Here is a 453910-nt window from a genome sequence, read left to right as displayed (position 1 = left end):
CACAGGCCGCGCTCCGTCGCATGCGCGACGACCCGCGCGTGCGTGTGGCCGAATACGTGGAGCGCATCGACGTAGCGCGCGCACAAACCGTCGTCGCCGATCAGCAGCAGCGGCTGGTCCGCGAGCGCGATGCCGCGCTCCGCGAGCATCGCGTCGAGCGCATTGAGTTCATGGCCGATCAGCAGGCCGGACAGGTAGTCGCCCTGCGCATCGGGTGCGAGCCGGTCGGTCAGGCCGAGCGTGCGCGTACTGAAGATCGTCGCGAGCAGCCCCGTGCGCTGCGCGCCGCGCGCAACCGACACGCCGCGCACGAACGCCGCGCGATCGGGCGACGCTCCCGCGCGCATCGTGCGGCCGAGGATCGTGTGGTCGCGCAGCACCGCGAACAGCTCGCCCGTCATGAAGGTCTGGAAGCGCTCGATGAGCCCGTCCTTCACCCACGCCCATTTCGCATGCGTGCCCGGCAGGCCAATCAGTACCCCTGAACGATCGGTGCCAAGCATGGAATCGCTCGCGAGCGCACCGAATATCTGCGTTTCTTCGCCGCGCATCACGTCGGGCAATTCGCCCGTCGCAATCACGCCCGGCACGATCGATACCGTCACGCCGCGCGACGTCGTCACCGTAATGAGGCCCGCGACGAGCGCGTCGGCGCCGGTCGGCACCGCGACGTACGGCGCCTCGCGCCAGCCCTGCGCGCTGCCGACCATCCCGGCGGCGAGCACCGGCAGGCCGGGCGTGCGGTCGAGCCAGTCGCCGCAGGCTTCCTCGAACACCGCGTCGAACGCGCGCGCACCGCCGCCCGGCACGTGCATGACGCCCGCCGCGCGGCTGCGCGTGTCGATGAGCGCGCCGTGCGCGTCGTACAGATACGCGCGCAGCGACGTCGTGCCCCAGTCGAGCGCGATCAGCGACGGAAGGGCGGAGCTGGCATCCGGAACGGTCCGGGTCGAAGTCGTCATCGTTTGATCCTGCGGGTACCCTGCGGCGGGCTCCAGCCCAGTTCCGCGGAAATGGCTCGCGCTTCGCGCTGCACGAGCGGAATCAGTTCGTCCATCCGGTCGTGCGGCATGTACGGAATCGTGCTCGCGACCGACACGGCCGCGACGACCGCACCCGATGCGTCGCGGATCGGCGCGGCCACGCAGCGGATCGACGCCTCGTTTTCCTCGAGGTCGAACGTATAGCCGCCGGCCGCGTAATGGGCCATGCGCTGCAGGAACGCGCTCGTCTCGGGCCGGTTGTCGGGCTTGAAATTGACGCCGGCCAGCGCGCGCCGCGCGGCCTCGAACAGCGAGCGCCACAGGTCGGGATCGAGGTCGAGCATCATCGCCTTGCCGATGCCCGTCGACGCGAGCGGCATCCGGTGGCCGACGCGCGAGCGCATCTCGAGGCCGCGCGTGCCGGGAATCTTGTCGATGTACAGCACGTCGTCGCCGTCGCGCACGCCGAGATGGATCGTGTCGAGCGTCGCTTCCGCGAGTGCTTCGAGATGCGGGCGCGCCACCGCGGTGAGCGGCATCTGCTCGAGCGCGATCGTGCCGAGCTCGATCAGCTTCGGGCCGAGCAGATAGCCGCCCTGCACCTGGCGCAGGTAGCGCGCCTGCACGAGGCTGCTGACGAGGCGGTGCGTCGTGCTGCGCGTCGTGCCGAGCGCGGCGCCGATCGCCCGCATGTCGCGCGCACCGTTCGCGATCGCCTCGAGGATCGCGAGACCGCGCAGCAGCGTCTGCGTGCCGGCCTGCTGCGCGGCGAGATCGAGCGGCGTGCTGGTCGCGCCGATGCTGTCGGTCAGCGACCCATCGTCCGGCGTCGCGCGCCGGGTGTCGAGAGCAAGGGAGTCGGGCATCTTGGTCATGGGGCGGGCTTCTTCAACGGAATCGGTGAAGCCGCTCGCGCGGCGCCGGAACTGCGTCCGGCGTCGCGACGAGGCGGCGGTCGATGCACCGAGTAAAGCGCCCGGCGAACTTCATGGAATGTGTCTCCGTGTGCGTCGGGCGCCATGCGATGCGTGGGTCCGAAGCTGTCGATGTGCTTCGGATTGTAGGAGCGCACGCACTCAGCTCCAATATTTGAATGCGTTGCCCAGATACTGAGAATTCAGGCGGAATCCGCGGGGGACGCGATGCAACGGCCGCACCATGTGCACGGGGGCGGAACCCGCCGTGCAGCAGGTTCCGCCCCCGTTTGTTCACCACCCGCCGCGCTTACTGCTGGCTCGTGCTGCGTGCCTGCATGTAGCGCTGCACGTCGGCGAACGACACGCGGCCGCTGCCGCCCGAATCGATCTGCCGGAAGTGGTTCGCGACATAACCGAGCCCGGCCGAGCGCGCCTGCGCTTCGGTGATCGAACCCGTGCTCTGCGTATCGGCCGCTTCGAACTGCCGCGCGAGCTTGCGCACCACCTGCGCATGCAGCGCGGCGCCCGTCGTCTGCGTGCCGGCGGTCGGCTTGCGCGCGGCCGGCGGCACGTACGGATCGCCGAGCTGCGCCTGGCGCGCGCGCGCCGGTACGGCGGCGTCGCTCGCCTGTGCGAACGCGGATGCGGATACGGTTGCTGCGGCGCCGGCGCAAACGAGCGCGGCGGCAACGACGATGAAACGAATCTTCATATCAGGCTCCAGTCTGGAATGAGGTCGTCGACGGCAGGCGAGGCGCCGCCGGGGCGCCAATCGCCGGCCCGGCGCAGCATCAGTGCGCGACCGCGTTGTAGAAGGTCACGAGGTCGGCTTTCTCCTGCGGACGCGACGTATCGTCCAGATAGACCATGTGTCCGCCCTGATAGTCCTTGATCGTCAGGTTCGGTTGCGTCCCGAGCCGCGCGAGGTCGAGCTCGGTCTGGTAGAACGGCGTCGCGATGTCGTGATACCCGTTCAGCGACAGCACCTTCAGCGACGGATTCAGCGTCAGCGCCGCGGCCAGATCGGGGATCGTGTCGGGCATCGCGAGACCGTCGTGCGTCCAGTCCCACGTGTTGATCGCATTGCTGCTCAACGAGTAGGCCGACTGCGCGGTGTACTTCAGCTCGTTCGGCAGGTAGCTGCCGATCGTGTCGGTGAACGGCTTCGTGATGAACGAGCTCGACGGATCGCCGTCCGCCGCGAGCGGGCTCGACACGGGCACGTTCACGCGTGCGTCGTAGCGGCCGATCAGCGTGCCCGGGATCAGCGACAGCTGGAAGCTGTTGTCGAAGAAAGTCGGGATCACGTTGAAGTTCGCATTCCACAGCCCCTGCTTCACGCCGGTCGAATTCGCCATCGTCGTGACGAGACTCGGCGGCGGCGGCGTATGGCTCGCCAGGTACGCGTTCACGGCGGGCGCGTAGCTGCCGGCCGTCAGCAGGCGCATCTGGTCCGCATACTGCGGCAGGTTCGACGGGTTCGGATTGTCGAGCTGGTAGTACGCGCCGACGGTGCCGTACGACGGCACGAAGCCCGCGCAGCTCACCGGGCTCGACCCGTTGTTCGAGTTGCCGACATAGTCGCTCGCCATGTCGCAGTTCGTGTTGTAGTTCAGGATCGACGACTGCAGCACGATGCCGGCAAGCTTCACGCCGGCCGTCTCGAGCAGGTTCGCGAGCACGTCGGTGCGCGGCGTGCCGTACGACTCGCCGAACAGGTATTTCGGCGAATCGTTGCGCTGGTTCACGGTCAGGTAGCGCGTCACGAAATCGCGGAACGCGCCGCCGTCCTGGTCGACGCCCCAGAACGTCTGGTTCGTGTTCGGCGCGATCGCTTCGGAGAAGCCGGTGCCGATCGCATCGACGAACACGAGGTCGGTCGTGTCGAGCAGGCTTTCCTGGTTGTCGACGAACGGGAACGTCGACGCATTCGCGTTCGGGTCGCTCGTCTGGACCCGTCGCGGGCCGAACGAGCCGAGGTGCAGCCACACCGATGCCGAGCCGGGGCCGCCGTTGTACAGGAACGTGACGGGCCGCTTCGCCGCGGGCTGGTTGTCGGCCGTGTAGGCAACGTAGAAGAACGACGCTTCGGGCGCGCCCGTCTGCGGATTGCGCGCGACGAGGTGGCCGGCCGTGGCCGTGTAGCGGATCGTCTTGCCGTTCAGTGTGATCTGGTGATGCGTGACGGCGGCCTTTTCAACCGCGGCGGATGCGTCGAGCGACGCGGTCGCGCTCGACGAATAACTGTTCGGATCGTTGTACGCCCTGTCCACCTGACTGGCGGGATCGGCTGAGCTGTCGGCGCTCGCAGCGGCGGACGGTGTCACGTCGTCGTTGCAGGCCGTCAGAATCAGCGAAGAAAAAACCACCCCCAACAACAGCTTCGCTTTGCTCGCTGGCATCGTTGCTTTCCTTCTCTCGGATGTTTTTTGTGTCGAGCAGCCGGATAAGCCGCCCCCCGCCTCGATTGCGGCCGATAAGCCGAGGCGCTGGCCAATATACGCGAGCCCGTCAGCTTTGAAAAATTTTGAAATATTTGGCCGGCAGCCGGTGCGGCGCACACCTTTCAGGAATGCTTCGATTCGCAAAACGTCGCATTTCATGCGCCTTTCATCGGCTTTCGCGTTTACCCGGGAATACTAAAAATGTGCGGATTTCGTGCCATATCGGCAAACAAAATCGCGCGGTCGCCGGCATTGCTCAGCAAAGCGAAATAGACGAATTCGTCTAAAGGATGTGGCCCGAAATGCGCGCGACACGAATGCGCTGCAGCGCACCAATCGCGCGTTGGCGAAGGAACGGACAATGCAACGGCGCGAGCGCGCCGTTCACTCCGATTGCGGAAGCGCGGCCGCGCCCATCCGGCGGGCAATGATCGCCGCGCGCTGGGCCTGGTAGGCCGAGCCGCGATGCGCGTCGAACCAGCGCGGCTTCGGCAGCATCACCGCGAGACGCGCCGACTGCCACGCGCCGAGCCGGCTCGCGGGAATCCTGTAGTAATAGCGCGCGGCCGCTTCGGCGCCGTACACGCCGCGGCCCCATTCGACGGAATTCAGGTAGATCTCGAAGATCCGCTCCTTGTCGAGCACCGTTTCGAGCATCCACGTGATGATGAGCTCCTGCCCCTTGCGGATGTAGCTCTTCTCGCGCGACAGGAACAGGTTGCGCGCGAGCTGCTGCGTGATCGTCGAACCGCCCGCGACGATCCGGCCGCGCGCCTTGTTCTTCTCCCACGCCTGCAGGATCGCGTCGACGTCGTAGCCGTTGTTGGTCGCGAAGGTGGAATCTTCGGATGCGATCAGCGCGCGCTTCAGGTTGCGCGAGATCTGGTCGTACGGCACCCACTGGTGCTGGATCTGCGCAGGCGGCTTGTCGCGCGACAGCCACCATGCGTCGGTGCGCATGAACGCGGTCGAGCCCGGGTTCACGAACGACCACAGCGCGATCTGCGCGACGTAGAACAATTGCGTCGCGAGCCATGCGCCCGCGAACACCGCACCCGCGTAGACGATCCAGCGGGCCGGGCTCACCGTCCGCGTGCGCTGCGTGCCGCTTACCGCCGCCACCTGCCGCGCCCCGTTCAGCTCGCCGCGAGCGCCTGGCGCAGCGCGGCCAGCACCGGTGCGCCGTCCGGCCGCACGCCGCGCCAGATGAAGAACGATTCGGCCGCCTGCTCGACGAGCATCCCAAGCCCGTCGGCCGTGCGTGCGCCGAGCGACGCCGCATGCTGCATGAACACGGTCGGCTGCGCGCCGTACATCATGTCGTACGCCAGCGTGCCCGCGCCGAACGCGGCCGCGTCGCACTCCGGCAGCGCGGCGTCGAGGCTGCCGGCCGTCGCATTGATAACCACGTCGTACGGCTCCGCGCGCACCACGTCGGGACCGCCGCCCGCGAGCGTGCAGCCCGCATCGTGCGCGGCCTGCATGAACTGGCCGACGAGCGCCTCGGCCTTGCTTGCGGTGCGGTTCACGATCGTGACCGACAGCGGCGCGCGGTCGAGCAGCGGCAGCACGACACCGCGCGCGGCACCGCCCGCGCCGAGCAACAGGATGCGCGCGCCTGCGAGCGACACGCCGAGATTCGCTTCGATGTCGCGCACGAGGCCGACGCCATCGGTGTTGTCGCCGTGGATGCGGCCGTCGGCATCGATGCGCAGCGTGTTCACCGCGCCCGCCGCCGCCGCGCGCGGCGACAGCGTGTCGGCAAGCGCGTGCGCTTCGAGCTTGAACGGCACCGTCACGTTCGCACCGCGGCCGCCTTCGGCGACGAACGCGCGCACGGCCGCTTCGAAACCGTCGACCGGCGCGAGCCGGTGCGCGTACTCGATCGCCTCGCCGGTCTGCGCGGCGAACTGCGCGTGGATGAACGGCGACTTGCTGTGCGCCACCGGGTTGCCGAACACTACGTAGCGGTCGGCGCCGCTCGTCGACGCAACCGCGTTCATGATGTGCGCCCCTCTTCGCTGTCGTTGCCGCTCGCGGCTTCGCCGCCCTCGCCTGCCGCCGCGCCGACCGCTTCGGCCAGCGCTTCCGCCTCGGTTTCCGCCGTGGCGTCCTCCGCGTCGATCAGCGTGTCGTCGCCGCCTTCGGCGTCATCCTCTTCCTCGGCCGCCTCGCCGCTCGTCACCGTCGGCGCGTCGAGCACGTTCAGCAACCGCACCGATGCCTCGATCGTCAGCTCGTCGAGCGACATCACGTCGAGCAGCACGCGCGTGCCGCGCGCATGCACGCCGAGCCCCGGCACGTGCAGCAGCAGCGGAATCTCCTCGAGGCGCACGAGATCGCCCTTCACGACGCTCGCGACGACCTGCTTCTTCTGCTCCTGCGCGAGCCAGCGCAGGCACCAGAAATATTCCATCCGGCGCTGGTAGTCGGCGTAGGCCGTGTAGGTGTCGTCGAAGCCCTGCACGACCGCGTACAGGTCGGCGTCCTTCGGCTTGAACGGCGCGGCGAGCTTCGCGGTGACGCCATGCTGCACGCACGCGAGCAGTTGCCACTGGTTCACGAGGTCGACGTAGCGCCGCAGCGGCGACGTGCTCCATGCGTACTGCGGCACGCCGAGGCCTTCGTGCGGCGCGGCCGACGTCTGCATCCGCGTGCGCTTCGGGCCCGGTGCGCCGAAACCGCGCTGCGAGCGGTAGATGCCGGGCACCGTGTGGTCGTGCAGGAACGCGCCCCAGGTCGAGTTCGCGAGGATCGCGAGCTCCGACACGATCAGGTCGAGCGGCGAGCCGCGACGGCGCGGCGTGATCGACACGCGCTCGCCGTCGACGTAGAAGTTGTAGTCGGTGTTGCGCTGCACTTCGCGCTTCAGGCCGTAGCCCGCGCGCGCGAGCTGGCGCTTTTCGAACAGCGCCTGCGCGAGCGGCCACAGCACGGCGATGTCATCCTTGTGCGGATAGTCGCCGGTGCCGGCCGCGAGCGTCTCTTCGTTGACGAGTTCGTCGAGCGTGTTGTGACGCAGGTTGTTCTTCACGAACACGAGTTCGGCGCGCGTCTCGTTCGCGACGATGTCCTGCGTTTCGCGGTTGACGATGATGTACAGCGACAGCGCCGGGCGGTAATCGCCCTCCTTCAGCGTGAACACGTCGACGACATCGTCCGGCAGCATCGTGATCTTGTCGCCCGGCATGTAGACGGTCGACAGGCGCGTGCGCGCGATCGCGTCGACCGCGTCGCCGCGCACGATGCCGAGCGCCGGCGCCGCGATGTGCACGCCGATCCGCACGCGGCCGTCGGACAGGTGTTCGACCGAGAACGCATCGTCGATTTCGGTCGTCGTGATGTCGTCGATCGAGAACGCCTCGACGTTCGCGCGCGGCAGGTCGTCCGGCAGCGCGCCGACCGCGACGGGCGGAAAGCCCGTGCCGTGCGGGAAGAATTCCGCGAGGAACCGCGCCTCGTGCAACGCACGCGGCGACGCGATGCCGCCGCAGTCGAGCATCAGCCGCGCCGGCGACACGCCGCGTGCGCCGGCCGCCGCTTCCATCGCCTTGTATTCGATCGCGTTCTTGTCCGGCCGCGTCAGCAGCCCGAGCACCTTGCCCGCGAACGCTTCCGGCAGCTTGCCGGCCTTCAGTTCCTCTTCATACTGCGCCTGGACGAGCGCCTGCTGGCGCTTGCGCTCGAGCGACGCGAGCGCCATCTTGAGCTGCTCTTCCGGCGCGCGCTGGTACTGGCCGCGCCCCTTGCGGCGGAAGTAGACGGGCGAGCCATGCAGCCGCAGCACCAGCGCAGCGCGCTCGACCGGGCCGTACGCCGCGCCGAAGTACTCCTCGGCCAGCGCCGTATACGCGAACTCGTCGGCCGGCGCGCATTCCCACAGGAAATCCAGATCGATCTGCTGCGCGGCCGAGTCGGCCTCCTGCATCAGTTCGCCCGCGGCCGGCTTGTCGAATTCGATCAGCACGTCTTTCGCGCGCACCTTCGCCCGCCGCCCGCCGGGCAACTCGACCTGAAACGCGTCGCCCTGGCGCGACAGCACGCTGCCCGCCTTGAAACTGCCCGATTCCTCGAAGAAAACGTTCACTCAGTACTCTCGTTCAGACTGCCGGGCGCCGCGTCGGCGGCGCCGCATGATGATGGGGATTCGATCGGCACGTGGCCGGTTTATCGCGTTTTTCCGTCGCAAAACGCGAGAACGTCGTCGACATAGTCGGCAAATTCGCTGATGCCGTGATCGCTGCCTTCGATCACGCGCGTTTTCGCGCCCGGGTAGTGGGCCAGCATCTCGCGGTAGTCGAGCACTTCGTCGCCGGTCGCCGCGAACAGATAGTAGCGTTCGGCGCGCGTGATCGCCGGCACGCGCAGCGCATCGAGCTCGTGCAGGTGATGGCGCTCGACGACGATCGTGCCGCCGCCGTGCCACAGCGGCTGTTCGCCCAGATGCTGCTCGAGATCGCGCTGCGGCACGATCGCCGGATTCAGCAGTACGGCCTTCCAGCCGTGCTTTTCGGCGAGCCACGTCGCGTAATAGCCGCCGAGCGAGCTGCCGACGACGGTCACGTCGCGCGCACCGGCAACCTCGGCTTCAGCGACGGCGATCGCGTCGAGCGGCGACACGGACAGCGACGGGCACCGCCACTCGTCCGTGCGGCCGAGTTCGGCCATGCGCGCGGCGAGCAGCCGCGACTTCTGCGATTCCGGCGACGACCGGAAGCCGTGCAGATACAGGATCACGTGCGACTCCCGAGCGCGTCGAGCAGTTTCTGGTGCACGCCGCCGAAGCCGCCGTTGCTCATCACGAGCACGTGGTCGCCCGGACGCGCGGCCTCGACGACGGCCTTCACCAGCAGGTGCAGATCGTCGTACGCGCGCGCTTTGTCGCCGAGCGGCGCGAGCGCCTCGCCGAGATTCCAGCCGAGCGCGTCGCGCCCGGTCGGCGCGCCGTAGCCGAACACGAGATCGGCATCGGCCAGGCTCGCCGGCAATTGCGACTTCATCACGCCGAGCTTCATCGTGTTCGAGCGCGGCTCGAGTACCGCGAGGATGCGGGCATTCTGACTACCGATGCGCGCACGAAGGCCGGCGATCGTGGTGTCGATCGCGGTCGGATGGTGCGCGAAGTCGTCGTAGACGGTCACGCCGTCCACGCTGCCGCGCACTTCCATCCGGCGCTTCACGTTGCGGAACGATGCGAGGGAGGCGGCGGCCTGCGCGGACGGCACGCCGACGTGGCGCGCGGCGGCGATCGCCGCGAGCGCGTTCATCCGGTTGTGGTCGCCCTGCACCTGCCACGCGACTTCGCCGACGCGCTCCGCGTGCGAATACACGGCAAAGCGCTCGTCGACCGGCACGCCGTCCTCGGCCGGCAGCGCCTGCCAGCCGCCGTCGACGCCGAACCGCTCGACCTCGCTCCAGCAGCCGCGCGCCAGCACGCGCTCGAGCGCGTCCGAGCGGCCGTTCGTGACGATCCGGCCGATACCGGGCACGGTGCGTACGAGATGGTGGAATTGCGTTTCGATCGCAGCGAGATCCGGGAAGATGTCGGCGTGATCGAATTCAAGGTTGTTCAGCACCGCGGTGCGCGGCCGGTAGTGGACGAACTTCGAGCGCTTGTCGAAGAACGCCGTATCGTATTCGTCGGCCTCGATCACGAAGAAGCTCGAATCGGTGAGCCGCGCCGATACGCCGAAGTTCAGCGGCACGCCGCCGATCAGGAAGCCCGGGTTCAGGCCCGCGTCTTCCAGCAGCCACGCGAGCATCGACGACGTGGTCGTCTTGCCGTGCGTGCCGGCGACCGCGAGTACCCATTTGCCGGCCAGCACGTGCTCGCCGAGCCACTGCGGGCCCGACACGTACGGCAGGCCGCGATCGAGGATCGCCTCCATCAGCGGATTGCCGCGCGTGACGACGTTGCCGATCACGAACAGGTCCGGTTTCAGGTCGATCTGTTCGGCGCCGTAGCCCTCGATCAGCGTGATGCCCTGTGCCTCGAGCTGCGTGCTCATCGGCGGATAGACGCCCGCGTCGCAACCCGTCACCGTGTGGCCCGCCTCGCGCGCGAGTACGGCGAGACCGCCCATGAAGGTGCCGCAGATGCCAAGAATGTGGATGTGCATAGATGAATGCTTTCGCGCCGCCGGGCGCCGTCGATTCGGAAAAGATGCGTCTGCGGCGCGCCGGACAGGTCGTGCGACCGGCGCTCGTCGCCGCGACACAAAGAGCAGTATTGTAACTGACGGCCTGCCGTGCCCGGCGGCCCGAACGATGCGGGCAAACGCCGCCGGTGCGCCGGGCCGCAGGCCGCCGCAGCCGCGCTCGGGCGCTGCGGCGATCTAGTATGATTGCCGGATCATGTCTCGCAAACCTCTTGTCGACCCGCGGCGCGTCCGCGAGGAAATCGCCCAGTCCGCCGCCCGCCTGATCGCGGAGGACGGGCTGGACTACGCCGGCGCGAAACGCAAGGCCGCACGCCAGTTGCTGGGCGATTCTCGCGTTGCCGGCGAATGGCTGCCGGATAACGACCAGATCGAGGAAGAACTGCGCGAGTACCTCGCGCTGTTCCAGAGCGACACGCAGCCGGACGAACTGCGCCTGCTGCGCGAGATCGCGCTCGACTGGATGCGCCGGCTCGCCGAGTTCCGTCCGTATGTGACGGGCGCCGTGCTGAACGGCACCGCGAACGCGCACTCGGACATCCATTTGCAGGCATTCCCCGACAACCCGAAGGATGTTGCGATCTACCTGCTGAACCAGAACATCCAGTACGACGTATCCGAGACGCGGCACTTCGCGGGCCGCGCCGACGTCGAGACACTGAGCTTCCTGTGGCGCCCGCGGCGCGACGTGGACGCGATCGGCATCCACCTCGCGCTTTATGCGAGCGACGACCTGCGCGGCGCGGTCAAGGCCGACTCGCGCGGCCGTGTCGCCCGCGCGGATGCCGCCGCGCTGCGCGCGCTCGTCGAAGCAGGCAAAGCCCCTTCCGAACCGGAATGATTCAACGATGATGATGAAACGCATGCTGGCGCTCGCGGTGATCGCAGCCGCCGCCGTCGCCGGCGGGATCGCCGCCGGCCATTGGTTCCGCGGCACGGCCGACGATGGCGTCGCCGTCGCCGCGCCCGCCGCACAGGGCAGCCCGGTCGACCAGTTGTGGGCGGCGTCGCTGACGAGTGTCGACGGCAAGCCGGCCACGCTGGCCGCTTTCAAGGGCCAGAAGGTCGTCGTCAATTTCTGGGCGTCATGGTGCGGCCCGTGCGTCGAGGAAATGCCCGAGCTCGTCGCGCTGTCGCACCAATACAAGCAGAAAGGCATCCGTTTCATCGGGATCGGCGTCGATTCAGATCAGAACGTGAGGACCTTCCTGCAGAAAGTAAAGGTCGACTACCCCATCTTCGTCAGCGGTTATGCCGGCGCCGATCTGGCCCGTAATTTTGGAAATACGGCGGGCGCATTGCCGTTTACGGTCGTCATCGACGAAACCGGCAAGATTCGCGAGACAAAATTAGGACAAATCCAACCGGCCGAGTTGAAAAAGACCCTCGACGCGCTGTAACCCGCCCGAACGGCGGCCCGCACGTTGGCGGCAATTTATCCGTCGATCGCCGCAATTTCGCGTGAATTCGCCGATACTTTGCATTCGCACCGGTAATTCTTGCGGGTCCGGCTCGCCCGGCCGTTCGGCAAAACTAGACAAATTTCTCTAAATAGCGCTAAAGTTCGCGCAATTCCGCAGAAATAGAAGCGACCATGACACGATTGCTGGTGCTGCACGGCCCGAACCTGAACCTTCTCGGCACCCGGGAACCGGAGGTGTACGGCCGCGTCACGCTGGCGCAGATCGATCAGGCGCTTGCCGCGCGCGCCAAGGAAGCCGGCGCCGAACTGTCGTCGTTCCAGAGCAACCATGAAGGCGCGCTGGTCGACCGCATCCAGGCCGCGCGGGAGGAACAGACCGATTTCATCCTGATCAATCCGGCCGCGTATACGCACACGAGCGTCGCGATCCGGGACGCGATCGCCGGCGTTGGCATCCCGTTCGTCGAGGTTCACTTGTCGAACGTGCATCGCCGCGAAGCGTTCAGGCACCACTCCTACTTTTCCGACCAGGCCGAAGGCGTGATCTGCGGGCTCGGCTGGAAAGGTTATCTGTACGCGCTCGAGTACGCGCTGGACAAGCTGCAAGGCACGTCGCGCGGCTGAATTCGCGATCTAGATTCAGCGCCGGCCCCTAACCGGCGCTTTCACGTATTGAAAGGGGAATTCCCGATGGATCTTCGTAAGCTGAAAACTCTGATCGACCTCGTCTCCGAATCCGGCATCTCCGAGCTGGAAGTGACGGAAGGCGAAGGCAAGGTGCGCATCGTCAAGAACGCGCCGCCGGTCTACGTGCAGCCGACGGCTGGGTATGCCCCGCAAATCAGCGCACCCGCTCCGTCGGTCGCGCTGCCGACCGACGGTGCCGCTGCGCCGGCAGCCGGCGCCGCAGCCGCGCCGGCCGTCCCGCAAGGCCACGTCGTGACGTCGCCGATGGTCGGCACGTTCTATCGCGCGCCGTCGCCGGGCGCGGACCCGTTCGTCCAGGTCGGCGACACGGTCAAGGAAGGCCAGACGATCTGCATCATCGAAGCGATGAAGCTGCTCAACGAGATCGAGTCGGACAAGGCCGGCGTCATCAAGGAAATCCTCGTCGAGAACGGCCAGGCCGTCGAATACGGCCAGCCGCTTTTCGTGATCGGCTAAGCCCGCCGCGCGGCTAACCCAGCCGCGCGCCGCCGATGCTCGCCAGGCGCCGTTCGCGCGCCCCTCGAAGAGACGAATACTCGCTATGTTTGAAAAAATCCTCATTGCCAATCGCGGTGAAATCGCGCTGCGCATCCAGCGCGCGTGCCGCGAGCTCGGCGTCAAGACGGTGGTCGTCTACTCGGAAGCCGACAAGGAAGCCAAGTACGTGCGCCTCGCGGACGAAGCCGTCTGTATCGGTCCGGCCCCGTCGAACCTGAGCTACCTGAACATGCCGGCGCTGATCAGCGCCGCGGAAGTCACCGACGCCGAGGCGATCCACCCCGGCTACGGCTTCCTGTCGGAGAACGCCGATTTCGCGGAACGGGTCGAGCAGTCGGGCTTCACGTTCATCGGCCCGCGCCCGGAAACGATCCGCATGATGGGTGACAAGGTCACCGCGAAGCAGACGATGATCAAGACCGGCGTGCCGTGCGTGCCGGGCTCGGAAGGCGCGTTGCCGGACGATCCGAAGGAGATCGTCAAGATTGCGCGCGCGATCGGCTATCCGGTCATCATCAAGGCGGCCGGCGGCGGTGGCGGGCGCGGGATGCGCGTCGTGCACACCGAGGCTGCGCTCGTCAACGCGGTCAACATGACCCGCGAGGAAGCCGGCCGTGCGTTCGGCAACCCGCAGGTGTACATGGAGAAGTTCCTCGAGAACCCGCGCCACATCGAGATCCAGGTGCTGTCCGACGCGTTCAAGAACGCGATCTGGCTCGGCGAGCGCGACTGCTCGATGCAGCGCCGTCACCAGAAGGTGATCGAGGAAGCGCCGGCGCCCGGCATTCCGCGCCGCCTGATCGACCGCATCGGCGACCGCTGCGCGGACGCGTGCAAGAAGATGGGCTACCTCGGCGCGGGCACGTTCGAATTCCTGTACGAAAACGGCGAGTTCTACTTCATCGAGATGAACACGCGCGTGCAGGTCGAGCATCCGGTGTCGGAACTGATCACGGGCGTCGACATCGTGCAGGAACAGATCCGCATCGCGGCCGGCGAGAAGCTCGCGCTGCGCCAGCGCGACATCCAGTTCCGCGGACATGCGATCGAATGCCGGATCAACGCCGAAGATCCGTTCAAGTTCACGCCGTCGCCGGGCCGGATCACGTCGTGGCATACGCCGGGCGGCCCCGGCGTGCGCGTCGACTCGCATGCGTACAATGGCTATTTCGTGCCGCCGAACTATGATTCGATGATCGGCAAGCTGATCACCTACGGCGCGACCCGCGAGCAGGCGATCAGCCGGATGCGCATCGCGCTGTCGGAGATGGTCGTCGAAGGCATCCAGACCAACATCCCGCTGCACCGCGAGCTGATGATCGACTCGAAGTTCGTCGAAGGCGGCACCAGCATCCACTACCTCGAAAACCGGCTCGCGCAGAAGCTGCAGGTCGCACCGGAAGAAGCGTAAGCATGAGTTATCGCGAACTCGTCGTCGAACTGGCCCGTGAGCATGCGGAGGCACTGTCCGACGCGCTGCTCGACCTCGGCGCGCTGTCGGTGTCCGTCGAGGACGCCGACGCCGACACGCCCGACGAACAGCCGCTCTTCGGCGAGCCCGGCCTCGTGCCCGATCGCACCGCGTGGCAGCACTCGCGCGTGGTCGCGCTGCTGTCGCCCGACCATGAGCCGGCCGTGCTGCTCGCGGCCGCCGCGAACGAGATCGGCCTCGCCGGCGCGCCGAAGTTCGACGTCCGCGAAGTCGAGGAACAGGACTGGGTGCGGCTCACGCAATCGCAGTTCGAGCCGATCCCGATCGGCGAGCGGATCTGGGTCGTGCCGTCGTGGCACGACGCGCCCGATCCCGACGCGCTCGTACTCGAACTCGACCCCGGCCTCGCGTTCGGCACCGGCAGCCACCCGACCACGCGCCTTTGCATGGAATGGCTCGAACAGTCGGTGAAGCCCGGCCAGTCGGTGCTCGACTACGGTTGCGGCTCCGGCATTCTCGCGATCCTCGCGAAGAAATGCGGGGCGAACCCCGTCATCGGCATCGACATCGATCCGCAGGCGGTCGAATCGGCGAGGCAGAACAGCGAGCGCAACCGGGCGGAAGTCACGTACGGCCTGCCCGATGCGTGCCCGGACGGCGAATTCGACATCGTCGTCGCGAACATCCTGTCGAACCCGCTGAAGCTGATGGCGTCGATGCTGGCGTCGAAGGTCAAACCGGGCGGGCGCATCGCGCTGTCGGGCGTGCTCGCGCGCCAGGCGGACGAAGTCGCGGCCGTCTATGCGCGCTACATCGACATCTCGGTCTGGCGCGAACACGAAGGTTGGGTATGCCTCGCCGGAACCCGGCGGGAAAGCCATTAGAATAGCGCTGTCCTTCACTCTGGCCAGCAGGCCGCCCGGCTCGACATGCTTCTTGCGACGCGCTGCCCTCATTGCGAAACCGTCTTCCGGCTGCAGCAGGAACAGCTCTCGCTGCACGAAGGGCTCGTCCGTTGCGGGCATTGCCACGAAGTCTTCAACGCATCGGAATCGCTCGTCCCCGAGCACGCGCAGCAGCCCGAACCAGCCTTGACCGAAACGGCTGCCGCGCCGCACGACGGCGGCGCGCACCATCAGGTCGCGCCCGCGCCTGCACGGCTGTTCACGGCCGACGCGCCGGCCGGGTCGCCGTCCGACATCGACTACAAGCCGGAAGGCTGGGACATGTGGGCGCCGTGGCTCGACGCCGGCGTCGATCCGTCGTTGCAGCACAACGTGCAAACCGTGCGCACCGAGCCGCTGGTGCCGGTCTCGCTCCCGTCCACCGAATCCGGCGTCGTTCACCTGTCGGGTACGCCCGCGCCGTTCCCGCCCCCGACCGAGCTCGACGCATCCGCTGACGCCGCGCAACCGACCGAACCGCATTCGAAGCAGACGGAACAGGAAACCGAAGCATCGCCCGCGCCCGTCGAGCGCGACCCGCGTGAGCCCCGCTTCGTCGCCCACGTTCCATCGGAAGCAGAAACCGCTACCGACGACGTCGAACCCATGGGCAACGCGCACTTCGCAGTACCGGACGACGAGCGCGCTCCGCGCGAACCGCGTTTTGCGTTCGCTCCGGCGCCGGCCGTAACCGTGCCCGAAACCGGATCCGAACCTGATGCCGATGCCGTCACCCGGCACGACAAGACGCCTGCCGCGCCCACCGACATACCCGCCGCGCCGTTCCCGGCCGCGCTGACCGACGACGATCGCCCGCACTTCGCCGTCACGCGCGAAACGCGTGCGCCGCAGCAGCGCGGGATGCTCGGCGGCTTTTTCGGCGGCCTCGTCGCCGCGGTGCTGGCCGTGCTGCTCGTCGCGCAACTCGCGTGGTGGCAACGCGAGACGCTGATGATCTACTGGCCCGTGACGCAGGGCTGGTTCCGCCAGGCCTGCGCGCCGCTCGGCTGCACGGTCGCGCCGCCGCGCGCGATCGACGGCCTGCGGCTCGACGCGACCGACCTGCGCCAGCTCGACGGCCCGCGCGTGCTCGAGCTGAAGGTGCCGCTGACGAACCGCTACCGCGTCGCACTCGCGTACCCGTCGCTCGAACTGACGCTGCTCGACGACACCAATCACGTCACCGTGCGCCGCGTGCTCGCGCCGCGCGAATACGTGCGCCCGGGCACGCCGATCGACGCCGGGCTGCCGCCCGGCACGACGCAGACGATGGTCGTCCGCGTCGAAACGAACGGCATGCCCGCCTCGAATTTCCGCGTCCAGATCTTCTATCCGTGACGCGCCGCGGCGCGCGCCTGCGCGCCCGTCTCAACCCGCGCGCCCGAGCGGCGCGCTATTTCGGAGCACGAACATGAGCAAAGTTACGCTGGGTGGCAACCCGATCGAAATCGCCGGCACGTTCCCGGCCGTCGGCGCCCAAGCCGCCGATTTCAAGCTGGTCGGCAAGGACCTCGCCGACCTGTCGCTCGCCAGCTTCGCCGGCAAGCGCAAGGTGCTGAACATCGTGCCGAGCCTCGACACGCCGACCTGCGCGACGTCGACCCGCAAGTTCAACGAAGCCGCGTCGTCGCTCGACAACACGGTCGTGGTGGTCGTGTCCGCCGACCTGCCGTTCGCCGCCACGCGCTTCTGCACGACCGAAGGCCTCGCGAACGTCGTGACGGCTTCGACGTTCCGCACCGGCCGCGCATTCGCGAACGCGTACGGCGTCGACGTGACGAGCGGCCCGCTGAACGGCCTGACCGCACGTGCCGTCGTCGTGCTCGACGCGCAGGACAAGGTGATCCACGCGGAACTCGTCGGCGAAATCAAGGACGAGCCGAACTACGACGCCGCGCTCGCCGCACTGAAGTAACCCGCTGCCGCCCGGCCCTGCCGCGCGAGGCCCGACGGGCCAACCGCGCTGGCCGGGCGGCCGCTTCCCTTTGCTCTCTACAGGAACGCACGCCTTGACTACGCTGATTTGCGGCTCGCTCGCCTACGACAACATCATGACCTTCGAAGGCCGGTTCCGCGAGCACATCCTGCCCGACCAGGTTCACCTTCTGAACGTGAGCTTCCTCGTGCCGACGATGCGACGCGAATTCGGCGGTTGCGCGGGGAACATCGCTTACGCGCTGCACATGCTCGGCGGCGACGCGCGCATCATGGCGACGGTCGGCGCGAACGACGCGGACCGCTATCTCGAACGCCTCGACGGCCTCGGCCTGTCGAAGGCAAGCGTGCGCGTGGTGCCCGAAACGCACACCGCGCAGGCGATGATCACGACCGATCTCGACAACAACCAGATCACCGCATTCCACCCGGGCGCGATGATGCAGTCGCACCTGAACCGCGCGGACGAAGTGGCGGGCGTGAAGCTCGGCATCGTCGCGCCGGACGGCTTCGACGGGATGGTCCAGCACGCCGAGCAATTCGCGAAGGCCGGCATCCCGTTCGTCTTCGATCCGGGCCAGGGCCTGCCGCTGTTCGACGGTGCGACGCTGCGCCGCATCATTGAACTCGCGACGTTCGTAGCGGTCAACGACTACGAAGGCAAGCTCGTCAGCGACAAGACGGGCTGGTCCGAACAGGAAATCGCCAGCCGGGTTCAGGCGTTGATCATCACGCGCGGCGAGCACGGCTCCACCATTCTTCATAAAAACGGCGAAGAACAGATTCCCGTCGTGGCTGCCGAGCGTGTCGTCGATCCGACCGGCTGCGGCGATGCCTTCCGGGGCGGCCTGCTGTACGGCATCGAGAATGGCCTCGACTGGGCAACCACGGGCCGCCTCGCGAGCCTGATGGGCTCGATCAAGATCGCCCATCAGGGGCCCCAGACTTACGTACTGACGCGCGCCGAAATCGATGCGCGCTTCGAGGCTGCATTCGGTTACAGTCTCAAATGAATATTGTGGGAGAGCAAAGATGTTGACGAAAAAAACCCTCACGCTCGCGGCCATGCTGACGGCCACGCTGACCCTCGCTGGCTGCTTCACGGCCCCCGGTTCGGCAGATGTCTATAGCGTCGGCCAGGCGCAGCGCGAACAGACGGTCCGCATGGGCGTGGTCGAAAGCGTCCGTGCGGTGCGCATCCAGTCCGACGGCGGCGGCAGCGCGATCGGCACGCTCGGCGGCGGCGCACTCGGCGCAGTCGCGGGCAGCGCGATCGGCGGCGGCAAGGGGTCGATCCTGACGGCGATCGCCGGCGGCCTCGTCGGCGCGGTCGCGGGCAACGCGGTCGGCGAAAACCTCAGCACGGCGAACGGTGTCGAAATCACCGTACGCCTCGACAACGGCGACCTGCGCTCGATCACGCAGGCAGCGAGCGGCGAAGCGTTCCGCGCCGGCGAGCGTGTGCGACTGCTGTCGAGCGGCGGCGTCACGCGCGTCACGCACTAACCAGGTACCTCAGCACGCGGCGCAAGCCGCGGTCGAACGCATGTGCGAAGCTGCACATGCGTTTTTTTTCGTCCGCACTCGCCGGCCGGCACATGGGCGAATGCGGACGAAAAAAATCCCGCCACCTGAGCCAGATGGCGGGACTGATTGAGTAGCGCTACTCAACCCACGGACACCACGTGAGTGTCCGGGTGGTGCTGGTCAGCCGCGATTACGGACGGCTGCCGGTCGGGAACGGCCATGCCGCTGCCGGATTGAGCGCGGTCTTCACGCCCGATGCCGGCGCAACCGATGCGGTCGACGCGGTCGTTGCCGGCGCAGCCTTCTTCACGACGGCCTTCTTCGGAGCAGCAGCCTTCTTCGCAGGCGCAGCAGCCTTCGTCGCCGGAGCGGCAGCCTTCTTCGCAGGGGCAGCCTTCTTGGCGGGCGCAGCCTTCTTCGCAGCGGCCTTCTTCGCAGGCGCAGCCTTCTTCGCGGCGGCCTTCTTCGCAGGCGCGGCCTTCTTCGCAGCAGCCTTCTTGGCCGGTGCGGCCTTCTTCGCAGCAACCTTCTTCACTGCGACTTTCTTGGCTGCAACCTTCTTCGCAGCGGCCTTCTTGGCCGGCGCTGCCTTCTTCGCAGCAACCTTCTTCACTGCGACTTTCTTCGCTGCAACCTTCTTCGTTGCGACCTTCTTTGCAGCGGCCTTCTTCGCCGGTGCTGCCTTCTTCGCGGCAACCTTCTTCACCGCGACCTTCTTCGCAGCAACCTTCTTCACTGCAGCGGCCTTCTTCGCCGGAGCAGCAGCCTTCTTCGCAACGGTCTTCTTGGCAGCAACCTTCTTAGCAGCCGGTTTCTTCTTGGCGGTAGCCATGTTGTTCTCCTTCAGGTTCAGATGAGAGTCAGTTCAAACTACACCCTTCGTCAAAACCCGCTTCCCGCGGACGCTGTTCAGGACGTGCGCTTCGAAGCGGGCTATTCATCGGCGTACGCGGATACCGCGCGCTTACGCTAATGAATACGGTATGGCGCGCGTGACCCCTTGGCCTCGCGCGCCAAATCAAGTCGGTAGCCGGCGCACCTCGCGCCGCTACCCCTAATCGCTTGATCAAGCGGACCGCCACACGGCCGTCCGCTTTATCCGGAGGGAAGTTTGCCCATCCCACTGAAGGGTTCGCAAAGTGCCGGTCGTATCGTTGGGCCGTTAAGGCACCGGGCATGCTTTGCATCAGGCGTTCTTGCTCCTAAACCTTGGGCCGGGGCCGAGAGGCCGCCGGCTGCTCCATCATGTAACGGGTTCGCTGCTGCGGGTCATTCCCAGGACAGCGCGCCCCCCGTCTGATACTCGATCACACGCGTCTCGAAGAAGTTGCGCTCCTTCTTCAGGTCGATCATCTCGCTCATCCACGGGAACGGGTTTTCCTCGTTCGGGTACAGCGGATCGAGGCCGATCTGCTGGCAACGGCGGTTGCTGATGAAGCGCAGATAGCTCTTGAACATCGACGCGTTCAAACCCAGCACGCCGCGCGGCATCGTGTCCTCGGCGTAGCGGTATTCGAGTTCGACAGCCTGCTTGAACAGCTCGCGAATCTCGGCGCGGAATTCCGCGGTCCAGAGATGCGGATTCTCGAGCTTGATCTGGTTGATCAGGTCGATGCCGAAGTTGCAGTGCATCGACTCGTCGCGCAGGATGTACTGATATTGCTCTGCAGCACCCGTCATCTTGTTCTGGCGGCCGAGTGCGAGGATCTGCGTGAACCCGACATAGAAGAACAGGCCTTCCATGATGCAGGCGAACACGATCAGCGACTTCAGCAGCTTCTGATCCGCTTCGAGCGTGCCGGTCTTGAAGGCCGGGTCCGTCAGCGTGTGGATGAACGGGATCAGGAATTCGTCCTTCGCGCGGATCGACGTGACCTCGTGGTACGCGTTGAAGATCTCGCCTTCGTCGAGACCGAGCGATTCGACAATGTATTGGTACGCGTGCGTGTGGATCGCCTCTTCGAACGCCTGGCGCAGCAGGAACTGCCGGCACTCGGGCGCCGTGATGTGGCGGTACGTGCCGAGCACGATGTTGTTCGCCGCGAGCGAATCGGCCGTCACGAAGAAGCCGAGGTTGCGCTTCACGATGCGGCGCTCGTCCTCGGTCAGACCGTTCGGGTCCTTCCACAGAGCGATGTCGCGGGACATGTTGATTTCCTGCGGCATCCAGTGGTTCGCGCAACCGGCCAGATACTTTTCCCACGCCCACTTGTACTTGAACGGCACCAGCTGATTGACGTCAGTCTGGCCGTTGATGATGCGCTTGTCGGCGACATTGACCCGCGCTTCCGAACCGCCGGCGGGAACAGCCGATGCTTGCGGCGGCACCGCGAGATCGCCTTCGAAAATGTCGCGGACCTGATGGGCGGCAGGCGACGCAGCCTGCATTCCGACAGCCACTCCTGCGGGGGCGCGCATCGCATTGTGCTGCGCTCCGCTCGCGGGAGTTACGGCAGTCTTCTCGTCATCCCAGTTGAGCATAAATTCTCACCATCAATTTAGAACGGTTTGTACCATCTTTTCCTGAGCGATAAAAGGGTTCGCTCACGAAAAATCCTTTTTTCGATTCGCGTTGCGACCTCGATACAACACTTTGAGCAACGCATCGTCGTTCATGCAGAGCGCGACGTGTGTCGCGCGTGTATCGCGAGGTGCGCTCGACGCATCGAACGCTGATCGAAACGCGACGTCGTCGGGGATGTTTCGATCGCTTGTCACTGCCTGCAACGCAGGTGCCGCGTTACAGATTCCTTATCATTTTTTTAGTTGAGAGCGGCGCACACTTCAACCTCGATCGGTCGTCGTGCGCGCCGCCCGGCACATCTTCAGGTCAGGCGCGTTGCGTTACTGGCACGCTTCGCATTCGTCGAAGCCCGGATCGCCCGGACGCATCGTGCACACCGGACCGTCGGCCTCGACCGGTGCGAGTGCCGCCGCTGCACCGATCGCGCCCGACGACGCACCGCCACCCGCCGCACCGAAGCCGCCTGCAGCGCCTTGCGCGCCGCCGCTGCTCGAACCGCCACCCGTCGGCACTGCGTTCAGCGCGCCGTGTGCGACCGTCGACTTCTCGACGTGCGTCGCCGCCATCGTGCGGAGGTAGTAGGTCGTCTTCAGGCCGCGCAGCCATGCGAGCTTGTAGACCTCGTCGAGCTTCTTGCCCGACGCGCCGCCCATGTAGATGTTCAGCGACTGCGCCTGGTCGATCCACTTCTGGCGACGCGATGCCGCTTCGACCAGCCACGTCGGGTCGACTTCGAACGCGGTCGCATAGATCGCGCGCAGGTCGGCCGGGATGCGGTCGATGCGCGACAGCATGCCGTCGAAGTACTTCAGGTCGGCGACCATCACTTCGTCCCACAGGCCGCGTTCCTTCAGGTCGCGAACGAGGTACTCGTTCACCACCGTGAATTCGCCCGACAGGTTCGACTTCACGTACAGGTTCTGGAAGGTCGGCTCGATGCATGCCGACACGCCGATGATGTTCGAGATCGTCGCCGTCGGCGCGATCGCGACGCAGTTCGAGTTGCGCATGCCGTGCGCGGCGATCCGCGAACGCAGCGTCGTCCAGTCGAGCGACTCGGACGTGTCGACCTCGACGTAGCCGCCGCGCGCTTCGGCCAGCAGCTTCAGCGTGTCCTGCGGGAGGATGCCGCGATCCCACAGCGAGCCGCGGTAGCTCGAGTAGCGGCCGCGTTCCTCGGCCAGTTCGGTCGACGCGTGGTACGCGTAGTAGCAGACCGCTTCCATCGAACGATCGGCGAACTCGACCGCCGCTTCCGACGCGTACGGCGTGCGCAGCAGGTGCAGGCAGTCCTGGAAGCCCATGATGCCCATGCCGACCGGACGGTGCTTCAGGTTCGAGTTACGCGCCTTCGGCACCGCGTAGTAGTTGATGTCGATCACGTTGTCGAGCATGCGCATCGCGACGCTGATCGTGCGCTTCAGCTTGTCGTGGTCGAGCGCGTAGCTGCCGTCGGCCTGCTTCACCAGGTGGGCGACGAGGTTCACCGAGCCGAGGTTGCACACCGCGATTTCGGTGTCGCTCGTGTTCAGCGTGATTTCCGTGCACAGGTTCGACGAGTGGACGACGCCGACGTGCTGCTGCGGCGAGCGCACGTTGCACGGATCCTTGAACGTGATCCACGGGTGGCCCGTCTCGAACAGCATGCCGAGCATCTTGCGCCAGAGCTGCGCCGCCGGGACCTTCTTGAACAGCTTGATCTCGCCGCGCGCGACCTTCTCTTCGTAAGCGGTGTAAGCCTTCTCGAAATCGGCGCCGAACTTGTCGTGCAGGTCCGGGCAGGTCGACGGCGAGAACAGCGTCCAGTCGGTGCCTTCCATCACGCGCTTCATGAACAGGTCGGGAATCCAGTTCGCCGTGTTCATGTCGTGCGTGCGGCGGCGATCGTCGCCCGTGTTCTTGCGCAGCTCGAGGAATTCCTCGATGTCGAGGTGCCAGGATTCGAGGTACGCGCAGACCGCGCCCTTGCGCTTGCCGCCCTGGTTGACCGCGACGGCCGTGTCGTTCACGACCTTCAGGAACGGGACCACGCCTTGCGACTTGCCGTTCGTGCCCTTGATATGCGAGCCGAGTGCGCGCACGCGCGTCCAGTCGTTGCCGAGACCGCCGGCGAACTTCGACAGCAGCGCGTTTTCCTTCAGCGCTTCGTAGATGCCGTCGAGATCGTCCGCGACCGTCGTCAGGTAGCACGACGACAGCTGCGAGCGATGCGTGCCCGAGTTGAACAGCGTCGGCGTCGAACTCATGAAGTCGAAGCTCGACAGCACGTTGTAGAACTCGATCGCGCGCGTTTCGCGGTCGATCTCGTTCAGCGACAGGCCCATCGCGACGCGCATGAAGAATGCCTGCGGCATTTCGATGCGGGTGCCTTCGACGTGCAGGAAGTAGCGGTCGTACAGCGTCTGCAGGCCGAGGTAGCCGAACTGCAGGTCGCGGTTCGCGTCGAGCGCTTCACCGAGGCGCTTCAGGTCGAACTGCAGCAGCTTGTCGTCGAGCAGGCCGGCGTCGACGCCGCGCTTCAGGAACTGCGGGAAGTATTCCGCGTAGCGGGCCGACATCTCGGCCTGCACCACTTCCTCGCCGAGGATCTCGCGACGGATCGTGTGCAGCAGGATGCGGGCCGTGACCTGGCTGTATGCCGGGTCCTTCTCGATCATCGTGCGCGCAGCGAGGATCGCCGAGTCGTAGACCTGGCTCATCGGCACGCCGTCGTACAGGTTCTTCACCGTCTCCGCGACGATCGGCTCAGGGTTAACCGCAGCGCCGAGGCCATCGCACGACGACACGATCAGCGCGCGCAGCGCGTTCAGGTCGAGCGGACGCGAGACGCCGTTGTCGACGACGTTGATGCCGGTGCTCGACTCGCCGCCTGCCGCTGCTGCTTCCTCGCCCGCATGCTGGCGCTCGAGGTGACGCTTCTCGCGATACAGCACGTACGCACGCGCGACGTTGTGCTCGCCGCCGCGCATCAGCGCGAGTTCGACCTGGTCCTGGATGTCTTCGATATGGAACGTCCCGCCGTTCGGGCGGCTGCGCACGAGCGCGCGCACGACGTTGTGCGTCAGCTGTTCGACCTGCTCGCGCACGCGCGCCGATGCCGCGCCCTGCCCGCCGTTGACGGCCAGGAAAGCCTTGGTCACCGCGATCGCGATCTTCGAAGGCTCGAACGATACGACGCTGCCGTTGCGGCGGATCACCTTGTAGTCGGCGAACGTGGCCTGCGGCGCGAGCGCCTGCGCGCCCTGTTCGGTCCCGCCGAGCGGACGGCTCGAGGCGCTCTCGTACTGGGACGTCGCGTTGTCGGTGGTTTGCATGTGCAAAGCTCCTGGTGTTGGATGGTGCGGAGAGAACCGCGGATTAAAACGAACGCTGCGCAATGCGGTGCGCGAGCGGTAAGAGGCGAGCGATGCGCCGGGGAAGCCGGTTCGGCCGATGCGCGACAACCGAGCCGGTCGTGTGCTTCGTCATGTGTACCCTGCCCCGTCGAAGTTCGCTGCGCTGATCGCGACGCCCGGACCGCCCGGCCTGACGCGCCGCCCTGAGAACCCTGTCCGCCGGCGTTGCCCGCCGGCCGGTGCCGCTCGGGTTTTCCCCTGCGACACACACTATATCTAGTGCAGAACTGCTCAACTGGCACCAAGTATAGTGGACATTCGGACGACGTCCAAACGGATAATTTGCGATGAAGGTCTTGACATCGCTCACGCGCCGACACGACAAGGCATTGGTCGGAGAAAAAACTTTCTCCGGTCAAAAAACCCCGCGATCAGTGCTGACGGAAAGGAAAGTATCCGGCGGAAAAACCGGCATCGCTCGCGAAGCGTTGCCAATCGAAATGCGGGCCCGGGTCGGTCTTGCGGCCCGGCGCGACGTCCGAGTGCCCCGCGAATGCGTCGACCGGATAGCGTGCGGCGAGCGCACGGGTGAGCGCGGCGAGCATCGCGTACTGCGCGTCGTCGAACCGCACGTCGTCCGCGCCTTCGAGTTCGATGCCGATCGAGAAGTCGTTGCAGCGCGGCCGGCCGAAGAACTCGGACGAGCCCGCGTGCCACGCGCGCTCGTCGCACGACACGAACTGCACGAGTTCGCCGCTGCGGCGGATCAGGAAGTGCGCGGACACGCGCACGCCGCGCAGGTGGCTCTGGTAATAGGGGTGTGCATCGCAGTCGAGGCGATTCAGGAACAGCGCCTCGATCGCGTCGCCGCCGAATTCGCCGGGCGGCAGGCTGATGTTGTGGACGACCACGAGCGTCGGCACCGCCCCCGCGGGACGCGCCTCGAAGTTCGGCGACGGCGCATGGCGCGCTTCGCGCACCCAGCCGTTCGCGTCGACCGACAACGGCGCCGCGTCGCTCATCGTGCGTCGCGACCGCCCGCGCGCGCGGCGTGGCGCTGTGCGTGCTCGGCACTGCAGAAGTATTCGCCGCCCGCGGCGACGGCATCGCCCTTCGGTGCATGCACGCCGCATTCGGCGCAGCGCACCATCGGTTCGGGCAGCGACCGCGCGTCGCCGTTCGGACGCGCAGCGCCGGCACCCGGCGCGCCGCCGTCACCCGCGCCGCGGCCGGTGCGCGCCTGCGCGTGCTCCTGGGCCTGGCGCACCTTGCGTGCGAGCCACGAGCCGGCGAAGAAGAGAAGAATCAGGAGAAGAATCTGTCGCATCGGAAACCTGCGGTCAAACCACGGAACGGTGCAGCAGCACCTCGAAAACGAACCGGCTGCCGACATACGCGAGCAGCAGCGCGGCGAACGACACGAGCACCCAGCGCGCGGCGCCGCGCCCGCGCCAGCCCGACGTCTTGCGGGCGACCAGCAGGCCGCCGAACATCAGCCACGACAGGATCGCGAACACGGTCTTGTGGTCGAGCCGCAGCGCGCGCGCATCGACCTGCTCGCTGAACAGGATGCCCGACGCGAGCGTCAGCGTGAGCAGCACGAAGCCGGCGCCGATCAGGCGGAACAGCAGCTTCTCGAGCGTGAGCAGCGGCGGCAGCGTTTCGAGCCAGCTCGCGATCCAGCCCGTCGAACCGTCGCGCCCGCCGTTGCGCAGCGATTGCAGGCGCCGCTCGACCATCAGCATCAGGATCGCGTGCAGCGCGGCGATCGCGAACAGGCCGTACGCGATGTTCGCGATCAGGAAGTGCAGCTTGAACAGCGGTGCCGCGGCATAAGGAAGCACCCGCACGCCGCCGAACACGAGCGGCAGCAGCGACGCGCCGCACGCGAGCGGCAGCACCAGCAGGCGCAGGCTGTCGAGCGGGAAGAAAAAGCTCTCGATCCAGTAGATGCCCGCGCCGAGCCAGAACATCGCGGACAGCGCGAACGCGAAACCGAACACCATCGAGTCGTTCGGAAAGATCGTCATGTGGAGCAGCACGCCGTGCGCGACGAGCGCGGCGAACAGCAGCGCGCGGCCGGCCCCGCTCATCCCGGACGCGGCGGACGCGGGAACCGGCACGGCCGGCACGCTCGCGACGAGCGGCGTCGCGCCCTGGCGGTGCGTGCGCCAGCCTGCGACGGCGAGGCCGCCGTACAGGAATGCGGTGAGGGCATACAGTACAATATCCATGTTCGAAGTTTACACTAGGCCCCCTTCCCGCGACGGCTCCCTTTGTTCGGTTCCGCCGCGCCTTCGGGCCCCACTGTCCATCGCTCCCCATGCTCGACAATCTCACTCAACGGATGGCGCGCGTCGTCAAGACGCTGCGCGGCGAGGCCCGGCTCACCGAGGCGAACACGCAGGAGATGCTCCGCGAGGTGCGTCTCGCGCTGCTGGAAGCCGACGTCTCGCTGCCGGTCGTCCGCGAATTCATCGCCAAGGTCAAGGAAAAGGCGCTCGGCGAAGAAGTGATCAGCAGCCTGTCGCCGGGCCAGGCGCTCGTCGGCGTGGTCCAGAAGGAACTGACCGCCGTGATCGGCGGCGACTACGAAGGCAAGGCCGCCGAGCTGAACCTCGCGGTCACGCCGCCCGCCGTGATCCTGATGGCCGGCCTGCAGGGCGCGGGCAAGACCACGACCGCCGGCAAGCTCGCGAAGCTGCTGCGCGAGAAGTACAAGAAGAAGGTGCTGACCGTGTCGTGCGACGTGTATCGCCCGGCTGCGATCATGCAGTTGAAAACGGTGAGCGAACAGGTCGGCGCCGACTTCTTCCCGTCGACGCCGGACCAGAAGCCGGTCGACATCGCGATCGCGGCCGTCGACTGGGCGAAGCGCCACTACCATGACGTGCTGATCGTCGATACGGCCGGCCGCCTCGGCATCGACGAGGCGATGATGCAGGAAATCGCCGCGCTGCACGACACGCTGAAGCCGGCCGAAACGCTGTTCGTCGTCGACGCGATGCTCGGCCAGGATGCGGTCAACACCGCGAAGGCGTTCAACGACACGCTGCCGCTCACCGGCGTCGTGCTGACCAAGCTCGACGGCGATTCGCGCGGCGGCGCCGCGCTGTCGGTGCGCCACATCACCGGCAAGCCGATCAAGTTCGTCGGCGTCGCCGAGAAGCTCGACGGCCTGGAGGTGTTCCACCCCGACCGGATGGCGAACCGGATCCTCGGCATGGGCGACATCCTCGCGCTCGTCGAGGAAGCGCAGCGCGGCGTCGACGTGCAGGCCGCGCAGAAGCTCGCCGACAAGGTCAAGAAAGGCGGCGACTTCGACCTGAACGACTTCCGCGCGCAGATCTCGCAGATGAAGAACATGGGCGGCCTGTCGTCGCTGATGGACAAGCTGCCCGCGCAATTCCAGCAGGCGGCGGCCGGCGCCGACATGGGCCAGGCCGAAAAGCAGATCCGCCGGATGGAAGGGATCATCAGCTCGATGACGCCCGCCGAGCGCGCGAAACCCGAAATCATCAAGGCGACGCGCAAGCGCCGCATTGCAGCCGGTGCGGGTGTGCCGGTGCAGGAAGTCAACCGGATGCTGAACCAGTACGACCAGATGCGTACGATGATGAAGAAGCTGAAGGGCGGCAACATGCAGAAGATGATGCGCGGCCTGAAGGGCATGATGCCCGGCATGCGCTGATTCCGCCCGTCGGCCGGCGCGCGGGTTTTTGCTGTAGCGCGCGCCGTCCGTTCTGCTTCATCCTTATTTGTATACCGACTGCCCGCCACAACACATGAACCGCGAAGAAGCCCTCCACATTTTCGACCACTCCGAAGAGATCGTCTCGGCCGACGCCGTCAATGCGTCGATCGCCCGGATGGCCGACGCGATCCGCGCCGAGATCGGCGATGCGTTCCCGCTCGTTCTCTCGGTGATGGGCGGCGCCGCGGTGTTTACCGGGATGCTGCTGCCGCATCTCGATTTCCCGCTCGAATTCGACTACATCCACCTGACCCGCTACCGCAACACGACGCAGGGCAGCCCGGAGATGCACTGGCGCGTGGCACCGCGCGAATCGGTGAAGAACCGGATCGTGCTCGTGCTCGACGACATCCTCGACGAAGGCGAGACGATGGCCGCGATCCGCGACCGCATCCTCGACATGGGCGCGCAGCGTTTCATGTCGGCCGTGCTGTGCGAGAAGACGCTCGCGAAGGACAAACCGCTGCACCCCGACTTCTGCGGCTTCTCGGTGCCGGACCGCTACGTGTTCGGCTGCGGAATGGATGCGAAGGGCTACTGGCGCAACCTGCCGACGATCCGCGCGCTGACCACGAACGTCTGATCGCCGCGCTCCCGCCATCCAAATGGAAAGCGGCGCTCCGGTTTCCCGGAGCGCCGCTTTTTTTCGTGTGCGCACCGCGCTACAACTGGTGCACGAACGCGCGAATGCCGGCCAGCAGCATCTCGACCGAGATCGCGACGAGCACGAGGCCCATCAGCCGCTCGAACGCCGCGACCGTCCGCTCGCCGAGCCACTGCTGGATCCGTTCGGCCAATACCAGTGTGATCGCGCAGACGATCATCGTGACCGTCAGCGCGCCGACCCACTCGAACATCTTGCCCGGCGCCTGCGACGTCAGCAGCATCACGGTCGCGAGCGCCGACGGCCCGGCGAGTGCGGGAATCGCGAGCGGCACGATGAACGGTTCGCCGCCCGCACGCGGATCGCTGCCGAGCGCGCCGTCCGGATGCGGGAAGATCATCCTCAGCGCGATCAGGAACAGCACGATCCCGCCGCCGAGCCGCAACGACAGGTCGGTGAGGTTCATCATCCGCAGGAAGCGGTCGCCGACCACCATGAAGAACAGCAGGATCACGAACGCGATCCCCACTTCTCGCAGGATCAGCTTCACGCGCCGCTCGCGCGGCACATCCCGCATCGCCGTAATGAACAGCGGGATGTTGCCGAGCGGATCGGTGATCAGCACGAGGAGCACGGTGGCCGACAGGAACGTGTATTCCATCGTGTCCCCCGGTCGCCGTGCTTAGTGCGCGAGCGCGGCGCGGATCTTCTCCGCGACCGTCGCCGCAGCCGCGTCGGCCGGCAGCAGCGTCGCTTCGGCGTCGCGGCGGCCCTGGTACTCGATCTTGCCTTCCTTCAGGCCGCGCTCGCCGATCACGAGGCGATGCGGCACGCCGATCAGTTCCCAGTCGGCGAACATCACGCCCGGGCGCTCGCCGCGATCGTCGAGGATCACGTCGATGCCGGCCGCGGCGAGTTCCGCGTACAGCTTGTCGGCGGTCTCGCGCACCATTTCGCTGCGGTCATAGCCCATCGGGCACAGCACGACCTCGAACGGTGCGATCGACTCGGGCCAGATGATGCCGCGATCGTCGAAGTTCTGTTCGATCGCCGCGCCGAGAATGCGCGTGACGCCGACGCCGTAGCAGCCCATCAGCATCGGCTGCGGCTTGCCCGACTCGTCGAGGAACGTCGCGCCCATCGCTTCCGAGTACTTGGTGCCGAGCTGGAACACGTGGCCGACCTCGATGCCGCGGCAGATGTCGATCACGCCCTTGCCGTCCGGCGACGGGTCGCCCTTCTGCACGTCGCGCACGTCGGCGACGTCCGGCTCCGGCAGGTCGCGGCCCCAGTTCACGCCCGCGATGTGATAGTCGACCTCGTTCGCGCCGACAACGAAGTCGCTCATGTTCGCGACCGTGCGGTCCGCGATCACCTTGACGGGCTTCTTCGTGCCGACCGGGCCGAGGTAGCCCGGCGGCGTGCCGAACCACTCGACGATTTCCTGCTCGGTCGCGAAGCGGTGGTTCTTCAGACCCGGCAGCTTCGACACCTTGATCTCGTTCAGATCGTGGTCGCCGCGCAGCATCACGAGCCAGATGGTCGGCTCGGCGCCTTCGTTGTCGGTCGCGAGCACGATCGACTTGATCGTGCGCTCGAGCGGGATGGCCAGCAGTTCGGCGACGGCTTCGCACTTCGCCTTGCCCGGCGTCGCGACCTTTTCCATCGCTTCTGCCGGCGCAGCACGCTCGGCAATCAGCGGCAACGCTTCGGCCGCCTCGATGTTCGCTGCGAACTCGGACGTCGGGCAGTAGGCGATCGCGTCCTCGCCGGTATCGGCGATCACGTGGAACTCGTGCGAGAAGTTGCCGCCGATCGAGCCGCTGTCGGCCGCGACCGCACGGAATTCGAGGCCGAGGCGCGTGAAGATGCGCACGTACGCGTCGTACATCTTGCGATACGACTCGTTCAGGCCCGCTGCATCCTTGTCGAACGAATACGCGTCCTTCATGATGAATTCGCGGCCGCGCATCACGCCGAAGCGCGGACGGATCTCGTCGCGGAACTTCGTCTGGATCTGGTAGAAGTTCACCGGCATCTGCCGGTAGCTCTTGATCTGGTTGCGCGCGATGTCGGTGATGACTTCCTCGTGCGTCGGCCCGATCACGAAGTCGTTGTCCTTGCGGTCCTTGAAGCGCAGCAGCTCGGGGCCGTACTGTTCCCAGCGGCCCGATTCCTGCCACAGCTCGGCCGGTTGCACGGCCGGCATCAGCAGCTCGATGGCGCCCGCCCGGTTCATTTCCTCGCGCACGATCGCCTCGACCTTGCGAATCGAACGCAGGCCGACCGGCAGGTAGTTATAGATGCCGCCGGCGACGCGACGGATCATGCCGGCGCGTACCATCAGCTTGTGGCTGACGATCTCTGCGTCGGCGGGTGCTTCTTTCAGGGTGCCGATAAAGAAACGGGAAGCTTTCATGCGGACGGTTCCAAAAACGGCGCCCCCAGGCGGGGCGCCCGAAAAAGTTTCAAGGTGAAAAAGCTGCGCGCGACGAACGACGATGGCGCAGATGACGTAGCAGACTAATCAGGGACAATTCAGCCGGCGCGCCCCGCGCGGATTCGCTCCGTCACGGTGCGCAGCGCCCGTTATCTGTTTATAATCAAAGCAATTTTAAAGGATTCGAAGGTGGTTGTATGCTGGATCGTGAAGGCTTTCGCCCGAACGTCGGCATCATCCTCTTGAACGCGCGCAACGAGGTGTTTTGGGGCAAGCGGCTCCGCGAGCACTCCTGGCAGTTTCCTCAAGGTGGGATCAAGTACGGCGAGACCCCCATGCAGGCGATGTACCGGGAACTGCACGAGGAAACCGGCCTGCATCCGGAACACGTCAAGATAATCGGCCGCACTCGCGACTGGTTGCGTTACGAGGTGCCTGACAAGTTCATCAAACGCGAAGTACGCGGTCATTACCGCGGCCAGAAGCAGATCTGGTTCCTGCTGCGGATGGTTGGACGCGATTGCGACATTTGCTTGCGCGCGACCGATCACCCGGAGTTCGATGCGTGGCGCTGGAACGAGTACTGGGTGCCGCTCGATGCGGTGATCGAGTTCAAGCGGGATGTCTATCAGTTGGCGCTGACGGAACTGTCGCGCTTCCTGCGCCGCCCGGCGCAGCGAGCCGAAAAGCCGCGCGGGCCGCGTCTGTCGCGCTATCCGCGCGTCATCGGCGCACAGGCACAGCAGACGCTGACGATTGTCGACACATCGGTAGTCTGTTCGGAGATCGAAGTGGAAGCGGGCACGCTCGACGAGATGCCGCCCCACGTGATCGTCGGCAAATGACGAGTCGGACTGCATGACCGGGCGCGACCTTGGTGTCGCGCCCTTTTTTTACGAGGAATGCATATTGAAAGCGATTGCTCTCGCGCTCGCATCGATTGCCGCGGCGGCCACGCTGGCCGGTTGCGCGAATTCGAAGACGCCGACCAACAAGGATGACAGCGAGTTCGTGTATCTGCTGGATCGCCAGGGTAACTGGAAGGAAAACGCAGTCGACACGCTGCCGCCTCTGCCGCAGACTGGCGACCTGCTGCCGTTCAACGTATCGCAGAACACGCCGCTCAAGTTCTTCGTCGACGCAAAGTCGCTCGCGGTCGGCACCGATGGCGTCGTACGCTACGCCGTCGTCATCACGAGCCCGGCCGGCGCGCGCGATGTGAACTACGAAGGCATCCGCTGCGACACCTATGAATGGCGACAGTACGCCGGCCTGAATTCGGATCACGACGGCTGGGACCGCACGGTCGAGAACGACTGGCGGCGCATCGAGAACGGCGAACTGAATGCGTACCACTCGTCGCTCTATCAGGACTATTTCTGCGCGAACAAGATGCCGCAGGGCTCGACCCAGCAGATCCTGGAGAACATCCGGTTTCACCGCACCGCGATGAGCCAGTTGCGCTGACGGCGTACGGGACGGGCCGCCTGCCCCGCCCCGCCGCATGAAAAAAGCCCGCGTCGCGCGGGCTTTTCTATTTGACTGCCGGAACCGGAACGGACGATCACACCAGCACGAGGTTGTCGCGGTGGATCAGTTCGGGCTCCAGCATGTAGCCGAGCACGCTCTCGATCTCGCCGCTCGGCTTGCGCTGAATCAGCTTCGTTTCCGAGCTGCTGTAGTTCGTGAGCCCGCGCGCCACTTCGCGCCCGTCGGGGCCGACACACGCGATCACCTCGCCGCGCGCGAACGCGCCCTGCACGTCGGTCACGCCGATCGGCAGCAGGCTCTTGCCGCCGGCCGTCAGTTTCTCGACCGCGCCTGCATCGATCACGACATGGCCGCGCACCTGCAGGTGGTCGGCCATCCATTGCTTGCGCGCCGCCATCCGCGCGGTACGCGCGATCAGTTGCGTGCCGATCGCCTCGCCGGCCGCCAGACGCACGAGCACGTCGGACTCCCGGCCGCTCGCGATCACGGTGTTCGCGCCGCTGTGCGCCGCGCGCTTCGCCGCGAGGATCTTCGTCAGCATCCCGCCGCGGCCGAGGCTCGAGCCCGCACCGCCGGCCATCGCCTCGAGTTCCGGCGCACCCGCATTGGCCTCGGCAACGAGCGTCGCGTTCGGATCCTTGCGCGGATCGGCCGTGAACAGCCCCGACTGGTCGGTCAGGATGATCAGCGCATCGCCTTCGATCAGGTTCGCGACGAGCGCACCGAGTGTATCGTTGTCGCCGAACTTGATTTCGTCGGTAACGACCGTGTCGTTCTCGTTGATGATCGGCACGACGCCGAGCCGCAGCAGCGTGAGCAACGTCGAACGCGCATTCAGGTAACGCTCGCGGTCCGCCAGGTCGGCGTGCGTGAGCAGGATCTGCGCGGTGCGGATGTCGTGTTCGGTGAAGCTGCTCTCATAAACCTGCGCGAGCCCCATCTGGCCGACGGCGGCGGCGGCCTGCAGCTCGTCGATTTCCCGCGGTCGCTTGCTCCAGCCGAGCCGCTGCATCCCCTCGGCAATCGCCCCCGAACTGACGAGCACGACTTCCTTGCCCTGAGCGCGCAGCGCGGCGATCTGGGCGGCCCACCGGCCGATTGCAGCATGATCGAGCCCTTTGCCGTCGTTGGTCACGAGGCTGGAGCCCACCTTCACCACCAATCGCTTCGAATCCGCGATGATCGAACGCATCCTGCACTGTCTCCTGTATCTGATGCCTGCCCGGCCGGGCGCGATTGAACGCCGACGCCGGGCGGCACGCCCGGCGCGTTCCGGAACCGCTCAGGCGTCGTCGCCCGGCGTTGCACCGCCGTTCGCAGGCGGCGCGTCGCGGAAACGCACGTCCGCCGCGAGATCTTCCGCTTCCGCCTGGCGATGCGCGTCCGAATGCTCGGACAGGTAGTCGTAGATCGCGTAGCACAGCGCTTCGCAGCCCTGACCCGTCAGCGCCGAAATCTCGAACACGGGGCCGTCCCAGCCGAAGCGGTCGAGGAAATCCGCGACGCGCGCTTCGCGCTCGTCTTCCGGCACCATGTCGAGCTTGTTGAGCACGAGCCAGCGCGGCTTCTCGTAGAGCGCCTCGTCGTACTTGCGCAGCTCGCCGACGATCGCGGTCGCTTCCGCGACCGGATCGACGCTTTCGTCGAACGGGGCGAGATCGACCAGATGCAGCAGCACGCCGGTGCGCTGCAGGTGACGCAGGAACTGATGCCCGAGGCCCGCGCCTTCGGCGGCGCCCTCGATCAGCCCCGGGATGTCGGCGATCACGAAGCTCTTGCTCGGGCCGACGCGCACCACGCCGAGATTCGGCGCGAGCGTCGTGAACGGGTAGTCGGCAATCTTCGGCCTCGCGTTCGACACCGACGAAATGAACGTCGACTTGCCCGCGTTCGGCATGCCGAGCAGGCCGACATCGGCGAGTACCTTCAGCTCGAGCCTCAGCATGCGCCGCTCGCCGGGCTTGCCGTCCGTCTTCTGGCGCGGCGCGCGGTTCGTGCTCGACTTGAAATGCAGGTTGCCGAGGCCGCCGGAGCCGCCCTGTGCGAGCATCACCTGCTGGTCGTGCTCGGTCAGGTCGGCGATCAGCTCGCCGGTATCCATGTCGTTGATGATCGTGCCGACCGGCATGCGCAGCGTGACGTCGTCGCCGCCCTTGCCGTAGCAATCCGAGCCGCGACCGTTTTCGCCGTTGCGCGCCAGGTGCTTCTTCGCGTAACGGTAGTCGATCAGCGTGTTGATGTTGCGGTCGGCGATCGCGTAGACGCTACCGCCCCGGCCGCCGTCGCCGCCGTCCGGCCCGCCGAACGGGACGAATTTCTCGCGGCGCATCGACGCGCTGCCATCGCCTCCGTCGCCGGCGATGACTTCGATTCGTGCTTCGTCAATGAACTTCATTCGTCACTCCGCCCAGTATTTCCGCTATTGTGCCGCGCGCCTGCGTGCTTGAACAATCTGCCGTTCGGCCGATCGTACGCCGGTTGCGCGACGGTCGCCGGAGCGCACATGCGCCCGGCGGCCAAATAAAAAAGGCCCCGCGAAGACTGCGGGGCCTTTCGGCTCGAAGCCCGTGGGTGCCTAAACTTAGGCAGCCGCCGGAACGACGATGACCAGATGCTTCTTGTCCGCGCCCTTCGTCGCGAACTTGACGTGACCGTCGACCAGCGCGAACAGGGTGTGATCCTTGCCCATGCCGACGTTCTCGCCTGCGTGCATGCGCGTGCCGCGCTGACGCACGATGATGCCGCCGGCATTGATTGCCTGGCCGCCGTACACCTTCACGCCGAGACGTTTCGACTCGGAGTCGCGGCCGTTCCGGGAAGAGCCGCCTGCCTTTTTGTGTGCCATCTGATTGCTCCTTTACCGAGGCGCTTACGCGTTGATCGCGTCGATGCGCAGCTCAGTGTAGTTCTGGCGGTGGCCGCCGTGCTTTTGGTAGTGCTTCCGGCGACGCATCTTGAAGATGGTGACCTTGGCATGACGACCGTGCGACACAACGGTGGCCTTGACGGAAGCCCCACTGACCAGCGGCGTACCGAACTTAATCGATTCGCCTTCGCCCACTGCGAGAACCTGGTCGAGCGTGATTTCAGCGTCAATGTCAGCCGGTATCTGTTCTACTTTGAGTTTTTCGCCAACGGCAACCTTGTACTGCTTGCCGCCGGTTTTTATGACCGCGTACATTGAGAACCTCACTCTGGATCCAAATTTTCCGCACACCACGCGCGGAAAACACGTGATTATACATGGGGTTAGCACCGGAGTCAAAACCGATCGACGATTGCCGCGCGCGGGCCTCGGCCGGACGGCCAAAATCGCTGCCGCGGCGCGTCCGACAGACCGGGATATCGCGGATTCGACTTATAATCCGCGGCATCACCCAATTCCATCATCATGTCGTCGTCCACCGCCTCCCCCACCCTCAGCGCCGCCCACCTGCTCGCCCCGATCACCAGCGACATGGAGCAGGTGAATCGCGTTATCCGGCAAAGCCTCGCGTCAGACGTGCTGCTGATCAACCAGATCGCCGAGTACATCATCGGCGCGGGCGGCAAGCGGCTGCGTCCGGCGCTGCTGCTGCTCGTCGCCGGCGCACTCGGCGAAACGTCGCACCAGCGGCACGTGCTGGCCGCCGTCGTCGAGTTCATTCACACGGCCACGCTGCTGCATGACGACGTCGTCGACGAGTCCGAGCTGCGCCGCGGCCGCCAGACCGCCAACGCGCTGTTCGGCAACGCGGCGAGCGTGCTGGTAGGCGATTACCTCTATTCGCGCTCGTTCGAGATGATGGTCGGCGTCGGCAAGATGCGCGTGATGGAGATCCTGTCCGAAGCGACGACGATCATTTCAGAAGGCGAGGTGCTGCAGCTCCTCAACATGCACGACGCGGACGTCGACGAAACGCGCTACATGCAGGTGATCCGCTACAAGACGGCCAAGCTGTTCGAAGCGTCGGCGCGCCTCGGCGCGGTGCTCGCGGGCGCCGATGCACCGACCGAAGCAGCCGCCGCCGAATACGGCCGCCGGATCGGCACCGCGTTCCAGATCATGGACGACTGGCTCGACTACGCAGGCACTGTCGAGGCAATGGGCAAGAATGCCGGCGACGACCTGCGCGAAGGCAAGCCGACGCTGCCGCTGATCTACCTGATCGAACGCGGCACGCCCGAACAGTCGGCGCTTGCGCGCGAAGCGATCGAACAGGGCGGCACCGATCGCTTCGACACGATTTTCGAAGCGATCACGCGCTCGGGCGCGCTGGATCACACGCTCGAATGCGCACGCCAGGAAGCGCAGGCGGCCGCGGCAGCGATCGCCGCGTTCCCCGATTCGATCTACAAGGAGAGCCTGCTCGCGCTGTGCTCGTACTCGACGTCGCGACAGTCATGAACGCATTGCGTGCGTCGTCGCCGCTGCTGCGACGACGCACGTTCGACACGGTGTGATTCCGCCGTCTCGAAAAATTTCTTCGCAAAGGTATTCCATTTTCGAAGAAACGTCGTTATAGTTATGTTCTTGCTCGACGACGCAGCGGTCTTGAAGAAGACTGCGAAATCGGAAGAGTCCAAATCGGGGTGTAGCTTAGCCTGGTAGAGCGCTACGTTCGGGACGTAGAGGCCGGAGGTTCGAATCCTCTCACCCCGACCAGATTTGTAAAAAACCGTGCACGGCGTGCACGGTTTTTTTTCGTCCGGCCGCCGCAGGCTCATCGTGTCGCGCACGACACATCGCGGTCGCCGGCCTCTGCTATATTCCCTCCATCCCTGTCCTTCACTGCCCTTTCCGACGCGTGGACCAAATTCCCTTATGGGCGCAAATCGGCGCCGTCTTCCTGCTTCTCCTCTGTTCCAGCTTCTTTTCCATTTCCGAGACCGCGATGATGGCGCTCAATCGCCATCGGCTGAAGCATCTCGCCGGCCAGGGCGCGCTCGGCGCGAAGACCACCCAGGGGCTTCTCACGCGTACTGACCTGCTGCTCAGCGTGATCCTGATCGGCAACAACCTGTTCAACACGATCATCCCGGTCCTGACGACGTCGCTCGCACTCCATACGTTCGGCCGCAACAATCTCGCGCTATCGATCGCGACCGGCATCGTCGCGTTCCTGATCATCGTGTTCGCGGAAATCGCACCGAAGATCGTCGGCGCGACCTTCCCCGAACGCATCGCCCTGCCTGCGAGCCTCGTGATCGCACCGCTGATGCGCGTGTTCAAGCCGATCGTCTGGTTCGTCAACGCGCTCGCGAACGGCGTGCTGTGGGTGCTGCGCATCAACACGAAGAAGGGCCGCGACCAGCGGATGTCGGCCGACGAGTTGCGGGCGATCGTGCTCGAGTCGAGCAGTTTCATGCCGACCAAGCACCGCAGCATCCTGCTCAACCTGTTCGACCTCGAGAACATCACGGTCGACGACGTGATGGTGCCGCGCCGCCAGATCGAATCGCTCAACTTCTACGCGCCGCTCGACGACATCCTGCACGAGCTCGAAACCTGCTATCACAACCGGCTCGTCGTGTACGAAGGCGACATCGACAAGGTGCTCGGCGTGCTGCACGTGCGCAAGACGCTGACCGCGCTGCACAACCAGGAGTTCGACCGCGAAACGCTGCGCTCGCTGCTCGCCGAACCGTACTACGTGCCGTCGGGCACGCCGGTGGTTCAGCAGCTCCAGTATTTCCAGGAGACCCGGCAGCGTACCGCGCTCGTCGTCAACGAGTATGGCGAGCTCGAAGGGCTCGTCACGCCCGAAGACATCATCGAGGAGCTGATCGGCGAATTCACGACCTCGATGCCGCGCAGCGAACGCGCGGGTGGCTGGGACGAGAACGGCGAATGCATCGTCTCGGCCGGCATGCCGCTGCGCGAACTGAACCGCTGGCTGCACCTGAAGCTGCCGACCAACGGGCCGAAGACGCTGAACGGGTTGATTCTCGAAGTCCTCGAGGAAATTCCGGAAGACGACGTGTGCTTGAAAATCGGCGACGTGATGCTCGAGGTGATGCGCAGCGACGACCAGGCCGTACGTACCGTCAAGCTCTTCAAGCCGCGCGGTGCGCGCACCGCACGCACCGCCCTGCGCTAGGGCCTGTTCCCGCTAATAACGGGCCCTGGCCGAACGGCCGACTGCCGGCGCCGCCCGCGACGCGCGACCATCTGCAGGTCACGTTCAACAGGCGGCCGACGTGCCGGCTCACATGCATTTCCCTCTTTCCGGGGCGCCGCTGCGCACGCAGCCGCCGCCCGTCCACTCCGATGCGTCGCCCGCCGCCGCAACACACGCGCTCGACGCGGCCCAGCTGGACGACGCACCGGCCGTGCGGCTGCTGACCGACACGCTTCACGCGGCACGCGTGCGCGACGCATCCGACATCCACGTCGAACCGTTCGAGGCCGGCTGGCGCATCCGGCTGCGCATCGACGGCGTGCTGCACGAACATGCGCGGCCGCCGTTACACCTGCGCGACGCGCTCGTCACACGAATCAAGGTGCTCGCGCGCATGGACATCGCCGAACGGCGGCTGCCGCAGGACGGCAGGCTGCGCATCGCGATCGACGGCCGCACGCGCGGCGACTACCGCGTCAGTTCGCTGCCCACGCTGTTCGGCGAAAAGCTCGTGCTGCGGCGCCTCGAAACGCTGCCGCCCGATCTCACGCTCGCCCGCCTCGGCTTCGACGCGCAGCAGGCGGCAGCGATGGAGGCCGCGATACGCGCACCGCACGGCCTCGTGCTCGTCACGGGTCCGACCGGCAGCGGCAAGACGCTGTCGCTCTACTGCGCGCTGCAGATGCTCGATCGCGACGCGCACAACGTCTGCACGGTCGAGGATCCGGCCGAAATCCAGCTCGACGGCATCAGCCAGGTCGGTGTCGCCGAAAAGGCGGGGCTCACGTTCGCGACGGCGCTGCGCGCGCTGCTGCGGCAGGATCCGGACATCATCATGGTCGGCGAGATTCGCGACGCGGAGACGGCCGACGTCGCGATCAAGGCCGCGCAGACCGGCCATCTCGTGCTGTCGACGCTGCATACGAACGACGCGCCGGCCGCCGTCGCGCGGCTGCTCGACATCGGCGTCGCGCCGTACAACCTCGCGGCCGCGCTGCACCTCGTCACCGCGCAGCGCCTCGTCCGGCGCTTGTGCGTCGCGTGCCGCGTGCATTCGGACGCCCCGGCGCGCGTGCTGCGGGAAGCCGGCTGCGACCCGGCGGCCCTGGCAGCCGGATGGCGGCCGTTCGTCGCGTACGGCTGTTCCGCGTGTCACGGTATCGGCTATCGCGGCCGCATCGGCCTGCATCAGACGATGCCGGTGTCGACCGCGCTGGCGGAACGCATCGTCGCGCGAGCGAGCGTCGGCGAACTCGCGCAATGCGCGGCGGCCGAAGGCGTGCGCACTCTGCGCGACGCGGCCTTCGCGCGCGTCCGGGACGGCACGACGAGCATCGCGGAAGCCGTCGCCGCGACACCGGCGGCGTGAGCATGCGCACGGCACCGCGCGAAACCCGCTTCGCATGGCGCGGCCGCCGCCGCGACGGCACGCCGCGTCGCGGGACGGTCATCGCCTTCGACGCCGCGGCTGCGCGCGCCACGCTCGCGCGCGACGGCATCGCGGTGCTGTCGCTCGACGCCCGCGGGCCGGCCCGGCCGCCAGCGGCCGGCGCACGGGACATCACACGCTTCACGCGCCAGCTCGCGAGCCTGCTGCAGGCCGGCCTGCCGCTCGCACCGTCGCTCGAGATGCTCGCGCGTACGCGCACGCGCGACGGCGTGCCGCGCATTGCCGCCGGTCTCGCCCGCGAGATCGTCGGCGGGCAGCGCTTCGCCGATGCGCTCGCACGCTATCCAGCGCAGTTCGGCACGCTGTATCGCCAGTTGATCGAAGTCGGCGAAGCGTCCGGCTCGCTCGGCATCGTGCTGACACGGATCGCGGAACACCGCGAGCGCGCCGACGCGCAGTGGCGCAAACTGCGTGCCGCGCTAGCGTATCCGGCAGCCGTCATCCTGTTCGCGCTCGCGATCTCGGCGGCGTTGATGGTGTGGGTCGTGCCGACGTTCCGGCAGATCTTCGACGGTTTCGGCACCGCACTGCCGGCGCCGACCCGTGCACTGCTGGCGCTGTCCTCCGCGCTGTCGGCGTGGGGCGGTGTGCTCGTGGCCGGTGCCGCGGCAACGGCGCTTGCCGCCCATCACGCGCTTCGGCGGTCGGCGCCGCTGCGCCAGGCGGTCGCACGGCGCCTGCTGCACGCGCCGCTCGCGGGCAGCGCGCTCGCACGGTTCGCGGCCGCGCGCTGGTGCCGCTCGCTTGCGACGCTGCTCGGCGCAGGCGTCCCGCTCGCCGACGCCTTCGCCACGCTCGAGCGCACGGCCGGCCATCCGGTGTTCGAGCAGGCCACCGCGCACATCGCGGCACGCGTGCTGCACGGCGCGCGTCTCGCCGACGCGATGCAGTCGGTCGGCTGCTTCCCGGACGACGTCGTGCAACCGATCGCCGTCGCCGAGGAGACCGGTGCGCTCGACACGATGCTCGCGGACCTCGCCGCGCTGTGCGAACGCCAGCTCGACGCGCGCCTCGATACGCTCTCGGCGCTCGGCGAACCGCTGATCGTGATCGTATTGGGCGCACTCGTCGGCGGCCTCGTGATCGCGATGTACTTACCCATCCTTCAGCTCGGCAACGTGGTGTAGCATCGCAACCGACTCTGTCGCCTTTTAGCCCGAACCTTGAGCCTCATGACGCCCGCGCCCCTGTACGCCGTTCCCGATTCGCCCGAGAGCACACTGCTCGCACTGGCGATGCTGCCGCCCGCGCTGCAGTATGCGTTCGCGGTCGTCATCGGCCTTTGCGTCGGCAGCTTCCTGAACGTGGTCGTGCACCGGCTGCCCGTGATGATGCAGCGCGCATGGCAGGCCGAAATCGCCGAAGCGACCGGCAACGCCGGCACCGCCCCCGACGACGGTTATCCGCCGCGCTACGATCTGTGGCACCCGCGCAGCGCATGCCCGCATTGCGGCCACGTGCTGCGCGCGTGGGAAAACATCCCGCTCGTCAGCTACCTGATGCTGCGCGGACGCTGCCGCCGCTGCGGCCACGCGATCGGCATCCGCTATCCGCTCGTCGAACTCGCGTGCGCGCTGCTCGCCGCCGGCTCGCTCGCCGCGTTCGGCCCGACCGTTGCCGCGCTTGCCGCCTTCGCGCTGTGCGCCGCGCTGCTGGCGATGAGCGCGATCGATATCCGCACCGGCTACCTGCCCGATTCGATGACGCTGCCGCTCCTCTGGGCCGGGCTCGTGCTGAACCTCGGCGGCACGTTCACGTCGCTGCGCTCGGCCGTGATCGGCGCAATGGCCGGCTACTTGTTCCTGTGGTCGATCTACTGGCTGTTCAAATGGTTGCGCGGCATCGAGGGCATCGGCTTCGGCGACCTGAAGCTGCTCGCCGCGCTCGGCGCGTGGATGGGCTGGGCTGCACTGCCGCAGGTCGTGCTGTTCGCCGCGGTGACAGGCGCGATCGTCGGGCTCGTCGCGACCTGGCGCGGCCGCATGCGCTTCGAGGAGCCGATTCCGTTCGGCCCGTTCCTCGCGGCGGGTGGCGTCGCAACGCTGTTTTTCGGCACCCCTTTCTACGCGGCGCTCGGAGGCTGACATGTTCGCAGTAGGACTCACCGGCGGCATCGGCAGCGGCAAGACGACCGTCGCCGACCTGTTCGGCGAGCGCGGCGCATCGCTCGTCGATACCGATCTGATCGCCCACCGCATCACCGCGCCGGGCGGCCTCGCGATGCCTGCGATCGAACACGCATTCGGCCGCGGCTTCGTTGCCGCGGACGGTTCGCTCGATCGCGCGAAGATGCGCGCACTGATTTTCAGCGACGACGATGCGCGCCGGCGCCTCGAGGCGATCACGCACCCGCTGATTCGCGCGGAAACCGATCGCGACGCGCGCGAAGCGCAGGGCCCGTACGTGATGTTCGTCGTGCCGCTGCTCGTCGAATCGGGCAACTGGAAGGCGCGCAGCGATCGCGTGCTCGTCGTCGACTGCCCGGTCGAAACGCAGATCGCGCGCGTGATGCGGCGCAACGGGTTCACGCGCGAGCAGGTCGAGGCGATCATCGCGAGACAGGCAACGCGCGAAGCCCGTCTCGCGGCGGCCGACGACGTGATCGTCAACGACGCGACGACGCCTGATGCGCTCGCCGCGCAGGTCGATGCGCTGCACCAGCGCTATCTCGGATTCGCGGCCGCCGCGCAGTAGGCCTCGTGCGCAATCGTGATGGCGTACGAAATTGGTGCGTTGCTAGGGTAGAGAGTGAGCATTAGAATGTCCTGCATTGTTTCAATCCCTACCCAAGAGGCGAGCGCGCTTGATTCTTTACGAGTATCCGTTCAACGAGCGAATTCGCACGCTGTTGCGCCTCGAAGACCTGTTCGAGCGCTTCGCGTTCTTTTTGGCTCAGGAGGACCCGCGTGAACACCACGTCGCGCTGACGACGCTGTTCGAAATCGCCGAGGTAACCGGCCGCGCGGACCTGAAATCGGATCTGATGAAGGAGCTCGAACGTCAGCGCCAGACGCTCGCCCCCTTTCGCGGCAATCCGGGCATCGAGCAGAACGCGCTCGAAGCCGTGCTCGGCGAAATCGAGCAGACGCTCGCGAATCTCGCGCAGATGCAGGGCAAGACCGGGCAGCACCTCGTCGACAACGAGTGGCTCGCCAGCATCCGCAGCCGCGCGGTGATTCCCGGCGGCACCTGCAAATTCGACCTGCCGTCGTACTACGCATGGCAGCAATGGCCTGCCGAGCAGCGGCGCCAGGACATCGCGAAATGGATCATGCCGATGCTGCCGCTGCGCGACGCCGCGTCGATCGTGCTGCGCCTCGCACGCGAATCGGGTCAGGCGTCGAAGGTCATGGCGATGCAGGGCAGCTACCAGCAGATGCTGTCCGGCCGCACGTACCAGCTGATGCAGGTACGCGTACCGCCGGAGTTGCGCGTCATTCCCGAAGCGAGCGCGAACAAATACATGCTGTGGGTACGGTTCACCATGCAGGACGGCGACGTACGGCCGCGCGCGGTGGACATCGACGTACCGTTCCACCTGACTCTGTGCAATCTGTAACGGCCGCGTGCCGGATCGACGCTTTCGTATGACTACCGTTGTGAAATGCCCGTCGTGCGGCGCCGAAGTGCGCTGGACACCTGAAAATCAGTTCCGCCCGTTCTGTTCGGCCCGCTGCAAGCAACTCGACCTCGGCGCGTGGGCTGCGGAAAAGTACCGGATCGGCGGGACTTCCGACGAAGGCCCTTCGTCGGAAGAAGACGGCACGGACGACCGCCGCGACAGCTGAGCGGCGCGCGGCACCGCCCGCCGGCGATATGGCCCGCCTTTCAGGCAGGCCACTGCGGCATCAGTGCGATGCCGCTTCCTTCTCGAGCAGTTCGAGCACCGGCAGCGCCGCCGGCAGCAGCGGCTCGACGTCGACCGGCAGTTGCTGCCACACGAACGCCTGCCCTTCCTTGCTGTGCGGCTCGCCCGTCCAGCCCGTCACCTTGCAGAAATAAAGCCGCACGTACGCGTGCGGATAATCGTGCTCGAGCGTGTGCCAGCGATGGCTGGCCGTGACGACGATGCCGAGCTCCTCGTGCAGTTCCCGCGCCAGCGCGTCCTCGACGCTCTCGCCGGCCTCCAGCTTGCCGCCCGGAAACTCCCAGTAACCTTCATACGGCTTGCCCTGCAGCCGCTGCGCGAGCAGGTAGCTGCCGTCCGGCTGCACCATCACGCCAACCGCGACTTCCGTCACCTTGCGGCCATCCGGTGCGCGCACGGCGCCCTGTGCGAGATCCGCGCTCATGCCTGCTCCTTGCGACCCGACCAGTCACGCGCGAACTGCCACGCGACGCGTCCTGACCGCGAACCGCGCTCGAGCGCCCACACGAGCGCGTCGCCGCGCGCGGACTCGATCTCTGCATCCGCGCAGCCGAAATGACGCAGCCAGTGCGCGACGATGCCGAGGTAGTCGTCCTGCTTGAATGGATAGAAGCTGACCCACAGGCCGAAGCGCTCCGACAGCGAGATCTTCTCCTCGACGACTTCGCCGGGGTGAATCTCGCCATCCGGGAGATGCTTGTACGACTCGTTGTCGCTCATGTACTCGGGCAGCAGATGGCGGCGGTTCGACGTTGCATAGATCAGCACGTTGTCCGACTGTGCGGCGATCGAGCCGTCGAGCGCGACTTTCAGCGCCTTGTAGCCCGATTCGCCTTCCTCGAACGACAGGTCGTCGCAAAACACGATGAACCGCTCGGGACGCTGCGAGATCAGATCGACGATGTCGCCGAGATCGTGCAGGTCGTCCTTGTCGACTTCGATCAGGCGCAGCCCGTCCTTCGCATACGCGTTCAGGCACGCCTTGATCAGCGACGACTTGCCGGTGCCGCGCGCGCCCGTCAGCAGCACATTGTTGGCCGGCTTCTGCTGCACGAACTGCCGCGTGTTCTGTTCGATCAGCCCTTTCTGGCGATCGATGTTGTGCAGATCGCCGAGCGTGATCGACGACACTGCCGGCACCGGCTGCAGGTAGCCGCGCCCCTGGCGCTTGCGCCAGCGGAACGCGTGCGCGGCATTCCAGTCGATGGCCGCCTGCGCGGGCGGCAGCATCCCCTCGAGGCGGCCGAGCAGCGCTTCCGCGCGCGTCAGAAACTGTTCAAGCTTGTCCATGTCGTTCGAACGCTCCCGATCAGGAGCGGTAATCCGCGTTGATGCTCACGTAATCGTGCGACAGGTCGCACGTCCACACGGTGGCCTGCGCTTCGCCGCGGCCGAGCAGCACACGGATCGTGATTTCACTCTGCTTCATCACGCGCTGGCCGTCCTCTTCCTGGTAGGCCGGGTTGCGGCCGCCGGCCTTCGCGACGAGCACGTCGTCGAGATAGAGGTCGATCTTGCCGACGTCGAGATCCGCGACGCCCGCATAACCGATCGCCGCGAGAATCCGGCCGAGATTGGGGTCGGATGCGTAGAAGGCCGTCTTCACGAGCGGCGAATGGCCGATCGCATACGCGATCTGGCGGCATTCGGCGACGCTCTTGCCGCCTTCGACCTGCACCGTCATGAATTTCGTTGCGCCTTCGCCATCGCGCACGATCAGTTGCGACAGCACCTGTGCGACTTCCGTCACCGCATCGCGCAGCGCAGCATAGGCCGGCGAATCGGTCGACGTGATCGCCGGCAGCGTGCTCTTGCCCGACGCGATCAGGATGAACGAGTCGTTCGTCGACGTGTCGCCGTCGATCGTGATGCAGTTGAACGAGCGGTCCGCAACTTCCTTCACGAGCGTGTCGAGCACCGGCTGCGCGACGTTCGCATCGAATGCGAGGAAGCCGAGCATCGTAGCCATGTTCGGCTTGATCATGCCGGCGCCCTTGCTGATGCCCGTCAGCGTGACCGTGTGGCCGTCGATCGCGACCTGGCGCGACGTTGCCTTCGGCAACGTGTCGGTCGTCATGATCGCCTGCGCGGCGTCGAACCAGTTCGCGGCCTTGCGGTTCGCGAGCGCGGCCGGCAGGCCGGCCTTCAGGCGGTCGATCGGCAGCGGCTCGAGGATCACGCCGGTCGAGAACGGCAGCACCTGCGCCGGCTCGATGCCCGCGAGGCGTGCGAGTTCCGTGCAGGTCTCGCGGGTGTTCACGAGGCCCGGCTCGCCGGTGCCCGCGTTCGCATTGCCCGTGTTCACGACCAGTGCACGGATGCCCGCGCCGCCCGCGCGCACCTTCGCCAGGTGCTCGCGGCAGACGGTGACCGGCGCGGCGCAAAAACGGTTTTCGGTGAACACGCCCGCGACCGTCGCCCCTTCTTCGACGGAGATCACCAGCACGTCCTTGCGATTCGGCTTGCGGATGTTCGCTTCCGCCCAGCCGAGCGTGACGCCGGCGACGGGATGCAGTTGGGCGGGATCGATCGACGGAAAATTGACAGCCATGGGGCACACCTGCCGGATGGAAAATGCCGGCACGTGCCGGCATCGATTGGAAGAACCGGCGGCCGCATGCGCGGGCCGCCGCAACTCACATCACTCACTCGAAGCTGCGAACGAAGCGGCACGCATGGCGCGCGCCGCCGCCGATCATGACAGCTTCCCGTGACAGTGCTTGTACTTCTTGCCGCTGCCGCACGGGCACGGATCGTTACGGCCGACCTTCGGCATTTCGCCGCCGGGGCCGCTGTGGAGCATCGCGCTGTCGACCATGTCGGCGGTCGCCGCCGCGGCCGCGACCGCCGCCCCGCCGGCCACCGGCGCGGCGGCTTCGGCAAACTCGGCATGCTGGTACTCGACGTTCTCGAGATGGCTGCTGCGCTCTTCGATCTGCTCGGCTGCTTCCTCGAGCTGCTCCGGCGACTGGATCTGCACGTTCATCACGACCCGCGTGACTTCCTGCTTGATCGCCTCGAGCATCGCGGCGAACAGCTCGAACGCTTCGCGCTTGTATTCCTGCTTCGGGTTCTTCTGCGCATAGCCGCGCAGGTGGATGCCCTGGCGCAGGTGGTCGAGCGCCGCGAGGTGTTCACGCCACAGGCGGTCGACCGTCTGCAGCATCACCGAGCGCTCGAACGCGCTGAACGATTCGCGGCCCACCATCGCGACCTTGGCGTCGTACTGCTCGTCGGCGGCCGTCATCACCGCGTCGAGAATTTCCTCGGCCGTGATCGACGACGACTCGTTCACCATTTCCTGGATCGCGAGGTCGAGCTGCCAGTCGTTGCGCAGCGCTTCCTCGAGCTCGGGCACGTCCCACTGCTCCTCGATGCTGCCTTCCGGCACGAACTGGCGGACGACTTCGGCAATCACGCCGTGGCGCATCGCGGTGATCGTCTCGGTGATGTCGTGTGCTTCGAGCAGTTCGTTGCGCTGCTGGTAGATGACCTTGCGCTGGTCGTTCGACACGTCGTCGTATTCGAGCAGCTGCTTGCGGATGTCGAAGTTGCGCGCTTCGACCTTGCGCTGCGCGGATTCGATCGAACGCGTGACGATACCGGCCTCGATCGCCTCGCCTTCCGGCATCTTCAGGCGATCCATGATCGAGCGCACGCGGTCGCCCGCGAAGATGCGCAGCAGCGGATCGTCGAGCGACAGGTAGAAGCGCGACGAGCCCGGATCGCCCTGGCGGCCTGCACGGCCACGCAGCTGGTTGTCGATCCGGCGCGATTCATGGCGCTCGGTGCCGATGATGTGCAGGCCGCCTGCGGCCTTCACCTGCTCGTGCAGCGTTTCCCACTCGTCGTGCAGCTGCTGGATGCGGCGCGCCTTCTCGTCGGCCGGGATCGCTTCGTCGGCCTCGATGAACGCGGCCTGCTTCTCGGCGTTGCCGCCGAGCACGATGTCGGTGCCGCGGCCGGCCATGTTGGTCGCGATCGTCACGCGGTTCGGACGGCCGGCTTCCGCGACGATCGCCGCTTCACGCTCGTGCTGCTTCGCGTTCAGCACTTCGTGCGGCAGCCCGGCCTGCTTCAGCAGGTGCGACAGCAGCTCGGAGTTCTCGATCGACGTCGTGCCGACCAGCACCGGCTGGCCACGCTCGTAACAGTCGCGGATGTCGCGGATCACCGCGTCGTAGCGCTCCTTGGCCGTCTTGTAGATCTGGTCCTGCTTGTCGATCCGCTTCGGCGGACGGTTGGTCGGGATCACGACCGTCTCGAGACCGTAGATCTCGTTGAATTCGTACGCTTCGGTGTCCGCGGTACCCGTCATGCCCGCGAGCTTCGCGTACATCCGGAAGTAGTTCTGGAACGTGATCGATGCGAGCGTCTGGTTCTCGCTCTGGATCTTCACGTGCTCCTTCGCCTCGACCGCCTGGTGCAGGCCGTCGGACCAGCGGCGGCCGGCCATCAGGCGGCCCGTGAATTCGTCGACGATGACCACTTCGCCGTTCTGCACGACGTAGTGCTGGTCCTTGTGGAACAGCGTGTGGGCGCGCAGCGCCGCGTACACGTGGTGCATCAGCGTGATGTTCTGCGGCGCGTACAGGCTCTCGCCGTCGCCGATCAGGCCCCATTCGGAGAGCAGCCGCTCGGCCTTCTCGTGGCCCGCTTCCGTCAGGAACACCTGGCGCGACTTCTCGTCGAGCGTGTAGTCGCCCGGCTTCTCGACGCCCGTGCCGTCGGCCTTCTCCTCGCCGATCTGGCGCTCGAGCAGCGGCGGCAGCGCGTTCATCCGCACGTACAGTTCGGTGTGGTCCTCGGCCTGGCCCGAGATGATCAGCGGCGTGCGCGCCTCGTCGATCAGGATCGAGTCCACTTCGTCGACGACCGCGAAGTTCAGTGCCCGCTGCACGCGCGCGTCGGTCTCGTAGACCATGTTGTCGCGCAGGTAGTCGAAGCCGAACTCGTTGTTCGTGCCGTACGTGATGTCCGCCGCGTAGGCCTGCTGCTTCTGGTCGTGCTCCATGCCGGACAGGTTGATGCCGACCGACAGACCGAGGAAGTTGTAGAGGCGCGCCATCCATTCGGCGTCACGCTGCGCGAGGTAGTCGTTGACGGTCACGACGTGCACGCCGCGCCCGGCCAGCGCGTTCAGGTACACGGGCAGCGTCGCGACGAGCGTCTTGCCCTCGCCGGTGCGCATTTCCGCGATCTTGCCGTAGTGGAGCACCATGCCGCCGATCATCTGCACGTCGAAGTGCCGCATCTTCAGCACGCGACGGCTCGCCTCGCGGCAGACCGCGAATGCTTCGGGCAGCAGCTTGTCGAGCGACTCGCCGGCCGCGACCCGCTGGCGGAATTCGTCCGTCTTGCCGCGCAACTGGTCGTCCGTCAGCTTCTCGATCTGCGTTTCGAGCGCATTGATCGTCGTGACGGTCTTTTGGTATTGCTTGACGAGCCGCTGGTTGCGGCTGCCAAAAATTTTCTGGAGAAAACCGGTTGTCATCGGATCGGATCCTGCGTCGCAGCACCGGCGCCCGGCGCGTGTTGCGCGCCCCGGCGCCCGAGCCTCGGCGGCTTAGCGAATTAGTGGACTCAAACGGTGAATTTTAGCACGCGCGAACGCGCACGCCCGTGTCTCGGCCGGACGGGCATTGTGCGCCGACGGCCGGGCGGACGAGACGAAAGCCGCCCGTGGGCAGGCTGGCGCGGGTACAATCGGCGTCAACGTCCGCGCGCGTGCGCGCCCGAAGAATGCCTCGATGAACCGATTTTCCAAGCGTTTCGGCCCGTTCGCCGCGCATCGCCCGCAACCCGTGTCCGAAGTGCTCGGCCGCACCGACGCGTTCACCGCGCTGCGCGCCGGCGTCGAGCAGATCGCGTCGCTGCAGCGCGATCTGTCCGCGCTCCTGCCCGACTATCTTGCGAATCATGTCGATCCGGGCTTCATCAAGGACGGCACCCTGACCCTCTTTGCCGCGCACAATGCGCTGGCCGCGCGGCTGCGGCAGGTCGAGCCGCGGCTGCTCGGCGATCTCCAGAAGCGCGGCTGGCCCGTCGCGACGCTGCGCGTGCGCGTGCGTCCGAAGGACGCGCCGGAGCCGCCGCACGTGAAGCAGGCGCGGATGACCTCGGTCGGCGCCGCCGCCTTGCGCGACCTCGCCGATCACCTCGATCCGTCGCCGCTGCAGGCCGCGCTCGCGCGAATGGCGGCCCGGCACGGCGCGAAATCGCCGCGCTGAGCGCGCCGCCGCCGGCGGCCCGCCAACAAAAAAACGGCCCGCAGGCCGTTTTTTTATTGCTGATGCGGAACGCCGGTCAGGCGAACGCAGTCTGCGCGTCGAACGCGAAGCCGCTCGGTGCAGCCTGCGGATCGTCGAACGTGACGATCTCGTATGCGTCTTCGTGCGCGAGCAATTCGCGCAGCAGCGCGTTGTTCAGCCCGTGCCCCGACTTGTACGCGGTGTACGACGCCAGCAGCGGATGGCCGACCACGTACAGGTCACCGATCGCGTCGAGCATCTTGTGCTTCACGAACTCGTCGTCGTAGCGCAGCCCGTCGTTGTTCAGGATCCGGTACTCGTCGAGCACGATCGCGTTGTCCATGCTGCCGCCGCGCGCCAGGCCCAGCTCGCGCAGCATCTCGGCTTCGTGCGCGAAGCCGAACGTGCGCGCGCGTGCGATCTCGCGCACGTACGACGTATTCGCGAAGTCGACCTCGAGCTCCTGGCCGGTCTTGTCGACGGCCGGGTGGCGGAAGTCGATCGAGAACTTCAACTTGAAGCCGAAATACGGATCGAGACGCGCGAACTTGTCGCCGTCGCGGATTTCAACCGGCTTCGTCACCTTGATGAAGCGCTTCGGCGCGTTCTGCTCCTCGATGCCGGCAGACTGGATCAGGAACACGAAGGTCGCCGCGCTGCCGTCCATGATCGGGATTTCCTCGGCCGTCACGTCGACATAGAGGTTGTCGATGCCGAGGCCGGCGCACGCCGACATCAGGTGCTCGACCGTCGACACGCGCGCACCATCCTTCTGCAGCACCGACGCGAGCCGCGTGTCGCCGATCGACATCGCCGATGCGGGAATGTCGACGGGCGTAGGCAGGTCGATGCGCGAGAAGACGATGCCCGTGCCCGGCGCGGCGGGACGGAGCGTCAGTTCAATCTTGCGGCCCGAGTGGAGACCGATACCCACGGTCTTCACGATCGATTTGATGGTGCGCTGCTTCAGCATGGTGTTCTTCGTCTTGATTGAAGATATCAATCAGGAGTTACATTCGATAGATGGGATTATAGCGTAATTCCCTATTCAACGCTGTTTGAAACTGCGTATCAATCTGTTTCGGCAGTTTACCCGCGCCGATACGGGACGGGCCGATGCCCGGAACGGAGGCGTTTCCGGTCATCAGCCCGTGTTACAACTGCCCCGAGGCCGGTGAGCAGCGTTGCCGGCAGGCAACGGCGCACCGCACGATCAGGACGTCAACGTCGCGAGAACACTCGCCGCATCGCTCACTTCGAATTTGCCCGGCGCCTCGACGGCCAGCGTCTTGACCACACCGCCGTCAATCACCATCGCGTAGCGCAGGGAACGAATTCCCATGCCACGCGCGGACAAATCCTGCGTCAGCCCCAGCGCATGAGTGAAAGCCGCGCTGCCGTCCGCCATCATGCGCACCTTGCCCGCGGTGTGCAGATCACGTCCCCATGCGCCCATCACGAATGCGTCGTTGACGGACACGCACCAGATCTCGTCGACACCCGCCGAGCGCAGTTGCTCGGCGTGTTCGACGTAGCCCGGTACATGCTGCGCCGAGCAGGTCGGCGTGAAAGCGCCCGGCAATCCGAAGATCACCACCCGCTTTCCCGCAACCTGGTCGTGCACGCTGAAGGCATTCGGCCCCAGCGTGCACCCTTCGCGCGCGTCGTCGATGAACTCGAACAACTGCGCGTCGGGCAGCGCGTCGCCCACTTGAATCATGGCTGGTCCCTCATAGCGATACGGTTTTTCAGCGTGTTGCGGACAGCACGGCCCATCCCGCCCCGCTTGAGCGAAGAGGGCACGTTTCCCGGCCCGGCGTCGCATCCGACGCGGCCTGTCGTGGTCCGTAGCATCCGTCACGCCGGCGATCCCGCGGCGATTTCGCCGCGGCTTCGCCTGTGTTTGCGTCAGTCAGCCTGCTTGCGCAGGAAAGCCGGGATGTCGTACGTGTCGACACCCTTCTCCTGCAGCGCCTGCACGTGCGATGCCGCGGTTTCGCGCGAGTTGCGCCACACCGCCGGCGTATCGAGCGCGCCGTAGTCGGCCGTGCTGACGTGATGCGGCTGCGCATAGCCGTGCGACACCGCGCTGACCGGCTGGTTGTCCGTACCCGTGCGCAGCAGCGTCATCGGAGCCGACTGCTGCTTCTTCGCCGCACGGCCCAGACCCGTCGCCACGACCGTCACGCGCAGTGCATCGCCCATCGCGTCGTCGTACACCGCACCGAAGATCACCGTCGCATCTTCCGCCGCGTAGCTCTTGATCGTGTTCATCACTTCGCGCGTTTCCGACAGGCGCAGCGAACGGCTCGACGTGATGTTGACCAGCACGCCGCGTGCGCCCGACAGATCGACACCTTCGAGCAGCGGGCTCGCCACGGCCTGTTCCGCCGCGAGGCGTGCGCGATCGACGCCGGCGACCGTCGCCGTGCCCATCATCGCCTTGCCCTGCTCGCCCATCACCGTCTTCACGTCTTCGAAGTCGACGTTCACGAGGCCATCGACGTTGATGATTTCAGCGATGCCTGCAACCGCGTTGTTCAACACGTCGTCCGCGCACTGGAAGCACTTGTCCATCTCGGCGTCGTCGCCCATCACGTCGAACAGCTTGTCGTTCAGCACGACGATCAGCGAGTCGACGTGATCCTCCAGTTGCTGCGAACCTGCTTCGGCGACGCGCATGCGCTTGCCGCCTTCGAACTCGAACGGCTTGCTGACGACACCGACCGTCAGGATGCCCATCTCTTTCGCGATCTGCGCGACCACCGGTGCCGCGCCCGTGCCCGTACCGCCGCCCATGCCGGCCGTAATGAACACCATGTGCGCGCCGCGCAGTGCGTCGGCGATGCGCTCACGCGCTTCTTCCGCTGCCGCACGGCCCATTTCCGGCTTCGCACCGGCGCCGAGGCCCGTGTTGCCAAGCTGGATCACCGACGATGCGCGCGAACGCGACAGCGCCTGGGCGTCCGTGTTCATCACGATGAAGTCGACGCCCTGCACGCCGCGGTTGATCATGTGCTGTACGGCATTGCCGCCAGCGCCGCCAACGCCGACCACCTTGATGATGGTGCCGTTGGTCTCGGTTTCCAGCATTTCGAATTCCATGTTGCCTCCGTCAAGAGAATGACTGCTAATCGGCCGTTATTCGGCAGGAGATCGGGCAACCCCCTGTCGCGCGCCAGCCGCCGGCACCAGCGCGAATTTCGATTCGGTTCGTCAAAAGTTGCTCAGGAACCATTCCTTCATCCGCGAGAACACCTGCCCCGCGTTGCCGGACTGCACGGCGACCTTGCGGCCGCGCATGCGCTGGGCACTGCCTTCGACGAGCAGCCCCATCGCCGTCGAGTAGCGCGGATTGCGCACGACGTCGGAGAGGCCGCCTGCATATTCCGGCGCGCCGATGCGCACCGGTTTCAGGAAAATGTCTTCGCCGAGCTCGACCATGCCCGGCATCATCGCGGCACCGCCGGTAATGACCACGCCGGAGCTCAGCAGTTCTTCGTAACCCGACTCGCGCACGACCTGCTGCACGAGCGAGAACAGCTCCTCGACGCGCGGCTCGATCACGGCCGCGAGCGCCTGGCGCGACAGCGTGCGCGGTCCGCGTTCGCCGAGGCCCGGCACTTCGACCATCTCGTCCGGGTCGGCGAGCGCCTGCTTCGCGATCCCGTAGCCGACCTTGATGTCTTCCGCATCCGGCGTCGGCGTGCGCAGCGCCATCGCGATGTCGCTCGTGATCTGGTCGCCTGCGATCGGAATCACCGCGGTGTGGCGGATCGCGCCTTCGGCGAAGATCGCGATGTCCGTCGTGCCGCCGCCGACGTCGACCAGCACCACGCCGAGATCCTTCTCGTCTTCCGTCAGCACGGCCAGCGACGACGCGAGCGGCTGCAGAATCAGGTCGTTCACTTCCAGCCCGCAGCGGCGCACGCACTTGACGATGTTCTGCGCGGCGCTCACCGCGCCCGTCACGATGTGCACCTTCACCTCGAGGCGGATACCGCTCATCCCGATCGGCTCGCGCACGTCTTCCTGGCCGTCGATGATGAATTCCTGCGTGAGGATGTGCAGCACCTGCTGGTCGGTCGGGATGTTGATCGCCTTCGCGGTCTCGATCACGCGTGCGACGTCGGTCTGCGTGACTTCCTTGTCCTTGATCGCGACCATCCCGCTCGAGTTGAAGCTGCGGATGTGGCTGCCCGCAATCCCCGTAAACACGTTGGTGATCTTGCAGTCGGCCATCAGCTCGGCTTCCTCGAGCGCGCGCTGGATCGACTGCACGGTGGCCTCGATATTGACCACCACACCTTTCTTCAGACCCTTCGACTCGCTCTGGCCGAGACCGATCACCTCGTAGTGACCCTCGCCTTTCAGCTCGGCGACGATGGCCACCACCTTCGACGTGCCGATGTCGAGGGAAACCAGCAGATCCTTGTAGTCTTTGCTCATAAAGTGCTCTTGCGTGTGATCTCTCGTTACTTCTTGCGCTTGTCGGTATCGGTCAGGAACCGCATGCCTGCCGCGCGAATCGCGAATCCGTTCGGATAGCGCAGGTCCGCGTACTCGATGTCGTTGCCCCAACGCTCCGTGACGGCCGGCCAGGCCGCGACCAGGCGCTGGCTCCGGTCATGCAGCGATTCGCTGTTGCGCTCCTTGCCCAGCTCGACCTGCATGCCGTTCGACAGCTTCACCGTCCACGCGTACCGCGCCGACAGCGTCACTTCTTCCGGCGCCGCCTTCAGCGGCGCAAACCATTTCCCGAAGTCGCGATACCGCGTGACGACTTCCTTCGCACTGCCCTCCGGGCCGTCGAACGCCGGCAGTTCCTTGTCCAGTTCGCCCTGGTTCGCGGTGAACAGCTCGCCGTCGACGCTCACGAGCTGGTCGCTGCCCCAGGTCCCGAGCGGTTTGTACTCCTCGAGCGTGACAGCCAGCGCATTCGGCCACACCCGGCGCACGCTCGCATGCCGCACCCACGGCATCTGCTCGAATGCGGCGCGCGCCGTGTCGAGATCCACCGTGAAGAAATTGCCCTTCAGCCGGCCGACCACGCCCGCGCGGACCGTCGGCGAGTTGATGTGTTCGGTGTCGCCGTCGATCCGGATTTCCCGCAGCGCGAACGTCGGGCGCTGGATCAGCCAGTAGCAGCCGGCCGCCGCCAACACGAGCAGCAGCAGCGCGTACAGCGCGCTGGCGGCAAGGTTGAGTTGGCGAACGTTGTTCCACATACGTCGTTCCGTTCCTGCGTCAGTCGTTGAGCGTGAGCGACAGCACCTTCACGACCAGCTCCGAATAGCCGATGCCGACCGCACGCGCGGCCTTCGGCGGCAGCGAGTGGTCGGTCATCCCGGGGGCCGTGTTCACTTCCAGGAAATACGCATTGCCGGCCGCGTCGAGCATGAAATCCGCGCGGCCCCAGTCGGTGCAGCCGAGCACGTCGAACGCGCGCCGCGCGATGCGCTTCAGTTCCGCTTCCTGTTCGGCCGGCAGGCCGCACGGGATCAGGTACTGCGTATCGTCGGCAACATACTTCGCGTGGTAGTCGTAGAACTCGCCCGCCGGCACGATCTTGATCAGCGGCAGGTCGAGATCGCCGGCGATGCACGCCGTGTATTCGCCGCCGCCTTCGATGCTCTTCTCGACGATCACGATCTTGTCGTGCGTCGCGGCTTCCGCGAGCGCGGCCGGCAGCGCGTCGGCCGTCTTCACCTTCAGCACCGCGACGCTCGAGCCTTCGCTCGCCGGCTTCACGAACAGCGGCAGGCCGAGCTTCGCGACGATTTCCGGCGCGCGCGCCGCGAGGTCGTCGCCGCGCATCACCGTCTCGAACGGCGGCGTCGGCACGCCCGTCTGCTGCCACACGAGCTTCGTGCGGAACTTGTCGAGGCCGAGCGCCGACCCGAGCACGCCGCTGCCCGTGTAGCGGATCCCGTAGAAATCGAGCGCGCCCTGGATCTGGCCGTTCTCGCCATAACCGCCGTGCAGCGCGTTGAATGCGCGCACGAAGCCTTCGTCCTTCAGCGCCGACAGCGGCCGCTCGGCCGGGTCGAACGGATGCGCATCGACGCCCGCGTCACGCAGGCCCTGCAGCACGAGGCGGCCCGAGGTGAGCGACACCTCGCGCTCGGCGGATTCGCCGCCGAACAACACCGCCACCTTGCCGAAACGTTTCGGATCGATCCTGCTCATGTCAGCCTCCGCCGGGCCGCCCCAAGGAGGCTGACCGCCCCCTCGGGGGGCAGCGAACAAAGTGAGCGTGGGGGTTGTTTCATCTCATGCCTTCTGTTGTGTGTGTTGCACGAGCTTCGCCGGCACGCCGCCGATCGAACCCGCACCCATCGTGATCACCACGTCGCCGTTCCGCGCGACCTTCGCCAATGCGTCCGGCACGTCGTCGACCGTCGCGACGAACACCGGGTCAACCTTCCCGACCGCGCGCAGCGCACGCGACAGCGCATCGCCGTTGGCCGTCGAAATCGCGGCCTCGCCGGCCGCGTAGACTTCCGTCAGCACCAGCGCGTCGACCGTCGACAGCACGCTGACGAAATCGTCGAAGCAATCGCGCGTGCGCGTGTAGCGGTGCGGCTGGAACGCCAGCACGAGGCGGCGGCCCGGGAACGCGCCGCGCGCGGCCGCGATCGTCGCGGCCATCTCGACCGGGTGATGGCCGTAGTCGTCGATCAGCGTGTACTGGCCGCCGTCCGCGGTCGGCACCTCGCCGTAACGCTGGAAGCGCCGGCCGACGCCGTTGAATTCCGCCAGCGCCTGCTGGATCGCGTCGTCCGCGACGCCGAGGTCGGTCGCGATCGCGATCGCCGCGAGCGCGTTCTGCACGTTGTGCAGGCCCGGCATGTTCAGCACGACCGCGAGCGGCGCGCGCCCTTCGCGGATCACCGTGAAATACATCCGGCCGTCGCGCGCGTCGATGTCTTCCGCGCGCACCTGCGCATCCGGCGACAGGCCGTAACGCACGACCGGCTTCGAGATGAACGGGATGATCTGCCGCACGTTCGGATCGTCGACGCACACGACCGCGCTGCCGTAGAACGGCAGACGCTGCGTGAATTCGATGAACGCCTGCTTGAGCCGCGCGAAATCGTGGCCGTAGGTGTCCATGTGGTCGGCGTCGATGTTCGTGATGACTTCGATCACCGGATACAGGTTCAGGAACGACGCGTCCGACTCGTCGGCCTCGGCGACGATGAAATCGCCGGTGCCGAGCCGCGCGTTCGCGCCGGCGCTGATCAGCCGCCCGCCGATCACGAAGGTCGGATCGAGGCCACCCGCCGCGAGCACGCTCGCGACGAGGCTCGTCGTCGTGGTCTTGCCGTGCGTGCCGGCGATCGCGATCCCCTGCTTCAGGCGCATCAGCTCCGCGAGCATCACCGCGCGTTGCACGATCGGCACGCGCTGGTGGCGTGCGGCCAGCACTTCCGGGTTGTCCGAGCGTACGGCCGTCGACACGACGACCGCGTTCGCGCCCTCGATGTTCGCCGCATCGTGGCCGATCGCGATCCGTGCGCCCAGCGCCTGCAGACGATCGGTCACCGCGTTGCGCGACAGGTCCGAGCCGCTGACCTCGTAGCCGAGGTTGACGAGCACTTCGGCGATGCCGCTCATGCCCGCGCCGCCGATCCCGACGAAATGAATGTGTTTGACGATGTGTTTCATTGCAGTTCTTCCAGGTTCGCGCCGGCCACCTTCGCGCAAACGCGCGCGACTTCATCGGTGGCCTCAGGCTTCGCCAACGAGCGCGAACGTTCCGCCATCTCCGCGAGCGATGCCCGCGTCTGGCCGCGCAGCCAGTCGGCGAGCAGTTCCGCCGACAGGTCGCGTTGTTGCACCAGCACCGCCGCGCCCGCGTCGGCGAGAAACGCGGCGTTGGTCGTCTGGTGATCGTCGACCGCGTACGGGAACGGCACGAACAGCGCCGCCACGCCCACCGCCGCGATCTCCGACACCGTCATCGCGCCCGACCGGCAGATCACGAGATCCGCCGCCGCATACGCGGCCGCCATGTCGTCGATGAACGGCACGAGCCGCACGTCTTCGCCGGCCGCGAAACCGGCCGCTTCGTAATTCGCCTTCAGCGCGTCGATATGCTTCGCGCCCGCCTGGTGCACGACGCGCGGGTGTTCGCCCGGCGCCAGCATCGCCAGCGCGCGCGGCACGACTTCATTCAGCGCGGCCGCGCCGAGGCTGCCGCCGACGACCAGCACGTTCAGCGCGCCGCTGCGCGATGCATAGCGTGCTTTGGGCGCTTCCGTGCGCGCAAGTTCCGTGCGAATCGGGTTGCCGGTCCATTCCGCGTGCGGCAGTGCGCCGGGGAACGCGACGAGCACGCGTTTCGCGAGTTTCGCGAGCACCTTGTTCGTCAGGCCCGCGATCGAATTCTGTTCGTGCAGCACGAGCGGACGGCCCGTCAGCGCGGTCATCACGCCCGCCGGGAACGTGATGTACCCGCCCATCCCGAGCACGACGTCCGGCCGCACGCGGCGCAACGCGCCGAGGCTCTGCCAGCACGCGCGCAGCAGGTTGAACGGCAGCGTCAGCTTGGTCTTCAGGCCCTTGCCGCGCAGCCCGCCGAACCGCACGTACTCCATCGGAATGCCGTGCTTCGGCACGAGCGTCGCTTCCATCCCGGCCGGATTGCCGAGCCACACGACGCGCCAGCCCGCCGCTTCCATCCGGTGCGCGACCGCGAGCCCCGGGAACACGTGGCCCCCGGTGCCGCCTGCCATCACCATCAGCGTGCGTCGCGACGCGGTCATACCTTCCCTCCGCGCATCAGTACCCGGTTCTCGTAATCGACCCGCAGCAGCACCGCGAGTGCGACGCAGTTCAGCAGAATGCCGGAACCACCGTAGCTCACCAGCGGCAGCGTCAGGCCCTTGGTCGGCAGCAGCCCGAGGTTCACGCCCATGTTGATGAACGTCTGTGCGCCGAACCAGATACCGATGCCCTTCGCCGTCAGCCCCGCGAACGTACGATCGAGCGCGAGCGCCTGGCGGCCGATCTCGAACGCACGGCGCACGATCCAGTAGAACAGCAGGATCACGACCAGCACACCGACGAAGCCGAGCTCCTCGCCGATCACCGCGAGGATGAAGTCGGTATGCGCTTCCGGCAGGTAGTTCAGCTTCTCGACGCTGCCGCCGAGGCCGACGCCGAACCACTCGCCACGGCCGAACGCGATCAGCGAGTGCGTGAGCTGGTAGGCCTTGCCCTGCGCGTAGCGCTCGTCCCACGGATCGAGATACGCGAAGATCCGCTCGCGACGCCACGGCGACAGCCACACGAGCATCGTGAACGTGCCGACTGCCGTCGCGACGAGGCCGCCGAACAGCTTGCCGTTCACGCCACCGAGGAACAGCACGCCCATCGCGATCGCAGCGACCACCATGAACGCGCCCATGTCCGGCTCGAGCAGCAGCAGCGCACCGACCAGGCCGACCGCGAACGCCATCGGCAGGAAGCCCTTCGCGAAGCTCTGCATGTATTCCTGCTTGCGCACCGTGTAGTTCGCCGCGTAGATCGTCACCGCGAGCTTCATGATCTCCGACGGCTGCATGTTCGTGATGCCGAGCGGGATCCAGCGGCGCGCACCGTTCACGCCCTTGCCGACGTGCGGGATCAGCACGATCACGAGGCTGACGAGCGCGATCAGGAAGAGATGCGGCGCGTACTTGTCCCACGTCGACACCGGCACGCGAAACGCGATCACCGCCGCGATGAACGCGACGACGAGCGACACGCAGTGGCGCATCAGGAACGCGTAATCGTGATACGACGCGTATTTCGGCGAATCGGGCATCGCGATCGACGCCGAGTACACCATCACGACGCCGAGCCCGAGCAGCGCGATCGCCACCCACAGCAGCGAGTAGTCGAAGTCGAGCATCCGCGAGCGGCTCGGACGCACGCCGTTGACGACGCTCGCAAGGCCGCCCGTCGCGGCGCGCGTGGCCGACGCGACGCGACCGCCCGCGGCGTTGCCGCCGGCGTCGCGTCGGTCGTTGAAACGGGAGACGAGGCGATCGGACCAGCTCATGGCGTCGCTCCTTTGTCGATGGCGATTTCGTCGACCGCCGCGCGGAATACATCCGCGCGATGGGCGTAGTTCCTGAACATGTCGAGGCTCGCACACGCGGGCGACAGCAGCACCGCATCGCCCGGCTCCGCCAGGTCGGCCGCCGCGTGCACCGCGCTTTCGAGCGTCGCATGATCGGCGAGCGGCACGCCCGTTTCGGCGAGCGTGTCGCGAATCGCCGGTGCGTCGCGGCCGATCAGCATCACCGCGCGGCACCAGCGCGCGACCGGCGCGACCAGCGGCGCGAAATCCTGACCCTTGCCGTCGCCACCGGCGATCAGCACGATCTTCTGTGCGAGCCCGTCGAGCGCGGCAACCGTCGCACCCACGTTCGTGCCCTTGCTGTCGTCGACGTAGTCCACGTCGTCGATCGTCGCGATCACTTCGACGCGATGCGCCTCGCCGCGGTATTCGCGCAGCGCGTGCAGCAGCGGCGCGGCAGGCAGGTCGATCGCGCGCGCGAGCGCGAACGCGGCCAGCGCGTTCGCCGCGTTGTGCAGCCCGCGGATGCGCAGCGCGTCGGCCGGCATCAGGCGCTTCTGCGCGATGTCGGGCGTATGCGCGGCATCGCGTTTGCGCCGGCGGGTCGGCACCGCTTCATCCGGCGCGTCGCGATCGACGGCTTCCACCAGCCACGCAATGCCGTTGTCGCGCGACAGTCCGTAGTCGCCGTCCTGCGTCGGCTCGTTCAGGCCGAACGTGACTGAGCGCGGCGCGTCTGCCACGCCCACTGCCGGCGCGAACTTCATTACGGCCGCGTCGTCGCGGTTCAGCACGCGCGTCGTCATCGCGCCGAAGATCCGGCCCTTTGCCTGCGCGTACGCATCGAAGCTGCCGTGCCAGTCGAGGTGGTCCTGCGTGATGTTGAGGATCGCGGCCGCATCCGGCGCGAACGTGCGCGCGGTCTCGAGCTGGAAGCTCGACAGTTCGAGCACCCACACGTCGGGCAGCGCCGTTTCGTCGATCGCGCCCGCGAGCCGGTCGAGCATCGCCGGGCTGATGTTGCCCGCGACGGCGACCTTCTTGCCCGAGCGCTGGCACAGCAGACCCGTGAGGCTCGTCGTCGTGGTCTTGCCGTTGGTGCCGGTAATCGCGAGCACCTTCGGCTGGTAGCCGCTCGTGCCGAGCGCGCGCAGCGCCTGCGCGAAGAATTCCAGTTCGCCCCACACCGCGATCCCGCGCTCGTTCGCGGCCGCGACCAGCGCCGCGAGCGCCGGCTCGAGCGGCGACAGGCCGGGGCTCAGCCCGACGATCTCGACGCCGCCGTCGAGCAGCGCGGGCGCGAACGCCCCGCCGACGAATTCCGCATCGATGCCTTCGGCCTGCAGCGCGGCAAGGTTGGGCGGCGCCTCGCGGGTATCGGCAATTCGCAGCCGGCACCCGTGCCTCGCGCACCATCGCGCGATCGCGAGACCCGATTCCCCGAGCCCCAGTACGAGCACCATCGGCCGTTGCCGATCTCCAAACATCTCGCCAGACATCCTTGTTACCTTTCCTTTACCGCAACTTGAGGGTGGTCAGACCGAACAGGCACAGCATCAGCGTGATGATCCAGAAACGCACCACCACCTGCGTTTCCTTCCAGCCGGACAATTCGAAATGGTGATGCAGCGGCGCCATCTTCAGCAGGCGCCGCCCTTCGCCGTAGCGCTTTTTCGTGTACTTGAACCACGAAACCTGCAGCATCACCGACAGCGTTTCCGCGACGAAGATGCCGCCCATGATGAACAGCACGATTTCCTGGCGCACGATCACCGCGACCGTGCCGAGCGCACCGCCGAGCGCCAGCGCGCCCACGTCGCCCATGAACACCTGCGCGGGGTGCGTGTTGAACCAGAGGAACGCGAGCCCTGCCCCGCCCATCGCGGAACAGAAGATCAGCAGTTCGCCCGCGCCCGGGATGTGCGGGAACAGCAGGTATTTTGAATAGACCGCGCTGCCCATCACGTACGCGAACACACCGAGCGACGCACCGACCAGCACGACCGGCATGATCACGAGACCGTCGAGGCCGTCGGTCAGGTTCACCGCGTTGCTCGCGCCGACGATCACGAAGTAGGTCAGCACGATGAAGCCCCATACGCCGAGCGGGTAGCTGATCGACTTCAGGAACGGCAGCATCAGGTCGGCGCGTGCCGGCAGCCCCATCGACAGGCCGCTCCTCACCCACGCCATGAACAGATCGAACACGCGCACGTTGTTCGCCTCGGACACGCTGAATGCGAGGTAGACGGCTGCGAACAGCCCGATCACCGACTGCCAGAAATACTTCTCGCGTGACGACATCCCGCGCGGGTCCTTGTGGACGACCTTGCGGTAATCGTCGACCCAGCCGATCACGCCGAAACCGAACGTGACGAGCATCACGATCCAGATGAAACGGTTCGTCAGGTCGCCCCACAGCAGCGTCGCGACCGCGATGCCGATCAGGATCAGCACGCCGCCCATCGTCGGCGTGCCGGACTTGACGAGGTGAGTCTGCGGGCCGTCCTTGCGCACGGCCTGCCCGACCTTCATTTGCGTCAGCTTGCGGATCACCCACGGTCCGCACACGAGCCCGATCCCCAGCGCGGTGATGGTAGCCATCACCGCCCGGAACGTGAGGTACGTGAACAAGCGCAAAAAGCTTGCGTCTCCTTGCAGCCATTGCGCCAGCGCCAGCAGCATGCTTCCTTCCTTCTACTCAGTGTGCAGCGGGCGCCGTGCCCGCCGCGGGTTGGTTCGTCAGCGCGTCGACCACGCGCTCCATCTTCATGTACCGCGAGCCCTTCACGAGCACCGTCGCCTGCGCGTCGTAGCCCGCCGCGAGCAGCGCCGACACGAGCGAGCCGACATCGCCGAAATGGCGGGCCGTGTCGCCGTATGCCGCACAGGCGTCGCGCGATGCATCGCCGAGCGCGAACAGCGCGTCGATCCCGCGCTCGCGCGCATATGCGCCGATCTCGCGATGGAATGCCGGACCTTCGTCGCCGACCTCGCCCATGTCGCCGATCACCAGCACGCGCGGCGCCGGATGCGCGGCGAGCACGTCGATCGCGGCACGCATCGAATCGGGGTTCGCGTTGTACGTATCGTCGACCACCGTCGCGCCCGCGAGGCTGCCGGCGATCGCCTGCTTCACCTGCAGCCGGCCCTTGACCGGTTCGAACGATTCGAGGCCCTGCCTGATCGCCGACAGCGCGACGCCAGCGCCCAGCGCCGCGGCCGTCGCGGCCAGCGCGTTGCGCGCGTTGTGCTCGCCGAGCGCACGCAGCCGCACCGTGACGGCGCCGGCCGGCGTGTCGATCGCGAGTTCGCCGCCGTGAAGACGGCCCGTGACCTGTGCGTCGTTCTGCCGTTCGGCATCGTGCAGCGCGAAATCGAGGATCCGGTTGCCGGTCGCCGCGACGCGCCAGATGCCCGCGTACGCGTCGTCGGCCGGGAACACCGCGACGCCGTCCGGCGGCAGCGCGTGAATCACGGCCGCGTGTTCGAGCGCGACGGCTTCGACCGTCGCCATGAATTCCTGGTGCTCGCGCTGCGCGTTGTTGACGAGCGCGACCGTCGGCGCCGTGAGGCGAGCGAGGATCTCGGTCTCGCCCGGGTGGTTCATCCCGAGTTCGATCACCGCGAGGCGATGCGCGGCCGACAGGCGCAGCAGCGTCAGCGGCAGGCCGACGTCGTTGTTCAGGTTGCCGGCCGTCGCGAGCCGCGCGTCGGCGCCGACCGCCGCCGCGAAGATCGACGCGATCATTTCCTTGACGGTCGTCTTGCCGTTGCTGCCCGTCACCGCGACGAGCGGCACCGGGAATCGTTTGCGCCAGCCGTGCGCGAGCGCGCCGAGCGCGGCACGCGTTTCACCGCCTTCGATCGCCGGCATCGCGAGGCCCGCCGGCACGTGCGCGACCAGCGCCGCGGCAGCGCCGCGCGCGGCGACATCGCCGAGGAAGTCGTGCGCATCGAAGCGCTCGCCTTTCAGCGCGACGAACAGGTCGCCCGGGCCGACCGTGCGGCTGTCGGTCGACACGCGGTCGAACGTGACGGCCGCATCGCCGTGAACGGTTGCGCCGGGAATCAGGCGGACGGCTTCACCGAGACTGAGCATCGTCATTCGCCGCCTCCCTTGCCGTGCGTCGCGCGCGCTGCCAGCGCGAGCCGCGCGTGATCCTGGTCGGAGAACGTACGCTTCTTGCCCATGATTTCCTGCGTTGCTTCGTGGCCCTTGCCGGCCAGCACGACGACATCCTCGCGTGCGGCGCCGCGCACGGCCTGCAGGATCGCGCTCGCGCGATCCTCGATCCGGCGTGCGCGATCGGGCGCGATCATGCCCGCGACGATCTGGTCGATGATGCGCTGCGGATCTTCGCTGCGCGGGTTGTCGCTCGTGACGACGATCTCGTCGGCGAGCCGTTCCGCGATCGCACCCATCAGCGGCCGCTTCGTCGCATCGCGATCGCCGCCGCAGCCGAACATGCAGACGAGCCGGCCGCCGCGCGCCGCGGCGATCGGGCGCAGCGCGTCGAGCGTCTTTTCGAGCGCGTCGGGCGTGTGCGCGTAGTCGATCACGACGAGCGGTTCGTCGTTCTGCAGCCGGCCGCCGAGCCGCTGCATCCGGCCGTTGACGGACTCGAGCCGTTCGATCTCGGCGAGTGCCGCGTCGAACGGCACGTCGGCCGCGAGCAGCGAGCCGAGCACGGCGAGCAGGTTGCTGACGTTGAACGTGCCGAGCGTGCCGACTTCGACATCCGCGTCGCCCCACGACGATTGCAGGCGGAATGCCGTGCCGGTCGCGGTGGCGCGCACGTCGAGCGCGACCAGTTCGCGATCGGCGTCGGGCGCCTGCGCGTCGCCGATCCCGTAAGCGATCGTGCGCACGCGGCCGGCCAGCATCTCGAGCAGGCGCCGGCCGGCTGCGTCGTCGCGGTTGACGACCGCCGCGCGCAGGCCGCGCCATGCGAACAGCTTTGCCTTCGCTGCCTCGTACGCGTCGAACGTGCCGTGATAGTCGAGGTGATCCTGCGTGAGATTCGTAAATACCGCGATGTCGAACGCAGTACCGTTCACGCGCCCCTGATGCAGCGCGTGCGACGACACTTCCATCGCCACGGCCGTCGCGCCCGCGTCGCGCAACTGCGCCAGGCTGCGCTGCAGTTGCGGCGCGTCGGGTGTCGTGAAACCGGTCGGCACGAGCTGGCCCGGCATCCCGCTGCCGAGCGTGCCGATCACGGCGCACGGCTGGTGCAGCGCCGTCAGCGCGGCGGCAATCCATTGCGTGCACGAGGTCTTGCCGTTCGTACCCGTGACACCCACCGCGAGCAGGCTGTCGCTCGGATCGCCGTACCAGCCGCTGGCGATCTCGCCGGCGAGCTGGTCGAGCGCCGGCACCGCCAGCGCGACGGGCACGGCCGGCGCGGCGGCCAGCCCTTCCGGCTGATACAGCACGGCGGCCGCACCGCGTGCGACGGCGTCGACAATGAAGGCGCGGTTGTCTGCCCCGTCGACCGCATACGCGACAAACACGTCGCCAGCCTTGAGGCTGCGCGTGTCGGCATGCAGTTGCGCGGCGGGGGCCACATGCTGACGCAGCCACGCAAGCGCGGCTGCGATCTGCTGATGCGCCGGATGGGAACTGCGGGCGGCGCTCATCGAACAACTCCTGGTGAATTACGCGTCGTGCTGGACACGATCATATGCTTCGCACCGCCACCCGCGGCCAGCTTTTGCGGCCCCGTTGCGGCAGGTGCTGCCGGCGAATCGTCAGACACGACGAGCTGCTTGATCGGCATGTTCGGCGGCACGTTCAGCGCACGCATCGTGTCGCCGGCGATCGCCGAGAATACGGGGCCGGACACCTGGCCGCCGAAGTGGCTGCCGGCGGTCGGCTCGTCGACCGACACCGCGACGACGATACGCGGATTCGGCATCGGCGCCATGCCGACGAACGATGCGCGGTACTTGCGCGTATAGCCGTGACCTTCGTGCTTGTACGCGGTACCGCTCTTGCCGCCGACCCGATAGCCCGGCACCGCCGCATCCGGCGACGTGCCGCCCGGCGCGACCACCGTCTCGAGCATCGCGCGCACTTCGCGCGCGGTAGTCGGGTTGAACACCTGCGTGCCAACCACCTGCTGGTTGGGGTCGGTCTTGAAAATGGTCACCGGCATCAGCTCGCCGTCGTGCGCGATCGCCGTGTACGCCCGCGCGAGCTGGAACAGCGACACCGACAGGCCATAGCCGTACGACATCGTCGCCTGCTCGATGCGGCGCCAGCTCTTCCACGGCCGCAGGCGGCCGGCCACCGCACCCGGGAAGCCGACCTTCGGCGCCTGGCCGAGGCCGATGCTGGTATACATATTCCACATTTCCTCGGGCCGCATCGTCATCGCGATCTTCGTCGCGCCGATGTTGCTCGACTTCTGGATCACGCCGCCGACCGTCAGCGTGCCGAAACCCGCGTCGTCGGTGATCGGCGCGCCGTCGAGCACGAAATGCCCGTTGCCCGTCTCGACGAGCGTGTTCGGCGTCACGCGATGCAGGTCGAGCGCGAGCGACACCGTGAACGGCTTCATGATCGAACCCGGTTCGAACACGTCGGTCATGATCCGGTTGCGCAACTGCTCGCCCGTCATGCGCGAGCGGTCGTTCGGGTTGTACGTCGGATAGTTGACGAGCGCGAGCACCTCGCCGGTGCGCACGTCGACGACCATCGCCGCGCCGGCCTTCGCCTTGAACTTCTCGACGGCGGCCTTCAGGTTCGCGTACGCGATGTACTGGATCTTGCTGTCGATCGACAGGTCGACGTCGGTCCCGTTGTGCGGCGGGACCTGCTCGGCGACGTCCTCGACGATGTGCCCCATCCGGTCCTTGATCACGCGGCGCACGCCCGACGTGCCGGACAGCATCTTCTGGTCACCGAGCTCGACGCCCTCCTGCCCTTCGTCCTCGACGTTCGTGAAGCCGATCAGGTGAGCGGTGATCTCGCCTTCCGGATAGAAGCGCTTGTATTCGTTGCGCTGGTAGATGCCCGGAATGTCGAGCGCGGCGACCTTGTCCGCGATGTCGATCGGCACCTGGCGCTTTACGTAGACGAAACCCTTGTCCTCCGACAGCTTCACGCGCAGTTCCTTCGGCGTCATGCCGAGGAGCTTGCCGAGCTGGTTGACCTTGTCGGCGTCGAGATCGTCCGGCACCGCGTCGGGAATCGCCCAGATCGCGCGCACGGGCAGGCTCGTCGCGAGCACGAGCCCGTTACGGTCGAGGATCTTGCCGCGCGTCGCGGGCAGCTCGAGCGTGCGCTGGTAGCGGCTTTCGCCCTGCTTCTGGTAGAACGCGTTGCCGGGCCCCTGGATCCAGAACGCCCGCGCGGCCAGCGCGACGAACGCCATGAACAGCATGAACACGACGAGTTTCGAGCGCCACATCGGCAGATGCACGCCCAGCACGGGGCTCGACGTGAATTTCACGTTCTGGCGCTTTGGCGACGGCTTCATCGCGCGCCCCCCTTGCCTTTGCCGGCCGTGTCGGCCGAAGCAGGGATCGGCGCGTCGATCGCCTTCGCGGCGCCCGGCGGCAGCGTCAGGTATTGCGTGCGGCCGGTCGTGATCGGCTGCATCTTCAGCGAATCGTTCGCGAGCTGCTCGATGCGCGACGTCTTCGACAGCGCGCTCTGCTGATATTGAAGCTGCGCGTAGTCCTGCTGGAGCTGGCGCTCCTGCGACTGCGCGCGCTGCAGCTGGATGAAGATCTGCCGCTGCTGGTTCGTCGAGTTGACGACCGACAGCGCGCAACCCATCACGATGATCAGCAGGAAGATATTGAAGCGGCTCATGGCGTGACGCGCTCCGCAATGCGCATCACGGCGGACCGGGCGCGCGGATTCGCGGCGACTTCCGCTTCACTCGGAAACTGGCGGCTGATGATCTTGAGCGGCGGGCTCGGGAGGTCGACGGCACGGATCGGCAGGCGACGATCGACCGCGGGCGCACTGGCGTGCGCCTGCATGAATCGCTTGACGATCCGGTCCTCGAGTGAATGAAAGCTGATGACCACCAGCCGCCCCCCTTGCTCCAGCAACGACAGTGCCGCGTCTAGTACGACTTGCAGGTCCGCAAGCTCTTGATTGACGTGAATCCGTATAGCCTGAAAGGTGCGGGTTGCCGGATCCTTGCCCTTCTCACGGGTTTTGACGACGTGACCCACGATTTGGGCAAGCTCGCCCGTGGTGTCGAGAGGCCCAAGACGGTCGGACTCTGCCCGGCGAGCAACAAGCGCCTTTGCAATCTGAAAAGCAAACCGTTCTTCCCCATAATCTCGTATCACCTCCGTCAATTCCTGCACCGAAGCCCGCGCGAGCCATTCGGCCGCCGACTCGCCGCGCGTCGGATCCATTCGCATGTCCAGCGGACCATCGGCGCGGAAGCTGAAGCCGCGCGCCGGATCGTCCACCTGCGGCGAGGACACGCCCAGGTCCAGCAACACACCCGACACCTTCTCGACGCCGCGCGCCGCAAGCGCGTCGCGCATCGATGCAAAGCTGTCATGCACGATCGAGAAGCGCGCATCCTCGATGCCCTGCGCCGTCTCGATCGCCCTCGGATCCTTGTCGAACGCGATCAGCCGCCCGGTCGGCGCCAGCCGCTCAAGCACCGCGCGGCTGTGACCGCCGCGCCCGAACGTGCCGTCGACATAAACGCCATCCGGCCGTGTCACGAGCGACTCGACCGCTTCATCCAACAGCACTGTCCGATGCTGCAATTCGTTTCCCATCGCGGGCGTCTCCGTCACCGCAATCAGAACGTGAAATTCTTCAGCGCGTCGGGCATGCCCTGCGCCATCGCTGCCTGCTCCTTCGCGTTGTAGGTCTGCGAATCCCACAGCTCGAAGTGACTACCCATTCCCAACAACATGACTTCCTTTTCCAGTCCGGCTGCCATGCGCAGCTCGGGCGATACAAGAATCCGGCCCGCGCTGTCGAGATCGACGTCCATCGCATTGCCGAGAAAAATTCGCCGCCACCAGTGCGCGTCCATCGGCAGCGCGGCGATCTTGGCGCGGAACACTTCCCATTCGGGGCGCGGAAACAGCAACAGGCAGCCGTCCGGGTGCTTGGTCACAGTCACCCGTCCTTCTGCCTGTCCTTGCAGCGCTTCGCGATAGCGAGCCGGCACCGACATCCGCCCTTTCGCATCGAGCGTCAGCGCCGACGCCCCTTGGAACACTTTCCGCTCTCCCGTTCAGGGCACCGAAGTACCCGACCAATGCTGAGAATTTAGCCGGAATAGCCCGCCAAATCACACAAAAATACACTTTCTCACACTGTCTCCCACTTTAGAGGAAGGGTGTGGCACGGTCAAGGGAGCGGCCCGCTTTTTTGACGAATTTTGTTAGTTAGAACAAGGACTTACGCGCACATGCTCATGAGACCCCTCATTCCAAAAACCGTTATAAATGAATGAGCTAGTGCAACTTGTGAAGGTGATACGTGAGAAAGACGAGCCAGACGGGCGTGCGGACGGGGCTTTCGGGGGCGGGAAAACGTGGAATAAACGGGCGGTATCGGGGGCGGTGAACCGGTGCGGCGTCGCGCGTCGCCCCGGCGCAAATCTCACAGATAGTACGCAGTGCTCGTCATGACTTTCGACGCGGCGCGCATCAGCATCCGCGCGGGCAGCGGCAGCTCGATCCCGCCTGCGTCGGTCGCAGCCTTGCCGTGCTTCACTTCGTCGATACGCATCTGGTCGACGATCGCACGCGACGCGGTGTCGGCCGCAGGCAGCTCGGACATATGGCCTTCCAGGTGATTTTCGACCTGCCGCTCCGTCTCGGCCATGAAACCGAGGCTGACCTTGTCGCCGACCGTGCCGGCCGCCACGCCGATCGCGAGCGCGCCGGCGTACCACAGCGGATTCAGCAGGCTCGGGCGCGAATCGAGTTCTTTCAGACGGTGCGCGGTCCACGCGAGGTGGTCCTCCTCCTCGCGCGCGGCCTCCTCGAACATCGCCTTCGCCGAAGCCGTGCGCGCGGTGAGTTTCTGCGCCTGGTAGAGCGCCTGCGCGCAGACTTCGCCGACGTGGTTCACGCGCATCAGCCCGGCGGCATGCTTACGCTCCGCGGGCGTCAGCTCGACGTCCGGCGCGTCGGCCGGCGCGGGCACCGGCCGGCTCATCCGGCTAATGCCGGTCAGCGATCGCAGGCCGCGATCGAATTCGTTGATCAGTTCATCCAACACCATCCTGTTCTCCTGGCTGCATGTGCCGCCGCGAGCGGCACGGGCACGAGTCCGCTGCGTAACCGACTTGATTATTCAGCGGAAATTGCGGTTAACCCGTGATTTTAACCATTGTTGCATAAAGGAAACATGGCGGCCTTGAGCTGCGGCATTTCGCTTTGTGGCAAAAAACGGTTTTGCTACATTACGTCCGACTTCTTGTGAAGTTGATGGGGCCCGTCAACAGAACATAACTATCCGCCCCGCCAAAAAAATTCAGTGATTCTTGGAGATCCGTTAATGAAAAAGTCGCTTCTCGCGCTCGTCGCGCTGGGTGCGTTTGCTGGCGCTGCCCATGCGCAAAGCAGCGTGACGCTTTACGGCATCATCGATGAAGGCCTGCTCTTCAACAACAACGCGGGCGGCAAGCACCTGTACAGCATGGCAAGCGGCGTGATGCAAGGCAGCCGCTTCGGCCTGCGCGGCACCGAAGACCTCGGTGGCGGCCTGAAGGCGATCTTCACCCTCGAAAACGGTTTCGACGTGAACAGCGGCAAGCTCGGCCAGGGCGGCCTGATGTTCGGCCGCCAGGCTTACGTCGGCCTGTCGAGCCAGTACGGTACGGTCACGCTGGGCCGTCAGTACGACTCCGTCGTCGACTTCGTCGGCCCGCTCGAGGCAGGCGACCAGTGGGGCGGCTATATCGCCGCTCACCCGGGCGACCTCGACAACTTCAACAACGCCTACCGCGTGAACAACGCTGTCAAGTTCACGAGCACGTCGTACGGCGGCTTCACGTTCGGCGGCTTGTACAGCTTCGGCGGCCAGGCAGGCCAGTTCTCGAAGAACCAGGTCTGGTCGCTCGGCGCAGGCTACAACAACGGCCCGCTGGTCTTGGGTGTCGGCTACTTGAACGCACGCACGCCGGGCAACTTCGGCGGCATGTTCAACAACGGCTCGACCGCTGCGACGACGGCAGTCTCGTCGCCGGTCTACGGCGCATACGCGAACAACGCGAACACGTACCAGGTTATCGGTGCAGGCGGCGCTTACACGTTCGGCGCAGCGACGATCGGCGCAACGTACTCGAACACGAAGTTCAAGGGCTTCTCGGTCGGTCCGTTCGTGAACCAGACCGCGACGTTCAACAACGGCGAAATCAACTTCAAGTATCAGTTGACCCCGGCGCTGATTCTCGGCGCAGCGTACGACTACACGCAAGGCAGCAAGATCGACAACGCGTCGGCAGCCAAGTACCACCAGGGCTCGCTGGGCGTCGACTACTTCCTGTCGAAGCGGACCGACGTCTACGTGATTGGCGTGTACCAGCACGCATCGGGCAACGCGCTCGACGCGAACGGCAATGTCGTTCACGCAACGGCAGCGATCAACGGCCTCGCAGGTTCGAGCACCAGCAACCAGGTCGCAGCACGCGTCGGCATCCGTCACAAGTTCTAATCAGCTTGCCTGACAAGCCGCAGCATATTGAAGGCGCCTTCGGGCGCCTTTTTCTTTTCCGGTGCGGCGACAAGAATGGAGCGCAACGGATCGGCCGGTCATGCAGCAGGTGTCGCCGCGGCTCCGTGCCCGTCCATGGCGTCGAAACGCACGGCCAGACGCCTGCCGCCGCCGGAAACAGCCTCTTCCGATCCGCGCTTGAGCCGCAAACAACAAAGCCCGGCACAAGCCGGGCTCTTCCGTTCACCCGCGCCGCTACGCGCGTCCGTTACGCGCGTCCGTCGCGCAACTCGCGCCGGAGGATCTTGCCGACGTTCGTTTTCGGCAACTCGGTGCGGAACTCGACCAGTTTCGGCCGCTTGTAACCGGTGAGCCGCTCCTTGCAGTAGGCAAGGATGTCCTTGTCGGTGAGCGCCGGGTCCTTCTTCACGATGAACAACTTCACGGCTTCGCCGGAATGCTCGTCGGGCACGCCGACCGCCGCGACCTCGAACACGCCCGGATGCGACGCCACCACGTCCTCGACTTCGTTCGGATACACGTTGAAGCCTGACACCAGAATCATGTCCTTCTTCCGGTCGACGATCTTCACGTAACCGCGCGCATCCATCACGCCGACGTCGCCCGTCTTGAAGAAGCCATCCGGGAACATGACCTTCTCGGTCTCGTCCGGCCGGTTCCAGTAGCCGGCCATCACCTGCGGCCCGCGGATGCAGATCTCGCCGGGCTCGCCGAGCGCAACGTCGTTGCCGGCGTCGTCGCGAATCGCCACCTCGGTCGACGGCAGCGGCAGACCGATCGTCCCGCTGTATTCGGTCGCCGTCACCGGGTTGCAGGTCGCCACCGGCGACGTCTCGGACAGCCCGTATCCTTCGATGATCGCGGTATGGGTCTTTTCATACCAGCGCTTCGCGACGCCTTCCTGGATCGCCATGCCGCCGCCATTGGCGATCACGAGCTTGGACAGGTCGAGCTGATTGAATTCGGGATGGTTCAGCAGTGCGTTGTACAGCGTGTTGACGGCCGGAATCGTCGAGATCTGGTAACCCTTCAGCTCCTTGATCATGCCGGCGATGTCGCGCGGATTCGGGATCAGGATACCCATCCCGCCCGTGCGCATCGTCAGGAAACCGCAGACGGTCAGCGCGAACACGTGATACAGCGGCAACGCGACAACCGTCACGAACTGTTTCACTTCCGGGAACTTCTCATGAGCCGGATGGTGCCAGGCGCCGGCCTGCAGCACGTTCGACACGATATTCCGGTGCAGCAGCGTCGCACCCTTCGCGACGCCGGTCGTGCCGCCCGTGTATTGCAGGAACGCGACGTCGTCGGGGCCGATCTTCTGCGGCTTGAACGCCTGCCGCGCACCTTCCGACAGCGCGGCCTTGAAGCGCGTGAACGACGGAAGCTGCCACGCAGGCACCATCTTCTTCACGTTGCGCACGACGTAATTGACGAGCCATCCCTTGATGCCCAGCAAGTCGCCCATCGATGCGACGACGACATGCTTGACGGCCGTATTGGCGATGACGGCCTGCAGCGTCGATGCGAAATTTTCAAGGATGACGATCGCCTCGGCGCCGCTGTCCTTCAACTGATGTTCGAGCTCGCGCGGCGTATAGAGCGGATTGACGTTGACGACGGTGTAGCCGGCGCGCAGTACCGCGGCAATCGTCACCGGGTACTGCAGCACGTTCGGCATCATGAGCGCGACGCGCGCACCGCGCGCGAGACCACGGGATTGCAGCCATGCGCCGAACTGGCGCGACAGCTTGTCGAGTTCGCCGTACGTGATGCCCTTGCCCATACAGACGAACGCCGTGCGGTCGCGATACTGCCGGAAGCTTTCGTCGAGGAGGTCCGGGACAGACGGATAAGGAGACGCGTCAATTTCGGCTGGAACGCCGGGTGGGTACGATTTCAGCCAAATTTTTTCCATACTGCGCGTCTCCTCACATATTTTCGAATGGTCGTGCTAAAACGCATCGTAGCGGCTCGCCCGCCCCGAGACAACAGGGTTAGATGTCCACTTCGAACTTCCGCGTAAATTTGTCTGATCATACGGGGATATTCGATCAAATTCGCTCAACTTCCACAAGACAATCGTAGAACGTCGCCGAATTGCCGAGATCGGTCAACGCCTGGCTCGTCACCTCGTTTGCGTTCCGGCCGTCCGGCGACAGCTTCTTCCACCAGATCGACAGCCCGACAACGAGCCCTGCACGTGCGCGATCGGTAATTCTCGCGAGCGCCTGCATGGATCCGCGGTCGTTGAAGATGCGTACGACGTCACCCTCCGCGATGCCGCGCGCATCCGCGTCGGACGGGTGCATGTCGAGGTGCGGCTCGCCCTCCGTGTTGCGCAGGCTATCGACGTTCACGAACGTGCTGTTCAGGAAGTGACGCGCCGGCGGCGAAATCATCGCCAGCGGATAGCGTGCGGCGAGTTCGGGCGCGGCCTCTGCCGATTCGAATGGCGGCAGGTAATCGGGAACGGGATCCATGCCCATCTGCTCGAGCCGCGGGCTATAGAACTCGCACTTGCCTGACGGCGTACGGAAACCGCCATTCGCGAACGGCGCGTCCGGCAGCTTGAGCTTCAGCCAGCCTTCCCGCTTCAGTGTCTCCCAGTCGCTGTCGAGCGTTGGATCGTCCCACCGGAGCGCCGCGCGCGCGACCTCGTCATCGCTGTGATAAAGCGCGGGCTCGTCGAGCCCCATGCTGCGCGCGATGCCGCGAAAAATCTCCGTGTTGGGCCGCGCGTCTCCGACCGGCGGAATCGACGGCAGGTTCGCCATCACGTAGGTGTGACCGTACGATTTGTGGACGTCCAGATGCTCCAGCTGGGTGGTCGCCGGCAGCACAATATCGGCAAAATCGACGGTATCTGTCTTGAAATGCTCGAGAACGACCGTGAACAGGTCGTCGCGCGCAAACCCCGCGGCGACCTTCGAAGAATCCGGCGCGACTGCCACCGGATTCGAGTTGTACACGATCACCGCTTCGACCTTCGGCCCGAACGTTGCATCTCCCGCGTGCAACAGCGCATCACCGATCGCATTCATATTGATGATGCGCGGCAGTTTGTGCGGCCAACCCGGCATCAAATCCGGACGCAGCAGCGCCGCCTCGTTGACCGGTGCGGATTCCGACGACGAGAGCAACAGCCCGCCGGCCCGATCCCGCCAGGCCCCCGTCAGCGCCGGCAGGCTCGCAATCGCGCGCACGGCGTTACCGCCGCCGCGTACGCGCTGCATGCCGTAGTTGAGGCGAATCGATGCCCTGCGGGTGGCGCCGTAGCGACGCGCAAGGTCGATCAGATCCGACGCGTCGATGTCGCAGATCTGCGCTACGCGTTCCGGCGGATAGGACATCGCCCGCGCCTTGAGCGCATCGAAGCCGAGCGTATGGCTGGCGATATAGTCGTGATCGAGCAGGTCTTCGGTAATCAGCACGTGCATCATGCCGAGCGCGAATGCGCCGTCGGTACCTGGCTTCAACGCGATGTGCTGATGACATTTCTCCGCTGTCAGCGAGCGATACGGGTCGATCGCGACAAGACGCGCGCCGCGGCGCTTCGCTTCCTGCGCACGCGTCCAGAAGTGCAGGCTCGACGCGATCGGGTTCGCGCCCCAGATCAGGATCAGTTCACTTTCCTCGAAATGCTCGAGGTGCATGCCGAGCCTGCCGCCATACGTGTAATTCAGCCCCGCTGCACCGGCCGCCGCGCAGATCGTGCGCTCGAGCTGCGATGCCCCGATCTTGTGAAAGAACCGTTGGGCGATGCCCTCGCCCTGCACGAGCCCCATCGTCCCCGCGTAGCTGTACGGCACGATCGCTTCCGGTGCGCGCGCGGCGATTTCACCGAGGCGGCGGCCGATCTCGTCGAACGCCTCGCTCCAGCTGATCGACACGAAGCGCCCTTCCCCCTTCGCGCCGACACGCTTCAGTGGAACCGTCAGGCGATCGGGATGATGTACCCGATCGGCATACCGGCTGACCTTCGTGCACAACACGCCTTGCGTCGGCGGGTGGTCGGGATCGCCCGTGACCTTGATCGCCTTGCCGTTCTCGACGGTCACACGCATGGCGCACGTGTCCGGACAATCGTGCGGGCAAACGGCCCGGACTACCTGTGTGGCGGCGTTCATCGTTTTGAATGCAGAGATGGGAATTCGCAAATTTTACGTGGACGCGCCGAATAAAGCGTTCATTTCGTACGGATCTTGGGTTATTTGACCGGAGAGCGATTGCGGGAGCGGGGAGCTTTTGTGGTGATGCGCGTCTTTTTGCAGAGGGAGAACTGTGCCGCCGACCCTGCACTCGTCGTGGACGATGGGAAATGGATCACGTCCGACCACGCCCGTCGAGGCATGAAGCGGAGGGAATTGCGACCATGACCAACGATGCAATCAATTAGCCGACGAATCGCTAAAGATATCGACTATTGAGAAAATGCAGCACTGCAATTGGACGTTTGGGGAGGGTCGACCTGGAGACCTTCGGCACCACGGCTCCGACTGCGCTGCCCCGTATTGGTCGGCCTGCATTTTGTCCGCGCCAATGCAAAAACCCCCGCCTTTTCGGGCGGGGGTTCCTGGCTTAGGGAGCCTGACGATTACCTACTTTCACACGGGAATCCGCACTATCATCGGCGTAGAGTCGTTTCACGGTCCTGTTCGGGATGGGAAGGGGTGGGACCGACTCGCTATGGTCATCAGGCAAAGAGGGTTGTCGCGTTGCTTCGCAGCGCGACCAATCGGGAAGAAGCAGTAATTTTGAGTTGTGAGCTGTATCTCACACGTACGCGGTTGCTCAACCGTCGTACGTCGAGTGCGCTGCACTCGACGCTCGATATCCGTAAGCGCTGAAGCGCTAACGGCTATCGAGACAGACTTGTTATAGGATCAAGCCTTACGGGCAATTAGTATCAGTTAGCTGAACGCATTACTGCGCTTACACACCTGACCTATCAACGTCCTGGTCTCGAACGACCCTTCAAGGGGATCTAGTCCCCAGGGATATCTCATCTTAAGGCGAGTTTCCCGCTTAGATGCTTTCAGCGGTTATCTCTTCCGAACATAGCTACCCGGCGATGCCACTGGCGTGACAACCGGTACACCAGAGGTTCGTCCACTCCGGTCCTCTCGTACTAGGAGCAGCCCCCTTCAAATATCCAACGCCCACGGCAGATAGGGACCAAACTGTCTCACGACGTTTTAAACCCAGCTCACGTACCTCTTTAAATGGCGAACAGCCATACCCTTGGGACCGGCTACAGCCCCAGGATGAGATGAGCCGACATCGAGGTGCCAAACACCGCCGTCGATATGAACTCTTGGGCGGTATCAGCCTGTTATCCCCAGAGTACCTTTTATCCGTTGAGCGATGGCCCTTCCATACAGAACCACCGGATCACTATGACCTGCTTTCGCACCTGCTCGACTTGTCGGTCTCGCAGTTAAGCACGCTTATGCCATTGCACTATCAGCACGATTTCCGACCGTACCTAGCGTACCTTCGTACTCCTCCGTTACGCTTTGGGAGGAGACCGCCCCAGTCAAACTGCCTACCATGCACTGTCCCCGACCCGGATCACGGGCCAAGGTTAGAACCTCAAACAAACCAGGGTGGTATTTCAAGGACGGCTCCACCGAAACTAGCGTTCCGGTTTCATAGCCTCCCACCTATCCTACACAGATCGGTTCAAAGTCCAATGCAAAGCTACAGTAAAGGTTCATGGGGTCTTTCCGTCTAGCCGCGGGTAGATTGCATCATCACAAACACTTCAACTTCGCTGAGTCTCGGGAGGAGACAGTGTGGCCATCGTTACGCCATTCGTGCAGGTCGGAACTTACCCGACAAGGAATTTCGCTACCTTAGGACCGTTATAGTTACGGCCGCCGTTTACCGGGACTTCAATCAAGAGCTTGCACCCCATCATTTAATCTTCCGGCACCGGGCAGGCGTCACACCCTATACGTCCACTTTCGTGTTTGCAGAGTGCTGTGTTTTTATTAAACAGTCGCAGCCACCAGTTTATTGCAACCCCTTCACCCTCCTGGCGCAGGCCAGTCAAGCTACAAGGGCGTACCTTATCCCGAAGTTACGGTACCAATTTGCCGAGTTCCTTCTCCCGAGTTCTCTCAAGCGCCTTAGAATACTCATCTCGCCCACCTGTGTCGGTTTGCGGTACGGTCATCGTTAGACTGAAGCTTAGAGGCTTTTCTTGGAACCACTTCCAATTGCTTCGCTCCCTAAGGAGCTCGCGCCACACCCTTGAATTGCGCACCCGGATTTGCCTAAGTGCCTTCTCCAATGCAGCGACCGGGACTTCCAACACCCGGACAACCTTCCGCGATCCGTCCCCCCATCGCATCTAACAATGGTGCAGGAATATTGACCTGCTTCCCATCAGCTACGCATTTCTGCCTCGCCTTAGGGGCCGACTCACCCTACGCCGATGAACGTTGCGTAGGAAACCTTGGGCTTACGGCGAGGGGGCCTTTCACCCCCTTTATCGCTACTCATGTCAGCATTCGCACTTCCGATACCTCCAGCACGCTTTTCAACGCACCTTCGCAGGCTTACGGAACGCTCTCCTACCATGCGAGCATAGCTCGCATCCGCAGCTTCGGTATATAGCTTAGCCCCGTTACATCTTCCGCGCAGGACGACTCGATCAGTGAGCTATTACGCTTTCTTTAAAGGGTGGCTGCTTCTAAGCCAACCTCCTGACTGTTTTAGCCTTCCCACTTCGTTTCCCACTTAGCTATATTTGGGGACCTTAGCTGGCGGTCTGGGTTGTTTCCCTCTTGACACCGGACGTTAGCACCCGATGTCTGTCTCCCGTGATTGCACTCTTCGGTATTCGGAGTTTGCTATGGCGGGGTAATCTGCAATAGACCCCCCAACCATGACAGTGCTCTACCCCCGAAGGTGAGACACGAGGCACTACCTAAATAGTTTTCGGAGAGAACCAGCTATTTCCAAGTTTGTTTAGCCTTTCACCCCTATCCACAGCTCATCCCCTAACTTTTCAACGTTAGTGGGTTCGGACCTCCAGTACGTGTTACCGCACCTTCATCCTGGCCATGGATAGATCACTTGGTTTCGGGTCTACGCCCAGCAACTGAACGCCCTATTCGGACTCGCTTTCGCTACGCCTGCCCTATACGGTTAAGCTTGCTACTGAACGTAAGTCGCTGACCCATTATACAAAAGGTACGCCGTCACCCCTTGCGAGGCTCCGACTGTTTGTATGCATGCGGTTTCAGGATCTATTTCACTCCCCTCCCGGGGTTCTTTTCGCCTTTCCCTCACGGTACTGGTTCACTATCGGTCGATCACGAGTATTTAGCCTTGGAGGATGGTCCCCCCATCTTCAGACAGGATTTCACGTGTCCCGCCCTACTTGTCGCACACCTAGTTCTTTCATACTGTTTTCGCCTACAGGGCTATCACCTGCTATGGCCGCACTTTCCAGAGCGTTCGGCTAACAATACAAATAAAGAGTGCAAGGCTCATCCCATTTCGCTCGCCACTACTTTGGGAATCTCGGTTGATTTCTTTTCCTGCGGTTACTTAGATGTTTCAGTTCACCGCGTTCGCTTCACTAGACCTATGTATTCAGTCTAGGATGACCCAAAAGGGCCGGGTTTCCCCATTCGGACATCTACGGATCAAAGCTCGTTTGCCAGCTCCCCGTAGCTTTTCGCAGGCTACCGCGTCCTTCATCGCCTGTGATCGCCAAGGCATCCACCACATGCACTTGTTCGCTTGACCCTATAACGAGTCTGTCTCTCCGACAGTCGTTACAGGTTGAGTTTTCGCGTTGTGCCGTATTCCAATTGAGTCAAACATAGAGTTCGAATCATCTTGAGATACATCGATACAATCACAACCCGGATAACTTCCACGTCCATCTCATAGACGCTTCCGCTATCCAAATTACTTACTTCTTCCAGATTGTTAAAGAACGACAGCCGATACATGCTACGTATCACTCTGACTGGCTCAATCGCCAATGAAAAAGACTCGAATCAAACTTCATTCGAATATTTGTCATTGAAGATTATTGAAAGCGGCCGGCATTATAACCGGTTTAACCGCAGACAGATAGAGTTTCTGTTCTTAATCAACAGCCGATAAGCGTGAGCGCTCAACTTCGCGAGATAGCTCTGGAAAGGAGGTGATCCAGCCGCACCTTCCGATACGGCTACCTTGTTACGACTTCACCCCAGTCATGAATCCTACCGTGGTGACCGTCCTCCTTGCGGTTAGACTAGCCACTTCTGGTAAAACCCACTCCCATGGTGTGACGGGCGGTGTGTACAAGACCCGGGAACGTATTCACCGCGGCATGCTGATCCGCGATTACTAGCGATTCCAGCTTCATGCACTCGAGTTGCAGAGTGCAATCCGGACTACGATCGGTTTTCTGGGATTAGCTCCCCCTCGCGGGTTGGCAACCCTCTGTTCCGACCATTGTATGACGTGTGAAGCCCTACCCATAAGGGCCATGAGGACTTGACGTCATCCCCACCTTCCTCCGGTTTGTCACCGGCAGTCTCCTTAGAGTGCTCTTGCGTAGCAACTAAGGACAAGGGTTGCGCTCGTTGCGGGACTTAACCCAACATCTCACGACACGAGCTGACGACAGCCATGCAGCACCTGTGTATCGGTTCTCTTTCGAGCACTCCCACCTCTCAGCAGGATTCCGACCATGTCAAGGGTAGGTAAGGTTTTTCGCGTTGCATCGAATTAATCCACATCATCCACCGCTTGTGCGGGTCCCCGTCAATTCCTTTGAGTTTTAATCTTGCGACCGTACTCCCCAGGCGGTCAACTTCACGCGTTAGCTACGTTACTAAGGAAATGAATCCCCAACAACTAGTTGACATCGTTTAGGGCGTGGACTACCAGGGTATCTAATCCTGTTTGCTCCCCACGCTTTCGTGCATGAGCGTCAGTATTGGCCCAGGGGGCTGCCTTCGCCATCGGTATTCCTCCACATCTCTACGCATTTCACTGCTACACGTGGAATTCTACCCCCTCTGCCATACTCTAGCCTGCCAGTCACCAATGCAGTTCCCAGGTTGAGCCCGGGGATTTCACATCGGTCTTAGCAAACCGCCTGCGCACGCTTTACGCCCAGTAATTCCGATTAACGCTCGCACCCTACGTATTACCGCGGCTGCTGGCACGTAGTTAGCCGGTGCTTATTCTTCCGGTACCGTCATCCCCCGGCTGTATTAGAACCAAGGATTTCTTTCCGGACAAAAGTGCTTTACAACCCGAAGGCCTTCTTCACACACGCGGCATTGCTGGATCAGGCTTTCGCCCATTGTCCAAAATTCCCCACTGCTGCCTCCCGTAGGAGTCTGGGCCGTGTCTCAGTCCCAGTGTGGCTGGTCGTCCTCTCAGACCAGCTACTGATCGTCGCCTTGGTAGGCCTTTACCCCACCAACTAGCTAATCAGCCATCGGCCAACCCTATAGCGCGAGGCCCGAAGGTCCCCCGCTTTCATCCGTAGATCGTATGCGGTATTAATCCGGCTTTCGCCGGGCTATCCCCCACTACAGGACATGTTCCGATGTATTACTCACCCGTTCGCCACTCGCCACCAGGTGCAAGCACCCGTGCTGCCGTTCGACTTGCATGTGTAAGGCATGCCGCCAGCGTTCAATCTGAGCCAGGATCAAACTCTTCAGTTTAAACCTGTTACTGTTTTCGGTTCTTTCGAACCGGTCGCTCACTCAAAGCTGACAGGAATATGAATTGCTTCATAAACCTGACTTACTTTAGTGTGAGACTCTTGATACTTTCGCTTTCTGATCCGAGGATCAGCTCGCTGCCATCAAGCGCCCACACTTATCGGCTGTTAATTTTTAAAGAGCATTCTGCGAGGAACTTCGTGTTTCCCAGCAGCGCTGCGTTTTCAGCAGCAGAGAAGCGAGATTATGAACCGTGTTTCGCAGATCGTCAACAACTTTTTGAACTACTTCGTTGCGACTGCGGGGTCCATCTTCCTGCGCCAGCCGTGAGCGGCAACTGCTGCACACCACCGACTTCGCTTCCCCTCTTCCGCGCCGCGTTTCCGTTAGCGCGAAAGAGGCGTGATTCTATGCACCCGCCCGCATCTCCGCAAGCCCCTTTGTGAAAATATTTTGAGCAAGCCTCCGTGCGCTGCCGCGCACGGAGGCTTTGGGCTCGACGGGCCGGGCGACCGTGCCGACAACCGGTACAAACCAGTCGCCCGACACCTGCCGCGGCGCAGACCAATCAGCGGTTCTTGAACTCGGGCTTCCGTTTCTCGACGAATGCCGCCATCCCTTCCTTCTGGTCCTCAGTCGCAAACAGCGAATGGAACAGCCGGCGCTCGAAGTGGACACCCTCTGCCAGCGTCGTCTCGTACGCGCGGTTCACCGACTCCTTGACCATCATGACCGCCGGCAGCGAGAACTCGGCGATCGTCGCCGCAGCGGCAATCGCCTCGTCGAGCAGCTTGTCGGCCGGCAGCACACGCGACACAAGCCCTGCGCGCTCCGCTTCCGCGGCGTCCATGAAACGCGCGGTCAGGCACATGTCCATCGCCTTCGCCTTTGACACCGCGCGCGGCAGGCGCTGCGTGCCGCCCGCCCCCGGCATGACGCCGAGCTTGATCTCCGGCTGGCCGAACTTCGCCGTGTCCGCCGCGAGGATGATGTCGCACATCATCGCGAGCTCGCAGCCGCCGCCCAGCGCAAAGCCCGAAACCGCAGCAATGATCGGCTTGCGGATCTGGCGGACCGTCTCCCAGTTGCGCGTGATGTAGTCGCCCCGGTAAACATCCATATAGGAATAGGTCGCCATCATGCCGATGTCCGCACCCGCCGCGAACGCCTTCTCGCTCCCCGTCACGACGATCGCGCCGATGCCATCGTCCGCATCGAACGCCTTCAGTGCGTCGCCCAACTCGTCCATCAGCGCATCGTTCAGCGCGTTCAGCGCCTTCGGACGGTTCAGCGTAACCAGCCCGACACGCCCGCGGGTCTCCACCAGGATGTTCTCGTAAGCCATCTATTTCTCCTCGATCAATGAAATGAGAAACGCCTCGCACATGCGAATAGTTTGATGCTAACATTCTCCGACCAACCGGTCGGTTAATTAATCGATCCAACCCCTCTCAACGTCCATCAGGCTGCCGCCATGACCCATGCACTGTTCACGAAGCACGAAGACACGCTGAAGCACGCACTCGCCGCCATCGAGAGCCGCGGGTACTGGAGCCCGTTCGCCGAAATGCCGAGTCCCAAAGTGTACGGGGAAAGCGCAAGCGCAGACGGCGAAGCCGCGTTCAAGTCGCACCTCGACAAGACGTTCGCGCTCGACCAGCCGGCGTCCGGCGACACGGTCGGTGCGGAGCGGTCGCCGTACGGCATCGCGCTGGGCATCCGGTATCCGAAGTCGACGCCCGACGCGCTGATCGCCGCCGCAGCCGCCGCGCAACGCTCGTGGCGCGAAGCCGGCCCCAGCGCCTGGATCGGCGTCAGCCTCGAAATCCTCGCGCGCCTGAATCGCGCGAGCTTCGAAATCGCCTACAGCGTGATGCACACGACGGGGCAGGCATTCATGATGGCGTTCCAGGCCGGCGGCCCGCACGCACAGGATCGTGCGCTCGAGGCTGTCGCCTATGCATGGGACGAACTGCGCCGCATCCCGGCCGATGCGCACTGGGAAAAGCCGCAAGGCAAAAACCCGCCGCTCGCGATGCACAAGCGCTACACGATCGTCCCGCGCGGCACGGGGCTCGTGCTCGGCTGCTGCACGTTCCCGACCTGGAACGGCTACCCGGGCCTGTTCGCCGATCTGGCAACCGGCAACACCGTGATCGTCAAACCGCATCCGGGCGCGATCCTGCCGCTCGCGATTACGGTGCGCATCGCTCGCGACGTGCTGCGCGAAGCCGGGTTCGATCCGAACGTCGTCACGCTCCTCGCGACCGAACCCAACGACGGCGCCCTCGTTCAGGACCTCGCGCTGCGCCCCGAGATCAAGCTGATCGACTTCACCGGCAGCACGCAGAACGGCACGTGGCTCGAACGCCATGCCCACCAGGCACAGGTCTATACCGAGAAGGCAGGCGTCAACCAGATCGTGGTCGACTCGACCGACGACCTGAAGGCCGCCGCCAAGAACATCGCGTTCTCGCTGGCGCTGTACTCCGGCCAGATGTGCACGGCACCGCAAAACATCTACGTGCCGCGCGACGGCATCCGCACGGCGGACGGCCATGCAAGCTTCGACGAAATCGCGCAGGCAATTGCAGTTTCCGTGCAAAAACTCACCGGCGACCCGGCACGCTCGGTCGAACTGATCGGCGCAATCCAGAACGACGGCGTGACTGCGCGCATCGACGACGCCCGCCAGCTTGGCCGCGTGCTCGCCGACAGCCTGACCCTCCAGCATCCCGCGTTCCCCGATGCCCGCGTACGCACGCCGCTCGTGCTGCAACTCGACGTGGCCGATCGCGAGAAATTCACGCAGGAGTGGTTCGGCCCGATCTCGTTCGTGATCGCGACCGACTCGACCGCGCAATCGCTCGATCTCGCCGGTGAAATCGCGGCAGAACATGGTGCGCTGACCCTCTCGGTCTACAGCACCGACGACGCGATCATCGACGCTGCACACGATGCAGCGGTGCGCGGCGGTGTCGCGCTGTCGATCAACCTGACGGGCGGCGTGTTCGTCAACCAGTCGGCCGCGTTCTCCGATTTCCACGGTACGGGGGCGAACCCGGCAGCCAATGCGGCGCTGGCCGACCCGGCGTTCGTCGCCAACCGGTTCCGCGTGGTGCAAAGCCGCGTCCATGTTGCCCCGAAGGCGGTACCTGCGGAAGCCGGCCAAACGGCATAACCCGAATGGCCGACGTGCAAACGCCGCCACGTTCTCTACCATGAACGAATCCGCCACCCCGGCGGGTTCGTTGCTCATCGATACGCCCATGACAGACGCCTACATCTGCGACGCGATTCGCACTCCCATCGGCCGCTACGGCGGCGCCCTGAAAGATGTCCGTGCCGACGATCTCGGCGCAGTGCCGCTCAAGGCGCTCGTCGAGCGCAATCGCAACGTCGACTGGACGGCGATCGACGACGTGATCTACGGCTGCGCGAACCAGGCCGGTGAAGACAACCGCAACGTCGCGCGCATGTCGGCGCTGCTCGCGGGCCTGCCGACCGCCGTGCCGGGCACGACGCTGAACCGGCTGTGCGGCTCCGGGATGGACGCGGTCGGCACGGCCGCGCGCGCGATCAAGTCGGGCGAAGCGCGCCTGATGATCGCGGGCGGCGTCGAGAGCATGACGCGCGCACCGTTCGTGATGGGCAAGGCTGCGAGCGCGTTCGCGCGCCAGGCCGACATCTACGATACGACGATCGGCTGGCGCTTCGTCAATCCGCTGATGAAACAGCTTCACGGCGTCGATTCGATGCCGGAGACGGCCGAGAACGTCGCGGTCGACTACAACATCAGCCGTGCCGACCAGGACCTGTTCGCGCTGCGCAGCCAGCAGAAGGCCGCGCGCGCGCAGCAGGACGGCACGCTCGCCGAGGAAATCGTCGCCGTCACGATTCCGCAGAAGAAGGGCGATCCCGTCGTCTTCTCGCGCGACGAGCATCCGCGCGAGACGTCGCTCGAAGCGCTCGCGAAGCTGAAGGGCGTCGTGCGCCCGGACGGCTCGGTGACGGCCGGCAACGCGTCGGGCGTCAACGACGGCGCCGCCGCGCTGCTGCTTGCCAATGCGCAGGCAGCCGACCAGTACGGCCTGCGCCGCCGCGCGCGCGTCGTCGGCATGGCGACGGCCGGCGTCGAGCCGCGCGTAATGGGCATCGGCCCCGCGCCGGCCACGCAGAAACTGCTGCGCCAGCTCGGCATGACGATCGACCAGTTCGACGTGATCGAACTGAACGAGGCGTTTGCGTCGCAGGGTCTCGCGGTGCTGCGCATGCTCGGCGTCGCCGACGACGATCCGCGCGTGAACCCGAACGGCGGCGCAATCGCGCTCGGCCATCCCCTTGGCGCATCGGGTGCCCGGCTCGTGACCACGGCGCTCCATCAACTCGAGCGTACGGGCGGCCGCTTTGCGCTCTGTACGATGTGCATCGGCGTCGGCCAGGGCATCGCACTCGCGATCGAACGCGTGTAACCGACGCAGCGCGCGCCTATAACGAAGTCATGAAGGAGACACTGCATGTCCTATCAGGCGATTCAGCTGGATATCGGTCAGGCCGCGCGCGTGGCCACGATCACCCTCAACCGCCCCGACAAGCTGAACAGCTTCACGCGGGCGATGCATCGCGAACTGCAGTCGGCACTCGATGAAGTCGAGGCAGCCGGCGCACGCGCGCTGATTCTGACGGGTGCGGGGCGCGGCTTCTGCGCCGGCCAGGACCTGGCCGACCTCGACTTCACGCCGGGCGCGTCCACCGACCTCGGCACACTGATCGACGAGCATTTCAACCCGCTGATCCGCCGCTTGCAGCGTCTGCCGATTCCGGTGATCGCCGCCGTCAACGGCACGGCGGCCGGCGCCGGCGCGAATCTCGCGCTCGCATGCGACCTCGTGCTCGCTGCCCGTTCGAGCAGCTTCATCCAGGCCTTCGTCAAGATCGGGCTCGTGCCTGATTCGGGCGGCACGTGGTTCCTGCCGCAACGCGTCGGCATGGCACGCGCGCTGGGGCTCGCGCTGACCGGCGACAAGCTCGGCGCCGAACAGGCCGAACAATGGGGCCTGATCTGGCGTGCGGTCGACGACGACACACTCGCCGCGTCAGCCCGCCAGCTCGCGACCCAGCTCGCACAGCAGCCGACACTCGCGATCGCGTCGATCAAGCAATCGATGCGCGACAGCGTCACGAACACGCTCGACCAGCAACTCGACCTGGAACGCGACCTGCAGCGCAAGCTGGGCCAGTCGCACGACTATGCGGAAGGCGTGCAGGCATTCATCGAGAAGCGCGCACCGCGCTTCGAGGGGCGTTGACATGACGAACGCCACCGCCACGCTCGATCCCGATTCGCTCGCTCGCGCCACCGCGCGGGCCATGTACGACGCCGACGAGTGCAGCCGCGCGTTCGGCATGGAGATCGCGGAAGTACGCGCCGGCTACGCACGCCTGCAGATGCGCGTACGGCCCGAATTCCTGAACGGGCATCAGACCTGCCATGGCGGGATCATCTTCACGCTCGCCGATTCGACGTTCGCGTTCGCGTGCAACTCGTACAACCTGAATACGGTCGCCGCCGGCTGCTCGATCGAGTTCCTGCGCCCCGTGCATGGCGACGACGTGCTGACGGCCGAGGCGATCGAACAGGCACGCGCCGGCCGCCAGGGCATCTACGACATCCGCGTCACGAACCAGACAGGCGAAACGGTCGCGATGTTTCGCGGCAAATCCGCCCAGATCAAGGGCACGGTCATCCCGGAAGACCGCTGACGTCGACGGCTCGCACATAACAAACACTGGAGACATGCATGACTACCCCGCTACCGCTCGAGCCGATCGAGACCGCCTCACGCGACGAGCTGACCGCGCTGCAGCTCGAACGCCTCAAGTGGTCGCTCCGGCATGCGTATGACCACTCCCCCGTCTATCGTCGCAAGTTCGACGAAGCGGGCGTGCATCCCGACGACCTGAAGACGCTTGCCGACCTGTCGCGCTTCCCGTTCACGACGAAGGGCGACCTGCGCGACAGTTATCCGTTCGGGATGTTCGCGGTGCCGCAGGACCAGATCTCGCGTATCCACGCGTCATCGGGCACGACCGGCAAGCCGACGGTCGTCGGCTATACGGCAGGCGACATCGACACGTGGGCGAATCTCGTCGCGCGCTCGATTCGCGCCGCCGGGGCGCGCCGCGGCGACAAGGTGCACATCAGCTACGGGTACGGCTTGTTCACGGGCGGGCTCGGCGCGCACTACGGCGCCGAACGCGCAGGACTGACCGTGATCCCGTTCGGCGGCGGCCAGACCGAGAAGCAGGTACAACTGATCCAGGATTTCCGGCCGGACATCATCATGGTCACGCCGAGCTACATGCTGTCGATTGCCGACGAAATCGAGCGCCAGGGCCTCGATCCCGCGCAGAGCTCACTGCGCATCGGCATCTTCGGCGCGGAGCCGTGGACCAACGACATGCGCGTCGCGATCGAACAGCGGATGGGCATCGATGCGGTCGACATCTACGGGCTGTCCGAAGTGATGGGCCCCGGCGTCGCGTCCGAATGCGTCGAGACCAAGGACGGCCCGACCATCTGGGAAGATCACTTCTATCCGGAAATCATCGATCCGGAAACCGGCGAAGTGCTTCCGGACGGCGAACTCGGCGAACTCGTGTTCACGTCGCTGACGAAGGAGGCGCTGCCGATCGTCCGCTACCGGACACGCGACCTCACGCGCCTGTTGCCCGGCACCGCTCGCACGATGCGCCGGATGGAAAAGATCACCGGCCGCTCGGACGACATGATGATCGTGCGCGGCGTCAACGTGTTCCCGACGCAAATCGAGGAACAGTTGCTCAAGCAGCGCGTGCTCGCACCGCACTATCAGATCGTGCTGACGAAGGAAGGCCCGCTCGACGTGCTGACGCTCAACGTCGAGCCCTGTCCCGACACCGCGCCGGACACGGCGGCGATCCACGCGGCGAAACAGGCGCTCGCGCACGACATCAAGTCGCTGATCGGCGTGACCGCCGTGATCAACGTGCTGCCCGTGAACGGGATCGAGCGCTCGGTCGGCAAAGCGCGCCGCGTCATCGACAAGCGCAAGGGCTGACGGCTAACGGCTAACGGCTAACGGCTAACGGCTGACGGCTGACGGCTGACGGCTGACGGCTGACGGCTAACGTTACGCGTAGGCCGCGCGGAGCGGCAATCCCGTTGCGCAAAAAACAAACAGCCCGACCGGCCAACGCCGATCCGGCTGTTTTGTTCTGCCACGTCGTTCAACAAGACAGGTGCATTACACGAACCGAAACCACACCGGTGCACCGCGATCAGACCGATGCACCCCAAGCACACCATCGCACCGACGAATGCGGCACCTCATGCGCGGACGTCACCCGCGCAGCCCGCACCGCCTCGTGTCACGAATTCGGGAACAGCAGCCACATCCGGCCGACCTGCTTCATCCGGCCGGCCTGATCGCCTGCGTCGTCGCCGAGCCCCCAGAAATAGTCGGCCCGCACGCCGCCCTTGATCGCGGAGCCCGTATCCTGCGCGAATACGAGCCGGTTCATCGGCGTATTCGTCAGCGGACGCGTGGTCTGCAGGAACACGGGTGTGCCGAGCGGGATCGACGACGGATCGACCGCGATCGAACGCTCCGGCGTCAGCGGCACGCCGAGCGCGCCGATCGGACCGTCCGCGCCGCCGTGCGGCGCATCTTCCTTGGTCGGCATGTCGCGGAAGAACACGAACCGCGGATTCGTGTCGAGCAACGCGTCGACGCGGTTCGGGTTCGCCTTCGCCCACGCCTTGATGCCCTGCATCGTCGCCTGCGCGGGCGTCAGCTCGCCGCGGTCGAGCAGCCACTTGCCGATCGAGCGGTACGGCTGGTTGTTGGTGCCGCCGAAGCCGACCCGCATCACCGACCCGTCGTCGAGCAACACACGCCCCGAGCCCTGCACCTGCAGGAAGAACGCCTCGATCGGATCGTCGACCCACACCAGTTCGTTGCCGCTCAGGAGGCCCGCGCGCTCGAGCTGCGCGCGCGCCGGCAGTGCGGCGCCCGCGCGATAACCGGCCGGCCAGCGATAGAGCGCGTACTGATACGGGCCGCGGCGCACGCGAGAGCCATGCAGCAGTGGCTCGTAATAGCCGGTCACGAGCCCGTCGAGCGTACCGTCGGTGTTCGCAAACTGGAACGGCGTGAAATACGTTTCGAAGAAGGTGCGTGCGCTGCTGACGTCGAGTTCGTCGAGCCGGTCGGCGGCCGCGCAAGCGCGCTGCCAGGCCGGCTGGCGCGCGAGCCGCACGCAGTTCTGCCGCAGCGCGGCCGTCGCACCGAGCAGCGAATCGTCCTGCCAGCCCGGCACCTGCTGCCACGCAACCGGCGTGAGCCGCTGCGCGGCGACCTGCCCCGGCACGATCGCCGTGCCGGTCGGCGGCTTGAGCGTTGACGTTCGCGTCGGCGCGCCGCCGCATGCGACAAGCAGCACCGCCGCTGCGGCCGCCGCAACCCAGCCGGCCAACCGGGGCCCAAACCACATACAATGTTCGTTCTTGATGGAAACCGCCATGTCAGATTTTCTCGACCAATATCCGATGCTCATCTTCGCGCTCGAAGCCTTCGTAGCGCTTGCCCTGCTGATCTTCATCGTCGTGTGGACGTCGTCGGGCAGAAAGAAGCACGCCCGCGACAACGATCGCCGGCCGCGCTGACGCGCTCCGCACGCTCAATGCAGCGTGCGCGGCATGTGCAGTGCAAACTCCTCGACCGGCGCCTCGAAACGCTCGCCATCCTCCGCCACGCAGAAGTACGCGCCACGCATCGTACCGACCGGCGTCGCGATCACGGCCCAGCTCGTGTATTCGAACTGCTCGCCCGGCTGCAGCAACGGCTGGTGCCCGACGACGCCGAGCCCCTTCACTTCCTGCACTTGGCTCTCGCTGTCCGTGATGATCCAGTGACGCGCGATCAGTTGCGCCGCGACCTGCCCGGTGTTGCGGATCGTCAGCGTGTACGCGAATGCGTATTGACGTCGATCGGGGTCGGATTGTTCCGGCAAGTAACTGGTTTTCACCGAAACGGTGAACTGATACTGACTCATGGTGATTCCACTGGAGGGTGACTGTCCGTGCCGGCGTGGGCGACGGGGCCGCGGACGCGCCGCTTTGGTTCGGCATTCTGCTTGATGCGGAATCGGGCCGCAACCGCACGGCCCACCGCCGCGCGCCGGCCGCCGGGCGGTAGAATGTCGGTTTTGTGCCGCAACGTCCCCCGCTCCCCTGCCATGACCCAATTTCGCATCGCTCCCAGCATCCTGTCGGCCGATTTCGCACGGCTCGGCGAAGAAGTCCGCAACGTGGTCGCCGCCGGTGCCGACTGGATCCACTTCGACGTGATGGACAACCATTATGTGCCGAACCTGACGATCGGCCCGCTCGTGTGCGAAGCGATCCGCCCGCACGTGCAGGTGCCGATCGACGTGCACCTGATGGTGCGCCCGGTCGACCGGATCGTGCCCGATTTCGCGAAGGCCGGTGCGAACCTGATCAGCTTCCACCCGGAAGGCTCCGATCACATCGACCGCACGCTGTCGCTGATCCGCGACCACGGCTGCAAGGCCGGCCTCGTGTTCAACCCGGCCACGCCGCTGAACTACCTCGATCACGTGATGGACCGCCTCGACTTCATCTTGCTGATGTCGGTCAACCCCGGTTTCGGCGGCCAGTCGTTCATTCCGGAAACGCTGAACAAGCTGCGCGAAGCCCGCGCACGCATCGACGCCTACACCGAGCGCACCGGCCGCGAGATCCTGCTCGAGGTCGACGGCGGCGTGAAAACTGACAACATCGCGGAAATCGCGGCAGCCGGTGCCGACACCTTCGTCGCGGGCTCGGCGATCTTCGGCAAGCCCGACTACCGCAAGGTGATCGACGAGATGCGCGCCGCGCTCGCCACCGTCAAGCAGAGCTGACGCCATGGCCGAATCGCCGCTCGCCGGGCACGCGCCGGCCGGGGCCGCAACGGACGCCGCCCCGATCCGCTTCGCCGCGCCGCGCATCGACGCGGCGCTGATCGATCTCGACGGCACGATGGTCGACACGGCCGACGATTTCACGGCCGGCCTGAACGGGATGCTCGCGCGGCTCGACGCGCCGGCCACGTCGCGCGACGAGGTGATCGGCTACGTCGGCAAAGGCTCCGAACACCTGATCCGCAGCGTGCTGAAGCCGCGCTTCCCGGCCGCCGAAGCGCACGCGCGCTTCGACGACGCACTGGCGATCTACCAGACCGAGTACGCGAAGATCAACGGCCGCCATGCGTGCCTCTATCCGGACGTGGCCGCCGGTCTCGACGCGCTGCGCGCGGCCGGCATCCGGCTCGCATGCGTGACGAACAAGCCGCACCGCTTCGCGGTCGAGCTGCTCGAGCAATACGGGCTGGCCGATCGCTTCGGCATCGTGCTCGGCGGCGACAGCGTCGCGCGCAAGAAGCCCGACCCGCTGCCGATGCTGACGGCCTGCGACGCGCTCGGTGTCGCGCCGGACGCCGCGGTCGCGATCGGCGACTCGGAAAACGATGCGCTGGCGGGCCGCGCGGCCGGGATGGCGACGCTGACGGTGCCGTACGGCTACAACCACGGCAAAGCTATACAAACGATAAATTCGGATGGTATAGTCGATTCGTTGCTGGTCGCAGCCCGCGCGATCACCGCGCACAACGCCGGCCGGCCAACCCTCTGATTATTTCTTCCATCCGCATGTTTCTGAATAAAAAACGGAGTCTGAGCAGCATCGACCGGGGAGCCTGGCCCTGGCGTCGCTGGTCGCGCTAACCTCTTCGATGAGGTACGCTGAAGCACGTCTTCAGCGCCGTTTTTTATCTCGCTGCGCATCCGCGCGCCGATCGTCGCACCACCTCGAGTTCCACCGCGTCCGAACGCTTGCGTTCAGGATCGGCCGCAGGCTCGCGACGTTCACGCCCGGAGTGCCGGCCGGCAACAGGCACTTCTCGATCGACCGCCCTTTCGCCGACGGCAACCCGCGCAGCGTCAAGTGATCCCTGGCGCACGCCGCCGCTCGTCCCGAACAGGACCGGAACATGACCGAACTCGAATTCCAATCGCTCGCGAACGAAGGCTACAACCGCATCCCGCTGATCGCGGAAGCCCTCGCCGATCTCGAAACGCCGCTGTCCCTCTACCTGAAGCTGGCCCAGCCCGAACGCGCGGGCGCCAATTCGTTCCTGCTCGAATCGGTGGTCGGCGGCGAACGCTTCGGCCGCTACTCGTTCATCGGCCTGCCCGCCCGAACACTCGTGCGCACTCGCAACGGCGTATCGGAAGTCGTGCGCGACGGCCAGGTCGTCGAGACGCATGACGGCGACCCGTTCCAGTTCATCGAATCGTTCCAGGCGCGCTTCAAGGTGGCGCAGCGCCCGGGCCTGCCGCGCTTCTGCGGCGGTCTCGCCGGCTATTTCGGCTACGACGCGGTGCGCTACATCGAGAAGAAGCTCGCGAACACCGCGCCGCGCGACGATCTCGGCCTGCCCGACATCCAGTTGCTGCTGACCGAGGAAGTCGCGGTGATCGACAACCTCGCCGGCAAGCTGTACCTGATCATCTACGCGGACCCGGGCCAGCCGGAAGCGTACGCGAAGGCGAAACACCGCCTGCGCGAGCTGAAGCAGCGCCTGCGCACGACCGTGCAGCCGCCCGTCACGTCGGCGAGCGTGCGCACCGAGACGTTCCGCGAGTTCAAGAAGGAAGACTATCTGGCCGCCGTGCGCCAGGCGAAGGAATACATCGCGGCCGGCGAGCTGATGCAGATCCAGGTCGGCCAGCGGCTGACGAAGCCGTACCGCGACAATCCGCTGTCGCTGTATCGCGCGCTGCGTTCGCTGAATCCGTCGCCGTACATGTACTACTACAACTTCGGCGATTTCCACGTGGTCGGCGCGTCGCCGGAAATCCTGGTGCGCCAGGAAAAGCGCGGCGAGGACCAGATCGTCACGATTCGCCCGCTCGCCGGCACGCGCCCGCGCGGCAACACGCCCGAGCGCGACGCGGAACTTGCGACCGAGCTGCTCAACGATCCGAAGGAAATCGCCGAGCACGTGATGCTGATCGACCTCGCGCGCAACGACGTCGGCCGCATCGCGGAAATCGGCTCGGTGCAGGTGACCGACAAGATGGTCATCGAGAAGTACTCGCACGTGCAGCACATCGTCAGCTCGGTCGAAGGCAAGCTGAAGCCCGGCATGACGAACTACGACGTGCTGCGTGCGACGTTCCCGGCGGGCACGCTGTCCGGCGCGCCGAAGGTGCGCGCGATGGAGCTGATCGACGAGCTCGAGCCGATCAAGCGCGGGCTGTACGGCGGTGCGGTCGGCTACCTGTCGTTCTCGGGCGAGATGGATCTCGCGATCGCGATCCGCACGGGCCTGATCCACAACGGCAACCTGTATGTGCAAGCGGCGGCCGGCGTCGTTGCAGATTCGGTGCCCGAATCCGAATGGCAAGAGACCGAGAACAAGGCGCGCGCGGTGCTGCGTGCGGCCGAACAGGTCCAGGACGGCCTCGATAGCGACTTCTGACCGGAGACTGACCATGCTGCTCATGATCGACAACTACGACTCGTTCACCTACAACCTGGTCCAGTACTTCGGCGAACTGGGCGAGGACGTGCACACGTACCGCAACGACGAAATCACGCTCGACGAGATCGCGCGCCTGAATCCCGACGCGATCTGCCTGTCGCCGGGCCCGAGCAACCCGCAGCACGCGGGTATCACGCTCGACGTGCTGCGCGAATTTTCGGGCAAGAAGCCGATCCTCGGCGTCTGCCTCGGCCACCAGGCGATCGGCGAAGCATTCGGCGGCCGCGTCGTGCGCGCGAAGACCATCATGCACGGCAAGGTGAGCCGGATCGAAACGGACTGCCGCGGCGTGTTCGCCGACCTGCCGAAGCATTTCGACGTCACGCGCTACCACTCGCTCGCGATCGAGCGCGAATCGCTGCCCGACTGCCTCGAGGTGTCCGCATGGACCGACGACGGCGAAATCATGGGCGTGCGCCACAAGACGCTGCCGATCGAAGGCGTGCAGTTCCACCCGGAATCGATCCTGTCCGAGCACGGTCATGCGCTGCTCGAGAATTTCCTGAAGCAGGCGCGCGACGCGGCCGCGCAAGCCGCCTGACCGGAGCCTCACGATGACGATTACCCCGCAGGAAGCGCTGCAGCGCACGATCGAACACCGCGAGATCTTCCACGACGAGATGCTGCACCTGATGCGGCTCATCATGCGCGGCGACATGTCGCCCGTGATGGCTGCCGCGATCATCACCGGGCTGCGCGTGAAGAAGGAGACGATCGGCGAGATCGCCGCCGCCGCGACCGTGATGCGCGAATTCGCGAACCACGTCGACGTGCAGGACAACTCGAACTTCGTCGACATCGTCGGCACCGGCGGCGACGGCTCGCACACGTTCAACATCTCGACCGCGTCGATGTTCGTCACGGCGGCGGCCGGCGCGAAGGTCGCGAAGCACGGCAACCGCGGCGTGTCGAGCAAGTCCGGCAGCGCCGACGTGCTCGAGGCGCTCGGCGTGAACATCGACCTGCAGTCGGACCAGGTTGCCGCGTCGATCGCCGAAACGGGCATGGGCTTCATGTTCGCGCCGAACCATCACCCGGCGATGAAGAACATCGCGGCCGTGCGCCGCGAGCTCGGCGTGCGCACGATCTTCAACATCCTCGGCCCGCTGACCAATCCGGCCGGCGCGCCGAACCAGTTGATGGGCGTGTTCCACCCCGACCTCGTCGGCATCCAGGTGCGCGTGATGCAGCGCCTCGGCGCGCAGCACGTGCTCGTCGTGTACGGCAAGGACGGGATGGACGAGGTCTCGCTCGGCGCCGCGACGCTCGTCGGCGAATTGCGCGACGGCAAGGTGCACGAATACGAGATCCATCCGGAGGACTTCGGCCTGCAGATGGTGTCGAACCGCACGCTGAAGGTGGAAAATGCCGACGAATCGCGCACGATGCTGCTCGGCGCGCTGGACAACCAGCCGGGCGTCGCGCGCGAGATCGTCACGCTGAACGCGGGCACCGCGCTCTATGCGGCGAACGTCGCCGAATCGATCGCGGACGGCATCCAGCTCGCCCGCGAGGCGATCGCGAGCGGCAAGGCCCGCGCGAAAGTCGACGAACTCGTGCGCTTCACGCAGCAGTTCAAGCGCTGACTCCCCTTACGAATCAAGCAGGAATCCACATGAGCGACATTCTCGACCGAATCATCGCCGTCAAGCGCGAAGAAGTCGCGGCGGCCATGCGCAGCACGCCACTCGAGGCACTGAAGCTGGACGCATCCGCGCGCGACCTGCGCGACTTCGTCGGTGCGCTGCGTGCGAAGCACGCGGCCGGCGACGCCGCGGTGATCGCCGAAATCAAGAAGGCCAGCCCGTCGAAGGGCGTGCTGCGCGAGCATTTCGTGCCGGCCGACATCGCGCGCTCGTATGCGGCGCACGGCGCCGCGTGCCTGTCGGTGCTGACCGACGAACAGTTCTTCCAGGGCAGCGTCCGCTACCTCGAAGAGGCGCGCGCGGCCTGCACGCTGCCGGTGCTGCGCAAGGACTTCATCGTCGACGCGTACCAGATCCTCGAGGCGCGCGCGATGGGCGCCGACGCGATCCTGCTGATCGCCGCCGCGCTCGACACGCCGCTGATGCAGGATCTCGAGGCGTACGCGCACTCGCTCGGCCTCGCCGTGCTGGTCGAAGTGCACGACCGCAACGAGATGGAACAGGCGCTGACGCTCAAGACGCCGCTGCTCGGCATCAACAACCGCAACCTGCGCACGTTCGAGACGTCGATCCAGACCACGCTCGACATGCTCGACATGATTCCGCATGACCGGATCGTCGTGACCGAATCGGGCATCCTGTCGCGCACCGACGTCGATACGATGCGCGCGGCGAACGTGAACACGTTCCTCGTCGGCGAAGCGTTCATGCGCGCCGAGCAGCCGGGCGAGGAACTCGCGCGGATGTTCTTCTGATGGCGATCGAAAAGGAAATCAAGCTCGCGCTGCCGGCCGGCCAGGCCGAGGCCGCGCGGCGCTTCTTCGCGACACTGACCGGCGAACCCGGTCACGACATCACGCTCGCGAACGTCTATTACGACACGCCCGATCTCGCGCTGGCCCGCTCGAAGAGTGCGGTGCGCGTGCGCCGTGCGCCGCAAGGCTGGCTGCAGACGTTCAAGACGGTCGGCAGCGCGGAAGGCGGCCTGCATCGCCGCCACGAATGGGAACTGCCTGTCGCCGGCGACGCGCTCGAGATCGATGCGCTCGTAGCGGCCTGCGACGTGCCGGAAGCCGCCGCCGCACTGAATAGCGCGGCCGGCGCACTGTCCGCGCTGTTCCGCACGGATTTTTCGCGTACGCTGTGGCGCATCGCAATCGGCGGCGCAACCGTCGAAGCCGCGGTGGACCTCGGCGAGATCGTCGTCCAGGCGGAACACGAAACGCGCCGCGAACCGATCAGCGAAATCGAACTCGAACTGATCGACGGCCCGGAAGCGGCGCTCGCGACGCTCGCCGCCGAACTGCAGCAGGCGCTGCCGGGCCTCGCTCCCGAAAACATCAGCAAGGCGCAACGCGGCTACCGGCTGCGCGCGCAATAAACCCGCATCACGCATGGCAACCCGCAAGACTCCCCGCGCGCCGCAACAGGCGTCGCTGTTCGACGATCCCGTGCCGGAAACGGCACCGGCCGATCTTCCGTCCCCGGCTTCCGCATCGCCCGACGCCGGGCGCAAGCCCGCACGGAAAGCCGCCGCCCCGGCCCCGGCCGCCGCGGCGCCGAAACCCGTTGCCGCCGACGTTCCGCACCTCGCCGCGCAATTCGACGCGCTGCCGGACGTCTGGCGCGACGTGCTGAAACCCTTTACCGACAGCGACGCGTTCGCGCCGCTGTGCCGCTTCGTCGATGACGAGCGCGCGGCCGGCAAGACGGTCTACCCGACCGACGTGTTCCGCGCGCTGCGCCTCACGAGCCCGGACGACGTGAAGGTCGTGATCCTCGGCCAGGACCCGTACCACGGCGACGATCGCGGCACGCCGCAGGCGCACGGCCTCGCGTTCTCGGTGCCGCCGGCCGTCCGCACGCCGCCGTCGCTGCGCAACATCTTCAAGGAAATCGCCGCGAACTTCGGTCACGACACGCCGCGCCACGGCTGTCTCGACACGTGGGCACGCCAGGGCGTGCTGCTGCTCAACACCGTGCTGACGGTCGAGCGCGGCGCGGCCGCGAGCCATGCGAAGCGCGGCTGGGAGCAATGCACGGACACGCTGATCCGCGAACTCGCCGGCCGCCATCGCGGGCTCGTCTTCATGCTGTGGGGTGCACACGCTCAGGCGAAGCGCGCGCTGTTCGACGCGAGCGCGCATTGCGTGCTCGAGGCGCCGCATCCGTCGCCGCTGTCCGCACACCGCGGCTTTCTCGGCTGCCGCCATTTCGCGCTCGCGAACGACTATCTGGTCGAAGCCAGCCGCGAACCGATCGACTGGCGCCTGCCGGAAGTGGCCGAAACACTCGCGTAACGGCTGCGCCGGTTCAGTCGCCGGCCGGAATGCAAAAACGCCGCGCCCCTTTCGGGGACGCGGCGTTTTTTTCAGGCGATGCAGCGGGTGCGTCGCACCCGCATCGACCTTACGCGGCGGCGATCGCTTCGCGTGCGCTGGCGAGCGCGGCGCTCTGCGCATCCGGCCCGAGGTTCAGGCCTTCCGCGAAGATGAAGCTCACGTCGGTCATGCCGACGAAGCCGAGGAACGTGCGCAGGTACGGCGTCTGGCTGTCGTTCGGCGTACCGGCGTACTTGCCGCCGCGAGCCGTCACCACATGGACCTTCTTGCCCTTGATCAGGCCTTCCGGACCATTCTCGGTGTAGCGGAACGTGACGCCTGCGCGTGCGATCCAGTCGAAGTACGTCTTCAGTTGCGACGAGATGCCGAAGTTGTACATCGGCGCGCCGATCACGATGATGTCGGCGGCTTGCAGTTCGGCGATCAGTGCATCGCTCTTCGCGACGATCGCATTTTGCTCCGCGCTGCGCTGGTCGGCCGGCGTGAAGAACGCGCCGAGCACCGATTCGTCGAGGTGCGGCAGCGCTTCGGCGAGCAGGTCGCGAACCACGACCTTCGCGCCGGGGTTCGATTGTTGCAGCTTTGCCGTCAGTTCGTTGGCCAGCAGCGTGGATTGCGCACCTTGCGAACGCGCAGCGGAATTGATTTGCAGAATGGTCGTCATGTCAGGCTCCAGTTGGGCTGCGCTTCGGTAGCGCGAGTGACGCCATTGTGCGTGGCCGCATTGGCCGGAAAAAGCGGGTTCAGGGCGACGGATTGTTGCAGCAGCAGAACAATCCTTGATCACGCCCCGATTACCGCTGCCGTGCTCAGCCCTTCAGCCAGGCTTCCCGGGCCTTCGATGTCGCGGCCGGCTTCGCTGCCGCCGTCAGCCGGTAGCGTGTCACTTCCGGGCCGTCGAGTTTGAGTTTCGCGGTGCGCAGCTCGTCGCGTCGAAACGCGTGAACCTCGACCTTGTCGCCCGGCCGGTAGCGTGCGAGCAGCGCGTCGAGGTTGGTACCCGTGACGCGCAGCCCGTCGACCGCGATCAGCGTATCGCCTGCCGACAGCCCCGCGCGATGCGCGGCGCCGCCTTCATAGACAGCCGCGAACGTGCAGTCCGCGCCGCCGCGCAGGCGCGCGCCGATCGTCGGCTTCGCGGCCGCGCCGTTCGCGACATCGGGCGCGAGCGTCACGCCGAACGGCGCGAGAAGTTCGCCGAGCGGCAGGTCGCGCGTGCCGTGCACGGCGTCGGCGAACAGGCGGCCGAGCGCGACGCCCGTCGCTTCTTCGATCAACGCCTCGACTTCGTTTTCCTCGACGCCCGCCTGCTTGCCGCGATAGAAATCGCGCCCGTAGCGTTGCCACAGCAGACGCATCACGTCGTCGAGCGACTTCCCGTTGCGCGTCTGTGCGCGGATCGCGAGATCGAACGCGAGCGCGACGAGCGAACCCTTCGTGTAGTAGCTGACGATCGCGTTGGTCGCGTTCTCGTCCTGACGGTAGTACTTGATCCACGCATCGAACGAGCTTTCGGCGACGCTCTGCTTGAGCCGGCCCGTACCGCGCAGCACGCCGCCGACCGTGCGGCCGAGCGCCGCGAAATATTCGTCCTGCGACATCAGCCCGCTGCGCACCAGCATCAGGTCGTCGTAATACGACGTGAAGCCTTCGAACAGCCACAGCAGCGACGTGTAGTTCTCGCGCGTCAGGTCGTACGGTACAAACGCCGCCGGCTTGATGCGCTTCACGTTCCACGTGTGGAAGTACTCGTGACTGCAGAGGCCGAGATACGTGCGATAGCCTTCCGTCGTCTCGGGCCGCCCCTTCACCGGCAGGTCGGTGCGGTTGCAGATCAGCGCGGTCGACGCGCGATGCTCGAGGCCGCCGTAGCCGTCGCTGACCGCGAGCGTCATGAACACGTAGCGGTCCATCGGCGCCTTCTTCGATTTCGGCTCGAACAGCGCGATCTGCGCTTCGCACACGCGCTTCAGGTCGGTCTTCAGCCGCTCGAGGTCGAGCTGCGTCACGCGCCCTGCAATCACGATGTCGTGCGGCACGCCGTGCGCGTCGAATGTCGCGAGCGCGAATTCGCCGATCGTCACCGGATGATCGGAAAGCTCGTCGTAGTTCGCAGCCCGATATGCGCCGAAGCCGTAGCGCTTCGTGCCGCGCGCCTCAGGCAGCGCGGTGCCGACGCGCCACGCGCGAAATGCCGCGCCGGCCGGCTTCGCAATGTCGACCTCGCACGGCGCATCCTCGCGGCCGGCGACGCTCAGGAACACGGCCGTCGCGTTGAAGAAGCCGCCCGATTCGTCGAGATACGCGGAGCGCACCGACAGGTCCCATGCATACACGTCGTAGCGCAGCGTCAGCGCGCCGGTCACGGGCGCGGCCTGCCACGTGTGCTTGTCGGTCTTCGCGATCCGCACCTTGCGGCCCGCGTCGTTGAACGCGCCGAGCGTCACGATGTTGCGCGCGAACTCGCGCACGAGGTAGCTGCCCGGAATCCACACCGGCAGCGAGAAGCGCTGACCTTCGGGATCGGGATCGGCGACCGTCACCGACACTTCGAACAGGTGCGCGGCAAGATCTTTCGGGACAATCGAATAGCGGATCGGCTGGGTCATCGTGGCAATCGGTCGAATACGGCGGCGAAAACGAAGAGAGGCGCCGGCAGATCATGCGGGCGCCCCTCGCTGGCCGGGCCTGCGGCCCGGCGTGTCGGTCGGTTACTTGCTCGAGGCGAGCGCCTGGTTGAGCTGGTCGGCCGATACCGCGCCCGGCAGGCGGCGGCCGTCCGGCAGGAAGATCGTCGGCGTGCCCGTGACGTTCATCCCGCGGCCAAGCGCGAGGTTCTTGTCGAGCGCGCTGGTATCGCAGGTACCGGCGCCGGACGGCGCGCGGTGGTCGAGCATCCAGCCCTCCCACGTCTTCGCGCGGTCGGTCGCGCACCAGATCGCCTTCGACTTCACGGTCGAATCCGGCGACAGCACCGGGTACAGGAACGTGTAGACGGTGACGTTGTCGACCGACTGCAGCGTCGTTTCGAGCTTCTTGCAGTACGGGCAGTTCGGATCGGAGAACACCGCGATCTTGCGTGCGCCGTTGCCCTTGACGACCTTGATCGCATTCGCGAACGGCAGGCTCGCGAAGTCGATCTTGTTGACTTCGGACAGGCGTGCGTCGGTCAGGTTCTTGTGCGTCTTGGTGTCGACGAGATCGCCGAGCAGCACGTAGTCGCCCGCTGCGTCGCTATAGATGATCTGCGAGCCGAGGTTCACTTCGTAAAGGCCGGCGACCGGCGATTTCGACACGCTCTTGATCGGCGCGTCGCTGCCGAGACGGGCCTGCAGCGTGGCTTTCAGCTTGTCGGTGGTCTGGTCGGCCTGCGCGGTGCAGCCCAGCGTCGCCATCGTGACGGCCAGCGCCAGCGACGCGATCCGGATCGTTTTTTTCATCGAAATCTTCCTTCAGCTCAATCGGTGTTCACGGCACAGTGTACGCCGTAACGGAACCGAGTCCGACCGGCGAAGCGGCCGAAGGTTCGATCAGCCGAGTGCAGCCGACACGAGCCAGCGCTTCACGAGCGGCTGCGCGCCGACGAAGGCCATGCCCGCATTGCGCACGGCCTTCGCGAGCGAGCCCGGCACCGCGAACAGCCGCTGCAGCCCGTCGGTCGCGACCATCAGTGCGCGGATGTCTTCGCGGCGCGAACGCTCGTAGCGGCGCAGCAGCACCGTATCGCCGAGGTTGCGGAAGCTTTCCTTGCCGGCGATCGCGTCGACGAGCGCCGCGACGTCGCGCAGCCCGAGATTCATCCCCTGCCCCGCGAGCGGGTGGATCAGGTGCGCGGCATCGCCGACGAGCGCGACGCGCGGCGCGATCAGCTTGTCGACCGTCTGCAGCGCCAGCGGGAAGCCGGCGGCCGGCGTCACGCATTCGAGCGTGCCGACCTGGCCGTGCGACACGCGCTCGACCTCGGCCGCGAGCTGCGCCGGATCGAGTGCGAGCAGTTTGTCCGCATGCGCGGTGTGCGCGGACCACACGAGCGACACATGGCCGTCCGGAAGCGGCAGCAGCGCGATGATCTCGCCTTCGTGGAACCATTGCCAGGCCGTCTCGCGATGCGGCAGCGACGCCTTGAAGTTCGCGACGACGCCCGTCTGCCGGTAGTCGCGCCGTTCGACCCTGGCCCCCATTTGGGAGCGTACCCATGAATGCGCGCCGTCCGCGCCGACGACGAGGTCCGCTTCGAGCACCTGCCCCGACGACAGCGTGAGCACGGCCGCATCGTCGCGCACGTCGAAGCCCTGTGCGCGCGCATCGAACCACGTGAGGTTCGGCTGGAACCGCAGCGCGGCGTCGAGCGACGCCTCGACCAGCGACGATTCGGCGATCCACGCAAGCTGCGGCACGGAGGCCTGGTACGCGGAGAAATGCAGTTCGGCGTGCGCATCGCCGTACACGCGCATGTCGTAGACGGGCGCGAGCCGGCTGTGGTCGAGCGCCTGCCAGACCCGCAGCCGCTCGAGCAAGGCCTGCGAGCTGGACGACAGCGCGTAGACGCGTGTATCGAACGCGAGATCGGCGGGGCGCGGCGTGGCCGGCTGGGCGAGCAAGGCAGTCTTGTAGCCGGACTGGGTCAGCGCGAGCGCGGCCGTCTTGCCGACGAGCCCGCCGCCGACCACGGCGACGTCGAAGGAGTGGTGGGCAGTCATGGCGGGCATTATAGCCGCGGGGCCAAACCCTTACGCGGCCGGACTTTGCGGGAAATCAGCAGAATCGCAGGCCGATGCGGCGGCGCGGCGGCCCGCCGCATCGTCCGTTCGGCGCAACCCCGGAATCCGGGGCGCCGGCACGGTACAATAGCGTCTTTGACCGTCGGCCTGCCGCGCCCCACGCGCCGGCCGCCCTTTTTTCCCGCGCCGCCGTGCCCTGTCCGGCCGCGCCGCCTTACCCGTCCGAAGGATTCCATGAGTCTCAAATGCGGCATCGTCGGCTTGCCCAACGTCGGCAAGTCCACCCTGTTCAATGCGCTGACCAAGGCCGGCATCGCCGCCGAGAACTACCCGTTCTGCACGATCGAGCCGAACGTCGGCATCGTCGAAGTGCCCGATACGCGCCTGAAGGGGCTCTCCGAGATCGTCAAGCCCGAGCGCGTCGTGCCGGCCGTCGTCGAATTCGTCGACATCGCGGGCCTCGTCGCGGGCGCGAGCAAGGGTGAAGGCCTCGGCAACCAGTTCCTCGCGAACATCCGCGAAACCGATGCGATCACGCACGTCGTGCGCTGCTTCGAGGACGAGAACGTCATTCACGTCGCCGGCAAGGTCAGCCCGATCGACGACATCGAGGTGATCAACACCGAACTCGCGCTCGCCGACCTGAGCACCGTCGAGAAGGCGCTCACGCGCTATTCGAAGGCCGCGAAATCGGGCAACGACAAGGAAGCGGCCAAGCTCGTCGCGGTGCTCGACAAGGTGCGCGCGCAACTCGACCAGGGCAAGGCCGTGCGCGGCCTCGCGCTGTCGGACGACGAAGAGGCGCTGCTCAAGCCGTTCTGCCTGATCACCGCGAAGCCGGCGATGTACGTCGCCAACGTGAAGGACGACGGCTTCGAGAACAATCCGCACCTCGATGCGGTGCGCAAGTACGCGGAAAGCGAGAATGCGCCGGTGGTCGCCGTGTGCGCGGCAATCGAGGCGGAAATCGCCGATCTCGACGACGCGGACAAGGAAGCGTTCCTCGCCGACATGGGCATGGCAGAGCCGGGCCTCGACCGCGTGATCCGCGCGGGCTTCAAGCTGCTCGGGCTGCAGACCTACTTCACCGCGGGCGTGAAGGAAGTGCGCGCGTGGACGATCCATATCGGCGACACGGCGCCGCAAGCAGCCGGCGTGATCCACACCGACTTCGAGCGCGGCTTCATCCGCGCGCAGACGATCGCGTTCGACGATTTCATCACTTATAAGGGTGAACAGGGCGCGAAGGAAGCCGGCAAGATGCGCGCGGAAGGGAAGGAATATGTCGTGCACGATGGGGACGTGATGAACTTCCTGTTCAACGTCTGAGCGTTAAATCGAGGTCCCAATGAAAAAGCCCGCCGCAGCGGGCTTTTTCATTTCCGCGCGAGCCGCCCATCGCGTCATTGCATCGTACGACTCGACACATGCTCGAGACGATTACGCGGATGGTATCTCGACCAGACGAACTGACTGAAATAGCTCTCCGCCACTTCCGTCCACGTTCTAAGCCCGTCGTCTTCCTGCATAACGTGCTTGGCATTGACCAGCAACCATGACATCACGGCCTGGCTGTCTCGACACTTCGCACATTCTCCCGATGTGCAGCAGCGCGCCAGCGTATGCATGTCTGCACGATACGCGTTGAATTTCGGCAACGCGGGCCACCCCGACGCGAAACGTGTGGCGTTCTGCGGATGAGCTTCGCTGACGCTCGGGCAACTGGTATGGTCGAATGTTCCCCAAGTGGTCTCCCCGCGCATGAGTGCAGTCAGATAGTAGGGGTGGCTCGCCACTGTCTCCGGATATTTCGCCTTCAATTCGAGCAACACCGCCAGGAGCCGCTCCTCACCACGTCGGCGAAGCGGCCCGGCAACATCGTATGGACTGTAGTAATTGAACAGCAGGCGATTTCCATTATCTCGGATCTTGCGCACCGTTTCTTCGATATAAGCAATTCCGTCGATCGACACGGCGTAGACGAAACCCGCCCGCTCGTCGTCGCGATAATTCAGCAGCGCCTTGTCGAACAAGCCGGTGAAACGCTTCCCATTCGGACCGATCGCTCGCAGTTCGTCATCGAGCGGCCCGCCACCGAATACAGAGATCGCGATGGTGATATCTTCGAAGCCCTCGAAAGGGATTCGTCGAAGGCCGTTTGTCGAAACGGACACCTTCGGCATGTGCTTCCGGAATATTCTTATCCGGTCGAGATACAACGCGGGCTCGCCGCCTATCAGCAATGGCGCGTTGATCCCGCGCTCGGCCTCATCCTTCACGCGCGCCTCGAGACGCGACGTATCGTTTAACTCATCCGATGCGACATCGAATTCGTTTTCGAAGAACCAGCACCCCTTGCATCGCAAGTTGCATTGATTCGTGAGATGGTAAAGCGATGCGCGTGTCTCCTTCGCTTCGTTTCTGACTGCTTTGAAACGCGCCTTCATGCCGATTGAATCGTCCATCCTGGTCTCCTGATACGAGGACGCAAGCACGCCTGGGCGTCAACTCCGCAATCCTCTGGTGAGTTCCGGCCACAGCGACGAATGCTGGCGGCGGAACATGCCGACGTGACCGATTGCTCGGCCATCGCAGTGTTCCGGGCTGATGAAACGGAGGTTGCTTCTGGCTCGCGGCAACCATCTCAACCAGTCTTCGATATTGGCCGGCGTTGCGAGCGGGTCGTCGATCGCTGCGACTACCGTGACGGGAGCGGAGAATTCGTTGTAGTAGTGGCGCGCAACGCCGACCCCGAACTCGTTCGCCATATATCCGGGGCGGCGGCACCATCGAGCCCACTGGAGCCCTACGCGTGCAGGCAGATCGTCGCCCCAGCCGAGCACCCTGGCAGGCACATAGCCGAGCAGATGCGCGGTAACCGGGACGTAGAGATTCGCCAGCAACAACGCGGCAATTCGCTTCGGCCACCGGATGTTGCCGACGTATCCGGACGACGCGGAAATTGCGCATAGTGAACGGATCGACGCGTGATTCGGCATCAGTCCGACCAGTTGCCCGCCAGCACTATGACCGATCAGATGCGCTTCACTCGCGCCGGTTTCTCGAAGAAGCCAGTCAAGCGCGGCGGGCATGTCAAGCTGCCCCCAGTCCTGTTTGCGTGCGCGCGACTGGCGAACATGACGCACTCCGAGCGACGCCCCCATCCCCCGGTAATCGAATACGAATACCGGATACCCGGTGGCACGCAGCCAATCCGCGAATGAAAAATAAAAGGATTGACGAACGCCTGTCGCGGGGCAAATGAGTACGGGGAAGCACGTGGCTGAGGCCGCCGGAAAATACGTGCCCTTCAACGGGAACCCGTCGCGGGCGTTAAAAGCAACGCATACACGGGATGTCGGTGGCCTGCTCATCGCTCGGGTCTCGATACGGTGAACACGCAAAGATGCGTCCCGTATTCGGGAATGAACCTACGGCCCGATTTCTGAATTTGGCCGTATAAGAAAGGATTCGAAATCGATTCGTCCATCGATTCACCCCGGTTATCGAAGTGATCAATGTATTAAGTTGTTGCCGCCGGCGAAATCAGACAAGTTCGATTTTTGACCGCAAATTTCAATGCCGCTCGCTGTTGCCGAACAACCCACGTCGACACCGGAAAACGGCATTCGCTTTTCCCGAAAAGCAAATGGCCCGACCGGCTTTCGCCGATCAGGCCACTTTTCATGACGGGAATCGCCTCACCAGCCGACGGCGAACACTCGGTCCGCCACCGCCTCGTCACAGCCTCACATCGCCGACACCCGCCGCCCCGCGTTCGCCTGCGCATCGCGACCGCGCTTGTTCAGCCACGACGCAAACAGCACGATCAACGCCAGCACGGCCGTCGCACCGACCTCCATCCGGTGATCCTCGCTGACGAACATCACGGTCAGCGTGCCGCAGATGAACAGGATCACCGCCCACGTGAGCCATGGGAACATCCACATCCGCAGCGTCAGGTCGGCGCCGCTCGATTCGAGCGTCTTGCGCATCCGCAGCTGCGAGATCGCGATCACGAGATACACGAGCAGCGCGATCGCACCCGACGTCGCGAGCAGGAAGCCGAACACCTGCTCCGGCATCAGGTAGTTCGCGATCACGGTCACGAAGCCGAATGCGGTCGATGCAAGCACGGCCGCACGCGGCGTACCGGTCGAATCGGTGCGGTGCAGGAGCGCCGGCGCGTCCTTGCGCTTCGACAGCGAGAACAGCATCCGCGACGCCGTGTACAACGCCGAATTCAGGCAACTCGCGACCGAGACGAGCACGATCACGTCGATGATCGCCTTCGCGTTCGGGATGCCGATCAACTCCATCGCTCGCTGATACGAGCCGTGCTTCGGCAGCAGCGGGTCGTTCCACGGCACGATGGCCGCGACGACGAGGATCGAGCCGAGATAGAACAGCGTGATGCGCCAGATCACCGAGTTCGTCGCACGCACGATCTGGCGTTGCGGGTTGTCCGATTCGGCGGCCGCGATCGTCACGATCTCGGTGCCGAGGAACGAGAACATCGTCGTCAGCATCGCCGCCAGCACCGCACCGGCGCCGTTCGGCATGAAACCTTGATGCGCGAACAGGTTCGACACGCCCGATACGGCCGGCGCCGGAATGATCCCGACGATCGCCGCGCCGCCGATGCACAGGAACACGACGATCGCGACGACCTTGATCAGCGCGAACCAGAATTCGAATTCGCCGTAGTTCTTGACGGAAAAGAGGTTGGTGACGGTGAGCAGCAGCGTGATGCCGAGCGCGAAGATCCAGGTCGCAACGCCCGGGAACCAGGCATTGAGGATGGTCGCCGCAGCCGTTGCCTCGATCGGGATCACGAGCACCCAGAACCACCAGTACAGCCAGCCGATCGAGAAGCCGGCCCAGTGGCCGATCGCGCGATCGGCATAGGTCGAGAACGACCCGCTGTCCGGATGCGCGACGGCCATCTCGCCGAGCATGCGCATCACCAGGACGACCAGCACGCCCGCGATCGCATACGCGAGTATCGACGCCGGGCCGGCTTCCGCGATCGCATGGCCGGAGCCGACGAACAAGCCCGCGCCGATGACGCCGGCAATCGACATCATCGTCACGTGACGCTGCTTCAGGCCCGTGCCGAGGCCTGTGTTGCTTCCACTCATCTGTCTCTCTCCAAAAATCGGTTCCGGTATGACCGGGTGTCGCGTGAAGGCGGCGCGGGGAGTTGTCGTTCTTGAATCCGGCTGCGACCGCGCGTGCGTCGCACGCGGGCATGAGGCCGGATGGGTCCGTTCGGGTCGGTGCGCCGCGCAGTCTGCGAAGCTGCGGGTGCGATGCGGCGCGCAGGGCGCCGGCGCATCGCGTGCGCCCTTTCCATCGGCTTTCGTCTGCCGCCTTCGAAGCGAAGGAGTGTAAGCATCAAACGGTTCTTCACTAAGAACCAATTGAAGAATTTCGATGGAACCACTTGTTGCATCGATGCGAACCGATGCAACGCTTGGTCCGGTCGGCACCGGATCGCGCGCCGTCGGGGCGCGTCCGTCGAAGGCAATCCGGCAGCGTGGTGTGCCGGACGCTCAATTCCCGCCGCGCGCGGCTTCGTCCCGCCATTTGGCAGGCACGATCGCGTGCCATTCTCGCAGAAGCAGGTTTTTCACGGCGTCGGGATGCGCGGCCGACAGGCGTACCAGCACGATCGGCCAGCCCACGTAGTGATCGGTCACGTAATACACGTCGGGCTCCGACTCGATCAGCCACGCGCGCTCGTCGGGGCCGACGCCCTTCACGACGAGCGTGTCGCCGTCCTCGCGCAGCCGCGCGAGCATCTTGCCCTTCACCTTGAGTGCGGGCGTGCCGTAGGACGTGCCGTCCTCGACACCCCGCCACGCGAGCGCGATCTGCCGGACTTCGTCGAATGTCACGATGCCTCCCCGATCGTTGGTCGATGGTTGCGGTCCGGCCACCCTATCGGAAATCGCGCGATTCGCCCAGCGGCGTGCGCCTATCCGCGGGCCGCACGCGCGGCCACCGGCGCGCGTCCGGTGGTCGCGACGATGGCGAATGCAATCGCGTTTGCAACGGCACTCGCGAGGATCGGCACGAGATAGCCGCCCCCCGCGTCGTAGATGAAACCGGCGGCGGTCGGCCCGATCAACGTGCCGAACGCGACGCTCGTGTACAGGATGCCGATGATCGCGCTCACGTTGCGGCCGCCGAAGTAGTCCATTACGACTGCCGGCAGCACGGCGACCCAGCCGCCGTAGAACACGCCGAACACGAGTGCGAACGCGGCAAGCGTCGCAACGGTGCCGGCGCCCGCCCACGCGACGAGCGCAACGGCCATGCCCGCGAACATCGCGAGCAGCGATGCGCGGCGGCCGAAGCGGTCGGCGAGGCCGCCGAGGAAAAACCGGCCGGCCGTGCTGCCGACGCCGATCGCACCGAGCAGCAGCACGGCCGTCGACGGCGCGACGCCGTGGTCGAGCGCGTACGGCACGAGGTGAACGAACGGGACGAACACGCCGAACGAGCACACGAGGCATGCGGCGTAGAGGCTTGCGAACGGCCGCGACGTGACGGCCTCGCGTACCGTCGCGCCCGCGTGCACGGCCACGGCAGCCGCGCCGGCTACGGAAGCGCCGGCATTCCGGCCGCCATCGCCGGCGGCATCGCCGTCCGGCAACAACCCGCGCCCGCGCGGATCGTTTTCGATCAGCAGCGACATGCCGGCCCCCAGGGCCACCGCGATCACGGCCAGCGTGAAATACGCACCGCGCCAGCCGACCTGCGCGATCAGCGCGGACGCGAGCGGCGGCATCACGAGCGTGCCGACGCCGATCCCCGCGACCGCGAGCCCCGACGCGAAGCCGCGCCGCCGCACGAACCAGCGCTGCACGGCGCCGACGGCCGGCACGTACGCACAGCCGACGCCGAGACCGACACCAAGCCCGTACGCGGCATAAACCTGCAGCAGCGTGTGCGCGGCGCCGGCGGCCGCGAGCCCGGCGCCGGTCAGCAGCATGCCGGCGACGGCGAGCCGCCGCGAGCCGAAGCGATCCGCAAGCGGCCCGCTGACGATGCCGAAACCGAAGTACAGGAAGCCGGCGAGCGAGAACACGAGCGAGATCTGCCCGCGCGATGCGGCGAAATCGCGCTGCAGCGACTCGACGAAAGCACTGAACGTATACGCACTGCCGAACCCGACGAACGTGACGGCGAACGCGGCCGCGACCACGTACCAGCCGTAGAAGAGGCGCGACGCGCCCGGGCGGTTCATGACGATGCTCCTCTCAGGTCCCACCGAACGCCGCGCGGCATCCGGATTGCCTCATGGATATAGTTGAACTATGTTGATCGCATCGGGTGCCGCGAGGCAGCCCTGAAGAACGCGATCCGATGCGACAACGGTACTCGCGCGTACGCGTCGCCTCAAACGATATTTCGTCGACCTTTCGCTTTAGAAAAACTAATGAATCGTTCCCGCCTGCCGCCACTCAACGCGTTGCGTGCATTCGAAGCGGCCGCGCGCCATCTGTCGGTGAAATCGGCGGCCGAGGAGCTGTCGGTCACGCCCGGCGCGGTGAGCCAGATGATCCGCACGCTCGAGACGCATCTCGGCGTGCAACTGTTCGAGCGCGTCAACCGCGGCATCCTGCTGACGGCCGCCGGCCGCGACTACCTGCCGCCGGTACGCAACGCGTTCCGGCAGATCGCCGATGCGTCGCAGCGCGTGTCGGGTGCCGCCGACAGCGGCGTGCTGACGGTGAGCGTCACGCCGTTCTTCGCATCCGCGTGGCTCGTACCGCGCCTCGCGCAGTTCCGGCACGCGTGCCCGGACGTCGACCTGCAGATCGTCACGAGCCACGCACTCGCGGATTTCGCGCGCGACGGCGTGGACGTCGCGATCCGTCACGGCCTCGGTCGCTACATCGGGCTGTGCAGCGAGCGCCTGCTGACGGTGGAGATCGTCGCGCTCGCGTCGCCCGGACTCGTCGCGCGGCTCGGCATGCCGGCGACCCCGGCCGATCTCGTCGGCTGGCCGCACCTGCACGACGCCGAGCGCAAGGGCTGGCACATCTGGTTCGGCGCGCAGCGGATCGACGATTTCGGCCCGCCGCGCGGCCCCGCGTTCGACGACTCGGGCCTGTTGATGCAGGCGATCGTCGCCGGCCAGGGCGCCGGGCTGCTGCCGGCCGCAATGGTGCGCAGCGAGCTCGGAAGCGGCCGGCTCGTGCAGCTCGCCGACGTCGCGTGGCTCGACGATTTCGCGTACTACCTCGTCTATCCGCCGCATCACGCGGAACGGCCGAAGGTCGCAGCGTTCCGCCGGTGGATTCTCGACGCCGCACGGGCCGACGGCGCGGCGTCGATGTCCGGCGCGGCGTAACGCCGCTTCACCGCGAGGCGCCGGCGCCGCCCCCTGGCCGATCGGCTAACATGCGGCGCGGGCCATCGGCCCGACATCGACAACAACAGACCGAGAGAGACCATGCCTGCCCTGCTCCGCCGCGCGACGCACGTTGCGACGCTATCGATCGCGCTCTTCGTCGCCGGCGCCGCCCTGCCTCATTCCGCGCATGCGTACCGCGCACCGCCCGGCTACGGCAACGAAGCCGATCTCGACCGTCACGACACGTATCGCAACCGCGACGGCGAAACCGTACACGCGCCCGCGCGTTCGAAATCGGGTCGCGTGCCCGAAGGTGCAAGCGCGCGCTGCCGCGACGGCACGTACAGCTTCAGCCGCCACCGGCGCGGCACGTGCTCGGGGCACGGCGGCGTCGCCGCGCGGCAGTAACGCGGCGCGTTCGAATGCCTGCGCCGCGCCAGCGACACCCGGCGGCGAAGTACAATAGCCGCTCGCGCCGCCGACACACGGCGACGCCGCCGCGCCTCGCGCGGCACGCTCCGTACCGAATCACCCGACGCCGCCATGCCAGCGCGCTGCGCGGCCGTCTCAACTTCTGACTTTCACACCCAAATGGCCCAATACGTTTTCACGATGAACCGGGTCGGCAAGATCGTGCCGCCCAAGCGCCAGATCCTGAAGGACATCTCGCTGTCGTTCTTTCCCGGCGCGAAGATCGGCGTGCTCGGCCTGAACGGCTCGGGCAAGTCGACGCTGATCCGCATCATGGCGGGCGTCGACAAGGACATCGAAGGCGAAGCGACGCCGATGCCGAACCTGAACATCGGCTACCTGCCGCAGGAACCGCAGCTCGACCCGACGAAGACGGTGCGCGAAGCCGTCGAGGAAGGGCTCGGCGACCTGTTCCAGGCGAACAAGAAGCTTGAAGAAATCTACGCGGCGTATGCCGAGCCGGACGCCGACTTCGACGCGCTCGCGGCCGAACAGGCGAAGTACGAGGCGATCCTCGCATCGAGCGACGGCGGCAGCCCCGAGCAGCAGCTCGAAGTGGCCGCCGACGCGCTGCGCCTGCCGGCGTGGGACGCGAAGGTCGAGCACCTGTCGGGCGGCGAAAAGCGCCGCGTCGCACTGTGCAAGCTGCTGCTCGAAAAACCCGACATGCTGCTGCTCGACGAACCGACCAACCACCTCGACGCCGAATCGGTCGACTGGCTCGAACAGTTCCTGGTGCGTTTCCCGGGCACCGTCGTCGCCGTCACGCACGATCGCTACTTCCTCGACAACGCGGCCGAGTGGATTCTCGAACTCGACCGCGGCCACGGCATTCCGTGGAAGGGCAACTACAGCAGCTGGCTCGACCAGAAGGAAGAGCGCCTGAAGCAGGAAGAAGCGTCGGAATCGGCACGCCAGAAGGCGATCAAGAAGGAACTGGAGTGGGTGCGCCAGAACCCGAAGGGCCGTCAGGCGAAGTCGAAGGCGCGTATCGCGCGCTTCGAGGAACTGAACAGCCAGGAATACCAGAAGCGCAACGAGACGCAGGAAATCTTCATTCCGGTCGGCGACCGCCTCGGCAATGAAGTGATCGAGTTCAAGAACGTCAGCAAGGCGTTCGGCGACCGCCTGCTGATCGACAACCTGAACCTGAAGATTCCGGCCGGCGCGATCGTCGGCATCATCGGCCCGAACGGCGCCGGCAAGTCGACGCTGTTCCGGATGCTGACCGGCAAGGAGCAGCCGGATTCGGGCGAGGTCGTGATGGGCCCGACGGTGAAGCTCGCGTACGTCGACCAGAGCCGCGATGCGCTCGACGGCACGAAGACGGTGTTCGAGGAAATCTCGGGCGGCGCCGACGTGCTGACGGTCGGCAAGTACGAGACGCCGTCGCGCGCGTACATCGGCCGCTTCAACTTCAAGGGCGGCGACCAGCAGAAGATCGTCGGCAACCTGTCCGGCGGCGAACGCGGCCGCCTGCATCTCGCGAAGACGCTGATCTCGGGCGGCAACGTGCTGCTGCTCGACGAACCGTCGAACGACCTCGACGTCGAAACGCTGCGTGCGCTGGAAGACGCGCTGCTCGAATTCGCGGGCTCCGTGATGGTGATCTCGCACGATCGCTGGTTCCTCGACCGGATCGCAACGCACATCCTCGCGTTCGAAGGCGATTCGCAGGTCACGTTCTTCGACGGCAACTACCAGGAGTACGAAGCCGACAAGCGCGCGCGCCTCGGCGAGGAAGCCGCGAAGCCGCACCGACTGCGCTACAAGCCGATCAGCCGCTAACCGGCGCGGCCCGGGCGCCCGGCACTGCGGCAACGCGGGGCCGGCTGCCGAAGGTGGCCGCTTCCGGATCGGCAAAACGAAAAAGCGGGCCCGTGGCCCGCTTTTTTTATCCGCCGGGCGTTCGCCCGCTGCTTGTTACGCAAGCGCGCCCAGTTCGCGCAATCGCGCCTCGGTCTCCGCCGCGCTCGTATGATGAATGCCGTGCCAGCCGAGCGCCGTCGCGGCCGCGGCGTTCTTCGCGTTGTCATCGATGAACACGAGCTCGTGCGGCGCAATGCCCGGCAGGTGCGGGTCGATCCGCGCATGCATCTCGCGGTAGATCGCCGGATCGGGTTTCACGAGCTTCACGCGCCCCGACACGACGATGTCCTTGAAGCGCCGCAGCACCGGGAAGTTGTCCCACGCATACGGAAACGTCTGCGCGGACCAGTTCGTCAGCCCGAACAGCGGCATCCCCTGCGCATCGAGCCGGTCGACGAGCGCGGCGCCTTCGTCCAGCACGCCGCCGATCATCTCGTGCCAGCGTGCGTAGAACGCGCGGATCAGCGCCTCGTGCTCCGGAAACTTCGCGACGAGCTCGGTCGTGCCTTCGTCGATCGTCTGACCGCCGTCCTGGCGAATCACCCAGTCCATCGCGCAGACATGCGTGAGGAACCAGCGACGCTCGGCGTCGTCGGGAATCAGTTGCCGGTAAAGGTAGTCGGGGCTCCAGTCGATCAGCACGCCGCCGAAATCGAACACCACGGCCTTGATCGTCATGCGAACTCCGTCGCCAGCACGTCGGCAAGCGGACGCGGCGTCACCGCGTTGCCCGACAGCGAATTGCTTTGCCAGATGAAGTGGTGATGCGCGACGATCTGCGCGGCCGACAGGTGCGCGCGCTCGTTCGTCGTATGCAGGTCGGACACGACGGTCGTCCGGTAGCCGAGCAGCGCCGCGCGGCGCGCGGCCGAATCGACGCAGAACTCGGTCGCATAACCGCAGATCAGCACCGAACGGATGCCGTGGCGGTCGAGCTGCGCCGCGAGCGGCGTGTCGTGGAACGAGTCGCTCACCTGCTTGCGCACGCGCCAGTCGTCGCTTTCGACGACCAGCCCCGCATGCAGCTCCCAGCCCGCCGTGCCGGGCACGATGTCGTCGTCCGCATCGCCGTCGTGCTGCACGAAGCACACGGGCGCGTTCGCCGCGCGCGCCGCCGCCGTCAACCGGTTGATGCCCGACACGACGTCGTCGAGCCGGTACGCGGGCTGCGCCCGCTCCACCAGCCCGCGCTGCATGTCGACCACGATCACTGCGGTATCCGCCATTTGTTGCCCTCGCCGTTGTGGTTCGGCCGTCGTCCGGCCGTTTTCGCACGTCGCGTCAGATCGGCTGCGTGCGCGCGTCGAGCCACGCCTTCGCAGCGCCGCCCAGATGCCGGCCGACGCGCTCGCGCACCGTCGCGTGATACGTGTTCAGCCACGCGCGCTCTTCGTCATGCAGCATCGCGATCAGCACGCAGCGCGTGTCGATCGGGCACAGCGTCAGCGTCTCGAACGCAAGGAAATCGCCGAACTCGGTCTTGCCGGCCGCGCGGTTCACGACCAGGTTCTCGATCCGGATGCCCCACTGGCCGGGCCGGTATACACCCGGTTCGATCGACGTGATCATCCCCTCTTCCATCGCGGTGTGCGGCTCGGCCGGCGCGTAGTGCGAGATGACCTGCGGGCCTTCGTGCACGTTCAGGAAGTAGCCGACGCCATGCCCCGTGCCGTGGCCGTAGTCGAGCCCGGCCGCCCACATCGGCGCACGCGCGATCGCGTCGAGCATCGGCGAGCGGATGCCGCGCGGGAAGCGAGCGCGCGACAGCGCCATCATCGATTTCAGCACGATCGTGAAATCGCGCCGCTGCAGGTCGCTGACGGTGCCGACCGGCACGACGCGCGTGACGTCGGTCGTGCCCGTCACGTACTGGCCCCCCGAATCGATCAGCAGCAACCCGTTGCCGGCGATCGTCGCGTGCGACTCGGGCGTCGCGTGGTAATGCGGCATCGCGCCGTTCGCGTTGAAGCCGGCGATCGTCGCGAAACTCGGCGACACATAGCCGGGGCGCCGTGCGCGCGCGGCCGTGAGCTGCTCCTCGATCGTCAGTTCGGTGATCGTCTCGCGATTCACCGCCTGCTCGAACCATGCGAAGAATTCCGCGAGCGCGGCGCCGTCGTGCTCCATCGTCACGCGCACGTGCTCGATCTCGGCGGACGTCTTGCGCGACTTCGCGAACGTCGACGGATTCACGGCCTCGACGAGCTTCACGCCGGCCGGCACGGCCTCGAGCGTGCCGAACGTCACGCGGCGCGGGTCGACCAGCAGCGTCGCGCCGTCGGGCAGCGCCGCGAGCGACGCACGTGCGGCATCGTAGGCACGGACGTCGACGCCGTCCTGCGCGAGCGACGCGGCCAGCGCCGGCGACACCTTGCCGTCGGCGACGAACAGCGTCGCACGATCGGCGCCGATCATTGCGTGCGCAACGAACACGGGATTGAAGTTGACGTCGGCGCCGCGCAGGTTGAACAGCCAGGCCAGATCGTCGAGCGTCGACACGAAATGCCACTGCGCGCCCTGCGCGTGCATCGCGCGGCGCACTTCGGCCAGCTTGCTCGCGCGCGTCGTGTCGGCCTGCGGCGCCGCGTGCTCGAACACCGCGTCGCCAGGCAGCCCCGGCCGCTCGGGCCAGATCGCGTCGAGCAGGTCGAGATCGGTGCGCAGCGCGATGCCGCGCGCGCTCAGCGCGGCCGTCAGCCCGCGCGCGGCCGCGACGCCGAGCACGGCACCGTCGACACCGACCGTCGTGCCCGCCGCCACGTTCTGCGCGAGCCAGTCGACGTGCGGCGCGCTCTGCTGCCCGCCCGTCATCTTCATCAACTGCACGCCCGTGCCGGCCAGTTCGGCATCGGCCTGCACCCAGTAGCGGCTGTCGACCCACAGCCCCGCGAAATCCGCAGTCACGACCAGCGTGCCGACCGAGCCCGTGAAGCCGGACAGCCAGCGGCGGGCCTGCCAGCGCTCGGGCAGGTATTCGGACAGATGGGGATCGGCGGACGGCACGAGATAGGCGGCCAGGTCCTCGCGGGCCATGGCGCCGCGCAGCAGCGCGAGGCGGGCCGGCACCGACGAGACTTCGGGAAGACGGGCATTCATGATTTCACCTGAGAGCATTCAGCGACGGGCCGACAGCGCGACCGTCACGGCTACGGCAAGGAACGCGACGCCGGTGCAGACCGGCCATTCGAGCGTCTCGCCATCGTAAAACAGTCCAGAGAGATTGCCGGCCATGCGGGCGGCAGCCGCGCCCACGATGCCGACGAGCACCGCGATCCACCAGGCCGGCCGGCCCGTGCGCCGCATCGGGTGCAGCCATCGGCCGAACAGCCCGACGGCCGCTCCCAGGACAAGGATTCCAAACCAGTTCATTCGACGCCTTCTATAAATTCGGATTCGTCCCATAGGCGTGAACGTTGCCAGCGGCTAGCATCGATTCATCCATCGAACCCGAGACCAGCCGGGTGCCGCGAACATTCGAGTGTAGGGGCCGACTCGACGTTATGGCAAGCGTGCACCGGCTGCCGTATTGAAGAAACTCTCATGCGAATCGCTCTGATCGATCCGGAGGCGCGCCATGCCGCACTCCTGAACCGCCTGCTCTTTGCGGGCGGTCATGTGTGCCACGCGTTTTCGTCCAGCACGGCGTTCTTCGAATGGCTCGCCACCGACACCTGCGACATGCTGATCACCGGCAACTGGGCCGGCGACCAGCCGGCCGAGGAGGTCATACCGCGCGCGCAGACGATCCTGCCCGGGCTGCCGGCCATCGCCGTGATGCAGTTGCCGCGCGAAAGCGAAATCGTATCGTGCCTGCACGCGGGCGCCGACGATTGCCTCGTGCGCCCCGTGAGCGGGCCCGAGCTGCTCGCGCGCGTCAATGCGCTGAGCCGGCGCGCGGGCGTGCGGCGGCCGCCGACCCGCTCGCGCGAAAAGTATGGCGAATACGCGTTCGACGCCACGCACGGCCTGGTGCGTTTCGGCAGCGCAATCGTTTCACTCACGCCCAAGGAGTTCCGCTTCGCGCAGTTGCTGTTCGCGAACCTGTCGCGCCCCGTATCGCGCGCCCATATCCTCGAAACGGTGTGGGCACGCCGCCGCGACACGAAGTCGCGCACGCTCGACACGCACGCGTCCCGGCTGCGCAGCAAATTGCAACTGCTTCCGGAGCGTGGCTACCGGCTGCTGCCGCTCTACGGCTACGGTTATCAGCTCGATCGCGTGCCGATCGAGCCCCCAAATTCCCGGCCCCGCCACGCCGATGCCCGGTATGCGGCGAGTGAGGAAATCGCTGAAACGCTATAATATGGGGCTAAACGATAGCCCTCGATATGCAACTCCTCACGATCGGAATCAATCACCACACTGCGCCTGTCGCCTTGCGCGAACGCGTGGCGTTTCCGCTCGAGCAGATCAAGCCGGCTCTCGTCACGTTCAAGGATGTGTTTCTCGGGCCCCAGGCGCCCAATACGCCCGAAGCGGCGATCCTTTCCACCTGCAACCGCACCGAACTGTATTGCGCGACCGATGATCGCGCGGCGCGTGAAGGCGCGGTGCGCTGGCTGTCGGAGTATCACGGGATTCCGGTCGACGAGCTCGCGCCGCACGTGTATGCGCTGCCGCAGTCGGAAGCGGTCCGTCACGCATTCCGCGTCGCGTCCGGCCTCGATTCGATGGTGCTCGGCGAAACGCAGATTCTGGGCCAGATGAAGGACGCCGTGCGCACTGCGACGGAAGCCGGCGCGCTCGGCACCTATCTGAACCAGTTGTTCCAGCGCACGTTCGCGGTGGCGAAGGAAGTCCGCGGCACGACCGAGATCGGCACGCAGTCGGTGTCGATGGCTGCCGCCGCGGTTCGCCTCGCACAACGGATCTTCGAGAAGGTGTCCGACCAGCGCGTGCTGTTCATCGGCGCCGGCGAGATGATCGAGCTGTGCGCGACGCACTTCGCCGCGCAAGGCCCGCGCGAACTCGTCGTCGCGAACCGCACGGCCGAACGCGGCCAGCGGCTCGCCGAACGCTTCAACGGCCGCGCGATACCGCTCGCGGACCTGCCGGCCCGCATGCAGGAATTCGACATCATCGTGTCGTGCACGGCGTCGACGCTGCCGATCATCGGCCTCGGCGCGGTCGAGCGTGCGGTGAAGGCGCGCCGCCACCGGCCGATCTTCATGGTCGACCTCGCCGTGCCGCGCGACATCGAGCCGGAAGTCGGCAAGCTGAAGGACGTGTTCCTCTACACCGTCGACGATCTCGGCGCGATCGTGCGCGAAGGCAATGCATCGCGCCAGGCCGCGGTCGCGCAGGCGGAGGCGATCATCGAGACGCGCGTGCAGAATTTCATGCAATGGCTCGACACGCGCAGCGTCGTGCCGGTGATCCGTCACATGCATACGCAGGCCGACGCGCTGCGCCGTGCCGAAGTCGACAAGGCGCAGAAGCTGCTCGCGCGCGGCGACGATCCGGCCGCGGTACTCGAAGCGCTGTCGCAGGCGCTGACCAACAAGCTGATCCACGGCCCGACGAGCGCGCTCAACCGCGTGAACGGCGCCGATCGCGATTCGCTGATCGACCTGATGCGCGGCTTCTACCAGCACGCACCGCGCTCGAACGACCAGTCCGGCCACTAGCGCCGGCCAGTCGCCCTGCCGCCGGCCGCGAGCCGGCCTATCCTTTCCGAATACCCCTTGCCCGGGAGCGCCGCTCCACACCATGAAAACGAGCATGCAACGCAAGCTCGACCAGCTGTCCACACGGCTGGCCGAACTGAACGACCTGCTGAGCCGCGAAAACGTCACGGCCGATCTCGACCAGTACCGCAAGCTGACGCGCGAACATGCGGAACTCGGCCCGGTCGTCGAACAGTACGCGCTGTGGCGCCAGTCGCGCAGCGACGAAACGGCCGCGCAGGAGTTGCTCGCCGATCCGTCGATGCGCGATTTCGCCGAGGACGAGATCCGCAGCGCGCGCGAGGGCATGGCCCGCCTCGAGGTCGAGCTGCAGAAGATGCTGCTGCCGAAGGATCCGAACGACGATCGCAACATCTTCCTCGAAATCCGCGCGGGCACGGGCGGCGACGAATCGGCCCTGTTCGCGGGCGACCTGCTGCGCATGTACCTGCGCTTCGCGGAACGCCAGCGCTGGCAGGTCGAGATGATGTCGGAGAGCGCGTCGGATCTCGGCGGCTACAAGGAAGTAATCGTGCGAATCGCGGGCCAGGGCGCGTATTCGCGCCTGAAGTTCGAATCGGGCGGCCATCGCGTGCAGCGCGTGCCGGCGACCGAGACGCAGGGGCGCATCCATACGTCCGCGTGCACGGTCGCGGTGATGCCGGAAGCCGACGAGATCGGCGAGGTCGAGATCAATCCGGCCGACCTGCGGATCGACACGTTCCGCGCATCCGGCGCGGGCGGCCAGCACATCAACAAGACCGATTCGGCGGTGCGCGTCACGCACATCCCGACCGGGATCGTCGTCGAGTGCCAGGACGACCGTTCGCAGCACAAGAACAAGGATCGCGCGCTGAAGGTGCTCGCCGCACGCATCAAGGACAAGCAGTATCACGAGCAGCACGCAAAGGAAGCCGCGACGCGCAAGAGCCTGATCGGCTCCGGCGACCGCTCGGAGCGGATCCGCACGTACAACTTCCCGCAAGGCCGGATGACCGACCACCGGATCAACCTGACGCTGTACCGGCTCGAAGCGATCATGGACGGCGATCTCGACGAACTGATCGGCGTGCTCGTCACCGAGCACCAGGCCGAACTGCTCGCGTCGCTCGGCGACGCCGACTGAGGCCGCGATGCCCGACACCACCGCCGACGAACTGCTGCGCGCGTCGCCGCTCGACGCGGTCGATGCGCGCGTGCTGCTCGCGCACGCGCTCGGCTGGACCCGCACGCAACTGATCACGCGCGGCGACGCACCGCTCGACGCTGCCGCGGTCGAACGCTATCGCGCGCTCGAAGCGCGCCGCATGGCCGGCGAGCCCGTCGCGCAGCTCGTCGGGATGCGCGAATTCTTCGGCCGGCCGTTCGACGTGACGCCCGACGTGCTGATCCCTCGCCCCGAAACCGAACTGCTCGTCGAAGCCGCACTCGATGCGATCGACGGGCTGCCGCATCCGGCCGTGCTCGATCTCGGCACCGGCAGCGGAGCGATCGCCGTGTCGATCGCGGCCGAGCGCCCCGACGCACGTCTGTGGGCGCTCGACCGTTCGCCGGCCGCGCTCGCGGTCGCGCAACGCAACGCGGACAAGCTGCTCGACGCGCACCGCCCCGGCGGCCCGCTGCACTGGCTGCAGAGCGACTGGTACGCGGCGCTCGATCCGGCGCTCGCATTCGACACGATCGTCAGCAACCCGCCGTACATCGCGCAGCACGATCCGCATCTCGCGCAGGGCGACCTGCGTTTCGAGCCGCGCGGCGCACTCACCGACGACGCCGACGGCCTCAGCGCGATCCGCACGATCGTCGCGGGCGCCGGCGCCTACCTGAAACCGGGCGGCACGCTCTGGATCGAGCACGGTTACGACCAGGCCGAGGCCGTCCGGGCGGTGCTGTCGTCGCACGGCTTCATCGCAGTCGAATCGCTCGCCGATCTGGCTGCGATCGAACGCACGACCGGCGGCCGCCTGCCGGGCTGATGCCCGGCCCGCCCGGTTGAAATCCGCTATCATTTCGATCTAACGCCCCGCAAACGCAAGGTCAGTCATGGACACCCAACAACGTATCAAGCAAATCGTCGACGAAAACCAGGTCGTGCTCTTCATGAAGGGCAACGCGCAATTCCCGATGTGCGGCTTCTCGGGCCGCGCCGTGCAGGTGCTGAAGGCCTGCGGCGTCGACCAGTTCAAGACGGTCAACGTGCTGGAAGACGACGAAATCCGCCAGGGCATCAAGGAATTCTCGAACTGGCCGACCATCCCGCAGCTCTACTTCAAGGGCGAATTCATCGGCGGCTCGGACATCATGATGGAGATGTACCAGTCGGGCGAACTGCAGCAACTGTTTGCCGCCGCTTAACGCGCCCGACCCGCGCCCCTTTCGATGGCATCTCCCAGCGCGCCGCCACGCCGGCTGATCGTCGCGATCACCGGCGCCACCGGCGCGATCTACGGCGTGCGGCTGCTCGACCTGCTGCGCGCCGCCGGCGGCGTCGAAACGCACCTGCTGATTTCGAACGCCGGCTGGCTCAACATCCAGCATGAGCTGAAGCTGCCGAAGGCCGATGTCGAAAGCCGTGCGGACGTCGTGCATTCGGTGCGCGACGTCGGCGCGACGATCGCGTCGGGCTCGTTCGCGACCGACGGGATGGTGATCGCGCCATGCTCGATGAAGACACTCGCGAGCGTCGCGCACGGGCTGTCCGACAACCTGATCACGCGCGCGGCCGACGTCACGCTGAAGGAACGACGCCGTCTCGTGCTGATGGTGCGCGAAACGCCGTTCAACCTCGCGCATCTGCGCAACATGACCGCCGTGACCGAAATGGGCGGCATCGTCTTTCCGCCGTTGCCCGCGTTCTACGCGATGCCGAAGACGATCGAGGAACTCGTCGACCAGACCGTCACGCGCGTGCTCGACCTGTTCGCGCTCAGCGCGCCGCTGACGACGCCGTGGGCCGGCATCCGGCACGCGCAGTAAGCCGACCGCCGCGACTCCGTTCTCCGCGCATCTTCGCCGATTCCGCCGGCAATTCATCCGATTTCGCGCGTACTGCTGCCAATCCGCATCAGCACGCATTGCATCGCGCCGATTATCAACAAACAAGCATCAATCAAATTCCCCGACGCGGATTTATCAATACCCGGTGCGCGCCTATAGTCACAGGCAAACCCTTTTGCAGGCCACCACCATGAACCGCTTGCCTTCGCTGTACCTGTCCCACGGCGCCCCGACGCTGCCGATCGACCCGACGCTGCCGTCCGGTGCGTTCACGCACCTCGGTGCCGAATTGCCGCGCCCGCGTGCGGTTCTGATGCTGTCCGCGCACTGGGGCACGCAACAACCGGTCGCGAGCATCGCCGCACACCCGGAAACGATCCACGACTTCTACGGCTTTCCGCGCGCGCTGTATGAGATCCGCTATCCGGCACCCGGCGCCCCCGACGTCGCCGAGCGTGCAGCCGCGTTGCTGAACGCGGCCGGCATCGCGACCGCGACGACCGAGCACGGGCTCGACCACGGCGCATGGGTGCCGATGCTGCTGATGTTCCCGGAGGCCGACGTGCCGGTCGCGCAGTTGTCGATCCAGCCGCGCGCGGATGCGGCCCATCACTTCGCGCTCGGCCGCGCGCTGCGGCCGCTGCGCGACGAAGGCGTGATGGTGATCGGCTCGGGCCAGATCACGCACAACCTGCGTGCCGCCGATTTCGGCGCGGCGCCCGAGGATGCGGACCCGCGCGTCGCGGAATTCACCGACTGGTTCGAGGCGAAGCTCGCCGCACGCGACGTCGACGCGCTGCTCGACTACCGCCGGCAGGCGCCGCATGCGGCGCTGATGCACCCGACCGACGAGCATCTGCTGCCGGTGTTCGCCGCGCTCGGCGCGGCGGACGACGATTACCAGCTCGGCATCCAGTCGCTCGGCACCTACCAGCGCGTGCTCGCGATGACGAACTACGTGTTCGCGAGCGCGGCCGCCTGAATTCCGCGAGGCGACCGGCGACGACAAACAAAAAGCCCGCCTGAGCATTGCTCAGGCGGGCTTTTTTCGCTGCTTCCTGCCGCCGCCGAATCCGGCGGCAGGTCAGGCGTCAGGCACCGACGCCTTCGAGAATCTCGTCGTGCGACTCGCGCTCGTCGAGATACTGGGTCCGGTAGCCGGAATTCGCGCCCCAGAAGTAGAACACCAGCGCGATGGCAGCGACGATCAGCATGTCCCAGCCGTAAGGCAGGATGCCATGACCGCCGAACTCCTTGCTGCCGATCAGCGACAGCACGGCCATCGTCGGCAGGTAGGCGACGAGCCACCATGCGGCCTTCAGGTCGGCACCCCAGCCGCCCCAGCCGGCCTTGGCCTGGAAGAAGAAGTACACCGGCAGCGCGACAATCATCAGCAGGATGATTTCGCCGGTCAGCGGCCACTTCGCCCAGTACAGGATCAGCGATGCGCAGACGAACGCGAACGGCGCAATCAGCTTCATGCCCGGGATCGACAGCGGCCGCTCGATGTCGGTCGCCGCGCGGCGCAGTGCCATCAAGCTGATCGGGCCGGTCAGGTACGAGATCACCGTCGCAACCGAGATCACTGCCGCGAGCGAGCTCCAGCCGCGGAAGAAGAACAGGAAGATGAACGACACGAGCAGGTTGAACCACATCGCCTGGCGCGGCACGCCGTAGAGCGGGTGCACGTTGCCGAACATCTTCGGCATCGTGTTGTTGCGCTCCATCGCGTAGATCATGCGGGTCGTCGTCGCCATGTAGGTCGTGCCGGTGCCGCTCGGGCTGATGAACGCGTCGACGTACAGCAGGATCGCGAGCCAGTTCAGGTTCAGCGCGATCGCGAGTTCCGCGAACGGCGACGAGAAGTTGAAGTGCGACCAGCCCTTCGCAACGTCAGCCGGATTCACCGAGCCGATGTAGGCCACCTGCAGCAGCACGTAGATCACGAGCGCGAGCAGGATCGACGTGATCACCGCGAACGGCACGCTGCGCGACGGATTGCGCGCTTCACCCGCGAGGTTGACCGGGCTCTGGAAACCGTTGAACGCAAACACGATGCCGCTCGTCGCGACCGCGGTCAGCACCGCCGACCAGCCGTACGGCGCGAAGCTCGCGTTCGTCGCCGTGCCGAGGTTCTCGGCGTGGAAGCTCGAGAACATCAGGCCGGCGATCGTGAGGCCGGGGATCAGGAACTTGAAGATCGTGATCGCGGTGTTCGCACGCGCGAAGGCCTTCACACCCCAGTAGTTCAGCAAGAAATAGATGACGACCAGCACGGCCGACAGCAGCAGCCCGGGTGTCGTCAACTCGCCGTTCACGAACAGCGCGTGCGCCCACGGATACGGCCACGTGCTCATGTACTGGATCGACGCTTCGGCCTCGATCGGGATCACGGAAACGATCGCGATCCAGTTGGCCCATGCGCTGATGAAGCCCACCAGCGAACCGTGCGAGTAGCGCGCGTAGCGCACCATGCCGCCCGACTCGGGGAACATCGCGCCCAGTTCGGCATACGTCAGTGCAATCGCCAGAATCACGACCGCGCCGATGATCCATGCGCAAATCGCCGCCGGACCGGCGATCTTCGCGGCCTTCCAGGCGCCGAACAGCCAGCCCGAACCGATAATCGAACCCAGTCCCGTCAGCATCAATGCAAACGGGCCGATGTTCCGTTGAATAGAACTCTTCACATCCTCTCCTGTGTCTCAAAAAGCATGGTCGGCCTGCGGTCCGGGATCGGCTCGGACAGCACCGCGCACGCATTCTTGGGGGGACGAGTTATCCGATCGGGGCAACCCGTCCGCGCGGCGCGTAGTTTAACGGTTGCACCTCAAACGTGCCGCCAAAATCGTTCGGCCCCTACAAAAAATTCGCATCGCTTGCAAGCTTTGTAAACCTGATCTACGCAATAACCCTGAGACCATGGAAATACGGTTGACCACGCGGATGATTAGCCGTATAAAGGACTTCGCAGGATTTCAAGTGGCGAGTGAATTGGTTCTTTCGTAGTTCGCCCATCAACGGTACTCCGGTTGGTCCTATTACCCCTTCCTTGATTTTCCGCACCCCATGGGCTTCGGCCCCGTTTTATCTTTTTAGGAACAAGTAACATGGCAACCGGTACCGTCAAGTGGTTCAATGACGCAAAGGGCTTCGGCTTCATCACCCCGGAAGGCGGCGGCGACGATCTGTTCGCGCACTTCTCGGAAATCCGCGTCGAAGGCTTCAAGACGCTGCAAGAAAACCAGAAGGTTGAATTCGAAGTGAAGACGGGCCCGAAGGGTCTGCAAGCTGCGAACATCCGTCCGGTCTAAGCTTGGCGCGATAATTCGTGAAAAAAAGCCCCGCTTTGGCGGGGCTTTTTGTTTTTCTGCGCCAGTCCGGCACGGCGGCCATGCAGCCGCCCGCCGTTCAGCCGAAGAGGCGCTGCGCGTGAATGCCGAGCCCTGTCGCGACACTCGCGAGGCGGTCGCCGAACACCGGCTGCGCATCCGGGAACGCGCCGGCGAGCGCGCCCGACAGGAATGCAAGCCCCGTCGAGCCGCCGGTGAAATACAGTGCGCCGACGTCGCGCGACGCGACACCCGCGAGCCGCACCGTCTCGCGCGCGGCGTCGACGATGCGCGCGGTGTCGTCGCGACTCGCATCGACGAGACGATCCGAATCGAACGCGATCAGCAGGTCCTCTTCCACGTCGTTCAGGTCGATCATCGTCTCCCCACCCGCCGCGACGCCGATCTTCGCTTCTTCCGCGCGCGCCATCAGCGCATGCCCGAGCCGCTGCTCGACCACGCTCGTGAGCCGGTCGTACTGCTGCACATCCTGGTACAGATGCTTCATCAGCTTCAGCTCGCCGAGCCGCTTCGGCGTGTAGACCGTGTTGATCAGGTGCCAGGTCGCGAGATCGAAGTAGATCTTGTTCGGCAGTTCGCGCCCTTCGGGGTCGAGCGAACGGTAGCCGAATGCGGGCAGGATCGTCGCCAGCTCGACGCGCCGGTCGTAGTCGGTGCCCGCGACGTGCACGCCGTGGTGGGCCAGCACATCGTCCTTGCGCTCGAGCCGCGCCATCCGCTCGGGCCCGACGCGCACCAGCGAGAAGTCGGACGTACCGCCGCCGATGTCGGCGACGAGCACGAGGCGCTCGGCCTGCTGGCGCGATTCGTAGTCGAACGCGGCGGCGATCGGTTCGTACTGGAAGTGAACGTCCGCGAAGCCGACCGACCGCGCAGCCGCCTCGAGCTGGTCCTGCGCAAGGCGGTCGGCACGCGGATCGTCATCGACGAAGAACACGGGCCGGCCGAGCACCGCCCGGCCGATCGGCGCGCCCGCGCGCGCTTCAGCCTTGCGCTTCAGGTGCGTCAGGAAGCGCGCGATGATTTCGGTGTACGCGATCGCGCTGCCGTCGCCGAGATCGGTCGTCGTTTCCGCGAGCGGCGAGCCGAGGATGCTCTTCATCGAACGCATCAGCCGGCCGTCGAAACCGTCGATATAGGAGGCCAGCGCCGCACGGCCGTACTCGACCGTCTCCTCGTCGTTGTTGAAGAAGATCGCGGTGGGCAGCGTCAGGTGGTCGCCCTCGACGGGCGCGAGGCGCATGCCGTCGCCGTCGGGCAGCGCCACGGCGGAATTGGACGTGCCGAAATCGATCGCGCAGTAAGTCATGGGAAGGTGCCGCAGCAGGGCCGGCGCGAAAACGGAAAGGACGGGCTTTTTAACATGAAGCCCGCGGGATCACAACCGGGGCCAGCCACCGGTGCCGCGGGACGGGCGTCGGTGGCGACGGCGCGCGGCCTGGCGCGCCGGGGAGTCGCACGGACGGGATGCACGACGCATGCCGCCCGCTTCGCAGGTCAGGCTGCCGCGTCGAAGCTCTTCTTCCACGCGCCCGCATACACGACCTCGCCGATCGCATGGCGCGTACGCGGCGCCTTCTCGCGATCGCGCAGCACGGGATCGAGCTTGTCGACGTTGCCGTAGTGGCCGAGCGAGATGATCGACAGGATCGCGACGTCGGCCGGAATCGCGAACGCGTCGCGGAACGCCTTCGCGTCGAAACCGCTCATCTGATGCGCGGCGAGGCCCAGCGCATGCGCCTGCAGCACCAGCGACATCGCGGCTGCGCCCGCGTCGTACTGCGCGGTCGGCGCCGGTTCGCCCTTCGGCGTGAGCGTGTGCGAGGTCACTGCGATCAGCACCGGCGCCGGCGCATTCCAGCCCTGATTGAACGGCACCAGCGTCGCGAACGCGCGCTTGAATGCGTCTTCGTCCTGCGTGCGATCGAATACGATGAAGCGCCACGGCTGCGCGTTGTATGCGGACGGCGCCCAGCGCGCGGCTTCGAGCACCGCGTGCAGATCGCCGGCGCTGACGGACTCGTCCGAATACGCACGCGGGCTCCAGCGGCCCGCGATCAGATCGTGAATCGAAACAGTGGTGGGAGCAGGTTTGACGGACATGCGGTTCCTCGCTGACATCGATGAAGGGGCGCGAACGCCTGGCGAACCGCAAGCATACCCGCTTGAGCGGTTGCGCGCCCGATCCTCCCGCGCCATGCAAATCACCGTGCCTGCAATGGCCGGCCGCATGCGGTGCGGCCGGCCGGGCCACCGTGCTCAGGCTGCCTGCGCGGTTGCGCGCGACGGGCCGCGGTTGATCCGCAGCACGATCAGCGCGCCGACGATACACAGCCCGCCCGAGATCATCGACGCGATCGTGTAGGTGCCGAGGCTCGCGCGCAGCAGCCCCGCGCCGAGCGCCGCGAACGCCGCGCCGAGCTGGTGGCCGGCGACGATCCAGCCGAACACGACCGGCGCCGCAGCCTTGCCGAACACGTCGGTTGCGAGGCGCACGGTCGGCGGCACGGTCGCGATCCAGTCGAGCCCGTAGAACATCGCGAACAGCGGCAGCCCGAAGAAATCGATCCCGAACGCATGCGGCAGGTAGATCAGCGACAGCCCGCGCAGCCCGTAGTACCAGAACAGCAGCACGCGGTTGTCGTAACGGTCGGACAGCCAGCCCGACAGCGTCGTGCCGAACAGGTCGAACACGCCCATCGCGGCGAGCAGCGATGCGCCCTGCACTTCGGTCATCCCGTAGTCGCTGCACATCGCGATCAGGTGCGTGCCGACATAGCCGTTGGTGCTTGCACCGCAGATGAAGAAGCTGAAGAACAGCAGCCAGAAGTCGCGCGAGCGGCTCGCCATCAGCAGCGTGCGGAACGCGACCGCGAGCGGGTTCTCCTTCGTCGCTTCGGGCGCGGGCGGCGCATCGGCCGGCTCACCGTACGGGCGCAACTGCAGGTCGGCCGGCCGTTCGGGCAGCAGGAACGCGACGAGCGGAATCACGATCGCCGCGGCCACCGCGACGACCAGCACGACCGGCCGCCAGCCATGGCGCTGCGCGATCGCCGCGAGCATCGGCAGGAACACGAGCTGGCCGGTCGCCGTACTCGCGGTCAGGATGCCCATGATCAACCCGCGCCGCGCATGGAACCAGCGCGTGACGAAGGTCGCGGACAGCGTCAGCGCGACGACGCCCGTCGAGCAGCCGACCATCAGGCCCCAGATCACCACCATCTGCCAGCTCTGCGTCATCATCGACGACAGCGCGACGCCCGCGCTCATCGTCACGAGCGCGGTGAGAATCGTCGGGCGCAGCCCGAAGCGCTGCATCGCGGCGGCCGCGAACGGGCCCGTCAGCCCGTACAGCGCGATGTTCACCGAAATCGCCAGCGAAATCGCCGCGCGGCTCCAGCCGAGTTCGCGCTCGAGCGGCACCATCAGCACGCTCGGTGTCGCGCGCGTGCCGGCCGCCGCCAGCAGGATCAGGAAAACCACCGCCGCCGCGAGCCATCCGTAGTGGAAGCGCCCGCCGATTCGTGTCACCGCCCAGTTCATCTTCATGCTCTCCAGTTGGCGGCGCCGGTGCCATCGCACCTGCTCCGCCCCGCCAGGCCACCTCCGCCGCACGCTGCATCGGCTGACCCGGGCCGACGCTTGGCATTTGTCTGTCGATCCGACCGGCATTGTTACCGATCGGTCACAACTGTGTTGCGATCGTAGTTACCAGTCGGTAACATGTCAAGCAATTCATCACGCAGTCGAGGGTCATCATGTCCGGCATCGAAGCCGCCAAACCACTGGCGCGTCGCACTCGCCGGCCGATCGACGGGGCCACCGCGCACGAGCACCTGCTGCGCGCCGCCGAGGAGCTGTTTTACAAGGAAGGCGTTCGCACGGTCGGCGTCGAGGCGGTCGTCGAGCGCGCGGGCGTCAACAAGATGAGCCTGTACCGCCAGTTCTCGTCGAAGGACGAACTGATCCTCGCGTACCTGGAACGGATGGACGCGTGCTTCTTCGAGCGTCTCGACACGAGCGTCGCCAAGCATCCGGGCCAGCCGAAGGCGCAATTGATCCAGTATTTCGCCGATCTGGCCGAGCGCGCAACGCAGAAGGATTATCGCGGCTGCCCGTTCGTCAACGTCGCGGCGGAATTCCCGGATGCGTCGCATCCGGCGCGCGAGCGCGTCGCGCAGAACAAGGAACAGTTGATGAAGCGGCTCGTCGCGCTGTGCGAAGGCGCCGGCGCGCGGCAGCCGCAGGCGCTCGCCGATGCGCTCGCGCTGGTGGTCGAAGGCATCTACGCGGCGAGCCAGACCTACCGGTACGGCGAAACGCCGATCGGCACCGCGCCTGCGCTCGTCACGCAGTTGATCGAAGCCGCGTGCGCATGACAGGCGGCGCACGCCCGAACCGGGCGTGCCCGCTACAATGCGGCCCTCTCCGCTCTACCGCCCGACTGGTTTGACGATGACCGACACCCGCCCCGAATCGCATGACGATATCCTCGCCGCCACGCGGCACTGGCTCGCGCGCGCGGTGATCGGGCTCAATCTGTGCCCGTTCGCGAAAAGCGTCTATGTGAAGGAACAGGTGCGCTACGCGATCAGCGCAGCGACGACGCTGGAAGACGCGCTCGCCGAGCTCGAAACCGAGCTGCGCGCGCTCGACGCGGCGGACCCGCAGCAGGTCGACACGACGCTCGTGATCTTTCCGCATGCGTTCGCCGATTTCGTCGACTACAACGATGCGCTGTTCTTCGCCGACCGGCTCGTGCAGCAGTTGCGGCTCGACGGCGTGCTGCAGATCGCGAGCTTCCATCCGCAATACCGGTTCGAAGGCAGCGACCCCGACGACATCGAGAACTACACGAACCGCGCGCCGTATCCGATCCTGCACCTGCTGCGCGAAGACAGCATTGCGCGCGCGGTCGACGCGTTCCCGGACGCGTCCGCGATCTACGAAAGGAACCAGGAAACGCTGCGCCGCCTCGGCCACGACGGTTGGCACGAGTGGATGCGCCGGCCGGGCGACGACGTCTGATGCGCTGCACGGGCGCACCGGCCGCTACGCGGTTCGGCGCGCCCGCGCGTTAGCCTGCGGCCGGCTCGACGGCCTCGCCGCCCGCCGCCGCGGCCTCCGGCACGAAGAAGCGCTCGTTCAGCTCGGCGAGCCCGAACATGCCGAGGATCTCGTTCAGCCGCTCGCCGGGCCGCCGGCGCGGCAGGTTCTTGTACTGCGCGATGATCAGCTCGTTCTTCATCGAATGCTCCCAGCCGACCAGTTCGGTCACGCTGACCTGGTAGCCGTGCGCTTCGAGCTGCAGGCAGCGCAGCACGTTGGTGATCTGGCTGCCGAATTCGCGCGTATGCAGCGGATGCCGCCACACCTCGGTCAGCGCGCTCGCGAGCGACTTGCCCTTGTTCCTGCGCAGCACGCCCGCGACTTCCGCCTGGCAGCACGGCACCAGCACGATGTGCTGCGCGCGCTTCGCGAGCGCGAAGCGGATCGCGTCGTCGGTCGCCGTGTCACACGCGTGCAGCGCGGTGACGACGTCGACCGTTTCGGGCAGCTGCGTCGACGTGATCGAATCGGCAACCGACAGGTTCAGGAACGACATGCCGCCGAACCCGAGCCGCGCGGCGAGCTCGGCCGAGCGCGTGACGAGCTCCTCGCGCGTCTCGATCCCGTACACGTGCGACGCGAACGCCGGCGTGCCGTGCCCTGGCTGCTGCTTGAAGAACAGGTCGTACAGGATGAAGCCGAGATACGACTTGCCGGCGCCGTGATCGACGAGCGTCACGCTGTCCTTGTCGGCCTGCACGCCGGCCAGCAGCGGCTCGATGAACTGGAACAGGTGATAGACCTGCTTCAGCTTGCGGCGGCTGTCCTGGTTCAGCTTGCCGTCGCGGGTAAGGATGTGCAGTTCCTTCAGCAGCTCGACGGACTGCTCCGGACGGATTTCGTGGGTCTTGTTGGACATCGTGAAGCGGCGCCGGGCCACGGTCGGTCGACCACGGCCAGGCGACGGGAATTCGTGAGGAATGGCGACAGTTTACCGAAAATGCGCGGTCAGGCTCGTGCGCCGAGCCGCCACAGCGACGTGACCTCGGCGCGGCGCGCCGCATGCAGCGGATCGTCGGCGTCGGTCGACTTCGGATGCGCGGGGCGGATGTCGTCGCGGCCGAGCACGACGAGGCCCGCGTCGTCGATCCATTGCAGCAGCGTATCGCGCGGCCGCAGGCCGAGATGCTCGGCAAAATCGGACAGGATCAGCCAGCCCTCGCCGCCCGGTTCGAGATGTTCGGCCAGCCCCGCGAGGAAACCGCGCAGCATGCGGCTGTCGGGATCGTAGACCGCGTATTCGATCGGCGCGCTCGGCCGGGCCGGCACCCACGGCGGGTTGCAGACCACGAGCGGCGCACGGCCGGCCGGAAACAGGTCGGCTTCGACGATGTCGACGCGATCCGCATGACCGAGCCGCGCGACGTTCTCGCGCGCGCAGGCAAGCGCACGCGGATCCTGGTCGGTCGCGACGACGCGCTCGACGCCGCGCGACGCGAGCACGGCCGCGAGCACGCCGGTGCCCGTGCCGATGTCGAATGCGAGCGACGTCGCGGGCAGCGGCGTGCGCGCGACGAGCTCGACGTATTCGCCGCGCACCGGCGAGAACACGCCGTAGTACGGATGGATCGGCGCACCGCCGAGCGCCGGGATCGGCACGCCCTTCTTGCGCCATTCGTGCGCGCCGACGAGGCCGAGCAGTTCGCGCAGCGATACGACCGACGGCGCGCCGCCCGGCCCGTACGCCTCCTCGCATGCGGCACGCACGTCGGGCGCGCGGCGCAGCGGGATCGTGTAGTCGGCATCGAGCGGGATCAGCAGCATCCCGAGCGTGCGGGCGCGCTGCGACTGCGCGAGACGATGCAGGTTGAACGCGTCGACGCCGGCTGCGGCCTTTGCCTTCTTCGGCTTGCGCTCGACGCGGCGCGCCATCGCCTGCACGAGCTGGCGCGCATTCTGGAAATCGCCCTGCCACACGAGCGCGGTGCCCTCGCACGCAAGGCGGTAGGCCGCGTCGGCGGTGACGCGGTCGTCGGCGGGCACCGCGCGTTTCGGCGGCTGCACACCGGCTTCGGAGCGCCAGCGCACGGCATGATCGGCGCCGTCGGCGTCGGTCCAGTGGAAAACGGGGAAATCGGTCACGCGAACTCGGTTACGGTTGGCTTCAACGGGCGGCGGCATCGCGCCGCGCGGCTCACACCTTACCGCGCTTTGCCCGCGCGGCAAAGCGCGGGCGCGCGCCGGCAACGCCGCGGCGGCGCCGTTCAGCCGCCCCATCCCGGCATCGCGGGCAGGCGCAGCGTACCGGCGTCGTTGAAGTGCACGGTGCCGAGCACGCCGCCGGCGAGCCGGCCGCGCAGCGCATACGGCAGCTCGCCGTTCGCGGCCGCGCCGGGCAGGTTCCACGCCTGCCGCGCGGCCGCGAACGCCGACACGGAAACCGGCACGACGAGCACGGCCTCGCCGAAACGCGGCACGGTGCCCGAGCGATCGCTGACGCCGCTCGCGAACGGCGTGCCGTTCAGGTCGAGCGCGACCGAGATGCCGTCGTACTCGATCGGCGCATCGTTCGGGTTCTGTACGCGCAGCTTCAGGTTGAAACGCATCTCGAGACCCTGCCCGACGAGCGGGTCGAGCCCGGCGACCGACACGCGCACGGGGTCGCGCGTCAGCCCCGCGCAACCGCCGAGCACGAACACGGCGGCGAACAGCAGCAGCACGGCGCGCAGCGGCGCGATACGGAACAGGGCTCGTGGCATGGCAAGGCCTCCTTGCGGCAATCGGTGAGCGGGTCGTCGATGCATTGTACCGAGCGAGCGGCGGCACGCCGGAATTCGTAGTTTTTGCGGCGGCGTCAGATCGTTAATAGATTAAAACTACGGAATCATCAGCTAAACGGAAAGCGCATTAATGACTTCCAGCATTCAATGACGCGCGAAGAAATCAATAGATGCACTTTCTAAATTTTTCGTTTCCTTTACCTAAAACCATCAAGTATATTTACGCATCCTTCGAGCTAGCCGACAAACCTTGAAGCCGCATGACGGCGCATTTACGGAATGGCGACACGCCTTCCTTCCGTCCTGCGGACTGGCCCGGCCAGCCCCGTAGGTCGTCGGTTCAAAGGGATTGCGCGCCCGCGCCGGGCGTGCGGCCCCGTGTCGTGCGCGCGAAATCAATTCAGTACAACACGCGCCCGTCCATTTTGAACCGGCAAGTTAACCGACATCCGGAAATCCAGAGGGGGCAGTAAACCATGATTACCTTCACGTAGTCGGCCGCCGTCTTTTTCGAATAATCCGTCATTAGCATTTTCATCGCCGTTGATTAACGGCGAGGGGATTGCTTTTGCCGGCGTTTTCGCAGCACTGAACGATTCTTTCATCAATCGAGGTTTCAGTCATGTCGATCAACATTCGCAAGATGCGTTATCTGCCGCTCGTCGCCGCACTCGCGCTCGCCGGGTGCGGCGGCGACGACGGCGGCGTGGGCTCGGCTTCCGCGCTCAGCTCCGCCGGCGCGCCGCACTCGGGCTCGTCGCCCGCCGTCACCGCGCCGCCGAGCGCATCCAACGTCGACAAGAGCGTGTCGCCTGTCGAGCTGCCGGACACCGTCGTACCCGTGAACTACCGGCTGTGGTTCCGCCCGAACGAAGCGCTGAACGCGTTCGACGGCCGCGCCGACGTCGAGATCAAGGTGCTGAAGCCGGTCAACAACATCGTGATCGCCGGCCACCGGATCAAGTTCACGAACGGCCGCATCACGCTGCAGCCGGGCAACATCCAGCTGATCGCGACGCCGCAGGACAAGGGCGATTTCTACCAGCTGCGCCCCGTGAGCGGCTCGATCTCGCCGGGCAACTATTCGCTGCACATGGAGTGGTCGGGCATCATCAACTTCAAGTCTTATGACGACCCCGTCAAGAAGACGGGCGGCAGTTGCGGCGACGATCCGTATCCGGGTTGCTCGGCCGCGGAAGGCATCTTCCGCGTCGACCTGAAGAGCACCGACGGCACGACGAGCGGCGCGATCCTCACACAGGGCGAAACCAACCTGGCGCGCCAATGGTTCCCCGGCTGGGACGAGCCGGCGTTCCGCCCGACCTATGAAGTGACGGCCGAAGTGCCACAGAGCTGGCGCGTCGTGTCGAACGCGGCCGAGAAGCCGTCCACCAGCGTCGGCGGCGGCTACAAGCTCGTGCAGTTCGAGAAGACCCCGCCGATGCCGTCGTACCTGCTGTTCTTCGGCGGCGGCCTGTTCGACACCTACGAGGACGACTTCACGAGCCCGCTGCCGGGCGCCAAGGGCGGCCTGCACCTGCGCGTGTTCACGCCGCCGGGCATGAAAGACTGGGCGAAGCCGGCGATGGACCGCACCAAGCAGGCGCTCGATTTCTACTACCGCTACACGGGCATCCCGCTGCCGCTGACGAAGTTCGATACGGTGGCCGCGAACGACGCGTTCAAGGAGCAGAAGGACCTGAACTTCGGCGGGATGGAGAACTGGGGGTCGATCCTCGAGTTCGCCGACGACATCCTGCCGCAGCCGGGCCAGCCGATGTCGCACTACGGCAACGAGGTGCTGACGCACGAAGTCGCGCACCAGTGGTTCGGCGATCTCGTCACGACCGACTGGTGGGACAACGTGTGGCTCAACGAATCGTTCGCGACGTTCTTCGAGACGAAGACGACGATCCAGTTCTTCCCCGACGAGTTCAGCTGGCTCGACCAGGTGAAGAACAAGTACCGCGTGATCAATCGTGATATCGGCCCGAACGCGTTCCCGGTCGCGCCGAACTTCAACGGCTGGGCGTCGAACGACTTCGTGCTGAGCGCCAGCGCATTCACGTACGACAAGGGCGGCCACGTGCTGAAGACGCTCGAGAACTATCTCGGCGAACAGACGCTGCGCAAGGGTCTGCAGCAGTACCTGGTCGACTACTCGTTCGGCAACGGCACGCCGAAGCGCCTGTGGGATGCGCTGTCGAAGGAGAGCGGCCAGGCAATCGGCGCGATCGGCGACAGCTACGTGCGCCAGACCGGCGTGCCGCTGATCTCGCTCGACACGCAGTGCGACCTGACGAAGAACCAGACGATCGTCACGCTGAAGCAGCAGCCGTTCCCGAACAAGAACGCGTATCCGGGCCTGCAGTGGACGGTGCCGCTCACGCTCGCGTACGGCCAGGGTCTCGCGAAACGCACGACGCTCGCGCTGAAGGACACGCAGACGCAAACGCGGATCGACGGTTGCACGGGCGTGGTCGCGGACCCGAGCGGGCTCGACTACTACGTCGTGAACTACAGCGACGCGGCCTGGAGCGGGTTGCTCACGCAGGTCAACGGCTCGACCGATCCGGTGCTGCTGTCGAACCTGAAGAGCGAGGCCGCGCTGCTGGTCGCGAACAACCTCGCGCCGGCTTCCCGCTCGACGTCGATCGGTTCGGTCGCTTCGCCGGCCGCGATGAAGCTGCGCCAGACGCCGACCTTCGACGGCATCGCGCCGACGACGAAGGAACGCCCGGCACTGCAATACCAGGGCATCTTCAAGCCGCGCAAGGTAGTGACGCAGTAACGGTGCGTGCTCGGCCGGCGCCGCGCAGCCTGCGGCGCCAGCCGGCGTACCGGTCTTCCCGACCTTTGACGGGCCTCGCGAGCGAGGCCTTTTTTATTTCTGCGCGGCCCCGCGGTGCCCCGCCGCGAGTCGCCCCTTCGCCGTCACGCCCACGCGGAATCCCACGCCGGCTGCGCGAACCACGTTGCCAGGAACGCGACGAGCCGCGACGCACGCGCGCTGCCGCGAGCCTGCTGGCGCAACACGTGGATCGTCGCGTGCTCCGGCGTCGCGGCGACGCCCAGCCGGCGCGCGGCCGCCGAGAAGCTCTGCTGGTCGACCACGTCGACGAACAGCGCCAGGTGCGGGGAAAGGAAGTCGTCCATTCAGCGGTCTCGGGTTTTGCCATGCGCAAATCGCAAAACAATCATCCGCCTTTGCACATTTCCGCGTCGATTCGGCCCGACTAGACTGCATTCATGCTGTCCACCCGTTGCACGCGCCGGCCCGCCGGGCAGCGCGGCAACCATCCGCCCCGGAGATCATCATGCGCAGCATCCGCTTCGACGCCCCCGCCGCCGACATCGAGTCGCTCGACGCGCGCGTCAGGGAAATCGACCCACCCGTGCCGGCCGACGGCCAGATGCTGATCGAGGTACGCGCGGCCGGCGTCAACCCGAGCGACGTGAAGGCCGCGCTCGGCCGCATGCCGCACGCGGTGTGGCCGCGCACGCCCGGGCGCGACTGGGCCGGCATCGTACGAGACGGCCCTGCCGAATGGATCGGCGCGCCCGTATGGGGATCGGGCGGCGATCTCGGCGTGGGGCGCGACGGCTCGCACGCGGAATGGCTCGTGCTCGACGCGGCACTGGTGCGCCGCAAGCCGGCCGTGCTGACGCTCGACGAAGCGGCCGGCGTCGGCGTGCCGTTCGTCACCGCGTACGAGGGGTTGCGCCGGGCCGGCATGCCGACGGCCGACGACGTCGTGCTGGTGTTCGGCGCGAACGCCAAGGTCGGCCAGGCCGCGATCCAGCTCGCGACCGCGCGCGGCGCGACCGTGATCGGCGTCGAACGCGGCCCCGGCGGCTATCGTGGCCACGCATCGGGCGACGTGCACATGATCGACGCGTCGCGCTGGCCCGTCGCCGACGCCGTGCACGCCGCGACCGGCGGCCACGGCGCGGACATCGTCTACAACACGGTCGGCAGCCCGTATTTCGAAGCCGCGAACGCATCGATGGCGATCGGCGCGCGGCAGATCTTCATCTCGACGATCGACCACAGCGTGCCGTTCGACATCTTCGCGTTCTATCGCGGCCAGCACACGTACGTGGGTATCGACTCGATCCAGCTCGGCGGCGCCGCGGTCGCGCAGATCCTCGACACGCTCGCGCCCGGCTTCGGCAACGGCACGCTGCGCCCGTTCCCGATCGGCGACGGCTACGTGTACCCGCTCGAACGCGCGCACGACGCGTATCGCGCAGTGCTGGCCGGCGCGCGCGAGCGCGTCATCCTCAAGCCCTGACGCCGGACCGCACGGGAGAGACCACCATGATGGATTACGCGACTTCGCTCGCGGCGGGCCTCGGCGTCGGCGTGCCGTACGCGCTGCTGCAGGTGCGCTCGCCGGCCCCGCCGCTCGTCGCACTCGCCGGCCTGCCCGGGATGGTGATCGGCGAACGCGCGATCGCGCTGCTGCGTTGATGCAGCGCCGGCGCTAGCGATCGTCGCGACGGCGGAACGCCCACCATGCGGCAAGCCCCGTGAAGCCCGCGACGAGCAGCACCATCAGCCAGAAGCCGTGCTTGTTCTCCGAGAACGGCACGCCGCCGACGTTCATCCCGAAGAAGCCGGCGACGATGTTGATCGGCAGCGCGATCACGGTCACGAGCGTCAGCGTGAACAGCGTCCGGTTGTTCTGCTCGTCGAGACGCGACCCGATCTCCTCCTGCAACAGCTTGATCCGCTCGTTGAGCCCCGACAGATCCCCAAGCACCAGCGAGAACTCCTCGGTCGATTCGCGCAGCTCCTGCACGTCTTCCACGTGCAGCCACGCGGGCGGCTTCGCGAGCAGCCGGAAGATCGACCCGGGCTCGGGCGCGAGCATGCGCTGCAGGCGCGTCAGCGTGCGGCGCATCGCGCCGAGCTCGATGCGGCTCGACGTGAGCCGCTGCGACAGGAAGCGATCCTCGATTCGATCGACGTCGACGCTCGTGCGCCGCATGATCTGGATCAGCAGGTCGGCCTGGTCGCGCAGCAGGTGCACGAGCAGTTCCGCGGGCGACCGAAACTGCTCGCCGTCACGCACGCACGCGCGCAGCGTGTCGACCGAGCGCAGCGGCTTGAGTCGCGCAGTAACCATGATGCGCCGCTCGACGTGGACGAACAGCGTCGCGATCTCCGACGGCGTCAGTTCGAGATTGAACATCACGTCGTTGACGATCGCGCGCAGCGCGCCGTCTTCCTGCTCGATGCGCGTCGAGCGCGAACCTTCGTGGAGAAATTCGAAGAAGCTGTCGGGCAGCTCGAGATGCGTGCGCATCCAGCGCTCGCTCGCGCCGTGCGCGAGATTGAAGTGCAGCCAGACGAAATCGTCCGACGCGGCCGCATCGTGCGCGCGGCACGTGCGCAGCCACGCGGCGGCGGCATCGGCGTCGAGCGTCGCGCCGGATCCGCCCGGAACGAAGCGGAAGCCGCACACCATGCCGGACGTATCGGCGCCGTAAGTCTGTACGATCAGGTCCATCGTGTCGAAAGTCGTACGGCGCGCGGCGCGCCGCACATCGCGGGTCGCGGGCCCGCGCCGGGAAAGGAAAGGAGACGTATGCCCGACGGGCGTGACGCACGCGTGACAGCGTCACCCGGCATGATACCGGCGGCTTCCGTGCCCCAAAGCAACGCGCCGCCCAACGGGCGGCGCAGATACGGCATGGCGGCATGCGCAGGACGCGTTACTGCCGCGTCTCCGCCTGTGCTGCGTTCGGGCAAGCCGGATCCTTGCCCCAGTGGCCGTCGCAGACGCGCCAGCGGCACAACTGATCCTCGAAAAAGCCGCGCTCCGAACACTCCTTCACGCGCGCTCCAAGCGAGCCGGTCGTCGCGGCCGCCTTGGTCGGCACGGCCTGCGCCTTCTGTGCGGCGAGTTTCTTGTCGGCCGGCTTCGTGCGCGCGACGAGCGCCGCGAGCAGATCGGCATCCGGATCGTCCTTCCCGGCCGCCTTCGCATTCGCGGTACGCGTCGACGCCGCGTCGCGGCGCTTCTTCGCCTGCGCGAGCTCGGCTTCCTGTTCCTTGCGGCGCTTGCGGGCTTCGGCCTTCGTCTCGGCCTTCGTGTCGGCCTTGGCGTGTGCCGCGACCTTCGCGTTCTTCGCGGCGTCGGCCTTCGCGGTTTTGGTCGTCGCTGCCGCGGCGGCCGTGGCGGCTGCGGCTGCACCGGCCGTCGCCGCGCCCGATGCGTCGTCGGCGCCATTGGCGAGCGCGCGCGACAGGCGGCTGCTGTCCGCGCCGGACGCGGACGATGCGGATGCAACGGTCTGGGAAGCCGAATCGTCGTTGACGATCGTCGCCGGTTGCGCGGCGGACGCGCCATTCTGCGCGACCTGCACGGTGGCCCCGCTGGCCGGTGCGGCCTTGGCCGGCGCAGCCGCTGCGGGCGCGGCCGCTGCCGTGACGGCGGCGGCCTGCTCCCCCGAAGGCTGCTGCATGCGCCACGCGCCCCAGCCGCCGACGGCAACCACCAAGGCCACGACGGCCGCGATCGGTGCCTTCAGCGAACGGCGCGCCGGTTCGGCGGACGGCGTGACACGCCCTTCCAGATTCGCGAGAATGCGAGACTGCTGAGCTCCTCCGGTGCCTTCCGGTTTAGTATCGGACAGCAGGCTGGGTGGAGTTTTCGAATTTGAATTTTCCGGCGCACTCATTCAGCGTCTCATTGAATCCTGGTTTAATTCACCGCGATAATATAGCCCGGCCTCTCAAAGCAGCCTGATTCTAAGAGCAAGCATTGCAAAACACAATCAATTCCAATTTCCGGGGATTTCGTTGATTGCCGTCGCACTCGTCGCCTATTTCGCCCTTGCCGTCGCGGTTGCGGCACTGTTGCTTTTACCGGGTATCCGCGCGACCGTTTTCGAGTCCGTCGCCCAGTTTCACGGCCGTCTTACGCGCCGTGCGAACGATCGCGCCACCCGCACGCGAAGTCAGATTGTTAAATCGGCAAGCGCTACGCGCGGCGCATTAAACGATGTGCAAAATTTACTGGTTCGGCGGCGCTTGATGATTATGGTATCGGCAGGTATTCTTGCGACGCCGCCATTGGTCGCCATTGCGTTACGCGGCCGGCAATTGTTCCAGTACGACGACACGGCGCGCGTGCCCGACGAGAAGATCGCCGCGCTGCTGCAGGGCGAACAGCTTGTGCCGCCCCTGCCGCTGCCGCCGGAAGTCTTCGCCACCAAGGAAGTCGAACAGGTGCGCCCGGCGCTGAAGGACGCGAGCCGCGACTGGAACCTGCTGGACCCGGATTTCCGTACGCGTTTGCTGCTGGTCTACAAGATCATGCACGAACAATATGGTTATGAAATGGCGCTGCTGGAAGGTTACCGGAGCCCGGAACGGCAAAACCGGCTGGCACAGATGGGCAGCAACGTGACCAATGCGGCGGCCTTCCAGAGTTATCACCAATTCGGGCTGGCGGCCGACAACGCGTTCCTGCGCGACGGCAAGCTGGTCATTTCCGAGAAAGATCCGTGGGCGATGCGCGGCTACCAGTTGTACGGCCAGGTCGCCGAGCAGGTCGGCCTGACCTGGGGGGGCCGATGGAAAATGATGGATCTCGGGCACGTGGAATACCATAAACCCGGTTTTAAACTGGGACGCGGCAGCTAGCCAGGGCTGCCGGACAGGAAATAATGAGGGCGGCATGGGGCTTTTTAATATCCCGGCAGGAAACGATACGGGCGACGCAAAAAATCGGGCATTCCGGTGCGCGATTTTTTGCGGCCGCCGCTTCCGTTTTAAATCTCACAGCGTCCTTTCATTAATGCGCGCGCCTTCTCCGATGCCGCGGGCGCATTGATGCCAGCCCCCTTCATCCCGTTTGACAGCATGGCGACACATCGCGGCGCCACCCTTGCCGCTCGGCGCGCCTGCGTCGCCTTACCGAATCGCACCGGAACCTGAACGTCCTATGCAACGCATCCTCAACGTGCTGACTCATCCGCGTACGCTCTCGATCGTCGGGATCGTCGCGCTAGCGGCCATCCTCTTCATCGTCGCCGACATGCTGCAGCTCCCGCTGCTGTGGGCGGCGATCGCCTTCGCGGCGATCCTCGCGCTGTGGCTCGTCGTCGCGCTGTGGCGCCGCTGGCGCGTGAAGCGCGCGAACCAGCAGCTCGGCCAGGTGCTGGAAGAGCAGGCGGAAACCGGCAAGATCGCGGCACCCGCCGCCGCCGCGCTCGCGCCAGACGCGAAGACGGCCGACCTCGACGTGCTGCGCACGCGCCTGTCGGACGCGGTGAAGACGATCAAGACGTCGAAGATCGGCCAGGTCTCGGGCGGCTCCGCGCTGTACGAACTGCCGTGGTACATCGTGATCGGCAACCCGGCCGCGGGCAAGAGCAGCGCCGTGCTCAATTCGGGCCTGCAGTTCCCGTTCGCGGACAAGAACAGCGCCGTCATCCACGGCATCGGCGGTACGCGTAACTGCGACTGGTTCTTCACGACCGAAGGGATCCTGCTCGATACGGCCGGCCGCTATTCGGTGCACGAGGAAGACCGCAGCGAGTGGCTCGGCTTCCTCGGCCTGCTCAAGCGCTATCGTCCGAAGGCGCCGATCAACGGCATCATCGTCACCGCGAGCATCGCCGAACTCACCGGCAACCGCCCCGAATTCGCGATCAACCTCGCGAAAAACCTCCGCCAGCGCGTTCAGGAGCTGACGGAAAAACTCGAGGTGTTCGCGCCGGTCTACGTGATGTTCACGAAGGCCGACCTGATCACCGGCTTCACCGAATTCTTCAGCAGCAGCGACAAGCACGAGTACGACCGCGTGTGGGGCGCCACGCTTCCCTACGAGCCCGACGACAAGCGCGACGTCGTCGCGCAGTTCGACACGCACTTCGAGGAACTCTACGAAGGGCTGAAGGAGATCAGCGTCGCGCAGCTGGCGCTGTCGCGCGGCAACCAGCTGTCGCCGGGCCAGTTGAGCTTCCCGCTCGAATTCTCGACGATCAAGCCGTCGCTGCGCGCGTTCCTCGCGACGCTGTTCGAGAACAACCCGTTCCAGTACAAGCCGATCTTCCGCGGCTTCTATTTCACCAGCGCGCTGCAGGAAGGCGAAACCAGCAGCACGGCCGCGCAGCGCATCGCGCACCGCTTCGGCCTCGACGCGAACGCGCTGCCGAAGCCGCACAGCGCGTTCTCGAAGAACGGCTTCTTCCTGCGCGACCTGTTCTCGAAGGTGATCTTCGCGGACCGCCAGACGGTGCGCCAGTTCGCCAGCCCGACCAAGACGCGGCTGCGCTACGCGACCTTCTTCGGCTTCGTCGCGGCGCTCGCGATCGCGCTCGGCGGCTGGACCTGGTCGACGATCGGCAACCAGCAGCTCGTCTCGAACGTGCAGGCCGACCTCGACAACGTCACGCGCCTGCAGCAGGGCCGCAACGACCTGCAGTCGCGCCTGCAGGCGATGGACATCCTCGAAGACCGGATCGAGCAGCTCGAGCAGTTCCGTCGCGACAAGCCGCTGTCGGTGTCGCTCGGCCTGTACCAGGGCGACCGTCTCGAGCAGCACCTGCTGACCGAGTACTACAACGGCGTGCGCCAGATCCTGCTGGCCCCCGTGTCGCAGAACCTCGCGTCGTTCATGAAGGACGTGAACGCGCACCCCGAACAGCTCGTGCCGATGACCCGCCCGCCCGAATCGGGTGCCGTGCAGGGCGGCGCGATGCAGGTCTCGACCAACGCGGCAGGCGCCGCGCAGGCCGGTGCCGCGCTGGCCGCGTCCGGCACCGCGCCGGCCGCCGCGCCGCAGCAGCCGGCCGCACCGCAGGGCGGTCTCTACAGCGACGCGTCGCCGACCAACGTGCAGGACGCGTACAACGCGCTCAAGACGTACCTGATGCTGTCCGACAAGCGCCACGTCGAGCAGGCGCACCTGACCGACCAGCTCGCCCGCTTCTGGCGCGGCTGGCTCGAGACGAATCGCGGCAACATGCCGCGTGACGAGATGATCAAGAGCGCGGAGCGCATGATCTCGTTCTACCTCGCCCGCGTGAACGACAACGACTGGCCGATGATCGACGCGAACCTCGCGCTCGTCGACCAGACCCGCGAGAACCTGCGCCGTGTCGTGCGCGGGATGCCGGCCCGCCAGCGCGTCTACGAGGAAATCAAGGCGCGCGCGTCGACCCGCTTCGCGCCGATGACCATCGCGCGCATCGTCGGCGACGGCAACCAGGGGCTGGTGGCCGGCAGCTACGCGATTCCGGGCACGTTCACGCGCGAAGCGTGGTTCGACTACGTGCAGCCGGCGATCCGCGACGCGGCGACCAAGGAACTGCAGGCGAAGGACTGGGTGCTGAATACGTCGACGCAGGACGACCTGACGCTCGAGGGCAGCCCCGAGCAGATCCAGAAGACGCTGGTCGGCATGTACAAGACCGAGTACGCGCAGCACTGGCAGAAGTTCATGCAGGGCATCGCGGTGCAGGGCTTCAGCAGCTTCGGCCAGGCCGTCGACGGGATGAACCGCCTCGGCGACCCGCAGGATTCGCCGATCCGCAAGATCCTCGATACCGCGTACGACCAGACGTCGTGGGACAACCCGTCGCTCGCGAACGTGGCGATCAAGAAGGCGCAGACGGGCGTCGTGAACTGGGTCAAGCAACTGTTCTCGCGCTCGCAGGCCGGCCAGGTGGCGGCCGCCAACATCGACATCAACGGCAATCCGGCCGACGTGCCGATGGGTCCGATCGGCCAGGAGTTCATCGGGCTCGCGCGGATCGTCGCGACGCATGACGGCACGTCGATGCTCAAGGGCTACATGGATTCGCTGTCGAAGGTCCGGACCCGCTTCAACGTGATCAAGAACCAGGGCGACCCCGGCCCCGGCGCGCGCCAGCTGATGCAGCAGACTCTCGACGGCAACGGTTCGGAACTCGCCGATTCGCTGAAGCTCGTCGACGAGCAGATGCTGACGGGCCTCACCGATTCGCAACGCAAGTCGCTGCGTCCGCTGCTCGTGCGGCCGCTGATGCAGGCGTTCGCGGTCGTGATCCAGCCGGCCAGCACCGAAGTCAACAAGGTGTGGAACGCGCAGGTCTACCAGCCGTTCCAGAACTCGCTCGCGACGAAGTACCCGTTCGCGGCGAATGCGAAGGTCGAGGCCGGCGCCGGCGAGATCGCGCAGGTGTTCGGTCCGGACGGCGCGATCGCGAAGTTCGTCGGCACGACGCTCGGGCCGCTCGCGGTGCGCCGCGGCGACACGCTCGCCGCCCGCACGTGGGGCGACATGGGCATCGGGCTCACACCGGACTTCACGAACGGCTTCGCGCGCTGGGTCGCACCGCTCGCGGGCGGTGCGGCAGGCGGCGCGGCCGCGGCGTCCGAGCCGCAGACCGTGTTCCAGATCCTGCCGCAGCCGAGCACGGGCACGACGGAATACACGATCGCAATCGACGGCCAGCAACTGCGCTACCGCAACACGCCGCCGCAGTGGACCAACTTCGTGTGGCCGAACCCGCAGGGCTCGGCGGGTGCGACGCTGTCCGCGACGACCTTCGACGGCCGCACGGTGCAGCTCGTCAACGAGCCGGGCCGCTACGGTCTCGAGAAGCTGATCAACTCGGCGCAACGCAAGCGCCGTCCGGACGGCACCTTCGACCTGACGTGGACGCAGGGCAGCGTGAACGTGTCGGTGACGATGCGCATCATCAGCACGTCGCAACCGACGGCCGGTGGCGGCGACCAGCCGCAGCAGCAAAGCCTGCGCGGCCTGCAACTGCCGTCGTCGGTCGCCGACGCGAGCGCGGCTGCCGCGCAGAACGCGACCCAGTCCGGCACGGGCACGCCGGGCGCAGCGCCGGCCGTCGCGGCCGCCAACGCAACGAATGCACAGGGGGCGCAATGACGCAAACCGTACAGGCGCAAATCGCCTACTTCGGCAAGATCCCGTCGCGCGGCGACTTCGTGAAGAGCCAGCACAATCCGCAGTTGCTGCAGACGCTCGATCGCTGGATCGCGCAGGCGCTCGAACTGCTGGCGGAAGATCCGCGCTGGAAGCTCGTCTACGAGGATGCGAAGCCGATGCATTTCGCGTTCCTCGGCTCGCGCAGCAAGCTCGCGATCGCGGGCCACATGGTCGCGAGCCACGACGTGTCGATGCGCCGCTTCCCGTTCCTCGGCGCAACCGCGCTCGAGGTCGACCGGCCGCTCGCGTTCCTCGCGCGCAGCCCGCTCGCATTCGCGCGGCTGTGGTCGCGCGTCGCCACGCAGATGCCGCCGCTGCTCGGCAAGGACGAGCCGCCCGGCGCGCTGCAGGCGCTCGGCGACACGCAGGTGCCGATCGACGTCGGCGGCCCGGGCACGTCGCATGACGGCACCTTCAACGATTTCGTCGAACACCAGTCGCTGTATGGCCTGCAGCAGATGCTGCTCGAAAGCGGGCACCCGGTGCGGCTGCGCGGCGCGATGCTCGCGCTCGGCTCGCTGCTGCGGCCGGTGATGCAGAGCGGCTCGTCGCACATCGAGCGCGGCCTCACGCTGCCGCTGCCGGTCGATCCGTTCTACCGCAGCCTCGTCGCCGCGTTCTGGCTCGAACTGATCGCGCCGTTCGTCGCGCAGGCCGACTTCGAGCTCGCGATCTTCATCGGCTCGATCGCCGAGCGCGAACGGCTCATCATCGGCTTCAACGGCGCGTCGGCGAAGACGCTGCTGAGCGTTGTCGATCCGCAAACCTACGCCGCCCACAACATCGACATCGACGATCCCGAGTGGATCGACGCCCATGCGCAAAACGATCACCAGATCAGCAAGCTCGTCAGCTACCTCGACCAACCGCAACTCTCGCTGCGCGTCGCGATCGACGCGTTCCGCGAAGCGTTCATCGGAGGCTGACGGGATGCATCGCACGAATTACGTCCTCGCCGCCCTCCTCGCCGCCGGCCTGTTCGCGAGCGGCGCGAGCTTCGCGCAGAACACCGGCGCGACCGTCACGCCGGTCGGCAACGGCGCAGTCGCGACGACCGCGCTGCCCGCGAACGCCGGCGCCACGCCGGCGACAGCGTCCGGCACCGTCGTGCACGGCACGGCCGGCACGATCACGCCGCCGCCCGCGAACGCGGCGCCCGGCCAGGTCGTCGCCGGCGGCAAGGTGCCCGACGAAGCGACCAAGGCCGCCGTGCTGCAGAAGCTGCGCGACACCTACGGCGCGGCGAACGTCGTCGACCAGATCGAGGTCGGCGACGTCGCGACGCCGCCGAACTGGAGCGCGAACGTGCAGAAGCTGCTCGGCGCGCAGCTCAAGCAGATCAGCAAGGGGCAACTGAAGATCAACGGCACGCAGATCGAGATGAAGGGCGAGGTGCACAACGAGGCGCAGCGCCAGCAGCTCGCGAGCGACATGGCGAACACGCTGAACCCGACCTACACGATCAAGAACGGGCTGCGCGTGTCGGCGTCCGAGCAAGGTGTGCTCGACCAGACGCTCGCGAACCGGACGATCGAGTTCGAGACCGGCAGCGCGACGCTGACGCCGCAGGGCAAGCTGATCCTCGACCAGATGGCGGCCGCACTCTCGAAGATGCAGAACCGCACGGTCGACATCATCGGCCACACCGACAACTCGGGGAACCGGACCTCGAACATCGCGCTGAGCCAGGCGCGCGCGGATGCGGTGAAGGGTTACCTGATCACGAAGAGCATCCCGCCGCAGCAGATGACGACGACGGGCGTCGGGCCGGATCAGCCGATCGCGCCGAATGACACGGCGGATGGAAGGGCGCGGAATCGGAGGATCGAGTTCCGGGTGGGGCAGTAAACCGCGCGCATTGCCACCGCACGGGCCGGTGTTTGCATTGCTTCGGCGAATGCGGTTCGCACGGTGCGTCGACAGGCGTGTCGACATGCCGGCCATCTACTCCCTCGCGGTCGGAGGGCGCGTCCTGGCCCGCTGCCTCAATCGCCAGTCGACACGACCGGTTTCCCAAGAACTGCCCCCGGCCGACGCGGCATGCCGATCATCAACAAGCTGCCCGTGACGATAACGCCAGCTAGAAGCTGCGAACACGGGTACAGCAGCGCCGTCGAGAACAACAACGAATCCGCCGACACCGGCCCCAGATTCGCTATGAAAATTACACGGCATCTGTCGGGTATGACGCTTCGTTCTGTCGTTTCAGTCAGTTAATGCGGGTGGATCTTCGCCATGTGCTTTCAGACCGCGCCGGCGCCAGATAAATCGCAAATCGGTAGATCGTATCGATGACGCCGGCGCGTGTAAGGAAACGGCCGGCGGGTAATTGCTTCTGGCGCTTCGATTTGATTTGATATCGAGTCGAGGCCACGCCATCTGCATAAGGCGTATCTGAATCATTGAACACACCGACGACAAGTCGCGGCGTCCCCTTGCCTGCTTCCCAAGCCACATCATTTCGCTGCAAGCAAACGCATGTTCACGAACCGAGAATGACCTTTTTTCCAGTCCTTTTTTCTAGCCTCAACGGCAAATACACTCGAAAAAAAAGAGATTTCACGTAGAAATTCCCGAGAATATAAATTGACATCGGAAACGCGACAAGCGACAAAACAACGCATATCGCATGCGGACCAACATTATCACTGAAAATATGATTCGCATTCATTCCAAATGCCGCAGCAAAAGGCGCCAAATATCCGACCACCGACAACACCGAACCTTTCAATGGATTTCTCGACGTCAACTGATCGATATACCCACCGCGAGAATTACGAAAAATCAAACTCTTGCCATCGTCGTGATAAATTGTACCCAGAACCGCCTCCTTCAGTGCAGCGCGGCGAAAATCCAAAAAAACCATGAAGGCGTGTCGCCCGATAATACCGAAGCAAATCACGACCACTGAAGCCTTCAAAACCACGGGCATCGGTATATACAATATGTAAAACAACCAAATCAACGCAATCATCAACCACGGAACCAGCGCCAACATGGAGACAACGCCTTCAACCCAGAGCCTGCGCGATTGCCGATTCGTCACATAGTGGAAATACAACACAACCGACACGAAAACCTGGATGACCAACACCAGCTTCCACAAAGAATCCGCCATCACACCCAGTTGCGAGAACACATAATACATGCCAGCGACAAGCAAACCAAACACCAACTCAATTGCCGCCAGCTTACCATGCAAATCTATCGGCGAACCATCATCAACATCGGATTGAATCGTCATCAAGTTTTAATCCCAAAATAAACCACATCGAAATACACATCTATGGGATCATAATCCATTTTGAACCAGAATAATAATCACCATAATCCTTAGGCAATTTTTCCTCGAGCACTTTACCAGCCTTTCGTATCATAGCCTCGATCTCATTTGCTATCGCCTTGGGATTATGAAACAGAAGTTTTACAAATTTTTTCCCACTAGCATCAAACAAGTAATCAACAAGCAACCCAACGCCCGCAATCAAAACAAAGCCACCTATTGCCAAAGCGCCAACCGTTACCCCTGTCGCCGCGGCCGCAGTCACAACAGCCGCGTTAACAAGACTTATTGCCGCACCAACCAAGGCTGCCTTGAAAGCGTCAACCAGCAATATTGCGACTAAATCGCGGAAATCCTGAGCCGGGTCCGAAAACCAGACAAATGTGTCTATTCCGGCACCGATAAAAAATGCAATCAGTGAATTTCCGGCAAAAGATCCCTTGGCTGCGTTCCATGCCGCTGCTCCGGCGGATGACAATGACCCCGCCCCTCCGGCTATCGTCGCCAGCTTAGTGCCAGCCTGCACCTCTCGTTGATAGCCGACCAATAGAAATCCCAGAGTTTTCCAATCCTCCGGGACAGTGGAGAACGTGAGCACCGTCTCACCACCACGCTTAACCAAATAAAACGATCTTTTAAAAAAGTCCCTCGCCCAGGGTTCATTTCCATACCAGGCATCTCTGATATACGCACCGATATTTCCGGCCTGCATAAGCAACCAGTTTCTCGATATAACATCATGAGGATTTGGCTTAAACTCGTATGGCTTGTCACCTTCTTTGAAAAAACTAAGCACCCAATTAGGCTCCTCCACCCCGACATTCCGCTTCACGCTAAACATGTGAATGGAGTAATTTATTTCCCGACCGTCCTTGGAAAAATTCAACGCCTCATTAGAATAAATATTGGCAACCCCCGTCGTCGACCTTTTTGACTGAAACGGACTATCGCTCAACTGACTGGGCGAATCACCCTTGGATTGTGCCTGGCGAGCCCGATCCAGAGCCGACATTAGAGATGGCGACGGAGGGTTACCGCCTAGCACTCCGGCATCCGAAATTCGAATTAAATCCTTCGCCCACTCTTTGTCGTTGTGGAGTGTAATCAGAACCGGCGCTGGTTTATCCTTCGGATCGTCCGTACAACCCTTTGTGCAGTCTATCTTGCTGATCGGATAGCGCCCCAGCACCTTTTCACCTTCTTTGAGAATCAGGCTACCCTCGAAAGTACGACCGATCCAGATGTAGCATGGCTCCCCATCCTTGAACGTGGTCTGGCCGGCATTCACTTTCCGCTTCGTGTCATAAAAGCGCCCGTTGGGTTGATCGGGATGCGTCGTGGTGACGGTATAAGTTGCGCCTGGGTGAAGCTTGATGTCGAATACCACGTCCCGGTGCTTGCGCAACAGCACCGTCAACTCCGTCTCGGCCGCGCAGTTGACTGCCTCCCCCGGCAGATCGATACAAACGTTATGCTGAACAAGCGGCCTGCCCATTTCACTCTCCCGTCCGTTTGACCTGGCTGGCCACGAACTCGTCAAAATCGATGTTCTTCAATTCCGCCTTGCCTTCGGAATCGAGCGCGACGCTATGCTCGGTCCCGTCCTCGGTCGCGAACTTGATCGGCTCCCCGTGCGGCACGTTCCCGTCGGCGTCGACATAGCGAATCCGCATGTCCGCCTTGCGGCCTTCCGTCTTGAACGTCTTGTGCAGGCTCGTCGGGCCGCTGAACGCGTGCTGCCCGCCCTTCACGTCGATTTTCCCCGGCGCGTGAATCTCGATGTTGCCGTCCTTGATCCGGACGTACGCGCCGCCCGACGTCAGCAGGATTTCCTGCTTCGCGACGCCTTCCATCGACGCCGTCGCGGACAACACTTTGACGGCTTTCTGCGCGGTCATCTCGACGTTGTCGTTGTGGGCCTGTATCTCGACCGGACCTTTGCCGGCAAAGAACTTCATGCCCGCGTTCTGCACGAACAGGCTGAGCTTCTCCTTGACGCTCGCCACCAGCGACTTGCCGCTCGCGAGATGCGTACTTTGACCGCTGACAAGATTGATGTGCCGGTCTGCAGCCAGATGCACGCTCTGCTGCGACGCCACCCCGATCCCCGCCGGGCTCGCGAACAGCATCACCGGTTCCTTGAACGCATTCGCGCTGCCCGTCCCGCCGCCCGCGGTCCTGCCGCCCGACGACGCACCCGCCACACTGTTCTTCGTTGCGTCGGTGAATTGCTTCAGCGCATCGTGCCCGGTGCCGAGGCTTTCGGCCTGATGCATTTCACTGACCTGCGACATCGACTCGAGCAGCCCGTCGGCATTGGCGAGCTGCTGCTGCGCTTCGCTCACATCGAGCGGCTGGCTGTCCGCCTGCTTCGGATGCGTCGTGACATACAGCCCTTGTGCCGCACGCACCGCACCGTAAGCATCCGTGCGCAGGTCGAAGCCCGAGCCGAGATACGCGCCGCGCGTGTTGCCGCTCTGTTCGATCAGATAGCCGAGATGCAGCAGCGAATTCGCGCTGCTGCTGAACAGGCGCGCACGGTTCTGCCCGGTCGCGTCGTCGAGCACCATCTCGTTGTGCCCCGATCCCGCATACTCCTTCGACCGGAAGCCCGACAGGATCCCGTCGCTATGCCACTGCGGCTTGGTCGCCCCGTTGTAGACGCGATGCATCACGATCGGCCGGTCGCAGTCCCCGCCGATATAGCCGATCAGCACTTCCTCGCCGACCCGCGGAATATGGACGCTGCCGTAACCGCCGCCGGTATCCGACTGAACGACGCGCACCCAGCACGACGCGTTTTCGCGGCCCTCGCTCTGCCGGTCCCAGACGAACATGACCTTGATCCGGTTCAGTGCGTCCGTGTAGACCTCCTCGCCCTTCGGCCCGACGACGACAGCCGTTTCGAGCTGCATCTCGGGCTTCCGGTGCTCGAACGGGCTGCGATACGGCACAACCGCGCGTTGCGCTTCGACTTCGACCAGATAGAACCCGGCCGAACCGTCGTCATGCCCGATTTCGAATGCGGCCGCTTCACCGTGGCCGGCTTTCACCTGCGCCAGCCGATCCTGCAGGCTGTGCGGAAAATTCGCTTCATGGTCCGAGATCGGCAGGTTGTTCTCGATGTACCGCGACACCTTCAATGTCGCGAATTCCCGGTCCTGCGCCGCATCGCGGTCGTGCTCGGGGTGATCCGCCAGCGTGAAGCGCCGGCCGGCATCGATCCCGCGCACGCCGCCCACGCCGAAGAAACGCTTCGCGCGCGACTCCCATTGTTCCAGGCGAATCTTCGACAAGTGTTCGCCGCGGTCCTGGCCCGCATACGTATACGCACCGGTGTATTCGTAGATTTCGGCCTGCTCCGGCAGATCCCCTTGACCGGCCTTGGTCGGCAACGTCGTGCCGTTCGGGTTGCCCGGCGACGACGGTGACTTATAGTCGAACGTACGCGTCGTATGCAACGTGCTCTGCAAGGTCCGCGACGCGGTCCATTGCGTGAAGCCGGCGGTTTCGCTTCCCGTTCCCGACCGGCCGAACCTGACGGTTTTCGGCGACAGCTCATCGACGGCATGCAGGTCATCGGTCACGACGAGCGTGTGCGCGTTGCCGTCCTCGCTATGCCGCCAGAAACCGAACAGCCCTTCGTCTTCCATCAGGCGATGCACGAAGTTCCAGTCGGTTTCGCTCTGACGGCAGTACGAGCGCGACGGCAATGGCTTCGACAGCGCGAACTGATACTGCCCCTTGGCCTGCGGATGCGCGTCGAATACATCGGCGAGGATCGCATCGACACTCTGGTCCTGCCAGTACCGCATGTCGCTGCGGAACTTGAGGAAGTGCATCCACGACGCGAAAGTCAGCTGATAGCTCGACAGGCTGCCGTCCGCGCCGAGCCTGCGCGCCGTATGAATATAGCCGTTGATCGGCAGATACGACTGGTTCGCCTGCTGAATCCACAGCGTCATCGGCTTCGCGATCAGCGTCTTGAGCTCGATGTCGCTCGCGGTGGAAACGAGATCGAGCGTGACGCTGAAGTCGCGCCCCAGTTCGGAATGGGTCACGGCCCGACGCGGCACGAGTGCATTGTTCGGCAACGACGGAATGTCCGTCTTCAGCAGACGATCCTGCTGAATCAGGCCACCGCGAATCGCCTGTGCGAGTTCGGTCACGTTCATGCGTCATCCATCTTGTTGTTTGCCGCGATCCCGCGTGGGCCCGCGCTCTCAGGAAACAGCCCTTCTCTCACGGCACCTCGGACACCTCCGAAGAACCTCGACCCGACGCGGACATTACGACTGCTCGTCCGGCCGCACGCCCAGCAGCTCGCGAATATGCGACAGCGAGCCGTCGTCCTTGACCACGCTCTCGAGCCACTTGTGCAGCGGCATGTCGGCCCATTCGGCGGCCTTGTCGGCGAGGTACGCGACCGGGCTGTGCGGCTCGGTCTGGCGGAAATAACGCGCGACCGCGCGCAACTGGTCGACGGCCTGCGCACGGTTCTGGATGCCGGCGATCATCTGCGTCACCGGAGGACGCGGAGCGGTCTGCGACTGCACGTGGGTCTCCTCGGTCTGGATCGGGTTGCCGAAGCTCGGCTCGATGCGCTCGGGCTGCGCCTGCTGCGCCACTTGCGTGTGCGGCGCGCTGCCCGTATAGCCCTGCTCGCGCGCAAAGCGCTCGGCGAGCCGGTACACCGTCTCGAACGCGTCGCGCGCCTGCCGGAAGCTCGGCGCCGAATCGCCCGCGCGCTCGACGAGCCGCTCCTCGAACGCGTCGAGCGCGAATTCGAATGCCTTCAGGTTCGCCAGCAGCGCCGTGTAGAACGCGATCGACGTCACGCGCCGCGACGCATCGATCTGGTCGATCGACGGCTTGCCGCGCGCGATGTCGTCCGCGTGTTCGGGGTCGCGCTTGATCGACTGCGCGACGTGCTGCGCCACTTCCCAGTCGAGCGTGCTGAACGCGTTCGACGCGCCGTCCGTCAACGGCACCGCGCGCAGCAGCTCGGCCGTGCGGCCGGCCAGCCACGCGACGTTGCCGAGCCGGTACTCGGTGTCGTCGCCTTCGGGCAGCGGGTGCACGTTGCCCCAGAACTCGCGGCACAGACCCTCGAGCAGCGCATAACCTTCGGTGAGGCCGGTGATGCCGTCCTCGAGCGCGAGCGCCTCCGTCAGCCACACGGCGAGCCGCAGGTCCTTCGTGCGCGTGCGCAGCAGCTCGCCCGCATGGTCGACGACGAAGCCCCAGTCGGCCTCCTTGATCTCGGTCACCCATTCGCCCTGGTCGAGCGTCGGATCGTCGTAGCGCCGCGCGTCCTGGATCGCGTCGAATTCGTTCGAAAACAGCAGGTCGTCGCCGCTGGGCGACGCATCGCTGATCGGCGTCAGCAGCTCGGGGAGATTGATCGGCATGGTTCAGTGAATCCGTTGATGCATGAGAGGTCGCACGCGGGGCTCATTCGACGGTGTACGCGAATTCGCCGGCCTCGTCCGCGCGCACCGCGATGCGCGCGATGGCCGCGCCGTCGGCGATCCGGCCGAGCACGTGGCCCGCGATCTCCGGCAGCAGCGTGCCGTTCAGGATATGGTCGACGTTGCGGGCGCCCGAATCGACCTCGGTGCAGCGCGCCAGCACCGCATCGACGAGCGACTCGTCCCATTCGAACGCGGCCTTGTGGTTCGCCTCGATCCGGCGGCGGATCCGCTCGAGCTTCAGCTCGATGATCTCGGCCAGCACGTCGTCGGAAATCGGATAGTACGGCACGACCTTCATCCGGCCGAGGAACGCGGGCTTGAACGTCTTGTACAACTGCGGGCGCAGCGTCTCGGCGAGCGCGTCCGGATCGGGCAGTTCCTCGGCCGGCTTGTTCAGGCACGCCGCCATCACCGCGGTCGACCCGACGTTCGACGTCAGGATGATCAGCGTGTTGCGGAAATCGATCTCCCGCCCTTCCGCGTCGTCCATCGTGCCCTTGTCGAACACCTGGAAGAACATCTCGAGCACGTCGGGGTGCGCCTTCTCGACCTCGTCCAGCAGCACGACCGAATACGGATTGCGGCGCACGGCCTCGGTCAGCACGCCGCCTTCGCCGTAGCCGACGTACCCCGGCGGCGAGCCCTTCAGGCCCGACACGCTGTGCGCTTCCTGGTACTCGCTCATGTTGATCGTGACCATCTTGCGCTCGCCGCCGTACAGGATGTCGGCCAGCGCGAGCGCCGTCTCGGTCTTGCCGACGCCCGACGGCCCGACGAACATGAACACGCCGCGCGGCTTGTTCGGATCCTCGAGGTTCGCGGTCGCGGTGCGCACGCGCTGCGCGATCGCGTCGAGCGCATGATCCTGGCCGATCACGCGCGCGGTGAGCAGCGGCTGCAGGTTCAGCACGGTGTCGATCTCGTCCTTCACCATCCGGCCAAGCGGGATGCCCGTCCACGCGGCGACGATCTCGGCGACGACGTGGCCGTCGACCTGCAGCGGTACCATAGGCTCGGCGCCCTGCAGCGCATGCAGCGCCGCGACGCGTTCGGCGAGCTGGTCGCGCGTCGCCTGCACGTCGACCGGCTGGCCGTCTTCGGACGGGCCGCGCGCCTTGTCGAGCGTGTCGCGCAGTTCGGTGATCTCGGCGACGATCACGCGCTCGGCTTCGTAACGCGCTTCGTCCTTCGCGAGTTGCTCCAGCGCCGTGTCGCGCGCGCCGCGCAGCTCGCCGAGCCGCTCGTCGTGCGACGCGCCGCCGGCTGCCTCGCGTTCCAGCGACGCGATTTCCGCGTCGATCCGCTCGATGCGCTTCTTCGTGTCGTCGATCGCGGCCGGCGTCGCGCTGTGTGCGAGCGCGACCTTCGCGCACGCGGTGTCGAGCACGCTGATCGCCTTGTCGGGCAGCTGGCGGCCGCTGATGTAGCGATGCGACAGGCGCACGGCCTCGGTGATCGCATCGTCGAGAATCCGCACGTTGAAGTGCTTCTCCATCAGGCCCGACATCCCGCGCAGCATCGCGGCCGCGAGCGGCTCGCTCGGCTCCTCGACCTTCACGACCTGGAAGCGCCGCGCGAGCGCCGCGTCCTTCTCGAAGTACTTCTTGTATTCGCTCCACGTCGTCGCCGCGATCGTGCGCAGTTCGCCGCGCGCGAGCGCCGGCTTCAGCAGGTTCGCCGCGTCGTTCTGGCCGGCCTGGCCGCCCGCGCCGATGATCGTGTGCGCCTCGTCGATGAACAGGATGATCGGATGCGCGCTCTTCTTCACCTCGTCGATCACGCTCTTCAGCCGGTTCTCGAACTCGCCCTTCACGCTCGCGCCGGCCTGCAGCAGCCCCATGTCGAGCACGTGCAGCGCGACGCCGCGCAGCGGCGGCGGCACGTCGTCGGCCGCGATGCGCAGCGCGAGCCCTTCGACGACGGCGGTTTTGCCAACGCCGGCCTCGCCGGTCATGATCGGGTTGTTCTGGCGGCGGCGCATCAGGATGTCGATCGCCTGGCGGATCTCGGCTTCGCGGCCGATCACCGGATCGATCTTGCCGTCGCGCGCGCGCTGCGTGAGGTTGGTCGTGTACGTGTCGAGCGCGGGCGTCTTCGACGGGCCGGCCGCGGGCGCGGCACCGTCGGCGGCCGGCGCCACGCCGCCGTCGTCGGTATCGGCCTGGCGCGGCTCGGCTTCGCTCGACCCGGCCACGATCTCGTCGAACTTGTGCTTCAGGTCCGTCACGTTCACTTCCGCGAACTGCGACGACATCCGCTGCGCGAACTGCGCGAGATCCGGCGCGGTCAGCAGCGCGAGCAGCAGGTGCCCCGACCGGATGCGGCCGAGCTGCGAATCGAGCGACGCGATCAGCCACGCCTGCTCGAACAGCGCGATCAGGTGCACGGAAAACACCGGCGTACGCGTGTTGCCGGTCTTCAGACGCGTCAGCTCCCGCTCGAGATCCGCGCGCAGCGCATGCGGATCGACGCGGCTCGCGCGCAGCGCGAGCGGCAGGTCGCCCGCCGGCTCCTCGAGCAACGCGAGGAACAGGTGCTCCAGATCGACCTCGTAATGGCCGCGCGCCAGGCACGCGCTCGCCGCGCGCTCGGCCGCGTGCCGGCACAGCGGGTTCAGTTTCGTGATCAGGGTCTTCAGAGGCGTGCTCATGGCGTCGATCTCAGGTTCGATTGCGTGTTGTTGTCGTTCGGAATCAGTGAATCACGTGCAGTTCGTAGCGGGCGTCCGAGCGGTCGTCGATCGTGTCGCGCGTGCAGAGGAACGCGTCCCAGCCGAGCCGCGAGCCCGCGCCGAGCACGCTCGCGCCGACCTCGGTGCGCTTCAGCACCAGCTTCACCTCGTATTCGAGCGTGACGCCGGCGAGCAGCGTCAGCATTCGTTCGAGCGCGACCGCGTGCGCGCCGCCGGGCAGGAACGCCTCATAGTCGCGCTTGGACAGCGGGCCGACGACGATCCGCGCGCGCATGTCGCGCTGCCAGACGCGTTCGCCGACGAGCGCCGTCGCGCCGAGCACCGCGTTGACCTCGCCGAGCACGCTCAACTGGTCGGGCGGCACGTCGTACCACTTGCCGACGAACTGGTCGATCTTCACCGGCACGCGGAAATAGTCGGACAGCGTGCGCTGCAGGTACGCGGCCGACATCGGCCGGTGTCGCGCGGCCAGCGCGTAGCCGGCAACGGCCTCGTCGAGCACGCCGCCCGCGCCGGCCGCGAGGCTGTCGCGCACCTCGTCGCTCGGCACGCCCGCGATCGCGAGCAGCAGCGGCAGGTAGCGCTCGTCGCGATCGAGCTCGTAATGGAACGGCAGCCGGTATTTCTTCCACGCAGCATAGAACAGCGCGGTCGCGCGGTTCGAAAACACGTCGAAGAACGCGCGCGCAGCATGATCGCGCTTCAGGTGCTCGCGCGCGACGATCTGCTCGGTGTAGTGCAGCGGCAGCGCGCCCTGCCCGCCCAGCAGCCCGAAGAACGCGGGCGTCAGCTCGACGTGGCCGAGTTCGCCGGCCGCAAGCGCGGCGCCGCGCTGCTCGCCCGAGTCGAGCAGCGCGCCGTCGTCGTCAAACGAGCGCGCGCCCTCGATCTCGCTCGGCGGAAAACCGAGCGACAGCGTGTTGCGGAATGCGATGCGCTGCGCGACGACGTCGCCCTGCCGCCATGCGCCGGGGGCATCCGACGCCTGCCGCGCGAACAGCCCTTCGAGCACGCGCACCGCCTGGAAGAACTCGAAGCGGTGCGGCTCGTCGAGCAGCGCGTCGACTACGCCAGGATCGATTCGCCGGTGCGGGGCTTGCATCGGATGATCTCCTCGCCGGTGCGCTTCGACACGGCGACTAATTGAACGAAACTGTTGAGGTGGACGTAAAGCCCGAAGAAGCTGTCGAGCACGCGCACGAACGATGCGAGGCTCGCGCCGACGAAGTGCTCCTCGTCGATCGTCAGGCGGATCTCGATGCCGCGCACGAAGGTCGCGAACGGCTTGCCGGGCAGCCATTGCACGGCGCCGCGCTGCTCGACGCCGGCCAGGCCGTCGATCTGGCGCATCGACACGGCGGTGCGCCGCAGGTCGTACAGCGTCAGCATTTCCTTCAGCGGTGCGAGGCCGTGCGCGACCAGCGACACGTGATTGAGCGCGAGGTGCGATACGAGCCGCCAGTGCGCGGCACGGCCGCGCTCGAAGCGTACGCTCTGCGTCGGGCGGCGCAGCATCGAGATGCCGCTGGTCTGCGCGCCGCCTTCCTGGAACAGGTCGCCGCCCTCGAGACCGAACGCGAGCATCGCCGGCAGGTCGCGGTTCGTGCAGGTGAGGTCGAGGCTCAGCGTGTCGGTTTGCGGCGACGTCGGCTCGAAATCGATGTCGACGATCGAGATCTCGGTTTCGTAGCCGGGGCTCTTCTGCGCGACCCAGTCGTTGCGGCGCGCGAACCAGTAGTGACCGATCCGGGCCGATTCGCCGTGATGCAGCGAATAGAACGGCCGGAACTCGATCACCGATTCCTCATGCGCCTGCTGCCTGACGAGCTTCACCGAATCGATCGAGTACACCTCGTACGCGAACGCGCGGCGCGCCTCGGCGATCACCGGGTACGACACCGCGCGGTGCGTGATGCGGATCGGTTCGCCGTGCTGGCGGAACAGGTTGACGATCGGCGTGCAGAACAGCCGGAAATGGCTCGCCGTCAGCAGCTCGAGCAGCCGCGCAACGTGCGAATCGCTGCGCACGTCCTGCAACACCAGGTGCAGCGTCGCGCGCTGGCAGCGGCCCGACGCGCGCGCGATCGCCGCGAGGTCGAAATCGACGAAATCGAACTTGTCGGGGAACGCGAAGTATTCGGTGAGCAGGCGATACGCGGGATGCGATTTCGCCGGGTAGTCGATCAGCGCGTCGTCTTCGTCGAAGCCGGCCTGCGCGATCGGCAGCTTGCGCAGCGGCGTCCAGCGGCCGTTGCGTTCGGGCTCGACATACGCGCCGAGCACGTTGACGAACAGGCAGTCGGTCAGCGCGGCGACGAACGACTGCTCGCCGTGCAGGTGCGCGCGCAGCGTCGACACCTTCAGCGCGCCGAGATCGAGCTGCGCGGCGAGCGATTCGAACGTGATCGAGATCACGCCCGTCGCGTTGGACGGCAGCACCGTCGCGCTCGGCGCGAGCGCGACCGGCGTGTAGCGCGCTTCCGAAATGCGGATCGGCGCGAGCGTCACGTCGTACGCGGTGCGGAAGCGGCACTGCACGCCGCGGATCGGGCGGCTCTTCAGCTCGGTGCCGCGGTCGATCACGACCGGTTCGGTCTGCTGGCCGGGCGATGCCGGCGTGAACTGCGCGATCGAGCACGACGGGAACGGCCGCAGGTAGTGCGGATACAGCACTTCCAGCAGCGCTTCGGTGAATTCGGGGTAGTCGTCGTCGAGCTTCTTGTTGATGCGCGCGCCGAGCAGCGCGAACGACTCGATCATCCGCTCGACGTGCGGATCCTCGCAATGCTCGCCCGACAACGCGAGCCGTGCCGCGATCTTCGGATAGCGTTCGGCGAAATCTCGCGAATAGCGCCGCAAAAACGATAATTCGCGCTCGTAATACGGCAGCAATTCTTCCATCGACGACCCCGAACCTCAATATTTCCTGCCGGACCTGATCAACCACCGGGCGGTCCGGCCCGCTCGGCGGCTTGATTTACTGCATTCTCGCGGCGCGTGCGCGCGTGACCGAATACTGCAGCGTCGACGGCTGCAGCATCGCGTCGAAGCTCACCGGCTCCTCGGCCGGGTGCACGACGAGCAGCGCCTGGATCGCGAAGTAAAGCGCGTTGGTCGCCTGCTCGTTCAGCTCGAACGTCACCTGAACCTGCTGCAGGCGCGGCTCATGGCGCGCGATGGCCTGCTGGATCGACTTGCAGATGAACGCGCGGTCGTAGTGACTCGCGAGGCTCAGCCCCGCGAAATCGTTCAGCCCGTAGGTCAGCACCGATTTCTGGCATTCCGGCAGCGCGGCCAGCTCGTTCTCGGTGTGCGCGATACGGGTGTTGAGGATCGCCTCGACGTCGCGGGCGACCGTGCTCTTGAGCTCGTCCAGCGACAATTGCCGCATCGCTGCCGAGGCCGGCAGGTGCGGTTCGTCGTCGAACAGCTTGTCGAGAAAACTGGGTTCGAATCGTTTCATCGGCCGGCGTAAACTGCGAAAACGGCAACGGGACGCCGCGCGCCCCGTTGCCGCAACCGACCTTAGACCGCGTAGGTCTTGTCGTTCTTCGTCAGACTCCAGGCGCCCTGCGTATTGCCGCCCTGGTTGCCGCCGATCTTCTGCTGGGTTTGCTTCCACTGCACGGCAGCGTACTTCAGCGAGAACGTCTCGAGCGGCAGACCTTCTTCGCGAACGCTCGGGGCGATGCTCGAGATGATCACGTACTTGAGCTTGACTTCCAGATACTGCACGCGCTTGCCTTCACCGTCTGCGCGCGAGAAATGGACCGTCACTTCGTCGAACGTGGTACCGCCTGAAGCGTGCTGGTACAGCAGCGGGCTCGACGAATCGATTTCCTTCGTGAAAATCATGTCGCCGTGCTCGCAACGCGTCATCGTGTGACCGCCAGCGGTCGATGCGGTTGCCGAACGCGGCTGAACGATCGAGTGATCCCACGATTTCAGTTCGATCCAGCCCTGATGGTCTTTGTCCGCGGATTCGCCCTTCACCGCCGGACTACCAAACTGCAAGTGCATATGTAACATGGCCCTTCGACTCCCCAAAGAGGTGGTTTTAACGTCCTACCCAGGCGGCCCGCCCGGGCGATTTACTCGCTTATGAATTTGCCGGTTTGGGCAGATCAGCGACAAGTCGCAGAGAAATCGAGAGTTCGTCGAGCTGAAAGTGCGGGCGCAGGAACGCGACCGAACGATACGAGCCCGGCTTGCCCGGAATCTCCGACACTTGTATGGATGCCTCGCGCAGCGGGAATTGCGCTTTCTGTTCCTGCGAGGCGTTATCGTCGAGCAGGACGTACTGCGAAATCCACCGGTTGAGGAAAGTCTCCACGTTCTGCGCCGATGCGAAGCTGCCGATCTTGTCCCGCATCATCGCCTTCAGGTAGTGCGCGACGCGCGATACCGAGAAGATGTACTGAAGCTGGGCGGACAGGACGGCGTTCGCATTCGCGCTGTCGGTGCTGTATTTCTTCGGCTTCTGCACCGACTGCGCAGCGAAGAACGCGGCGTAATCTGAATTCTTGCAATGGACGAGCGGGATGAAGCCGAGGTCGCTCAGCTCCTTCTCGCGGCGATCGGTGATCGCGATCTCGGTCGGGCACTTCAGCGCGACTTCGCCGTCGTCGGTCTTGAACGTGTGGGTCGGCAGGTCCTCGACGAGGCCGCCGCCTTCGACGCCGCGGATCGCCGCGCACCAGCCGAAGTCGTCGAACGCGGCCGTCAGGCGTGCAGCGAATGCCCACGCGGCGTTGCACCACAGGTACTTGTCGTGATCGGTGCCGTCGACGTCCTCGACGAAGTTGAAGTTCTCCGCGGTCTGGCCGTCCTTCGGATTGAACGGCAGGCGGCCGAGGAAGCGCGGCAGCGTCAGGCCGACGTAGCGCGAATCTTCGGCGTCGCGGAACGACTTCCACTTCGCGTATTCGACGGTATCGAACACCTTGCCGAGGTCGCGCGGCTTGCCGAGGTCGGAGAACGACTCGAGGCCGAGCAGCTCCGGCGACGCCGACGCGATGAACGGCGCATGCGCGGCCGCCGCGACGTGCGACATCTGCTCGATGAAGTACATGTCTTCCGGCTGGCGCGAGATCTCGTAATCGCCGATCAGCGCACCGAACGGCGAGCCGCCGAACGTGCCGAATTCTTCTTCGTAGACCTTCTTGAACAGCGCGCTCTGGTCGAACTCGCTTGCGCCCTTGAAGTCGCGCACGAGGTCGCGCTTCGGTGCGTGCAGCGCCTTGATCTTGATCGTCTGGCCCGTATTGCTTTCCTTGACCAGGTAATCCATCCCGCGCCACGTGCTTTCGAGGCGCTGGAATTCCGGCGCGTGCATCACCGCGGAAAGCTGCGTCGAGATCAGGCGGTCGAGTTCCGCGACGCGCGCGTCGATCGTCGCCGACAGGTTGTCCGACACGATCACCGTGCCGTCGAGCACCTGGTGCACGAGTTCACCGATCAGGTCCTTCGCACGCGCATGCTCGGAATCGGATTTCGCGACCTTGCTCTTCTCGACGATGTCGTCGAGCAGCGAGGTCCCTGCGGCGTATTCCGCGCCGCTGGCTTGGGCCGCAGCCGTTTGCTGGTTCATCTCAACACTCCGTCGTCATTCGCCGTCTTTGTCGCCGCCGGTGCCCTTCGCGAGCTCCTGCAGCTGCTGCGTGTTCTTCAGCACCTCGGACAGCAGATCCTCGAGCTTGTCGTTGCCGGCGAGCTTGTTGCGCAGGTCGGCGAGCTTCGAGCGCGCCTCGAGCAGGCGGCGCAGCGGCTCGACCTGTTCGACGACTTCGTCCGGGCTGAAATCCGACAGCGAGCGGAACTTCAGGTCGACCGCGAACTTGCCGCCTTCCGGGCTCAGGCGGTTTTCCACCTGGAACGCGGCACGCGGCTCGATCGCCTTCATCACGTCGTCGAAGTTGTCGCGGTCGATATTGACGAACTTGCGGTCGCGCAGCTTCGGCTGCTCGATTTCGGACTGGCCCGCCAGATCGCCGACGACCCCGACGACGAACGGCAGTTCCTTCACCTCGATCGCGTCGCCCTTCTCGACCTCGTAGGTCAGCTGGACGCGCGGCGGCCGTATTTTCTGCAAGCTTTTCTGAATGCTTTCTTTCTTGGCCATCGACGGCTCCCAGGTTAGTTGTGGTTTTCGCGTCAGTTGCGCAGTGCGCCGAACGGATCGCCGCCGCCCTTTTGCGGTGTGGCGGGCGGCGTCGGCGCGGTGGCCGCCGCGGTGGCGGCGGTGGCGGCGTCGGCTGCCGGTGCAGCGCCGCCCTTCGGACGATGAACGATCCGGCGCGGCGGGCGCGCCTTCGCGGACTTCGTTTCAGGCGGGAACAGCGCCGATTCGCCCAGCGTGTCGCGCAACTGCTTCGCGAGCGCCTGCGCATCGGACTTCGCGTCGCCTGCAAGCGACGAATCCTGGCGCAACTCGCCGAGCGACTGCGTCGCGATCCGCAAGCCGGCGACGGCCAGCACGCTCTTTGCCTGACGGTCGGTTGCGTCGCGCTGCAGTGCTTCCTGCGCGGCGACGATCGCCTGGCCGTAGTGGTTCTGTGCGAACTGGATTTGCGCGATGCGCGACCACGGTTCCTCGCGCGTCGGGTCCGACTTCGCGAGCTGCTGGTACAGGCCGAGGGCCTTGTCCTGGTCACCCGCCTTCGCAACGGCGTCCGCATCGGCCAGCGACTTGTTGAACACCTCGGCAGTCGGCGGCGCGGAAGGCTGGCTCGCACAGCCGGCGATCACGCCGCAAGCCACCACTACCCCAGACAGTTTTGCGAAGAGACGGTCTTTCATCGTTATATCCACCGGCGCGTGAGTTTTAAAATCGTTGAGAATCTGGTTCTTTTGCTTTGCAAGAAGCGCGCGGGTATAGTACCGATCAATTTTTCATAATTCAATCGCCGTGTGAAGAGTAATTCCTTTTAAAACCGGGCGCTACCCCCTCGAATGGCCTCTCGCCGCGGGCTCGCGGCGGTTTTTCTTTCGGCTGGAACGCGCAAGTTTTACTGGTCGCGCGACGCGCCGCCCGGGCGGCGGCAAAAATTTCCGGGCGCTTGCCGCGACGCAGGCGTGCTTAATAGTTGAACAGCGCAATGTCGGGCATACGCGGCGAACGCGGAAATACCCGGCAGTTTTGACAGGGATAAAGGCGGCACGCCGGAACCACGATGAGATCGTCCATGATTCGCTACGCGCTGCCTCTGGTTGCCTGCGCCCTTCTGGCCGGATGCGCGGCCGCCCCGCTGCTCGGCTCGGCTGCAAGCGCCGTAATGTCGGCCGCCGGCATCGGCAAGCCCGAAGTGCCCGATGCGCAGAAGCCGCCGCGCAATATCGGGCTCACGCTCGCTGCCGCGCCGAACCTGAACGCCGCGACCGATAACAAGCCGCTCGCGCTCGTCGTGCGGCTCTACGCGCTGAAGGATCCGACGTCGTTCCAGCAGGCGCCGTTCGACGCGTTCACCGATCCCACCAAGGAGAAGGCCGCGCTCGGCGCCGACCTGCTGAACGTACGCGAAATCACGCTGATTCCGGGCCAGCGCTATACGGCGACCGAGAAAGTCTCGCGCGAAGCGCAGGCATTCGGCATCGTCGCGCTGTTCCGCGATCCCGCACTGCAACGATGGAAATTGACGTTCGATCCGGTGAAATCGGAGAAATCCGGCATAATCATCGGCCTGCATAATTGCGCGATGACGGTCACCGATGGCACCGTCATCGCACCGCAACAGGGTGCGCCGTCACAACCGCTGAATATGCTGTCTTCGGTGTCCTGCGGTTAAAGATGTCGCACGAATGTCAATTAACAAGAATTAACAATTGGCGATTTAATTCGGGCTCGAACAAATCGATTACATCGCAACGCCACATTAACCGGATTTGACATGAGTTATTCGGCCAAGGTGCTGTGGGGGGAAGGGCTGTTCCTCCGGCCTCAACACTTTCAGCGGCAGGACGCCTACCACGAGGCGCGCCTGTTCGAATCGATCCAGGCGATCCAGCCGTACAACTGGGGCGTGCGCTCCGTGCGCATCGACCGCGACGCACTCGGCAGCAATGTGCTGCGGGTTGCCGAACTCGCGCTCGTGTTCCCGGACGGCGCGCTGTATGCGGCGCCGCAGGCCGACGACCTGCCGCCGCCGATCGCGCTGGACACGCTGCCAGACGGCATCAACGAATTCGTGTTCTATCTCGCGCTGCACCCGCTGCGCGAGAACGGCACCAACTACAGCGACGATCCGGCCGCCGGCTTCATGACGCGCTTCGTCAGCGAGCAGACGAGCGTCGCCGACAACTTCACCGACGCGGCCGAAGCCGACATCACGTTCCTGAAGACGCAGGTCAAGCTGATCGCGCACAGCGAACCGCGCGACCAGTTGCTGTCGGTGCCGCTCGTGCGCGTGCGCCGCACCGCGACGTCCGGTTTCGAGATCGACGACAGCTTCGTGCCGCCGTGCCTCGCGATCGACGCGTCGCCGATCCTGCACCAGCGGCTGCGCCAGCTGGTCGACGCGCTGCAGGCGAAGGTGAATGCGCTGTACGGCTTCCACCGCGAGCCGTCGAAGAACATCATCGAATTCCGCTCGGGCGACATCGCGTCGTTCTGGCTGCTGCATACCGCGAACGCCGCCTTTGCGACGCTCGCGCACCTGCACCAGCACGCGGCGCTGCATCCGGAGCGGCTGTTCCAGGAACTGCTGCGCCTCGCGGGCCAGCTGATGACGTTCTCGAAGGGCTATACGCTCGCCGACCTGCCCGTGTACCGCCACGACGATCCGGGCCCGAGTTTTGCGCGTCTCGACCTGATGCTGCGCGAGCTGCTCGATACCGTGATCTCGACGCGCTACTTCGCGATCACGCTCGACGAGGTGCGCCCGTCGTTCCACCTCGGCCGCCTCGATTCGGGCAAGATCGACGACAAGACCGAGTTCTACCTGGCGGTGTCCGCGGACATGCCGAGCGTCGAGCTCGTCGATGCCGTGCCGGCCCGCTTCAAGGTCGGCGCGCCCGACGACGTCGACAAGCTCGTGCTGTCGGCGATGCCCGGCGTGCGGCTGTCGTACACGCCGCAGGTGCCGCCCGCGATTCCGGTGCGACCCGGCGCGTGCTACTTCTCGCTCGATTCGCGCGGCGCGCTGTACGAGCGCATGCTGCAGGCCCAGTCCGCGATGATCTACGCGCCGACTGGCATCAATGACCTGAAATTCGAACTGATCGCGGTCACATCATGAGCTACGCGCCTTCCCTGTTCGGCGACAACGCGCCGGCACCCATGCACACCCCGGCGTCGACGGACTCCGCGTTCCAGGCCCGTTCGCTGCTCGACCTGCTGTACGACGGCTTCTTCATGCTGTTCCTGCTCAAGAACAAGCGCGAGCCGGACAGCGCGAGCGAATTCAGCACGCGGATCCAGGAATTCCTGTCGGATTTCGAACGCGGCGCGAAGAAGCTGAATATCGCCGCCGAGGATGTGTACGGCGCGAAGTTCGCGTTCTGCGCGGCCATCGACGAGATGGTGCTGTCGTCGCAGTTCAAGATCCGCACGGACTGGGAGCGCCGGCCGCTGCAGCTCGTGCTGTTCGGCGAGCAGCTCGCGGGCGAGAAGTTTTTTCAGTATCTCGAGGAATGTCGTGCACAAGGTGCGGCGCGGCTGCAGTCGCTCGAAGTGTTTCATATGTGCCTGCTGCTCGGGTTCCAGGGGAAGTATCTGCTCGAAGGGCCGGAGAAGCTGGCTTATCTGACGGCGCGGCTGGGGGATGAGATCGCGCACATGAAGGGCAAGCGCGCGCCGTTCGCGCCGCATTGGCCGCTGCCGGATCAGATTGCGCACCGGTTGAAGCGTGAGGTGCCGGTTTGGGTGATCGGCGCGGTGTTCGCGCTGGTGGCGTTGCTTGGGTTCCTCGGGCTCAACACGTATCTGAAGGACAAGACGCTGCAGGCGCTCGCGCCTTATTCGCAGGTGATCAAGGTGGGGCCGGAGTCGGCTAATTTGACGATTTCGTTGCCGTAGGGAGTGCGGGTTGCTGCGTGAGAAAAGGACCGCCCGGCGGTCCTTTTTTGTTTCGGCGCGCTCGTTGCGTGTCGTCAGAAAAGAATGAATGCGTCGTTTTCGACGTAGAACACGAACGCATCGAACAACTGCGCAAGCGTAGGTTCGTCGATCTGGTCATGCGCGTTGATCACGATGTCCTCGATCGTCGCGCTGTCCAAGGTGACCTGCCAGCCGGGTTGGGTTGCAATGACGGGCGCCGTGTCTTCGTCGGTGTCTGCGTCCTTCGTGTCTTCGGAGAATATGCCCTCGGTTTCGAGCGTCCACGGCATCGGTGGCAGGCAGAGCCATCCGGAGAAATCGCCAGGGTGTTCAAGAATGTGCTTCAGCGACACTTCGGCCGCAGTGGAGATCGACATGGGTATTGCGGTTGTAACTGGGTGGATCGTCGGGGTGGCCGGGAAATCGTGGCGGCAAGCCACCGTTCACTTCCGCCACTGACTGCGGACTGCGCCGTACATGCACGCTCGCGTTGTTACGCTCGTGCCGGCAAGTTGTGATTATGCCAATTCCACGCAAATAGGCTTGACTGGCTGTTGCTCTGGATCGATCTGCTCGATGCGCATCAATCGAAACGAAGCCGGGTCGATTGACCCGCGAAGATCGCCGTCAGCCCCTGCTTCAAGTGCTCCAGCCTGTCAGTCGCACGCACCACTATCGTGACCAATGCCAGCCCTTCAGGCCACGTGGCATCGTGAGACAACTCGATGTTCAACATCTCTTCGCGAAGCAAGACTGACGCGATGCCACCGTATCCTGCGACACCGTCTTCGCCTACTTCCATGTAGTAGGTGTCGGGGCCGAGTGCTTCATCCTGTTCGTCGTCTTCGATGCCGCGTTGCAGGATGACGTAGCTAGACGGGGGATCATGGTCCGCGAGACCGACAATGTGAACACCGTCTTCGAACGTGTACGTCGCAACGTTCGCGAAGAATCTGAAATCCAATTCACTCGTCTCCTGACAGACATTGCTCGTCCACCGTGATTTGATTTGGCCGTCAAATGTGCAGGGACAATCCTGGGTGAAACAATGCCCGTTTCCCAACGGACGCCCCGACGAGTCGCGCGCCTCCATCAGTCTGCGACGACTTTGTATATAGCCCCCCAGAACAACCGCCGCTCCGAAACAGAACAAAGATGTCGCCCGTAGTGAGGCTCATCTTTTGTTATTTATCAAAGAAATTCGACATCGATTCGATCAACCGTAACCGATACCATCTTCCCAGATAGATACCCGAAATCACTCAAGAACGCTTCGTCCTGAAATTTGATCCCTGCATCAATGACATCATCACAAAGCAATCCCGTGACCACGTATGCAAAACTATTCCCAAGTTGACGGAGGGATGGTTGCGAATCAGCAGACTCCATTAACTCACAATCACCGAAGAAGGAAAGACTAATCGTTACCGGATAGGTCTTCCCCTTCTCCACCGAATAAGGAGAATACCCCGTGAAACACACGACACTGACGTCACCTATGCGCAACGTCACCTCCTCCTCTACATTAACACCAACTTCCTCAACCAGTGCATTAATCACCGCACCCCCTTCCTTGTGATTTGATTGTCTTGTCGCGAGCATCACCGTTGAGCGTTTTCCATAGATCCTTGCCGCTCTTCGTATGAATTGTGGTTACGTCACCAGCCGAATTCGTTCCAACAAAGACGAACTTAGCATCACCCTTTGACGTATTCCCCATGTATTGTACATATCCGGTACGTGTCTCCCCCTTGTACTGATACTGGACCATATCGCCATTCTTCATAGCATCATGCCCAATATTCAAATACTCCTCCTGGGAATTCGCACCGAATTCTCGCCCATGCCTTTCAAAATGGTCCCTTAATTTCTCTAGTGACCCGAATTTTGGACATAAGCCTAGCGGGTCGACCCACATAATGGGATTATTCGTATACGCATACCCATTCGGGCCGCCGATCAGCCCGATCGGATCCGACGATGTAAATCGCCCCAACGTCGGATCATAGTATCGATACTTGTTGTAGTGCAGCCCCGTCTCCTCATCAACCTGCTGCCCCTGGAACCGCAACGGATTCTTCGGCACGATGCCCGCCAACTTCGACGCACGCGCAATCACCTCTCGCGCTTCACCCCACGCCTTGTACGACGCCTCCCACACGACATCACCGTCATCATCCGTCAGCAACTGCGGCGTACCAATCTGATCGCAGTGGTAATAGAACAGCGTGGCATCCGCCCGACGCTCCGGCACCTTTTGAAGCGGATCGTCCTCGGGCACGTATCGATCGGTGCTCTTCCATTCCGGCGTCGCAATTCCCACCACCGGCTCAGCCACATACTGCGCCAACGGCACGAACGTCCCCGGCTCGTAGATATAGTGAGTGCCGGACTCCCCGTCGCTTTCATACGCGAGCGTGTCGCCATCCCACCCGAACACCGTCTGCTCGCCGTTCACCTCCTTCGCAATTCGACGGCCGAACGCATCATAGAAATAACGCGACTGGCTCTGCCGTGACGCCTCCGCAACCCGAGCCGACTGCAAGCGATTGAACTCATCCCACTCAAATTCCTGTTCACCCGCCGGAGTACGCTTGTGGGTCAAATTCCCCCGCGCGTCGTACTCGAAATGCATCCCCGCATACGCCTTCAGCAAGTTGCCGAGTACCTTCGGAACCTCGACCGGCAGCGTATTTTCCGGCCTCACCGGGCTCGGCCGTGCCTGCCGCTCCGTCTCTTGCCGAACCGGATCGACGAGGTTGCTCGCGAGATCGAACGCGAATCGTTCTTTCGCAATCGGGCTGATCGCCTCGATCAATCGTCCGACCGGATCGTACCGATAGTCCGTCCCGCCCTTGCGGCTATCCTCGATGCGCGACAGTTGCCCCGTCGCATCGTAGCGATACCGCCGCTCGGACAACGGCGCCGGCGATGTCGTCCGCTGAAGGGTCTGCTGCAACACGCGGCCCGCCGGGTCATACATCGTGTGTCGCCCGATCTTGCTCGACAGCATCCGCACCGTCTCGCGATGAAGGTCATCGCGCTCGATCTGCACGCGCTCCTCACCGTCCAACAGCATCCCGTGCACGTGCCCGGAGCCATACATCAACCAATCGATCGCATGACCATCCGGGCGCACCGTTCGCCGCCGGTTGCCCAGTTCATCGTATTCGTGATGCCAGACATAGCTGCGTTGTTCACCAAACACGCTGTAGGCGTGATGCTCTCGCACGAGATTGCCAACCGGATCGAAGAAGAACTGCACACGGCTCTGCCGGTTCATCGCTTCGATCAACCGCCCGCTCGGATCGTACGCGAAGCGCTCTTCGCTCTGGCCCGCCGTGCGCTTCATCAAGCGGCCACTCACGTCGACCTCCATCGACGTTACTGTTCCCGCTTCGCTCACTGCGAGAAGGCTGCCGCTTTCCGAATCGTACTCGTAGCGAGTCGATTTACCGTCGAAGCCAAGTTCCTCAATCAACCGCCCCGCAGGATCGTAGTGAAATTGGTACGTCGCGGAATTGGCGTCAGTCAATGCGGTCAGTCGCCCGAGACGATCGTAGCGATACGCAAGCGTCTGCCCGAGTGCATCCACGCGGCTCGCGATCCGGCCAGCTCGGTCATAGCTGTATTGTGTCGACCGGTTGAGCTGATCGGTATGCCTCAGCAAGCGGCCTTCCGCATCCGATTGGACATGCTCGACGCCCGCCGGCGAGCGTAACTCGACGAGTTGCCCGTTCGAACCGTAGCGATAAACGATCACCCCACCCGCAGCATCCTTCGCCTCGATTACGCGGCCAATGTCGTCGTAACACCACCCAGTTTTCTTGGCAGAACAATCGGTATAGCTCGTCAGTTGCCCCGCGTCGTTGTATTCGAGCGCCTTCGAGCCGCCCTTCGCATCGATGATCTGCGTCGGCAACCCCTTGTCGTTGTAGCTGTACTTCGTCGCACGTTCGAGCGGATCGAGCTCCTCGACAACATTGCCCGCGTCGTCGTACTTGCGCTGCCAGACATGGCCGTTCGGGTCGATCGTCCGGACCATCTGATCCTTGTCGTCGTAAACCATCTCGACAACGCTGCCATCCGCACGCTCATGCCGGACCCTATTGCCGCGCGCGTCATACTCCATCCGCTCGATGCTGCCGTCCTGTCGAATGTGCAGGACCAGATTGTGATGCTCGTCGCGCCGGAACCATTCCTCGTTGCCATCCGGATAAATGATCCGGTTCACGTAACCATGAATGTTGAAGTAGTACCGCGTCACCTGACCGAGTGCATCGGTCACGTACGTCAAGCGGATGTTCGGATTCCACGCAAGACGGATGTCGAGGCTGCCGTCGTCGGCATACTCGCGAATGCACTTCGCGTTCGCGTTGTCGTCGGCCTCCGCACCATCCCACTCCAGCGTCATCCCTCGCCCCGTGCGATCGGTATAGCGAGTGACAAGATGTCGACGATATTGATAGGTCCGTGCATTGCCATGTCGATCGACCGCACGTACGAGGTCGCCCCCTGCGTCGTATTCGTAGCTCGCCAACGTGCGGCGCTCACCGCCCTTGAGCACTTGTTCGATCTGCACGATCCGACCGTGCCAGTCGTGCTCGAACGCGAGCACGTTGCCGCTCGCATCGATCAACCGTGCAAGGCGATCGAGCGCATCGTAGTCAAGCGTAATCGTGTTGCCGGCGCGGTCCTTTTGCATCGCAAGACGAAACATGTCGCCGCGTCGCTCGTACACGTGCAGCTCGTCATGACCATACGAAACCGTCACCCACGTATCGTCGAGACGCGACAACGTCAGGTTCTCCGACAGATCGTCGTGCACTGCTCCGGCCGCGAGCGCCGGGTAGTCGATGCTACGTCCCTCCGCGTCACGATAGATCCACTTCCCTTTCTCGATATCGATTCGCGTCGTATACGGCGTAATCCAGCGCGCGCCCAGTTCGCCGTTGTCGTAAGCAGAAAGCCTCGAGCGATACGTGCGTGCCCAAACGAGCGGCAGCACACCTGGAAAATCGAAATCAACATGCGAGAACGTTTCGTCGCCAAATGCAAAATCGATCGACGCCGGCGACTCCCCAAGCCCACAGGACTTACAACCGCTCTTGCCAGCTCCCTCCGCCGGCACCTGCCCATTGGTCTTCTCCAGCCCCTCCTGCCCCCGCGTCTTCTTCGCTTGCCCCTTCCCCGCCGGCTTGACCTCCGCACTCTGCTCATGCAGCTTCGCACGCGCCTTCACCCGCCCGACAGCCTCGATCAGTTGCAAGACGAGCCACATCATCTTGCCTTCCTCGCTGCCGGCCAGCGAACGGATCGACGAAGCGACCTTCGGCGCCTCGGTCTTCAGGAACGTCACCGTGCTGCGAAACGGCTCGAGCCACGAATCCGGCGCGAGCTTCGCCGCAGCCCCTACGGTCGCGTTACCGACCGTTTTGCCGAGTGCCTTATAGCCCTCGTACGCAAACTTGATCCCGTCACCCACCCGGCTCGTGCTGTACCACGGCCGGTTGTCGCCCATCTTCTTCGCGAGTTGTTCGGCGCGCTTCAGGTTGCCGCTGTTATCGAAGAGCTGGCCATGCAGCGCCTTGTCCATGCCGGTCGCGATCGCGACCATCAGCTCTTCAGCCTTCGATGCACACCCGTCGAGCAGCTTCCCGAGCCCTTCCTTCAGCTTGTTCAGAAAGTCCTCGATCTCCGTCGCACAGGTCGCGTTGATATGCGTGACGAGCACCGAAATAAGCGCCGCGCCGAGATTGCTGCGCGTGATCAGCAACTGGTTGCGCACGAGCGCGAGCAGCGGACGCGCCGACATCCGGAACGGCGCGAGCGTCGGCGGAATGGGAATGATGCCGATCAGGTTGATCGCGAGGCTCATGTAGTCGAGAACCTTCCCGCCGCGCTTCTGAATGATTTCGGCAATATCGCCAAGCGCATCGATGGCCGCCATGATGTTGCCGACGATCGGCACTGCGCCGGCAACCGTCTTCACGTCTTCGAACGTCACGTGGTTGCCGCTGATCTTGCGCAGCCAGGCATCGAAGCGGTTGCCTCCCTGCGCGACATCCTTCGGCGAAACATCACTGAGCCAGGTAACGGCCTGTTCCTTCTCGGCGCCAGGTGGAAGTTGTTGTGCCATGTCGTTTTTCGTTCAAATCGTGATTTAGTTGTTCTTGACGGCTGACGCGCCGCCCTCTCAGGATTTCAGCGGTCCGCCAAACCCGCTCGTCGGCAGCTTCATGCCGGTCGCACCCGCAGCCGATGCCACCGTCGTCGCCCCCTTGCCCGCGATCCCGGCGACACCCGGCAACGCGCCCTGCAGTGCCCCGGATGCCGCGTTCGCCGCCGGCGCAGCCAGCGCCGCGAGCCCGCCCTGGCGCGCAGCCTGCACCATCCCGGCCACCTGCTTCGCGGCACCGCCCAGGCTCGAAGCCGTCTGCAACGCCGACACCGCGCCCGCCCCACCCAGCGCAGTCGCCGCAGCCGGCAACGCGGAACTCGCCAGCCCGCCCAGCGCAGCGCCTGCGCCACTGCCGCTCACGAGCCCCATCGCAGCCGTCGCCGCGGCAGGCGCCATCCCCTGCAACTGGCTGGCAAGCTGCCCTGTCGCCGCCGCCTGCGCCGCTTCCGGCGACGGCTGGACCGGCTCCGCCGGCCACTTCGCCTGCTTGAAGTAGTTCGCCGGCTGATCCGACTCGCGCGGGTCCTTGCCGAACTCGACACGCACCGCACCGGGCGGCAACCCGCTCACGACCGTGTAACCGCTGTTGTCGAGCGCGCCCTTCTTCAGCACCGCGCCGTTCACGTCTTTCACCGTGAACAACCCACCCTTCACGGCCTCGCCGTTCACGTACTTGTGAAACAGCTCCAACTGCCCCGGCTGATCCGGCCGCGGACTCGGCAACGGATACCCCATGCTCGCCGGCCCGGCGAACGAATGCGACGCCCCCTTCACATCCACCGCGCCCGGCGTATGGATCTCGATGTTCCCGCCCTGGATCCGGATATACCCGCCACCACTCGTCAGCAGGATCCCCTGATCGGCCGCGATCTCGATCCGGTCAGTTGCCGACACGATCTTCACCGCCTTCTGCGCGGTCACTTCGACGTTGTCCGACTGCGCCTGGATTTCGACCTTGCCCTTGCCCGCGAACAGCTTCATCCCCGCGTTCTGCACGAACAGGCTCAGCTTCTGCCCGATGCTCGCCAGCAGCGACTTGCCCGCCGCAACGTGCACGCTCTGTCCGCTCGCGACGTTCACGTGATCGTTCGCGACCACATGCACCGACTGCTGCGTCGACATCCCGATCCCCGACGGGCTGCCGAACAGCATCACCGGTTCCTTGAATGCGTTCGCGTTGCCCGTGCCGCCACCTGCCGTGCGTCCGCCGGACGCGCTGCCCGATGCGCTGTCCTGCGTCGCATCCGTGAACGCACGCATCGTGTCCTGCGCGTCCTTCAGGCTTTCCGCCTGATGCTGTTCGCTCACGCCCGACATCGCTTCGACAAGGCTTTCGCCCGTCACGAGCTGCTGCTGCGCCTCCTTCACGTCGAGCGGCTGGCTGTTCGCCGCCTTCGGATGCGTCGTCACGTACAGGCCCTGGCTCGCCCGCACCGCGCCATACGCATCCGAGCGCAAGTCGAACCCGCTGCCGAGATACGCGCCGCGCGAATTGCCGCTCTGGTCGATGATGTAACCGAGATGCAGCAGGCTGTTCGCGCTGCTGCTCATCAGCTGCACGCGGTTCTGCCCGGTCGCGTCGTCCATCACGAGCTGGTTGTAGCCGCCGCCCGAATACTCTTTCGATCGATATCCGGACAGGATCCCGTCGGTATGCCACTGCGGCTGGTTCGCGCCGTTGTACACGCGTCCGACCGCGAGCGGCCGGTCGCAATCGCCGCCGACGTAGTCGATCAGCACTTCCTCGCCGATGCGCGGCACATGCACGCCGCCGTAGCCGCCACCCGTATCCGACTGCACGACGCGCACCCAGCACGACGCGTTCTCGTTGCCCGGATTCATCCGGTCCCACACGAACTGCACGCGAATCCGGTTCAGGTCGTCCGTATAGACTTCCTCGCCCTGCGGCCCGACGACGACCGCCGTCTCGAGATGCATCTCCGGCTTGCGATGCTCGAACGGGCTGCGATACGGCACGCTCGCGCGTTGCGCTTCGACTTCGACGAGATAGAAGCCGGTCGAGCCATCATCGTGCGGCACACGAAATGCGGGATCGGCGCCGTAGCTCTCCTGCGCGTGCGTCAATGCCTCGCGCAGACTGTATGGAAAGTCCGCGCTGTCGCTCGCGACGGGCAGGTTGTTCTCGATCCACCACGCCACCTCGATCGCGGCGAATTCGCGCTGATCGGCGGGATCGCGATCATGCTCGGGATGGTCGGCCAGCGTGAAGCGCCGGCCCGCATCGATCGCGCGCACGCCGCCCGCACCATGGAATCGCTTCGCCTGCGACTCCCACTCCTCCATCCTGACCTTCGTCAAATGGTCGCCTCGCGTCTGGTCCAGGTATGTATAAGCGCCCGTGTACTCGTAGACTTCGAGCTGGTCGGGCAACTCGCCCTGGCCGCCCATCGTCGGCAGCGACGTGCCTTTCGGGTTCGACGGCTGCGAAGGATTCTTGTAGTCGAACGTGCGCGTCGTGCGCGTCACGCTCTGCAGCGTACGCGTGCCCGACCATTGCGTGAACGCGTCGGCCTCGGTGGCCGCGCCGCCGTGATAGAAGCGCACGGCCTCCGGCGACAGTGGCGCGAACGCCTGCAGGTTGTCGGTGATCACGAGCGTATGCGACTTGCCGTCGTCGGCCTGCTGCCATGTGCAGTAGAGCCCTTCGTTCTCCATCAGCCGATGCATGAAATGCCAGTCGGTGTCGTGCTGGCGCGTGTACGAACGGTTCGGCAGCGGCTTCGACAACGCGAAGCGGAAATGGCCCTGCGCCTGCGGATGCTTGTTCAGCACGTCGCTGATGATCTGGTCGACGGTCGTGTCGTTCCAGAGCCGCTGATCGCGGCGGAACTTCAGGAAATGGGTGAAATCGGCGAATGCGAGCTGGTAGGTCGTGAGCCCGCCGTCGGCGCCCAGCCGGCGCGCGGTATGCACGTATCCGTTGATCGGCCGGTAGCTGCGGTCGCCCTGCTGGATCCACAGCGTCACGGATTGCGCGATCAGTTTTTTAAGTTCCAGATCGCTATCGGTCGACAGCACGTCGAGCGTGAACTCGTACGCACGCCCGATTCGCGAGCGGCCGACCGCCCGCTGCACGGTCAGGACATTGGCCCCCAGTGGCGTATCGAGCTTCAGCAGCCGGTCCTGCTGAAGCAACCCGCCGCGCAATGCGGCAATTGTGTTCTGCATGTTCATGACTACGGCCTTTTCTTCTTGTGACGCGCCCTCGGATGGCGCCGGCATTTGATTCCGCTCGCGCGATTTTACAGATAAATTACGGCACAAATTCGAACCATGACCTGATTTAAAAGAGCATTTCGGATGCAGTCGGAAAATGTCCGAGCGGGGCTGCTCGCCAAATTGCTCGCCCCCAGCCGGACCGATCCCTGTCCACGCCACCGGAAGTCGGCCGCCTTCCCCGCATGAAATCGGTCGCAATCAGGGCCAATTCGACTTTCGGCGCGGCTCGGTTGCGAGTAGTGTCTACGTGTCCGTATTGCGGCCCACCGGGCCCGGCCGGTGCGCGGCGCTCACGACAACACCATATTGAACACTGGAGATCTGCGATGAAACGTTCGAAGTTCCTGCTGTCGGGCCTGCTGCTCGCGTCGGCCCTCGGCTTCACGGCCGTCGCCGCGCACGCGGACGACCTGCTCGATTCGGTGAAGAAAGCCGGCGTGCTGCGCGTCGGCCTCGAAGGCACGTATCCGCCGTTCAACTCGCGCGGCACGTCGGGCCAGCTCGAGGGTTTCGACGTCGACGTCGCGAACGCGGTCGCCGGCAAGCTCGGCGTGAAGACGCAGTTCATCCCGACCGAATGGAGCGGCATCATCGCGGGCCTGCAGGCCGGCAAGTTCGACGTGATCGTCAACCAGGTCACGATCACGCCGCAGCGCAAGGAAGTGCTCGACTTCAGCCAGCCGTACACGTACTCGGCCGCGCAACTGATTCAGCGCAAGGACGACACGCGCAACTTCAAGTCGCTCGACGACTTCAAGGGCAAGAAGCTCGGCGTGACGCTCGGCACCAACTACGACCAGATGGCGCGCACCGTGCCGGGCATCGAGGTGCAGACGTATCCGGGCGCGCCGGAGAAGCTGCGCGACCTCGCCGCCGGCCGGATCGAGGCCACGCTCGACGATCGCCTGATGCTGCCGTACATGATCAAGACGTCGAACCTGCCGCTGCGCGCGGGCGCAGTGCTGAACGGCGGCAAGCAGGAAATGGCGATCCCGTTCCGCAAGGGCAACCCGAAGTTCGAGAAGGCGATCAACGACGCACTGGAATCGCTGCAAAAGGACGGCACGCTGAAGAAGATCTCGATGCACTGGTTCGGCAGCGACGTGACCGTGCCGGTCGCGCAGTAAGCGACCCGGCGTTTCAACGCGTCACGCCCTTCGTGTCGACGAAGGCGTGACGCTTCCCCTCAGGCCGCTTCGTCGAAGCGCGCCAGCAGCATCTGGCCGATCGGCGTCAGCGCCGGACGCGCCGCCACCGCGTTCATGCGCACCTGCGTATCGACGACCAGCCGCTTCTCGACCAGCACGGCGAAGGCCGGATTCGATTGATCGACGCTGTCGGGCGTACGCGCAATGCGCAGCAGCATCGAGAATTCATGCGGACTCAGCATGGTCCCTGTCTCCTGATCGTCCGCGATCCGATGCGAATCGGCGTCGATCCTGTTTTCGAATGAAATGGTGGAATGCATGAACGGTGCGCCGCCGGGAGCGAGATTCCGGTTGCCTGCCTGCGACGCGGGCACGTCGTCGGAAGCAGGTAGCGCACGTCCCAGGTCCGGCGATGCCGCCGCGACGGGAACGTGCAACCTTATGGGCGCATCGTGACGCGACCGTGACAGCAAAACGGGGGCGCAACGGTGCGCGTCACAGCCGCATTCGGCTCGATGCCGATCTGGTTGCCGATGATGAACTGCATCGCGTTCGTGGCCGACAGCCGCGCGCTTTCCCGCTTTCAATTTCGCACCCGTCAGCGCGGATCGACCGGATACGGGATGCCGCTGCGCGCCGATGCGCCCGCATCGCGCATGCCGCGCACGACCACGTTCACCGCACGCCCGAGCGGCATCCCGACGAGTACGCCCCACACCGCGAACGACAGCATCGCGAAACCGCTCGCCGCCGCCCACGGCTCGCGTGCGGCTACTGCGTAATGCATGCAGGTTTCGGCGACGAAGGTCAGCATCAGCGTGACGAGCAGGCTCGCATCGCCGGGCAGGCGCACGCGCAAGCCCGAAGGCGTCGAACGGTACGCGAGCCGCCAGCGGCCCGCATGCAGCCAGCCCAGCGCAGCGCCGGTCAGGGCAGCAGCCAGCGCGATCGCATTCGCGTCGATGCCGGCGTGCGGAAAGAGCCCGTTCAGGCTGACGATGCCGAGCATCCCGAATGCAACGGGCGAGATCAGCGGTCGTGCCGCCGGCACCTCGCGCGGGAAGCAGCGTTTGATGCCGATGTAGAGCAGCACGCAGAACATCGCGTACACGTATGGCTTCAGGTGAAAGAGTGCGGACATGGTCGAAGTCGCCTGACAGGAGTGGGCATGGCGACACCGTACTACCCGGGCCCTTCCGGCCGCGCGGCTTGCGACGGGACGCAGGAATTCGCGGATGAACCGCGTGTCGCGGCGACGGTCGTGCCGCGAAGCGCGAAGATGGGCGCACCATCGAATCCGGCAGCCGACACCATCTGAAAGGCCACGCTTCGCCGACTGATCGGCGTTTCGTGCGCGGCGCGAAACCGGCGTCACCCGATGTCCTTCCGCAACGCGTTCCACTACACTCGTGACGGAAACCGGGCAACCGTCGGCGGCCGTTGCGCTTCGTCGAAGCCGCGCGCCGTTCGTCGCAACGCGCGCGCTGCCGGCACATCCGGCGGTAAGGTCATGCCATACGCGCATCGCGCGCCCACACTCACCCGACACCATGCGAGCCACGCCCGACACTTCGCCGATTCCGCAGCCGCCCGCCGGCAGCGCGCCGCGATGGCTGCGCGATCCGATCGCGCTGCTCGGGTTTGCATGCTTCAACTCGGTCGTCGGCGTGGGCTTCTGGGTCATCCATTTCAACGAGCCCGTCGTCCCCTACCTCGTCGTCGCCAACGCGGTCGGATTCTGCGCGCTGCTGTTGAGTGTTGCCACCAACCACCTGCTGCCGCGCGTGTCGGGGCTCGCGCTGAAGGCCGTCGTGATCGCGCCCGTCAGCGTCTTCGCCGGTTTCGAGATCGCGGCGATGATCGTCGGCGGGAGAGTGCCGCATGTGTTCGGTTCGGCACGCATCGTCACGTGGGACAACTACGGGCCGTCGCTGCTGGTCTCGGCCGTCCTGTTCGTGTGCGTGTCGCTGTTCCTGCAGTCCATGCGCATACGAGCAACGCTCGAAACCGAACGCCGCGAAGCCGCCGAAGCGCGCCAGGCCGAGACGGCCGCGCGCCTTGCGCTGCTGCAGGCGCAGATCGAGCCGCACTTCCTGTTCAATACGCTCGCGAACGTGCAGAGCCTGATCGAGCGCGATCCGGCGCGCGCATCGACGATGCTCGACAGCCTGAACCGCTACCTGCGCGCGAGCCTCCGACGCACGCGCGACGCAACGTCGACGCTCGGCGACGAACTCGAACTCGTCGAAGCGTTGCTGAAGATCGCGTCGATCCGGCTTGGCGAGCGGCTGTCGTATGCGATCGACGTGCCGGCGGATCTGCACACGTTGCCGTTCTCGCCGCTGCTGCTGCAGCCGCTCGTCGAGAATGCGCTGCTGCACGGGATCGAGCCGTCGATCGACGGCGGCGTGATCGTCATTCGCGGAAGGATGCGAGGCGACATGCTCGAATTGAACGTGATCGACACCGGCGTCGGCCTCGGCAAGGGTGACACGCGCCTGCATGGCGGCGTCGGGCTCGCCAACGTCACTGCGCGCATCAGGACGCTGCACGGCGAGCGCGGCCGCGTCACCGTCGGGACGAACGCCAGCGCCGCGCATGGCGTCACCGCCACCCTGCTGATTCCGATCGCCTGACATGCCGACCGCACTCATCGCCGACGACGAACCAAACCTGTCCGCATCGCTCGCCCAGCGGCTGCGGCAGCTCTGGCCCGAACTGGAGATCGTCGCGATGCCGCGCAACGGCGTCGAAACGCTTGCCGCGTTGAACGCCTCGCCGCGCCCGGACATCGCGTTTCTCGACATCCGGATGCCCGGTATCGACGGGTTGAAGCTCGCTGCGCTGGTACCCGACGTGCATGTCGTGTTCGTCACGGCCTACGACGAATATGCGGTCGACGCGTTCGATCGCGCGGCGGTCGACTACCTGCTGAAGCCGGTGACGGACGAGCGTCTGTTGCGCAGTATCGCGAAGCTTCAGCGCGGCGGGCCGGCCGTCGCGCACGCCGATGCGCTCGCGCAGGCGGCGCAATCGCGAGACACCGCGCCGATCCGCTGGCTGACCGTGGGCGTGAAGGATGCGACGCGACTCGTATCGGTCGACGACGTGCTGTATTTCCAGGCATCGGACAAGTACACGGAAGTCGTCACGGCCGGCGAACGGCTCGTGATTCGCACGCCGCTGAAGGAGCTGATGCAGCGGCTCGATCCGGAGCGGTTCGCGCAGGTGCACCGCGGCGTGATCGTCGCGTACGCAGCGATCGATCGCGTCGAGCGCGACCTGCTGGGACGGTTGCGGATTCGCGTGCGCGGGCAACGGGAGATGCTGCCGGTCAGTCGCGCTTATGCGGGGTTGTTCAGGCAGATGTGAGCGATGTTTGCCTGCGGCCCGCGCAACAGGATGACGCCGCGCCGGAAAAAGCGAGTGCGGAAACGAAGAAGGGCCGGGAGAAAAAATCTCCCGGCCCTTCGTTCAATATGGTGCCGGCTGCAGGACTCGAACCCGCCACCTGATGATTACAAAGCACCTGAAATAATCAACAATTACAATGACCTAGAGGAATATCGCGTTTCCGAAGCTCTCGCTTGCTTCTGCTTTTCGGCCTTATGTGGCAAAAGTCCGCGACCGATTGGAAACGCGCACACCTTATGAAAGTGCCTCCATCAATGCTGCGTGAAATGCCTGAAAACTCGGTGACCTATTTTGATCCGGGGTTATGCGGGCAGCAATACGGCGTGCAGTATCGATCTTGGGCAAACCCTCCTTGAAGTACCCGTGATTCTGCATGACTCGCTCAAACGTCTCCCACGTCCCCCCCAAGATCGCATCTGGCTCGCGTAATCCACGACGTTGAGGAACGTCACGCGAGACCCTGGGATATTCCTCCCTTACCGCTGACCAATCCCCGAAATACCAAGCTTCAAGCTCCTCCACAGCGATGCGATTGACCACTTGCCACTGCGCGTCGCCAGCGCGGCTGCGAGTAGCCAACCCCGCTCGCTGCGCCATTGCCTCGAGGTTCGCCTTCAGCTCCCTGCAATCGTCGTCGTCGCGGTCGACAATAACAAACAACCGCCAGTCGTTCGGCAGCCACTGAGCGTATCCCTTGAGGCGTGCTTCCAGTTTGCCCAATAGGTCCGCCTTCCCTTGGAATGCATGTATTTCGGAACCACAGTCTACTGGTATCAACCTAGGCAGCAACCCACGGAGGAATGCCTCCATTGATGGCTCCTCAACCAAAAACACAAGGTGATTTGCGGCCATCGTCACGACCCTATCGTTAGCGGTCGCGTAGGCGCCCCTTGGTTAACCAACGGATCACCGACCCCAAGTTGCCCCTCCATCCACAAGTGTCCGAGCAGCGCGCCGTGGCTTACAAATTCGCTCACCCCCGGCAAATCCGCGGCGCGGCGAGCCTGTGTATAGCCCTGTTCGTCGCGCCAAAGGACCCGTACCTCCTCTGGCCGCACACTGTTCAGAAAGAAAGGTGAATGTGTCGTCACCAACAACTGTGTAGAGGCCGCCGCGACGCGACATTCCTCAGCAAGTTCAGGAAGAAGCCGCGGGTGCAGATAGTTTTCGGGTTCTTCAATGCCGATAAACGGTGGAGGTGCGGGGTCGTTTAGCAGCAACAGGTACGCCAGCATTTTCAATGTGCCGTCCGATGCGAATCGCGCGAGTACCGGACTGCTGAACGGCGCATCTTTGATTTGAAGAAGCAGACGACCATCTGGCATGGTCTCGGCCAGTACACGTTCAATTCTCGGCACGCGGCGTCGCAACACGTCAAAAATGTGGTCGAGCCGCTCGCTGTGTTGCTCAGCCAGGTATTGGATGACATTCGCTAAGTTGTCACCGCTACGGCTAAGGCGCTCCTGCGGTCCAGCCTCCGGCTGACCGCGTGCACTGTCTGCTGACAGATACGACACGTACCATCCGGTAATGAATTCACGCAGTGCGGCGATACGTGGGTGGCCCGCGAACTGCCCCAAAGCGTTGACTGCAAGCAGATCCGGAGACTGTAATGGCGTCTCTACACGGTGGTCCTGCTCGTCTGGAACCTCTCCACTAATCGCACGCCCTTTACCCTCCCTGTAATCGAGGAAACGAAACGGCTGGCCGTGACTACCGCGCTTCCATTTCAACCACTCTTCGACTACTACTGGCGCGCCCTGCAGCTCGTCGACTGCCAAGTGATAGGTGATAAGTGGGTATCCATGCTCGCGATATTTGATCTCAATGGTGAGCGGTCCATCGCTTCCCCTTGTCTTAAGCTCCTTGCCTCGCCCGCGCTTATCCCATGCGCGACGAAGTCCGAGTTCGAAACAGTCAGCCAGGAAAGCAAAGACATCGAATACCGTTGATTTGCCGCTTCCATTCGGGCCTAGCAGCACGGTCAGCGGTGTAAGGTTCTTGAACTCCAGCTCCCGCAAGGCTCGAAAATTCCGCACCTTGAGATATTCGATTCGGGCGGGAGCGCGCGGCCGCGATAAGTTTGCGTGGGAACGGTTAACTTCAGGCATTTTCGTGTCCCTGATGTTCGTAACAGGAGGGGTATGCGGAAGCTATACCAACACGCCTGTTATGTGAAAACAAGGTGTCGATGATACCCGCTAACGAAAGGCAAGCTGCGTTCGCGTTTCGACACCGCGCGCGAGCTGGTCGGCATCGAGAAAGCAAAATTTCAGTTCCACGACCTGCGCGTGGCCTGACGCACAGGACGCTCGACCAAGGGTTGGAGGCGGAGCAACGATTGCCAGGGCACAGCGGACCCAGCGTGGCCGCGCGATACGTGTGCGGCGCCGTGGCCCGTTAGCAGTCTCGCTGACACGCATTAGAAACGTGAGGGGCATTGGAAACGCGAAGGGGCTACGCAAACATCGCGTAACCCCTTGTCAGATATGGTGCCGGCTGCAGGACTCGAACCCGCCACCTGATGATTACAAATCAACTGCTCTACCAGATGAGCTAAGCCGGCGTAAGCGCGAGATTCTACCTCATTTCACGATCTTGAGGCGAGGTCTGGTGCTGCCTTTCGAGCCGTCGCCGTCGGTTTTCGGCGGTTCGTCGGCACCTTCGGACGGTTCCTCGTTCGCACCGCCGTCGGCGACCGGCGTCAGCGTGGCCGGCGACTCGTCGCGCTGCACGTCATCCGCCGGCGCGGTTTCTTCGTCGAACGTGCCCGAATCCTCGCCTTCGCCCGCGACCGCATCGACCTGGAACGCCATCCCCTGCCCGTTCTCGCGCGCGTAGATCGCGAGCACGTTGGCAACCGGAATCTCGATCTTGTGCGCCTTGCCGGAGAACCGGGCAGTGAACTCGATCCACTCGTTGCCCATCTGCAACTGGCTCGTCGCCTCGAAGCTGATGTTGAGCACGATCTCGCCGTCACGCACGAACTGACGCGGCACGCGCGTCGAGTTGTCGACCCTCACCGCGATATGCGGCGTGTAACCGTTATCGGTGCACCACTCGTACAACGCGCGCAGCAGATAAGGCTTCGTTGAAATCTCTTGCATCACAATCCTCGAACCCGGAGCGGGCGCGCGGCACGCCGCGCCACCCTCTCCGTCTTGCCTTCATTGCATCATCAACGACGCATGACCTTTTCGGACGGCGTCAGTGCTTCGATATAGGCCGGACGGCTGAAGATCCGCTCCGCGTACTTCATCAGCGGCGCAGCATTCTTCGACAGCTCGATGCCGTAGTGATCCAGACGCCACAGCAGCGGCGCGATCGCGACGTCGAGCATCGAGAACTCCTCGCCGAGCATGTACTTGTTCTTCACGAAGATCGGCGCGAGCTGCGTCAGTCGATCGCGGATCGCGAGGCGTGCCTTCTCGTGATTCTTCTCCGCTGCCTTGCCCTTCTCGTTCTCGAGCGTGCTGACGTGAACGAACAGTTCCTTCTCGAAGTTGAGCAGGAACAGGCGCGCGCGTGCGCGCTGCACGGGGTCGGCCGGCATCAGTTGCGGATGCGGGAAGCGCTCGTCGATGTACTCGTTGATGATGTTCGATTCGTACAGGATCAGGTCGCGCTCGACCAGGATCGGCACCTGACCATACGGGTTCATCACCGAAATGTCTTCCGGCTTGTTGAACAGGTCGACGTCACGGATTTCGAAGTCCATGCCCTTCTCGAACAGCACCAGCCGGCAACGCTGGGAGAACGGGCAAGTTGTGCCGGAATACAGAACCATCATATTTGCGTTTCCTCAAAAAAGCCGAGGGCCGGCGCGCGGCGAAACCCCTTTCACGGGTTCCGCGTTGCGCCGGCCCCACGCCGGTCAGGCGTGTTTACTTGATATCTTTCCAGTACGCGGCATTGAGCCGCCAGGCCAGGAAAGTCAGGACACCGAGAAAGACCAGCACCCACACGCCGAGGCGCTTGCGCGTATGCTGTGCCGGCTCGGACATCCATGTCATATAGGCCACCAGGTCGGCCACCGCAGCGTCATAGTCCGGCGACGACAGCGTCCCCGGCGTGACCTGCTGGAAGCCGACGAGCGTGTGGACCTTCTCGCCCGTCTCCTCGTCCGTCTTGTCTTCGAATTTGGCAATGCGCTGCCCCTGCAGTTGCCACAATACATGGGGCATGCCGACGTTCTCGAACACCGCGTTGTTCCAGCCGGACGGCCGCGTATCGTCGCGGTAGAAACCCCGCAGATACGTATACAGCCAGTCGCGGCCGCGCGCGCGCTCCTCGACCGACAGGTCGGGCGGCGAGGTGCCGAGCCAGTTCTGCGCGTCTTCGGGCCGCATCGCGACGGACATCGTGCTCCCGACCTTGTCGGTCGTGAACAGGAGATTCGTTTCGATCTCCTTCGGGGATATGCCCAGATCCGTCAGACGGTTGTAGCGCATCAGGTTCGCGCTGTGGCAGTTCAGGCAATAGTTTACAAACAATTGCGCGCCGTGCTGAAGCGAAACGAGATTTTCCGTGTTATCGGGCGCCCGGTCGAGCGGAAAATTACCTTCCGCCCGCACGCCCGGCGCCACCAGCAGCGCACACGCGGTCGCCCCGATCAGTGCGAGTGTCGAAAGCAGTTTCTTCATGTCGTTCTCTCCTCGCTCACGTTAATGGGGCTTGAAGCGCACCCGCTCCGGCGGCTGCTTGAACGTGCCAAGCTGCGTCCAGACGGGCATGCCGAGGAAGAACGCGAAGTAGATCAGCGCACAGCCCTGCGCGATCAGCGTCGCAACCGGAGATGGCGGCCGCGTGCCGAGGAACGCGAGGGTCAGGAACGCGGCGACGAAGATCCCGAGGAACACCTTGTGGAACAGCGGCCGGTAGCGGATCGACTTCACCGGGCTGCGGTCGAGCCACGGCAGGAAGAACAGCGTGATCACCGCCGAGCCCATCACGACGACGCCCCAGAACTTCGACTCCGTCAGGTACATGAACACGACGATCGCCGCGGCCAGCACCGGCAGCCCGGCCTTCCACTTGCCGTGCGCGCGGATCAGCGCGAGTACGCCGAGCACCGCGATCACGATCATCAGCACGATCTTGAACGGGTCGGTGGTCGCGCGCAGCATCGCGTAGAACGCGGTGAAGTACCAGACCGGCGCGATCTCGGGCGGCGTCTGCAGCGGGTTCGCCGGGACGAAGTTGTTCGCCTCGAGGAAGTAGCCGCCCATCTCCGGCGCGAAGAACACGATCATCGCGAAGATCATCAGGAACACGCACACGCCGAGGAAATCGTGCACCGAGTAGTACGGATGGAACGGGATGCCGTCGAGCGGAATGCCGTTCTCGTCCTTCTTCGCCTTGATCTCGATGCCGTCCGGGTTATTTGACCCCACTTCGTGCAGCGCGACGAGGTGCGCGATCACGAGGCCGACCAGCACGAGCGGAATCGCGATCACGTGGAACGCGAAGAAGCGGTTCAGCGTAACGTCGGACACGACGTAGTCGCCGCGAATCCACAGTGACAGGTCAGGGCCGACGAACGGGATCGCCGAGAACAGGTTCACGATCACCTGCGCGCCCCAGAACGACATCTGGCCCCACGGCAGCAGGTAGCCGAAGAACGCCTCGGCCATCAGGCACAGGAAGATCGCGCAGCCGAAGATCCACACGAGCTCGCGCGGCTTGCGGTACGACCCGTACAGCAGCCCGCGGAACATGTGCAGGTAGACGACCACGAAGAACATCGATGCACCGGTCGAGTGCAGGTAGCGGATCAGCCAGCCCCACGGCACCTCGCGCATGATGTACTCGACCGACGCGAACGCGAGCGTCGAGTCGGGCTTGTAGTTCATCGTCAGGAAGATGCCCGTGACGATCTGGTTGACGAGCACGAGCAGCGCGAGGGAGCCGAAGAAGTACCAGAAGTTGAAGTTCTTCGGCGCGTAGTACTCGGAAACGTGCTTCTTCCAGGTGGCCGTGAGCGGGAAGCGCTGGTCGATCCAGCCGGTGAGACCTGTCGTGGAGACTTCTTTGTTGTCGGCAGCCATCACGCTTCTCCTTTCTCGTCCTTGCCGATCACGAGGGTCGTCGCCGACGTGAACATGTAGGGCGGGATGTCGAGATTCTGAGGCGCCGGTTTGTTCTTGAACACACGGCCGGCGAGGTCGTAGGTCGAACCGTGGCACGGGCACAGGAAACCGCCCGGCCAGTCGTCCGGCAGGTTCGGCTGCGGACCCGGCGTGAAGCGTTGGCTAGGCGTGCAGCCGAGGTGCGTACACACGGCCATCACGACGAGAATGTTCTTGCGATCGGCCCGCGAGCGATATTCGTTGGCGCAGTACGCGGGCAACGGCATCGAATACGGGGTCTTCGAGGTCGGATCGGCCACTTCCTTGTCGGCCTTGACCACGTCGGCCAGCATCGAATCCGTGCGATTCAGGATCCAGACGGGTTTGCCGCGCCACGGCACGGTGACCATCTCGCCGGGCTTCAGGCTGCTGATGTCGACTTCGACCGGTGCACCGGCTGCTTTCGCTTTCGCGGACGGCGCAAGCGACGCCGCGAAAGGTATGACGGTGGCTACGCCTCCCACGCCACCTGCTACGGATGTCGCAATCAGCCAGGTACGGCGGCCGCTGTCGACGCGTTTCTCTTCCTTGTCTCGCATCACACGCCCCACTTCTGAGTTGGATTTTCCGTCACGACTTTCCATTCCGCCGCTAGTTTGCTCGAATGGAGTCGCCATTTACAAGGCCCGGAGATGAAAATCCCTTCGAAGTGATTGATAGTTAAGGGTTATCCCCCACTACCGGAGCGATTAAATCATTTCTCTTTTAAGCATCCGCTACATTGAGGGATTTCGATGCACTGCCGCAAATCCGGCGTTCAGACCGGATTATGGATATCGATAAAAAGGTGTTCGAGATCGAATTCTTCGGACAAGTGGGCGCCAAGTGCCTGGATTCCGTAACGTTCGGTCGCATGGTGCCCTGCCGCAACGAACGCGACACCGCTTTCGGCGGCCGTGTGCGTCACGTATTCGGACACCTCGCCCGTCAGGAACACGTCCGCGCCGGCGTCGATCGCCGCGTCGAAATAGCTCTGCGCGGCGCCCGTGCACCACGCGATGCGGCGCAACTGGATGTCCGGATCGCCGAGCACGAGCGGCGTGCGGCCGAGCGTGCGCTCGACCTTCGCGACGAAGTGCTCGAGCGTGACAGGCATCGGCAGCGTCGCCATCCAGCCGAGATCGCCGTCACCGAAACGCTGCTCGCCGATCAGCCCGAGCTTCGCGCCGAGCTGCGCGTTGTTGCCGAATTCGGGATGCGCGTCGAGCGGCAGGTGGAACGCGAACAGGTTCAGGTCGTTCGCGAGCAGCAGCTTCAGGCGCTGGTACTTGCGGCCGGTGATCTGCGGCGCCTCGTTGCGCCAGAAATAGCCGTGATGGACGAGCACGGCATCTGCCCCCCATTCGAGCGCGGCCTCGAGGAACGCGAGCGACGCCGTCACGCCGGTGGCGATCTTCTCGATCTTGCGGCGCCCCTCGACCTGCAGGCCGTTCGGGCAATAGTCCTTGAAGCGCGCGATTTCAAGGGTATTGTTCAAGTACAATTCGAGTTCGATCCGATCCATATAAACCTCTAATCCATTCAGATGCTTAGACGCTTCTGGCTGTTCTTCGCGCAGGCGGTTACCGTGCTGCTCGCGCTGATGTTCATTGTCGTGACGCTCAAGCCGCAATGGCTGCAACGGCAAGGACAGCTCGGCAAGCAGCTCGCCACGCCGATCGTTGCGCTGCGGGAAGTCGCGCCTGGCATCGGCGGCGCGCCGGCGACCACGTCGTACGCCGAAGCCGCGCAGAAAGCGATGCCGGCCGTCGTCAACGTATTCTCCAGCAAGGACGGCTCGCTGCCGCCCGACCCGCGCGCGAAAGATCCGCTGTTCCGCTACTTCTTCGGCGACCGCAACGCCCGCAAGCAACAGGACGAACCGGCAGCCAACCTTGGCTCGGGCGTTATCGTGAGCCCTGAAGGTTACATTCTAACGAACCAGCACGTCGTGGACGGCGCCGACCAGATCGAGGTCGCGCTCGCCGACGGGCGCACGGCCACCGCAAAGGTGATCGGCAGCGATCCCGAGACCGATCTTGCGGTGCTGAAGATCAACATGACGAACCTGCCGACGATCACGCTCGGCCGCTCCGACCAGTCGCGGGTCGGCGACGTCGTGCTCGCGATCGGCAACCCGTTCGGCGTCGGCCAGACGGTCACGATGGGGATCATCAGCGCGCTCGGCCGCAACCACCTCGGCATCAACACGTTCGAGAACTTCATCCAGACCGACGCGCCGATCAACCCTGGCAACTCGGGCGGTGCGCTGGTCGACGTGAACGGCAACCTGCTCGGCATCAATACGGCAATCTACTCGCGTTCGGGCGGCTCGCTCGGCATCGGTTTCGCGATTCCCGTATCGACCGCGCGCACCGTGCTCGAAAGCATCATCACGACGGGCTCGGTCACGCGCGGCTGGATCGGCGTCGAGCCGCAGGACGTCACGCCGGAAATCGCCGAGTCGTTCGGGCTCCAGCAGAAATCGGGCGCGATCGTTGCGGGCGTGCTGCAGGGCGGCCCGGCCGACAAGGCCGGCATCAAGCCGGGCGACATCCTGGTCACGGTCAACGGCGAGGACATCACCGACACGACGAAGCTGCTGAACGTCGTCGCGCAGATCAAGCCGGGCACGTCGACCAAGGTGCACGTCGTGCGCAAGGGCAAGGAGTTCGACGTGAACGTCGTGATCGGCAAGCGCCCGCCGCCGCCGAAGCAGACGCTCGACGAACAGGACAGCGACACCGAATGACGTTCGGCGGGCGGCGCGCCGACGCGTGCCGGCCGCGGACGGAAACGAAAAAGGGCAGCCGGTGGCTGCCCTTTTGCTTTGCATCGAAACGCGTTGTTGCCGGTAACGTGGCCTCGGCCCGCTTTCCGGCCCCCAACGCCACCTGGTCGCATCAGGCATGCCGGAACAAGGCCGCCCGGCGCACCCTCGTCAACTCGCGGCTTCGCCGTTCCCCGCCTCGCCCTCTTCGGCCGGCTTCTTCGGTACGACGAACCGCGCGGCCAGGATCCCGGCTTCGTACAGCACGATCAGCGGCAGCGCGAGCATCAGTTGCGAGAACACGTCCGGCGGCGTGACGACCGCCGCGACGACGAACGCGCCGACGATCACGTACGGCCGGATCTCCTTCAGCTTCTTCACCGTCAGCACGCCCATCCGGACGAGCAGCACGACGACGATCGGCACCTCGAACGTGACCCCGAACGCAATGAACATCCCGAGCACGAAGCTCAGGTAGTTGTCGATGTCGGTCGTCATCTCGGCGCCGAGCGGCGCGTTGTAGTGCGCCATCACGCGGAAGATCGTCGGGAACACGAGGAAGTACGCGAACGCCATCCCGCACAGGAACAGGCAGTAGCTGCTGCCGACGAGCGGCACGACGAGCTTCTTCTCGTGCTGGTACAGCCCCGGCGCGACGAACGCCCAGATCTGGTACAGCACGATCGGCAGCGCGATCACGAGCGCGACGAGCATCGTGACCTTCATCGGCACGAAGAACGAGCCCGTGACGTCCGTGACGATCATCTTGCCGTCCTTCGGCAGGTTCTCCATCAGCGGCCGCGCGAGCAGCTTGAAGATGTCGGGCGCCCAGTAGACGAGCCCGAGGAACACGACGATCACGGCCAGCCCCGCGCGAATGATGCGATCGCGGAGCTCGACGAGATGGGAAATGAAGGTTTCTTCCGGGGCGTCGCCCGGGTTCTGCTGGGGGTCGCTCACACCGGCCCTCGGTAGGATAAACGAGCGAGCATGCGCTCGACTCAGAAGAAGCGCGTCGGCCGGCGCAGGCTGGCCGGCTGGTGGCGTGCGACACGCGCGGCGCCCGACTGCACATGCGTGCGGCGGGTGGTCGCGCGCTTGTACCAGACAGGCGTCGCCGCCTGCTTGACACGCCAGTTGCGGCGCTTCGGCGCGAGTGCGGCCGTACTGCCGCGCCACGACGGCGCCGCGGGCGTGTCGGAACCGTACGACCCGGCGTCGCCGGAAGCCCCGTCAACACCACCGACCGCGGAATGCCACGTGTCGTTCAGTTCCTTCTCGTGCTCGCGCAGGTTGTCGTGAATGGTCGTCTCGACATTGCGCGCGGCCGACTCGAAATCGGTCTTCATCGTCCGCAGCGCGTCGAGTTCGATTTCGCGCGAGACCTCGGCCTTCACGTCGTTGATATACCGCTGCGCGCGGCCGAACAATGCGCCTGCCGTACGCGCGACGCGCGGCAGGCGCTCGGGGCCGAGCACCACGAGCGCGACGACGCCGATCAGCGCCATCTTCGTAAGACCGAGATCCAGCATCGCGAATGCCTGTCAGCGTGCCGGCGTTACGCCTTGTTCGAATCGGAACGCGTCGTTTCCTTCGCGTTGACGTCGACCGAGCCCGAGCGCGGCAGTTGCTGCGCGTCCGCCGGCGTCTCGCCTTCCTTCATGCCGTCCTTGAAACCCTTCACCGCGCTGCCGAGATCGTTGCCGATGTTGCGCAGCTTCTTCGTACCGAAAACCAGCGCGACGATCAGCAGCACGATCAGCCAGTGCCAAATGCTCAATCCACCCATGATGAAACCTCTCCTCAACCACGCCGCGGCGCGGCGCAAATCGCCGGCGACGCGCCGGCTTCGACTATCGATGCGGGGAAACGCCCCGCGCCGTCAACCCATCCGATGCCAGGGGCGCGGGCCGGCCAGGATATGCGCGTGCAGGTGGTAAACCTCCTGCCCGCCGCCGGGGCCCGTGTTGATCACCGTGCGAAAACCGGTTTCGCCGCCCGTATACGCGACGCCGAGCTGGTCGGCAAGGCGCGCGACGAGCAGCATCAGCCGGCCGAGCATCGGCGCATCGCCGTCGCCCGCCGCCGACAGCGTCGGCAGGTGCTGGCGCGGAATCACGAGCACGTGCGTCTCGGCCGCCGGGCGGATGTCGCGGAACGCGACGAATTCGTCGTCCTCGTGCACCTTCGTGCTCGGGATCTCGCCTGCGGCGATCTTGCAGAACAGGCAATTCGGATCGTGACTCATGTTGCTCCTGCAGACGCCCGCGCGCGGCCGGTCAGAACCACGCCTGCGGATCGAGCGTCTTGTTGTCGTTCAGGTACAGCCAACCCTTGATGATACGGTACAGCGTCCAGATCCATGTGACAAACATCACTGCGAATCCGATCACCACGAACGCCAGCGCAAACCCGATCACATACGCGATCAGCGCGCGCCAGAACGTGCGGATCTGCCACTCGAAGTGATCGGCGTACGGCGTGCCGGCCACATCACCGCGCTTCACGTAGTTGATGATGATCGCGATGATGCCCGTGACACCGCCCGTCAGCCAATGAAACGCATAGAGGCCATAGAGCACGTGAGTCAGCGTGCGCAGCCCGTTCAGGCGTTCGGCGTCCGCGGCCCCCGGCACCGACGGCGGCGGAAACTGGCTTGGCGTATCGGTCATGATGCTACCCCCGTTAGATGACAATTCTTACAGCTTACCGCACAGTCGCCACCGCGGCGGGCCGATGCGTGTCACCCGCCGTTTTCCTCGCGTTCGCGGCGCTTGCGCAGCGCCTTCTCCTCGATGCCCGACAATCCTTCGCGACGCTCGAGCTCGGCGATCACGTCGGCCGGGCTCAGGTCGAAGTGCGACAGCATCACGAGGCAGTGGAACCACAGGTCGGCCACCTCGCCGACGAGCGCGGTCGGCGCGCCGCCCTGGCGCACGTCCTTCGCGGCCAGCACGACTTCCGTCGCCTCTTCGCCGATCTTCTTCAGCACCGCGTCGTCGCCCTTGTGGAACAGGCGCGATACGTACGATTGGTCGGGGTCGCCGCCCTTGCGGCTATCGATCACGGCCGCGAGGCGCAGCAGCGTGTCTTCGGTCGATTGCGTCATTTGTAGATGTGTTCGGGATCTTTCAGCACCGGTTCGACCGCGACCCAGTCGCCGTCGTCGACGGTGCCCTCGAATTTCTGGAAGAAGCACGAATGCCGGCCGGTGTGGCACGCGATGCCCGACACCTGCTCGACCTTCAGCAGCACGACGTCCTCGTCGCAGTCGAGCCGCACCTCGTGCACGTGCTGCACGTGGCCCGACTCCTCGCCCTTGAACCACAGGCGCTTGCGCGAGCGCGAATAGTAGACCGCGCGCTGCGTCTCGATCGTCTTCGCCAGCGCCTCGCGGTTCATCCACGCGAACATCAGCACGTCGTTCGTCGATGCTTCCTGCGCGATCACCGGCACGAGGCCGTTGTCGTCCCAGCGGACCTTGTCGAGCCACGCGGGCAGGGATTTCGTTTCCGTGTTCATCACAGCCTCACCGGAATGCCCTGGTCGGCCATGAAGCGCTTCGCCTCGCCGACCGTGTGCTCGCCGTAGTGGAAGATGCTCGCGGCCAGCACGGCGTCGGCGCGGCCGTCCTTGATGCCGTCCGCGAGATGCTGCAGCGAGCCGACGCCGCCCGACGCGATCACCGGCACCGGCACCGCGTCCGACACGCCGCGCGTGAGCGCGAGGTCGAAGCCCGACTTCGTGCCGTCGCGATCCATGCTCGTGAGCAGGATCTCGCCCGCGCCGAGTTCGGCCATCTTGCGGGCCCATTCGATCGCGTCGAGGCCCGTGCCCTTGCGGCCGCCGTGCGTGAACACTTCCCAGCGCGGCGTCTCGCCGTCGGCCGACACGCGCTTCGCGTCGATCGCGACGACGATGCACTGCGAGCCGTACTTGTCGGCCGCGTCGCGTACCAGTTGCGGATTCGCGACCGCCGACGAATTCATGCTGACCTTGTCCGCGCCCGCGTTCAGCAGGCGGCGCACGTCCTCGACGGCGCGCACGCCGCCGCCGACGGTCAGCGGAATGAACACCTGCGACGCGACCGCTTCGATGATCGGCAGGATCAGGTCGCGCTGGTCGGACGTCGCGGTGATGTCGAGGAACGTCAGTTCGTCGGCGCCCTGGTCGTCGTAACGGCGGGCGATTTCGACGGGGTCGCCCGCGTCGCGCAGCTCGACGAAATTGACGCCCTTGACGACACGCCCGGCGGTCACGTCCAGGCAGGGGATGATGCGTTTAGCTAGAGCCATGATGTTGCGCCAAATGCCGCGATGGGACGGCCGGTTGCGGAAGCCTCGCGCGAGGCTTCCGGTCGGGGCCGCCCTGCGGGCAGCCCCGGCGAACGCGACAACCGCGCTTACGCGTTGTCGAGTTCGCCGTTCAGTTCGTCCGCGCGCTTTTGCGCGGCCGCGAAATCGAGATCGCCGGAGTAGATCGCACGGCCGCAGATCACGCCTTCGACGCCGTGCTCTTCCACTTCGCACAGATTCTCGATGTCCGTGAGGTTCGACAGGCCGCCGCTCGCGATCACCGGAATGCCGACCGCCTGCGCAAGCTTCACGGTCGCCTCGATGTTGATGCCCTGCAGCATCCCGTCGCGGCCGATGTCCGTGTAGACGATCGATTCGACGCCGTAGTCCTCGAACTTCTGCGCGAGATCGATCACTTCGTGGCCGGTCAGCTTGCTCCAGCCGTCGGTCGCGACCTTGCCGTCCTTCGCGTCCAGCCCGACGATGATGTTGCCGGCGAACGCGGTGCACGCGTCCTGCAGGAAGCCCGGGTCCTTCACGGCCGCCGTGCCGATGATCACGTAGGACAGGCCCGCGTCGAGGTACTTCTCGATCGTCTCGAGGCTGCGGATGCCGCCGCCGAGCTGTACGGGGATTTCATCGCCGACTTCGTCGAGGATCGCTTCGATCGCCTCGAGATTCTTCGGCTTGCCGGCGAATGCGCCGTTCAGGTCGACCAGATGCAGCCGCCGGGCGCCGAGATCGACCCACTTGCGGGCCATCGCCGCCGGGTCCTCGGAGAAAATCGTGGCCTGGTCCATATCGCCCTGTTTGAGGCGCACACACTGACCGTCTTTGAGGTCGATGGCCGGAATCAGCAACATAGCAATCGGGTATCGTCGTGGAAGAAGAAAAGAATCCGGCGCGTACCGGCCAATCCGGTACCGCGCCGTCTCGCTAGTTTAGTACAACTCTTTCGGCGCTTTGGCGCGCGAGCCCCGTAAGACGGGCCTCTCCGGCCCGCCGACTGTGGCACGCACGCGACGTTCACGGTTTCCAGTGTACGAAGTTGCGATACAGACGCAACCCGACCTCCGCGCTTTTCTCGGGGTGAAATTGGGTCGCGAAGAGGTTATCCCGCGCGACCGCGGACGTAAACGGCGCGCCGTAAGCCGTTTCGCCGACCGTATGCGCCGGGTTGTCCGGCGTCACGTAATAGCTGTGCACGAAGTAGAAATACGCGTCGTCGGGCACGCCGTCCCACAGCGGGTGCGGCTGCGACTGGCGCACGCGGTTCCAGCCCATCTGCGGCACCTTGAAGCGCGAACCGTCGTCCTGCAGCCGGCCGTCGAGCTCGAAACGCACGACCTTGCCCGGCAGCAGGCCGAGGCCCTTCGTGTCGCCTTCCGCGCTCCAGTCGAACAGCATCTGCTCGCCAACGCACACGCCGAGCAGCGGCTTCGTGCGCGACGCCTCGATCACGGCCTCCTGCAGGCCCGATTCGCCGAGGCAGCGCATGCAGTCGGGCATCGCGCCCTGGCCGGGCAGCACGACGCGGTCGGCCGCGCGAATCGCGGCCGGCGTGTCGACGATCGCCACGTCGGCGGCCGGTTCGGCCTTCTTGAGCGCCTGCGCGACCGAGCGCAGGTTGCCCATCCCATAATCCACAATCGCAATCGAAGTTTTCATCTCAGTGCAGGCAGTAGCGCCCTCAGTCCATTGACGATGAATTCCACCGCCAGCGCCGACAGCATCAGACCCATCAGCCGCGTGGCGATGTTGATGCCCGTGCGGCCGATCCAGTTCGCGATCGGCTCGGCGAGCCGCATCGCGACGAAACACAGCAAAGCCAGGACCGCGCCGATCGCGACCAGCCCGACCCGGTCATACCAGTGACGCGAGTTGGCCGCATAGATGATCACCGTGCTGATCGAGCCGGGGCCCGTGAGCAGCGGAATCGCCAGCGGCACGACCGCGATGTTGTCCTTCAGCTCCGCCTCGTGGCGCTCCTCCGGCGTCGATCGCGTGTTGCCGATCTGCGCGTTCAGCATGTTGATCGCCATCAGCAGCATGATGATCCCGCCGCCCACTTCGAGCGAGCCGACCGAAATGCCGAAGAAGTCGATGATCTGCTGCCCGAGCAGCGTCGTCACCGTCATCACGCAGAACACCGACACCGACGCGATCCGGATCGTGCGACGCCGCTCGATGTCCGTCTGCTGCGCCGTCAGGCTCAGGAAGAACGGCACCGCGCCGATCGGGTTGATCAGCGCAAGCAGCGAAATGAACGATTTGAGCAGATCCATCGCAAGCCGGCGCCGCGCGCCGAAGCCGTGAGGTTGTCCTTAGCGTCCGTCCGTTCGGGAGTTCAGAGGCTGCCTTTGGTCGACGGGATCTGCCCCGCCGCACGCTCGTCCAGCTCCACCGCCGCGCGCAGCGCACGGCCGAAGGCCTTGAACACCGTCTCGAGCTGATGGTGCGCGTTGATCCCGCGCAGGTTGTCGATGTGCAGCGTGACGCCCGCGTGGTTCACGAAACCGCGGAAGAATTCGATCGACAGGTCGACGTCGAACGTGCCGATCCGCGCACGCGTGAACGGCACGTGGAATTCGAGGCCCGGCCGGCCCGAGAAGTCGATCACGACGCGCGACAGCGCCTCGTCGAGCGGCACGTACGAATGACCGTAGCGGCGGATGCCCTTCTTGTCGCCGATCGCCTTCGCGACGGCCTGCCCGAGCGTGATGCCGACATCCTCGACCGTGTGGTGGTCGTCGATATGCGTGTCGCCATGCGCTTCGACCTCGAGATCGACCAGACCGTGTCGCGCGATCTGGTCGAGCATATGGTCGAGAAACGGCACGCCGGTGGCCAGCTTCTGCCGGCCGGTGCCGTCGAGATCGAGCTTCACACGGATCTGCGTTTCGCTGGTATTGCGAACGACTTCCGCCACACGCATGGCAATTCCTTGATTGAGTCTGATGTAAATGGGGATTGATCGTCGCGCGCCGCCGCGCCCTGGGCTCAACCGGGCAGCGCGAGTTTCAAAGCGGCCAGCAGGCGGGCGTTTTCGTCGGGAGAACCGACGGTCAGCCGCACGCATTCGGCCAGTAACGGATGCATTTTACTCACGTTTTTGACCAGCACCCGCTCGGTGAGCAGCGCGTCGAACACGGCAGCCGCGTCCGGCACGCGCACCAGCAGGAAATTACCGGCGCTCGGGAACACCGTCGCGCCCGGCAGCGCGGCCACGGCCTGCGCGAGGCGCGAGCGTTCCGCGCGCAGTTCGGCCGCCTGCGCGTCGAGCACGTCGAGGTGGTCGAGCAGGAAATCGGCGGTCGCCTGGGTCAGCACGTTGATGTTGTACGGCGGGCGCACCTTGTCGAATTCGGTCAGCCACGCGTGCCGCCCGACGAGATAGCCGAGGCGGATGCCCGCGAGGCCGAGCTTCGACACCGTGCGCATCACGACGATGTTGTCGAACTCGGCGGCGCGCGGCAGCCACGAGCGCTCGGCGAACGGCTGGTATGCCTCGTCGATCACGATCAGGCTGTGCCGTGCGGCCGCGACGATCCGCTCGACGTCGGCATCGTCGTACAGCGTGCCGGTCGGGTTGTTCGGGTACGCGAGATAGACGATCGCCGGGCGGTGCTCGGCGATCGCCGCGAGCATCGCGTCGACGTCGAGCGTCAGGTCGGCCTTCAGCGGCACACCGACGAATTCGAGCTGTGCAAGCTTCGCGGACAGTTCATACATCACGAAGCCCGGCACCGGCGCGAGCACCTTCGCGCCCGGCTGCGCGCACGCGACCGAGATCATGCTGATGATTTCGTCCGACCCGTTGCCGAGCAGCACGTCGCATGCGGCCGGCACGCCCATCGCGTGGCGCAGCTTGTCGAGCAGCGCGGCCGGGCGCGGCGCCGGGTAGCGGTTCAGCGCGACCTGCGCGAGGCGCTCCCCGAGCGCCGCGGCGAGCGGTTCGGGCAGCGGATACGGGTTCTCCATCGCGTCGAGCTTCACGAACCCGCTCGCGTCCGGCACCGGGTAGCTCGTCATCGCGAGCACGTCGCGGCGGATGATGTCTTGTGGCGTCGTCATGGTCTCAAGCCGGCGTGCACCGCGCCGGCATCAATTGGTCGGCAAGGCGGCGGCTGCCGCCCTGCGCTGCGTCTCCTCAGCCGGCGCCGCAGCGCCCGCCCCCGCGCAGAGCGCGCGTATTACCCCTTCATCCGGAACTCGGCGCTCTTCGCGTGCGCGTGCAGCCCCTCGCCGTACGCGAGCTCGGACGCGATCTCGCCGAGCGTCTGCGCGCCTTCGGCACTGACCTCGATCACGCTCGAGCGCTTGATGAAGTCGTACACGCCGAGCGGCGACGAGAAACGCGCGGTGCGCGACGTCGGCAACACGTGGTTCGGGCCCGCGCAGTAGTCGCCGAGGCTCTCGCTCGTGTAGCGGCCGAGGAAGATCGCGCCCGCGTGGCGGATCTGCTGGCCCCATTGCTGCGGCTCCAGCGCCGAGATTTCCAGGTGCTCGGGCGCGATGTCGTTCGCGATCCGGCATGCCTCGGCCATGTCGCGCACCTTGATCAGCGCACCGCGGCCTTCGAGCGACGCGCGGATCACGTCCTGGCGCGGCATCGACGGCAGCAGTTCGTTGATCGCCTTCTCGACGCGCTCGAGGAACGCGGCGTCCGGGCACAGCAGGATCGACTGCGCGAGTTCGTCGTGCTCGGCCTGCGAGAACAGGTCCATCGCGACCCAGTTCGGATCGGTCGTGCCGTCGCACAGTACGAGGATTTCCGACGGCCCGGCGATCATGTCGATGCCGACCGTGCCGAACACGCGGCGCTTCGCCGACGCGACGTACGCATTGCCGGGCCCGCAGATCTTGTCGACCGGCGGCACCGTCGCCGTGCCATACGCGAGCGCAGCGACCGCCTGCGCGCCGCCGATCGTGAACACACGATCGACGCCGCCGAGCAGCGCCGCGGCGAGCACGAGGTCGTTCTTCACGCCGTCCGGCGTCGGCACGACCATCACGATCTCGCCGACACCCGCGACGCGCGCGGGAATCGCGTTCATCAGCACCGACGACGGATACACGGCCTTGCCGCCCGGCACGTACAGGCCGACGCGGTCGATCGGCGTGACCTTCTGGCCGAGCACCGTGCCGTCGCTTTCGGTGTATTGCCAGCTATGCGTGCCGCACTCGATCTTCTGCTTCTCGTGGTACGCGCGCACGCGCGCCGCGGCCGCTTCCAGCGCCGCGCGCGCCTTCGGCGCGAGGCCGTCGAGCGCCGTCTGCAGCGCATCCTGCGGCAGTTCCAGCGCGGCGACGCTGTCCGCGTTCAGCCGGTCGAAACGGTTCGTGTACTCGAGCACCGCGGCGTCGCCGCGCGACTTCACGTCGGCGAGGATCTGCGCGACCGATTGCTCGATCGCCGCGTCTTCGCTCGCTTCGAATGCGAGCACCGCACGCAGCGCGGCATCGAAGCCTTCGCTCGTCGAATCGAGTTTGCGGATGGTGATGGCCATGGGAGTTCCGTTACAGTGATGCGCTCAACCGCCATTCTGCGACGCGCGTTCGAACGCGTCGAGGATCGGCTTGAGCGCCGCGCGCTTCAACTTCAGCGCAGCCTGGTTCACGACGAGGCGCGACGAGATCGCCATGATCTCCTCGACCTCGACCAGATTGTTCGCCTTCAGCGTGCCGCCCGAGCTGACGAGGTCGACGATCGCGTCGGCCAGGCCGACCAGCGGCGCGAGTTCCATCGAGCCGTACAGCTTGATCAGGTCGACGTGCACGCCCTTCGCGGCAAAGTGCTCGCGCGCCGTTTCGACGTACTTCGTCGCGACCCGCAGGCGCGCACCCTGGCGCACCGCGTTCGCGTAGTCGAAGCCGGCCGGCACGGCCACCGACATCCGGCAGCGCGCAATGTTCAGGTCGATCGGCTGGTACAGGCCCGAGCCGCCGTGCTCGACCAGCACGTCCTTGCCGGCCACGCCGAAATCGGCCGCGCCGTATTCGACATAGGTCGGCACGTCGCTCGCGCGCACGATGATCACGCGCAGGTTCGGGTCCGTCGTCGGCAGGATCAGCTTGCGCGACGTTTCCGGATCCTCGGCCACCTGGATGCCGGCCGCGGCGAGCAGCGGCAGGGTTTCCTCGAAAATCCGGCCCTTCGACAGGGCGAGGGTCAGCGGCACGCTCATGCTTGGCTCCCGGAGAGGCGGCGCACGTTCGCGCCGACGGCGGTCAGTTTGGCTTCCATGCGGTCGTAGCCGCGGTCCAGGTGATAGATGCGGTCGACCAGCGTTTCGCCGTCGGCACGCAGCCCGGCGATCACGAGGCTCGCCGACGCACGCAGGTCGGTCGCCATCACGTTCGCGCCCGACAGTTTCTCGACACCCGTCACGAGCGCCGTGTTGCCGTCGATCGTGATGTTCGCGCCGAGCCGGTTCAGCTCCTGCACGTGCATGAAGCGGTTTTCGAAAATCGTTTCGACGACCTGCGCGGTGCCCGCCGCGACCGTATTGAGGGCCATGAACTGCGCCTGCATGTCGGTCGGGAACGCCGGGTATTCCGACGTGCGGATCGTCACCGCCGACGGCCGGCGGTCCATCTTCACGCGCAGCCAGCTGTCGCCTTCCTCGATCGACACGCCGGCTTCGCGCAGCTTGTCGATCACCGCGTCGAGGATGTGCGGGCGCACGCCCGTCAGCATCACGTCGCCGCCTGCCGCCGCGACCGCGCACAGGAACGTGCCGGCCTCGATGCGGTCGGGGATCACCGAATGGCGCGCGCCGTGCAGCCGCTCGACGCCCTGGATCACGAGGCGATCGGTGCCGATGCCGTCGATTTTCGCGCCCATCTCGACCAGCAAGTGTGCGAGATCGCTCACTTCCGGTTCGCGGGCCGCGTTCTCGATCACCGTCTCGCCGTCAGCCAGCGTCGCGGCCATCAGCAGGTTTTCCGTCCCCGTCACCGTGATCATGTCGGTCACGATGCGCGCGCCCTTCAGGCGCTTCGCGCGCGCTTCGATGAAGCCGTGCTCGATGCTGATCTCGGCGCCCATCGCCTGCAGGCCCTTGATGTGCTGGTCGACCGGACGCGCGCCGATCGCGCAGCCGCCCGGCAGCGACACCTTCGCCTCGCCGAAGCGCGCCAGCAGCGGCCCGAGCACGAGGATCGACGCGCGCATCGTCTTCACCAGCTCGTACGGCGCCACGAGGTTGTCGACGCGCGACGCGTCGAGCTGCACGCGGCAGCCGTCGGTCTCGCTCTTCACGCCCATCTGGTTCAGCACCTTCAGCGTGGTGCGCACGTCCTTGAGGTTCGGCACGTTGTCGAGCTCGACCGGATCGGCGGTGAGCAGCCCTGCGCACAGGATCGGCAGCGCGGCGTTCTTCGCGCCCGACACGACGATCTCGCCGGACAGGCGGCGGCCGCCTTCGATCGCGAGCTTGTCCATCCCATGTCCCTGCAATTCCCCGTTGGCGGCCGGGTGTGCCGTGGCGACGCTCTGGACGGCGTCGCGCTCGTTGGCGGTGACTTGCACTCAGTGATTTCCGGTTATGCGTTCTGCCATTCGGCGGGCGTCAGCGTCTTCATGCTGAGCGCGTGAATTTCCTGCTTCATGCGATCGCCGAGCGCCGCATAGACGAGCTGGTGCCGCTGGATCGGCCGCTTGCCCTCGAAGGCTGCCGACACGATCGTCGCGAAGAAATGCTGGCCGTCGCCTTCGACTTCCAGATGCGTGCAGGCGAGACCGCCGGCGATGTATTGCTTGACCTGTTCGGGAGTCGGCAACATGGTGTAAGGCTCCTGTCGGCGCGCGCCGCCCCGAAGGCGGCCGCTGCCTGTCGATATCAATGACGCAGTTTGTAGCCGGTCGCGAGCAGCCGCATCGCGACCATCGCGAGCAGCACGAAGAAACCGGCGACGATCGCGAGGCTCGCGAACGGGTTGATGTCGGACGCGCCGAAGAACCCGAATCGGAAGCCGTCGATCATGTAGAAAAACGGGTTGAGACGCGAGATCTCGCGCCACACGGGCGGCAGCGAGTGCGTCGAATAGAACACGCCGGACAGGAACGTCAGCGGCATGATCAGGAAGTTCTGGAACGCGGCGAGCTGGTCGAATTTCTCGGCCCAGATCCCGGCGATCAAGCCGAGCGTGCCGAGGATCGCCGAGCCGAGCAGCGCGAACGCAATGATGAACAGCGGCGCCGCGAAGTGCATCGGGATAAACCAGATCGTCACGACGAACACGCCCGTGCCGACCGCGAGCCCGCGCACGACGGACGCGAGCACGTACGCGCCGAAGATGTCGCGGTACGACAGCGGCGGCAGCAGCATGAACACGAGGTTGCCGGTGATCTTCGACTGGATCAGCGACGACGAGCTGTTCGCGAACGCGTTCTGCAGCACGCTCATCATCACGAGGCCCGGCACGAGAAAGCTCACGTACTCGACGCCCGGATACACCTCGACGCGGCCCGACAGCGCGTGGCCGAAGATCGTCAGATACAGCAGCGCCGTCACGATCGGCGCGCATACCGTCTGGAACGACACCTTCCAGAAGCGCAGCAGTTCCTTGTAGAACAGCGTTTGAAAACCGCTTCCCGGCACTCGCCGGGCCGCCCCAAGAGTGGCGGGCGCCCCCTCGGGGGGCAGCGAACGAAGTTCGCGTGGGGGTTGTTGATTCATGCCAGACCCTCGATCACCTCGGCCCCGTTCATCACCTGGACGAACACATCCTCGAGGTCGGCCTTGCGGACCTCGATCTCGTCGAACGTGCAGCCCGCCGCGCGGCACTGCGCGAGGATGCGTTCGACATCGTCGTAGCTCGTGAGGCGCAGCAGGTGCTCGCCCGGCGCGCGCGCGGCCGGGTCGGTCTCCAGCCCGCGCAACTCGGCCGGCAGCGCGCCCGTCGCCAGGCGCAGGTAGAGCTGCAGCCCCGCGAAGCGGCGCAGCAGCGCGTCGGTGCGGTCGAGCGCGACCACTTCGCCCCGGCGCAGCATCGCGATGCGGTCGCACAGCGACTCGGCTTCCTCGAGGTAATGGGTGGTCAGCACGATCGTGTGGCCCTCGCGATTCAGGCGCGAGATGAATTTCCACAGCGTCTGGCGCAATTCGACGTCGACGCCGGCGGTCGGCTCGTCGAGCACGATCACCGGCGGCCGGTGCACGAGCGCCTGCGCGACGAGCACGCGGCGCTTCATCCCGCCCGACAGCGCGCGCATGTTCGCGTCGGCCTTCTCGGTGAGGTCGAGATTGGCCATCACTTCATCGATCCAGTCGTCGTTGCGGCGCAGCCCGAAATAACCGGACTGGATTCGCAGCGTCTCGCGGACGGTGAAGAACGGGTCGAACACGAGTTCCTGCGGCACGACGCCGAGTGCGCGGCGCGCACCACGGAAGTCCTTGACGACGTCGTGGCCGCGCACCGAGATACTGCCTTCGTCGGCCCGGGCCAGCCCGGCGAGGATACTGATGAGCGTGGTCTTGCCTGCGCCGTTGGGGCCGAGCAGACCGAAAAACTCGCCTTCCTCGACCGACAGGCTGACGCCCTTGAGCGCCTGAAGCGACTTGTAGCGCTTCTTGACGTGACGGATTTCTATGGCTGACATGACTGTGCGCGACGCAATGGCCGCGACGCCTATTCTGTGCTTGCTGCGAAAGAAAATGGGGGCCGGACGCCGATTGGCTGCCCCGCAAAACGCTTGATTATAGGGCAAACCGGCTGGTGGAGCCGGCGCAGAAGGCGCGCGGCCTGAAGCTTGCGCGCGCCGGCTGGCGCGGCAGGCTCCGGTAGGGCAGGGTCAATGTCGCTCGGGGCCGTCGATGAGCGCGTCGACGCCATAGGCGCGCGCGAGGCTGGCGAGCTTCGGGGGGAGATTGAGGATGTCGAGGGTCGCGCCGCGCGATTTGGCGGCACGTTGCCATGCGAGCAGCACGGCGAGCGCGGACGAGTCGAACTGCGTCAGCGCCGCGCAATCGACGGCGGTCGCACCCGCGTCGACGCGCGCAAGACCGTCCGCGAGCGCGGACTTCGCGCTCGCGACGGTCAGCGAGGAGCCGGCTTCGAAGCCGCTCACGACGCTTGCTTGCCGGCGGCAAGTTGCTGGTTGCGCTGCGTCAGGAACTGGATCAGGCCGTCCACGCCGCTTTGCTGGATCTTCTCGTTGAACTGCTGCTGGTACGTCTGGATCAGCCACGCGCCAAGCACGTTCAGGTCGTACACCTTCCAGCCGCTCGCCGACTTGTACAGGCGGTAATCGATCTGGACCGGCTGGCCGTTGTTCATCGCGACCGTCTTGACCACGACATCGGTATCGGCCGGATCCGCGCGGAACGGCGGGTACTGGATCTGCTGGTCCGGCTTCAGCTGCGCGAGCGCACCCGAATACGTGCGGATCAGCAGCAGCTTGAACTGCTCCTGAACCTGCTGCTGCTGCTCGGCCGTCGCCGTGCGCCAGTTGCGGCCCATCGCGAGCTGCGTGGTGCGGCGGAAATCGGTGTACGGCAGGATGTCCTTGTTGACGATCGTGATGATGCGGTTGGTGTCGCCCTGCTTGATCGTCTGCGCCTTGACTTCGTCGAGCACCTGCTGCGTCGCCGTCTTGATCAGCGCCTGCGGGTTCGACTGGTCGACTTGCGCGTGAGCTACGCTGCCGAACGAGAACAGCGCCGCGAAAACGGGGATCAGGAACAGTTTTTTCATCATAGTGGCCTGCATGAATGAGTCGATGCGAAGGTTGGAGACGGTAGCTTACGCGCAAGTTCGCGTGCGCTACCGACTGAATCGTTTCCGGCTGTAACGAATGTAAATCCGTCAGTGCAGCCGGATGCTCGGGAAGCGGAACCCGCCCGGCGACGGCGGCGCCACCTGCATCGGCGGCACATTCGTTTCGCTGGCCGGGTTCGGCGAAACGGCCGTGCCCGACGCCGGCGCAGCAACTGCCGCGCCCGATGCGCCCGCCGGTGCTGCCGCGCCCGTCGCACCCGTCGCACCCGTCGCACCCGTCGCGCCCGCTGCCGCCGGTGCCGCGCCGTCGTCCGGCAGGTCGTACTTCGGCAGCGCGTCGCTGCTCGCCGTCGAGCCGGCCTCGCCGCGCGCGTTGTCGATCAGCATCTGGCGGCGCTGCAGGTATGCGTTGCGCACGAACGAATACTTGTCGAGCGCCGCGGCATCCAGCACGTCGCCCGCGCCAAGCAGGTTCGAGCGCGTGTTGACGAGATTCACGCCGAACAGGCCCCAGCTCAGGCCGTCCGGCTTCACATAGGTCAGCGGGTTGCCGACGTAGTCGACACCGAGGCCGGCCGTGTCGCGCACCGTGCTCGGGCCGAGCAGCGGCAGCACGAGATACGGGCCCGCCGGCACGCCGTAGCGGCCCATCGTGACGCCGAAGTCGGCCGTGTGTTTCGGCAGCTTCGCGATCGTCGCGACGTCGAACAGGCCGCCGACGCCGAACACCGTGTTGATCACGACGCGCATGATGTCGCCGACGCCGTCCGCGATCCGCAACTGCACGAGGTTGTTCGCCGCGACGTAGACGTCGCCGATGTTCGAGAAGAAATTCGTCACGCTGTCGCGCACCGGCTGCGGCACGACCTTCTGGTAACCCTGCGCGACCGGCTTCAGCGCATACGTGTCGACCGTATCGTTGAACTTGTACATCGTCCGGTTGAAGCCTTCGAGCGGATCGCCCTTGGTGGGCGTCTGCACGGTCGCGCAACCGCTCAACGCGGCGACTGCCGCCACCGCGAGCGCGGCGTGCCTGATGCGGATCGTCTGCATGGTCATTACCCTCTTGTATTCTCTCGTGTGGTTTATTGGGCAGCCGAACCGGACGCGGCGGCCACGGCGGACGCCGGCACCGCCACCGGTGCGGGCGCGGCCGGCGCGCCGGATGCCGGCTTTGCACCGCCCGCATCGGCGGCCTTGCTGTACAGGAACTGGCCGATCAGGTTCTCGAGCACGATCGCCGACTGCGTCATCGTGATCGTATCGCCTGCCTTCAGCATTTCGGTGTCGCCGCCCGGATCCAGGCCGATATATTGCTCGCCGAGCAGGCCCGACGTCAGGATCTTCGCCGACGAATCCTTCGGGAACTGATACTGGCCGTCGACATCGATCGTCACGAGCGCCTGGTAGGTGTTCGAGTCGAAGCCGATCGTCTTCACGCGGCCGACCACGACGCCGGCGCTCTTCACGGCCGCGCGCGGCTTCAGCCCGCCGATATTGTCGAATTTCATCTTCACCGCATAGGTCGGCTGAAACGACAGCGAGCTCATGTTGCCGACCTTCAGCGCCAGGAACAGCACCGCAAGGAAGCCCACCACCACGAACAGGCCGACCCAGAAGTCGAGAGCAGTCTTTTTCATCTTCATCCCAAAATTTGGCTTGGCTGAGGCTTAGCTGAACATCAGCGCGGTCAGCAGGAAATCGAGGCCGAGTACGGCGAGCGACGCGAACACGACCGTCTTGGTGGTCGCGCGCGACACGCCTTCGGGCGTGGGCTTCGCTTCATACCCCTGGTACAGCGCAATGAAGGTCACGGCGAACCCGAACACGATGCTCTTCAGTACGCCGTTGCCGACGTCGGCCCAGACCTGGACCCCGCCCTGCATCTGCGACCAGAACGCGCCCGGATCGACGCCGATCAGTATGACGCCGACGATATAGCCGCCGAGCACGCCGACCGCGCTGAAGATCGCGGCCAGCAGCGGCATCGCGATGATGCCCGCCCACATGCGCGGCGCGATCACCGTCTTGATCGGGTCGACCGCCATCATCTCGAGCGCGGTGAGCTGCTCGCCGGCCTTCATCAGGCCGATCTCGGCCGTGAGCGACGTGCCCGCGCGGCCTGCGAACAGCAGCGCGGTGACGACGGGCCCGAGCTCGCGCACGAGCGACAGCGCGACCAGCAGGCCGAGCGCCTGCTCGGACCCGTAGCGGTTCAGCGTGTAATAGCCCTGCAGGCCGAGCACGAAGCCGACGAACAGCCCCGACACGGCAATGATCACGAACGAATAGTTGCCGAGGAAGTGGATCTGTTTCGTGACAAGCCGCGGCCGGCGCAGCAGCGGGAAGAATTCCAGCACGAGGCGCACGAACAGGCGCGTGCCGTAGCCCGTGCGCTCGAGGCCGCCGATGACGTAACGTCCGATCGCGCTGATCATGCGCGCCCTCCGCCGAGCCCGAAATCCGCGGCAAGCGGCGGGCTCGTGTAATGAAATTTGAACGGGCCGTCCGGCGCACCGTCGATGAACTGCCGCACGCTCGGGTCGGTCGACGCACGCAGCTCGTCGGGCGTGCCCTGCGCGAGCACGCCGCCGTTGGCCAGAAAATACACGTAGTCGGCGATCGCGAACGATTCCGGCACGTCGTGCGTGACGAGGATCGACGTCGCGCCGAGCGCCTGGTTCAGCGTGCGGATCAGGTTCGCGGTGATGCCCAGCGAGATCGGATCGAGGCCCGCGAACGGCTCGTCGTACATGATGAGTTGCGGATCGAGCGCGATCGCGCGCGCCAGTGCGATGCGGCGCGCCATCCCGCCCGACACCTCGGACGGCATCAGGTCGCGCGCGCCGCGCAGGCCGACCGCGTTGAGCTTCATCAGCACGAGGTCGCGGATCAGGTCTTCGGGCAGGTCGGTGTGCTCGCGCAGCGCGAACGCGACGTTCTCGAACACCGACATGTCGGTGAACAGCGCGCCGAACTGGAACAGCATGCCCATCTTGCGGCGCAGCGCATACAGGCCGTCGCGCGTTTGCGCGCCGACATCGGCGCCGTCGAACAGCACCTGGCCGCGGCGCGCACGCACGAGGCCGCCGATCAGGCGCAGCACGGTCGTCTTGCCGCAACCCGAGCCGCCCATGACCGCGACGACCTGCCCGCGCCCGAAGCGCAGGTTCAGGTTGGACAGGACGAGGCGGTCGCCGTAGCCAAAGTCGACGTCGCGAAGTTCCAGCAGGGTCTCGGTAGGAGTGGGGCTCACGGAGCTGGCAGTCCTTATACGCAGAACGCCGAATTATAGGGCCTGCATTGGAATGATGTCGTGACGCCGTTCCGGGCCCTGCGGTCAATGATTGTCAAATTGTCCGGCAAAACATTGCTGCAGCGCAATAAGCGCAGTCCGATAGTCGGCTGCGCCCGTGACCGCACTGACCACCGCGACGCTGCCGACGCCCGTCGCCAGCACGTCCGGCAGCGCGTCGAGCCCCACCCCGCCGATCGCGACGAGCGGCACCCGCGCGCCCGCGAAGCGCGCGTAGCGGGCGATCCGCGCAAGGCCCTGCGGCGGTGCGGCGACGGCCTTGGTCGCGGTCGCGTACACGGGGCCGAGCGCGAGATAGCTCGGGCGCTCGTGCAGCGCCCGCAACATTTCGTAATAACCGTGGCTCGACAGTCCGAGCCGCAGGCCCGCGCGCGCGATCGCGGCCAGATCGGCAGTCTCGAGGTCTTCCTGGCCCAGATGAACGCCGTACGCACCCTCATCTGCAGCGATCTGCCAGTGATCGTTGATGAACACGCGCGCATCGGGATAACGACGCCCGGCCGCGACCGCACGGGCGATTTCCCGGCGCAATGCGTCCGGCGTCGCGCCTTTCACGCGCAGTTGCACGGTCCGCGCGCCGCAATCGAGCACGCGCTCGACCCATTCGGCGTCCGGTACGACCGGATAGAGGCCGAGCTGCGCGGGGCATCGCGCGAACGCAGGCTCGGGCGCGGCCGGCAGCCCGGCGACACGCGGGAACCGCGCGGCGTCGACCGGCCACGCGTCGGTCGCGCGCGTTTCGTCGCCGTCGCGCCACGCCAGCGCGAGCACCAGCGCGTCGACCGGCGCGAAACCGCAATCGAGAAATGCGGCAAGCGCCGCGATCCAGTCGTCCGCGAGCGGATGCGCGGCGTCGAGCGCGTAGCGCGCGCCCGCCGCATGCAGCACCGCGCCCTGCTCGTCGAATTCGATCGCGACCGCGTCCGGCGACGCCGGCCGCGATGCGGCCGATGCGCGCGCCTGCGCGGTGCGGTCGCCGGTCGACACGATCAGCACGTCGCCGTGGGCCGGCGCGTCGGGTGCCGCCATGCAGAGCCGCCACGGCGTCGCCGCGCCCGGCCAGTCGCCGAGCCGTGCGCGGATCCGTTCGGCCGCTTCGGCCAGTTCGTCGGCCGGCGGCCAGAATGTATCGGCGAAGCGCGCGCTCATGCGCCGCCCCCGTCCTGGTGCCAGAACGGCATCCCGACGACCGGCGTGCTCGCGTGCGCGGTCTCGCGCGCGTCCATCGGCCCGGCGAGATACGCGGCGCGGCCGGCCTCGACACCCTGCGCAAACGCGCGCGCCATGATCTCGGGGTGCGTGGCCTGCGACACGGCCGTGTTCAGCAGCACGCCGTCGAAGCCCCATTCCATCACCTGGCACGCGTGCGACGGCACGCCGAGCCCCGCGTCGACGATCAGCGGCACGTCGGGCAGCCGCTCGCGCAGCACGCGCAAGCCGTACGGGTTCACGACGCCCTTGCCCGTGCCGATCGGCGCGCCCCACGGCATCAGCGCCTCGCAGCCGACGTCGAGCAGGCGCCGGCCGATCACGAGATCCTCGGTGCAGTACGGCAGCACCTTGAAACCATCCTTGACCAGCTGCGCGGCGGCCTCGATCAGCCCGACCGGGTCGGGCTGCAGCGTGTAGTCGTCGCCGATCAGCTCGAGCTTGATCCAGTCGGTGCCGAATACCTCGCGCGCCATGTGCGCGGTCGTCACGGCCTCGGCGACGGTCTGGCAGCCGGCCGTGTTCGGCAAGAGCGGCACCGCGTGGCGCTTGAGCAGGTCGAAGAAGCCGGCTTCGGCCGTACCGCCCGTCATCTGGCGGCGCAGCGCGACCGTCACCATCCCCGGCCGCGACGCGGCGATCGAATCGGACAGCGACTGCAGCGACGGATAGCGCGACGTGCCGAGCAGCACGCGGCTTGCGAAGGTTACGCCGTACAGCGTCAGCGCGTCGGCGGATGTGAGGGACGTCATGTCGTTTTCCTGGAAGAGCGGGGACGAACCGGCGGCGCTCAGCCGCCCGCGACGGGGTGCACGACGTCGAGCTTGTCGCCCGCCGCGAGTGCGCGCGCCGCATGCTGCGTGCGCGCGACGAAGTTGCCGTTCAGCGCGACCGCGTACGGCGGACGCGCGCCGTACGCGGCGAGCGCGTCGGCCACCGTCGCGCCGTCGGGCAGCGTCAGGGTCTGTTGGTTGATCTGGATATCCATGAGGCTTCGTCGGATTCGGTCGGCAGCGCGCGTCAGGCCGGCTGGCGCGCGTCGTTGCGGTGATGAAGGAGCGTCGGCCAGCGCGCGGCGTCGCGCCACGCGGCGAACGCGTCGGCATCGCCGAACGCGCCGCCGAGCGCGGCTTCGGCGCACGCGACCGCCGCGTGCGCGATTTCCGGCGCGATCATGAAGCCGTGCCGGTACAGGCCGTTGACGGCGAGCGTCGACGCGCCGTCCCAGATCACCGCCGGGCGATGATCGGGCAGCGTCGGCCGGCAATGCGCATTGAGTTCGAGGATGCGCGCCTCGCCGAACGCCGGATGCACGGAGAACGCCGCGCTCAGCAGTTCGAGCGCGGAGCGCACGCTGACGGGCGACATGTCCTCGCCCTCCACCTCGGTCGCGCCGATCACGTAGAGATCGTCCTGCTTCGGCGCGATGTACAGCGGATAGCGCGGATGCAGCAGCCGCACGGGCCGGGTCAGCCCGATGCCGGGCGCATGCACGCGCGCGACTTCGCCGCGGATGCCGCGCAGCGCGGGCAGCACCGCTTTCGCGCCGAGTCCGCGGCAATCGATCGTGAAATGTGCGTCGGGCAGGTTCGCATCGTCGATCGTGACGTGCCAGTGCAGGTCGACGCCGCGTTCGGCAAGGCCCGCTGCGAGCGCGCGCAGCGCCTGGCGGTTGTCGAGCTGGCCTTCGCGCGGCAGCAGCAGGCCGCGCGCGAAGCGGCCCGCGAGCGCGGGCTCGGCCGCATCGACCTGCGCGCCGGCGAGCGTGACGAAGCCGCCGTCGAACAGGTCCGCCGGTGCGTTCGCGCGCACCCGCCGCTCGAACAGCGGCGCCTCCGCGCGGTCCGCGTGATGCCAGACGACGAGCGTGCCGTGATGCTGGAAGAACACGGGTTCGGGCAGTTCCGCGAGCCATTGCGGCCAGCGCGCGAGGGAAGCTGCGCCGAGCTCGGTGATCAGCAGCTCCGCGCTCGCCGCTTCCGCGAGCGGCGCGAGCATCGCGGCCGCGATCCACGCGGCCGACTGCTCGCCGTCCGGGCCGCCGCGCTCGTAGAGCGCGACGCGGTGCCCGTCGCCCGCGAGCCGCCATGCGATCAGGCGGCCGACGAGGCCGCCGCCGAGCACTGCGAAATCGGGCCGTGAATCCTGAACGTTCATCGCGCACCCTCCTCGCGAACCGCGCGGGCGCGCACGACGAACGTCGACGTGCACCCGCCGTCCCGTGCGAACGCACGCGACATCGGGCCGGGAGCCATGCAAAAGACTGAAGATTGTGCGGTCATCATTCCTTCCGTAACGCGCAATGCGCGTACCCAAAAGGACGAAACCGGCAGCAAAGGCCGGCCGGGCGGGACTCGGGCGCTGACCATGTGGGATGGCAGCCAGCGCGGCCCGGCGGGATCAGAAACTTCCCTCGCCGGTATTACCCGGATCGGGTGCGAAGGGTCTTTCTCAGCCTCGCCGCGCCGCCTGGAACATCTGCCGGCCGCGCACGAAGCACCCCTGTTTCGTCGTCGGCCATTAGACCATAAAAGCGGAAAGCGCCGCAAACTGTCCCCTTGCGGCAAATTCGCCGTTGCGCTGCGCCGCTCTGGCACAATGCCCGCAGGCCGGCCGCACGAGCGGCCGGTTGCCGCGTCACCGCCGGCCCTTAAGTGCCGTTTAAGACGCGCGGGCGACCATCCGGACGCCCGCCGTCAGTCGGCGCCGCGCCCCGGCATGCCGTATCGCGGCGCGCGCCCGGCTTCGCCCGGCCCGCGCGCCGGCTACTCATCAGGAAGCACATGACCCAATCGATCGATCCCGTCCGCTCCGCCGCCTCCGATGCGCCGCAGGACGAGCGCCCGGTATCCGCATGGAGCCTCATCAAGCCCTACTGGGTGTCGTCCGAATGGAAATTCGCGTGGGGCCTGCTGGTCACGATCATCGCGATCAACCTCTGCGTGGTCTGGATCAACGTCCGGCTGAACAAGTGGAACGCCGAGTTCTACAACGCGCTGCAGTCGAAGGACGTCCACGACTTCCCGAACCTGCTGATGCAGTTCTCCGCGCTCGCGTTCGGCTTCATCATCCTCGCCGTGTACGGCCGCTACCTGCGGCAGATGCTCGGCTTCCGCTGGCGCCAGTGGCTCACCGACCGTTTTCTCGGCCAGTGGCTCGGCGATCGCGCGTTCTACCGGATCGAGCGTGACCGCCTCGCGGACAACCCCGACCAGCGGATCACCGACGACCTCCAGTCGTTCGCGACCACGACGCTCGCGCTGTCGCTCGACCTGCTGTCGACGGTCGTCACGCTCGTGTCGTTCATCACGATCCTGTGGTCGCTCGCCGGTGCGCTGACGTTCACGCTCGGCGCCACGCCGATCTCGATTCCCGGCTACATGGTGTGGGCGGCTGCGCTGTACGCGGTGATCGGCTCGCTGATCATCCAGAAGGTCGGCCATCCGCTCGTGTCGATCAACTACCAGCAGCAGCGCGTCGAGGCCGACTTCCGCTTCGGGCTGATCCGCGTGCGCGAGAACGCCGAGCAGATCGCGTTCTACGACGGCGAGAAAACCGAGACCGGCAACGCGCAAACGCTGTTCATGCGCATCCGCGACAACTGGTGGCGCGTGATGAAGTACACGAAGCGCCTCACGTTCGTGCTGAGCTTCTACGGGCAGATCGCGATCATCTTCCCGCTCGTCGTCGCCGCGCCGCGCTATTTCGCGGGCGCGTTCTCGTTCGGCGTGCTGATGCAGATCTCGTCCGCGTTCGGCACCGTCAGCGATTCGTTCTCGTGGTTCATCAACAGCTACTCGACCCTCGTCGAATGGCGCGCCACCGTCAACCGTCTGCGCGAATTCAAGCGCGTGATGGGCACGTCGCACCTGAAGGAAAGCCTGTCGCCCGCGACCGAGCACGGCGGCATCAACCTGCACTATGTCGATGCGGCGAAACTGTCGACGTCGTCGCTCAAGCTCGCGCTGCCGAACGGCAATGCGCTCGCGAACATCGGCAGCGTGACGATCGAGCCCGGTTCGCGCTGGCTCGTGATCGGCAAGTCGGGTTCCGGCAAGAGCACGTTCATGCGTGCGCTCGCAGGGCTGTGGCCGTTCGGCGACGGCGCGATCGACGCGCCGGTCGGCGCGCGGATGATGTTCGTGCCGCAGACGAGCTATCTGCCGATCGGCTCGTTGAAAGCCGCGCTCACCTATCCGGCGACGCCCGACACGTTCAGCGACGACGCATGCCGCGACGCGCTGCGCGCATGCCGCCTCGAGGATTACGTCGAGCGCCTCGACGAAACCGCGCACTGGACGCGCGTGCTGTCGCCGGGCGAGCAGCAGCGTCTTGCCGGCGCACGCGTGCTGCTGCACAAGCCCGACTTCCTGTTCCTCGACGAAGCAACCAGCGCGCTGGACGCCGACAACGAGGCACGCCTGTACCACCTGTTCGCCGAACGGCTGCCGAAGGCCGCGATCGTCAGCATCGCGCACCGCGAGTCGCTGGCCGCGTTCCATGTCGGCACGATCCACGTCGAGCGCGTATACGACAGCGACAAGGTCGCCGCGTGAACGCACGCGCCGCGCACATTGCGCGAATCGCGCTGATCACCGGCGCAGGCTCGGGGATCGGCGCGGCGCTCGCGCGGCGGCTCGCGGCACCCGGCATCGCGCTGGCGCTGCACGCGCGCGGCGCCGACGACGCGGCGCGGGCCCGGCTCGCCGACGTCGAGCACGCCTGCACGGCGGCCGGCGCGGAGTGCGTCACGCTCACCGGCGATCTCGCCGAGCCGGGCGTCGCAGCCACGCTCGTCGATGCAACCGCCGCGTGCTTCGGCGGGCTCGACCAGCTCGTCGCGAATGCGGGCTTCGCCGTGCGGCAGGCCTTTTCCGATCTTTCCGCGGATGCGCTCGCGTCCGCCTTCGCGGCGATGCCCTGCGCGTTCTCGGCGCTCGCGGGCCGCGCGCGGCCGCTGCTCGAAGCGTCGGCCGCGCCGCGGATCGTCGCGGTCAGTTCGTTCGTCGCGCACCGCTACCGCGCCGACGCACCGTTCGCGGCCACCGCCGCCGCGAAAGCCGCGCTCGAATCGCTGGTGCGCACCGCGGCCGTCGAATTCGCCGCGCGCGGCATCACCGTCAACGCGGTCGCGCCGGGCTTCACGCGCAAGGACCACGGGCCGAGCGCCGGCAATACCGCCGCATGGGCGCAGGCCGAACAGGCGACACCGCTAGGCCGGATCGCCGAACCCGACGACGTCGCCGCACTGATCGCCTTCCTGTTGTCGGACGCAGCGCGGCAGATCACCGGCCAGGTCATCCATGTCGACGGCGGCCTGACGCTCTGACGCGGCGTCGCCCCTCCTTCCCGCATACGCGCCTTCCCGCACGAACCTGCATCGGCCTTTTTGGCCGGCCGCATCGCGACCGTAAAATAACCGCCACGCGGCAGCGCGATACGAGACAACAGGGGGCGGCAAGCATGCAGGCATTCCAGTGGTTCAACGAATTGTCGTCGCGCGAGCGCAAGACGCTGTACGCCGGATTCGGCGGCTACGCGGTCGATGCGTTCGACTTCATGATCTACTCGTTCCTGATCCCGACGCTGATCGCCACGTGGGGGATGACGAAGAGCGAGGCCGGGATGATCGCGACGAGTTCGCTGATCTCGTCGGCAGTCGGCGGCTGGGTCGCCGGCATCCTCGCCGACCGCTACGGCCGCGTGCGCGTGCTGCAGTGGACGATCGCGACGTTCGCACTGTTCACGTGCCTGTCCGGTTTCACGCATTCGTTCTGGCAGTTGCTCGCGACGCGCACGCTGCAGGGCTTCGGTTTCGGCGGCGAATGGTCGGTCGTGACGATCATGATGGCCGAGACGATCCGCTCGCCCGAGCATCGCGCGAAGGCCGTCGGCACCGTGCAAAGCAGCTGGTCGTTCGGCTGGGCTGCGGCCGCGATCCTGTACTGGGCGTTCTTCGCGCTGCTGCCCGAGCAGGTCGCGTGGCGCACGTGCTTCTGGATCGGCATCGTGCCCGCGCTGTGGATCCTGTACATCCGCCGCAACGTCAGCGATCCCGACATCTATACGGCCACGCGCCGCGCGCGCGACGAAGGCCGCATATCGGGCCACTTCCTCGAGATCTTCTCGTCGCCGCACCTGCGCGCGACGCTGTTCGGCAGCGCGCTGTGCACCGGAATGCTCGGCGGCTACTACGCGATCACGACCTGGCTGCCCACCTACCTGAAAACCGTCCGCCACCTGTCCGTGTTCAACACGAGCGGTTATCTCGTCGTGCTGATCGTCGGCTCGTTCGTCGGTTACGTGGTCGGCGCGATCCTGTCCGACCGGCTCGGCCGCCGCGCGTCGTTCATCCTGTTCGCGATCGGCTCGTTCTCGCTCGGCATGGCTTACACGATGCTGCCGATCACCGATACCGCGATGCTGCTGCTCGGCTTCCCGCTCGGCATCGTCGTGCAGGGGATCTTCGCGGGCGTCGGCGCGTATCTGTCGGAGCTGTATCCGGGCGCGATCCGCGGCTCGGGCCAGGGCTTCTGCTACAACCTCGGCCGCGGGCTCGGCTCGTTCTTCCCGATCCTCGTCGGCTCGCTGTCGCAGTCGATGTCACTCGTGAAGGCGATCGGCCTCGTCGCGGGCGGCGGCTACCTGCTCGTGATCGTCGCCGCGCTCGTGCTGCCGGAAACGCGCGGCAAGTCGCTCGTCGACGATCCGGCCGTCGCGTCGTGAGCGCCTTCTTCGTTCCGGAAACCGCATGCACGTGATCGTTCTCGGCGCCGGCGTGATCGCCGTCACCACCGCGTGGCACCTGCGCGAAGCAGGCTGCGACGTCACCGTGATCGAACGCGAGGCCGATGTCGCGCAGGCGACGAGCCTCGGCAATGCGGGCGTGATCGCGCCCGGCTACGTGACGCCGTGGGCCGCGCCGGGGATGCCCGGCAAGATCCTCAAGTACCTGTTCAAGCCCGCGTCGCCGCTGATCTTCCGGCCGACGCTCGACGCCGCGCAGTGGCGCTGGATCGCGCGCTGGCTGCGCGAATGCGAGTTCGAGCGGTTCCGCGTGAACAAGCAGCGGATGCAGCGCATCGCGTATTACAGCCGCGCGTGCCTGCATGCGTTTCGCGACCGTTATCCGTTCGACTACGGCGCGAGCCGCGGCTACCTGCAACTGTTGCGCGGCACATTCGACGTCGAGATGGTGCAGCCCGCACTGAAGGTGCTGCGCGACGCCGGCATCGCGTTTCGCGAACTCGACGCGGCCGGCTGCACGGCGATCGAGCCGGGCCTGCGCTGGGCACGGCAGGCGCCCGTTGGCGGCATCTACCTGCCCGACGACGAAGCCGGCGACTGCGCGCGCTTCACGCGTGAGCTGCGTGCATTGTGCGAAGCGAACGGCGTGGCGTTCCGCTTTCGCACCGAAATCCGCTCGCTCGACGTCGCCAGCGGCAAGGTGCGCGGCGTGCGGGTCGAATCGGTCGAAGAAGGTGCCGCCGCACGTGGCGAGGTCCCGCTCGCTGCCGACGCGATCGTCGTCGCGCTCGGCGTCGACAGTGCGGGCCTGCTGCGGCCGCACGGCATCGACGTGCCGCTGTATCCGGTGAAAGGCTATTCGGCGACGCTCGCGGTCGTCGACGATGAAAAGGCGCCGCGCGCCGCGCTGATGGACGAATCGCTGAAGACGGCGATCACGCGCTTCGGCCCGACGCTGCGCGTCGCGGGCACCGCGGAACTCGGCAACCGGCACGCGGCGCTGCGGCAGCAGGCGCTCGATACGCTGATGAAGGTGCTCGACGACTGGTTCCCGCACGCGGCCGATCGCGCGTCGGCACGCTTCTGGGTCGGCCGCCGGCCGATGACGCCCGACGGGCCGCCGCTGCTCGGCGCGAGCGGGATCGACGGGCTCTGGCTCAACGTCGGCCACGGCTCGACAGGCTGGGCAATGTCGATGGGTTCGGGAAAGGTGGTCGCCGATCTCGTTACCGGGCGCGAGCCGGAGATCGATCTGTCGGGCCTGACGCTCGCGCGCTACGACCGGTAGGCTCGGCACCGGGCGACACCGCTGGCGCAATACTCGCAGTGCGCGGCCATCGCCATGCCTCGCGAGCGCCGCTCACCGCGCCGCCCGGCCTTCCGCCCACGCGATCGGCGCCGATACGATCGGCCGATGCGACACACCCTCGTGCGACAGCCGGCTTTCGAACAGCGTCAACGCTTCGACGCGCAGCACGACCGGCCGCCCTGGCGCGCCGCCGTGCGCAGGCTGTCCGACCGCATTGCGCGGCAGCCGCGCAAGCGTCACGTGCGGCCTGAACGGCCGCCGGTCGACCGGCACACCGAACTCGCCCAGCAGCGCCGCCAGCCCCGAATTCAGCGCGACGCAGGCGGGATCGGCCTCGAGTTCCGCGACGATCAGCCTCGCGCGCGGCAGGCTCGGCCACCACGCGATCCGCTCGACCGGCAGCAGCGGCAGCGCATGTGCGGCCGCGAGCGCGGGCAGGCGCGCGGCCAGCGCGTCGCAACGGTCGCGTTCGATCGCGCCGATGAACGCGAGCGTCATGTGCAGGTGCGCGGGCAGCGTGCGCCGCGCACCGCGGGTAACCGGCAACGCGTGCAGCGCGTCGCGCGAAGCCGCATCGGGCACCAGCGCGACGAATGCACGGAGCCGGTCGCCGTTCATGACTCGCTCACCGCGGCACGCGGCGCGCTCGCCGCGTCGGCCGAAGCGGGACGCTGCGGCAGCGGGCCGTGCTCGCCCCACACGTCGGCCGGCAGCACGCGCGCGAGCTCGGGGATCGTGTTGCGCGTGAACACCGGATCGGCGATGCCTGCCGCGCGCTGGCGGCGATAATCGGCCCACGCGGCGTGCGCATACTTGCCGAGCGCGAGGATCGCGATCAGGTTGATGATCGCCATCAGCCCCATGCTCGTATCGGCCATCGCCCACACGAGCGGCAATTGCCCGACGCTGCCGAACATCACCATCCCGAGCACCGCGACGCGGAACAGCGGCAGCACGCCGCGCCGCTTCGTGATGAATTCGACGTTGCCTTCCGCATACGCGTAGTTGCCGATCACCGACGAGAACGCAAGGAAGAAAATCGCGACGGCCATGTAGATCCCGCCCCAGTCGCCGACGTGGCTCGAGATCGCGCGCTGCGTGAGCGCCGCGCCTTCCATGCCGGTGCCGAGCTCGTACTGGCCCGACAGCAGGATCACGAATGCGGTCGCGCTGCAGATCACGATCGTGTCGACGAACACGCCGAGCATCTGGATCAGCCCCTGCGTGACGGGGTGCCGCGTGCTCGCGGTCGCGGCCGCGTTCGGCGCGCTGCCCATCCCTGCCTCGTTCGAGAACAGCCCGCGCTTCACGCCGATCGCGATCGCCTGGCTGACCGCATAGCCCGTCAAGCCGCCCGCCGCCTGCTCGAGGCCGAACGCGCTCTTCACGATCAGCGCGATCACGTCCGGCACCAATGCGATATGCGTCGCGACCGCATAGACCGCGAGCGCGAGGTAGCCGATCGCCATCAGCGGCACGATCACCTGCGCGACCGTCGCGATGCGGCGGATGCCGCCGAAGATGATCGGCGCGCTCAGCAGCACGAGACCGAGGCCGACCGTCTCGCGGCTCCAGCCAAACGACGTATTGAACGCATCCGCGATCGCGTTGGCCTGCACCGCGTTGAACACGAAGCCGAACGCGAGGATCAGCGACAGCGAGAACAGCACGCCGAAGGCGCGCGAACGCAGGCCGGTCTGGATGTAGTACGCGGGGCCGCCGCGATAGCTGCCGTCCGGGTGCGACACCTTGAAGATCTGCGCGAGCGTCGCCTCGACGAACGCGGACGACATCCCGACCAGCGCCGTCATCCACATCCAGAAGATCGCGCCCGGCCCGCCGACCGTCAGCGCGACCGCGACGCCGGCGATGTTGCCGGTGCCGACCCGGCTCGCGAGCCCGGTCGCGAACGCCTGGAACGACGAAATGCTGCCCGGCTCGCCCTTGCTGCCGACCAGTTTCATGCTGAGGAACAGCGCCTTCAACTGGATCATCCGGAACCGCAGCGTGAACCACGCACCGGCGCCGAGCAGCAGCGCGATCAGCACGTAGTTCCACAACACGCCGTTGACGGCGTCGATCAGCCCATGCACGAATGCTTCCATCCAGAGTCCTTGTAAATAGGGTCAGTCACATGCAGCCATCGCGAACGCGGCCCGAGGGGCGACATGATATGACAGTTTTCAAGGATTATTACAAAACGAAAGAAATTGAAATGCCGAGAAATCGCAGCCGGATGTCATCAGGTTAGACGACACTTCGCGAAAATGCGGGTGACGGAGCGGAGGCCGGCGGTGAAGCACGCAGCGTGCGCTGCCGAACGTACGGCATGGTGTCGAAGCAATTTACCGGCTGTCCGGCGGCGCCTCGCAAACCTTCGCCTGCGCCACCGCCCCTCCAGTCAGCGAAGCCGCCATTCGGCAGGGATGTCGAAGACCAGCCCGGACAATCCGCTGGCGAGCAGGACTCGCCCAAAATGCGCCCAGGACGGGTCGATGGCCGCGAATTGCTCGTATTGCAGGATCTGCTTGGCGATCAATTCAAGCCGAAGGCCGGCAGCGGGCAACACGTCGGGTTTCAGCAGCGGCGGATTCAACTGGCCCAGTGCGTCGACCTGCGCCCCGATCGACATGCTGATGCGCGATGTCTCCGACAGCGCGCTGCCGCGGCTGCCCCAATGCAGCAGGGCCTGGCTCCACATCATCAGATCGCCGGCGGCGCCGGGAAGCGCACGGATATCCCGCACGTCGAATCCGGCCTGCGACACGCGATCCGTTCCGTGGTCGGGATCGCGATGCTTCGGCAGCAGCATCACGCAACCGGTGGACGAATCGACGGGCGTCAACGGCATCCACAGCGACACCGCGCCGGCGCGCCCGTCCGGCAGCAGCGATCTCGCTCCCGCATCGCGGTGCATGCTCCAGCCGGCCTGCCCCGCCTTCGCGCTGACGTGCCATACCCAGAAATCCGGCATCAGCATGTAGGCCGTGGTACCCAGCGCCGCCGCGACGATCTTCTGCAGCCGCCAGTAGGTCAGCCAGAATTCGTCGCACACGAAAGCGAACACCGGCGGAAAACCGGCCTGCACGAGGCTCGTCACCATGTCGCGCATCGCGGCAAGCGGGAAGGTGCTTCGCACGTCGTCGGCCGGCGTGAACTGCGCGAAGCCTTCCAGCGCCATCCGTGCCGCGATCGAGTCAACGACGCGCATGTCGACTTCGATCTGCCGCTGCTGCGCGACGAATGCGTGGTCTTCGACGTGAAGGTCTCGCCCGTGTGAAAGCAGCAGCGCAACGACTTCCTCCAACCGGACGCGCTTGCCGTCGGCCGTAAAACACGGACGGGTGATTTCGGGGGCGTTTTCTCGAAACATGGTGTGCAGGACGCGATCGTGGTTGACGCAGGAATCGACCGTCGATCGGGCCGGTGCCCTGCACGTTGTCCCGTACATGTTAAGCGGCAATCTGCCGGCCGCACCACAAAAAAACCGGGCGCCCTTTCGGACGCCCGGCTCTCATCGAAACCCGCTTGCGCTGTTCAGCTCAGCGCGGCAGTTCCGAATGCCCCATCAGGTACGCATCGACCGAGCGCGCGCACTGGCGGCCTTCGCGGATCGCCCACACCACCAGCGACTGGCCGCGACGCATGTCGCCTGCCGCGAACACCTTGTCGACCGACGTGTAGTACGAACGATCGCCTTCGGTCGCCGCGCGCGCATTGCCGCGCGCGTCCTTCGCGACGCCGAACGCGTCGAGCACGGGCGCGGCCGGCTGCGTGAAGCCCATCGCGAGCAGCACGAGATCGGCCTTCAGCTCGAACTCGGAGCCCGGCACTTCCTGCATCTTGCCGTCCTTCCATTCGACGCGCACCGCGATCAGCTTCTCGACCTTGCCGTTCTTGCCTTCGAGACGCTTCGTCGCGACCGCCCAGTCGCGCTCGCAACCTTCCTCGTGCGACGACGACGTGCGCAGCTTGATCGGCCAGTACGGCCACACGAGCGGCTTGTTCTCCTCTTCCGGCGGCTGCGGCAGCAGTTCGAACTGCGTGACCTGCTTCGCGCCGTGGCGGTTCGACGTGCCGACGCAGTCCGAACCCGTATCGCCGCCGCCGATCACGATCACGTGCTTGCCCTTCGCGAGCAGCTGGTCGACGAGCTTGTCGCCCGCGTTCACGCGGTTCTGCTGCGGCAGGAAGTCCATCGCGAAATGCACGCCCGCGAGCTCGCGGCCCGGTACCGGCAGGTCGCGCGGCGTTTCCGAACCGCCGGCGATCACGACCGCGTCGAACTCTTCCTTCAGCGTGTCGGGCGAAATGGTTTCCTTCGCGAGGCTGCCGATCGATTCGGGCAACGGATCCTTGCCGATGAACACGCTGGTGCGGAACGTCACGCCTTCCGCTTCCATCTGGCGCATGCGGCGGTCGATCAGCCACTTCTCGAGCTTGAAGTCGGGAATCCCGTAACGCAGCAGGCCGCCGACCCGGTCGTTCTTCTCGAACACCGTCACGTCGTGGCCCGCGCGCGCGAGCTGCTGCGCGGCCGCGAGGCCTGCAGGGCCCGAACCGACGACGGCGACCTTCTTGCCCGTCTTGTGCGCGGCCGGCTCAGGCTTCACCCAGCCTTCCGCCCAGGCCTTGTCGATGATCGCGTGCTCGATCGACTTGATGCCGACCGGATCTTCGTTGATCCCGAGCGTGCACGCGGCCTCGCACGGCGCCGGGCAGATGCGGCCCGTGAATTCCGGGAAATTGTTGGTCGAGTGCAGGACTTCGATCGCCTGCTGCCAGTCCTGGCGATAAACGAGATCGTTGAAGTCCGGGATGATGTTGTTGACCGGGCAGCCGTTGTTGCAGAACGGGATGCCGCAATCCATACAGCGCGCGCCCTGGACCTTCGCGTCCGCGTCGGTCAGTGCCGCGACGAATTCCTTGTAGTGCTTCACGCGCGTGAGCGGTGCTTCGTACGCCTCGTGGCGGCGTTCGAACTCCAGAAAACCGGTTGCCTTGCCCATAAGGTGCTCTTCTGTTCGGTGTATCGGGTGGGGGAGCCGCGCGCGGCAGTCATGCGCGCGCGGCATTCGCTATGTCGTTCGTCGCTCAGGCGGCCAGCACTTCCTTCGCCGCCTTCTTCGCACCGATCTCGCCCAGCGCGCGCTTGTATTCGTGCGGGAACACCTTCACGAACTGGCGGCGCGCCGCGTCCCAGTTTTCCAGCAGCGACTTCGCGCGCGGCGAACCCGTGAACTGGAAATGACGCTCGACGAGCCCCTTCAGCAGCGCTTCGTCCGTGGTGCCCGCGTGCCAGAGCGCGCGGTCGACCGTGCGCTCCTGCTCGGCCTGCTGCAGCACCGGCTCGAGCGCGACCATCGACTTGTTGCACTTCGCCGCGAACGTGCCTTCCGGATCGTAGATGTATGCGAGGCCGCCCGACATGCCGGCCGCGAAGTTGCGCCCCGTCTCGCCGAGCACGACGACCGTGCCGCCCGTCATGTATTCGCAGCCGTGGTCGCCCGTGCCCTCGACGACCGCCGTCGCGCCCGAGTTGCGCACGCAGAAACGCTCGCCCGCGACGCCACGGAAGAACGATTCGCCTTCGATCGCGCCGTACATCACCGTGTTGCCGCAGATGATGTTTTCCTCGGACTTGCCGCGGAAGTCGTTGGTCGGGCGGATGATGATCCGGCCGCCCGACAGGCCCTTGCCGACGTAGTCGTTGCCGTCGCCGACGAGGTCGAGCGTCACGCCCTTCGCGAGGAACGCGCCGAAGCTCTGGCCGGCCGTGCCCTTCAGCTGGATGTGCACCGCGTCGTCCACCAGGCCGTCATGGCCATGCTTCTTCGCGATCACGCCCGACAGCATCGCGCCGACCGTACGGTTCACGTTGCGCACCGGCTGGATGAACGACACATGCTCGCCGTTCTCGATCGCGGCCTTCGCCTTCTCGATCAGCACGTGGTCGAGCGCGCGCTCGAGGCCGTGATCCTGCACGTCGACGTGACGCGGCGCGACGTCCTCGCACTCTTCCGGCTGGTAGAACACGCGCGAGAAGTCGAGGCCCTTCGCCTTCCAGTGCTCGATGCCCTTGCGCGTATCGAGCAGGTCGGCGCGGCCGATCAGGTCGTCGAACTTCGCGACGCCGAGCTGCGCCATGATCTCGCGCACTTCCTCGGCGACGAAGAAGAAGTAGTTCACGACGTGCTCGGGCTGGCCCTGGAACTTCGCACGCAGCACCGGATCCTGCGTCGCGACGCCGACCGGGCACGTGTTCAGGTGGCACTTGCGCATCATGATGCAGCCTTCGACGACGAGCGGCGCCGTCGCGAAGCCGAATTCGTCAGCGCCGAGCAGCGCGCCGATCACGACGTCGCGGCCCGTCTTCATCTGGCCGTCGGCCTGCACGCGGATCCGGCCGCGTAGGCGGTTCAGCACCAGCGTCTGCTGCGTTTCGGCGAGGCCGAGTTCCCACGGCGTACCGGCGTGCTTGACCGACGACAGCGGCGATGCGCCCGTGCCGCCGTCATGGCCGGCGATCACCACGTGATCGGCCTTCGCCTTCGCGACACCGGCCGCGACCGTGCCGACGCCCACTTCCGACACCAGCTTCACCGAGATGCTCGAGCTCGGGTTCACGTTCTTCAGGTCGTGGATCAGTTGCGCCAGATCCTCGATCGAGTAGATGTCGTGGTGCGGCGGCGGCGAGATCAGGCCGACGCCCGGCACCGAGTAGCGCAGCTTGCCGATGTATTCCGACACCTTGTGGCCCGGCAACTGGCCGCCTTCGCCCGGCTTCGCGCCCTGCGCCATCTTGATCTGGATCTGGTCGGCCGAAGCGAGGTACTCGGCGGTGACGCCGAAGCGGCCCGACGCGACCTGCTTGATCTTCGAGCGCAGCGAATCGCCGTCCTTCAGCGGAATGTCGCTGACGATCTCGTCGCCGATCACCGACTTCAGCGTCTCGCCGGCCTTGATCGGAATGCCGCGCAGTTCGTTGCGATAGCGCTTTTCGTCCTCGCCGCCTTCGCCGGTGTTCGACTTGCCGCCGATCCGGTTCATCGCGATCGCGAGCGTCGCATGCGCCTCGGTGCTGATCGAACCGAGCGACATCGCGCCCGTCGCAAAGCGCTTGACGATGTCCTTCGCCGATTCGACGTCGTCGATCGGGATCGCCTTGGTCGGCTCGACCTTGAACTCGAACAGGCCGCGGAACGTCATGTGACGCTTGGTCTGGTCGTTGATCAGGTGCGCGTATTCCTTGTACGTCTGGTACGAGTTGCTGCGCGTCGCGTGCTGGAGCTTCGCGATCGAATCCGGCGTCCACATGTGGTCTTCGCCGCGCACGCGGTATGCGTACTCGCCGCCCGCGTCGAGCATGTCGCGCAGGACCGGGCTGTCGCCGAACGCGTCGCGGTGCAGGCGGATCGCCTCTTCCGCGACTTCGAACAGGCCGATGCCGCCGACCTTCGACGCCGTGCCCTTGAAGTACTTCTCGACGAGGTCGCTCGACAGGCCGAGCGCTTCGAAGATCTGCGCGCCCGTATACGACATGTACGTCGAGATGCCCATCTTCGACATCACCTTCTGCAGGCCCTTGCCGACCGCCTTCGTGAAGTTGTAGACGGCCTTCTCCGGCGACAGGTCGCCCGGCAGGCCCTCGGCCATCTTCGCGAGCGTTTCCATCGCGAGGTACGGGTGCACGGCTTCCGCGCCGTAGCCCGCGAGCAGCGCGAAGTGGTGCGTTTCACGCGCGGAGCCCGTCTCGACGACGAGGCCCGTGCTGGTGCGCAGCCCTTGCTGGACGAGGTGCGTATGGATCGCCGACGTGGCGAGCAGCGCCGGAATCGCGACGTGCTCGGCGTCCGTCTTGCGGTCCGACACGATCAGCATGTTGTAGCCCGACTTCACCGCGTCGACGGCTTCCGCGCACAGCGACGCGAGGCGCGCCTCGATGCCTTCCTTGCCCCACGCGACCGGGTAGCAGATGTTCAGTTCGTACGCGCTGAACTTGCCGCCCGTGTACTGGTCGATCGCGCGGATCTTCGCGATGTCCTTGAAGTCGAGCACCGGCTGCGACACTTCGAGACGCATCGGCGGGTTGATGTTGTTCGTGTCGAGCAGGTTCGGCTTCGGGCCGATGAACGACACGAGCGACATGACCATGTTCTCGCGGATCGGGTCGATCGGCGGGTTCGTGACCTGCGCGAACAGTTGCTTGAAGTAGTGATAGAGCGTCTTGTTCTTGTTCGACATCACCGCCAGCGGCGAGTCGTTGCCCATCGAACCGACGGCCTCTTCGCCCTGCTGCGCCATCGGCGCCATCAGGAACTTCAGGTCTTCCTGCGTATAGCCGAACGCCTGCTGGCGATCGAGCAGCGCGGCGCCCTGCGTGCGGCCGGCCGCGACTTCCTCGGCCTTCGGCTCGATCTCGTCGAGCTTGATGCGCACCGCGTCGATCCAGCTCTTGTACGGCTTCGCGTTCGCGAGGTTGTCCTTCAGTTCCTTGTCGTCGATGATGCGGCCGTGTTCCATGTCGATCAGGAACATCTTGCCCGGCTGCAGGCGCCACTTCTTGACGATCTTCGATTCGGGGATCGGCAGCGTGCCGGCTTCCGACGCCATGATGACGAGGTCGTCGTCCGTGACGATGTAGCGCGCCGGGCGCAGGCCGTTACGGTCGAGCGTCGCGCCGATCTGGCGGCCGTCGGTGAACGCGATCGCGGCCGGGCCGTCCCACGGCTCCATCATCGCGGCGTGGTATTCGTAGAACGCGCGGCGGTTCTCGTCCATCAGCGTGTGCTGTTCCCACGCTTCCGGGATCATCATCATCACCGCGTGCACGAGCGGGTAGCCGGCCATCACCAGCAGTTCGAGACAGTTGTCGAACGATGCGGTGTCCGACTGGCCCGGGTAGATCAGCGGCCACAGCTTCGGCAGGTCGTCGGCGAGCACGTGCGACGCGATCGCGCCGGTCCGCGCGTTCAGCCAGTTCACGTTGCCCTTCACGGTGTTGATCTCGCCGTTGTGCGCGATCATCCGGTACGGGTGAGCCAGTTCCCACGCCGGGAACGTGTTGGTCGAGAAGCGCTGGTGCACGAGCGCGAGCGCCGACACGACGCGCGCGTCCTGCAGGTCGCGGTAGTACACGCCGACCTGGCCGGCCAGCAGCAGGCCCTTGTAGACGACGGTGCGCGCCGACATCGACGGCACGAAGTACTCCTTGCCGTGCTTGAGCTTCAGCGCCTGGATGCGGTGGCTCGCCGTCTTGCGGATCACGTACAGCTTCCGCTCGAGCGCGTCCGTCACCATGATGTCCTTGCCGCGGCCGATGAAGATCTGGCGGATCAGCGGCTCGCTCGCCTTCACGGTCGGCGAAATCGGCATCGCATGGTCGACCGGCACGTCCCGCCAGCCGAGCACGACCTGGCCTTCGGCCTTCACCGTGCGCTCGAGCTCCTGCTCGCACGCGAGACGCGATGCGTTTTCCTTCGGCAGGAAGATCATCCCGACCCCGTATTCGCCGGCCGGCGGCAGCATCACGCCCTGCTTCGACATTTCCTCGCGATAGAACGCGTCCGGAATCTGGATCAGGATGCCCGCGCCGTCGCCCATCAGCGGATCGGCGCCGACCGCGCCGCGGTGATCGAGGTTCTCGAGGATCTTCAGACCCTGCTGAATGATCTCGTGGCTCTTCTTGCCCTTGATGTGAGCGACAAAGCCGACGCCGCAGGCGTCGTGTTCGTTTTGCGGGTCGTACAGACCTTGTGCGGCGGGCACCGCGGTGAGCGGCTGCTGGTGGTCGTTCATGGGGACACCGTCGTAAAGGGGGCCTGGAGGCCGTTGAACCATTTTTTGTTGCCGTCATCCCGCTCCCGACGGGAGACGGCGCGGCCGTCAGTGGCTGGGCACGCTTCGCCCGGGCCACCGGAATTCGGAATATACGCGACGAATCAAAGGAATAGCAACAAAAACCGCTTGATCGAACCCTAATTAAATGGATGCTTCGATCTGGTGCCGTTTTATTGGGGTCGTATCGTTTTGGTGCAAAAAGAAGCGGCGCCCGCAGCGCCGCCTCCTCGACCGCCGTTCCCGCGTTATTGCTGGATCGGCGGCGTGTTCTCACGCACCTTTCTGGGGCGTCCGCGCGGCAGCGGCGACACGCGCCGGTTCGCGGTACGCGCCGCCCACTCGCGGTAGTTCTCGCCGCCGAGCACCCAGCCCTTGAGCGTCGCCTGCTGCAGCTGGTCGGCCTGCCGCTCGTCGAGCGGCTGCTCGCACAGCTCCTTGTACGCACGCTGGCGGTCGAACGGCGTGTTGCCGAGCGCCCAGTAGAGCGGATGGTCGGTGATCAGGCTGTCGACGGTGAGCCCGACGTGATGCCGGTAACTCGACCAGCGATAGGCTTCGGGCGACGCGACGAGCTGCGAGCGCACCGGGCTCATCTCGACCACGCGGCTCGCGAGCAGGAAATAGCGCTCGCCTTCGATCACGGTCGCGCGATAGCGGCCTTCCCACAGGGTGCCGCGCCGCGAATAGCGCCGGTTGAAGTGCGCGACGTAACGACGGCCGACGGCCTGCATCGCTTTCGGCAGGCTCGCCTCGTCGCTCGGCGTCACGAGGAGTTGCACCTGGCGCGGCAGCAGCACATAGGCATGCACCGACAGGTGATGATCGCGCGCGGCGGCCTTCAGGCAATCGATGAAGAGTTCGTAGTCCTGGTCGTCGACGAACGCGGGTTGCTGATCCAGGCCGCGCAGTATCACGTGCTGCGGCTGGTCGGGAACGTAGAGTCGTGCTAACCGTGCCATGCTGAATGTCCGTTTGAACGCGTTAGGAAATACCCGGAGGTCCGAAAGTGCGCACCTGCGTAGAATGCCCGTCCTGTCGGTGCGCGGATACGTACGGTCGTACTAATCCTAGGGTGAAAACTCTAACTTACGAGCTTGTTTGGTTTTAAACGCAGTCGTCATAATGAGCACGCCTTTGATCGGAGGAGACACAATGAAACGAAAACTGGCCATTACGGGGGCCGCAGCGCTCGCATTCACGTTCGCGGGCGGTACGGCACATGCACAATCAGCAGGTGATTTCTACGTCAGCACCGGCTGGCTGCACCTGTCTCCGCAAGACAGCAGCGACCCGCTGTTCGTCTACGGCGTCGGCGGCACGCCCATCAACCAATCGATTCCCAACACGGGCGCCGGCATCACCGACGCCGATACGCTTGGGCTCGCCGCTGGCTACTTCGTCACCGACCACATCTCCACCGAGCTCGTGATGGGGATACCGCCGAAGTTCGACATTACCGGCAAGGGTCAGTTCGAAAAGTTCGGCGTACTCGGCCGTGCGTACCAGTGGAGCCCCGCCGTATTGCTTCGCTACCACTTCAACGACGCCAACGCGAAGTTCCGTCCGTATGTCGGCGTCGGCGCGACGTACGTCTGGTTCACCGGCGCAAAGATCACGAACGGCACCTTCGAGAACGGCGTGCTCGGCGGTCCGACCAGCGCCACGACCAGCAACCAGTGGGCGCCCGTGTTCAACGCCGGCTTCACGTACAACTTCACGAAACACTGGTTCGCGGGCCTGTCGCTCTCGTACATCCCGGTCAGCGTGACCGCAACCTTCACGACGGCCCGCCGGACGCCGGTCGGCACCCTGACCGAAACGTCGAAAGCGAAGATCTCGCTCAACCCGATCGTCACGTACCTGAACGTCGGTTACCGCTTCTAAGCGTAGTCGAATATTTGGGGAATGGTTAATCCTGCTGCAATTTGTAGCGGAATTTTCGTGACGTAACGTCTCCACGATGCAAAACGCCCCGGCGGATTCCCGTCGGGGCGTCGTTTTTTTGTCTCAGGGTCTTCCCGCACCCATCGTCGCGCGGGACCGGCCGCTACACGATGTCGTCCAGCGCATCGGGGGCGATCAGGTCGATCCGGTCCGTGCAGACCGCGTCGACACCCCAGCGCGCGAGTTCGCGCGCCCGTTCGAGGTCGTTCACCGTGTACACCAGGATGCGCAGCCCGGCCGCCTTGATCGCGCGCACGAGCGGTTCGTCGAGCCGTTTGTGGTCCGCATGCAACGATACGCAGCCGAGCGCGCCGACGACCTGCGCATGCCAGTCGTCCGGCACGGCCTCGTAGAGCATCCCGCGCGGCAGCGCCGGCACGGCCTCGCGTGCCTGTTGCAGCGCATCGAACGAGAACGACGACAGCAGCGGCGGGACCGCGGCATCACGCCAGTACGCGGCCGCGTCGGCCGCCACGCGCTGCCCCGTCTCGCGCTCGCGCCCCGGGCACGGCTTGATCTCGACATTGACGGCCAGGCCGTGGGCGATGCAGCGCGCCGCCGCCGCCTCGAGCGTCGGCATCCGCTCGCCCGCGAAGCGCGCGTCGAGCCACGCACCGGCGTCGAGCGCGGCCAGCGCCGCATAACGCATGCCCGCCGCCGCCCCCTGGCCGTTCGACGTCCGGTCGACCGTGTCGTCGTGCAGCAGGAACGTCACGTCGTCGGCCGACAGCTTCGCGTCGAACTCGACCATCCGGTAACCGCGTCGCGCACCCTCGTCGAGCGCGGCGAGCGTGTTTTCCGGTGCGAGCGTGCCCCCGCCGCGATGGGCGACGACGCGCGGATAGGGCCAGTCGGTACGGGAAATCATCGTCGGTCTCTCTGCAAGGTCAGCCGGTTCAGCCGGCACGCTTGCCGGTCTCGGGATCGAAGAAGTGCAGCCGATGCGCGGGCAGCGCGGCCGCCAGCGCGGTGCCGCGCGCGGGACGGTCCGCGTGCGGCAGGCGCACCGCGACGTCGTGATTGCCCCAGCGTCCGTGCGCGAGATTGTCCGCGCCGAGCAGTTCGCACGAGTCGACGGGCAGCGTCGCCTGCGCGACGCCCGGCTGCGGCGTCATGTGCTCGGGACGCACGCCGAGCACCCAGTCGCGCCCGGTGGCGATCTCCGCGCCGATGCCGGGTGCGCCGGCGACCGGCAGCGCGGGACCGCCGCCGGTGACCGTGAAGGTCGCGCCGTCGTCCGACAGCCGGCCGTGCATCAGGTTCATCGCGGGCGAGCCGATGAAGCCCGCGACGAACACCGTCGCCGGCTTCTCGTACACGTCGACCGGTGCACCGATCTGTTCCGCGTAGCCGCGGTTCATCACGATCACGCGCTGCGCGAGCGTCATCGCCTCGATCTGGTCGTGCGTCACGTAGACGCTCGTCGTCGCGAGCCGCGCATGCAGCCGCTGGATCTCGAGCCGCATCTGCACGCGCAGTTTCGCGTCGAGGTTCGACAACGGTTCGTCGAACAGGAACACCGACGGCTCGCGCACGATCGCGCGCCCCATCGCGACGCGCTGCCGCTGTCCGCCCGACAGCTCGCGCGGCCGCCGCGCGAGCAGCGGCTCGAGCTCGAGGATCTTCGCGGCAGCGGCCACCCGCGAGTCGATCGTCGTACGCTCGATCCCGCGGATCTTCAGTCCGTAGCCCATGTTCTGCGCGACCGTCATGTGCGGGTACAGCGCATAGTTCTGAAACACCATCGCGATGTCGCGATCCTTCGGCTCCAGCGCGTTGACGACCCGGTCACCGATTGCGATCTCGCCGTCCGTCACGCTCTCGAGCCCCGCGATCATCCGCAGCAACGTCGACTTGCCGCAGCCCGACGGGCCGACCAGCACGATGAATTCGCCGTCCGCGATCTCCACGTCGATGCCATGCAGCACGTGCTGCTTGCCGTCGTAGGATTTCCTGACGCCCTTCAAGCTCAGCGCAGCCATACTTGGTCTTTCTCCCGGTTGCCGTCCGTCATTTATTTCTCGGAATCGACGAGGCCGCGCACGAACCAGCGCTGCATCGCCAGCACGACGACGAGCGGCGGAATCATCGCCATCAGCGTCGCCGCCATCACGTATTGCCATTCGGTCGCGGCGTCACCGCTCGCGATCATCGTCTTGATGCCCACCACCGCCGTCGACAGCGACGCCTCCGTCGTGATCAGGATCGGCCACAGATACTGGTTCCAGCCGTAGATGAACGTGATCACGAACAGCGCCGCGATGCTCGTCTTCGACAGCGGCAGCACGACGTCCCAGAAGAAGCGCAGCGGCCCCGCGCCATCGATGCGCGCGGCGTCCATCAGTTCGTCGGGCAGCGTCATGAAGAATTGCCGGAACAGGAACGTGGCCGTTGCCGATGCGATCAGCGGCAGCGTGAGCCCCGCATACGTATTCGTCAGGTGCAGCGTCGACACGACCTGCACGGTCGGGAAGATCCGCACCTCGACCGGCAGCATCAGCGTGACGAAGATCAGCCAGAACGCCGTGTTGCGGAACGGGAAGCGAAAATACACGATCGCGTACGCGGACAGGATCGACATCGCGATCTTGCCGACCGCGATGCCGAGCGCCATCGCGAAGCTGTTCACGAGCAGGCGGCCGAACGGCGCCGTCGTGCCGCCGCTGCCATGCCCCCAGATGTATGCGATGTTCTCGAACAGGTGCGTGCTCGGCACGAGCGACAGCGGCACCGTGAACACTTCCTGCGCGTTCATCGTCGCCGCGCAGAACGCGACGTAGACGGGGAACACGATCAGCACGACGCCCGCGATCAGCACCGCGTGGCAGAACAGGTCGAAGCCCTTGCGATTTTCGATCATGCGTATTGCACCCTGCGTTCGACGAAGCGGAACTGGATCACCGTGAGCCCGACGACGATGATCATCAGCACGACCGACTGCGCGCCCGAGCTGCCGATGTCGAGCCCCTGGAAGCCCTCCGCGAAGATCTTGTAGATCAGCGTCTTCGTGCTCTGCGCCGGGCCGCCGCCGGTGGCCGCATCGATCACCGGGAACGTGTCGAAGAACGCGTAGACGAGGTTCACGACCAGCAGGAAGAAACTCGTCGGCGACAGCAGCGGCAGCACGATGTTGAAGAAGCGCCGTACCGGCCCCGCGCCGTCGATCGACGCCGCCTCGATCAGCGAGCGCGGGATCGCCTGCAGGCCCGCGTAGAAGAACAGGAAGTTGTAGCTCACCTGCTTCCACACCGATGCGAGCACGACCAGGAACATCGCCTGCCCGCCGTTCAGCGCGTGGTTCCACACGATGCCGCCCTTCGCGAGCGCATAGGTGATCAGGCCGATGCTCGGGTTGAACAGGAACGCCCACAGCACGGCCGCGATCGTCGGCGCGACCGCATACGGCCAGATCAGCAGCGTGCGGTACACGCGCGCACCGCGGATCACGCGGTCGGCGCACGCGGCGAGCAGCAGCGACACGACGAGCCCGCTCACCGTGACGAGCGAGCTGAACACGAGCGTCGTGCGGAACGAATCGAGATACAGCGGATCGGCGAACAGGTGCGTGAAGTTCGCGAAGCCGACGAATTCGCTCGATGTGCCGAACGCGTCCTGCATCTGCGTCGACTGCCACAGCGCGACGCCGGCCGGCCACAGGAAGAACACGGCGGTGATCGCGAGCTGCGGCGCGATCAGCAGGTACGGCACCAGGCTCGTACCGAAGCGGGAACGGGATTGCATCGCGGATATCCGGTCAGGCGAAACGGAAAGGAAACCGCGCCGCCGGACCGCGCGCATGCGCGGCGCGGCCGGCGGCACGAAGCGACGCGTGCTCAGCCGCCCGACTTCTCGAAGCGGCGCAGCAACTCGTCGCCGCGCGAGGCCGCCGAATCGAGCGCGTCCTTCGGCGACTTCTTCTGCGCCCAGACCTGTTCGAACTCCTCGTCGACGATCGTGCGGATCTGCGGCATGTTGCCGAGACGCAGCCCCTTCGTGTAAGGCAGCGGCGGCTTGTTCAGCATCTGCTTGATCGCGGTTTCGGCGCTCGGGTTCTTCGCGTAGAAGCCCTGCTCGCGCGTGAGGTCGTACGCGGCGGTCGTCACCGGCAGGTAGCCCGTGTCCTGGTGCCACTTCGCGGCGACGGGCGGCGATGCCAGGTACGCGAGGAATTTCGCGACACCCTTGTAGGTCGCCGGATCCTTGCCGGCCAGCACCCACAGGCTCGCGCCGCCGATGATCGCGTTCTGCGGCGCGCCCTTCACGTTCGCGTCGTACGGCATCATGCCCGTGCCGTAGCTGAACTTCGCGAACTTCTGCACGTTCGCGAGCGCGCCCGACGACGTCGTCATGATCCCGCAGTCGCCGCTGTAGAACTTCGCCGACGCTTCATCCTTGCGGCCCGCGTACGTGAACGTGCCGTCCTTCGCCATCTGCTGCAGGAACGAGACGTGCGCGATCTGCTGCGGCTTGTTGAAATCGAGCACGGCGTCAGCGCCGTCGAAGCCGTTGTTGCGGCTCGCGAACGGCAGCCCGTGCCATGCGCTGTAGTTCTCGAGCTGGATCCAGCCCTGCCAGCCGGTCGTGAAGCCGCACGCCATCCCCGACTTGCGCAGCTTCTCGGCATCGGCCTTCACGTCGGCCCACGTCTTCGGCGGCTGGTTCGGGTCAAGCCCGGCCTTCTTGAACGCGTCCTTGTTGTAGTACAGCACCGGCGTCGAGCTGTTGAACGGCATCGAAACGAGATGGCCCGTCTTCGCGTCGCTGTAGTAGCTCGAGATGGTCGGCACGAACGCCTTTTCGTCGAGCGGCACGCCGGCCTGCTTGAACACGTCGTAGACCGGCACGACGGCCTTCTTCGCCTGCATCATCGTGGCCGTGCCGACTTCATAGACCTGGAGGATCGCCGGCGCGTTGCCGCTGCGATAAGCGGCGATGCCGGCCGCGAGCGCCTGGTCGTAGGTGCCCTTGAAGACCGGCACGATCTTGTAGTCGCTTTGCGACGCGTTGAACTGCTCGGCAATCGCGTTGACCCGCTCGCCGAGCGCGGCCTCCATCGCATGCCAGAACTGGATCTCCGTCGCAGCCAACGCCACGTGCTGCACACCGAACATCAGCGCGCCGCCGAGCGCGATCGAACGAACCATGGTCCCCGCAGGCTTCTTCTTCATCGACCTCTCTCCTATGAAAACGTTACCAACAGCGTGTGCAACATTCCCGTCGCCATTGAACCGGCGAAGTCTAGTGATCGTTTGTGACAGTCAGTTGTCGGTGATGACGAACAGGCGCTGATATTCCTTCAGCGCGAAGCGGTCGGTCATGCCGGCGATGTAGTGCGCGACGAGACGCGGCTGCTGCGCTGCGTCTTCCGACTGGTACGGCGGCGGCAGCAGGCGCGGATCGTCGATGAACGCGTCGAACAGCCCCGTGACGACGCGCTGCGCCTTGCTCGCCATGCGCATCACCTTGTAGTGGCGATACAGGTTCTTGAACAGGAAACGCTTGAGGGCGGCCGCCTGCGCGGCGACCGTCGCGCTGTGCGACACGAGCGGCGGCGCGGCGCGCACGTCGTCGAGCGACGCGGGCGCGACGCGCGCGAGATTGCGCGTCGTCTCGTCGATCAGGTCGACGATCAGCGTGTTGATGATGCGGCGCACCGTCTCGTGCACGAGGCGGCGGCCTTCGAGGTGCGGGAATTCGGCGAGCGCCGCCTCGTAGTGGCGCTGCCACAGCTCGACTTCCGCGAGCTGCTCGATCGTGATCAGGCCGGAACGCAGGCCGTCGTCGACGTCGTGGTTGTTGTAGGCGATTTCGTCCGCGATGTTCGCGAGCTGCGCTTCGAGCGACGGCTGGCGGCCCTGCAGGAAACGCTCGCCGAGCGCGCCGAGCTTGCGCGCGTTCTCGCGCGAGCAGTGCTTCAGGATGCCTTCGCGCGTCTCGAAGCACAGGTTCAGCCCGTTGAACGCGCCGTAGTGCTCCTCGAGCTCGTCGACGACCGCCAGGCTCTGCAGGTTGTGCTCGAAGCCGCCGTGGTCGCGCATGCACGCATTCAGCGCGTCCTGGCCGGCATGGCCGAACGGCGTATGGCCGAGATCGTGCGCGAGCGAGATCGCCTCGACGAGATCCTCGTTCAGGCGCAGGTTGCGCGCGACCGAACGCGCGATCTGCGCGACTTCGAGGCTATGCGTGAGGCGCGTGCGGAACAGGTCGCCTTCGTGATTGACGAAGACCTGCGTCTTGTATTCGAGCCGGCGAAACGCGGTCGAATGGACGATGCGATCGCGGTCGCGCTGGAATTCGGTGCGCGCCGCCGGCGGCGTTTCCGGATGGCGGCGGCCGCGCGACTGCGACGCGTGCGCGGCATACGGAGCGAGATGGGCTTCCAGCGCCGCCAGCGTCGGCGGCTCGGCCACCGGCGCAACGGATGCGCGGCCGGCTTCAGGCAGTGTGCTGCTGGATGTCTCGCTCACGTCTCCTCCATGTCAGGGGCGCCGGGGCATCCGGGCCGCGGTTAGCCGGTCGTCTGCGCCAGTGTAGCGAATACGGCTTCGTCCGGCGCCTGCGTAATCAGCGTATCGCCGAAGCGCTTCAGCAGGATGAACTTGATCGCGCCGGCTTCAGCCTTCTTGTCGACGCGCATCAAATCCATGTAGCGCGCGTCGCCGAGCGCGGGCCCGCGGGTCGGCAGATGCGCGGCCGCGATCACCGCGTCGAGGCGCTGCCGCGATGCTTCGTCGAGCAGGCCGAGCCGCACCGACAGGTCGCCCGCCATCACCATCCCGCAGCCGACCGCCTCGCCGTGCAGCCACTCGCCGTAGCCAAGGCCGGCCTCGATTGCATGGCCGAACGTGTGGCCGAAGTTCAGGATTGCGCGCAGGCCGCCTTCGCGCTCGTCGGCCGCGACCACGCTCGCCTTGATCTCGCACGAACGCTTCACGGCGTGCGCGAGCGCTGCCGGCTCGCGACGGTTCAGCGCGTCGACGTTCGCCTCGATCCAGTCGAAGAATTCCGCATCGGCGATCGCGCCGGTCTTGATGACCTCGGCGACGCCGGCCGCCAGTTCGCGCTCGGGCAGCGTCGCCAGTGCGCCGATGTCCGCGATCACGGCCTGCGGCTGGTAGAACGCGCCGATCATGTTCTTGCCGAGCGGGTGGTTGATGCCCGTCTTGCCGCCGACCGACGAATCGACCTGCGACAGCAGCGTGGTCGGCACCTGGATGAACGGCACGCCGCGCATGTAGCACGCGGCGGCAAAGCCCGTCATGTCGCCGATCACGCCGCCGCCGAGCGCGACGAGCGTCGTCTTGCGATCGGCGCGCTCGGTCAGCAGGCCGTCGAAGATCAGGTTCAGCGTTTCCCAGTTCTTGTATGCCTCGCCGTCCGGCAGCACGACCGTCGACACATGCTTGCCGAGCGGCGCGAGCGCCGCGCGCAGCGTGTCGCCGTAAAGCGGATCGACCGTCGTGTTCGTGACGATCGTGACGGACGAACCCCTGATGTGAGGCGCGAACAGCTCGGCGCGGCCGATCAGGCCGGCGCCAATGTGAATCGGATAGGCGCGGTCGCCCAGATCGACGTTGACAGTAATCATGCTTGTAGCGGCTTGGCGATGACGCCCGCCAGTTCGAGTTGCATCAGCACCATGTTGACGAGACCGTTGACCGACGGGCGGCCGGTCTCGATGACGAAATCCGCGCATTCGCGGTACAGCGGGTCGCGCACTTCGTAGAGCGCTTCGAGACGCCCCTTCGGATCTTCGGTCTGCAGCAGCGGGCGGTTCTTGTCCTTGCGCGTGCGCAGCCACAGATCGTGCGGATTGGCGCGCAGATAGACGACGATGCCATTGCTTTTCAGGCAGTCGCGATTTTCCGGGCGCAGCACGGCGCCGCCGCCCGTCGCGAGCACGATGTTCTCGCGCTGCGTCAGATCGGCGATCACCTGCGTTTCGCGATCGCGAAACCCGGCCTCGCCCTCCAGCTCGAAGATCACCGGAATGCGCGCGCCCGTGCGGGCCTCGATTTCGTGGTCGGAGTCGAAGAACGTCCTGTCGAGACGACGCGCGACCGCACGGCCCACGGTGGTCTTACCCGCTCCCATAAGGCCGACGAAAAATACGTTTGCATGTGGGTCCCGCGCTTGCAACGGCTTCCTCTGCTTCAATCTTGCTGGTGTGTGGCGCAGCTTACTGGCAAAGCGGCTGCCTTGTCGAGCCTGCGCCGGCGGCTTCCGGCCCCGTTTTATCGGGATCCGCGTCGCCCGCGCCGCGCGCATCGCAGCGCGCATCGACGACGGTCGGCGTGATGAATACGACCAATTCGTTGCGCTGGTCGCGCTGCGCGCGGTGCCGGAAAAGCGCGCCCAGAAACGGTATTTTGCCCAAGAGCGGCACGCGCGTCACATCGTTCCGGCGCAGTTGCTCGTAGATCCCGCCGATCGCGACCGTCCCGCCATCCTCGACCTCGACGCGCGTCTGCACGTGCTTCGTATGGATCGCCGGGCCGGCCGCCGTCGGCTCGCCGACGCTGTCCTTCGTCACGTCCAGGTCGAGCACCACACGCCCGTCGGGCGTGATCTGCGGCTCGACTTCGAGCTTGAGCGTCGCGCGGCGAAACTGCACGCCGCTCACGCCGTTGCCGACCTTCGCCTGGTACGGCAGTTCCGAGCCCTGCTCGACGATGGCCTTGACGCGATCGGCGGTCACCACGCGCGGACGCGAAACGATCTGACCCCGCCCCTGCGCCTCGAGCGCGCTCAGTTCGACGTCGAGTACGCGGCTGAGCGGCGCGGCGAACAGCGTGAAGCCGGCGGTTGCTGCCTCGAAGCCGCCGAGCGGCCGCGCGGCAAGGTCGAGCGCATTGCGCGCGTCCGTCGTGAACGTGGTGCCGTCGCCCGACGGCGGGCGCCCCTGTGCACGCAGCGCGACGCGTGCGCCGAGATTGCGCGAGAAGCCCTGTTCGCCCTCGACGATGCGCGCCTCGATCCGGACCTGCCGCGACGGCCGGTCGATCGCGTCGATCAGGCCCGCGATCTGCCCGATACGCGGTTCGAGATCGGTGACGAACAGCAGGTTCGTGCGCGGATCGGCCGCCGCGGCGCCGCGCTTCGACAGCAGGCGCTGGCCGGTCGCGCCGGCCAGCAAGCGTTGCACGTCCTGCGCGCGCGGGTAGTGCAGCACGAACGTACGGCTCGCGAGCGGCTCCAGATCGGCGGCCCGCGCGTGCATCTCGAAGCGCTCGCGTTCGCGCGCGGCCTGCTCAGCCGCCGGCGTGACCCATATCACGTTGCCGCGCCGCGACATCGCGAGCCCGTGCGCGTCGAGCAGCGTGTCGAATGCATCGCGCCAGCGGACATTGTTCAGACGTAACGTGACGGTGCCGCGCACCTGCTCGCCGACGACGATATTGAGCCCCGTGAACCGCGCAAACGCGTCGAACGCGGCCGCGAGACCGACGCCCTGCAGATTCAGCGAGATCCGCCGTGCGTCGTCGGCATCGTCCGGTTGCCGGGACGCGCCGTCGCTCATGCGGGCCGGCGGCGCCAGCGGGATCGGCGGCCCCTCCAGCCGGGGAGCCGGAGCGGCAGTTTCCGCCTGACGCGCCGCGTGAGCCGCCGGATCGAACGGCTGCGGGCCGACCTCCGCCGACACGGCGTCATCCACACCATCGGCCCGACCTCCGGGCAACGGCAGACCGGGCACCTGCGCATCCATCGCCGCTGCCGGCCAGACGGTCGGCAGCGGCGGCAACGACGCTCTCGCGCTGGCCGCCGTCAATCCGGCCCAGACGATGACGAGTGCCCAACGCCCGTACTGGGTCATGGCCGACCTCCGCCTTCAAGGACGATCCGGTGTGCCCCGTCCGCCGTCGCGAGCGTCACGGCAGCGGGCTCGACACGCACCACGCGTGCGGCGCCGAGCGCTTCGCCGGGCGCCACGGCGGTGAACGTGCCATCGCCGCCGTCGAACAGCGCGAGACCGGCACGCGCATCGCGAATCGTGCCGGCCAGGCGCGCCGCCTGACCTTCCGCTGCAGACGGGCCAGCCGCGCCGAACGGATCGTCGTCGAGCTCGGCGGCCGGAACCGGCACCGTGCCGCCAGCGCCCGTTGCGGCCGGCAATTCCGGAAACACGTCGACGGACATTTCCACGCGCACTGCCTGCAATCCCCGCTCGACCCGCAGCGCCGACGGCACCGCCAGTACCGGGAAGCCCGCCAGTCCGCCGACCATGTGCAACAACGCGCGAAAGTCGCCATCCGCGACGATCCGCACCGCGCGCCGGCCGTTCGGCGCCGCACCGTCTGCGTGCTGCGGTTCGATCGATACGCCGCGCAGCCCGCTCGACGCCGCGAGATCGGCCAGTTCCAGCATCAGCGCGGCCCATTCCGGCGCAGGCGACACGCGGTCATCGTGCGCTGAAGCCGGACGTGCGTCGCGCCGTTGCCCCGCGGCTGCAAGCACGCGCCGCGCGTCGGCCTCACGCACGTGCGCCGCTGCGAGCAACGTTCGACTGTGCGCACGCCCGCTCCAGTCGGCGGCATTCGCCAGATGAATGCCGCCCGCCAGCACGGCCGCGAACGCCAGCACGCAGCCGGCGGCATGTGCGGCCTCGGGCGACACGCGCCGCATGCCGCCCAGCCACGCTTCGCCACGCGGCGCAGGTCGACGCACGATCGCCGTCACGCGTCCCCTCCTGACGCTTTCTGCGACGGCATCGCATCGTGCCAGCGCAGTTGGACCGAGAACCGAAACGGCATCCCCGCCGAGGCGATCGGCACCTCCGAAGCGGGCTTCAACACGTCGATATCGATCCGCCAGTCGCGCTGCTCGCGCGCCATCCCGGCGAGCCATCGCGCGGCCACCCGGTAACTCGCGGCGCGCGCATCGAGCACGGCGCCGGTCGGCGTCGTGCGCAGCGTGTCGATCCGGACCGTGTCGCCGCGCACCCGCGCCAGTGTCGCCAGCAGCGCTGCGACGCGCCGGTAAGGCGCGGCAAGCTCGGCTGCCTGCGCGCCGCGCCGAGTGGCGGCGGCTGCTGCACCGGCAGCGCGCGTCGCGGCGTTCACCTGCGGCTGCAACTGTCGCAGCCGCGCCTCCACACTTGCGCGCTCGGCGTCCGCACGCCACCGCAACCCCGTGGCAGCGCCCGTCCACAGGCCGACGCCGAGCATGCCGAGCAGGATTGCCGTCCCGCACTGCGCGGCCCGGCGACGCCGCAACGCCTGCGCCAGCCGCTCGCGGTACGGCAGCAGGTTGAAGCCGCCGAGCCCCGCACGATCGGCCGGAGCCGGCCCGGACACGCTTGCCGGCATGCGGCCGGCCGTCACTCCCACACCCCGCGCAACGCGAGCCCGAACGCGACCGCGAATGCCGGGCCGCCCCGCATGCCGGCGGGCAGGCACGGCTGCCCGTCCCAGCCCGTAAAGTCGAACGGTGCCGCGACCGCGCCGAGCACGTCACCGATATCGGCGACGGATGTTCCGAAGCGGGCGATGCACCGCTCGTCCCCGGCCACGAGCACGCAACGCACGGCCCCGAGCGAGCGCTGGCGCAATGCATCGGAAAACGCCTGCGGCACCGCGCCTGACAGCGCGAGCACTTGCGCGGCCAACGCACCGTCGACACGCCACGCTCGCACGCCCGACTCGCTGAACCAGAGCGCGGCATAGGGGCCGTGCGCGTCGAGCTCGAACTGCGCCGCATAACGCAACGCGCGCAGTGCGGCCGCCGACTCGCCGTCGATGGCCGTCAGGTCGACGCCGGCCTGGGCGGCCACGTCGACCCGCCGTTCGAGCAGTGCCGTCGGGGCCACCGCGACCTCGATCTCGCCAGACTGCGCGCCGCCATCCTGCCGCCAGTCGAACGCGAGGCTGTCCGGCGCCAGCCCCGAAATGCGCTCGGCCGCCTGCCGCGCGGCGTCCTCGACGTCGTCACGCCCGGCGAGGTCGAGCGTCGCGGTGCGTATCTCGTCGTCGCTCAGCGCCATCACGCCACACGCCTCGCACCGCACACCCGCCGCCGACAGCCGCGACACGGCCGCCGACAGCGAACGCGCGACCGCCGCCCAGCGCGCGTCGTCCGGCCCGCCCGCCAACCCGACCGGCTCCCGCTCGAGCCCCTCGACGCGCACATCGGCGGCACGGCCGCGCCGGCTCAGCACGACCACCCTCACCTCGTCCGCCCCGACGTCGATTCCCGTCGACCCGTGCCTGCCCTGCGCGAACCGCGCCATCCATCGTCCCGCCATCCCGGCCTCCCGCGATCGTCGCGGCCCACGCCGCGTTTCCGAGACCTGATTCTGCAAAGCGGCGCGCTCGGCCGACAGTCGGCCGAACGGCCAGCATCGGCTCGGAACGGCCGCGCGCGGGCTATGCTGGAGACACGGCAACCCGCGCCTTTCCGGCGGGCAGCCCCCGCGTCAGGACCGGTCTTACCGGGCAGCTATAATCGCGAGACTGTTTTCCGGTATGCCTATGCAATCCACGACTCCTACGTCCCCGCCTCCCGCCCCGGAGCCGAAAAAGCGGCCCTGGTGGCAAAAAGTCCTGCTCGGCTTCGCCGCGATGTGCGTGGCCCTCGTCGTGGCCGGCGGCCTCGTGCTCGGCTACGCGCTCGTCGTCGCCTGGCCGAACATGCCGTCGCTCGACGCGCTGACCGACTATCGCCCGAAGGTGCCGCTGCGCATCTATACGTCCGATCACGTGCTGATCGGCGAATTCGGCGAGGAGCGCCGCGACGTCGTCCATTTCAAGGACGTGCCCGATTCGCTGAAGAAGGCGATCCTCGCGATCGAGGACGCACGCTTCTACGATCACGGCGGCGTCGACCTCACCGGCATCATCCGCGCCGGCTTCGTCGCGCTGACGAACGGCCATGCATCGCAGGGCGCGAGCACGATCACGATGCAGGTCGCGCGCAACTTCTTCCTGTCGAGCGAGAAGACCTACACGCGCAAGATCTACGAGATGCTGCTCGCGTACCGGATCGAGCGCGCGCTGACGAAGGATCAGATTCTCGAGGTCTACATGAATCAGATCTATCTCGGCCAGCGGGCGTACGGCTTTGCGAGCGCCGCGCGGGTCTATTTCGGCAAGGACCTGAAGGACATCACGCTCGCGGAAGCGGCGATGCTCGCGGGGCTGCCGAAGGCGCCGTCCGCGTATAACCCGGTCGTGAACCCGAAGCGCGCGAAGGTGCGCCAGGAATACATCCTGCAGCGGATGCTCGAGCTGAACTTCATCACACGCGAGCAGCACGACGAGGCCGTCGCGCAGCAGCTCGTCGTCAAGGGCCCGGGCCGCGATTTCAGCGTGCACGCCGAGTACGTCGCGGAAATGGTCAGACAGATGATGTACGCGCAGTACCGCGAGGAAACCTACACGCGCGGCTTCAACGTCGTCACGACGATCGATTCCGCCGACCAGCAGGTCGCGTACACCGCGCTGCGCAAGGGCATCATGGATTACGAGCGCCGGCACGGGTATCGCGGGCCGGAAGGCTTCATCGAGCTGCCGGCCGGTGCGGACGACCGCGAACAGGCGATCGACGACGCGCTGCTCGAGCACCCCGACAACGGCGAGCTGATTGCCGCGGTCGTCACGGCCGCGAGCCCGCGCCAGATCACGATTGCATTCATCGACGGCAGCACTGCAACGGTCGAAGGCGACAACCTGCGCTTCGCGTCGGGCGCGCTGTCGACCAACGCACAGCCGAACCGCCGCATCCGCCCCGGTGCGATCGTCCGCGTCGTGAAGAACGACACCGGCAAATGGTCGATCACGCAGTTGCCGCAGGTCGAAGGCGCGTTCCTGTCGATCATCCCGCAGGACGGCGCGATCCGCTCGCTCGTCGGCGGCTTCGACTACAACAAGAACAAGTTCAACCACGTCACGCAGGCGTGGCGGCAGCCGGGTTCGTCGTTCAAGCCGTTCATCTACTCGGCGTCGCTCGACAAGGGCCTCGGGCCGGCAACCGTGATCAACGACGGCCCGCTTTATTTCAGCGCCGCCGAAACGGGCGGCCAGCCGTGGGAGCCGAAGAACTACGGCGGCGGCTTCGAAGGCCCGATGTCGATGCGCACCGCGCTGCAGCGCTCGCGCAACCTCGTGTCGATCCGGATCCTGAACAACATCGGCACGAAGTATGCGCAGCAGTACATCACGCGCTTCGGCTTCGACGCCGAGCGCCATCCGGCCTACCTGCCGATGGCACTCGGCGCGGGCCAGGTCACGCCGCTGCAGATGGCCGGCGCGTACTCGGTCTTCGCGAACGGCGGCTACCGCGTCAATCCGTATCTGATCGCGGAAGTCACCGATCCGAACGGCGCGATCGTCGCGCGTGCGCAGCCGCTCGTTGCCGAGCAGAACGCACCGCGCGCGATCGACGCGCGCAACGCATACGTGATGAACAGCCTGCTGCAGAGCGTCGCGCAGCGCGGCACGGGCGCGCGGACCAACATCCTGAAGCGCACCGACCTCGCGGGCAAGACCGGCACGACGAACGATTCGCACGACGCGTGGTTCGCCGGCTACCAGCACACTCTCGCCGCGATCGCGTGGATCGGCTACGACAATCCGCGCAGCCTCGGCGATCGCGAAACCGGTGGCGGCCTGTCGCTGCCGGTCTGGATCGACTACATGGGCGCCGCGCTGAAGGGCGTGCCGGAGTTCAAGCCGACGGCGCCGGACGGCGTCGAGTCGCTCGGCAGCGAACTGTACTTCACCGAGTTCACGCCGGGACACGGCTTCGTGTCGACGGTCGGCGTGCCGCAGGCACCGGCCGCGCAGAACGTCGACGAGGCGGTGCCGCATGTCGACGAGCAGGAAAAGCAGGACATCATGAACCTGTTCCGCGGCCACTGACACGCGGCCCCGGACATGAAAAAAGCGCCCCGCGGGGCGCTTTTTCCTTTGGTCCGGCGTTCGGGGCCCAGCGCCCCGGCCGTCACGCGCTGAACGTGATCGGCAGGCCAGCCTGCTGCGTCGCGTATTCGGTGATTGCCGCGTAGAACTCGGTGCCCGTGCGCGTATCGCGCCATTCGCCGTCGACGAAACGGTAGTGGAATCCGCCCGCCTTCGCGGCGATCCACACTTCCTTCATCGGCGGCTGCAAGTTGACGATGATCTTCGAGCCGTTCTCGAACGTCAGCGTCAGGACGCTGCCGTTGCGCTCCAGATCGATGTCGTGGTCGCCGTCGTTGGCGGCGTCGACGGTACGCTCGACGGCCGCCAGCACGGCCTCGGCACGGGTCAGGTATTCGGTATCGGACATGCTAAACTCTATCGGTTCAATTGTTCAGGGACGATCATGCGAGTCGTTTTCCGGATGAGCGCGATTGTAGCGGCTTTGGCGATTCTTGCCGGCTGCGGTCAAAGCGGCGCGCTCTATCTGCCCACCGTGCCTCCGCTGCCCAAGCCGATCCAGCAACAGGACACGCCGCCGTCGGACGTGAAGCCGACCGATGAAAACGCGTCATCCGACAGTGTGCCCGATTCGTCCGGCACGCCGCTCACGCTGTCGCCCGAGCTGTCGAGCGACGCATCGAAAATGCCCGCACCAGCGTCGGGCCCGGCCGTCGCGCAGTAAAGACGCAGCGCGGCTCGCGAAACAAGGCGATGACTTCCCGGTCATCGCCTTTTGTTTTTTTCAGGCCGGGCCGTTACGCGCGCACGCGCCGCCATCCCCATGCGACCAGCCGCCAGCCGAGCAGCGCGGCGACGATCGCCGCGTAAAGCTTCGGCTGCGCGAGATTGTGCTTGCCGGCCCGCATCCACCAGAAGTGCAGCACGCCGAACAGCGCGATCGCGTAGATCGTGCTGTGCAGCGTCGCCCAGTGGCGCCCGAGCCGGCGCACCATCGCGCGCGGCGACGTCGCGGCGAGCGGGATCAGCAGCACGAACGCGGCAAAGCCGACCGTGATGAACGGGCGCTTGCCGACGTCCTTCAGGATCGCGACGACATCGAACCACTTGTCGAACCACAGGTAGGTCGTGAAGTGCAGCGTCGCGTAAAAGAACGCGAACAACCCGATCATCCTGCGAAAGCGCAGCAGCGGCGCGAAGCCCGTCATGCGCCGGATCGGCGTGACGGCAAGCGTGATGCATAGCAGCACGAGCGTCCACAGGCCGGTCGAACGCGTGATGAATTCGATCGGGTTCGCGCCGAGCCGGTCGGTCAGCCCGAACAGCACGAGACGCGCAAGCGGATAGAGGCCGGCCGCGAAAACCAGCACCTTGGCCGGCACGAGCCAGCGCGGCGCGCCGGTACGAACAGCACCGGCCCCGGCCGCGCGTGCGGCCGATCCGGCGCCGGCTGCGCGCGCGGGCGTCAGCGTCGAAGGAGGCATGTTGTTTCTCACCGTCGCGCTCAGAAGTTCTTCTTCAGGTCCATGCCCTGATACATCGACGCGACCAGATCGCCGTAGCCATTGAACATCAGCGTCTTGCGCTTCGGCGTGAAGAAGCCGTCCTCGCCGATGCGCCGCTCGGTCGCCTGGCTCCAGCGCGGATGGTCGACGTTCGGGTTCACGTTCGAATAAAAGCCGTACTCGTTCGATGCGTACGTGTTCCAGCTCGTCTTCGGCTGCTTGTCGACGAAGCGGATCTTCACGAGCGACTTCGCGCTCTTGAAGCCGTACTTCCACGGCACGACGATTCGCACCGGCGCGCCGTTCTGGTTCGGCAGCACCTGCCCGTAGACGCCCAGCGCCAGCAGCGTCAGCGGATTCATCGCCTCGTCCATCCGCAACCCTTCCGAGTATGGCCAGTCGAGCACGGGCGTCGAGAGGCCCGGCATCTGCGACGGATCGGCCAGCGTGATGAACTGCACGTATTTCGCGTTGCCGGTCGGCTGCACGCGCTTGATCAGCTCGGACAGCGGCACGCCGATCCACGGAATCACCATCGACCACCCTTCGACGCAGCGCAGCCGGTACACACGCTCCTCGAGCGGTGCGAGCTTCAGCAGTTCGTCCAGGTCGAGCACCTTCGGGTGCTGCACCTCACCCTCGACGCTCACGCGCCACGGGCGCGGCCGCAGCGTGCCGGCGTTCTGCGCCGGATCGCTCTTGTCGGTGCCGAATTCGTAGAAGTTGTTGTAGGACGTGATGTCCTTGAACGGCGTCACCTTGTCGGCCGCGACGAACTTCGGGTTCGTTTTCGCCGCGAGCTTAGCCGCGCGCGCATCGGGCGACGCATATGCGGCAAATGCCGCGCCGCTGCCGCCGAGCAGCCCGCCCGCCGCCGCGAGGCCGGCCGCCTGCAAGACGCGCCGCCGGTTCTCGAACACCGCGCGCGGCGTGATCTCGCTGTGCGCGATATCACCGCCAATCAGTACGTTCCGCAAAGGGCGTTTGATCCACATCGTGCTGCTCCTCCTGCATGCGCCGCACGCACGCTTCATGAGCGTTCGACCCGACCCACCATGCGCCGTTCGACGCCCGGATCGCCCGCCCGTTACAAAAGAAAACCGCCGGGCACGCAGTGCGCCGGCGGTCTTATAGTCGGACGAGCGGCCGAAATCTTACAACTTGCCGTAGCTGTGCAGCCCGGACAGGAACATGTTGACGCCGAGGAACGCGAACGTCGTCACGAGCAGGCCCGTGAGCGCCCACCACGCGGCAACCGAGCCGCGCAGGCCCTTCATCAGCCGCATGTGCAGCCACGCCGCGTAGTTCAGCCACACGATCAGCGCCCAGGTTTCCTTCGGGTCCCAGCTCCAGTAGCCGCCCCATGCCTCGGCCGCCCACAGCGCGCCGAGGATCGTCGCGATCGTGAAGAACGCGAAACCGACCGCGATCGACTTGTACATCACGTCGTCGAGCACCTCGAGCGTCGGCAGGCGATCGGCGAGCACACCGCGCTCCTTCATCAGGTACGCGACCGACACCATCGCCGACAGCGCGAAGCTGCCGTAGCCGATGAAGTTCGCCGGCACGTGGATCTTCATCCACCAGCTCTGCAGCGCAGGCACGAGCGGCTGGATCTGCTGCGCATCGCGCGCGACCGAGTACCACATCAGGAAGCCGACCGCCGCGCTGATGACCAGCAGCACGAACGCGCCGAGCGAGCGCGTGCCGTAGTGGCCCTCGTAATACAGATAGAGCAGTGCGGTGATCAGGCTGAACAGGACGAACACCTCGTAGAGGTTCGACACGGGGATATGCCCGACGTCGGCGCCGATCAGGTAGGACTCGTACCAGCGCACCATCAGCCCCGTGAAGCCCATCAGCACGGCGACCCACGTGAGCTTCTGGCCGATCGCGGCGCCGGTTTCCGAGCGCGCGAGCAAGCCGATCCAGTAGAAGATCGTCGCGAGCACGAACAGCGCGCTCATCCACAGGATCGCCGACTGGCTCGACAGGAAGTACTTGAGGAAGAACGCCGCATCGGCGCGCGCGAGATCGCCCTGGTAGATCTGGATCGACAGCAGCGACAGCACGGCGATCGACGCCATCATCAGCCGCGCGGGCTTCCAGCGCCAGCCGAGCGTGACGAGCGCCGGCACGGTGCCGATCATCACCGCCTTGTCGTAGTAATCCATGTGCGCGTCGTAGTGCACGAGCGCATAACCCGCGCCCACCACGAGCGCCAGTGCGAACAGCCAGTCGACCAGCGACAGGCGCGCGAGGAACGGACGATCGTCGAACAGCGGCGCCGAAACCGGGGCCTGGGCCGACCGATGAGAGGAGGAAACTTGCGTGAGATCCATGATGTTACCGGGTGGAATTCTCGGAATCGGAACCGCCGCCGGCTGGCGGGCGGACCGTCGATGCCGCACCGGCGGGCGCGGCGTCGCGAGGTGCGGCGCGCAAGGCGGCGCCGGCCGCGTCGCGCGTCTGCACGAATTCTTTCTCGAAATCGAAGGTCCTGCGGGCCGTGGACATCGCCATCACCACGTCGACGCCCGAACCGGCATCCTTGAGCCAGAACCAGAGGCGCCGTTCGCGTACGTAGAACATCGAGAAGATGCCGGCGACCAGCAGCAGGCTGCCAAGATACACCAGATTCTTGCCGGGTGCGCGCGTCAACTGAAATACCGAAGCTTGCACCTGCTTGAATGAGTCAAGCTGCAAATAGACAGGCGATCCATACAGAAAGCTGTCGGATAGCGCATTGATCGCGTTCTGCACGAAGCGGATCGTGTCGGTGCCCTGCTGGGCGGCCGGCTGGCCGGCGCGCTCGCGTGAGATCTGCCAGACCTCCCACATCGAGCCCTCGAGCATCCGCAGCAGCAGGCTCGCGGCCTTCTCCTGCTCGGCCTTCGGCACCGAGCGGTCGATGAACGTCGCCACGGCCTGGAAGCCGCCGACCGGCTGGCCGTCGGCGCCGCGGCCGCCACTGTCATCGCTTGCAGCAAACAGGGTCAGCACCTTCGATGCGCTGTCCTGCAGGCGGCCGCGCAGCGATGCGTCGGCGCCCGGCAGCGAACGCTGCGCGAAGCGCGCGGCGGCTTCGGTGCGCACGGCCGGATCCTCGAGCGCGGCGCGCAGGTGCATCCATTCGCCGATCGAATCCTGGCTGTCGGCCGGAATCCGCATGTAGCGGAACGGATCGTTCGGGCTCGCACGCACGCCGGCGAGGAACACGCGCTCGCCGTTCATGTCGACGGGCAGCATGTAGTTGTTGAATTCGCGCGCCTGGCCGTCCTTGCCGCGGATCTTGTACTGCACGGACGGCCCGATGTTGTGGAGCTGCATCGGCTTCGACGTCTTCGCGCCGGAGCCGAGCCGTTCGTCGAACGCTTCCTTCAGCGACGCCGTCTTCGCGACGCCGCGCACGTCCGGCTTGCCGTTCGCGTCGGCCATGTTCTCGACGTTGATCGCGCGGAAATCGGAGAACTCGATCGTGTCGCCGTCGGCGCCCGGCATCTGCAGCGGCGCCGAACTGCCGATCGTGCCGTGCACGGGGAAGGTCTTCGCGTTGCCGCCCGTCATCGGGTAGGCCGTCATCTGCATCTGCGAGCCGCCGTCCTGGAAGCTCGACTGGTAGATCGACACGCCCTTGTACGTGAACGGCTTGTTGACCTCGACGCGCGCCGGGATCTTCTGGCCGGTCTCGCGATCGATCACGACGATGTCGCTCGCGAACAGCTTCGGCATGCCGGTCGTGTAGTAGTCGACGATGAACTTGTTGAGCTGGATCGAGAACGGCAGGTCCTGGATCAGCGAGCCGCTCGGCTGGTTCAGGATCGCGGTCGACACGAACTGGCCCTCGGGCACCCACGCATAACCGCGGAACGTCGGGTTCGACGCGGACAGGCGATGGTCGGGCGAGATCTCGCTGATCGTCGCGCTCGTGTTGACCGGGCTCTTGCCGAACATCCACATCTGGAATTTGATCGGCAGGTTGCTGTCGAGCAGGCCACCGATACAGATCACGACGATCGCGAGGTGGGCGGAGATGTAGCCCCACTTGGTCATCGCACCGCGCTTCGCGGAGATCAGCGTCGCGCCGTCGGTTTCACGCACGACGTGCTTGTAGCCGGCCTTGGTGACGAACGTGGCGAGCGTCGCCGCGACCGTCGCGCGCGTGCCGGACGCCGTGTACTCGGCCTTGTGGTGGAACGCGCGCAGGCTGCCTTCGCGGACCTTGTCCTTCCAGCTCTTCGCATCGGCGAGCATCTTCGGCGCGTTGCGGATCACGCACAGCGAGACCGACACGACGAGGAAGATCAGGATCAGCATGAACCACCACGCGCTGTACACGTTGTACAGGCCGAGCGAGCGGAAGATGTCCGCCCAGAACGGCCCGAACTGGTTCACATAGTTCGGATACGGATCGTCCTGGGTCAGGACCGTGCCGATGATGCTCGCGATCGACAGCACCACCAGCAGCGCAATCGCAAAGCGCATCGAGCTCAGCAGCTCGACCGCGCGCTTCGGCGCCCCCTGACCCGACTTCGACTGCAACCCCGACGTGGTAACGCTCATTCAAACTCCGACTAAGGGGAAACAGCCCCCACGCTCACTATGTTCGCTGCCCCCCAAGGGGGCGGTCAGCACTCTTGGGGCGGCCCGGCGAGTGCTGACAAAAAAGGGCGAGGCAACCGCAACGGCGCGGCGCCCCACCCTTTTCTTGTTCTGACACCGGCCGCCCTTCGGGCGCCCGGTCATTCCATTCGCGACTGACCGCTCAACGCAGGCCCGCGATGTAATCCGCGACGGCCTTGATCTCGTTGTCCGACAGACGCGTCGCGATCTGATGCATCGCCTCGTTGTTGTTGCGCGCGCCGGCACCCTGCTGGAACGCGGTCAACTGCGCGACCGTGTAGTCGGCCCACTGCCCCGACAGACGCGGATACTGGACCGGCATCCCCTGCCCCGTCGGCCCGTGGCAACTCGCGCAGGCGGGCACGCCCTTCTCCGCGATGCCGCCGCGATAGATCTTCTGGCCGATCGGCACGGTCGCCGCATCGCGTGCGGTACCGAGCTTCGTCGTCTGCGACCCGTAGTACGCGGCAACGTTGCGCATGTCGTCCGCGCTCAGCGCGCTCGCGAATCCGACCATCACCGCGTTGGACCGCCCCGGCCCCTTCGCGCCCGGCTGCGTCTTGAAGTCGTTCAACTGCTTGACCAGATATTCGGGATGCTGGCCGGCAAGCTTCGGGAAACTGCCCGACGCGCTATTGCCGTCGGCGCCGTGGCACGACGCGCAGACCTGCCCGGCAATCGCCTTGCCGCGGTCGAGATCCGGCTTTGCCGCATCCGCCGCGTTTGCCTCCGCTACGAAACCTACGAACCCTGCTGCAACCTGAAGCACCATCAGAGACTTGCACAGTCGATTCATTCGCACACCCTGTTTCGTCTTGTGGGAATTTGAGGTTCTGCAAAAAACGACGGCGTCCAGTCTACCGCAGAAGCCACATAAAAGCGCGAGGCAGGCGCCCGGTGGCCTTCGGTAAAACCGTCGTATTGTACAATATCGTGTTGAAAGCTCCCGCGCCTATCGGGGCTACCCCGCCTCCACCAAGCGGCTCGCGCCGCCCGTCCTTCCGGTTCCCATGGCCTTTCTGCTCCATCAAGCCCGCTTCTACACGACCGTCAACCATCTGCGCGACCTGCCGCCGACGGTTCAGCCGGAAATCGCGTTCGCGGGCCGCTCGAATGCCGGCAAGTCGACGGCGATCAACGTGCTGTGCAACCAGAAGCGGCTGGCCTTCGCATCGAAGACGCCTGGCCGCACGCAGCATATCAACTACTTCTCCGTCGGCCCGGCCGCCGAGCCGGTCGCGAACCTCGTCGACCTGCCCGGCTACGGCTACGCGGAAGTGCCGGGCGCCGCGAAGGCGCACTGGGAAATGCTGCTGTCGTCCTACCTCGCGACCCGCTCGCAGCTCTGCGGCCTGATCCTGATGATGGATTCGCGCCGCCCGCTGACGGACCTCGATCGCCGCATGATCGAGTGGTTCACGCCGACCGGCAAGCCGATCCACACGCTGCTGACGAAGTGCGACAAATTGACGCGGCAGGAAAGCATCAACGCACTGCGGACCACGCAAAAGGGGCTGGATGCGTATCGCGACCAGGGCGTCCAGGGCAAGCTGACGGTCCAGTTGTTCTCCGCGCTGAAGCGCACGGGGCTCGACGACGCGCATGAGCTGATCGAGAGCTGGTTGCGACCGTCCGTCGCCGACGAAAAAAGCGAGCCTGTAGCACAATGATCGGGCAACGCGCGGCCGGGATCGGCGGCGCGCACCTGACGGCGCCTGCGGATTCGGCCGGCTCATAAAAAAACCCGCCGTTAAACGGCGGGTCAAACAGCCTAATCGAAAAACGACAGGCACCCGCTCAGGGAGGAGAAGCGGGGAGCAACACGCGACGCGTGCCGCTCGATCGCTATCATATACCAACGCTCCCGAAAATGACCTAAGGGTTCCGTAAGGTCCTTACTGCCCTGATTTCTGCCCAATCGCCATGAGCTTCCATCCGCTTCATCGTCCGCGCCGGATGCGCCGCGACGACTTCTCCCGGCGCCTGATGCGCGAAAACCGCCTGACCACCGACGACCTGATCTATCCGGTGTTCGTCGTCGAAGGCACCAACGAACGGCAGCCGGTGCCGTCGATGCCCGGCGTCGAGCGCGTGTCCGTCGATCTGCTGATGCATGTCGCCGAGCAATGCGTCGAACTCGGCGTGCCCGTGCTGTCGCTGTTCCCGGCCATCGAACCGCCGCTGAAAACGCCTGACGGCCGCGAGGCAGCCAATCCGGACGGCCTGATCCCGCGGGCGGTGCGCGAGCTGAAGAAGCGCTTCCCCGAACTCGGCGTGCTGACCGACGTCGCACTCGATCCGTATACGAGCCATGGCCAGGACGGCGTGCTCGACGAGAACGGCTACGTGATCAACGACGACACGATCGAGATCCTGGTCGATCAGGCACGCGCCCAGGCCGAAGCCGGCGTCGACATCGTCGCGCCGTCGGACATGATGGACGGCCGCATCGGCGCGGTCCGCGAGATGCTGGAAAGCGACGGCCATATCCATACGCGCATCATGGCCTACTCGGCGAAGTTCGCGTCGGCGTTCTACGGTCCGTTCCGCGACGCGGTCGGCTCGGCGTCCAACCTGGGCAAGGGCAACAAGATGACCTACCAGATGGATCCGGCGAACAGCGATGAAGCGCTGCGCGAAGTGCGCCTCGACATCGACGAAGGCGCCGACATGGTGATGGTCAAGCCCGGCATGCCGTACCTCGACATCGTGCGCCGCGTGAAGGACGAGTTTCGCTTCCCGACCTACGTGTACCAGGTAAGCGGCGAATACGCGATGCTGAAGGCCGCCGCGATGAACGGCTGGCTCGACCACGACAAGGTCATACTCGAATCGCTGCTCGCGTTCAAACGTGCGGGTGCCGACGGCGTGCTCACGTACTTCGCGCTCGATGCCGCGCGTCTGCTGAAAGCGCAACGCTGATCGCGCCGGCAGGCGAAAAGAAAAACGGCGGGACACCTCGGTGTTCCGCCGTTTTTTGTTTGCCGCCGATCGAAGCCGCGTGTCGACGTCGGGTCGTCACCTCATGCCGCGCGAGCGCCCCGGTGCACCACCGGTACGCACGCGGCAGACACCGTCATACCGTCGGGACAGCGGCCCGATCGAGACTGCGCAGGAACGTCTCGGCCGCCTGATAGCCGACCACGCGCCCGATTTCGTTGCCGCTGCGATCGAAGAAGATGATGCCCGGCGGCCCGAACAGGTTGAAGCGCTTGAGCAGCGCCTGGTCGTCCGGATTGTTCGCGGTGACATCCGCGCGCACGAGGTGAAGCTGCGCGAGCCGCGCCTGCACGCGCGGGTCGGTAAACGTCAGATGCTCCATCTCCTTGCAGCTCACGCACCAGTCGGCGTAGAAGTCGAGCATGACGGGCCGGCCCGATGTCTTCAGCAGCGCGTCGAGTTCGGCACTGGAGCGCACCGATGCGAACGCGGGCCCATCCTGCGCGGCAGCCGTGCCGGCCGCCGCCGCGGTACCGCCCGACACAACCGTGCGCGCCGCAAGTACGGCCAGCGGCTTGACGGGATCGGTCGATCCCGCAGCCAGGCCGACGAGCAGCGTCGCCGCCCAGATTGCAAGCGCGGCGCCCAGGCCGCGGCCCAGGCGGCGCCAGATCGACGCGGCGCCGGCGTTCGGTGTGAACAAGCCGAGCGCCGCGGCCGCGATGAGCAGCCACAACGCGGCGAGCACCATCTTCACACCGCCCGCGAGCACGGGCCACACGATCCATAGCGCGGCCGCGAGCAGCACGATGCCGAAGAACACCTTTACGCCATCCATCCATGCGCCCGCGCGCGGCAGCACCGTCCCGGCACCGACACCGACGACGAGCAGCGGTACGCCAAGCCCCAGCCCCATCGCGAACAGCGCCGCACCGCCGAGCAGCGCATTGCCGGTATGTGCGATGAAGGCGAGCACCGCGAACAGCGGAGCCGTCATGCATGCGCCGACGACCAGCGCCGACAATGCGCCCATCGCCGCGACCGCGACGAAGTGGCCGCCCTGGCGCGCACTCGATTTCTCCGACGCGCCATTCTGCCAGCGCTCGGGAAGCGCAATGTCCTTGCCCGAAATCAGCGATACGGCGAATGCGGCAAGCAGCACGCCGAACGCGCCGAGCACCCACGGGTTCTGCAGCCACGCGCCGAGACTCTGGCCGACCAGCGCCGCGACGATGCCGAGCACCGTGTAGACCAGCGCCATGCCGACCACGTAGGTCAGCGACAGCGCGAAGCCGCGTGCATGCGTCGCGCGCGTGCCCTGGCCAATGATGATCGCGGACACGATCGGAATCATCGGGTACGAACAGGGCAGGAGGCTCAGCACGACGCCCGCGACGAAATACAGCGCGACGATCGTGAAGAACCCGTGCCCTTCGAGCAGCGACTGCGCGAATTCGGCGCTCGTGACCTTGTCGAACCAACTGCCTGCGGCAGCCGTTGCGACGGACGACGATGCGGCTGCGCCCAGCGCGGCGCCGCCGACCTTCACGACGTGCTCCGCCGGCGGATAGCAGATCCCTTCGTCCGCGCACCCCTGCGACGTCACCGCGAGCTCGAACGGCCCCGACGCCTGCTTGACCGGCACGTGCACCACGACTTCGTCACGATAGGTCTCGACGTTCTTCTGGAACGTCTGGTCGAACTTCACGTGGCCGGCCGGCAATTGGGGCTCGCCGAGCGTCGCCTGCCCGCTCTTCACCGCGAACGCGAATCGCTCGCGATACAGGTAATAGCCGTTCGCGACCTTGAAGCGGACGTCCACCTGTCCCGGCGATTCGCTCGCGCTGAACTTGAACGCAACCGACGGATCGAGGAAATCGTCGGCCGCGCGCGCGACGGACAAGCCGCCCAGCACGAGCACGAACGACAACAGGACTGCAAGAAACCGCAGCGCGCGCACGCGCACGGGGGGAAGCGCCATACCGTTAAACATGAAATAGACGTTGAGTTTCGCTGGTCACCCACTGGCCGTACGCGGCCGAAGCCGTCGCCTGCCACGAGACGATTTCGGGCGTCTCGTACGGATGATGCGCGAGAATAAATCGCTCCAGTTCGAGCGCCCGCACGGGGCTCGTCTTGAACAGCAACTGGATCTCGTCGGCCGTTTCGACCTTGCCCTGCCAGTGATAGCGCGACTTGATCGCGCCGAGTTCCGACACGCACGCGGCAAGCCGCGCGTCGAGCACGCCGTCGGCGAGCGCCGTGGCCGTCGCCGCGTCGGGCACCGTCGTCAGCATCAGCACCACTATCATCTGCGCCCTCCTGGCTGGTCTACCGGTTCCTGCCGACGTGCATTTTGCCGACCCAGGGCCCGCGCCGGATTCCTAATATCGTAACGCAGCCGACGCAACGCTGCCGGTGCCGGTGCCGGTGCCGGCCTGCGACAATCGATCGCAGCCGGCATCTCAAAAACAAAAAGGGCCAAGCAATCGCTCGGCCCCTTTCAGATACTGCTGCGTACCGGAAGCTTATTCAGCTTCTTGCACGTTTTCCGTTTCGTCGACTTCCGGACGGTCGAGCAGCTCGACCAGTGCCATCGGTGCGTTGTCGCCCACGCGGAAGCCGAACTTCAGCACGCGCAGGTAGCCGCCCGGACGGTTCGCGAAACGCGGACCGAGCACGTCGAACAGCTTCGCCACCGAGTCACGATCGCGCAGGCGGTTGAACGCCAGGCGACGGTTTGCCAGCGACGGCTTCTTGCCGAGCGTGATCAGCGGCTCGACGACTTTACGGAGTTCCTTCGCCTTCGGCAGCGTCGTCTTGATGACTTCGTGCTCGATCAGCGAGTTGGACATGTTACGGAGCATAGCCAGACGGTGGCTGCTCGTGCGGTTCAGTTTCCGCAGACCATGACGATGGCGCATTTCAGTTTCCTTGATTCAAAGTTTTGATCCAGCTCTTCTATCGCACCTCGGAGGGTGCACGGGCCGGTAGCGAAAAAAAGCAAGATGCGGATTTTAAAGGAAAATCCGCATCTTTGCCAACTACAGCAACAACCGGGCTTACTTGTCGAGACCAGCCGGCGGCCAGTTCTCGAGCTTCATGCCCAGCGTGAGACCGCGCGAAGCGAGCACTTCCTTGATCTCGTTGAGCGACTTGCGACCGAGGTTCGGCGTCTTCAGCAGCTCGTTTTCCGTGCGCTGGATCAGGTCGCCGATGTAGTAGATGTTCTCGGCCTTCAGGCAGTTCGCCGAACGAACCGTCAGCTCGAGATCGTCCACCGGACGCAGCAGGATCGGATCGATCTGCGGTGCGCGCGACGGTGCCTCGGCAGCCGTTTCCGTGCCTTCCAGCGCCGCGAACACGGACAGCTGGTCGACCAGGATGCGGGCCGATTGACGGATCGCTTCTTCCGGCGTGATCACGCCGCTCGTTTCGATGTTCATCACGAGCTTGTCGAGGTCGGTACGCTGCTCGACACGTGCGCTTTCGACTGCGTAGCTCACGCGGCGAACCGGCGAGAACGATGCGTCGAGGACGATGCGGCCGATGATCTTGGCCGTGTCTTCACCATAGCGACGGACGTTGCCGGGCACGTAGCCGCGACCCTTCTCGATCTTGATCTGAACGTCGAGCTTGCCGCCCTTCGACAGGTGCGCAATCACGTGATTCGGGTTGATGACTTCGCAATCGTGGGCCAGCTCGATATCGCCGGCCGTGACGACGCCTTCGCCTTCCTTGCGCAGCGTAACCGTCACTTCGTCACGGTTATGCAGCTTGAACACCACGCCCTTCAGGTTCAGCAGCAGGTTGACGACGTCTTCCTGCACGCCATCAAGCGTCGAGTACTCGTGCACCACGCCCGCGATCGTCACTTCGGTCGGCGCATAGCCAACCATCGACGACAGCAGCACGCGGCGAAGCGCATTGCCCAAGGTATGGCCGTAACCGCGTTCGAACGGTTCCATGACCACCCTCGCGTGGTTCTCGCCAAGCGATTCCACGGCGATGATCTTGGGTTTCAGCAAACTGGTTTGCATGGGCTTTCCTTTTCAATACCCTCGGCTCGTTACACCGATAAGGCTGACCGGTAACAACCAGAAAATAAACAGCCGAGGCCCGTCCTTGCGCAACGCAATCGGGGTACCTCGGCCGTCAATCGGATTAACGCGAATACAATTCGACGATCAGGCTTTCGTTGATGTCGCCAGCGATGTCAACGCGTTCCGGCATTTGCTTGAACGTGCCTTCGAACTTCTTCGCATCGACTGCAACCCAGCTCGGCATGCCGCCTTGCTCGGCCAGCGACAGCGCTTCGACGATACGCGCCTGCTTCTTCGCCTTTTCGCGGATCGCGACGACGTCACCCGCCTTCACTTGCTGCGACGGGACGTTCGCGACGACACCGTTCACGGTGATCGACTTGTGGCTCACCAGCTGACGCGCTTCAGCGCGGGTCGAGCCGAAGCCCATGCGATACACGACGTTGTCGAGGCGCGACTCGAGCAGTTGCAGCAGGTTTTCACCCGTGTTGCCCTTGCGGCGGTCGGCTTCAGCGAAGTAGCGGCGGAACTGACGCTCCAGCACGCCGTAGATGCGCTTGACCTTCTGCTTTTCGCGCAGCTGCGTACCGTAGTCGGACGTACGTGCGCCCGAGGTACGACCGTGCTGACCCGGCTTGCTGTCGAGCTTGCACTTGTCGGCGAGCGAGCGGCGCGCGCTCTTCAGGAACAGGTCGGTGCCTTCACGGCGGGACAGCTTGGCTTTGGGGCCGATATAACGTGCCACTTTGCATTCCTTTATCAATCAGTCACGCGGATCGAAATCCGCGCTAGTCCGCTCCCTTTGGGGCGAACGGTGGGCTTAGTCAATCAAAAAAGCAACGCCCGTCGACGCTACGCGGCGACAGGCAATGCGCTAGCACTAACGTGCCAGCACATTCTTAGATACGACGACGCTTCGGCGGGCGGCAGCCGTTGTGCGGAATCGGGGTGACGTCCGAAATCGCGGTGATCTTGATGCCGAGGCCATGCAGTGCGCGCACTGCCGACTCACGACCCGGGCCCGGGCCCTTGATCCGCACTTCCAGATTCTTCACGCCGTATTCCATCGCGACGCGGCCAGCCGACTCGGCTGCGACCTGGGCAGCGAACGGCGTCGATTTGCGCGAGCCCTTGAAGCCCTGACCGCCCGACGTCGCCCATGCCAGTGCGTTGCCTTGGCGATCGGTGATCGTGATGATCGTGTTGTTGAACGACGCGTGGACGTGAACCACACCTTCAGCGACGTTCTTCTTAACCTTCTTGCGAACGCGTTGCGCCGCGGTGTTCGAAGCCTTAGCCATTACGTTTTCCTGTAACTGTCAGTTCCGCTTACTTCTTCAGCGCTTGCGCTGCACGACGCGGACCCTTGCGGGTACGTGCGTTCGTACGCGTACGCTGACCGCGCATCGGCAGGCCCTTGCGATGACGGACGCCACGGTAGCAACCGAGGTCCATCAGGCGCTTGATGTTCATCGTCACTTCACGGCGCAGATCGCCTTCGACGACAAACTTGCCCACTTCTTCACGCAGCTTTTCGAGATCTGCGTCGGTCAGGTCCTTGACCTTCTTCGAGAATTCCACGCCAGCTGCCGCGCAGATGCTGCGCGAGCGCGTGCGGCCGACACCGAAGATTGCCGTCAGGCCAATCTCGGTATGCTGGTGATTCGGGATGTTAACCCCTGCGATACGAGCCATTGTTTTTCCTCAAACAAAAAGCGCAAACAAACGCGCGGTCAGCCTTGGCGCTGCTTGTGGCGCGGATCCGAGCTGCAGATCACGCGAACGACGCCTTTGCGCTTGATGATCTTGCAATTGCGGCAAATGCGCTTAACCGATGCCATCACTTTCATGATAATACCCTTTTTTCAAATCACTTCGCCCGGAACACGATCCGCGCACGAGACAGATCGTAAGGCGTCAACTCAACCGTCACCTTGTCGCCGGGCAGAATGCGGATGTAGTGCATCCGCATCTTTCCGGAAATATGCCCCAACACGACATGGCCGTTTTCCAGCTTCACACGGAAGGTCGCATTCGGGAGGTTTTCGATCACCTCACCTTGCATCTGGATTACATCGTCTTTGGCCATAGTCCTTATTAACGCATTGGGATGTTGCCGCCCTTGAAGTTAGCCTTCTTGAGCAGCGACTCATACTGTTGCGACATAACGTACGACTGCACCTGCGCCATAAAGTCCATCGTGACGACGACAATGATCAGCAGCGACGTTCCACCAAAATAAAACGGCACGTTCCAGCGCAGCACCAGGAATTCCGGCAGCAGACACACGAAGACGATGTAGATCGCACCGGCCAGCGTCAGACGCGTGAGGATGCGGTCGATATATCGTGCGGTCTGATCGCCCGGACGGATGCCCGGAACAAACGCGCCGCTCTTCTTCAGGTTGTCCGCGGTTTCCCTGCTGTTGAACACCAGTGCGGTGTAGAAGAAGCAGAAAAACACGATTGCCAGCGTGTACAGCAGCACATAGACCGGCTGGCCCGGCTTCAGCGCTTCCGCAACGTTATGCAACGTATTGGAAATCCAGCTTCCCGTCGGCTGACCGGTACTGAACCAGCCGAGAATCGTTGCCGGGAACAGGATGATCGACGATGCGAAGATCGGCGGAATCACGCCCGACATGTTCAGCTTCAGCGGCAGGTGCGACGACTGCCCACCGTAGATCTTGTTGCCGACCTGGCGCTTCGCGTAGTTCACGAGGATCTTGCGCTGACCGCGTTCGATGAACACGACCAGGTAAGTCACCGCGGCAATCAGAACGACGATGATGATCGCCGAAATGATGCTCATCGAACCCGTACGCACCAGCTCGAACAACCCACCGACGGCATTCGGGAACCCTGCTGCGATCCCGCCGAAGATGATGATCGAGATACCGTTGCCCAGACCACGCTCGGTAATCTGCTCGCCGAGCCACATCAGGAACATCGTACCGGTAACCAGCGTCACGACCGTCGTCAGACGGAACAGCATGCCGGGATCGGTGACGAGGCCCGGCTGGTTTTCCAGCGCAGCCGCGATACCGAACGCCTGGAAGGTCGCGAGCACCACGGTGAAATACCGCGTGTACTGCGTGATCTTCCGTTGCCCTGCCTGCCCTTCCTTCTTCAGCGCCTCGAGCTGCGGCGAGACGATCGCCAGCAACTGCATGATGATCGACGCCGAGATGTACGGCATGATCCCCAGCGCAAAGATCGTGAAGCGGGAAAGCGCGCCACCCGAGAACATGTTGAACATGCCCAGGATGCCGCCCGCCTGGCTCTGGAACAGCTTAGCCAGTTGATCCGGATCGATGCCCGGCACGGGAATGTGCGCGCCGATGCGATAGACGATCAGCGCCAGGAGCAGGAACATCGCTCGCCGACGCAGATCGCCGAATTTCGCCGTGCTTCGACCGGGTTTTGCAAGACTCGGGCTGTTAGCCAAGTACCTTCTCCGATGAATGCAAGTGACGACGCGCTACGCGTGTCACTCGGCGAACGAACCGCCAGCCGCTTCGATCGCAGCGCGCGCACCCTTGGTGGCACCGAGACCCTTCACGACGATCTTGCGCTTCAGTTCGCCCGTCGCGATGATCTTTGCGCTCTTCGTCAGCTCGCCGACCAGGCCGGCTTGCTTCAGTGCGAGCAGATCGATCTCGTCGACCGGCAGCTTCTCGAGGTCGCCCAGGCGCACTTCACCGACGAATTCCTTCGTCAGCGACGTGAAGCCGCGCTTCGGCAGACGACGTTGCAGCGGCATCTGACCGCCTTCGAAACCGACTTTGTGGAAGCCGCCCGAACGCGATTTCTGACCCTTGTGACCACGGCCAGCCGTCTTGCCGAGGCCCGAACCGATGCCACGGCCGACGCGACGCTTGGCGTGCTTGGCGCCAGCTGCCGGCTTCAGGTTATTCAATTCCATATCAACTCCTTGATCCGTAGGGCCGCTTACGCGATGACCTTAACGAGGTACGAGACCTTGTTGATCATGCCGCGGACCGCCGGCGTGTCCTGCAGCTCGCTGACCGAATTGAGTCGGCGCAGGCCCAGGCCACGCACGGTCGCGCGGTGCGATTCGCGGGTCCCGATCAGGCTCTTAACGAGCTGAACCTTGACAGTTTTTTCAGACATGGTGACCACCCGGGCTTAGCCCAAAATTTCTTCGACGGACTTGCCGCGCTTCGCCGCGATGTCTGCCGGGGTGGACTGCTTGCGCAGGCCGTCCAGCGTGGCGCGAACGAGGTTGTACGGGTTCGTCGAACCGTGGCTCTTCGCCACAACGTTCTGAACGCCCATCACGTCGAACACTGCGCGCATCGGGCCGCCGGCGATCACGCCCGTACCTGCCTTCGCCGGAGCGAGGAGGACGGCCGATGCGCCGTGCTTGCCGTGCACTTCGTGCTGCAGCGTGCCGTTCTTGAGCGGCACCTTGAACATGTTGCGGCGAGCTTGTTCCATTGCCTTCTGGACAGCGACCGGCACTTCCTTCGCCTTGCCCTTGCCCATACCGATGCGGCCATCACCGTCGCCAACCACGGTCAGTGCGGCGAAGCCGAGAATACGGCCACCCTTCACGACCTTGGTCACGCGATTGACCGAAATCATCTTTTCACGAAGGCCGTCGTCGCGCTCGTCAGCCTGAACTTTCGCTTGCATCTTTGCCATGACGAATTCCTTCCTTAGAACTTGAGCCCAGCTTCGCGAGCTGCCTCAGCCAGCGCTTTCACGCGGCCGTGGTAGCGGAAGCCCGAGCGGTCGAAGGCGACGGATTCGATGCCGGCGGCCTTTGCCTTCTCGGCAATACGCTTGCCGATCAGCGTCGCGGCGTTAACGTTGCCGCCCTTGCCCGACTTGTCGGCGAGCTCGGCGCGCACTTCTGCCTCGAGCGTCGACGCGCTGGCGAGCACCTTGGTGCCGCAGGGCGAGAACACTTGAGCGTAGATGTGCGTGTTCGTGCGATGCACGGCGAGACGCGCGACCTGCAGCTCAGCGATCTTGATACGCGTCTGGCGAGCGCGGCGCAGGCGAGATTGAGTCTTATCCATGATTGCGCACCCTTACTTCTTCTTCGTTTCTTTGAGGATCACAACCTCGTCGGAATAGCGCACGCCCTTGCCCTTGTAGGGCTCCGGCGGACGGTAACCGCGGACTTCCGCAGCCACTTGACCGACTTGTTGCTTGTTGATCCCCTTGATCACGATTTCGGTTTGCGTCGGGGTTTCAGCCTTGACGCCTTCCGGCATCTGGTGCACCACCGGGTGCGAGAAACCCAGCGACAGGTTCAGCTTGTCGCCTTGCGCTTGTGCACGGTAACCGACGCCAACCAGCGTCAGCTTGCGCTCGAAACCCTTGGTCACGCCGTGCACGGCATTCGCGATGATCGCGCGCATCGTGCCCGACAGTGCGTTTGCTTCGCGGCTTTCGTCGACCGGCGCCAGATTCAGCGTGCCGTCGTTGTTCGCCACGTTCACGAGCGGATTGATCGCTTGCGTGATGGTGCCCAGCGGGCCCTTGACGGTGATTGCACCGTCGGCCAGCTTGACTTCCGCGCCTTGCAGCGCGATCGGGCTCTTACCTACTCGAGACATGTTTCTCTCTCCTCGGCTTTAAGCGACGTAGCAGATGACTTCGCCGCCGACGCCGGTAGCGCGCGCCTTGCGGTCGGTCATCACGCCCTTCGGCGTCGACACGATTGCCACGCCGAGGCCATTCATGACCTGCGGAATGTCGTTACGGCCGCGGTAGACGCGCAGGCCAGGCTTCGACACGCGCTCGAGGCGTTCGATGACCGGACGGCCAGCGTAGTACTTCAGCGCGATGTTCAGTTCTGCCTTCGCGCCTTCAGCCTTAACCGCGAAATCGTCGATATAACCTTCGTCCTTCAGGACTTGCGCGATTGCAACCTTGACCTTCGACGAGGGCATCGCGACCGATACCTTCTCGACCATCTGCGCGTTGCGGATGCGAGTCAGCATATCGGCGATAGGATCACTCATGCTCATTTACGTTTCTCCTATTACCAGCTCGCCTTGGTCAGGCCAGGAATCTCGCCACGGAATGCGATTTCACGAATCTTGTTACGCGCGAGGCCGAATTTACGGAACGTGCCACGCGGACGGCCCGTGATCGCGCAGCGGTTACGCTGGCGGGTCGGGTTTGCGTTGCGGGGCAGTTGCTGCAGCTCCAGGCGTGCTTCGTAGCGCTCTTCTTCCGACTTGCTTTGGTCTTCGACGATCGCCTTCAGCGCTTCGCGCTTTGCTGCGAACTTCGCGACCAGGCGGGCGCGCTTCTTTTCACGTTCGATCAGTGCCAGTTTAGCCACGGTAACCTCAGTTTCTGAACGGGAACTTGAAGCTGGCGAGCAGTGCCTTTGCTTCGTCGTCGGTCTTCGCAGTCGTCGTGATGCTGATGTTCAGCCCACGCAGTGCGTCGATCTTGTCGTAATCGATTTCGGGGAAAATGATCTGCTCTTTCACACCGATGTTGTAGTTGCCACGGCCATCGAAAGCACGACCCGACACGCCGCGGAAGTCACGCACGCGGGGCAGGGCGACGGTCACGAAACGGTCGAGGAATTCATACATCGCCTGGCCGCGCAGCGTCACCATCGCGCCGATCGGGTAACCCTGGCGAATCTTGAAGCCTGCGATTGCCTTGCGTGCCTTCGTCACGACCGGCTTCTGACCAGCGATCTTCGTGAGGTCGCCAACGGCGTTCTCGATGATCTTCTTGTCAGCGATCGCTTCGCCAAGACCCATGTTCAGCGTGATCTTGGTGATGCGCGGCACTTCCATGACCGACTTGTAACCGAACTTCTCGATCAGGCCGGGCACAACCTTTTCTTTGTAAAACTCTTGAAAACGAGCCATTTTTTACTCCGCTGCGTCAGGCGCTCAGTACGGCACCGGTCGTCTTCAGGAAGCGAACCTTCTTGCCTTCCTCGACCTTGATGCCAACACGCGACGCCTTGCCATTCGCGTCGACCAGTGCGACGTTCGAAATATGCAGGGGCATCGTCTTCGCTTCCACGCCGCCCGTCGTACCCTTCATCGGGTTCGGCTTCACATGCTTCTTGACGAGGTTGATACCTTCAACCGTCACATGTTCAGCACCGACAGCCAGCACGACGCCGCGCTTGCCCTTGTCCTTGCCGGTAACGACGATAACCTCGTCACCCTTGCGAATCTTGTTCATCGCGACTCCTTACAGCACTTCCGGCGCCAGCGAAACGATCTTCATGAATCGTTCGCTACGCAGCTCACGCGTCACCGGCCCGAAGATACGGGTGCCGATCGGCTCGAGCTTGTTATTCAAAAGCACAGCGGCGTTGCCGTCGAACTTGATCAGCGAGCCGTCTTGACGGCGCACGCCCTTGGCGGTGCGAACCACCACGGCGTTGTAGATTTCGCCTTTCTTCACGCGCCCGCGCGGCGTTGCCTCTTTGACGCTCACCTTGATGATGTCGCCAATGCCGGCATAACGACGCTTCGAGCCGCCGAGCACCTTGATGCACAGGACTTCACGTGCACCCGTGTTGTCGGCTACTTCGAGCCGAGATTCGGTCTGGATCATGGTTTGTCTTTCCCAACTTAATCCGGATGCACCACCATGATGCATTCGGTCAGTCTTGGTCCCGTCAGCCAATCGGCTGCTTGGGTTGGAACAGCAGCGACGGCAAACGAAACCCGCCATCGCAATTCGGTGAATCTTTCAGACAGGCTGGCGCCAGTCCGCTTCCCCCACCAACTTCGCCCGCGACGGGGCTCCCATAAAGAGGGAAGACCAGGATTATAACAAATAACCCTGGTCACGCAAGCAAAAACTTTGCGATTTCAAGCACTTCGTGGAGAAGTGCTTGTTACTGCCTACTGCACGGCCCGCTTAGATGACGCGAGCTGCTTCGACGAGGCGCGACACCGCCCAGGCCTTCGTCTTCGAAACAGGACGAGTTTCCTGGATTTCGACGAGATCGCCTTCGTTGCAGGTGTTCGCTTCATCATGCGCGTGGTACTTCTTCGAGCGCACGACATACTTGCCGTAGATCGGGTGCTTGACGCGGTGCTCGATCAGCACGGTGACGGTCTTGTCCATCTTGTTGCTGACGACCCGACCGACCAGCGTCCGCTTCAGCGAGGTTTTCACGCTATCGTTCATTTCTGGTTCGCCTTCTGAGTCATGACGGTCCGCACACGTGCGATGTCGCGACGAACCTTCTTCAGCTGGCTCGTGTTCGTGAGCTGCTGGGTCGCGAGTTGCATGCGCAGGCCGAATTGCGCCTTCAGCAGGTCCGCCAGCTCCTTGTTGAGCGCGGCCTGGTCTTTCTGGAGAAGTTCGGAAGCCTTCATGTTTTCTCCTTAGGCGCCGAGCTGGCGCACGATGAATGCCGTCTTCAGCGGCAGCTTGGCTGCAGCCAGACGGAACGCTTCGCGTGCCAGTTCTTCGGTTACGCCGTCCATTTCATAGAGCATCTTGCCCGGCTGAATCTCGGCGACGTAGTACTCCGGGTTACCCTTACCGTTACCCATACGTACTTCGGCCGGCTTCTGCGAAATCGGCTTGTCCGGGAAGATCCGGATCCAGATGCGGCCGCCACGCTTGATGTGACGCGTCATTGCACGACGCGCCGCTTCAATTTGACGCGCGGTCAGACGACCGCGACCGATCGCCTTCAGGCCGAATTCACCGAACGACACTGCGTTGCCGCGCGTCGCCTTGCCGGTGTTACGACCCTTCTGCTCTTTACGATACTTCCTGCGTTTCGGTTGCAGCATCGTTATTCTCCAGTCTTGCCGTCTTCGGGCTTGCCGGCGCCACGGCGCGGTGCGCCACGGCGAGCACCCGGAGCGCCGCCTTCGCCGTCACGGCGCGGACGACGGTCGCCCGGACGCGCATTGCGACGCGGACGCTTGTCTTCGGCTACTTCTTCCACCACCGGTGCGTCGTTGCGGCCGAGCGTGTCGCCCTTGTACACCCACACCTTGACACCGATGATCCCGTAAGTCGTCTTCGCTTCCGAAGTCGCGTAGTCGATATCGGCACGCAGCGTGTGAAGCGGCACGCGACCTTCGCGATACCACTCCGTACGAGCGATTTCGATACCGTTCAGACGGCCTGCGCTCATGATCTTGATGCCCTGGGCACCCAGACGCATCGCGTTCTGCATCGCACGCTTCATCGCGCGACGGAACATGATCCGGCGCTCGAGCTGTTGCGTGATCGAGTCAGCGATCAGTTGAGCATCGGTTTCCGGCTTGCGGATTTCTTCGATGTTGACGTGGACCGGAACGCCCATGCGGCGTTGCAGTTCCGTCTTCAGCTGTTCGATATCCTCGCCCTTCTTGCCGATGACCACGCCCGGACGCGAGCTGTAAATCGTGATGCGCGCGTTCTTCGCCGGACGCTCGATGACGACCCGACCGACCGAAGCGTTCTTCAGCTTCTTCTTCAGGTACTCACGAACACCGATGTCTTCCTGAAGCATCGCCGCGAAATTGTTGTTGTTCGCGTACCAACGCGAAGCCCAATTGCGGCTGACAGCCAGGCGGAAGCCAGTCGGATGAATTTTCTGTCCCATCGTATGGCTCCTTAATTCCCGACCGTCACAGTGATGTGACAGGATTGCTTCTCGATGCGGTTACCGCGGCCCTTGGCGCGCGCGGTGAACCGCTTGAGCGATGCAGCCTTGTCGACGTAGATGCTCTTGATCTTGAGCTCGTCGATATCGGCGCCTTCGTTGTGCTCCGCATTCGCGATTGCCGACAGCACAACCTTCTTCACGATGCCAGCCGCCTTCTTCGGCGAGAACGTCAGAACGTTCAACGCCTTGTCGACCGGCAAACCGCGGATCTGGTCAGCCACAAGGCGCGTTTTTTGCGCCGAGATGCGGGCACCGCGATGAATTGCTTTCACTTCCATCTTGATTGCCCCTTATTTCTTGGCCTTCTTGTCGGCTGCGTGACCCTTGAACGTACGGGTCAGTGCGAACTCGCCAAGCTTGTGGCCGACCATGTTTTCCGAGATGTACACCGGAACGTGTTGACGGCCGTTGTGAACAGCGATCGTCAGGCCGATGAAATCCGGCAGAATCGTCGAGCGACGCGACCAGGTCTTGATCGGCTTTTTGTCGCGCGAAGCTGCAGCCGCCTCAACTTTCTTCAGCAAATGGGCGTCGCAGAACGGACCTTTTTTAACAGAACGTGCCATTGCCTACTCCTTAACGCTTGTGACGGCGCTGGACGATCATCGTCGTCGTGCGCTTGTTGCTGCGGGTGCGATAACCCTTAGCCGGCGTACCCCACGGGCTCACCGGGTCGCGACCTGCAGCCGTCTTGCCCTCACCACCACCGTGCGGGTGATCAACCGGGTTCATCGCAACGCCACGCACCGTCGGGCGGATACCGCGCCAGCGGTTCGCGCCAGCCTTGCCGATCTGGCGCAGGCTATGCTCTTCGTTGCCGACTTCACCGATCGTTGCACGGCACTCGATGTGCACGCGGCGGATTTCGCCCGAACGCAGGCGAACCTGCGCGTAGACGCCTTCGCGCGCCAGCAGCATGGCCGACGTGCCAGCCGAACGCGCCATTTGCGCGCCCTTGCCCGGCAGCATCTCAATGCAGTGGATCGTCGTACCGACCGGAATGTTGCGGATCGGCAGCGTGTTGCCTGCACGGATCGGCGCTTCCGAACCCGACATCAGCTGTTGGCCGACAGTCAGGCCCTTCGGGGCGATGATGTAGCGACGCTCGCCGTCTGCGTAGAGCACCAGCGCGATGTTCGCGCTGCGGTTCGGGTCGTACTCGAGACGCTCGACCTTTGCCGGGATGCCATCCTTCGTGCGACGGAAATCGACGATACGATAGTGCTGCTTGTGACCACCGCCCTTATGGCGCGTGGTGATGCGGCCGTTGTTGTTACGGCCGGCGGTCGAGCTCTGCGAGTCGAGCAGTGCCGCGAACGGCTTGCCCTGGTGCAGATTCTTGTTGACCACCTTGACCATCGCGCGGCGACCCGGCGAAGTCGGTTTAACTTTAACGATTGCCATGATTACTTGGCCTCCGCTTCAAAGTTGATTTCCTGGCCGGGCTTCAGGCAAACGTACGCCTTCTTCACGTCCTTGCGGCGGCCCATCGAACGGCCAAAGCGCTTCTGCTTGCCCTTCTGAACCAGCACGTTGACGGAGTCAACTTCAACCTTGAACAGCAGCTCGACAGCCGCCTTCACTTCCTGCTTCGTGGCATCCGGCGCGACTTCGAACACGACTTGCTCGTTCTTGTCGGCAACCAGCGTCGCCTTTTCCGAGATCACCGGTGCGAGCAGGACCTGCATCAAACGATGATCGTTCTTGCGAATCTCGCTCATGACAGCAACTCCTCGATCTGGGCGACCGCAGCCTTCGTGACCAGGACTTTCTTGAAGTAGATCAGCGACAGCGGGTCAGCGTAGCGCGGCTCGACAATTGCCACGTGCGGCAGGTTGCGCGAAGCCAAGTACAGGTTTTCGTCAACCGTGTCGGTGATGATCAGCACGGAGTCGAGACCCATGGTCTTGAATTTTTCGGCCAGCAGCTTGGTCTTCGGCGCTTCGAGGATGATGTCCTCGACGACCGACAGACGGCCTTCACGGGCCAGCTGCGAGAAGATCGAGCAGAGACCTGCGCGATGCATCTTCTTGTTGACCTTGTGCGAGAAGTTTTCTTCCGGCGAGTTCGGGAAGATACGACCACCGCCACGCCACAACGGGCTCGACGACATACCGGCACGAGCACGGCCCGTACCCTTCTGGCGCCACGGCTTCTTGGTGGTGTGCTTGACCTGCTCGCGGTCCTTCTGCGCGCGGTTACCCTGGCGAGCATTCGCCTGGTAAGCGACGACGACCTGGTGGATCAGCGCTTCGTTGTAGTCACGACCGAACACGACGTCCGATGCGTTGACCACTGCACCTTCCTGACCATTTTCGTTCAGGAGCTTGAGTTCCATTATTTCGCCCCCTTGGTCTTGACGGCCGGCGTGACAAAAACCTTGCCGCCCTTCGCGCCCGGAATCGCACCCTTGACGAGCAGCAGCTTGCGCTCTGCGTCGATACGAGCGATTTCGAGGTTCTGCACCGTCACGGTCACATCACCCATGTGACCCGTCATGCGTTTACCCGGGAACACGCGACCCGGATCCTGCGCCATACCGATCGAGCCCGGCACGTTGTGCGAGCGCGAGTTACCGTGCGTGGCACGGCCGGAGGAGAAGTTGTAACGCTTGATCGTACCGGCGTAGCCCTTACCGATCGACACGCCTTGCACGTCGACCTTCTGGCCCACTTCGAAAAGATCTGCACCGACCACGGCGCCATTCGACAGCTCGGCTGCCTTGGCCGCGTCAATGCGGAATTCCTTGAGGATTTCACCGGCTTCGACACCGGCTTTGGCGAGATGACCTGCCAGCGGCTTCGTCACGCGCGAGGCGCGGCGGGAGCCGAATGCAACCTGCACGGCCGTGTAGCCGTCGGTTTCAACAGTCTTGATCTGCGTCACGCGGTTGTCCGACACGTCCAGCACGGTGACGGGAATCGAATCCCCTTCAGCCGTGAAGATACGGGTCATGCCAACCTTGCGACCTACGAGTCCAAGGCTCATCATTTTCTCCATTCCCGACTGCGATTGGTCGGGGCTGATTTACAAAATGCCGGGCACGCAAGGCCCAACTTTTTTACGCGAATACGCGAAAAGCCAAGCAGTATAGCCCGACCTCTCGATTTCCGCAAGCAATACAAAGACTTAGCACCGCCCGGCAAGCCGGTCGGCGCCGGAAGCCTTACTGCAGCTTGATTTCCACGTCGACGCCAGCCGGCAGATCGAGCTTCATCAGCGCGTCAACCGTCTTGTCGGTCGGATCGACGATGTCCATCAGGCGCTGGTGGGTGCGGATTTCGAGCTGATCGCGCGACGTCTTGTTGACGTGCGGCGAACGCAGGATGTCAAAACGCTGAATACGCGTCGGCAGCGGCACCGGGCCACGGACGATTGCGCCAGTCCGCTTCGCGGTATCGACGATCTCGGCAGCCGATTGATCGATCAGACGATAGTCGAAAGCCTTCAGGCGAATGCGGATTTTCTGTTGCTGCATGACGATTCCTTGAAAAGAGCGAGGCGATGTTGCATCGCCGGACACTAAAAGAACGTGAAACATGACGCCTGCGGGGAGCGAGACATCAGGTTCCGGACAGTACTTCCACTGCTAAGCCCGCGATTCTACACGAAATTCCGGAGCGGTGGCGCGAGTTTCTCGATCCGCGCAACCGCGCGCCGGAAAAACAAAACCGGGTGCCAGCGCAAGCTGGACACCCGGTTTCGGCGGCACAACTGCATACCGCGGAATCGCGGACCCCGTCGGGATCCGCGGATCGTCGATGTTACTCGATGATCTTGGCGACGACGCCGGCGCCGACGGTACGGCCACCTTCGCGGATTGCGAAGCGCAGACCTTCTTCCATCGCGATCGGAGCGATCAGCTTCACCGTGATCGACACGTTGTCGCCCGGCATCACCATTTCCTTGTCCTTCGGCAGCTCGATCGAGCCCGTCACGTCCGTCGTACGGAAGTAGAACTGCGGACGGTAGTTGTTGAAGAACGGCGTGTGACGGCCGCCTTCGTCCTTGCTCAGCACGTACACTTCAGCCGTGAAGTGCGTGTGCGGCGTGATCGAACCCGGCTTCGCCAGAACCTGGCCACGCTCCACGTCTTCACGCTTCGTGCCGCGCAGCAGGATACCGACGTTGTCGCCTGCCTGACCTTGGTCCAGCAGCTTGCGGAACATTTCCACGCCCGTGCAGGTCGTCTTCACCGTCGGCTTGATACCGACGATTTCGATTTCTTCGCCGACCTTCACGATGCCGCGCTCGACACGACCCGTCACCACCGTACCACGGCCCGAGATCGAGAACACGTCTTCCACCGGCATCAGGAACGCGCCGTCAACTGCACGCTCCGGCGTCGGGATGTACGTGTCCAGCGCGTCGGCCAGGTTCATGATCGCCACTTCACCCAGCTCGCCCGTGTCGCCTTCCAGCGCCAGCTTCGCCGAACCCTTCACGATCGGCGTGTCGTCGCCCGGGAAGTCGTACTTCGACAGGAGTTCGCGAACTTCCATCTCGACCAGCTCGAGCAGTTCTGCGTCGTCCACCATGTCGCACTTGTTCAGGAACACGATGATGTACGGAACGCCAACCTGACGCGCCAGCAGGATGTGCTCACGCGTTTGCGGCATCGGGCCGTCTGCTGCCGAGCAAACCAGGATCGCGCCGTCCATCTGTGCCGCGCCCGTGATCATGTTCTTCACGTAGTCAGCGTGGCCCGGGCAGTCGACGTGTGCGTAGTGGCGGTTAGCCGTTTCGTACTCGACGTGTGCCGTGTTGATCGTGATGCCGCGCGCCTTTTCTTCCGGTGCCGCGTCGATCTGGTCGTACGCCTTCGCTTCGCCGCCGAACTTCTTCGTCAGAACCGTCGTGATCGCTGCCGTCAGCGTCGTCTTGCCGTGGTCAACGTGACCAATCGTACCAACGTTCACGTGCGGCTTGGTCCGCTCGAATTTACCTTTTGCCATGATTCTCTTCTTTCAAAAATAATTGGTTGTGACCGCGATTTACTTCGACTTGGCGCTGATGATCGCTTCAGCAACGTTCTTCGGAGCTTCAGCGTAGTGCTTGAATTCCATCGTGTACGTTGCGCGACCCTGCGTCAGCGAGCGCAGCGACGTGGAGTAGCCGAACATTTCCGACAGCGGAACTTCAGCGCGCACGATCTTGCCGCCGCCGACCATGTCATCCATACCCTGGATGATGCCGCGACGACCCGACAGATCGCCCATCACGTTGCCCATGAAGTCTTCCGGCGTTTCCACTTCCACAGCCATCATCGGCTCGAGCAGAACCGGATCCGCGCGGCGCATTGCTTCCTTGAACGCCATCGAACCAGCCATGCGGAACGCATTTTCGTTCGAGTCGACGTCGTGGTACGAACCGAACGTCAGCGTGACCTTCACGTCGACGACCGGGAAGCCTGCCAGCACGCCGCTCTTCAGCGTTTCCTGGATACCCTTGTCAACCGACGGAATGTATTCACGCGGAATCACGCCGCCCTTGATCGCGTCGATGAACTCGTAGCCCTTGCCCAGTTCGCTGCGCTCGAGCGTGATGACCGCATGGCCGTACTGACCGCGACCGCCCGACTGCTTGACGAACTTGCCTTCGACGTCCGCGGCCGACTTGCGGATGGTTTCGCGATACGCAACCTGCGGCTTGCCGACAGTCGCTTCCACGCCGAATTCACGCTTCATCCGGTCAACCAGAATTTCGAGGTGGAGCTCGCCCATGCCCGAAATGATCGTTTGACCCGATTCTTCGTCGGTCTGCACGCGGAACGACGGATCTTCCTGAGCGAGACGGTTCAGCGCCAGGCCCATCTTTTCCTGGTCAGCCTTCGTCTTCGGCTCGACCGCCTGCGAAATCACCGGCTCCGGGAAGACCATGCGTTCGAGCACGATCGGATGTGCCGGATCGCACAGCGTGTCGCCCGTGGTCGCTTCCTTCAGGCCGACCGCTGCAGCGATGTCGCCCGCGCGCACTTCCTTGATTTCCTCGCGCTGGTTCGCGTGCATCTGCAGAATACGGCCGAGACGTTCCTTCTTGCCCTTGGTCGCATTGAGCAGCGTGTCGCCCGAATTGACGACGCCCGAGTAGACGCGGAAGAAGATCAGCTGGCCGACGAACGGGTCGGTCATGATCTTGAACGCGAGCGACGAGAACTTCTCGTCGTCGGAAGCACGACGCTCCGTCTTCTCGCCGTTTTCGAGTTCGCCCGTAACCGGCGGAATGTCGACCGGCGACGGCAGGAAGTCGATCACGGCGTCGAGCATACGCTGCACGCCCTTGTTCTTGAACGCGGTACCGCACAGCATCGGCTGGATTTCGCACGCGATCGTACGGTCACGCAGACCCTTCACGATCTCGTCTTCCGTCAGCGAACCTGCTTCCAGGTACTTGTTCATCAGGTCTTCGCTCGACTCGGCAGCCGCTTCGACCATCTTTTCACGCCACTCGCTGCACGTGTCGGCGAGTTCCGCCGGGATGTCGACGTAGTCGAACTTCGTGCCTTGCGACGCTTCGTCCCAAATGATCGCCTTCATCTTGATCAGATCGACGACGCCCTTGAAACCTTCTTCCGCACCGATCGGCACCACGACCGGAACCGGGTTCGCCTTCAGGCGCAGACGGAGCTGGTCGTAGACCTTGAAGAAGTTCGCGCCGGTACGGTCCATCTTGTTGACGAACGCGAGACGCGGCACCTTGTACTTGTTCGCCTGGCGCCACACCGTTTCCGACTGCGGCTGCACGCCGCCCACTGCGCAGTACACCATGCACGCGCCGTCGAGCACGCGCATCGAGCGCTCCACTTCGATCGTGAAGTCGACGTGGCCCGGGGTGTCGATGATGTTGATGCGGTGTTCCGGATAGTTGCCGCCCATGCCCTTCCAGAAGGCCGTGGTAGCAGCGGACGTGATCGTGATGCCACGCTCCTGTTCCTGCTCCATCCAGTCCATCGTGGCTGCGCCGTCGTGGACTTCACCGATCTTGTGGTTCACACCGGTGTAAAACAGAATGCGCTCGGTCGTCGTCGTCTTGCCGGCGTCGATGTGAGCGCTAATACCGATATTGCGGTAGCGCTCGATAGGAGTCTTGCGAGCCACTTTGATCCTCTACTGGGATGGCGCGACGCAGCCCTGCTGCATCGCGCTTCAACACAAACGGGCGAGGCGCCTGAAAAGCGCACCCGCCCGGAATTTATTTCCGAAAAAGCCCAGCCAGGCGCTTAGAAACGGAAATGCGAGAACGCGCGGTTGGCTTCTGCCATGCGGTGAACTTCATCGCGCTTCTTCATCGCGCCGCCACGGCCTTCGGCCGCTTCGGAGAGTTCACCTGCCAGGCGCAGGGCCATCGACTTCTCGCTACGCTTCTTCGCAGCCTCACGCAGCCAGCGCATCGCCAATGCCATACGACGCGACGGGCGCACTTCGACCGGAACTTGATAGTTGGCACCACCAACGCGACGGCTCTTCACTTCGACCACCGGCTTCACGTTGTTGAGCGCAACCGTGAACACTTCCAGCGGGTCCTTGCCACCCTTGGTCTGGATCTGTTCGAATGCGCCATAAACGATGCGCTCTGCGACCGACTTCTTGCCGGACAGCATCAGCATGTTCATGAACTTGGCAACATCAACGTTGCCGAACTTCGGATCCGGCAACACTTCCCGCTTGGGGACTTCGCGACGACGCGGCATGATTCTTCCTTTACTTGTTCAGTTGGAGCTGTATTTCCAGCCCCGCGGCCACCAACAAACCCGATCACATCTTCACGACTAACCAGCTTGGCCGGGTGACCACTTACTCGACAGCACCGGCAATCCGGCACTCCCGCCTTGACCGCCCAGAGGCGATCCCTGATCAAAAACTGCTTACTTGGCAGCCTTTGCACGCTTCGCGCCGTACTTCGAGCGCGCTTGCTTACGGTCCTTGACGCCCTGGGTATCCAGCGAGCCGCGAACCATGTGGTAACGCACACCCGGCAAGTCCTTCACACGGCCGCCGCGGATCAGCACAACCGAGTGTTCCTGCAGGTTGTGGCCTTCACCGCCGATGTACGAAATCACTTCGAAGCCGTTCGTCAGACGAACCTTGGCGACCTTACGGAGTGCCGAGTTCGGCTTCTTCGGCGTCGTCGTGTACACACGGGTGCACACGCCGCGACGCTGGGGGCAGTCCTGCAGGGCCGGGCTCTTGCTCTTCGTCGTTTCCGACTGACGGCCTTTGCGAACCAGTTGGTTGATGGTTGGCATTGTTTATTCCTGAAATTGAACAAAATCTGCGCATCGATTTCGGGCAAAGCGAGAATCGGCGCGCAGTTGACTTCCGAACCGGCGAAACGGGTGCGAACCTTCGAACGCAACTCAGCCCACCAAATACCGGAACCCAACATAATATTCCGGAAATGCCAACTAAGTCAACGGCTTGCGTGATTTGCCGGCGGGCCGCGCGGTTTACAGGAAGGGTCTGAACACCTGTGTCAGGCCGATTCGACGACGTCGATGATCTCGTCGCCGAAGCGCTCGAGCTTGCGCACACCCATGCCAGGGATATGGCGCAGGTCGTCGATCGTCTCCGGCGCGTTGCGCGCGATTTCCGCGAGCGTCGCGTCGTGGAAGATCACGTAGGCAGGCACGCCGTCCGTCTTCGCGGTTTCCGCGCGCCACGCGCGCAGCGCATCCCACCGTGCGCGCTCCCGCGTGCCCATGCCGGCCGTCGGATCGACGCGCGTGCCGCTGCGGCTCGACGACTGGCGCGTGCGCTGCGGCTTCACGTAGCGGCGCAGCGTGACCTTCTCCTCGTTCTTCAGCACGGGCTTCGCGGCCTCGGTCAGCATCAGCGCGCCGAAGCCGCCATGGTCGACCGCCAGGTAGCCGTACGCGACGAGCTGCCGGAAAATCGCGCGCCACTCGGGTTCCGACAGCGACGCGCCGATCCCGAACGTCGTGAGCTGATCGTGGCCGCGCTGCAACACTTTCTCGGTACGCCCGCCGCGCAGGATCTCGATCAGGTGGCTCGAACCGAAATTGAAGCCGCTCGCACGCTGCGCACGGAACACGCACGAAAGCGCCATCTGCGCCTCGCGCGTTGCGTCCCACGAATCGGGCGGCTCGAGGCACGTGTCGCAGTTGCCGCACGGCTGGCTCGCCTCGCCGAAGTAGTTCAGCAGTCGCACGCGGCGGCACGAGATCGTCTCGCACAGCCCGAGCAGCGCGTCGAGCTTCGACGTCTGCACGCGCTTGTGCGCGTCGTCGGCATCGGACTCGTCGATCATCTTGCGCTGCTGGACGACGTCGCCGAGGCCGTACGCCATCCACGCATTCGCGGGCATCCCGTCGCGGCCCGCGCGACCGGTTTCCTGGTAGTAGCCTTCGACGCTCTTCGGCAGATCCAGGTGCGCGACGAAGCGCACGTCGGGCTTGTCGATACCCATGCCGAACGCGATCGTCGCGCACATCACGATGCCTTCCTCGCGCTGGAACATCTCCTGGTGCTTCTGCCGCACCTCGAACTCCATCCCCGCGTGATACGGCAGCGCGCGCACGCCCTGCGCCTTCAGCCACTCGGCCGTCTCCTCGACCTTGCGGCGCGACAGGCAATAGACGACGCCCGCATCAGTCGTGCCGTCGGCATTCGTGTGTTCGGCGCGGATGAAGTCGAGCAGTTGCGAACGCGCGTTGTCCTTCTCGACGATCCGGTAGCGGATGTTCGGGCGATCGAAGCTCGAGATGAACACGCGCGCGTCGTCGAGCGCGAGGCGATGGATGATCTCGTCGCGCGTGATCGCGTCGGCCGTGGCCGTCAGCGCGATGCGCGGCACCGACGGGAACCGCTCGTGCAGCACCGACAACTGGATGTATTCCGGCCGGAAATCGTGCCCCCATTGCGACACGCAGTGCGCTTCGTCGATCGCGAACAGGCCGATCTTCGCGCGTTCGAGCAGATCGAGGAAACGCCCCGTCATCAAGCGTTCGGGTGCGACATACAGCAGGTCGATCTCGCCTTCGCGCAGCGCGCGCTCGGTCGCCGCTGCCTCGGCACCCGACAGCGTCGAATTCAGGTAGGCCGCGCGCACGCCGACTTCGCGCAGCGCGGCGACCTGGTCCTGCATCAGCGCGATCAGCGGCGACACGACGATGCCGGCGCCCTGCCCGGCCTCGCGGCGCAGCAGCGCCGGGATCTGGTAGCACAGCGACTTGCCGCCGCCGGTCGGCATCAGCACGAGACAATCGCCGCCGCCGGCGACGTGTTCGACGATCTCGCCCTGCTGGCCGCGAAATGCGGAATAACCAAAGACTTCGTCGAGGATTTCGAGGGCGCGGGACATGAATGATGAGAACGAGGACGGCTGGACGATGACCGCAAGTTTAACAACCCGCTCGCGCGACGCGTGGCGAATCGTGCAATGTTGGCCAATCGGACAGGGTTCGTTCGCGTGCATGACGGGCCTGCCGCGGCCGCGCCGCAAGCGATCGCGAGGCATGCAGCAGCACCTGCAGCGATGGGACGCATCGCTCGCAAACAGCCGCGGCCGGCGATGCGCAGGCGCGTCATGCGCGTGAACGACGGATAAAAAAAACCGCCCGGCAAAACCGGGCGGTTTCGATGACAGCGAGGCGAGGCGGCTCGCGCCGCCCGCGCTTACTCGGCTGCCGGGTGCTGTTGCGGCTCTTCCGCAGCAGGCGTGCTCGGCGTGCCGAAATCGAACGCCTCTTCCGCTGCGATCTGGTCGAAACGCTCGCGATCCGACGATTCCTTCGCCTTGCGTGCCTTGTGGAACGCGAGACCCGTACCGGCCGGAATCAGACGGCCGACGATCACGTTTTCCTTCAGACCGCGCAGATCGTCGCGCTTGCCCATGATCGCCGCTTCGGTCAGCACGCGGGTCGTTTCCTGGAACGATGCCGCAGAGATGAACGAGTCGGTCGACAGCGATGCCTTCGTGATACCGAGCAGCACGTTGTCGTACGAAGCCGGACGCTTGTCCTCGGCGATCATGCGATCGTTCTCGTCCAGCATGTCGGAACGTTCGACCTGCTCGCCCGGGATGAAGCGCGTATCACCGTTGTCGGTGATCTGCACACGACGCAGCATCTGGCGAACGATCACCTCGATGTGCTTGTCGTTGATCTTCACGCCCTGCAGACGATACACGTCCTGCACTTCGTCGACGATGTAGCGCGACAGCGCCTCGATACCCTGCAGACGCAGGATGTCGTGCGGATCGGCCGGACCGTCCACGATCATTTCGCCCTTGTTGACGACCTGAGCATCGTGGACCAGCACCTGCTTTTCCTTCGCGATCAGGAACTCGTGCTGGTTGCCCTCGAGATCCGTGATGACGAGACGCTGCTTGCCCTTCGTGTCCTTACCGAACGACGTCGTACCGGTGACTTCCGCGAGAATGCCGGCATCCTTCGGCGAACGCGCTTCGAACAGTTCCGCCACCCGCGGCAGACCGCCGGTAATGTCACGCGTCTTCTGCGCTTCGGTCGGGATACGTGCGAGCACTTCACCGACCTGCACCTGCTGGCCATCCTTCACGGTAATCAGTGCGCCGACCTGGAAGCCGATCTGCACTGCGTGTTCCGTGCCCGGAATCTTCACTTCTTCGCCGTTTGCGTCGAGCAGCTTCACCTGCGGACGCACGCTCTTCGAAGCCTGCGAACCGCGACGCTTCACGTCGATCACGACCAGCGTCGACAGGCCGGTCACGTCGTCGATCTGCTTCGCGACCGTCACGCCTTCCTCGACGTTCTCGAACTTCACCGTACCACCGTACTCGGTGATGATCGGACGCGTCAGCGGATCCCACGTGGCGAGCTGCGTGCCTGCCTTGATGGTCGCGCCGTCGAGCTGCAGCAGCGTCGCGCCGTACGGCACTTTGTGACGCTCGCGCTCGCGACCGAAGTCGTCGGTGATCATCGCTTCGCCCGAACGGGAAATGACGATCTGCTCGCCCTTCGCATTCGTGACGTAGCGCATCGTTGCCGTGAAGCGCACGATACCGTTGCTCTTCGCTTCGACCGACGAGGCCACTGCCGCACGCGATGCCGCACCACCGATGTGGAACGTACGCATCGTCAGCTGCGTGCCCGGTTCGCCGATCGACTGTGCCGCGATCACGCCGACTGCTTCGCCGACGTTCACGAGCGAGCCGCGGCCGAGGTCACGGCCGTAGCAGGCCGCGCACAGACCGTAACGCGTTTCGCAGGTCAGCGGCGTGCGCACGCGCACTTCGTCGATGCCGAGGCGTTCGATTTCCTCGACCGCCGTTTCGTCGAGCAGCGTGCCCGATTCGTACAGCGTTTCCTGCGTTTCCGGGTTCACGACGTCCGCGACCGCGACGCGGCCGAGGATACGGTCGCGCAGCGCTTCGACGACTTCACCGCCTTCGACCAGCGCCTTCATCGCGACGCCGTTCGACGTGCCGCAATCGTCCTCGACCACCACCAGATCCTGCGTGACGTCGACCAGACGACGCGTCAGGTAACCCGAGTTCGCGGTCTTCAGTGCCGTATCAGCCAGACCCTTACGTGCACCGTGGGTCGAGATGAAGTACTGCAACACGTTCAGGCCTTCGCGGAAGTTCGCGGTAATCGGCGTCTCGATAATCGAGCCGTCCGGCTTCGCCATCAGGCCACGCATACCGGCCAGCTGACGAATCTGCACCGCCGAACCCCGGGCGCCCGAGTCGGCCATCATGTAGATCGAGTTGAACGACTCCTGGCGCGTCTCGTTGCCGTCGCGGTCCGTCACCGGCTCCGTCGACAGCTGCTCCATCATCGCCTTGCCGACCGCTTCCGACGTCGCCGACCAGATGTCGACCACGTTGTTGTAGCGTTCCTGCGCGGTGACGAGACCCGACATGTACTGGCGGTCGTATTCCTTCACCTTCTTCGCGGCGTCGCCGACGATCGTTTCCTTCTGCGGCGGCACGAGCATGTCGTCCACGCAGATCGAAATGCCGGCGCGCGTCGCGAGACGGAAACCCGACTGCATCAGCTGGTCGGCGAACACCACCGTCGCGCGCAGACCGCACTTGCGGAACGCCGTGTTGATCAGGCGCGAGATTTCCTTCTTCTTCAGCGGCTTGTTCAGCACCGAGAACGGCAGGCCGTGCGGCAGGATCTCCGACAGGATCGCGCGACCAACGGTCGTCGCGTACAGCGTGATCTTCGGCACGAATGCCGGTGCGCCTTCCGACTTGTCTTCGTTGTGGACCATTTCGGTGATCCGCACGTTGACGCGCGATGCCAGCTCGACTTCCTTGTTCTCGTACGCGCGGATCGCTTCCGACACGCCCGTGAACGACAGGCCTTCGCCCTTGCCGTTGATCGCTTCGCGGGTCGCGTAGTACAGACCCAGCACGATATCCTGCGACGGCACGATCGACGGATCGCCGTTGGCCGGGAACAGCACGTTGTTCGACGCCAGCATCAGCGTGCGCGCTTCCATCTGCGCTTCGAGCGACAGCGGCACGTGAACGGCCATCTGGTCACCGTCGAAGTCGGCGTTGAACGCCGCGCAGACGAGCGGGTGCAGCTGGATCGCCTTGCCTTCGATCAGCACGGGCTCGAACGCCTGGATACCGAGACGGTGCAGCGTCGGCGCACGGTTCAGCATCACCGGGTGCTCGCGGATCACCTCTTCGAGGATGTCCCACACCACCGGCGTCTGGTTCTCGACTTCCTTCTTCGCAGCCTTGATGGTCGTCGCGACGCCCATCACTTCCAGCTTGTTGAAGATGAACGGCTTGAACAGCTCGAGCGCCATCAGCTTCGGCAGACCGCACTGGTGCAGCTTCAGCGTCGGGCCGACCACGATGACCGAACGGCCCGAGTAGTCGACGCGCTTGCCCAGCAGGTTCTGACGGAAACGACCGCCCTTGCCCTTGATCATGTCGGCGAGCGACTTCAGCGGACGCTTGTTCGCGCCCGTCATCGCCTTGCCGCGACGACCGTTGTCGAGCAGCGAGTCGACGGCTTCTTGCAGCATCCGCTTTTCGTTGCGGACGATGATTTCAGGCGCCTTCAGCTCGAGCAGACGCTTCAACCGGTTGTTACGGTTGATCACGCGGCGATACAGGTCGTTCAGGTCCGACGTCGCGAAACGGCCGCCGTCCAGCGGCACGAGCGGACGCAGTTCCGGCGGCAGCACCGGCAGCACTTCGAGGATCATCCACTCGGGCTTGATGCCCGAGCGCTGGAATGCCTCGAGGACCTTCAGGCGCTTCGCGTACTTCTTGATCTTCGCTTCCGAGCCGGTGTTCTTCAGCTCGGTGCGCAGCGTCTCGACCTGCTCGTCGATGTTGATCGCGCGCAGCAGTTCACGCACGCCTTCCGCGCCCATCTCGGCACGGAATTCGTCGCCGTATTCCTCGACCTTGTTGTAGTAATCCTCTTCGGTCATGATCTGCCGCGCCTTCAGCGGCGTCATGCCCGGTTCGATCACCACGTACGCTTCGAAGTACAGCACGCGTTCGATGTCGCGCAGCGTCATGTCGAGCACCATGCCCAGACGCGACGGCAGCGACTTCAGGAACCAGATGTGCGCGACCGGCGAGGCCAGTTCGATGTGGCCCATGCGTTCGCGACGTACCTTCGCCAGCGTCACTTCGACGCCGCACTTCTCGCAGATCACGCCGCGATGCTTCAGACGCTTGTACTTGCCGCACAGGCACTCGTAGTCCTTGATCGGCCCGAAGATCTTCGCGCAGAAGAGACCATCCCGTTCCGGCTTGAACGTACGGTAGTTGATGGTCTCCGGCTTCTTCACTTCGCCGAACGACCACGAACGGATCTTGTCAGGCGAAGCCAGACCGATCTTGATCGCGTCGAAAACTTCTTCCTGTTGGACTTGCTTGAATAGATCGAGCAGAGCTTTCATTGCTTTCTCTCCGTAGTCCGATTAATTGCGGTCGAGATCGATATCGATACCGAGCGAGCGGATTTCCTTCACGAGCACGTTGAAGGATTCCGGCATGCCTGCATCGATCACGTGATCGCCCTTGACCAGGTTTTCGTACACCTTGGTCCGGCCGGTCACGTCGTCCGACTTCACCGTCAGCATTTCCTGCAGCACGTAGGACGCGCCGTACGCTTCGAGTGCCCACACTTCCATTTCACCGAAACGCTGGCCACCGAACTGCGCCTTACCACCCAGCGGCTGCTGCGTGACGAGCGAGTACGGGCCGGTCGAACGCGCGTGCATCTTGTCGTCGACCAAGTGGTGCAGCTTCAGGTAGTGCATGTAGCCAAGCGTCACGCGACGTTCGAACATTTCACCCGTGCGGCCGTCGTACAGGCGGACCTGGTTCTTCGACGGGTTCATGCCGAGCTGTTCCGCGATGTCGTCCGGGAACGCGAGGTCGAGCATCTTGCCCATTTCTTCCTCGGTCGCACCGTCGAACACAGGCGTTGCGAACGGCACGCCTTCGCGCAGGTTCTTCGCGAGTTCGAGGATCTCGTCGTCGGTGAAGCTTTCCAGATCTTCCTGGCGGCCCGAGTCGTTGTAGATCTTCGTCAGGAACACGCGCATTTCCTCGATCTTCGCCTGACGCTGCAGCATTTCGCCGATACGCCAGCCGAGGCCCTTCGCGGCCCAGCCGAGGTGCACTTCCAGAACCTGACCCACGTTCATCCGCGACGGCACGCCGAGCGGGTTCAGCACGACGTCTGCCGGACGGCCGTCGGCCATGTACGGCATGTCTTCGATCGGGACGATCTTCGACACGACACCCTTGTTACCGTGACGGCCTGCCATCTTGTCGCCAGGCTGCAGGCGGCGCTTCACCGCGAGGTACACCTTGACCATCTTCAGCACGCCCGGCGGCAGTTCGTCGCCTTGCGTGAGCTTCTTGCGCTTCTCTTCGAACGCGAGGTCGAACTGGTGACGCTTTTCTTCGATCGAGTTCTTGATCGCTTCGAGCTGCGCCGCTGCTTCGTCGTCCGCGAGGCGGATGTCGAACCAGTGGTAGTGGTCGAGGTCTTCCAGGTAAGCCTGGTCGATCTTCGTGCCCTTCGCGAGCTTCTTCGGACCGCCGTTCGCGACCTTGCCCACGAGCATGCGCGCGAGACGCTGGAACGCGTCGCCTTCCACGATGCGCAGCTGGTCGTTCAGGTCGAGACGGTAACGCTTCAGTTCGTCGTCGATGATCTGTTGCGCACGCTTGTCGCGCTGGATGCCTTCACGCGTGAACACCTGGACGTCGATCACGGTACCGCTCATGCCCGACGGCACGCGCAGCGACGTGTCCTTCACGTCCGAAGCCTTCTCGCCGAAGATCGCGCGCAGCAGCTTCTCTTCCGGCGTCAGCTGGGTCTCGCCCTTCGGCGTGACCTTGCCGACCAGCACGTCGCCCGCTTCGACTTCCGCACCGATGTACACGATGCCCGATTCGTCGAGACGGCCGAGCTGGACTTCCGCCAGGTTCGAGATGTCGCGCGTGATTTCTTCCGGCCCGAGCTTCGTGTCGCGTGCAACGACGTTCAGCTCTTCGATGTGGATCGACGTGTAGCGATCGTCGGCCACGACCTTCTCCGAGATCAGGATCGAATCCTCGAAGTTGTAGCCGTTCCACGGCATGAACGCGATCAGCATGTTCTGGCCGAGCGCGAGCTCGCCCAGGTCCGTCGAGGCGCCGTCGGCCAGCACGTCGCCGCGCGAGACCTTGTCGCCCATCTTCACGATCGGACGCTGGTTGATGTTCGTGTTCTGGTTCGAACGCGTGTACTTGATCAGGTTGTAGATGTCGACACCGACTTCACCTGCGACCGCTTCGTCGTCGTTCACGCGAATCACGATACGGCCTGCGTCGACATAGTCGACGACGCCACCGCGGAACGCCTGAACCGTCGTGCCCGAGTCGACCGCGCAGGTGCGCTCGATGCCCGTACCGACGACCGGCTTTTCCGGACGCAGACACGGCACGGCCTGACGCTGCATGTTCGAGCCCATCAGTGCACGGTTCGCGTCGTCGTGCTCGAGGAACGGGATCAGCGAAGCTGCAACCGACACGATCTGCGACGGTGCGACGTCCATGTACTGGATACGGTCCGGCGTGACCATCATCGTTTCGCCGGCTTCACGCGACGACACGAGTTCGTCGATCAGCGTGCCGTTCTCGTCGATCGCGGCGTTCGCCTGCGCGATCATGTAGCGGCCTTCCTCGATCGCCGACAGGTAGTCGATCTGATCGGTCACCTTGCTGTCCACGACCTTGCGGTACGGCGTCTCGAGGAAGCCGTACTCGTTCAGGTGCGCGTACAGTGCGAGCGAGTTGATCAGGCCGATGTTCGGACCTTCCGGCGTTTCGATCGGGCACACGCGGCCATAGTGGGTCGGGTGCACGTCGCGGACTTCGAAGCCTGCACGCTCGCGCGTCAGACCGCCCGGGCCCAGTGCGGAAACACGGCGCTTGTGCGTGATTTCCGACAGCGGGTTGGTCTGGTCCATGAACTGCGACAGCTGCGACGAACCGAAGAACTCGCGGATCGCCGACGAAATCGGCTTCGAGTTGATCAGGTCGTGCGGCATCAGGTTTTCGCTTTCGGCCTGGCCGAGGCGTTCCTTGACCGCGCGCTCGACACGCACGAGACCGGCGCGGAACTGGTTTTCCGCCAGTTCGCCGACGCAACGCACGCGACGGTTGCCGAGGTGGTCGATGTCGTCCACTTCGCCCTTGCCGTTGCGCAGCTCGACGAGGATCTTGATCGTCGCGAGGATGTCGTCGTCCTGCAGCGTCATCGGGCCGGTGATCTCGTCACGGCTGACGCGGCGGTTGAACTTCATGCGGCCGACCTTCGACAGGTCGTACGCTTCTTCGCTGTAGAACAGACGGTTGAACAGTGCCTCGACCGCTTCTTCGGTCGGCGGCTCGCCCGGACGCATCATGCGGTAGATCGCGATGCGCGCGGCCGTCTTGTCGGTCGTTTCGTCCACACGCAGCGTCGACGAGATGTACGGGCCCTGGTCCAGATCGTTCGTGTAGAGCGTCTGGATGTCCTTGATGCCCGCTTCGCGCAGCTTCTCGAGCACGCTTTCCGTGACTTCGTCGTTCGCGCTCGCGATCACTTCGCCGGTGTCGCCGTCGACGACGTTCTTCGCCAGCACGCGGCCGAGCAGATAGTCTTCCGGCACCGAGATGAACTTGGTCTTCGCGGCTTCGAGGTCGCGAATGTGCTTCGCGTTGATCCGCTTGTCCTTCTGGACGATGACCTTGCCATCACGATCCGTGATGTCGAAACGCGCGACTTCGCCACGCAGGCGCTCGGGCACGAACTCGAGTTGCGCGCCTTCGTCCATCAGCGTGAAGTTGTCGAACACGAAGAAGTTCGCGAGGATCTGTTCCGGCGTCAGGCCGATGGCCTTCAGCAGGATCGTGACCGGCATCTTGCGGCGACGGTCGACGCGGAAGTACAGGATGTCCTTCGGATCGAATTCGAAGTCGAGCCACGAGCCGCGGTACGGAATGATCCGTGCCGAGAACAGCAGCTTGCCCGAGCTGTGCGTCTTGCCCTTGTCGTGTTCGAAGAACACGCCCGGCGAACGGTGCAGCTGCGAGACGATGACACGCTCGGTGCCGTTGATGACGAACGAGCCCGTCGGCGTCATGAGCGGAATTTCGCCCATGTACACTTCCTGCTCCTTCACTTCCTTGACGACCGGCTTGTTCGGCGATTCCTTGTCGAGGATGACGAGGCGGACCTTCGCGCGCAGCGCGGAGCAGTACGTCAGGCCGCGCTGCTGGCATTCCTTGATGTTGAATGCCGGCGCGGACAGCGCATAGCTCACGAACTCGAGGCGCGCGAAGCCGTTGTGCGAAACAATGGGAAATACCGATGTGAACGCGGCCTGCAAACCTTCAGGCTTGCGTTGCGTCGCCGGCACATCGGCTTGCAGAAACGTGCTGAATGATTCAAGCTGGGTAGCCAGCAAGAACGGAACTTGGTGAACGATGGGGCGCTTCGCGAAACTCTTGCGAATGCGCTTCTTCTCGGTGAAGGAATATTGCATACGATCTCCGAATCACGGCGGGTGCTATCGAGGCGGAATACCTGGACGTTTCAAACCCGAGTGTTCACCGACTGAGACCCGATGGCCGTTCGACGGCTTGAACGAGCCGAGAAGCTTGGTGGTTGGCCGCTACCAACCGCTGGCTGACGGCAGCGGATGCCTGTGTTGCCCGCTACCCGACCAAACTTGCCTTCTGCAGTCGCTTCAGAAGACAAAGAGAACCGCCAATCGTAACCAATGACAACGATCAGGCGGTTTTCTTTGGCTTCTGGGGCCGATTATTCAGGCTCCCGAATGAGTGCCAGAATAACGTCCCCACAAAGCACAAAAAGGCCGGCGGTGAAAATACCGCCAGCCTTCGCACAGCGCGTCGAAACTTACTTGATTTCGACCTTCGCGCCTGCTTCTTCCAGCTTCTTCTTGGCTTCTTCAGCAGCAGCCTTGTCGACGCCTTCCTTGACGGGCTTCGGTGCACCGTCAACCAGGTCCTTCGCTTCCTTCAGGCCCAGGCCCGTCAGTTCGCGAACGGCCTTGATCACGCTGACCTTGTTGCTACCGGTTTCAGCCAGAACGACCGTGAATTCGGTCTTTTCTTCAGCAGCAGCAGCAGCGCCGCCGCCTGCCGGGCCAGCGACTGCCACTGCAGCTGCCGACACGCCAAACTTTTCTTCGAACGCCTTGACCAGTTCGTTCAGTTCCAGAACGGTCATCCCTTCGACTGCTGCCAGGATGTCTTCTTTTGCGATTGCCATTTGAAATACTCCTAAATTGAATTCGGATACAGCCAGCGATCAATGACGCTGATGCACGCTCGATTACGCAGCTTCCGCTTGCTTCTTCTCGGCCAGCGCGGCCAGAGCGCGCGCGAAGCCCGAAACAGGCGATTGCATAACGAACAGCAGCTTCGAGAGCAGTTCTTCGCGGCTCGGGATGCTTGCCAGCGCTTGTACGCCAGCCTTGTCCATCACCTTGCCATCGAACGAACCAGCCTTGATGACCAACTTGTCATTGCTCTTGCTGAAGTCGTTGACGACCTTAGCAGCAGCAATTGCATCTTCCGAGATGCCGTAGATCAACGGGCCAGTCATCTGCTCTGCCAGCGGAGCAAACGGCGTACCTTCGACAGCGCGACGCGCCAGCGTGTTCTTCAACACGCGCAGGTAAACCTGTTGCTCACGCGCTTGCGCGCGCAGCTTGGTCAGATCGCCAACCGCAATTCCACGATACTCAGCCAGCACAACGGTCTGGGCCTTCGCGACTTGCGCGGAAACCTCAGCGACGACGGCTTGCTTGTCTTCTCTATTAAGCGGCACGGTTAGCCTCCAGAAACGATACGTTCGGCACGAAACCTCACGTACCTCGTTCAACAACGGCGTCCGACCTCGTTAGGAGTATTTCCACCTCACACCGCGAATCGCTTCACGGCCTGCGGCTTCACCACTGCAAAACTTTTTCGGGTTCGCCATCTGCGTTGGCTTGAATTAAGGGATCGCCTGACTGCTGCGCCCCACCAACGGTCTTTGATAACCGGTTGCCCGCCTTGCTGCACGAACAACCGCCCAAAGCCCATGAAGGCCGCTTCGCGAACGAAGCGGCCTGAATACTTGCTTACTGTGCTGCCAGCGTAGCCTGGTCGACACGCACGCCGACGCCCATCGTGCTCGACAGTGCGATCTTGCGCAGGTACACGCCCTTGCTCGTTGCCGGCTTCGCCTTCTGCAGCGCTTCGATCAGCGCCGACAGGTTCGAACGCAGCGCGGTCGGCTCGAACGATGCACGGCCGATGGTCGCGTGGATGATACCGGCCTTGTCGACACGGAATTGCACCTGACCAGCCTTCGCGTTCTTGACGGCGGTTGCGACGTCCGGCGTGACCGTACCGACCTTCGGGTTCGGCATCAGGCCGCGCGGGCCGAGGATCTGACCGAGCGTACCGACGATACGCATCGTGTCCGGCGAAGCGATCACGATGTCGAAGTCCATCTGGCCAGCCTTGATCTGCTCAGCCAGGTCTTCCATACCGACGATTTCCGCGCCTGCTGCACGAGCCTGCTCGGCCTTTTCGCCTTGCGCGAACACGGCAACGCGAACCGACTTGCCCGTACCGGCCGGCAGAACGACCGAACCACGAACGACCTGGTCCGACTTCTTTGCATCGATGCCGAGCTGGACTGCGACGTCGATCGACTCGTCGAACTTCGCGCTCGCGCATTCCTTCACGAGGCTCAGTGCGTCTTCGATCGCGTACAGCTTCTGACGATCGACCTTGGCAGCAAATGCCTGACGGCGCTTGGAGATCTTAGCCATTTACACGCCCTCCACAGTGATGCCCATCGAGCGTGCGCTACCAGCGATGGTGCGAACGGCTGCGTCCAGATCAGCTGCCGTAAGGTCCGGCATCTTGGTCTTCGCGATTTCTTCGGCTTGAGCGCGCGTGATCGAACCGACCTTGTCGGTGTGCGGCTTGCTCGAGCCCTTGTCCACCTTCGCCGCCTTCTTGATCAGGACGGTCGCCGGCGGCGTCTTCATCACGAACGTGAAGCTCTTGTCAGCGAATGCCGTGATGACCACCGGCACCGGCAGACCCGGCTCCATGCCTTGAGTCTGCGCGTTGAACGCCTTGCAGAACTCCATGATGTTCAGGCCGCGCTGGCCCAGTGCCGGACCGACCGGCGGCGACGGGTTGGCTTTACCTGCAGGAATCTGCAGCTTGATAAAGCCGACAATCTTCTTTGCCATTTGTAAACCTCGTTGGAACGCCAAGCGGCGTTCGGTGAGTGATAACGCGCTTTCGCCGCTGGCTACTGACGCTCCTCAACGACCATGACGCGGGCCGTAAGCGCGAAGGTGGGCAGCCGAGGCTGCCCACCGAATCGGGATCAAACTTTTTCGACCTGGCCGAACTCGAGTTCGACCGGGGTGGATCGGCCAAAGATGGTGACCGACACACGCACGCGCGATTTTTCGTAGTTGACTTCTTCGACGGTGCCGTTGAAGTCCGTGAACGGGCCTTCCTTGACACGCACCATCTCGCCAACTTCGAACAGGGTCTTCGGGCGCGGCTTTTCGACGCCTTCCTGCATCTGCGACATGATCTTCTCGACTTCCTTCGGGGAAATCGGGGTCGGGCGGTTACGCGCACCGCCGACGAAGCCGGTGACCTTCGCGGTGTTCTTCACGAGGTGCCACGTTTCGTCCGTCATTTCCATTTCCACCAGCACGTAGCCGGGGAAGAAACGACGCTCGGTCACAGCCTTGTGGCCGCCTTTGACTTCGACCACTTCTTCGGTCGGAACCAGGATCTGACCGAATTTGTCCTGCATGCCAGCACGTTCGATGCGCTCCTGAAGCGCACGTTGCACGCTCTTCTCCATACCGGAGTAGGCGTGCACGACGTACCAACGTTTTCCGCTCGGGGATGCCGGAGTATCGCTCATATCATTTCCAACCCAGAATCGCCGAGAAAATCACCCATTCGATCGATTTGTCACTCAACCAGAGGAAAATCGCCATCACGAGCACGAAACCGAACACGACGAGTGTGGTTTGCGTTGCTTCCTTGCGGGTGGGCCATACGACCTTCCGGACTTCCTTGTACGAATCCTTGGCAAAAGCGATGAGGCTCTTGCCAGGTGCGGACATCAGCCCGACGGCCACGCCGGCGATGATACCTACCGCCAACGCGGCACCGCGGACATACCACTGCTGATTGGCCAGCCAGAAGAAGCCCACGAATCCGGCCAACACCAACAATACGCCCAGGGCCAGCATCAGCTTATCGCCGGAGGTATTTACAGTTTCGACGGATGGATTCGCCATAACACCTTAAAACAAATGCCACGTGAGACACGTGGCGATTTTTGGCAGGGGCAGAGGGAATCGAACCCCCAACCTTCGGTTTTGGAGACCGACGCTCTGCCAGTTGAGCTATACCCCTAAACCATGCTGGGGCCGGCTGCTGCCAGCCCCAAAACTGTCGATCAACGAATAACTGGCTTACTCGATGATCTTGGCGACGACGCCGGCGCCGACGGTACGGCCACCTTCGCGGATTGCGAAGCGCAGACCTTCTTCCATCGCGATCGGAGCGATCAGCTTCACCGTGATCGACACGTTGTCGCCCGGCATCACCATTTCCTTGTCCTTCGGCAGCTCGATCGAGCCCGTCACGTCCGTCGTACGGAAGTAGAACTGCGGACGGTAGTTGTTGAAGAACGGCGTGTGACGGCCGCCTTCGTCCTTGCTCAGCACGTACACTTCAGCCGTGAAGTGCGTGTGCGGCGTGATCGAACCCGGCTTCGCCAGAACCTGGCCACGCTCCACGTCTTCACGCTTCGTGCCGCGCAGCAGGATACCGACGTTGTCGCCTGCCTGACCTTGGTCCAGCAGCTTGCGGAACATTTCCACGCCCGTGCAGGTCGTCTTCACCGTCGGCTTGATACCGACGATTTCGATTTCTTCGCCGACCTTCACGATGCCGCGCTCGACACGACCCGTCACCACCGTACCACGGCCCGAGATCGAGAAACACGTCTTCCACCGGCATCAGGAACGCGCCGTCAACTGCACGCTCCGGCGTCGGGATGTACGTGTCCAGCGCGTCGGCCAGGTTCATGATCGCCACTTCGCCCAGCTCGCCCGTGTCGCCTTCCAGCGCCAGCTTCGCCGAACCCTTCACGATCGGCGTGTCGTCGCCCGGGAAGTCGTACTTCGACAGGAGTTCGCGAACTTCCATCTCGACCAGCTCGAGCAGTTCTGCGTCGTCCACCATGTCGCACTTGTTCAGGAACACGATGATGTACGGAACGCCAACCTGACGCGCCAGCAGGATGTGCTCACGCGTTTGCGGCATCGGGCCGTCTGCTGCCGAGCAAACCAGGATCGCGCCGTCCATCTGTGCCGCGCCCGTGATCATGTTCTTCACGTAGTCAGCGTGGCCCGGGCAGTCGACGTGTGCGTAGTGGCGGTTAGCCGTTTCGTACTCGACGTGTGCCGTGTTGATCGTGATGCCGCGCGCCTTTTCTTCCGGTGCCGCGTCGATCTGGTCGTACGCCTTCGCTTCGCCGCCGAACTTCTTCGTCAGAACCGTCGTGATCGCTGCCGTCAGCGTCGTCTTGCCGTGGTCAACGTGACCAATCGTACCAACGTTCACGTGCGGCTTGGTCCGCTCAAATTTACCCTTGGCCATTTTCGACTCCCAAAAGGAATTTCACAGGTTGCGCCGCGCGCAAACAGACACTGACTTGTACTACTGGTGCCCATGGGCAGGATCGAACTGCCGACCTCTCCCTTACCAAGGGAGTGCTCTACCACTGAGCCACATGGGCGCTTTTACGCTTCAACTTCACGGTCTGGAGCGGGTGAAGGGAATCGAACCCTCGTCGTAAGCTTGGAAGGCTTCTGCTCTACCATTGAGCTACACCCGCACGGGCGACTAACGATTCCCTACCGCTCTTTCAGCTGATGTTCTTGGTGGAGGAGGTTGGATTCGAACCAACGTAGGCGTAAGCCAACAGATTTACAGTCTGCCCCCTTTAGCCACTCGGGCACCCCTCCGTAGAGAACTGACGATTATGGGGGTGCATCGCACTCCTGTCAAGCACATCCGGAAGATTATTTTCACTCTCTTCCCAACACTTGCTCCGCCACCGATCTTCGCCCCCTGCCCGGCTAAGGCAAGCACGCGATGTTGCCGATCGGCGCCACATCTTCGTCAGACTCCGTTTCCAGCGCCAAACTTCATCTGCGCTAAAAACGAAAGACCGCCATGATAAGGCCTCCGGCGCACAATGCCAAGCGGGTTAGCACAAAATTTCCGCAAATTTCGTGCCGGACAGATCCGGCGACCTCTCCTTCGATATTCGCGGGGCTGCAGCTCGGTTACCGACGGACGGCACGGGCCCCTCGACCGGTACCGCGGGGAGCCTGGCCGCGCCCGATGGCCGGCACGCGCAACACCGCTTTCTCGTGAGCATTCCAGCATTCGCACCGGACATTGCGCCCGTGCTTTTGGCGCGGAGTCGTGGTCGCCCCGCCCTGTTTTCGCCGACTTCGGCGGCACACGCGACTCCATCCCGGGTCACCTGCCCGCTCCCGGTTCCAATCCTCATGCGCCTGCTTGCTCTTGTGATGGCTTTCATGGTGTCGACCGCACATGCCGCCGACCCTGCTGACGCCTCGTGCCGCTCGAGCACGATCGCGAAGGTCCGCCAGCAGGCGCTGGCTGAAAGCCACGCCGCGGGACGCTCAAAGGCATTCGCTGCGCTCGCTGCGTACGACCGGTTGAAGCCGGCGCTCGATGCCGGATGCCTGGAATCGACGCGCCTTGACTCGCCCTCGGTGCGCCCAATGAATCAGGATGCGATCGCGTATGCGTGGCTGCTCAACGGCGCCTCCGCGTACCTCATCGCCGCAGACGCCCTATATGACGCGCCTCAAGACGAGTCCGGCGGTCCAGCCTGCCTCGGCGTGCTGCAGCCATTGCTAGGCGACGACACGCGCCAATGCCTCGGGATGCCCCGCAACCTCGGTGCCGCCATCGCGGCGAATGTCCTGCAGTACGGCCCCGTTGCGTCGCCCCATCTTGCAAACCGACCAACCTAAACATCTGGTCGGCGTATCGCAGCCGATCCGCGGCGCACACACGGCATCCCGCATGTCCGTACGATGCCCGCCTCGTGCAGCTGAACGACAGAATCTGCGTCGGGTTCGACGGGGGCGCTTGCGCTGCGCCCCATGCATACGACGACGCCGGAAAACTGAAATGCGACGATCGATCGTCAACGTCTGCCGATCGTTGTCCGGTAATGCTCGTGCTGACTCGGGATCACGGCAGGAACACGACTCTCCCGTTTCCACCGGCCGAGCATTCCGCGCTCAGTGATCCGGGTACCGCGTGCACGGTGCGATCGACCGGTGTCGACGCAGGCGGCACGCGCTTCGCGTTGATGGATGAAGGGCGAGATTGCTTCGGCTGTACCGCCTGTTCGTTCACCGAAGAGATCTACGTGTTGCGAAACGGACAACCCGTGCTCGTCAAAAGAAACAGCGCCGACTTCTGATGGCGGCCAGCCCGCGAGCTCGCACACGTCGCGGTTGGCGCCAAGATCGAGCCTTTCTTTGCAGCGAGCGACGCACGCCCCTGGCGTGGCCTCGAATGATCCGATTTCAATGATGATGGGCGGAATTGAGCCAAGAACGTCGCTTGATAGCGACGCGGCGCAGCCCCGGCAAAGTTCAGTCGCGCGGCTTCAACTGGCGGCGAGCGCTCGGAGCTCGCGTCAAAGACATGCTGAACGCCGAGCATATGACATAGGGCGCCTGGCTCAGGCGAACCGCACAAGGGGTGTCTGGGGGGCGCTTGCATGCGTTGTAGCCGCAGAATGGCGATCCTGATTTTGACAGAGGATGCGCTCAGTACGGTATCGAATGGGGCAAGATACCCGGTCATTGAGCCGCAATACGACGTCACATCGCGCTCGCGCCCTGTGACAAGCAAATCCGTGACGGAGGATTGCAGCGCAGAAGTTAGCGGGCGTAATCGGCCGGGATGCCGGCTTGATCGCTGTCGCTGCGGATAGTGAGTGGATGGGATGATGTCGGTCTCGGCAGCTCGAGTTGTTGTTGGCCGACGTTTCGCCAACCTCGTGGGTGGCGACTGAATCAACGCCCTAGATGCGCCAGCGCTGGTCGAACCGCCCTTCGCCGGCGCGCGTGCATTTCCATCGCCGAAATGCAAAAACCCCCGCCTTTTCGGGCGGGGGTTTCTGGCTTAGGGAGCCTGACGATTACCTACTTTCACACGGGAATCCGCACTATCATCGGCGTAGAGTCGTTTCACGGTCCTGTTCGGGATGGGAAGGGGTGGGACCGACTCGCTATGGTCATCAGGCAAAGAGGGTTGTCGCGTTGCTTCGCAGCGCGACCAATCGGGAAGAAGCAGTAATTTTGAGTTGTGAGCTGTATCTCACACGTACGCGGTACTTCAACCGTCGTACGTCGAGTGTCTTGCACTCGACGCTCGATATCCGTAAGCGCTGAAGCGCTAACGGCTATCGAGACAGACTTGTTATAGGATCAAGCCTTACGGGCAATTAGTATCAGTTAGCTGAACGCATTACTGCGCTTACACACCTGACCTATCAACGTCCTGGTCTCGAACGACCCTTCAAGGGGATCTAGTCCCCAGGGATATCTCATCTTAAGGCGAGTTTCCCGCTTAGATGCTTTCAGCGGTTATCTCTTCCGAACATAGCTACCCGGCGATGCCACTGGCGTGACAACCGGTACACCAGAGGTTCGTCCACTCCGGTCCTCTCGTACTAGGAGCAGCCCCCTTCAAATATCCAACGCCCACGGCAGATAGGGACCAAACTGTCTCACGACGTTTTAAACCCAGCTCACGTACCTCTTTAAATGGCGAACAGCCATACCCTTGGGACCGGCTACAGCCCCAGGATGAGATGAGCCGACATCGAGGTGCCAAACACCGCCGTCGATATGAACTCTTGGGCGGTATCAGCCTGTTATCCCCAGAGTACCTTTTATCCGTTGAGCGATGGCCCTTCCATACAGAACCACCGGATCACTATGACCTGCTTTCGCACCTGCTCGACTTGTCGGTCTCGCAGTTAAGCACGCTTATGCCATTGCACTATCAGCACGATTTCCGACCGTACCTAGCGTACCTTCGTACTCCTCCGTTACGCTTTGGGAGGAGACCGCCCCAGTCAAACTGCCTACCATGCACTGTCCCCGACCCGGATCACGGGCCAAGGTTAGAACCTCAAACAAACCAGGGTGGTATTTCAAGGACGGCTCCACCGAAACTAGCGTTCCGGTTTCATAGCCTCCCACCTATCCTACACAGATCGGTTCAAAGTCCAATGCAAAGCTACAGTAAAGGTTCATGGGGTCTTTCCGTCTAGCCGCGGGTAGATTGCATCATCACAAACACTTCAACTTCGCTGAGTCTCGGGAGGAGACAGTGTGGCCATCGTTACGCCATTCGTGCAGGTCGGAACTTACCCGACAAGGAATTTCGCTACCTTAGGACCGTTATAGTTACGGCCGCCGTTTACCGGGACTTCAATCAAGAGCTTGCACCCCATCATTTAATCTTCCGGCACCGGGCAGGCGTCACACCCTATACGTCCACTTTCGTGTTTGCAGAGTGCTGTGTTTTTTTAAACAGTCGCAGCCACCAGTTTATTGCAACCCCTTCACCCTCCTGGCGCAGGCCAGTCAAGCTACAAGGGCGTACCTTATCCCGAAGTTACGGTACCAATTTGCCGAGTTCCTTCTCCCGAGTTCTCTCAAGCGCCTTAGAATACTCATCTCGCCCACCTGTGTCGGTTTGCGGTACGGTCATCGTTAGACTGAAGCTTAGAGGCTTTTCTTGGAACCACTTCCAATTGCTTCGCTCCCTAAGGAGCTCGCGCCACACCCTTGAATTGCGCACCCGGATTTGCCTAAGTGCCTTCTCCAATGCAGCGACCGGGACTTCCAACACCCGGACAACCTTCCGCGATCCGTCCCCCCATCGCATCTAACAATGGTGCAGGAATATTGACCTGCTTCCCATCAGCTACGCATTTCTGCCTCGCCTTAGGGGCCGACTCACCCTACGCCGATGAACGTTGCGTAGGAAACCTTGGGCTTACGGCGAGGGGGCCTTTCACCCCCTTTATCGCTACTCATGTCAGCATTCGCACTTCCGATACCTCCAGCACGCTTTTCAACGCACCTTCGCAGGCTTACGGAACGCTCTCCTACCATGCGAGCATAGCTCGCATCCGCAGCTTCGGTATATAGCTTAGCCCCGTTACATCTTCCGCGCAGGACGACTCGATCAGTGAGCTATTACGCTTTCTTTAAAGGGTGGCTGCTTCTAAGCCAACCTCCTGACTGTTTTAGCCTTCCCACTTCGTTTCCCACTTAGCTATATTTGGGGACCTTAGCTGGCGGTCTGGGTTGTTTCCCTCTTGACACCGGACGTTAGCACCCGATGTCTGTCTCCCGTGATTGCACTCTTCGGTATTCGGAGTTTGCTATGGCGGGGTAATCTGCAATAGACCCCCCAACCATGACAGTGCTCTACCCCCGAAGGTGAGACACGAGGCACTACCTAAATAGTTTTCGGAGAGAACCAGCTATTTCCAAGTTTGTTTAGCCTTTCACCCCTATCCACAGCTCATCCCCTAACTTTTCAACGTTAGTGGGTTCGGACCTCCAGTACGTGTTACCGCACCTTCATCCTGGCCATGGATAGATCACTTGGTTTCGGGTCTACGCCCAGCAACTGAACGCCCTATTCGGACTCGCTTTCGCTACGCCTGCCCTATACGGTTAAGCTTGCTACTGAACGTAAGTCGCTGACCCATTATACAAAAGGTACGCCGTCACCCCTTACGAGGCTCCGACTGTTTGTATGCATGCGGTTTCAGGATCTATTTCACTCCCCTCCCGGGGTTCTTTTCGCCTTTCCCTCACGGTACTGGTTCACTATCGGTCGATCACGAGTATTTAGCCTTGGAGGATGGTCCCCCCATCTTCAGACAGGATTTCACGTGTCCCGCCCTACTTGTCGTACACTTAGTTCTTTCATACTGTTTTCGCCTACGGGGCTATCACCCGCTATGGCCGCACTTTCCAGAGCGTTCGGCTAACAATACAAATAAAGAGTACAAGGCTCATCCCATTTCGCTCGCCACTACTTTGGGAATCTCGGTTGATTTCTTTTCCTGCGGTTACTTAGATGTTTCAGTTCACCGCGTTCGCTTCGCATGGCCTATGTATTCAGCCATGGATACTCCAAAAGGAGTGGGTTTCCCCATTCGGACATCTACGGATCAAAGCTCGTTTGCCAGCTCCCCGTAGCTTTTCGCAGGCTACCGCGTCCTTCATCGCCTGTGATCGCCAAGGCATCCACCACATGCACTTGTTCGCTTGACCCTATAACGAGTCTGTCTCTCCGACAGTCGTTACAGGTTGAGTTTTCGCGTTGTGCCGTATTCCAATTGATGTCGGTCCGGCGTTAGCGCTTTAGCGCTTACGCTGGCCCCACTCCCGAAGGGAGTAGACCCGAATCATCTTGAGATACATCGATACAATCACAACCCGGATAGTTTTCACGTCCATCTCATAGACGCTTCCGCTATCCAAATTACTTACTTCTTCCAGATTGTTAAAGAACGACAGCCGATACGTACTACGTATCACTCTGACTGGCTCAATCGCCAATGACAAAAGTTCGACGTCGTCGAACGCTTGTCATTGAAGATTGGTGGAGGCAGACGGGATCGAACCGACGACCCCCTGCTTGCAAAGCAGGTGCTCTCCCAGCTGAGCTATGCCCCCATGTACAGAATATCCTCAGGTGTTAGCCGGTCGGCTTGGGGTACTCGTAAGCGCTAAAGCACTAACGATCACCGACACGTCAGACAATGGTGGGTCTGGTTGGATTCGAACCAACGACCCCCGCCTTATCAAGACGGTGCTCTAACCGACTGAGCTACAGACCCCTGAGTCTGTCTTTAATTTACAGCCGATAAGCGTGAGCGCTCAACTTCGCGAGATAGCTCTGGAAAGGAGGTGATCCAGCCGCACCTTCCGATACGGCTACCTTGTTACGACTTCACCCCAGTCATGAATCCTACCGTGGTGACCGTCCTCCTTGCGGTTAGACTAGCCACTTCTGGTAAAACCCACTCCCATGGTGTGACGGGCGGTGTGTACAAGACCCGGGAACGTATTCACCGCGGCATGCTGATCCGCGATTACTAGCGATTCCAGCTTCATGCACTCGAGTTGCAGAGTGCAATCCGGACTACGATCGGTTTTCTGGGATTAGCTCCCCCTCGCGGGTTGGCAACCCTCTGTTCCGACCATTGTATGACGTGTGAAGCCCTACCCATAAGGGCCATGAGGACTTGACGTCATCCCCACCTTCCTCCGGTTTGTCACCGGCAGTCTCCTTAGAGTGCTCTTGCGTAGCAACTAAGGACAAGGGTTGCGCTCGTTGCGGGACTTAACCCAACATCTCACGACACGAGCTGACGACAGCCATGCAGCACCTGTGTATCGGTTCTCTTTCGAGCACTCCCGCCTCTCAGCAGGATTCCGACCATGTCAAGGGTAGGTAAGGTTTTTCGCGTTGCATCGAATTAATCCACATCATCCACCGCTTGTGCGGGTCCCCGTCAATTCCTTTGAGTTTTAATCTTGCGACCGTACTCCCCAGGCGGTCAACTTCACGCGTTAGCTACGTTACTAAGGAAATGAATCCCCAACAACTAGTTGACATCGTTTAGGGCGTGGACTACCAGGGTATCTAATCCTGTTTGCTCCCCACGCTTTCGTGCATGAGCGTCAGTATTGGCCCAGGGGGCTGCCTTCGCCATCGGTATTCCTCCACATCTCTACGCATTTCACTGCTACACGTGGAATTCTACCCCCCTCTGCCATACTCTAGCCTGCCAGTCACCAATGCAGTTCCCAGGTTGAGCCCGGGGATTTCACATCGGTCTTAGCAAACCGCCTGCGCACGCTTTACGCCCAGTAATTCCGATTAACGCTCGCACCCTACGTATTACCGCGGCTGCTGGCACGTAGTTAGCCGGTGCTTATTCTTCCGGTACCGTCATCCCCCGGCTATATTAGAACCAAGGATTTCTTTCCGGACAAAAGTGCTTTACAACCCGAAGGCCTTCTTCACACACGCGGCATTGCTGGATCAGGCTTTCGCCCATTGTCCAAAATTCCCCACTGCTGCCTCCCGTAGGAGTCTGGGCCGTGTCTCAGTCCCAGTGTGGCTGGTCGTCCTCTCAGACCAGCTACTGATCGTCGCCTTGGTAGGCCTTTACCCCACCAACTAGCTAATCAGCCATCGGCCAACCCTATAGCGCGAGGCCCGAAGGTCCCCCGCTTTCATCCGTAGATCGTATGCGGTATTAATCCGGCTTTCGCCGGGCTATCCCCCACTACAGGACATGTTCCGATGTATTACTCACCCGTTCGCCACTCGCCACCAGGTGCAAGCACCCGTGCTGCCGTTCGACTTGCATGTGTAAGGCATGCCGCCAGCGTTCAATCTGAGCCAGGATCAAACTCTTCAGTTTAAACCTGTTACTGTTTTCGGTTCTTTCGAACCGGTCGCTCACTCAAAGCTGACAGGAATATGAATTGCTTCATAAACCTGACTTACTTTAGTGTGAGACTCTTGATACTTTCGCTATCTGATCCGAGGATCAGCTCGCTTCCATCAAGCGCCCACACTTATCGGCTGTTAATTTTTAAAGAGCATTTCTGCGAGGAACATCGTGTTTCTCAGCAGCGCTGCGTTTTCAGCAGCAGAGAAGCGAGATTATGAACCGTGTTTCGCAGATCGTCAACAACTTTTTGAACTACTTCGTTGCGACTGCGGGGTCCATCTTCCTGCGCCAGCCGTGAGCGGCAACTGCTGCACACCACCGACTTCGCTTCCCCTCTTCCGCGCCGCGTTTCCGTTAGCGCGAAAGAGGCGTGATTCTATGCACCCGCCCGCATCTCCGCAAGCCCCTTTGTGAAATTATTTTGAAAAAGCCTCCGTGCGCTGCCGCGCACGGTGGCTTGGGGCTCGACGGGCCGGGTGTCGCTGCTGACCTCCGGGCCGCCGGCAGCGCTTCACTCTATATATAGAAGGGTGTCACTTGCCGCCCATGGCAGCCAGGATCTGCTCGACCGGTACCGCGTCGGCCATCGCCGTGTAGCCCGCGTCGCTCGGGTGAATGCCGTCACCGCTATCGTACCGGCGCTGCAGCACGCTCGGGCGCGCCGGATCGCGCAGCACCGCGTCGAAGTCGACCACGCCGTCGAACCCGCCGCCGCTCCGGATCCAGCGGTTCACCTCGAGCCGGATCGCCTCGCGCCCGGCCGGCAAATCCGCCGGAGTGAGCGTCGCGCCGAAGACCTTCACGCCCTGGCGGTGCGCCGCCTCGATCAGCCGGCGATAGCCGTCGATCAGCGACGCGGCCGTGACCTGCGTATGCGGATGGTCGCAATCGAGCCCCGCGCGCGGCGGCATCGCCGCGAAGTTGATGTCGTTGATCCCGATCAGCACGACCGCGGCCTTCACGCCTGCGCGCGACAGCGCATCGCGCTCGAACCGCGACGCCAGCGACGTGCCGTAGCACGCGGAATCGCTGAGTAGCCGGTTCCCGCTGATGCCCAGATTCACGACGCCGATCGAATCGGCGCCCGACGCCGTCAGCCGACGCGTCAGCGCGTCCGGCCAGCGGCGGTTCCGGTTTACGCTCGAACGCAGTCCGTCGGTAATCGAGTCGCCGATCGCGGCTACGCTGGCTCGCGCGGAACCCGCTTCGACGGCCAGCTCGGTCACCCATGCATATTGGGTAAAACGGGTGCGGAACGTGGCGGCGCCGGGATCGTTCACGTGATCGCCCGGCGCAGAGACATAGTTGAACTGGTTCGACACGCGGTGCCAGACCGTCATCCGCTGATTCGGCCCCATCTGGAGACTGATTGCATACGGCTGCCCCGCTGTCACGTCGATCGCAGCCGGATCGCTTTCGAGTTCCTGGCCCGGGGCGAGCGTGACCGATACCTTGCCGCCGAACCGGACCGGCACGGCCGCGCTGTCGGCGAGCGCAGCGCCGTCGCCAGCGCGCGCGAGGCTCGCAGCCTCGACGACCAGCGGGGCGCGACCGTATGCATTGCTCACGCGAATCCGCGCAGCCCGTCCCGACACCGTCGGGTAGACGATCTGGCGCACGGTCCGCCCGGCCACGTCGGGCGCGCGATAGAGCGGCGGCGGCGCAGCAAGGTCGGGAATCGGCTGCAGCGCGGTCGCCCACGCGGCAACCCATCCTGCCGGCGCGGCCGAAGCCGCGAGCGGCGACACGAAAACGGCCGCACCCAGCACGGCCGCGGCGAAACTGCTTCGGAATGACATCGGCAAAATCCTCATCGGAAAGCGGGCATTGTGCCGCAGAAGGCGCGGGACCCACGCGCCGGTCCGCACTCGCGCCACCCGATCGCGCCCCGACGTCCCTCGTTTACCCGAGTCTCGCCGCAATTCCACAAGAAATTTATTAACCGACCGGTCGGTTGGTTTATACTTCGCACACATTCAACCGGACGAGACCCTTCGCCATGTACACGCAATCCCTCGACATCCCCGGCAACGTCGCGCCGCTCGACGTCGCAGCCGAGTCGCCCGAGCAGGCGCGGTTCGATGCGGTGATGGCCGCGGACGGCAAGATCGAACCGCAGGACTGGATGCCCGACGCCTATCGCAAGACGCTGGTTCGCCAGATCTCGCAGCACGCGCATTCGGAAGTCGTCGGCATGCTGCCGGAAGGCAACTGGATCTCGCGCGCGCCGAGCCTGAAGCGCAAGGCGATCCTGCTCGCGAAGGTCCAGGACGAAGCCGGCCACGGCCTCTATCTTTATAGCGCGGCCGAAACGCTCGGCGTGTCGCGCGATTCGCTGATCGACGCGCTGCACGCAGGCAAGGCGAAATACTCGAGCATCTTCAACTACCCGACGCCGACCTGGGCCGACGTCGGCGTGATCGGCTGGCTCGTCGACGGCGCCGCGATCATGAACCAGATCCCGCTGTGCCGCTGCACGTACGGCCCGTACGCGCGCGCGATGATCCGCGTGTGCAAGGAAGAGTCGTTCCACCAGCGCCAGGGTTTCGACGCACTGCTGTCGATGATGAAGGGCAGCGACGCGCAGCGCGCGATGGTCCAGCAGGCCGTGAACCGCTGGTGGTGGCCGGTGCTGATGATGTTCGGCCCGAGCGACGCCGATTCGGTCCACAGCAGCCAGTCCGCGAAATGGGGCATCAAGCGGATCTCGAACGACGACCTGCGGCAGAAGTTCGTCGACGCGACGGTCGACCAGGCGAAGGTGCTCGGCGTCACGCTGCCCGATCCCGACCTGAAATGGAACGACGCGCGCGGCCACCATGACTACGGCACGATCGACTGGGACGAATTCTGGCGCGTGGTCAACGGCGACGGCCCGTGCAACAAGGAACGCCTCGCGACCCGCGTGAAAGCGCACGAGGACGGCGCATGGGTGCGCGAAGCCGCGCTCGCGCACGAAGCGAAGCGCCGCGCCCGCGCCGAACAGCACGCCGCCTGAGCGGCAACCATCGAATTCAGGAATCAGGAGAAAGTGATGAACAAGGAATGGCCGATCTGGGAAGTGTTCGTGCGCAGCAAGCAGGGCCTCGACCACAAGCATTGCGGCAGCCTGCACGCCGCCGACGCGTCGATGGCGCTGCGCATGGCGCGCGACGTCTACACGCGCCGCCAGGAAGGCGTGAGCATCTGGGTGGTGCCGTCGTCGGCGATCACCGCATCGGATCCGAACGAGAAGGCCGAACTGTTCGAACCGGCGGGCGACAAGATCTACCGTCACCCGACGTTCTACACGCTGCCCGACGAAGTCAACCACATGTAACGCCCGCGCCATGACGATCACGCCCGAACACCTCTCCTACGTGCTGCGCCTCGCGGACAACGCGCTGATCCTCGGTCAGCGCAACGCCGAATGGTGCGGCCACGGCCCGATCCTCGAGGAAGACATCGCGCTTACCAACATGAGCCTCGACCTCATCGGCCAGGCGCGCATGCTGTATACGCACGCGGCCGAACTCGAGCGCCAGCTCACCGGCGCGACGAAGACGGAAGACGACTACGCGTACTTCCGTACCGAGCGCGAGTTCGCGAACTTCACGCTCGCCGAGCTGCCGCACTACGGCCCGGTCGCCGGCACCGCGCACGCCGACAAGGACTACGCGGTGACGATCGTGCGCAACTTCCTTTACGCGGCGCTGATGCTCCACGTGTGGAGCGCGCTGGAAACGTCGACCGACACGCAGCTCGCTGCGATCGCCGCGAAATCGGTGAAGGAAACCCGCTATCACGTGCAGCACGCACGCGAGTGGCTCGTTCGGCTCGGCGACGGCACCGACGAATCGCACCGTCGCGCACAGGATGCGCTCGACTACCTCACCCCGTACACGCGCGAATTCTTCGCCGCCGATGCGATCGACGACGCGATCGCCGCACCGGGCATCGGCCCGGCGCCGGCCACGCTCGAAGCCGCATGGCGCGCGGACGTGGACGATGCGCTCGCCGAGGCGACGCTCACGCTGCCGGCGCCCGTGATGCATGTGACGACCGGCAAGCAGGGCGAGCACTCGGAGCACATGGGTTATCTGCTTGCAGAAATGCAGAGCCTCGCGCGCCAGCACCCCGGCGCGACCTGGTAACCGGCCAACGCCACGGAGCCCGACGATGTCCGTCCAGACCGCCGCCCCCGCCGACGCCGCGCCCGCCGCGCGTCACGACGATCCGCTGCTCGCCCGCGCATGGGACGTGCTGGAAGCCGTACCCGATCCGGAGATTCCGGTCGTGTCGATCCGCGAGCTCGGCATCCTGCGTGACGTCCGCCGTGCGGACGACGGCCTGCTCGAAGTCGTGATCACGCCGACCTACTCGGGCTGCCCGGCCATGTCGCAGATCGCGGAGGACGTCGCTGCCGCCCTGCAGGCGGCCGACCTCCCGCCGCACCGGATCGAAACGGTGCTCGCGCCCGCATGGACGACCGACTGGATCACGCAGGAAGCGCGCGACAAGCTGCGCGCGTACGGCATCGCGCCGCCGGTCGGCCAGTGCGGCAGCGCAGCGCAGCGGGAAAACGTCGTGCGTTTCGTGCCGCGGCCCGTCGCGGCGCCCGCCTGCCCACGCTGCGGCTCGGCCCGCACCGAGCGTCTCGCGCAATTCGCATCCACGGCCTGCAAGGCGCTGTATCGCTGCGTCGACTGCCGCGAACCCTTCGACTACTTCAAACCCTACTGAAATGAAACAGCCCCCACGCTCTCTTCATTCGCTGCCCCCCGAGGGGGCGGTCGCCCCCCTTGGAGCGGCCCGGCGGGGGTCGGCGACCCCGCAATTTCATCCGCTGCGTATCCGCGACGTGCGGCCCGAGACCGCCGACGCCGTCACCGTCTCGTTCGACGTGCCGCCCGAGCTGCGCGACGCGTACCGCTTCACGCAGGGCCAGTTCGTCACGCTGAAGACCCACATCGACGGCGAGGAGACGCGCCGCTCGTATTCGATCTGCGTCGGCACGACGGACTACGACCGCGACGGCGAACTGCGCATCGGCATCAAGCGCGTGCGCGGCGGCCGCTTCTCGAATTTCGCGTTCGATACGCTGAAGCCGGGCCACACGATCGACGTGATGACACCGGACGGCCGCTTCTTCACGCACCTGAATGCCGACCACGGCAAGCAGTACATCGCGTTCTCCGGCGGCTCGGGGATCACGCCGGTGCTGGCGATCGTGAAGACGACGCTCGAACTCGAGCCGCGCAGCACGTTCACGCTGATCTACGGCAATCGCAGCGTCGACGCGATCATGTTCGCGGAGGAGCTCGAGGACCTGAAGAACCGCTACATGAACCGCTTCGTCCTCTATCACGTGCTGTCGGACGACCAGCAGGACGTCGAGCTGTTCAACGGCGTGCTCGACCAGGCGAAATGCGCGGCATTCCTCGACACGCTGATGCCGGCCGACGCGATCGACGAGGCATTCATCTGCGGCCCCGCGCCGATGATGGACGCGGCCGAAGCGGCGCTGAAGGAAGCTGGCGTGCCGCAGGCGAAGGTGCATGTCGAGCGCTTCGGCACGCCGCTGCCGCAGGCCGGCGCGCCGGTGGTCGAGATCACCGACCAGACGCCGGCCGCCGACCTCGAAATCGTGCTCGACGGCAAGAAGCGCAAGCTGCGCCTGCCGTACGAAGGCGTGAGCCTGCTCGATGTCGGCCTGCGCGCAGGCCTCGCGCTGCCTTACGCGTGCAAGGGCGGCGTGTGCTGCACGTGCCGCGCGAAGGTGATCGAAGGCGAAGTGCGGATGGAGAAGAACTACACGCTCGAGGAGCACGAAGTGAAGGACGGTTTCGTGCTCACGTGCCAGTGCCACCCGGTCAGCGACAAGGTCGTCGTGAGCTACGACGAACGTTGAGCGGCGTCGCGTCGCAGCGCCGGACGGTTTCTCGCCGTCACACATCTCGCTTACACTAGGGGCCGCCGGCCGGCTGGACATCGCAACGTCCGCCCGGCCGGCGGTTTTCTTTTGTTGACGACAGGCCGATGAGTACCATTCATGTGATTCAGGGCGGCACCGCCGCCGCGTCGCTGTGCGAGGCGCTCGCGCAAGCCGGACGCGACGAGCGCGTCGTCGGATTGCTCGACGATCTCGGCGTCGGGCCGCTCAAGGGCGCCGACGAGACGCCCGACACGCGCGCCGCCTTCTGGCAGCGCGTGATCGGCGACCAGATCCCCGACTGGAACGCGGAAATCGAAGGCGAGTTCGCGCGCCTCGACCAGCTCGCGATGGATACCGGCCAGGTGGTCGTGTGGCACGCACCGAGCGTCGGCGACAAGCTGCTGCTGCGCCGCGTCGCCTATCACCTGCGCAATGTCCCGCAGCGCCTGAACGAGGTGCGGCTGTCGGCCGCCGATCTCGACTCGGCGCAACGCGCGTCGCTGTCGCGCACCGACCAGGCGTGCTCGACCGGGATGTTCTCGCCCGCGGAACTGGCGCGGAAACGGCCGGTGGCCGCACCGATCTCGGTGCTGCGCATCGGCCGCCTCGCGCTCGAATGGCAGGAGGCGAAGCACCTGAACGCCGAACTTCGCTATTGGGTCAGCAACACGATCAAGAGCGGCTACTACGCCGATCTCGACGCGCTGATCATCTCGCGCGCGGAAACCGACTGGCTGCCCGCGCGACGCCTCGTCGGCGGCATCATGGCCGACGCCGACCGCGGCGGCCTGTTCGTCAGCGACTCGATCGCCTGGTGGCGCTGCCGCGAACTCGCGGCAGCCGGCAGGCTCGAGCTGCAGGACGACGCGCCCGGCGCCCTCTCTTCCACGCAGGTGCGCGCGGCCACCGCGCACCGCTAATCTTCCGCATTCGACCATGGCCCGTACCCGAGCGCCCGACCACGAATCCCAGCGCGAGCAGATCCTCGATCTTGCCGCCGAAAAATTCGCGCAGACGAGCTACCCGAGCACGTCGATGTCCGATCTCGCGACCGCGAGCGGCACGTCGAAGGCACGCCTCTATCACTACTACGAGAGCAAGGAAGCGATCCTGTTCGATCTGCTCGACCGCTACACGAAGCGGCTGATGCTGATCATCGCCGAGGTGGAAGGGGCGAGCCAGCGGCGCGGCCTCAGCGAACGCGACGCGTTCGCCGAGCTCGTGCGCGCGTTCCTTGCCGAATACGAGACGTCGCACAGCCGTCATGTCGCGCTGCTCAACGACGTGAAGTATCTCGAGGACGCGCAGCGCGAGATCGTGCTCGACCGCCAGCGCGATATCGTCGCCGCGTTCACGCGGCAGCTCGCGCGCGCGTACCCGGACCGCATCTCGAAGGAAAACCAGACATCCGTGACGATGATGGTGTTCGGGATGATCAACTGGACGTTCACGTGGCTGAAGCCGGGCGGCCGTCTCGGCTACCGCGACTTCGCCGAGCAGGTGATCGACCTGATCGAACGCGGACTGTCGACGGCGACCTGATTGCCGCACAGCAGCAAGCGTTGCACGACGGGCACACTGCGGCCGTCCGTCGCGCATTTCATATGACAAAATTTAAATCCGTTAAAAATCAAATAGATACGAGCTTAACTAAGCGGATTTAGAATTCATCCTCCAGCACAAATAAGGTTAAATACGGGTTTTCCCCAATCCAGGGGCCGACGGTCGGGTAAAATGCTGTTGCGTTGCACAACCCGCTGTATGGTCACACATTGAGGAACCCACGATGAACACGCAATTGAACGGCCCTGCCGATGTCGTCGGCACCGCCGGTAGTGCGCCGGTTCTCGTCAGGGAACTGGCTTCCAAAGACCGTGAGCAGATGCTCACCCACTTTCTCTCGCTCGACGAAGAGGACCGCCTGCTGCGCTTCGGCCAGATGGTGCCCGACCACGTGATCGAGAACTATGTCCGCACGATCGACTTCGGTCGCGATACCGTGTTCGGCGTGTTCGACCACGAACTCGAACTGATCGGCGTCGGTCACCTGGCCTACCTGCCGGCCGAGGGCGACAAGCGCACGGCCGAATTCGGCGTGTCGGTGCTCGAAAGTGCACGCGGCCGCGGCGTCGGCTCGAAGCTGTTCGAGCGCGCGGCGATCCGCAGCCGCAACACGCACGTGACGATGCTGTACATGCACTGCCTGTCGCGTAACGCGACAATGATGCACATCGCGAAGAAGTCCGGGATGCGGATCGAGTACGCGTACGGCGAAGCCGATGCGTACCTGTCGCTGCCGCCGGCCGACCACTCGACGATCATCGCCGAGATGCTGCAGGAACAGGCTGCGGTGTTCGACTACGCGCTGAAGCGCCAGGCGCACCGCACGTCGAAGTTCATCGAATCGCTGATGCCCGCCGCGCTGACGGCGTAACATCGGCCGACCGGGCCGCGCCACAGCGGCGCGCCCGGCCCCCTTTTCCCCTTCCCCGCCATCGCGGCGCGCTAGCGTACCGAACGAATCGGCAACGCCGTCGTCTCCTTGAAGCATTCGAGCGAAAAGCTCGTCTTCACGTCGATGACCGACGGGTGATGCAGCAAATGCTCCTGCACGAAGCGGGAGAAATGCGCCATGTCCTCGACCTGCACGCGCAGCAGGTAATCCATGTCTCCCGTCATCGCGTGGCACGCGACCACTTCCGGCCACGTCTGCACGGCCGCGCGAAACAGCTCCGCATGGGTCGCGCCCGCGCGCGCCGACGTCTCGTCGGCCCGGACCGGCGCCAGGCCGCCGCGCTTCTCGAGCCGCACGCTCACGTAAGCGAGCAGGTCGAGCCCGAGCTTCTGCGGATCCAGCAGCGCGACATAGCCGGTGATCACGCCGATCTCCTCGAGCCGCCGGATCCGCCGCAGGCACGGGCTCGGCGACAGATTCACGCGCTCGGCGATCTCCTGGTTCGACAGGCGCCCGTTCTCCTGAAGAATCGCGAGAATCCGCCGGTCGATGGCATCCAATTCGGCTTTCGCCATCTTCTGCCCTCCATTGATTATTTAGAGACTGGAAATTGCGCCATCGTAGGCACGGACGATTAAATTCGCAAGTTTCCGCTCGCGGCTGCCCGCTACACTCTGTCGCACGTACCGATTCGCGGCGCACGCCGATACGTGTGCAGCGTTCGACATCGAACAGGCCGGGCACGCGCACGCCGCGCCGGCCGATCGCCCCGCACAGGAGACAAGACATGCAGATCCCCAACTGGGACAACCCCGTCGGCACCGACGGCTTCGAATTCATCGAATACACGGCACCGGACCCGAAAGCGCTCGGACAACTGTTCGAACGGATGGGTTTCACCGCGATCGCGCGCCACCGCCACAAGGACGTGACGGTCTACCGCCAGGGCGACATCAACTTCATCATCAACGCCGAACCCGATTCGTTCGCACAACGCTTCGCGCGCCTGCACGGCCCGTCGATCTGCGCGATCGCGTTCCGCGTGCAGGACGCCGCGAAGGCGTACAAGCACGCGCTCGAACTCGGTGCATGGGGCTTCGACAACAAGACGGGCCCGATGGAGCTGAACATCCCGGCGATCAAGGGCATCGGCGATTCGCTGATCTACTTCGTCGACCGCTGGCGCGGCAAGAACGGCGCGCAGCCGGGCTCGATCGGCGACATCAGCATCTATGACGTCGACTTCGAGCCGATCGCCGGCGCGAACCCGAACCCGGTCGGTCACGGCCTCACCTACATCGACCACCTGACGCACAACGTGCATCGCGGCCGCATGCAGGAATGGGCCGAGTTCTACGAACGCCTGTTCAACTTCCGCGAAGTGCGCTACTTCGACATCGAAGGCAAGGTGACGGGCGTGAAGTCGAAGGCAATGACGTCGCCGTGCGGCAAGATCCGCATCCCGATCAACGAGGAAGGCTCGGACACGGCCGGCCAGATCCAGGAATACCTCGACGCGTACCACGGCGAAGGCATCCAGCACATCGCGCTCGGCACGAACGACATCTACGGCGCGGTCGACGGGCTGCGCGGCAAGGAAGTGAAGCTGCTCGACACGATCGACACGTATTACGAGCTGGTCGACCGCCGCGTGCCGGACCACGGCGAATCGCTGGACGAACTGAAGAAGCGCAAGATCCTGATCGACGGCGCGCGCGACGACCTGCTGCTGCAGATCTTCACCGAGAACCAGATCGGGCCGATCTTCTTCGAGATCATCCAGCGCAAGGGCAACCAGGGCTTCGGCGAGGGCAACTTCAAGGCGCTGTTCGAATCGATCGAGCTCGACCAGATCCGCCGCGGCGTCGTGCAGGACAAGGCCTGACGCGTCCGGCGCGCGGCGGCCCGGGCAACCGGGCCGGCCGCACGTTCCGGCGGCACAAAGAAAAAGGGCGGGAATCCCGGGATTCCCGCCCTTTTTGCATTCCGGCGCGGCCTGCAGGCCGCGCGACCGGATCAACGCGCGTTCGCCTTCGACTCGACGACGCGCTCGGCCGCCGGCTGCGCGACGGCGTCCTGGGCCGGCACGATCTGGCGCATCTGCGCGCCGGCTGCCGCCCGTGCGCTCGCGCCTTGCGCGCGCACCGGGCCGGTCATCGCGAAAAACGCGGCGGACACGATCAGGAAACTCTGGATATGACGTGTGTTCATTGCACCTCCTGTAAAACTGCCGGCGCCTCCCCGATTGCGTCGAAACGAACCGACGCGGCCGGGCACCTCCGGCAGGCCGACAAGATTAACGGCATTTGCCCGCAGATGGCGCCGGCTTTACATGCATTTACATGATGTAACGCATCATCACGCCCTTTTTCTTGCTGCGCCGCCGCATTCCGGCCGACGGGCGGCGGGTTTGCCCCAGTGCTACCATCGCTTAAAACCGGCCAATATGCCGGCCACTGCCGACGCGTTCACAAGACGCCGGAGCAGTCGAGTTTTGGTGATCCCAAACTGGGTGGAGGAGACTGTTAATGAATGCCCCGCTAGACGCAGGCCAACGCGCGTCGCTAGAAGCCGCGCTGAAGTCCGTCACGCTTGATGACAAATACACACTGGAACGCGGTCGCGCGTACATGAGCGGCATCCAGGCCCTCGTGCGCCTGCCGATGCTCCAGCAGGAACGCGACCGCGCCGCCGGTCTCAATACGGCCGGCTTCATCTCCGGCTATCGCGGCTCGCCGCTCGGCGGCCTCGATCTGTCGCTCTGGAAGGCCAAGCAGTACCTGGCGGCCCACCAGATCGTGTTCCAGCCCGGCATCAACGAAGATCTGGCCGCCACCGCCGTGTGGGGCTCGCAGCAGGTGAACCTGTACCCCGGCGCGAAGCACGACGGCGTGTTCGGCATGTGGTACGGCAAGGGCCCGGGCGTCGACCGCACCGGCGACGTCTTCAAGCACGCGAACTCGGCCGGCTCGTCGCAGCACGGCGGCGTGCTGGTACTCGCCGGCGACGACCACGCGGCGAAATCGTCGACGCTCGCGCACCAGTCCGAACACATCTTCAAGGCCTGCGGGCTGCCCGTACTGTTCCCGTCCAACGTGCAGGAATATCTCGATTTCGGCCTGCACGGCTGGGCGATGAGCCGTTATTCGGGCCTGTGGGTCGCGCTCAAGTGCGTGACGGACGTCGTCGAATCGTCGGCGTCGGTCGACATCGACCCGCATCGCACCGAGATCGTGCTGCCGACCGACTTCATCATGCCGGACGGCGGCCTGAACATCCGCTGGCCCGACCCGCCGCTCGTGCAGGAAGCGCGGCTGCTCGACTACAAGTGGTATGCAGCGCTCGCGTATGTGCGCGCGAACAAGCTCGACCGGATCGAGATCGACTCGCCGAGCGCGCGCTTCGGGATCATGACCGGCGGCAAGGCGTACCTCGACGTGCGCCAGGCGCTGACCGACCTCGGCCTCGACGACGACACCTGCGCGCGGATCGGCATCCGGCTCTACAAGGTCGGCTGCGTGTGGCCGCTCGAAGCGCAGGGCGCGCAGGCCTTCGCGCGCGGCCTCGACGAGATTCTCGTCGTCGAGGAAAAGCGCCAGATCCTCGAATACGCGATCAAGGAAGAGCTGTACAACTGGCCCGACGCGCAACGGCCTCGCGTGTTCGGCAAGTTCGACGAGAAGGACGGCGCCGGCGGCGAATGGTCGGTGCCGATGGGCAACTGGCTGCTGCCCGCGCATTACGAACTGTCGCCCGCGATCATCGCGAAGGCGATCGCGACGCGCCTCGAGAAGTTCGAGCTGCCGTCCGACGTGCGCGCGCGCATCGCCGCGCGGCTCGCGGTGATCAACGCGAAGGAAATGGCGCTCGCGAAGCCGCACGTGCAGACCGAGCGCAAGCCGTGGTTCTGCTCGGGCTGCCCGCACAACACGTCGACCAACGTGCCGGAAGGCTCGCGCGCGATCGCCGGCATCGGCTGCCACTACATGACCGTGTGGATGGACCGCAGCACGAGCACCTTCAGCCAGATGGGCGGCGAAGGCGTGCCGTGGATCGGCCAGGCGCCGTTCACGGACGAGAAGCACGTGTTCGCGAACCTCGGCGACGGCACCTATTTCCACTCGGGCCTGCTGGCGGTGCGCGCGGCGATCTCGTCGAAAGCGAACATCACCTACAAGATCCTCTACAACGACGCGGTCGCGATGACGGGCGGCCAGCCGGTCGACGGCGTGCTGACGGTGCCGCAGATCACGCACCAGCTCGCATCCGAAGGCGCGAAGAAGATCGTGATCGTCACCGACGAGCCGGAGAAGTACGACGGCCAGAAGGCGCTGCTCGCGCCGGGCGTGACGATCCATCACCGCGACCAGCTCGACGACGTGCAGCGCGAGCTGCGCGAGATCGCCGGCACGACGATCCTGATCTACGACCAGACCTGCGCGACCGAGAAGCGCCGCCGCCGCAAGCGCGGCACCTATCCGGACCCGGCCAAGCGCGTCGTGATCAACGACGCGGTATGCGAAGGCTGCGGCGACTGCTCGGTGCAGTCGAACTGCCTGTCGGTCGAGCCGCTGGAAACCGAGTTCGGCACGAAGCGCCAGATCAACCAGTCGAGCTGCAACAAGGACTTCTCGTGCGTGAAGGGCTTCTGCCCGAGCTTCGTCACGGTCGAGGGCGGCCAGTTGAAGAAGCCGAAGGCGGTTTCGGTCGACGGCGCCGCACTGCCGCCGATCCCGGAACCGACGCTGCCGGACATCGACCGGGCCTACGGCGTGCTCGTCACGGGCGTCGGCGGCACGGGCGTCGTCACGATCGGCGCGCTGCTCGGGATGGCCGCGCACCTCGAGAACAAGGGCGTGACCGTGCTCGACGTCACCGGCCTCGCGCAGAAAGGCGGCGCCGTGATGAGCCACGTGCAGATCTCGCACGCGCCGACCGACATCCACGCGACACGGATCGCGATGGGCGAAGCCGACCTCGTGATCGGCTGCGACGCGATCGTCACGTCCGGCGACGAGTGCACGTCGCGGATGCGGCACGACACGACGCGCGTGGTCGTCAACAGCGCGCAGACGCCGACCGCCGAGTTCATCAAGAACCCGAATTGGGCGTTCCCCGGCGTGTCCGCGGAGAACGACATCCGCGCGGCGGCCGGCGAAGCCGTCGATTTCATCGACGCGAACCGCTTCGCGGTTGCGCTGCTCGGCGACGCGATCTACACGAACCCGTTCGTGCTCGGCTACGCGTGGCAGAAAGGCTGGCTGCCGCTCACGCTCGCGTCGCTCGAACGCGCGATCGAGCTGAACGCCGTGTCGGTCGAAAAGAACCGCGCGGCCTTCGACTGGGGCCGTCGCGCCGCGTACGACCTTGCCAGCGTGAAGCAGGCCGCGGCCGGCGATGCACGCCCCGCGCAAGGCGCCACGGTGATCGCGCTGCACACGAAGAAAGCGGTCGACGCGCTGATCGCGAAACGCGTGGAATTCCTCACCGCGTACCAGAACGCCGCGTACGCATCCCGCTATGCGACGTTCGTCGACAAGGTGCGCGCGGCCGAGCGCGCGCTGGCGGACGGCGACACGGTGCAGGAGCAACTGACCGAAGCGGTCGCGCGCAACCTGTTCAAGCTGATGGCGTACAAGGACGAATACGAGGTCGCGCGGCTGCAGTCCGATCCCGCGTTCCTCGCGCGGCTGTCCGCGCAGTTCGAAGGCGACTGGAAGCTGAAGTTCCACCTCGCGCCGCCGCTGTTCGCGAAGACGGACGCGCACGGCCATCTCGTGAAGAAGGCGTACGGCCCGTGGATGATGTCGGCGTTCCGGTGGCTCGCGAAGGCGAAGTTCCTGCGCGGCACGGGGCTCGACCCGTTCGGCCGCACCGAGGAGCGCCGCACCGAGCGTGCGCTGATCGGCGAGTACGAAGCGCTGATCGGCGAAGTGCTCGGCAAACTGAACGCGGCCAACCGCCCGCTCGCGCTCGAGCTCGCGGCGCTGCCGGACGGCATTCGCGGCTACGGCCACGTGAAGGAGAACAACCTGCGCGCGGTACGCCTGAAGTGGGACACGCTGCTCGCGAAGTGGCGTTCGCCGACGGGTGGCCAGTCGCACCAGCAGGTCGCGTAACGGCGCGCGGCGGGCGTTCGCGGTTCGGACGCCCGCCCGCGCCGGCAGCGGTTCACGATAAAAAAACGCCACGGAACGCAGGTTCCGTGGCGTTTTTCATTGCGCCGCGCGTGAAGCGCGGCACACGCGGGCGCGAACTTACTTCGTGTTCACGTTCGCGGCGGCAACGGCCGTCATGTTGATGATCCGGCGCACGGTCGCGGCCGGCGTCAGGATGTGGACCGGCTGCGCCGCGCCGAGCAGGAACGGGCCGACCGTCACGCCTTCGCCGCCGACCATCTTCAGCAGGTTGTACGCGATGTTCGCGGCTTCGACGTTCGGCATGATCAGCAGGTTCGCTTCGCCCGACAGCGTCGTGCCCGGGAATGCCTGCTTGCGGATCACTTCCGACAGCGCCGCGTCGCCGTGCATTTCGCCGTCGACTTCCAGGTTCGGCGCACGTTCGGCGATCAGCTTGCGAGCCTCGGCCATCCGGCGCGACGACGACGACGGCGCGCTGCCGAAGTTCGAGTTCGACAGCAGCGCGGCCTTCGGCGCGATGCCGAAGCGCTCGATCTCGGCCGCGGCCTGGATCGTCATGTCGGCGAGCTGTTCGGCGCTCGGCAGTTCGTTCACGTACGTGTCGCACAGGAACAGGTTGCGGCCCGGCAGCATCAGCAGGTTCATCGCCGCGAAGTGCTCGGCGCCCTTCGCGCGGCCCAGCACCTGCTCGATGAACTTCAGGTGGCTGTGGAACGTGTCGATCATCCCGCAGATCATCCCGTCCGCGTCGCCCAGGTGCACGAGCATCGCGCCGATCAGCGTGTTGAACTTGCGCATCGCGGCCTTTGCGACTTCCGGCGTCACGCCGTCGCGCGCAGCGATGTCGTGGTACGCCTGCCAGTAGCGGTGGTAACGCGTGTCGTCTTCCGGATTGACGATTTCGAAGTCGACACCGGCCTTCAGCTTCGAACCGATCTTCTGCAGGCGCATCTCGACGACCGACGGGCGGCCGACGATGATCGGCTGCGCGATCTTTTCCTGCAGCACGAACTGCGCGGCGCGCAGCACGCGCTCGTCCTCGCCCTCGGCGAACACGATGCGGGCCTGCTTCTTCTTCGCGGTCGCGAACACCGGGCGCATCACCATGCCGGTACGGTAGACGGTGGCGCCGAGCTGCTCGCGGTATGCGTCCATGTCCTGGATCGGGCGCGTCGCGACGCCCGAATCCATCGCGGCCTGCGCGACGGCCGGCGCGATCTTGATGATCAGGCGCGGGTCGAACGGCTTCGGGATCAGGTAGTCGGGCCCGAATTCGAGCGAGTGGCCTTCATACGCCTTCGCGACTTCCTCGCTCTGGTCGGTTTCCTGGGCCAGCTCGGCGATCGCGCGCACGCACGCGAGCTTCATTTCTTCCGTGATCGTCGTCGCGCCGACGTCGAGCGCGCCGCGGAAGATGAACGGGAAGCACAGCACGTTGTTGACCTGGTTCGGGTAGTCCGAACGGCCGGTCGCGACGATCGCGTCCGGGCGCACGGCCTTCGCGTCTTCCGGGCGGATTTCCGGTTCCGGGTTCGCGAGCGCCAGGATCAGCGGCCGGTCGCCCATCGTCTTGACCATGTCCTGCTTCAGCACGCCCGCGCTCGAGCAGCCGAGGAACACGTCCGCGCCGACGATCGCGTCGGCGAGCGTGCGTGCGTCGGTGGTCGCCGCATAGCGCTGCTTCGACGGATCGAGATTGCCGCGCCCTTCGTAGATCACGCCCTTCGAATCGGCGACGAGGATGTTCGACTTCGTCAGGCCGAGGTTCACCAGCAGGTCCAGACACGCGATGGCCGCGGCGCCGGCGCCCGAGCACACGAGCTTCACTTCGGACAGCTTCTTGCCGACGACCTTCAGGCCGTTCAGGATCGCGGCCGACGCGATGATCGCGGTGCCGTGCTGGTCATCGTGGAAGACGGGGATCTTCATGCGCTCGCGCAGCTTCTGCTCGATGTAGAAGCATTCCGGCGCCTTGATGTCCTCGAGGTTGATGCCGCCGAGCGTCGGCTCGAGCATCGCGATCGCCTCGACGAGTTTGTCGGGGTCGGACTCCGACAGTTCGATGTCGAACACGTCGATGCCCGCGAATTTCTTGAAGAGGCAGCCCTTGCCTTCCATCACCGGCTTCGCGGCGAGCGGGCCGATGTTGCCGAGCCCGAGCACGGCCGTGCCGTTCGTGATGACGCCGACGAGGTTGCCGCGCGACGTGTACTTCTGCGCGTCGAGCGGATCGGCGTGGATCGCCTCGCACGCCGCGGCGACGCCCGGCGAATACGCGAGCGACAGATCGAGCTGGTTCGACAGCGGTTTCGTCGGAGTGACCGAAATCTTGCCGGGTTTCGGGTTCAGGTGATAAGCGAGAGCGGCCTGCTTCAGTTGTTCGTCCATGATTGACCTGCGAGAGACATGCGAAATTTTGACGGTTCAGTACACAGCACCTTCGGCCGCGTCTGCTTGAATCGAGGGGGTGGTCGACTGAGAGACGGCACGCGGCGCGCCGGGTCGGCGCGCCATCGAACCTTGGCGGGTGGCAAGAGGAAAGTACAAAGTACTGAACGATTTCTAAGGGTCGCCTAGTGTACACCCCGCGCATGACGCGCGTTGGTGCAGCGCCGCATCCCCGGCATCGGTACGCGAGCGGTCCGCCCCTGTTTGTTTCGCCGGTGGTGAGCCGCACCGCGAACCTGCGCGAATTCCGCCGAAAACCGGCCTGAATCGGGTAAAATAGCGGGCTACGCGCGCAGCGATGCGATTGGCCCTCCGATCGCGCCCCGGCCCCCTGGGCAGGTTCCCCTTGCTGCGCCATCGGGCCCGCGCCCGCTCCTCGCTCAACACCCAAGGAATGCCCATGACAGGCTACGATCGTCAGTCGATCTCGGATACGACCGCCAAAATCCTGCTCGAAGTGCAGGCGGTGCACTTCAACGCCGAAAAACCGTTCATCTTCACGTCCGGCTGGGCAAGCCCCGTCTATATCGACTGCCGCAAGCTGATCTCGTATCCGCGCGTGCGCCGTGCGCTGATGGAAATGGCAGAAACGACGATCACGCGCGACATCGGCTTCGAGCAGATCGACGCGGTGGCGGGCGGCGAGACGGCCGGCATCCCGTTCGCGGCGTGGATCGCGGACCGGATGATGGTGCCGATGCAGTACGTGCGCAAGAAGCCGAAGGGTTTCGGCCGCAACGCGCAGATCGAGGGCCATCTGGAAGAAGGCTCGCGCGTGCTGCTGGTGGAAGACCTGACGACCGACAGCCGCAGCAAGATCAACTTCGTCAACGCGCTGCGCACCGCGGGCGCGACGGTGAACCACTGCTTCGTGCTGTTCCACTACGACATCTTCAAGGAAAGCGTGTCGGTCCTGAAGGACATCGACGTCGACCTGCACGCACTGGCGACGTGGTGGGACGTGCTGCGCGTCGCGAAGGCATCGGGCTACTTCGAGACGAAGACGCTCGACGAAGTCGAGAAATTCCTGCACGCGCCGGCCGAGTGGTCGGCCGCGCACGGCGGCGCGACGGGCGCCCAGGAGTAAACGCCACGCCGGCCCGCATGCCGGCGCCGTGGCTGAAAAAGCCGCCTGCTTCGTTGCAGGCGGCTTTTTTTTTCGTTCGTCGATTCACGCGATGACCGATCGCAATCGCGCGCGTCGGCATGCATCGCTCATCGAACCCTAATGCTAGACTTGATCCATCGCCGCCATCAGCGACGCGGGCAACGCACAACGCCAACAACGCCGGGAGCATCGACCCGGCCCACGTGACGGGAGAAGCGCCATATGCGTGTGGATCGCCGGATCACTCCGCCTGCGCCATCGGGTCGCCCGTCTCCGTTCCTCGCTCTCCTCCTTTGTACCGCCGTCTTCGCGGCGCTGCCCGCGCATGCGGAAGGCCCGTTCACCGTGTCGAGCGACGACCTGACGCCCGGCGGGCGCGTCCGTGCCGCGAACGTGTTCGATCGCGGCGACTGCAAGGGTGCGAACCGCTCGCCGCAGCTCACCTGGCACAACCCTCCGCCCGGCACGCGTGGCTACGCGGTCACGATCTTCGATCCCGACGCGCCCGGGCACGGCTGGTGGCACTGGGCCGTGGCGGTCATCCCGGCCACGGTCACGAGCCTGCCCGCCGACGCGAGTGCATCCGGCTTCCTGCGACGCATCGGCGCGAGCGAGGCGCGCAACGATTTCGGGATCGACGGTTACGGCGGCCCGTGCCCGCCGCCCGGCAAGCCGCACCGCTACGTGATCACCGTCTACGCGCTGAAGGGCAGCGACCTGCGCGTCGCGCAAGGCCGCCCCGCGCCGATGTTCGAGCACGAGATCGGCACGCTCGCGATCGGCACCGCGCAACTCACGGTCAACTACGGGCAGTGACGGCACTAACGACCGTTGCGGGCGTCACGCGCCGCCGCGCCGCGATTGCCGGCCGCCGCAAATTTCAGTGCGCCGCACGCGCGCGTTTTCCCGTCATTTCGGCTTGCTAGACTCGTCGTCACCGGTCGCGGCACCGCACGCCGCGCATCGGTCGCGCCGCCCATCGGCGACGCGCGACGCGGCAGGCCGCTGCGGCCGCCGTTCCCGTCCCTTTCCGGAGAACGCTTCATGTCGAACATCGTCATCGTCTATCACAGCGGCTACGGTCACACGCAGAAACTGGCCGAGGCCGTTCACGCGGGCGCGCAGGACGCCGGCGCGACCGTACGCCTGATCGCAGTCGGCGACCTCGACGACGCGGGCTGGGCCGCCCTCGACGCGGCCGACGCGATCGTCTTCGGCGCGCCGACCTACATGGGCGGCCCGTCGGCGCAGTTCAAGCAGTTTGCCGACGCGACGTCGAAAGCGTGGTTCACGCAGAAATGGAAGGACAAGATCGCCGCGGGCTTCACGAACTCCGCGACGATGAACGGCGACAAGTTCTCGACGATTCAATATTTCGTCACGCTGTCGATGCAGCATGGGATGGTGTGGGTCGGCACGAGCCTGATGCCGGCCAACTCGAAGGCGGCCACGCGCAACGACATCAACTACCTCGGGGGCTCCACGGGCCTGCTCGCGCAGTCGCCGGCGGATTCGACGCCCGACGAAGGCCCGCTGCCGGGCGACCTCGAGACCGGCAAGGCATTCGGCCGGCGCGTCGCCGAAGCGACGGCACGCTGGGTTGCCGGCAACCGCTGAGCCCGCCCCGGGCGCCCGCGCCGGCGGGCGTCAAAGGGTCACAAGACGGCCCGGCGGCCGTCTTTTTTTCGCCCCGCGCGGTGCAGGTCCGCCGGATGACGTCTTAAAATGGCGGTTTCCGGGCGCGGGCCCCCGTTTCATTCAGTGAGAGCGAAATGAGCACCAAAGTTTTTGTCGACGGCCAGGAAGGCACGACCGGCCTCAAGATCTTCGAATACCTGTCGGCACGCAGCGATATTGAAATCCTGCGTATCGATGAAGCGAAGCGCAAGGACGTCGACGAGCGCCGCCGCCTGATCAACGCGTCGGACGTCACGTTCCTGTGCCTGCCGGATGTCGCATCGCGCGAATCGGCGTCGCTCGTCGAGAATCCGAACACGACGCTGATCGACGCGAGCACCGCGTTCCGCACGAGCGCCGACTGGGCCTACGGCCTGCCCGAACTGACCCGCGCGCAGCGCGAAAAGATTCGCACGTCGAAGCGCATCGCGGTGCCGGGCTGCCACGCATCGGCCTTCGTGCTCGCGATGCGCCCGCTCGTCGATGCGGGCATCGTCGCGCCGACGTTCGCCGCGCACAGCTACTCGATCACCGGCTACAGCGGCGGCGGCAAGTCGATGATCGCCGACTACGAGAACGCGGCGCCGGGCGGCAAGCTCGCAAGCCCGCGCCCGTACGCGCTCGGCCTCACGCACAAGCACCTGCCGGAAATGGCCGCACACACGGGCCTCGCGAACCCGCCGATCTTCACGCCGATCGTCGGCCCGTTCCTGAAGGGGCTCGCGGTGACGACCTACTTCACGCCCGAACAGCTCGCGAAGCGCGCGACGCCGCAGGACGTGCAGCGCGTATTCGCCGAGTACTACGCGGACGAAGCGTTCGTGCGCGTCGCGCCGTTCAACGCGGACGCGAACCTCGACAGCGGCTTCTTCGACGTGCAGGCGAACAACGACACGAACCGCGTCGACCTGTTCGTGTTCGGCAACGAAGAGCGCTTCGTCACGGTCGCGCGCCTCGACAACCTCGGCAAGGGCGCGTCGGGCGCCGCGATCCAGTGCATGAACCTCGCCATCGGCGCAGCCGAGGATGCGGGCCTCGCGCGCTGATCATCCTCTCCTGCGATGCAAAGCCGGCCGCTGGCCGGCTTTTTATTTACCCATATCAAGCAATAAATAAAATCCTGTTCGCGTATTTACAAATATTTACAAGCTTTCAATTGCGCGAATACCGGCGAATTAATTCCCCCCTTCTTTCTCCAGTCAATCCCGAATAGGGATAAACCGGATACCGTCGCTTTAAACGCTGCCGTTATACGCGCGAAGGCCCTTCGACAGCCTGCCGGGCGTGGCGCATCCCCCACTCCGGCAGCTTTCGGCAGCCCCTCGCTCGTTTTAATTCTTACTGAATTCCCTGCTGGACAAGGATTCAAAACACGACACCCGTTTCAATCGCCTTTTTTAGACGGGTTCATCAATTGACAGCAAAAATCCAGGCAGCGACATTAGCTCGCACAATTAAACGATTGGAGACAGCGGCATGTCGCACGCCTTATCGAAGGGGGTGGCAACGGCCTTTGCCATTGCCCCTTTCCTGGTTGCATGTGGTGGGGGGGATTCCGGCGGCGCGCTCGCGCCGATCAACGCGCCCCAATGTTCCGGATCGAGCTGCGGCACGCAAGGGCCGCCGCCGTCACAACCCGTCAACGGTTCGCTGTGTCCGGCCGACGCCGACATCGTGAAGAGCACGTATCTCGGCGGTGCAGGTAGCGGCGAGATCGTCAGCGTCAACATCGACGCGGTCGCGATGACGTACACGCTCAAGTGGCTCGAATCGCCGATTCCGCTGAAGACGGGCACCGTCACGCCCAGCCGCGTCGGCACGACGATCGCCGGCAAGGTCATCCACCCGCCGACCGGCACGCTGCCGACCGCCGAGCAGACGCGCTGCGCGTTCGTCCTCACGCCGGGCGCCGGCCCCGCACCGGACGGCTCGACCTATTCGACGGCCGCCGACTTCAACCAGGCGAACCCGCCGATGCTGCTGGTCGGCATGGGCGTCGCGGGCGGCGGCATTCCGGGCGCGACGATCCAGTACGACGGGCTGACGATCATTCCGGGCCTCGTGCAGAACGTCGGCCAGGTGCCGAACCGCCACTTCGATTTCTATCCGTTCCTCGGCTTCGCGAACACGACGACCGACCTGTCGAAGCTGCCGGGCACGTACAACGCGCTGATCTACCACCTCGTGCCGTCGGGCAACTACGCGACGAAGGGATCGAACTCGAGCGAGACGTTCGATGCGAACGGCGCGTGCACGTCGACCGGTTCGGGCGGCTGCCAGACGACCGGCGACCCGTGGAAGACGAGCGCGAAAGGCGGCTACTTCGACAGCACGAAGGCACCGCAGACGCTGCCGCAGACGCAACTGCCGATCGTCGGCGCGACCGGCAAGTCGGCGACCGCGCACATGGTGATCGGCCAGCTCAACGGCGCGACGGTGCCGGTGATCGTGCGCACGGGCAACGTGAACCTCGGCACGCCGCCGCTGCACACCGACGCGCAAGTCGACGACGAATCGGGCATCGCAGTGCTCGGCGCGGCGACGGCGATCACGTCGGGCGCGATCGACGGCGGCTACGCGGGTGCGGACTCGAACTTCAAGTACACGGCCGCCCTGATCCGCGGCAGCAACGCGTCGTTCATCAACCCGACCACGCAGGCCGAGGAAGACGGCTTCTCGCTCGACTACGGCCAGGCGACGCCGGGCCTGCTGAACGCGAAAACGACGCCGAAGCCGCCGCCCGGCACGAACTACCCGTCCGCAACTGGCGTGGTGATCGCGACGGGCGGGCTGTACGCGGCGCTCATCCAGGGCACGGTGAACGGCGGCGTCACGTCGACGTCGGCGAACTCGACGACTTCGTCGACACCGTACTTCGGCGTGGGCGCGCAGATCAGCAAGTAGCGCACGAGGGCGCGGCGGCGCGCAACGCCGCCGCGCGCGCAGGAAGGCGCCCCGGCACGGCGCCCGCAGGACGAGCACAAGTAACAGAAGCGGCCGACAGGGAGCTGGCCGCCGCACAAGACAAATCTGGAGGAGCAACATGAAGCGCAACCTCATTCTGGCGGCGGCCCTTGCCGCCCCCCTTCTTTCCGCATGCGGCGGCGGCAGCGACAACCCGCCCCCGCTCGTCGAAGACCGGCTCTGCCCTGCGTCGCTCGACTACAGCACCGTGTTTACGGGCGGCGCGGGCAGCGGCGAACTCGCCAAGGTCCAGCTCGACACGACCAAGATGACCTGGCAGGTCACGTACGTCGAATCGCCGGTTCCGCAAACGACCGGCACCGTCGTGCCGACCCGCGCGGGCACCGTCGACAGCGGCACGCTCACGCAGGAAACGCTGCTGCCGACCAACAAGCTGAACCAGTGCGCGTTCCGCCTGAACGGCGCGAGCCTCGATGCGACGCGCCCGGCGCGGATCTTCGTCGGCTTCGGCGTCGCCGGCGGCACGATTCCCGGCAAGGAAATCCAGTTCGGCGGCGTGCTCGGCCAGGCCGCGGTGCCCGACACGAAATTCCCGTACTACCCGTTCATCGGCTTCTCGTCGATCGAGACCAACATCGCGAACGTCGCGGGCACGTACAGCCATGTCGGCTTCGGCGAAGTGCCGTCGCAGAACTTCGCGCCCGCGTCGATCGACGCGAAGGTGACGATCAACGCGGACGGCTCGTGGACCAAGTGCGACACGACCGGCCAGTTCGCCGGCGGCGCGTGCACGCAGCAGGGCACGAACTTCGTGCAGTCCGCGGACGGCAGCGGCGCGTTCCAGTCGAACAACTACAGCAGCCAGTTGAAGCCGACGCTGTCGGCAACGCCTCAGGGCAAGGGCTTCATGATCGTCGGCAAGCTGCGCAACCAGCTCGTGCCGATCCTCGTGCGCACCGGCGTCGCGAATCCGAACCCGACGCCCGACAAGAACGGCGTGCCGGGCCTCACCGCCGACGACGAATCGAGCATCTCGATCCTCGCGCCGCAGACGGCGATCGCGACCGGCTCGCAGAACGGCGAGTACATCGGCGTCGACAGCGAGTTCAACTACCGGACCACCGCGCTGATCAACACGCAGGCCACGCTGCTCGATCCGTTCCAGCCATCGCAGGCGTCGCTCACGCGAGTGCTCGACCTCGACTACACGCAGAAGGTGCCGGGCACGGTCACGACCATCCACACGGGTTCGGGCAGCACGTCGCCGACCGGCAAGTTCATCTTCTCGGGTGGCGTGTTCGGTTTCCTCGATAACGCGGGATCGACGCCGTATTTCACGATCGGCGCGTTCGTCCAGTAAGCGGAGGGGAATGCCGTGATGAAGAAAACCCTTCTGTGCGCGGCGGCCGGCGCCGCCGCACTGGCGCCGCTCGCGGCGCACGCGCAGAGCGCCGGCAGCAACGTCGTCACGCTGGGCTGGTTCCACGTGATGCCGCAGCAGAGCAGCACGCCGATGACGACCAACGTCGCGCCGACGCCGATCAACACGCCGCTGCGGCTGCCGCCGTCGTTCACGTCGCCGGGCACCGGGTTGCGCACCAGCGGCGCCGACACCGTCGGCCTGACGATCAGCCACTTCCTGACCGACCACATCGCGGTCACGTCGGTGGCGGGCGTGCCGCCGGTGTTCAAGGTGTCGGGCCAGGGCACGATCAAGCCGCCCGGCCCGGCCGGTGCGCTCGGCACGCAGAACATCGGGCTGGCGTCGGTCAACCCGATCGTGAAGAGCGTGCGGCAGTGGAGCCCGGCCGTGCTGCTGCAGTACTACTTCGGGCAGGCAACCGCGAAGTTCCGGCCGTTCCTCGGCCTCGGCGTGTCGTACAACTGGTTCAGCGACCTGCAGCTCAACACGAACTTCATCAAGCAGACGCAGGACAACCTCGGCGCGATCCTCGCGGCGGGCGCGGGCAAGCCGGGTACGACATCGGTGGAAGCGAAGGCGTCGTCGTCATGGCAGCCGGTGTTCAACGCGGGCCTGCAGTACAACATGACGGAGCATTTCGGGCTGATCGCGTCGGTGACGTACATCCCGCTGAAGACGACGTCGACGGTGACGATCAAGGCGGCCGACGGTTCGGTGCTGTCCGAGTCGAAATCGGACCTGAAGGCCGACCCGATCATCAGCTACGTCGGGATGACGTACAAGTTCTGAGCTCGGCGACGAACGACGAATGGAAAGCCGCGGCAAAATCGCAGGCAAAAAAAAGCCCGCCTAAGAGGCGGGCTGAATCCATATCAGAGGAGACATGGAGGAGACAGGTGCAACTATAGCGAATCGGTTTCCGCATTGCAACATTTCCGTAGAGAAAATAAGGATTTTCCCTCGAGTGCCGACTCTAGTTCGCTTCCATTGCATCTGACCCCTTCCAGTTCTCCCGGTCGAGCACCTCGCCCAGCGCGTCGCGCAGCAGCGCGACGGGGCGCACCAGCCGGCCCGGCAGCGCGCCGTGCACGATCCACACGTTGATCCGCGTCTCCAGCCCCGCCGTTTCCACCACCCTCAGCGCATCGCGATGCGCGCTGCGCGCCAGCGCGTTCGGTGGCGCGATTCCGATGCCGGCGCCGCGCGCGACGAGCGACAGTTGCAGCTCCGAGCCGAACGCCTCGACCGCGACGTCGAACGGCAGCCCGGCCGCGCCGAGCGCACGGCTCAGCGCCGAGCGCATCCCGCAGCCGTCCTGGCTCAGCACCCACGGAAAACCCGACAGCGCATCGAGCGACAGCGGACCGTCCGGCAGCGGGAGGTCGCGCGCGGCGACGAGCACCGTCGGCTGCGTGGCGAGCAGCGTCGCGGTGAACGCGTCGGGCAGCACCGCGCTCGCCGGCACCATCACGGCCGCGACGTCGAGCGCGCCGCGCTCGATGCCCTGCATCAGCGCCGGCGACCAGCCGGCCGTCACGCGCAGCGTCAGGCGCGGGAACGCGTCGCGCAGCCGGTCGATCGGCCGCTCGAGCGCCAGCTCGGACAGGAACGGCGGGACGCCGATGCGCAGCTCGCCGGACGGCTCGCTGTCTGGCGCGCCCGCCGCCATCAGTTCGTCGACCGCGCCCAGCACGTTGCGCGCGAGCGCATAGACGTCGCGCCCGGCGGCGGTCGGCTTCAGCGGCTTGCTTTGCCGTTCGAGCAGCGGCATGCCGAGCAGCGTTTCGAGGTTCTGCACGCGCCGCGTCAGGCCCGGCTGCGTCAGGTGGAGCTTCGCGGCCGCGGCGACCATCGACCCGCTGTCGACTACCGCGACGAACGCCAGGAGATCACGCGTATTCAAAACAAACTCGCATAATCATGTTAGACATATTTCAATTGTCGCATAAACATCGACCACCTACGATGGGAGTTCCTTCGACCCCATCCCCGGCTTCCGATGAACTGCCCTGCCGACTCCTGTCCCGCCGCCGCTCGCACACCGGTCGACGCGCCGCCCGCGCTGAGCGCCGGCATGACGCTGTTCTTCGCCGCGACGGTCGGCGTGATCGTGATGGACCTGTTCGCCGCCCAACCGCTGACGGGCCCGATCAGCGCGGACCTGCACCTGCCGCCCGGCCTCGCCGGCCTCGTCGCGATGCTGCCGCAGCTCGGCTACGCGGCCGGGCTCGTGCTGCTCGTGCCGCTGGTCGATCTGCTCGAAAACCGCCGCCTGATCGTCGCGACGCTCATTGTGTGCGCGGCCGCCCTCGCGCTGCCCGCGTTCACGCAGTCGGGCACCGTGTTCCTGCTGGCGACGCTCGCGGCCGGCGCCGCGTCGAGCGTGATCCAGATGCTCGTGCCGATGGCCGCGTCGATGGCGCCCGAAGCGCAGCGCGGCCGCGCGGTCGGCAACGTGATGAGCGGGCTGATGCTCGGCATCCTGCTGTCGCGGCCGCTCGCGAGCCTGATCGCGGGCTCGGCCGGCTGGCGCGCGTTCTATGCGCTGGCCGCGCTCGCAAACGCGGCGATCGCCGTCGTGCTCGCGTTGCGCCTGCCGTCGCGCACGCCGGCGATCACGGCCGGCTACCGCGCACTGCTCGCATCGATGGGGCGCCTGCTCGCCGACGAACCGGTGCTGCGCCGGCATGCGCTGTCGGCCGCGCTCGCGATGGCCGCGTTCAGCGCGTTCTGGACCGCCGTCGGGCTGCGGCTCGCGCAGCCGCCGTTCGGCCTCGACCTGCACGGGATCGCGCTGTTCGCGTTCGCCGGCGCCAGCGGCGCGATCGTCACGCCGCTCGCCGGCCGCGCCGGCGACCGCGGCCACGGCCCGACCGCGCAGCGGATCGCGCACGTCACGATGCTCGCGGCGCTCGTCGTACTCGGGATCGCGGGCGTCGGCTGGTTCGGCTTCGACGCGCATGCGCATCGCGGCCTCGCGCTGGCGCTGCTCGCCGGCGGTGCGGCGCTGCTCGATGCGGGTGTCATCGTCGACCAGACGATCGGCCGCCGCGAGATCAACCTGCTGAATCCGGCTGCGCGCGGGCGCCTGAACGGGCTGTTCGTCGGGCTGTTCTTCGTCGGCGGCGCGCTCGGTGCTGCACTGGCGGGCAGCGCGTGGGCATGGGGCGGATGGAGCGCGGTGTGCGGCGTCGGGTTCGCGTTCGCCGGCGCGGCCGCCCTGTTCGGACGCTCGGCCGGACGCCGGACCGGCGCGGCGGCGCTGAACCGCCCGCGTGCGTAAGCGGACATGAGGCGGACGCGAACAGACGAACGCCCCGCCCTCTGGCGAGGGACGGGGCGTTCGGCGCGCCTGAGTCAGTCGGGAATCAGTGACGGACCAGCGCCATCATCGCGCCGAAGCCGACGAACAGCCCGCCCGTCAGCCGGTTGAAGATCTTCGCAACGCTCTGGCTCTTCAGCGTCGCGCCGATGCGCGTGCCGAACGACGCGTAGACGAGGTACCAGCTCACCTCGATCACCGCGAACGTGACGACGAGGATGCCGAACTGCGGCAGCGTCGGCTCGGCCGCGTTGATGAACTGGGGCAGCAGCGCGGCCGCGAACAGGATCGCCTTCGGGTTGCTGCCCGCGACCAGGAAGCCGTTGCGGAACAGCGTCCAGCGCGACGCCGCAGCAGTCTGGCGCGACACGGTTTCGACGTCGGCGGCCGCCGAGTCGTCGTCGACGCGTGCGCGCCACGCCTTCACGCCGAGATAGACCAGGTAGGCCGCGCCCGCGAAGCGCAGCGTGTTGAACATCGCCGGCCATGCCTCGAGCACCGCGCCGAGACCCGCCGCCGACACCGACAGCATCAGCACCAGCGCGCTCAGGCAGCCGGCCATCGTCGACGACGAGCGCCGCAGCCCGTGCCGCGCGCCGTGCGTCATCACGAGCAGCATGTTCGGGCCCGGAATCGCCGACACGACGAACACCGTCGCCACGAAAAGCCACCACGTATGCAGGTTCATGACTGCCTCAGCCTGAAGGAAAGAAGAAAGACGAAACGTTGATTATGCCGTGCGCGTCGTGCTTCTGTCGCGCCCGGAATCAGCGGCCGGCGCGGCGCAACGCGACTTCGCCGAGCACCGCGAAATCCTGCTCGCCGCCGCCGTGCGCGAGCGCGTCGAGCAGGTTGTCGCGCACGACGCTCGCGACGGGCAGCGGCACCGACGTGGCGTCGCCGGCCTCCAGCGCGAGCCGGACGTCCTTCAGCCCGAGGCGCGCCTTGAAGCGCGCGGGCTCGTAGCGCCGCTCGGCGATCATCGAACCGTAGCCTTCGTAGACGGGCCCAGGAAATACGCTGCTCGTGATCACGTCGAGGAAATCGCGCATCGCGACGCCGTGCGCGCCCAGCAGCGCGGATGCCTCACCGAGCGTCTCGATCGCCGACGCGAGCGTGAAGTTCGCCGCGATCTTCGCGATGTTCGCGTGCTGCGGCAGCGAACCGAACCGCCAGGTCTTCTGGCCGATCGCGTCGAACAGCGGCTGCACGCGGTCGATCGCCTCGGCCGGGCCGCCCGCCATGATCGTCAGGCGCGCGGCGGCCGCGACGTCGGGCCGCCCCATCACCGGTGCGGCGACGTAGTCGATGCCGCGCGACGCGTGCGCATGCGCGAGCGATTCGGCGAGCGCGACCGACACCGTCGCCATGTTCACGTGGATCAGACCGCGCGGCGCCTGCGCGAGCAGCGCGTCGTCGAACACGGCACGCGCGGCCGCGTCGTCGCCGAGCATCGAGAACACCGCGTCGCCGCGAAACGCGTCGGCCGGTGTGTCGACGATCTGCGCGCCGAATGCCGCGAGCGGCTCGGCGCGCTCGCGCGACCGGTTCCACACCCGCACCGTGTGCCCCGCCTTCAGCAGGTTCGTCGCGATCGCCTGCCCCATTTCGCCCAGCCCGATAAACCCGAGATCCATTGCCCGCTCCTTCGTTCGGTGAAGCCGCGAGTTAAACACAGATGCCGGCCGTCTGCAGTGCCTGCCGCCGGCCGGGCGCGGTGCGATACTGCACGGATGGCGACCGCGACCTTCCGCTTCCACGGCGAACTGAACGCCTTTCTCCCGCGCGCGCAGCGCGACCGCGCGTTCGGGCATCCGTGCGCGCGCGATGCGACGGTGAAGCACGCGATCGAGGCGCTCGGCGTCCCGCATACCGAAATCGGCCGGCTCCGCGTGAACGACGCGCCGGCCGCGCTCGACCGCCCGCTCGGCGACGGCGACCGTGTCGAAGCGTTTCCGGAGCGCGCGCAGCCGGCAGCCAACGGTGCGACCGCGCCGCAACCGGAGCAATGGCGCTTCGTCGCCGACGCGCATCTCGGCGGCCTCGCGCAACTGCTGCGCCTCGCCGGCTTCGACACCTGCTACGACAACCACTACCGCGACGACGAACTCGCGGCGCTCGCCGGCCGCGAGGGCCGGATCGTGCTGACGCGCGACCGCGAGCTGCTCAAGCGGCGCGCGGTCGCACGCGGCTGCTACCTGCACGCGCTGCAGCCGGCCGACCAGTTGCGCGAACTGTTCGAGCGGCTCGACCTCGCGCCTCACATGCGGCCGTTCCGGCTGTGCCTGCGCTGCAATGCGCCGCTGCATCCGCTCGACGCGGCCGCTGCCGCGCCGCGCGTGCCGGACGGCATCCGGCAGCGGCACCGGCGCTTCGCCGCGTGCGACGTCTGCCGGCGCGTGTTCTGGGAAGGCTCGCACTGGCGGCGCATGCGTTCGGTGGTCGACGCGATGCGCGCGCCGGCGGCGCCGGCGGACGAACGCGGCGCCTGAAAAGACAAAACCCCGCATGCCGAAACATGCGGGGTCTCGCGACTGGCGGCCGGCAGTGCCGGCCCCGGCCGAGGCGCTTAGTTTGCTGCGCCTGCGTCGTTCGTGCCGGCGGCCGATGCGGCTGCGGCCTTTGCCTTGCCCTTGGCCGAACCGTGTTGCTTCAGCTGGTGCTTCGGCTTGCTGTGATCCTTCTTCATCGGTGCGGAAGCGGGCGCCATCTCGCCTGCCGGAGCCGATGCCATCTCCTGTGCGAATGCCGAAACCGAAGCGAGTGCGATTGCTGCGGTCATGATCGAAGCGAGCGTCTTCTTCATTGTTCTTCCTTTAGCGGAGAAAAAGTCAAACGTACCGGTAGAGATGCGAGGCATTCGCATCGGAACGCCAGTCGCGCCGGGGTTTCCGGTCGCCGCCGGGCGGCCGGCTTGCGCCGTTTCACCGCGACAAAGACTGACGTACTGGCTCCATAACGCGCCGCCTTCGCGGCAAGTTGACACGCGGCTGCGTGTCTCGGGTTTTCCCCGAGAACACCGGTTTCCGGCCGCCCGGCACGCGTATCCGGCATCGCGCGGCCCGCCCGCCGGCGGCCGCGGCAGCCCGGCAAACCGGCTCTCGCGCGCCGGCCCGCGACGCTATACTGGCGTCCATCCGTCCCCTTCCCCGGAACCGGATCGCGGCAGGTCACCAGACCGCCGCCGTCGCGAGGCGCTCAAATTGCCCGATCACAATCTGGACAAACTGAAAATCGACCGGCGTCCGATCGCTCCGGCGCCACGCCAGCGCCGGTGGGTCCGCTATGCGGTCGCCGCCGTGATCGCCATCGTCGCGATCGTCGCCGGGTTCGCACTCACCGGCCGGCCGACGGTCGAAACCACGTCCGTCACGTCCGCCTACCCGTACCAGAACGACACGCAACTCAATGCGACCGGCTACGTCGTGCCGCAGCGCAAGGCCGCGGTCGCGTCAAAAGGCCAGGGGCGCGTCGAATGGCTCGGCGTGCTCGAAGGCACGCGCGTGAAGAAGGACGAGATCATCGCGCGCCTCGAAAGCCGCGACGTCGAGGCGTCGCTGGCGCAGGCGCTCGCGCAGGCGAAGGTCGCCCGCGCGAACCTCGGCGTGCAGCAGGCCGAGCTGAAGGACGCCGAAATCGCGTTCCGCCGCACCGCGGCGCTCGCACCGAAGGGCGCCGTGCCGGCCGCGCAGCTCGATATCGATACGGCCCGCGTGAACAAGGCGCGCGCGTCGCTCAGCAGCGGCGAGGCCGCGATCGCGTCCGCCAACGCCAACGCGCAGGCCGCGCAGGTCGCGGTCGACCAGACGGTGATCCGCGCACCCTTCGACGGCATCGTGCTCGCCAAGCATGCGAACGTCGGCGACAACATCACGCCGTTCTCGTCCGCGTCGGACAGCAAGGGCGCGGTCGTGACGATCGCCGACATGGACACGCTCGAGGTCGAAGCCGACGTCGCCGAATCGAACATCGCGAAGATCCGCGCCGAGCAGCCGTGCGAGATCCAGCTCGACGCGCTGCCCGACATGCGCTTCGCGGGCCGCGTGTCGCGCATCGTGCCGACCGTCGACCGCTCGAAGGCCACCGTGCTCGTGAAGGTGCGCTTCGTCGACCGCGACGACCGCGTGCTGCCCGACATGAGCGCGAAGATCGCGTTCCTGTCGAAGCCCGTGTCGGCGCAGGACCGGCAGCCCGTGACGGCCGTGCAGGTGAGCGCGGTCGTCGAGCGCGACGGCCGGCCGGTCGTGTTCGTCGTGAAGGACGACACCGTGCGCGCGGCGGCCGTGACGACAGGCATGCGCATCGGCGAGCTCGTTGCGATCCGCGGCGTGAAGCCCGGCGACACGGTCGTGCTCGCGCCGGGCGCGAAGCTGAAGGACGGCGCGAAAGTGACCGTCGCGAAGAAGTAGCGCCAGCGTGAACGACACGCCGCCGCCCCTCGTCGAGATCCACCACGTCGCGAAGTCGTACCGGCGCGGCAACCAGATCGTGCCCGTGCTGACCGACATCACGCTCGATATCGGCGAAGGCGACTTCGTCGCGCTGATGGGGCCGTCGGGCTCCGGCAAGAGCACGCTGCTGAACCTGGTGGCCGGCATCGACCGGCCCGACAGCGGCGAACTGCGCGTGGGCGGCCTCGATATCTCGCAGCTCGCGGAGGCGCAACTGGCCGAATGGCGCGCAGCGAACGTCGGCTTCATCTTCCAGTTCTACAACCTGATGCCGGTGCTCACCGCGTACGAGAACGTCGAGCTGCCGCTGATGCTCACGCACCTGTCGCGCCGCGAGCGGCGCGAGCGCGTCGAGCTCGTGCTCGACATGGTGAACCTCAGTGACCGGACCAGCCATTACCCGTCCGAGCTGTCGGGCGGCCAGCAGCAGCGCGTCGCGATCGCGCGCGCGCTGATCACCGACCCCGTGCTGATCGTCGCCGACGAACCGACCGGCGACCTCGACCGCACGTCGGCCACCGACGTGCTCGCGATGCTGCAGCGGATGAACGCCGAGCTCGGCAAGACGATCATCATGGTGACCCACGACGCGCACGCGGCCGGCGCCGCGCAGTCGCTCGTGCATCTGGAAAAAGGGGAGCTGATCGATGGGCACGCCGGCTGACCGGCCGCGGGAGCGCGCGCGATGTACGTGCTGAAGCTGATCGCGCGCAACGCGCTGCGGCACCGGCTGCGCACGCTGCTGACCGTGCTCGGGCTGACGATCGCGGTGCTGGCGTTCGGGCTGCTGCATACCGTCGTCGACGCGTGGTACGCGGGCGCGGCCGCCGCGTCCAGCGGACGGCTCGTCACGCGCAATGCGATCTCGCTCGTGTTTCCGCTGCCCGTCAGCTACGAGAACCGGATCCGCGGCATCGACGGCGTGACGGCCGTGGTCCGCTCGAACTGGTTCGGCGGCATCTACCGCGACCCGAAGAACTTCTTCGCGAGCTTCGCGGTGTCGGAGAACTATCTCGACCTGTATCCGGAATTCATCCTGCCCGCGCAGCAGCGCGCCGACTATGACCGCGACCGCCGCGGCTGCCTGGTCGGACGCCAGCTCGCGACGCAGTTCGGTTTCAAGATCGGCGACGTGATCCCGCTCAAGGGCACGATCTATCCCGGCACGTGGGACTTCGTCGTGCGCGGGATCCTCGACGGCCGCGACGATTCGACGATCACGCGCCAGCTGGTGTTCCACTGGGACTACCTGAACGAGACGGTGCGGCAGCGCACGCCGAAACAGGCCGACCAGGTCGGCGTATTCGTGCTCGGCGTCGCGAACCCCGACGACGGCGCGACGATCGCGCGCAACGTCGACGCGGTGTTCAAGAACTCGCTCGCCGAGACGCTGACCGAGACCGAGCAGGCGTTCCAGCTCGGCTTCGTCGCGATGTCGAACCAGATCATCGCGGCGATCCGCCTGGTGTCGTACGTGGTGATCCTGATCATCATGGCCGTGATGGCCAACGCGATGGCGATGAGCGCGCGCGAACGCACGGCCGAATACGCGACGCTGAAGGCGCTCGGCTTCGGCCCCGGCTTTCTCGCGCTGATCGTGTTCGGCGAATCGGTCGTGATCGCGGTGGCCGGCGGCGGGCTCGGGATCCTCGCGACGCCGCCCGCCGCGAGCCTGTTCAAGCAGGCGGCCGGCGGCATCTTCCCGGTGTTCAGGGTGTCGGCCGAGACGGTCGCGCTGCAGGCCGCGTGCTCGGTCGCGGTCGGCGTCGCGGCCGCGATCGTGCCGGCGTGGCAGGCGGCGCGCGTGCGCGTCGTCGAAGGCCTGCGGGCGATCGGGTAGGCATGACGATCCCGCTCACCTACATCGCGCGCAACCTGTGGACCAGGCGGCTCACCACCGCGCTCACCGCGGGCGGGATGGCGCTCGTGATCTTCGTGTTCGCGACGGTGCAGATGCTCGACGCGGGGCTCACGCAGACGCTCGTGTCGACCGGCGAACCCGACAACGCGGTGGTGATCCGCAAGGGCGCCGAAACCGAGATCCAGAGTTCGATCGACCACCAGCAGGCCAACGCGCTCGAGATGCACCCGGCCGTCGCGCTCGGCCCCGACGGCCGGCCGCTCGTGTCGAAGGAAGCCGTCGTGCTGATCTCGCTCGTGAAGACGTCGAGCGGCAAGCCGTCGAACGTCGTGATCCGCGGCGTGTCGCCGTCCGGCCTCGCGCTGCGCCCGCACGTGAAGCTCGCGGCCGGCCGCATGTTCGTGCCCGGCTCGTCGGAAATCATCGTCGGCAGCGCGATCGCGAAAGGCTTCAGCGGCACGCAGCTCGGCGACAGCCTGCATTTCGCGCAGCGCGACTGGACCATCGTCGGCATCTTCGACGCGGGCGGCAGCGGCTTCGATTCGGAGATCTGGGGCGACGTCGACCAGCTGATGCAGTCGTTCCGGCGCACGAGCTACTCGTCGATGGTGCTGCGCATCCCGAGCGCCGACGGCTTCGCGCGCTTCAAGGCCGACATCGACGTCGACCCGCGGCTGACCGACGAGGCAAAGCGCGAACAGACCTTCTACGGCGACCAGTCGAAGGCGCTGTCGAAGTTCATCAACATCCTCGGCATCACGCTGTCGACGATCTTCTCGATCGCCGCGATGATCGGCGCAATGATCACGATGTATGCGTCGGTCGCGAACCGCGTCGCCGAGATCGGCACGCTGCGCGCGCTCGGCTTCAAGCGCATGAACGTGCTCGCCGCGTTCCTGCTGGAAGCGCTGCTGCTCGGCTTCGTCGGCGGCGTCGCGGGGCTCGCGTGCGCGTCGCTGATGCAGTTCGCGTCGTTCTCGACGACCAACTTCCAGACCTTCGCGGACCTGTCGTTCCGTTTCGTGCTGACGCCCGCGATCGTCGTGAAGACGCTGCTGTTCTCGCTCGTGATGGGGCTCGTCGGCGGGTTCCTGCCGGCGATGCGCGCCGCGCGGCTGAAGATCGTCGACGCGCTGCGCGCGCAGTGACGCGCACGGCCGCTCAGCGCACGCGCGGCACCCACGCGCCGTGGAACCCGGCCGGCACGCGGCGCGGCAGGTGCACGGTCGCGACCGGCCCCGCGTCGATCGCGCGCGCATCGAGGATCACGACGTCGCTCGTATCCGTCGCCGCGCGGTAGATCACCACCAGCAGCCAGCCGTCGTCCTCGTCGACGCCGCCCGGGCGCGGCACGAACACGGGCTCGCTGTTCTGGTCGCCAGCCGGCACCGCGTAGCGCGTCGTCGTGCCGCGCGCGTGGTCGAAGCGCATCACGCCGCGCATTTCCGCGTTGTTCGGCTGCTCGGCCGCATACAGATAGCGGTAGCGGCGCCCCGTCCGGCTTTCGTTGATGCGCGGCAGCTCGATGCCGCCGTCGGCGAGCGGCCCTTCGTCGATCAGACCGTTCGCCGTATCGATCACGTAGCGCCACAGCTCGCCGACCGGGTTGTCGGCAAAGCGGCCAGTGCGCTCGTCGAGCCGCAGGTACCACGGATAGCGCACCGCATCGAGCACGATGCACGATTCGTCACAGTCGTACGCGTTCACGACGTGCTGGATGAAGCACGGCTCGATGCCGAACCAGCGCACGTCGCCGCCGTGGCGCGCGATCACGCCGATGCGCGCGGGCCGGTCGTCGTGCCAGCGCAGCGGCATCCGGTGCCCCTGCTTCAGCATCGAGAAGTCATAGCCGACATTCAGGTCGAGCAGCAGGCTGCAGGTTGCCGTGATCGCGAGGTCGTGCATCATCGACGGCGCGGGCACCTCGATCGCGAGGTCGACGCGCTGCACGCCCTGTGCATCCACGACGCCGTAGCGCAGCCACGGCGCGCGCCAGTCCGAGCGAAACGCGATCAGCTCGCCCGTCACCGGGTCGACCTTCGGATGCGCGGTCATCGCGCCATCGAAGCCCGCGTGCCGCGTCGACACGCCGAGCGAATCGAGCGCGGCGGTGATCGCGAACGGCGCGCCGCCCTCCGCCAGCGCGAGCAACTCGCCGGCGTGCTGCAGCACGTTCACGTTCGGATTGGTGTCGGGAAACTGCGGCGCCTGCGCGGGCGCATGCCCGGCGGCCCAGCGGCGCGTGCGCGCCCAGCGGTTCCGGTAGCCGGCCGCGCGGCCGCCTTCGAACGCGATCGCGTGCAGCATCGCGGCTTCCGGCCACCACGACAGCACGTCGTTCCCTTCGAAGCGGCCGCCCGGCGGATTCGGGCCGTTGCGCAGCAGCGTGCCGTCGAGTTCGCGAGGGATGGCGCCGGTCACGCGCAGATCGACGACGTCGACTTCGTCGGCAACCGGCGCGAGCGCGCCGCGGTTCAGGTCGAATGTGGTCATCGCGTCGGGCGTTCGGTCAGCAGTCTTCGGTGGACGGCGGCAGGTCGCCGCGCGCCAGCGCGAGCGCATGGTCGCGCACGTCGCCCGGCCAGCCGGCGATCAGCTCGGCCAGCCGCGCCGGGTCGTTCGCATACAGCGCCCGCGCGGCTTCCTCGAAGCCGGGCAGGTCGCCCGCCATCGCCGACATGAAGTGGTACGCGCGCGCCTGTGCGTCGCGGCGCCGGTCGGCCGCCGCGTGCGTGCGCCGCGCGTCCTCGACGAGCTTGCGCAGCGCGACGGACGCGCCGCCCGGCTGCGCGCCGAGCCATTCCCAGTGACGCGGCAGCAGCGTGACCTCGCGCGACACGACGCCGAGCTTCGGCCGGCCGCGGCCGCGCTGCTCGCCCGCGCCGGCCGGCTCGCCGGCGGTACCGGACGCGTCGCCCGGCGGCGGCGCATAGCGCGCGCGGATCTCGTCCGCGGTGCCGCGCAGGTCGAGGTCGATCGAGCGGCCCGTCGCGTCGTCGAAGATCAGGATCGTGCCGGCCATCGCGTCGTCGGCAGCCTGCCTGACCGCGAGCGCAACCGCCGCGAGCGGGCCCGACGCGAGCCGGCGGTGGCCGTCGAAAGCCGTATAGGAAGGAAGGAGCATCGAGGTTGTCATCGTGGTCGCCTGCGGGCAGGAATCGGAATGACGTTATTTTTATCCGGGTATTAATTGAATGTCAATATCACCCGGGTAAAAATATCGCCGACAGCCTGCCCTTCGGGCGACCGCGTTGCGCGGTCAGGTCGCCATGACGTGCGCGCTTGCCAGCGCGTCGTCGAGCGACACATGCCCTTCGAACGCCGACGAAGCCGGCAGCGGCAAGCCTTCCTCGACCGCGTGCGCGAAATGCACGCCCGTGTCGTCGGCGAGCCGCGCGCGCAGCGCGGCGACGCGCGGAAACGCGTCGCGCTCGAACACCGCGTGATAGTCGGCCCAGCGGGCGATCCCCGCGAAATACGCATCGGCCAGCGTGCGCCGTGCGCCCAACAGCCACGGGCCATCGCCGCGCGCGAGCTGCGCTTCGAGCTGCCGGTGCGCCTTCAGCACATTGCCGCGGCCGTAGGCCTGCAACGCTGCTTTCTCGGCACCCTCGGTGTTGTGTTCGTACACGTACCAGAGCGCACCAAACGCGTTGAAGAATGTCGTGTTCAGCCAAGCCAGCATCCGGTTCAGCCGGTCGAAATCCGCGCTGCCCTGGCGGAATGCGAGGCCGCTGTCGAGCGCCTGCGCGCCGACGTGGCCGAGGATCGCGAGGCTTTCGGTCAGTACGTCGCCGTTCGCGGTCACGAACGCCGGTGTTTCGGCGACGGGGTTCAGTGCGAGGAACGCGTCGCTCGTCACGAGGTCGGGCATCGTGATGCGCGACAGTCGATACGGGCGACCGGCCCATTCGAGCGCGACGATCGAGCCGAATGAGCAGCCGGCGGGAATGCCGTAGAGAAGGATCGGGGACATCGGGGTATTCCGCGAAGTTGAACGGGCGACCATGCTCCCATGGCGAACGATGGCGCAGTAGCCGCTAGAATCGAAACTCGTCGTTTCTTTATGTGGACGCTGACAGTGAATCTGAACGATCTCTATCTGTTCGTGCAGGCGGTCGACGCGGGCAGCATGTCTGCTGCCGCACGCCGGCTCGACCTGCCGAAATCGACGGTGAGCAAGCGCGTTGCCGAACTCGAGCGCACGCTTGGCGCGCGGCTCGTGCATCGCACGTCGCGCAGCTTCCGGCTGACGCCGGTGGGCGCTGAATTCTTCGAGCACGCGCGCGCGGCCGTGATCGAGGCCGAGAGCGCGCGCGACGCGGTGCTGCGGCAGGCCGCCGAACCAGCGGGCGTCGTGCGGATCACGAGTTCGGTGCCGGTTGCGCAGCACATCCTCGCGCCCTGCCTGCCGACACTGGCCATCGCACACCCGAAGCTGCTGCTGCAGATTCATGCGAGCGACCGCCTGGTCGACATCGCGCAGGAAGGCTTCGACATCGCGGTGCGCAGCCATTTCGCCCCGCTCCCCGATTCCGCGCTCGTGCAACGGCCGCTCGCGACGTCGCCGATCATCGTCGTTGCGTCGCCCGGCTATCTCGCGCGCGTCGGCGCACCGGACGAACCGGCCGACCTCGCGCGGCACGACGGGCTCCACCCAGGCCAGCAGCCGTGGCGGCTGCAGCGCGGCGGCGACACCGTCGACGTGGCGCCGCGCATCCGCCTGCAGGCCGACGAGTCGACGCTGCTGCTGCAGGCTGCGATGGCCGGCCTCGGCCTGGCCTGCCTGCCCGACTGGATCGCAAGCGGCGCGCTTGCGTCCGGCGCGCTCGTGCGCGTGCTGCCCGGCTGGCGGGCCGGCACCGTCACGACGACGCTGCTGATGCCGCACCGGCGCGGCCAACTGCCCGGCGTACGCGCGGCCGTCGAGTTTCTCGTGCGGCACGTGGCGCGTCATCATGGCGACGAGGCGGGCGACGCGCGCGCCTCGGGCGATCGACCGACTTGATCGATTCAAATACTGAATCGATCGAGTCAGCAATTGGCATGAAAGCGCAGCTTTCGACATGACAGAATGGCCCGGACGCCCTGCCTGCATCGGCGTCCGGCGCCCGGCCTCCTGCCGGCGGCGCCTGCACGAATAACGCGCGCCCGACGCGCCTGCCGCACGACGGCACCTTCCGCCCTTCGGAGGAGACAGTCATGAATCCGCTTCAAGCGCTGCCGGCGTCCGCGTCGGCAACGGCCCGGCGCACGCGCGTGCGCTGGCTCGTGCTGGCCGTCCTGTTCGCGGTCACGACGATCAACTACGCGGATCGCGCGGCAATCGCGATCGCGGGCCCGAGCCTCGCCCGCGCGCTGCACCTGAGCCACGTGCAGATCGGCTTCATCTTCTCCGCGTTCGGCTGGTCGTACGTGATCGCGCAACTGCCGGGCGGCTGGCTGCTCGACCGCTACGGGTCGCGCATCGTCTACGCGTTCAGCATCTTCTTCTGGTCGCTGTTCACGCTGCTGCAGGGGGGATCGGTTTCTTCGGCGGCGCGGCCGCGTTCGCGCTGCTGTTCGGGCTGCGCTTCCTGGTCGGCGCGGCCGAGGCGCCGTCGTTTCCGGCCAACAGCCGGATCGTGTCCGCGTGGTTCCCGGCCGCCGAGCGCGGCACCGCGTCGGCGATCTTCAACGCCGCGCAATACGCGGCGACCGTCGTATTCGCGCCGCTGATGGGCTGGCTCGTGCACGCGTTCGGCTGGCAGTCGGTGTTCGCGGTGATGGGCGTGATCGGCTTCGCGTTCGTCGCGGTGTGGAACCGCACGATGTACGACCCGAAGGACCACCCGAACATCAACCGCGCGGAACTCGACTATCTCGCCGAAGGCGGCGCGCTCGTCAACATCGACCAGGCGACGGGCGCGCGCGGCGGCGGCCCGTCGATGCATCACGTGAAGGCGCTGCTGAAGAGCCGGATGCTGATCGGCGTGTACGTCGCGCAGTACTGCATCAACGCGCTCACCTATTTCTTCATCACGTGGTTTCCGGTCTATCTCGTGCAGGCGCGCGGGATGTCGATCCTCAACGCGGGGCTCGTCGCGTCGATCCCTGCCGTGTGCGGGTTCCTCGGCGGGATTCTCGGCGGCGTCGTGTCCGACGCGCTGCTCAAGCAGGGCCGGTCGCTGTCGGTCGCGCGCAAGGTGCCGATCGTGTTCGGCATGCTGCTGTCGATGTCGATGATCGTCTGCAACTACACCGATTCGCACGTGCTCGTCGTGCTGTTCATGGCGCTGTCGTTCTTCGGCAAGGGGCTCGGCGCGCTCGGCTGGGCCGTCAACGCGGACACCGCGCCGCGCCAGATCGCGGGGCTCAGCGGCGCGCTGCTCAACACGTGCGGCAACCTGTCGAGCATCACGACGCCGATCGCGATCGGCTATATCGTCGACCGCAGCGGCTCGTTCAACGGCGCGCTCGTTTATGTCGTCGCGCATGCGCTGGTCGCCGTGATCTGCTACCTGTTCGTCGTCGGCGAAATCCGCCGCGTCGAGCTTCATTGAACGGCGCGGGCCGCGCCGGCGCGTCCGGCGGCCCGCGCGCCACCGGAACCAGGAGCGAACCGATGTCCGAACCCCGCCGTGCCGGCACGCCGCGCGTCACGCGCATGCAGGTGATTCCCGTCGCCGGCCGCGACAGCATGCTGCTCAACCTGTGCGGCGCGCACGCGCCCTATTTCACGCGCAACCTCGTGATCCTCGACGACAGCAGCGGGCACACCGGCGTCGGCGAAGTGCCGGGTGGCGAAGGGATCCGCCACGCGCTCGAGCGCATGACGGATCTCGTGGTCGGCCAGTCGATCGGACGCTACCAGGCGACACTCAACGCGGTGCGCGCGGCGCTGTCCGGCTCAGGTGCCGGTGCGGGCCGCACGATCCGGCACGAGGTGACGTCGGCCGGCGAAGCGGCCGTGCTGCGTCAGCCACACGAGATCAACCTGCGGCTCGACAACGTGATCACCGCGATCGAGGCCGCGCTGCTCGACCTGCTCGGCCAGCATCTCGACGTGCCGGTCGCGGCGCTGCTCGGCGAAGGCCAGCAGCGCGACGCGGTGCCGATGCTCGCGTACCTGTTCTACATCGGCGACCGGCGCCGCACCGATCTGCCGTATCGCGACGAGACGCACGCATCGGATCCGTGGTTCCGGCTGCGCAACGAAGCGGCGCTCACGCCGGCCGCGATCGCGCGGCAGGCCGAAGCCGCGGTCGAGCGCTACGGCTTCGCCGACTTCAAGCTGAAGGGCGGCGTGATGGCCGGCGCCGACGAGATGGAAGCGATCGCGGCGATCAAGGCGCGTTTCCCGGACTCGCGCACGACGCTCGACCCGAACGGCGCGTGGTCGCTCGACGAAGCCGTCGCGCTGTGCCGCGGGCAAGGCCACCTGCTCGCGTACGCGGAGGATCCGTGCGGGCCGGAAGGCGGTTATTCGGGCCGCGAGGTGATGGCCGAATTCCGCCGCGCGACCGGCATCCCGACCGCGACCAACATGATCGCGACCGACTGGCGGCAGATGGATCACGCGGTGCGGCTGCAGGCGGTCGACATCCCGCTCGCCGATCCGCATTTCTGGACGATGCAGGGCTCGGTGCGGCTCGCGCAGCTGTGCCGCGACTGGGGGCTCACGTGGGGCTCGCACTCGAACAATCATTTCGACGTGTCGCTCGCGATGTTCACGCATGCGGCGGCGGCCGCGCCCGGCACGATTACCGCGATCGACACGCACTGGATCTGGCAGGAAGGCGATGCTCGGCTCACGCGCGAGCCGCTCGCGATCGTCGGCGGCAAGGTGGCCGTGCCGGAGCGGCCGGGGCTCGGGATCGAGCTCGACATGGCGCAGGTCGAGGCCGCGCATGCGCTGTACAACGAGGTGGGCGGCACCGCGCGCGACGATGCGGTCGCGATGCGCTATCTCGTGCCGGGGTGGACGTACGATCCGAAGCGGCCGAGTTTCGGGCGGGGGTGACGGGAGGGCGGGAAGCAAGAAGCACCTGCCGGGCCGCCGGCCCGGCAGGCGGCCGATGCGCCGCTATCTCGCGTCATGCGGTCTCGGCACCGCCCTCGCGCGAAGCGGCGGCGGCTGGTGCGGGGTGCGCCACAGGTACGGCGTGCGTCACCGGTGCGGGACTCGCCGCCGGCTTGCTCGGATGGATCGACGGCACCATCCCTTGCAGCGATCCGCCGGACAGGCCGATTTCGCAAAGCAGCGAATCGATCAGCGGTGCGTGCGCGCGATAGGACAACGCCGCGGACATCGCCTGCTCGGCCAGATTGCCCCCTGCCGCGGCCGGTACGCCGCCGTCCGCCGCGCCGTTGCGATTGAGCCCGTCGACCTGGATGATCTTGATGCCGTCGATCGACTTCATCGGCTCGACGGTCTGCTGAATCACGCCAGGCAGTGCCTGCAGCAGCGCGAGCTTGAACTTGAGGCTGGTCTGGTCCGACGACAGCGCGTTGATCGCGTCGTTCAGCGCACGCTGCGCCTCGGCCTCCGCGAGCCCCTTCTTGCGCGCCGCCTCGGCCAGCTCGACCATCGCGGCAGCCTGCATCTGGGCCGCGTCCCGCTCTGCCCGCGCCTGCGTCGTGATGTGAACCGCCTGCGTTTCCGCCTCCTGGGACGCTTCGATCAGCGCAACCTGCTTCGCGCGATCCGCCTCGGCGGTCTTGCGCGTCGTCTCGACCAGTTGCTCGGCACGCACCGCGTCCGCGAGCGATGCACTCGCGCGAGCCTGTGCCTGCGATTGCGCCTCGGACTTCTCCGCGATCACGATCTCCTTCTCCTGCTGCGCGATTTCGGTCACTTTCGCCTGCTCGATCGCCGCCATCTGCGTCACCCGCGTCTGTTCGATTTCCTTCACGCGCACTTCGCGCTCCGCTTCCACCTTGCGGGTACGCAACGCCTGCTCGCGCTGGATCTCGGATTCCTGAATCTGCCGCTCGGCACCGATCCGGCTTTGCTCCGCCTCCTGGTGACGCTCGGCCTCGAACGCGGCAATGCGGGCGTTCTGCTCGGCCGAGCGCGTCTTGACCTGCTGCTCCTGTTCGAGCTTCATGAACGCTTCCTGCTGCTCGATTGCGAGCTTGCGGGAAAGCGCGTCGCGGTTCTTTTCACGCACGGCCACCTCGGTGTCCTGCTCGACCTCGTTGCGCTCCTTGCGGCGCCGCTCGGTTTCCTGCGTCAGCTTCGTCAGGCCTTCGGCGTCGAACGCATTGTTCGGATCGAAGTATTGCTTCGATGTCTGGTTGAAATTGGTCAACGACACGCTTTCCAGCTCCAGCCCGTTCTTCGTCAGATCTTCCGCGACCGTGTTCTGCACGCCCTGCACGAATTTTTCGCGGGCGTCCTGCAGGTCCTGCATCGTCATCTGCGCGGCAGTCGAGCGCAGCGCATCGACAAACTTATCGTCGACGAGCGCGCGCAGGTTTTCCGGCGCGAGCGTGCGCTGGCCGAGCGTCTGCGCCGCGGTCGACACGCCTTCCTCGGTCGGCGCGACCCGCACGAAGAATGCGACGACCACGTCGACGCGCATCCGGTCCTTCGTGATGAGGCTGTCGTGCGTCGCGCGGCTCACTTCGAGCTTCAGCGTGTTCATGTTGATCGGGATCACCTCGTGAAACACCGGCAGCACCACTGCACCGCCGCTCATGATCACCTTCTGCCCGCCGAGACCGGTGCGGACGAAGGCCCGCTCCGCGGACGCGCGAACGTATAGGCGCGCGAAAATCATGCCGATCACGCAGATACCCACCACCACTGCCAATGCGACAGCGCCCCAGAATGAGAGTGCATTCATCATGATGTTTGTTCGACTCCTGTGTACGGATGGTGACAGCAAGGTGCGCCAGCCCCCGCCGCCCGGAACGGCGGCCGCCTGGCGAAACGGGATTCAGAGAAGTTCGGGTCGGGGATTTTCGATTGCGTGATAACGCGAACCCGAAATGCGCGACACGAGCAGGACCGTCGTACCTTTCGCGAAAGTCCGGCCTGCCTCGTCCGGCTCCACCCGGACGTAGTGCTGCTGGCCGTGTTCGTCGACGAGCCGCGCTTCGGCCGGATAGCCGAGCGACGCTTCGCCGGTGACGATCCGCGCGGTGCGGCCGATGAAGTCGGCTTCGGAAACCGCCGTGGTTTCGCTTTGCGGGAGAAAGCGCGCGACGAACTTGCCGGTGTGGCGCACGAACGGCAGCGCCGCGACCGTCGCCAGCCCCACGGCCAGTGCGTTAGGCAGCATGAAACCCGCCACGGCCTGCAGCGACGTCTGCAATGCGAGCCCGAGAACCGAAAAGCCGAGCAGGAACAGGATCAACAGGATCAGCAGCGGAACCCGGCCGACATGCAGCCAGCCGAGAAACTGGCCGACGACACTGGCGTCGGGGCCGCCGTCGGCGTGGTCGAGGCCGAAATGCAGGACGAGCAAATTGCCCGCATGCTCGGTCAGGCTCAGCCCCAGCAGCATCGACACGCACTCCAGTACCCCGATGACGATCATCAGCGCGATCGCGACGACGAACGGTGCGTTGCCGGGCAGCATCAGAGAAGAAGTCATTATCGTTTTGCTCTCAGATTCGGAAGCGAAGCATCAGGACATGTCGTCTGCCAGCGTTCCGGGTTGCGACTTCAGGCGGGCGACGCGTTCCTCGATTCGCTGTTCCTTGTGCAGCGTTTCGAGGCGATGCAACAACGACGGATCGGCCGACGAAGGACTGGTGCCCAACCCCGCCGTGCCCGTGGCGCCGGCCATCGTCCGGTTGAAACCCTGTTCGAGCTGCTCCGCCCTCGCGTCGGCGCCCGCCGCTCCCTCCGTGCGGCGCTCGCCGTCGCCGGGCGCGGCCGCGCGCGCCGCGATCAGTTCGCGCAGCCCCGCTTCCATCTCCACCCGCTTCGCGCGCAGGCCCAGCAGGTCGGCCTCGGCGACCTGCGCGCGCTCGCTCGCCTCGTGAAGCGACTGCTGGAGCACGCCGAGCTGGTCCTCCAGCTCGATCTGCCGTTCCGCGCCGGCGCGCACGGCCGCATCGTCGTTCCGGGCGAGCGCGGTGCCAAGCAGGTCGTTCAGCCGCTCGATCTCGTTGTTGATGCGCGCGATCGCCTTGGCCGCCTGGTACCGCGCGGCTTCGTGCCGCCCCAGCACCACCCGCGCCTGCGCGATCACATCGTCGAATTCGCGCAGGTACTGCTCGAGGATGGCTTGCGGCATGCGGCTTTCCAGCGAACCGATCAGCGCATGCACGTTCGCGGTCAACAGCCTTTTGACCCGGATTCCGAAATGTTCTGTCGTCACGACTTGTCACTCCTTCAGGGATTCAGGCGGGCCAGGTCGGCCCGGCCACCAGATGCCGGCTTCGCGGACTGCTCACGGATTTGCCTGCGCCGGCTGAATGAGGTTCGCCAGTTCCTTGACCTCATGCACGTATGAATCGAGCACGGCCGGTTGATAGACGGGGGGATTGCCGGTCACGGCAAGGCGCAGCATGCCGAGCAGCAGGCGCATGCTCTTCGCGGTCAGCCGCGCTTCAAGTTCGCCGGCGGCCTCGCCGATCGGCTTGCCCGGCGGCGCCGCCGTGACGAGGCTGGCCATGAGTTCCGGGAGTTGCGCCGCGAGCAGCGTCACGATTTCGGAGCGCTGATGCGTGGCGTGTTCGTAGGCATCGATCGCGTCGAGCACCGGCCGCACCTGCTCCCTGAACAGCGCCGCGCAGCGGACGAAGTCGTGCGCCCCCTTGACCCGGCGGCGCGCGTCGGCGATCAGCGCGCGAATCTTGTCGCTCGGGCTCGTCGCATCCGGCAATTGCAGTTCGACCAGCCACGCGAGATCGTCCTCTGGAATTCGTACCGATACCGTTTGCATGACGTTCAGCCCCTTCGAGTCGCTTGCTCAAAGCATAGTGCGCGAGTATGCAAATGTATACGTTTGTATTTCGAGATAGATGCGAGGCGCCAGCGTCGCCAAAAACAAAAAGGGCCCGGTCTTGCGACCGAGCCCTTCGAATTCCGTTGGTGGAGCGGAGGAGGATCGAACTCCCGACCTTCGCATTGCGAACGCGACGCTCTCCCAGCTGAGCTACCGCCCCAACAGTCAATCATCATACACACGCATTTCCGCGCTTGGCAATAGGGGTTACGTCACCCCGAACGCGTCACTTTGACGGCGCGCCGGCCAGCACCCATTCGACCACCGAACGGACGTCGGCGTCGCTCATGCGCGGGTGCGCAGGCATCGGAATTGCCCCCCAGACACCGGAACCGCCTTCCTTCACCTTCTTCTGCAGCTTCGCCACGGCCTGCGGATCGGACTTGTAGCGGGCGGCGATATCCTTGAACGACGGGCCGACGAGCTTGCGGTCGACCGCGTGGCAGCCCATGCACGCATTGCTGCGCGCCACCTTCAGGCCGTCGCCGACGTCCGCGTGCGCGGCGCCCAGCGTGCCGGCCACGAGCGCCGCGGCTGCGGCGCCCTGCACCATCCACTGTTTCATCTGCTTCATCTGCGCGGTCTTCATTGCGACGGCGCCTTCGGGTTGCCCGGGTGCACGTTCGACGAATTCGAGATCGGCGCGGGCGGCTGCAGCGGCGTGGACTGCACCGACGCGTCGGGCACCGCACCGACGGTCGCGGTGTCCGCCGGCGCGGCGGCAGCCTGCGTGCCGGACGCGCCGCTCGCGGGCGACGCGGCCTGCAGCGCCTGCGCATCCTGCGGCTTGACGTACTGGAACACCTTCACGACCTTCTCGACGCCCGGCACCTGACTCGCGGCTTCGGCGCCGCGATTGCCTTCGTCGACCGTCACGAGGCCCATCAGGTAAAGGTTGCCGCGCTCGCTGACGACCTTGTAGTAGTTCGCCGAAATGCCCTTCGTCGCGATCAGCTCGGACTTCACGCGCCCTTCGAGGTACGAGTCGTTCGCGCGCGACGACAACGACGCAGCCGGCTCGACCGACAACTCGTTAACGATGCCGTTCACGTTGTTGATGCCGCGCACGATTTCCTCGGCGCGCTGCTTCGACGCATCGTTCGGCACTTCGCCCGTCAGCAGCACGCGGCGGTTGAACACCGTCACGTTCACGTGCGACTGGTCGGGCAGCCCGTTGTTGATCTGCGAAAGCGCCTTGACCTGGATCTCGCGATCTTCCGTCTGCGCGCCGAGCGTACGGCGATCGGTCGCGATCAGCGCGCCGCCGCCGGCCGCTGCGCCCACGACCCCGAGCACACAGCCCTGCAGCGACACGGCGAGGCCCGCCGTCAGCGCGGCGAGCAGCGTGGTTCTGACGAGCGTCTGTTTGACGCGGCTTTGATTCATCGACGGCTCTCCTTCGTTCAATCCTCACCCAGCAGCATCGCGTCGATGCCGTCGCACAGGCAGTGGATAGTCAGCAGATGGACTTCGTGGATGCGCGCCGCGCGAACGGCGGGCACGCTGATCGGAATATCGGTGTCGGACAATGCGGCCGCGACCGTGTGGCCGTTGCCGCCCGTCAGCGCGACGACGGTCATTTCGCGCTCGTGCGCTTCGTCGATCGCCGCCAGCACACGCGGCGATGCGCCGGTCGGGTCAAGCAGCAGCAGGATGTCGCCGGTCTGGCCGAGCACGCGCACCTGCTGCGCGAACAGTTGCTCGGCGGCCGCGCCCGCGAGGCCGGCCTGCGACGCATCGGTGGCCAGCGCGATCGCGGGCAGGCCCGGACGCTCGCGCTCGAAGCCGCCGACGAGCGACACCGCGAGATAGTGCGCGGCGGCGGCCGACGGGCCGTCGCCGCACGCGACGATCTTGTTGCCGTTCGCCAGCGCGGCGAACATCGCATCGACCGCGGCTGCGATCGGCAACGACAGCGCGTCGGCCGCTTCGGCGTGAAGCGCGGCGCTGTCGCGAAATTGTTGCTGAATACGTTCGACTGACATCGATTCCTGGTGAACTGGGCGCGTGGCACGCATCGCGCGACATCGTGGGTGCGGCGAGTTTACCGTACTCCGGCACCCTCTCCGGGGGTCCGGCAAGAACTCTTTACATCTCGTCACAGCTCGCGGCTACGCATCGTCGGTACGAAATGCGTCGCGCAGCCACGCGAGCCGCCCGACCTCGAACGCGACGACGTCGAAACGACACGCGGCACCGGCACCGTGCCGCGCCCAGAACTGGAGCGCCGCCGCGACCAGGCGCCGCCGCTTGCGCCAGCCGACGCTCGCGGCCGCGCCGCCATGGCGGACGCTGCGCCGCGCGCGCACTTCGACGAACACGAGCATGCCGTCGGGCTCGCGCATCACGAGATCGAGCTCGCCGCCGCGCATCGTCACGTTCGCCGCGACGAACGCGAGGCCACGGCGCTCGAGAAACTGCCGTGCACGCTGCTCGAATGCCGCGCCGACCGGTTTGGATCGCGCCGCACCGGAAAAGTTGTCGCCCGCGCGCGGCAAATCGCGCCCGCCATCCGGCCGCACCGGCGCCGCGTGGCACAATGCCGTCCTTGTTCCGCCTGCGCCGCGATTGCGCGCATTGCCTGCCATGACTGCCCTCCTCGAACTCGCGCATACGCAGCACTACCCGAACGCGGCGCTCTACGTGGTCGCCACGCCGATCGGCAACACCGCCGACATCACGCTGCGCGCGCTTCACGTGCTCGGCCTCGCCGACCGCATCGCGGCCGAAGACACCCGCAACACGGGCCAGCTGCTCGCCCGCTACGGAATCTCGAAGCCGCTCGTCGCCGTGCACGAGCACAACGAACGCGAAGCCGCGCAGCGCGTGATCGAACTGCTGCGCGCCGGCGAACGCGTGGCCTACGTATCGGACGCCGGCACGCCCGGCATCTCGGACCCCGGCGCGCGGCTCGTCGACGCGGTACGCGCCGCCGGCTTCGCGGTGATCCCGCTGCCGGGCGCGAGCGCGGCCGTGACCGCGCTGAGCGTGGCCGGCGACTGGGCCGGCGCGTTCACGTTCGCGGGCTTCCTGCCGCCGAAGACCAAACAGCGCGCAACCGCGCTGCAGGCGCTGGTGTCGCACCCGTATGCGCTGGTGTTCTACGAAGCGCCGCACCGGATCGCCGAAACCGTCGCCGCACTCGCCGACGCATTCGGCCCCGCGCGCCGGCTGCTGATCGCGCGCGAACTCACCAAGCTACACGAGCAACTGTTCCAGGGCACCCTGGCCGAAGGACAGACCTGGCTCGCCGGCGATGCGAACCGGCTGCGCGGCGAGTTCGTGCTGGTCGTCGAGGGCGCGCCGGCGACGAGCGGCGAAGCCGACGACACCGCGCACGATGCGCTGCTCAGGCTGCTGCTGGAAGAAGTGCCGGTGAAGAGCGCGGCCAAGCTCGCGGCCGCGCTGACGGGTGCGTCGCGCAATGCACTGTATGCGCGTGCGCTGGTGCTGAAGGAAGGCTGACGCGCGACGGCGCCGCGCGAAAACGACAAAGGGCTGCCGGAAGGCAGCCCTTTGCGCATGTGCGGACGGATCCGCCGCGTTACTTCGTCGAGACCGACGCGAGCATTTCGGCGCGTGCCTCGCGCGCTTCCTGCGGCGACAGCCCTTCGATCTTCACGCGGCCCGTGCCGGCGTGCACGAGGCCGATCACCTTGGCGGCCGCATAGGACAGGTCGAGCACGCGGCCGCGCTTGAACGGCCCGCGATCGTTGACCTTCACGACGACCCACTTGCCGGTCGACGAGTTCGTCACCCTGATGTACGACGACAGCGGCAGCGTGCGGTGCGCGGCGGTGAGCGCGTTCATGTTGAAACGCTCGCCGTTCGCGGTGCGGCGACCGTGGAAATCCCGCCCGTACCAGGAGGCGCGACCCGTCTGGCGGAAGTCGGACACGTCCTTGCCGTCGATCGGCTCGGCGTCGGCCAGCGACGGCTTTTTCGCGTCCTTGCTGTCCGCAGCCGGCATCGACGCCAGCGCGGAATCGAAATTCAGTTGCTGCTTGTCGCTGTCCGCCTTCGCGGCGGCGGCCGTCTTGTCGACCGCGTTCTTCTGGTTCGCGCTGCCGGTCGTCTGGCTGGGCGGCACCGCGCAGCCCGTCAACGCAAAAAATAATGCAATGGTCCCGAATCGACTCGGAAATCGTACGTTCATCGACGTGTCGCCTTCTGGTTCGGGCCGCTCCTTCACGACGCTGCTTCACAGCGCACATACGCAGCCCGGACGGCAAATGCGTGCACGCCCCGCTCGAATGCGAGCAGGCGGCTAGCATGGGCGCGGCTTTCGTCTATGCCGCAACCGTCCTGATTAGCTTTCACGTCTGGCACAACCTGTCCCCAACAGCCTGACCAGACCCCACATGCCGCCATCGAACATGGCTTCACGTTCGCGCGCGTCGATACGACCAACGCACAGGAACGGCGGCACAGGCCTCATCCGGCGGCGCGGCAGCAGGGCCGCAGGCGGGCGCGCAGCACCCGGCCGGACAAGACGTGAGCACCGAATGCTCGGTGCTGGATACACCGCCGGACTCCCCGGCGGCTGATGCTTGACGGTGATTCCGACGCCTCTTTTAACGGGGTCGAAACACCAGCGAATTGCGTGAAATTCACGCTCAATGGGGCGCATTATACATAAATCAAAACGCCTCCTCGAAAAGCGGCCCGGCTGGACCATTGATTCTCTCTATGGCGGTAACAATCGACATGCTCCGGGATTGCCCGTAGACGTGCGTCGCACGGTGCACCGCACGGGCGGCAGGCAGCGCGCGCGACCGGTACAATCGCTCCTTTTAGCCGCCGGTGTCTCCATGAAAGTCACACTCATTCCGGTCACGCCGTTCCAGCAGAACTGCTCGCTGCTCGTCTGCGAGAAGACGGGCCGCGCCGCCGTCGTCGATCCGGGTGGCGATCTCGACCGGATCGAACAGGAAGTCGCGCGGCAGAACGTGCAGGTCGAGAAGGTGCTGCTCACGCACGGGCACATCGATCACTGTGCGGGCGCGAAGACGCTCGCGACGCACTACGGCGTGCCGATCGAGGGGCCGCAGGAAGAAGAGCGCTTCTGGATCGAGAAGCTGCCGATGCAGAGCGAGCGCTTCGGCTTTCCCGCCGCCGAAACCTTCGAGCCGGACTGCTGGCTGAACGACGGCGACACCGTGCGGTTCGGCGACGAGACGCTCGAGGTCTATCACTGCCCGGGCCACACGCCGGGCCACGTCGTGTTCTTCAGCCGCGCGCATCGCGTCGCGATCGTCGGCGACGTGCTGTTCGCGGGCTCGATCGGCCGTACCGATTTCCCGCGCGGCAATCATGAAGACCTCGTCCGTTCGATCAAGGACAAGCTGTGGCCGCTCGGCGACGACGTCACGTTCGTGCCGGGCCACGGCCCCGTGTCGACGTTCGGCGACGAGCGCCGAACGAACCCGTTCGTGTCCGACAAGGTGTTCGGTTGACTACTCGCCCTCCAGAAGGAAGGGGATTCCCACCTAACCGAAAGCCACCCGACATCGCCTCAAAGAGACATGGGAATTACGCCTTCTCCATGGGCTGACACCGCCAGTCCGGCGGCCAAAACGTTACGCGCTGCGTTGATGTCACGGTCGTGGATCGCTGAGCATCGCGGACAGGTCCACACGCGCACCTTTAAAGGCAGCGTGGCTACGGTATGCCCGCAATCCGAACATCGCTTGCTGGACGGATGCCAGCGATCGATGCCGATCAACGTGCGGCCGTACCAGTGGGCCTTGTACGTCAGTTGCCTCACGAATTCCGACCAGCTTGCATCGCTGATCGATTTCGCGAGCCTTCGATTGTTCAGCATGTGCCTGACGGCAAGGCTTTCGATGGCAATCACTTGGTTTTCGTTGATCAACCGGGTCGAAAGCTTGTGCAGGAAATCCCTGCGGCAATCTGCTATCCGGGCGTGCATGCGTGCGACTTTGAGTCTCGCCCTCTTGCGATTGGCTGAACCGGGCTGCTTTCTTGCCAGTCGTCGCTGCAACTTCGCGAGCTTGGCTTCGTTTTTGCGAAATGCCTTCGGCGCAGCGATCTTCTCGCCCGTTGAAAGAACGACAAAATCTGTCAACCCGAAGTCGATACCCACCTTGTTGGGCAACGCCGATTTTGCAGAAGCCATGTCGTCACAAAGCATGGATACGTGGTATCGACCAGCCGTGTCTTTCGACACCGTAACGGTCGTTACCTTCGCGCCCTTCGGAATCGTGCGCGACCAGCGGATTGCGAGCGGCGCATCCATCTTCGCCAATCTCAGAGAAGTACCGTCCCACCTGAAAGCGCTTGCCGTGTACTCTGCCGATTGCGCACCGTCCTTGCGCTGTAAATTCGGGTACTTCGCGCGTTTGGCGAAGAAGTTCGCGAATGCCGTCTGCAAATGGCGCAGCGCCTGCTGGAGCGGGACCGAACTGACTTCGTTCAGCCACGTGTGTTCGGGCGTTTTCTTCAGTGCAGTGAGCGCGGCGGAGGTCTCGTGATAGCCGACACTCGCCTGACTCTGCTGCCACGCATCGGTACGCATCCGCAGCATGTGGTTATACACAAAGCGCGCGCTGCCGAACGTTCGGGCAAGCATCGCTGCTTGCTCGGACGTCGGGTAGAACCGGAATCGGTAGGCGCGCTTGATGTCCATGCACCACACCATGTCACACGCTCGCGTGTGCCTCAAGCCTCAGTGGAGCCGCCATACGGCTATGCTCCCTTTACTCCCCACCCCGCGCCCCGAAGGAAGTCCCCTTGGGGGAGGGAAGAGGGTTTCTCGGAAAAATTCGGATGAACCAGACCGCCATCCAGGAAATCTACGTCAGCACCGACGTCGAGGCCGACGGCCCGATTCCGGGCCCGCATTCGATGCTGAGCTTCGCATCGGCCGCCTATACCGAGGACAAGCAGCTGATCGCGACGTTTTCGGCGAACCTCGAGACGCTGCCCGGCGCGCAGGCGCATCCGGTGCAGGAAGCATGGTGGAAAACCGAGCCCGAAGCATGGGCCGCGTGCCGGCGCGACCTGCAGGCGCCCGAGGCGGCGCTGGTCGCGTACGTGGACTGGGTCGAGGCGCTGCCCGGCAAGCCCGTGTTCGTCGCGATGCCGGCCGGCTTCGACTTCACGTTCATGTTCTGGTACATGATGCGCTTCGCGGGACGCTGCCCGTTCTCGTGGTCGGCGCTCGACATCAAGACGCTCGCGTTCGCGATGACGGGGCTGCCGTACCGCAAGGCGATCAAGCCGCGCTTTCCGAAGCACTGGTTCGACGATCACCCGCACACGCACGTCGCGCTCGACGACGCGATCGAGCAAGGCGCGCTGTTCTGCAACATGCTCGCCGACCTGCGCCGGCAGCAGGCGGCGCTCGCGGGCCTCGCCGTGTCGGACACCGATCGGTCGGAAAGCGCAGGGGCGGGACAAAATCCCACGGATCCGCGAGCAAATTAGCGAATCTCGCTCAACAGCGCCACGCCAGATTGCCTTTCCTTTCCCGGCCCTCTAACATTCAGCGTGTTGTAGCTGCCGCATGGAGGCGCAGGTGACGCTCGATTCCTTTTCGCAAAAAATCCTTCGCCTGTTGCAGCTCGACGCGCGCCGTTCCGTACAGGAAATCTCCGACCAGGTCGGCCTGTCGAGCACGCCGTGCTGGCGCCGCATCAAGGACATGGAACAGTCGGGCGTGATCCAGCGCTACACGGCGCTGCTCGATCGCGAGAAGCTCGGCCTGCATGTCTGCGCGCTCGCGCACGTGCATCTGACCCGCCACAACGAAGGCGGCGTCGAGCAGTTCGAGCGCGAGATCGCGACCTGCCCGGAAGTCACCGAGTGCTACAGCACGACCGGCGAAGCCGATTACATCCTCAAGATCGTCGCGCCCGACATCAAGGCCTACGACGTGTTCCTGCACGAACGCATCTTCAAGATCCCGGCCGTGTCGCAGGTACGCACGAGCGTCGTGCTGCGCGAAATCAAGTTCGACACGCAACTGCCGCTGTAACGCGCGAGCCCGCCCGGCCGGCCCGCGTTCGCGGGCGTCACGTCACGCCTGCCCGGGCATCGCGCGCGTGAAGCCGATCCGGCGCGCGCCGAACTCGCGCTTGAGCGCGTCGGCGTCGAGCCGGCCGGCCAGCGCCGCATCGGTGTCGCCCGGATCGCTCGCGAGCGTCACATCGATCTCGAGCCCCGTACTCAGGTAATGCAGGTTGATCGCCGCGGCGCGCAGCCCGCGCTGCGCGAGCGCGGCTTCGAGCCGTGCCGCGATCTCGCCGCGCGGCGGCAGCGCGAGCGCCGGACGGCGCGCCGCGTCGTTCTCGGGGTCGACGTGGATCAGCGCATCGAGCACGCGCGGGTCGGTCAGCACACGTGCGCGTGCGGTCTCGGCGATGTAATGCCCTTCGGACACGGAGATCTTCGGATCGACGAGGATGTGCGCGTCGACGAGCGCGGCATCGCCCATCTTGCGCGTGCGCAGGTCGTGCACGTCGAGCACGCCGGGCGTCGCCGCGAGCAGCGCGCGGATTTCGGCCGTGTCGGTCGTGTCGAGCGCGCGGTCGGAAAGGTCCTGCAGCGCGTCATAGCCGAACGTCCAGCCCATCCGCGCGACCATGAAACCGACGATCGCTGCCGCGATCGGGTCGAGCAGCCGCACGCCGGCCAGGCTGCCGACGATGCCGATCGCGACGACGAGCGACGACGCGGCGTCGGAGCGCGCATGCCATGCATTCGCGACGAGCATCGCCGAGCGCACGCGCCGCGCCTCGCGCAGCATGTAGCGAAACAGCGCTTCTTTCGACACGAGCACCGTGAGCGCGACGATCAGCGCCGAGAAATGGACGGCCGGGATGTTTTCGAGATTAACGAGCCGGTCGCCGGCACGCCAGAGCATGCCGATTCCGACCGCAATCAGGATCGCGCCGAGAAACAGCGACGCGACCGTCTCGTAGCGGCTGTGTCCGTAATTGTGGTCGGCGTCCGGCGATGCGCCGCTATGCCGATTCGCAACCAGCACGACGAAATCCGAGATCAAATCCGAAATCGAATGCACCCCGTCGGCAATCAATGCCTGCGAATGCGCAATCGCGCCGACGACTATCTGAAATGTCGCAAGCACGACATTCAGAACAATACTGACGAGCGTGCTCTTGCGCGCAACAGCGTGCTTATCTGCGCTTTGCGCGTCGCCGGAAAACGTGGACATGAAATATGAGATATCGGTGTGCGATACCCAATTCTATCAAAGGCGCTCCGCGAACCCCGTCAATACCCACAAATTTCTTATTTAAATCAACCGCTTATACGAACGTGTCGCATTTTCATTCACGCGGTATTATTACATTTTCATGACACCGCACGCGTGGCGGCCGGTGCCCGGAAACAAAAAAGCCGCGCCCCTGAACGGATACGCGGCTCTTTTGAGCAGACGACTTAAACAAACGTTTAAATCGCAAACTGTTCGCGGTTCTTGCCTGCGATCCAGCGCGGCGGCTTGCCACGGCCCGACCACGTCGCGCCCGTTTCCGGATCGCGGTATTTCGCGGCCACGCCTGCGCGCGGACGGCCAACCTTACCTGCCTTCGCGCGGCTGAGACCGAGTTCGGCGAGCGAAAAGCCATAGTCGGCAATTTTCTGCTTCACGTCATTCAGCACTTCAGCGTATTCACGCGACTTCGCTTCCTCGATTTGCTTCTCCAGCTTCTCCCGCTGGGCCAGCAGGTCCTTGTAAGAAGACATAGTTTCCCTTTCTATCTGACCAATGGCGCCGGTCTGCTGCCAGCTCACCATTCATGAAATATATGTGCCTCGGATTTTCGAAGGCAGAGATTAGCACAAAAAAGATTTGATAGAAGCGAGATTCACGAAAATCCCGAGACCCATTGTAATTCGCACATGTCATTTTGACCGGCCGCGGCCTTTTCTCAAATTTTTACGTTCCTACACAGAGATTAGGGCATTAGCGATTGCCTATTAAGGCTATCAACATACGCAATTACCCTGCATATGAAAAATCAAAGCTTTCATAGGACGACAGGTTCGCGAATATCGGATGACGCAGCTTGCCAATCGGACAATCCGAGTTGCCCGCGACGTCACGTCACATCCTGCGCGCACGCGATCAGCCGGTCGCGCAGCGCGCCGGCATCGGCCGGCGGCGCGTCGAACGGCGTACGCACGCGGCGGCCGTCGCACCGCCAGTCGGCGCCGTGGCGATCGACGCCGAGCAGGTCGAGCCCGTCGCGGCGCGCATCGCCGGCATCGTAGGCGTCCCACAGCGCCTGTTCCTCGTCGAACCCGAGCGGCGGCAGCGCATCGATATGCGTGCCGTCGACCCAGCCCATGCGCCCGAAGCCGCCGATATAGCGCAGCCGCTCGGTATCGAGCGCCCAGAACGTGAAATCGCCGAGCGCGAGATAGCGCGCGGCGTCCGGCTCGTAGCGCAGGTATCGTGCGGCGACGTGCGGATCGTCGCCGAGCGGCACGAAACGGCCGAGCAGCGTCGCGCGTTCGGCGTTCAGCACGTCGCCGTCGGGCGCGTCGACGACGAGAAAGCCCGCGCGCGGATCGGCGGCGAGATTGCGCGTGTGTTCGGCGAGGCCGCTCACGAGGATCACGGGACGATGGCTTGCATCGGGTGCAAACGGGACGACCGTCGGATACGGAAAGCCCTGCGGATCGCGCGCATGGGTGGCAAGCGTGCCGAGCGCGCAGCGGTGCAGCAGATGCAGGGCGAAGGCGGGATCGATGTTCAAGAGGACTCCTGCGGTCGAGGAGCGGCGCTTCGGGCACGCCGCATGTGCTTCGATGTTACCCGCGGGCGCCGCGCGGCGCGTATCGGCCGGACGGCCGATGCGGCGCCAGGCACTGGACGGACGGCGCACTGCCGCGATGAGACCCGGTCGCCTGATCGCCTGATCGCCTGATCGCCTGATCGCCTGATCGCCTGATCGCCTGATCGCCCGGTCGCCTGATCGACTGATCGCCCGGTCGCCTGATCGACTGATCGACTGATCGACTGATCGCCTGATCGCCCGATCGCCGAAACATCGGCCGAACGGGTAACACCCGGCAGGATCGTAAGCGGTTCGATAGAATCGGACGATTCCGACGGACGCCGCGTGCGTCCGCGCATTTCTTGACGAGCCTTCCGTGTCCGAATCCTCCTCCCCCGAATCGTCGTCCCCGTTCGCCGCGCCGCCCGACGCGCATCGCGTGCTGCCGCTCCCGGCCCGCCAGCGGGCCCGCACCGCGTCGATGGCGCTGTTCTTCGTCGCCGGCATGATGTACGCGTCGTGGGGCGTGCACGTGCCGACCGTGCGCGACAAGTTCGCGCTGAGCCCCGGGCTGCTGTCGATCGCGCTGTTCGCGGTCGCCGGCGGCTCGATCGCCGCGATGCTGACCATCGCGCGCTGGATCGCGCGCGTCGGCTCGCGCACCGCGTGCCTCGCGGGCGGGCTCGTGATGTCCGCATGCGCGGCGCTGATCCTCGTCGTGCCCGACTACTGGATGCTGCTCGGCGTACTCGCGCTGTTCGGCTTCTCGATGGCGACGCTCGACGTCGCGATGAACGCCGAGGCCAGCGCGGTCGAGATCGCGATCGGCAAGCCGATCATGTCGTCGCTGCACGGCATGTTCAGCATCGGCGGGATGTCGGGCGCGGCGGCCGGCGGCGCGCTGCTGTCGGCCGGCATGGCGCCGGCCGCGCATCTGGCGCTCGCGGCGGCAGTGAGCGCCACGGTGCTCGTGGTTGCGAGCCCGGCCGTGCTGCCGCATGTGCCGCACCACGAACACGCGCACGGCGACGGCAACCGCTGGCGCTCGCCCGCGCTGTGGATGCTCGGCGGCATCGCGCTCGTCGCGCTGATCGCCGAAGGCGCGATGTACGACTGGGCGACGGTCTACATGCGCGACGTCGTCGCGGCGAGCCCCGCGCTCGCGAGCGCCGCGTACGCGGCGTTCTCGGGCGGGATGGCCATCGCGCGCTTCGCGGGCGACGCCGTGCGCGCCCGCTTCGGCGCGCCGCAGCTCGTGTTCGCGAGCGCGTCGCTCGCGTGTGCCGGGATGATCGGTGCGCTGCTGCTGCCCTATCCGGCCGCGGTGCTGACCGGCTTCACGCTGATAGGCCTCGGCCTCGCGAACATGATGCCCGTGCTGTTCGCGGCCGCCGCGCGCGTGAAAGGCATCCACGCGGCCGAAGGGCTCGCGCATGTGGCCGGGCTCGCGTATTTCGGACTGCTGTTCGGTCCGGTCGTGATCGGCGCGGTCGCGCAGGCCGCGAACCTGACGATCGGCCTGTCGGTCGTCGCGCTGTGCGCGGCGCTCGTCGCGGCCGTCGCGCCGAAGGTGCTCGCGCACCTGAAGATCTGACCGCCCGTCAGCCAATCGGCATAGGGGACGGCCATAAGGCCGTGCCCCTGCCACACCACCCGGCATGCGGGTCCGCACCGGGCGGTTCAGGAAGTTGAGGTTATGAGAGTCGGGGTACACCCAGCCGGTCGAAGTATGCGATGGTCAGCACGCTGTTGAGCAGCCGGTCGCTATTGCGCCACCAGCAGCGACTGTTGGCCGCCACCTGTCGCGCAACGTCATCCGATGCCCCCAGCGCACACAGCTCCCGGTAAATGGTCGTGCCACGACGCCAGTGTTTTAGCTGGATCGCTCGCAACCGGTGCCGCAGCCACTTGTCCAGTTCCAACCAGACACGGGGCGTTTGCGCGAGCCGGAAGTACGCTTTCCACCCTTGCACATAGGTCCGTAGTCGTTCCACCACCTCTGGCAGACTCCGCCCGCCAGATCGACGGGTCAGTTCACGAACGCGGTGTTTGAACGCCAGTAGCGGTTTGGCCGCCACCTTGCGCTTCACGACACCGCCCGGGGCCACCCACAGGCTGTAGCCCAGAAACTTGCGTCCAAACACACTCGCCACTGCGCTCTTGGTCTCGTTGACCTTCAGGCGCAGCCGACCATACAGGCGTCGCAGCAGAGCCATCACCCGCTCGCCCGCCCGACGGCTGCGAACATAAACATTCGCATCGTCGGCGTAGCGCACGAAGCAGTGACCCCGCCGCTCCAGTTCCTTGTCCACCTCATCGAGCAGCACGTTGGCCAGCAGTGGGGATAGCGGCCCGCCCTGCGGCGTGCCCTGACCCCGCTGCTGGACCACTCCGTCATCCATGATGCCGCTGTTCAGATACGCCCGGATCAGCCGGATCACTCCGGCGTCGCCAATGCGTTTCTGTACACGATCGATCAGAATGTCGTGGTTGACCCGGTCGAAGAACTTCTCCAGATCAACGTCCACCACGGTTCGCCGGCCTGACTGCACGTACGATTGCGCGGCTAACACCGCGTCATGCGCACGCCGTCCCGGACGGAAGCCGTAGCTGTACTCGCTGAAGGTAGGGTCCAGAACTGGCTGTAGCACCTGTAGCAGCGCCTGCTGGATCAGCCGGTCCGTTACCGTCGGGATGCCCAGCTCGCGCTCGCCCCCATCCGGTTTCGGAATCGTTACCCGTCGTACCGGACTGGGCCGGTACGTCCCCTTCAGCAACTGTTCACGAATCACAGGCCACGCCGTCACCAGATGACGCGCAGTCTGGTTAATGTCCAGGCCGTCTACGCCAGCGGCGCCCCTGTTAGCCCGCACCCGTTTGAACGCCTGCTTCAGGTTCCCTCTCGTCAGCGCCGCTTCCAGCAGCGCTGACCCCGTGTCCCCGGATTCATGCCGCGGGCCGCAAGCTTCGTCGCTAGCAGATGCACGCGCAGCTTCACCGCGCGCTTTTCCCGCTCGCCCCGTTTGCACGGACATCTGACGCAATGCCTGCCGCATCGACATGACGCTGAACACTCCTTCCCGTTTGGCCCTTCGTCACCAGCTTCAGCCTCACCGGCCTGTCCTGTGACTACTACGGCCTCTGCTGACTTCTCGCTCCGGCTCGACGCCGCTGCCCTTTCAGGCATGAGGCGAGATCTCCCCAGGTAAGAACGCACTCCTTCACTGCACAGCCGCCGGATTTACGCCACCGCTCCTTGATCACAAGAGCTTTGCGGTTTCCTGCCCGCTCGCCCTGGTCGGTGCCGCCTTCTATCCGGTTCTTGTTCATCGGCTCGCAGTTTCGCTCCACGCTTCCTCCCCACGATCGGTCACCCTCTCGCAGTTGCGCTTCGCTTCGCTCGCTGTGATCAACTTACGGTGGGACTTGCACCCACAAGAGTGCGCCCATGCTGGGCGCACAAAAGAAAGCGCGCATGCGTTGCCGCATGCGCGCTTTCGCCCCTTCTGTTGACCGCCTGTTGCGTTACATCTTCACTTCGTCGAGCAGCGTCTTCTTGCCGCTCTTGTAGTTGTACAGCGAGATCACGCCGTGCTGCAGGTCGCCCTTCGAGTCGAAGGTCGTCGTGCCGATCACGCCCGTGTAGTTCGTCGCCGGCATCGCCCCGAGGATCTTCGCCGGGTCCGTCGAGTTCGAGCGCTTCATCGCGTCGACGACGATGTACACGGCGTCATACGTGAACGGTGCGTAGATCTGGATCGGCTGGCCGAAGCGCTTCTCGAACTTCGCCTTGAACGCGCTGCCGCCCGGCATCTTCTCGAGCGAAGCACCCGCTTCCGAGCACACGACGTTGTCGGTCGCGTCGCCGGCCAGGTCGGCCAGCTTTTCCGTGCACACGCCGTCGCCCGCGAGGATCTTCGCGCGCACGCCAAGCTGCTTCGCCTGCTTCGCGAACGGGCCGCCGGTCGCGTCCATGCCGCCGTACATGATCGCGTCCGGATTCTCACCCTTGATCTTGGTCAGAATCGCGCGGAAGTCGACCGCCTTGTCGTTCGTCGCGTCGTGCGACATCACCTTCAGGCCGAGCGCCTTCGCCTTCTTCTCGAACTCGTTCGCGAGACCCTGGCCGTATGCGGTCGAATCGTCGACCACCGCCACGCTCTTGATGCCCTTCGAGTGCGCGTAGTTCGCGAGTGCCGGGCCCTGCTGCGCATCGGTCGCCACCACGCGGTACGTGGTCTTGAAGCCTTGCTGCGTGTAGGCCGGGTTGGTCGCCGACGGCGAGATCTGCACGATGCCCGCATCGCTGTAGATCTTCGAGGCCGGGATCGACGTGCCCGAGTTCAGGTGGCCGATGACGGCGACGACCTTGTCGTCGACGAGCTTCTGCGCAACCTGCGTAGCCTGCCGCGGGTCGGCCGCGTCATCCTGCGGGTCGAGTTGCAGCGTGACCTTCTGGCCGCCGACCGTGAAACCCTTGGCGTTGATCTCCTCGACGGCGAGACGCGCACCGTTTTCGTTGTCCTTGCCCAGGTGTGCAATGCCGCCCGTCAAGGGCGCGACGTGGCCGATCTTGACGACTTGATCGGCGGCCGCGTTGCTTGCAGCTGCAACGCACAGCATCGCCGCAGCGGTGATCGGCAACAGCTTCTGCATTTTGATATTCATGTAAGTCTCCAGTTTCGGTCCCAATAAACGCCATCGCCCGGTGCCCCGCTGCCATCCCTGTGTTTGCAATCACTGGACGATTCGCCGGATGCATCGTTCATGCACTTGGCCTCAAGCACGTGAAAACAGCCGCTTTTAGCAGCCACCCGCCCGTACTTGCGCGCAAGTGTAGGTGATCAAATTAATTTGTGGGACTTTTTTGGGGTAGTGGTAACACTACTGATATGCGCACTCTGGAATGATGACTCGAATATCGCCACAAGCCCCGCCGGATAAGGGTTTCCGCTAATTACCGGCAGCTTGCCGAAAGGTCGTTTCAAAAGATTCCCGGGGCATTTCGATTCGGTATTTTGTGCCCGTGATCATTGAATGAAACGCGCGTGACAACCGCGCGTTTCGTCGTTCGAGTCGAACGGTTCAGGCGGCCGACGCGCGCCATTCCGCGTCGAGCGCGGCGACGAGCTGCGACGTCGTCAGCGCATCGCCGCGCCGCCGCGCGAGCGGCGCGCCCTGGCCGGCCCACAGCGACAGGTATTCGCCGTCGTTCGCGCGCGCGGCGGCCTGGCGCAGCGGCTGCGTCAGCGCGTTCTGCACCGGGTACGGCGCGGCGTCGGCCACGCGCTCGCCGAGCCGCGCCATCAGCGTGTTGCGCAGCCCGCGCGCATGGCGGCCGGTGATCGCGCGCGTGACCTGGGTCGACGTATCCGCGCAAGCCAGCAGGCGTGCCTTCCAGTCCGCCGCGATCGCGCTTTCCGCGCAGGTCAGGAACGCCGTGCCGAGCTGTGCGCCCTGCGCACCGAGCGCGAGCGCGGCCGCGATCCCGCGGCCGTCCATGATGCCGCCCGCGGCGAGCACGGGCAGCCCCGTCGCGTCGACCAGCTGCGGCACGAGCGCGAACGTGCCGATCAGCGCTTCGTCGGCGGAACCGATGAACGTGCCGCGATGGCCGCCCGCCTCGGCGCCCTGCGCGGACAGCGCGTCGGCGCCGGCCGCCTGCCACGCGAGCCCTTCGGCGACGTGCGTCGCGGTGCCGATCACATAGGTGCCGGCGGCCTTCAGGCGCGCGACGTCGGCCGCGTCGAGCACGCCGAACGTGAAGCTCGCGACTGGCACGCGCAGCGACACGAGCGCATCGAGCTGCGCGCGGAAGTCGGGCGCATAACGCGCGGGGGCGGTGCCCGGCGGCAGCCCGAGCGTCGCGTTCAGCGGGTCGATCGCCGCGAGTGCGCGCGCGACGGTCGCCGCATCGGGTGCGGCGTCCGGCAGCACGAACAGGTTGACCGCGAACGGGCGATCGGTCGCCGCGCGGATCGCCGCGACTTCGGCCGCGAGACGATCGGGCGCGAACGCGCCGGCGCCGAGGCTGCCGAGCGCGCCGGCGTTCGATGCGGCGGCGACCATCGCGGCCGTGGTCGCGCCGACCATCGGCGCCTGCACGAGCGGCAGGCGCAGGCCGAAGCGTTCGGAAAAGGGCGTGGAATACAGATGGGCAGGCATGACGAATCCTTCGATGACGATGCGCGAAAGCGCTTTGTAAAAGCCGGCATTTCGACTCTATCGAAGCGGCTCGCCGCCGAAAAATGAATAATCGAGATCGAAACGATCGCTGCGCGAGAAGCGGGCCGCACATCCGGCGCACGCGTTGCGCGTGCGCTGCAGCACCGGACGATCGGTGGCACACTAGACCGCCCTCTTCCCCCGGGGGCGCGCGCAGCGCGCCCCGTTCGCCAGGAGTTCAAAACGTGACTGCCCAATGGATCGACATCCCGACCGGTAACGACAGCTTCGGCGGCTATCTCGCGCTGCCCAAGCGCGGCAAGGGCCCTGCCGTCATCATCATCCAGGAGATCTTCGGCGTGAACTCGCACATCCGCGCGGTCGCCGACCAGTACGCGTCCGACGGCTACGTCGCGCTCGCGCCGGACATGTTCTGGCGCACACAGCCGCGCGTCGAACTGACCTATGAAGGCGCGGATCGCGACAAGGGCATCGAGCTGATGAAAAAGACCGACGTGGGTCTCGCGGTCGCGGACATCGGCGCAGCGGCCGACGCATTGCGCGCGCGCCCCGAAGTGGCCGGCAAGATCGCCGCGATCGGCTACTGCTTCGGCGGCCAGCTCGCGTACCGCGCGGCCGCGACCGGCAAGCTCGACGCGGCGGTCGCCTATTACGGCGGCGGCATCCAGAACGCGCTCGACCTGGCCGGCAAGGTCACGCAGCCGATCCTGTTCCACTACGCGGAAAACGATCACGGGATCCCGCTGTCGGCCGTCGATCAAGTGAAGGCCGCGTTCGCCGGCCACGGCCACGCATCCTTCCACGTGTATCCGGGCGCCGAGCACGGCTTCAACTGCACGGACCGCGCGTCGTACAACCAGCGCGCATCGGCGCTCGCGCACGGCCGCACGCTGACGTTCCTCGCCGAGCACCTGTAACAACACCCGGCCGCGGGCCCATCGCGCCGGGCCCGCGTTATTCTCCCTTCATCGCCACGAGTCACAACGGGGGTGACAGCGATGCACTCGGACTATCTCGCGCATGACGCGATCGGCCTCGCCGCGCTCGTGCGCGACCGCAAGGCAAGCCCGCGCGAATTGCTCGATGCGGCGATCAGCCAGGCCGAAGCGGTCAATGGCGCGATCAACGCGATCGTGCTGCAGGACTACGAAGCCGCGCGCCAGCGCGCGACCTCCGTGCCCGACCCCGGCGCCGACGCGCCGTTCGCGGGCGTTCCGTATCTCGTCAAGGATCTCGGCGCGGCGGTCGCCGGGCTGCCGCTGTCGATGGGCAGCCGGCACTACCGGTATTACGTGCCCGCCGACGATTCGCCGGTGATCGCGCGCAGCCGTGCGGCCGGCCTCAACGTGTTCGGCAAGACCAACACGTCGGAGATCGGCCAGATGCCGTACACGGAACCCGAACTGTTCGGCGCGTGCCGCAACCCGTGGAATCTCGACCACACGCCCGGCGGCTCGAGCGGCGGCGCGGCGGCGGCCGTCGCGGCCGGCATCGTGCCGCTCGCGCATGCATCCGACGGCGGCGGCTCGATCCGCATCCCGGCGTCGTGCTGCGGGCTGTTCGGCCTGAAGCCGAGCCGCAATCCGATGCTCGTCGACCAGCCGTCGAACGGCGAGCTGGTCGTCCAGCATGCGGTGTCGCGCAGCGTGCGCGACAGCGCGCTGCTGCTCGACGTGACGACCGGCCAGACGCTGCCGCACGGCGCGCCCGGCACGTTCCTCGGCGAACTCGATACGCCGCCCGGCCCGCTGCGGATCGGCCTCGTCGTCGATCCGATGCTCGCGTCGGCGCTCGCCGACGACACGCGCGCGGCGCTCGACGATGCGGCCGCGCTGCTCGAATCGCTCGGCCACCACGTCGAGCCGGCCACGCTGCACATCGACTACGCGCGCGCGGCCGAAACCTTCCTCACGCTGTGGGCGACGATCGCCGAGGAGATGGTGCTCGGCGCACGCGAGCTGACCGGCCGCGCGCCGCGGCGCGGCGAGTTCGAAGCGGCGACGTGGGCGATGGCCGTAGTCGGCCGGCGCCTCGCGCGCACGCGCCTGCCGGACGTACTCGAGTGGCAGCGCCAGCTCACCGTGCAGGTTTCGGGCCTCGTGTCGCGCTACGACGCGATTCTGTGCGCATCGCTCGCGGCGCCGCCGGTGAAGATCGGCGAACTGCTGCCGACGCCGTTCGAATCGGCGCAGATGAAGCTGCTCGCCGCGCTGCCGGTGAAGCCGCTGCTGAAGGAAATGCTCGCGAAGTCGTCGGAGAAGGCGTTCGCATGGGCCGGCTGCACCGAGCTGTTCAACCTGACCGGCCAGCCGGCGATGTCGGTACCGCTCTACTGGAATGCGCGCGGGCTGCCGATCGGCGTGCAGTTCGTCGCGCGCCACACCGACGACGCACTGCTGCTCAGGCTCGCGCGGCAGCTCGAACAGGCGCGGCCGTGGTTCGACCGCCGCCCGCCGCTGATGCGGGCGCAGCGCTGACGCGCGGCCTCTTCTCGAGGCAAGCAGCGAAAAAAAAACCCGCCGGCGAAACCGGCGGGGCTTTTGCGCATGCAAATCGCGCGGTGGCGCTTACATGGCGAGCCGTTCGCAGATCGTCCGCGTCGCGGTCGCTGCATTCAGCGTGTAGAAATGCAGCCCCGGCACGCCCGCGTCGATCAGGCGCCGGCACAGATCGGTGACGACGTCCGCGCCGAACGCGCGGATCGCGTCGCGATCGTCGCCGAAGCTCTCGAGCCGGCGTGCGATCCAGCGCGGCACTTCGGCGCCGCACATCTCGGAGAAGCGCATCAGCTGCGAGAAGTTCGTGATCGGCATGATGCCCGGCACGATCGGCACGTCCACGCCCAGCTTGCGCGCATCGTCGACGAAGCGGAAATACGCGTCGGCGTTGAAGAAGTACTGCGTGATCGCGGAATTCGCGCCGGCTTTCACCTTGCGCGCGAAATTCTCGAGATCGGCCTTCGGCGAGCGCGATTGCGGGTGGTACTCCGGATAGCCGGCGACCTCGATGTGGAACCAGTCGCCATGCTCGGCGCGGATGAAGCTGACGAGCTCGGACGCATAACGCAGCTCGCCGACCTCGCCCATCCCCGACGGCAGGTCGCCGCGCAGCGCGACGATATGCCGGATGCCGTGCGAGCGGTACTGGTCGAGGATCGCGCGCAGGCTGTCGCGCGACGAGCCGATGCACGACAGGTGCGGCGCGGCCTCGAGGCCGTCCTTCTGCATGTCGAGCACGGTATCGAGCGTGCCCTGCTGCGTCGAGCCGCCGGCGCCGAACGTCACGGAGACGAATTTCGGCTTCAGCGGCAGCAGCTGCGCACGCGTCGCGCGCAGCTTTTCGACGCCGTCCGCCGTTTTCGGCGGGAAGAATTCAAACGAAAGTTCGATCGGTTTCATGATTCGATGGGTTCAGCGCCTCAGCCGATGTCGCGCTGGCCGAAGATCAGCGCGGACAGCAGCCAGGACACGATGCTGTACAGGATCGAACCGAAGAACGCGGACCAGAATCCCGACACCTCGAAGCCCTTCAGCAACGACGACGCGAACCAGAAGCACAGCGCGTTCACGACGAGGATGAACACCCCGAGCGTGACGATCGTGACGGGCAGCGTCAGCAGGATCAGCACCGGGCGGATCACCGTGTTGATCAGGCCGAGCACGACCGCGACGATCAGCGCGGTGCCGAAGCTCTTGATGTGGATCGACGGCACGAGGTACGTGATGATCAGCAGCGCGAGCGCGTTGATGACCCAGGTGAGGATGACGCTCATGGAGTGCTCCGGTTCTGTTGTCGATCTTCTGTACGGTCAGCGGCCGCCGCCCCGCGTGCGCCGCATCGTCGGCGACGCGGCCCGCTCGGGACGGCGGCGGCGCATCAGTAGCGGTAGTGGTTCGGCTTGAACGGGCCGTCCTTCTGCACGCCGATGTACGAAGCCTGCTCGTCCGACAGCACGGACAGGTTCGCGCCGATGCGCGCGAGGTGCAGGCGCGCGACCTTTTCATCGAGATGCTTCGGCAGCACGTACACCTTGTTCTCGTACTCGGCGCCGCGCACGAACAGCTCGATCTGCGCGAGCGTCTGGTTCGCGAACGAGTTCGACATCACGAACGACGGGTGGCCGGTCGCGCAGCCGAGGTTCACGAGGCGGCCTTCCGCGAGCAGGATCACGCGCTTGCCGTCGGGGAAGATGATGTGGTCGACCTGCGGCTTGATGTTTTCCCACTGGTACTGGCGGGTCGACGCGACGTCGATTTCCGAGTCGAAGTGGCCGATATTGCAGACGATTGCGTTGTGGCGCATCGCCTTCATGTGATCGTGGCCGATCACGTGGAAGTTGCCGGTGGCCGTCACGAAGATGTCGGCCTTGTCGGCCGCGTATTCCATCGTCACGACGCGGTAGCCTTCCATCGCCGCCTGCAGTGCGCAGATCGGATCGATTTCGGTGACCCACACGGTCGCGCCCAGGCCGCGCAGCGACTGCGCGCAGCCCTTGCCCACGTCGCCGTAGCCGGCGACGACCGCGACCTTGCCCGCGATCATCACGTCGGTCGCGCGCTTGATGCCGTCGACGAGCGATTCACGGCAGCCGTACAGGTTGTCGAACTTCGACTTCGTGACCGAATCGTTCACGTTGAACGCCGGGAACGGCAGGCGGCCGTCCTTTTCCATCTGGTACAGGCGGTGCACGCCGGTCGTGGTTTCTTCGGTCACGCCCTTGATGTGCGCGAGGCGCTTCGAGTACCAGGTCGCGTCGATGTCGAGGTGCTTCGCGATCGACTTGTACAGCGCGACTTCTTCCTCGTTGGTCGGCTTCGCGATCACCGAACGGTCCTTCTCGGCCTTCGCGCCGAGGATCAGCAGCAGCGTTGCGTCGCCGCCGTCGTCCAGGATCATGTTCGCGAATTCGCCGTTCGGCCATTCGAAGATGCGGTGCGAGAATTCCCAGTATTCGTCGAGCGATTCGCCCTTGAACGCGAACACCGGCGTGCCGGCTTCGACGATCGCGGCCGCTGCGTGGTCCTGCGTCGAGAAGATGTTGCACGAGGCCCAGCGGACGTCCGCGCCGAGCGCCTTCAGCGTCTCGATCAGCACGCCCGTCTGGATCGTCATGTGCAGCGAACCTGCGATGCGCGCGCCCTTCAGCGGCTGCTGCGCCTTGTATTCGTCGCGGATCTGCACGAGGCCCGGCATTTCGGTCTCGGCGATGTTCAGTTCCTTGCGGCCCCAGCCGGCCAGCGCCATGTCGGCGACGACGTAATCGTTGGAAGCTTTCGAATCGATAATGGCGTTCATCACGCCCTCCTTTCTAAAAAAGTTCTAGATTGGTGACGTGAGCGCCGTTCAGGAAGCGGGGCCGGCGCGACGGTCGCGAAACGCGCGCCGCACGGCTGCTTGGTGAAGCCTTCCGAGCCTGGCGGACGCAGGATGGTCCGTCGCAACGCTCCTCGGAAAACGGGAGGGATTGTAGCAAATCGGCGCGCGAAATGCGCAAGCGTCGCCAGCGCGCGGCGTCGGCGCGCGTTGCCGCCGAGAAAGGGTCAGGACTCCGCGCCGACCCACGCCTGTTCGCGCAGCCGCGCGCGCAGGCGCGCGACGGCCTGGCTGTGCAGTTGGCACACGCGCGATTCGCTCACTTCGAGCACCGCGCCGATCTCGCGCAGATTCAGACCCCGTTCGTAATACAGCGACATCAGCAGCTTCTCGCGTTCCGGCAGCCGCTCGATCGCCTCGACGAGCGCCTCGCGCAGGTGCTCGTCGAGCAGCGACGACAGCGGGTCCGCGTGATCGACGCGATAGCGGTCGAGGAACGGCTCGTCGTCGGCCGCGCGGTCGAAATCCTCGTAGTAGATGAGCTGGCTGCCGTGCAGGTCCTGCAGCATCCCCTGGTATTCGTCGAGCGGCATGTTCAGGTGCTGCGCGATCTCGGTCTCGCTCGCCGAGCGGCCGAGATGCTGCTCGACCTGGTGCACCGCGTGCTCGACCTCGCGCGACGTCTTGCGCAGGCTGCGCGGCAGCCAGTCGTTGCTGCGCAGTTCGTCGAGCATCGCGCCGCGGATGCGCTGCGTTGCGTAGGTCTCGAACTGCGCGCCCTGGTCTTCCTTGTAGCGGCCGGCCGCGTCCATCAGGCCGATCATGCCGGCCTGGATCAGGTCGTCGAGGTCGACGCTCGCCGGCATCTTCGCGACGAGCTGCAGCCCGAGGCGACGCACGAGCGGCGCATATTGCGCGAGCACGTCGGACTGGGACATCTTTCCTTGAGCGTTGTACATCATGGCTCTCTCCTTCCGGTAGCGCTCACGCGGCGTGTGCCGCACCCGCCTCATACGACGGCTTGCCGCCCGCATGGACGGCGCGGCCCGCGCCCGAACGCGGGCGCATCGGCCAGTACAGCAGGTCGGCGGCAATCTGCCGGTAGTCGCGCGCGGCCGACGACGACGGGAACGCGTCGACCACCACATGCGTCAGTTCGCGCGCGTGCTCGACGAGCGGATCGGCGCTCACGCAGCCCGCGTCGGCGATCGACACCGTCAGGTAGCGGCTCGCGACGCCCGCGAGGTTGTCGAAGGCCGTCTTCGCGTCCGCATGGCTGCCGACGTGATTGGTCAGCACGCGGAACTGCGCGAACGCATGCGCGAAATGCAGCCGCTTCATGCACGCGTACGCCTCGGTGATCGCCTGCGCGGCAACCCGCGTGACGACCAGCACGTCGTGCGCTTCGCGCGCGAGCGCCGAGAACGAACCGTCGGCGCCGAGCTGCGCGTCGACGAGGACGATGTCGGCCGGCCCGTCGACGAAGTCGCTCAGTTGCGCGTCGCTGTAGCCGGCGCGCGCGAGCCGCGCGGCCGCGCACAGGCCGAAGCCGGCGGCCACCCGCGTGCGTTCGCCGTCGCGCAGCCACGCGCCTGCGAGCGTCGCGCTGGCCGACTGCACGTCGGCGCGCTCGTCGACGACGAGCACATCCTTGCCGAGCGACGCGAGCGCCGCCGCCAGGTTCACGACGGTGGACGTGCAGCCGACCCCCGCCGGCCCGCCCGTCACCGCGACGATGCGCGACGCGCGCCCGGCCAGCAGGCGCCGCAGCCCTTCGGCCTGGTCGATGATCTGTTTATCCAAATCGCACCTCGTGCAGCTCGGCGGTGGAACGTGCGGTCAGGGCGGAAAGCAGCGTCGGCATGTCCTCGTCCTGCGGCACGAACGGCGAGCCGTCGCGCGGCACGCAGAACGCGCTCTTCAGCAGGAATTTGGTCGATGCGACATACAGGTTCTCCGGCACCTTCTGGCCGGTCGACACGTAGTGGATCGGCAGCTTGTAGCGGATCACCGTATCGAGCACGCCGCCGAGGTGGGTCGCCTCGTCGAGCTTCGTGAGGATGCAGCCGGCCAGGTCCGGATGCTCGCCCGCGCTGCGGTACGCCTGCACGACCTCGTTGAGCGTGTCGCCGTGGCTCGTCGCGTTGAGCAGCAGCAGGCGCTGCACCGGCGCGTTCGCGCCGTGCAGCATCGCGATCTGGTCGGACACCGCGCGGTCGCGCTGGCTCATGCCGATCGTGTCGATCAGCACGATGTGCTTGTTGCGCAACTCGGACAGCGCGAGCGCGAGATCGCCCGCATCCTTCACCGCGTGCACCGGCACGCCGAGGATCTTGCCGAAGATGCGCAGTTGCTCGTGGCCGCCGATCCGGTAGCTGTCGGTGGTCAGCAGCGCGACCTTGCTCGCGCCGAAGCGCATCACGCAGCGCGCGGCCAGCTTCGCGGTGGTCGTCGTCTTGCCGACGCCCGTCGGCCCCATCAGCGCGAACACGCCGCCGCGCTCCATCAGCGCGTCCTCGCTGTCGAGCACCGGCAGGTTCGCCGCGAGCACCGACTGCGCCCATTCGGCGGCCTGCTCGAAGGTCTGCGCGTCGTCGCCGGACGGCAGGTTGTCGACCAGCATCCGCACGAGCTGCGCGGACAGGCCGGCCGCGAACAGGTGCTTCGTCAGCGCGCCATGCACGGCGCTGCGACGCTGGCGGTCGTGCCACCTCAGGCTGTCGAACTGCTCTTCCATCATGCCGCGCAGTTCGCCGAGTTCCTGCATCACCGTATCGTTGACGATCCGCTCGATGCGCGACTTCACCGCATCGGCCACCGCGGCGGCCGAATCGGCGGACAGGCGCGTGCGCTCGGCGGCTTTCGCTGCATTCGCTGCATTCGTGTCGGGCATGCGCGGCGCGGCTGCCGGCATCCGGCGTTCGGCATCGCGCACGATGTCGCGTGCCCAGTCGGGCGACGGCGCGCTCGCGGCGCGCTGCGGTGCAGGCGCGACGGCTTGCGGCGCGGCAGGCGTCGCCTGCGCACGCGCGATCAGCGCGTCGCGCTGCTGCGTCAGGCGCTTCGCGTGCTCGACGAGCCACGGCGCGGGTTCGGAAGCGGGGGCCGGCGTACCGGGGGCCGGCGTACCGACTGCGGGCGAACCGGCGGCCGGTGCGGCGGTCGACGGCGAACCCGCAGCCGGGGCATCCGCATCGAGCGTCGAGGGCTGCGCCGCCGTGTCGTCCGCTTCGGCGCTTGCACCGAACACGGACGAGAACACGTCCGGCAGCCCGCCTTCGCCCGCCGCATACGGATTGACGCTCGGGCGCGCGAACCCGGCGCCCGGGCGCGACACGATGCCCGGCATCGCGGCGGCCGGCACGGATTCCGGCGCGCGCGGCGCGGCGATCCGCGGCCGTGCGGCGGCCGGCGGCGTCACCGCGGCCAGGTCCGAATCGGCGAGTGCGACGATTTCGACGCTGCCGTCATCGAGCGTGCGGTTCGACAGTACGACCGCGTCGGCACCCAGCGCCTCGCGCACGAGACGAAGCGCGTCGCGGCTCGTTGCGCCGGTGAATTTGCGAATGTTCAAGCGGAACCCCCGATGACGTTAACGACTTTGATCGTGCGTGTGTCCGGCACTTCGGCATACGACAGCACTTTCAATTGCGGCAGGCTGCGGCGCAGGAAACGCGCGAGCATCGCGCGCAGCGCGTGCTGCACCAGCAGCACGGGCGGCAGCCCGAGATTCTGTTGACGCAGCATCGCTTGCTGCGTGCCGGTCAGAAGGTTGTGTGCGAGACCGGGTTCGAGGCCCGGGTTCGCGCCGGTGGCGAGCGCCTGCGACAGCACGCGCTCGAGATTCGAGTCGAGGCCCATCACCTGCATCTCGCCCGCGCCCGGATACCACTGCTGCGTGATCGCACGGCCGAGCGAGAGCCGCACCGCGGCGGTGATCTCGAACGCGTCGCCGCGGCCCGCATGTTCGGACACGGCTTCGAGGATCGTGCGCATGTCGCGGATCGGCACGCCTTCCTCGAGCAGGTTCTGCAGCACCTTCTGCAGCGTCGTCAGCGAGATCGTCTTCGGCACGAGATCCTCGACGAGCGACGGCGCGTCCTTGCCGGTGCGCTCGATGAGCGCCTGCACTTCCTGGCGGCCGAGCAGCTCGGCCGCGTGCTGGACGACGAGATGGTTCAGGTGCGTCGCGACGACCGTGCTCGCGTCGACCACCGTGTAGCCGTACACCTGCGCCTGTTCGCGCAGCGCGACGTCGACCCACACGGCCGGCAGCCCGAACGCGGGATCCTGCGTGACGGCGCCCGGCAGCGCGGCCGTCACCTGGCCGGGGTTGATCGCGAGCCACTGGCCGGGGAACACTTCGCCGACGCCGATCTCGACGCCCTTCAGCGCGATCCGGTACGCGTTCGGCCGCAGCTCGAGGTTGTCGCGGATATGGATCACCGGCGGCAGGAAGCCGATTTCCTGCGCGAATTTCTTGCGGATGCTCTTGATGCGCTTGAGCAGCTCGCCGTCGCTGTTCTTGTCGACGAGCGGGATCAGCCGGTAGCCGACTTCGAGGCCGAGCGGGTCGATCAGCTGCACGTCGTCCCAGGTCGCTTCGTGGCTGTCGGACGGCAGCACCGCGGGCGGTGCGATGTCGGTCACGCCGCCGGCCGCCTTGCGGGCCGCCGCGCGCTTCGTCTGCGTGCGGGCCAGCCAGATCGCGCCGCCGCCGAGCGCGAGGAACGCGAAGTGCGGCATCCCCGGGATCAGCCCCATGATCACGATGATCACGCCGGTGATCGTCAGCACGCGCGGATTCGTGAACAGTTGCCCGGTGATCTGCGTGCCGATGTCCTCGTCGGTCGCGACGCGCGACACGATCACGCCGGCCGCGGTCGAGATCACGAGCGACGGGATCTGCGCGACGAGGCCGTCGCCGATCGTCAGCAGCGTGTAGTTCGTGCCGGCCGCCGCGAAGCTCATGTCGTGCTGGACCATCCCGACGATCAGCCCGCCGATCACGTTGATCGCCATGATGATCAGGCCGGCGATCGCGTCGCCGCGCACGAACTTCGACGCGCCGTCCATCGACCCGTAGAACTCGGCTTCCTGCGACACGGACAGGCGGCGCTTGCGCGCCTGTTCCTCGTTGATGAGGCCGGCGTTCAGGTCGGCGTCGATCGCCATCTGCTTGCCGGGCATCGCGTCGAGCGTGAAGCGCGCGGACACTTCGGCGATCCGCCCCGCGCCCTTCGTGATCACCATGAAGTTGATGATCATCAGGATCACGAACACGACGATGCCGACCGCGAAGTTGCCGCCGACCAGGAAGTGGCCGAACGCCTCGATCACCTGGCCGGCCGCGTCGGGGCCCGTGTGGCCTTCGAGCAGCACGACGCGCGTCGACGCGACGTTCAGCGACAGGCGCAACAGCGTCGAGAACAGCAGCACGCTCGGGAACGCCGCGAAGTCGAGCGGCTTCATCGTGTACATGCTGACGAGCAGCACCATCACCGACAGCGCGATGTTGAACGTGAACAGCAGATCCAGCAGCAGCGGCGGCAGCGGCAGGATCATCATCCCCAGGATCATGCAGATCAGGACGGGACCCGCGAGCGCACGCAGGTTGGCGGCCGCGAACGGGTTCGTGCGCTTCGAGAGCAGGCCGGTCGGGGTGCTCATGCGGACGCTCCTTGCTTGCCTTGCTTGCCGAGCGTGTCTTCGGCTTCCTCGCGTTCATCGTCGGCGGACACCGACGCGCCCTTGTCGAGTTCGGCCGGCACGTCGAGATCGACCGGCACCGCGGGGAACGCACCGCCTTCCGAACGGAAGCGCTTGAGCTGGTAGACCCACGCGAGCACTTCGGCGACGGCCGAGTACAGCGAACCGGGAATCTCGCGTTCGAGTTCGACGTTGTGATACAGCGCACGCGCGAGCGGCGGCGCCTCGAGCAGCGGCACGTTGTGCTCGGCCGCGAGTTCGCGGATGCGCATGGCGACGAGGTTCACGCCCTTCGCGACGACCTTCGGCGCGCGCATCTCGCCGTCCGTGTATTGCAGCGCGACGGCGAAGTGCGTCGGGTTCGTGACGACCACGTCGGCCTTCGGCACGGCCGCCATCATCCGTCGGCGCGCGATCGCGCGCTGCTGCTGGCGGATCCGCCCCTTCACGTGCGGATCGCCTTCGTTCTCGCGATGCTCGCGCTTCACTTCTTCCTTCGTCATGCGCAACTTCTTGTTGTACTGCCAGATTTGGTAAGGCACATCGAGCGCGGCGACCACCAGCATCCCGGCGACCGTCGTGCCGCAGCACACGGCGACGAGATGCAGCGCGTCGGGAAGCGCCGTGCCCAGCGGCTGCGTCGCGAGGCCGAGCAGTTCGTCCTTGCTGCGCCAGATCGCGATGCCGCCGATCCCGCCGACGACCAGCGTCTTCGCGAGCGACATGCCGAGCTGGATCGGCCCCTGGATCGAGAAGATCCGGCCGAGGCCCGAGATCGGGTTCAGGCGGTCGAACTTCAGTTCGAAGGTCTTCTGCGAGATCAGCCAGCCGCCGAGCGCCATCGGCGCGAGCAGCGCGGCGAGGCCGGTGAGCGCGAGGATCGGAAGCAACGCGGCGAAGCCTTCGAGGCTCGCGCTGCCGGCCGCCGACAGCATCCGGTTCGTGTCGAACGCGGTCGCGCGGTCGAACGTGAATGCACCGCGCAGCATCGCCTGCAGATGCGCCCCCGACGGGCCCGCAAGTAGCCACGCACCGTAGAACCCGGCCGCGAGCAGCGCGAACGAAGCCAGTTCGCGCGAACGCGCGACCTGCCCCTCCTCGCGCGCCTTCTCGCGGCGCCTGGGAGTGGCGGCTTCGGTCTTGTCGAGATCGCTCTCGTCTGCCACGTGGCCTCCAGTCGGGTACGGCGGAATGCCGCTTTCCAGTGACACCGATTATTCATGGAGGCGTCAAACGCCGATCGGTCGAGCAAAGCCGGGAAAGGGGGGTATTTCGGGGAATCGGGCGAGCCGCCGTAAACGGAGCGGGACGGGAGGCGGAGCGAAGCGCGACGGGGTGCGATGCGGCGAAAAAACGCGGCGTTCGGCACAACGATGAAGCGCGGTTCCCGGACGGAACGGTGCCGGCGTGAAGCGGGGAACGGTGAAGCGGAGGAGCGGGAAAAACGGGGAAGTCAGGCCCCGACGCGATGGCGTCGCGCGTCGGGGCAGGCGGCGCTCAGGCAGCCGGGATCGGATCCGCGCCGAAGCGGTTCGGGCCTTCGGTGCCGCGCGAGCACATCCACACGAGCAGCAGGATCGCGCCGACGATCGGAATGAGCGCGAGCAGCAGGAACCAGCCCGAGCGGCCCGTATCGTGCAGGCGGCGCACGCTGACCGCGATGCCCGGAATGATCAGCGCCAGCGAAATCAGGAAGATCACACCCAGCAGCAGCAGCGTGACCAGGCCCGCGTCGCGGCCGACCGCGCCGATCACCTGGGAGACGACCGAGAGCATGCAGCTCAGCAGCGCGAAATACCAGTATTCGGCACGCCGCGCACGGCCTTCGAATTTCGCGTATTGATTGAGTACGGAACGAATGGCTTCTGAAAAATTCATCTTTATTACCCTCCTGTTTTATATCGACGACCCCGGAAACAACGCCGGAATTATAGGTTCGAATTTCGACAGGCTCCATCTCTTTTCGCATGCCGGCCGACACGTTCGCCCCGCCGCATCGGCCTGGGAACGACCGCCATGGCGTAACGCAGCGCCGCGAGCTTGCATGCCGCGTCATTTTAATAATCTTGAATATCTGACAGAAACACTGGAGTCAAATAATCCGGCACTTGATTACAAGCGAATGAATCCGGACGCGATCGATAATCGATCCGGTCGCGCGCCAATCGATTTACCGGCCGGCCGGCATGACGCAGGCGCACCCGTCCCGCCGGCCGACGCGGCACGAATCGAAAGCACCGCGTACGGGCCCGGCCATCGCTTCCTCGACGCTGCGACGGCGGTCCGCGCCGGCCTCCGGCCCGGGCCCTAACCGGCCGCCGCCCGCTGCAGCGCGCCGAGATCGAGCTTCTTCATCGTCATCACCTGCGCCATCACGCGCTCGGCGCGCGCCGGATCGCCGGTCATCAGCTCGGACATCTGCACGGGCACGACCTGCCACGACACGCCGAAGCGGTCGCGCAGCCAGCCGCACTGCTGCGCACGCTCGTCGCCGCCTTCGGACAGGCGCGCCCAGTAGCGGTCGATCTCGTCCTGGTCGCGGCAATTGACGACGAACGACACGGCCGGCGTCATCTGGAACACCGGACCGCCGTTCAGCGCGACGAACGCCTGCCCGTCGAGCTCGAACGCGACCGTCATCACCGCGCCCTCGGCCTGCCCGGACGCGTGCGCGCCGGCCTTGCCGTAACGCGCGACGTGCACGATGCGCGCGTTGTCGAACACCGACACGTAGAAACCGGCGGCCGCCTCGGCGTCGCGGTCGAACCACAGGAACGGCGTGATGCGTTGAATGCGCGAGCTCATGGCGCGGTCTCCTCGATGTCGTGCCGGCACCGGTGCCGGTGCCGGTCTTACATCGTAGGCGCTGCGCGCGCGCACCGCGGCGATCCGATCCGTAGTGCGCGCGGCGTCCGGATAAAAAAGGGGGCGATCGCTCGCCCCCTCTTTGCTGCCCGCGGCCGTGCCGCGTCAGAACGCGACGAAAGGCGCCGCGCCGCCGCTCGCGCGCTTGTCCATCCCGAAATAGATGGTCTTGCCGTAGAAGTGCGGCATGCCGATGTCGAGCCATCCGGCCGCGCCGAACGGGCCCGCGATGTCGTTGAACGCGAACGTCGACGCGTTCGCGAACAGCGAATCCGCGTTCGCGACGGGCATCGACACGGTGCCGCTCGCGCTGTTCTGGCCGGTCAGCGTCGCCGTATAGGTGGTCGTCGAGGACGGGCAGTAGAACTGCGTGTTCCTCGAACAGACCGTCTGCGCCGAATCGTTGAAGAAATACGCGTTCGAACCGGTATCGAAGAAAGCCGTCACCGTGCTGCCGAGGAACGACGCGCTGACGTCGCCCGTCGTGGTCGACGTCATGACGGTCGATGCACCGAGCCCGTTGTTGCCCTGCGTGCCGATCCCGAAGATCAGCAACCCTGTCGCGCTGCCCTGCCCGCTGCTCGAGATGTTCGGCATCTGCACGATCACGCCGTTGTTGTCGGTCGCGAAACGATGAACCGGATTGGCCACCTGTTGCGCGACCGGCACGAGCGCGACCCCGCAGCTCGCATTGCCGTTCGGGCATGCGTAGTAGTTGTTGTTCGCCGACGACGTCGACGTCGCGCAGGTCGTGCCGCAGTCGACCGGCGCCGGCCCGATGCCGAGGATGCCGTTCGCACCGAGCGCGCTCGCCGAGTTGGCCGACGCGCCGCCGTTCGTGCACGAGGTCGGCACGCTCGTCGTGCCGAGGTCGCCGATGATCTGCACGGGCAGCGAGCTCGCCTGTTCGGTGCCGATCGACAGGTCGACCGTGCGCACCGAACCCCACGTGTAGCTCGACACGAACTTGCCGCACTCGGCGACCGGCGAGCCGCCGCTCGTCACCTGCGGCAGGCTGCCGAGCACGCCCGACACCGCGCTGCCGACGAGCCGCAGCCCGTAGGACGCGGTATCGACAAGCACGTTGCTGACCACCTGGCAGGTCGACGTGCCCGGCGCGCAGACCTTCACGCTGACGGTCGGGATGTTGATCACGTTCGCGACGCCGGTGCCGACCGTGATGACGGCCGTGTTCGCGGTATTGCCGTCCGACACGTTCGAACCGTTGCCGTTGCTGCCGGAGCTGCTGCTGCCGCCGCCGCCGTCGCCGCATGCCGTCACGAGCACGGCCGTCGCGGCCGCAAGGCCCAGCACGCCGAGCCAGCGCTTGAATGTACGAGGAATTCTCAAGATCGCTCTCCCGCTGTCACTGGATGTCGTTGCCGGCGAGGCCGGCAGGCAGTGCCGCCGGCAGCCACGCCTGGCCCGAGAAGGCGCCCATGTGGCCGCCCGTCCGGATCACGAGGCCGCTCGTCGCGACGGACACGGGCGCGCGCCAGCCGCGCGCCGCGTGCGCCGCCTGGACACCGGCGGTGTATTGCGGGAAATAGCTGCCGAGCAGCGACGCGAGATCCGGCATCGTCGGCCCGCTCCATGCGAGGCCGAACACGCTGCCGGCGGCCGACGTGTATTCGTGGATGACGGTGCCCGATCCGAGCGTGATCTCGCGGACGGTATAGGCGGCCGTGCTCGTCTGCACGCCGTCGGCCGAACGCATCGCGCGCTGCATCGCGCGCACGGTTGCAGCCTGATCGTCCGCCGGCGGCGACATCGGCGCGCCGCCCAGTTCCGCGTGTGCGTGGACGGTCCACAGCACACCCATTGCAGCCGCCGCGTGCGCGACGGCCCAGCCCAAGCGTTCCAGCTTCACGTTCCCTCCCAAGGGACTGGCTTCGTTGCCGGAGACGCAGCCATCGTGCCCGCGCCGCCAGTCAACGTATGAAATTCGTATGAATGACGCTCTGTTGCTGCTGACGCGTAGTATGCCTGCTGAGTGTGTCGACGTGTCAATTCGACACAGCCCGTATAGGGTCGCGCGTGCGGGGCCAGCGGGGGAAACGTGGTGGGAACGGCGCGCCGCAGCGCATCGGCGCCCCGCGAAACGGGGCGCCGATGCGCTGCGGCAGGATCAGAAGCCCAGGCTCGCGAGCAGGTCGTCGACCTGCCCCTGGTCCTGGACCACGTCGGATTTGCCTTCCGGCGCGATCTGCGGGCCGTTCAGCAGCGACTCGGGGCTGCCGGTCGCGCTCATCTGCTCGGCCGCGAGCGCGGCCGCGGTGGCCGCGAACTGCTCGCGCCGTTCGGGCGCGATGTTCTCGACGAGCACGGTGAGGAGCTGCTGCTCGATCAGGTAGACCATGTCCATGATCTTCTTGATCACCTGCCCGGTCAGGTCCTGGAAATCCTGCGCGAGCATGATCTCGAGCAGTTGCGCGCTGGTCGCCGACGTCGACTCGGGCAGCGCGCGCAGGAATGCGCGCGTATCGTCCATCAGCTCGCGCACTTCCGCGTGCTCGATCGGCGCCGCGTACCACTGCGCCCAGCGCGCGTCGAGCGCCTCGGCCTCGTTCTGGACACGCTCCTGCACGGGCTTCGCGACCTCGATCGCATTCAGCACGCGCACGGCGGCCTGCTCGGTCATCGTCGCGACGTAGCGCAGCCGGTCGCGCGCATCGGGCACGGCTTCCGCCGCGCGCTCGACATGCTTGTCGAGCCCGAGCTCGCGCATCGAATCGCGCAGCGCGCGCGTGACCTGGCCGATGCGCGCGAGAATGCGGTCGCTCGCGAAATCGGCGCCTTCGGGGTGGCTGTCGGCGCTGAACCCCGCGCCGGCGAGCGCCGCATGGATCGGCTCGTTCACGTCAGCTCCCGGTCTTCGCCATCTTGTCGATGATCTTGTTCAGCTTCTCGTCGAGCGTCGCGGCCGTAAACGGTTTCACGACGTAGCCGCTCGCGCCCGCCTGCGCGGCCGCGATGATGTTCTCCTTCTTCGACTCGGCCGTGACCATCAGCACCGGCAGGTGCGTGAGCGTCGCGTCCGCGCGGATTTCCTTCAGCATCGCGAGGCCGTCGAGGTTCGGCATGTTCCAGTCCGAAATGACGAATTCGAAGCCGCCGCCGCGCAGCCGCGCGAGACCGGCCGCGCCGTCCTCGGCCTCGTCGACGTTCGTGTAGCCCAGTTCCTTGAGCAGGTTGCGGACGATCCGGCGCATCGTCGGGAAATCGTCCACCACCAGGATTTTCATGCTCTTGTCCATCGTCGTTCCTTTCCAGATTCGTTTCCGTCGGGACGCGTATCGTGGCACGCGCCCCGTGACATTCCATTCAAACGCGCTGCACGCGGTCGCCCATCGTCGCCAGTCGCGCCATCACGCGGCGGCTCATGTCGGCGAGCGGTGCGATCTCGTCGGCACCGCCGAGCGCGATCGCCTCGCGCGGCATCCCGAACACGATGCAGCTCGCCTCATCCTGCGCGAAAGTGTGCGCGCCCGCGCGTTTCATTTCCAGCAGGCCGGCCGCGCCGTCGCGGCCCATCCCGGTGAGGATCACGCCGATCGCGTTCTTGCCCGCGTGCGTCGCCGCCGAGCGGAACAGCACGTCGACCGACGGGCGATGACGGTTCACGGGCGGCTCGTCCGACAGTTGTGCAATATAGTTCGCGCCGCTTCTCGCGAGCAACAGGTGCGCATGGCCCGGCGCGATGTACGCATGGCCCGGCAGCACGCGCTCGCCGTGCTCCGCTTCCTTCACCGCGATCCGGCACAGGCCGTTCAGCCGCTGCGCGAACGATTTCGTGAAACCGGGCGGCATGTGCTGTGCGATCAGCACGGCCGGTGCATCCGGCGGCAGCGGCGTCAGCACCTCGCGGATCGCCTCGGTACCGCCCGTCGACGCGCCGATGATGATCAGCTTCTCGGTACTGACGAGCGGGTTGTTGATCATCGGCGCAGCCGCGGGGCTGTCCGCCGAGCGTGCGGCGGCCTGCGGCTGCGGCGCCTGGCGCACGCGCGCGCGCGACGCCGCGCGGATCTTGTCGGCGAGCTTTTCCGCGTAGTCGAGCATCCCGTCGCGAATCCCGACGCGCGGCTTCGTGACGAAATCCACCGCGCCGAGTTCGAGCGCGCGCAGCGTGATCTCCGAGCCGCGCTCGGTCAGCGACGACACCATCACGACCGGCATCGGCCGCAGGCGCATCAGCTTCTCGAGGAAATCGAGCCCGTCCATGCGCGGCATTTCGACGTCGAGCGTGAGCACGTCGGGGTTGTGCTGCTTGATGAGCTCGCGCGCGACGAGCGGATCGGGCGCGGTCGCGCACACCGTCATGTCGGGCTGGCTGTTGATGATCTCCGTCATCAGGCTGCGGATCAGCGCCGAATCGTCGACGCACAATACTTTGATCTTCTGCACTGCGGTCATGCCTCCTGCTTTTTCGATAGGTTCGTCGCGTACGGGCTCCCGGCGCACGGGCTCCCGGCGGACGGGTTCGCTGCCCGCACGCCGCCTGCACTGCCCGCGCTGCCGGTGCCGCGCGCGCCGAACAGCTCGATGCGCGGGCGCGCCGGCTGCGGCGCGGCCGGCCGCTTCGCCGCGAACAGCTCGACGTGCGCGCGCGGCCGTGCGGCGCTTGCGCGATCGGCCTCGCGTGCAAGCGCGGCTTCGCGCTCGGTGACGCCCGGCACCTGCAGCCGCAGCTTCTTCACCATCGCGCGCCCCGTGTGCGGCATGAACGCAACCTTGCGCGGATGGACATCCTGCAAGTCTTCCGCCGTGATGCGGATGCGTTCGAGCGCGAGGTAGCGGCGCACGAAATCCGCGTTGCGATCGCCGATGTTGATGGTCGTCATCCCGGCCAGCACGGCCGCGCCGCCGAACACCTTCGCCTCGAAGCGTTCGCGGCGCCCGCCGGCCTTGATCAGCTCGTTGATCAGCACTTCCATTGCGTACGCGCCGTAGCGCATCGATTCCGACGCGGCCGCGCCCGCATCGGCGCCGTCGTCCGGCAGCATGAAGTGGTTCATCCCGCCGATGCCCGCGTACGGGTCGTGCAGGCACGCGGCGACGCACGAGCCGAGCACGGTCATCAGCACCATGTCCTCGGACGTCGTGTAGAACTCGTTCGGCAACAGCTTCACGCCGGGACGGCCGAAGTGGCTGTCGAAATAGCGATTGGTCGCGATCGGCAGTGCGCTCATCCGCGATCTCCATAGGCCGGCGCGGCGTCCGCGGCCCGCGCACGGACCGGCGACGGCATCGCGGCCGCCGCGGGCGCCTGCGCGCCACGCGGCCGCGCACCCTGCGCGGCGTCGCGTGTCAGTTCGTACACGGTCTGCCCGCGCAGCCGGAACGCCTGCGTGACATACGTGAAGTTTTCCGAATGGCCGGCGAACAGCAGCCCGCCCGGCTTGACCAGCGGATCGAAGCGCGACAGCACCTGCCCCTGCGTCGGCTTGTCGAAATAGATCATCACGTTGCGGCAGAAGATCGCATCGAACGGCTTCGCGATCCCGTAGTCCGCATCCGTCAGGTTCAACTGCTCGAAGCGGATCATCGCGCGCAGCTCGGGGCGCACCTTCACGCGGCCGGCCTGCGCGCCGGTGCCCTTCAGGAAGAAGCGTTTCAGGCGTTCGGGCGACAGGTGCTTGACCTGGTCGTACGTATAGATGCCGGCTTCCGCCTTCGCGAGCACCTGCGTGTCGAGATCGGTCGCAAGGATCGATGCGCCGCGCGCCGCCGATTCGCCGAGCGCCTCGATCAGCGTGATCGCGATCGAGTACGGCTCCTCGCCGGTCGACGCCGCCGAGCACCACACCGACACGGGCGCCGGCCGCCCCTTCACGAACTCCGACAGGATCGGGAAGTGGTGCGCCTCGCGGAAGAACGCGGTCAGGTTGGTCGTCAGCGCGTTGGTGAACGCTTCCCACTCGAGCGGATCGTCTTCCTGCTCGAGCAGGTCGAGGTAGTCGCGGAACGTGTCGAGGCCGCGCGCGCGCAGCCGCCGCGCGAGACGGCTGTACGCCATGTCGCGCTTGTGCTCGGACAGCGAGATCCCCGCACGTTGGTGGATCAGCGCGCGAATGCGTGCGAAATCCGCGCCCGTGAACGCGAAATCGCGCCCCGGCTCGCCCGCGCGAGGCGAGGCATCCGGTGCATCGGGTCGAAACGGCGCGCGCGCGTTCGGCATGGCTTAGAAGGTCTCCCAATCGTCGTCGGACGTGCCGGCCGCGGCCAGCGCCGGCTTCTCGCCGTTCAGCGCGGGGCGCACGAGCGCGGGCTTCGCGGCCGGCTTGTCCGCCGGGGCGGCGGCCGACTTCGCGAGACGCGGCCCGTAGCCGCCGCCAGCGGCGCCGCGGGACGCGGGTGCTTCCTTCGGCGTGCGCGCACCGGAGTCCGCTGCGCGCTTCGGCTGGCTCGCGCCCGCTGCACCCGACGTGGTCGCATGCGACGCCGGCGCGGCGCGCCGTGCCGGTTGTGCGGCGGCCTGCGGCGCCGGCAGCGCGGCGACCGGCGCAGCGTCGTGACGCGGTTCCGACAGCAGTGCCGGCACGGCCGCCGGTTCATGCGCGACCGGCCGCGCGACGCCGCGCGCCGGCGCGAGCACGATGCCGCCCGCCACGCGCCAGCTCGACACGATCGTCTTCATCTGGCGCGTCTGCTCCTCGAGCGACGCGGCCGCGGCCGCCGCCTGCTCGACGAGCGCCGCGTTCTGCTGCGTGACCGAATCCATCTGGCCAACTGCGCGGTTGACCTGCTCGATGCCGGTCGACTGCTCTTCCGACGCGGCGCTGATCTCGCCCATGATGTCGGTCACCCGGCGCACGGCCTGCACGATCTCGTCCATCGTCGAGCCCGCGCGCGCGACGAGCGCCGACCCGCTGTCGACCTTCTCGGCCGAATCGCCGATCAGCTGCTTGATTTCCTTCGCGGCGCTCGCGCTGCGCTGCGCGAGCGAGCGCACCTCGCCCGCGACCACCGCGAAGCCGCGGCCCTGCTCGCCCGCACGCGCGGCTTCGACCGCCGCGTTCAGCGCGAGGATGTTGGTCTGGAACGCGATGCCTTCGATCGTGCCGATGATGTCGACGACCTTGCCCGAGCTCGCCGCGATGTCCTGCATCGTCGACACGACCTGGCCGACGACCTCGCCGCCCTGCGTCGCGATGTCCGACGCGTTCACCGCGAGCTGGCTCGCCTGCCGCGCGTTCTCCGCGTTCTGCCGCACGGTGCCCGTCAGCTGCTCCATGCTCGACGCGGTTTCCTGCAGCGACGCGGCCTGCTCCTCGGTGCGCTGCGACAGGTCGATGTTGCCGGTCGCGATCTCGCGCGCGCCGACGTCGATCGACTCGGTGCCGCGATGGACGGCCTGCACCATCGTCGTGACGGCGTCCTGCATCCGCTTGATGCCGCCGAACAGGCGGCCGATCTCGTTCGTGCTGAACACGTTCACCGGCTGCGTGAGGTCGCCGCCGGCGATCCGTTCGAAGTGCGCGATCGCGTCCTCGAGCGGCTTCACGATCAGCCCGCGCATCGCGAAGCGGATCGCGATCACGACGACGAACGCGATCGCGATGCCGGCCGCGATCAGCACGACCATCAGCGAGATCTGCGACTGCGTCGTGGCCTGGCGCTCTTCCGCGCGCTTCTGCAGCGACGCGACCACGGCCGACGCGGCCTGGTCGTACGCGACGAACATCGGGCTGATCTTCGTGTCGGCAATCGCGTGGTACGCGGCCATGTCGCCCGCGCGCGCGGCCGCGAATTCGGGCTCGACGCCTTCCTTCACGATCGTCGTATAGCGTGCGGTGAGTTCGTCGACGAGCGCCTGCTCGACCCCGAGCTTCGGCGTCGACTGGAACGCCTGCCAGTTCTGGTTCGACTTCGCGTACAGCTCCTGCGCGCGGTCGAGCACCTTGGCCGCGTCGGCCGTGTTGCCGGCTTCGGTCAGCGAACGGAAGCGGTCGAGCGACACGCGCGCACGCAGCAGGTACGACGACGTGTCGTCGAGCGTATGGATCGCCGGCAGGTCGACGTGCGCGATCTCGTCGAGCGAGCGGCTCGCGTGATCGAGCGCGTAGAGGCCGAGCCCGCCGACCGCGGCGGCCAGGCACACGAGGATGAGTCCGACCGCGGTCAGCGTCGTGCGGATCGACCAGTTATGCAACATTGCAGATTCTCCCGAAATTCCTGCGCGCGCGGCGCGCTTACCCGCCGAGTGTTTCGATCAGCGCCATTTCACGGCTCGACATCAGTTTCTCGATGTCCATCAGGATCAGCATCCGGCCGTCGACCGTGCCGAGGCCCGTCAGGTACTCGGTCGTCAGCGTCGCGCCGAATTCCGGCGCCGGCATGATCTGGTCCGTCTGCAGCGTCAGCACGTCCGACACGCCGTCGACCACCATCCCGACCACGCGGTGCGCGACGTTCAGGATGATCACGACGGTCTGGTGGTCGTACTCGACGCGGCCGAGATGGAACTTGATCCGCATGTCGACGATCGGCACGATGATCCCGCGCAGGTTGATCACGCCCTTGATGAACTCGGGCGCGTTCGCGATGCGCGTGACGCTGTCGTAACCGCGGATCTCCTGCACCTTCAGGATGTCGATCCCGTATTCCTCGTCGCCGAGCGTGAACACGAGGAATTCCTGGCCCGTCGCGTCGCCTTGCGCCGCATCGCGGCGGCTCGTCGCCGCGTTCGCCGCGGCCGTATTGATCATTTGGACTTCAGCAGACACGTTTGCCCCCAATCGGTTGATGGCGAGAGTCAGAACATTGCGAGCTCGGCGCCGGCACGGGCGCCGTGCATCGCACGGGTTTCGCGGTTCAGTGCCGCGACGTCGACGATCAGCGCGACGCTGCCGTCGCCGAGGATGGTCGCCGCCGAGATGCCGTGCACCTTGCGGTAGTTGGTTTCGAGGTTCTTCACGACCACCTGCTGCTGGCCGACCAGTTCGTCGATCAGCATCGCGAAGCGGCGTCCCTCGGTTTCCATGATCGTGACGATCCCCTGGGTCGGGTCGGTGCGCGCGTCCTCGACCGAGAACACTTCGTGCAGCGCGACCAGTGGCAGGTATTCGCCGCGCACGCGCACCACGCGCTCGCCGTTGCCGACCGTGTAGATGTCGTCGTGCGACGGCTGCAGCGACTCCATCACGAAGTTCAGCGGCAGGATGAAGATCTCGCTGCCGACCTTCACCGACATCCCGTCGAGGATCGCGAGCGTCAGCGGCAGCACGATCCGCGTGGTCGTGCCGCGGCCGGCCTGCGACGTGATCTCGACGTGGCCGCCCATCGACTGGATGTTGCGCTTCACGACGTCCATCCCGACGCCGCGGCCCGATACGTCGGTCACCGTCTCGGCGGTCGAGAAGCCCGGCGCGAAGATCAGCTGCCAGACTTCGTCGTCGCTGATGTTGTCGGACACCGGCATGCCCTGCTTCGCGGCCTTCGCGAGGATCCGCTCGCGGTTCAGGCCCGCGCCGTCGTCGCTGACCTCGATCACGATGTTGCCGCCGTGATGCGCGGCCGACAGCACGAGCTGGCCGACCGCGTCCTTGCCGGCGGCGACGCGCTTGTCGACGGTTTCGATCCCGTGGTCGAGGCTGTTGCGCACGAGGTGCGTGAGCGGGTCGATGATCCGCTCGATCAGGCTCTTGTCGAGTTCGGTCGCCTGGCCGAACGTGACGAGCTCGACCTGCTTGCCGAGCTTGCCGGCGAGATCGCGCACGAGCCGCGGGAAGCGGCTGAACACGTAGTCCATCGGCATCATGCGGATCGACATCACGGCTTCCTGCAGGTCGCGCGCGTTGCGCTCGAGCTGCGCCATCCCGTTGAACAGGCGATCGTGCAGCGCCGGATCGAACGCGCTCGCGGTTTCCGCGAGCATCGCCTGCGTGATCACGAGCTCGCCGACGAGGTTGATCAGCTGGTCGACCTTCTCGACGCCGACGCGGATCGAGCTGCCTTCGGCGCCCGATGCGGCCGCGGCGGCCGGGCGCGCGCGCTTGTCATCGTGATGCGCGGCGGCCTGCGCTGCGTGTTCGGCTTGCGGCTGTTGGGGCGGCTGCTGCGGCTGCGTTGCTGCTGCGGCGGCCGGTTCGACGGTCGCGGGAGCCGGTGCGGCCGGTTGCGGCGCGGCGGCCGGCGGCGCGAATACCTCGACGCGCGCGGCGGGTTGCGCGGCGGCGGCCGGTTCGGCAGCCGGTGCGGCGGCGCCCTGCGCTGCGGCGGGTGCGGCCGGCGCCGTGCCGTGCGCGACGCGGATCTGGCTTTCGTCGATCACGAAGCAGCACACGGCGACGATGTCGTCGGACGGCACGTCCGATTCGAGCCACAGCGTCAGGTCGGCGCCCGCTTCCTCGCGGCCGACGATCCGGCCGAGGTTGCCGAGTTCTTCGCTGAGCAGCTCCCGGTCCTTCGCGTCGACGCCCACGAGCGTGATCTTCAGGTGCGGGCCGCCTTCGCCGACGCCGGCGTCGGCCGCCGGATGCGCGGCCGCGACGGCCTGCTCGACCACATGATCGGGCGCGCGATCGCCGCCGGCGGCGGGCTCCGCGGCCGGGGCAACCGGTGCGGCGGCAGCGGCGACCGGCGCGGCAGGCGCCGGCGCGCCCGCGCCGCTCTCGGCCTTCAGCCGTTCGAGCTTCGCGCAGATCGTCGCGGCGGCTGCCGCGTCCGGTTCGGCGCTCGCGCGGTAGTCGACGAGCTGGTCGGACAGCACGTCCTTGGTCTCGAGGAACGCGTCGACCATGTCCTTGGTCAGCGTCAGCTCATGGTTGCGCGCGCGGTCGAGCAGCGATTCGAGGATGTGCGTCGTATCGGTCAGCGCGGAAAAGCCGAACGTCGCCGCGCCGCCCTTGATCGAATGCGCGGCGCGGAAGATCGCGGCCAGGTCTTCGGGGTCGGGCGAGTCGACGTCGAGGTTCAGCAGAAGCTGCTCCATCTGCGCGAGCAGCTCGTCCGCTTCGTCGAAAAAGGTCTGGTAGAACTGCGTGATGTCGAGAGTCATGCCCGGTCACCGGTTGGATTCGTCGCGTTCATGTCAGGAGGCAGCCGGCTCGGACAGCGTCGCGACCAGGTCGACCAGCACGACCGGGTCGATCGGCTTCTCGATCCAGCCGGTCGCGCCCGCGTCGCGCGCGGCATCCTTGAAGGCATCGCTGCCTTCGGTCGTCAGCACGAGGATCGGCGTGTCCGCATACGCAGTCAGCTTGCGCAGCGCGGCGATCACCTCGAGCCCGCTCTTGCGCGGCATGTTCTGGTCGGTCAGCACCAGGTCGTACGGCGCGGTCGCGGCCATGTCGAAGCCGGCTTCGCCGTCCGGCGCCACCGTCACGTCGTAGCCGGCCTGCGCAAGCGTTGCCTGCAGCAGCGCACGCATGGTCGCGGAGTCGTCGATGGCGAGAATGGTTCGGATCATGTCTGTCTCGGAATCGTGGAAACGTCAGGGTTTCGGCGCCACGGCGGCGCTCGCAACGACCGGACGCGCGGCCGGCGACGGGCCGGCGAGCTGCTGCGCGAGCAGTTTCGAGCCCGCCGCGTCGGCCGACAGCGTCGTGGTCGTCGCGTCGTCGCGCATCAGCGCTTCTTCGGATTTGCGGTTCAGCACGATCACGCTGATCCGGCGGTTTTCCGGATCGAGCGGGTCGGCCTTGTTCAGGTTCTGCGTCGACGCGAGGCCGAGCACGCGCAGCACTTTCGCCTCGTCCATGCCGCCGGCGATCAGCTCGCGGCGCGACGCGTTCGCGCGGTCGGCCGACAATTCCCAGTTGCTGTAGCCGCCCTCGCCGCCCGCGTACGCCACGGCGTCGGTGTGGCCCTGGACGATGATCCGGTTCGGCACGTCGTTCAGCGTCTTGCCGATCTCGCGCAGGATGTCGCGCATGTACGGCTCGACGTGGTCGCTCGACATCGCGAACATCGGCCGCTTCTGCGTATCGACGATCTCGATGCGCAGCCCCATCAGCGTCGAGTCGATGCGGATCTGCTGCTTGAACTGGCGCAGCGTCGGGTTGGCCTCGATCGCGGCCATCAGCTTGATCTGCAGGTCGTGCAGGCGCGCCTGCTCGCGCCGCTCGACCGCGCCCTGCGCCTGTGCTTGCGCCTGCTCGTCGACCGGCTTCGCGACGCGCTCGGCGAGCGACGTCGTGCCGTCGGTGCGGCGCAGCGTGCCGGCGTCGACGCTCGACAGGTCGCGGCCGCCGCCGTTGATGATGCTGGAGTCCTGCGAGCTGCGGTCGCCGCTGCCGAACAGCGCGGCCTTCAGCGGCGTGTTGAAGTATTCGGCGATCCCCTTCAACTGCACCGGCGTGACCGAGCTCAGCAGCCACATCAGCAGGAAGAACGCCATCATCGCGGTCATGAAGTCCGCATACGCGAGCTTCCATGCGCCGCCGTGATGGCCCTTCTTCGCCGGGGCCACCCGCTTGACGACGATCGCGCGATCCTTGCTCTTGCTCATCGGTCGCTCCGCGTCACTTTGCCTTCACGCGGCGCACGTGCTCTTCGAGCTCGGAAAACGACGGCCGCTCGGTCGAGAACAGCACCTTGCGGCCGAACTCGACCGCAATCGCCGGCGCATAGCCGTTCAGCGTCGCGAGGATCGTCACCTTGATGCACTGGAACATCTTGGTCGACTCGGCGACGCGCTGCTCCGCGAGGCTCGCGAGCGGCCCGATCAGCCCGTACGACAGCAGGATCCCGAGGAACGTGCCGACCAGCGCCTGCGCGATCATCGCGCCGAGCACCGCGGGCGGCTTGTCGGCGGACGCCATCGTGTGCACGACGCCCATCACGGCCGCGACGATGCCGAACGCCGGCATCGCGTCGCCGACGCGCATCAGCGCGTGCGCGGGGCCTTCGCCTTCCGCGTGGTGCGTCTCGATCTCCTCGTCCATCAGGCTCTCGATCTCGAACGCGTTCATGTTGCCGCCCACCATCAGGCGCAGGTAGTCGGTCAGGAATTCGACGATGTGGTGATCGGCGAGGATCTTCGGGTATTGCGTGAAGATCGGGCTCTTTTCCGGATCGTCGATGTCGGCCTCGAGCGTCAGCGTGCCTTCCTTGCGCGCCTTCGCGAGCAGCACGTACAGGAGCGCCATCAGCTCCATATAGACGTCCTTCGTGTATTTCGAGCCCTTGAAGAGCGTCGGCAGCACGCGCAGCGTGGCCTTGATGGTCTTGCCGCCGTTGCCGAGGATGAATGCGCCGACGCCGGCACCCACGATCATCAGGATCTCGACGGGCTGGATCAATGCGCCCAGATGCCCGCCTGCCAGCGCATAACCGCCGAAGACGGACAACAGCGTCACGAGTGTTCCCACGATAATCAGCACTGCCTGTCCCTCATGAAAGACCGGCGGGAAGATCGCCGTTAAACAGGTTTACGGCAGTCGGCAGGAAAACTTTCGTGGCAGCCCGGCGGCGGCCCGACGGTGTTTACCAGCAAGCGGCAGACGGTTCGCGCGGCCCGTGGCAGCCGCTCGCGCCCCGCCCGGCGGCGCTCAAGCCGCGGCGGCGGCCAGTTCGGCGCGCGCGGCGGCGGCCTTGCGGGTCTTGCCCGCACGCGACGGCGGCTGGCACAGGCCGCAGACGAAACCTTGATGCGGATCATGCGCATGCGCGACGAAGTGGCCGCCGCAGCGCGTGCACGGGGTCATCTGCAGCATCCCCGAATCGAAGAAGCGCACGAGCGTCCACGCGCGCGTGAGGCTCAGCGCGGCCTCGTCGCCGGACAGGCTCACGTGCTCCTGATAGAGCCGGTACGCCTTCACGATCGACTGGATCGGCTCGCAGCGGCCGTGGTCCTGCATGAACCGGTAGATGTTGTAGAACAGCGACGAGTGAATGTTCGGCTGCCACGTCATGAACCAGTCGGTCGAGAACGGCAGCATCCCCTTCGGCGGCGACACGCCCTTCAGTTCCTTGTACAGCTTGATCAGACGGTCCCGCGACAGGCTCGTCTCCGCCTCCAGCAACTGCAGCCGGGCGCCCAGTTCGATCAGTTCGATAGCGAGGGTGATTTCCTTCACCTCGATCACGACGCTTTTGCTTGCCATGGTGATAACCGTCCGCTTGACGTGGTTCGAATGCCGAATGGATGGCCAATACGCTGCCGACCGGCGCGGCACGCCGGGACAAAACGCAAGGCGGGATGGATCAGCGGACGCCTTCGACCTGCTGCCCGGCCATCAGGATGGCCGAGTGGGCGTGCGCGACGACATCGCTACGGCCCTTGTCGGCGAGCGACGACAGCAGCGCGTGATCGTCGAAGCGGAAGCGGCACAGCATCTGGTTCGACGCGGCGAGCTTCACGGTCTGGGCGAGCGTGAGGTTCGCGAGCACGTCGGCCAGGTCCTGGGAAATTCCCATGCGGAACATGCCCATCGCCTTGTCTTCCCGCAACAGGCGTTGCGCGAGGAGGAGGTACGACAGGTTGACCTCTTTGATCTCACTGAGCATTTCGCTGGTAGCGCTCATGATTCCCCCGTTAAAAAGCTTTGCTTTGGCCATTCGTGTTATGACAACGTTTGCTCGATCAGGGCGCGCTTGGCGCTCAGTCGGCTCGTTTATAGTCTTACAGGGCGAATTTTGGCCAAACGGCATTTATGCCGGTATCAGCGAAGTGGCGTATGCCGCGCAGGATTTGTCTGTAAACCGTGTAGGAATTTTTCCGACAAGGCGAATTGAAAGGGACAATCGGGAAAGCGGGGGACAGCGCGGATTCGGCTGAGATGGGCCCGGTAGCGGCCTCGATACGGCGAAAAAGGCGGCCGGCAAGGCTGCCGGCATTCGGGTCGGTAAAAATTATAGTGGTTTTTCACGATGGCGCAACAATAGTTGCGTCTGTCTCGTTTTTTGTCTCCACACCCTTTTTGTCGGGGTTTTCGCGTATTTCATCGTGTAACAAGCCTTAAGTGTTTGAAAAAACACTCGAACCCTTCAGGGCGATATCGATAATGGACTCCAATGGGCGGCGGCGCGAGCCGTGCCGGCCCGCCCCGCAACTCGCCGTCCGGCGCCCCGCGCACCCCGCCCAGGGCCCGGCCACGTACCGCCAACAGCATGCGTCGGCGAGTTCCGCAACCTTGTACGTGATCCATATCGGCGCCAAAACGGCCCCGCGGATCGACACAGGAGATCACCCATGCGAATTGCCCAGATCGCGCCGCTTTACGAAGCCGTCCCGCCGAAACTGTACGGCGGCACCGAGCGTGTCGTGTCCTACCTCACCGAGGCGCTCGTCGAACTCGGGCACGACGTGACGCTGTTCGCCAGCGGCGACTCCGTCACGTCGGCCCGTCTCGAGGCGGCCTGGCCGCGCGCACTGCGGCTCGACCCGTCGATCCGCGATTCGATGGCGCCCCACATGCGGCTCCTCGAGCAGGTCGCCCGCGTCGCGCATGAATTCGACGTGCTGCACTTCCACCTCGACTACCTGCCGTTCCCGCTGATGTCGCGCCTCGACACGCCGTACGTGACGACGCTGCACGGCCGCCTCGACCTGCCGGAACTGCAGCCCGTGTTCGACGCGTTCCCGGACGCGCCGGTCGTGTCGATCTCGAACAACCAGCGCAAGCCGCTGCCGCAGGCAGCATGGGCCGGCACCGTGTACCACGGGCTGCCCGACACGCTGCTCACGCCGCAGCCGGGCGTGAAGCCCGAATACCTCGCGTTCCTCGGCCGGATCTGTCCCGAGAAGCGCGTCGACACGGCGATCCGGATCGCCGCGCAAAGCGGGCTGCCGCTGAAGATCGCCGCGAAGGTCGACAAGGCCGACGCCGACTACTTCAAGGAAGTGATCGAGCCGCTGCTCGGCCAGGCGCACGTCGAATTCATCGGCGAGATCAACGAAGCGCAGAAGCCCGCGTTCCTGTCCGGCGCGAAGGCGCTGCTGTTCCCGATCGACTGGCCGGAGCCGTTCGGCCTCGTGATGATCGAGGCGATGGCGTGCGGCACGCCGGTCGTCGCGTTCAACCGCGGCTCGGTGCCGGAAGTGATCGAGGACGGCGTGACCGGCTTCATCGTCGAGGACGTGCAGGGCGCGGTCGGCGCGCTGCATCGGATCGACAGCCTGTCGCGCACCGCGATCCGCGAACGTTTCGATACGCGTTTCAGCTCGAAGGCGATGGCCCAGCGTTACGTCGACACCTACGAATCGCTTTGCGCGACGACCAGGCAACCGGCATTGCGCCGGGTCGCGGGCGCCTGACGCGGAAATCCGCGCTGAAATATTCGGTAAAATCCGCGCCGAAATCGGCGCGAAACCGCAAAACAAAAGAGCCGCATCGACGATGCGGCTCTTTCTATTTGGCTTTCAGTCATTCGATCTGGAAACGATCGCGGTTTTTCCCGACGATCCAATTCGGCGGTTTGCCGCGCCCGCTCCAGGTCGCGCCGGACTTCGGATCGCGGTATTTCGGGGGCAGCGGCGCCTTCTTCGGCGGGCGGCCGCGCCGCGCTCGCTCCGCGAAGCCCAGATCCTGGGCAGTCAGGCCGTACTCGGCAATCATTCGCTGGACGTCGGCAATCACCGCCGCCACTTCCTGGCGGCGCACGTCGTCCGCCTGGGCCTGCAGATCGGCGATCTGCGCCTTGAGTTTCGCGTATTGAGACATTTTTCGACTCCCTTTTCGATGATGCGGCCCCGGCAAATCCGGCCGGGACACAAACATCCGTTACGCCATCCGCACTGCCGCCCTACCCTTCGAAATAAATACAGTCATCTTTAACCGATTCGGCTATATCGAGAATGCGGACTTATTCTAATAAAAGGCATTCGTCAGCCATTCAAATTTAACAATCGTTGACCCTCCCGGACCCGATTCATTTCCTATAATCCAGACCAATTGCTGGCGGCGGAATAAATCCGTTGCGTCGTCCGGCCGTATTCAACGCACTTGTACAAGGTCCTTACATGAAGCTTTCCCAGCGTCTGGCTGCAGAGGTATTCGGCACGTTCTGGCTGGTGCTCGGCGGGTGCGGAAGCGCTGTCCTGGCCGCCGCCTTTCCGGGCCTCGGCATCGGCTTTGCCGGTGTCGCACTCGCCTTTGGCCTGACCGTGCTGACGATGGCATTCGCGATCGGCCACATTTCGGGTTGCCACCTGAATCCGGCGGTGAGCGTCGGCCTGACGGTCGCCGGCCGTTTCCCGGCACGCGATCTCGCGCCGTACATCGTCGCGCAGGTTGTCGGCGCAACGCTCGGCGCGTTCGTGCTGTACCTGATCGCGACCGGCAAGCCGGGCTTCGACGTCGTCGGCAGCGGCTTTGCGACGAACGGCTTCGGCGAGCGCTCGCCCGGCCACTACTCGCTGGCCGCGGCGTTCATCTGCGAAGTCGTGATGACGGGCTTCTTCCTGTTCGTGATCCTCGGCGCAACCGACAAGCGCGCGCCGGCCGGCTTCGCGCCGATCGCGATCGGCCTGTGCCTGACGCTGATTCACCTGATCTCGATCCCGGTCACCAACACGTCGGTGAACCCGGCGCGCTCGACCGGCCCGGCGCTGTTCGTCGGCGGCGACGCGATCGGCCAGCTCTGGCTGTTCTGGGTCGCACCGATCATCGGCGCGGCGATCGCCGGGATCATCTATCCGCTGGTCGCGGGGCGTGACAACGCCGTCGACCAACTGCCGGCATCGGCTCGCACAAGCGAATAAAACACTACGGGGTCAAGCGAGCAGAGCAGCGAGCCTCACGCTGTCGAAGAAGACGAGGCAGGCAATTTCGACGGGCGCCATTGGCGCCCGTTTTTCATTGCCGCCCGGAAAGCGCATCCGGGCTGGTCGCTCAGGAAGCGGCGACGTTGCCCTCGAGCGAGAACAGCGTGCGCAGATGGCGGGCGACGCCCGCATCGAAGTTGTTGCCGATCCGCGGGATGTGCGGCAGCCGCGCGACCAGGTCGGGGTTCGCATTGTTCATCATGAACGCGTGACCGGCGGTTTCGAGCAGGTCGATGTCGTTCATGTTGTCGCCGAACGCGATGCAGTGGCCGGTGTCGACGCCGAGCCGCGCGAGCACCGTGCGCAGCGCGCGGCCCTTCGACACGTTCGCGGTCATCACTTCGAGACAGTCGGGCAGCGAGTATGTGACGTACAGCGCATCGCCGAACCGCACGCGCATCTGCTCGGCGACGACCGCCAGATCGGCCGGCTCGCCGATATACAGCACCTTCGCGATATCCGCGCCGTCGTGCGCGGGCATGTCGATCACGTCGTACCGGAAACCCGAATCCTGGTGGAATTCGAGCAGGTGCGGCGCATCGCGGTCGATCAGCCAGCCCTGGTCGGTAAACAGGTTGACGATCACGCGGCCGTGCGCGCCGACGACGTCCGGCTGCACGAGGCCGCGGACGATCGCGGGATCGATGTCCTGCGCGTGGATCGTCGTGTCGTCCGGTGCGTGCACGCGCGCACCGTTCGACGTGATCAGGTACGGCCGGATGCCGAGCACGTCGCGAATGCCCGCGACGTCCGCGTAATGGCGCCCCGTGGCGATCACGAACTGCAGGCCGTCGCGCTCGAGCCGGCGGACGGTATCGATCGTGTACGGGTCGAGCTGGTGGTCGCTGTTCAGCAGGGTACCGTCGAGATCGGTGGCGATGACTTTGTACATGGGACGGAAGAATGGCGCTCAGGGCTCTGCGGAACGGCCATTCTAACGTCGTGCCCGGCTGCGCGCCGGACGGTTCCCGGTCAAGCGCCGCCTTCGGCGCTGCCGCGGCGCGCCTTCAACCCGCTTCAGACACGTTCGGCCACGTTCAAGCCCCTTCCGCCGCCCGCAGCGCCTGCAGCGCGAGCCGCAACGCGCCGTGCGCCGAATCGTCGAGCGGCGCGCGCAGCCGCGCGGCGCGACGCGCCGGCACGGCCGGCGCCAGCGCGTCGGCAAGCCCGCCGCACAGTGCGACCGGCAGCGCCTGCTGCGGATCGAGCGCATCGATCATCTTGCCGATCTCGTCGCCGGCCTGCGCGATCAGCGCGCCCGCGACCGGATGCGAGCGATGCGCGAACACGATCGGCGCGAGCCGCGCGTAGATCGTCTGGTTCGCATCGCACGACCACTGGACCAGCGCGTCGCGATCCTGCGTGCCCGTTTCCGCGAGCAGCGCGTCGGCGAACGCATCGCGCGGCACGCGGCCGTCGAGCGCCTGTTGCGCGTAGGCAAGCGCACGCACGCCGAGCCACGCGCCGCTCGCCTCGTCGCCGGACGGAAAACCGAAACCGCCCGCGATCCGGCACGCGCCGCCCGCATCGAGCGCCGCCGCGATGCTGCCGGTGCCGAGCGCGACGATGAGCCCCGGCGCGCCGCCGTGCGCGCCGACGACCGTCGTATACGCGTCGCTCTCGATCGCGAGCGCGCCGAGCGGCGCCTGCGCGCGGAATGCAGCGAGCCACGCCGCGTTGTTGACGCCCGCGAGCCCGCAGCCGAGCGCGCACTGCGACCACTCGAACGCGAAACCGGCCTGCGTGAACGCGTCCGCGCAGGCCGCGCCGATCGATGCCCACGCACGCTCGATGCCGAGACCGAGCCCCGATGGGCCGCCGCGTCCCTGCGCGAGCTCGCGCCCGTGCCGGTCGGCCAGCACCGCGCGCGTGCCCGTGCCGCCGCCGTCGATGCCGATCGCAAAAAGTAATGACGCCATGCCTTCATCCCGCTGATTCGAACAGGCGCCAAGCTTAACCGGATCGGCGCCGCGCGCCCATCCGCCGTTCGGCCGGCTATCCCGGGAAAAGGGCTTCCGCTATGCTGGCGCGATCGAATCGACACTGAAAACGAGGCAGACGATGTCGCAGCGGTGCAACTGGGTGAAGACGGAAGCGGACGCTCACTATCACGATACCGAGTGGGGCGTGCCGTCGCACGACGATCGCCACCTGTTCGAAATGCTGATCCTGGAAGGCGCGCAGGCCGGGCTGTCGTGGTCGACGATCCTGAACAAGCGCGCCGGCTATCGCGAAGCGTTCGCCGATTTCGACGTCGACGCCGTCGCGCGCTTCACGCCGAAGCGCATCGAGAAACTGCTGGAGAACCCCGGCATCGTGCGCAACCGCGCGAAGGTCGAATCGGCGGTGACCAACGCGCGCGCCGTGCAGCGCATCCGCGACGAGCACGGGTCGCTCGCCGCATTCCTGTGGTCGTTCGTCGGCAACACGCCGGTCCAGAACGCATGGCAGTCGTACCGCGACGCCCCCGCGTCCACCGAGCAGTCCGACGCGCTCAGCAAGGCGCTGAAGGCGTACGGCTGCAAGTTCGTCGGCTCGACGATCTGCTATGCGCTGATGCAGGCGACCGGCATGGTCAACGATCACGAGGTCGGCTGTCCGTGCCACGCGCAATGTGCGGCGCTCGGCGGCAAGCAGCCGGCCCGCCGGCGCAAGGCGGGCTGACCGGCGCCAACCGTTGCCCGGAGCCTGCGACGGCTCCGCCCCGCCCGCTCACCGCGCCGCGCGTGACGACGCCGGCACGACCGACCGCCCCCGCAACCGTCCCCGCCGCCACGGCATCAGGCCTTTCCCCGCCCCCAAAAGCAAAACGGCGGAGCGGCCTCTTTCGAGGCACACTCCGCCGTTTCGCGGCGAACCGTAGCGGCAAGCCGTAAGACGCTCTTAGTGGAGCTTCTTCGGCAGCATCTGGCTGCGCAGGCGCTTGTGCAGGCGCTTGACGGCTGCTGCCTTCTTGCGCTTGCGGACTGCGGTCGGCTTTTCGTAAGACTGGCGCTCGCGCAGTTCAGCGATCAGGCCATTTTTTTCGATAGCGCGACGAAAGCGGCGAATCGCCACTTCGAACGGCTCGTTTTCTTTCAGAAGAATCGTCGTCATGTCGTTCCTAAATTGCTTATACGGTCAAAAACGTAGCGGCCAAGCGCCACGCACCGGCCATCCGAGCGTCCCCACAACAGGCGAAACGAGCGGAAATACGGCCTCGGAGGCCGGAAAAGAGAGGCGGAAAGCACCGCGAGTACGCTTCACAACCGCGTGCAGCGCCGCGTTTGACTGCCAGCAGACATGCCGAAACCGGCAACGGCGTGACAGAAATCTCAATTCAGCCCGCCATCATAGCAGGGAATCACAGACAAAACCATCCTTTTGTCGATCGCATGTGCGCCCGCCGTCCAGCAACGGCCGTTCCGCGACCCGGCCGACATCGCTGCCAGCCAAGCCGGGCGCGGACTTCGCGGCGACCGAGCCCTTCCGCCCCGAATTTCCTCGAGCATCCCTCTAAAGTTTTCGCCGGGTGCCGCCGTCAACCAGGAAAGGCGGGCAGCGCCAGTCGCGATAAAGCGCAACGCCGAAATCAGAACCTGTCTGTATCTCAGGCATTTTCCAAAACGAGGAAGCAAATGCTGAACATCAACACCAACATCCTTTCGCTGACGACGCAGACGAATCTGTCGGGCTCGCAAAACGCACTGTCGCAGGCGATCAACCGTCTGTCGTCCGGCAAGCGCGTGAACACGGCTGCCGACGACGCGGCAGGCCTGGCAATCTCGACGACGCAGACGTCCGCGATCAACGCGCTGACGCAAGGCGTCTCGAACGCGAACAACGGCATCTCGATGATCCAGACCGCAGCCGGCGCGCTGCAGTCGACCGTCGACAACCTGCAGCGTATCCGTACGCTGGCAGTCGAAGCAGGCGACGGCTCGCTGGATTCGAACGCACGTGCAAACCTGCAGGCTGAAGTCACGACGCGTCTCGGCGAAATCGACCGCGTGGCAACGCAAACGTCGTTCAACGGCCAGACCATCCTGAGCAACGCCGGCAACGTCACGTTCCAGGTCGGCGCAGCAGCCAACCAGACCGTCGCCGTCAACTTCGGCGCAACGGTGTGGACGAGCACGGGCGCAGGCCTGAGCCTGAGCGGCCTGTCGGTCAGCGACCAGACGAGCGCCCAGTCGGCCATGACGGCAATCGACGCAGCGCTGAAGAACGTCAACACGTTCCAGGCAACGCTGGGTGCGGCACAGAACACGTTCCAGGCTGCGATCACGACGACGCAGACCCAGGCAACGAACATGAGCGCAGCGCGTTCGCAGATCACCGACGCGGACTTCGCGACGGAAACGGCGAACCTGAGCAAGGCGCAAGTGCTGCAGCAAGCCGGCATCTCGGTGCTCGCGCAAGCGAACTCGCTGCCGCAGCAAGTCCTGAAGCTCCTGCAGTAATCGGGAACACCCGCGCCGGGCGACCCGCCCGCGCGCACGGCGTTGTCCGCGTTGCGGCGCGCGACGACGCCGGTTCGATACATCGAACCCGACACTCCAGGGAGGCATGCCTCCCTGCTTGCATTGAAACCGAAGCACGGCAACCCGCCGGAACGCGCGCAATGGCGCAAACGACTGGAGCACCCGCATGGCCACGACGAGCACGACGGATATCGGCAGCATCCTGGCGCAGGCCGGACAATCGATCATCAGCGGCGCAACCAATTCGACGCTCGACGTCAATTCGCTCGTCACGACGCTGGTGCAGGCCAAGACCATCGGCCAGCAGACCACCCTCGCGAACAAGCAGACGGCCGACAACACCGAGCTGTCGGCGATCGGCAAGCTGAAATCCGCGATGGCCGCGCTGCAGACCGCGATCGCGGGCCTGTCGAACGGCACGACGCTGAGCGGCCTCGCGGCGACCGCGAGCGGCAACGGCATCACCACGTCGGTCAAGAGCGGCGGCGGCGCCGTGGCCGGCTCGTACGCGGTCAACGTCACGCAGCTCGCCACCGCGAACAAGCTGTCGTCGGCCGGCATCACGTCCACGGACACGATCTCCGCCGGTTCGCTGAGCATCACGCTCGGCACCGGCACGCCCTTCAACGTCAACGTGGCAGCCGGCGCATCGCTGTCCGACATCGCGAAGTCGATCAACACGACGACCGGCAACCCGGGCGTCACCGCGTCGGTCATCACCGGCTCGGACGGCCAGCACCTCGTGATCCAGTCGAACAATACCGGTGCGGCCAACACGGTGTCGGTCACCGGCACCGGCGTGAATTCGAAGCTGACCTCGGGCTACACGACCGTGACCCCGGCCGCCGACGCGAAACTGACGGTCGACGGCACGCCGGTGACGAGCGCGTCCAACAGCGTGTCGGGCGTGCTGACGGGCGTCACGCTGAACCTGACGACGGCGGCGCTGAACACGACCCAGACGGTCACGCTCTCCCCCGACACGACGGCCACGACGGCCGCGATCAACGGGTTCGTCAGCGCGTACAACACCTACGTGACGACCGCGAAGTCGCTGTCGTCGTACGATCCGAACACGTCGACGGCCGGCCCGCTGCTCGGCGACTCGATGCTGAACACGATCTCGAACGGCCTCGCGAGCGCGATCAGCGGCGGCGTCGCGACGGGCGGCTCGACCTATTCGCTCGCGGCGATCGGCATCAACCTGCAGGCCGACGGCACGCTGCAGGTCGACTCGACCGCGCTGAATACCGCGCTCACGTCGAACAGCCCGGCCCTCGCCGGGGTGTTCAACTCGACGAACGGCGTCGGCAAGACGCTCAACAACCTGGTCAACACCTACACGCAGACCAACGGCCTGATCGACCAGCGCACCACCGCGCTCAACACGGACCTGAAGAACCTGTCCGCCCAGGCGACGCAACTGCAAACCTACTCGGCCCAGCTGACCAAGCAGTACAACGCACAGTTCACCGCGCTGAACAACCTGATGGCGACGATGGCGAACAACACGAAGTACCTGACCCAGCTGTTCGGCGGCACCAACAGCGCAGGCGCGCTCGCCACCAACAAGTAAGCCGCCCCTTCGCGCGACGACGCCGGACGACGAACATGACCATGACGACCGATGCCCTGAACCATGCGCTGCACCTGACCCAGGCGATGCAGTCGGCCACCGCGCTGCGCGACTGGGAGCGCGTCGCGGCGCTGGCCGACGAGCGCTCGCCGCTGCTGATGAGCCTGTCGCCGGCGCAGACGCCGGCCGCACTCGACACGATCCGCCGGATCATGGACGTCGATGCGTCGATCGCGCTGGACGCGCAGACCGATCGCGACCGGCTCGCGCAGCAGTTCACCGAATCGCGCAACCGGATCCGCGCCGCGAGCGCCTACCAGACGACCGGCATGCTGTAGGCATACGAACAACAACGCGCACCGCCGTCGAGCGGGCGCCGACGCCGTATCGTCCAGCCGCATTCGTGCGGCTTTTTTTTTGGTCCGGAGTACGTGGAAAGGGGGCGTCGCCGCACGCGCCCCGGCGCGGCTATTGCGCGGCGAGCGCGGCCTGTTCGACCGCCGCCGCGTGCATCTGCGCGAACGCTGCCTCGAGGTGACGGGCGAAGCGCGGTGCGTCGCACAGCGGCGAGCGCAGCAGCCGCTCGCGCAATCCGGCCCGTACGTCGGCAAGACGCGGCAGGTCGTGCGCGAACGCGGCCGCCTTCGCGACGTAGTCGTCGTCGCCGTCGGCGATCCATTCAGGCATCCCGAGCGTGTGCAGGATGCTTTCGCCGATATGCGACAGGAAGCGGTCGCCGCGCCGCGTGACGAACGGCGCGCCCATCCACAGCCCTTCCATGCTCGTCGTGCCGCCCGGATACGGGAACGGATCGAGCACGATGTCGATGTCGTTGAACGTGCCGATGTGCGCGAGCCGCTTCGATCCGCCGCGCAGCAGCAAGCGTTCGGCGGGAATGCCGTGTGCGGCAAAGCGCGCGGCGAGACTCGCACGCAGCGCCGCCTCGTCGAGCTGCGCCGATTTCAGCAGCAGGCGCGAGCCCGGCACCGCATGCAGCACGCGCGCCCACAGCGCGACGACCGGCTCGCCGATCTTGTTCGCGTTGTTCAGGCAGCCGAACGTGACGAACCCGTTTCCGTCGGCCGGCAGCGGCCCGACGTCGAGCGGCTGCGCGGGCGGCGTGAAGCACAGATAGCTGTCCGGCAGCCGCCACGGCCGCTCGACGAAATGCGACGCCTCGTCGGCCGGCAGCACGTGGCGATCGCCGATCACGTAATCGATCGCCGCGACGCCCGTCGTCGCGAAATAGCCGAGCCAGGTCGCCTGCACGGGCGCCGGCTTCCATGCGAACAGCGGCAGCCGGTTCGACGCGGTGTGGCCGCTCAGGTCGACCAGCACGTCGATGCGGTCGCCCGCGATCAGGTCCGCCGCCGCGCGGTCGTCGAGCGGCGTGAGGTCGCGCCACAGCGCGAAATGGCACTTGAGCGCCGCGGTCGTATCGTCCTCGACCGGCTGTGTCGCATAGGCCGCCAGCTCGACGCGCGACGGATCGAGCGCCGCGACGACGCTCAGCAGGAACACCGCGACCGGATGCGATTTCAGGTCGCCAGACACGAAGCCGACGCGCAATGCACGTCCGTTCGCCGGCTGCGGCGCATGGCGCCGCGGCGATGCCTGCGCCGCCATCCGCGTGCCGAACGCGCAGGCGCGTTCGCGCAGCTGCGCCGGCGACAGACGATCGGTGCCGGCCGCGTGGAACATGCGGCCCGAGTGCGCGTTGCGGAACGCGGGATCCAGGTCGAGCGCGCGGTCATAGCTCGCGAGCCCCGCATCGATATGCCACAGCGCGCACAGGATGTCGCCCATCACCGCGTGCATCTGCGCGGTCGGATTCGGCAGCGACAGCGCGATGCGGCAGCTGTCGAGCGCCTCGCGCCGCTTGCCCTGCCGGACCAGCGTCTGCGCCAGATGGTGATGCAGCTCGGCGCGATCGGGCGCGACGGCCAGCGCGCGCCGCAGGCTCGCAGCGGCACCGTCGAAATCGCCCGCGCGATCGAGCGCGGCCGCGAGACCGAACAGCTGGTCGACTTCGCCCGACTCCGCCGCGCGCGCGAGGCTGGCGATCGCGGCATCGAGATCGCCGCGTTCCAGCAACAGCATGCCCAGCGCGTGATGCGCGGCGTGCAGGCCCGGTTGCAGCGCGATCGCACGGCGGTAGTGCGCGATCGCATCGTCGTGCCGGCGTTGCGCGCCGCACACGTTGCCCAGGTTGAAGCAGGCTTCCGCATAGGCGGGATCGAGCGCGATCGCCTTCTCGTACGCGCGCGCCGCGGCATCCGGTTCACCCTTGTCCTGCAACGCGTTGCCGAGATTGTTGTAGGCCGGCGCGTAGTCGGGCCGCAGTGCGAGCGCCTGCGCACAGCTCAGCATCGCGGCATCCGGGTCGCGCGCGTCGCGCAGCGCGTTGCCGAGGTTGCTGTGCGCTTCCGCATAGCCGGGCGCGAGCGCGATCGCGCGGCGGTAGGCGCCGATCGCGTCGTCGAGCCGGCCGTGCGCACGCAGCATGTTGCCGAGGTTGTTCAGGTAGACGGGATCGGCGCGCAGCGCGATCGCGCGCTCCATCAGTGCGAGGCCCGCCGGAAACTGGCCGAGCTGGCACGCGAGCAGCCCGAGAAAATGCGTCGCGTCCGGCTGGTCGGGCGCGTCGCGGCGGATCGCCTCGTACAGCACGCGCGCGTCGTCGAGCCGCCCGGCCTGATGGTGCGCGAGCGCCGCGTTCAGTCGTTCCGCGACCGGCGCCGTCATGCGCGCGGCCCCGTCGTTTCGCCGGCCGCGTAGCGATTCCACATCCCGTGGAACGCGTCCTCGAGATTGCGCGCGAACCGCGCGGCATCGCACAGCGGCGACGCCAGCGTGCGTTCGCGCAACGTCGCGCGCAACGCGGCCAGCCCGTCGCGATCGCGCGCGAACGCGACGGCCTTGGCGAGATAGGTGTCTTCGTCCGCGGCGATCCAGTCGCCCATTCCGGCCGCGTGCAGCAGGCTCTCGCAGATGTGCGTGACGAAACGCCCGCCCTTCATCCCGATCACCGGCACGCCCATCCACAGCGCTTCGGCCGTCGTCGTGCCGCCCGGGTACGGGAACGGACTCAGCGCGATGTCGATCCGGTTGTACGCGGCGAAGTATTCCGCGCGCGGCGAACCGGCTTCGAGGATCAGCCGGCTCGCGTCGATGCCGTGTCGCGCGAAGCGCGCGCGCGTCACCTGGTTCAGGTCGCCCGCGCCGAGTTCGTGCGCCTTCAGCAGCAGGCGCGCATCGGGCAGCGCCTGCAGCAGCCGCGACCACAATGCGACGACGTCGTCGCTGATCTTCGTGAGCTTGCCGAAGCAGCCGAACGTCACGCCGCCGTTCGTCTCCATCGGCAGCGGGCCGACCGGAACGTCGTAGGCCGGCGGCGTGAAGCACAGGTAACTGTCCGGCAGCCGCCACGGCGCCTCGACGAAATGATCGGCCTCGTCGGCCGGCAGCGTGTGCGCATCGCCGATGAAATAGTCGATCGTGCGGCAGCCCGTCGTCGCGAAGAAGCCGAGCCAGCTCGCCTGCACCGGCGCGGGCCGGTGCGCGAAGATCGGCAGCCCGCTCCAGTTCGTGTGCCCGGCCAGGTCGACGAGCACGTCGATGCCGTCGTCGCGAATCATCTGCGCCGCCTGTTCGCGGTTCATGCAGGCCAGTTTCTTCCAGCTCGCGAAGCCCGACTTCAGCCGTGCGGTCACGTCGTCCTCGACCACGAAGGTCACGTATGCATGCGGCTCGATGCGCGTGCGATCGAGATGCGCGAGCACGCTTTCGAGGAAGATGCCGACCGGATGCTGGCGCAGGTCGCCCGACACGAAGCCGACACGCAGCGGGCGGCCGCGCGCGTCCCGCACACGCTGCGCGCGATCGTGATCGAACGGGTGCACGTCGCGTGCCAGGCAATCGCCGTAGCGATGCGCTTCGACCACCCAGTCCTGCGGCGCGAATGCCGACGAGCTCGACATGTTGAACAGCAGGCGCGCGTATGCGCGATGCGGATCGTGCTCGATGGCGCCGCGAAACGCGTCGACGGCGCCCGCGAAGTCGCGCTTCGCCCAGCGGATGTCGCCGAGCGTCAGCTGGATCTTCACCGGATCGATGCCGAGTTCCTGCGCGATCCGGTATTCGTCCATCGCCTCGTCGAGCTTGTCGAGGCGGAACAGCGCGGCCGCGAGGTTGTGGTGCGCGTCGGCATCGTCCGGGTTCAGGTCGATCGCGTGGCGATGGCTGAGTTCCGCGGCCGCCATCCGGTCGAGGTTGTGATAGGCGAGACCGAGAAAGTTGTATGCGTCCGCCAGCTCGGGATCGAGTTCGATCGCATGCCGGCACAGGCGCACGGACGTCTCGTATTCGCCCTGCTGGCAGCGCAGCTCGCCGAGCCGGCTCCAGGCCGGCGCGTAGCCCGGATCGATCTCGCACGCGCGCTCGAACAACTGCGCGGCGCCGTCGAAATCGTTGATGCTGCGCAACGAGATGCCGAGTGCGCAATGCGCTGGCGCGTCGTCCGGCTCGAGCCCGGCGCGCGCATGCACGAGCGCGCCGTCGAACGCGCCGGTCGCCCGCAGCGCGGCACCCAGCCCGCGATGCGCGACGCGCAGCGCGGGATTCAATTCGAGCGAGCGGCGGTAGTGCGCGATCGCATCCGCGTACTGCTCCTGCGCACGCAGCACGTTGCCGAGATTGCTGTGCGCTTCCGCATACGCGGGATGAAATGCAATCGCCTTGCCGTAACTCGCCGCGGCCGCGTCGAGTTCGCCGAGATCCTGCTGCACGTTGCCGAGGTTGTTGTACGCCTCCGCGTAACCCGGGCGCAGCTCGATCGCGCGCGAACAGCTCGCCAGCGCCTCGGCCGTATCACGTGCGTCGCGCAGCGCGTTGCCGAGGTTGTTGTGCGCTTCCGGATAGTCGGGACGCAGCGCCACCGCACGGCGGTAATGCGCGATCGCGTCGTCGAGCCGACCGCATTCGCGCAGCATGTTGCCGAGGTTGTTGAAGTACGACGCGTCCGGCCGTGCCGCCAGCGAGCGCTCCATCAGCGCAAGGCCCGCGCCGTACTGCTTCAGCTGGCACGCCAGCAGGCCGAGGAAATGCATCGCGTCGGGCTGGCCCGGCTGCGCGGCGAGGATCGCGTCGTACAACGCTTTCGCTTCCGCGAGACGGCCGGCCTGATGATGCGCAAGCGCGCGTTGCAGGGTGTCGTTGATGTCGTTCATGCTGCGTGTGCCGTTTCCGTATAGCGCTCCCACATGCCGTGGAATGCGTCCTCGAGGTGGTGGGCGAAGCGCGCCGCGTCGCATAGCGGCGACGCGAGCAGCCGGGCCCGCAAGCCCGCGCGCAGCGCCGCCAGCCGCGCGCCGTCGGCGGCGGCCGCAATCGCCTTCGCGACATAGTCGTGTTCGTCGCCGGCGATCCAGTCGTTCATGCCGGCCGCGTGCAGCAGGCTCTCGCAGATGTGCGTGACGAAGCGGGTGCCCTTCATGCCGAGCACCGGCACGCCCATCCACAGCGCCTCGGCCGTCGTCGTGCCGCCCGGGTACGGGAACGGGCTCAGCGCGATGTCGATCCGGTTGTACGCGGCGAAATAGTCCGCGCGCGGCGATGCGCGTTCGAACGCGAGCCGGCTCGCGTCGATCCCGTGCCGCGCGAAACGCGCGGCGGTCGCGTCGCGCACGGCCGCGTGTTCGAGCTCGCGCGCCTTCAGCAGCAGCCGGGCCGACGGCAGCGCGTGCAGCACGCGCGACCACACGCGCACGACGTCGTCGCCGAGCTTCACCAGCTTGCCGAAGCAGCCGAACGTCACGCCGCCGTTCGTGCCCATCGGCAGCGGGCCGACCGGAACGTCGTCGGCCGGCGGCGTGAAGCACAGGTAGCTGTCAGGCAACCGCCACGGCGCTTCGACGAAGTGACGGGCTTCGCCATCCGGCAGCGTGTGCGCGTCGCCGATGAAATAGTCGATCGCGTCGCACCCCGTCGACGCGAAGAAGCCGAGCCAGCTCGCCTGCACCGGCGCGGGCTTCCAGCCGAACGCGGCAAGCCCGCTCGCCTGCGTATGGCCCGCGAGATCGACGAGCACGTCGATGCCGTCGTCGTAAATCACGCGCGCGGCGGCCTGCGGGTCGAGCGCGGCGATCGAGCGCCAGACGGCCGCATGCGGTTTGAGCCGCGCGGTGACCGCGTCTTCTTCATCCGACGTCGCATAGACATGGGGCGTGATGCGCGCGCGGTCGAAATGCGCGAACACGCTCTCGAGAAAGATCCCGACCGGGTGCACGCGCAGGTCGCCCGACACGAAGCCGACGCGCAGCGGACGGTGCCGCGCGCGCGCCGCGCGTTCGCGCACGTCGTGCGGATAGCGCGTCGAACGGGCCGCCAGATGCCGGCCATAGCGGCGCGCGTCGTTCAGGTAATCGGCGGGCGGCACGCTCGCCGATGCGGCCGACGCGAACAGCAGACGGCTCAGCACTTCGGCCGCGCCGTCGTCCGCGTCGTCGCGCACCAGCGCGAGCGCGTCGCGGTACGCGGGCACGGCGGCATCGACGTTGCCCTGGCCGCGCAGGATATCGCCCAGGTTCACGTGCATCGCCGCGCTCGGGCGGCCGGCGGCCAGCGCCTGCCGGCAATACGCGAGCGCGTCGTCGTGCCGCTCGCGCTTGAGCAGCACGACCGACAGGTTGTGCGCGGCGCCGGCGTCGGCCGGGTTCAGCGCGAGCGCGGCGCGGTAGCTCGCTTCCGCCGCGCCGAGATCGTTCAGGCCGTGGTACGCGTTGCCGGCGTGGTTGTGCGCGTCGGCGAGACCGGGCGCCATGCGGATCGCGTGCTGCGCATGCAGGAGCGCATCCGCGTAACGCGCCTGACGGCGCCGCACGCCGCTCAGGTTCGCATGCGCGACGGCCAGCGACGGATCGAGCGCGAGCGCGCGCATATAGTGCGACGCCGCGCCTTCGAGATCGCCCGCATCGCGCAGTACGCCGGCCAGGTTGTTGTGCAGGTTCGCGTCGCCGGACTCCGCCGAGGCGGCCGCACGCAGCACGTGCGCGGCTTCGTCGAGTTCGCCGCGCGCCCATAACGACAGGCCGAGACCATGGCGCGCGGCCGGCAGTGCGGGATTCGATTCGAGCGCGCGACGGTAGTGCGCGATCGCATCCGCGTGCCGCTCCTGCGCACGCAGCACGTTGCCGAGGTTGCTGTGCGCTTCCGCATACGCCGGATGAAACGCAATCGCCTTGCCGTAACTCGCCGCGGCCGCGTCGAGTTCGCCGAGATCCTGCAGCACGTTGCCGAGGTTGTTGTACGCCTCCGCGTAACCCGGGCGCAGCTCGATCGCGCGCGAACAGCTCGCCAGCGCTTCGGCCGTATCACGTGCGTCGCGCAGCGCGTTGCCGAGGTTGTTGTGCGCTTCCGGATAGTCGGGACGCAGCGCCACCGCACGGCGGTAATGCGCGATCGCGTCGTCGAGCCGACCGCATTCGCGCAGCATGTTGCCGAGGTTGTTGAAGTACGACGCGTCCGGCCGTGCCGCCAGCGAGCGCTCCATCAGCGCAAGGCCCGCGTCGTACTGCTTCAGCTGGCACGCCAGCAGGCCGAGGAAATGCATCGCGTCGGGCTGGCCCGGCTGTGCGGCGAGGATCGCGTCGTACAACGCTTTCGCCTCCGCGAGACGGCCGGCCTGATGATGCGCAAGCGCCGCCTGCAATTGCTGTCCGATCGGCTCCATCGCGTGCGCCGCTCAATACGGATGGGGTTCGCGCCCGAAGTCGATCAGCCGTCCTTCGTGCTCGATCATCACGGCCGCGGCCGCGATCCCTTCGCGCGACATCTCGGCGACGATGTCGCGTGCGCGCCATTGCGTCGGGATGATGATCACGTCGGCCGGAGCCGCTTTCAGCGCGTCGCGGAATTCGATCCGCTGGCCCGTGCCCGGCACGTAGGTGCCGACCTTGTCGGGATCGGAATCGACGACGAGCGGAAAGCGCGCGGCGTCGGCATCGAAGTGATGGATGAACGCGGCGGCCTTGCCGGTGCCGCCCCAGATCGCGACGCGCCGCCCCGATTCGGCCAGCGCCGCGAGCTGCCCGGCGATCGCCGCGCGGTGCTCGACCGTGCGGGCCGCGAACCGCGTCGATGCTTCGGCGCGCGCGCGCGCCTGCGCGGGCACGCCGAGCCGCACCAGCGCGTAGACGACTTCGCCGTCGTAGCCGTGCGCGAGCGTGACGACCTCGCCCGCGCGCGCCATCAGCGTGCGGAACGACTCCGTCGTGAATTGCGACACGTGCTCGTAGAAGAAATCGGCGAGGCGCTCGGTCTCGAACACACGGTCGATGCACGGCACTTCCGCGAACAGCCAGCACGCGTTCGGCTGGCGCGCGGCGCCCCACGCGAGCTGCTCGACGAGCTTCGCGGGTTCGGTCAGGTGTTCGAGCACGTGGCGGATGACGATCGCATCGGGCCGGAAGGCCGGCATGTCGGCGAGCGGCTCGAACAGCCGCGCATGAAACTCGATGCCGTGGCCGGTGCCCGCGCTCGCGTTCGGATCGAAACCGGCGAAACGGCCGCCGCGGCTCGCCTGCGCGAGCCCGCGCACGAAATGCCCTTCGCCGCAGCCGATCTCGACGACCGCCGGTTCCGCCGGCAGCGCGCCGAGCAGCAGGTCGCGCGTGGCCGCGAGGTGGCCTTTCCAGATCCCGCCGCTGTTGAACATCCGGTTCGGGTTGCTCTGGTACGGAATCGCGTCGTAGCTGAACCGGTGGTTCCACACGTGCGAACACTGCGGGCACTGGACGAAGTCGAGCGCATGGCGCGGCAGCCGGCGCGCCGCTTCGGCGGACGCGGGCCACGCGAGCGTCGCGAGCGTGCGCTCGCCGGCCGGGAAGAACGGCGCGGCAACCGTGTGCGCGCAGACGGGGCAGGTGGCGTCGATCAGGTCGGGGCTCATGCATTCACCTGTTTGCGGAAATAGGCGATCGTTTCCTTCAGGCCGTCCTCGAGCGCGATGCCGGGCTGCCAGTCGAGGCGCTGGCGCGCGCGGCCGATGTCGGGGCGGCGCTGCAGCGGATCGTCGGCCGGCAGCGGGCGATATTCGATGCGGCTTTTCGAGCCGGTGAGCCGCAGCACGCATTCGGCCAGCTCGCGGATCGTGATCTCGCTCGGGTTGCCGAGGTTCATCGGGCCGGTGTCGTCGTCCTGGTCCATCATCCGCAACAGGCCTTCGACGAGATCGTCGACATAGCAGAACGAGCGCGTCTGGCTGCCGTCGCCGTACAGCGTGATCGGCTCGCCGCGCAGCGCCTGCATGATGAAGTTCGACACGACGCGCCCGTCGTCGGCGCGCATGCGCGGGCCGTAGGTGTTGAAGATCCGCACCACGCGGATGTCGACGCCGTGCTGCCGGTGATAGTCGAAGAACAGCGTCTCGGCGCAGCGCTTGCCTTCGTCGTAACACGCGCGCGGCCCGTTCGGATTGACGTTGCCCCAGTAGCTTTCCTGCTGCGGATGCTGCTGCGCGTCGCCGTACACCTCGCTCGTCGACGCCTGCAGGATGCGCGCGCCGCAGCGCTTCGCGAGGCCGAGCATGTTGATCGCGCCGAGCACGGCCGTCTTCACCGTCGACACGGGATCGCTCTGGTAGTGCACCGGGCTCGCCGGGCACGCCATGTTGAACACGCGGTCGGCTTCGACGTAGAGCGGCAGCCACACGTCGTGACGGATCAGCTCGAAGTTGACGCGCCCCATCAGGTGCGCGACGTTGTGCTTGCTGCCGGTGTAGAAGTTGTCGACGCACATCACGTCGTAGCCGGCGTCGACCAGGCGCTCGCACAGGTGCGAGCCGAGAAAGCCCGCGCCGCCGGTGACGAGCACTGACTGGCCGTTCACGACGCAGCTCCCGGCGCAGCCTCGACGTGGCGCGCCCACATCGCGTGCAGCGCCTCCTCGAAATGGCGCGCGAAGCGGGGCGCGTCGCACAGCGGCGCGGCAAGCACCTGCGCGCGCAGCGTCGTGCGCAGCACGGCCAGTTCGGCCGGATTGCGCGCAAACGCGACGGCCTTCGCGACGTAGGCATCGTCATCGTCGTCCGCGATCCATTCCGGCAGGCGCGCCGCATGCAGCAGGCTTTCGCAGATGTGCGACAGGAACCGCGCGCCGCGGCGGCCGAGCACCGGCACGCCCATCCACAGCGCTTCGGCCGTCGTCGTGCCGCCCGGGTACGGGAACGGGCTCAGCATCATGTCGACGCGCCGGTATGCGGCCAGGTACGCGTCGCGCGGCGAGCTGCCTTCGAACCGCAGGCGCGCCGCGCCGATGTCGTGCGCCGCGAAGCGGGCCGCCAGCGCGTCCTGCTCGCGCGGATCGTCGAGATGCGGCGCCTTCACGAACAGCCTCGCGTTCGGCACGTCGTGCAGCACGCGCGACCACACCGCGATCACGCGGTCGGTGAGCTTCGCGAGCTTGCCGAAATAGCCGAAGGTCGGATAGCCGTTCGCGAGCATCGGCATCGGGCCGGCGTCGAGCTCGACGGCCGGCGGCGTGAAGCACAGGTAGCTGTCGGGCAGGTGCCATGCGCGTTCGACGAAATGCGCGGCCTCGTCGGCCGGCATCACGTGGCGGTCGCCGAGCACGTAGTCGATCGCGCGCATGCCGGTGCTCGCGAAATAGCCGGGCCAGCTCACCTGCAGCGGCGCGGGCTTCCACGCGAACAGCGGCAGGCGGTTGTGGATCGTGTGTCCCGACGCGTCGATCAGCACGTCGACGCGATCGTCGCGGATCCGTGCGGCCGCGGCCTCGTCGCCAATGCCGGCGAGCGAGGTCCACGACGCGAAGCGCTGCTTGAGGCGCGCAGTGACGTCGTCCTCGACGTCGCGCGTCGGATACGCATGCAGTTCGACACGCGCGCGGTTCAGGTGCGCGAGCATCCCTTCGATGAAATAGCCGACCGGATGCGACTTCAGGTCGCCCGACACGATGCCGACGCGCAGCGGCCGGCCGATGCGGGCGGTCAGGTCGACGAGCCACGTCGACCAAGGCTGCGCGCGTGCGGTGACGAGCGCGTCGAAGCGTGCCGCTTCGTCGAGATACGCGCGCTGGTCGAACGCATCGCTGTAGTGGTACGCGAACAGCAGGTTGCTGCGCGGCTCGGGCAGCTCGGGACGCAGCGCGACCGCATGCTGGTACGCCTCGAGCGCGGCCGGGATCTCGTTCAGGTCGAGCAGCGCGTTGCCAAGGTTGTTGTACGCCTGCCCGTGATCGGGCTGCAGCGCGATCACCTGGCAGAACGCGTCGACGGCCGCGCGTGCGTTGCCCGCGAGCCGCTGCGCATTGCCGAGGTTGTTGTATGCGTCGACGTAGCCGGGCCGCAGCTCGATCGCGAGGCGGAAGCACTCGGCCGCCGCGGCCGGGCGATTGTGCGCCTGCATCACGTTGCCGAGGTTGTAGTAGTAGACCGCGTCGGGCTTGACTTCGATCGCCGCCATGATCAGTTCGGATGCCTCTTGATAGCGCCCGTACTGGTGACCGATCAGGCCGAGCAGATGCAGCGCGTCCGCGTGCCGCGGCTCGGCGTCGAGGATCTGCCGGTACAGCGTCTCGGCTTCTTCGAGGCGGTCGGCCTGGTGGAGCGCCAGCGCCGCTTCGATCGTGGCGACGGGGGAGTCGGGCATCGTGAGATCAGTCATCGTGGTAAGCCAGCGTGGGTTCATCCGGAACGCGCACCGGCGCACGGGCCGGCACGTGATCGCGAAGGCGCGCAGCGGCAGATGCGGGGCGGCATGCGGCCGGACGGCCTTCGACATGCCAGCATTCTCGGCGTGCGCTCGCCGTTCCAATCGGCGGAGCAGGTGCCGGATTTGGTCGCTTTTCATGTGACCGCGCGGCCGGCGGCATGACGCGGATCAAGGGTGCGGTTCGTGTGCGTGGGGCGCGGATTTCCGGTCGCAGCACCATGCCGCGCAGCGGTGCCGGATCGCGCCGAGCCGTGCCCCGTAACGGTTTTCGTCATCCCGGCAGCATGCGGGCGCCGCGTCCGCCCGGTCGTCCGTACCAACGGCATCCGTCGAAATGCGGGGTGAAACGGCCCGCTAATCCGCCATTCGATCCGGGCGACGGCCGATAGACTCGGCTTCATTCAGACAGACGTCCGGCGTGCGGACGAGCCCGTCGGGCGCGCCTGCGCGGCCGCCCGGCGGCCCGGTCACGCCGCACTCCCTCGACCTCATTTTCAGCGCCTGGAGCCTTGCGTATGCACGAGTCCTCAATCATCTCCAACTCGAACGGCGACCAACTCGCCGCACGGCACGAACTGTTCGACCTGATGCAGACGTACCCCGCGACCCGCGAGGAACTCGAACGCTCGCTCGGCCTGTTCGTGCGCGGCTCGCTGCTCGCGCGCATGCTCGCGACGTTCGAGGTGTACCAGCAGATCGTCCCGCTGCCGGGCTCGATCTTCGATCTCGGCACGTGGCGAGGCCAGACAGCCGTGCTGTGCGAGAACTTCCGCGCGATCCTCGAACCGCTGAATTTCCAGCGCCGCATCCACGCGTTCGATACGTTCACCGGTTACACGGGCTTCGCGGACAACGACGCACGCGATCGCAAGCTGTTTTCGGATGGCACGTATTCGCTCGCGAGCGACTACGCGGACCTGCTGCGCAACCTGCTGTCGCTGCATGAGCGCAACAACGCGATGGGCCACGTGAACGGCAAGCACCGCGTCTGGGAAGGCGACTGCCGCGACACGCTGGCCGAGTTCGAGGAAACGCATCCCGGCGAGACGATCGCGCTCGCGTGGTTCGACCTGAACGTGCCGGGCCCGACCCGGCAAGCGTTCGAGACGGTGATGAAGCGCCTCGTGCCGGGTGGCGTCATCGCGTTCTGGCAACTGACGCGCGGCAGCCTTGCGCCCGCGGAAGGCATCCACTACGTGCGCGAACTGCTCGGCAACCATCCGCACCAGATCCACAAGGCGAAGTCGTATCCGTCGCTTTGCTACCTGACCTTCCCGGAAGGCGGCGGAGCACGCAAGTGAAGATCGCGATCCTCGGCAACGGCATCCTCGGACTGATGACGGCCCGTGCCTGGCAACGCGCCGAGCCGGGCGTCGAGCTCGTCGTCGTCGGCCACGCGCAACGCCCCGGCTCGGCGACGCGCGCGGCAGCGGCGATGCTCAACTCGTTCACCGAACTGGAAGGCGATTCGCTCGGCACGCCGCTCGACCGCTTCAAGTTCGAACTGAGCCGCGCGGCGACCGCCGCGTGGCCCGACGTGTTCGCCGAGATCTGCACGCCCGAGCGCGCGGTCGCGCACGGCTTCGGCACCTTCGTGCTGAACAACGCCGCAACCGACGCGCTCGACGACGAGAATTTCGCGGCGGTGCGGCGCTTCTGCCGCGAGTTCGAGGAGCCGTGCGAAGCCGTCGATCCCGCCGGCATTCCGAACTATCATCCGCATCCGCAATTCCGCGCGCTGAACGCGCTGTACCTGAAGCGCGAAGGCTGGGTGAATCCGAAGCAATTCCTCGATGCGCTGACGGCATCCGTCGCACAAGCCGGCAACGTGCGCTTCGTCGACGCCGAAGTCGAGCGGCTCGACACCGCCGGCGGCCGCATCGCGGCCGCGCGGTTGAGCGACGGCAGCATGCTTGCGGCCGACCGCTTCGTGCTCTGCAACGGCGCGAACCTCGGCCGCGTGCTGCGCGACAGCCTGCCCGAGCTGCCCGTGCAGAGGATGTTCTACGGCATCGGCATGTCGGTCGAGCTGCAGAGCGCGGAAAACGTGCACACGCACTGTATCCGCACGACCAATCGCGGCCTCGCGTGCGGCGTGTATTCGGCACCCTACGGGCCGGACCGCACGCTGATCGGCGCGAGCAACTACATCAGCCCGGTACCGATCGAGCAGGGCCACGTCGGCAGCGCGTATTCACTGCTGAAGGCCGCGATGGACCAGATCAACAGCAAGTTCTATCGCGCCAATCTCGCCAGCGTGAACGTCGGCTGGCGGCCGATGACGTCCGACCTGTATCCGCTGTTCGGCGAAAGCAGCGTGCGCAATCTGTGGATCCTCGGCGGCACCAAGCGCGACGGATTCCACCTGTCGCCGGTGCTGTGCCGCGACCTGGTCGCGGCGATGCGCGGCGAGCCGATCGACCCGCGCTATGCGCAGCTCGCACCGGAACGTCCGTTGATCCGCAACCTGTCGCGCGAGGCGGCGATCGCGAAGACGGTGCGCCACCAGATCAACGCGGCGTTCCAGCACGATTTCGAGCCCGCGCGCAACCGCATGATCGAGCAGCTCCAGCGCACGATCCGCGCCGACCTCGAAGCGCTGCACGACCGCGTGGGTGCGAACGACTGGGGCATCCCGCCCGAGCTGGTCGACATGTATCGGTATGGGCACATCGGGGCATGAACGACACACACGTCCGGGCGAAGCGGGTCGCGATCGTCCAGTCCAACTACATTCCGTGGAAAGGCTATTTCGACCTGATCGCCGCGTGCGACGAGTTCATCCTCTACGACGACGTGCAATACACGCGCAGCGACTGGCGCAACCGCAACCGCATCAAGACGCCGCACGGCGTGCAATGGCTGAGCGTACCCGTCAGGATCAAGGGCCGGCTCGGCCAGACGATTCGCGAAACGGAGATCGACGGTACCCGCTGGGCGGCCCAGCACTGGAAGCGGCTGCAACTGAACTACGCGCGCGCACCGCACTTCGCGCGCTATGCCGACGCACTCGAGGCGCTCTACCTCGAGCGCCCGTACCGTACGCTGAGCGAGTTGAACCTCGCACTGCTGACCTGGATCAGCGAGCAACTCGGGATCGCCACGCCGCTGTCGTCGTCATCGGACTATGTGCTCGAAGGCGATCGCAACGAGCGGTTGCTGTTGCTCTGCGCGCAGGCCGGCGCGACCGAATACCTGTCCGGCCCGGCCGCGCGCAGCTATCTCGACGAGCACCGGTTCGCCGGCGAACGGATCGCGGTGCGCTGGTTCGACTACCCGTCCTATCCGGAATACGCACAGCAGTGGGGCGCCTTCGCGCATGACGTGACGGTGCTCGACGTGCTGTTCAATTGCGGCCCCGACGCCCGCCGATACGCGCTGTCGGCCGGCGCGTGAGCGCGCCCTCTCTTCCGCGGAGCCCCGCCATGTTCGCGCCCCCCAATCTCGACGTCATTCCGTTCGGCCGGCCTTTCATCGTCGGCAAGGAGCTCTACTACATCGCGAAAGCGGTCGAACAGGGCGGCCTGGCCGGCGATCGCGCGTTCACGAAGCTGTGCCATCAGTGGCTGGAACGCCGCATCGGCTGCCGACGCGCACTGCTCACGCACTCGTGCACGGCCGCGCTGGAAATGGCCGCAATCCTCACCGACGTCGGGCCCGGCGACGAAGTGATCATGCCGTCCTACACGTTCGTGTCGACCGCCAATGCATTCGTGCTGCGCGGCGCGACACCCGTGTTCGTCGACATCCGCCCCGATACGCTGAACCTCGACGAGCAGCTCGTGGCGGCCGCGATCACCGAGCGCACGCGCGCGATCGTGCCGGTGCATTACGCCGGGGTGGCGTGCGACATGGACACGCTCGGCCACCTCGCGGCCGACTACCGGCTGTGGGTCGTGGAAGACGCGGCGCAGGCGATCCAGTCGACCTGGAAGGGCAAGCCGCTCGGCAGCATCGGCCACCTCGCATGCCTCAGCTTCCACGAGACCAAGAACGTGATCTCCGGCGAAGGCGGCGCATTGCTCGTCAATGACGAACGCCTTGCCGAGCGCGCGGAGGTTATCCGCGAGAAAGGCACAAACCGCAGCCAGTTCTTCCGCGGACAGGTCGACAAGTACACGTGGGTCGACATCGGCTCGTCGTACCTGCCGGGCGAGCTGATCGCGGCGTTCCTGTATGCGCAGTTCGAGCACGCGGACGTCATCACCGCGCAGCGGCGCGCGACCGTGAAGCGCTACGAGGAAGCGCTGCGGCCGCTGCACGACGCAGGCCGTATCGCGCTGCCCGCCGTGCCGCTGAGCGAGCAGGGCAACGGCCACCTGTTCTATTTCCTCGCGCGCGATCTCGACGAACGCTCGGCGCTGCTCGAACAGATCCATCGAGCAGGCGTGTATGCGGTGTTCCATTACGTGCCGTTGCACAGCTCGCCGGCCGGCCGGCGCTACGGCCGCTGCGGCTCCGGCATGCGCGTCACCGACGACGTCGCCGACCGGCTGGTGCGCCTGCCGATGTACCACGACATGAGCGAGGCCGAGCAGGACCGCATCCTCGACGTGGTGTTCGATTTCTACCGGGCCCGCTAGAGGCCGCCCTTGTCGCTGCCCCATGCGTTTCCGACATTCCGCCCCATGACCACCTCGTTACGCCTGTTCGCTCCGCTCGACCATCCGTACTACCTGTCGGTGCCCGCCTTTCTGCAGACTTCCGGCGGCGTCCGCGCGATGCACTACCTGTGCCACGCGCTGAACCGGCTCGGTTGCGAAGCCTACGTCCAGACGCCTGACGTCCACCCCGAGCTGCGCACGCCCGTGCTGACGCAGGCGATCGTCCAGGCACACGCCGACGCGGGGCGCAGCCCGATCGCGATCTATCCGGAAATCGTCGAAGGCAACCCGTTCGGCGCGCGCTGCGTCGCCCGTTACCTGCTGGCGGAGCCCGGCCGCGTCAACGGCAATCGGATCGACCTCGCGCCGAGCGACCTCGTGTTCGCATTCGGCCCCACGATCGTGCCGGACGGATGGCAGGCCGACCTGCTGCGGATTCCGCTCGTCGACACGCGCATCTTCCACTGCGACGACGTCGACGACACGACCCGCAGCGGCACGGCCGTCTTCATCAACCGCCACCTCCGGCGCGGCGGCAGCCTGCATCCGGCGACGGCCGAGTCCGTCGAGGTCTCGGGCCGCGTGCCGGAGCGCTCGGCACACGAACTCGCCGAGCTGTTTCGCCGCGTCGAATGTCTGTACCTGTACGAGTGGTCCACGGCGGCCTTCGAAGCACTGATGTGCGGCTGCCCGGTCGTGTGCATCCTGAACGACGCGTCGTTGCCGAACGCCGAGCGGTGGGTGATGGAGGGCAAGGGCATCGCCTGGGGGCTGGACCCGGACGAACTCGCGCATGCGAAGGCGACCGTGCACGAGGCACGCGACGTCTATCGGGAAGAAGAGGCGACCTTCTGGCGGCAACTTCGGAATTTCGTCGACAAGACCCAGGCCCGCGCGACGGAACGCGACACCGAACTCGGTCCGCACGGCCCGTCGACAGCGCGCCGCCCGGCGGGTGCGAAGCGGCGCCTGGCCGTCATGACGGTCGAGCCTGCCGCTCGCGTGCGCTTCGGCCACGCGTTCGGGTTGCTCGACCGGGAGTGGGCGCTCGATTTCCCCGTCGGTGAACACGGCATCGATCTCGACGCGTTGCAGCAGGCGGACCTGATCGTCCTGCACGGCGCGATCGCGGGCCTGCTGTCGTCCGCTGCACTGGAGCAACTGTTCGCGCTCGGCAAACCGGTCGTCTGCGACGTCGACCGGCCGCTCGACGCATTCGCGTCGAACTGGCCCGAAATCGCCGGCAACGCATGCGGGCGCGCGGCGCTTCACGATGCGCTGCGGCGCGCCGATGCGCTCGTGGTGCCGTCGGACGCACTGGCCCGAACCGGCCGCCACGTCAACGCATCGGTGCACGTGCTGCCCGCCGAAGCCGACGCCGCACGCTACGGCACGCTGTATGCGCGACTCGCCGAACAGGCGCGACGCCCCGCTCGCATACCCACGCCCGCCGCGCCTATAACGCGGAAGAAGCGTCTCGTCGTCTACGCGCTCGATCGCGTCGACAGCCCGTCGCTGCAGCGTCGCATTGCGCTGCCGTTCGAGCGGCTCGCCGACACATGGGAGCGCGTATGGGGCATTGTCGACGGCAAGATCGACGGCCAAGCGATGGCAACAGCCGACGCCGTGCTGCTCGATCGCGACACGCCGGGCCTGCTGTCCCTCGACGGACTGCGCGCGATCTTCGAATTCGACAAACCGGTGATCTACGCGACCGACTGCCCGCCGCCCGCGCCGCCCGCTCAGCCCGCTCAGCCCGCGATGCAGAACGATCCGACGTGGCCCGGCATCGCGTTCACGCTCGGCAACGCGCACGCGATCGTCGTCCCGACGCCGGATCTCGCGAACCGGTACCGGCCGTGGAACCCGCGCGTATTCGTGCTGCCCGACAGCGTCGATCTCGACCTGTTCCTGCGCGCGGTGCCGGCCCGCGCGGATGATCGCGTGACCATCGGCGTCGCGGGCGACGCACTGCTGCCGGCCAATTTCGCCCGCGTGGATGCCGCGCTGCGTGCGGTCTGCGCGCGCCACGCCGGCCGCGTTGCCGTGCAATTCCTCGGCACGCACGCGCCCGTCGGCTGGGCGGACCATCCGGCGGCCGAATTCCGGCCCGCGCCCGCTGCGTACCGCGCTTATGCGCAGCAATTGCGTGCGCTGGACTGGGACATCGCGTTGATGCCGCTCGCCGATGCCGACGGCTACGCGGCCAGCGCAATCCAGCGGCAGGAATTTGCGGCTGCCGGCATCGCGGTCGTCGCGAGCGACCTGCCGATCAACCGCATCGGACTGAACGACGGCGACGACGCGCTGCTCGCCGGCGACGACGCACACGCGTGGGACGACGCGATCGACCGCCTGGTCACCCGGCCCGCGCTGCGCCGGCGGATCGCCCGCACCGCGCAGGCACGCGTGCGCAAGCGCGACGCGCTGCAGGCGCGGCTGCCGCTCCATCGTGAGCTCTACCGGGTGTGCGTCGAGCTGCACGGCACGGCCGTGCGGTTGCCGCCGCAGGACGCGCCGATTCCCGGCGTGCTGATCCTGGACGTCGCCGGCGACGGCGACGGCGAGCGCGTGCAGGCCGCGCTGCGGATCATCGCGGCACGTGCCGAACAGGATCTGCTGAGCGTCGTGCTGACGACGTCTCCCGGCCCGTTGCCCGAGTGGACGGACCGGCTTCGCTACTTGCGCACCACGCGTCAGGAGTACGCGGCGACCGCCGACCAGCTCGCAGCGATGCCGGCGTTCGACTGGATTGCAATCATCGACGCCGCGGAAGTTGAGGCCGGAGGCGACACGCTGGAGACAACCGCCGCGGATGCGGCGATCGATTGACGAAGGTGCGCGGACCACCGCGTGCCTTCGCGATCGGGCGGTTCACGTGCTCGACGAGCACCCGCCGCAACTGCTCGAGCTGCATGAGCTGGAACTGCACGAGCTCGACGACGAGCAACTCGTTCCGGAGTCGCTCGAGCTGTACGTGGAACCGGTCGACCCACCCGTTCGCACCGCGGCTGGTGCCAATGGCGGCGGCTCCATCAGCACGATCGAATGCGCGGCCCATGCGGTGCCGGCCAGCGCGCCCGCGCCGAACAGCGCGGTGGACCACAGCAAGTCGTCCGGCGTGTTGCGTTCGTCCTGACGATCGCTCCGGTGCGCGGCGAGCGTCGCCCGCGCGCCGACCGACAAGCCGCCGCGCCCGAAACCGGTCATGCGCCGCGCAATCATGCGGTAGGCGATCGCGAACACCGCCATGCTGATACCGAGCAACAGCACCGGTCGCCCGCGACTCAATCCGACCGCGAGTTTCGCCATGCCCGTGCCCAGCACGACCAGCACGATCGCTCGCGCGGCCAGCCGTGCCATGAGCATCTCGCCGGGAGCCCAAAACCAGCCGCGCCGGCGCATCGCATCCGCGTATTCGGACGCGCGGCGCGCCAGAAGCTGGCGGAACGCGCCAAAGCTCGCCTCCCCGCCCGGCTGCGCGGCGAGCCATTCGCACTCGTCCGCGTAAGCACCCGCGCGCGCCGGATCGCCGATCTGTACGCGACCGCCGAGCCGGCCGGCCATCCTCAGGTCGATCGCACCCGCATGGATCAGCGACAGCGTCATGACCTGCACAACCCGTGGCTCCTCGCCCGCGATATACGCAACCTCCTCGGCCGTCAGGTCCGGCATCGCTTCACGAGTAAATACGCTCCTGCGCCGGCAACGGTATTCGATCTGCTGCAGGCCGACAATCAGCAGCAGCGCAATGATGCAGGCCGGAATGTAGAACGCGAGAAACTGCGGCCCCGTGTAGTTCAGCACGTTGAAATCCTGCGCCGACGCGCAGGTCGCGGCGACGCTCGCGGCGGCGGCCGGCCACGCGAGTTTCGGTAGCCGGTTGCGCCAGGTGTTGCCGGCCGGCGGCGTCGCCGGCGCATCAGGTTCACCCGGCGTGTCCGCGGCCGGCAGGTCCGCCCGCTGCGCGCCGGGCATGCCATGCAGCCCCTCGGGACGCGGCCAGATCGACTCCGGCGGCTCGCTGCCGAACAGCCGCCGATAGCTGTCGAGCGTGTCGCGATAGCGCTGCGCGTACACGGCGGCTTCGTCCGGCGCGCCCGTGCCGGGCATGTGATGCAACCGCGCGCGCAGCACGCCGGCGCAGAAGACGTCCCAGTATTCGAGCGTGTATTGCAGGTGGAAATGCCACGCGGCATCGACCGCGACCGACGGCGTGACCGGATGCCCGGCCGCCTGCGCGAGAAACGCGAAGCGCTTGTATTCGTCGATCACGGCCAGCGCGTGCGCGTGCGACCAGCCTTCGGCGTCGGCGAGGCGCCGGCTGTACGGCAGCGGTGCATTGGGATCGTCGGGGGAATACGCGTGCAGACGCGCGTGCAGCGCCTGCTGCGCATCGGTCAGCGCGCGGGCATCGACTGCGGTCGAGGTAGACGGGATGGCAGCCATCGGGAGTCGGCGCGATGCGCGGACGGCCGCCGCGATCGACGCTTGGAGTTGTCGTTGCGGGGGATTCTCGCATAACGACGAGGCAACACGACACAGGTCCGCCGGCCGCGGCCGCTTGCTGCGCCGCGCGTCAGAAATCGAGCTGCGCCGGCGTGATGTCGAGCGCGGCCGCGACCTTCCTGCGCATCGGCTTGCGCAGCTTCTGGCGCTTTTCCCGTTTCGCGTAGTCCGATCGACTGATGCCGATCCGCTGCGCGATCTCGGCCCGCGTCAGCCCGAGATACTCGCGCCACGCACGCGCCGGCGAGCTTCCGTCGAACACGGCGCGCGTCACGACCTCGTGCGGAATTAGGTCGCGCGCGCGGGACTGCTGCGCGACATAGTCGGCGTACGGAATCACGACGAAGGCAGGTGCACCGTCCGGCCCGTTGATGATCTGAACAGAAAGGGATTTGCTCATCCGATGATCGCCGCCCGCGATGCGACGCGGCTATTCCTCGTTCGGGTCGACATTTTCAATCGGCGTTTTCAAGTGGGCGTCGAGCGCGTCGAACCGGACCAGCGAATGGTTTCGCCCGATCGGACACGCACGCGATCGAAAACCGCCACGCCGACAACCGGCCGGAATGTTACTGCAAGCGGGAAAACCGTGATGTGGTGAAACCGACGAGAACCTGAACAGGCATGTTTTGGCGCGCCCGGCTGGGATCGAACCAGCAACCCCTGCCTTCGGAGCTTTGCCGGCACACCACAACCCTTTATAAATCAATGCCTTGCGCAACTCGCAAACTACAAAATCAAGGTTATTCAAGGTCAATCAGGGCTGCCCAAGCTCGTTCAAACTGTAATTTCACTGTAGTCCGGTCAGCGCTCAGTGAAACGGTTTGCTGCACTTCATCCCCACGGCTGTAACCCCTAGCCGTCTCGTCCCGGTAACTCGTACAGATAGTTACGCGCCGCGAGCACGTGCTGCAGTCGCCGCGGATTTCCTGTGAGGTTCGGCATGGGTTCAGCCTTCATCCGCGAAGGCGACACGACTGACCACGGCGGCCGCGTGCTCGCCTGCACTGAGGCTGACCCAGAATCGGGCGCTGGACGTAAAAAAACCCGGCTACACAGGGTGTGGAACCCGGGGCGTGCAGAACGCCCATGCTTTGGCACCAGCGAGGAACTGCTTGGACGTGCGCCCAGTTTAGGCAGACATGCAAGCATGTCAAATAATATTAAATATCCGTTTACTTCTAGTGATAATTCCCAAACGAGAATCAATATCCCGCTGCCACCGCCCCATAGGCGACTACGCTGCGACCGGCGCTGGCGGGATCTGATAGAAGCCGATTCCATCCTGCCGCCACTGGAGAACCGCAGGTACATCTGCTGCATCTGCGCGAGCGTCGCGCGCAGGTCGCTCAGCAATATACCGTCCGGAACATTGTCGGGGTCGCACGTAACCGTGTCGGTAGCGTTCGTTCATGCGAACCGGTGCAGGAACGAACGTCATGCCGGTGGCCTGGGCGCGTGCGGCATGGTCGCCTGCAGCGCCGGCAGTTCAGGTGCACCGGGCCGCGCGCCACATGCCTTCACGGCATCGGCGCGGCGGTCCAGTTGCAGGCCAAAGTGTCACCATTGACGCGCAACACCAAACAAATAGCTTTCATATATATTTCATTTTTATTTCTGGCGAGGTTAAATGGCACCTCCACACCTTGCGATGAGATACCTATGACCAATTTCGCACGCGGCGCTTTCACGTTAGGCGGATGCATTGGAGCCTACACGCTCCTCGTCGGCCTCCTCAAGGTCTTCGGCGTATAGAGAAAGAGCCGTTGGCGGGCCACCCCAGTCCCCAAAGTTCTAGTAATCATATAGCCGGCCTGCCGCCCGGTACCGATGCCCACGCACGGGTTTGAATCACTCGATGCGTTACGCCGCAACCGGCGCCGGCGGAATCTCATAGCCATCGAAGCTCACGACCTCCTCGCCGAGCCAGTCGTGCAGCTCGGCGAAGCGGGACTGCAGCGGCTTGATTTCATTCCGCCCGAACACGCGCGCGGCCGTGTCCGGTGTACCGAACCCGCCGGCATTGCTCGGCACGATGCCGAGCAGTTGCGGCGGCGTCCGATGCGCGGCGAGCAAGTCGTCGCGCGTCACGTTCTTGATGTTGAAGAACTCGTCCTTCGCCGCGACCTCGGACACCGGAATGAGCTGGATGCCGTCCTTCTTGCCGTTCGGCGCGTATATGCATACGTTGCGGAAGTTGCCCGGCCCCTTGGCGTTCTTCAACGCCTCGCGCATGTTGTCGACATCCTCCTGCTTCTGCGCGGCGTCCGTGATGTTCAGGATGAGCCGGCATGACTGCCGTTCTCGTAATACTTCCGGCGGAACAGCGTCGACGACTCGTTTAGCCAGGCCGAGTGCACCGAACCGAGATATACGGGCAGGCCGTAAACCTCCTGGTTGATGTCCGGCCGCATGAACTGGAAGACGCTGCCGGGCTCGAAATCATGCCGATCCTGCCAGCCATTCACGTACACGAAGCCACTGAAATCCGCCTTGCGCCGCGTGTACTTCGCCAGGGCGGGGGTCAAGGCGCAGCGTGCCGCCGAGCTGGTTCCGGCGGCGCTCCAGGTAGCCGTTGCCGAATGTCAGGAAATCGAGCGCCCACGCCATTGCAGGTACTCAAGGAGCTCGGCGGATGGGAAACGATGGAAATGGTGCAGCGGTACGCGCACCTGTCAGCGGATCATTTAGCGCATTGGGTGACAGCGCTGACGGCCACGCCGACGCCAATGCTAGCTGCAATTTAGCTGCAACGAGATTGTCCGACGAAGAAAGGAAACCGCTGAGAGCCTTACTAGACTTGGCGCGCCCGGCTGGGATCGAACCAGCAACCCCTGCCTTCGGAGGGCAGTACTCTATCCATTGAGCTACGGGCGCGTGTGACAGTGAAGCGACCCCAATATACAGGCCGCCCACAATTGGCAAGACGGCAAGGATACCCGGTTTCCCATGACGCGTCCACCTTGCCCGCCGAATCGCCGCCGGGCCGCACTGCGTGCGGGTAAACACGCGCCATCGTGCCGCTCGCCGTGATGTAAACGTTCCGTCTATAATCGTCCGGGCTTCATTGAACTGCCATTTTGCCGTTGCACCGCGCTCACAATTCCTATTCACGGAGACGAGGCAAGCATGAGCGAAGCACCCCACGAATCTCCCGTCAAAACTCCCGGGCAACTGATTGCCGTCATCATCGCGTCGTTCGCGATCCCGATCGTCCTGATCATCCTGTTCGCCACCTATGCGAACCATGCGTTCCGTTCCGGCGCCGGCACGGATGCGCTATCCGACGAGCAGGTCGCCGCGCGCATCGCACCGCTTGCGAAGGTCGACGTGAAGGACGCCAACGCGCCCCGCACGTACAAGACCGGCGAGGAAGTCTACAAGGCCGTCTGCGTGACCTGCCACGGCACGGGCGCCGCCGGCGCGCCGAAGTTCGGCAACAAGGACGACTGGGCGCCGCGCATCTCGCAAGGCTTCGACACGCTGCTGAAGACGGCCCTCGCAGGCAAGGGCGCGATGCCGGCGCGCGGCGGCACGAGCCCCGACGACGTCAGCGACTATGAAATCGCCCGCACGATCGTCTACATGGCGAACAACGACGGCGCGAACTTCCCCGAACCGGCCGCGCCGGCCGCCAACGCGGCGCAGCCCGCCAGCGGCACGGCAGGCGCGTCGGGCGCGACCGACGCCGCAAGCGCGCAAATCGCCGCCGCGCAAGCCGCGATGGCAGCGATCCCGAAGGCCGGCGAACAGCCCGCGGCCGCTCCGGCCAGCGCCGATGCGGCAACTGCCGGCAAGGCGCTGTACACGTCGACCTGCCAGGCCTGCCACGCGGCCGGCGTGCTCGGCGCGCCGAAGTTCGGCAGCAAGGAAGACTGGGCGCCGCGCCTGAAGGACTCGATGGATACGGTCTACAACTATGCGCTGCACGGCAAGGGCGCGATGCCGCCGAAGGGCGGCGCGACCGCATCGGACGCCGACGTGAAGGCGGCCGTCGACTACATGGTCAACGCGTCGAAGTAACGCCGGCCCACCAGTAACCCCCCCCCCCCCGCGGCGCACGCGCATCGCGGGGGTTTTGTTTTGCCGGAGCGCCGGCCGCCGTGCGCCCGACGGCGCCGCCGCATCACTTCTGCAGCAACGCCTTCAGGCTCGCGAGCCGGTCCTTCGGCGACATCGGCGCTTCTTCCGGCGTGGGCGGCGGCGCTTCGTCGAGGCCCATCTCGGGGATGAAGCGCGACGGCTCGCACACGACCGTCTCGCGCGCCCGCTTGCGCTTCTTGCACCAGTTCAGGTGCAGGCTGCGCTGCGCGCGCGTGATCGCGACGTACATCAGCCGGCGCTCTTCCTCGATCCGCTCGTTGTCGATCGGGCCGTCGTCCTCGCTGCCGCCGCGGTGCGGCATGATGCCCTCCTCGACGCCGACCAGGAACACGTGCGGGTACTCGAGCCCCTTCGACGCATGGACGGTCGACAGCCGCACGGCATCCGGATCCTCGTCCTTGCCCTCGAGCATCGACATCAGCGCGACGGTCTGGATCAGGCCGAGCAGGTTCTTGCCCGTATCGGCGAGCCCGTCCGCATTGTGGAAACCTTGCGCCTCGCCGTCGACGGCCTCCGTCTCGGGCTTCGTGCCCTTGCGCTTCAGCCATTCGAGGAATTCGAGCACGTTCTGCCACTTCGACTGCGCCTGCCGCTCGTCGAACGCGTCGTACAGGTACGCCTCGTAGTGGATCGCCTCCATCATGTCGTCGAGCACGACGGTCGCGGGCTCCTTGTCCGCGCGATCGGTCAGGCGCTGGATGAAGTCGCAGAACATCCTGAGCGGCTCGACTTGGCGCGCGGACAGCCGCGCCTCGATGCCGCCCATGTACACGGCCTCGAACAGCGACACCTTCGCCTGCCCCGCGAACGAGCCAAGCGCTTCGAGCGTCGTGTTGCCGATCCCGCGGCGCGGCGTCGTAACCGCGCGGATGAACGCGGGATCGTCGTCGGCGTTCGCGATCAGCCGCAGGTACGCGCACAGATCCTTGATCTCGGCCTTGTCGAAGAACGACTGCCCGCCGGACAGCACGTACGGGATCCGCTCGCGCCGCAGCACCTGCTCGAAGATGCGCGCCTGGAAGTTGCCGCGATACAGGATCGCGTAGTCGCGGAACTGCGCGCGCCGCTCGAACTTGTGCGCGGACAGCCGGAACACGACCGATTCGGCCTCGTGCTCCTCGTCGTTGCACGGCGTGACGGTGATCGAATCGCCCATCCCGTGTTCGGACCACAGCTTCTTCTCGAACAGCTTCGGGTTGTTCGCGATCACGTTGTTCGCGGCGGTCAGGATCCGCACCGTCGACCGGTAGTTCTGCTCGAGCTTGACCAGGTGCAGCTTCGGGAAATCCTTGCCGAGCTGCGCGAGGTTCTCGAGCGTCGCGCCACGCCAGCCGTAGATCGCCTGGTCGTCGTCGCCGACCGCCGTGAACGCGGCGCGCGGGCCCGCGAGCAGCTTCAGCAGCTCGTACTGGCACGCGTTGGTGTCCTGGTACTCGTCGATCAGCAGGTAGCGCAGCTTGTTCTGCCAGCGGTCGCGCACCTGCTCGTTCTTCGCGAACAGCTCGGCCGGCAGGCGGATCAGGTCGTCGAAGTCGACCGCCTGGTATGCATGCAGCGTCGCGACGTAGTTGCGGTAGACCAGCGCGGCCTGGTGCTCGTCCTCGTTGGCCGCGATCGCCATCGCCTCGTCGGGCATGATCAGGCCGTTCTTCCACAGCGAGATGATGCTCTGGATCTTGCGGATCAGCCCCTTGTCGGTCGTGCCGAGCTGCTCCTGGATCATCCCGAAGCAGTCGTCCGAATCCATGATCGAGAACTGCGGCTTCAGGCCGACGTGCTCGGCCTCCTGGCGCAGGATCTGCACGCCGAGCGAGTGGAACGTGCAGACGGTGAGCTGGTTGACGGGCACCTTGCGGCCTTCCTTGCCCGGCGTGGTGAGCGTCTTGCCCTCGAGCAGCTTCCCCACCCGCTCGCGCATTTCGGCAGCCGCCTTGTTCGTGAACGTGACGGCGGCGATGTGGCGCGGCTCGAAGCCTTTCGCTTCGATCAGGTGCGCGATCTTCTGCGTGATCACGCGGGTCTTGCCGCTGCCCGCGCCGGCGAGCACGAGACAGGGACCGTCGAGGTAGCGCACCGCTTCGTTCTGGGCGGGATTGAGGCCTGCGGACATGATGGCGGATGGTGTTGCGGTTGACGGCGGGACGCCGGGAGGATGCCGTGCGCGGCAGGCTGGCGAAGCAGGCGGACACGCGGGCAGGACGCGCATGTTAACACGTCGGCGGCGCTCATTTCGGGAGCGCCGCCGGGCGGGGCCGCGCGGGCCGATCGGCCGGCAGCACCCTGTCCGTTCGGCCAATCCGGCCCCGTTCGCGCGTCGATCGGCCACAATATGCACACACCGGCGCCGCCCCGTGCCGGGCTCGCCTGAACCGCCACCGGATCGACATCATGGGATACCCGTTCGCCACCGCCGCCCTCGGCCCGCTGCTGTTCGCACAGGGGCGCTACGTGCGTCGCGTCACGCCGCGGCTGCCCGAGGCGGCCGGACCGCGCGCCGGCGTAGCCGGCGACGGCCCGCCGCTGCGCGTGCTGGTGGTCGGCGATTCGGCCGCCGCGGGCGTCGGCGTCGCGACGCAGCGCGACGCGCTGTCCGGGCAACTGGCGCGCGTGCTGGCGGCCACGCACCGCGTGAGCTGGAAGCTGCTCGCACACACCGGCCTGACCACGCAGGAGCTCGTCGACTGGCTCGCCGCCGTGCCGGCCGAACCGTTCGACGTGGCCGTCACGTCGCTCGGCGTCAACGACGTGACGGGCGGCGTGCCGCCGGCCCGCTGGCGGGCGCAGCAGGCCGAACTCGTCCGGCTGCTCGCCGCGCGCTTCCGGGTCGGGCACGTGATCCTGTCGGCGGTGCCGCCGATGGAACGCTTTCCGGCGCTGCCGCAGCCGCTCGCGTGGTATCTCGGGCGACGCGCGAAGCGGCTCAACACGGCGCTCGCCGGCTGGGCCGCCACGCAGCCGCATTGCACCTTCCTGCGGGTCGCGCTGCCGCTCGAGCGCCACCTGATGGCCGCCGACGGCTTCCACCCCGGCGCAGCCGCGTGCGCCGTGTGGGCCACGCAAGTTGCAGCCGCCGTGCGGCAGCGGGCGGCCGCATGACGCGACTCAGCGCCCGCGCGTCGGCCGTTTGCCGCGAAGCCCGGCACGCAACCGCCCGCCCGCGGCGTGCGGGCCTGCGCAAAATGCCGGCTTTGTTTGCGCATGCGCCGCATCGCATCGCGCATTTCGCCCAACGCGCCAGTACAAGCGGCGGCGCCATGCCAAAATAGCCGATCGTCCTCGCGCCGCCTCGGCGCGCCATCCTTTAATTTCCTTCGCAGCCAGGAATTGCCATGTCGTCATTGCTCAGGATTGGTTTGATGGGTTTCGGTTTCGCCGGCGCGACGTTCCACGCGCCCGTGATCGCCACGAGCGGCCGCACTGAAGTCGCCGCGATCGCGACGGGCCAGCCCGATCGCGCGCAGGCCGCGTATCCGGGCGCGCGCGTCGTCCCCGACCTCGACACGCTGCTCGGCCTCGACGACATCGAGTGCGTGGTGATCGCCACGCCGAACGACACCCACTTCACGCTCGCGCGCCAGGTGCTCGAAGCCGGTCGCCACGTGGTCGTCGACAAACCCGTCACGCTGACCGCCGACGAAGCGCTCGCGCTCGCACGGCTCGCGAACGCGCGCAGCCGGCTGTTCGCGCCGTTCCACAACCGCCGCTGGGACGGCGATTTCCTCACCGTGCGCCGCGTCGTCGAATCGGGCGAGCTCGGCCGGCTGACCTACTTTGCATCGCACTTCGACCGCTTCCGGCCGACGCCGCGCACGCGCTGGCGCGAGGAGCCCGCACGCGGCGGCGGCCTGCTGCTCGACCTCGGCCCGCACCTGATCGACCAGGCGCTCGCGCTGTTCGGCCTGCCGGAAACGGTGAGCGCGACCGTCAAGACGCGCCGCGACAACGGCACGGCGCCCGATCTCGTGCACCTGCTGCTCGGCTATCCGGACAAGGACGTCGCGCTGCACGCGAGCGCGCTGTCGGCGATCGAGCCCGCGCGCTTCACGCTGCACGGCACGCGCGGCAGCTACCAGAAGTTCGGGCTCGACACGCAGGAAGACCAGCTCAAGGCCGGCCTCACCGCGGACGACGTCGAGTTCGGCGGCGGCAATCCGCCCGGCCTGTTGCGCGTGCTCGACGGCGAACTCGAAGTCGAGCGCCCGGTGCCGACGCTCGACGGCCAGTACGCGGAGTTCTACCGCGCGCTCGCCGCGTCGATCCGCGACGGCGCGCCGTTCCCGGTCACCGCGCAGGACGCCGTCGACGTGATGACGATCATCGAGCTCGCCGCGCAGAGCGAGCACGACGGCCGCCGGCTGCCGTTCGTGCGCCGCACGGTCTGACACCGCGCGCCGGCCGGTTGCGGCCGGCCGGCACGCGTGCGCTTGGATCAGCCCGAACATTCGGTTACAAATGCCGGGGGAACGAAAGTCAGCGGTACACCTGTCTGACGCGTTTCTCAAAAAAGTCGATCCGACACCAATCCGTCAGGAGAATGTTGATGCAACGGTTGATTCGCGCAGCAGTGTGCTGCGCGCTGGTTTCCTCGCTCGCGGCCTGTATCGTGCAGCCGCAGCAGCCGGTCCGTCAGGCGCCCCCGCCGCGGCCGAATCCGCAGGTCGTCGCGAACGAGCGAGCGCAACAGATCCAGGGCCGGATCGACAACCTGCACCGCCGCATCGATGCGCGCGTGAACGGCGGCTACTACCCGCCGCCCTATGGCGCGCAGCTTCACCACCGCCTCGACGTGATCCGCCAGGAAGCGAACGACATGTCCGCGCAGCACAGCGGCGGCCTGTCCGGCGACGAACAGCGCGTGCTGAACCAGGAACTCGACACGGCCGCGCGCGCGATCGGCGAGTAACGCGCCGGCGCCCGCCGGAGCGGAAAAAAGCGGCGGCACCGGCTGCCGCCGCTTGTCGCGAAGCGACATTCTTTTGCTCAAATTGACAAGGCCCACCCGCTCGCGTACAGTCGCCCGCACGCGTCGGGAGAGCGTGTGACCGCGTTGCTGAAACGCCGGTCGCGCCGCCGAAGGGGCACACCCGCAAACTCTCAGGCAAAAGGACCGACCGCGTCGGGGAATCCCGTCCGCGCATTGCGCGGGCCGCACTCCCCGCACTCTGGAGAGCGGCAGTAGCCCGCTGCGCACATGCTGCGCGGGCAAGCTGCCCACCGAAGGGGCGCGCGCTCGCCGGGCTTTGCCCGCAGTGCAATCTCTCAGGTATCGAGGACAGAGGGGCATGTATCGGATCGCTCGCGCGCCATGGGCCGCGGCGGACGGCACATGGCCGTTCTGATCCGCGCGCAAGCGCCTTGCCTGAGGCCTCGATGACTGCACTGAATCACACCCCGCTCAACGCCGCGCATCGCGCGCTCAATGCCCGCATGGTCGACTTCGGCGGCTGGGACATGCCCGTCAACTACGGCTCGCAGATCGAAGAACATGAAGCCGTGCGCACCGACGCCGGCATGTTCGACGTGTCGCACATGTGCGTCGTCGATTTCACCGGCAGCCGCGTGCGCGCGTTCTTCGAGCACGCGATCGCGAACAACGTCGGCAAGCTCAAGACCCCCGGCAAGGCGCTCTACTCGTGCCTGCTCAATCCGCAGGGCGGCGTCGTCGACGACCTGATCGTCTATTACTTCACCGAAGACTTCTTCCGCGTCGTCGTCAACGCCGGCACCGCCGAGAAAGACATCGCGTGGTTCAACCAGCTCAACGAGCAAGGCGGCTATGGCGTCACGATCGCGCCGCGCCGCGATTTCGCGATCGTCGCCGTGCAGGGCCCGAACGCCCGCGAAAAAGCCTGGACGACGGTGCCCGCCGCGCGCGCCGCGACGAGCGAGCTGAAGCCGTTCAACGCCGCGCAGGTCGCCGGCACGCCGTTCGGCGATCTCACCGTCGCGCGCACCGGCTATACCGGTGAAGACGGCTTCGAGGTGATCGTCCCGGCCGTGCACGTCGAAGCGCTGTGGAACGCACTGCAGCAAAACGGCGTGCGCCCGTGCGGGCTCGGCGCGCGCGACACGCTGCGCCTCGAGGCCGGCATGAACCTGTACGGCCAGGACATGGACGACACCGTCTCGCCGCTCGACGCGGGCCTCGCGTGGACGGTCGACCTCAGCGCGCCGCGCGACTTCGTCGGCCGCGCCGCGCTCGAGCGCGACGGCACCCGCGCCGCGTTCGTCGGCCTGATCCTGCAGAAGGAAAACGGCAAGGCGGGCGGCGTGCTGCGCGCGCACCAGAAGGTCGTCACGCCGCACGGCGAAGGCGAGATCACGAGCGGCACGTTCTCGCCGTCGATGCAGGAATCGATCGCGTTCGCGCGCGTGCCGGCGGCCGTCCAGGTCGGCGACACGGTCCAGGTGCAAATTCGCGACAAGAATCTTCCCGCGCGCGTGGTAAAACTGCCGTTCGTGCGCAACGGCAAGGTCCTCGCTGCGTAACGGCCGGGGGGCCTGCCTCCCGGGAAGCCGGGAGATGGCGCCCGGCGAAAACACACCCGGCGCGCCCCGGCGGCGCGCCAGAAGAACGAATCACACCCTTTTATCCAGGAGCATCCGATGAGCAACGTCCCGGCCGATCTGAAATACACCGACGAACACGAGTGGATCCGCACCGAGGCAGACGGCACGCTGACGGTCGGCATCACCGATCACGCGCAGAGCACGCTCGGCGACATCGTCTTCCTCGAGCTGCCGGCAGTCGGCAAGCAGGTGAAGGAAGGCGACGCCGTCGGCGTCGTCGAATCGGTGAAGGCTGCATCCGACATCTACTCGCCGGTGTCCGGCGAGGTCGTCGCCGTCAATACGGAAGCCGCCGACGCACCGGAAGAAGTGAACAGCGACGCGTACGGCGTGTGGCTCTTCAAGATCAAGCTCGCGGCCGGCGCATCGACCGACAAGCTGATCGACGCTGCCGCCTACACCAAGCTGATCGACTAATTTCCTTACCCGAACCGCGCGGGGCCGGCCAGCCGCCCCGTCCCGCGCGGGACCAGAGTCACGCCATGAAGCTCGAACACCCGGACCGCCTGATGAACCGCACGCCCCTCTCGCTCGCCGCGCTCGAAACGCACGACGCGTTCGCCGAACGCCATATCGGCCCCGACGCCGCCAGCCAGCAGGCCATGCTCGACACGCTCGGCTTCGCGTCGCGCGCCGCCCTGATGGACGCCGTGATCCCGGCCTCGATCCGCCGCGCCGAAACGCTGCCGCTCGGCCCGTTCGCGCAGCCGAAGAGCGAGGCCGAAGCCCTCGCCGCGCTGCGGGTTCTCGCGGACAAGAACCAGGTGTTCCGCTCGTATATCGGCCAGGGTTACCACGACACGCACACGCCGGCGGTGATCCTGCGCAACGTGCTCGAAAACCCGGCGTGGTACACGGCCTACACGCCGTACCAGCCCGAAATTTCCCAGGGCCGCCTCGAGGCGCTCCTGAACTTCCAGCAGATGGTGGCCGACCTCACGGGCCTCGCGATCTCGAACGCGTCGCTGCTCGACGAAGCGACCGCCGCGGCCGAAGCGATGACGCTGCTGCAGCGCACCGGCAAGCCGGCGTCGAACGTGTTCTACGTCGCCGACGACGTGCTGCCGCAGACGCTCGAAGTGATCCGCACGCGCGCGCTGCCGATCGGCATCGAGGTCAAGACGGGCCCGGCCGCCGACGCGGCTCAATCGAACGCGTTCGGCGTGCTGCTGCAATACCCGGGCGTGAACGGCGACGTGCGCGACTACCGCGCGCTCACGGAAGCGATCCACGCGGCCGGCGGCCACGTGGTCGTCGCGGCCGACCTGCTCGCGCTCACCGTGCTGACGCCGCCCGGCGAATGGGGCGCGGACGTCGCGATCGGCAACACGCAGCGCTTCGGCGTGCCGATGGGCTTCGGCGGCCCGCACGCCGCGTATCTCGCGGTGCGCGACGAATTCAAGCGCCAGATGCCGGGCCGCCTCGTCGGCGTGACGGTCGACGCGCAGGGCAAGCCCGCGCTGCGCCTCGCGCTGCAGACGCGCGAACAGCACATCCGCCGCGAGAAGGCGACGTCGAACGTGTGTACCGCGCAGGCGCTGCTCGCGATCATGGCCAGCATGTACGCGGTCTACCACGGCCCGCACGGCCTGAAGACGATCGCGCTGCGCGTGAACCGCATCGCGGCGCTGCTCGCCGCCGGCGTGAAACAGCTCGGCTTCGCGACCGTCAACGACACGTTCTTCGACACGCTGACGATCGACACCGGCGCGCGCACCGCGCAGGTTCATGAATACGCAAAAGCGAAGCGCATCAACCTGCGCCGCGTGAGCGACACGCAAGTCGGCGTGTCGGTCGACGAAACGACGACGCGCGACGACCTCGCCGATCTCCTCGCCGTGTTCGCGCAGGCCGCGGGCGGCACCGCGCCGGCCGTCGACGCGCTGGATGCGGGCCTCGGCGGCGTCGCCGCGCTGCCGGCCGGCCTCGAGCGCACGAGCGCGTACCTGACGCACCACGTGTTCAACCGCCACCATTCCGAAACGGAAATGCTGCGCTACCTGCGCAGCCTGTCGGACAAGGATCTCGCGCTCGACCGCTCGATGATCCCGCTCGGCTCGTGCACGATGAAGCTGAACGCGACGTCGGAAATGCTGCCCGTCACGTGGCCCGAGTTCGGCGGCATCCACCCGTTCGCGCCGGCCGACCAGACCGTCGGCTACCGCGAGATGATCGACCAGCTCGAGCAGATGCTCGTCGCGGCCACCGGCTACGCGGCCGTGTCGCTGCAGCCGAACGCGGGCTCGCAGGGCGAGTACGCGGGCCTGCTGATCATCCACGCGTATCACGCATCGCGCGGCGAGAGCCACCGCGACATCTGCCTGATCCCGGCGTCCGCGCACGGCACCAACCCGGCATCCGCGCACATGGCCGGCATGAAGGTCGTCGTCGTCGCGTGCGACGCGCAGGGCAACGTCGACATCGCCGACCTGAAGACGAAGGCCGACGAACACTCGAAGGACCTCGCGGCGATCATGATCACGTATCCGTCGACGCACGGCGTGTTCGAGCAGAACGTCCGCGAAATCTGCGAGATCGTCCACGCGCACGGCGGCCAGGTGTACGTCGACGGCGCGAACATGAACGCGATGGTCGGCCTGACCGCGCCGGGCCAGTTCGGCGGCGACGTGTCGCACCTGAACCTGCACAAGACCTTCTGCATCCCGCACGGCGGCGGCGGCCCGGGCGTCGGCCCGGTCGCGGTCGGCGCGCACCTCGCGAAGTTCCTGCCGAACCAGCGTTCGACCGGCTACGCGCGCGACGAAAGCGGCATCGGCGCGGTGTCGGCTGCCCCGTACGGCTCGGCGTCGATCCTGCCGATCTCGTGGATGTACATCGCGATGATGGGCGCGAAGAACCTGACCGCCGCGACGGAAACCGCGATCCTCAACGCGAACTACATCGCGAAGCGCCTCGCGCCGCACTACCCGGTGCTGTACTCGGGCCCGGGCGGGCTGGTCGCGCACGAATGCATTCTCGACCTGCGTCCGATCAAGGATTCGAGCGGCATCAGCGTCGACGACGTCGCGAAGCGCCTGATGGACTACGGCTTCCACGCGCCGACGATGAGCTTCCCGGTGCCGGGCACGCTGATGGTCGAGCCGACCGAATCGGAATCGCAGGAAGAACTCGACCGCTTCATCGCCGCGATGATCGCGATCCGCGAGGAAATCCGCGCGGTCGAGGAAGGCCGCGCCGATCGCGAGGACAACCCGCTGCGTCACGCACCGCACACGGCGGCCGTCGTCACCGCGAACGAATGGCCGCACGCGTACTCGCGCGAACAGGCTGCGTACCCGGTCGCATCGCTCGGCACGAACAAGTACTGGCCGCCGGTCGGCCGCGCGGACAACGCGTATGGCGACCGCAACCTGTTCTGCTCGTGCGTGCCGATGTCGGAATACGCATAACGCGCGCCAGGCCCGGAGCCGTCCGATGGCAATCGCACCGCACGCAACTCCGTGTTGCGTGCGGTTTTTGCGTTCGCCGCCCGAACCGGTGCGCGCTTGTCCGCCAATCCGGCTAACATCACACGCGATCCAGCCAATGAAGGAGTTCCGCATGGTGCGTTCGATGTTTCCGGGCCATGGTGCAATGCAGAGCCGGCCGCGCACGCGCCGGTTCGTGCCGATGCTCGTCGCGTCGCTGTCGTTTGCCGCTGCCGGTCTCGGCGCGGCCGGCAGCGCCCGCGCGGCGATGAATTTCTGCGCGGCGCCGGCACTTCAGGCGAGCGAGACGACTCAGGCCGAACCGGGCGTGCAGGCGCTGATCCGCAGCGTCGATGCACGCATCGGCGAGCAGCCGAAGGCGATGGCGCGCGTGCACACCGAGGGCACGCTGCCGCACGAAGGCATCTACGACCAGAGCGCCGCCGCGCTGAAGGACATGGACCTGATGCGCGACGCGGCGCTCGCGTGGCGCGTGACGAACGCGCCGCGCTACCTGCAGCTCGTCGACCGCTTTCTGTCCGCGTGGGTCGCGACCTACCAGCCGAGCTTCAACCCGATCGACGAGACGCGCTTCGAAAGCCTGATCGTCGCGTACGACATGACCGCGAGCGCGCTGCCGGTGAAGACCCGCAACGCGACGGCGGCGTTCATCGCGAAGCTCGGCGCCGGTTATGTCGCGCAGATCGACGCGCAAAAGCGCCCGCTCGCCGGCACCTGGCGTAACAACTGGCAGAGCCACCGGATCAAGCTGATCGCGCTGTCCGCGTTCACGCTCGGCGACCGCAAGATGATGAACGCCGCGCAGCGGCTGTTCGTCGAGCATCTCGGCGACAACATCGGCCCGGACGGCAAGACCTGGGACTTCGAGGAACGCGATGCGCTGCACTACGCCGTGTACGACCTGCAGCCGCTGGTGACGGCCGCGCTCGCCGCGCGCCGCTTCAACCGCAACTGGCTGCGCGAGCGGGGCGCGAACGACGCGACGCTCGCGGCCGCGCTCGACTGGCTCGTGCCGTATGCGCTCGGCGAGAAAACCCACGAGGAATTCGTGAATTCGCCGGTGCCGTTCGACGCGAAGCGCCGCGAGGCCGGCCTGCCGGGCTACACGGGGCAGTGGGACCCGAAAAACGCCACCGAACTCTTTCATCTGGCCGCGCGGCTCGACGGGCGCTATGCCCGCGTCGCGCAGCAGCTTTCCCCAACGCCGCCCGCATGGCTCGCCGCGTGCCTGCCATTGCAGGCGCGCTAGCACTACTCTTAAAGCAAGGCAGGTATCGAAATGGCAGTCAGCGTATTTGACCTCTTCAAGATCGGCATCGGTCCGTCCAGTTCGCATACGGTCGGACCGATGCGCGCCGCGCTGATGTTCGTCCAGGGCCTCGAGCGCGACGGGCAGCTCGATGCGACGGCCCACGTGAAGGTCGAGCTGTACGGCTCGCTCGGCGCCACCGGCAAGGGCCACGGCACCGACCGCGGCGTGATGCTCGGTCTGCTCGGCGACGCGCCCGACACCGTCGATCCCGAAACCATCGACGCGCGGCTGGAAGACGTCCGCAAGTCGAAGAAGCTCGCGCTGCTCGGCACGCATCCGGTGCCGTTCGTGCTGAAGGAGAACATCGCGTTCTACCGCCAGGCGCTGCCCGAGCATCCGAACGGGATGAAGCTGCGCGCGTCCGACGCGAACGGCGCGGTGCTGGTCGAGCGCACGTACCTGTCGGTCGGCGGCGGCTTCGTCGTGACGGCCGGCGCACCGAACACGAAGGTGCTGAGCGCGGCCGAGCAGATGACGCACCCGTTCCGCACCGGCGCGGAGCTGCTCGCGCTGACCGAATCGACCGGCAAGTCGATCGCGCAGCTGATGTGGGAAAACGAGCGCGCGTGGCACACCGAGGAAGAGACGCGCGACGGGCTGCTGAAGATCTGGGCCGTGATGCAGTCGTGCGTGTCGCGCGGCTGCGGGATCGGCAACCCGGAAGCCGACGGCAACCTGCCCGGCCCGTTCCAGGTGAAGCGCCGCGCGCCGCAGCTGTACCGCACGCTGACGGGTAGCCCGGAGCGCGCGCTGCAGGATCCGCTGTCGATGATCGACTGGATCAACCTGTACGCGATCGCGGTCAACGAGGAAAACGCGGCCGGCGGCCGGGTCGTCACCGCGCCGACCAACGGCGCGGCCGGCATCATCCCGGCCGTGCTGCACTACTACACGCGCTTCACGCCCGGCGCGAACGAGCAGGGCGTGATCGACTTCCTGCTGACGGCCGCCGCGATCGGCATTCTTTACAAGCTCAACGCGTCGATCTCGGGCGCGGAAGTCGGCTGCCAGGGCGAAGTGGGCGTCGCGTGCTCGATGGCGGCCGGCGCGCTCGCGGCCGTGCTCGGCGGCACGCCGCACCAGGTCGAGAACGCGGCCGAAATCGGGATGGAACACAACCTCGGCCTCACCTGCGACCCGGTCGGCGGGATGGTGCAGATCCCGTGCATCGAGCGCAACGCGATGGCGTCGGTGAAGGCCGTCAACGCGGCGCGCATGGCGCTGCGCGGCGACGGCTCGCACTACGTGTCGCTCGACTCGGTGATCAAGACGATGCGCGAGACGGGCGCCGACATGAAGACGAAGTACAAGGAAACGTCGCGCGGCGGGCTCGCGGTGAATATCGTCGAGTGCTGATGCCAAGGCCGGCGGCAATGCGGGACGTCAATCCGTCCCGCATTGCCGCCGGACGTAGTCACGGACACGAATCGTTCAGCCAGTTCTCCAGCCGCAATCCCGGATAGCTTACAAAATCCCGCTCGTTGTTGGTCACGAGGACGACATCGAGCGACACGGCATGAGCCGCGATCAGTTTGTCGAGATGATCCTTCTTCCGCTCGCGGGTTGCTTCACGGACAGGACCGTACGCTTGCGCAGCCGCCACGTCGAACGGCGCAACGGGAATATCGTCGATCAGCGCGGCAAGATTGCGGCGCTCCCGGTCAGGATTCGCGCACGCCGCGACACCGTACTCGAGCTCGGCATACGTGGTCGCCGACATCACGACGTCCCCTGTGTAGCATTGCGCGAATCGTCTTGCGACCTGCTCCGGCTGATTCTTCATCAGATAGATGCACATGTTGGTGTCGAGCATGTAGCGCGGCATCACAGACCCTCGCGCTCAGCCTGTTCCTGATCGCCACGTCCTTCGGACATGAAATCCGGCCCGAATTTCGCGAACTTCTCGAGCACACGGGTCAGAGGCCGCCGCGTAGGCCGAATACGGATTTCGTCGCCCACCCGCTCGATTTCCAGCTCGATATCGCTGCGCTCATAGGCAAGGTCCGCTGGAATCCGTACGGCCTGCGAGTTGCCGTTCCGAAATACCCTGGTGGTATGCATGTCGATCTCCCATCCGGATGTACGTCGGATGTACTTTAGATCGTTTCCGGCATCATGTAAATCCATGTGTGTACATGGCGATCCACTCGGCAGCGATGTGCTGAATGGGTCATGCCTCGATCCGTGAGCGAACACGAGCACCTCCATCTTTCCCCTCCCGTCACGATGTTCCTCCGATGCTCGAGGGCTTGATTCAGCCCCGTTCCGACACTTGGCGAATAGCGTCGAGCACCCAGGGCAGGGCCATGCATCACGGCCACTGCCGCCGCGCATGCAATACGCGGAGGATCTCCACGATGTTGTCGGCCGGACGGATGCGATACACGAGCACGTAGTTCGGCGCGACCACCAGCTCGCGCGTGCCCGCCACGCGCCCTTGCCGATACAGCTCGGCGCGCGCGGGCAACGCCGCGGCACGTTCCTCCAGCCGCTCGTCCAGCTCGAGCGCGGCCAGCGGGTCGTCCTGGCCGATATAGTCCATGATCGCGGCGCGGTCCTCGCACGCCTTCGGATGCCAATGCAGCGCGAGGGTCAAGCAGCATTACCCCGCTTGCCCGCGATCCGTTGGCGCAGCGCGGCGCGGCGCGACGCAAACTCGGCGCTGACCTCGGCATCGGGAATCGACGGGCGCGGATCGTCCAGCACCTGCTGCACCTGCTCGCGAAACCAGCGGTCGTGCACCGCCGCTTCATGGGCTGCCTTCAGTGCGGCCGCCCGATCGGGCCGGGTCGCCCGGCCGGCTGCATCCGGATCGAAATCCGACGCATCCACATCGAACCGGCTGATGCCGATCTCGCGCAGAAACGCGACCAGCGTTTCAAAACGGCGGAACACGCGTATGTCGCCGCGCTTGGCTGACAGAAGCCGGTCGCTGGCGCCGCAACGGGCCGAAACGGCCCAGCCGTTGCCGCACCCGATCACGCGCGCGGCGCGCACGGCGCCGGCCTCGACGAGTTGGACGAGTGTCTTTTGATCAATCGTTTCGGCGGCCATGACGGATCCTCGATTTCGTGAGTCGCACCGGGAAATTTTACTATTGAATGGCATCCCGATTTATTGTTATTTGGGAAGCTCATCGTCGATGATCAAGACGCGAATTCGCGTCACCATCCATCACCGTCACTTTTCCGCGTCGAGCGATCACGCACAAGTTGTCCATTCGGCCAACCGCAACCGGCAAACACGGGTTACGCGCCGCTCGCATCACTCCGTGTTCCGACACTTTTCACCGGCCGGCGTACCGGCGCCCCACCAACGGGCGTAAGCTGTACGTCCCGCTACCCAGGGAGACGGCAGCCCATGTCGCATTCCAAGGATCTCGAGCCGCGCGCCACCACCGGTGCGCGACTGCTCGTCGATGCGTTGCTCGCCAATCACGTCGAACGCGTGTTCTGCGTGCCGGGCGAGAGTTTCCTCGCCGTACTCGATGCGCTGGCGGACGACACCGCGCGCATCCAGACGGTCGTGTGCCGCCACGAGGCGGCCGCCGCGAACATGGCCGAGGCGGTCGGCAAGCTGACCGGCCGCCCCGGCATCGCGTTCGTCACGCGCGGGCCCGGCGCGACGCATGCGTCGATCGGCGTGCACACCGCGTTCCAGGATTCGACGCCGATGATCCTGTTCGTCGGCCAGTGCGCGCGCGAGCACCTCGACCGCGAAGCCTTCCAGGAAATCGACTACCGCCGGATGTTCGGCCAGATGGCGAAATGGGTCGCGCAGATCGACGATCCGCGCCGCATCCCCGAATACCTGAGCCACGCGTTCCATGTCGCGACGTCCGGCCGGCCCGGCCCGGTCGTGCTCGCGCTGCCGGAAGACGTGCTGTCCGACGCATGCGCGCCGCAGCCCGTCGTGCCGGCCGCGAAACGCGTCGCCGCCGCGCCGTCGGCCGCGCAGATCGACGAACTGCGCGAGCGGCTCGCGCGCGCGGAACGGCCGTTCGCGATCGTCGGCGGCAGCGGCTGGACGCCCGACGCGTGCGCGAACCTGCGCACCTTCGTCGAGCGCTGGCAACTGCCGGTCGCGTGCGCGTTCCGCTATCAGGACACGATCGACAACGCGCACCCGAACTACGCGGGCGACGTCGGGCTCGGGATCAACCCGGCGCTCGCGAAGCGCATCCGCGACGCCGACCTGCTGCTCGTGATCGGGCCGCGCCTCGGCGAAGCGACGACCGGCGGCTACACGCTGCTCGACATCCCGAAGACGCGCCAGACGCTGATCCACGTGCACCAGGGCGCGGACGAGCTCGGCCGCGTGTATGCGGCCGACCTGCCGATCATGTCGGGGATGCCCGAGATCGCCGCGCCGCTCGCCGCGCTCGAACCGCCCGAGCACCCCGTGTGGGCCGGCGCGGCCGCCGACGCGCATCGCGCGTACCGCGAATGGCACGCGCCGCTGCCGATGCCCGGCGACGTCCAGCTCGGCGACGTGATGGTGCAGTTGCGCGAGCGCCTGCCGCACGACGCGATCCTGACCAACGGCGCCGGCAACTATGCGATCTGGCTGCACCGCCACTTCGCGTACCGGCACTTCCGCTCGCAGCTCGCGCCGACGAGCGGCGCGATGGGCTACGGCATCCCGGCCGCGCTCGCCGCGAAATCGCTGTACCCGTCGCGGGCCGTCGTCGCGCTCGCGGGCGACGGCTGCTTCATGATGGCCGGCAACGAACTCGCGACCGCGATGCAGTACGGGCTGAACATCGTCGTAATCGTCGTCAACAACGGGCATTTCGGCACGATCCGCATGCATCAGGAGCGCAACTACCCGGGCCGCGTGCACGGCACGGGGCTCACGAATCCCGATTTCGCCGCGTATGCGCGCGCGTTCGGCGCGCATGGCGAGACGGTCGAGCGCACCGCCGATTTCGCGCCCGCGCTCGAGCGCGCGCTGACCTGCGGGCTGCCCGCGCTGATCGAGATCCGCATTCCGCAGGACGCCAGCACGCCGGCCGCGACGCTCGAACAGATCCGCGAGCAGGGCCGCCGCGCGCGCGGCGGATGACGGTGGAAATGCGCACCGCGCCGCCCGGCGACGCGCTGTCGCACGACGACGCGCTCGTGCTCCCCGGCACGCTGCTCGCGCCCGACGGCACGCTCGTCGCGCCGTACGACGTCGAGCACGGCAGCGCCCGCGCGGTCGGCCACGTGCCGGCCGCGGCCGCGCTCGGCCTGCTGCACGCCGCGCACCGGCCGTTCCGGCTCGACTACGACGGTGTGCGGCATGTGCATGTGATCAACGGGATGGGCGTCACGCTCGGCGATTCGGTGATCGGGCTGACCGCGCTCGCCGCGCTGCGCGCAGCGCACGCGGGCCTGCGCTTCACGGTGTACCGGCCGGCCCGCGCGCCGCGCTATGTCGATGCGCTGTATGCGCTCGCGGCCGATGTCGTCGAGCCGTCGCGCGCGCTGCCGTGCCCCGTCGAAGCGCTGCCCGCGGACGCACCGTGCATCGACGTCGGCAATCACCTGTACTGGCCCGCGTTCGCTCGGTTGCCGATGATCGATTTCTTCCTCGACGCGCTCGGTGCCGACCCGGCCGCCGTGCCGGCCGCCGCGAAGCGCAACCGCTGGCTCGCGCGGCTGCCGTTGCCCGCGCTGCCGGCCGCATGGCAACGGCCGTACGTGCTGTTCTGCTCGAGCGCGAGCACCGCGGTGCGCAGCGTGCCGCCCGCGCTGCGCGCAGTGTTCGTGGAGCGGATCGCGCAACGCTACGGGCTGCCGGTAGCCGGGTTCGGGCCCGTTGCGCATCCGGCCTACACCGACGTGAGCGGCGACGCGACCGACACCGCGCGCTTCATCGCATGGGTCAAGGGTGCAAGCCTGCTGTTCGCGCCGGACACGGCCGCGCTGCATCTCGCCGACGGTTTCGACGTGCCGACGCTCGCATGTTTCACGACGATCGGGCCGACGCTGCGCGTGCGCGACTATCCGCATTGCGTGCCGGTCGAACTCGACGTGCCGGCCGAATTGCGCGGGCTGCATCGCAGCGAGCGGCCGGACGATCTCGCGGCGGTCGAAGCCGCGTATCGCGCGATCAACTGGGATGCGCTCGCGTGGCCGGCGCCGCGCGAAGCGGCGGCGTCAACCGGATAAGAAAACAGGACGCGGCAGCCAGCCGGAAGGCCGGCGCCGCCGTCGTCACCCCGCCGCGACCATCACCGCGCGATCGCGCAGCGTCTCCGACGGCCGCTTGCCGAACAGCCGCCGGTAGTCGGTCGCGAACTGGCTGAGATGCCAGAAGCCCCACGCCTCCGCGACATCCTGCACCGAGCCGGCCGCCCGACCGTACAGGTCGCGCCGCGCGCCGTTCAGCCGCAGCGTGCGCAGATAGGTCGCGGGCGCCATCCCGAGCACGTCCTGGAAGCAGTACTGCAGCGTGCGCCGGCTCACGTGCAACTGCTCGCACAGCTCGGGCACGCCGACCGGGCGCGTGCGGTGCGCGAGCACGTAGTCGCGCGCCTGTTCGACGATCCAGCGGCGCGTCGACGGCGCACGGCCGGCGCCGTCGTCGCCCGGTTGCGCGCATGCATCGAACAGTGCGGCCAGCACCTCGGCCTGCAGGTCGTCGCGCTGCGCATCGGGCAGCGGGCCGGTCACGGCCACCGCGCCATCGAGCCGGCGGCCGAGCAGCGCGCACAGGCGCGCGAGCCGCGCATCGCCAACCTGCATCACGCGCTGCGCAAACAGCCGCTCGTCGAGCGCGCTGCGTTCGACCTCCTCCGCATAGCGGCGCAGCACGTCGCCGCGCACGACGACACCGTAGATCGAGAACTGCGCGGGCGTCAGCAATTCGAATTCGACATTGCCGGGCCGGAACGCAAGCGCACCGGGCCCGATGCGGCATGCGTCGACACGCGCCGTGCCGTCGCACACGAGCGGGATGCCGAACCAGTACGCGTCGCCGCGCACCTCGCAGGCCTGGCGCAGCAAGTGGCTCGTCGATTCGCGAAACAGCTTCATCGTGTCGAGCGGCAGCTCGGTCAGCGTGCCGACGAAACGGCCGGCCGCGAGCTGGTCGTAGGTCTGCCGCCAGCCGATCAGGTTGCGCGCCTGCTCGTCCGCGTCGTGCGCGACGCTGACGACGGCCTGCCCGGCCAGCGCGTCGTCGCCTTGCGCGTTGCGACGCGTGTCTTCGGCCGTCGGTTCTTCGATACTCGCCACGTGTTGATCCATCGTGTTCTCCCTCACCTGCGCGGAACCGCGTCGGTCACGCAATTCCCGTGCCGAACCGCGCGGCCCGGCGAACAACCCGCCATTTGACGCTGTCCGGCCGATGTGCGCGATACGGGCGCACCCGAAGGCGGCGCGCCGCGCACGCCGCCGGTGCGATCCGCGCTGCGACCGCGCATATCCACCGCCGCCGGCTACCGAATACCCGCTACCCGGCCGGCTTCAGCCGCACGACCCGCGTGCCGCAGTTGCCGTAGGCCTGCGCGACCGCCAGCTCGACGAGCGCGCTTCCTGCCGGCCACGGCGCCGCATCGGCTTCAAGCAAATCGGCACGCAGCGTGGCTCGGCCGTTGATCCGGTAGCGGATGCCGCGCACGAAATCGACGAACAGCAACCCGACACCGCTGCCGTCGCACGCTGCCGCGTCGATCCGGCTGCCGTCGCCGTGTGCGGGCAACGCAAACCGCAGCGTCTTCGTGTCGACCACGCGGACGACGGGCAGCAGGTCGCCGTTCGCGTCGCGCAGGCTCTGCACGATGTCGCAGGTCACGGGTGCGCGCCCGCCGCATGCGGTGCCGACGAACATGAACGGCTGCGATTCGACGAATTGCCGCACGCCGATGCTCACGCGCGTCGTGACGACGTCGCTCATCCGCCCGGCTTCGTCGGCCACGCCGAAGCGGTGCTGCGCGTCGAGTTCGCCCGCGTGGAATACGGGGTGGCGCGGAAAGGATCGGGGCGGTTCTGCCATGCCGGTTTTCGTTACACGCATCGGTGCACCGTGCCGCCGCGAACACGCGACTGCCGGTATCGTTTCCGGTTTCCGGCGCCGGCCGCGACGATGCGCGGCCAGCATCGGGGGTCGGATGTCGATGTCGAACATGGCGAAGTGCCGGGTTGCCGGATGGCCGGTAGCCGGCGCGTCGCAACCGCGTGTGCGCCGCTCGACGGTCGGGCAAACGTCACCCGGCCGTCGAACGTTCTGCGCAGCCCGCGCATCGCGCGTGCCGCCGCCGAACACCGGCAACCGTACGGCCGGCGCTGCTCTGCCGGCCCCGGCGCTTCGCCACTGCTGTGACGACCAGGTCAGAAGAACCCGAGCGCCTCGGCCTGGTAGCTGACCAGCAGGCACTTCGTCTGCTGATAGTTCGACAGCGCCATCTTGTGCGTCTCGCGGCCGATCCCCGACTGCTTGTAGCCGCCGAACGCCGCGTGCGCGGGGTACAGGTGGTAGCAGTTGGTCCACACGCGGCCGGCCTCGACCTCGCGGCCCATCCGGTACGCGCGCGTGCCGTTGCGCGTCCACACGCCCGCGCCGAGCCCGTAGAACGTGTCGTTCGCGAGTTCGATCGCTTCCTGCTCGTCCTTGAACGTCATCACCGACGCGACCGGCCCGAAGATCTCTTCCTGGAACACGCGCATCTTGTTGTTGCCGAGCAGCATCGTCGGCTTCACGTAGTAGCCCGTGCCGAGATCGGCGGTCGGCGCCGTGCGTTCGCCGCCCGTCAGACATTGCGCGCCTTCGCCGCGGCCGATGTCGATGTACGACAGGATCTTGTCGAGCTGCTGCTGCGACGCCTGCGCGCCGATCATCGTCTGCAGGTCGAGCGGGTGGCCGGACTTGATGCGCTCGACGCGCGCGACGGCCTTCTCGATGAAGCGTTCGTAGATCGACTCCTGGATCAGGATGCGCGACGGGCACGTGCACACTTCGCCCTGGTTCAGCGCGAACATCGCGAGCCCTTCGAGCGCCTTGTCGAGGAACGCGTCGTCCTGGTCGAGCACGTCGGCGAAGAAGATGTTCGGGCTCTTGCCGCCCAGTTCGACCGTCGACGGGATCAAGCTGTCAGCCGCCGCGCGCAGGATGTGCTTGCCGACCGGCGTCGAGCCCGTGAACGCGATCTTCGCGATCCGCTTGCTGGTCGCGAGCGCCTCGCCCGCTTCCTTGCCGAAGCCGTTCACGATGTTGATCGTGCCGGCCGGGAACAGGTCGCCGATCAGCTCCATCAGCACGAGCACCGACGCGGGCGTCTGCTCGGCCGGCTTCATCACGACGCAGCAGCCGGCCGCGAGCGCCGGCGCGAGCTTCCACGCGGCCATCAGCAGCGGGAAGTTCCACGGGATGATCTGGCCCACGACGCCGAGCGGCTCGTGGAAGTGGTACGCGACGGTGTTGTCGTCGATTTCGGAGATACCGCCTTCCTGCGCGCGGATGCAGCCCGCGAAATAGCGGAAGTGGTCGATCGCGAGCGGCAGGTCGGCCGCCATCGTCTCGCGCAGCGGCTTGCCGTTGTCGATCGTCTCGGCCACGGCCAGCAACTTCAGGTTCTTTTCCATCCGGTCGGCGGCGGCGAGCAGCAGGTTCGCGCGCTCGGCCACGGACGTCTTGCCCCACTTGCGGCGCGCGGCATGCGCGGCGTCGAGCGCCAGTTCGATATCGTCGGCGCCCGAGCGCGGGATACGGCAGAACGGCTGGCCGTTGATCGGCGACACGTTCTCGAAATACTCGCCCTTCACCGGCGCCACCCACTTGCCGCCGATGTAGTTGTCGTACTGCTGACGGTACGGGTATTCGACGTCGAGGCCCAGTTGCTTCAGGTCAAACGGGTTCATACATGTCTCCTGTTCATCGTGCTTGTGTGAATGCAGCGCCGTCTGGATCGCGCTGGACTCGTTTACGCAACATGCGTGCCAAACGGACGGGAGCGGAACGAAAGCACGACGGCCACGGCCGGCCCGCGTGCGCGCCGTGCCGTGTTCACGCACGCAGCACGGCGGGTGTGCCGATTCGGAACACCGCGATTGCGCAGCGGCGTGGCCGGTGTTCGGATTTTCCACAGTGGCCGTGCCGGACGGCACGAGCATCGGGGCCGCGACGCGTGGCATGTCGCTTGCGTGCGAATCGCGCATCCACACGCAGCGGCTTGCGCGCCGACCGACACCATGAGCGACTCCGGCCCCCTGACCGACGATGCCGTCGCGTTCATCCGCGAGCAGGCGTTCCTGATCGTCGCGACCGCCGACGCGGCGGGCGACGGCGACTGCTCGTACCGCGGCCGCCAGCCGCGCGCCGACGGCTCGTTCGAGCCGCTCGTCGACGTCCCCGACCGCCGCACGCTCGTGCTGCCCGACTTCGCGGGCAACAACCTGTTCAACACGATCGGCAACCTGCTCGTGAATCCGGCCATCGCGCTGCTGTTCGTCGATTTCGTGCGCCAGACGACCTGGCTCGTGCAGGGCCGCGCGACGATCGACGAGGATGCGGGACGCCGCGCGCATCTGTGGCCCGATGCGCGGCGCTATGTGGTGATCGAGGTGGAGCACGCGCAGGTGCGCGCGGATGCGGCGCTGCCGCCGCTCGTGCTGGCGTGATGTGATGCGTTTGGCGGGTCGTCAGCGCGCAGATGCGGTGATGCAGCGCTGCACGGGCACTCCGGCTGCCATCGCCGAAGCGCCCATGCGCGACGACACTACGCTCAACGCCCGTGCGTCTCCGCACCGGCCGGTTCGATCCGGCCGCGCGCCGGCGCGTCGGCACGCGCATGGCCGTCCGCGTCGTCGCCCGCTTCAACCGCCGGCCGCCCGCCGAGAAAAACGAACACCACCGCCGCGCACAGCACCGTGACGACGGCCAGCCCGGTCAGCAGCCGGTCGAACGCGTGCGTATAACTCGCGAGCAGCGCCGCATGACCGACGCCCGGCAACGCAGCAGCCGCACCGGCAAGATCGCCGGTCGCGAGCCGCGCGGCCGCACGCAGCGTCGCGTCGGGCGTGCCGGCGGCGCCCGCCGCCTGCCGCAACCCCGTCTGCGCGAGCGCGGCCAGCACCGCACCGACGATCGCGAGCGCGATCCCCTCGCCGGCCACGCGCGTCGTGCTGAAGATCCCCGTCGCCATCCCCGCGCGCTCCTTCGGCACGACGCTCACCGACAGCCCGTCCATCAGCCCCCACGGCATCCCGGCACCGACGCCGATCGCGAGCATCGGCGTGATCGCCGCCGGCCCCGCGCCGCCGCGCAGCGCGACGCCCAGCCACACGAGCCCGCCCGCCGCGACCACCAGCCCGAGCGCCGAGATCACGCCGGCCGACAGCCAGCGCGTGAGCGTCGCCGCGACGAACGGCACGACGAGCATCGGCGCGGAGATCGCGAGCATCAGCCAGCCGGCGTCGATCTCGCTGAAGCCGTCGATGCCGATGAAGCGCAGCGGCAGCACGACCAGCAGCACGATGTAGCAGCAGCAGGTCGACACCGGCAGCACCTGCACGCCGACGAAGCGCGCGATGCGGAACAGCGACAGGTCGAGCATCGGCCGCGCGACGCGCGTCTCGATCATCACGAACGCGCATGCGCCGAGCGCCGCGCCGGCCAGCAGCACGATCACGAGCGCGCTCGTCCAGCCGCGCGCGGGCGCCTCGATCACGCCGAACGTGAACAGCGTCAGCGCGGCGGTGAACGCGGCCGTGCCGGGCCAGTCGAGCCCGGTCGCGTGCGGGTCGCGCGACTCGCGCATGCGCGGCAGCCCGAACACGAGCGACAGCACGCCGGCCACCGCGCTCGTGACGAAGATCGCGCGCCAGCCGTAATGCCCGATCAGGGCGCCGGCCAGCACGGGCCCGAACGCGAGCCCGATGCCGAAGGTCGTGCCGAGCAGGCTGAACGCGCGCGTGCGCGCCGCGCCGTCGAATTCCTGCGCGAGCGCGGCCGTGCCGCCCGCGAGCGCCGCGGCCGCCGCGAGCCCTTGCGCGGCGCGCAGCAGGTCGACCGCGAGCATCGACGGCGCGAACGCGAGCGCAACCGACATCAGCGTGAAACCGCCGACGCCGATCGCGAACAGCCGCTTGCGGCCGAACTGGTCGGCCAGCGCGCCGGCCGCCATCAGGAAGCTGCCGAACGCGAGCATGAACGCATTGGTGATCCAGTTCATCGCGACCGTGCCGCCATGCAGGTCGCGGCCGATCGCCGGCGTCGCGACCGCGCCGCCCGAAAACGACAGCGGCAGCGCGACGGCGGCCATGCAGACGGCGGCCAGCACCCATGCGCGCCGCCGCGCCGAAACCGCCGATACGGCTGAAAACGGGTGATCCATCATCGCTCCTCGAAAAGCCGGCGCGGATGCGCCGCCAGAGCGACAGAAGATAAATCCGATTCAATCTACGAAAAACCACGCGAAGTTCCACATATAACGGACTAAAATTCCGCAATTCACTCGGCCGCGCCCGTCGGCGCATGCACTTCGATTCGATGGATAACCTGACCGGCATCGTCGCCTTCGTTCGTACCGCCGAAGCGCTGAGCTTCGTCGCAGCCGGCCGCGCGCTTGGCATCTCGGCGTCGGCGGTCGGCAAGACGATCGCGAAACTCGAGCAGTCGCTCGGCGTGCGCCTGTTCAACCGCACGACGCGGCGCGTCACGCTCACCGACGAGGGGCGGCATTTCTATGAACGCTGCCAGCGGATCCTCGAGGATTTCCGCGATGCGGAAGCGACCGTGACGGCATCGGCACAGCGCCCGCGCGGCAAGCTGCGCGTGAGCCTGCCGGTGATCGGCTACCGCTTCCTGCTGCCGGTGCTGCCCGAGTTCCGGCAGCGCTATCCGGACGTCGAGCTCGATCTCGATTTCAACGACCGGATGGTCGACGTCGTCGAAGGCGGCTTCGATGCGGTGATCCGCAGCGGCCCGCTGTCGGACTCGAGCCTGATGTCGCGGCGGCTCGGCCCGTTCGCGTTCGTGCTGTGCGCAACGCCCGCGTATCTCGCGCAGGCCGGCACGCCGCGCACGCCGCGCGATCTCGAAGCGCACGACTGCGTGCGCTACTGCTTTCCGACCACCGGCAAGCTGCAGGACTGGGCGCTCGCGGCCGACGACGGCACGCCGCTGAAGCTGCGCACCGCGATGACCTGCAACAACATGGAAGCGCTGCGCGGCACCGTGCTCGCCGGGCTCGGCATCGGCTACATGCCCGATTTCCTCGCGCGCGACGCGCTCGAACACGGCGCGCTCGTCACCGTGCTCGACGACTTCCGGATCGCGCCGGGGCAGTTCTCGATCGTGTGGCCGTCGAGCCGGCAGTTGTCGCCGAAGCTGCGCGTGTTCGTCGATTTCCTGTGCGAGCGGCTGTTCAGGTAGCCGCCCCGCACGCAGTCGCGCAGCGCGCTGTCACGCCCCGATCCGCTCCGCTTCGGCCGGCGGCAGCAGCGCGTCGCTGTCGTCCTTCAGCCCGACGCCCGTCAGCTGGAGCCTGCGCGCATGCGTCATCAGGTAATGCAGCTTGTGCGCGGCGGCCGCGTGCGGCAGCCCTTCGGGCCGCACGTTCGAGATGCAGTTGCGCAGCGCGTCGTGGCAGCCGACCTTCGGCGCCCAGGTCAGGTACACGCCGAGGCTGTCCGGCGAGCTGAGCCCCGGCCGTTCGCCGATCAGCATCGCGACGACCTTCGCGCGCAGCAGCTCGCCGATCTCGTCGCCGAGCGCGACGCGCGCCTGCGTCGCGACCACCACCGGGCCGATCCGCCAGCCGTCCGCGTCGAGCCTTGGGCGCACCGCCTGCAGCAGCGGCAGCGCCTGCTTCGCGGCCGCGAACGCCGACAACCCGTCGCCGACCACGAACACGACGTCGGGCGCCTCGTCGAGCGCCGCGCCGTAACCGGCGAGCAGCCCGCGGCTGTCGTCCGACAGCTTGCGGCCGAGATCCGGCCGGCGCAGATAGTGGTCGCGATCCGGCGCCGCGCTCTGCACGCCGAGCGTCGGCAGCAGGCCGGCCGTCGGTAGCCCGCATGCCTCGATCTCGCGCCGCAGCGCGTCCGCGTCGAGCGGCTGGTGCACGGCGTCGCGCGCCTGCGCGTGCGACAGGTTGAAGGCCAGCAGCGGCGCGGTCGGCAGGCTGTTGCCCGCGCGGCCGAGCGCGATCCGCGCGTTCGTGAACGACTTCAGCTGGCCCCACGGATTCTTTTCGACGGCATCGCTCATGCTGACAACCCCATCCAGTCGTTCGCGCCGGCCAGCAGCGGCACGCGGGCCGACGCGGCGCGCAGCGCGCCGTGCGCATCGGCGATCTCCATCGTCTCCAGCCACTCCTCGAACTCCGGCGCGCGGCGCAGGCCGAGCACCTCGCGCACGTAGAGCTGGTCGTGGAACGACGTGCTCTGGTAGTTCAGCATCACGTCGTCCGCGCCCGGAATCCCCATGATGAAGTTGATGCCCGCCGCGCCGAGCAGCGTCAGCAAGGTATCCATGTCGTCCTGGTCGGCTTCCGCGTGATTCGTGTAGCAGATGTCGCAGCCCATCGGCACGCCGAGCAGCTTCCCGCAGAAGTGATCCTCGAGCCCCGCGCGGATGATCTGCTTGCCGTCGTACAGGTATTCGGGCCCGATGAAGCCGACCACCGTGTTCACGAGGAACGGCTCGAACTTGCGCGCGACCGCATACGCGCGCACTTCGCAGGTCTGCTGGTCGACGCCGTGATGCGCATTCGCCGACAATGCACTGCCCTGCCCCGTCTCGAAGTACATGAGATTGTTGCCGACGGTGCCGCGCTTCAGCGACAACGCGGCCTCGCGCGCCTCGCCGAGCAGCGCGAGCGAGATCCCGAAGCTCGCGTTCGCCTTCTCGGTGCCCGCGATCGACTGGAACACCAGATCGACCGGCGCGCCCTTCTCGATCGCCGCGATCGTGTTGGTCACGTGCGTGAGCACGCACGACTGCGTCGGCACGCCGTAGCGTTCGCGGAACCCGTCGATCATCGCGAGCAGCTTCACGATCGCCGCGAGGCTGTCGGTCGCCGGGTTGATGCCGATCATCGCGTCGCCGCAGCCGTACATCAGCCCGTCGAGCATCGACGCGGCGATCCCCTTCACGTCGTCGGTCGGGTGGTTCGGCTGCAGCCGCACCGACATCCGGCCGGCCAGCCCGACCGTGTTGCGAAAGCGCGTGACCACGCGGCGCTTGCGCGCGGCCGCGATCAGGTCCTGGTTGCGCATCAGCTTCGACACGGCCGCGACCATCTCCGGCGTGAGGCCCGGCGCGATCCGTTCGAGCGCCGCGCCGTCGGCCGCGGGCGACAGCAGCCAGTTGCGGAAATCGCCGACGGTGAGATGCGAGACTTCCGCGAACGCGGCCGCGTCGTGATCGTCGACGATCAGGCGCGTGACCTCGTCGTCTTCATACGGGATCACTGCTTCGTTCAGGAACGCCTTCAGCGGCACGCCCGCGAGCGCGATCTTCGCGGCCACGCGCTCCTCCTCGCTCGCCGCCGCGACGCCGGCGAGCTGGTCGCCGGAACGCAGCGGGCTCGCCTTCGCGAGCAGCGTCTTCAGGTCCGCGAAGCGGTACGTGCGCGGACCGATCGTCTCCGTATAGGACATCGTGCGAGTCTCCTTGCCAAAAGCCGACGGCGCGCCCGTTCGACGGGGCGCGCCGGATGCCGTCAGGAACGGCCGTTCACGTTCGCCATGCTCATTCCTCCAGCAGCGCGTCGCCCGGCGCGCTCTCGCGCTGCGAACGGGTCGCGAGGAAGTACGCGTAGCCGAACGCGAGGAAGCCGAGGAACACCAGCGCGACCAGCCCGTTGAAGTACACCATCGTACCGAGACAGATCACCGCCGCAACAATCGCGAATGCCGGGAAGATCGGGTACATCGGCGCGCGGAACGGCCGCGCCATGTTCGGCTGCGTGCGGCGCAGCTTGAACAGCGACGCCATGCTCACGATATACATCACGATCGCACCGAACACCGACATCGTCACGATGTTCGCGGTCAGCGTCTGCCCGCCGAACTGGATCAGCTCGTCGCTGTAGATCGCCGCGATGCCGACCACGCCGCCCGCGAGGATCGCGCGATGCGGGGTCTTGAAGCGCGGATGCACCTTGCCGAGCCACTCCGGCAGGTAGCCTTCGCGGGCCAGCGCGAAGATCTGGCGCGAATAGCCGAGGATGATCCCGTGGAACGACGCGACGAGCCCGAACAGCCCCAGCCACACCAGCATGTGCATCCAGCCGCTGTTCGCGCCGACGATGTACTTCATCGCCTGCGGCAGCGGGTCGTTGATGTTCGCGAGCTTGGTCCAGTCGCCCGCGCCGCCGGCGAACACCATCACGCCGATCGCGAGTGCAACGAGGGTCAGGATCCCGGCCACGTAGGCGATCGGAATCGAGCGCTTCGGGTTCTTCGCTTCCTCGGCGGCCATCGCGACGCCTTCGATCGCGAGGAAGAACCAGATCGCGAACGGGATCGCCGCGAACATCCCGTGGAATGCGCCGACGCTGAAATGATCGGCGCCCGACCAGCCGCCCTTCATGAAGTTGCTCCACGCGAAGCCCGGCGACACGACGCCCATGAACACCAGCAGTTCGAAGATCGCGAGCAGCGTGACGACGAGTTCGAACGTCGCGGCGATCTGCACGCCGACGATGTTCAGCGCCATGAACACGAGATACGCGCCCATCGCCGCGTGCTTCGGTTCGAGCCCCGGGAACTGCACGTGCAGGTACGCGCCGATCGCGAGCGCGATCGCGGGCGGCGCGAACACGAACTCGACGAGCGTCGCCGCACCGGCGAGATAACCGCCAGTCGGGCCGAATGCGCGGCGCGCATACGCAAACGGGCCGCCCGCGTGCGGGATCGACGTCGTCAGCTCGGTGAAGCTGAAAATGAAGGTCGTGTACATCGCCGCGACGAACAGCGCGGTGACGACGAAGCCCAGCGTACCGGCGCTTGCCCAGCCGTAGCTCCAGCCGAAGTATTCGCCGGAAATCACGAGGCCGACCGCGATGCCCCACAGTTGCCAGGTCCCGAGCGTCTGCTGCAGCGCGGGCTGGCCGGACGACTTGGCGCCGGCGGCGGGCCGGCCATTCGACTCTGCTTTCATCGGACTCTCTCCTCAAAGGCGCCGGGGCCTGCCGGCCTGCGCGACTGAGAATCGATGCTAGAGAGTCATTAAACGACGTGTTATCGAAATTCGGCAAAGATCGCGGCTACCTCGGTACGTGGCCAGCCTAGACCCTCAAGGCTAGCAAAGAGATAGCGTGGATATCTCCGGCATACTTGACAGCGTCTTTTCGCTGGCTGATATGCTCGAATCATGCAACGCTTTCAAGCCTTCAAGTATGAACTGATGCCGACCGGCGAACAGCAGCGTCAGATGCGCTGCTTCGCCGGGGCGTGCCGTTTCGTCTTCAACAAGGCGCTGGCGTTGCAGCACGAGCGCTACGAACGCGGCGAAAAGAAGCTCGACTATGCCGGGCTGTGCAAGCTGATCACCGAATGGCGTAACGGCTCGCAGACGCCATGGCTCAAGGATGCGCCGACACATCCCCTGCAGCAGACGCTCAAGGATCTGGAGCGCGCGTACGCCAACTTCTTCGCCAAGCGTGCCGACCCTCCGCGCTTCAAAAAGAAGGGCCAGTCTGACAGTTTCCGCTATCCTGATCCGAAGCAGATCAAGCTCGATCAGGGAAACGGTCGTATCTTACTGCCCAAGCTCGGCTGGCTGCGCTACCGCAACAGCCGTGACGTGTTGGGCGCAGTGAAGCAGGTCAC

The 453910-nt window shown here is 65.9% G+C and carries 408 protein-coding genes, 10 tRNA genes, 6 rRNA genes, 5 pseudogenes and 4 riboswitches (2 of these 433 only partly in view); of the genes and pseudogenes, 138 read left to right on the top strand and 291 right to left on the bottom strand.

The features are described from left to right. The 9 genes from LXM88_RS07925 to mpl form a co-directional block, all read right to left on the bottom strand. Positions 1-962: the 5' portion of a 2-dehydro-3-deoxygalactonokinase gene (locus LXM88_RS07925; RefSeq protein WP_262540853.1), read on the bottom strand. Its footprint begins 64 nt before the window's first position; 962 of the gene's 1026 nt are visible here — the first part of the coding sequence; the start codon lies at positions 960-962; the stop codon falls past the left edge of the window. Next, positions 959-1858: an IclR family transcriptional regulator gene (locus LXM88_RS07920; RefSeq protein WP_262540852.1), complete on the bottom strand. Its 900-nt coding sequence runs from the start codon at positions 1856-1858 to the stop codon at positions 959-961. The genes LXM88_RS07925 and LXM88_RS07920 overlap by 4 nt, the downstream gene beginning before the upstream one ends. 349 nt (positions 1859-2207) lie before the next feature. Next, entirely contained in the window at positions 2208-2612 is a 405-nt protein-coding gene (locus tag LXM88_RS07915) for an EF-hand domain-containing protein (protein WP_262540850.1), read from the bottom strand. 79 nt (positions 2613-2691) lie between these two features. After that, positions 2692-4302: a S10 family peptidase gene (locus LXM88_RS07910; protein WP_262540848.1), complete on the bottom strand. Its 1611-nt coding sequence runs from the start codon at positions 4300-4302 to the stop codon at positions 2692-2694. 426 nt (positions 4303-4728) lie between these two features. Then, complete coding sequence (gene mtgA / locus LXM88_RS07905; RefSeq protein WP_262540846.1) at positions 4729-5466, bottom strand: monofunctional biosynthetic peptidoglycan transglycosylase; 738 nt, start codon at positions 5464-5466, stop codon at positions 4729-4731. 14 nt (positions 5467-5480) lie between these two features. Then, positions 5481-6347, bottom strand: a complete 867-nt coding sequence (gene aroE / locus LXM88_RS07900; RefSeq protein ID WP_262540845.1) for a shikimate dehydrogenase — start codon at positions 6345-6347, stop codon at positions 5481-5483. Further along, positions 6344-8431 carry an RNB domain-containing ribonuclease gene (locus LXM88_RS07895; protein WP_262540844.1) on the bottom strand — a complete coding sequence of 696 codons (2088 nt, stop codon included), beginning with the start codon at positions 8429-8431 and terminating at the stop codon, positions 6344-6346. Before LXM88_RS07895 ends, aroE begins: the two co-directional genes overlap by 4 nt. A gap of 80 nt (positions 8432-8511) precedes the next feature. Beyond that, a complete protein-coding gene (locus LXM88_RS07890) occupies positions 8512-9081 on the bottom strand; it encodes a YqiA/YcfP family alpha/beta fold hydrolase (protein ID WP_262540843.1) in 570 nt (189 codons plus the stop codon). Continuing rightward, complete coding sequence (gene mpl / locus LXM88_RS07885) at positions 9078-10463, bottom strand: UDP-N-acetylmuramate:L-alanyl-gamma-D-glutamyl-meso-diaminopimelate ligase (RefSeq protein WP_262540841.1); 1386 nt, start codon at positions 10461-10463, stop codon at positions 9078-9080. The genes LXM88_RS07890 and mpl overlap by 4 nt, the downstream gene beginning before the upstream one ends. 235 nt (positions 10464-10698) lie before the next feature. On the opposite strand from mpl, the gene LXM88_RS07880 reads away from it, so the two are divergent. The 10 genes from LXM88_RS07880 to LXM88_RS07835 all read left to right on the top strand — a co-directional run bounded on the left by LXM88_RS07880 (position 10699) and on the right by LXM88_RS07835 (position 18948). Further along, positions 10699-11343, top strand: coding sequence for a UDP-N-acetylmuramate--alanine ligase (locus LXM88_RS07880; RefSeq protein WP_262540839.1), 645 nt, complete (start codon positions 10699-10701; stop codon positions 11341-11343). Positions 11344-11350: 7 nt separating this feature from the next. After that, complete coding sequence (locus tag LXM88_RS07875; RefSeq protein WP_262542816.1) at positions 11351-11902, top strand: TlpA family protein disulfide reductase; 552 nt, start codon at positions 11351-11353, stop codon at positions 11900-11902. Between the two features lie 194 nt (positions 11903-12096). Next, positions 12097-12549, top strand: coding sequence for a type II 3-dehydroquinate dehydratase (gene aroQ, locus LXM88_RS07870; protein ID WP_262540837.1), 453 nt, complete (start codon positions 12097-12099; stop codon positions 12547-12549). A gap of 66 nt (positions 12550-12615) precedes the next feature. Beyond that, positions 12616-13089 (top strand): acetyl-CoA carboxylase biotin carboxyl carrier protein, encoded by a 474-nt coding sequence (gene accB, locus LXM88_RS07865; protein ID WP_262540836.1) that lies wholly within the window; start codon positions 12616-12618, stop codon positions 13087-13089. An 85-nt stretch (positions 13090-13174) separates the two neighbouring features. Further along, positions 13175-14542 carry an acetyl-CoA carboxylase biotin carboxylase subunit gene (gene accC / locus LXM88_RS07860; protein ID WP_174420919.1) on the top strand — a complete coding sequence of 456 codons (1368 nt, stop codon included), beginning with the start codon at positions 13175-13177 and terminating at the stop codon, positions 14540-14542. Between the two features lie 2 nt (positions 14543-14544). Next, on the top strand, positions 14545-15447 hold the full coding sequence (prmA, locus tag LXM88_RS07855; RefSeq protein WP_047899753.1) for a 50S ribosomal protein L11 methyltransferase: 903 nt from the start codon (positions 14545-14547) through the stop codon (positions 15445-15447). A gap of 45 nt (positions 15448-15492) precedes the next feature. After that, positions 15493-16845: a DUF3426 domain-containing protein gene (locus LXM88_RS07850; protein ID WP_262540832.1), complete on the top strand. Its 1353-nt coding sequence runs from the start codon at positions 15493-15495 to the stop codon at positions 16843-16845. A 73-nt stretch (positions 16846-16918) separates the two neighbouring features. Beyond that, positions 16919-17422, top strand: a complete 504-nt coding sequence (tpx, locus tag LXM88_RS07845) for a thiol peroxidase (RefSeq protein WP_262540830.1) — start codon at positions 16919-16921, stop codon at positions 17420-17422. 94 nt (positions 17423-17516) lie between these two features. Then, on the top strand, positions 17517-18455 hold the full coding sequence (locus LXM88_RS07840) for a carbohydrate kinase family protein (protein WP_262540829.1): 939 nt from the start codon (positions 17517-17519) through the stop codon (positions 18453-18455). Positions 18456-18474: 19 nt separating this feature from the next. After that, complete coding sequence (locus LXM88_RS07835) at positions 18475-18948, top strand: glycine zipper 2TM domain-containing protein (protein WP_047899750.1); 474 nt, start codon at positions 18475-18477, stop codon at positions 18946-18948. Positions 18949-19159: 211 nt separating this feature from the next. Here the strand turns inward: LXM88_RS07835 and LXM88_RS07830 are convergent, their stop codons facing one another. The 7 genes from LXM88_RS07830 to LXM88_RS07800 all read right to left on the bottom strand — a co-directional run bounded on the left by LXM88_RS07830 (position 19160) and on the right by LXM88_RS07800 (position 27062). Continuing rightward, a complete protein-coding gene (locus LXM88_RS07830) occupies positions 19160-19801 on the bottom strand; it encodes a histone H1-like DNA-binding protein (protein ID WP_262540827.1) in 642 nt (213 codons plus the stop codon). Between the two features lie 28 nt (positions 19802-19829). Continuing rightward, positions 19830-20156 carry a hypothetical protein gene (locus tag LXM88_RS07825; protein ID WP_262540825.1) on the bottom strand — a complete coding sequence of 109 codons (327 nt, stop codon included), beginning with the start codon at positions 20154-20156 and terminating at the stop codon, positions 19830-19832. A gap of 82 nt (positions 20157-20238) precedes the next feature. Further along, positions 20239-21450, bottom strand: coding sequence for a ribonucleotide-diphosphate reductase subunit beta (locus LXM88_RS07820; protein ID WP_047899748.1), 1212 nt, complete (start codon positions 21448-21450; stop codon positions 20239-20241). Between the two features lie 363 nt (positions 21451-21813). After that, complete coding sequence (locus tag LXM88_RS07815; RefSeq protein WP_262540824.1) at positions 21814-24807, bottom strand: ribonucleoside-diphosphate reductase subunit alpha; 2994 nt, start codon at positions 24805-24807, stop codon at positions 21814-21816. A gap of 452 nt (positions 24808-25259) precedes the next feature. After that, positions 25260-25850: a 1,6-anhydro-N-acetylmuramyl-L-alanine amidase AmpD gene (gene ampD, locus LXM88_RS07810; protein WP_262540822.1), complete on the bottom strand. Its 591-nt coding sequence runs from the start codon at positions 25848-25850 to the stop codon at positions 25260-25262. Then, positions 25847-26155: a PP0621 family protein gene (locus LXM88_RS07805; RefSeq protein ID WP_262540821.1), complete on the bottom strand. Its 309-nt coding sequence runs from the start codon at positions 26153-26155 to the stop codon at positions 25847-25849. The genes ampD and LXM88_RS07805 overlap by 4 nt, the downstream gene beginning before the upstream one ends. Positions 26156-26168: 13 nt before the next feature. Beyond that, entirely contained in the window at positions 26169-27062 is an 894-nt protein-coding gene (locus LXM88_RS07800; RefSeq protein ID WP_262540820.1) for a cytochrome C assembly family protein, read from the bottom strand. An 89-nt stretch (positions 27063-27151) separates the two neighbouring features. On the opposite strand from LXM88_RS07800, the gene ffh reads away from it, so the two are divergent. Continuing rightward, entirely contained in the window at positions 27152-28519 is a 1368-nt protein-coding gene (gene ffh, locus LXM88_RS07795; protein WP_262540818.1) for a signal recognition particle protein, read from the top strand. 94 nt (positions 28520-28613) lie between these two features. After that, complete coding sequence (locus tag LXM88_RS07790; protein WP_262540816.1) at positions 28614-29165, top strand: hypoxanthine-guanine phosphoribosyltransferase; 552 nt, start codon at positions 28614-28616, stop codon at positions 29163-29165. Positions 29166-29244: 79 nt separating this feature from the next. Here the strand turns inward: LXM88_RS07790 and LXM88_RS07785 are convergent, their stop codons facing one another. Together LXM88_RS07785 and LXM88_RS07780 are read right to left on the bottom strand one after the other, a co-directional pair. After that, on the bottom strand, positions 29245-29847 hold the full coding sequence (locus LXM88_RS07785) for a MarC family protein (protein ID WP_096472392.1): 603 nt from the start codon (positions 29845-29847) through the stop codon (positions 29245-29247). A 21-nt stretch (positions 29848-29868) separates the two neighbouring features. Further along, the gene (locus LXM88_RS07780; protein WP_047899740.1) at positions 29869-31605 is read right to left on the bottom strand and encodes a proline--tRNA ligase; all 1737 of its coding nucleotides are present in this window, start codon (positions 31603-31605) and stop codon (positions 29869-29871) included. Positions 31606-31823: 218 nt separating this feature from the next. On the opposite strand from LXM88_RS07780, the gene LXM88_RS07775 reads away from it, so the two are divergent. Next, positions 31824-32471 carry an RNA pyrophosphohydrolase gene (locus tag LXM88_RS07775; RefSeq protein ID WP_034182660.1) on the top strand — a complete coding sequence of 216 codons (648 nt, stop codon included), beginning with the start codon at positions 31824-31826 and terminating at the stop codon, positions 32469-32471. A 13-nt stretch (positions 32472-32484) separates the two neighbouring features. Beyond that, positions 32485-33093: a CNP1-like family protein gene (locus LXM88_RS07770; protein WP_262540813.1), complete on the top strand. Its 609-nt coding sequence runs from the start codon at positions 32485-32487 to the stop codon at positions 33091-33093. A gap of 97 nt (positions 33094-33190) precedes the next feature. Here the strand turns inward: LXM88_RS07770 and proB are convergent, their stop codons facing one another. The 4 genes from proB to rplU form a co-directional block, all read right to left on the bottom strand. Then, positions 33191-34309: a glutamate 5-kinase gene (gene proB / locus LXM88_RS07765; RefSeq protein WP_262540811.1), complete on the bottom strand. Its 1119-nt coding sequence runs from the start codon at positions 34307-34309 to the stop codon at positions 33191-33193. A gap of 90 nt (positions 34310-34399) precedes the next feature. After that, positions 34400-35512 carry a GTPase ObgE gene (obgE, locus tag LXM88_RS07760; protein WP_262540809.1) on the bottom strand — a complete coding sequence of 371 codons (1113 nt, stop codon included), beginning with the start codon at positions 35510-35512 and terminating at the stop codon, positions 34400-34402. Positions 35513-35698: 186 nt separating this feature from the next. Beyond that, the gene (gene rpmA / locus LXM88_RS07755) at positions 35699-35962 is read right to left on the bottom strand and encodes a 50S ribosomal protein L27 (RefSeq protein ID WP_006476999.1); all 264 of its coding nucleotides are present in this window, start codon (positions 35960-35962) and stop codon (positions 35699-35701) included. Positions 35963-35986: 24 nt separating this feature from the next. After that, the gene (gene rplU / locus LXM88_RS07750; protein ID WP_006025184.1) at positions 35987-36298 is read right to left on the bottom strand and encodes a 50S ribosomal protein L21; all 312 of its coding nucleotides are present in this window, start codon (positions 36296-36298) and stop codon (positions 35987-35989) included. A 210-nt stretch (positions 36299-36508) separates the two neighbouring features. Between rplU and LXM88_RS07745 the strand changes: the two genes are divergently transcribed. From LXM88_RS07745 to LXM88_RS07705, 9 genes are all read left to right on the top strand, one after another. Then, positions 36509-37504 (top strand): polyprenyl synthetase family protein, encoded by a 996-nt coding sequence (locus tag LXM88_RS07745; RefSeq protein ID WP_034182656.1) that lies wholly within the window; start codon positions 36509-36511, stop codon positions 37502-37504. Positions 37505-37685: 181 nt separating this feature from the next. Then, positions 37686-37762, top strand: a tRNA-Pro gene (locus LXM88_RS07740). 142 nt (positions 37763-37904) lie between these two features. Beyond that, positions 37905-39197 carry an HlyC/CorC family transporter gene (locus LXM88_RS07735; RefSeq protein ID WP_262540726.1) on the top strand — a complete coding sequence of 431 codons (1293 nt, stop codon included), beginning with the start codon at positions 37905-37907 and terminating at the stop codon, positions 39195-39197. Positions 39198-39309: 112 nt separating this feature from the next. Then, entirely contained in the window at positions 39310-40587 is a 1278-nt protein-coding gene (locus tag LXM88_RS07730; protein ID WP_262540725.1) for a GspE/PulE family protein, read from the top strand. A 2-nt stretch (positions 40588-40589) separates the two neighbouring features. Next, positions 40590-41795: a type II secretion system F family protein gene (locus tag LXM88_RS07725; protein WP_262540724.1), complete on the top strand. Its 1206-nt coding sequence runs from the start codon at positions 40590-40592 to the stop codon at positions 41793-41795. A gap of 45 nt (positions 41796-41840) precedes the next feature. Further along, positions 41841-42752 carry a prepilin peptidase gene (locus tag LXM88_RS07720; RefSeq protein ID WP_262540723.1) on the top strand — a complete coding sequence of 304 codons (912 nt, stop codon included), beginning with the start codon at positions 41841-41843 and terminating at the stop codon, positions 42750-42752. Between the two features lies 1 nt (position 42753). Then, on the top strand, positions 42754-43362 hold the full coding sequence (coaE, locus tag LXM88_RS07715; RefSeq protein ID WP_262540722.1) for a dephospho-CoA kinase: 609 nt from the start codon (positions 42754-42756) through the stop codon (positions 43360-43362). A gap of 109 nt (positions 43363-43471) precedes the next feature. Beyond that, complete coding sequence (gene zapD / locus LXM88_RS07710) at positions 43472-44227, top strand: cell division protein ZapD (RefSeq protein ID WP_047899730.1); 756 nt, start codon at positions 43472-43474, stop codon at positions 44225-44227. A 28-nt stretch (positions 44228-44255) separates the two neighbouring features. Then, entirely contained in the window at positions 44256-44456 is a 201-nt protein-coding gene (locus LXM88_RS07705) for a DNA gyrase inhibitor YacG (RefSeq protein ID WP_175750257.1), read from the top strand. Between the two features lie 60 nt (positions 44457-44516). On the opposite strand, the gene LXM88_RS07700 is transcribed toward LXM88_RS07705, so the two are convergent. The 4 genes from LXM88_RS07700 to secA all read right to left on the bottom strand — a co-directional run bounded on the left by LXM88_RS07700 (position 44517) and on the right by secA (position 50030). After that, a complete protein-coding gene (locus LXM88_RS07700; protein ID WP_262540720.1) occupies positions 44517-44960 on the bottom strand; it encodes an NUDIX domain-containing protein in 444 nt (147 codons plus the stop codon). Beyond that, entirely contained in the window at positions 44957-45826 is an 870-nt protein-coding gene (locus tag LXM88_RS07695) for an ATP-binding protein (protein WP_262540719.1), read from the bottom strand. Before LXM88_RS07695 ends, LXM88_RS07700 begins: the two co-directional genes overlap by 4 nt. Before the next feature lie 19 nt (positions 45827-45845). After that, positions 45846-47087 (bottom strand): bifunctional glutamate N-acetyltransferase/amino-acid acetyltransferase ArgJ, encoded by a 1242-nt coding sequence (gene argJ, locus LXM88_RS07690; protein WP_262540718.1) that lies wholly within the window; start codon positions 47085-47087, stop codon positions 45846-45848. Between the two features lie 144 nt (positions 47088-47231). After that, positions 47232-50030 carry a preprotein translocase subunit SecA gene (secA, locus tag LXM88_RS07685; RefSeq protein ID WP_262540716.1) on the bottom strand — a complete coding sequence of 933 codons (2799 nt, stop codon included), beginning with the start codon at positions 50028-50030 and terminating at the stop codon, positions 47232-47234. A 256-nt stretch (positions 50031-50286) separates the two neighbouring features. Between secA and LXM88_RS07680 the strand changes: the two genes are divergently transcribed. Next, positions 50287-50766, top strand: a complete 480-nt coding sequence (locus LXM88_RS07680) for a DUF721 domain-containing protein (RefSeq protein WP_262540715.1) — start codon at positions 50287-50289, stop codon at positions 50764-50766. A gap of 76 nt (positions 50767-50842) precedes the next feature. Here LXM88_RS07680 and lpxC read toward each other — a convergent pair whose 3' ends face one another. The 18 genes from lpxC to coq7 all read right to left on the bottom strand — a co-directional run bounded on the left by lpxC (position 50843) and on the right by coq7 (position 71087). Further along, positions 50843-51760 (bottom strand): UDP-3-O-acyl-N-acetylglucosamine deacetylase, encoded by a 918-nt coding sequence (lpxC, locus tag LXM88_RS07675; protein ID WP_047899723.1) that lies wholly within the window; start codon positions 51758-51760, stop codon positions 50843-50845. A gap of 240 nt (positions 51761-52000) precedes the next feature. After that, entirely contained in the window at positions 52001-52507 is a 507-nt protein-coding gene (locus tag LXM88_RS07670) for a peroxiredoxin (RefSeq protein ID WP_262540714.1), read from the bottom strand. Positions 52508-52695: 188 nt separating this feature from the next. After that, positions 52696-53892 carry a cell division protein FtsZ gene (ftsZ, locus tag LXM88_RS07665; RefSeq protein WP_006477012.1) on the bottom strand — a complete coding sequence of 399 codons (1197 nt, stop codon included), beginning with the start codon at positions 53890-53892 and terminating at the stop codon, positions 52696-52698. A gap of 111 nt (positions 53893-54003) precedes the next feature. After that, a complete protein-coding gene (ftsA, locus tag LXM88_RS07660; RefSeq protein WP_034182640.1) occupies positions 54004-55236 on the bottom strand; it encodes a cell division protein FtsA in 1233 nt (410 codons plus the stop codon). Between the two features lie 26 nt (positions 55237-55262). Continuing rightward, positions 55263-56015 carry a cell division protein FtsQ/DivIB gene (locus tag LXM88_RS07655; protein WP_047899721.1) on the bottom strand — a complete coding sequence of 251 codons (753 nt, stop codon included), beginning with the start codon at positions 56013-56015 and terminating at the stop codon, positions 55263-55265. 19 nt (positions 56016-56034) lie between these two features. Beyond that, positions 56035-56976 (bottom strand): D-alanine--D-alanine ligase, encoded by a 942-nt coding sequence (locus LXM88_RS07650; RefSeq protein WP_262540709.1) that lies wholly within the window; start codon positions 56974-56976, stop codon positions 56035-56037. Between the two features lie 84 nt (positions 56977-57060). Next, entirely contained in the window at positions 57061-58458 is a 1398-nt protein-coding gene (gene murC / locus LXM88_RS07645; RefSeq protein WP_262540708.1) for a UDP-N-acetylmuramate--L-alanine ligase, read from the bottom strand. Further along, positions 58455-59558, bottom strand: coding sequence for an undecaprenyldiphospho-muramoylpentapeptide beta-N-acetylglucosaminyltransferase (murG, locus tag LXM88_RS07640; RefSeq protein ID WP_262540707.1), 1104 nt, complete (start codon positions 59556-59558; stop codon positions 58455-58457). The genes murC and murG overlap by 4 nt, the downstream gene beginning before the upstream one ends. Then, entirely contained in the window at positions 59555-60838 is a 1284-nt protein-coding gene (ftsW, locus tag LXM88_RS07635; RefSeq protein WP_262540706.1) for a putative lipid II flippase FtsW, read from the bottom strand. Before ftsW ends, murG begins: the two co-directional genes overlap by 4 nt. Continuing rightward, positions 60835-62346: a UDP-N-acetylmuramoyl-L-alanine--D-glutamate ligase gene (murD, locus tag LXM88_RS07630; RefSeq protein ID WP_262542815.1), complete on the bottom strand. Its 1512-nt coding sequence runs from the start codon at positions 62344-62346 to the stop codon at positions 60835-60837. The genes ftsW and murD overlap by 4 nt, the downstream gene beginning before the upstream one ends. A gap of 28 nt (positions 62347-62374) precedes the next feature. After that, entirely contained in the window at positions 62375-63544 is a 1170-nt protein-coding gene (mraY, locus tag LXM88_RS07625) for a phospho-N-acetylmuramoyl-pentapeptide-transferase (RefSeq protein ID WP_047899715.1), read from the bottom strand. A gap of 16 nt (positions 63545-63560) precedes the next feature. Next, positions 63561-64967: a UDP-N-acetylmuramoyl-tripeptide--D-alanyl-D-alanine ligase gene (locus LXM88_RS07620; protein ID WP_262540705.1), complete on the bottom strand. Its 1407-nt coding sequence runs from the start codon at positions 64965-64967 to the stop codon at positions 63561-63563. After that, positions 64964-66502 carry a UDP-N-acetylmuramoyl-L-alanyl-D-glutamate--2,6-diaminopimelate ligase gene (locus LXM88_RS07615; RefSeq protein WP_262540703.1) on the bottom strand — a complete coding sequence of 513 codons (1539 nt, stop codon included), beginning with the start codon at positions 66500-66502 and terminating at the stop codon, positions 64964-64966. The genes LXM88_RS07620 and LXM88_RS07615 overlap by 4 nt, the downstream gene beginning before the upstream one ends. Next, positions 66499-68346, bottom strand: coding sequence for a peptidoglycan D,D-transpeptidase FtsI family protein (locus LXM88_RS07610; RefSeq protein ID WP_262540701.1), 1848 nt, complete (start codon positions 68344-68346; stop codon positions 66499-66501). The genes LXM88_RS07615 and LXM88_RS07610 overlap by 4 nt, the downstream gene beginning before the upstream one ends. After that, the gene (ftsL, locus tag LXM88_RS07605) at positions 68343-68684 is read right to left on the bottom strand and encodes a cell division protein FtsL (protein ID WP_009694564.1); all 342 of its coding nucleotides are present in this window, start codon (positions 68682-68684) and stop codon (positions 68343-68345) included. Before ftsL ends, LXM88_RS07610 begins: the two co-directional genes overlap by 4 nt. Then, complete coding sequence (gene rsmH / locus LXM88_RS07600; RefSeq protein WP_047901126.1) at positions 68681-69622, bottom strand: 16S rRNA (cytosine(1402)-N(4))-methyltransferase RsmH; 942 nt, start codon at positions 69620-69622, stop codon at positions 68681-68683. Before rsmH ends, ftsL begins: the two co-directional genes overlap by 4 nt. A gap of 23 nt (positions 69623-69645) precedes the next feature. Continuing rightward, entirely contained in the window at positions 69646-70074 is a 429-nt protein-coding gene (gene mraZ / locus LXM88_RS07595; RefSeq protein ID WP_006487094.1) for a division/cell wall cluster transcriptional repressor MraZ, read from the bottom strand. A gap of 386 nt (positions 70075-70460) precedes the next feature. Then, the gene (gene coq7, locus LXM88_RS07590; RefSeq protein ID WP_262540668.1) at positions 70461-71087 is read right to left on the bottom strand and encodes a 2-polyprenyl-3-methyl-6-methoxy-1,4-benzoquinone monooxygenase; all 627 of its coding nucleotides are present in this window, start codon (positions 71085-71087) and stop codon (positions 70461-70463) included. A gap of 276 nt (positions 71088-71363) precedes the next feature. Here coq7 and LXM88_RS07585 point away from each other — a divergent pair, with 276 nt between their 5' ends. Then, positions 71364-72521, top strand: coding sequence for a porin (locus LXM88_RS07585; RefSeq protein WP_262540667.1), 1158 nt, complete (start codon positions 71364-71366; stop codon positions 72519-72521). Between the two features lie 268 nt (positions 72522-72789). On the opposite strand, the gene LXM88_RS07580 is transcribed toward LXM88_RS07585, so the two are convergent. The 6 genes from LXM88_RS07580 to LXM88_RS07555 all read right to left on the bottom strand — a co-directional run bounded on the left by LXM88_RS07580 (position 72790) and on the right by LXM88_RS07555 (position 83585). Beyond that, positions 72790-74463 (bottom strand): long-chain fatty acid--CoA ligase, encoded by a 1674-nt coding sequence (locus tag LXM88_RS07580; RefSeq protein ID WP_262540666.1) that lies wholly within the window; start codon positions 74461-74463, stop codon positions 72790-72792. 136 nt (positions 74464-74599) lie between these two features. Further along, positions 74600-76675, bottom strand: coding sequence for a molybdopterin-containing oxidoreductase family protein (locus LXM88_RS07575; RefSeq protein WP_262540664.1), 2076 nt, complete (start codon positions 76673-76675; stop codon positions 74600-74602). 458 nt (positions 76676-77133) lie between these two features. Then, a 5S ribosomal RNA gene (rrf, locus tag LXM88_RS07570) occupies positions 77134-77246 on the bottom strand. Positions 77247-77427: 181 nt separating this feature from the next. Then, positions 77428-80309: ribosomal RNA gene (locus LXM88_RS07565) — 23S ribosomal RNA — on the bottom strand. A gap of 399 nt (positions 80310-80708) precedes the next feature. Next, positions 80709-82240 (bottom strand): 16S ribosomal RNA (locus tag LXM88_RS07560). Together the 16S, 23S and 5S rRNA genes form the textbook arrangement of a ribosomal RNA operon. Positions 82241-82808: 568 nt before the next feature. Beyond that, complete coding sequence (locus tag LXM88_RS07555; RefSeq protein ID WP_262540662.1) at positions 82809-83585, bottom strand: enoyl-CoA hydratase; 777 nt, start codon at positions 83583-83585, stop codon at positions 82809-82811. A gap of 129 nt (positions 83586-83714) precedes the next feature. Between LXM88_RS07555 and paaN the strand changes: the two genes are divergently transcribed. The 5 genes from paaN to paaK all read left to right on the top strand — a co-directional run bounded on the left by paaN (position 83715) and on the right by paaK (position 89340). Then, positions 83715-85421 carry a phenylacetic acid degradation protein PaaN gene (paaN, locus tag LXM88_RS07550; RefSeq protein WP_262540661.1) on the top strand — a complete coding sequence of 569 codons (1707 nt, stop codon included), beginning with the start codon at positions 83715-83717 and terminating at the stop codon, positions 85419-85421. Between the two features lie 88 nt (positions 85422-85509). Next, a complete protein-coding gene (gene pcaF, locus LXM88_RS07545) occupies positions 85510-86712 on the top strand; it encodes a 3-oxoadipyl-CoA thiolase (RefSeq protein ID WP_262540659.1) in 1203 nt (400 codons plus the stop codon). Between the two features lie 45 nt (positions 86713-86757). Next, entirely contained in the window at positions 86758-87549 is a 792-nt protein-coding gene (gene paaG, locus LXM88_RS07540; RefSeq protein ID WP_262540658.1) for a 2-(1,2-epoxy-1,2-dihydrophenyl)acetyl-CoA isomerase PaaG, read from the top strand. A 1-nt stretch (position 87550) separates the two neighbouring features. Next, positions 87551-88003 carry a hydroxyphenylacetyl-CoA thioesterase PaaI gene (paaI, locus tag LXM88_RS07535; RefSeq protein ID WP_262540656.1) on the top strand — a complete coding sequence of 151 codons (453 nt, stop codon included), beginning with the start codon at positions 87551-87553 and terminating at the stop codon, positions 88001-88003. Positions 88004-88041: 38 nt separating this feature from the next. Then, positions 88042-89340 (top strand): phenylacetate--CoA ligase PaaK, encoded by a 1299-nt coding sequence (gene paaK / locus LXM88_RS07530; RefSeq protein ID WP_262540653.1) that lies wholly within the window; start codon positions 88042-88044, stop codon positions 89338-89340. A gap of 310 nt (positions 89341-89650) precedes the next feature. Here paaK and mltA read toward each other — a convergent pair whose 3' ends face one another. Both mltA and apaG read right to left on the bottom strand, forming a co-directional pair. Beyond that, a complete protein-coding gene (gene mltA, locus LXM88_RS07525) occupies positions 89651-90883 on the bottom strand; it encodes a murein transglycosylase A (RefSeq protein ID WP_412524128.1) in 1233 nt (410 codons plus the stop codon). A 78-nt stretch (positions 90884-90961) separates the two neighbouring features. After that, positions 90962-91336, bottom strand: coding sequence for a Co2+/Mg2+ efflux protein ApaG (gene apaG / locus LXM88_RS07515; protein ID WP_262540651.1), 375 nt, complete (start codon positions 91334-91336; stop codon positions 90962-90964). Positions 91337-91519: 183 nt separating this feature from the next. Here apaG and rpe point away from each other — a divergent pair, with 183 nt between their 5' ends. From rpe to LXM88_RS07475, 8 genes are all read left to right on the top strand, one after another. Next, positions 91520-92206, top strand: coding sequence for a ribulose-phosphate 3-epimerase (gene rpe / locus LXM88_RS07510; protein WP_262540650.1), 687 nt, complete (start codon positions 91520-91522; stop codon positions 92204-92206). A gap of 4 nt (positions 92207-92210) precedes the next feature. After that, positions 92211-92975: a phosphoglycolate phosphatase gene (locus tag LXM88_RS07505; RefSeq protein ID WP_262540649.1), complete on the top strand. Its 765-nt coding sequence runs from the start codon at positions 92211-92213 to the stop codon at positions 92973-92975. Positions 92976-93333: 358 nt separating this feature from the next. After that, positions 93334-94827, top strand: a complete 1494-nt coding sequence (gene trpE, locus LXM88_RS07500) for an anthranilate synthase component I (RefSeq protein WP_047899697.1) — start codon at positions 93334-93336, stop codon at positions 94825-94827. Positions 94828-94840: 13 nt separating this feature from the next. Beyond that, positions 94841-95431, top strand: a complete 591-nt coding sequence (locus LXM88_RS07495) for an aminodeoxychorismate/anthranilate synthase component II (RefSeq protein WP_262540648.1) — start codon at positions 94841-94843, stop codon at positions 95429-95431. 13 nt (positions 95432-95444) lie between these two features. Next, positions 95445-96476, top strand: a complete 1032-nt coding sequence (gene trpD / locus LXM88_RS07490) for an anthranilate phosphoribosyltransferase (protein WP_262540647.1) — start codon at positions 95445-95447, stop codon at positions 96474-96476. 29 nt (positions 96477-96505) lie between these two features. Beyond that, positions 96506-97291, top strand: coding sequence for an indole-3-glycerol phosphate synthase TrpC (gene trpC / locus LXM88_RS07485; protein ID WP_262540645.1), 786 nt, complete (start codon positions 96506-96508; stop codon positions 97289-97291). After that, on the top strand, positions 97291-97917 hold the full coding sequence (locus tag LXM88_RS07480; protein ID WP_262540644.1) for a CYTH domain-containing protein: 627 nt from the start codon (positions 97291-97293) through the stop codon (positions 97915-97917). The genes trpC and LXM88_RS07480 overlap by 1 nt, the downstream gene beginning before the upstream one ends. 13 nt (positions 97918-97930) lie before the next feature. Then, the gene (locus tag LXM88_RS07475) at positions 97931-98836 is read left to right on the top strand and encodes a uracil-DNA glycosylase (protein ID WP_262540643.1); all 906 of its coding nucleotides are present in this window, start codon (positions 97931-97933) and stop codon (positions 98834-98836) included. A 109-nt stretch (positions 98837-98945) separates the two neighbouring features. On the opposite strand, the gene LXM88_RS07470 is transcribed toward LXM88_RS07475, so the two are convergent. The 4 genes from LXM88_RS07470 to LXM88_RS07455 all read right to left on the bottom strand — a co-directional run bounded on the left by LXM88_RS07470 (position 98946) and on the right by LXM88_RS07455 (position 103587). Next, positions 98946-99542: an FMN-dependent NADH-azoreductase gene (locus LXM88_RS07470; RefSeq protein ID WP_262540642.1), complete on the bottom strand. Its 597-nt coding sequence runs from the start codon at positions 99540-99542 to the stop codon at positions 98946-98948. A gap of 145 nt (positions 99543-99687) precedes the next feature. Further along, on the bottom strand, positions 99688-101487 hold the full coding sequence (locus LXM88_RS07465) for a M61 family metallopeptidase (protein WP_262540641.1): 1800 nt from the start codon (positions 101485-101487) through the stop codon (positions 99688-99690). 102 nt (positions 101488-101589) lie between these two features. Further along, positions 101590-102318, bottom strand: a complete 729-nt coding sequence (locus tag LXM88_RS07460) for a DsbC family protein (RefSeq protein ID WP_262540640.1) — start codon at positions 102316-102318, stop codon at positions 101590-101592. 90 nt (positions 102319-102408) lie between these two features. After that, entirely contained in the window at positions 102409-103587 is a 1179-nt protein-coding gene (locus LXM88_RS07455) for a UbiH/UbiF family hydroxylase (RefSeq protein ID WP_262540639.1), read from the bottom strand. A 246-nt stretch (positions 103588-103833) separates the two neighbouring features. On the opposite strand from LXM88_RS07455, the gene ychF reads away from it, so the two are divergent. Then, positions 103834-104928, top strand: coding sequence for a redox-regulated ATPase YchF (gene ychF, locus LXM88_RS07450; RefSeq protein WP_096472355.1), 1095 nt, complete (start codon positions 103834-103836; stop codon positions 104926-104928). 74 nt (positions 104929-105002) lie between these two features. Here the strand turns inward: ychF and LXM88_RS07445 are convergent, their stop codons facing one another. From LXM88_RS07445 to LXM88_RS07425, 5 genes are all read right to left on the bottom strand, one after another. Continuing rightward, entirely contained in the window at positions 105003-106064 is a 1062-nt protein-coding gene (locus LXM88_RS07445; protein WP_262540638.1) for a radical SAM protein, read from the bottom strand. Between the two features lie 39 nt (positions 106065-106103). After that, complete coding sequence (locus LXM88_RS07440) at positions 106104-106973, bottom strand: alpha/beta hydrolase family protein (RefSeq protein ID WP_262540637.1); 870 nt, start codon at positions 106971-106973, stop codon at positions 106104-106106. Between the two features lie 375 nt (positions 106974-107348). Then, the gene (gabP, locus tag LXM88_RS07435) at positions 107349-108740 is read right to left on the bottom strand and encodes a GABA permease (protein WP_262540636.1); all 1392 of its coding nucleotides are present in this window, start codon (positions 108738-108740) and stop codon (positions 107349-107351) included. A gap of 414 nt (positions 108741-109154) precedes the next feature. After that, positions 109155-109499, bottom strand: coding sequence for an MmcQ/YjbR family DNA-binding protein (locus LXM88_RS07430; protein WP_262540635.1), 345 nt, complete (start codon positions 109497-109499; stop codon positions 109155-109157). 80 nt (positions 109500-109579) lie between these two features. Beyond that, on the bottom strand, positions 109580-110854 hold the full coding sequence (locus tag LXM88_RS07425) for an MFS transporter (RefSeq protein WP_262540633.1): 1275 nt from the start codon (positions 110852-110854) through the stop codon (positions 109580-109582). A gap of 192 nt (positions 110855-111046) precedes the next feature. Between LXM88_RS07425 and gcvA the strand changes: the two genes are divergently transcribed. The 3 genes from gcvA to ettA all read left to right on the top strand — a co-directional run bounded on the left by gcvA (position 111047) and on the right by ettA (position 114226). Continuing rightward, a complete protein-coding gene (gene gcvA, locus LXM88_RS07420) occupies positions 111047-111964 on the top strand; it encodes a transcriptional regulator GcvA (RefSeq protein WP_262540632.1) in 918 nt (305 codons plus the stop codon). A gap of 102 nt (positions 111965-112066) precedes the next feature. Beyond that, on the top strand, positions 112067-112375 hold the full coding sequence (locus tag LXM88_RS07415; protein WP_262540631.1) for a DUF3761 domain-containing protein: 309 nt from the start codon (positions 112067-112069) through the stop codon (positions 112373-112375). A 183-nt stretch (positions 112376-112558) separates the two neighbouring features. Beyond that, complete coding sequence (gene ettA / locus LXM88_RS07410) at positions 112559-114226, top strand: energy-dependent translational throttle protein EttA (RefSeq protein WP_047899681.1); 1668 nt, start codon at positions 112559-112561, stop codon at positions 114224-114226. A 135-nt stretch (positions 114227-114361) separates the two neighbouring features. Here the strand turns inward: ettA and LXM88_RS07405 are convergent, their stop codons facing one another. From LXM88_RS07405 to LXM88_RS07390, 4 genes are read right to left on the bottom strand one after another with little or no spacing between them, the layout of a single operon-like run. Beyond that, a complete protein-coding gene (locus LXM88_RS07405; RefSeq protein ID WP_262540630.1) occupies positions 114362-114985 on the bottom strand; it encodes an HAD family hydrolase in 624 nt (207 codons plus the stop codon). Beyond that, positions 114982-115533, bottom strand: coding sequence for a cysteine hydrolase family protein (locus LXM88_RS07400; RefSeq protein ID WP_262540628.1), 552 nt, complete (start codon positions 115531-115533; stop codon positions 114982-114984). The genes LXM88_RS07405 and LXM88_RS07400 overlap by 4 nt, the downstream gene beginning before the upstream one ends. A 55-nt stretch (positions 115534-115588) precedes the next feature. After that, entirely contained in the window at positions 115589-117403 is a 1815-nt protein-coding gene (locus LXM88_RS07395; protein WP_262540627.1) for an aminopeptidase P family protein, read from the bottom strand. 18 nt (positions 117404-117421) lie between these two features. Further along, positions 117422-117676: a hypothetical protein gene (locus LXM88_RS07390; RefSeq protein ID WP_034183709.1), complete on the bottom strand. Its 255-nt coding sequence runs from the start codon at positions 117674-117676 to the stop codon at positions 117422-117424. A gap of 171 nt (positions 117677-117847) precedes the next feature. Between LXM88_RS07390 and LXM88_RS07385 the strand changes: the two genes are divergently transcribed. The 7 genes from LXM88_RS07385 to LXM88_RS07355 all read left to right on the top strand — a co-directional run bounded on the left by LXM88_RS07385 (position 117848) and on the right by LXM88_RS07355 (position 123952). Continuing rightward, a complete protein-coding gene (locus LXM88_RS07385) occupies positions 117848-118609 on the top strand; it encodes a response regulator transcription factor (RefSeq protein WP_262540625.1) in 762 nt (253 codons plus the stop codon). 26 nt (positions 118610-118635) lie between these two features. After that, a complete protein-coding gene (gene hemA / locus LXM88_RS07380; protein ID WP_262540624.1) occupies positions 118636-119934 on the top strand; it encodes a glutamyl-tRNA reductase in 1299 nt (432 codons plus the stop codon). Positions 119935-120016: 82 nt separating this feature from the next. Then, positions 120017-121099, top strand: a complete 1083-nt coding sequence (prfA, locus tag LXM88_RS07375; RefSeq protein WP_262540623.1) for a peptide chain release factor 1 — start codon at positions 120017-120019, stop codon at positions 121097-121099. Between the two features lie 7 nt (positions 121100-121106). After that, positions 121107-121949, top strand: coding sequence for a peptide chain release factor N(5)-glutamine methyltransferase (gene prmC, locus LXM88_RS07370; protein WP_262540621.1), 843 nt, complete (start codon positions 121107-121109; stop codon positions 121947-121949). Positions 121950-122016: 67 nt separating this feature from the next. Next, the gene (gene grxD, locus LXM88_RS07365; protein ID WP_047899673.1) at positions 122017-122328 is read left to right on the top strand and encodes a Grx4 family monothiol glutaredoxin; all 312 of its coding nucleotides are present in this window, start codon (positions 122017-122019) and stop codon (positions 122326-122328) included. Positions 122329-122352: 24 nt separating this feature from the next. Continuing rightward, on the top strand, positions 122353-122949 hold the full coding sequence (locus tag LXM88_RS07360) for a UbiX family flavin prenyltransferase (protein ID WP_034183704.1): 597 nt from the start codon (positions 122353-122355) through the stop codon (positions 122947-122949). Between the two features lie 211 nt (positions 122950-123160). Continuing rightward, a complete protein-coding gene (locus LXM88_RS07355; RefSeq protein WP_262540619.1) occupies positions 123161-123952 on the top strand; it encodes a DODA-type extradiol aromatic ring-opening family dioxygenase in 792 nt (263 codons plus the stop codon). Between the two features lie 109 nt (positions 123953-124061). Here the strand turns inward: LXM88_RS07355 and LXM88_RS07350 are convergent, their stop codons facing one another. Further along, positions 124062-125660 carry an APC family permease gene (locus LXM88_RS07350; protein WP_262540617.1) on the bottom strand — a complete coding sequence of 533 codons (1599 nt, stop codon included), beginning with the start codon at positions 125658-125660 and terminating at the stop codon, positions 124062-124064. A 420-nt stretch (positions 125661-126080) separates the two neighbouring features. Here LXM88_RS07350 and LXM88_RS07345 point away from each other — a divergent pair, with 420 nt between their 5' ends. Continuing rightward, positions 126081-126284 carry a cold-shock protein gene (locus tag LXM88_RS07345; RefSeq protein ID WP_006477070.1) on the top strand — a complete coding sequence of 68 codons (204 nt, stop codon included), beginning with the start codon at positions 126081-126083 and terminating at the stop codon, positions 126282-126284. Between the two features lie 97 nt (positions 126285-126381). Here LXM88_RS07345 and LXM88_RS07340 read toward each other — a convergent pair whose 3' ends face one another. The 3 genes from LXM88_RS07340 to LXM88_RS07330 form a co-directional block, all read right to left on the bottom strand. Then, positions 126382-127632 carry an Hsp70 family protein gene (locus tag LXM88_RS07340; protein ID WP_262540610.1) on the bottom strand — a complete coding sequence of 417 codons (1251 nt, stop codon included), beginning with the start codon at positions 127630-127632 and terminating at the stop codon, positions 126382-126384. Between the two features lie 188 nt (positions 127633-127820). Further along, complete coding sequence (locus tag LXM88_RS07335; protein WP_262540609.1) at positions 127821-128426, bottom strand: nitroreductase family protein; 606 nt, start codon at positions 128424-128426, stop codon at positions 127821-127823. 156 nt (positions 128427-128582) lie between these two features. After that, a complete protein-coding gene (locus tag LXM88_RS07330; RefSeq protein ID WP_262542814.1) occupies positions 128583-129866 on the bottom strand; it encodes an MFS transporter in 1284 nt (427 codons plus the stop codon). A gap of 215 nt (positions 129867-130081) precedes the next feature. On the opposite strand from LXM88_RS07330, the gene LXM88_RS07325 reads away from it, so the two are divergent. Both LXM88_RS07325 and LXM88_RS07320 read left to right on the top strand, forming a co-directional pair. Beyond that, the gene (locus tag LXM88_RS07325; protein ID WP_262540608.1) at positions 130082-130702 is read left to right on the top strand and encodes a TetR/AcrR family transcriptional regulator; all 621 of its coding nucleotides are present in this window, start codon (positions 130082-130084) and stop codon (positions 130700-130702) included. Positions 130703-130778: 76 nt separating this feature from the next. Then, positions 130779-131351, top strand: a complete 573-nt coding sequence (locus tag LXM88_RS07320) for a DUF1415 domain-containing protein (protein WP_262540606.1) — start codon at positions 130779-130781, stop codon at positions 131349-131351. A gap of 49 nt (positions 131352-131400) precedes the next feature. Here the strand turns inward: LXM88_RS07320 and LXM88_RS07315 are convergent, their stop codons facing one another. The 4 genes from LXM88_RS07315 to LXM88_RS07300 all read right to left on the bottom strand — a co-directional run bounded on the left by LXM88_RS07315 (position 131401) and on the right by LXM88_RS07300 (position 134757). Beyond that, positions 131401-132291, bottom strand: coding sequence for a class I SAM-dependent methyltransferase (locus LXM88_RS07315; protein ID WP_262540605.1), 891 nt, complete (start codon positions 132289-132291; stop codon positions 131401-131403). An 89-nt stretch (positions 132292-132380) separates the two neighbouring features. Continuing rightward, entirely contained in the window at positions 132381-133514 is a 1134-nt protein-coding gene (locus tag LXM88_RS07310) for a class I SAM-dependent methyltransferase (protein ID WP_262540604.1), read from the bottom strand. Between the two features lie 122 nt (positions 133515-133636). After that, entirely contained in the window at positions 133637-134131 is a 495-nt protein-coding gene (locus LXM88_RS07305; RefSeq protein WP_262540602.1) for an LEA type 2 family protein, read from the bottom strand. A gap of 416 nt (positions 134132-134547) precedes the next feature. Continuing rightward, the gene (locus LXM88_RS07300; protein ID WP_217590696.1) at positions 134548-134757 is read right to left on the bottom strand and encodes a hypothetical protein; all 210 of its coding nucleotides are present in this window, start codon (positions 134755-134757) and stop codon (positions 134548-134550) included. A 17-nt stretch (positions 134758-134774) separates the two neighbouring features. On the opposite strand from LXM88_RS07300, the gene LXM88_RS07295 reads away from it, so the two are divergent. Continuing rightward, entirely contained in the window at positions 134775-136943 is a 2169-nt protein-coding gene (locus tag LXM88_RS07295) for a M1 family metallopeptidase (RefSeq protein WP_262540599.1), read from the top strand. Between the two features lie 143 nt (positions 136944-137086). On the opposite strand, the gene LXM88_RS07290 is transcribed toward LXM88_RS07295, so the two are convergent. Continuing rightward, a complete protein-coding gene (locus LXM88_RS07290) occupies positions 137087-137308 on the bottom strand; it encodes a helix-turn-helix domain-containing protein (protein WP_262540597.1) in 222 nt (73 codons plus the stop codon). 161 nt (positions 137309-137469) lie between these two features. Here LXM88_RS07290 and LXM88_RS07285 point away from each other — a divergent pair, with 161 nt between their 5' ends. Both LXM88_RS07285 and LXM88_RS07280 read left to right on the top strand, forming a co-directional pair. Next, positions 137470-138447: a quinone oxidoreductase family protein gene (locus LXM88_RS07285; RefSeq protein WP_262540596.1), complete on the top strand. Its 978-nt coding sequence runs from the start codon at positions 137470-137472 to the stop codon at positions 138445-138447. A gap of 26 nt (positions 138448-138473) precedes the next feature. Further along, positions 138474-138626: a XapX domain-containing protein gene (locus LXM88_RS07280; protein WP_262540595.1), complete on the top strand. Its 153-nt coding sequence runs from the start codon at positions 138474-138476 to the stop codon at positions 138624-138626. A gap of 13 nt (positions 138627-138639) precedes the next feature. Here the strand turns inward: LXM88_RS07280 and LXM88_RS07275 are convergent, their stop codons facing one another. Both LXM88_RS07275 and LXM88_RS07270 read right to left on the bottom strand, forming a co-directional pair. Further along, complete coding sequence (locus LXM88_RS07275; RefSeq protein ID WP_262540594.1) at positions 138640-139668, bottom strand: transporter; 1029 nt, start codon at positions 139666-139668, stop codon at positions 138640-138642. A gap of 205 nt (positions 139669-139873) precedes the next feature. After that, on the bottom strand, positions 139874-140842 hold the full coding sequence (locus LXM88_RS07270; RefSeq protein WP_262540593.1) for a phage tail protein: 969 nt from the start codon (positions 140840-140842) through the stop codon (positions 139874-139876). A 121-nt stretch (positions 140843-140963) separates the two neighbouring features. On the opposite strand from LXM88_RS07270, the gene LXM88_RS07265 reads away from it, so the two are divergent. The 4 genes from LXM88_RS07265 to LXM88_RS07250 all read left to right on the top strand — a co-directional run bounded on the left by LXM88_RS07265 (position 140964) and on the right by LXM88_RS07250 (position 147960). Further along, positions 140964-141809 carry a M15 family metallopeptidase gene (locus tag LXM88_RS07265; protein ID WP_262540592.1) on the top strand — a complete coding sequence of 282 codons (846 nt, stop codon included), beginning with the start codon at positions 140964-140966 and terminating at the stop codon, positions 141807-141809. 301 nt (positions 141810-142110) lie between these two features. Next, on the top strand, positions 142111-146052 hold the full coding sequence (gene tssM / locus LXM88_RS07260) for a type VI secretion system membrane subunit TssM (RefSeq protein ID WP_262540590.1): 3942 nt from the start codon (positions 142111-142113) through the stop codon (positions 146050-146052). Continuing rightward, positions 146049-147038 (top strand): type VI secretion system-associated protein TagF, encoded by a 990-nt coding sequence (gene tagF / locus LXM88_RS07255; RefSeq protein WP_262540589.1) that lies wholly within the window; start codon positions 146049-146051, stop codon positions 147036-147038. Before tssM ends, tagF begins: the two co-directional genes overlap by 4 nt. Positions 147039-147042: 4 nt before the next feature. After that, positions 147043-147960 (top strand): OmpA family protein, encoded by a 918-nt coding sequence (locus tag LXM88_RS07250; RefSeq protein ID WP_262540588.1) that lies wholly within the window; start codon positions 147043-147045, stop codon positions 147958-147960. A 634-nt stretch (positions 147961-148594) separates the two neighbouring features. On the opposite strand, the gene LXM88_RS07245 is transcribed toward LXM88_RS07250, so the two are convergent. From LXM88_RS07245 to LXM88_RS07190, 12 genes are all read right to left on the bottom strand, one after another. After that, positions 148595-149356, bottom strand: coding sequence for a hypothetical protein (locus tag LXM88_RS07245; RefSeq protein ID WP_262540587.1), 762 nt, complete (start codon positions 149354-149356; stop codon positions 148595-148597). Between the two features lie 40 nt (positions 149357-149396). Next, positions 149397-150890, bottom strand: coding sequence for a hypothetical protein (locus tag LXM88_RS07240; protein ID WP_262540586.1), 1494 nt, complete (start codon positions 150888-150890; stop codon positions 149397-149399). 1 nt (position 150891) lies between these two features. Further along, complete coding sequence (locus tag LXM88_RS07235; protein ID WP_262540585.1) at positions 150892-153570, bottom strand: type VI secretion system Vgr family protein; 2679 nt, start codon at positions 153568-153570, stop codon at positions 150892-150894. A gap of 114 nt (positions 153571-153684) precedes the next feature. Next, complete coding sequence (tssA, locus tag LXM88_RS07230) at positions 153685-154806, bottom strand: type VI secretion system protein TssA (RefSeq protein ID WP_262540584.1); 1122 nt, start codon at positions 154804-154806, stop codon at positions 153685-153687. A gap of 43 nt (positions 154807-154849) precedes the next feature. After that, positions 154850-157519 (bottom strand): type VI secretion system ATPase TssH, encoded by a 2670-nt coding sequence (tssH, locus tag LXM88_RS07225; protein ID WP_262540583.1) that lies wholly within the window; start codon positions 157517-157519, stop codon positions 154850-154852. Positions 157520-157562: 43 nt separating this feature from the next. Then, on the bottom strand, positions 157563-158663 hold the full coding sequence (gene tssG, locus LXM88_RS07220) for a type VI secretion system baseplate subunit TssG (RefSeq protein WP_262540582.1): 1101 nt from the start codon (positions 158661-158663) through the stop codon (positions 157563-157565). Further along, positions 158627-160462, bottom strand: a complete 1836-nt coding sequence (gene tssF, locus LXM88_RS07215; protein WP_262540581.1) for a type VI secretion system baseplate subunit TssF — start codon at positions 160460-160462, stop codon at positions 158627-158629. The genes tssG and tssF overlap by 37 nt, the downstream gene beginning before the upstream one ends. A 76-nt stretch (positions 160463-160538) precedes the next feature. Continuing rightward, positions 160539-161024 carry a type VI secretion system baseplate subunit TssE gene (gene tssE, locus LXM88_RS07210; RefSeq protein ID WP_047899649.1) on the bottom strand — a complete coding sequence of 162 codons (486 nt, stop codon included), beginning with the start codon at positions 161022-161024 and terminating at the stop codon, positions 160539-160541. 62 nt (positions 161025-161086) lie between these two features. Further along, positions 161087-161590 carry an Hcp family type VI secretion system effector gene (locus tag LXM88_RS07205; RefSeq protein WP_006477093.1) on the bottom strand — a complete coding sequence of 168 codons (504 nt, stop codon included), beginning with the start codon at positions 161588-161590 and terminating at the stop codon, positions 161087-161089. Positions 161591-161660: 70 nt separating this feature from the next. Next, positions 161661-163151 (bottom strand): type VI secretion system contractile sheath large subunit, encoded by a 1491-nt coding sequence (tssC, locus tag LXM88_RS07200; protein WP_006477094.1) that lies wholly within the window; start codon positions 163149-163151, stop codon positions 161661-161663. A 15-nt stretch (positions 163152-163166) separates the two neighbouring features. Beyond that, positions 163167-163682, bottom strand: coding sequence for a type VI secretion system contractile sheath small subunit (tssB, locus tag LXM88_RS07195; protein WP_006484395.1), 516 nt, complete (start codon positions 163680-163682; stop codon positions 163167-163169). Between the two features lie 32 nt (positions 163683-163714). Beyond that, entirely contained in the window at positions 163715-164359 is a 645-nt protein-coding gene (locus LXM88_RS07190) for a tetratricopeptide repeat protein (protein WP_262540564.1), read from the bottom strand. 374 nt (positions 164360-164733) lie between these two features. Between LXM88_RS07190 and tssJ the strand changes: the two genes are divergently transcribed. From tssJ to icmH, 3 genes are all read left to right on the top strand, one after another. Then, on the top strand, positions 164734-165345 hold the full coding sequence (gene tssJ, locus LXM88_RS07185) for a type VI secretion system lipoprotein TssJ (RefSeq protein ID WP_262540562.1): 612 nt from the start codon (positions 164734-164736) through the stop codon (positions 165343-165345). Between the two features lie 102 nt (positions 165346-165447). Beyond that, a complete protein-coding gene (tssK, locus tag LXM88_RS07180) occupies positions 165448-166794 on the top strand; it encodes a type VI secretion system baseplate subunit TssK (RefSeq protein ID WP_262540561.1) in 1347 nt (448 codons plus the stop codon). Then, positions 166791-167573 (top strand): type IVB secretion system protein IcmH/DotU, encoded by a 783-nt coding sequence (icmH, locus tag LXM88_RS07175; RefSeq protein ID WP_262540560.1) that lies wholly within the window; start codon positions 166791-166793, stop codon positions 167571-167573. The genes tssK and icmH overlap by 4 nt, the downstream gene beginning before the upstream one ends. 74 nt (positions 167574-167647) lie before the next feature. Here the strand turns inward: icmH and LXM88_RS07170 are convergent, their stop codons facing one another. The 5 genes from LXM88_RS07170 to tssI all read right to left on the bottom strand — a co-directional run bounded on the left by LXM88_RS07170 (position 167648) and on the right by tssI (position 176970). Next, positions 167648-167971 (bottom strand): DUF7716 domain-containing protein, encoded by a 324-nt coding sequence (locus LXM88_RS07170; RefSeq protein ID WP_262542813.1) that lies wholly within the window; start codon positions 167969-167971, stop codon positions 167648-167650. A gap of 206 nt (positions 167972-168177) precedes the next feature. Continuing rightward, positions 168178-168558, bottom strand: coding sequence for an Imm10 family immunity protein (locus LXM88_RS07165; RefSeq protein WP_262540559.1), 381 nt, complete (start codon positions 168556-168558; stop codon positions 168178-168180). 227 nt (positions 168559-168785) lie between these two features. Then, positions 168786-169154, bottom strand: coding sequence for a hypothetical protein (locus tag LXM88_RS07160; RefSeq protein WP_262540557.1), 369 nt, complete (start codon positions 169152-169154; stop codon positions 168786-168788). Then, complete coding sequence (locus LXM88_RS07155; protein WP_262540556.1) at positions 169147-173733, bottom strand: RHS repeat-associated core domain-containing protein; 4587 nt, start codon at positions 173731-173733, stop codon at positions 169147-169149. The genes LXM88_RS07160 and LXM88_RS07155 overlap by 8 nt, the downstream gene beginning before the upstream one ends. A gap of 57 nt (positions 173734-173790) precedes the next feature. Then, the gene (tssI, locus tag LXM88_RS07150) at positions 173791-176970 is read right to left on the bottom strand and encodes a type VI secretion system Vgr family protein (RefSeq protein ID WP_262540555.1); all 3180 of its coding nucleotides are present in this window, start codon (positions 176968-176970) and stop codon (positions 173791-173793) included. Between the two features lie 371 nt (positions 176971-177341). Here tssI and LXM88_RS07145 point away from each other — a divergent pair, with 371 nt between their 5' ends. Then, on the top strand, positions 177342-178142 hold the full coding sequence (locus LXM88_RS07145) for a cystine ABC transporter substrate-binding protein (RefSeq protein WP_262540554.1): 801 nt from the start codon (positions 177342-177344) through the stop codon (positions 178140-178142). 59 nt (positions 178143-178201) lie between these two features. Here the strand turns inward: LXM88_RS07145 and LXM88_RS07140 are convergent, their stop codons facing one another. Together LXM88_RS07140 and LXM88_RS07135 are read right to left on the bottom strand one after the other, a co-directional pair. Then, on the bottom strand, positions 178202-178405 hold the full coding sequence (locus LXM88_RS07140; RefSeq protein WP_047899640.1) for a hypothetical protein: 204 nt from the start codon (positions 178403-178405) through the stop codon (positions 178202-178204). A gap of 356 nt (positions 178406-178761) precedes the next feature. Then, positions 178762-179304 (bottom strand): hypothetical protein, encoded by a 543-nt coding sequence (locus LXM88_RS07135; RefSeq protein WP_262540552.1) that lies wholly within the window; start codon positions 179302-179304, stop codon positions 178762-178764. A gap of 409 nt (positions 179305-179713) precedes the next feature. Between LXM88_RS07135 and LXM88_RS07130 the strand changes: the two genes are divergently transcribed. Together LXM88_RS07130 and LXM88_RS07125 are read left to right on the top strand one after the other, a co-directional pair. Then, complete coding sequence (locus LXM88_RS07130) at positions 179714-180799, top strand: sensor histidine kinase (RefSeq protein WP_262540551.1); 1086 nt, start codon at positions 179714-179716, stop codon at positions 180797-180799. Between the two features lies 1 nt (position 180800). After that, the gene (locus tag LXM88_RS07125; protein ID WP_262540550.1) at positions 180801-181535 is read left to right on the top strand and encodes a LytR/AlgR family response regulator transcription factor; all 735 of its coding nucleotides are present in this window, start codon (positions 180801-180803) and stop codon (positions 181533-181535) included. Between the two features lie 276 nt (positions 181536-181811). On the opposite strand, the gene LXM88_RS07120 is transcribed toward LXM88_RS07125, so the two are convergent. The 9 genes from LXM88_RS07120 to LXM88_RS07080 all read right to left on the bottom strand — a co-directional run bounded on the left by LXM88_RS07120 (position 181812) and on the right by LXM88_RS07080 (position 189209). Beyond that, positions 181812-182387, bottom strand: a complete 576-nt coding sequence (locus LXM88_RS07120) for a DUF4276 family protein (RefSeq protein WP_262540549.1) — start codon at positions 182385-182387, stop codon at positions 181812-181814. A 44-nt stretch (positions 182388-182431) separates the two neighbouring features. Beyond that, entirely contained in the window at positions 182432-183688 is a 1257-nt protein-coding gene (locus tag LXM88_RS07115; protein WP_262540548.1) for an AAA family ATPase, read from the bottom strand. A 379-nt stretch (positions 183689-184067) separates the two neighbouring features. Continuing rightward, positions 184068-184143: transfer RNA gene (locus LXM88_RS07110), tRNA-Thr, on the bottom strand. 19 nt (positions 184144-184162) lie between these two features. Continuing rightward, a complete protein-coding gene (locus LXM88_RS07105) occupies positions 184163-184684 on the bottom strand; it encodes a ClpXP protease specificity-enhancing factor (RefSeq protein ID WP_262540547.1) in 522 nt (173 codons plus the stop codon). A 71-nt stretch (positions 184685-184755) separates the two neighbouring features. Further along, positions 184756-185367, bottom strand: a complete 612-nt coding sequence (locus LXM88_RS07100; protein WP_006400565.1) for a glutathione S-transferase N-terminal domain-containing protein — start codon at positions 185365-185367, stop codon at positions 184756-184758. Positions 185368-185461: 94 nt separating this feature from the next. Next, complete coding sequence (locus tag LXM88_RS07095; RefSeq protein ID WP_047899635.1) at positions 185462-186220, bottom strand: cytochrome c1; 759 nt, start codon at positions 186218-186220, stop codon at positions 185462-185464. Between the two features lie 21 nt (positions 186221-186241). Then, on the bottom strand, positions 186242-187624 hold the full coding sequence (locus LXM88_RS07090) for a cytochrome b (RefSeq protein WP_262540517.1): 1383 nt from the start codon (positions 187622-187624) through the stop codon (positions 186242-186244). Beyond that, a complete protein-coding gene (gene petA, locus LXM88_RS07085) occupies positions 187624-188244 on the bottom strand; it encodes a ubiquinol-cytochrome c reductase iron-sulfur subunit (RefSeq protein WP_262540516.1) in 621 nt (206 codons plus the stop codon). The genes LXM88_RS07090 and petA overlap by 1 nt, the downstream gene beginning before the upstream one ends. Before the next feature lie 218 nt (positions 188245-188462). Continuing rightward, positions 188463-189209: a Nif3-like dinuclear metal center hexameric protein gene (locus tag LXM88_RS07080; RefSeq protein ID WP_262540515.1), complete on the bottom strand. Its 747-nt coding sequence runs from the start codon at positions 189207-189209 to the stop codon at positions 188463-188465. A 21-nt stretch (positions 189210-189230) separates the two neighbouring features. On the opposite strand from LXM88_RS07080, the gene LXM88_RS07075 reads away from it, so the two are divergent. Next, complete coding sequence (locus tag LXM88_RS07075) at positions 189231-190436, top strand: Do family serine endopeptidase (RefSeq protein WP_262540513.1); 1206 nt, start codon at positions 189231-189233, stop codon at positions 190434-190436. Between the two features lie 189 nt (positions 190437-190625). On the opposite strand, the gene tatC is transcribed toward LXM88_RS07075, so the two are convergent. The 29 genes from tatC to LXM88_RS06930 form a co-directional block, all read right to left on the bottom strand. Next, positions 190626-191414, bottom strand: coding sequence for a twin-arginine translocase subunit TatC (gene tatC / locus LXM88_RS07070; RefSeq protein ID WP_262540511.1), 789 nt, complete (start codon positions 191412-191414; stop codon positions 190626-190628). A gap of 41 nt (positions 191415-191455) precedes the next feature. Then, complete coding sequence (tatB, locus tag LXM88_RS07065) at positions 191456-191986, bottom strand: Sec-independent protein translocase protein TatB (RefSeq protein ID WP_262540509.1); 531 nt, start codon at positions 191984-191986, stop codon at positions 191456-191458. A 26-nt stretch (positions 191987-192012) separates the two neighbouring features. After that, the gene (tatA, locus tag LXM88_RS07060; RefSeq protein ID WP_034183658.1) at positions 192013-192243 is read right to left on the bottom strand and encodes a Sec-independent protein translocase subunit TatA; all 231 of its coding nucleotides are present in this window, start codon (positions 192241-192243) and stop codon (positions 192013-192015) included. 93 nt (positions 192244-192336) lie between these two features. Further along, positions 192337-192702: a histidine triad nucleotide-binding protein gene (locus tag LXM88_RS07055; RefSeq protein WP_262540508.1), complete on the bottom strand. Its 366-nt coding sequence runs from the start codon at positions 192700-192702 to the stop codon at positions 192337-192339. A 31-nt stretch (positions 192703-192733) separates the two neighbouring features. After that, a complete protein-coding gene (locus LXM88_RS07050; RefSeq protein ID WP_047899627.1) occupies positions 192734-193126 on the bottom strand; it encodes a DUF4870 family protein in 393 nt (130 codons plus the stop codon). A 71-nt stretch (positions 193127-193197) separates the two neighbouring features. After that, positions 193198-193563: a phosphoribosyl-ATP diphosphatase gene (locus tag LXM88_RS07045; RefSeq protein WP_006485344.1), complete on the bottom strand. Its 366-nt coding sequence runs from the start codon at positions 193561-193563 to the stop codon at positions 193198-193200. After that, positions 193560-193976 carry a phosphoribosyl-AMP cyclohydrolase gene (gene hisI, locus LXM88_RS07040; RefSeq protein WP_047899626.1) on the bottom strand — a complete coding sequence of 139 codons (417 nt, stop codon included), beginning with the start codon at positions 193974-193976 and terminating at the stop codon, positions 193560-193562. Before hisI ends, LXM88_RS07045 begins: the two co-directional genes overlap by 4 nt. After that, positions 193976-194749: an imidazole glycerol phosphate synthase subunit HisF gene (hisF, locus tag LXM88_RS07035; protein WP_047899625.1), complete on the bottom strand. Its 774-nt coding sequence runs from the start codon at positions 194747-194749 to the stop codon at positions 193976-193978. The genes hisI and hisF overlap by 1 nt, the downstream gene beginning before the upstream one ends. A 107-nt stretch (positions 194750-194856) precedes the next feature. Beyond that, entirely contained in the window at positions 194857-195612 is a 756-nt protein-coding gene (gene hisA / locus LXM88_RS07030) for a 1-(5-phosphoribosyl)-5-[(5-phosphoribosylamino)methylideneamino]imidazole-4-carboxamide isomerase (RefSeq protein ID WP_034183653.1), read from the bottom strand. Between the two features lie 163 nt (positions 195613-195775). Then, a complete protein-coding gene (gene hisH / locus LXM88_RS07025) occupies positions 195776-196417 on the bottom strand; it encodes an imidazole glycerol phosphate synthase subunit HisH (RefSeq protein ID WP_014898304.1) in 642 nt (213 codons plus the stop codon). Continuing rightward, the gene (locus LXM88_RS07020; RefSeq protein ID WP_047899624.1) at positions 196414-197034 is read right to left on the bottom strand and encodes a YchE family NAAT transporter; all 621 of its coding nucleotides are present in this window, start codon (positions 197032-197034) and stop codon (positions 196414-196416) included. Before LXM88_RS07020 ends, hisH begins: the two co-directional genes overlap by 4 nt. 62 nt (positions 197035-197096) lie before the next feature. Continuing rightward, positions 197097-197684, bottom strand: a complete 588-nt coding sequence (hisB, locus tag LXM88_RS07015; RefSeq protein WP_262540506.1) for an imidazoleglycerol-phosphate dehydratase HisB — start codon at positions 197682-197684, stop codon at positions 197097-197099. A 65-nt stretch (positions 197685-197749) separates the two neighbouring features. After that, positions 197750-198823 carry a histidinol-phosphate transaminase gene (hisC, locus tag LXM88_RS07010; RefSeq protein ID WP_262540504.1) on the bottom strand — a complete coding sequence of 358 codons (1074 nt, stop codon included), beginning with the start codon at positions 198821-198823 and terminating at the stop codon, positions 197750-197752. Between the two features lie 119 nt (positions 198824-198942). Further along, a complete protein-coding gene (gene hisD / locus LXM88_RS07005) occupies positions 198943-200259 on the bottom strand; it encodes a histidinol dehydrogenase (RefSeq protein ID WP_262540503.1) in 1317 nt (438 codons plus the stop codon). A 24-nt stretch (positions 200260-200283) separates the two neighbouring features. After that, entirely contained in the window at positions 200284-200937 is a 654-nt protein-coding gene (gene hisG / locus LXM88_RS07000; protein ID WP_047899621.1) for an ATP phosphoribosyltransferase, read from the bottom strand. Beyond that, entirely contained in the window at positions 200934-202283 is a 1350-nt protein-coding gene (gene murA, locus LXM88_RS06995; protein ID WP_262540502.1) for a UDP-N-acetylglucosamine 1-carboxyvinyltransferase, read from the bottom strand. Before murA ends, hisG begins: the two co-directional genes overlap by 4 nt. Positions 202284-202297: 14 nt before the next feature. Next, positions 202298-202537 (bottom strand): BolA family protein, encoded by a 240-nt coding sequence (locus tag LXM88_RS06990; RefSeq protein ID WP_006477131.1) that lies wholly within the window; start codon positions 202535-202537, stop codon positions 202298-202300. Positions 202538-202593: 56 nt separating this feature from the next. Then, positions 202594-203433, bottom strand: coding sequence for an ABC transporter permease (locus tag LXM88_RS06985; protein WP_262540489.1), 840 nt, complete (start codon positions 203431-203433; stop codon positions 202594-202596). Beyond that, complete coding sequence (locus LXM88_RS06980) at positions 203430-204356, bottom strand: ABC transporter ATP-binding protein (protein WP_034189820.1); 927 nt, start codon at positions 204354-204356, stop codon at positions 203430-203432. The genes LXM88_RS06985 and LXM88_RS06980 overlap by 4 nt, the downstream gene beginning before the upstream one ends. Positions 204357-204548: 192 nt before the next feature. Beyond that, complete coding sequence (locus LXM88_RS06975) at positions 204549-204824, bottom strand: STAS domain-containing protein (protein WP_262540487.1); 276 nt, start codon at positions 204822-204824, stop codon at positions 204549-204551. Continuing rightward, on the bottom strand, positions 204821-205450 hold the full coding sequence (locus LXM88_RS06970) for an MlaC/ttg2D family ABC transporter substrate-binding protein (protein WP_262540486.1): 630 nt from the start codon (positions 205448-205450) through the stop codon (positions 204821-204823). Before LXM88_RS06970 ends, LXM88_RS06975 begins: the two co-directional genes overlap by 4 nt. Positions 205451-205561: 111 nt before the next feature. Next, positions 205562-206527 carry an MlaA family lipoprotein gene (locus LXM88_RS06965; protein ID WP_262542811.1) on the bottom strand — a complete coding sequence of 322 codons (966 nt, stop codon included), beginning with the start codon at positions 206525-206527 and terminating at the stop codon, positions 205562-205564. A gap of 32 nt (positions 206528-206559) precedes the next feature. Beyond that, positions 206560-207120, bottom strand: a complete 561-nt coding sequence (gene mlaD / locus LXM88_RS06960) for an outer membrane lipid asymmetry maintenance protein MlaD (protein WP_262540484.1) — start codon at positions 207118-207120, stop codon at positions 206560-206562. A 24-nt stretch (positions 207121-207144) separates the two neighbouring features. Next, positions 207145-207912 (bottom strand): lipid asymmetry maintenance ABC transporter permease subunit MlaE, encoded by a 768-nt coding sequence (mlaE, locus tag LXM88_RS06955; RefSeq protein ID WP_096472289.1) that lies wholly within the window; start codon positions 207910-207912, stop codon positions 207145-207147. Continuing rightward, positions 207909-208730 (bottom strand): ABC transporter ATP-binding protein, encoded by an 822-nt coding sequence (locus LXM88_RS06950; RefSeq protein ID WP_006477138.1) that lies wholly within the window; start codon positions 208728-208730, stop codon positions 207909-207911. Before LXM88_RS06950 ends, mlaE begins: the two co-directional genes overlap by 4 nt. 84 nt (positions 208731-208814) lie before the next feature. Beyond that, positions 208815-209939 carry a thiamine phosphate synthase gene (thiE, locus tag LXM88_RS06945; protein ID WP_262540472.1) on the bottom strand — a complete coding sequence of 375 codons (1125 nt, stop codon included), beginning with the start codon at positions 209937-209939 and terminating at the stop codon, positions 208815-208817. Further along, positions 209936-210751 carry a thiazole synthase gene (locus LXM88_RS06940; protein WP_262540469.1) on the bottom strand — a complete coding sequence of 272 codons (816 nt, stop codon included), beginning with the start codon at positions 210749-210751 and terminating at the stop codon, positions 209936-209938. Before LXM88_RS06940 ends, thiE begins: the two co-directional genes overlap by 4 nt. Before the next feature lie 38 nt (positions 210752-210789). Further along, a complete protein-coding gene (thiS, locus tag LXM88_RS06935) occupies positions 210790-210987 on the bottom strand; it encodes a sulfur carrier protein ThiS (protein WP_027783340.1) in 198 nt (65 codons plus the stop codon). Positions 210988-211019: 32 nt separating this feature from the next. Continuing rightward, the gene (locus LXM88_RS06930; protein ID WP_262540462.1) at positions 211020-212156 is read right to left on the bottom strand and encodes an FAD-dependent oxidoreductase; all 1137 of its coding nucleotides are present in this window, start codon (positions 212154-212156) and stop codon (positions 211020-211022) included. Positions 212157-212390: 234 nt separating this feature from the next. Then, positions 212391-212513, bottom strand: a riboswitch (TPP riboswitch). Between the two features lie 269 nt (positions 212514-212782). Here LXM88_RS06930 and LXM88_RS06925 point away from each other — a divergent pair. The 4 genes from LXM88_RS06925 (at position 212783) to LXM88_RS06910 (ending at position 218034) form a co-directional block, all read left to right on the top strand. Further along, on the top strand, positions 212783-214555 hold the full coding sequence (locus LXM88_RS06925) for an ABC transporter ATP-binding protein/permease (protein WP_262540460.1): 1773 nt from the start codon (positions 212783-212785) through the stop codon (positions 214553-214555). Continuing rightward, the gene (locus tag LXM88_RS06920) at positions 214552-215328 is read left to right on the top strand and encodes an SDR family oxidoreductase (protein WP_262540458.1); all 777 of its coding nucleotides are present in this window, start codon (positions 214552-214554) and stop codon (positions 215326-215328) included. Before LXM88_RS06925 ends, LXM88_RS06920 begins: the two co-directional genes overlap by 4 nt. A gap of 134 nt (positions 215329-215462) precedes the next feature. After that, the gene (locus LXM88_RS06915; RefSeq protein WP_262540456.1) at positions 215463-216725 is read left to right on the top strand and encodes an MFS transporter; all 1263 of its coding nucleotides are present in this window, start codon (positions 215463-215465) and stop codon (positions 216723-216725) included. A 25-nt stretch (positions 216726-216750) separates the two neighbouring features. Next, positions 216751-218034, top strand: coding sequence for a D-amino acid dehydrogenase (locus LXM88_RS06910; protein ID WP_262540454.1), 1284 nt, complete (start codon positions 216751-216753; stop codon positions 218032-218034). Between the two features lie 72 nt (positions 218035-218106). Here the strand turns inward: LXM88_RS06910 and thpR are convergent, their stop codons facing one another. The 6 genes from thpR to LXM88_RS06880 form a co-directional block, all read right to left on the bottom strand. Next, positions 218107-218673, bottom strand: coding sequence for an RNA 2',3'-cyclic phosphodiesterase (gene thpR, locus LXM88_RS06905; protein WP_262540452.1), 567 nt, complete (start codon positions 218671-218673; stop codon positions 218107-218109). Beyond that, positions 218670-220160, bottom strand: a complete 1491-nt coding sequence (locus tag LXM88_RS06900; RefSeq protein ID WP_262540450.1) for an alanine/glycine:cation symporter family protein — start codon at positions 220158-220160, stop codon at positions 218670-218672. Before LXM88_RS06900 ends, thpR begins: the two co-directional genes overlap by 4 nt. 296 nt (positions 220161-220456) lie before the next feature. After that, entirely contained in the window at positions 220457-221266 is an 810-nt protein-coding gene (locus tag LXM88_RS06895) for a phytanoyl-CoA dioxygenase family protein (protein ID WP_262540449.1), read from the bottom strand. Positions 221267-221597: 331 nt separating this feature from the next. Continuing rightward, positions 221598-223064 carry a glutamate synthase subunit beta gene (locus LXM88_RS06890; protein ID WP_262540448.1) on the bottom strand — a complete coding sequence of 489 codons (1467 nt, stop codon included), beginning with the start codon at positions 223062-223064 and terminating at the stop codon, positions 221598-221600. Between the two features lie 85 nt (positions 223065-223149). Further along, positions 223150-227853 carry a glutamate synthase-related protein gene (locus tag LXM88_RS06885; protein WP_262540447.1) on the bottom strand — a complete coding sequence of 1568 codons (4704 nt, stop codon included), beginning with the start codon at positions 227851-227853 and terminating at the stop codon, positions 223150-223152. A 287-nt stretch (positions 227854-228140) separates the two neighbouring features. After that, positions 228141-228854 (bottom strand): transposase, encoded by a 714-nt coding sequence (locus LXM88_RS06880; protein ID WP_262540446.1) that lies wholly within the window; start codon positions 228852-228854, stop codon positions 228141-228143. A gap of 193 nt (positions 228855-229047) precedes the next feature. On the opposite strand from LXM88_RS06880, the gene LXM88_RS06875 reads away from it, so the two are divergent. After that, positions 229048-229779: an OmpW/AlkL family protein gene (locus tag LXM88_RS06875; RefSeq protein ID WP_262540445.1), complete on the top strand. Its 732-nt coding sequence runs from the start codon at positions 229048-229050 to the stop codon at positions 229777-229779. A gap of 163 nt (positions 229780-229942) precedes the next feature. Here the strand turns inward: LXM88_RS06875 and ugpQ are convergent, their stop codons facing one another. The 12 genes from ugpQ to LXM88_RS06815 form a co-directional block, all read right to left on the bottom strand. Further along, complete coding sequence (gene ugpQ, locus LXM88_RS06870) at positions 229943-230707, bottom strand: glycerophosphodiester phosphodiesterase (protein ID WP_262540444.1); 765 nt, start codon at positions 230705-230707, stop codon at positions 229943-229945. Between the two features lie 28 nt (positions 230708-230735). Next, positions 230736-231821, bottom strand: a complete 1086-nt coding sequence (locus LXM88_RS06865) for a sn-glycerol-3-phosphate import ATP-binding protein UgpC (protein ID WP_262540442.1) — start codon at positions 231819-231821, stop codon at positions 230736-230738. Positions 231822-231853: 32 nt separating this feature from the next. Then, on the bottom strand, positions 231854-232699 hold the full coding sequence (ugpE, locus tag LXM88_RS06860) for a sn-glycerol-3-phosphate ABC transporter permease UgpE (RefSeq protein ID WP_262540440.1): 846 nt from the start codon (positions 232697-232699) through the stop codon (positions 231854-231856). Continuing rightward, a complete protein-coding gene (gene ugpA / locus LXM88_RS06855; protein ID WP_262540439.1) occupies positions 232696-233580 on the bottom strand; it encodes a sn-glycerol-3-phosphate ABC transporter permease UgpA in 885 nt (294 codons plus the stop codon). The genes ugpE and ugpA overlap by 4 nt, the downstream gene beginning before the upstream one ends. A gap of 92 nt (positions 233581-233672) precedes the next feature. After that, positions 233673-235007 (bottom strand): sn-glycerol-3-phosphate ABC transporter substrate-binding protein UgpB, encoded by a 1335-nt coding sequence (ugpB, locus tag LXM88_RS06850; protein WP_262540437.1) that lies wholly within the window; start codon positions 235005-235007, stop codon positions 233673-233675. Positions 235008-235097: 90 nt separating this feature from the next. Further along, the gene (locus tag LXM88_RS06845) at positions 235098-236306 is read right to left on the bottom strand and encodes a deoxyguanosinetriphosphate triphosphohydrolase (RefSeq protein ID WP_412524127.1); all 1209 of its coding nucleotides are present in this window, start codon (positions 236304-236306) and stop codon (positions 235098-235100) included. Positions 236307-236347: 41 nt separating this feature from the next. Continuing rightward, on the bottom strand, positions 236348-237427 hold the full coding sequence (gene aroB, locus LXM88_RS06840; protein ID WP_262540435.1) for a 3-dehydroquinate synthase: 1080 nt from the start codon (positions 237425-237427) through the stop codon (positions 236348-236350). After that, a complete protein-coding gene (aroK, locus tag LXM88_RS06835; protein WP_027788566.1) occupies positions 237424-237978 on the bottom strand; it encodes a shikimate kinase AroK in 555 nt (184 codons plus the stop codon). The genes aroB and aroK overlap by 4 nt, the downstream gene beginning before the upstream one ends. 40 nt (positions 237979-238018) lie before the next feature. Beyond that, on the bottom strand, positions 238019-239653 hold the full coding sequence (gene pilQ / locus LXM88_RS06830) for a type IV pilus secretin PilQ (RefSeq protein WP_262540434.1): 1635 nt from the start codon (positions 239651-239653) through the stop codon (positions 238019-238021). Then, a complete protein-coding gene (locus tag LXM88_RS06825; protein WP_262540432.1) occupies positions 239650-240516 on the bottom strand; it encodes a pilus assembly protein in 867 nt (288 codons plus the stop codon). The genes pilQ and LXM88_RS06825 overlap by 4 nt, the downstream gene beginning before the upstream one ends. Further along, complete coding sequence (locus LXM88_RS06820; RefSeq protein WP_262540430.1) at positions 240513-241145, bottom strand: fimbrial protein; 633 nt, start codon at positions 241143-241145, stop codon at positions 240513-240515. Before LXM88_RS06820 ends, LXM88_RS06825 begins: the two co-directional genes overlap by 4 nt. A gap of 11 nt (positions 241146-241156) precedes the next feature. After that, positions 241157-242080: a competence protein ComA gene (locus LXM88_RS06815; protein WP_262540429.1), complete on the bottom strand. Its 924-nt coding sequence runs from the start codon at positions 242078-242080 to the stop codon at positions 241157-241159. Positions 242081-242306: 226 nt separating this feature from the next. Between LXM88_RS06815 and LXM88_RS06810 the strand changes: the two genes are divergently transcribed. Further along, positions 242307-244694 (top strand): penicillin-binding protein 1A, encoded by a 2388-nt coding sequence (locus LXM88_RS06810; protein WP_441301338.1) that lies wholly within the window; start codon positions 242307-242309, stop codon positions 244692-244694. Positions 244695-244776: 82 nt separating this feature from the next. On the opposite strand, the gene cyaY is transcribed toward LXM88_RS06810, so the two are convergent. Then, the gene (gene cyaY, locus LXM88_RS06805; RefSeq protein ID WP_262540426.1) at positions 244777-245103 is read right to left on the bottom strand and encodes an iron donor protein CyaY; all 327 of its coding nucleotides are present in this window, start codon (positions 245101-245103) and stop codon (positions 244777-244779) included. Between the two features lie 36 nt (positions 245104-245139). Between cyaY and lptM the strand changes: the two genes are divergently transcribed. Then, positions 245140-245418 carry an LPS translocon maturation chaperone LptM gene (gene lptM, locus LXM88_RS06800; RefSeq protein ID WP_047899593.1) on the top strand — a complete coding sequence of 93 codons (279 nt, stop codon included), beginning with the start codon at positions 245140-245142 and terminating at the stop codon, positions 245416-245418. A 73-nt stretch (positions 245419-245491) separates the two neighbouring features. On the opposite strand, the gene msrQ is transcribed toward lptM, so the two are convergent. The 5 genes from msrQ to LXM88_RS06775 all read right to left on the bottom strand — a co-directional run bounded on the left by msrQ (position 245492) and on the right by LXM88_RS06775 (position 251618). After that, positions 245492-246178: a protein-methionine-sulfoxide reductase heme-binding subunit MsrQ gene (msrQ, locus tag LXM88_RS06795; protein WP_262540424.1), complete on the bottom strand. Its 687-nt coding sequence runs from the start codon at positions 246176-246178 to the stop codon at positions 245492-245494. Positions 246179-246198: 20 nt separating this feature from the next. Then, positions 246199-247194, bottom strand: a complete 996-nt coding sequence (gene msrP, locus LXM88_RS06790) for a protein-methionine-sulfoxide reductase catalytic subunit MsrP (RefSeq protein ID WP_262540422.1) — start codon at positions 247192-247194, stop codon at positions 246199-246201. 159 nt (positions 247195-247353) lie between these two features. Then, positions 247354-248541 (bottom strand): c-type cytochrome biogenesis protein CcsB, encoded by a 1188-nt coding sequence (gene ccsB / locus LXM88_RS06785; protein WP_262540421.1) that lies wholly within the window; start codon positions 248539-248541, stop codon positions 247354-247356. Positions 248542-248545: 4 nt separating this feature from the next. Beyond that, positions 248546-250762: a cytochrome c biogenesis protein ResB gene (locus LXM88_RS06780; protein WP_262540420.1), complete on the bottom strand. Its 2217-nt coding sequence runs from the start codon at positions 250760-250762 to the stop codon at positions 248546-248548. 202 nt (positions 250763-250964) lie between these two features. Beyond that, positions 250965-251618, bottom strand: a complete 654-nt coding sequence (locus tag LXM88_RS06775; protein WP_262540419.1) for a c-type cytochrome — start codon at positions 251616-251618, stop codon at positions 250965-250967. 214 nt (positions 251619-251832) lie between these two features. Between LXM88_RS06775 and yihA the strand changes: the two genes are divergently transcribed. After that, positions 251833-252492 carry a ribosome biogenesis GTP-binding protein YihA/YsxC gene (yihA, locus tag LXM88_RS06770; protein WP_047899588.1) on the top strand — a complete coding sequence of 220 codons (660 nt, stop codon included), beginning with the start codon at positions 251833-251835 and terminating at the stop codon, positions 252490-252492. A gap of 253 nt (positions 252493-252745) precedes the next feature. Next, positions 252746-253744, top strand: a complete 999-nt coding sequence (gene hemB, locus LXM88_RS06765; protein ID WP_262540417.1) for a porphobilinogen synthase — start codon at positions 252746-252748, stop codon at positions 253742-253744. A 154-nt stretch (positions 253745-253898) separates the two neighbouring features. On the opposite strand, the gene dsbD is transcribed toward hemB, so the two are convergent. The 49 genes and pseudogenes from dsbD to LXM88_RS06520 all read right to left on the bottom strand — a co-directional run bounded on the left by dsbD (position 253899) and on the right by LXM88_RS06520 (position 292010). Further along, the gene (dsbD, locus tag LXM88_RS06760; RefSeq protein ID WP_262540416.1) at positions 253899-255755 is read right to left on the bottom strand and encodes a protein-disulfide reductase DsbD; all 1857 of its coding nucleotides are present in this window, start codon (positions 255753-255755) and stop codon (positions 253899-253901) included. Continuing rightward, positions 255748-256074 carry a divalent-cation tolerance protein CutA gene (gene cutA, locus LXM88_RS06755; RefSeq protein ID WP_262540414.1) on the bottom strand — a complete coding sequence of 109 codons (327 nt, stop codon included), beginning with the start codon at positions 256072-256074 and terminating at the stop codon, positions 255748-255750. The genes dsbD and cutA overlap by 8 nt, the downstream gene beginning before the upstream one ends. Before the next feature lie 216 nt (positions 256075-256290). After that, a complete protein-coding gene (rplQ, locus tag LXM88_RS06750) occupies positions 256291-256686 on the bottom strand; it encodes a 50S ribosomal protein L17 (RefSeq protein ID WP_006477175.1) in 396 nt (131 codons plus the stop codon). A gap of 138 nt (positions 256687-256824) precedes the next feature. Continuing rightward, positions 256825-257802, bottom strand: coding sequence for a DNA-directed RNA polymerase subunit alpha (locus LXM88_RS06745; RefSeq protein WP_006477176.1), 978 nt, complete (start codon positions 257800-257802; stop codon positions 256825-256827). Between the two features lie 124 nt (positions 257803-257926). Beyond that, positions 257927-258550, bottom strand: coding sequence for a 30S ribosomal protein S4 (rpsD, locus tag LXM88_RS06740; protein ID WP_124501696.1), 624 nt, complete (start codon positions 258548-258550; stop codon positions 257927-257929). Positions 258551-258704: 154 nt separating this feature from the next. After that, the gene (gene rpsK / locus LXM88_RS06735) at positions 258705-259106 is read right to left on the bottom strand and encodes a 30S ribosomal protein S11 (RefSeq protein WP_004197937.1); all 402 of its coding nucleotides are present in this window, start codon (positions 259104-259106) and stop codon (positions 258705-258707) included. 28 nt (positions 259107-259134) lie between these two features. After that, complete coding sequence (gene rpsM / locus LXM88_RS06730) at positions 259135-259500, bottom strand: 30S ribosomal protein S13 (protein WP_047899584.1); 366 nt, start codon at positions 259498-259500, stop codon at positions 259135-259137. Positions 259501-259538: 38 nt separating this feature from the next. Then, positions 259539-259655 (bottom strand): 50S ribosomal protein L36, encoded by a 117-nt coding sequence (gene rpmJ, locus LXM88_RS06725; RefSeq protein ID WP_004199844.1) that lies wholly within the window; start codon positions 259653-259655, stop codon positions 259539-259541. Positions 259656-259675: 20 nt separating this feature from the next. Beyond that, a complete protein-coding gene (infA, locus tag LXM88_RS06720) occupies positions 259676-259894 on the bottom strand; it encodes a translation initiation factor IF-1 (RefSeq protein ID WP_004521905.1) in 219 nt (72 codons plus the stop codon). 8 nt (positions 259895-259902) lie between these two features. Further along, positions 259903-261252 (bottom strand): preprotein translocase subunit SecY, encoded by a 1350-nt coding sequence (secY, locus tag LXM88_RS06715; RefSeq protein WP_006482915.1) that lies wholly within the window; start codon positions 261250-261252, stop codon positions 259903-259905. Positions 261253-261294: 42 nt separating this feature from the next. Further along, positions 261295-261729: a 50S ribosomal protein L15 gene (rplO, locus tag LXM88_RS06710; RefSeq protein ID WP_006482880.1), complete on the bottom strand. Its 435-nt coding sequence runs from the start codon at positions 261727-261729 to the stop codon at positions 261295-261297. 26 nt (positions 261730-261755) lie between these two features. Further along, positions 261756-261938 carry a 50S ribosomal protein L30 gene (gene rpmD / locus LXM88_RS06705; RefSeq protein WP_006400644.1) on the bottom strand — a complete coding sequence of 61 codons (183 nt, stop codon included), beginning with the start codon at positions 261936-261938 and terminating at the stop codon, positions 261756-261758. 15 nt (positions 261939-261953) lie between these two features. Next, a complete protein-coding gene (gene rpsE / locus LXM88_RS06700) occupies positions 261954-262472 on the bottom strand; it encodes a 30S ribosomal protein S5 (protein ID WP_006482895.1) in 519 nt (172 codons plus the stop codon). A 14-nt stretch (positions 262473-262486) separates the two neighbouring features. Beyond that, a complete protein-coding gene (gene rplR, locus LXM88_RS06695; RefSeq protein WP_006477183.1) occupies positions 262487-262852 on the bottom strand; it encodes a 50S ribosomal protein L18 in 366 nt (121 codons plus the stop codon). A 12-nt stretch (positions 262853-262864) separates the two neighbouring features. Continuing rightward, the gene (gene rplF, locus LXM88_RS06690) at positions 262865-263395 is read right to left on the bottom strand and encodes a 50S ribosomal protein L6 (protein WP_011350678.1); all 531 of its coding nucleotides are present in this window, start codon (positions 263393-263395) and stop codon (positions 262865-262867) included. 18 nt (positions 263396-263413) lie between these two features. Next, entirely contained in the window at positions 263414-263809 is a 396-nt protein-coding gene (gene rpsH / locus LXM88_RS06685; protein WP_034183605.1) for a 30S ribosomal protein S8, read from the bottom strand. A 14-nt stretch (positions 263810-263823) separates the two neighbouring features. Continuing rightward, a complete protein-coding gene (gene rpsN, locus LXM88_RS06680; protein ID WP_006482884.1) occupies positions 263824-264129 on the bottom strand; it encodes a 30S ribosomal protein S14 in 306 nt (101 codons plus the stop codon). A 7-nt stretch (positions 264130-264136) separates the two neighbouring features. Beyond that, positions 264137-264676 (bottom strand): 50S ribosomal protein L5, encoded by a 540-nt coding sequence (gene rplE / locus LXM88_RS06675; RefSeq protein ID WP_006477186.1) that lies wholly within the window; start codon positions 264674-264676, stop codon positions 264137-264139. Positions 264677-264692: 16 nt separating this feature from the next. Next, positions 264693-265001 carry a 50S ribosomal protein L24 gene (gene rplX / locus LXM88_RS06670; protein WP_006477187.1) on the bottom strand — a complete coding sequence of 103 codons (309 nt, stop codon included), beginning with the start codon at positions 264999-265001 and terminating at the stop codon, positions 264693-264695. Between the two features lie 9 nt (positions 265002-265010). After that, positions 265011-265379, bottom strand: a complete 369-nt coding sequence (gene rplN, locus LXM88_RS06665) for a 50S ribosomal protein L14 (RefSeq protein ID WP_006482918.1) — start codon at positions 265377-265379, stop codon at positions 265011-265013. A gap of 309 nt (positions 265380-265688) precedes the next feature. Beyond that, positions 265689-265961, bottom strand: a complete 273-nt coding sequence (rpsQ, locus tag LXM88_RS06660; protein WP_047899582.1) for a 30S ribosomal protein S17 — start codon at positions 265959-265961, stop codon at positions 265689-265691. Continuing rightward, positions 265958-266152 (bottom strand): 50S ribosomal protein L29, encoded by a 195-nt coding sequence (gene rpmC, locus LXM88_RS06655; RefSeq protein ID WP_006400652.1) that lies wholly within the window; start codon positions 266150-266152, stop codon positions 265958-265960. Before rpmC ends, rpsQ begins: the two co-directional genes overlap by 4 nt. 9 nt (positions 266153-266161) lie before the next feature. Beyond that, entirely contained in the window at positions 266162-266578 is a 417-nt protein-coding gene (rplP, locus tag LXM88_RS06650) for a 50S ribosomal protein L16 (RefSeq protein WP_006482873.1), read from the bottom strand. Between the two features lie 2 nt (positions 266579-266580). Continuing rightward, complete coding sequence (gene rpsC, locus LXM88_RS06645) at positions 266581-267381, bottom strand: 30S ribosomal protein S3 (protein ID WP_006482899.1); 801 nt, start codon at positions 267379-267381, stop codon at positions 266581-266583. Positions 267382-267392: 11 nt separating this feature from the next. Then, positions 267393-267722, bottom strand: a complete 330-nt coding sequence (gene rplV, locus LXM88_RS06640) for a 50S ribosomal protein L22 (RefSeq protein WP_004199272.1) — start codon at positions 267720-267722, stop codon at positions 267393-267395. A 12-nt stretch (positions 267723-267734) separates the two neighbouring features. Next, positions 267735-268010 (bottom strand): 30S ribosomal protein S19, encoded by a 276-nt coding sequence (gene rpsS / locus LXM88_RS06635; protein ID WP_004199273.1) that lies wholly within the window; start codon positions 268008-268010, stop codon positions 267735-267737. Positions 268011-268020: 10 nt separating this feature from the next. Next, positions 268021-268848, bottom strand: coding sequence for a 50S ribosomal protein L2 (gene rplB, locus LXM88_RS06630; RefSeq protein WP_006482900.1), 828 nt, complete (start codon positions 268846-268848; stop codon positions 268021-268023). 2 nt (positions 268849-268850) lie between these two features. After that, positions 268851-269165 carry a 50S ribosomal protein L23 gene (gene rplW / locus LXM88_RS06625; protein WP_004199275.1) on the bottom strand — a complete coding sequence of 105 codons (315 nt, stop codon included), beginning with the start codon at positions 269163-269165 and terminating at the stop codon, positions 268851-268853. After that, positions 269162-269782 (bottom strand): 50S ribosomal protein L4, encoded by a 621-nt coding sequence (rplD, locus tag LXM88_RS06620; protein WP_011350675.1) that lies wholly within the window; start codon positions 269780-269782, stop codon positions 269162-269164. The genes rplW and rplD overlap by 4 nt, the downstream gene beginning before the upstream one ends. Continuing rightward, complete coding sequence (rplC, locus tag LXM88_RS06615) at positions 269782-270432, bottom strand: 50S ribosomal protein L3 (RefSeq protein WP_006482922.1); 651 nt, start codon at positions 270430-270432, stop codon at positions 269782-269784. The genes rplD and rplC overlap by 1 nt, the downstream gene beginning before the upstream one ends. Before the next feature lie 178 nt (positions 270433-270610). Then, on the bottom strand, positions 270611-270922 hold the full coding sequence (gene rpsJ, locus LXM88_RS06610; RefSeq protein ID WP_004199280.1) for a 30S ribosomal protein S10: 312 nt from the start codon (positions 270920-270922) through the stop codon (positions 270611-270613). A 286-nt stretch (positions 270923-271208) separates the two neighbouring features. Next, positions 271209-272399 carry an elongation factor Tu gene (tuf, locus tag LXM88_RS06605; protein ID WP_017333531.1) on the bottom strand — a complete coding sequence of 397 codons (1191 nt, stop codon included), beginning with the start codon at positions 272397-272399 and terminating at the stop codon, positions 271209-271211. A 39-nt stretch (positions 272400-272438) separates the two neighbouring features. Beyond that, a complete protein-coding gene (fusA, locus tag LXM88_RS06600; protein ID WP_262539851.1) occupies positions 272439-274541 on the bottom strand; it encodes an elongation factor G in 2103 nt (700 codons plus the stop codon). 122 nt (positions 274542-274663) lie between these two features. After that, entirely contained in the window at positions 274664-275134 is a 471-nt protein-coding gene (gene rpsG, locus LXM88_RS06595) for a 30S ribosomal protein S7 (protein ID WP_006477195.1), read from the bottom strand. A 174-nt stretch (positions 275135-275308) separates the two neighbouring features. Further along, positions 275309-275689 carry a 30S ribosomal protein S12 gene (gene rpsL, locus LXM88_RS06590; protein WP_006400662.1) on the bottom strand — a complete coding sequence of 127 codons (381 nt, stop codon included), beginning with the start codon at positions 275687-275689 and terminating at the stop codon, positions 275309-275311. 227 nt (positions 275690-275916) lie between these two features. After that, positions 275917-277764 carry a DNA helicase RecQ gene (gene recQ / locus LXM88_RS06585; protein WP_175921168.1) on the bottom strand — a complete coding sequence of 616 codons (1848 nt, stop codon included), beginning with the start codon at positions 277762-277764 and terminating at the stop codon, positions 275917-275919. A gap of 314 nt (positions 277765-278078) precedes the next feature. Then, positions 278079-282326, bottom strand: coding sequence for a DNA-directed RNA polymerase subunit beta' (gene rpoC, locus LXM88_RS06580; RefSeq protein ID WP_262539798.1), 4248 nt, complete (start codon positions 282324-282326; stop codon positions 278079-278081). 21 nt (positions 282327-282347) lie between these two features. Continuing rightward, entirely contained in the window at positions 282348-286454 is a 4107-nt protein-coding gene (gene rpoB, locus LXM88_RS06575; protein WP_262539796.1) for a DNA-directed RNA polymerase subunit beta, read from the bottom strand. Positions 286455-286831: 377 nt separating this feature from the next. Then, a complete protein-coding gene (gene rplL, locus LXM88_RS06570; RefSeq protein ID WP_262539795.1) occupies positions 286832-287206 on the bottom strand; it encodes a 50S ribosomal protein L7/L12 in 375 nt (124 codons plus the stop codon). Positions 287207-287269: 63 nt separating this feature from the next. After that, positions 287270-287767 (bottom strand): 50S ribosomal protein L10, encoded by a 498-nt coding sequence (gene rplJ, locus LXM88_RS06565; protein ID WP_027788582.1) that lies wholly within the window; start codon positions 287765-287767, stop codon positions 287270-287272. A gap of 295 nt (positions 287768-288062) precedes the next feature. Then, the gene (gene rplA, locus LXM88_RS06560; protein WP_006482906.1) at positions 288063-288761 is read right to left on the bottom strand and encodes a 50S ribosomal protein L1; all 699 of its coding nucleotides are present in this window, start codon (positions 288759-288761) and stop codon (positions 288063-288065) included. Next, positions 288762-289193 (bottom strand): 50S ribosomal protein L11, encoded by a 432-nt coding sequence (gene rplK, locus LXM88_RS06555; protein ID WP_006753591.1) that lies wholly within the window; start codon positions 289191-289193, stop codon positions 288762-288764. It lies immediately after the preceding gene. 140 nt (positions 289194-289333) lie between these two features. After that, positions 289334-289891, bottom strand: coding sequence for a transcription termination/antitermination protein NusG (gene nusG, locus LXM88_RS06550; protein ID WP_006400672.1), 558 nt, complete (start codon positions 289889-289891; stop codon positions 289334-289336). 1 nt (position 289892) lies between these two features. Next, entirely contained in the window at positions 289893-290273 is a 381-nt protein-coding gene (gene secE, locus LXM88_RS06545; RefSeq protein WP_006482892.1) for a preprotein translocase subunit SecE, read from the bottom strand. Positions 290274-290315: 42 nt separating this feature from the next. Then, a tRNA-Trp gene (locus LXM88_RS06540) sits at positions 290316-290391 on the bottom strand. 59 nt (positions 290392-290450) lie between these two features. Beyond that, positions 290451-291642: pseudogene (tuf, locus tag LXM88_RS06535) on the bottom strand (elongation factor Tu). 64 nt (positions 291643-291706) lie between these two features. After that, positions 291707-291781: transfer RNA gene (locus tag LXM88_RS06530), tRNA-Thr, on the bottom strand. 25 nt (positions 291782-291806) lie between these two features. Continuing rightward, positions 291807-291880 (bottom strand) — tRNA-Gly (locus LXM88_RS06525). A 44-nt stretch (positions 291881-291924) separates the two neighbouring features. After that, positions 291925-292010, bottom strand: a tRNA-Tyr gene (locus LXM88_RS06520). A gap of 552 nt (positions 292011-292562) precedes the next feature. On the opposite strand from LXM88_RS06520, the gene LXM88_RS06515 reads away from it, so the two are divergent. Together LXM88_RS06515 and LXM88_RS06510 are read left to right on the top strand one after the other, a co-directional pair. Beyond that, complete coding sequence (locus LXM88_RS06515) at positions 292563-293057, top strand: hypothetical protein (protein WP_262539730.1); 495 nt, start codon at positions 292563-292565, stop codon at positions 293055-293057. Between the two features lie 74 nt (positions 293058-293131). Then, positions 293132-293515, top strand: a complete 384-nt coding sequence (locus tag LXM88_RS06510) for a hypothetical protein (protein ID WP_262539728.1) — start codon at positions 293132-293134, stop codon at positions 293513-293515. 717 nt (positions 293516-294232) lie between these two features. Here the strand turns inward: LXM88_RS06510 and rrf (LXM88_RS06505) are convergent. The 6 genes from rrf (LXM88_RS06505) to LXM88_RS06480 form a co-directional block, all read right to left on the bottom strand. Continuing rightward, positions 294233-294345 (bottom strand): 5S ribosomal RNA (gene rrf, locus LXM88_RS06505). A gap of 181 nt (positions 294346-294526) precedes the next feature. Next, positions 294527-297407, bottom strand: a 23S ribosomal RNA gene (locus tag LXM88_RS06500). A gap of 329 nt (positions 297408-297736) precedes the next feature. Next, a tRNA-Ala gene (locus LXM88_RS06495) sits at positions 297737-297812 on the bottom strand. 87 nt (positions 297813-297899) lie between these two features. Next, positions 297900-297976 (bottom strand) — tRNA-Ile (locus LXM88_RS06490). Between the two features lie 63 nt (positions 297977-298039). Next, positions 298040-299572, bottom strand: a 16S ribosomal RNA gene (locus LXM88_RS06485). 566 nt (positions 299573-300138) lie between these two features. Further along, positions 300139-301404, bottom strand: coding sequence for an SGNH/GDSL hydrolase family protein (locus tag LXM88_RS06480; protein WP_262539727.1), 1266 nt, complete (start codon positions 301402-301404; stop codon positions 300139-300141). Positions 301405-301604: 200 nt separating this feature from the next. On the opposite strand from LXM88_RS06480, the gene paaA reads away from it, so the two are divergent. The 8 genes from paaA to LXM88_RS06440 all read left to right on the top strand — a co-directional run bounded on the left by paaA (position 301605) and on the right by LXM88_RS06440 (position 307953). Further along, on the top strand, positions 301605-302603 hold the full coding sequence (gene paaA / locus LXM88_RS06475) for a 1,2-phenylacetyl-CoA epoxidase subunit PaaA (protein ID WP_262539725.1): 999 nt from the start codon (positions 301605-301607) through the stop codon (positions 302601-302603). A gap of 36 nt (positions 302604-302639) precedes the next feature. Then, positions 302640-302924, top strand: coding sequence for a 1,2-phenylacetyl-CoA epoxidase subunit PaaB (gene paaB, locus LXM88_RS06470; RefSeq protein WP_010092957.1), 285 nt, complete (start codon positions 302640-302642; stop codon positions 302922-302924). Positions 302925-302934: 10 nt separating this feature from the next. Beyond that, positions 302935-303738 carry a 1,2-phenylacetyl-CoA epoxidase subunit PaaC gene (paaC, locus tag LXM88_RS06465; RefSeq protein ID WP_262539702.1) on the top strand — a complete coding sequence of 268 codons (804 nt, stop codon included), beginning with the start codon at positions 302935-302937 and terminating at the stop codon, positions 303736-303738. 25 nt (positions 303739-303763) lie between these two features. Further along, a complete protein-coding gene (gene paaD / locus LXM88_RS06460) occupies positions 303764-304327 on the top strand; it encodes a 1,2-phenylacetyl-CoA epoxidase subunit PaaD (RefSeq protein WP_262539700.1) in 564 nt (187 codons plus the stop codon). A 31-nt stretch (positions 304328-304358) separates the two neighbouring features. Next, positions 304359-305495, top strand: a complete 1137-nt coding sequence (gene paaE / locus LXM88_RS06455; RefSeq protein ID WP_262542805.1) for a 1,2-phenylacetyl-CoA epoxidase subunit PaaE — start codon at positions 304359-304361, stop codon at positions 305493-305495. 128 nt (positions 305496-305623) lie between these two features. Beyond that, positions 305624-306439 (top strand): DUF1835 domain-containing protein, encoded by an 816-nt coding sequence (locus tag LXM88_RS06450; RefSeq protein WP_262539699.1) that lies wholly within the window; start codon positions 305624-305626, stop codon positions 306437-306439. A 16-nt stretch (positions 306440-306455) separates the two neighbouring features. Next, on the top strand, positions 306456-307061 hold the full coding sequence (locus LXM88_RS06445; RefSeq protein ID WP_006477408.1) for a TetR/AcrR family transcriptional regulator: 606 nt from the start codon (positions 306456-306458) through the stop codon (positions 307059-307061). Positions 307062-307305: 244 nt separating this feature from the next. Further along, the gene (locus LXM88_RS06440; protein ID WP_047899571.1) at positions 307306-307953 is read left to right on the top strand and encodes a GNAT family N-acetyltransferase; all 648 of its coding nucleotides are present in this window, start codon (positions 307306-307308) and stop codon (positions 307951-307953) included. Positions 307954-308024: 71 nt separating this feature from the next. Here the strand turns inward: LXM88_RS06440 and LXM88_RS06435 are convergent, their stop codons facing one another. After that, entirely contained in the window at positions 308025-308549 is a 525-nt protein-coding gene (locus tag LXM88_RS06435) for an Lrp/AsnC family transcriptional regulator (protein ID WP_262539697.1), read from the bottom strand. A gap of 212 nt (positions 308550-308761) precedes the next feature. Between LXM88_RS06435 and hppD the strand changes: the two genes are divergently transcribed. Next, complete coding sequence (hppD, locus tag LXM88_RS06430; protein ID WP_262539696.1) at positions 308762-309859, top strand: 4-hydroxyphenylpyruvate dioxygenase; 1098 nt, start codon at positions 308762-308764, stop codon at positions 309857-309859. 131 nt (positions 309860-309990) lie between these two features. On the opposite strand, the gene LXM88_RS06425 is transcribed toward hppD, so the two are convergent. Then, positions 309991-310185: a hypothetical protein gene (locus LXM88_RS06425; protein WP_262539695.1), complete on the bottom strand. Its 195-nt coding sequence runs from the start codon at positions 310183-310185 to the stop codon at positions 309991-309993. Positions 310186-310502: 317 nt separating this feature from the next. On the opposite strand from LXM88_RS06425, the gene LXM88_RS06420 reads away from it, so the two are divergent. After that, positions 310503-314093: an indolepyruvate ferredoxin oxidoreductase family protein gene (locus tag LXM88_RS06420; RefSeq protein ID WP_262539693.1), complete on the top strand. Its 3591-nt coding sequence runs from the start codon at positions 310503-310505 to the stop codon at positions 314091-314093. Between the two features lie 138 nt (positions 314094-314231). Here the strand turns inward: LXM88_RS06420 and LXM88_RS06415 are convergent, their stop codons facing one another. After that, complete coding sequence (locus LXM88_RS06415; protein ID WP_262539692.1) at positions 314232-316502, bottom strand: NADP-dependent malic enzyme; 2271 nt, start codon at positions 316500-316502, stop codon at positions 314232-314234. A gap of 460 nt (positions 316503-316962) precedes the next feature. Between LXM88_RS06415 and LXM88_RS06410 the strand changes: the two genes are divergently transcribed. Together LXM88_RS06410 and LXM88_RS06405 are read left to right on the top strand one after the other, a co-directional pair. Then, positions 316963-317649, top strand: a complete 687-nt coding sequence (locus LXM88_RS06410; protein ID WP_034183954.1) for an orotate phosphoribosyltransferase — start codon at positions 316963-316965, stop codon at positions 317647-317649. A gap of 243 nt (positions 317650-317892) precedes the next feature. Continuing rightward, entirely contained in the window at positions 317893-318486 is a 594-nt protein-coding gene (locus LXM88_RS06405; RefSeq protein WP_262539689.1) for a YbhB/YbcL family Raf kinase inhibitor-like protein, read from the top strand. Between the two features lie 5 nt (positions 318487-318491). Here LXM88_RS06405 and LXM88_RS06400 read toward each other — a convergent pair whose 3' ends face one another. Next, on the bottom strand, positions 318492-318731 hold the full coding sequence (locus tag LXM88_RS06400; protein WP_262539688.1) for a hypothetical protein: 240 nt from the start codon (positions 318729-318731) through the stop codon (positions 318492-318494). Here LXM88_RS06400 and LXM88_RS06395 point away from each other — a divergent pair. From LXM88_RS06395 to LXM88_RS06375, 5 genes are all read left to right on the top strand, one after another. After that, on the top strand, positions 318715-319287 hold the full coding sequence (locus tag LXM88_RS06395; RefSeq protein ID WP_262539686.1) for a flavodoxin family protein: 573 nt from the start codon (positions 318715-318717) through the stop codon (positions 319285-319287). The genes LXM88_RS06400 and LXM88_RS06395 overlap by 17 nt on opposite strands. 155 nt (positions 319288-319442) lie before the next feature. Beyond that, the gene (argC, locus tag LXM88_RS06390) at positions 319443-320393 is read left to right on the top strand and encodes an N-acetyl-gamma-glutamyl-phosphate reductase (protein WP_262539685.1); all 951 of its coding nucleotides are present in this window, start codon (positions 319443-319445) and stop codon (positions 320391-320393) included. Positions 320394-320823: 430 nt separating this feature from the next. Further along, positions 320824-322251: a DUF2957 domain-containing protein gene (locus LXM88_RS06385; protein WP_262539684.1), complete on the top strand. Its 1428-nt coding sequence runs from the start codon at positions 320824-320826 to the stop codon at positions 322249-322251. A 139-nt stretch (positions 322252-322390) separates the two neighbouring features. Beyond that, positions 322391-323632 (top strand): DUF2957 domain-containing protein, encoded by a 1242-nt coding sequence (locus tag LXM88_RS06380; protein ID WP_262539683.1) that lies wholly within the window; start codon positions 322391-322393, stop codon positions 323630-323632. 18 nt (positions 323633-323650) lie between these two features. Beyond that, complete coding sequence (locus LXM88_RS06375; RefSeq protein WP_174421966.1) at positions 323651-324484, top strand: OmpW/AlkL family protein; 834 nt, start codon at positions 323651-323653, stop codon at positions 324482-324484. Positions 324485-324668: 184 nt separating this feature from the next. On the opposite strand, the gene LXM88_RS06370 is transcribed toward LXM88_RS06375, so the two are convergent. Continuing rightward, on the bottom strand, positions 324669-325598 hold the full coding sequence (locus LXM88_RS06370) for a LysR family transcriptional regulator (RefSeq protein WP_262539682.1): 930 nt from the start codon (positions 325596-325598) through the stop codon (positions 324669-324671). Positions 325599-325694: 96 nt separating this feature from the next. Between LXM88_RS06370 and LXM88_RS06365 the strand changes: the two genes are divergently transcribed. Beyond that, the gene (locus LXM88_RS06365) at positions 325695-326978 is read left to right on the top strand and encodes an MFS transporter (RefSeq protein ID WP_262539681.1); all 1284 of its coding nucleotides are present in this window, start codon (positions 325695-325697) and stop codon (positions 326976-326978) included. 85 nt (positions 326979-327063) lie between these two features. Here LXM88_RS06365 and LXM88_RS06360 read toward each other — a convergent pair whose 3' ends face one another. Continuing rightward, positions 327064-327705 carry a LysE family translocator gene (locus LXM88_RS06360; RefSeq protein WP_262539680.1) on the bottom strand — a complete coding sequence of 214 codons (642 nt, stop codon included), beginning with the start codon at positions 327703-327705 and terminating at the stop codon, positions 327064-327066. A 79-nt stretch (positions 327706-327784) separates the two neighbouring features. Then, entirely contained in the window at positions 327785-328654 is an 870-nt protein-coding gene (locus LXM88_RS06355) for an NAD(P)-dependent oxidoreductase (RefSeq protein ID WP_262539679.1), read from the bottom strand. Between the two features lie 96 nt (positions 328655-328750). On the opposite strand from LXM88_RS06355, the gene LXM88_RS06350 reads away from it, so the two are divergent. Then, the gene (locus tag LXM88_RS06350; RefSeq protein ID WP_262539678.1) at positions 328751-329509 is read left to right on the top strand and encodes a Mut7-C ubiquitin/RNAse domain-containing protein; all 759 of its coding nucleotides are present in this window, start codon (positions 328751-328753) and stop codon (positions 329507-329509) included. 77 nt (positions 329510-329586) lie between these two features. Here the strand turns inward: LXM88_RS06350 and LXM88_RS06345 are convergent, their stop codons facing one another. Continuing rightward, positions 329587-329883, bottom strand: coding sequence for a hypothetical protein (locus LXM88_RS06345; RefSeq protein WP_262539677.1), 297 nt, complete (start codon positions 329881-329883; stop codon positions 329587-329589). 337 nt (positions 329884-330220) lie between these two features. Between LXM88_RS06345 and LXM88_RS06340 the strand changes: the two genes are divergently transcribed. The 4 genes from LXM88_RS06340 to LXM88_RS06325 are packed head-to-tail and all read left to right on the top strand — an operon-like array spanning position 330221 to position 334477. Continuing rightward, positions 330221-331426 carry an efflux RND transporter periplasmic adaptor subunit gene (locus LXM88_RS06340; RefSeq protein ID WP_262539676.1) on the top strand — a complete coding sequence of 402 codons (1206 nt, stop codon included), beginning with the start codon at positions 330221-330223 and terminating at the stop codon, positions 331424-331426. A 7-nt stretch (positions 331427-331433) separates the two neighbouring features. Further along, positions 331434-332132 carry an ABC transporter ATP-binding protein gene (locus tag LXM88_RS06335; RefSeq protein WP_262539675.1) on the top strand — a complete coding sequence of 233 codons (699 nt, stop codon included), beginning with the start codon at positions 331434-331436 and terminating at the stop codon, positions 332130-332132. A gap of 21 nt (positions 332133-332153) precedes the next feature. Next, positions 332154-333308 carry an ABC transporter permease gene (locus LXM88_RS06330; RefSeq protein WP_262539674.1) on the top strand — a complete coding sequence of 385 codons (1155 nt, stop codon included), beginning with the start codon at positions 332154-332156 and terminating at the stop codon, positions 333306-333308. Between the two features lie 2 nt (positions 333309-333310). Next, positions 333311-334477, top strand: a complete 1167-nt coding sequence (locus tag LXM88_RS06325) for an ABC transporter permease (RefSeq protein WP_262539673.1) — start codon at positions 333311-333313, stop codon at positions 334475-334477. Between the two features lie 13 nt (positions 334478-334490). On the opposite strand, the gene LXM88_RS06320 is transcribed toward LXM88_RS06325, so the two are convergent. The 3 genes from LXM88_RS06320 to LXM88_RS06310 all read right to left on the bottom strand — a co-directional run bounded on the left by LXM88_RS06320 (position 334491) and on the right by LXM88_RS06310 (position 337305). Then, the gene (locus LXM88_RS06320; protein ID WP_262539672.1) at positions 334491-335822 is read right to left on the bottom strand and encodes a carotenoid oxygenase family protein; all 1332 of its coding nucleotides are present in this window, start codon (positions 335820-335822) and stop codon (positions 334491-334493) included. 16 nt (positions 335823-335838) lie between these two features. Continuing rightward, on the bottom strand, positions 335839-336465 hold the full coding sequence (locus LXM88_RS06315; RefSeq protein ID WP_262539671.1) for a DUF2239 family protein: 627 nt from the start codon (positions 336463-336465) through the stop codon (positions 335839-335841). 123 nt (positions 336466-336588) lie between these two features. After that, entirely contained in the window at positions 336589-337305 is a 717-nt protein-coding gene (locus tag LXM88_RS06310) for a glutathione S-transferase family protein (protein ID WP_262539670.1), read from the bottom strand. A 39-nt stretch (positions 337306-337344) separates the two neighbouring features. Here LXM88_RS06310 and LXM88_RS06305 point away from each other — a divergent pair, with 39 nt between their 5' ends. From LXM88_RS06305 to LXM88_RS06295, 3 genes and pseudogenes are all read left to right on the top strand, one after another. Further along, on the top strand, positions 337345-338337 hold the full coding sequence (locus tag LXM88_RS06305; RefSeq protein WP_262539669.1) for a LysR family transcriptional regulator: 993 nt from the start codon (positions 337345-337347) through the stop codon (positions 338335-338337). A gap of 194 nt (positions 338338-338531) precedes the next feature. After that, positions 338532-339871, top strand: a pseudogene (locus tag LXM88_RS06300) (MFS transporter). Between the two features lie 62 nt (positions 339872-339933). Further along, the gene (locus LXM88_RS06295; RefSeq protein ID WP_262539668.1) at positions 339934-341331 is read left to right on the top strand and encodes an enolase C-terminal domain-like protein; all 1398 of its coding nucleotides are present in this window, start codon (positions 339934-339936) and stop codon (positions 341329-341331) included. Positions 341332-341404: 73 nt separating this feature from the next. Here LXM88_RS06295 and LXM88_RS06290 read toward each other — a convergent pair whose 3' ends face one another. The 9 genes from LXM88_RS06290 to LXM88_RS06250 all read right to left on the bottom strand — a co-directional run bounded on the left by LXM88_RS06290 (position 341405) and on the right by LXM88_RS06250 (position 347814). Further along, entirely contained in the window at positions 341405-343162 is a 1758-nt protein-coding gene (locus LXM88_RS06290) for a flotillin family protein (protein ID WP_262539667.1), read from the bottom strand. A gap of 90 nt (positions 343163-343252) precedes the next feature. Further along, on the bottom strand, positions 343253-343912 hold the full coding sequence (locus tag LXM88_RS06285; protein WP_262539666.1) for a YqiJ family protein: 660 nt from the start codon (positions 343910-343912) through the stop codon (positions 343253-343255). Positions 343913-343945: 33 nt separating this feature from the next. After that, entirely contained in the window at positions 343946-344605 is a 660-nt protein-coding gene (locus LXM88_RS06280; RefSeq protein ID WP_262539664.1) for a PspA/IM30 family protein, read from the bottom strand. Positions 344606-344716: 111 nt separating this feature from the next. Beyond that, the gene (locus LXM88_RS06275; RefSeq protein WP_262539662.1) at positions 344717-345151 is read right to left on the bottom strand and encodes a hypothetical protein; all 435 of its coding nucleotides are present in this window, start codon (positions 345149-345151) and stop codon (positions 344717-344719) included. Between the two features lie 207 nt (positions 345152-345358). Continuing rightward, positions 345359-345434 (bottom strand) — tRNA-Ala (locus tag LXM88_RS06270). A 66-nt stretch (positions 345435-345500) separates the two neighbouring features. After that, positions 345501-345863 carry a c-type cytochrome gene (locus LXM88_RS06265; protein ID WP_262539660.1) on the bottom strand — a complete coding sequence of 121 codons (363 nt, stop codon included), beginning with the start codon at positions 345861-345863 and terminating at the stop codon, positions 345501-345503. Continuing rightward, a complete protein-coding gene (locus LXM88_RS06260) occupies positions 345860-346660 on the bottom strand; it encodes a BON domain-containing protein (protein WP_047901113.1) in 801 nt (266 codons plus the stop codon). Before LXM88_RS06260 ends, LXM88_RS06265 begins: the two co-directional genes overlap by 4 nt. A gap of 17 nt (positions 346661-346677) precedes the next feature. Next, positions 346678-347259, bottom strand: a complete 582-nt coding sequence (locus tag LXM88_RS06255; protein WP_262539658.1) for an SIS domain-containing protein — start codon at positions 347257-347259, stop codon at positions 346678-346680. A gap of 126 nt (positions 347260-347385) precedes the next feature. Next, the gene (locus tag LXM88_RS06250) at positions 347386-347814 is read right to left on the bottom strand and encodes a YraN family protein (RefSeq protein ID WP_262542804.1); all 429 of its coding nucleotides are present in this window, start codon (positions 347812-347814) and stop codon (positions 347386-347388) included. A 46-nt stretch (positions 347815-347860) separates the two neighbouring features. Here LXM88_RS06250 and rsmI point away from each other — a divergent pair, with 46 nt between their 5' ends. Then, the gene (rsmI, locus tag LXM88_RS06245; RefSeq protein ID WP_262539657.1) at positions 347861-348739 is read left to right on the top strand and encodes a 16S rRNA (cytidine(1402)-2'-O)-methyltransferase; all 879 of its coding nucleotides are present in this window, start codon (positions 347861-347863) and stop codon (positions 348737-348739) included. A 79-nt stretch (positions 348740-348818) separates the two neighbouring features. On the opposite strand, the gene LXM88_RS06240 is transcribed toward rsmI, so the two are convergent. Beyond that, positions 348819-349430: a septal ring lytic transglycosylase RlpA family protein gene (locus tag LXM88_RS06240; RefSeq protein ID WP_262539655.1), complete on the bottom strand. Its 612-nt coding sequence runs from the start codon at positions 349428-349430 to the stop codon at positions 348819-348821. Positions 349431-350085: 655 nt separating this feature from the next. On the opposite strand from LXM88_RS06240, the gene LXM88_RS06235 reads away from it, so the two are divergent. Then, positions 350086-350730 (top strand): MBL fold metallo-hydrolase, encoded by a 645-nt coding sequence (locus tag LXM88_RS06235; protein WP_262539654.1) that lies wholly within the window; start codon positions 350086-350088, stop codon positions 350728-350730. Positions 350731-350789: 59 nt separating this feature from the next. Here LXM88_RS06235 and LXM88_RS06230 read toward each other — a convergent pair whose 3' ends face one another. After that, on the bottom strand, positions 350790-351923 hold the full coding sequence (locus tag LXM88_RS06230; protein WP_262539653.1) for an RNA-guided endonuclease InsQ/TnpB family protein: 1134 nt from the start codon (positions 351921-351923) through the stop codon (positions 350790-350792). Between the two features lie 140 nt (positions 351924-352063). On the opposite strand from LXM88_RS06230, the gene LXM88_RS06225 reads away from it, so the two are divergent. Together LXM88_RS06225 and LXM88_RS06220 are read left to right on the top strand one after the other, a co-directional pair. Continuing rightward, positions 352064-352723, top strand: a complete 660-nt coding sequence (locus LXM88_RS06225) for an exonuclease (protein ID WP_262539651.1) — start codon at positions 352064-352066, stop codon at positions 352721-352723. Between the two features lie 79 nt (positions 352724-352802). Continuing rightward, positions 352803-353273 carry an Lrp/AsnC family transcriptional regulator gene (locus tag LXM88_RS06220; protein WP_006477376.1) on the top strand — a complete coding sequence of 157 codons (471 nt, stop codon included), beginning with the start codon at positions 352803-352805 and terminating at the stop codon, positions 353271-353273. Positions 353274-353315: 42 nt separating this feature from the next. Here LXM88_RS06220 and LXM88_RS06215 read toward each other — a convergent pair whose 3' ends face one another. The 3 genes from LXM88_RS06215 to LXM88_RS06205 all read right to left on the bottom strand — a co-directional run bounded on the left by LXM88_RS06215 (position 353316) and on the right by LXM88_RS06205 (position 356022). Continuing rightward, positions 353316-354473 (bottom strand): cation diffusion facilitator family transporter, encoded by a 1158-nt coding sequence (locus LXM88_RS06215; protein ID WP_262539644.1) that lies wholly within the window; start codon positions 354471-354473, stop codon positions 353316-353318. A 239-nt stretch (positions 354474-354712) separates the two neighbouring features. Then, on the bottom strand, positions 354713-355006 hold the full coding sequence (locus LXM88_RS06210) for an H-NS histone family protein (RefSeq protein ID WP_006491875.1): 294 nt from the start codon (positions 355004-355006) through the stop codon (positions 354713-354715). 356 nt (positions 355007-355362) lie between these two features. Continuing rightward, positions 355363-356022 carry a HugZ family pyridoxamine 5'-phosphate oxidase gene (locus LXM88_RS06205; RefSeq protein WP_262539643.1) on the bottom strand — a complete coding sequence of 220 codons (660 nt, stop codon included), beginning with the start codon at positions 356020-356022 and terminating at the stop codon, positions 355363-355365. Positions 356023-356419: 397 nt separating this feature from the next. Here LXM88_RS06205 and LXM88_RS06200 point away from each other — a divergent pair, with 397 nt between their 5' ends. Then, entirely contained in the window at positions 356420-357637 is a 1218-nt protein-coding gene (locus LXM88_RS06200) for an MFS transporter (RefSeq protein WP_262539642.1), read from the top strand. A gap of 100 nt (positions 357638-357737) precedes the next feature. Here LXM88_RS06200 and ltrA read toward each other — a convergent pair whose 3' ends face one another. The 3 genes from ltrA to LXM88_RS06185 all read right to left on the bottom strand — a co-directional run bounded on the left by ltrA (position 357738) and on the right by LXM88_RS06185 (position 362208). Then, the gene (gene ltrA, locus LXM88_RS06195) at positions 357738-359105 is read right to left on the bottom strand and encodes a group II intron reverse transcriptase/maturase (protein WP_262536617.1); all 1368 of its coding nucleotides are present in this window, start codon (positions 359103-359105) and stop codon (positions 357738-357740) included. Positions 359106-359568: 463 nt separating this feature from the next. After that, entirely contained in the window at positions 359569-360711 is a 1143-nt protein-coding gene (locus tag LXM88_RS06190; protein ID WP_262539640.1) for a branched-chain amino acid ABC transporter substrate-binding protein, read from the bottom strand. A 417-nt stretch (positions 360712-361128) separates the two neighbouring features. Further along, the gene (locus LXM88_RS06185; protein ID WP_262539639.1) at positions 361129-362208 is read right to left on the bottom strand and encodes an NAD(P)H-dependent flavin oxidoreductase; all 1080 of its coding nucleotides are present in this window, start codon (positions 362206-362208) and stop codon (positions 361129-361131) included. Between the two features lie 245 nt (positions 362209-362453). Between LXM88_RS06185 and LXM88_RS06180 the strand changes: the two genes are divergently transcribed. Next, the gene (locus tag LXM88_RS06180; RefSeq protein WP_262539638.1) at positions 362454-363146 is read left to right on the top strand and encodes a dienelactone hydrolase family protein; all 693 of its coding nucleotides are present in this window, start codon (positions 362454-362456) and stop codon (positions 363144-363146) included. Positions 363147-363227: 81 nt separating this feature from the next. Further along, positions 363228-364706: an amidase gene (locus LXM88_RS06175; RefSeq protein ID WP_262542800.1), complete on the top strand. Its 1479-nt coding sequence runs from the start codon at positions 363228-363230 to the stop codon at positions 364704-364706. A gap of 90 nt (positions 364707-364796) precedes the next feature. Here LXM88_RS06175 and metF read toward each other — a convergent pair whose 3' ends face one another. The 9 genes from metF to LXM88_RS06130 form a co-directional block, all read right to left on the bottom strand. Then, a complete protein-coding gene (gene metF, locus LXM88_RS06170) occupies positions 364797-365627 on the bottom strand; it encodes a methylenetetrahydrofolate reductase [NAD(P)H] (protein WP_262539636.1) in 831 nt (276 codons plus the stop codon). A 20-nt stretch (positions 365628-365647) separates the two neighbouring features. Beyond that, the gene (locus LXM88_RS06165; protein ID WP_011882923.1) at positions 365648-366001 is read right to left on the bottom strand and encodes a phage holin family protein; all 354 of its coding nucleotides are present in this window, start codon (positions 365999-366001) and stop codon (positions 365648-365650) included. A 104-nt stretch (positions 366002-366105) separates the two neighbouring features. Continuing rightward, on the bottom strand, positions 366106-367524 hold the full coding sequence (gene ahcY / locus LXM88_RS06160) for an adenosylhomocysteinase (protein ID WP_262539631.1): 1419 nt from the start codon (positions 367522-367524) through the stop codon (positions 366106-366108). A gap of 32 nt (positions 367525-367556) precedes the next feature. Then, positions 367557-367684, bottom strand: a riboswitch (S-adenosyl-L-homocysteine riboswitch). A gap of 85 nt (positions 367685-367769) precedes the next feature. Then, a complete protein-coding gene (locus LXM88_RS06155) occupies positions 367770-368504 on the bottom strand; it encodes an RNA polymerase sigma factor FliA (protein WP_047899528.1) in 735 nt (244 codons plus the stop codon). 22 nt (positions 368505-368526) lie between these two features. Then, positions 368527-369345: a MinD/ParA family ATP-binding protein gene (locus LXM88_RS06150; protein ID WP_262539628.1), complete on the bottom strand. Its 819-nt coding sequence runs from the start codon at positions 369343-369345 to the stop codon at positions 368527-368529. Further along, positions 369338-371116, bottom strand: a complete 1779-nt coding sequence (gene flhF, locus LXM88_RS06145) for a flagellar biosynthesis protein FlhF (RefSeq protein WP_262539626.1) — start codon at positions 371114-371116, stop codon at positions 369338-369340. Before flhF ends, LXM88_RS06150 begins: the two co-directional genes overlap by 8 nt. Further along, positions 371113-373212 carry a flagellar biosynthesis protein FlhA gene (gene flhA / locus LXM88_RS06140; protein WP_262539624.1) on the bottom strand — a complete coding sequence of 700 codons (2100 nt, stop codon included), beginning with the start codon at positions 373210-373212 and terminating at the stop codon, positions 371113-371115. Before flhA ends, flhF begins: the two co-directional genes overlap by 4 nt. Beyond that, complete coding sequence (gene flhB, locus LXM88_RS06135) at positions 373209-374417, bottom strand: flagellar biosynthesis protein FlhB (protein WP_262539623.1); 1209 nt, start codon at positions 374415-374417, stop codon at positions 373209-373211. The genes flhA and flhB overlap by 4 nt, the downstream gene beginning before the upstream one ends. A 331-nt stretch (positions 374418-374748) precedes the next feature. Continuing rightward, positions 374749-375129, bottom strand: coding sequence for a DUF805 domain-containing protein (locus LXM88_RS06130; protein ID WP_262539622.1), 381 nt, complete (start codon positions 375127-375129; stop codon positions 374749-374751). Between LXM88_RS06130 and LXM88_RS06125 the strand changes: the two genes are divergently transcribed. After that, positions 375110-375562: a hypothetical protein gene (locus LXM88_RS06125; RefSeq protein ID WP_262539620.1), complete on the top strand. Its 453-nt coding sequence runs from the start codon at positions 375110-375112 to the stop codon at positions 375560-375562. The genes LXM88_RS06130 and LXM88_RS06125 overlap by 20 nt on opposite strands. Here LXM88_RS06125 and LXM88_RS06120 read toward each other — a convergent pair. The 16 genes from LXM88_RS06120 to flhD form a co-directional block, all read right to left on the bottom strand. Then, the gene (locus tag LXM88_RS06120; protein WP_262539618.1) at positions 375559-376056 is read right to left on the bottom strand and encodes a VOC family protein; all 498 of its coding nucleotides are present in this window, start codon (positions 376054-376056) and stop codon (positions 375559-375561) included. The genes LXM88_RS06125 and LXM88_RS06120 overlap by 4 nt on opposite strands. Positions 376057-376221: 165 nt before the next feature. Continuing rightward, complete coding sequence (locus LXM88_RS06115) at positions 376222-377466, bottom strand: DUF3443 domain-containing protein (protein WP_262539616.1); 1245 nt, start codon at positions 377464-377466, stop codon at positions 376222-376224. Between the two features lie 16 nt (positions 377467-377482). Beyond that, positions 377483-377986: a DUF2844 domain-containing protein gene (locus tag LXM88_RS06110; protein ID WP_262539615.1), complete on the bottom strand. Its 504-nt coding sequence runs from the start codon at positions 377984-377986 to the stop codon at positions 377483-377485. A 258-nt stretch (positions 377987-378244) separates the two neighbouring features. Continuing rightward, entirely contained in the window at positions 378245-378976 is a 732-nt protein-coding gene (cheZ, locus tag LXM88_RS06105; RefSeq protein ID WP_262539614.1) for a protein phosphatase CheZ, read from the bottom strand. Position 378977: 1 nt separating this feature from the next. Beyond that, complete coding sequence (gene cheY, locus LXM88_RS06100; RefSeq protein ID WP_034183905.1) at positions 378978-379373, bottom strand: chemotaxis response regulator CheY; 396 nt, start codon at positions 379371-379373, stop codon at positions 378978-378980. A 67-nt stretch (positions 379374-379440) separates the two neighbouring features. After that, positions 379441-380532: a protein-glutamate methylesterase/protein-glutamine glutaminase gene (locus LXM88_RS06095; RefSeq protein WP_262539612.1), complete on the bottom strand. Its 1092-nt coding sequence runs from the start codon at positions 380530-380532 to the stop codon at positions 379441-379443. Then, the gene (cheD, locus tag LXM88_RS06090; RefSeq protein WP_262539611.1) at positions 380529-381308 is read right to left on the bottom strand and encodes a chemoreceptor glutamine deamidase CheD; all 780 of its coding nucleotides are present in this window, start codon (positions 381306-381308) and stop codon (positions 380529-380531) included. The genes LXM88_RS06095 and cheD overlap by 4 nt, the downstream gene beginning before the upstream one ends. Continuing rightward, positions 381305-382297, bottom strand: a complete 993-nt coding sequence (locus LXM88_RS06085) for a CheR family methyltransferase (protein WP_262539610.1) — start codon at positions 382295-382297, stop codon at positions 381305-381307. The genes cheD and LXM88_RS06085 overlap by 4 nt, the downstream gene beginning before the upstream one ends. 3 nt (positions 382298-382300) lie before the next feature. Then, complete coding sequence (locus LXM88_RS06080) at positions 382301-384274, bottom strand: methyl-accepting chemotaxis protein (RefSeq protein ID WP_262539609.1); 1974 nt, start codon at positions 384272-384274, stop codon at positions 382301-382303. Between the two features lie 37 nt (positions 384275-384311). Further along, positions 384312-384827 carry a chemotaxis protein CheW gene (gene cheW / locus LXM88_RS06075; RefSeq protein WP_096472199.1) on the bottom strand — a complete coding sequence of 172 codons (516 nt, stop codon included), beginning with the start codon at positions 384825-384827 and terminating at the stop codon, positions 384312-384314. A gap of 47 nt (positions 384828-384874) precedes the next feature. Next, positions 384875-387118: a chemotaxis protein CheA gene (gene cheA / locus LXM88_RS06070; protein WP_262539606.1), complete on the bottom strand. Its 2244-nt coding sequence runs from the start codon at positions 387116-387118 to the stop codon at positions 384875-384877. 33 nt (positions 387119-387151) lie between these two features. Then, complete coding sequence (locus LXM88_RS06065) at positions 387152-387529, bottom strand: response regulator (protein ID WP_047899513.1); 378 nt, start codon at positions 387527-387529, stop codon at positions 387152-387154. A gap of 24 nt (positions 387530-387553) precedes the next feature. Further along, the gene (gene motB / locus LXM88_RS06060; RefSeq protein ID WP_262539603.1) at positions 387554-388570 is read right to left on the bottom strand and encodes a flagellar motor protein MotB; all 1017 of its coding nucleotides are present in this window, start codon (positions 388568-388570) and stop codon (positions 387554-387556) included. A gap of 13 nt (positions 388571-388583) precedes the next feature. Continuing rightward, positions 388584-389444, bottom strand: coding sequence for a flagellar motor stator protein MotA (gene motA / locus LXM88_RS06055; RefSeq protein WP_011350592.1), 861 nt, complete (start codon positions 389442-389444; stop codon positions 388584-388586). 168 nt (positions 389445-389612) lie between these two features. Further along, positions 389613-390167, bottom strand: coding sequence for a flagellar transcriptional regulator FlhC (flhC, locus tag LXM88_RS06050; RefSeq protein ID WP_262539599.1), 555 nt, complete (start codon positions 390165-390167; stop codon positions 389613-389615). A 100-nt stretch (positions 390168-390267) separates the two neighbouring features. Continuing rightward, positions 390268-390588, bottom strand: a complete 321-nt coding sequence (gene flhD, locus LXM88_RS06045) for a flagellar transcriptional regulator FlhD (RefSeq protein ID WP_262539598.1) — start codon at positions 390586-390588, stop codon at positions 390268-390270. Positions 390589-391255: 667 nt separating this feature from the next. Here flhD and LXM88_RS06040 point away from each other — a divergent pair. Continuing rightward, positions 391256-392320, top strand: coding sequence for a glycosyltransferase family 4 protein (locus LXM88_RS06040; RefSeq protein ID WP_262539597.1), 1065 nt, complete (start codon positions 391256-391258; stop codon positions 392318-392320). A gap of 109 nt (positions 392321-392429) precedes the next feature. Here LXM88_RS06040 and LXM88_RS06035 read toward each other — a convergent pair whose 3' ends face one another. Continuing rightward, positions 392430-392726 carry an H-NS histone family protein gene (locus tag LXM88_RS06035; protein WP_262539596.1) on the bottom strand — a complete coding sequence of 99 codons (297 nt, stop codon included), beginning with the start codon at positions 392724-392726 and terminating at the stop codon, positions 392430-392432. Positions 392727-393025: 299 nt separating this feature from the next. Between LXM88_RS06035 and aqpZ the strand changes: the two genes are divergently transcribed. Then, a complete protein-coding gene (gene aqpZ / locus LXM88_RS06030; protein ID WP_262539595.1) occupies positions 393026-393766 on the top strand; it encodes an aquaporin Z in 741 nt (246 codons plus the stop codon). Positions 393767-393896: 130 nt separating this feature from the next. Here aqpZ and LXM88_RS06025 read toward each other — a convergent pair whose 3' ends face one another. Both LXM88_RS06025 and LXM88_RS06020 read right to left on the bottom strand, forming a co-directional pair. Next, on the bottom strand, positions 393897-394721 hold the full coding sequence (locus LXM88_RS06025) for a Cof-type HAD-IIB family hydrolase (RefSeq protein ID WP_047899508.1): 825 nt from the start codon (positions 394719-394721) through the stop codon (positions 393897-393899). 145 nt (positions 394722-394866) lie between these two features. Beyond that, positions 394867-395748 carry a BadF/BadG/BcrA/BcrD ATPase family protein gene (locus LXM88_RS06020; RefSeq protein WP_262539592.1) on the bottom strand — a complete coding sequence of 294 codons (882 nt, stop codon included), beginning with the start codon at positions 395746-395748 and terminating at the stop codon, positions 394867-394869. Positions 395749-395890: 142 nt separating this feature from the next. Here LXM88_RS06020 and LXM88_RS06015 point away from each other — a divergent pair, with 142 nt between their 5' ends. Continuing rightward, positions 395891-396493, top strand: coding sequence for a DNA-3-methyladenine glycosylase I (locus LXM88_RS06015; RefSeq protein ID WP_262539590.1), 603 nt, complete (start codon positions 395891-395893; stop codon positions 396491-396493). A gap of 219 nt (positions 396494-396712) precedes the next feature. Here LXM88_RS06015 and rpsU read toward each other — a convergent pair whose 3' ends face one another. After that, a complete protein-coding gene (gene rpsU / locus LXM88_RS06010; RefSeq protein WP_006401410.1) occupies positions 396713-396925 on the bottom strand; it encodes a 30S ribosomal protein S21 in 213 nt (70 codons plus the stop codon). A 521-nt stretch (positions 396926-397446) separates the two neighbouring features. Here rpsU and LXM88_RS06005 point away from each other — a divergent pair. The 3 genes from LXM88_RS06005 (at position 397447) to LXM88_RS05995 (ending at position 400206) form a co-directional block, all read left to right on the top strand. Beyond that, positions 397447-398271: a flagellin domain-containing protein gene (locus LXM88_RS06005; RefSeq protein ID WP_262539476.1), complete on the top strand. Its 825-nt coding sequence runs from the start codon at positions 397447-397449 to the stop codon at positions 398269-398271. A 187-nt stretch (positions 398272-398458) separates the two neighbouring features. After that, positions 398459-399868 (top strand): flagellar filament capping protein FliD, encoded by a 1410-nt coding sequence (gene fliD / locus LXM88_RS06000; RefSeq protein WP_262539475.1) that lies wholly within the window; start codon positions 398459-398461, stop codon positions 399866-399868. A 41-nt stretch (positions 399869-399909) separates the two neighbouring features. Further along, on the top strand, positions 399910-400206 hold the full coding sequence (locus tag LXM88_RS05995; protein ID WP_262539473.1) for a flagellar protein FliT: 297 nt from the start codon (positions 399910-399912) through the stop codon (positions 400204-400206). A gap of 130 nt (positions 400207-400336) precedes the next feature. On the opposite strand, the gene LXM88_RS05990 is transcribed toward LXM88_RS05995, so the two are convergent. Genes LXM88_RS05990 through LXM88_RS05965 form a run of 6 tightly spaced genes read right to left on the bottom strand, consistent with a single transcriptional unit; the run spans position 400337 to position 411549 of the window. Continuing rightward, positions 400337-402613 carry an O-linked N-acetylglucosamine transferase family protein gene (locus tag LXM88_RS05990; RefSeq protein WP_262539471.1) on the bottom strand — a complete coding sequence of 759 codons (2277 nt, stop codon included), beginning with the start codon at positions 402611-402613 and terminating at the stop codon, positions 400337-400339. Then, entirely contained in the window at positions 402610-405096 is a 2487-nt protein-coding gene (locus LXM88_RS05985) for a tetratricopeptide repeat protein (RefSeq protein WP_262539469.1), read from the bottom strand. The genes LXM88_RS05990 and LXM88_RS05985 overlap by 4 nt, the downstream gene beginning before the upstream one ends. Then, positions 405093-407597, bottom strand: a complete 2505-nt coding sequence (locus tag LXM88_RS05980; RefSeq protein WP_262539467.1) for a tetratricopeptide repeat protein — start codon at positions 407595-407597, stop codon at positions 405093-405095. Before LXM88_RS05980 ends, LXM88_RS05985 begins: the two co-directional genes overlap by 4 nt. A gap of 12 nt (positions 407598-407609) precedes the next feature. Further along, positions 407610-408815 (bottom strand): class I SAM-dependent methyltransferase, encoded by a 1206-nt coding sequence (locus LXM88_RS05975; RefSeq protein ID WP_262539466.1) that lies wholly within the window; start codon positions 408813-408815, stop codon positions 407610-407612. Further along, positions 408812-409753, bottom strand: a complete 942-nt coding sequence (locus LXM88_RS05970) for a UDP-glucuronic acid decarboxylase family protein (RefSeq protein ID WP_262539464.1) — start codon at positions 409751-409753, stop codon at positions 408812-408814. Before LXM88_RS05970 ends, LXM88_RS05975 begins: the two co-directional genes overlap by 4 nt. Then, complete coding sequence (locus LXM88_RS05965; protein ID WP_262539463.1) at positions 409750-411549, bottom strand: O-linked N-acetylglucosamine transferase, SPINDLY family protein; 1800 nt, start codon at positions 411547-411549, stop codon at positions 409750-409752. Before LXM88_RS05965 ends, LXM88_RS05970 begins: the two co-directional genes overlap by 4 nt. Before the next feature lie 563 nt (positions 411550-412112). Here LXM88_RS05965 and LXM88_RS05960 point away from each other — a divergent pair. From LXM88_RS05960 to LXM88_RS05940, 5 genes are read left to right on the top strand one after another with little or no spacing between them, the layout of a single operon-like run. After that, the gene (locus LXM88_RS05960) at positions 412113-412898 is read left to right on the top strand and encodes a class I SAM-dependent methyltransferase (RefSeq protein ID WP_262539461.1); all 786 of its coding nucleotides are present in this window, start codon (positions 412113-412115) and stop codon (positions 412896-412898) included. Then, the gene (locus LXM88_RS05955; protein WP_262539460.1) at positions 412895-414280 is read left to right on the top strand and encodes an NAD(P)/FAD-dependent oxidoreductase; all 1386 of its coding nucleotides are present in this window, start codon (positions 412895-412897) and stop codon (positions 414278-414280) included. Before LXM88_RS05960 ends, LXM88_RS05955 begins: the two co-directional genes overlap by 4 nt. Then, complete coding sequence (locus tag LXM88_RS05950; protein ID WP_262539459.1) at positions 414277-414993, top strand: WbqC family protein; 717 nt, start codon at positions 414277-414279, stop codon at positions 414991-414993. The genes LXM88_RS05955 and LXM88_RS05950 overlap by 4 nt, the downstream gene beginning before the upstream one ends. 29 nt (positions 414994-415022) lie before the next feature. Beyond that, on the top strand, positions 415023-416180 hold the full coding sequence (gene rffA, locus LXM88_RS05945; RefSeq protein ID WP_262539458.1) for a dTDP-4-amino-4,6-dideoxygalactose transaminase: 1158 nt from the start codon (positions 415023-415025) through the stop codon (positions 416178-416180). Positions 416181-416225: 45 nt separating this feature from the next. Then, on the top strand, positions 416226-419033 hold the full coding sequence (locus tag LXM88_RS05940; protein WP_262539456.1) for a glycosyltransferase family protein: 2808 nt from the start codon (positions 416226-416228) through the stop codon (positions 419031-419033). A 42-nt stretch (positions 419034-419075) separates the two neighbouring features. Here the strand turns inward: LXM88_RS05940 and LXM88_RS05935 are convergent, their stop codons facing one another. Together LXM88_RS05935 and LXM88_RS05930 are read right to left on the bottom strand one after the other, a co-directional pair. Continuing rightward, complete coding sequence (locus LXM88_RS05935; RefSeq protein ID WP_262539455.1) at positions 419076-420650, bottom strand: TIGR04222 domain-containing membrane protein; 1575 nt, start codon at positions 420648-420650, stop codon at positions 419076-419078. A gap of 130 nt (positions 420651-420780) precedes the next feature. After that, complete coding sequence (locus tag LXM88_RS05930; RefSeq protein WP_262539454.1) at positions 420781-421110, bottom strand: helix-turn-helix domain-containing protein; 330 nt, start codon at positions 421108-421110, stop codon at positions 420781-420783. 543 nt (positions 421111-421653) lie between these two features. On the opposite strand from LXM88_RS05930, the pseudogene LXM88_RS37255 reads away from it, so the two are divergent. Then, positions 421654-421740: pseudogene (locus LXM88_RS37255) on the top strand (PAAR domain-containing protein); the annotation flags it as partial. A gap of 833 nt (positions 421741-422573) precedes the next feature. Here the strand turns inward: LXM88_RS37255 and LXM88_RS05925 are convergent. Then, positions 422574-423314, bottom strand: a pseudogene (locus LXM88_RS05925) (phage portal protein); the annotation flags it as partial. Here LXM88_RS05925 and LXM88_RS05920 point away from each other — a divergent pair. After that, positions 423314-423457 (top strand): annotated as a pseudogene (locus LXM88_RS05920) (tyrosine-type recombinase/integrase); the annotation flags it as partial. The pseudogenes LXM88_RS05925 and LXM88_RS05920 overlap by 1 nt on opposite strands. Before the next feature lie 54 nt (positions 423458-423511). Here LXM88_RS05920 and LXM88_RS05915 read toward each other — a convergent pair. Then, positions 423512-423587, bottom strand: a tRNA-Arg gene (locus LXM88_RS05915). A 252-nt stretch (positions 423588-423839) separates the two neighbouring features. Between LXM88_RS05915 and LXM88_RS05910 the strand changes: the two genes are divergently transcribed. Next, entirely contained in the window at positions 423840-424733 is an 894-nt protein-coding gene (locus LXM88_RS05910; protein WP_262539453.1) for a c-type cytochrome, read from the top strand. Positions 424734-424836: 103 nt separating this feature from the next. On the opposite strand, the gene LXM88_RS05905 is transcribed toward LXM88_RS05910, so the two are convergent. Then, entirely contained in the window at positions 424837-426924 is a 2088-nt protein-coding gene (locus tag LXM88_RS05905) for a UvrD-helicase domain-containing protein (protein WP_262539451.1), read from the bottom strand. Positions 426925-427202: 278 nt separating this feature from the next. Here LXM88_RS05905 and LXM88_RS05900 point away from each other — a divergent pair, with 278 nt between their 5' ends. The 8 genes from LXM88_RS05900 (at position 427203) to LXM88_RS05865 (ending at position 437501) form a co-directional block, all read left to right on the top strand. Further along, complete coding sequence (locus LXM88_RS05900; RefSeq protein ID WP_262539450.1) at positions 427203-427910, top strand: SGNH/GDSL hydrolase family protein; 708 nt, start codon at positions 427203-427205, stop codon at positions 427908-427910. Positions 427911-428143: 233 nt separating this feature from the next. Continuing rightward, entirely contained in the window at positions 428144-429196 is a 1053-nt protein-coding gene (locus LXM88_RS05895) for an oxidoreductase (protein ID WP_262539448.1), read from the top strand. Positions 429197-429354: 158 nt separating this feature from the next. Further along, positions 429355-429717: a hypothetical protein gene (locus LXM88_RS05890; protein ID WP_262539447.1), complete on the top strand. Its 363-nt coding sequence runs from the start codon at positions 429355-429357 to the stop codon at positions 429715-429717. A 114-nt stretch (positions 429718-429831) separates the two neighbouring features. Continuing rightward, positions 429832-429934: riboswitch (glycine riboswitch) on the top strand. A gap of 32 nt (positions 429935-429966) precedes the next feature. Beyond that, positions 429967-430100, top strand: a riboswitch (glycine riboswitch). Positions 430101-430184: 84 nt separating this feature from the next. Next, positions 430185-431303, top strand: a complete 1119-nt coding sequence (gcvT, locus tag LXM88_RS05885) for a glycine cleavage system aminomethyltransferase GcvT (protein WP_262539446.1) — start codon at positions 430185-430187, stop codon at positions 431301-431303. Positions 431304-431420: 117 nt separating this feature from the next. After that, the gene (gene gcvH / locus LXM88_RS05880) at positions 431421-431801 is read left to right on the top strand and encodes a glycine cleavage system protein GcvH (RefSeq protein ID WP_047899491.1); all 381 of its coding nucleotides are present in this window, start codon (positions 431421-431423) and stop codon (positions 431799-431801) included. Between the two features lie 65 nt (positions 431802-431866). Beyond that, positions 431867-434794: an aminomethyl-transferring glycine dehydrogenase gene (gene gcvP / locus LXM88_RS05875; RefSeq protein ID WP_262539445.1), complete on the top strand. Its 2928-nt coding sequence runs from the start codon at positions 431867-431869 to the stop codon at positions 434792-434794. Positions 434795-434945: 151 nt separating this feature from the next. Continuing rightward, positions 434946-436082 (top strand): alginate lyase family protein, encoded by a 1137-nt coding sequence (locus tag LXM88_RS05870; RefSeq protein WP_318654681.1) that lies wholly within the window; start codon positions 434946-434948, stop codon positions 436080-436082. A 30-nt stretch (positions 436083-436112) separates the two neighbouring features. Beyond that, positions 436113-437501: an L-serine ammonia-lyase gene (locus LXM88_RS05865; protein WP_262539443.1), complete on the top strand. Its 1389-nt coding sequence runs from the start codon at positions 436113-436115 to the stop codon at positions 437499-437501. 58 nt (positions 437502-437559) lie between these two features. On the opposite strand, the gene LXM88_RS05860 is transcribed toward LXM88_RS05865, so the two are convergent. From LXM88_RS05860 to LXM88_RS05845, 4 genes are all read right to left on the bottom strand, one after another. Next, positions 437560-437970, bottom strand: a complete 411-nt coding sequence (locus LXM88_RS05860; RefSeq protein WP_262539442.1) for a type II toxin-antitoxin system VapC family toxin — start codon at positions 437968-437970, stop codon at positions 437560-437562. Then, positions 437970-438206: a type II toxin-antitoxin system VapB family antitoxin gene (gene vapB, locus LXM88_RS05855; RefSeq protein ID WP_072445316.1), complete on the bottom strand. Its 237-nt coding sequence runs from the start codon at positions 438204-438206 to the stop codon at positions 437970-437972. Before vapB ends, LXM88_RS05860 begins: the two co-directional genes overlap by 1 nt. 250 nt (positions 438207-438456) lie before the next feature. Further along, positions 438457-438741: a type II toxin-antitoxin system RelE/ParE family toxin gene (locus tag LXM88_RS05850; protein ID WP_262539439.1), complete on the bottom strand. Its 285-nt coding sequence runs from the start codon at positions 438739-438741 to the stop codon at positions 438457-438459. Continuing rightward, positions 438738-439199 carry an antitoxin PaaA2 family protein gene (locus LXM88_RS05845; protein WP_262539438.1) on the bottom strand — a complete coding sequence of 154 codons (462 nt, stop codon included), beginning with the start codon at positions 439197-439199 and terminating at the stop codon, positions 438738-438740. Before LXM88_RS05845 ends, LXM88_RS05850 begins: the two co-directional genes overlap by 4 nt. Positions 439200-439505: 306 nt before the next feature. Here LXM88_RS05845 and LXM88_RS05840 point away from each other — a divergent pair, with 306 nt between their 5' ends. After that, a complete protein-coding gene (locus tag LXM88_RS05840; protein ID WP_262539436.1) occupies positions 439506-441209 on the top strand; it encodes a thiamine pyrophosphate-binding protein in 1704 nt (567 codons plus the stop codon). Further along, positions 441206-442300 (top strand): ADP-heptose--LPS heptosyltransferase, encoded by a 1095-nt coding sequence (locus tag LXM88_RS05835; RefSeq protein WP_262539435.1) that lies wholly within the window; start codon positions 441206-441208, stop codon positions 442298-442300. The genes LXM88_RS05840 and LXM88_RS05835 overlap by 4 nt, the downstream gene beginning before the upstream one ends. Positions 442301-442345: 45 nt before the next feature. Here LXM88_RS05835 and LXM88_RS05830 read toward each other — a convergent pair whose 3' ends face one another. The 3 genes from LXM88_RS05830 to exaC all read right to left on the bottom strand — a co-directional run bounded on the left by LXM88_RS05830 (position 442346) and on the right by exaC (position 445990). Continuing rightward, the gene (locus LXM88_RS05830) at positions 442346-443380 is read right to left on the bottom strand and encodes a helix-turn-helix domain-containing protein (RefSeq protein WP_262539434.1); all 1035 of its coding nucleotides are present in this window, start codon (positions 443378-443380) and stop codon (positions 442346-442348) included. A 205-nt stretch (positions 443381-443585) separates the two neighbouring features. Next, positions 443586-444128 (bottom strand): hypothetical protein, encoded by a 543-nt coding sequence (locus LXM88_RS05825; protein ID WP_262539433.1) that lies wholly within the window; start codon positions 444126-444128, stop codon positions 443586-443588. A gap of 335 nt (positions 444129-444463) precedes the next feature. After that, a complete protein-coding gene (gene exaC, locus LXM88_RS05820) occupies positions 444464-445990 on the bottom strand; it encodes an acetaldehyde dehydrogenase ExaC (RefSeq protein WP_262539431.1) in 1527 nt (508 codons plus the stop codon). Positions 445991-446320: 330 nt separating this feature from the next. Between exaC and LXM88_RS05815 the strand changes: the two genes are divergently transcribed. Further along, entirely contained in the window at positions 446321-446749 is a 429-nt protein-coding gene (locus LXM88_RS05815; RefSeq protein ID WP_262539430.1) for a pyridoxamine 5'-phosphate oxidase family protein, read from the top strand. A gap of 104 nt (positions 446750-446853) precedes the next feature. Here the strand turns inward: LXM88_RS05815 and LXM88_RS05810 are convergent, their stop codons facing one another. Continuing rightward, positions 446854-448464 carry an MFS transporter gene (locus LXM88_RS05810; protein ID WP_262539429.1) on the bottom strand — a complete coding sequence of 537 codons (1611 nt, stop codon included), beginning with the start codon at positions 448462-448464 and terminating at the stop codon, positions 446854-446856. A 155-nt stretch (positions 448465-448619) separates the two neighbouring features. On the opposite strand from LXM88_RS05810, the gene LXM88_RS05805 reads away from it, so the two are divergent. Continuing rightward, positions 448620-449504, top strand: coding sequence for a LysR family transcriptional regulator (locus LXM88_RS05805; RefSeq protein ID WP_262539428.1), 885 nt, complete (start codon positions 448620-448622; stop codon positions 449502-449504). Positions 449505-449534: 30 nt separating this feature from the next. On the opposite strand, the gene eutC is transcribed toward LXM88_RS05805, so the two are convergent. From eutC to eat, 3 genes are all read right to left on the bottom strand, one after another. Beyond that, a complete protein-coding gene (eutC, locus tag LXM88_RS05800; protein ID WP_262539426.1) occupies positions 449535-450341 on the bottom strand; it encodes an ethanolamine ammonia-lyase subunit EutC in 807 nt (268 codons plus the stop codon). Beyond that, positions 450338-451735: an ethanolamine ammonia-lyase subunit EutB gene (locus tag LXM88_RS05795; protein WP_262539425.1), complete on the bottom strand. Its 1398-nt coding sequence runs from the start codon at positions 451733-451735 to the stop codon at positions 450338-450340. The genes eutC and LXM88_RS05795 overlap by 4 nt, the downstream gene beginning before the upstream one ends. Positions 451736-451826: 91 nt before the next feature. Further along, positions 451827-453239, bottom strand: a complete 1413-nt coding sequence (gene eat / locus LXM88_RS05790; protein ID WP_262539424.1) for an ethanolamine permease — start codon at positions 453237-453239, stop codon at positions 451827-451829. A 213-nt stretch (positions 453240-453452) separates the two neighbouring features. Between eat and LXM88_RS05785 the strand changes: the two genes are divergently transcribed. Next, on the top strand, positions 453453-453910 hold the beginning of the coding sequence (locus LXM88_RS05785) for an RNA-guided endonuclease InsQ/TnpB family protein (protein WP_262539423.1). It continues 730 nt past the right edge of the window; only the first 458 of its 1188 coding nucleotides appear in the window; the start codon lies at positions 453453-453455; its stop codon lies off the right edge, out of view.

The sequence above is a fragment of the Burkholderia sp. S-53 genome (assembly GCF_025560745.1).
Classification (GTDB): domain Bacteria; phylum Pseudomonadota; class Gammaproteobacteria; order Burkholderiales; family Burkholderiaceae; genus Burkholderia; species Burkholderia pyrrocinia.
The sequence above is the reverse complement of the archived record's forward strand: the minus strand, read 5'-3'. Positions and strand labels throughout refer to the sequence as shown.

What these genes read in the sequence shown, in the direction of transcription:
- LXM88_RS06810 (WP_441301338.1), top strand. Translation starts at nt 242,307, where the DNA reads ATGCAATCCACGACTCCTACGTCCCCGCCTCCCGCCCCGGAGCCGAAA.
- LXM88_RS06445 (WP_006477408.1), top strand. Translation starts at nt 306,456, where the DNA reads ATGGCCCGTACCCGAGCGCCCGACCACGAATCCCAGCGCGAGCAGATC.
- LXM88_RS06940 (WP_262540469.1), bottom strand. Translation starts at nt 210,751, where the DNA reads ATGACGTCCCTCACATCCGCCGACGCGCTGACGCTGTACGGCGTAACC.
- LXM88_RS07280 (WP_262540595.1), top strand. Translation starts at nt 138,474, where the DNA reads ATGATGGATTACGCGACTTCGCTCGCGGCGGGCCTCGGCGTCGGCGTG.
- LXM88_RS06875 (WP_262540445.1), top strand. Translation starts at nt 229,048, where the DNA reads ATGAAACGAAAACTGGCCATTACGGGGGCCGCAGCGCTCGCATTCACG.
- rpsL (WP_006400662.1), bottom strand. Translation starts at nt 275,689, where the DNA reads ATGCCAACCATCAACCAACTGGTTCGCAAAGGCCGTCAGTCGGAAACG.
- LXM88_RS06480 (WP_262539727.1), bottom strand. Translation starts at nt 301,404, where the DNA reads ATGTCATTCCGAAGCAGTTTCGCCGCGGCCGTGCTGGGTGCGGCCGTT.
- LXM88_RS06815 (WP_262540429.1), bottom strand. Translation starts at nt 242,080, where the DNA reads ATGGCGGGACGATGGATGGCGCGGTTCGCGCAGGGCAGGCACGGGTCG.
- LXM88_RS06985 (WP_262540489.1), bottom strand. Translation starts at nt 203,433, where the DNA reads ATGAATCAACAACCCCCACGCGAACTTCGTTCGCTGCCCCCCGAGGGG.
- LXM88_RS07335 (WP_262540609.1), bottom strand. Translation starts at nt 128,426, where the DNA reads ATGTCCGTCAAACCTGCTCCCACCACTGTTTCGATTCACGATCTGATC.
- paaD (WP_262539700.1), top strand. Translation starts at nt 303,764, where the DNA reads ATGTCCGTCCAGACCGCCGCCCCCGCCGACGCCGCGCCCGCCGCGCGT.
- LXM88_RS06185 (WP_262539639.1), bottom strand. Translation starts at nt 362,208, where the DNA reads ATGCCTGCCCATCTGTATTCCACGCCCTTTTCCGAACGCTTCGGCCTG.
- LXM88_RS07205 (WP_006477093.1), bottom strand. Translation starts at nt 161,590, where the DNA reads ATGTTACATATGCACTTGCAGTTTGGTAGTCCGGCGGTGAAGGGCGAA.
- LXM88_RS07445 (WP_262540638.1), bottom strand. Translation starts at nt 106,064, where the DNA reads ATGGACGATTCAATCGGCATGAAGGCGCGTTTCAAAGCAGTCAGAAAC.
- hisB (WP_262540506.1), bottom strand. Translation starts at nt 197,684, where the DNA reads ATGCGTGTGGCGGAAGTCGTTCGCAATACCAGCGAAACGCAGATCCGT.
- pcaF (WP_262540659.1), top strand. Translation starts at nt 85,510, where the DNA reads ATGACAGACGCCTACATCTGCGACGCGATTCGCACTCCCATCGGCCGC.
- LXM88_RS06125 (WP_262539620.1), top strand. Translation starts at nt 375,110, where the DNA reads ATGGCTTCTGAAAAATTCATCTTTATTACCCTCCTGTTTTATATCGAC.
- LXM88_RS07090 (WP_262540517.1), bottom strand. Translation starts at nt 187,624, where the DNA reads ATGGCTGCCGACAACAAAGAAGTCTCCACGACAGGTCTCACCGGCTGG.
- ugpB (WP_262540437.1), bottom strand. Translation starts at nt 235,007, where the DNA reads ATGAAGAAGAAGCCTGCGGGGACCATGGTTCGTTCGATCGCGCTCGGC.
- rplP (WP_006482873.1), bottom strand. Translation starts at nt 266,578, where the DNA reads ATGCTGCAACCGAAACGCAGGAAGTATCGTAAAGAGCAGAAGGGTCGT.
- LXM88_RS06305 (WP_262539669.1), top strand. Translation starts at nt 337,345, where the DNA reads ATGGCGAACGATGGCGCAGTAGCCGCTAGAATCGAAACTCGTCGTTTC.
- rpsM (WP_047899584.1), bottom strand. Translation starts at nt 259,500, where the DNA reads ATGGCTCGTATCGCAGGGGTTAACATCCCGAATCACCAGCATACCGAG.
- aroE (WP_262540845.1), bottom strand. Translation starts at nt 6,347, where the DNA reads ATGAACGCGGTTGCGTCGACGAGCGGCGCCGACCGCTACGTAGTGTTC.
- tpx (WP_262540830.1), top strand. Translation starts at nt 16,919, where the DNA reads ATGAGCAAAGTTACGCTGGGTGGCAACCCGATCGAAATCGCCGGCACG.
- paaG (WP_262540658.1), top strand. Translation starts at nt 86,758, where the DNA reads ATGTCCTATCAGGCGATTCAGCTGGATATCGGTCAGGCCGCGCGCGTG.
- aroB (WP_262540435.1), bottom strand. Translation starts at nt 237,427, where the DNA reads ATGATTACTGTCAACGTCGATCTGGGCGACCGCGCCTATCCGATTCAC.
- LXM88_RS06080 (WP_262539609.1), bottom strand. Translation starts at nt 384,274, where the DNA reads ATGTTGCATAACTGGTCGATCCGCACGACGCTGACCGCGGTCGGACTC.
- trpC (WP_262540645.1), top strand. Translation starts at nt 96,506, where the DNA reads ATGAGCGACATTCTCGACCGAATCATCGCCGTCAAGCGCGAAGAAGTC.
- LXM88_RS07730 (WP_262540725.1), top strand. Translation starts at nt 39,310, where the DNA reads ATGCATTTCCCTCTTTCCGGGGCGCCGCTGCGCACGCAGCCGCCGCCC.
- LXM88_RS06355 (WP_262539679.1), bottom strand. Translation starts at nt 328,654, where the DNA reads ATGGATCTCGGGTTTATCGGGCTGGGCGAAATGGGGCAGGCGATCGCG.
- pilQ (WP_262540434.1), bottom strand. Translation starts at nt 239,653, where the DNA reads ATGACCCAGTACGGGCGTTGGGCACTCGTCATCGTCTGGGCCGGATTG.
- LXM88_RS07240 (WP_262540586.1), bottom strand. Translation starts at nt 150,890, where the DNA reads ATGGGCAGGCCGCTTGTTCAGCATAACGTTTGTATCGATCTGCCGGGG.
- LXM88_RS06005 (WP_262539476.1), top strand. Translation starts at nt 397,447, where the DNA reads ATGCTGAACATCAACACCAACATCCTTTCGCTGACGACGCAGACGAAT.
- LXM88_RS06330 (WP_262539674.1), top strand. Translation starts at nt 332,154, where the DNA reads ATGTACGTGCTGAAGCTGATCGCGCGCAACGCGCTGCGGCACCGGCTG.
- LXM88_RS07250 (WP_262540588.1), top strand. Translation starts at nt 147,043, where the DNA reads ATGCATCGCACGAATTACGTCCTCGCCGCCCTCCTCGCCGCCGGCCTG.
- LXM88_RS07850 (WP_262540832.1), top strand. Translation starts at nt 15,493, where the DNA reads ATGCTTCTTGCGACGCGCTGCCCTCATTGCGAAACCGTCTTCCGGCTG.
- LXM88_RS06065 (WP_047899513.1), bottom strand. Translation starts at nt 387,529, where the DNA reads ATGATCCGAACCATTCTCGCCATCGACGACTCCGCGACCATGCGTGCG.
- ahcY (WP_262539631.1), bottom strand. Translation starts at nt 367,524, where the DNA reads ATGAACGCCATTATCGATTCGAAAGCTTCCAACGATTACGTCGTCGCC.
- hisG (WP_047899621.1), bottom strand. Translation starts at nt 200,937, where the DNA reads ATGAGCGTGCCGCTGACCCTCGCCCTGTCGAAGGGCCGGATTTTCGAG.
- LXM88_RS06440 (WP_047899571.1), top strand. Translation starts at nt 307,306, where the DNA reads ATGAACACGCAATTGAACGGCCCTGCCGATGTCGTCGGCACCGCCGGT.
- LXM88_RS07415 (WP_262540631.1), top strand. Translation starts at nt 112,067, where the DNA reads ATGCCTGCCCTGCTCCGCCGCGCGACGCACGTTGCGACGCTATCGATC.
- eutC (WP_262539426.1), bottom strand. Translation starts at nt 450,341, where the DNA reads ATGAGCGATGCCGTCGAAAAGAATCCGTGGGGCCAGCTGAAGTCGTTC.
- LXM88_RS06095 (WP_262539612.1), bottom strand. Translation starts at nt 380,532, where the DNA reads ATGACCGCAGTGCAGAAGATCAAAGTATTGTGCGTCGACGATTCGGCG.
- LXM88_RS06515 (WP_262539730.1), top strand. Translation starts at nt 292,563, where the DNA reads ATGCGCCTGCTTGCTCTTGTGATGGCTTTCATGGTGTCGACCGCACAT.
- rplO (WP_006482880.1), bottom strand. Translation starts at nt 261,729, where the DNA reads ATGGAATTGAATAACCTGAAGCCGGCAGCTGGCGCCAAGCACGCCAAG.
- LXM88_RS07790 (WP_262540816.1), top strand. Translation starts at nt 28,614, where the DNA reads ATGAACCGCGAAGAAGCCCTCCACATTTTCGACCACTCCGAAGAGATC.
- tssA (WP_262540584.1), bottom strand. Translation starts at nt 154,806, where the DNA reads ATGCCGATCAATCTCCCCGAGCTGCTGACGCCGATCAGCGATGCGTCG.
- LXM88_RS07820 (WP_047899748.1), bottom strand. Translation starts at nt 21,450, where the DNA reads ATGCTCAACTGGGATGACGAGAAGACTGCCGTAACTCCCGCGAGCGGA.
- LXM88_RS07385 (WP_262540625.1), top strand. Translation starts at nt 117,848, where the DNA reads ATGCGAATCGCTCTGATCGATCCGGAGGCGCGCCATGCCGCACTCCTG.
- LXM88_RS07745 (WP_034182656.1), top strand. Translation starts at nt 36,509, where the DNA reads ATGTCGTCGTCCACCGCCTCCCCCACCCTCAGCGCCGCCCACCTGCTC.
- LXM88_RS07495 (WP_262540648.1), top strand. Translation starts at nt 94,841, where the DNA reads ATGCTGCTCATGATCGACAACTACGACTCGTTCACCTACAACCTGGTC.
- mltA (WP_412524128.1), bottom strand. Translation starts at nt 90,883, where the DNA reads ATGAAGATCAGCAGGGCAAGCGCTACGAAGGCTTCGAGCGCGAAGATG.
- LXM88_RS06255 (WP_262539658.1), bottom strand. Translation starts at nt 347,259, where the DNA reads ATGTCAGTCGAACGTATTCAGCAACAATTTCGCGACAGCGCCGCGCTT.
- LXM88_RS05840 (WP_262539436.1), top strand. Translation starts at nt 439,506, where the DNA reads ATGTCGCATTCCAAGGATCTCGAGCCGCGCGCCACCACCGGTGCGCGA.
- LXM88_RS07320 (WP_262540606.1), top strand. Translation starts at nt 130,779, where the DNA reads ATGACCGACACCCGCCCCGAATCGCATGACGATATCCTCGCCGCCACG.
- LXM88_RS06025 (WP_047899508.1), bottom strand. Translation starts at nt 394,721, where the DNA reads ATGTACAAAGTCATCGCCACCGATCTCGACGGTACCCTGCTGAACAGC.
- coq7 (WP_262540668.1), bottom strand. Translation starts at nt 71,087, where the DNA reads ATGGTGTTGGATGAACTGATCAACGAATTCGATCGCGGCCTGCGATCG.
- LXM88_RS07235 (WP_262540585.1), bottom strand. Translation starts at nt 153,570, where the DNA reads ATGAACGTGACCGAACTCGCACAGGCGATTCGCGGTGGCCTGATTCAG.
- LXM88_RS06230 (WP_262539653.1), bottom strand. Translation starts at nt 351,923, where the DNA reads ATGGACATCAAGCGCGCCTACCGATTCCGGTTCTACCCGACGTCCGAG.
- LXM88_RS06450 (WP_262539699.1), top strand. Translation starts at nt 305,624, where the DNA reads ATGAGTACCATTCATGTGATTCAGGGCGGCACCGCCGCCGCGTCGCTG.
- rplC (WP_006482922.1), bottom strand. Translation starts at nt 270,432, where the DNA reads ATGAGCCTTGGACTCGTAGGTCGCAAGGTTGGCATGACCCGTATCTTC.
- tssC (WP_006477094.1), bottom strand. Translation starts at nt 163,151, where the DNA reads ATGAACCAGCAAACGGCTGCGGCCCAAGCCAGCGGCGCGGAATACGCC.
- LXM88_RS05930 (WP_262539454.1), bottom strand. Translation starts at nt 421,110, where the DNA reads ATGAGCAAATCCCTTTCTGTTCAGATCATCAACGGGCCGGACGGTGCA.
- exaC (WP_262539431.1), bottom strand. Translation starts at nt 445,990, where the DNA reads ATGAACCCGTTTGACCTGAAGCAACTGGGCCTCGACGTCGAATACCCG.
- tssE (WP_047899649.1), bottom strand. Translation starts at nt 161,024, where the DNA reads ATGAAACGATTCGAACCCAGTTTTCTCGACAAGCTGTTCGACGACGAA.
- LXM88_RS06885 (WP_262540447.1), bottom strand. Translation starts at nt 227,853, where the DNA reads ATGAACGACCACCAGCAGCCGCTCACCGCGGTGCCCGCCGCACAAGGT.
- rplX (WP_006477187.1), bottom strand. Translation starts at nt 265,001, where the DNA reads ATGAACAAGATTCGCAAGGGTGACGAGGTTATCGTCGTTACCGGCAAG.
- LXM88_RS06130 (WP_262539622.1), bottom strand. Translation starts at nt 375,129, where the DNA reads ATGAATTTTTCAGAAGCCATTCGTTCCGTACTCAATCAATACGCGAAA.
- LXM88_RS07395 (WP_262540627.1), bottom strand. Translation starts at nt 117,403, where the DNA reads ATGAATGCCCGTCTTCCCGAAGTCTCGTCGGTGCCGGCCCGCCTCGCG.
- LXM88_RS07050 (WP_047899627.1), bottom strand. Translation starts at nt 193,126, where the DNA reads ATGACCGATACGCCAAGCCAGTTTCCGCCGCCGTCGGTGCCGGGGGCC.
- LXM88_RS07780 (WP_047899740.1), bottom strand. Translation starts at nt 31,605, where the DNA reads ATGAAAGCTTCCCGTTTCTTTATCGGCACCCTGAAAGAAGCACCCGCC.
- LXM88_RS06240 (WP_262539655.1), bottom strand. Translation starts at nt 349,430, where the DNA reads ATGAACGTACGATTTCCGAGTCGATTCGGGACCATTGCATTATTTTTT.
- LXM88_RS07315 (WP_262540605.1), bottom strand. Translation starts at nt 132,291, where the DNA reads ATGTCCAACAAGACCCACGAAATCCGTCCGGAGCAGTCCGTCGAGCTG.
- ampD (WP_262540822.1), bottom strand. Translation starts at nt 25,850, where the DNA reads ATGAGCGACGCGGCGCCGTTGTCGGTCGACGCGAACGGCTGGGTGCGC.
- LXM88_RS05890 (WP_262539447.1), top strand. Translation starts at nt 429,355, where the DNA reads ATGCAACGGTTGATTCGCGCAGCAGTGTGCTGCGCGCTGGTTTCCTCG.
- LXM88_RS06435 (WP_262539697.1), bottom strand. Translation starts at nt 308,549, where the DNA reads ATGGCGAAAGCCGAATTGGATGCCATCGACCGGCGGATTCTCGCGATT.
- LXM88_RS07270 (WP_262540593.1), bottom strand. Translation starts at nt 140,842, where the DNA reads ATGAGTGCGCCGGAAAATTCAAATTCGAAAACTCCACCCAGCCTGCTG.
- rpmC (WP_006400652.1), bottom strand. Translation starts at nt 266,152, where the DNA reads ATGAAGGCTTCCGAACTTCTCCAGAAAGACCAGGCCGCGCTCAACAAG.
- LXM88_RS07425 (WP_262540633.1), bottom strand. Translation starts at nt 110,854, where the DNA reads ATGAACCGCCCGGGCGCGTCGCGCCTCTTCTACGGCTGGTACGTGGTC.
- hppD (WP_262539696.1), top strand. Translation starts at nt 308,762, where the DNA reads ATGCAGATCCCCAACTGGGACAACCCCGTCGGCACCGACGGCTTCGAA.
- LXM88_RS07725 (WP_262540724.1), top strand. Translation starts at nt 40,590, where the DNA reads ATGCGCACGGCACCGCGCGAAACCCGCTTCGCATGGCGCGGCCGCCGC.
- LXM88_RS07830 (WP_262540827.1), bottom strand. Translation starts at nt 19,801, where the DNA reads ATGGCTACCGCCAAGAAGAAACCGGCTGCTAAGAAGGTTGCTGCCAAG.
- vapB (WP_072445316.1), bottom strand. Translation starts at nt 438,206, where the DNA reads ATGCATACCACCAGGGTATTTCGGAACGGCAACTCGCAGGCCGTACGG.
- LXM88_RS07300 (WP_217590696.1), bottom strand. Translation starts at nt 134,757, where the DNA reads ATGAAAGAATCGTTCAGTGCTGCGAAAACGCCGGCAAAAGCAATCCCC.
- ccsB (WP_262540421.1), bottom strand. Translation starts at nt 248,541, where the DNA reads ATGGATCTCACGCAAGTTTCCTCCTCTCATCGGTCGGCCCAGGCCCCG.
- murG (WP_262540707.1), bottom strand. Translation starts at nt 59,558, where the DNA reads ATGACCGCGTCGCGACGCACGCTGATGGTGATGGCAGGCGGCACCGGG.
- LXM88_RS07390 (WP_034183709.1), bottom strand. Translation starts at nt 117,676, where the DNA reads ATGAACTGGTTTGGAATCCTTGTCCTGGGAGCGGCCGTCGGGCTGTTC.
- LXM88_RS07700 (WP_262540720.1), bottom strand. Translation starts at nt 44,960, where the DNA reads ATGAGCGCGGATCTCGCACAGGGCGCCGTGCGCGCACCGGATGGCCGC.
- ftsW (WP_262540706.1), bottom strand. Translation starts at nt 60,838, where the DNA reads ATGAGCTGGTCCGATCGCCTCGTCTCCCGTTTCAACGACCGACGCGAC.
- LXM88_RS06420 (WP_262539693.1), top strand. Translation starts at nt 310,503, where the DNA reads ATGAATGCCCCGCTAGACGCAGGCCAACGCGCGTCGCTAGAAGCCGCG.
- LXM88_RS07720 (WP_262540723.1), top strand. Translation starts at nt 41,841, where the DNA reads ATGACGCCCGCGCCCCTGTACGCCGTTCCCGATTCGCCCGAGAGCACA.
- gcvH (WP_047899491.1), top strand. Translation starts at nt 431,421, where the DNA reads ATGAGCAACGTCCCGGCCGATCTGAAATACACCGACGAACACGAGTGG.
- LXM88_RS06290 (WP_262539667.1), bottom strand. Translation starts at nt 343,162, where the DNA reads ATGATGAATGCACTCTCATTCTGGGGCGCTGTCGCATTGGCAGTGGTG.
- rpoB (WP_262539796.1), bottom strand. Translation starts at nt 286,454, where the DNA reads ATGCAATATTCCTTCACCGAGAAGAAGCGCATTCGCAAGAGTTTCGCG.
- LXM88_RS06820 (WP_262540430.1), bottom strand. Translation starts at nt 241,145, where the DNA reads ATGCCGGCAAGCGTGTCCGGGCCGGCTCCGGCCGATCGTGCGGGGCTC.
- LXM88_RS07880 (WP_262540839.1), top strand. Translation starts at nt 10,699, where the DNA reads ATGTCTCGCAAACCTCTTGTCGACCCGCGGCGCGTCCGCGAGGAAATC.
- tssH (WP_262540583.1), bottom strand. Translation starts at nt 157,519, where the DNA reads ATGAGCACGCCTCTGAAGACCCTGATCACGAAACTGAACCCGCTGTGC.
- rpmD (WP_006400644.1), bottom strand. Translation starts at nt 261,938, where the DNA reads ATGTCTGAAAAAACTGTCAAGGTTCAGCTCGTTAAGAGCCTGATCGGG.
- LXM88_RS07615 (WP_262540703.1), bottom strand. Translation starts at nt 66,502, where the DNA reads ATGAGCGCCGCCCGCAGTTCCCATCCGGCGCATCAGCAGATCGCAGCC.
- LXM88_RS07285 (WP_262540596.1), top strand. Translation starts at nt 137,470, where the DNA reads ATGCGCAGCATCCGCTTCGACGCCCCCGCCGCCGACATCGAGTCGCTC.
- hisA (WP_034183653.1), bottom strand. Translation starts at nt 195,612, where the DNA reads ATGTTGCTGATTCCGGCCATCGACCTCAAAGACGGTCAGTGTGTGCGC.
- LXM88_RS05805 (WP_262539428.1), top strand. Translation starts at nt 448,620, where the DNA reads ATGGATAACCTGACCGGCATCGTCGCCTTCGTTCGTACCGCCGAAGCG.
- LXM88_RS07770 (WP_262540813.1), top strand. Translation starts at nt 32,485, where the DNA reads ATGACCGGGCGCGACCTTGGTGTCGCGCCCTTTTTTTACGAGGAATGC.
- rplF (WP_011350678.1), bottom strand. Translation starts at nt 263,395, where the DNA reads ATGTCTCGAGTAGGTAAGAGCCCGATCGCGCTGCAAGGCGCGGAAGTC.
- LXM88_RS07345 (WP_006477070.1), top strand. Translation starts at nt 126,081, where the DNA reads ATGGCAACCGGTACCGTCAAGTGGTTCAATGACGCAAAGGGCTTCGGC.
- LXM88_RS07610 (WP_262540701.1), bottom strand. Translation starts at nt 68,346, where the DNA reads ATGAAGCCGTCGCCAAAGCGCCAGAACGTGAAATTCACGTCGAGCCCC.
- mraY (WP_047899715.1), bottom strand. Translation starts at nt 63,544, where the DNA reads ATGCTGCTGGCGCTGGCGCAATGGCTGCAAGGAGACGCAAGCTTTTTG.
- accC (WP_174420919.1), top strand. Translation starts at nt 13,175, where the DNA reads ATGTTTGAAAAAATCCTCATTGCCAATCGCGGTGAAATCGCGCTGCGC.
- LXM88_RS06210 (WP_006491875.1), bottom strand. Translation starts at nt 355,006, where the DNA reads ATGTCTTCTTACAAGGACCTGCTGGCCCAGCGGGAGAAGCTGGAGAAG.
- rpmA (WP_006476999.1), bottom strand. Translation starts at nt 35,962, where the DNA reads ATGGCACACAAAAAGGCAGGCGGCTCTTCCCGGAACGGCCGCGACTCC.
- argC (WP_262539685.1), top strand. Translation starts at nt 319,443, where the DNA reads ATGAGCACCAAAGTTTTTGTCGACGGCCAGGAAGGCACGACCGGCCTC.
- LXM88_RS05810 (WP_262539429.1), bottom strand. Translation starts at nt 448,464, where the DNA reads ATGGATCACCCGTTTTCAGCCGTATCGGCGGTTTCGGCGCGGCGGCGC.
- rpsU (WP_006401410.1), bottom strand. Translation starts at nt 396,925, where the DNA reads ATGACGACGATTCTTCTGAAAGAAAACGAGCCGTTCGAAGTGGCGATT.
- tssG (WP_262540582.1), bottom strand. Translation starts at nt 158,663, where the DNA reads ATGCAAGCCCCGCACCGGCGAATCGATCCTGGCGTAGTCGACGCGCTG.
- LXM88_RS05845 (WP_262539438.1), bottom strand. Translation starts at nt 439,199, where the DNA reads ATGGCCGCCGAAACGATTGATCAAAAGACACTCGTCCAACTCGTCGAG.
- LXM88_RS07785 (WP_096472392.1), bottom strand. Translation starts at nt 29,847, where the DNA reads ATGGAATACACGTTCCTGTCGGCCACCGTGCTCCTCGTGCTGATCACC.
- gcvT (WP_262539446.1), top strand. Translation starts at nt 430,185, where the DNA reads ATGACTGCACTGAATCACACCCCGCTCAACGCCGCGCATCGCGCGCTC.
- LXM88_RS07135 (WP_262540552.1), bottom strand. Translation starts at nt 179,304, where the DNA reads ATGTCCGCACTCTTTCACCTGAAGCCATACGTGTACGCGATGTTCTGC.
- LXM88_RS06970 (WP_262540486.1), bottom strand. Translation starts at nt 205,450, where the DNA reads ATGAAAAAACTGTTCCTGATCCCCGTTTTCGCGGCGCTGTTCTCGTTC.
- LXM88_RS06015 (WP_262539590.1), top strand. Translation starts at nt 395,891, where the DNA reads ATGTCGCAGCGGTGCAACTGGGTGAAGACGGAAGCGGACGCTCACTAT.
- coaE (WP_262540722.1), top strand. Translation starts at nt 42,754, where the DNA reads ATGTTCGCAGTAGGACTCACCGGCGGCATCGGCAGCGGCAAGACGACC.
- icmH (WP_262540560.1), top strand. Translation starts at nt 166,791, where the DNA reads ATGAGCTACGCGCCTTCCCTGTTCGGCGACAACGCGCCGGCACCCATG.
- cheW (WP_096472199.1), bottom strand. Translation starts at nt 384,827, where the DNA reads ATGATCAATACGGCCGCGGCGAACGCGGCGACGAGCCGCCGCGATGCG.
- LXM88_RS06915 (WP_262540456.1), top strand. Translation starts at nt 215,463, where the DNA reads ATGCAGGCATTCCAGTGGTTCAACGAATTGTCGTCGCGCGAGCGCAAG.
- thiS (WP_027783340.1), bottom strand. Translation starts at nt 210,987, where the DNA reads ATGGATATCCAGATCAACCAACAGACCCTGACGCTGCCCGACGGCGCG.
- LXM88_RS07555 (WP_262540662.1), bottom strand. Translation starts at nt 83,585, where the DNA reads ATGGCTTACGAGAACATCCTGGTGGAGACCCGCGGGCGTGTCGGGCTG.
- murD (WP_262542815.1), bottom strand. Translation starts at nt 62,346, where the DNA reads ATGTTTGGAGATCGGCAACGGCCGATGGTGCTCGTACTGGGGCTCGGG.
- LXM88_RS07115 (WP_262540548.1), bottom strand. Translation starts at nt 183,688, where the DNA reads ATGCCTGAAGTTAACCGTTCCCACGCAAACTTATCGCGGCCGCGCGCT.
- LXM88_RS07360 (WP_034183704.1), top strand. Translation starts at nt 122,353, where the DNA reads ATGGCATCTCCCAGCGCGCCGCCACGCCGGCTGATCGTCGCGATCACC.
- rplA (WP_006482906.1), bottom strand. Translation starts at nt 288,761, where the DNA reads ATGGCTAAGATCTCCAAGCGCCGTCAGGCATTTGCTGCCAAGGTCGAT.
- rpoC (WP_262539798.1), bottom strand. Translation starts at nt 282,326, where the DNA reads ATGAAAGCTCTGCTCGATCTATTCAAGCAAGTCCAACAGGAAGAAGTT.
- LXM88_RS07145 (WP_262540554.1), top strand. Translation starts at nt 177,342, where the DNA reads ATGAAACGTTCGAAGTTCCTGCTGTCGGGCCTGCTGCTCGCGTCGGCC.
- LXM88_RS06265 (WP_262539660.1), bottom strand. Translation starts at nt 345,863, where the DNA reads ATGAAGACCGCGCAGATGAAGCAGATGAAACAGTGGATGGTGCAGGGC.
- LXM88_RS07080 (WP_262540515.1), bottom strand. Translation starts at nt 189,209, where the DNA reads ATGGATCGGATCGAACTCGAATTGTACTTGAACAATACCCTTGAAATC.
- rpe (WP_262540650.1), top strand. Translation starts at nt 91,520, where the DNA reads ATGACCCAATTTCGCATCGCTCCCAGCATCCTGTCGGCCGATTTCGCA.
- apaG (WP_262540651.1), bottom strand. Translation starts at nt 91,336, where the DNA reads ATGAGTCAGTATCAGTTCACCGTTTCGGTGAAAACCAGTTACTTGCCG.
- LXM88_RS07705 (WP_175750257.1), top strand. Translation starts at nt 44,256, where the DNA reads ATGACTACCGTTGTGAAATGCCCGTCGTGCGGCGCCGAAGTGCGCTGG.
- petA (WP_262540516.1), bottom strand. Translation starts at nt 188,244, where the DNA reads ATGCGAGACAAGGAAGAGAAACGCGTCGACAGCGGCCGCCGTACCTGG.
- LXM88_RS07475 (WP_262540643.1), top strand. Translation starts at nt 97,931, where the DNA reads ATGGCAACCCGCAAGACTCCCCGCGCGCCGCAACAGGCGTCGCTGTTC.
- rplL (WP_262539795.1), bottom strand. Translation starts at nt 287,206, where the DNA reads ATGGCAATCGCAAAAGAAGACATCCTGGCAGCAGTCGAAGGGATGACC.
- LXM88_RS06165 (WP_011882923.1), bottom strand. Translation starts at nt 366,001, where the DNA reads ATGAGCGTCATCCTCACCTGGGTCATCAACGCGCTCGCGCTGCTGATC.
- LXM88_RS07130 (WP_262540551.1), top strand. Translation starts at nt 179,714, where the DNA reads ATGCGAGCCACGCCCGACACTTCGCCGATTCCGCAGCCGCCCGCCGGC.
- nusG (WP_006400672.1), bottom strand. Translation starts at nt 289,891, where the DNA reads ATGAGCGATACTCCGGCATCCCCGAGCGGAAAACGTTGGTACGTCGTG.
- recQ (WP_175921168.1), bottom strand. Translation starts at nt 277,764, where the DNA reads ATGTCCCGCGCCCTCGAAATCCTCGACGAAGTCTTTGGTTATTCCGCA.
- LXM88_RS07055 (WP_262540508.1), bottom strand. Translation starts at nt 192,702, where the DNA reads ATGAGTCACGATCCGAATTGCCTGTTCTGCAAGATCGCCGCAGGCGAG.
- LXM88_RS05895 (WP_262539448.1), top strand. Translation starts at nt 428,144, where the DNA reads ATGTCGTCATTGCTCAGGATTGGTTTGATGGGTTTCGGTTTCGCCGGC.
- LXM88_RS07140 (WP_047899640.1), bottom strand. Translation starts at nt 178,405, where the DNA reads ATGCTGAGTCCGCATGAATTCTCGATGCTGCTGCGCATTGCGCGTACG.
- LXM88_RS07275 (WP_262540594.1), bottom strand. Translation starts at nt 139,668, where the DNA reads ATGGACCTGATCGTACAGACTTACGGCGCCGATACGTCCGGCATGGTG.
- LXM88_RS06990 (WP_006477131.1), bottom strand. Translation starts at nt 202,537, where the DNA reads ATGTTGCCGACTCCCGAACAGGTCAAGCAATACATCGCCGGCGGTCTC.
- rpsQ (WP_047899582.1), bottom strand. Translation starts at nt 265,961, where the DNA reads ATGAACGATAGCGTGAAAACCTCGCTGAAGCGGACGCTGGTCGGTCGG.
- cheY (WP_034183905.1), bottom strand. Translation starts at nt 379,373, where the DNA reads ATGGACAAGAGCATGAAAATCCTGGTGGTGGACGATTTCCCGACGATG.
- LXM88_RS07400 (WP_262540628.1), bottom strand. Translation starts at nt 115,533, where the DNA reads ATGGCGGATACCGCAGTGATCGTGGTCGACATGCAGCGCGGGCTGGTG.
- cyaY (WP_262540426.1), bottom strand. Translation starts at nt 245,103, where the DNA reads ATGTCCGATACCGAATACCTGACCCGTGCCGAGGCCGTGCTGGCGGCC.
- LXM88_RS07505 (WP_262540649.1), top strand. Translation starts at nt 92,211, where the DNA reads ATGGCCGAATCGCCGCTCGCCGGGCACGCGCCGGCCGGGGCCGCAACG.
- LXM88_RS07670 (WP_262540714.1), bottom strand. Translation starts at nt 52,507, where the DNA reads ATGATTCAAGTGGGCGACGCGCTGCCCGACGCGCAGTTGTTCGAGTTC.
- hisH (WP_014898304.1), bottom strand. Translation starts at nt 196,417, where the DNA reads ATGAAAACTTCGATTGCGATTGTGGATTATGGGATGGGCAACCTGCGC.
- LXM88_RS07455 (WP_262540639.1), bottom strand. Translation starts at nt 103,587, where the DNA reads ATGCCCGCCATGACTGCCCACCACTCCTTCGACGTCGCCGTGGTCGGC.
- eat (WP_262539424.1), bottom strand. Translation starts at nt 453,239, where the DNA reads ATGAAAGCAGAGTCGAATGGCCGGCCCGCCGCCGGCGCCAAGTCGTCC.
- tssI (WP_262540555.1), bottom strand. Translation starts at nt 176,970, where the DNA reads ATGAACATGCAGAACACAATTGCCGCATTGCGCGGCGGGTTGCTTCAG.
- tssK (WP_262540561.1), top strand. Translation starts at nt 165,448, where the DNA reads ATGAGTTATTCGGCCAAGGTGCTGTGGGGGGAAGGGCTGTTCCTCCGG.
- motB (WP_262539603.1), bottom strand. Translation starts at nt 388,570, where the DNA reads ATGAGCAAGAGCAAGGATCGCGCGATCGTCGTCAAGCGGGTGGCCCCG.
- gcvP (WP_262539445.1), top strand. Translation starts at nt 431,867, where the DNA reads ATGAAGCTCGAACACCCGGACCGCCTGATGAACCGCACGCCCCTCTCG.
- trpD (WP_262540647.1), top strand. Translation starts at nt 95,445, where the DNA reads ATGACGATTACCCCGCAGGAAGCGCTGCAGCGCACGATCGAACACCGC.
- LXM88_RS07580 (WP_262540666.1), bottom strand. Translation starts at nt 74,463, where the DNA reads ATGGAAAAAATTTGGCTGAAATCGTACCCACCCGGCGTTCCAGCCGAA.
- paaA (WP_262539725.1), top strand. Translation starts at nt 301,605, where the DNA reads ATGTACACGCAATCCCTCGACATCCCCGGCAACGTCGCGCCGCTCGAC.
- LXM88_RS07620 (WP_262540705.1), bottom strand. Translation starts at nt 64,967, where the DNA reads ATGACGATGCTCAGTCTCGGTGAAGCCGTCCGCCTGATTCCCGGCGCA.
- tatA (WP_034183658.1), bottom strand. Translation starts at nt 192,243, where the DNA reads ATGGGTGGATTGAGCATTTGGCACTGGCTGATCGTGCTGCTGATCGTC.
- prfA (WP_262540623.1), top strand. Translation starts at nt 120,017, where the DNA reads ATGAAAACGAGCATGCAACGCAAGCTCGACCAGCTGTCCACACGGCTG.
- rpsJ (WP_004199280.1), bottom strand. Translation starts at nt 270,922, where the DNA reads ATGCAGCAACAGAAAATCCGCATTCGCCTGAAGGCTTTCGACTATCGT.
- LXM88_RS06415 (WP_262539692.1), bottom strand. Translation starts at nt 316,502, where the DNA reads ATGGACGAACAACTGAAGCAGGCCGCTCTCGCTTATCACCTGAACCCG.
- LXM88_RS07775 (WP_034182660.1), top strand. Translation starts at nt 31,824, where the DNA reads ATGCTGGATCGTGAAGGCTTTCGCCCGAACGTCGGCATCATCCTCTTG.
- paaB (WP_010092957.1), top strand. Translation starts at nt 302,640, where the DNA reads ATGAACAAGGAATGGCCGATCTGGGAAGTGTTCGTGCGCAGCAAGCAG.
- tssF (WP_262540581.1), bottom strand. Translation starts at nt 160,462, where the DNA reads ATGGAAGAATTGCTGCCGTATTACGAGCGCGAATTATCGTTTTTGCGG.
- msrQ (WP_262540424.1), bottom strand. Translation starts at nt 246,178, where the DNA reads ATGCCTCCTTCGACGCTGACGCCCGCGCGCGCAGCCGGCGCCGGATCG.
- LXM88_RS07100 (WP_006400565.1), bottom strand. Translation starts at nt 185,367, where the DNA reads ATGATGGTTCTGTATTCCGGCACAACTTGCCCGTTCTCCCAGCGTTGC.
- hisF (WP_047899625.1), bottom strand. Translation starts at nt 194,749, where the DNA reads ATGGCTCTAGCTAAACGCATCATCCCCTGCCTGGACGTGACCGCCGGG.
- secE (WP_006482892.1), bottom strand. Translation starts at nt 290,273, where the DNA reads ATGGCGAATCCATCCGTCGAAACTGTAAATACCTCCGGCGATAAGCTG.
- LXM88_RS07655 (WP_047899721.1), bottom strand. Translation starts at nt 56,015, where the DNA reads ATGTGGAACAACGTTCGCCAACTCAACCTTGCCGCCAGCGCGCTGTAC.
- thpR (WP_262540452.1), bottom strand. Translation starts at nt 218,673, where the DNA reads ATGAACGGCGACCGGCTCCGTGCATTCGTCGCGCTGGTGCCCGATGCG.
- rsmI (WP_262539657.1), top strand. Translation starts at nt 347,861, where the DNA reads ATGACTGCCCTCCTCGAACTCGCGCATACGCAGCACTACCCGAACGCG.
- LXM88_RS06910 (WP_262540454.1), top strand. Translation starts at nt 216,751, where the DNA reads ATGCACGTGATCGTTCTCGGCGCCGGCGTGATCGCCGTCACCACCGCG.
- LXM88_RS06040 (WP_262539597.1), top strand. Translation starts at nt 391,256, where the DNA reads ATGCGAATTGCCCAGATCGCGCCGCTTTACGAAGCCGTCCCGCCGAAA.
- LXM88_RS07875 (WP_262542816.1), top strand. Translation starts at nt 11,351, where the DNA reads ATGATGATGAAACGCATGCTGGCGCTCGCGGTGATCGCAGCCGCCGCC.
- prmC (WP_262540621.1), top strand. Translation starts at nt 121,107, where the DNA reads ATGCCCGACACCACCGCCGACGAACTGCTGCGCGCGTCGCCGCTCGAC.
- LXM88_RS06020 (WP_262539592.1), bottom strand. Translation starts at nt 395,748, where the DNA reads ATGGCGTCATTACTTTTTGCGATCGGCATCGACGGCGGCGGCACGGGC.
- fliD (WP_262539475.1), top strand. Translation starts at nt 398,459, where the DNA reads ATGGCCACGACGAGCACGACGGATATCGGCAGCATCCTGGCGCAGGCC.
- paaN (WP_262540661.1), top strand. Translation starts at nt 83,715, where the DNA reads ATGACCCATGCACTGTTCACGAAGCACGAAGACACGCTGAAGCACGCA.
- tagF (WP_262540589.1), top strand. Translation starts at nt 146,049, where the DNA reads ATGACGCAAACCGTACAGGCGCAAATCGCCTACTTCGGCAAGATCCCG.
- cheD (WP_262539611.1), bottom strand. Translation starts at nt 381,308, where the DNA reads ATGAGCGCACTGCCGATCGCGACCAATCGCTATTTCGACAGCCACTTC.
- cutA (WP_262540414.1), bottom strand. Translation starts at nt 256,074, where the DNA reads ATGATAGTGGTGCTGATGCTGACGACGGTGCCCGACGCGGCGACGGCC.
- LXM88_RS06325 (WP_262539673.1), top strand. Translation starts at nt 333,311, where the DNA reads ATGACGATCCCGCTCACCTACATCGCGCGCAACCTGTGGACCAGGCGG.
- LXM88_RS05870 (WP_318654681.1), top strand. Translation starts at nt 434,946, where the DNA reads ATGGTGCGTTCGATGTTTCCGGGCCATGGTGCAATGCAGAGCCGGCCG.
- rpsG (WP_006477195.1), bottom strand. Translation starts at nt 275,134, where the DNA reads ATGCCGCGTCGTCGCGAAGTCCCCAAGCGGGAAGTGTTGCCGGATCCG.
- LXM88_RS07650 (WP_262540709.1), bottom strand. Translation starts at nt 56,976, where the DNA reads ATGAGCAGGATCGATCCGAAACGTTTCGGCAAGGTGGCGGTGTTGTTC.
- LXM88_RS05940 (WP_262539456.1), top strand. Translation starts at nt 416,226, where the DNA reads ATGACCACCTCGTTACGCCTGTTCGCTCCGCTCGACCATCCGTACTAC.
- LXM88_RS07800 (WP_262540820.1), bottom strand. Translation starts at nt 27,062, where the DNA reads ATGGATATTGTACTGTATGCCCTCACCGCATTCCTGTACGGCGGCCTC.
- LXM88_RS05995 (WP_262539473.1), top strand. Translation starts at nt 399,910, where the DNA reads ATGACGACCGATGCCCTGAACCATGCGCTGCACCTGACCCAGGCGATG.
- LXM88_RS05975 (WP_262539466.1), bottom strand. Translation starts at nt 408,815, where the DNA reads ATGAGCCCCGACCTGATCGACGCCACCTGCCCCGTCTGCGCGCACACG.
- LXM88_RS06980 (WP_034189820.1), bottom strand. Translation starts at nt 204,356, where the DNA reads ATGTCAGCCATAGAAATCCGTCACGTCAAGAAGCGCTACAAGTCGCTT.
- paaK (WP_262540653.1), top strand. Translation starts at nt 88,042, where the DNA reads ATGACTACCCCGCTACCGCTCGAGCCGATCGAGACCGCCTCACGCGAC.
- LXM88_RS06260 (WP_047901113.1), bottom strand. Translation starts at nt 346,660, where the DNA reads ATGAATCAAAGCCGCGTCAAACAGACGCTCGTCAGAACCACGCTGCTC.
- LXM88_RS07585 (WP_262540667.1), top strand. Translation starts at nt 71,364, where the DNA reads ATGAAAAAGTCGCTTCTCGCGCTCGTCGCGCTGGGTGCGTTTGCTGGC.
- LXM88_RS07470 (WP_262540642.1), bottom strand. Translation starts at nt 99,542, where the DNA reads ATGACGACCATTCTGCAAATCAATTCCGCTGCGCGTTCGCAAGGTGCG.
- flhD (WP_262539598.1), bottom strand. Translation starts at nt 390,588, where the DNA reads ATGAGCGCTACCAGCGAAATGCTCAGTGAGATCAAAGAGGTCAACCTG.
- LXM88_RS06385 (WP_262539684.1), top strand. Translation starts at nt 320,824, where the DNA reads ATGTCGCACGCCTTATCGAAGGGGGTGGCAACGGCCTTTGCCATTGCC.
- flhA (WP_262539624.1), bottom strand. Translation starts at nt 373,212, where the DNA reads ATGAGCACCCCGACCGGCCTGCTCTCGAAGCGCACGAACCCGTTCGCG.
- dsbD (WP_262540416.1), bottom strand. Translation starts at nt 255,755, where the DNA reads ATGTTTAACGGTATGGCGCTTCCCCCCGTGCGCGTGCGCGCGCTGCGG.
- LXM88_RS05980 (WP_262539467.1), bottom strand. Translation starts at nt 407,597, where the DNA reads ATGGAGCCGATCGGACAGCAATTGCAGGCGGCGCTTGCGCATCATCAG.
- gcvA (WP_262540632.1), top strand. Translation starts at nt 111,047, where the DNA reads ATGAATCGTTCCCGCCTGCCGCCACTCAACGCGTTGCGTGCATTCGAA.
- ugpE (WP_262540440.1), bottom strand. Translation starts at nt 232,699, where the DNA reads ATGATCGAAAATCGCAAGGGCTTCGACCTGTTCTGCCACGCGGTGCTG.
- grxD (WP_047899673.1), top strand. Translation starts at nt 122,017, where the DNA reads ATGGACACCCAACAACGTATCAAGCAAATCGTCGACGAAAACCAGGTC.
- rplW (WP_004199275.1), bottom strand. Translation starts at nt 269,165, where the DNA reads ATGAGCGAGATTCGCAAGAACGATCATCGTTTGATGCAGGTCCTGCTC.
- flhC (WP_262539599.1), bottom strand. Translation starts at nt 390,167, where the DNA reads ATGGCAAGCAAAAGCGTCGTGATCGAGGTGAAGGAAATCACCCTCGCT.
- yihA (WP_047899588.1), top strand. Translation starts at nt 251,833, where the DNA reads ATGGCCTTTCTGCTCCATCAAGCCCGCTTCTACACGACCGTCAACCAT.
- tuf (WP_017333531.1), bottom strand. Translation starts at nt 272,399, where the DNA reads ATGGCAAAAGGTAAATTCGAGCGGACCAAGCCGCACGTGAACGTTGGT.
- LXM88_RS06120 (WP_262539618.1), bottom strand. Translation starts at nt 376,056, where the DNA reads ATGAGCTCGCGCATTCAACGCATCACGCCGTTCCTGTGGTTCGACCGC.
- LXM88_RS07835 (WP_047899750.1), top strand. Translation starts at nt 18,475, where the DNA reads ATGTTGACGAAAAAAACCCTCACGCTCGCGGCCATGCTGACGGCCACG.
- LXM88_RS06365 (WP_262539681.1), top strand. Translation starts at nt 325,695, where the DNA reads ATGAACTGCCCTGCCGACTCCTGTCCCGCCGCCGCTCGCACACCGGTC.
- secA (WP_262540716.1), bottom strand. Translation starts at nt 50,030, where the DNA reads ATGACAACCGGTTTTCTCCAGAAAATTTTTGGCAGCCGCAACCAGCGG.
- rplU (WP_006025184.1), bottom strand. Translation starts at nt 36,298, where the DNA reads ATGTACGCGGTCATAAAAACCGGCGGCAAGCAGTACAAGGTTGCCGTT.
- LXM88_RS07910 (WP_262540848.1), bottom strand. Translation starts at nt 4,302, where the DNA reads ATGCCAGCGAGCAAAGCGAAGCTGTTGTTGGGGGTGGTTTTTTCTTCG.
- LXM88_RS07325 (WP_262540608.1), top strand. Translation starts at nt 130,082, where the DNA reads ATGTCCGGCATCGAAGCCGCCAAACCACTGGCGCGTCGCACTCGCCGG.
- LXM88_RS07290 (WP_262540597.1), bottom strand. Translation starts at nt 137,308, where the DNA reads ATGGACGACTTCCTTTCCCCGCACCTGGCGCTGTTCGTCGACGTGGTC.
- LXM88_RS07295 (WP_262540599.1), top strand. Translation starts at nt 134,775, where the DNA reads ATGTCGATCAACATTCGCAAGATGCGTTATCTGCCGCTCGTCGCCGCA.
- LXM88_RS06380 (WP_262539683.1), top strand. Translation starts at nt 322,391, where the DNA reads ATGAAGCGCAACCTCATTCTGGCGGCGGCCCTTGCCGCCCCCCTTCTT.
- LXM88_RS06225 (WP_262539651.1), top strand. Translation starts at nt 352,064, where the DNA reads ATGAACCAGACCGCCATCCAGGAAATCTACGTCAGCACCGACGTCGAG.
- LXM88_RS06085 (WP_262539610.1), bottom strand. Translation starts at nt 382,297, where the DNA reads ATGCCGAACGCGCGCGCGCCGTTTCGACCCGATGCACCGGATGCCTCG.
- hisC (WP_262540504.1), bottom strand. Translation starts at nt 198,823, where the DNA reads ATGACGACGCCACAAGACATCATCCGCCGCGACGTGCTCGCGATGACG.
- LXM88_RS07170 (WP_262542813.1), bottom strand. Translation starts at nt 167,971, where the DNA reads ATGTCGATCTCCACTGCGGCCGAAGTGTCGCTGAAGCACATTCTTGAA.
- LXM88_RS06190 (WP_262539640.1), bottom strand. Translation starts at nt 360,711, where the DNA reads ATGAATATCAAAATGCAGAAGCTGTTGCCGATCACCGCTGCGGCGATG.
- msrP (WP_262540422.1), bottom strand. Translation starts at nt 247,194, where the DNA reads ATGTGGATCAAACGCCCTTTGCGGAACGTACTGATTGGCGGTGATATC.
- LXM88_RS05965 (WP_262539463.1), bottom strand. Translation starts at nt 411,549, where the DNA reads ATGACTGATCTCACGATGCCCGACTCCCCCGTCGCCACGATCGAAGCG.
- LXM88_RS06350 (WP_262539678.1), top strand. Translation starts at nt 328,751, where the DNA reads ATGGCGACCGCGACCTTCCGCTTCCACGGCGAACTGAACGCCTTTCTC.
- mlaE (WP_096472289.1), bottom strand. Translation starts at nt 207,912, where the DNA reads ATGATCAGCGCGATCGGACGTTACGTCATCGGCGGCCTCGAGCGCACG.
- rpsK (WP_004197937.1), bottom strand. Translation starts at nt 259,106, where the DNA reads ATGGCTAAGGCTTCGAACACCGCGGCGCAACGCGTTCGCAAGAAGGTT.
- LXM88_RS06890 (WP_262540448.1), bottom strand. Translation starts at nt 223,064, where the DNA reads ATGGGCAAGGCAACCGGTTTTCTGGAGTTCGAACGCCGCCACGAGGCG.
- LXM88_RS07920 (WP_262540852.1), bottom strand. Translation starts at nt 1,858, where the DNA reads ATGACCAAGATGCCCGACTCCCTTGCTCTCGACACCCGGCGCGCGACG.
- rplN (WP_006482918.1), bottom strand. Translation starts at nt 265,379, where the DNA reads ATGATCCAGACCGAATCTCGGCTCGAAGTAGCCGACAACACGGGTGCA.
- rplE (WP_006477186.1), bottom strand. Translation starts at nt 264,676, where the DNA reads ATGGCTCGTTTTCAAGAGTTTTACAAAGAAAAGGTTGTGCCCGGCCTG.
- proB (WP_262540811.1), bottom strand. Translation starts at nt 34,309, where the DNA reads ATGCGTTCGATCATCGCGGATTCGAAGCGATTGGTGGTGAAGGTGGGC.
- LXM88_RS05960 (WP_262539461.1), top strand. Translation starts at nt 412,113, where the DNA reads ATGCACGAGTCCTCAATCATCTCCAACTCGAACGGCGACCAACTCGCC.
- LXM88_RS06745 (WP_006477176.1), bottom strand. Translation starts at nt 257,802, where the DNA reads ATGCAAACCAGTTTGCTGAAACCCAAGATCATCGCCGTGGAATCGCTT.
- LXM88_RS07105 (WP_262540547.1), bottom strand. Translation starts at nt 184,684, where the DNA reads ATGCAAGAGATTTCAACGAAGCCTTATCTGCTGCGCGCGTTGTACGAG.
- LXM88_RS07695 (WP_262540719.1), bottom strand. Translation starts at nt 45,826, where the DNA reads ATGGACAAGCTTGAACAGTTTCTGACGCGCGCGGAAGCGCTGCTCGGC.
- LXM88_RS06925 (WP_262540460.1), top strand. Translation starts at nt 212,783, where the DNA reads ATGACCCAATCGATCGATCCCGTCCGCTCCGCCGCCTCCGATGCGCCG.
- LXM88_RS06375 (WP_174421966.1), top strand. Translation starts at nt 323,651, where the DNA reads ATGAAGAAAACCCTTCTGTGCGCGGCGGCCGGCGCCGCCGCACTGGCG.
- rpsH (WP_034183605.1), bottom strand. Translation starts at nt 263,809, where the DNA reads ATGAGCATGAGTGATCCTATCGCCGATATGCTGACTCGCATCCGCAAC.
- aroQ (WP_262540837.1), top strand. Translation starts at nt 12,097, where the DNA reads ATGACACGATTGCTGGTGCTGCACGGCCCGAACCTGAACCTTCTCGGC.
- LXM88_RS07020 (WP_047899624.1), bottom strand. Translation starts at nt 197,034, where the DNA reads ATGGATCTGCTCAAATCGTTCATTTCGCTGCTTGCGCTGATCAACCCG.
- LXM88_RS07805 (WP_262540821.1), bottom strand. Translation starts at nt 26,155, where the DNA reads ATGCGACAGATTCTTCTCCTGATTCTTCTCTTCTTCGCCGGCTCGTGG.
- LXM88_RS05905 (WP_262539451.1), bottom strand. Translation starts at nt 426,924, where the DNA reads ATGTCCGCAGGCCTCAATCCCGCCCAGAACGAAGCGGTGCGCTACCTC.
- rplK (WP_006753591.1), bottom strand. Translation starts at nt 289,193, where the DNA reads ATGGCAAAGAAGATTGTCGGCTTTATCAAGCTGCAGATTCCTGCAGGT.
- LXM88_RS07825 (WP_262540825.1), bottom strand. Translation starts at nt 20,156, where the DNA reads ATGCAAAGCATGCCCGGTGCCTTAACGGCCCAACGATACGACCGGCAC.
- rplV (WP_004199272.1), bottom strand. Translation starts at nt 267,722, where the DNA reads ATGGAAGTGAAAGCAATTCATCGCGGTGCCCGCATCTCGGCGCAAAAA.
- rpsC (WP_006482899.1), bottom strand. Translation starts at nt 267,381, where the DNA reads ATGGGACAGAAAATTCATCCGACTGGCTTCCGCCTGGCTGTCAGCCGC.
- LXM88_RS05860 (WP_262539442.1), bottom strand. Translation starts at nt 437,970, where the DNA reads ATGCCGCGCTACATGCTCGACACCAACATGTGCATCTATCTGATGAAG.
- LXM88_RS07075 (WP_262540513.1), top strand. Translation starts at nt 189,231, where the DNA reads ATGCTTAGACGCTTCTGGCTGTTCTTCGCGCAGGCGGTTACCGTGCTG.
- LXM88_RS07125 (WP_262540550.1), top strand. Translation starts at nt 180,801, where the DNA reads ATGCCGACCGCACTCATCGCCGACGACGAACCAAACCTGTCCGCATCG.
- LXM88_RS06895 (WP_262540449.1), bottom strand. Translation starts at nt 221,266, where the DNA reads ATGCGCGTCGTTGACTCGATCGCGGCACGGATGGCGCTGGAAGGCTTC.
- LXM88_RS06395 (WP_262539686.1), top strand. Translation starts at nt 318,715, where the DNA reads ATGTCGAACATCGTCATCGTCTATCACAGCGGCTACGGTCACACGCAG.
- LXM88_RS06410 (WP_034183954.1), top strand. Translation starts at nt 316,963, where the DNA reads ATGACAGGCTACGATCGTCAGTCGATCTCGGATACGACCGCCAAAATC.
- LXM88_RS06930 (WP_262540462.1), bottom strand. Translation starts at nt 212,156, where the DNA reads ATGAACGTTCAGGATTCACGGCCCGATTTCGCAGTGCTCGGCGGCGGC.
- hisD (WP_262540503.1), bottom strand. Translation starts at nt 200,259, where the DNA reads ATGGCCATCACCATCCGCAAACTCGATTCGACGAGCGAAGGCTTCGAT.
- rplB (WP_006482900.1), bottom strand. Translation starts at nt 268,848, where the DNA reads ATGGCAATCGTTAAAGTTAAACCGACTTCGCCGGGTCGCCGCGCGATG.
- rsmH (WP_047901126.1), bottom strand. Translation starts at nt 69,622, where the DNA reads ATGGGAAACGAATTGCAGCATCGGACAGTGCTGTTGGATGAAGCGGTC.
- LXM88_RS07460 (WP_262540640.1), bottom strand. Translation starts at nt 102,318, where the DNA reads ATGAAAAAAACGATCCGGATCGCGTCGCTGGCGCTGGCCGTCACGATG.
- LXM88_RS07155 (WP_262540556.1), bottom strand. Translation starts at nt 173,733, where the DNA reads ATGGCACAACAACTTCCACCTGGCGCCGAGAAGGAACAGGCCGTTACC.
- LXM88_RS06360 (WP_262539680.1), bottom strand. Translation starts at nt 327,705, where the DNA reads ATGAACCTGCATACGTGGTGGCTTTTCGTGGCGACGGTGTTCGTCGTG.
- LXM88_RS06965 (WP_262542811.1), bottom strand. Translation starts at nt 206,527, where the DNA reads ATGCAGACGATCCGCATCAGGCACGCCGCGCTCGCGGTGGCGGCAGTC.
- prmA (WP_047899753.1), top strand. Translation starts at nt 14,545, where the DNA reads ATGAGTTATCGCGAACTCGTCGTCGAACTGGCCCGTGAGCATGCGGAG.
- rplR (WP_006477183.1), bottom strand. Translation starts at nt 262,852, where the DNA reads ATGGATAAGACTCAATCTCGCCTGCGCCGCGCTCGCCAGACGCGTATC.
- ltrA (WP_262536617.1), bottom strand. Translation starts at nt 359,105, where the DNA reads ATGTCGATGCGGCAGGCATTGCGTCAGATGTCCGTGCAAACGGGGCGA.
- LXM88_RS05830 (WP_262539434.1), bottom strand. Translation starts at nt 443,380, where the DNA reads ATGGATCAACACGTGGCGAGTATCGAAGAACCGACGGCCGAAGACACG.
- ugpQ (WP_262540444.1), bottom strand. Translation starts at nt 230,707, where the DNA reads ATGATTTCCCGTACCGACTGGCCCTATCCGCGCGTCGTCGCCCATCGC.
- LXM88_RS07245 (WP_262540587.1), bottom strand. Translation starts at nt 149,356, where the DNA reads ATGACGATTCAATCCGATGTTGATGATGGTTCGCCGATAGATTTGCAT.
- LXM88_RS07340 (WP_262540610.1), bottom strand. Translation starts at nt 127,632, where the DNA reads ATGACTTACTGCGCGATCGATTTCGGCACGTCCAATTCCGCCGTGGCG.
- LXM88_RS07190 (WP_262540564.1), bottom strand. Translation starts at nt 164,359, where the DNA reads ATGAAAGACCGTCTCTTCGCAAAACTGTCTGGGGTAGTGGTGGCTTGC.
- LXM88_RS07680 (WP_262540715.1), top strand. Translation starts at nt 50,287, where the DNA reads ATGAACCGATTTTCCAAGCGTTTCGGCCCGTTCGCCGCGCATCGCCCG.
- LXM88_RS05835 (WP_262539435.1), top strand. Translation starts at nt 441,206, where the DNA reads ATGACGGTGGAAATGCGCACCGCGCCGCCCGGCGACGCGCTGTCGCAC.
- trpE (WP_047899697.1), top strand. Translation starts at nt 93,334, where the DNA reads ATGACCGAACTCGAATTCCAATCGCTCGCGAACGAAGGCTACAACCGC.
- ftsZ (WP_006477012.1), bottom strand. Translation starts at nt 53,892, where the DNA reads ATGGAATTCGAAATGCTGGAAACCGAGACCAACGGCACCATCATCAAG.
- LXM88_RS05795 (WP_262539425.1), bottom strand. Translation starts at nt 451,735, where the DNA reads ATGTCCTATACGGAGACGATCGGTCCGCGCACGTACCGCTTCGCGGAC.
- LXM88_RS06405 (WP_262539689.1), top strand. Translation starts at nt 317,893, where the DNA reads ATGCGTGTGGATCGCCGGATCACTCCGCCTGCGCCATCGGGTCGCCCG.
- paaI (WP_262540656.1), top strand. Translation starts at nt 87,551, where the DNA reads ATGACGAACGCCACCGCCACGCTCGATCCCGATTCGCTCGCTCGCGCC.
- ftsL (WP_009694564.1), bottom strand. Translation starts at nt 68,684, where the DNA reads ATGAGCCGCTTCAATATCTTCCTGCTGATCATCGTGATGGGTTGCGCG.
- LXM88_RS05910 (WP_262539453.1), top strand. Translation starts at nt 423,840, where the DNA reads ATGAGCGAAGCACCCCACGAATCTCCCGTCAAAACTCCCGGGCAACTG.
- metF (WP_262539636.1), bottom strand. Translation starts at nt 365,627, where the DNA reads ATGAAACCGATCGAACTTTCGTTTGAATTCTTCCCGCCGAAAACGGCG.
- rffA (WP_262539458.1), top strand. Translation starts at nt 415,023, where the DNA reads ATGTTCGCGCCCCCCAATCTCGACGTCATTCCGTTCGGCCGGCCTTTC.
- rpmJ (WP_004199844.1), bottom strand. Translation starts at nt 259,655, where the DNA reads ATGAAAGTGATGGCATCGGTTAAGCGCATTTGCCGCAATTGCAAGATC.
- LXM88_RS07575 (WP_262540664.1), bottom strand. Translation starts at nt 76,675, where the DNA reads ATGAACGCCGCCACACAGGTAGTCCGGGCCGTTTGCCCGCACGATTGT.
- LXM88_RS06345 (WP_262539677.1), bottom strand. Translation starts at nt 329,883, where the DNA reads ATGCGAATGCCTCGCATCTCTACCGGTACGTTTGACTTTTTCTCCGCT.
- rplQ (WP_006477175.1), bottom strand. Translation starts at nt 256,686, where the DNA reads ATGCGCCATCGTCATGGTCTGCGGAAACTGAACCGCACGAGCAGCCAC.
- mlaD (WP_262540484.1), bottom strand. Translation starts at nt 207,120, where the DNA reads ATGAAGATGAAAAAGACTGCTCTCGACTTCTGGGTCGGCCTGTTCGTG.
- tatB (WP_262540509.1), bottom strand. Translation starts at nt 191,986, where the DNA reads ATGCTGGATCTCGGTCTTACGAAGATGGCGCTGATCGGCGTCGTCGCG.
- LXM88_RS07305 (WP_262540602.1), bottom strand. Translation starts at nt 134,131, where the DNA reads ATGCCACGAGCCCTGTTCCGTATCGCGCCGCTGCGCGCCGTGCTGCTG.
- LXM88_RS06235 (WP_262539654.1), top strand. Translation starts at nt 350,086, where the DNA reads ATGAAAGTCACACTCATTCCGGTCACGCCGTTCCAGCAGAACTGCTCG.
- LXM88_RS05900 (WP_262539450.1), top strand. Translation starts at nt 427,203, where the DNA reads ATGGGATACCCGTTCGCCACCGCCGCCCTCGGCCCGCTGCTGTTCGCA.
- LXM88_RS05935 (WP_262539455.1), bottom strand. Translation starts at nt 420,650, where the DNA reads ATGGCTGCCATCCCGTCTACCTCGACCGCAGTCGATGCCCGCGCGCTG.
- LXM88_RS06295 (WP_262539668.1), top strand. Translation starts at nt 339,934, where the DNA reads ATGTCCGAACCCCGCCGTGCCGGCACGCCGCGCGTCACGCGCATGCAG.
- LXM88_RS07120 (WP_262540549.1), bottom strand. Translation starts at nt 182,387, where the DNA reads ATGGAGGCATTCCTCCGTGGGTTGCTGCCTAGGTTGATACCAGTAGAC.
- LXM88_RS07405 (WP_262540630.1), bottom strand. Translation starts at nt 114,985, where the DNA reads ATGACGATCAAGGCCGTGGTGTTCGATTTCGGCGGCGTGCTGATCGAC.
- LXM88_RS06865 (WP_262540442.1), bottom strand. Translation starts at nt 231,821, where the DNA reads ATGGCTGCGCTGAGCTTGAAGGGCGTCAGGAAATCCTACGACGGCAAG.
- LXM88_RS06035 (WP_262539596.1), bottom strand. Translation starts at nt 392,726, where the DNA reads ATGTCTCAATACGCGAAACTCAAGGCGCAGATCGCCGATCTGCAGGCC.
- ychF (WP_096472355.1), top strand. Translation starts at nt 103,834, where the DNA reads ATGAGTCTCAAATGCGGCATCGTCGGCTTGCCCAACGTCGGCAAGTCC.
- ftsA (WP_034182640.1), bottom strand. Translation starts at nt 55,236, where the DNA reads ATGAGCAAAGACTACAAGGATCTGCTGGTTTCCCTCGACATCGGCACG.
- LXM88_RS05815 (WP_262539430.1), top strand. Translation starts at nt 446,321, where the DNA reads ATGAGCGACTCCGGCCCCCTGACCGACGATGCCGTCGCGTTCATCCGC.
- LXM88_RS06310 (WP_262539670.1), bottom strand. Translation starts at nt 337,305, where the DNA reads ATGTCCCCGATCCTTCTCTACGGCATTCCCGCCGGCTGCTCATTCGGC.
- ugpA (WP_262540439.1), bottom strand. Translation starts at nt 233,580, where the DNA reads ATGCAATCCCGTTCCCGCTTCGGTACGAGCCTGGTGCCGTACCTGCTG.
- ffh (WP_262540818.1), top strand. Translation starts at nt 27,152, where the DNA reads ATGCTCGACAATCTCACTCAACGGATGGCGCGCGTCGTCAAGACGCTG.
- LXM88_RS07045 (WP_006485344.1), bottom strand. Translation starts at nt 193,563, where the DNA reads ATGACGCAATCGACCGAAGACACGCTGCTGCGCCTCGCGGCCGTGATC.
- LXM88_RS05865 (WP_262539443.1), top strand. Translation starts at nt 436,113, where the DNA reads ATGGCAGTCAGCGTATTTGACCTCTTCAAGATCGGCATCGGTCCGTCC.
- LXM88_RS06220 (WP_006477376.1), top strand. Translation starts at nt 352,803, where the DNA reads ATGGAGGCGCAGGTGACGCTCGATTCCTTTTCGCAAAAAATCCTTCGC.
- LXM88_RS05985 (WP_262539469.1), bottom strand. Translation starts at nt 405,096, where the DNA reads ATGAACGACATCAACGACACCCTGCAACGCGCGCTTGCGCATCATCAG.
- murC (WP_262540708.1), bottom strand. Translation starts at nt 58,458, where the DNA reads ATGAAACACATCGTCAAACACATTCATTTCGTCGGGATCGGCGGCGCG.
- LXM88_RS06400 (WP_262539688.1), bottom strand. Translation starts at nt 318,731, where the DNA reads ATGACGATGTTCGACATGAAGCGTTCTCCGGAAAGGGACGGGAACGGC.
- LXM88_RS06775 (WP_262540419.1), bottom strand. Translation starts at nt 251,618, where the DNA reads ATGAATCGACTGTGCAAGTCTCTGATGGTGCTTCAGGTTGCAGCAGGG.
- hemA (WP_262540624.1), top strand. Translation starts at nt 118,636, where the DNA reads ATGCAACTCCTCACGATCGGAATCAATCACCACACTGCGCCTGTCGCC.
- mpl (WP_262540841.1), bottom strand. Translation starts at nt 10,463, where the DNA reads ATGCACATCCACATTCTTGGCATCTGCGGCACCTTCATGGGCGGTCTC.
- LXM88_RS06425 (WP_262539695.1), bottom strand. Translation starts at nt 310,185, where the DNA reads ATGAACACACGTCATATCCAGAGTTTCCTGATCGTGTCCGCCGCGTTT.
- LXM88_RS06175 (WP_262542800.1), top strand. Translation starts at nt 363,228, where the DNA reads ATGCACTCGGACTATCTCGCGCATGACGCGATCGGCCTCGCCGCGCTC.
- tssB (WP_006484395.1), bottom strand. Translation starts at nt 163,682, where the DNA reads ATGGCCAAGAAAGAAAGCATTCAGAAAAGCTTGCAGAAAATACGGCCG.
- LXM88_RS07330 (WP_262542814.1), bottom strand. Translation starts at nt 129,866, where the DNA reads ATGAACTGGGCGGTGACACGAATCGGCGGGCGCTTCCACTACGGATGG.
- accB (WP_262540836.1), top strand. Translation starts at nt 12,616, where the DNA reads ATGGATCTTCGTAAGCTGAAAACTCTGATCGACCTCGTCTCCGAATCC.
- gabP (WP_262540636.1), bottom strand. Translation starts at nt 108,740, where the DNA reads ATGAGTGGAAGCAACACAGGCCTCGGCACGGGCCTGAAGCAGCGTCAC.
- LXM88_RS06320 (WP_262539672.1), bottom strand. Translation starts at nt 335,822, where the DNA reads ATGACCACATTCGACCTGAACCGCGGCGCGCTCGCGCCGGTTGCCGAC.
- LXM88_RS06155 (WP_047899528.1), bottom strand. Translation starts at nt 368,504, where the DNA reads ATGATGTACAACGCTCAAGGAAAGATGTCCCAGTCCGACGTGCTCGCG.
- LXM88_RS06215 (WP_262539644.1), bottom strand. Translation starts at nt 354,473, where the DNA reads ATGTCCACGTTTTCCGGCGACGCGCAAAGCGCAGATAAGCACGCTGTT.
- obgE (WP_262540809.1), bottom strand. Translation starts at nt 35,512, where the DNA reads ATGAAGTTCATTGACGAAGCACGAATCGAAGTCATCGCCGGCGACGGA.
- LXM88_RS06780 (WP_262540420.1), bottom strand. Translation starts at nt 250,762, where the DNA reads ATGAGCGTTACCACGTCGGGGTTGCAGTCGAAGTCGGGTCAGGGGGCG.
- LXM88_RS06900 (WP_262540450.1), bottom strand. Translation starts at nt 220,160, where the DNA reads ATGGAAGCATTCGTGCATGGGCTGATCGACGCCGTCAACGGCGTGTTG.
- tssJ (WP_262540562.1), top strand. Translation starts at nt 164,734, where the DNA reads ATGAGATCGTCCATGATTCGCTACGCGCTGCCTCTGGTTGCCTGCGCC.
- LXM88_RS05950 (WP_262539459.1), top strand. Translation starts at nt 414,277, where the DNA reads ATGAACGACACACACGTCCGGGCGAAGCGGGTCGCGATCGTCCAGTCC.
- argJ (WP_262540718.1), bottom strand. Translation starts at nt 47,087, where the DNA reads ATGGCTGTCAATTTTCCGTCGATCGATCCCGCCCAACTGCATCCCGTC.
- LXM88_RS07440 (WP_262540637.1), bottom strand. Translation starts at nt 106,973, where the DNA reads ATGAGCAGGCCACCGACATCCCGTGTATGCGTTGCTTTTAACGCCCGC.
- LXM88_RS06285 (WP_262539666.1), bottom strand. Translation starts at nt 343,912, where the DNA reads ATGACTTCTTCTCTGATGCTGCCCGGCAACGCACCGTTCGTCGTCGCG.
- ettA (WP_047899681.1), top strand. Translation starts at nt 112,559, where the DNA reads ATGGCCCAATACGTTTTCACGATGAACCGGGTCGGCAAGATCGTGCCG.
- LXM88_RS07465 (WP_262540641.1), bottom strand. Translation starts at nt 101,487, where the DNA reads ATGACCCAGCCGATCCGCTATTCGATTGTCCCGAAAGATCTTGCCGCG.
- cheA (WP_262539606.1), bottom strand. Translation starts at nt 387,118, where the DNA reads ATGACTCTCGACATCACGCAGTTCTACCAGACCTTTTTCGACGAAGCG.
- LXM88_RS07095 (WP_047899635.1), bottom strand. Translation starts at nt 186,220, where the DNA reads ATGAAGAAACTGCTTTCGACACTCGCACTGATCGGGGCGACCGCGTGT.
- LXM88_RS05990 (WP_262539471.1), bottom strand. Translation starts at nt 402,613, where the DNA reads ATGACGGCGCCGGTCGCGGAACGACTGAACGCGGCGCTCGCGCACCAT.
- thiE (WP_262540472.1), bottom strand. Translation starts at nt 209,939, where the DNA reads ATGAGCGCGCGCTTCGCCGATACATTCTGGCCGCCGGCCGACGAACTG.
- LXM88_RS06880 (WP_262540446.1), bottom strand. Translation starts at nt 228,854, where the DNA reads ATGGCACGGTTAGCACGACTCTACGTTCCCGACCAGCCGCAGCACGTG.
- rplD (WP_011350675.1), bottom strand. Translation starts at nt 269,782, where the DNA reads ATGGAACTCAAGCTCCTGAACGAAAATGGTCAGGAAGGTGCAGTGGTC.
- infA (WP_004521905.1), bottom strand. Translation starts at nt 259,894, where the DNA reads ATGGCCAAAGACGATGTAATCCAGATGCAAGGTGAGGTGATCGAAAAC.
- rpsS (WP_004199273.1), bottom strand. Translation starts at nt 268,010, where the DNA reads ATGGCACGTTCTGTTAAAAAAGGTCCGTTCTGCGACGCCCATTTGCTG.
- LXM88_RS06315 (WP_262539671.1), bottom strand. Translation starts at nt 336,465, where the DNA reads ATGACAACCTCGATGCTCCTTCCTTCCTATACGGCTTTCGACGGCCAC.
- LXM88_RS07815 (WP_262540824.1), bottom strand. Translation starts at nt 24,807, where the DNA reads ATGCAAACCACCGACAACGCGACGTCCCAGTACGAGAGCGCCTCGAGC.
- tssM (WP_262540590.1), top strand. Translation starts at nt 142,111, where the DNA reads ATGCAACGCATCCTCAACGTGCTGACTCATCCGCGTACGCTCTCGATC.
- LXM88_RS07355 (WP_262540619.1), top strand. Translation starts at nt 123,161, where the DNA reads ATGAACCGCTTGCCTTCGCTGTACCTGTCCCACGGCGCCCCGACGCTG.
- LXM88_RS07480 (WP_262540644.1), top strand. Translation starts at nt 97,291, where the DNA reads ATGGCGATCGAAAAGGAAATCAAGCTCGCGCTGCCGGCCGGCCAGGCC.
- aqpZ (WP_262539595.1), top strand. Translation starts at nt 393,026, where the DNA reads ATGAAGCTTTCCCAGCGTCTGGCTGCAGAGGTATTCGGCACGTTCTGG.
- hisI (WP_047899626.1), bottom strand. Translation starts at nt 193,976, where the DNA reads ATGAACACGGAAACGAAATCCCTGCCCGCGTGGCTCGACAAGGTCCGC.
- rpsE (WP_006482895.1), bottom strand. Translation starts at nt 262,472, where the DNA reads ATGGCAAAGATGCAAGCGAAAGTTCAGGCTGACGAGCGCGACGACGGC.
- LXM88_RS07915 (WP_262540850.1), bottom strand. Translation starts at nt 2,612, where the DNA reads ATGAAGATTCGTTTCATCGTCGTTGCCGCCGCGCTCGTTTGCGCCGGC.
- hemB (WP_262540417.1), top strand. Translation starts at nt 252,746, where the DNA reads ATGAGCTTCCATCCGCTTCATCGTCCGCGCCGGATGCGCCGCGACGAC.
- lpxC (WP_047899723.1), bottom strand. Translation starts at nt 51,760, where the DNA reads ATGCTGAAGCAGCGCACCATCAAATCGATCGTGAAGACCGTGGGTATC.
- LXM88_RS05825 (WP_262539433.1), bottom strand. Translation starts at nt 444,128, where the DNA reads ATGGCAGAACCGCCCCGATCCTTTCCGCGCCACCCCGTATTCCACGCG.
- paaC (WP_262539702.1), top strand. Translation starts at nt 302,935, where the DNA reads ATGACGATCACGCCCGAACACCTCTCCTACGTGCTGCGCCTCGCGGAC.
- lptM (WP_047899593.1), top strand. Translation starts at nt 245,140, where the DNA reads ATGCGAGTCGTTTTCCGGATGAGCGCGATTGTAGCGGCTTTGGCGATT.